At 66.5% G+C, this 448530-nt stretch carries 420 protein-coding genes, 5 tRNA genes, 2 rRNA genes, 1 other RNA gene and 5 pseudogenes (2 of these 433 only partly in view); 175 read left to right on the top strand and 258 right to left on the bottom strand.

Going from position 1 to position 448530, the window contains the following annotated elements; genetic code table 11:
* The 5 genes from ACP15H_RS02420 to ACP15H_RS02400 form a co-directional block, all read left to right on the top strand.
* A protein-coding gene (locus tag ACP15H_RS02420; RefSeq protein WP_425064630.1) for an ATP-dependent helicase crosses the window boundary here: on the top strand, nucleotides 1–1161 show its 3' portion. Its footprint begins 1131 nt before the window's first position; 1161 of the gene's 2292 nt are visible here — the last part of the coding sequence; its start codon lies off the left edge, out of view; its stop codon occupies nucleotides 1159–1161.
* A gap of 25 nt (nucleotides 1162–1186) precedes the next feature.
* Nucleotides 1187–2512: an ABC transporter substrate-binding protein gene (locus ACP15H_RS02415; RefSeq protein ID WP_425064629.1), complete on the top strand. Its 1326-nt coding sequence runs from the start codon at nucleotides 1187–1189 to the stop codon at nucleotides 2510–2512.
* Between the two features lie 138 nt (nucleotides 2513–2650).
* A complete protein-coding gene (locus ACP15H_RS02410) occupies nucleotides 2651–4333 on the top strand; it encodes an ABC transporter permease (protein WP_425064628.1) in 1683 nt (560 codons plus the stop codon).
* The gene (locus ACP15H_RS02405) at nucleotides 4330–5352 is read left to right on the top strand and encodes an ABC transporter ATP-binding protein (protein WP_425064627.1); all 1023 of its coding nucleotides are present in this window, start codon (nucleotides 4330–4332) and stop codon (nucleotides 5350–5352) included. Before ACP15H_RS02410 ends, ACP15H_RS02405 begins: the two co-directional genes overlap by 4 nt.
* Before the next feature lie 2 nt (nucleotides 5353–5354).
* Nucleotides 5355–6242: a 50S ribosomal protein L11 methyltransferase gene (locus ACP15H_RS02400; RefSeq protein WP_425064626.1), complete on the top strand. Its 888-nt coding sequence runs from the start codon at nucleotides 5355–5357 to the stop codon at nucleotides 6240–6242.
* A gap of 70 nt (nucleotides 6243–6312) precedes the next feature.
* On the opposite strand, the gene ACP15H_RS02395 is transcribed toward ACP15H_RS02400, so the two are convergent.
* Nucleotides 6313–6720, bottom strand: coding sequence for a DUF1127 domain-containing protein (locus tag ACP15H_RS02395; protein ID WP_425064625.1), 408 nt, complete (start codon nucleotides 6718–6720; stop codon nucleotides 6313–6315).
* Between the two features lie 210 nt (nucleotides 6721–6930).
* Between ACP15H_RS02395 and ACP15H_RS02390 the strand changes: the two genes are divergently transcribed.
* Nucleotides 6931–8940 (top strand): aminopeptidase P family protein, encoded by a 2010-nt coding sequence (locus tag ACP15H_RS02390; RefSeq protein ID WP_425064624.1) that lies wholly within the window; start codon nucleotides 6931–6933, stop codon nucleotides 8938–8940.
* 24 nt (nucleotides 8941–8964) lie between these two features.
* Here ACP15H_RS02390 and ACP15H_RS02385 read toward each other — a convergent pair whose 3' ends face one another.
* The 26 genes and pseudogenes from ACP15H_RS02385 to ACP15H_RS02260 all read right to left on the bottom strand — a co-directional run bounded on the left by ACP15H_RS02385 (nucleotide 8965) and on the right by ACP15H_RS02260 (nucleotide 41511).
* Nucleotides 8965–13878, bottom strand: a complete 4914-nt coding sequence (locus ACP15H_RS02385; protein WP_425069853.1) for an autotransporter domain-containing protein — start codon at nucleotides 13876–13878, stop codon at nucleotides 8965–8967.
* 6 nt (nucleotides 13879–13884) lie between these two features.
* Nucleotides 13885–13980, bottom strand: a pseudogene (locus ACP15H_RS02380) (autotransporter-associated beta strand repeat-containing protein); the annotation flags it as partial.
* Between the two features lie 323 nt (nucleotides 13981–14303).
* Complete coding sequence (locus ACP15H_RS02375; protein ID WP_425064623.1) at nucleotides 14304–14678, bottom strand: hypothetical protein; 375 nt, start codon at nucleotides 14676–14678, stop codon at nucleotides 14304–14306.
* A 549-nt stretch (nucleotides 14679–15227) separates the two neighbouring features.
* A complete protein-coding gene (gene ligA / locus ACP15H_RS02370) occupies nucleotides 15228–17396 on the bottom strand; it encodes an NAD-dependent DNA ligase LigA (protein WP_425064622.1) in 2169 nt (722 codons plus the stop codon).
* A gap of 10 nt (nucleotides 17397–17406) precedes the next feature.
* Complete coding sequence (gene recN / locus ACP15H_RS02365) at nucleotides 17407–19080, bottom strand: DNA repair protein RecN (protein WP_425064621.1); 1674 nt, start codon at nucleotides 19078–19080, stop codon at nucleotides 17407–17409.
* Between the two features lie 7 nt (nucleotides 19081–19087).
* Nucleotides 19088–19909, bottom strand: a complete 822-nt coding sequence (locus ACP15H_RS02360; RefSeq protein WP_425064620.1) for an outer membrane protein assembly factor BamD — start codon at nucleotides 19907–19909, stop codon at nucleotides 19088–19090.
* 110 nt (nucleotides 19910–20019) lie between these two features.
* Nucleotides 20020–21756, bottom strand: a complete 1737-nt coding sequence (ftsZ, locus tag ACP15H_RS02355; RefSeq protein ID WP_425064619.1) for a cell division protein FtsZ — start codon at nucleotides 21754–21756, stop codon at nucleotides 20020–20022.
* 149 nt (nucleotides 21757–21905) lie between these two features.
* Entirely contained in the window at nucleotides 21906–23141 is a 1236-nt protein-coding gene (ftsA, locus tag ACP15H_RS02350) for a cell division protein FtsA (RefSeq protein ID WP_298304494.1), read from the bottom strand.
* Between the two features lie 41 nt (nucleotides 23142–23182).
* Nucleotides 23183–24064: a cell division protein FtsQ/DivIB gene (locus tag ACP15H_RS02345; protein ID WP_425064618.1), complete on the bottom strand. Its 882-nt coding sequence runs from the start codon at nucleotides 24062–24064 to the stop codon at nucleotides 23183–23185.
* A complete protein-coding gene (locus ACP15H_RS02340) occupies nucleotides 24061–24990 on the bottom strand; it encodes a D-alanine--D-alanine ligase (RefSeq protein ID WP_425064617.1) in 930 nt (309 codons plus the stop codon). The genes ACP15H_RS02345 and ACP15H_RS02340 overlap by 4 nt, the downstream gene beginning before the upstream one ends.
* The gene (gene murB, locus ACP15H_RS02335; protein ID WP_425069852.1) at nucleotides 24987–25916 is read right to left on the bottom strand and encodes a UDP-N-acetylmuramate dehydrogenase; all 930 of its coding nucleotides are present in this window, start codon (nucleotides 25914–25916) and stop codon (nucleotides 24987–24989) included. The genes ACP15H_RS02340 and murB overlap by 4 nt, the downstream gene beginning before the upstream one ends.
* A complete protein-coding gene (murC, locus tag ACP15H_RS02330; protein ID WP_425064616.1) occupies nucleotides 25916–27391 on the bottom strand; it encodes a UDP-N-acetylmuramate--L-alanine ligase in 1476 nt (491 codons plus the stop codon). The genes murB and murC overlap by 1 nt, the downstream gene beginning before the upstream one ends.
* Complete coding sequence (murG, locus tag ACP15H_RS02325; RefSeq protein WP_425064615.1) at nucleotides 27388–28515, bottom strand: undecaprenyldiphospho-muramoylpentapeptide beta-N-acetylglucosaminyltransferase; 1128 nt, start codon at nucleotides 28513–28515, stop codon at nucleotides 27388–27390. The genes murC and murG overlap by 4 nt, the downstream gene beginning before the upstream one ends.
* Nucleotides 28512–29639: an FtsW/RodA/SpoVE family cell cycle protein gene (locus ACP15H_RS02320; protein ID WP_425064614.1), complete on the bottom strand. Its 1128-nt coding sequence runs from the start codon at nucleotides 29637–29639 to the stop codon at nucleotides 28512–28514. Before ACP15H_RS02320 ends, murG begins: the two co-directional genes overlap by 4 nt.
* Nucleotides 29636–31024, bottom strand: a complete 1389-nt coding sequence (murD, locus tag ACP15H_RS02315; RefSeq protein ID WP_425064613.1) for a UDP-N-acetylmuramoyl-L-alanine--D-glutamate ligase — start codon at nucleotides 31022–31024, stop codon at nucleotides 29636–29638. The genes ACP15H_RS02320 and murD overlap by 4 nt, the downstream gene beginning before the upstream one ends.
* 3 nt (nucleotides 31025–31027) lie before the next feature.
* The gene (gene mraY, locus ACP15H_RS02310; RefSeq protein WP_425064612.1) at nucleotides 31028–32119 is read right to left on the bottom strand and encodes a phospho-N-acetylmuramoyl-pentapeptide-transferase; all 1092 of its coding nucleotides are present in this window, start codon (nucleotides 32117–32119) and stop codon (nucleotides 31028–31030) included.
* 1 nt (nucleotide 32120) lies between these two features.
* The gene (locus tag ACP15H_RS02305) at nucleotides 32121–33527 is read right to left on the bottom strand and encodes a UDP-N-acetylmuramoyl-tripeptide--D-alanyl-D-alanine ligase (protein WP_425064611.1); all 1407 of its coding nucleotides are present in this window, start codon (nucleotides 33525–33527) and stop codon (nucleotides 32121–32123) included.
* Entirely contained in the window at nucleotides 33524–35014 is a 1491-nt protein-coding gene (locus tag ACP15H_RS02300) for a UDP-N-acetylmuramoyl-L-alanyl-D-glutamate--2,6-diaminopimelate ligase (RefSeq protein ID WP_425064610.1), read from the bottom strand. Before ACP15H_RS02300 ends, ACP15H_RS02305 begins: the two co-directional genes overlap by 4 nt.
* A complete protein-coding gene (locus ACP15H_RS02295; protein ID WP_425064609.1) occupies nucleotides 34998–36884 on the bottom strand; it encodes a peptidoglycan D,D-transpeptidase FtsI family protein in 1887 nt (628 codons plus the stop codon). Before ACP15H_RS02295 ends, ACP15H_RS02300 begins: the two co-directional genes overlap by 17 nt.
* The gene (gene ftsL, locus ACP15H_RS02290) at nucleotides 36881–37435 is read right to left on the bottom strand and encodes a cell division protein FtsL (protein WP_425064608.1); all 555 of its coding nucleotides are present in this window, start codon (nucleotides 37433–37435) and stop codon (nucleotides 36881–36883) included. The genes ACP15H_RS02295 and ftsL overlap by 4 nt, the downstream gene beginning before the upstream one ends.
* Nucleotides 37432–38379, bottom strand: a complete 948-nt coding sequence (gene rsmH / locus ACP15H_RS02285) for a 16S rRNA (cytosine(1402)-N(4))-methyltransferase RsmH (RefSeq protein WP_425064607.1) — start codon at nucleotides 38377–38379, stop codon at nucleotides 37432–37434. Before rsmH ends, ftsL begins: the two co-directional genes overlap by 4 nt.
* On the bottom strand, nucleotides 38376–38855 hold the full coding sequence (locus tag ACP15H_RS02280) for a division/cell wall cluster transcriptional repressor MraZ (protein WP_425064606.1): 480 nt from the start codon (nucleotides 38853–38855) through the stop codon (nucleotides 38376–38378). Before ACP15H_RS02280 ends, rsmH begins: the two co-directional genes overlap by 4 nt.
* A 214-nt stretch (nucleotides 38856–39069) precedes the next feature.
* Nucleotides 39070–39457: RNase P RNA component class A (gene rnpB / locus ACP15H_RS02275), an RNA gene on the bottom strand.
* Between the two features lie 12 nt (nucleotides 39458–39469).
* On the bottom strand, nucleotides 39470–40159 hold the full coding sequence (locus ACP15H_RS02270; RefSeq protein WP_425064605.1) for an N-acetylmuramoyl-L-alanine amidase: 690 nt from the start codon (nucleotides 40157–40159) through the stop codon (nucleotides 39470–39472).
* Between the two features lie 2 nt (nucleotides 40160–40161).
* A complete protein-coding gene (locus ACP15H_RS02265; protein ID WP_425064604.1) occupies nucleotides 40162–40863 on the bottom strand; it encodes a TerB family tellurite resistance protein in 702 nt (233 codons plus the stop codon).
* A gap of 9 nt (nucleotides 40864–40872) precedes the next feature.
* Nucleotides 40873–41511, bottom strand: a complete 639-nt coding sequence (locus ACP15H_RS02260) for a TSUP family transporter (RefSeq protein ID WP_425064603.1) — start codon at nucleotides 41509–41511, stop codon at nucleotides 40873–40875.
* On the opposite strand from ACP15H_RS02260, the pseudogene uvrB reads away from it, so the two are divergent.
* Nucleotides 41479–43856 (top strand): annotated as a pseudogene (gene uvrB, locus ACP15H_RS02255) (excinuclease ABC subunit UvrB). The gene ACP15H_RS02260 and the pseudogene uvrB sit on opposite strands and share 33 nt — an antisense overlap.
* Before the next feature lie 86 nt (nucleotides 43857–43942).
* On the top strand, nucleotides 43943–45154 hold the full coding sequence (locus tag ACP15H_RS02250; protein ID WP_425064602.1) for an MFS transporter: 1212 nt from the start codon (nucleotides 43943–43945) through the stop codon (nucleotides 45152–45154).
* Between the two features lie 261 nt (nucleotides 45155–45415).
* Here the strand turns inward: ACP15H_RS02250 and ACP15H_RS02245 are convergent, their stop codons facing one another.
* The 6 genes from ACP15H_RS02245 to ACP15H_RS02220 form a co-directional block, all read right to left on the bottom strand.
* On the bottom strand, nucleotides 45416–46471 hold the full coding sequence (locus tag ACP15H_RS02245; RefSeq protein WP_425064601.1) for a neurotransmitter-gated ion-channel ligand-binding protein: 1056 nt from the start codon (nucleotides 46469–46471) through the stop codon (nucleotides 45416–45418).
* A gap of 17 nt (nucleotides 46472–46488) precedes the next feature.
* A complete protein-coding gene (locus ACP15H_RS02240) occupies nucleotides 46489–47607 on the bottom strand; it encodes a cache domain-containing protein (protein ID WP_425064600.1) in 1119 nt (372 codons plus the stop codon).
* Nucleotides 47608–48152: 545 nt separating this feature from the next.
* Nucleotides 48153–48929: an ABC transporter permease gene (locus ACP15H_RS02235; protein ID WP_425064599.1), complete on the bottom strand. Its 777-nt coding sequence runs from the start codon at nucleotides 48927–48929 to the stop codon at nucleotides 48153–48155.
* Between the two features lie 148 nt (nucleotides 48930–49077).
* Nucleotides 49078–49818: an ABC transporter ATP-binding protein gene (locus ACP15H_RS02230; protein ID WP_425064598.1), complete on the bottom strand. Its 741-nt coding sequence runs from the start codon at nucleotides 49816–49818 to the stop codon at nucleotides 49078–49080.
* Entirely contained in the window at nucleotides 49818–50687 is an 870-nt protein-coding gene (locus ACP15H_RS02225) for a dioxygenase (RefSeq protein WP_425064597.1), read from the bottom strand. The genes ACP15H_RS02230 and ACP15H_RS02225 overlap by 1 nt, the downstream gene beginning before the upstream one ends.
* A gap of 18 nt (nucleotides 50688–50705) precedes the next feature.
* Nucleotides 50706–51314, bottom strand: a complete 609-nt coding sequence (locus ACP15H_RS02220) for a GNAT family N-acetyltransferase (protein ID WP_425064596.1) — start codon at nucleotides 51312–51314, stop codon at nucleotides 50706–50708.
* A gap of 165 nt (nucleotides 51315–51479) precedes the next feature.
* Between ACP15H_RS02220 and ACP15H_RS02215 the strand changes: the two genes are divergently transcribed.
* Nucleotides 51480–52277 (top strand): aspartyl/asparaginyl beta-hydroxylase domain-containing protein, encoded by a 798-nt coding sequence (locus ACP15H_RS02215; RefSeq protein WP_425064595.1) that lies wholly within the window; start codon nucleotides 51480–51482, stop codon nucleotides 52275–52277.
* Between the two features lie 140 nt (nucleotides 52278–52417).
* On the opposite strand, the gene ACP15H_RS02210 is transcribed toward ACP15H_RS02215, so the two are convergent.
* From ACP15H_RS02210 to coxB, 12 genes are all read right to left on the bottom strand, one after another.
* Nucleotides 52418–53686 carry a M16 family metallopeptidase gene (locus tag ACP15H_RS02210; RefSeq protein ID WP_425064594.1) on the bottom strand — a complete coding sequence of 423 codons (1269 nt, stop codon included), beginning with the start codon at nucleotides 53684–53686 and terminating at the stop codon, nucleotides 52418–52420.
* Entirely contained in the window at nucleotides 53683–55128 is a 1446-nt protein-coding gene (thrC, locus tag ACP15H_RS02205) for a threonine synthase (protein ID WP_425064593.1), read from the bottom strand. Before thrC ends, ACP15H_RS02210 begins: the two co-directional genes overlap by 4 nt.
* Before the next feature lie 12 nt (nucleotides 55129–55140).
* The gene (locus ACP15H_RS02200) at nucleotides 55141–55392 is read right to left on the bottom strand and encodes a DUF1272 domain-containing protein (RefSeq protein ID WP_425064592.1); all 252 of its coding nucleotides are present in this window, start codon (nucleotides 55390–55392) and stop codon (nucleotides 55141–55143) included.
* A gap of 9 nt (nucleotides 55393–55401) precedes the next feature.
* The gene (locus ACP15H_RS02195; protein ID WP_425064591.1) at nucleotides 55402–56904 is read right to left on the bottom strand and encodes a carboxypeptidase M32; all 1503 of its coding nucleotides are present in this window, start codon (nucleotides 56902–56904) and stop codon (nucleotides 55402–55404) included.
* Complete coding sequence (locus ACP15H_RS02190) at nucleotides 56901–57638, bottom strand: SURF1 family protein (RefSeq protein ID WP_425064590.1); 738 nt, start codon at nucleotides 57636–57638, stop codon at nucleotides 56901–56903. Before ACP15H_RS02190 ends, ACP15H_RS02195 begins: the two co-directional genes overlap by 4 nt.
* A 10-nt stretch (nucleotides 57639–57648) precedes the next feature.
* A complete protein-coding gene (locus ACP15H_RS02185) occupies nucleotides 57649–58011 on the bottom strand; it encodes a DUF983 domain-containing protein (RefSeq protein ID WP_425064589.1) in 363 nt (120 codons plus the stop codon).
* 67 nt (nucleotides 58012–58078) lie between these two features.
* Complete coding sequence (locus tag ACP15H_RS02180) at nucleotides 58079–58951, bottom strand: cytochrome c oxidase subunit 3 (RefSeq protein ID WP_425064588.1); 873 nt, start codon at nucleotides 58949–58951, stop codon at nucleotides 58079–58081.
* A gap of 2 nt (nucleotides 58952–58953) precedes the next feature.
* On the bottom strand, nucleotides 58954–59556 hold the full coding sequence (locus ACP15H_RS02175; RefSeq protein ID WP_425064587.1) for a cytochrome c oxidase assembly protein: 603 nt from the start codon (nucleotides 59554–59556) through the stop codon (nucleotides 58954–58956).
* Nucleotides 59553–59693 carry a hypothetical protein gene (locus ACP15H_RS02170; protein ID WP_425064586.1) on the bottom strand — a complete coding sequence of 47 codons (141 nt, stop codon included), beginning with the start codon at nucleotides 59691–59693 and terminating at the stop codon, nucleotides 59553–59555. The genes ACP15H_RS02175 and ACP15H_RS02170 overlap by 4 nt, the downstream gene beginning before the upstream one ends.
* A gap of 8 nt (nucleotides 59694–59701) precedes the next feature.
* Entirely contained in the window at nucleotides 59702–60634 is a 933-nt protein-coding gene (gene cyoE, locus ACP15H_RS02165) for a heme o synthase (RefSeq protein WP_425064585.1), read from the bottom strand.
* Nucleotides 60635–60682: 48 nt separating this feature from the next.
* Nucleotides 60683–62320 (bottom strand): cytochrome c oxidase subunit I, encoded by a 1638-nt coding sequence (gene ctaD, locus ACP15H_RS02160; protein ID WP_425064584.1) that lies wholly within the window; start codon nucleotides 62318–62320, stop codon nucleotides 60683–60685.
* Nucleotides 62321–62344: 24 nt separating this feature from the next.
* Nucleotides 62345–63211 (bottom strand): cytochrome c oxidase subunit II, encoded by an 867-nt coding sequence (coxB, locus tag ACP15H_RS02155; protein WP_425064583.1) that lies wholly within the window; start codon nucleotides 63209–63211, stop codon nucleotides 62345–62347.
* 363 nt (nucleotides 63212–63574) lie between these two features.
* Between coxB and ACP15H_RS02150 the strand changes: the two genes are divergently transcribed.
* Nucleotides 63575–64054, top strand: a complete 480-nt coding sequence (locus tag ACP15H_RS02150) for a peptidylprolyl isomerase (RefSeq protein WP_422011781.1) — start codon at nucleotides 63575–63577, stop codon at nucleotides 64052–64054.
* Nucleotides 64055–64078: 24 nt separating this feature from the next.
* Here the strand turns inward: ACP15H_RS02150 and ACP15H_RS02145 are convergent, their stop codons facing one another.
* Both ACP15H_RS02145 and ACP15H_RS02140 read right to left on the bottom strand, forming a co-directional pair.
* Nucleotides 64079–64453 (bottom strand): nuclear transport factor 2 family protein, encoded by a 375-nt coding sequence (locus ACP15H_RS02145; RefSeq protein ID WP_425064582.1) that lies wholly within the window; start codon nucleotides 64451–64453, stop codon nucleotides 64079–64081.
* A 16-nt stretch (nucleotides 64454–64469) separates the two neighbouring features.
* Nucleotides 64470–65459: a zinc-dependent alcohol dehydrogenase family protein gene (locus ACP15H_RS02140; protein ID WP_425064581.1), complete on the bottom strand. Its 990-nt coding sequence runs from the start codon at nucleotides 65457–65459 to the stop codon at nucleotides 64470–64472.
* Nucleotides 65460–65542: 83 nt separating this feature from the next.
* On the opposite strand from ACP15H_RS02140, the gene ACP15H_RS02135 reads away from it, so the two are divergent.
* Genes ACP15H_RS02135 through ACP15H_RS02125 form a run of 3 tightly spaced genes read left to right on the top strand, consistent with a single transcriptional unit; the run spans nucleotide 65543 to nucleotide 68748 of the window.
* Complete coding sequence (locus ACP15H_RS02135) at nucleotides 65543–66979, top strand: circularly permuted type 2 ATP-grasp protein (RefSeq protein ID WP_425064580.1); 1437 nt, start codon at nucleotides 65543–65545, stop codon at nucleotides 66977–66979.
* A 9-nt stretch (nucleotides 66980–66988) separates the two neighbouring features.
* Nucleotides 66989–67921, top strand: a complete 933-nt coding sequence (locus ACP15H_RS02130; RefSeq protein WP_425064579.1) for an alpha-E domain-containing protein — start codon at nucleotides 66989–66991, stop codon at nucleotides 67919–67921.
* 8 nt (nucleotides 67922–67929) lie between these two features.
* Complete coding sequence (locus tag ACP15H_RS02125; RefSeq protein WP_425064578.1) at nucleotides 67930–68748, top strand: transglutaminase family protein; 819 nt, start codon at nucleotides 67930–67932, stop codon at nucleotides 68746–68748.
* Here ACP15H_RS02125 and ACP15H_RS02120 read toward each other — a convergent pair.
* A complete protein-coding gene (locus ACP15H_RS02120) occupies nucleotides 68745–69251 on the bottom strand; it encodes a hypothetical protein (protein WP_425064577.1) in 507 nt (168 codons plus the stop codon). The genes ACP15H_RS02125 and ACP15H_RS02120 overlap by 4 nt on opposite strands.
* 129 nt (nucleotides 69252–69380) lie before the next feature.
* Between ACP15H_RS02120 and ACP15H_RS02115 the strand changes: the two genes are divergently transcribed.
* Nucleotides 69381–70583: a pyridoxal phosphate-dependent aminotransferase gene (locus ACP15H_RS02115; protein ID WP_425064576.1), complete on the top strand. Its 1203-nt coding sequence runs from the start codon at nucleotides 69381–69383 to the stop codon at nucleotides 70581–70583.
* Between the two features lie 33 nt (nucleotides 70584–70616).
* Here ACP15H_RS02115 and ACP15H_RS02110 read toward each other — a convergent pair whose 3' ends face one another.
* Nucleotides 70617–72863 (bottom strand): ABC transporter substrate-binding protein, encoded by a 2247-nt coding sequence (locus ACP15H_RS02110; RefSeq protein WP_425064575.1) that lies wholly within the window; start codon nucleotides 72861–72863, stop codon nucleotides 70617–70619.
* Nucleotides 72864–73172: 309 nt separating this feature from the next.
* Here ACP15H_RS02110 and ACP15H_RS02105 point away from each other — a divergent pair, with 309 nt between their 5' ends.
* The 10 genes from ACP15H_RS02105 to ACP15H_RS02060 all read left to right on the top strand — a co-directional run bounded on the left by ACP15H_RS02105 (nucleotide 73173) and on the right by ACP15H_RS02060 (nucleotide 81838).
* Nucleotides 73173–75248 carry an elongation factor G gene (locus tag ACP15H_RS02105; protein ID WP_425064574.1) on the top strand — a complete coding sequence of 692 codons (2076 nt, stop codon included), beginning with the start codon at nucleotides 73173–73175 and terminating at the stop codon, nucleotides 75246–75248.
* A gap of 113 nt (nucleotides 75249–75361) precedes the next feature.
* Nucleotides 75362–75484: a hypothetical protein gene (locus ACP15H_RS02100; protein WP_425064573.1), complete on the top strand. Its 123-nt coding sequence runs from the start codon at nucleotides 75362–75364 to the stop codon at nucleotides 75482–75484.
* Nucleotides 75485–75550: 66 nt separating this feature from the next.
* Nucleotides 75551–75796 (top strand): hypothetical protein, encoded by a 246-nt coding sequence (locus tag ACP15H_RS02095; protein WP_425064572.1) that lies wholly within the window; start codon nucleotides 75551–75553, stop codon nucleotides 75794–75796.
* A gap of 68 nt (nucleotides 75797–75864) precedes the next feature.
* Complete coding sequence (locus tag ACP15H_RS02090; RefSeq protein WP_425064571.1) at nucleotides 75865–76311, top strand: hypothetical protein; 447 nt, start codon at nucleotides 75865–75867, stop codon at nucleotides 76309–76311.
* 95 nt (nucleotides 76312–76406) lie between these two features.
* On the top strand, nucleotides 76407–77381 hold the full coding sequence (gene msrP / locus ACP15H_RS02085; protein WP_425064570.1) for a protein-methionine-sulfoxide reductase catalytic subunit MsrP: 975 nt from the start codon (nucleotides 76407–76409) through the stop codon (nucleotides 77379–77381).
* Between the two features lie 72 nt (nucleotides 77382–77453).
* Nucleotides 77454–78425 carry a Bug family tripartite tricarboxylate transporter substrate binding protein gene (locus tag ACP15H_RS02080; RefSeq protein WP_425064569.1) on the top strand — a complete coding sequence of 324 codons (972 nt, stop codon included), beginning with the start codon at nucleotides 77454–77456 and terminating at the stop codon, nucleotides 78423–78425.
* Between the two features lie 5 nt (nucleotides 78426–78430).
* Nucleotides 78431–79192 carry an enoyl-CoA hydratase/isomerase family protein gene (locus ACP15H_RS02075; protein ID WP_425064568.1) on the top strand — a complete coding sequence of 254 codons (762 nt, stop codon included), beginning with the start codon at nucleotides 78431–78433 and terminating at the stop codon, nucleotides 79190–79192.
* A 3-nt stretch (nucleotides 79193–79195) separates the two neighbouring features.
* Nucleotides 79196–79537 (top strand): DUF7508 domain-containing protein, encoded by a 342-nt coding sequence (locus ACP15H_RS02070; protein WP_425064567.1) that lies wholly within the window; start codon nucleotides 79196–79198, stop codon nucleotides 79535–79537.
* A gap of 10 nt (nucleotides 79538–79547) precedes the next feature.
* Nucleotides 79548–80714: an acyl-CoA dehydrogenase family protein gene (locus ACP15H_RS02065; RefSeq protein WP_425064566.1), complete on the top strand. Its 1167-nt coding sequence runs from the start codon at nucleotides 79548–79550 to the stop codon at nucleotides 80712–80714.
* Entirely contained in the window at nucleotides 80711–81838 is a 1128-nt protein-coding gene (locus ACP15H_RS02060) for a CaiB/BaiF CoA transferase family protein (RefSeq protein ID WP_425064565.1), read from the top strand. The genes ACP15H_RS02065 and ACP15H_RS02060 overlap by 4 nt, the downstream gene beginning before the upstream one ends.
* Here the strand turns inward: ACP15H_RS02060 and ACP15H_RS02055 are convergent.
* The 3 genes from ACP15H_RS02055 to trxB all read right to left on the bottom strand — a co-directional run bounded on the left by ACP15H_RS02055 (nucleotide 81835) and on the right by trxB (nucleotide 84970).
* On the bottom strand, nucleotides 81835–82713 hold the full coding sequence (locus ACP15H_RS02055) for a DUF6492 family protein (protein WP_425064564.1): 879 nt from the start codon (nucleotides 82711–82713) through the stop codon (nucleotides 81835–81837). The genes ACP15H_RS02060 and ACP15H_RS02055 overlap by 4 nt on opposite strands.
* Before the next feature lie 365 nt (nucleotides 82714–83078).
* Nucleotides 83079–83969 (bottom strand): LysR family transcriptional regulator, encoded by an 891-nt coding sequence (locus ACP15H_RS02050; RefSeq protein ID WP_425064563.1) that lies wholly within the window; start codon nucleotides 83967–83969, stop codon nucleotides 83079–83081.
* A 29-nt stretch (nucleotides 83970–83998) separates the two neighbouring features.
* Nucleotides 83999–84970: a thioredoxin-disulfide reductase gene (gene trxB / locus ACP15H_RS02045; protein WP_425064562.1), complete on the bottom strand. Its 972-nt coding sequence runs from the start codon at nucleotides 84968–84970 to the stop codon at nucleotides 83999–84001.
* 177 nt (nucleotides 84971–85147) lie between these two features.
* On the opposite strand from trxB, the gene ACP15H_RS02040 reads away from it, so the two are divergent.
* The 3 genes from ACP15H_RS02040 to ACP15H_RS02030 all read left to right on the top strand — a co-directional run bounded on the left by ACP15H_RS02040 (nucleotide 85148) and on the right by ACP15H_RS02030 (nucleotide 86717).
* Entirely contained in the window at nucleotides 85148–85627 is a 480-nt protein-coding gene (locus tag ACP15H_RS02040) for an Lrp/AsnC family transcriptional regulator (RefSeq protein WP_425064561.1), read from the top strand.
* A 69-nt stretch (nucleotides 85628–85696) separates the two neighbouring features.
* Entirely contained in the window at nucleotides 85697–86068 is a 372-nt protein-coding gene (locus ACP15H_RS02035; RefSeq protein WP_425064560.1) for a nuclear transport factor 2 family protein, read from the top strand.
* An 82-nt stretch (nucleotides 86069–86150) separates the two neighbouring features.
* Nucleotides 86151–86717, top strand: a complete 567-nt coding sequence (locus ACP15H_RS02030; RefSeq protein WP_425064559.1) for an inner membrane-spanning protein YciB — start codon at nucleotides 86151–86153, stop codon at nucleotides 86715–86717.
* Here the strand turns inward: ACP15H_RS02030 and greA are convergent.
* The 3 genes from greA to carA all read right to left on the bottom strand — a co-directional run bounded on the left by greA (nucleotide 86710) and on the right by carA (nucleotide 91716).
* Nucleotides 86710–87183 (bottom strand): transcription elongation factor GreA, encoded by a 474-nt coding sequence (gene greA / locus ACP15H_RS02025; RefSeq protein ID WP_425064558.1) that lies wholly within the window; start codon nucleotides 87181–87183, stop codon nucleotides 86710–86712. The genes ACP15H_RS02030 and greA overlap by 8 nt on opposite strands.
* Nucleotides 87184–87276: 93 nt before the next feature.
* On the bottom strand, nucleotides 87277–90522 hold the full coding sequence (carB, locus tag ACP15H_RS02020; protein WP_425064557.1) for a carbamoyl-phosphate synthase large subunit: 3246 nt from the start codon (nucleotides 90520–90522) through the stop codon (nucleotides 87277–87279).
* Nucleotides 90523–90531: 9 nt separating this feature from the next.
* On the bottom strand, nucleotides 90532–91716 hold the full coding sequence (carA, locus tag ACP15H_RS02015; protein WP_425064556.1) for a glutamine-hydrolyzing carbamoyl-phosphate synthase small subunit: 1185 nt from the start codon (nucleotides 91714–91716) through the stop codon (nucleotides 90532–90534).
* Between the two features lie 223 nt (nucleotides 91717–91939).
* Between carA and ACP15H_RS02010 the strand changes: the two genes are divergently transcribed.
* The 3 genes from ACP15H_RS02010 (at nucleotide 91940) to rpoD (ending at nucleotide 96753) form a co-directional block, all read left to right on the top strand.
* A complete protein-coding gene (locus tag ACP15H_RS02010; RefSeq protein ID WP_425064555.1) occupies nucleotides 91940–92398 on the top strand; it encodes a GatB/YqeY domain-containing protein in 459 nt (152 codons plus the stop codon).
* A 289-nt stretch (nucleotides 92399–92687) separates the two neighbouring features.
* Nucleotides 92688–94565 (top strand): DNA primase, encoded by a 1878-nt coding sequence (gene dnaG, locus ACP15H_RS02005; protein ID WP_425064554.1) that lies wholly within the window; start codon nucleotides 92688–92690, stop codon nucleotides 94563–94565.
* 166 nt (nucleotides 94566–94731) lie between these two features.
* Complete coding sequence (gene rpoD, locus ACP15H_RS02000) at nucleotides 94732–96753, top strand: RNA polymerase sigma factor RpoD (protein ID WP_425064553.1); 2022 nt, start codon at nucleotides 94732–94734, stop codon at nucleotides 96751–96753.
* 53 nt (nucleotides 96754–96806) lie between these two features.
* On the opposite strand, the gene ACP15H_RS01995 is transcribed toward rpoD, so the two are convergent.
* The 3 genes from ACP15H_RS01995 to ACP15H_RS01985 all read right to left on the bottom strand — a co-directional run bounded on the left by ACP15H_RS01995 (nucleotide 96807) and on the right by ACP15H_RS01985 (nucleotide 98627).
* Nucleotides 96807–97109 carry a hypothetical protein gene (locus tag ACP15H_RS01995; RefSeq protein WP_425064552.1) on the bottom strand — a complete coding sequence of 101 codons (303 nt, stop codon included), beginning with the start codon at nucleotides 97107–97109 and terminating at the stop codon, nucleotides 96807–96809.
* Between the two features lie 90 nt (nucleotides 97110–97199).
* A complete protein-coding gene (locus ACP15H_RS01990) occupies nucleotides 97200–98036 on the bottom strand; it encodes a hypothetical protein (protein WP_425064551.1) in 837 nt (278 codons plus the stop codon).
* A gap of 3 nt (nucleotides 98037–98039) precedes the next feature.
* Entirely contained in the window at nucleotides 98040–98627 is a 588-nt protein-coding gene (locus ACP15H_RS01985) for a helix-turn-helix domain-containing protein (protein WP_425064550.1), read from the bottom strand.
* Between the two features lie 96 nt (nucleotides 98628–98723).
* Between ACP15H_RS01985 and ACP15H_RS01980 the strand changes: the two genes are divergently transcribed.
* The gene (locus ACP15H_RS01980; protein ID WP_425064549.1) at nucleotides 98724–99116 is read left to right on the top strand and encodes a hypothetical protein; all 393 of its coding nucleotides are present in this window, start codon (nucleotides 98724–98726) and stop codon (nucleotides 99114–99116) included.
* 51 nt (nucleotides 99117–99167) lie between these two features.
* Here the strand turns inward: ACP15H_RS01980 and ACP15H_RS01975 are convergent, their stop codons facing one another.
* Nucleotides 99168–99803 (bottom strand): OmpA family protein, encoded by a 636-nt coding sequence (locus tag ACP15H_RS01975; protein WP_425064548.1) that lies wholly within the window; start codon nucleotides 99801–99803, stop codon nucleotides 99168–99170.
* 184 nt (nucleotides 99804–99987) lie between these two features.
* Here ACP15H_RS01975 and ACP15H_RS01970 point away from each other — a divergent pair, with 184 nt between their 5' ends.
* Nucleotides 99988–100161 carry a hypothetical protein gene (locus tag ACP15H_RS01970; protein ID WP_425064547.1) on the top strand — a complete coding sequence of 58 codons (174 nt, stop codon included), beginning with the start codon at nucleotides 99988–99990 and terminating at the stop codon, nucleotides 100159–100161.
* Nucleotides 100162–100171: 10 nt separating this feature from the next.
* Here ACP15H_RS01970 and ACP15H_RS01965 read toward each other — a convergent pair whose 3' ends face one another.
* The gene (locus ACP15H_RS01965) at nucleotides 100172–101275 is read right to left on the bottom strand and encodes an amidohydrolase family protein (protein ID WP_425064546.1); all 1104 of its coding nucleotides are present in this window, start codon (nucleotides 101273–101275) and stop codon (nucleotides 100172–100174) included.
* Between the two features lie 130 nt (nucleotides 101276–101405).
* Between ACP15H_RS01965 and ACP15H_RS01960 the strand changes: the two genes are divergently transcribed.
* A tRNA-Thr gene (locus tag ACP15H_RS01960) sits at nucleotides 101406–101480 on the top strand.
* 66 nt (nucleotides 101481–101546) lie between these two features.
* Nucleotides 101547–102548: an HlyD family secretion protein gene (locus ACP15H_RS01955; protein ID WP_425064545.1), complete on the top strand. Its 1002-nt coding sequence runs from the start codon at nucleotides 101547–101549 to the stop codon at nucleotides 102546–102548.
* An 11-nt stretch (nucleotides 102549–102559) separates the two neighbouring features.
* On the opposite strand, the gene ACP15H_RS01950 is transcribed toward ACP15H_RS01955, so the two are convergent.
* On the bottom strand, nucleotides 102560–104560 hold the full coding sequence (locus ACP15H_RS01950; RefSeq protein ID WP_425064544.1) for a TRAP transporter permease: 2001 nt from the start codon (nucleotides 104558–104560) through the stop codon (nucleotides 102560–102562).
* Nucleotides 104561–104628: 68 nt separating this feature from the next.
* Nucleotides 104629–105600 carry a TAXI family TRAP transporter solute-binding subunit gene (locus ACP15H_RS01945; protein WP_425064543.1) on the bottom strand — a complete coding sequence of 324 codons (972 nt, stop codon included), beginning with the start codon at nucleotides 105598–105600 and terminating at the stop codon, nucleotides 104629–104631.
* Between the two features lie 357 nt (nucleotides 105601–105957).
* Between ACP15H_RS01945 and ACP15H_RS01940 the strand changes: the two genes are divergently transcribed.
* Nucleotides 105958–106458, top strand: coding sequence for a hypothetical protein (locus tag ACP15H_RS01940; protein ID WP_425064542.1), 501 nt, complete (start codon nucleotides 105958–105960; stop codon nucleotides 106456–106458).
* A gap of 75 nt (nucleotides 106459–106533) precedes the next feature.
* Here the strand turns inward: ACP15H_RS01940 and ACP15H_RS01935 are convergent, their stop codons facing one another.
* The gene (locus tag ACP15H_RS01935) at nucleotides 106534–107067 is read right to left on the bottom strand and encodes a hypothetical protein (RefSeq protein WP_425064541.1); all 534 of its coding nucleotides are present in this window, start codon (nucleotides 107065–107067) and stop codon (nucleotides 106534–106536) included.
* A gap of 128 nt (nucleotides 107068–107195) precedes the next feature.
* On the opposite strand from ACP15H_RS01935, the gene ACP15H_RS01930 reads away from it, so the two are divergent.
* From ACP15H_RS01930 to ACP15H_RS01920, 3 genes are all read left to right on the top strand, one after another.
* Nucleotides 107196–108968 (top strand): flavin-containing monooxygenase, encoded by a 1773-nt coding sequence (locus tag ACP15H_RS01930; protein ID WP_425064540.1) that lies wholly within the window; start codon nucleotides 107196–107198, stop codon nucleotides 108966–108968.
* 569 nt (nucleotides 108969–109537) lie between these two features.
* Nucleotides 109538–110248 (top strand): Crp/Fnr family transcriptional regulator, encoded by a 711-nt coding sequence (locus tag ACP15H_RS01925; protein WP_425064539.1) that lies wholly within the window; start codon nucleotides 109538–109540, stop codon nucleotides 110246–110248.
* 179 nt (nucleotides 110249–110427) lie between these two features.
* Nucleotides 110428–111414, top strand: a complete 987-nt coding sequence (locus tag ACP15H_RS01920; RefSeq protein ID WP_425064538.1) for a DNA topoisomerase IB — start codon at nucleotides 110428–110430, stop codon at nucleotides 111412–111414.
* Nucleotides 111415–111435: 21 nt separating this feature from the next.
* Here ACP15H_RS01920 and ACP15H_RS01915 read toward each other — a convergent pair whose 3' ends face one another.
* Together ACP15H_RS01915 and ACP15H_RS01910 are read right to left on the bottom strand one after the other, a co-directional pair.
* Nucleotides 111436–112944: a hypothetical protein gene (locus ACP15H_RS01915; RefSeq protein WP_425064537.1), complete on the bottom strand. Its 1509-nt coding sequence runs from the start codon at nucleotides 112942–112944 to the stop codon at nucleotides 111436–111438.
* 199 nt (nucleotides 112945–113143) lie between these two features.
* The gene (locus ACP15H_RS01910; protein ID WP_425064536.1) at nucleotides 113144–114103 is read right to left on the bottom strand and encodes an OmpA family protein; all 960 of its coding nucleotides are present in this window, start codon (nucleotides 114101–114103) and stop codon (nucleotides 113144–113146) included.
* 303 nt (nucleotides 114104–114406) lie between these two features.
* Here ACP15H_RS01910 and ACP15H_RS01905 point away from each other — a divergent pair, with 303 nt between their 5' ends.
* From ACP15H_RS01905 to ACP15H_RS01875, 7 genes are all read left to right on the top strand, one after another.
* Complete coding sequence (locus tag ACP15H_RS01905) at nucleotides 114407–114832, top strand: DUF1036 domain-containing protein (RefSeq protein ID WP_425064535.1); 426 nt, start codon at nucleotides 114407–114409, stop codon at nucleotides 114830–114832.
* A 90-nt stretch (nucleotides 114833–114922) separates the two neighbouring features.
* Entirely contained in the window at nucleotides 114923–115312 is a 390-nt protein-coding gene (locus tag ACP15H_RS01900) for a PRC-barrel domain-containing protein (protein ID WP_425064534.1), read from the top strand.
* A gap of 2 nt (nucleotides 115313–115314) precedes the next feature.
* A complete protein-coding gene (locus ACP15H_RS01895; protein WP_425064533.1) occupies nucleotides 115315–115875 on the top strand; it encodes an MgtC/SapB family protein in 561 nt (186 codons plus the stop codon).
* Nucleotides 115876–115886: 11 nt separating this feature from the next.
* A complete protein-coding gene (locus ACP15H_RS01890; RefSeq protein ID WP_425064532.1) occupies nucleotides 115887–116702 on the top strand; it encodes an MORN repeat-containing protein in 816 nt (271 codons plus the stop codon).
* A 7-nt stretch (nucleotides 116703–116709) separates the two neighbouring features.
* A complete protein-coding gene (locus ACP15H_RS01885; protein ID WP_425064531.1) occupies nucleotides 116710–116952 on the top strand; it encodes a hypothetical protein in 243 nt (80 codons plus the stop codon).
* A 42-nt stretch (nucleotides 116953–116994) separates the two neighbouring features.
* Nucleotides 116995–118038, top strand: coding sequence for an AI-2E family transporter (locus tag ACP15H_RS01880; RefSeq protein WP_425064530.1), 1044 nt, complete (start codon nucleotides 116995–116997; stop codon nucleotides 118036–118038).
* A complete protein-coding gene (locus ACP15H_RS01875; RefSeq protein ID WP_425064529.1) occupies nucleotides 118035–119246 on the top strand; it encodes an META domain-containing protein in 1212 nt (403 codons plus the stop codon). Before ACP15H_RS01880 ends, ACP15H_RS01875 begins: the two co-directional genes overlap by 4 nt.
* Here ACP15H_RS01875 and ACP15H_RS01870 read toward each other — a convergent pair.
* Together ACP15H_RS01870 and ACP15H_RS01865 are read right to left on the bottom strand one after the other, a co-directional pair.
* The gene (locus tag ACP15H_RS01870) at nucleotides 119243–120709 is read right to left on the bottom strand and encodes a hypothetical protein (RefSeq protein ID WP_425064528.1); all 1467 of its coding nucleotides are present in this window, start codon (nucleotides 120707–120709) and stop codon (nucleotides 119243–119245) included. The two genes, ACP15H_RS01875 and ACP15H_RS01870, sit on opposite strands and share 4 nt — an antisense overlap.
* Nucleotides 120710–120762: 53 nt before the next feature.
* Nucleotides 120763–121569 carry a universal stress protein gene (locus ACP15H_RS01865; RefSeq protein WP_425064527.1) on the bottom strand — a complete coding sequence of 269 codons (807 nt, stop codon included), beginning with the start codon at nucleotides 121567–121569 and terminating at the stop codon, nucleotides 120763–120765.
* Nucleotides 121570–121755: 186 nt separating this feature from the next.
* On the opposite strand from ACP15H_RS01865, the gene ACP15H_RS01860 reads away from it, so the two are divergent.
* Nucleotides 121756–121887 (top strand): Flp family type IVb pilin, encoded by a 132-nt coding sequence (locus ACP15H_RS01860; RefSeq protein WP_425064526.1) that lies wholly within the window; start codon nucleotides 121756–121758, stop codon nucleotides 121885–121887.
* Nucleotides 121888–121895: 8 nt separating this feature from the next.
* Here ACP15H_RS01860 and ACP15H_RS01855 read toward each other — a convergent pair whose 3' ends face one another.
* Complete coding sequence (locus ACP15H_RS01855; RefSeq protein ID WP_425064525.1) at nucleotides 121896–122486, bottom strand: cysteine hydrolase family protein; 591 nt, start codon at nucleotides 122484–122486, stop codon at nucleotides 121896–121898.
* 118 nt (nucleotides 122487–122604) lie between these two features.
* On the opposite strand from ACP15H_RS01855, the gene ACP15H_RS01850 reads away from it, so the two are divergent.
* The 5 genes from ACP15H_RS01850 to ACP15H_RS01830 all read left to right on the top strand — a co-directional run bounded on the left by ACP15H_RS01850 (nucleotide 122605) and on the right by ACP15H_RS01830 (nucleotide 129168).
* Nucleotides 122605–123726, top strand: coding sequence for an FAD-dependent oxidoreductase (locus ACP15H_RS01850; RefSeq protein ID WP_425064524.1), 1122 nt, complete (start codon nucleotides 122605–122607; stop codon nucleotides 123724–123726).
* Between the two features lie 32 nt (nucleotides 123727–123758).
* A complete protein-coding gene (locus ACP15H_RS01845; RefSeq protein ID WP_425064523.1) occupies nucleotides 123759–125501 on the top strand; it encodes an IlvD/Edd family dehydratase in 1743 nt (580 codons plus the stop codon).
* Entirely contained in the window at nucleotides 125498–126493 is a 996-nt protein-coding gene (locus tag ACP15H_RS01840) for a glycosyltransferase family 2 protein (RefSeq protein WP_425064522.1), read from the top strand. The genes ACP15H_RS01845 and ACP15H_RS01840 overlap by 4 nt, the downstream gene beginning before the upstream one ends.
* 70 nt (nucleotides 126494–126563) lie before the next feature.
* Entirely contained in the window at nucleotides 126564–127931 is a 1368-nt protein-coding gene (locus ACP15H_RS01835; protein WP_425064521.1) for a tetratricopeptide repeat protein, read from the top strand.
* Nucleotides 127932–127950: 19 nt separating this feature from the next.
* Complete coding sequence (locus tag ACP15H_RS01830) at nucleotides 127951–129168, top strand: FecR family protein (RefSeq protein WP_425064520.1); 1218 nt, start codon at nucleotides 127951–127953, stop codon at nucleotides 129166–129168.
* Here the strand turns inward: ACP15H_RS01830 and mobB are convergent.
* From mobB to ACP15H_RS01790, 8 genes are all read right to left on the bottom strand, one after another.
* Entirely contained in the window at nucleotides 129165–129653 is a 489-nt protein-coding gene (gene mobB / locus ACP15H_RS01825; RefSeq protein WP_425064519.1) for a molybdopterin-guanine dinucleotide biosynthesis protein B, read from the bottom strand. The genes ACP15H_RS01830 and mobB overlap by 4 nt on opposite strands.
* On the bottom strand, nucleotides 129650–130450 hold the full coding sequence (fdhD, locus tag ACP15H_RS01820) for a formate dehydrogenase accessory sulfurtransferase FdhD (protein WP_425064518.1): 801 nt from the start codon (nucleotides 130448–130450) through the stop codon (nucleotides 129650–129652). Before fdhD ends, mobB begins: the two co-directional genes overlap by 4 nt.
* Entirely contained in the window at nucleotides 130447–130818 is a 372-nt protein-coding gene (locus ACP15H_RS01815) for a hypothetical protein (protein WP_425064517.1), read from the bottom strand. The genes fdhD and ACP15H_RS01815 overlap by 4 nt, the downstream gene beginning before the upstream one ends.
* Nucleotides 130819–130825: 7 nt before the next feature.
* On the bottom strand, nucleotides 130826–131323 hold the full coding sequence (locus tag ACP15H_RS01810; protein ID WP_425064516.1) for a hypothetical protein: 498 nt from the start codon (nucleotides 131321–131323) through the stop codon (nucleotides 130826–130828).
* Between the two features lie 42 nt (nucleotides 131324–131365).
* Nucleotides 131366–131878 (bottom strand): DUF992 domain-containing protein, encoded by a 513-nt coding sequence (locus ACP15H_RS01805; protein ID WP_425064515.1) that lies wholly within the window; start codon nucleotides 131876–131878, stop codon nucleotides 131366–131368.
* A gap of 26 nt (nucleotides 131879–131904) precedes the next feature.
* Entirely contained in the window at nucleotides 131905–132099 is a 195-nt protein-coding gene (locus tag ACP15H_RS01800; protein WP_425064514.1) for a hypothetical protein, read from the bottom strand.
* A gap of 1 nt (nucleotide 132100) precedes the next feature.
* Complete coding sequence (locus tag ACP15H_RS01795) at nucleotides 132101–132430, bottom strand: hypothetical protein (RefSeq protein WP_425064513.1); 330 nt, start codon at nucleotides 132428–132430, stop codon at nucleotides 132101–132103.
* Nucleotides 132431–132462: 32 nt separating this feature from the next.
* Nucleotides 132463–132558, bottom strand: a tRNA-Sec gene (locus ACP15H_RS01790).
* Between the two features lie 75 nt (nucleotides 132559–132633).
* Here ACP15H_RS01790 and ACP15H_RS01785 point away from each other — a divergent pair.
* Nucleotides 132634–132984 carry a VOC family protein gene (locus tag ACP15H_RS01785; protein ID WP_425064512.1) on the top strand — a complete coding sequence of 117 codons (351 nt, stop codon included), beginning with the start codon at nucleotides 132634–132636 and terminating at the stop codon, nucleotides 132982–132984.
* Here the strand turns inward: ACP15H_RS01785 and selB are convergent.
* From selB to ACP15H_RS01735, 10 genes are all read right to left on the bottom strand, one after another.
* Nucleotides 132953–134872 carry a selenocysteine-specific translation elongation factor gene (gene selB, locus ACP15H_RS01780; RefSeq protein WP_425064511.1) on the bottom strand — a complete coding sequence of 640 codons (1920 nt, stop codon included), beginning with the start codon at nucleotides 134870–134872 and terminating at the stop codon, nucleotides 132953–132955. The two genes, ACP15H_RS01785 and selB, sit on opposite strands and share 32 nt — an antisense overlap.
* A complete protein-coding gene (locus ACP15H_RS01775) occupies nucleotides 134869–135642 on the bottom strand; it encodes a tetratricopeptide repeat protein (protein WP_425064510.1) in 774 nt (257 codons plus the stop codon). Before ACP15H_RS01775 ends, selB begins: the two co-directional genes overlap by 4 nt.
* Nucleotides 135626–136954 carry an L-seryl-tRNA(Sec) selenium transferase gene (gene selA, locus ACP15H_RS01770; protein ID WP_425069851.1) on the bottom strand — a complete coding sequence of 443 codons (1329 nt, stop codon included), beginning with the start codon at nucleotides 136952–136954 and terminating at the stop codon, nucleotides 135626–135628. Before selA ends, ACP15H_RS01775 begins: the two co-directional genes overlap by 17 nt.
* A 138-nt stretch (nucleotides 136955–137092) precedes the next feature.
* Entirely contained in the window at nucleotides 137093–138079 is a 987-nt protein-coding gene (fdhE, locus tag ACP15H_RS01765) for a formate dehydrogenase accessory protein FdhE (RefSeq protein ID WP_425064509.1), read from the bottom strand.
* Nucleotides 138031–138660 carry a formate dehydrogenase subunit gamma gene (locus tag ACP15H_RS01760; protein ID WP_425064508.1) on the bottom strand — a complete coding sequence of 210 codons (630 nt, stop codon included), beginning with the start codon at nucleotides 138658–138660 and terminating at the stop codon, nucleotides 138031–138033. Before ACP15H_RS01760 ends, fdhE begins: the two co-directional genes overlap by 49 nt.
* On the bottom strand, nucleotides 138657–139562 hold the full coding sequence (fdxH, locus tag ACP15H_RS01755; RefSeq protein ID WP_425064507.1) for a formate dehydrogenase subunit beta: 906 nt from the start codon (nucleotides 139560–139562) through the stop codon (nucleotides 138657–138659). The genes ACP15H_RS01760 and fdxH overlap by 4 nt, the downstream gene beginning before the upstream one ends.
* A gap of 14 nt (nucleotides 139563–139576) precedes the next feature.
* Nucleotides 139577–142669 (bottom strand): formate dehydrogenase-N subunit alpha, encoded by a 3093-nt coding sequence (gene fdnG, locus ACP15H_RS01750; protein WP_425064506.1) that lies wholly within the window; start codon nucleotides 142667–142669, stop codon nucleotides 139577–139579.
* Nucleotides 142670–142846: 177 nt separating this feature from the next.
* Complete coding sequence (locus tag ACP15H_RS01745; RefSeq protein ID WP_425064505.1) at nucleotides 142847–144088, bottom strand: hypothetical protein; 1242 nt, start codon at nucleotides 144086–144088, stop codon at nucleotides 142847–142849.
* 10 nt (nucleotides 144089–144098) lie between these two features.
* Nucleotides 144099–146396 carry a xanthine dehydrogenase family protein molybdopterin-binding subunit gene (locus ACP15H_RS01740; protein WP_425064504.1) on the bottom strand — a complete coding sequence of 766 codons (2298 nt, stop codon included), beginning with the start codon at nucleotides 146394–146396 and terminating at the stop codon, nucleotides 144099–144101.
* A gap of 93 nt (nucleotides 146397–146489) precedes the next feature.
* The gene (locus ACP15H_RS01735) at nucleotides 146490–147287 is read right to left on the bottom strand and encodes a LamB/YcsF family protein (RefSeq protein WP_425064503.1); all 798 of its coding nucleotides are present in this window, start codon (nucleotides 147285–147287) and stop codon (nucleotides 146490–146492) included.
* 38 nt (nucleotides 147288–147325) lie between these two features.
* Between ACP15H_RS01735 and pxpB the strand changes: the two genes are divergently transcribed.
* Together pxpB and ACP15H_RS01725 are read left to right on the top strand one after the other, a co-directional pair.
* Complete coding sequence (gene pxpB / locus ACP15H_RS01730) at nucleotides 147326–148063, top strand: 5-oxoprolinase subunit PxpB (RefSeq protein ID WP_425064502.1); 738 nt, start codon at nucleotides 147326–147328, stop codon at nucleotides 148061–148063.
* Nucleotides 148060–149157 carry a biotin-dependent carboxyltransferase family protein gene (locus ACP15H_RS01725; RefSeq protein WP_425064501.1) on the top strand — a complete coding sequence of 366 codons (1098 nt, stop codon included), beginning with the start codon at nucleotides 148060–148062 and terminating at the stop codon, nucleotides 149155–149157. The genes pxpB and ACP15H_RS01725 overlap by 4 nt, the downstream gene beginning before the upstream one ends.
* Here ACP15H_RS01725 and ACP15H_RS01720 read toward each other — a convergent pair.
* A complete protein-coding gene (locus ACP15H_RS01720) occupies nucleotides 149103–149564 on the bottom strand; it encodes an AAA family ATPase (RefSeq protein ID WP_425064500.1) in 462 nt (153 codons plus the stop codon). The genes ACP15H_RS01725 and ACP15H_RS01720 overlap by 55 nt on opposite strands.
* A 149-nt stretch (nucleotides 149565–149713) precedes the next feature.
* Here ACP15H_RS01720 and ACP15H_RS01715 point away from each other — a divergent pair, with 149 nt between their 5' ends.
* Complete coding sequence (locus ACP15H_RS01715) at nucleotides 149714–151264, top strand: acyl-CoA carboxylase subunit beta (RefSeq protein WP_425064499.1); 1551 nt, start codon at nucleotides 149714–149716, stop codon at nucleotides 151262–151264.
* A gap of 69 nt (nucleotides 151265–151333) precedes the next feature.
* Nucleotides 151334–152623 (top strand): hypothetical protein, encoded by a 1290-nt coding sequence (locus ACP15H_RS01710; RefSeq protein WP_425064498.1) that lies wholly within the window; start codon nucleotides 151334–151336, stop codon nucleotides 152621–152623.
* 3 nt (nucleotides 152624–152626) lie between these two features.
* On the opposite strand, the gene ACP15H_RS01705 is transcribed toward ACP15H_RS01710, so the two are convergent.
* The 5 genes from ACP15H_RS01705 to ACP15H_RS01685 all read right to left on the bottom strand — a co-directional run bounded on the left by ACP15H_RS01705 (nucleotide 152627) and on the right by ACP15H_RS01685 (nucleotide 157162).
* Entirely contained in the window at nucleotides 152627–153205 is a 579-nt protein-coding gene (locus tag ACP15H_RS01705) for a hypothetical protein (protein ID WP_425064497.1), read from the bottom strand.
* Complete coding sequence (locus ACP15H_RS01700) at nucleotides 153186–153749, bottom strand: hypothetical protein (protein WP_425064496.1); 564 nt, start codon at nucleotides 153747–153749, stop codon at nucleotides 153186–153188. The genes ACP15H_RS01705 and ACP15H_RS01700 overlap by 20 nt, the downstream gene beginning before the upstream one ends.
* Nucleotides 153746–154336, bottom strand: coding sequence for a hypothetical protein (locus ACP15H_RS01695; RefSeq protein WP_425064495.1), 591 nt, complete (start codon nucleotides 154334–154336; stop codon nucleotides 153746–153748). Before ACP15H_RS01695 ends, ACP15H_RS01700 begins: the two co-directional genes overlap by 4 nt.
* Nucleotides 154337–154457: 121 nt before the next feature.
* Entirely contained in the window at nucleotides 154458–155801 is a 1344-nt protein-coding gene (locus tag ACP15H_RS01690) for a hypothetical protein (protein WP_425064494.1), read from the bottom strand.
* A gap of 11 nt (nucleotides 155802–155812) precedes the next feature.
* The gene (locus ACP15H_RS01685; protein WP_425064493.1) at nucleotides 155813–157162 is read right to left on the bottom strand and encodes a hypothetical protein; all 1350 of its coding nucleotides are present in this window, start codon (nucleotides 157160–157162) and stop codon (nucleotides 155813–155815) included.
* A 105-nt stretch (nucleotides 157163–157267) separates the two neighbouring features.
* Here ACP15H_RS01685 and ACP15H_RS01680 point away from each other — a divergent pair, with 105 nt between their 5' ends.
* Nucleotides 157268–158077 (top strand): class I SAM-dependent methyltransferase, encoded by an 810-nt coding sequence (locus ACP15H_RS01680; RefSeq protein ID WP_425064492.1) that lies wholly within the window; start codon nucleotides 157268–157270, stop codon nucleotides 158075–158077.
* Nucleotides 158078–158101: 24 nt separating this feature from the next.
* Here the strand turns inward: ACP15H_RS01680 and denD are convergent, their stop codons facing one another.
* Entirely contained in the window at nucleotides 158102–159106 is a 1005-nt protein-coding gene (denD, locus tag ACP15H_RS01675) for a D-erythronate dehydrogenase (protein WP_425064491.1), read from the bottom strand.
* Nucleotides 159107–159182: 76 nt separating this feature from the next.
* Between denD and ACP15H_RS01670 the strand changes: the two genes are divergently transcribed.
* Together ACP15H_RS01670 and ACP15H_RS01665 are read left to right on the top strand one after the other, a co-directional pair.
* Nucleotides 159183–160985 (top strand): cation:proton antiporter, encoded by a 1803-nt coding sequence (locus tag ACP15H_RS01670; RefSeq protein ID WP_425064490.1) that lies wholly within the window; start codon nucleotides 159183–159185, stop codon nucleotides 160983–160985.
* A complete protein-coding gene (locus ACP15H_RS01665; RefSeq protein WP_425064489.1) occupies nucleotides 160982–161653 on the top strand; it encodes an endonuclease/exonuclease/phosphatase family protein in 672 nt (223 codons plus the stop codon). Before ACP15H_RS01670 ends, ACP15H_RS01665 begins: the two co-directional genes overlap by 4 nt.
* Here ACP15H_RS01665 and ACP15H_RS01660 read toward each other — a convergent pair.
* The 3 genes from ACP15H_RS01660 to ACP15H_RS01650 all read right to left on the bottom strand — a co-directional run bounded on the left by ACP15H_RS01660 (nucleotide 161644) and on the right by ACP15H_RS01650 (nucleotide 165496).
* On the bottom strand, nucleotides 161644–163053 hold the full coding sequence (locus ACP15H_RS01660; protein ID WP_425064488.1) for a phospholipase D-like domain-containing protein: 1410 nt from the start codon (nucleotides 163051–163053) through the stop codon (nucleotides 161644–161646). The two genes, ACP15H_RS01665 and ACP15H_RS01660, sit on opposite strands and share 10 nt — an antisense overlap.
* An 85-nt stretch (nucleotides 163054–163138) precedes the next feature.
* Nucleotides 163139–164464: an aspartate aminotransferase family protein gene (locus ACP15H_RS01655; protein ID WP_425064487.1), complete on the bottom strand. Its 1326-nt coding sequence runs from the start codon at nucleotides 164462–164464 to the stop codon at nucleotides 163139–163141.
* Between the two features lie 39 nt (nucleotides 164465–164503).
* On the bottom strand, nucleotides 164504–165496 hold the full coding sequence (locus ACP15H_RS01650) for an MDR family oxidoreductase (RefSeq protein ID WP_425064486.1): 993 nt from the start codon (nucleotides 165494–165496) through the stop codon (nucleotides 164504–164506).
* Between the two features lie 513 nt (nucleotides 165497–166009).
* Between ACP15H_RS01650 and ACP15H_RS01645 the strand changes: the two genes are divergently transcribed.
* From ACP15H_RS01645 to ACP15H_RS01595, 11 genes are all read left to right on the top strand, one after another.
* On the top strand, nucleotides 166010–166960 hold the full coding sequence (locus ACP15H_RS01645; RefSeq protein WP_425064485.1) for a hypothetical protein: 951 nt from the start codon (nucleotides 166010–166012) through the stop codon (nucleotides 166958–166960).
* Between the two features lie 89 nt (nucleotides 166961–167049).
* Nucleotides 167050–167931: a YgfZ/GcvT domain-containing protein gene (locus tag ACP15H_RS01640; RefSeq protein ID WP_425064484.1), complete on the top strand. Its 882-nt coding sequence runs from the start codon at nucleotides 167050–167052 to the stop codon at nucleotides 167929–167931.
* 50 nt (nucleotides 167932–167981) lie between these two features.
* The gene (locus ACP15H_RS01635) at nucleotides 167982–169787 is read left to right on the top strand and encodes a gamma-glutamyltransferase family protein (RefSeq protein ID WP_425064483.1); all 1806 of its coding nucleotides are present in this window, start codon (nucleotides 167982–167984) and stop codon (nucleotides 169785–169787) included.
* Nucleotides 169788–169821: 34 nt separating this feature from the next.
* Nucleotides 169822–170805: an ABC transporter ATP-binding protein gene (locus ACP15H_RS01630; RefSeq protein ID WP_425064482.1), complete on the top strand. Its 984-nt coding sequence runs from the start codon at nucleotides 169822–169824 to the stop codon at nucleotides 170803–170805.
* Nucleotides 170802–171881, top strand: coding sequence for an ABC transporter ATP-binding protein (locus tag ACP15H_RS01625; protein ID WP_425064481.1), 1080 nt, complete (start codon nucleotides 170802–170804; stop codon nucleotides 171879–171881). The genes ACP15H_RS01630 and ACP15H_RS01625 overlap by 4 nt, the downstream gene beginning before the upstream one ends.
* On the top strand, nucleotides 171878–173395 hold the full coding sequence (locus ACP15H_RS01620; protein WP_425064480.1) for an ABC transporter substrate-binding protein: 1518 nt from the start codon (nucleotides 171878–171880) through the stop codon (nucleotides 173393–173395). The genes ACP15H_RS01625 and ACP15H_RS01620 overlap by 4 nt, the downstream gene beginning before the upstream one ends.
* A 4-nt stretch (nucleotides 173396–173399) precedes the next feature.
* Nucleotides 173400–174341 (top strand): ABC transporter permease, encoded by a 942-nt coding sequence (locus ACP15H_RS01615; RefSeq protein ID WP_425064479.1) that lies wholly within the window; start codon nucleotides 173400–173402, stop codon nucleotides 174339–174341.
* A gap of 5 nt (nucleotides 174342–174346) precedes the next feature.
* Nucleotides 174347–175234 (top strand): ABC transporter permease, encoded by an 888-nt coding sequence (locus tag ACP15H_RS01610; RefSeq protein ID WP_425064478.1) that lies wholly within the window; start codon nucleotides 174347–174349, stop codon nucleotides 175232–175234.
* 165 nt (nucleotides 175235–175399) lie between these two features.
* Nucleotides 175400–177403 carry an FUSC family protein gene (locus ACP15H_RS01605; protein WP_425064477.1) on the top strand — a complete coding sequence of 668 codons (2004 nt, stop codon included), beginning with the start codon at nucleotides 175400–175402 and terminating at the stop codon, nucleotides 177401–177403.
* Nucleotides 177400–177615 carry a DUF1656 domain-containing protein gene (locus ACP15H_RS01600; protein ID WP_425064476.1) on the top strand — a complete coding sequence of 72 codons (216 nt, stop codon included), beginning with the start codon at nucleotides 177400–177402 and terminating at the stop codon, nucleotides 177613–177615. Before ACP15H_RS01605 ends, ACP15H_RS01600 begins: the two co-directional genes overlap by 4 nt.
* Complete coding sequence (locus ACP15H_RS01595; protein WP_425064475.1) at nucleotides 177612–178526, top strand: efflux RND transporter periplasmic adaptor subunit; 915 nt, start codon at nucleotides 177612–177614, stop codon at nucleotides 178524–178526. The genes ACP15H_RS01600 and ACP15H_RS01595 overlap by 4 nt, the downstream gene beginning before the upstream one ends.
* Before the next feature lie 43 nt (nucleotides 178527–178569).
* Here the strand turns inward: ACP15H_RS01595 and ACP15H_RS01590 are convergent, their stop codons facing one another.
* The 4 genes from ACP15H_RS01590 to ACP15H_RS01575 all read right to left on the bottom strand — a co-directional run bounded on the left by ACP15H_RS01590 (nucleotide 178570) and on the right by ACP15H_RS01575 (nucleotide 181473).
* Entirely contained in the window at nucleotides 178570–178833 is a 264-nt protein-coding gene (locus ACP15H_RS01590) for a hypothetical protein (protein ID WP_425064474.1), read from the bottom strand.
* A 144-nt stretch (nucleotides 178834–178977) separates the two neighbouring features.
* On the bottom strand, nucleotides 178978–179544 hold the full coding sequence (locus ACP15H_RS01585; protein WP_425064473.1) for a GNAT family N-acetyltransferase: 567 nt from the start codon (nucleotides 179542–179544) through the stop codon (nucleotides 178978–178980).
* 14 nt (nucleotides 179545–179558) lie between these two features.
* On the bottom strand, nucleotides 179559–180176 hold the full coding sequence (locus ACP15H_RS01580) for a GNAT family N-acetyltransferase (RefSeq protein ID WP_425064472.1): 618 nt from the start codon (nucleotides 180174–180176) through the stop codon (nucleotides 179559–179561).
* Between the two features lies 1 nt (nucleotide 180177).
* The gene (locus ACP15H_RS01575) at nucleotides 180178–181473 is read right to left on the bottom strand and encodes a hypothetical protein (RefSeq protein ID WP_425064471.1); all 1296 of its coding nucleotides are present in this window, start codon (nucleotides 181471–181473) and stop codon (nucleotides 180178–180180) included.
* A 230-nt stretch (nucleotides 181474–181703) separates the two neighbouring features.
* On the opposite strand from ACP15H_RS01575, the gene ACP15H_RS01570 reads away from it, so the two are divergent.
* On the top strand, nucleotides 181704–182666 hold the full coding sequence (locus tag ACP15H_RS01570) for a LysR family transcriptional regulator (protein WP_425064470.1): 963 nt from the start codon (nucleotides 181704–181706) through the stop codon (nucleotides 182664–182666).
* Here ACP15H_RS01570 and ACP15H_RS01565 read toward each other — a convergent pair.
* The 6 genes from ACP15H_RS01565 to ACP15H_RS01540 all read right to left on the bottom strand — a co-directional run bounded on the left by ACP15H_RS01565 (nucleotide 182663) and on the right by ACP15H_RS01540 (nucleotide 190056).
* The gene (locus ACP15H_RS01565; RefSeq protein ID WP_425064469.1) at nucleotides 182663–183088 is read right to left on the bottom strand and encodes an HIT family protein; all 426 of its coding nucleotides are present in this window, start codon (nucleotides 183086–183088) and stop codon (nucleotides 182663–182665) included. The two genes, ACP15H_RS01570 and ACP15H_RS01565, sit on opposite strands and share 4 nt — an antisense overlap.
* Nucleotides 183088–184017 carry an ArgK/MeaB family GTPase gene (locus ACP15H_RS01560; RefSeq protein ID WP_425064468.1) on the bottom strand — a complete coding sequence of 310 codons (930 nt, stop codon included), beginning with the start codon at nucleotides 184015–184017 and terminating at the stop codon, nucleotides 183088–183090. The genes ACP15H_RS01565 and ACP15H_RS01560 overlap by 1 nt, the downstream gene beginning before the upstream one ends.
* A complete protein-coding gene (gene ppdK, locus ACP15H_RS01555) occupies nucleotides 184014–186689 on the bottom strand; it encodes a pyruvate, phosphate dikinase (RefSeq protein WP_425064467.1) in 2676 nt (891 codons plus the stop codon). Before ppdK ends, ACP15H_RS01560 begins: the two co-directional genes overlap by 4 nt.
* A gap of 2 nt (nucleotides 186690–186691) precedes the next feature.
* Nucleotides 186692–188743 carry a glycine--tRNA ligase subunit beta gene (gene glyS / locus ACP15H_RS01550; RefSeq protein ID WP_425064466.1) on the bottom strand — a complete coding sequence of 684 codons (2052 nt, stop codon included), beginning with the start codon at nucleotides 188741–188743 and terminating at the stop codon, nucleotides 186692–186694.
* 1 nt (nucleotide 188744) lies between these two features.
* Nucleotides 188745–189671 (bottom strand): glycine--tRNA ligase subunit alpha, encoded by a 927-nt coding sequence (locus ACP15H_RS01545; RefSeq protein WP_425069850.1) that lies wholly within the window; start codon nucleotides 189669–189671, stop codon nucleotides 188745–188747.
* Between the two features lie 109 nt (nucleotides 189672–189780).
* Nucleotides 189781–190056: a hypothetical protein gene (locus ACP15H_RS01540; RefSeq protein ID WP_425064465.1), complete on the bottom strand. Its 276-nt coding sequence runs from the start codon at nucleotides 190054–190056 to the stop codon at nucleotides 189781–189783.
* Nucleotides 190057–190108: 52 nt separating this feature from the next.
* Between ACP15H_RS01540 and glpD the strand changes: the two genes are divergently transcribed.
* Nucleotides 190109–191647, top strand: coding sequence for a glycerol-3-phosphate dehydrogenase (glpD, locus tag ACP15H_RS01535; protein ID WP_425064464.1), 1539 nt, complete (start codon nucleotides 190109–190111; stop codon nucleotides 191645–191647).
* A gap of 77 nt (nucleotides 191648–191724) precedes the next feature.
* A complete protein-coding gene (locus ACP15H_RS01530) occupies nucleotides 191725–192294 on the top strand; it encodes a Spy/CpxP family protein refolding chaperone (RefSeq protein ID WP_425064463.1) in 570 nt (189 codons plus the stop codon).
* Between the two features lie 3 nt (nucleotides 192295–192297).
* Here the strand turns inward: ACP15H_RS01530 and ACP15H_RS01525 are convergent, their stop codons facing one another.
* Nucleotides 192298–193122: an aspartate dehydrogenase gene (locus ACP15H_RS01525; RefSeq protein ID WP_425064462.1), complete on the bottom strand. Its 825-nt coding sequence runs from the start codon at nucleotides 193120–193122 to the stop codon at nucleotides 192298–192300.
* Between the two features lie 118 nt (nucleotides 193123–193240).
* Here ACP15H_RS01525 and ACP15H_RS01520 point away from each other — a divergent pair.
* Nucleotides 193241–193317 (top strand) — tRNA-Pro (locus tag ACP15H_RS01520).
* An 81-nt stretch (nucleotides 193318–193398) separates the two neighbouring features.
* Here the strand turns inward: ACP15H_RS01520 and ACP15H_RS01515 are convergent.
* Nucleotides 193399–194175: a DUF4394 domain-containing protein gene (locus tag ACP15H_RS01515; protein WP_425064461.1), complete on the bottom strand. Its 777-nt coding sequence runs from the start codon at nucleotides 194173–194175 to the stop codon at nucleotides 193399–193401.
* A 78-nt stretch (nucleotides 194176–194253) separates the two neighbouring features.
* On the opposite strand from ACP15H_RS01515, the gene ACP15H_RS01510 reads away from it, so the two are divergent.
* Nucleotides 194254–194943 (top strand): sigma-70 family RNA polymerase sigma factor, encoded by a 690-nt coding sequence (locus tag ACP15H_RS01510; RefSeq protein WP_425064460.1) that lies wholly within the window; start codon nucleotides 194254–194256, stop codon nucleotides 194941–194943.
* Nucleotides 194940–195668, top strand: coding sequence for an anti-sigma factor (locus tag ACP15H_RS01505; RefSeq protein WP_425064459.1), 729 nt, complete (start codon nucleotides 194940–194942; stop codon nucleotides 195666–195668). The genes ACP15H_RS01510 and ACP15H_RS01505 overlap by 4 nt, the downstream gene beginning before the upstream one ends.
* Nucleotides 195669–195674: 6 nt before the next feature.
* Here the strand turns inward: ACP15H_RS01505 and ACP15H_RS01500 are convergent, their stop codons facing one another.
* The 9 genes from ACP15H_RS01500 to ACP15H_RS01460 all read right to left on the bottom strand — a co-directional run bounded on the left by ACP15H_RS01500 (nucleotide 195675) and on the right by ACP15H_RS01460 (nucleotide 204300).
* Entirely contained in the window at nucleotides 195675–196634 is a 960-nt protein-coding gene (locus tag ACP15H_RS01500; protein ID WP_425064458.1) for an ABC transporter ATP-binding protein, read from the bottom strand.
* A complete protein-coding gene (locus tag ACP15H_RS01495; RefSeq protein ID WP_425064457.1) occupies nucleotides 196631–197638 on the bottom strand; it encodes an ABC transporter ATP-binding protein in 1008 nt (335 codons plus the stop codon). The genes ACP15H_RS01500 and ACP15H_RS01495 overlap by 4 nt, the downstream gene beginning before the upstream one ends.
* A complete protein-coding gene (locus tag ACP15H_RS01490; RefSeq protein ID WP_425064456.1) occupies nucleotides 197635–198498 on the bottom strand; it encodes an ABC transporter permease in 864 nt (287 codons plus the stop codon). Before ACP15H_RS01490 ends, ACP15H_RS01495 begins: the two co-directional genes overlap by 4 nt.
* The gene (locus ACP15H_RS01485) at nucleotides 198479–199432 is read right to left on the bottom strand and encodes an ABC transporter permease (RefSeq protein WP_425064455.1); all 954 of its coding nucleotides are present in this window, start codon (nucleotides 199430–199432) and stop codon (nucleotides 198479–198481) included. The genes ACP15H_RS01490 and ACP15H_RS01485 overlap by 20 nt, the downstream gene beginning before the upstream one ends.
* 34 nt (nucleotides 199433–199466) lie before the next feature.
* Nucleotides 199467–201002 carry an ABC transporter substrate-binding protein gene (locus ACP15H_RS01480; RefSeq protein ID WP_425064454.1) on the bottom strand — a complete coding sequence of 512 codons (1536 nt, stop codon included), beginning with the start codon at nucleotides 201000–201002 and terminating at the stop codon, nucleotides 199467–199469.
* Between the two features lie 112 nt (nucleotides 201003–201114).
* Nucleotides 201115–201405: a hypothetical protein gene (locus tag ACP15H_RS01475; RefSeq protein WP_425064453.1), complete on the bottom strand. Its 291-nt coding sequence runs from the start codon at nucleotides 201403–201405 to the stop codon at nucleotides 201115–201117.
* A 36-nt stretch (nucleotides 201406–201441) separates the two neighbouring features.
* Nucleotides 201442–202206 carry a TSUP family transporter gene (locus ACP15H_RS01470; protein WP_425064452.1) on the bottom strand — a complete coding sequence of 255 codons (765 nt, stop codon included), beginning with the start codon at nucleotides 202204–202206 and terminating at the stop codon, nucleotides 201442–201444.
* 167 nt (nucleotides 202207–202373) lie between these two features.
* On the bottom strand, nucleotides 202374–203150 hold the full coding sequence (locus ACP15H_RS01465) for an SDR family oxidoreductase (RefSeq protein ID WP_425064451.1): 777 nt from the start codon (nucleotides 203148–203150) through the stop codon (nucleotides 202374–202376).
* A gap of 1 nt (nucleotide 203151) precedes the next feature.
* Complete coding sequence (locus tag ACP15H_RS01460) at nucleotides 203152–204300, bottom strand: iron-containing alcohol dehydrogenase (protein WP_425064450.1); 1149 nt, start codon at nucleotides 204298–204300, stop codon at nucleotides 203152–203154.
* Nucleotides 204301–204335: 35 nt separating this feature from the next.
* Here ACP15H_RS01460 and ACP15H_RS01455 point away from each other — a divergent pair.
* From ACP15H_RS01455 to ACP15H_RS01440, 4 genes and pseudogenes are all read left to right on the top strand, one after another.
* Nucleotides 204336–204827: pseudogene (locus ACP15H_RS01455) on the top strand (GNAT family N-acetyltransferase); the annotation flags it as partial.
* Between the two features lie 106 nt (nucleotides 204828–204933).
* Entirely contained in the window at nucleotides 204934–206007 is a 1074-nt protein-coding gene (locus tag ACP15H_RS01450; protein ID WP_425064449.1) for a TauD/TfdA family dioxygenase, read from the top strand.
* A gap of 247 nt (nucleotides 206008–206254) precedes the next feature.
* A complete protein-coding gene (locus tag ACP15H_RS01445; RefSeq protein ID WP_425064448.1) occupies nucleotides 206255–206701 on the top strand; it encodes a MarR family winged helix-turn-helix transcriptional regulator in 447 nt (148 codons plus the stop codon).
* 9 nt (nucleotides 206702–206710) lie between these two features.
* The gene (locus tag ACP15H_RS01440; protein ID WP_425064447.1) at nucleotides 206711–207106 is read left to right on the top strand and encodes a DUF1398 domain-containing protein; all 396 of its coding nucleotides are present in this window, start codon (nucleotides 206711–206713) and stop codon (nucleotides 207104–207106) included.
* Here ACP15H_RS01440 and ACP15H_RS01435 read toward each other — a convergent pair.
* From ACP15H_RS01435 to ACP15H_RS01405, 7 genes are all read right to left on the bottom strand, one after another.
* Nucleotides 207103–208158: a branched-chain amino acid ABC transporter permease gene (locus ACP15H_RS01435; protein ID WP_425064446.1), complete on the bottom strand. Its 1056-nt coding sequence runs from the start codon at nucleotides 208156–208158 to the stop codon at nucleotides 207103–207105. The genes ACP15H_RS01440 and ACP15H_RS01435 overlap by 4 nt on opposite strands.
* 4 nt (nucleotides 208159–208162) lie before the next feature.
* Nucleotides 208163–209137, bottom strand: a complete 975-nt coding sequence (locus ACP15H_RS01430; RefSeq protein WP_425064445.1) for a branched-chain amino acid ABC transporter permease — start codon at nucleotides 209135–209137, stop codon at nucleotides 208163–208165.
* Nucleotides 209134–209856, bottom strand: coding sequence for an ABC transporter ATP-binding protein (locus ACP15H_RS01425; RefSeq protein WP_425064444.1), 723 nt, complete (start codon nucleotides 209854–209856; stop codon nucleotides 209134–209136). The genes ACP15H_RS01430 and ACP15H_RS01425 overlap by 4 nt, the downstream gene beginning before the upstream one ends.
* A gap of 90 nt (nucleotides 209857–209946) precedes the next feature.
* On the bottom strand, nucleotides 209947–210705 hold the full coding sequence (locus ACP15H_RS01420; protein ID WP_425064443.1) for an ABC transporter ATP-binding protein: 759 nt from the start codon (nucleotides 210703–210705) through the stop codon (nucleotides 209947–209949).
* A 69-nt stretch (nucleotides 210706–210774) separates the two neighbouring features.
* Nucleotides 210775–211965, bottom strand: a complete 1191-nt coding sequence (locus ACP15H_RS01415; protein ID WP_425064442.1) for a substrate-binding domain-containing protein — start codon at nucleotides 211963–211965, stop codon at nucleotides 210775–210777.
* 30 nt (nucleotides 211966–211995) lie between these two features.
* Complete coding sequence (locus ACP15H_RS01410; RefSeq protein ID WP_425064441.1) at nucleotides 211996–213252, bottom strand: serine hydrolase domain-containing protein; 1257 nt, start codon at nucleotides 213250–213252, stop codon at nucleotides 211996–211998.
* Between the two features lie 242 nt (nucleotides 213253–213494).
* Entirely contained in the window at nucleotides 213495–214382 is an 888-nt protein-coding gene (locus ACP15H_RS01405; RefSeq protein WP_425064440.1) for a LysR family transcriptional regulator, read from the bottom strand.
* 71 nt (nucleotides 214383–214453) lie between these two features.
* Here ACP15H_RS01405 and ACP15H_RS01400 point away from each other — a divergent pair, with 71 nt between their 5' ends.
* The 7 genes from ACP15H_RS01400 to ACP15H_RS01370 all read left to right on the top strand — a co-directional run bounded on the left by ACP15H_RS01400 (nucleotide 214454) and on the right by ACP15H_RS01370 (nucleotide 222275).
* Entirely contained in the window at nucleotides 214454–218035 is a 3582-nt protein-coding gene (locus ACP15H_RS01400; RefSeq protein WP_425064439.1) for an ABC transporter ATP-binding protein, read from the top strand.
* A 4-nt stretch (nucleotides 218036–218039) separates the two neighbouring features.
* Nucleotides 218040–219362, top strand: a complete 1323-nt coding sequence (locus ACP15H_RS01395; RefSeq protein WP_425064438.1) for an LLM class flavin-dependent oxidoreductase — start codon at nucleotides 218040–218042, stop codon at nucleotides 219360–219362.
* Between the two features lie 26 nt (nucleotides 219363–219388).
* Nucleotides 219389–219772 (top strand): VOC family protein, encoded by a 384-nt coding sequence (locus ACP15H_RS01390; protein WP_425064437.1) that lies wholly within the window; start codon nucleotides 219389–219391, stop codon nucleotides 219770–219772.
* Nucleotides 219773–219809: 37 nt separating this feature from the next.
* Complete coding sequence (locus ACP15H_RS01385) at nucleotides 219810–220793, top strand: tripartite tricarboxylate transporter substrate-binding protein (RefSeq protein WP_425064436.1); 984 nt, start codon at nucleotides 219810–219812, stop codon at nucleotides 220791–220793.
* A gap of 66 nt (nucleotides 220794–220859) precedes the next feature.
* Nucleotides 220860–221564, top strand: a complete 705-nt coding sequence (locus tag ACP15H_RS01380; protein ID WP_425069849.1) for a DinB family protein — start codon at nucleotides 220860–220862, stop codon at nucleotides 221562–221564.
* Between the two features lie 65 nt (nucleotides 221565–221629).
* Nucleotides 221630–221962: a hypothetical protein gene (locus tag ACP15H_RS01375; RefSeq protein WP_425064435.1), complete on the top strand. Its 333-nt coding sequence runs from the start codon at nucleotides 221630–221632 to the stop codon at nucleotides 221960–221962.
* A gap of 49 nt (nucleotides 221963–222011) precedes the next feature.
* A complete protein-coding gene (locus tag ACP15H_RS01370; RefSeq protein ID WP_425064434.1) occupies nucleotides 222012–222275 on the top strand; it encodes a hypothetical protein in 264 nt (87 codons plus the stop codon).
* On the opposite strand, the gene ACP15H_RS01365 is transcribed toward ACP15H_RS01370, so the two are convergent.
* Nucleotides 222242–223438 carry an AI-2E family transporter gene (locus ACP15H_RS01365; protein WP_425064433.1) on the bottom strand — a complete coding sequence of 399 codons (1197 nt, stop codon included), beginning with the start codon at nucleotides 223436–223438 and terminating at the stop codon, nucleotides 222242–222244. The genes ACP15H_RS01370 and ACP15H_RS01365 overlap by 34 nt on opposite strands.
* A 113-nt stretch (nucleotides 223439–223551) precedes the next feature.
* On the opposite strand from ACP15H_RS01365, the gene ACP15H_RS01360 reads away from it, so the two are divergent.
* Genes ACP15H_RS01360 through ACP15H_RS01345 form a run of 4 tightly spaced genes read left to right on the top strand, consistent with a single transcriptional unit; the run spans nucleotide 223552 to nucleotide 226744 of the window.
* The gene (locus ACP15H_RS01360; protein ID WP_425064432.1) at nucleotides 223552–224604 is read left to right on the top strand and encodes a phosphotransferase; all 1053 of its coding nucleotides are present in this window, start codon (nucleotides 223552–223554) and stop codon (nucleotides 224602–224604) included.
* 26 nt (nucleotides 224605–224630) lie between these two features.
* Nucleotides 224631–225626, top strand: coding sequence for a Bug family tripartite tricarboxylate transporter substrate binding protein (locus ACP15H_RS01355; RefSeq protein WP_425064431.1), 996 nt, complete (start codon nucleotides 224631–224633; stop codon nucleotides 225624–225626).
* An 18-nt stretch (nucleotides 225627–225644) separates the two neighbouring features.
* Nucleotides 225645–226385: an alpha/beta fold hydrolase gene (locus tag ACP15H_RS01350; protein WP_425064430.1), complete on the top strand. Its 741-nt coding sequence runs from the start codon at nucleotides 225645–225647 to the stop codon at nucleotides 226383–226385.
* Nucleotides 226382–226744: a DUF4189 domain-containing protein gene (locus tag ACP15H_RS01345; RefSeq protein WP_425064429.1), complete on the top strand. Its 363-nt coding sequence runs from the start codon at nucleotides 226382–226384 to the stop codon at nucleotides 226742–226744. The genes ACP15H_RS01350 and ACP15H_RS01345 overlap by 4 nt, the downstream gene beginning before the upstream one ends.
* A 7-nt stretch (nucleotides 226745–226751) precedes the next feature.
* Here ACP15H_RS01345 and ACP15H_RS01340 read toward each other — a convergent pair whose 3' ends face one another.
* Together ACP15H_RS01340 and ACP15H_RS01335 are read right to left on the bottom strand one after the other, a co-directional pair.
* A complete protein-coding gene (locus ACP15H_RS01340) occupies nucleotides 226752–227093 on the bottom strand; it encodes a hypothetical protein (protein ID WP_425064428.1) in 342 nt (113 codons plus the stop codon).
* Nucleotides 227094–227234: 141 nt separating this feature from the next.
* Nucleotides 227235–227603 carry a hypothetical protein gene (locus ACP15H_RS01335; protein ID WP_425064427.1) on the bottom strand — a complete coding sequence of 123 codons (369 nt, stop codon included), beginning with the start codon at nucleotides 227601–227603 and terminating at the stop codon, nucleotides 227235–227237.
* A gap of 95 nt (nucleotides 227604–227698) precedes the next feature.
* Here ACP15H_RS01335 and ACP15H_RS01330 point away from each other — a divergent pair, with 95 nt between their 5' ends.
* A complete protein-coding gene (locus ACP15H_RS01330) occupies nucleotides 227699–228508 on the top strand; it encodes a hypothetical protein (RefSeq protein ID WP_425064426.1) in 810 nt (269 codons plus the stop codon).
* A 10-nt stretch (nucleotides 228509–228518) separates the two neighbouring features.
* Here the strand turns inward: ACP15H_RS01330 and ybaK are convergent, their stop codons facing one another.
* The 4 genes from ybaK to ACP15H_RS01310 form a co-directional block, all read right to left on the bottom strand.
* Nucleotides 228519–228992: a Cys-tRNA(Pro) deacylase gene (gene ybaK / locus ACP15H_RS01325; RefSeq protein ID WP_425064425.1), complete on the bottom strand. Its 474-nt coding sequence runs from the start codon at nucleotides 228990–228992 to the stop codon at nucleotides 228519–228521.
* Nucleotides 228993–229034: 42 nt separating this feature from the next.
* Nucleotides 229035–230261, bottom strand: a complete 1227-nt coding sequence (locus tag ACP15H_RS01320; RefSeq protein ID WP_425064424.1) for a hydantoinase/carbamoylase family amidase — start codon at nucleotides 230259–230261, stop codon at nucleotides 229035–229037.
* A 144-nt stretch (nucleotides 230262–230405) separates the two neighbouring features.
* Complete coding sequence (locus ACP15H_RS01315; protein ID WP_425064423.1) at nucleotides 230406–231674, bottom strand: amidase; 1269 nt, start codon at nucleotides 231672–231674, stop codon at nucleotides 230406–230408.
* Nucleotides 231671–232978, bottom strand: coding sequence for an amidase (locus ACP15H_RS01310; RefSeq protein WP_425064422.1), 1308 nt, complete (start codon nucleotides 232976–232978; stop codon nucleotides 231671–231673). Before ACP15H_RS01310 ends, ACP15H_RS01315 begins: the two co-directional genes overlap by 4 nt.
* Nucleotides 232979–233035: 57 nt before the next feature.
* Between ACP15H_RS01310 and ACP15H_RS01305 the strand changes: the two genes are divergently transcribed.
* Nucleotides 233036–234640: an ABC transporter substrate-binding protein gene (locus ACP15H_RS01305; RefSeq protein WP_425064421.1), complete on the top strand. Its 1605-nt coding sequence runs from the start codon at nucleotides 233036–233038 to the stop codon at nucleotides 234638–234640.
* Here ACP15H_RS01305 and ACP15H_RS01300 read toward each other — a convergent pair.
* Together ACP15H_RS01300 and ACP15H_RS01295 are read right to left on the bottom strand one after the other, a co-directional pair.
* Entirely contained in the window at nucleotides 234637–235527 is an 891-nt protein-coding gene (locus ACP15H_RS01300) for a DMT family transporter (RefSeq protein ID WP_425064420.1), read from the bottom strand. The genes ACP15H_RS01305 and ACP15H_RS01300 overlap by 4 nt on opposite strands.
* Nucleotides 235524–237833, bottom strand: a complete 2310-nt coding sequence (locus ACP15H_RS01295; protein ID WP_425064419.1) for a xanthine dehydrogenase family protein molybdopterin-binding subunit — start codon at nucleotides 237831–237833, stop codon at nucleotides 235524–235526. Before ACP15H_RS01295 ends, ACP15H_RS01300 begins: the two co-directional genes overlap by 4 nt.
* 110 nt (nucleotides 237834–237943) lie before the next feature.
* Here ACP15H_RS01295 and ACP15H_RS01290 point away from each other — a divergent pair, with 110 nt between their 5' ends.
* Nucleotides 237944–238672 (top strand): glutathione S-transferase N-terminal domain-containing protein, encoded by a 729-nt coding sequence (locus tag ACP15H_RS01290; RefSeq protein WP_425064418.1) that lies wholly within the window; start codon nucleotides 237944–237946, stop codon nucleotides 238670–238672.
* A 3-nt stretch (nucleotides 238673–238675) separates the two neighbouring features.
* Here ACP15H_RS01290 and ACP15H_RS01285 read toward each other — a convergent pair whose 3' ends face one another.
* Nucleotides 238676–240097: an MFS transporter gene (locus ACP15H_RS01285; protein WP_425064417.1), complete on the bottom strand. Its 1422-nt coding sequence runs from the start codon at nucleotides 240095–240097 to the stop codon at nucleotides 238676–238678.
* 119 nt (nucleotides 240098–240216) lie between these two features.
* Between ACP15H_RS01285 and ACP15H_RS01280 the strand changes: the two genes are divergently transcribed.
* Entirely contained in the window at nucleotides 240217–241479 is a 1263-nt protein-coding gene (locus ACP15H_RS01280) for an MFS transporter (RefSeq protein WP_425064416.1), read from the top strand.
* A gap of 11 nt (nucleotides 241480–241490) precedes the next feature.
* Here ACP15H_RS01280 and bla read toward each other — a convergent pair whose 3' ends face one another.
* The gene (bla, locus tag ACP15H_RS01275) at nucleotides 241491–242348 is read right to left on the bottom strand and encodes a class A beta-lactamase (RefSeq protein ID WP_425064415.1); all 858 of its coding nucleotides are present in this window, start codon (nucleotides 242346–242348) and stop codon (nucleotides 241491–241493) included.
* Between the two features lie 152 nt (nucleotides 242349–242500).
* On the opposite strand from bla, the gene ACP15H_RS01270 reads away from it, so the two are divergent.
* Together ACP15H_RS01270 and ACP15H_RS01265 are read left to right on the top strand one after the other, a co-directional pair.
* A complete protein-coding gene (locus ACP15H_RS01270; RefSeq protein WP_425064414.1) occupies nucleotides 242501–242986 on the top strand; it encodes a hypothetical protein in 486 nt (161 codons plus the stop codon).
* Nucleotides 242987–243004: 18 nt separating this feature from the next.
* The gene (locus ACP15H_RS01265) at nucleotides 243005–243979 is read left to right on the top strand and encodes an SDR family oxidoreductase (RefSeq protein ID WP_425064413.1); all 975 of its coding nucleotides are present in this window, start codon (nucleotides 243005–243007) and stop codon (nucleotides 243977–243979) included.
* A gap of 28 nt (nucleotides 243980–244007) precedes the next feature.
* Here the strand turns inward: ACP15H_RS01265 and ACP15H_RS01260 are convergent, their stop codons facing one another.
* The 15 genes from ACP15H_RS01260 to infA form a co-directional block, all read right to left on the bottom strand.
* Nucleotides 244008–245294 (bottom strand): hypothetical protein, encoded by a 1287-nt coding sequence (locus ACP15H_RS01260; RefSeq protein WP_425064412.1) that lies wholly within the window; start codon nucleotides 245292–245294, stop codon nucleotides 244008–244010.
* A gap of 370 nt (nucleotides 245295–245664) precedes the next feature.
* Nucleotides 245665–245865: a cold-shock protein gene (locus tag ACP15H_RS01255; protein ID WP_296332022.1), complete on the bottom strand. Its 201-nt coding sequence runs from the start codon at nucleotides 245863–245865 to the stop codon at nucleotides 245665–245667.
* A gap of 187 nt (nucleotides 245866–246052) precedes the next feature.
* A complete protein-coding gene (locus tag ACP15H_RS01250; protein WP_425064411.1) occupies nucleotides 246053–246316 on the bottom strand; it encodes a hypothetical protein in 264 nt (87 codons plus the stop codon).
* Between the two features lie 164 nt (nucleotides 246317–246480).
* The gene (locus ACP15H_RS01245; protein WP_425069848.1) at nucleotides 246481–247176 is read right to left on the bottom strand and encodes an ABC transporter ATP-binding protein; all 696 of its coding nucleotides are present in this window, start codon (nucleotides 247174–247176) and stop codon (nucleotides 246481–246483) included.
* Nucleotides 247177–247189: 13 nt separating this feature from the next.
* Entirely contained in the window at nucleotides 247190–247942 is a 753-nt protein-coding gene (locus ACP15H_RS01240) for an ABC transporter ATP-binding protein (RefSeq protein WP_425064410.1), read from the bottom strand.
* Nucleotides 247939–249216 carry a branched-chain amino acid ABC transporter permease gene (locus tag ACP15H_RS01235; protein WP_425064409.1) on the bottom strand — a complete coding sequence of 426 codons (1278 nt, stop codon included), beginning with the start codon at nucleotides 249214–249216 and terminating at the stop codon, nucleotides 247939–247941. Before ACP15H_RS01235 ends, ACP15H_RS01240 begins: the two co-directional genes overlap by 4 nt.
* Nucleotides 249213–250160, bottom strand: coding sequence for a branched-chain amino acid ABC transporter permease (locus ACP15H_RS01230; RefSeq protein WP_425064408.1), 948 nt, complete (start codon nucleotides 250158–250160; stop codon nucleotides 249213–249215). The genes ACP15H_RS01235 and ACP15H_RS01230 overlap by 4 nt, the downstream gene beginning before the upstream one ends.
* 66 nt (nucleotides 250161–250226) lie before the next feature.
* Nucleotides 250227–251465 (bottom strand): branched-chain amino acid ABC transporter substrate-binding protein, encoded by a 1239-nt coding sequence (locus ACP15H_RS01225; RefSeq protein WP_425064407.1) that lies wholly within the window; start codon nucleotides 251463–251465, stop codon nucleotides 250227–250229.
* 105 nt (nucleotides 251466–251570) lie between these two features.
* The gene (locus ACP15H_RS01220; protein ID WP_425064406.1) at nucleotides 251571–252245 is read right to left on the bottom strand and encodes a TetR/AcrR family transcriptional regulator; all 675 of its coding nucleotides are present in this window, start codon (nucleotides 252243–252245) and stop codon (nucleotides 251571–251573) included.
* Nucleotides 252246–252374: 129 nt separating this feature from the next.
* The gene (locus tag ACP15H_RS01215; protein WP_425064405.1) at nucleotides 252375–252791 is read right to left on the bottom strand and encodes a hypothetical protein; all 417 of its coding nucleotides are present in this window, start codon (nucleotides 252789–252791) and stop codon (nucleotides 252375–252377) included.
* Between the two features lie 201 nt (nucleotides 252792–252992).
* Nucleotides 252993–253068, bottom strand: a tRNA-Phe gene (locus ACP15H_RS01210).
* Nucleotides 253069–253103: 35 nt separating this feature from the next.
* Nucleotides 253104–253325: a DNA gyrase inhibitor YacG gene (locus ACP15H_RS01205; protein ID WP_425064404.1), complete on the bottom strand. Its 222-nt coding sequence runs from the start codon at nucleotides 253323–253325 to the stop codon at nucleotides 253104–253106.
* On the bottom strand, nucleotides 253318–254502 hold the full coding sequence (locus ACP15H_RS01200; protein WP_425064403.1) for a ribonuclease E/G: 1185 nt from the start codon (nucleotides 254500–254502) through the stop codon (nucleotides 253318–253320). The genes ACP15H_RS01205 and ACP15H_RS01200 overlap by 8 nt, the downstream gene beginning before the upstream one ends.
* On the bottom strand, nucleotides 254499–255080 hold the full coding sequence (locus ACP15H_RS01195) for a Maf family protein (protein WP_425064402.1): 582 nt from the start codon (nucleotides 255078–255080) through the stop codon (nucleotides 254499–254501). The genes ACP15H_RS01200 and ACP15H_RS01195 overlap by 4 nt, the downstream gene beginning before the upstream one ends.
* Nucleotides 255081–255083: 3 nt before the next feature.
* Nucleotides 255084–255302, bottom strand: a complete 219-nt coding sequence (infA, locus tag ACP15H_RS01190; protein ID WP_295137458.1) for a translation initiation factor IF-1 — start codon at nucleotides 255300–255302, stop codon at nucleotides 255084–255086.
* A 188-nt stretch (nucleotides 255303–255490) separates the two neighbouring features.
* Here infA and ACP15H_RS01185 point away from each other — a divergent pair, with 188 nt between their 5' ends.
* The 3 genes from ACP15H_RS01185 to ACP15H_RS01175 all read left to right on the top strand — a co-directional run bounded on the left by ACP15H_RS01185 (nucleotide 255491) and on the right by ACP15H_RS01175 (nucleotide 257320).
* Nucleotides 255491–256252: a hypothetical protein gene (locus ACP15H_RS01185; RefSeq protein ID WP_425064401.1), complete on the top strand. Its 762-nt coding sequence runs from the start codon at nucleotides 255491–255493 to the stop codon at nucleotides 256250–256252.
* 17 nt (nucleotides 256253–256269) lie between these two features.
* Nucleotides 256270–256854, top strand: a complete 585-nt coding sequence (locus tag ACP15H_RS01180) for a hypothetical protein (protein WP_425064400.1) — start codon at nucleotides 256270–256272, stop codon at nucleotides 256852–256854.
* Between the two features lie 151 nt (nucleotides 256855–257005).
* Nucleotides 257006–257320 carry a hypothetical protein gene (locus ACP15H_RS01175; protein WP_425064399.1) on the top strand — a complete coding sequence of 105 codons (315 nt, stop codon included), beginning with the start codon at nucleotides 257006–257008 and terminating at the stop codon, nucleotides 257318–257320.
* Nucleotides 257321–257330: 10 nt separating this feature from the next.
* On the opposite strand, the gene ACP15H_RS01170 is transcribed toward ACP15H_RS01175, so the two are convergent.
* The 15 genes from ACP15H_RS01170 to ACP15H_RS01100 form a co-directional block, all read right to left on the bottom strand.
* The gene (locus ACP15H_RS01170) at nucleotides 257331–257774 is read right to left on the bottom strand and encodes a low molecular weight phosphatase family protein (RefSeq protein WP_425064398.1); all 444 of its coding nucleotides are present in this window, start codon (nucleotides 257772–257774) and stop codon (nucleotides 257331–257333) included.
* 13 nt (nucleotides 257775–257787) lie between these two features.
* Nucleotides 257788–258276, bottom strand: coding sequence for a UPF0262 family protein (locus ACP15H_RS01165; protein WP_425064397.1), 489 nt, complete (start codon nucleotides 258274–258276; stop codon nucleotides 257788–257790).
* 2 nt (nucleotides 258277–258278) lie between these two features.
* Entirely contained in the window at nucleotides 258279–259577 is a 1299-nt protein-coding gene (hisD, locus tag ACP15H_RS01160) for a histidinol dehydrogenase (protein WP_425064396.1), read from the bottom strand.
* Complete coding sequence (gene hisG, locus ACP15H_RS01155; RefSeq protein ID WP_425064395.1) at nucleotides 259567–260247, bottom strand: ATP phosphoribosyltransferase; 681 nt, start codon at nucleotides 260245–260247, stop codon at nucleotides 259567–259569. The genes hisD and hisG overlap by 11 nt, the downstream gene beginning before the upstream one ends.
* Nucleotides 260248–260295: 48 nt before the next feature.
* Nucleotides 260296–260721, bottom strand: coding sequence for a DUF2948 family protein (locus ACP15H_RS01150; protein WP_425064394.1), 426 nt, complete (start codon nucleotides 260719–260721; stop codon nucleotides 260296–260298).
* A gap of 5 nt (nucleotides 260722–260726) precedes the next feature.
* Nucleotides 260727–262010: a UDP-N-acetylglucosamine 1-carboxyvinyltransferase gene (gene murA / locus ACP15H_RS01145; protein WP_425064393.1), complete on the bottom strand. Its 1284-nt coding sequence runs from the start codon at nucleotides 262008–262010 to the stop codon at nucleotides 260727–260729.
* A gap of 12 nt (nucleotides 262011–262022) precedes the next feature.
* Entirely contained in the window at nucleotides 262023–262577 is a 555-nt protein-coding gene (gene dcd, locus ACP15H_RS01140; RefSeq protein WP_068190442.1) for a dCTP deaminase, read from the bottom strand.
* A 33-nt stretch (nucleotides 262578–262610) separates the two neighbouring features.
* Nucleotides 262611–262787 carry a hypothetical protein gene (locus ACP15H_RS01135; RefSeq protein ID WP_425064392.1) on the bottom strand — a complete coding sequence of 59 codons (177 nt, stop codon included), beginning with the start codon at nucleotides 262785–262787 and terminating at the stop codon, nucleotides 262611–262613.
* A 75-nt stretch (nucleotides 262788–262862) separates the two neighbouring features.
* Entirely contained in the window at nucleotides 262863–265958 is a 3096-nt protein-coding gene (locus ACP15H_RS01130; protein ID WP_425064391.1) for an efflux RND transporter permease subunit, read from the bottom strand.
* 22 nt (nucleotides 265959–265980) lie between these two features.
* Nucleotides 265981–267111, bottom strand: coding sequence for an efflux RND transporter periplasmic adaptor subunit (locus tag ACP15H_RS01125; protein WP_425064390.1), 1131 nt, complete (start codon nucleotides 267109–267111; stop codon nucleotides 265981–265983).
* Between the two features lie 56 nt (nucleotides 267112–267167).
* A complete protein-coding gene (locus tag ACP15H_RS01120) occupies nucleotides 267168–268703 on the bottom strand; it encodes an efflux transporter outer membrane subunit (protein ID WP_425064389.1) in 1536 nt (511 codons plus the stop codon).
* Between the two features lie 15 nt (nucleotides 268704–268718).
* A complete protein-coding gene (locus ACP15H_RS01115) occupies nucleotides 268719–269411 on the bottom strand; it encodes a CerR family C-terminal domain-containing protein (RefSeq protein ID WP_425064388.1) in 693 nt (230 codons plus the stop codon).
* 217 nt (nucleotides 269412–269628) lie between these two features.
* On the bottom strand, nucleotides 269629–271425 hold the full coding sequence (locus ACP15H_RS01110) for an acyclic terpene utilization AtuA family protein (protein WP_425064387.1): 1797 nt from the start codon (nucleotides 271423–271425) through the stop codon (nucleotides 269629–269631).
* Between the two features lie 2 nt (nucleotides 271426–271427).
* Nucleotides 271428–272405, bottom strand: a complete 978-nt coding sequence (locus tag ACP15H_RS01105) for a Bug family tripartite tricarboxylate transporter substrate binding protein (protein ID WP_425064386.1) — start codon at nucleotides 272403–272405, stop codon at nucleotides 271428–271430.
* 39 nt (nucleotides 272406–272444) lie between these two features.
* Nucleotides 272445–273230, bottom strand: coding sequence for an enoyl-CoA hydratase (locus tag ACP15H_RS01100; RefSeq protein WP_425064385.1), 786 nt, complete (start codon nucleotides 273228–273230; stop codon nucleotides 272445–272447).
* Between the two features lie 78 nt (nucleotides 273231–273308).
* On the opposite strand from ACP15H_RS01100, the gene ACP15H_RS01095 reads away from it, so the two are divergent.
* Complete coding sequence (locus ACP15H_RS01095) at nucleotides 273309–274223, top strand: PaaI family thioesterase (RefSeq protein WP_425064384.1); 915 nt, start codon at nucleotides 273309–273311, stop codon at nucleotides 274221–274223.
* On the opposite strand, the gene ACP15H_RS01090 is transcribed toward ACP15H_RS01095, so the two are convergent.
* Nucleotides 274187–274543 (bottom strand): Hpt domain-containing protein, encoded by a 357-nt coding sequence (locus ACP15H_RS01090; RefSeq protein WP_425064383.1) that lies wholly within the window; start codon nucleotides 274541–274543, stop codon nucleotides 274187–274189. The two genes, ACP15H_RS01095 and ACP15H_RS01090, sit on opposite strands and share 37 nt — an antisense overlap.
* A gap of 1 nt (nucleotide 274544) precedes the next feature.
* Nucleotides 274545–276674: an ATP-binding protein gene (locus tag ACP15H_RS01085; protein ID WP_425064382.1), complete on the bottom strand. Its 2130-nt coding sequence runs from the start codon at nucleotides 276672–276674 to the stop codon at nucleotides 274545–274547.
* A 181-nt stretch (nucleotides 276675–276855) separates the two neighbouring features.
* Here ACP15H_RS01085 and ACP15H_RS01080 point away from each other — a divergent pair, with 181 nt between their 5' ends.
* Nucleotides 276856–277545 (top strand): response regulator, encoded by a 690-nt coding sequence (locus ACP15H_RS01080; RefSeq protein ID WP_425064381.1) that lies wholly within the window; start codon nucleotides 276856–276858, stop codon nucleotides 277543–277545.
* A 54-nt stretch (nucleotides 277546–277599) separates the two neighbouring features.
* A tRNA-Ile gene (locus tag ACP15H_RS01075) sits at nucleotides 277600–277675 on the top strand.
* 72 nt (nucleotides 277676–277747) lie between these two features.
* Here the strand turns inward: ACP15H_RS01075 and ACP15H_RS01070 are convergent.
* From ACP15H_RS01070 to ACP15H_RS01045, 6 genes are read right to left on the bottom strand one after another with little or no spacing between them, the layout of a single operon-like run.
* The gene (locus ACP15H_RS01070; RefSeq protein ID WP_425064380.1) at nucleotides 277748–279058 is read right to left on the bottom strand and encodes an NtaA/DmoA family FMN-dependent monooxygenase; all 1311 of its coding nucleotides are present in this window, start codon (nucleotides 279056–279058) and stop codon (nucleotides 277748–277750) included.
* A 2-nt stretch (nucleotides 279059–279060) separates the two neighbouring features.
* Complete coding sequence (locus ACP15H_RS01065) at nucleotides 279061–279771, bottom strand: DUF1028 domain-containing protein (protein ID WP_425064379.1); 711 nt, start codon at nucleotides 279769–279771, stop codon at nucleotides 279061–279063.
* Nucleotides 279768–280475, bottom strand: coding sequence for a DUF1028 domain-containing protein (locus tag ACP15H_RS01060; RefSeq protein WP_425064378.1), 708 nt, complete (start codon nucleotides 280473–280475; stop codon nucleotides 279768–279770). Before ACP15H_RS01060 ends, ACP15H_RS01065 begins: the two co-directional genes overlap by 4 nt.
* Complete coding sequence (locus ACP15H_RS01055) at nucleotides 280472–281191, bottom strand: DUF1028 domain-containing protein (protein ID WP_425064377.1); 720 nt, start codon at nucleotides 281189–281191, stop codon at nucleotides 280472–280474. Before ACP15H_RS01055 ends, ACP15H_RS01060 begins: the two co-directional genes overlap by 4 nt.
* Nucleotides 281188–281904, bottom strand: a complete 717-nt coding sequence (locus ACP15H_RS01050) for a DUF1028 domain-containing protein (protein WP_425064376.1) — start codon at nucleotides 281902–281904, stop codon at nucleotides 281188–281190. The genes ACP15H_RS01055 and ACP15H_RS01050 overlap by 4 nt, the downstream gene beginning before the upstream one ends.
* The gene (locus tag ACP15H_RS01045; protein ID WP_425064375.1) at nucleotides 281901–282938 is read right to left on the bottom strand and encodes a LysR family transcriptional regulator; all 1038 of its coding nucleotides are present in this window, start codon (nucleotides 282936–282938) and stop codon (nucleotides 281901–281903) included. The genes ACP15H_RS01050 and ACP15H_RS01045 overlap by 4 nt, the downstream gene beginning before the upstream one ends.
* Nucleotides 282939–283030: 92 nt before the next feature.
* Here ACP15H_RS01045 and ACP15H_RS01040 point away from each other — a divergent pair, with 92 nt between their 5' ends.
* From ACP15H_RS01040 to ACP15H_RS01005, 8 genes are read left to right on the top strand one after another with little or no spacing between them, the layout of a single operon-like run.
* The gene (locus ACP15H_RS01040) at nucleotides 283031–284050 is read left to right on the top strand and encodes a glutamate cyclase domain-containing protein (RefSeq protein ID WP_425064374.1); all 1020 of its coding nucleotides are present in this window, start codon (nucleotides 283031–283033) and stop codon (nucleotides 284048–284050) included.
* Nucleotides 284051–284085: 35 nt separating this feature from the next.
* Complete coding sequence (locus ACP15H_RS01035; protein WP_425064373.1) at nucleotides 284086–285114, top strand: glutamate cyclase domain-containing protein; 1029 nt, start codon at nucleotides 284086–284088, stop codon at nucleotides 285112–285114.
* A gap of 22 nt (nucleotides 285115–285136) precedes the next feature.
* Nucleotides 285137–286714: an ABC transporter substrate-binding protein gene (locus tag ACP15H_RS01030; protein WP_425064372.1), complete on the top strand. Its 1578-nt coding sequence runs from the start codon at nucleotides 285137–285139 to the stop codon at nucleotides 286712–286714.
* A 37-nt stretch (nucleotides 286715–286751) separates the two neighbouring features.
* Nucleotides 286752–287702 (top strand): ABC transporter permease, encoded by a 951-nt coding sequence (locus tag ACP15H_RS01025; protein ID WP_425064371.1) that lies wholly within the window; start codon nucleotides 286752–286754, stop codon nucleotides 287700–287702.
* Complete coding sequence (locus tag ACP15H_RS01020; protein WP_425064370.1) at nucleotides 287702–288613, top strand: ABC transporter permease; 912 nt, start codon at nucleotides 287702–287704, stop codon at nucleotides 288611–288613. Before ACP15H_RS01025 ends, ACP15H_RS01020 begins: the two co-directional genes overlap by 1 nt.
* Nucleotides 288610–289596, top strand: coding sequence for an ABC transporter ATP-binding protein (locus ACP15H_RS01015; RefSeq protein WP_425064369.1), 987 nt, complete (start codon nucleotides 288610–288612; stop codon nucleotides 289594–289596). Before ACP15H_RS01020 ends, ACP15H_RS01015 begins: the two co-directional genes overlap by 4 nt.
* Entirely contained in the window at nucleotides 289593–290567 is a 975-nt protein-coding gene (locus ACP15H_RS01010; protein ID WP_425064368.1) for an ABC transporter ATP-binding protein, read from the top strand. The genes ACP15H_RS01015 and ACP15H_RS01010 overlap by 4 nt, the downstream gene beginning before the upstream one ends.
* A complete protein-coding gene (locus tag ACP15H_RS01005) occupies nucleotides 290560–291867 on the top strand; it encodes an NtaA/DmoA family FMN-dependent monooxygenase (protein ID WP_425064367.1) in 1308 nt (435 codons plus the stop codon). The genes ACP15H_RS01010 and ACP15H_RS01005 overlap by 8 nt, the downstream gene beginning before the upstream one ends.
* 102 nt (nucleotides 291868–291969) lie before the next feature.
* Here the strand turns inward: ACP15H_RS01005 and ACP15H_RS01000 are convergent, their stop codons facing one another.
* From ACP15H_RS01000 to ACP15H_RS00970, 7 genes are read right to left on the bottom strand one after another with little or no spacing between them, the layout of a single operon-like run.
* The gene (locus tag ACP15H_RS01000; protein WP_425064366.1) at nucleotides 291970–293274 is read right to left on the bottom strand and encodes an NtaA/DmoA family FMN-dependent monooxygenase; all 1305 of its coding nucleotides are present in this window, start codon (nucleotides 293272–293274) and stop codon (nucleotides 291970–291972) included.
* Complete coding sequence (locus tag ACP15H_RS00995; protein ID WP_425064365.1) at nucleotides 293271–294089, bottom strand: GntR family transcriptional regulator; 819 nt, start codon at nucleotides 294087–294089, stop codon at nucleotides 293271–293273. The genes ACP15H_RS01000 and ACP15H_RS00995 overlap by 4 nt, the downstream gene beginning before the upstream one ends.
* Nucleotides 294090–294110: 21 nt before the next feature.
* The gene (locus ACP15H_RS00990) at nucleotides 294111–294953 is read right to left on the bottom strand and encodes an ABC transporter permease (protein ID WP_425064364.1); all 843 of its coding nucleotides are present in this window, start codon (nucleotides 294951–294953) and stop codon (nucleotides 294111–294113) included.
* 4 nt (nucleotides 294954–294957) lie between these two features.
* Nucleotides 294958–295872, bottom strand: coding sequence for an ABC transporter permease (locus ACP15H_RS00985; protein ID WP_425064363.1), 915 nt, complete (start codon nucleotides 295870–295872; stop codon nucleotides 294958–294960).
* Nucleotides 295873–295890: 18 nt separating this feature from the next.
* Complete coding sequence (locus ACP15H_RS00980; RefSeq protein ID WP_425064362.1) at nucleotides 295891–297396, bottom strand: ABC transporter substrate-binding protein; 1506 nt, start codon at nucleotides 297394–297396, stop codon at nucleotides 295891–295893.
* A gap of 45 nt (nucleotides 297397–297441) precedes the next feature.
* On the bottom strand, nucleotides 297442–298122 hold the full coding sequence (locus tag ACP15H_RS00975) for a DUF1028 domain-containing protein (RefSeq protein ID WP_425064361.1): 681 nt from the start codon (nucleotides 298120–298122) through the stop codon (nucleotides 297442–297444).
* Nucleotides 298119–298853 carry a DUF1028 domain-containing protein gene (locus ACP15H_RS00970; RefSeq protein ID WP_425064360.1) on the bottom strand — a complete coding sequence of 245 codons (735 nt, stop codon included), beginning with the start codon at nucleotides 298851–298853 and terminating at the stop codon, nucleotides 298119–298121. The genes ACP15H_RS00975 and ACP15H_RS00970 overlap by 4 nt, the downstream gene beginning before the upstream one ends.
* Before the next feature lie 122 nt (nucleotides 298854–298975).
* On the opposite strand from ACP15H_RS00970, the gene ACP15H_RS00965 reads away from it, so the two are divergent.
* The 3 genes from ACP15H_RS00965 to ACP15H_RS00955 all read left to right on the top strand — a co-directional run bounded on the left by ACP15H_RS00965 (nucleotide 298976) and on the right by ACP15H_RS00955 (nucleotide 304660).
* Nucleotides 298976–299950, top strand: a complete 975-nt coding sequence (locus ACP15H_RS00965) for an ABC transporter ATP-binding protein (RefSeq protein WP_425064359.1) — start codon at nucleotides 298976–298978, stop codon at nucleotides 299948–299950.
* A complete protein-coding gene (locus tag ACP15H_RS00960) occupies nucleotides 299947–300909 on the top strand; it encodes an ABC transporter ATP-binding protein (protein ID WP_425064358.1) in 963 nt (320 codons plus the stop codon). Before ACP15H_RS00965 ends, ACP15H_RS00960 begins: the two co-directional genes overlap by 4 nt.
* Before the next feature lie 181 nt (nucleotides 300910–301090).
* Nucleotides 301091–304660, top strand: a complete 3570-nt coding sequence (locus ACP15H_RS00955) for an autotransporter outer membrane beta-barrel domain-containing protein (protein ID WP_425064357.1) — start codon at nucleotides 301091–301093, stop codon at nucleotides 304658–304660.
* Between the two features lie 182 nt (nucleotides 304661–304842).
* Here the strand turns inward: ACP15H_RS00955 and ACP15H_RS00950 are convergent, their stop codons facing one another.
* The gene (locus ACP15H_RS00950) at nucleotides 304843–305472 is read right to left on the bottom strand and encodes a hypothetical protein (RefSeq protein ID WP_425064356.1); all 630 of its coding nucleotides are present in this window, start codon (nucleotides 305470–305472) and stop codon (nucleotides 304843–304845) included.
* 308 nt (nucleotides 305473–305780) lie between these two features.
* Complete coding sequence (locus ACP15H_RS00945) at nucleotides 305781–306476, bottom strand: CBS domain-containing protein (RefSeq protein WP_425064355.1); 696 nt, start codon at nucleotides 306474–306476, stop codon at nucleotides 305781–305783.
* A 160-nt stretch (nucleotides 306477–306636) separates the two neighbouring features.
* Between ACP15H_RS00945 and ACP15H_RS00940 the strand changes: the two genes are divergently transcribed.
* The 3 genes from ACP15H_RS00940 to ACP15H_RS00930 are packed head-to-tail and all read left to right on the top strand — an operon-like array spanning nucleotide 306637 to nucleotide 308235.
* On the top strand, nucleotides 306637–307278 hold the full coding sequence (locus ACP15H_RS00940) for a TetR/AcrR family transcriptional regulator (RefSeq protein WP_425064354.1): 642 nt from the start codon (nucleotides 306637–306639) through the stop codon (nucleotides 307276–307278).
* Nucleotides 307275–307496 (top strand): hypothetical protein, encoded by a 222-nt coding sequence (locus ACP15H_RS00935; RefSeq protein ID WP_425064353.1) that lies wholly within the window; start codon nucleotides 307275–307277, stop codon nucleotides 307494–307496. The genes ACP15H_RS00940 and ACP15H_RS00935 overlap by 4 nt, the downstream gene beginning before the upstream one ends.
* Nucleotides 307483–308235 carry an SDR family NAD(P)-dependent oxidoreductase gene (locus ACP15H_RS00930; RefSeq protein ID WP_425064352.1) on the top strand — a complete coding sequence of 251 codons (753 nt, stop codon included), beginning with the start codon at nucleotides 307483–307485 and terminating at the stop codon, nucleotides 308233–308235. Before ACP15H_RS00935 ends, ACP15H_RS00930 begins: the two co-directional genes overlap by 14 nt.
* A 9-nt stretch (nucleotides 308236–308244) precedes the next feature.
* Here the strand turns inward: ACP15H_RS00930 and ACP15H_RS00925 are convergent, their stop codons facing one another.
* The 11 genes from ACP15H_RS00925 to ACP15H_RS00875 all read right to left on the bottom strand — a co-directional run bounded on the left by ACP15H_RS00925 (nucleotide 308245) and on the right by ACP15H_RS00875 (nucleotide 319227).
* Complete coding sequence (locus ACP15H_RS00925; RefSeq protein ID WP_425064351.1) at nucleotides 308245–309228, bottom strand: zinc-dependent alcohol dehydrogenase family protein; 984 nt, start codon at nucleotides 309226–309228, stop codon at nucleotides 308245–308247.
* A gap of 35 nt (nucleotides 309229–309263) precedes the next feature.
* Nucleotides 309264–309743 carry an Hsp20/alpha crystallin family protein gene (locus ACP15H_RS00920; protein ID WP_425064350.1) on the bottom strand — a complete coding sequence of 160 codons (480 nt, stop codon included), beginning with the start codon at nucleotides 309741–309743 and terminating at the stop codon, nucleotides 309264–309266.
* A 99-nt stretch (nucleotides 309744–309842) separates the two neighbouring features.
* Entirely contained in the window at nucleotides 309843–310373 is a 531-nt protein-coding gene (locus ACP15H_RS00915; protein WP_425064349.1) for a hypothetical protein, read from the bottom strand.
* Between the two features lie 70 nt (nucleotides 310374–310443).
* On the bottom strand, nucleotides 310444–311208 hold the full coding sequence (locus ACP15H_RS00910) for a L,D-transpeptidase family protein (protein WP_425064348.1): 765 nt from the start codon (nucleotides 311206–311208) through the stop codon (nucleotides 310444–310446).
* Entirely contained in the window at nucleotides 311208–311426 is a 219-nt protein-coding gene (locus ACP15H_RS00905) for a hypothetical protein (RefSeq protein WP_425064347.1), read from the bottom strand. Before ACP15H_RS00905 ends, ACP15H_RS00910 begins: the two co-directional genes overlap by 1 nt.
* 55 nt (nucleotides 311427–311481) lie before the next feature.
* Nucleotides 311482–313989: a cation-translocating P-type ATPase gene (locus ACP15H_RS00900; RefSeq protein WP_425064346.1), complete on the bottom strand. Its 2508-nt coding sequence runs from the start codon at nucleotides 313987–313989 to the stop codon at nucleotides 311482–311484.
* Between the two features lie 21 nt (nucleotides 313990–314010).
* Entirely contained in the window at nucleotides 314011–315117 is a 1107-nt protein-coding gene (locus ACP15H_RS00895) for an SbmA/BacA-like family transporter (RefSeq protein ID WP_425064345.1), read from the bottom strand.
* Nucleotides 315117–316061 carry a glucokinase gene (glk, locus tag ACP15H_RS00890; RefSeq protein WP_425064344.1) on the bottom strand — a complete coding sequence of 315 codons (945 nt, stop codon included), beginning with the start codon at nucleotides 316059–316061 and terminating at the stop codon, nucleotides 315117–315119. Before glk ends, ACP15H_RS00895 begins: the two co-directional genes overlap by 1 nt.
* Complete coding sequence (locus ACP15H_RS00885; RefSeq protein ID WP_425064343.1) at nucleotides 316058–317443, bottom strand: GH1 family beta-glucosidase; 1386 nt, start codon at nucleotides 317441–317443, stop codon at nucleotides 316058–316060. Before ACP15H_RS00885 ends, glk begins: the two co-directional genes overlap by 4 nt.
* Before the next feature lie 14 nt (nucleotides 317444–317457).
* Nucleotides 317458–318531 carry a zinc-binding dehydrogenase gene (locus ACP15H_RS00880; RefSeq protein ID WP_425064342.1) on the bottom strand — a complete coding sequence of 358 codons (1074 nt, stop codon included), beginning with the start codon at nucleotides 318529–318531 and terminating at the stop codon, nucleotides 317458–317460.
* A gap of 165 nt (nucleotides 318532–318696) precedes the next feature.
* Nucleotides 318697–319227, bottom strand: a complete 531-nt coding sequence (locus ACP15H_RS00875; RefSeq protein WP_425064341.1) for a DUF308 domain-containing protein — start codon at nucleotides 319225–319227, stop codon at nucleotides 318697–318699.
* Nucleotides 319228–319456: 229 nt separating this feature from the next.
* Between ACP15H_RS00875 and ACP15H_RS00870 the strand changes: the two genes are divergently transcribed.
* From ACP15H_RS00870 to ACP15H_RS00860, 3 genes are all read left to right on the top strand, one after another.
* Entirely contained in the window at nucleotides 319457–320131 is a 675-nt protein-coding gene (locus tag ACP15H_RS00870) for a CBS domain-containing protein (RefSeq protein WP_425064340.1), read from the top strand.
* Between the two features lie 77 nt (nucleotides 320132–320208).
* Nucleotides 320209–320418: a hypothetical protein gene (locus ACP15H_RS00865; RefSeq protein WP_425064339.1), complete on the top strand. Its 210-nt coding sequence runs from the start codon at nucleotides 320209–320211 to the stop codon at nucleotides 320416–320418.
* 20 nt (nucleotides 320419–320438) lie between these two features.
* Nucleotides 320439–320735, top strand: coding sequence for a c-type cytochrome (locus ACP15H_RS00860; RefSeq protein WP_425064338.1), 297 nt, complete (start codon nucleotides 320439–320441; stop codon nucleotides 320733–320735).
* A 27-nt stretch (nucleotides 320736–320762) separates the two neighbouring features.
* Here ACP15H_RS00860 and ACP15H_RS00855 read toward each other — a convergent pair whose 3' ends face one another.
* Nucleotides 320763–321122 carry a hypothetical protein gene (locus ACP15H_RS00855; protein ID WP_425064337.1) on the bottom strand — a complete coding sequence of 120 codons (360 nt, stop codon included), beginning with the start codon at nucleotides 321120–321122 and terminating at the stop codon, nucleotides 320763–320765.
* A 161-nt stretch (nucleotides 321123–321283) separates the two neighbouring features.
* Between ACP15H_RS00855 and ACP15H_RS00850 the strand changes: the two genes are divergently transcribed.
* Entirely contained in the window at nucleotides 321284–321763 is a 480-nt protein-coding gene (locus ACP15H_RS00850) for a DUF992 domain-containing protein (RefSeq protein ID WP_425064336.1), read from the top strand.
* A gap of 67 nt (nucleotides 321764–321830) precedes the next feature.
* On the opposite strand, the gene ACP15H_RS00845 is transcribed toward ACP15H_RS00850, so the two are convergent.
* Genes ACP15H_RS00845 through ACP15H_RS00830 form a run of 4 tightly spaced genes read right to left on the bottom strand, consistent with a single transcriptional unit; the run spans nucleotide 321831 to nucleotide 325547 of the window.
* Entirely contained in the window at nucleotides 321831–323432 is a 1602-nt protein-coding gene (locus tag ACP15H_RS00845; protein WP_425064335.1) for an MBL fold metallo-hydrolase RNA specificity domain-containing protein, read from the bottom strand.
* A complete protein-coding gene (locus tag ACP15H_RS00840; protein ID WP_425064334.1) occupies nucleotides 323429–324922 on the bottom strand; it encodes a thymidine phosphorylase family protein in 1494 nt (497 codons plus the stop codon). Before ACP15H_RS00840 ends, ACP15H_RS00845 begins: the two co-directional genes overlap by 4 nt.
* A gap of 5 nt (nucleotides 324923–324927) precedes the next feature.
* Nucleotides 324928–325215 (bottom strand): hypothetical protein, encoded by a 288-nt coding sequence (locus tag ACP15H_RS00835; protein ID WP_425064333.1) that lies wholly within the window; start codon nucleotides 325213–325215, stop codon nucleotides 324928–324930.
* A complete protein-coding gene (locus ACP15H_RS00830; RefSeq protein WP_425064332.1) occupies nucleotides 325212–325547 on the bottom strand; it encodes a hypothetical protein in 336 nt (111 codons plus the stop codon). The genes ACP15H_RS00835 and ACP15H_RS00830 overlap by 4 nt, the downstream gene beginning before the upstream one ends.
* Nucleotides 325548–325642: 95 nt before the next feature.
* Between ACP15H_RS00830 and ACP15H_RS00825 the strand changes: the two genes are divergently transcribed.
* From ACP15H_RS00825 to ACP15H_RS00815, 3 genes are all read left to right on the top strand, one after another.
* The gene (locus tag ACP15H_RS00825) at nucleotides 325643–325858 is read left to right on the top strand and encodes a hypothetical protein (RefSeq protein WP_425064331.1); all 216 of its coding nucleotides are present in this window, start codon (nucleotides 325643–325645) and stop codon (nucleotides 325856–325858) included.
* 63 nt (nucleotides 325859–325921) lie between these two features.
* Nucleotides 325922–326335, top strand: coding sequence for a translational machinery protein (locus ACP15H_RS00820; RefSeq protein WP_425064330.1), 414 nt, complete (start codon nucleotides 325922–325924; stop codon nucleotides 326333–326335).
* Between the two features lie 25 nt (nucleotides 326336–326360).
* Complete coding sequence (locus ACP15H_RS00815; protein ID WP_425064329.1) at nucleotides 326361–326507, top strand: hypothetical protein; 147 nt, start codon at nucleotides 326361–326363, stop codon at nucleotides 326505–326507.
* Between the two features lie 106 nt (nucleotides 326508–326613).
* On the opposite strand, the gene ACP15H_RS00810 is transcribed toward ACP15H_RS00815, so the two are convergent.
* The 8 genes and pseudogenes from ACP15H_RS00810 to ACP15H_RS00775 form a co-directional block, all read right to left on the bottom strand.
* Nucleotides 326614–327294, bottom strand: a complete 681-nt coding sequence (locus tag ACP15H_RS00810; protein WP_425064328.1) for a helix-turn-helix domain-containing protein — start codon at nucleotides 327292–327294, stop codon at nucleotides 326614–326616.
* An 88-nt stretch (nucleotides 327295–327382) separates the two neighbouring features.
* Nucleotides 327383–328348, bottom strand: a complete 966-nt coding sequence (locus tag ACP15H_RS00805) for an ABC transporter ATP-binding protein (protein WP_425064327.1) — start codon at nucleotides 328346–328348, stop codon at nucleotides 327383–327385.
* A 13-nt stretch (nucleotides 328349–328361) separates the two neighbouring features.
* The gene (locus tag ACP15H_RS00800; RefSeq protein ID WP_425064326.1) at nucleotides 328362–328733 is read right to left on the bottom strand and encodes a response regulator transcription factor; all 372 of its coding nucleotides are present in this window, start codon (nucleotides 328731–328733) and stop codon (nucleotides 328362–328364) included.
* Nucleotides 328734–328782: 49 nt separating this feature from the next.
* Nucleotides 328783–329394 (bottom strand): response regulator FixJ, encoded by a 612-nt coding sequence (fixJ, locus tag ACP15H_RS00795; RefSeq protein WP_425064325.1) that lies wholly within the window; start codon nucleotides 329392–329394, stop codon nucleotides 328783–328785.
* Nucleotides 329387–330517 (bottom strand): annotated as a pseudogene (locus ACP15H_RS00790) (two-component system sensor histidine kinase NtrB); the annotation flags it as partial. The pseudogene ACP15H_RS00790 and the gene fixJ, both read right to left, overlap by 8 nt.
* Nucleotides 330518–330617: 100 nt before the next feature.
* Nucleotides 330618–330872 carry a hypothetical protein gene (locus ACP15H_RS00785; protein ID WP_425064324.1) on the bottom strand — a complete coding sequence of 85 codons (255 nt, stop codon included), beginning with the start codon at nucleotides 330870–330872 and terminating at the stop codon, nucleotides 330618–330620.
* Nucleotides 330847–332190 (bottom strand): oxygen-independent coproporphyrinogen III oxidase, encoded by a 1344-nt coding sequence (gene hemN / locus ACP15H_RS00780; RefSeq protein ID WP_425064323.1) that lies wholly within the window; start codon nucleotides 332188–332190, stop codon nucleotides 330847–330849. The genes ACP15H_RS00785 and hemN overlap by 26 nt, the downstream gene beginning before the upstream one ends.
* A complete protein-coding gene (locus ACP15H_RS00775; RefSeq protein WP_425064322.1) occupies nucleotides 332190–333029 on the bottom strand; it encodes a universal stress protein in 840 nt (279 codons plus the stop codon). Before ACP15H_RS00775 ends, hemN begins: the two co-directional genes overlap by 1 nt.
* 101 nt (nucleotides 333030–333130) lie before the next feature.
* On the opposite strand from ACP15H_RS00775, the gene ACP15H_RS00770 reads away from it, so the two are divergent.
* On the top strand, nucleotides 333131–333865 hold the full coding sequence (locus tag ACP15H_RS00770) for a sulfite exporter TauE/SafE family protein (RefSeq protein WP_425064321.1): 735 nt from the start codon (nucleotides 333131–333133) through the stop codon (nucleotides 333863–333865).
* Between the two features lie 191 nt (nucleotides 333866–334056).
* Here the strand turns inward: ACP15H_RS00770 and ACP15H_RS00765 are convergent, their stop codons facing one another.
* Both ACP15H_RS00765 and ACP15H_RS00760 read right to left on the bottom strand, forming a co-directional pair.
* Nucleotides 334057–334191, bottom strand: a complete 135-nt coding sequence (locus ACP15H_RS00765) for a hypothetical protein (protein WP_425064320.1) — start codon at nucleotides 334189–334191, stop codon at nucleotides 334057–334059.
* Between the two features lie 99 nt (nucleotides 334192–334290).
* Nucleotides 334291–335127 (bottom strand): DUF2189 domain-containing protein, encoded by an 837-nt coding sequence (locus ACP15H_RS00760; protein ID WP_425064319.1) that lies wholly within the window; start codon nucleotides 335125–335127, stop codon nucleotides 334291–334293.
* Nucleotides 335128–335251: 124 nt separating this feature from the next.
* On the opposite strand from ACP15H_RS00760, the gene ccoN reads away from it, so the two are divergent.
* The 10 genes from ccoN to ACP15H_RS00710 all read left to right on the top strand — a co-directional run bounded on the left by ccoN (nucleotide 335252) and on the right by ACP15H_RS00710 (nucleotide 343630).
* The gene (gene ccoN, locus ACP15H_RS00755) at nucleotides 335252–336715 is read left to right on the top strand and encodes a cytochrome-c oxidase, cbb3-type subunit I (RefSeq protein WP_425064318.1); all 1464 of its coding nucleotides are present in this window, start codon (nucleotides 335252–335254) and stop codon (nucleotides 336713–336715) included.
* A 12-nt stretch (nucleotides 336716–336727) separates the two neighbouring features.
* Entirely contained in the window at nucleotides 336728–337453 is a 726-nt protein-coding gene (ccoO, locus tag ACP15H_RS00750) for a cytochrome-c oxidase, cbb3-type subunit II (protein ID WP_425064317.1), read from the top strand.
* A 13-nt stretch (nucleotides 337454–337466) separates the two neighbouring features.
* Entirely contained in the window at nucleotides 337467–337619 is a 153-nt protein-coding gene (locus ACP15H_RS00745) for a cbb3-type cytochrome oxidase subunit 3 (RefSeq protein WP_425064316.1), read from the top strand.
* A gap of 10 nt (nucleotides 337620–337629) precedes the next feature.
* On the top strand, nucleotides 337630–338490 hold the full coding sequence (ccoP, locus tag ACP15H_RS00740; RefSeq protein ID WP_425064315.1) for a cytochrome-c oxidase, cbb3-type subunit III: 861 nt from the start codon (nucleotides 337630–337632) through the stop codon (nucleotides 338488–338490).
* Between the two features lie 19 nt (nucleotides 338491–338509).
* The gene (ccoG, locus tag ACP15H_RS00735) at nucleotides 338510–339982 is read left to right on the top strand and encodes a cytochrome c oxidase accessory protein CcoG (RefSeq protein WP_425064314.1); all 1473 of its coding nucleotides are present in this window, start codon (nucleotides 338510–338512) and stop codon (nucleotides 339980–339982) included.
* A gap of 10 nt (nucleotides 339983–339992) precedes the next feature.
* Nucleotides 339993–340469, top strand: coding sequence for a FixH family protein (locus ACP15H_RS00730; protein WP_425064313.1), 477 nt, complete (start codon nucleotides 339993–339995; stop codon nucleotides 340467–340469).
* A complete protein-coding gene (locus ACP15H_RS00725) occupies nucleotides 340466–342841 on the top strand; it encodes a copper-translocating P-type ATPase (protein WP_425064312.1) in 2376 nt (791 codons plus the stop codon). The genes ACP15H_RS00730 and ACP15H_RS00725 overlap by 4 nt, the downstream gene beginning before the upstream one ends.
* Nucleotides 342841–342996 (top strand): cbb3-type cytochrome oxidase assembly protein CcoS, encoded by a 156-nt coding sequence (gene ccoS, locus ACP15H_RS00720; protein WP_295137193.1) that lies wholly within the window; start codon nucleotides 342841–342843, stop codon nucleotides 342994–342996. Before ACP15H_RS00725 ends, ccoS begins: the two co-directional genes overlap by 1 nt.
* Nucleotides 342996–343187 (top strand): hypothetical protein, encoded by a 192-nt coding sequence (locus ACP15H_RS00715; protein WP_425064311.1) that lies wholly within the window; start codon nucleotides 342996–342998, stop codon nucleotides 343185–343187. The genes ccoS and ACP15H_RS00715 overlap by 1 nt, the downstream gene beginning before the upstream one ends.
* A gap of 71 nt (nucleotides 343188–343258) precedes the next feature.
* Nucleotides 343259–343630: a hypothetical protein gene (locus ACP15H_RS00710; protein ID WP_425064310.1), complete on the top strand. Its 372-nt coding sequence runs from the start codon at nucleotides 343259–343261 to the stop codon at nucleotides 343628–343630.
* A 3-nt stretch (nucleotides 343631–343633) separates the two neighbouring features.
* Here ACP15H_RS00710 and ACP15H_RS00705 read toward each other — a convergent pair whose 3' ends face one another.
* Together ACP15H_RS00705 and ACP15H_RS00700 are read right to left on the bottom strand one after the other, a co-directional pair.
* Nucleotides 343634–344347, bottom strand: a complete 714-nt coding sequence (locus ACP15H_RS00705; RefSeq protein ID WP_425064309.1) for an alpha/beta family hydrolase — start codon at nucleotides 344345–344347, stop codon at nucleotides 343634–343636.
* Complete coding sequence (locus ACP15H_RS00700) at nucleotides 344344–345426, bottom strand: LLM class flavin-dependent oxidoreductase (RefSeq protein WP_425064308.1); 1083 nt, start codon at nucleotides 345424–345426, stop codon at nucleotides 344344–344346. The genes ACP15H_RS00705 and ACP15H_RS00700 overlap by 4 nt, the downstream gene beginning before the upstream one ends.
* Nucleotides 345427–345646: 220 nt before the next feature.
* Here ACP15H_RS00700 and ACP15H_RS00695 point away from each other — a divergent pair, with 220 nt between their 5' ends.
* The gene (locus tag ACP15H_RS00695; protein WP_425064307.1) at nucleotides 345647–346630 is read left to right on the top strand and encodes a Bug family tripartite tricarboxylate transporter substrate binding protein; all 984 of its coding nucleotides are present in this window, start codon (nucleotides 345647–345649) and stop codon (nucleotides 346628–346630) included.
* Here the strand turns inward: ACP15H_RS00695 and ACP15H_RS00690 are convergent.
* The 8 genes from ACP15H_RS00690 to ACP15H_RS00655 form a co-directional block, all read right to left on the bottom strand.
* Entirely contained in the window at nucleotides 346627–348492 is a 1866-nt protein-coding gene (locus ACP15H_RS00690; protein WP_425064306.1) for a TRAP transporter large permease subunit, read from the bottom strand. The genes ACP15H_RS00695 and ACP15H_RS00690 overlap by 4 nt on opposite strands.
* 69 nt (nucleotides 348493–348561) lie before the next feature.
* Nucleotides 348562–349575: a TRAP transporter substrate-binding protein gene (locus ACP15H_RS00685; protein WP_425064305.1), complete on the bottom strand. Its 1014-nt coding sequence runs from the start codon at nucleotides 349573–349575 to the stop codon at nucleotides 348562–348564.
* 123 nt (nucleotides 349576–349698) lie between these two features.
* The gene (locus ACP15H_RS00680; RefSeq protein ID WP_425064304.1) at nucleotides 349699–350784 is read right to left on the bottom strand and encodes an amidohydrolase family protein; all 1086 of its coding nucleotides are present in this window, start codon (nucleotides 350782–350784) and stop codon (nucleotides 349699–349701) included.
* 7 nt (nucleotides 350785–350791) lie between these two features.
* Nucleotides 350792–351775 carry a Bug family tripartite tricarboxylate transporter substrate binding protein gene (locus ACP15H_RS00675; RefSeq protein WP_425064303.1) on the bottom strand — a complete coding sequence of 328 codons (984 nt, stop codon included), beginning with the start codon at nucleotides 351773–351775 and terminating at the stop codon, nucleotides 350792–350794.
* Between the two features lie 125 nt (nucleotides 351776–351900).
* Complete coding sequence (gene htpG, locus ACP15H_RS00670; protein ID WP_425064302.1) at nucleotides 351901–353808, bottom strand: molecular chaperone HtpG; 1908 nt, start codon at nucleotides 353806–353808, stop codon at nucleotides 351901–351903.
* 79 nt (nucleotides 353809–353887) lie between these two features.
* Complete coding sequence (locus ACP15H_RS00665; protein WP_425064301.1) at nucleotides 353888–357172, bottom strand: autotransporter outer membrane beta-barrel domain-containing protein; 3285 nt, start codon at nucleotides 357170–357172, stop codon at nucleotides 353888–353890.
* Between the two features lie 211 nt (nucleotides 357173–357383).
* Nucleotides 357384–357917: an inorganic diphosphatase gene (gene ppa, locus ACP15H_RS00660; RefSeq protein ID WP_425064300.1), complete on the bottom strand. Its 534-nt coding sequence runs from the start codon at nucleotides 357915–357917 to the stop codon at nucleotides 357384–357386.
* A gap of 93 nt (nucleotides 357918–358010) precedes the next feature.
* Complete coding sequence (locus tag ACP15H_RS00655) at nucleotides 358011–359678, bottom strand: MFS transporter (RefSeq protein WP_425064299.1); 1668 nt, start codon at nucleotides 359676–359678, stop codon at nucleotides 358011–358013.
* A gap of 158 nt (nucleotides 359679–359836) precedes the next feature.
* On the opposite strand from ACP15H_RS00655, the gene ACP15H_RS00650 reads away from it, so the two are divergent.
* Nucleotides 359837–360481: a response regulator transcription factor gene (locus tag ACP15H_RS00650; RefSeq protein ID WP_425064298.1), complete on the top strand. Its 645-nt coding sequence runs from the start codon at nucleotides 359837–359839 to the stop codon at nucleotides 360479–360481.
* Between the two features lie 142 nt (nucleotides 360482–360623).
* Here the strand turns inward: ACP15H_RS00650 and ACP15H_RS00645 are convergent, their stop codons facing one another.
* Complete coding sequence (locus ACP15H_RS00645) at nucleotides 360624–364049, bottom strand: NahK/ErcS family hybrid sensor histidine kinase/response regulator (protein WP_425064297.1); 3426 nt, start codon at nucleotides 364047–364049, stop codon at nucleotides 360624–360626.
* A gap of 76 nt (nucleotides 364050–364125) precedes the next feature.
* On the opposite strand from ACP15H_RS00645, the gene ettA reads away from it, so the two are divergent.
* A complete protein-coding gene (gene ettA, locus ACP15H_RS00640) occupies nucleotides 364126–365799 on the top strand; it encodes an energy-dependent translational throttle protein EttA (protein ID WP_425064296.1) in 1674 nt (557 codons plus the stop codon).
* A gap of 29 nt (nucleotides 365800–365828) precedes the next feature.
* Entirely contained in the window at nucleotides 365829–366284 is a 456-nt protein-coding gene (locus ACP15H_RS00635; RefSeq protein ID WP_425064295.1) for a hypothetical protein, read from the top strand.
* Nucleotides 366285–366838: 554 nt separating this feature from the next.
* Here ACP15H_RS00635 and ACP15H_RS00630 read toward each other — a convergent pair.
* Both ACP15H_RS00630 and ACP15H_RS00625 read right to left on the bottom strand, forming a co-directional pair.
* The gene (locus tag ACP15H_RS00630; RefSeq protein WP_425064294.1) at nucleotides 366839–368491 is read right to left on the bottom strand and encodes a tetratricopeptide repeat protein; all 1653 of its coding nucleotides are present in this window, start codon (nucleotides 368489–368491) and stop codon (nucleotides 366839–366841) included.
* Between the two features lie 88 nt (nucleotides 368492–368579).
* The gene (locus tag ACP15H_RS00625) at nucleotides 368580–370451 is read right to left on the bottom strand and encodes a nitrilase-related carbon-nitrogen hydrolase (protein ID WP_425064293.1); all 1872 of its coding nucleotides are present in this window, start codon (nucleotides 370449–370451) and stop codon (nucleotides 368580–368582) included.
* 78 nt (nucleotides 370452–370529) lie between these two features.
* Here ACP15H_RS00625 and ACP15H_RS00620 point away from each other — a divergent pair, with 78 nt between their 5' ends.
* The gene (locus ACP15H_RS00620; RefSeq protein ID WP_425064292.1) at nucleotides 370530–371630 is read left to right on the top strand and encodes an NAD(P)/FAD-dependent oxidoreductase; all 1101 of its coding nucleotides are present in this window, start codon (nucleotides 370530–370532) and stop codon (nucleotides 371628–371630) included.
* Here ACP15H_RS00620 and ACP15H_RS00615 read toward each other — a convergent pair.
* The 5 genes from ACP15H_RS00615 to ACP15H_RS00595 form a co-directional block, all read right to left on the bottom strand.
* Nucleotides 371627–372340, bottom strand: a complete 714-nt coding sequence (locus tag ACP15H_RS00615) for a hypothetical protein (protein WP_425064291.1) — start codon at nucleotides 372338–372340, stop codon at nucleotides 371627–371629. The genes ACP15H_RS00620 and ACP15H_RS00615 overlap by 4 nt on opposite strands.
* Before the next feature lie 60 nt (nucleotides 372341–372400).
* On the bottom strand, nucleotides 372401–373225 hold the full coding sequence (locus ACP15H_RS00610; protein WP_425064290.1) for a sugar phosphate isomerase/epimerase family protein: 825 nt from the start codon (nucleotides 373223–373225) through the stop codon (nucleotides 372401–372403).
* A gap of 68 nt (nucleotides 373226–373293) precedes the next feature.
* Nucleotides 373294–374103: a serine O-acetyltransferase gene (cysE, locus tag ACP15H_RS00605; protein ID WP_425064289.1), complete on the bottom strand. Its 810-nt coding sequence runs from the start codon at nucleotides 374101–374103 to the stop codon at nucleotides 373294–373296.
* A 104-nt stretch (nucleotides 374104–374207) separates the two neighbouring features.
* Nucleotides 374208–374804 (bottom strand): MlaC/ttg2D family ABC transporter substrate-binding protein, encoded by a 597-nt coding sequence (locus ACP15H_RS00600; protein WP_425064288.1) that lies wholly within the window; start codon nucleotides 374802–374804, stop codon nucleotides 374208–374210.
* 81 nt (nucleotides 374805–374885) lie between these two features.
* Nucleotides 374886–375680, bottom strand: coding sequence for an MlaA family lipoprotein (locus ACP15H_RS00595; RefSeq protein ID WP_425064287.1), 795 nt, complete (start codon nucleotides 375678–375680; stop codon nucleotides 374886–374888).
* Nucleotides 375681–375909: 229 nt separating this feature from the next.
* On the opposite strand from ACP15H_RS00595, the gene ACP15H_RS00590 reads away from it, so the two are divergent.
* The 7 genes and pseudogenes from ACP15H_RS00590 to ACP15H_RS00560 all read left to right on the top strand — a co-directional run bounded on the left by ACP15H_RS00590 (nucleotide 375910) and on the right by ACP15H_RS00560 (nucleotide 384429).
* Entirely contained in the window at nucleotides 375910–376890 is a 981-nt protein-coding gene (locus ACP15H_RS00590) for an ArsR/SmtB family transcription factor (RefSeq protein WP_425064286.1), read from the top strand.
* On the top strand, nucleotides 376887–377813 hold the full coding sequence (metF, locus tag ACP15H_RS00585) for a methylenetetrahydrofolate reductase [NAD(P)H] (protein ID WP_425064285.1): 927 nt from the start codon (nucleotides 376887–376889) through the stop codon (nucleotides 377811–377813). The genes ACP15H_RS00590 and metF overlap by 4 nt, the downstream gene beginning before the upstream one ends.
* Nucleotides 377810–381516: pseudogene (gene metH / locus ACP15H_RS00580) on the top strand (methionine synthase). The gene metF and the pseudogene metH overlap by 4 nt, the downstream one beginning before the upstream one ends.
* A gap of 74 nt (nucleotides 381517–381590) precedes the next feature.
* Nucleotides 381591–382313, top strand: a complete 723-nt coding sequence (locus ACP15H_RS00575; RefSeq protein ID WP_425069847.1) for a sulfite exporter TauE/SafE family protein — start codon at nucleotides 381591–381593, stop codon at nucleotides 382311–382313.
* Nucleotides 382314–382364: 51 nt separating this feature from the next.
* Nucleotides 382365–382886 carry a hypothetical protein gene (locus tag ACP15H_RS00570; protein ID WP_425064284.1) on the top strand — a complete coding sequence of 174 codons (522 nt, stop codon included), beginning with the start codon at nucleotides 382365–382367 and terminating at the stop codon, nucleotides 382884–382886.
* Between the two features lie 98 nt (nucleotides 382887–382984).
* A complete protein-coding gene (locus tag ACP15H_RS00565) occupies nucleotides 382985–383851 on the top strand; it encodes a phytanoyl-CoA dioxygenase family protein (RefSeq protein ID WP_425064283.1) in 867 nt (288 codons plus the stop codon).
* Nucleotides 383852–383916: 65 nt separating this feature from the next.
* On the top strand, nucleotides 383917–384429 hold the full coding sequence (locus ACP15H_RS00560; RefSeq protein ID WP_425064282.1) for a DUF992 domain-containing protein: 513 nt from the start codon (nucleotides 383917–383919) through the stop codon (nucleotides 384427–384429).
* Nucleotides 384430–384433: 4 nt separating this feature from the next.
* On the opposite strand, the gene ACP15H_RS00555 is transcribed toward ACP15H_RS00560, so the two are convergent.
* The 6 genes from ACP15H_RS00555 to ACP15H_RS00530 all read right to left on the bottom strand — a co-directional run bounded on the left by ACP15H_RS00555 (nucleotide 384434) and on the right by ACP15H_RS00530 (nucleotide 390648).
* Nucleotides 384434–385291 carry a TauD/TfdA dioxygenase family protein gene (locus ACP15H_RS00555; protein WP_425064281.1) on the bottom strand — a complete coding sequence of 286 codons (858 nt, stop codon included), beginning with the start codon at nucleotides 385289–385291 and terminating at the stop codon, nucleotides 384434–384436.
* A 22-nt stretch (nucleotides 385292–385313) separates the two neighbouring features.
* Nucleotides 385314–386273 (bottom strand): AEC family transporter, encoded by a 960-nt coding sequence (locus ACP15H_RS00550; RefSeq protein ID WP_425064280.1) that lies wholly within the window; start codon nucleotides 386271–386273, stop codon nucleotides 385314–385316.
* Between the two features lie 136 nt (nucleotides 386274–386409).
* Nucleotides 386410–387552 carry an acyl-CoA dehydrogenase family protein gene (locus ACP15H_RS00545; protein WP_422030474.1) on the bottom strand — a complete coding sequence of 381 codons (1143 nt, stop codon included), beginning with the start codon at nucleotides 387550–387552 and terminating at the stop codon, nucleotides 386410–386412.
* Nucleotides 387553–387592: 40 nt separating this feature from the next.
* Nucleotides 387593–388789, bottom strand: a complete 1197-nt coding sequence (locus ACP15H_RS00540) for an acyl-CoA dehydrogenase family protein (RefSeq protein ID WP_425064279.1) — start codon at nucleotides 388787–388789, stop codon at nucleotides 387593–387595.
* Nucleotides 388790–388796: 7 nt separating this feature from the next.
* Complete coding sequence (locus ACP15H_RS00535; protein ID WP_425064278.1) at nucleotides 388797–389315, bottom strand: DUF1993 domain-containing protein; 519 nt, start codon at nucleotides 389313–389315, stop codon at nucleotides 388797–388799.
* A 136-nt stretch (nucleotides 389316–389451) separates the two neighbouring features.
* Nucleotides 389452–390648, bottom strand: a complete 1197-nt coding sequence (locus ACP15H_RS00530) for an acyl-CoA dehydrogenase family protein (RefSeq protein WP_425064277.1) — start codon at nucleotides 390646–390648, stop codon at nucleotides 389452–389454.
* Nucleotides 390649–390875: 227 nt separating this feature from the next.
* Between ACP15H_RS00530 and ACP15H_RS00525 the strand changes: the two genes are divergently transcribed.
* Together ACP15H_RS00525 and ACP15H_RS00520 are read left to right on the top strand one after the other, a co-directional pair.
* Nucleotides 390876–391571 carry an OmpW/AlkL family protein gene (locus ACP15H_RS00525; RefSeq protein WP_425064276.1) on the top strand — a complete coding sequence of 232 codons (696 nt, stop codon included), beginning with the start codon at nucleotides 390876–390878 and terminating at the stop codon, nucleotides 391569–391571.
* Nucleotides 391572–391692: 121 nt separating this feature from the next.
* On the top strand, nucleotides 391693–392163 hold the full coding sequence (locus ACP15H_RS00520) for a DUF2867 domain-containing protein (RefSeq protein ID WP_425064275.1): 471 nt from the start codon (nucleotides 391693–391695) through the stop codon (nucleotides 392161–392163).
* On the opposite strand, the gene ACP15H_RS00515 is transcribed toward ACP15H_RS00520, so the two are convergent.
* Nucleotides 392160–393371 (bottom strand): CaiB/BaiF CoA transferase family protein, encoded by a 1212-nt coding sequence (locus ACP15H_RS00515; RefSeq protein ID WP_425064274.1) that lies wholly within the window; start codon nucleotides 393369–393371, stop codon nucleotides 392160–392162. The two genes, ACP15H_RS00520 and ACP15H_RS00515, sit on opposite strands and share 4 nt — an antisense overlap.
* A gap of 142 nt (nucleotides 393372–393513) precedes the next feature.
* On the opposite strand from ACP15H_RS00515, the gene ACP15H_RS00510 reads away from it, so the two are divergent.
* Both ACP15H_RS00510 and ACP15H_RS00505 read left to right on the top strand, forming a co-directional pair.
* The gene (locus ACP15H_RS00510; RefSeq protein WP_425064273.1) at nucleotides 393514–394641 is read left to right on the top strand and encodes a CaiB/BaiF CoA transferase family protein; all 1128 of its coding nucleotides are present in this window, start codon (nucleotides 393514–393516) and stop codon (nucleotides 394639–394641) included.
* Nucleotides 394641–395846: an MFS transporter gene (locus ACP15H_RS00505; RefSeq protein WP_425064272.1), complete on the top strand. Its 1206-nt coding sequence runs from the start codon at nucleotides 394641–394643 to the stop codon at nucleotides 395844–395846. Before ACP15H_RS00510 ends, ACP15H_RS00505 begins: the two co-directional genes overlap by 1 nt.
* A 91-nt stretch (nucleotides 395847–395937) precedes the next feature.
* Here ACP15H_RS00505 and ACP15H_RS00500 read toward each other — a convergent pair whose 3' ends face one another.
* The 3 genes from ACP15H_RS00500 to ACP15H_RS00490 all read right to left on the bottom strand — a co-directional run bounded on the left by ACP15H_RS00500 (nucleotide 395938) and on the right by ACP15H_RS00490 (nucleotide 399240).
* Entirely contained in the window at nucleotides 395938–397086 is a 1149-nt protein-coding gene (locus ACP15H_RS00500) for a DSD1 family PLP-dependent enzyme (protein WP_425064271.1), read from the bottom strand.
* Nucleotides 397083–397961, bottom strand: a complete 879-nt coding sequence (locus tag ACP15H_RS00495; protein ID WP_425064270.1) for an SDR family NAD(P)-dependent oxidoreductase — start codon at nucleotides 397959–397961, stop codon at nucleotides 397083–397085. Before ACP15H_RS00495 ends, ACP15H_RS00500 begins: the two co-directional genes overlap by 4 nt.
* A gap of 76 nt (nucleotides 397962–398037) precedes the next feature.
* Nucleotides 398038–399240 (bottom strand): aminotransferase class I/II-fold pyridoxal phosphate-dependent enzyme, encoded by a 1203-nt coding sequence (locus ACP15H_RS00490; RefSeq protein WP_425064269.1) that lies wholly within the window; start codon nucleotides 399238–399240, stop codon nucleotides 398038–398040.
* 78 nt (nucleotides 399241–399318) lie between these two features.
* On the opposite strand from ACP15H_RS00490, the gene ACP15H_RS00485 reads away from it, so the two are divergent.
* The gene (locus ACP15H_RS00485) at nucleotides 399319–400170 is read left to right on the top strand and encodes a LysR family transcriptional regulator (RefSeq protein ID WP_425064268.1); all 852 of its coding nucleotides are present in this window, start codon (nucleotides 399319–399321) and stop codon (nucleotides 400168–400170) included.
* 2 nt (nucleotides 400171–400172) lie between these two features.
* Here the strand turns inward: ACP15H_RS00485 and ppc are convergent, their stop codons facing one another.
* From ppc to ACP15H_RS00455, 6 genes are all read right to left on the bottom strand, one after another.
* Nucleotides 400173–402947 (bottom strand): phosphoenolpyruvate carboxylase, encoded by a 2775-nt coding sequence (gene ppc, locus ACP15H_RS00480; protein WP_425064267.1) that lies wholly within the window; start codon nucleotides 402945–402947, stop codon nucleotides 400173–400175.
* Between the two features lie 108 nt (nucleotides 402948–403055).
* Nucleotides 403056–405482, bottom strand: coding sequence for a TonB-dependent siderophore receptor (locus ACP15H_RS00475; RefSeq protein WP_425064266.1), 2427 nt, complete (start codon nucleotides 405480–405482; stop codon nucleotides 403056–403058).
* A gap of 177 nt (nucleotides 405483–405659) precedes the next feature.
* Nucleotides 405660–406706, bottom strand: coding sequence for a FecR family protein (locus tag ACP15H_RS00470; RefSeq protein ID WP_425064265.1), 1047 nt, complete (start codon nucleotides 406704–406706; stop codon nucleotides 405660–405662).
* Nucleotides 406707–406748: 42 nt separating this feature from the next.
* The gene (locus ACP15H_RS00465; protein WP_425064264.1) at nucleotides 406749–407270 is read right to left on the bottom strand and encodes a sigma-70 family RNA polymerase sigma factor; all 522 of its coding nucleotides are present in this window, start codon (nucleotides 407268–407270) and stop codon (nucleotides 406749–406751) included.
* Nucleotides 407271–407395: 125 nt separating this feature from the next.
* Nucleotides 407396–407692 carry a hypothetical protein gene (locus ACP15H_RS00460; RefSeq protein WP_425064263.1) on the bottom strand — a complete coding sequence of 99 codons (297 nt, stop codon included), beginning with the start codon at nucleotides 407690–407692 and terminating at the stop codon, nucleotides 407396–407398.
* Between the two features lie 82 nt (nucleotides 407693–407774).
* Nucleotides 407775–409688, bottom strand: coding sequence for an AMP-binding protein (locus ACP15H_RS00455; RefSeq protein WP_425069846.1), 1914 nt, complete (start codon nucleotides 409686–409688; stop codon nucleotides 407775–407777).
* A gap of 42 nt (nucleotides 409689–409730) precedes the next feature.
* On the opposite strand from ACP15H_RS00455, the gene oxlT reads away from it, so the two are divergent.
* From oxlT to ACP15H_RS00440, 3 genes are all read left to right on the top strand, one after another.
* Entirely contained in the window at nucleotides 409731–410999 is a 1269-nt protein-coding gene (gene oxlT, locus ACP15H_RS00450) for an oxalate/formate MFS antiporter (protein WP_425064262.1), read from the top strand.
* Between the two features lie 111 nt (nucleotides 411000–411110).
* The gene (locus ACP15H_RS00445) at nucleotides 411111–412334 is read left to right on the top strand and encodes an acyl-CoA dehydrogenase family protein (protein ID WP_425064261.1); all 1224 of its coding nucleotides are present in this window, start codon (nucleotides 411111–411113) and stop codon (nucleotides 412332–412334) included.
* A 220-nt stretch (nucleotides 412335–412554) separates the two neighbouring features.
* A complete protein-coding gene (locus ACP15H_RS00440) occupies nucleotides 412555–412923 on the top strand; it encodes a YidH family protein (protein WP_425064260.1) in 369 nt (122 codons plus the stop codon).
* A gap of 166 nt (nucleotides 412924–413089) precedes the next feature.
* Here the strand turns inward: ACP15H_RS00440 and ACP15H_RS00435 are convergent, their stop codons facing one another.
* Together ACP15H_RS00435 and ACP15H_RS00430 are read right to left on the bottom strand one after the other, a co-directional pair.
* A complete protein-coding gene (locus ACP15H_RS00435) occupies nucleotides 413090–413698 on the bottom strand; it encodes a VOC family protein (protein ID WP_425064259.1) in 609 nt (202 codons plus the stop codon).
* Between the two features lie 25 nt (nucleotides 413699–413723).
* A complete protein-coding gene (locus ACP15H_RS00430; RefSeq protein WP_425064258.1) occupies nucleotides 413724–415661 on the bottom strand; it encodes a primary-amine oxidase in 1938 nt (645 codons plus the stop codon).
* A 121-nt stretch (nucleotides 415662–415782) separates the two neighbouring features.
* Here ACP15H_RS00430 and ACP15H_RS00425 point away from each other — a divergent pair, with 121 nt between their 5' ends.
* The 6 genes from ACP15H_RS00425 (at nucleotide 415783) to ACP15H_RS00400 (ending at nucleotide 420447) form a co-directional block, all read left to right on the top strand.
* Nucleotides 415783–416709: a DMT family transporter gene (locus ACP15H_RS00425; RefSeq protein ID WP_425064257.1), complete on the top strand. Its 927-nt coding sequence runs from the start codon at nucleotides 415783–415785 to the stop codon at nucleotides 416707–416709.
* A complete protein-coding gene (locus tag ACP15H_RS00420; RefSeq protein ID WP_304853707.1) occupies nucleotides 416706–417476 on the top strand; it encodes an SDR family oxidoreductase in 771 nt (256 codons plus the stop codon). The genes ACP15H_RS00425 and ACP15H_RS00420 overlap by 4 nt, the downstream gene beginning before the upstream one ends.
* Nucleotides 417477–417604: 128 nt before the next feature.
* Entirely contained in the window at nucleotides 417605–418399 is a 795-nt protein-coding gene (pcaD, locus tag ACP15H_RS00415; RefSeq protein ID WP_425064256.1) for a 3-oxoadipate enol-lactonase, read from the top strand.
* 29 nt (nucleotides 418400–418428) lie between these two features.
* Nucleotides 418429–419595, top strand: a complete 1167-nt coding sequence (locus tag ACP15H_RS00410; RefSeq protein WP_425064255.1) for an acyl-CoA dehydrogenase family protein — start codon at nucleotides 418429–418431, stop codon at nucleotides 419593–419595.
* Nucleotides 419596–419728: 133 nt separating this feature from the next.
* Complete coding sequence (locus ACP15H_RS00405; protein WP_425064254.1) at nucleotides 419729–420112, top strand: hypothetical protein; 384 nt, start codon at nucleotides 419729–419731, stop codon at nucleotides 420110–420112.
* A 65-nt stretch (nucleotides 420113–420177) separates the two neighbouring features.
* Entirely contained in the window at nucleotides 420178–420447 is a 270-nt protein-coding gene (locus ACP15H_RS00400) for a hypothetical protein (protein WP_425064253.1), read from the top strand.
* Here the strand turns inward: ACP15H_RS00400 and ACP15H_RS00395 are convergent.
* Nucleotides 420375–420794, bottom strand: coding sequence for a VOC family protein (locus ACP15H_RS00395; protein ID WP_425069845.1), 420 nt, complete (start codon nucleotides 420792–420794; stop codon nucleotides 420375–420377). The genes ACP15H_RS00400 and ACP15H_RS00395 overlap by 73 nt on opposite strands.
* A 92-nt stretch (nucleotides 420795–420886) precedes the next feature.
* Between ACP15H_RS00395 and ACP15H_RS00390 the strand changes: the two genes are divergently transcribed.
* From ACP15H_RS00390 to ACP15H_RS00375, 4 genes are read left to right on the top strand one after another with little or no spacing between them, the layout of a single operon-like run.
* Nucleotides 420887–422029, top strand: coding sequence for an alpha/beta fold hydrolase (locus ACP15H_RS00390; RefSeq protein ID WP_425064252.1), 1143 nt, complete (start codon nucleotides 420887–420889; stop codon nucleotides 422027–422029).
* Complete coding sequence (locus ACP15H_RS00385; RefSeq protein WP_425069844.1) at nucleotides 422026–422517, top strand: GNAT family N-acetyltransferase; 492 nt, start codon at nucleotides 422026–422028, stop codon at nucleotides 422515–422517. Before ACP15H_RS00390 ends, ACP15H_RS00385 begins: the two co-directional genes overlap by 4 nt.
* Nucleotides 422518–422533: 16 nt before the next feature.
* On the top strand, nucleotides 422534–423580 hold the full coding sequence (locus tag ACP15H_RS00380) for an MBL fold metallo-hydrolase (protein ID WP_425064251.1): 1047 nt from the start codon (nucleotides 422534–422536) through the stop codon (nucleotides 423578–423580).
* Between the two features lie 48 nt (nucleotides 423581–423628).
* Nucleotides 423629–425122, top strand: coding sequence for an MFS transporter (locus ACP15H_RS00375; RefSeq protein ID WP_425064250.1), 1494 nt, complete (start codon nucleotides 423629–423631; stop codon nucleotides 425120–425122).
* 123 nt (nucleotides 425123–425245) lie between these two features.
* Here ACP15H_RS00375 and ACP15H_RS00370 read toward each other — a convergent pair whose 3' ends face one another.
* On the bottom strand, nucleotides 425246–425986 hold the full coding sequence (locus tag ACP15H_RS00370) for a carbonic anhydrase (protein ID WP_425064249.1): 741 nt from the start codon (nucleotides 425984–425986) through the stop codon (nucleotides 425246–425248).
* A 79-nt stretch (nucleotides 425987–426065) separates the two neighbouring features.
* Here ACP15H_RS00370 and ACP15H_RS00365 point away from each other — a divergent pair, with 79 nt between their 5' ends.
* Nucleotides 426066–426845 (top strand): enoyl-CoA hydratase/isomerase family protein, encoded by a 780-nt coding sequence (locus ACP15H_RS00365; RefSeq protein ID WP_425064248.1) that lies wholly within the window; start codon nucleotides 426066–426068, stop codon nucleotides 426843–426845.
* A 25-nt stretch (nucleotides 426846–426870) separates the two neighbouring features.
* Nucleotides 426871–427275, top strand: a complete 405-nt coding sequence (locus ACP15H_RS00360; protein ID WP_425064247.1) for a hypothetical protein — start codon at nucleotides 426871–426873, stop codon at nucleotides 427273–427275.
* Here the strand turns inward: ACP15H_RS00360 and ACP15H_RS00355 are convergent.
* Nucleotides 427272–428507: an MFS transporter gene (locus ACP15H_RS00355; RefSeq protein WP_425064246.1), complete on the bottom strand. Its 1236-nt coding sequence runs from the start codon at nucleotides 428505–428507 to the stop codon at nucleotides 427272–427274. The genes ACP15H_RS00360 and ACP15H_RS00355 overlap by 4 nt on opposite strands.
* Nucleotides 428508–428662: 155 nt before the next feature.
* Nucleotides 428663–429406, bottom strand: a complete 744-nt coding sequence (locus ACP15H_RS00350) for a 2-keto-4-pentenoate hydratase (protein ID WP_425064245.1) — start codon at nucleotides 429404–429406, stop codon at nucleotides 428663–428665.
* Nucleotides 429407–429447: 41 nt separating this feature from the next.
* Here ACP15H_RS00350 and ACP15H_RS00345 point away from each other — a divergent pair, with 41 nt between their 5' ends.
* Together ACP15H_RS00345 and ACP15H_RS00340 are read left to right on the top strand one after the other, a co-directional pair.
* Nucleotides 429448–430644 (top strand): amidohydrolase family protein, encoded by a 1197-nt coding sequence (locus tag ACP15H_RS00345; protein WP_425064244.1) that lies wholly within the window; start codon nucleotides 429448–429450, stop codon nucleotides 430642–430644.
* Nucleotides 430641–431471 (top strand): enoyl-CoA hydratase, encoded by an 831-nt coding sequence (locus tag ACP15H_RS00340; RefSeq protein ID WP_425064243.1) that lies wholly within the window; start codon nucleotides 430641–430643, stop codon nucleotides 431469–431471. Before ACP15H_RS00345 ends, ACP15H_RS00340 begins: the two co-directional genes overlap by 4 nt.
* On the opposite strand, the gene ACP15H_RS00335 is transcribed toward ACP15H_RS00340, so the two are convergent.
* The 3 genes from ACP15H_RS00335 to ACP15H_RS00325 all read right to left on the bottom strand — a co-directional run bounded on the left by ACP15H_RS00335 (nucleotide 431472) and on the right by ACP15H_RS00325 (nucleotide 433193).
* A complete protein-coding gene (locus ACP15H_RS00335) occupies nucleotides 431472–432179 on the bottom strand; it encodes a DUF4198 domain-containing protein (protein ID WP_425064242.1) in 708 nt (235 codons plus the stop codon). It lies immediately after the preceding gene.
* A 112-nt stretch (nucleotides 432180–432291) separates the two neighbouring features.
* Entirely contained in the window at nucleotides 432292–432912 is a 621-nt protein-coding gene (locus tag ACP15H_RS00330; protein WP_425064241.1) for a glutathione binding-like protein, read from the bottom strand.
* 23 nt (nucleotides 432913–432935) lie between these two features.
* Nucleotides 432936–433193, bottom strand: coding sequence for a DUF1127 domain-containing protein (locus ACP15H_RS00325; protein WP_425064240.1), 258 nt, complete (start codon nucleotides 433191–433193; stop codon nucleotides 432936–432938).
* Nucleotides 433194–433349: 156 nt separating this feature from the next.
* Between ACP15H_RS00325 and ACP15H_RS00320 the strand changes: the two genes are divergently transcribed.
* Nucleotides 433350–433877, top strand: coding sequence for a TetR/AcrR family transcriptional regulator (locus tag ACP15H_RS00320; RefSeq protein WP_425064239.1), 528 nt, complete (start codon nucleotides 433350–433352; stop codon nucleotides 433875–433877).
* Here the strand turns inward: ACP15H_RS00320 and cydC are convergent.
* From cydC to ACP15H_RS00295, 5 genes are read right to left on the bottom strand one after another with little or no spacing between them, the layout of a single operon-like run.
* Nucleotides 433843–435552 (bottom strand): thiol reductant ABC exporter subunit CydC, encoded by a 1710-nt coding sequence (gene cydC, locus ACP15H_RS00315; protein ID WP_425064238.1) that lies wholly within the window; start codon nucleotides 435550–435552, stop codon nucleotides 433843–433845. The two genes, ACP15H_RS00320 and cydC, sit on opposite strands and share 35 nt — an antisense overlap.
* Nucleotides 435549–437315: a thiol reductant ABC exporter subunit CydD gene (gene cydD, locus ACP15H_RS00310; protein ID WP_425064237.1), complete on the bottom strand. Its 1767-nt coding sequence runs from the start codon at nucleotides 437313–437315 to the stop codon at nucleotides 435549–435551. Before cydD ends, cydC begins: the two co-directional genes overlap by 4 nt.
* A gap of 18 nt (nucleotides 437316–437333) precedes the next feature.
* Nucleotides 437334–437588, bottom strand: coding sequence for a hypothetical protein (locus ACP15H_RS00305; protein ID WP_425064236.1), 255 nt, complete (start codon nucleotides 437586–437588; stop codon nucleotides 437334–437336).
* A gap of 12 nt (nucleotides 437589–437600) precedes the next feature.
* Nucleotides 437601–438734, bottom strand: coding sequence for a cytochrome d ubiquinol oxidase subunit II (gene cydB, locus ACP15H_RS00300; RefSeq protein ID WP_425064235.1), 1134 nt, complete (start codon nucleotides 438732–438734; stop codon nucleotides 437601–437603).
* A 12-nt stretch (nucleotides 438735–438746) separates the two neighbouring features.
* The gene (locus ACP15H_RS00295) at nucleotides 438747–440333 is read right to left on the bottom strand and encodes a cytochrome ubiquinol oxidase subunit I (RefSeq protein WP_425064234.1); all 1587 of its coding nucleotides are present in this window, start codon (nucleotides 440331–440333) and stop codon (nucleotides 438747–438749) included.
* Between the two features lie 358 nt (nucleotides 440334–440691).
* On the opposite strand from ACP15H_RS00295, the gene ACP15H_RS00290 reads away from it, so the two are divergent.
* The 5 genes from ACP15H_RS00290 (at nucleotide 440692) to ACP15H_RS00270 (ending at nucleotide 446187) form a co-directional block, all read left to right on the top strand.
* On the top strand, nucleotides 440692–441672 hold the full coding sequence (locus tag ACP15H_RS00290; RefSeq protein WP_425064233.1) for a helix-turn-helix transcriptional regulator: 981 nt from the start codon (nucleotides 440692–440694) through the stop codon (nucleotides 441670–441672).
* 161 nt (nucleotides 441673–441833) lie between these two features.
* Nucleotides 441834–443843, top strand: a complete 2010-nt coding sequence (locus ACP15H_RS00285) for a vWA domain-containing protein (protein WP_425064232.1) — start codon at nucleotides 441834–441836, stop codon at nucleotides 443841–443843.
* A complete protein-coding gene (locus ACP15H_RS00280; RefSeq protein ID WP_425064231.1) occupies nucleotides 443840–445165 on the top strand; it encodes a hypothetical protein in 1326 nt (441 codons plus the stop codon). The genes ACP15H_RS00285 and ACP15H_RS00280 overlap by 4 nt, the downstream gene beginning before the upstream one ends.
* Nucleotides 445166–445198: 33 nt before the next feature.
* Nucleotides 445199–445708, top strand: a complete 510-nt coding sequence (locus ACP15H_RS00275; protein WP_425064230.1) for a hypothetical protein — start codon at nucleotides 445199–445201, stop codon at nucleotides 445706–445708.
* A 50-nt stretch (nucleotides 445709–445758) separates the two neighbouring features.
* Nucleotides 445759–446187, top strand: a complete 429-nt coding sequence (locus tag ACP15H_RS00270; RefSeq protein ID WP_425064229.1) for a hypothetical protein — start codon at nucleotides 445759–445761, stop codon at nucleotides 446185–446187.
* 69 nt (nucleotides 446188–446256) lie between these two features.
* Here ACP15H_RS00270 and rrf read toward each other — a convergent pair.
* A 5S ribosomal RNA gene (rrf, locus tag ACP15H_RS00265) occupies nucleotides 446257–446371 on the bottom strand.
* Nucleotides 446372–446450: 79 nt separating this feature from the next.
* A 23S ribosomal RNA gene (locus ACP15H_RS00260) occupies nucleotides 446451–448530 on the bottom strand; it runs 650 nt beyond the window's last position.

Below are 448530 nucleotides of genomic sequence, written 5' to 3'. Positions count from 1 at the left end.
GCGATCCTGGTGCGCGCCGGCTTCCAGACCCGAGAGTTCGAAGAACGGTTCATCACGATGGGCCTGCCCTATCGCGTGATCGGCGGGCCGCGCTTCTACGAACGCCAGGAAATCCGCGACGCGCTGGCCTATTGCCGCGTCACCGTCCAGCACGACGACGACCTGGCCTTCGAGCGCATCTACAACACGCCGCGCCGCGGCCTGGGCGAATCGGCCCTGCGCACGCTGAGGCTGATCCAGCGCACGCAGAAGATCTCGCTGTTCGAGGCAACGCGGCGGGCGCTCGAGACCGACGAGCTGAAGGCCCGCCCGCGCAAGTCGCTGGGCGACCTGATCCGCAACTTCGAACGCTGGCGCGCCATGCTCGACGGCATGAGCCATGTCGAGGTGGTCGAAACCATGCTCGACGAGTCCGGCTACACCGACATGCTGCGGCTCGACCGCTCGCCCGAGGCGGAAGGCCGGCTTGAGAACCTGAAGGAGCTGGTCAACGCCCTGCAGGAGTTCGATTCGCTGCCGGCGTTCATGGAGCACGTGGCCCTGCTCACCGACATGGCATCGCGCGACGATACCGACATGGTGAGCGTGATGACCCTGCATGCCGCCAAGGGGCTCGAGTTCGACACGGTCTTCCTGCCGGGCTGGGAGGAAGGCCTGTTCCCCAACCAGCGCGCGCTCGACGACAAGGGCCAGTCCGGTCTCGAGGAAGAGCGGCGGTTGGCCTATGTCGGGCTGACGCGGGCGCGCAAGCGGGCTTATGTCTCGTTCGCCGCCAACCGGCGTGTCTTCAACCAGTGGCAGGCGGCCATCCCGTCGCGCTTCCTGCGCGAACTGCCGCCGGGCCAGCTCGCCGAGAGCAGCGACGCCGGCCTCTACGCGACCTACTCGGCGGGCCATCATGGCGGCCTGCGCGACCAGGCCAGCGGCTTCGAATATGAAAGCCTGGGGGTCACCGGCCGACGCGGCCGCTATCGCGACGAAACGGCCGACGACCGCCGCGCGACCGAAGGCGACAGGGTCGATCTCAGCATCGGCCAGCGCGTCTTCCACCAGAAATTCGGTTACGGTCTCATCGTGGCCGTTGACGGCAACAAGCTCGACATCGAATTCGAGAAGGCCGGCTCCAAGAAGGTGCTCGACAGTTTCATCGAAGCAGCCTGATCAGAAACGACAGGAGAGAAACCCCATGTTCCGCCGCTCCGCCCTTGCCCTCGGCTCCGCCCTGGGTGTCGTGCTCGCCTCCGGCGCGGGCTTCGCGCAGACCGGCAAGGTGACGGTGGTGACCTCCTTCTCGAAGGACGTCACCGACCCGATCAAGAAAGCGTTCGAAAAGGCCGTGCCGGGTGCCACGCTGGAAGTGCAGAACCGCAACACCAATGCGGGCGTGAAGTTCATCGAGGAGACCAAGGGCAACAACCAGGTCGATCTCTTCTGGGCCTCGGCGCCCGACGCCTTCGAGGTGCTGAAGGGCAAGAAGCTGCTCAGCCCCTACAAGCCCAAGGCCACCGGCATCGCCGAGAAAGTCGGCTCCTATCCGGTGAACGACAAGGACGGCTTCTATTCCGGCTTCGCGGCCTCGGGCTACGGCATGATGTGGAACGAGCGCTACGTGAAGGCCAACAAGCTGCCGACGCCGAAGGAATGGCAGGACCTCGCGCAGGCACCCTATTTCGATCATGTGTCGATCTCCGCGCCGTCGCGCTCGGGCACCACGCATCTCACGATCGAGACGATCCTGCAGGGCGAGGGCTGGGACAAAGGCTGGCGGACCACCAAGGACATCGCCGGCAACCTGCGCACGGTGACCGACCGCTCGTTCGGCGTGCCGGAGGCGGTGAACTCCGGCCAGGTCGGCTACGGCATAGTGATCGACTTCTTCGCCTTCTCCTCGCAGGGTGCGGGCTTCCCGGTGAAGTTCGTCTACCCGTCGGTGACGACCCTGGTGCCGGCCAACGTCGCCGTCGTCGCCAACGCGCCCAACAAGGCGGGCGCCGAGGCCTTCATCGAGTTCCTGCTCTCGCCCGTGGGCCAGGAAGTGCTGCTGGAGCCGACGATCCGCCGCCTGCCGGTGCGTCCCGAGACCTACGCCAAGGCACCGGCCGACTATCCCAATCCCTTCAAGGACAAGAACCTCCAGGGCCTGCTGACCTTCAATGCCGAACTGTCGGAAGGCCGCACCGCCGCCGTCGACACGCTGTTCGACCAGCTCATCACCTTCCAGCTCGAGCCGCTGAAGGCCGTGACCAAGGTGCTGCACGAGGTCGATGCGGCGCTGAAGAAGAAGGACAATGCCCAGGCCCGCGCGCTGGCCAAGGAAGCGCGCGACCTGATTGCGGCCATGCCGATCACCGAGGCCCAGGCCGCCTCGCCCGAGATCAAGGCCGCCTTCACCGGCGCCAAGGAGAAGTCTTCGCGCCAGGCCGAGCTGGAACAGCAGTGGGCAGCCTTCGCCAAGGAGAAGTATGCCGCGGCCAAAGCCAAGGCCGACGAGGCGTTGAAGCTGGCCCGCTAGTGCGTCGGACATGAATCAAGGGTCCTTCGCTGCGCTCAGGATGACAGGGTTTCTTGAATCAACGCAGTGCGCCAGGCACAGAAAAACTGTCATCCTGAGCGCAGCGAAGGACCTTTCTTTGGTTGATGGGCGAAGCGAATGACTTCGATTCGGTCGCCCGGTCAGATTGCCCTCGCCCTCGCGATCGCGCTGTTCCTCGGCATCTTCCTGATCGTGCCGGTGGCGACCGTGGTCTATGTCGCCTTCACCGACAAAGGCGGCGGCGGGTTGACGCTCGTGAACTTCCTCGACTTCGGCCGCACCGACCTGTTCGTGCGGTCGTTCTGGAATTCGGTCTACGTGTCGGGAATGACCGTCGTCTGGGCCTCGGCGCTCGCGCTGCCGCTCGCCTACCTGACGACGCGCTTCGAGTTCCGCGGCGCTATGCTGGTGCAGACGCTGGGCTTCCTGCCGCTGATCATGCCGCCCTTCGTCGGGGCGGTGGCGATGCAGCTCCTGTTCGGCCGCAACGGCTCGGTGAACCTGCTGCTCGACGAATGGTTCGACTTCAAGATCGGCTTCATGGAAGGGCTGAACGGCGTCATCTTCCTGCAGGCGATACACTACTTCCCGTTCATCCTGGTCAACCTCTCGGCGGCGCTGCGCAACATCGACCGCAGCATGGAGGAGGCGGCGCAGAACCTGGGCTCGCACGGTCTGCGCCTGTTCCGCCGCATCGCGCTGCCGCTGGCGCTGCCCGGCTACATCGCCGGCGCCAGCCTCGTGTTCGTGAAGGTGTTCGACGATGTGGCGACGCCGCTGCTGCTCAACGTCAAGGAGATGCTGGCGCCGCAGGCCTATCTGCGCATCACCTCGATCGGCATCGACGATCCGATGGGTTACGTGATCTCGGTCGTGCTCATCCTCGTTGCCGTCGCGACCATGTGGGCGACCGCGCTCGTCATGAAGGGCAAGGACTACGCCACGACCCAGCGCGGCGGCGGTGGCCTCGCCCGGCGCACCCTGAAGCCGCGCGAGCAGGCGCTAGCCTATGCCGTCGTGTTCTTCATCCTGGCACTGGTGCTGGCGCCGCATGTCGGGCTGGTGCTGCTGTCCTTCGCCACGGTCTGGTCGTTCAGCCCCCTGCCCGACGGCTACACGCTCGCCCACTATACGCGCGTGCTGGGCGACAGCTCGGTCTACATCAAGAACACGCTGCTCTATGCCGGTCTCGCCGCCACCATCGACGTCGTGATCGGCGGCGCCATTGCCTATCTGGTACTACGCACGCGCCTGCGCGGACGGCAGTGGCTCGACTGGGCCGCCAGCACCGCACTCGCCGTTCCCGGCGTGGTCCTGGGCATCGGCTATCTGCGCGCCTTCTACGGCGTCAGCCTGCCCGATGGCACGCCGCTCGCGACGCTCTGGATCGTGATCGTCCTGGCCATCGCCATCCGCCGCCTGCCCTACGCACTGCGCGCGGCCTATGCCGCCCTGCAGCAGATTTCGGTGTCGCTGGAGGAAGCGGCAGAGAACCTCGGCGCCACCAAGGCCCGCACGGTGCGGCGGGTCGTGATTCCGCTGATGACCGGCGGTCTGCTCGCCGGCTTCGTCACCAGCTTCGCCACGGCCGCGGTCGAGCTGTCGGCCGTGCTGATCCTGGTGCAGTCGAACTCGGACGCGCCGCTCGCCTACGGGCTCTACGTGCTGATGCAGACCCCGGCGGGACGCGGCGCCGGCGCGGCGCTGGGCGTGATCGCCGTGCTCATCGTGGCGATCTGCATGTGGCTGTCGCAGCTTGCGGTCGATCGCTCGCAACGGGCACGGGGCATGGATATATGACGGACATGACCATGTCGAAGCCGGCTCGGGCTGTGGGCATCGAGATCACGGGCGTCAACCTCTCCTACGGTTCTACCCATGTGCTGAAGGATGTCGCCCTGTCGATCCGGCCCGGCGAATTCTTCGCCTTCCTGGGCCCTTCGGGCTGCGGCAAGACAACCCTGCTTCGGCTGATCGCGGGCTTCGCCCAGGCCCAGACCGGCAAGGTGCTGCTCGACGGCCAGGATGTGGCGCCGCTGCCGCCGTGGAAGCGCGATGTCGGCATGGTGTTCCAGAGCTATGCGCTGTGGCCGCACATGACGGTGGCGAAGAACGTCGCCTTCGGGCTGGAGGAACGCCGGCTGCCGCGTGCCGAGATCAACCGGCGGGTCGTGCAGGCGCTCGAACTGGTGGGGCTCTCCGCCTATGCCGAGCGCCGGCCTGCCCAGCTCTCGGGCGGCCAGCAGCAGCGCGTCGCCGTGGCGCGTACCATCGCCATCGAGCCCAAGGTGCTGCTGCTCGACGAACCGCTGTCGAATCTCGACGCCAAGATGCGGGTCAGCGTGCGACGCGAACTGCGCTCGCTGCAGCAGCGGCTCGGCCTCACCACGATCTTCGTGACCCACGACCAGGAGGAGGCCAACACGATCTGCGATCGCATCGCCGTGATGGACGCCGGCAAGGTCCAGCAGGTCGGCACGCCGATGGAGCTGTACGAAAATCCGGCGAACCTGTTCGTGGCGAACTTCCTGGGCTCGGCCAACATTCTTGACGAGCGCGCCGGCGTGCCGATTCCCGCCGGCAAGCGCCTGGTTTTCCGGCCGCAGCACGCCGCCCTGACCTCGCCCGAAGGTGCGGCCCTGCGCGGGCCGGTCACGCACCGCGAGTTCCTGGGCGCGACCGTCCGCTACGCCGTGCGCATCGGCGACAGCGAAGTGCTGATCGAGACGCCGTTCCAGTCCGGCAGCGAGCTGCGAGACGTCGGCGACAATGTCGGCGTGGACTTGCCGCCCCGGCGCATGCTCTTCCTTCCGGCATGAGCATGAGCAAAGTACGCAAGGCCGGCTTCGTCGCGCCCGCCGCCCAGCGCGCCGACTGGGAAATCCTTCTGGAAGAGCGGCTGGGCGAGGAAGGCTTCATCGTCGCGAGCTGCGAGGTTTCGCGCGACGGTCCCTGGCGCATCGACATTTTCGGCGAAGGGGACGAAGCGCTGGTCGAGGCGGCCATCGACGCCGCGGCCCACGCCCTTGGGCTCGAGCGTCCGGACTGGCGCTGGGAGGCGCTGCCCGACATCGACTGGGTGGCCGAGAACCAGCGCTCCTTCCGCCCCTTCGCCGTCGGGCCCTTCTGGGTGCATCCTTCGCATGTTACCGACGGCCGGCCTGCCGGCCTGTTGCCCCTGCGCATCGACGCCGGCCTGGCCTTCGGCACCGGCACGCACGCCACCACCCGTGGCTGCCTCGAAATGCTGGCGACCCTCGATCCGGCAGAGACGGTCAATGCCGTCGATGTCGGATGTGGCAGCGGCATCCTCGCCATCGCCATGGCCAAGCTGTGGCAGCGGCCGGTGATCGGTGGCGACAACGATGCCGAGGCGGTGGAGGTCGCGCGCGAGAATGCGGGGCTGAACGGCGTACCGGAGCTTTGCTCCTTCTTCGTCTCCGCGGGCCTGCAAGCCGACGAACTGGCCAGTCGCGCGCCCTACGATCTGGTCGTGGCGAACATCCTGGCCGCGCCCTTGCTGGATCTCGCGGAGGTATTCGGCGCGTCGGTCCGTTCCGGCGGGCGCGTCCTGCTGAGCGGCCTGCTGGTCGAACAGGCGGCCGACATCCTCGCCGGCTATGGGCGCTGCGGCTTCACCTTCGAGCGCCGCATCGATCTGGAAACGGGCGGCGCCTGGTGGCGCAGCCTGGTTCTGCGCCGGACCTGACGCCCCAGAACGCGAAAGGGCCGGCTTTCGCCGGCCCCCTTACGCTTACGCTACGCTACTCAACAGTCGGCTACGCCGCGCGGCGCAGATTCTGGTTTGCCGCGGTGACCTGCCCGCCGACATCGTCGAACCGCGGAGCCACGCCCTCGGCGGCCTCACGGATCGCGAAGGTGATGTCGCCCCGGCACAGGCCGAGGTCGGACAGTTCGCGGTCGCTCATGCGGTGGAGCTGGGCCTCGGCGGCGCGCAGCTTGAGGTCGGCCTTGATCCCGCCGACGGCGCGCTCATATCGGCGGCCGAGCCACAGGATCGCGTCACCCAGGGCGTTCGCCAGCCATTCGGCACGCGCGTAGCGGGCGCGCAGCTCGAGCAGGCGGCGATCATCGATGGTGAAGCTGATCTTGGAAGTCGCGTTTCCCCCCGCCGGCGCAGTTTCGCTGGTCAGATCCTTAAAGGTCCGAATCGGCTGGGTCATCATGAGTCTCTCCTTCTATTGTGCGGCGCGATAGTCGATGCTGCACCGCACCCAGCAAATATAGAGCCTTGAGTTCCCACAATAAGTGCGGACTCTGAAGGGTCGATATGCGTCCGACGCATAGCGACGATATTTGAACATTTCGCAGGTGCGAACGAAAGATTATTACCCGGTTTGATCGAACCCACTGCCCCGCGTAGGGTCCCGCTCATCATGACGACCGCTCCCGACGACGTTATCGCCCTCCTCCGCCGCCATGGACGCGGAGCCGACCGCGCCGCGCTCGACGACCTGATGCGCGGGGTGGCTGCCGCGCCCGAAAGCCTGTCCGGGCCGGAATGGGTCGAACTGGTCGATCCGGCGGCTGATGCCGAATTGACCACAGTACTGTCTGCCTGGCGGGCAGAGCTCGCGGCCGCCGACGACGGGCTGCAGGCGAGCCCGGCCCCGGCCTCCCGCCTGGGCGATCTCCGCGCCGAACTGAAGCGGCGGGGCCTGGACGGTTTCGTCGTGCCCCGTGCGGACGAGCATCAGGGCGAGTATGTCCCGCGCCGCTCTCAGCGGCTGGGCTGGCTCACCGGCTTCAGCGGCTCGGCGGGCCTTGCCATCGTGCTGGCCGACCGCGCGGCGATCTTCATCGATGGGCGCTACACGCTGGCCGTCCGCGACCAGGTCGACGTCGAGGCCTTCGTCCCGCACCAGATTCCAGAGCAGTCGGCGGAGCAGTGGATCGCCGAGAACCTGCCCAAGGGCGGCAAGCTGGGCTTCGATCCCTGGCTGCAGACGGTCGATGGCCACGATCGTTTCGCCCGCGCGTGCCAGCGCGCCGGCGGCAGTTTCGTGCCGGTGGAGGCCAATCCTGTCGATTCGGTGTGGCGGGAACGTCCGCCGGCGCCGCTCGCGCCCGTTCTGCCGCACCCCGTCGAGTTTGCCGGCGAGACCAGCGAGAGCAAGCGCGCCCGCATCGCCTCGATCCTCGCCGGCCGGAACGCCGACGTCGCGCTGATCACCGCGCCCGATTCAATTGCCTGGCTGCTCAACGTGCGCGGCGGCGACGTTCCGCGCACGCCCTTCGCGCTGGGCTTTGCGCTGATCCACGCCGACGGCCATGTCGATCTCTACATGGATCGCCGCAAGATCCCCGATCGCACCGTTGCCTGGCTGGGCAACGCCGTGACCCTGGCGCCGCCGGCTGAACTGGGCGGCGCGCTCGACATGCTGGGCAAGTTGGGCAAGCGCGTGCTGGTCGAGACCTCGACGGCGCCCTATTGGGCCGCGACACGACTCCAGGCCGCGGGCGCGACCCTGGTCCGCGACGCCGATCCCATCTCCCTCCCCAAGGCCTGCAAGAACGCCGTCGAGCTCGAAGGCATCCGCACCGCCCATCGGCGAGACGGCGCCGCCGTCAGCCGCTTCCTGGGTTGGCTCGACCGCGAGTCCGGCTCCGGCGCCTTGCGCGAGATCGAGGTGTCCGACCGGCTGCAGGCGCTGCGCGAAGAAACCGGCAAGCTGCGCGACCTCAGCTTCGACACGATCTCGGGCGCCGGTGCCAACGGCGCCATCGTGCATTACCGGGCGTCCGAAGCGACCGAGCGCAGGCTCGAGCCCGGCAGCCTCTACCTCGTGGACTCGGGCGGTCAGTATCGCGACGGCACCACCGACATCACGCGCACCGTCGCGGTGGGCACGCCGTCGCCAGAGATGAAGGATCGCTTCACGCGCGTCCTCAAGGGCCACATTGCGCTGGCCAGCGCCCGCTTCCCGGTGGGCACGACCGGCTCGCAGCTCGACGTGCTGGCCCGCTCCGCGCTGTGGCAGGTCGGCCTCGATTACGATCACGGCACCGGCCATGGCGTCGGCGCCTATCTCTCGGTTCACGAGGGACCGCACCGCATCTCCAAGATGCCGAATTCGGTCGCCCTGCAGCCCGGCATGATCGTCAGCAACGAACCCGGCTACTACAAGACCGGTGCCTACGGCATCCGCATCGAGAATCTGGTCGCCGTGAAGGAGGCCGAGATCGAGGGGGCCGACCGGCGCTATCTCGAGTTCGAGACGCTGACCCTGGCGCCCATCGATCTCGCCTGCGTCGAGCCCGGACTCCTGACCGAGGCCGAGCGGCAGTGGCTCAACGACTATCACCGCAGGGTGCGCGACACCGTCGGTCCCACCGTCGATGAAGCGACGCGTGCCTGGCTCGCCGAGGCGACACGCCCGATCTGAGCCAGCGCGGCGGTCTTCAGTCCCTCACCACCTCATTCTGAGGCCGAGGGTGAGGGCGTTGTTGTTGGTGCCGCCGCCCAGCTCGCCGTCGTAACGCAGGCTGACCTCGGTCGCATCGGCAACCTGATAGGTGGCGCCGAGGCCCAGCACCGCGGAGTCCCGTTGGGGCGTCGCCCCAAACACGGTGAAAGGCGTGCCGGGCGCGCCCGAGAAGGACGCCGTCATCGGGCGGCTGGTGTCGGCATATTCGTGTTGCCAGCCGAGGCGTACCCCGATCGTCGTCTTGGAAAGCGTGGCCGAGAGGTCGACGCCGAGCGTGCTGCGCAGCGAGTTCACCGTCTGCTGCTGAACCACGAGGTTAAGCGAGTTCGCGCCGCTCTCTGTGAAGCCGTTCTGCGTCGTGGTCGATCCCTGCAGACGCGCGAACGGCGTGACCGAGGCCGGCAGCGCCAGCGGTACGTCGAAGCGCCAGCCGCTCTCCAGCAGGCCCATCAGCTGGTTCGCCGCGGTCGTTCCCTGGGCGGTGCGCGCGGCCAGTCCCGGGATCGCGATCACCCGCGTCATGCGGTTGGACGCGTAGGCATAGCCTGCAAGGCCGTCGACATAGAAATTGCCCGGGGTGTAGGAGGCATAGAGGCTGCCACTGACGGCGTCGGTGTAGGCCTGTCCCGTGAAGCCGCTCACCCATTGCGTGCCGCCGACATAGCCCGCTGCGACACCGACCAGCAGGTCGGGCCGCACCCGATAGTCCACGCCGACCGCGGCGCCCCCGAAATTGTAGGTCATGGTCCCGGCATTGGCGTTGCCCAGGACCGACCCCAGCCCACCGACGCCGCTCAGCCAGGCGCCGAAGCGCGCCGGCTCGGGCGGTGCGTCGCAGGCGACGTCGCAGGCCTGCTCGGACGGCGCGGCCAGCGCCACATAAGTGCCGCCCCGGCCCTGCCCACCATGAAGCGCGCTCAACTGCGAGCCAACGGCCGACATGAAAGCGCCGGCCGTCTGCGTGTTGAAGGTGCCGAGGTTTGCATAGGACTGACCGCTGATCGCGTTCAACGCCGCCGGTCCCTGCTGCGTGTCGAGCTGCACGATGGCGTCCAGCACGGTGGCGAAATCGCCGCTGACGTTGTTGTTGGCCTTGTCGAGAGCCGCCGCGACCGCACCGTGATTGGCGGTCTGCGCTCCCTTGGAGAAGGCGTTGCTGCTCTGCAGCAGCGTCAGATAGACATTGTTGGCATCGTAGCTGAGCGACGGCGTCAGGAAGGCCAGGTTGGACGTGACGCCGCCGAACGCTCCCGTGAGCCCCGCGGATGCCTTGAGGATCGTATAGGCGGGGCCGCGGGTATAGTTGCCGTTGCCGGCCATCACCGCCACCGTGCCGCCGTTCAGCACGGCGTTGCCGGTGACGTCGAGCAGGCCGCTCTTCGTCGGCACGACCTGCACCTGAAAGGTGGAGCCAGCATTGCTGGTGTAGGTGCCGCTGACGTTCAGCGGACCGCCGGTATTGAGCGCGAGGGTCCCGCCGTTGGTAACGTTGCCGGTGACCGTTCCCGTGCCGCCGAAGATCGCACCGGTCCCAACCGTCACCCCGCTCGCAAGGCTCGCATTCTCCAGGAGCAGCGCGCCCGCCGTGACCGCCGTCCCGCCGGCATAGGTGTTCGCGCCCGTCAGGGCGAGCGTCCCGGAACCTGCCATCGTGAGGCCACCCGCTCCACCGATGGGGCCGCTCAGTGTGAGCTTCGTTCCGGTATCGGGAGCGAACGTGCCGCCGCCACTGCCTAGGGTGATCGAGCGTGTGCTCGCCAGGTTGGCGGTCGTCTGCAGCGCGCCGCCGTTCAACGTGACGCCGCCGCTCGCATTGCCGAGATTGCCGTCGGACGAGATCGACACCGTGCCGGCATTGATCGTCGTGCCGCCGCCATAGCCGTTCTGCCCGGTCAACATGAGAGTACCGGTGCCCTGCTTGATCAGGCCTCCGCTGCCTTGGATCGTGCCCGCGAAGTTCGACAGGCTGGCCGTGCCCAACGTGAGCGAGTTGGCGCCCAGGTTGATCGTCGTGCCCCCGATGCCCACGAGATTCTGGATGGTCTGGTTGCCGCTGCTGCCGGAGATGTCGAAACTCGTGCCGGCCGTGAAGAACTCCAGGCCGGCCGACTGCGCGATGCTGCCGCTCCCGACCAGGGCCAAGTGGCCACCGAACCCAAGGGCCGTCCAGCCGCCGTAAGTGTTGGCGCCGCCCAGAGCGACCGTGCCGGTTCCCTCGATACCCAGATTGGAGTTCGCGCCTGCAATCGCCCCGTTCAAGGTCAGAGTCGCACCGGCATCAGCCTTGATGATGGGTGTACCGCTGCCCAGCGCGATCGAACGGTCGCTGGAGAAGCTCGTCGTGGTCAGCAACGTCCCGTTGTTCAGGGTGAGGCCGCCGCTCGCGTTGCCCAGATTGGCATCGGAAGCAATCATGAGCACGCCGGCATTGACCGTGGTGCCGCCGCCATAGCTGTTGGCACCGGAAAGCGCGATCGTTCCGGGGCCGGCGAGCGTCAGCCCGCCCGTGCCGCTGATCGTGCCAGCCATGTTCAGGATTCCGCCCGCGCCGTGGCTGAAGGTTCCCCCGCCGGCACCCAGTGTCACCAGATGCCTGTCGGTCATCGGCGCCGTCGACTGCAGCGTGCCGCCGTCCAGCGTCAGCGCGCCGTTCAGGTTTCCGAGATTGGCTTCGGACGAGATCGCCAGCGTACCGCTGGTCACCGTGGTGCCGCCCTCGTAGGTATTGGTGCCCGCCAGCGTCAGCGTGCCGGGACCCGCCATCGTCAACCCGCCAGATCCAGCGACCGTGCCGGAGAACGTAGAGGTGCCAGCCGTGCCCACCACCAGCCGGTTGGCTCCCAGATTCACCGTCGAGCCCGAGAGGCCGGTGAGATCCTGGATGGTCTGGTTGCCGCTGCTGCCCGAGATGTCGAACACCGCGCCCGCCGCGGCGAGGTTCACGCCGCTCGAGTGCCCGATGGTGCCGCTGCCCGTCAGCGCCAGGGTTCCGGCGCTGATGCTGGTGGCTCCGGTGTAGGCCGTGGTGCCGGACAGGGCCACCGTGCCAGGGCCCGTGGTCGTAAGCCCACCGCCACCGCCGATCGTTCCGTTGAGGGTCAGCGTCGTTCCCAGATCGGCGGCGAAAGCGCCGCCACCATTGCCGAGCACGACCGACCTGCCGCTCGACAGGCTTGCCGTCGTCTGCAGCGTGCCGCCGTCCAGCTGCAGATAGCTGAGCGGGCCGCCGAGACTGGCGTCCGACGAAATCGACAGGGCGCCGCCGGCGATGCTGGTGCTGCCGCCGTAAGTATTGGTGCCCGCCAGAGTCAGCGTCCCGGCACCCTGCTTGGTCAGTCCGCCGTCGCCGCCGATCGTGCCCGAGAAGGTCGTCGACGCGGTGCCGTCGATCGTGAGGTTGCGACCTCCCAGGTTGACGGTCGTGCCCGTGACGCCCGACAGGCTCTGGATCGTCGGGGTGCCGCTGCTGGCGGAGATATCGAAGGTGGCCCCGGCGACCGAGAGGCCGACGCCGCTCGAGGACGCCAGGCTGCCCGAGCCGGCGAGCGCCAGCGTGCCGGAGGCGACGGTAGTTGCGCCGGTGAAGGTGCTGCCGCCCGTCAGTTCGAGCGTTCCGGCTCCCGCCATCGTCAGCCCGCCGCTCCCGGTGACGGGTTGCCAGAGGGTGAGCTTGGTGCCGGAGGCAGGCATGAACGTGCCGCCCGCGGCGTTCAGGGCGATCGACCGGTCGGTCGCGAAGTTCCCCGTCGTCTGCAGCGTCCCGCCGTTGAAGGTGAGACCCGCGCCTGCTGCGCCCAGATTGGCGTCTGACGAGATCGAGAGCGTGCCGGAATTGAGTGTCGTGCCGCCGCTATAGGTGTTGGCGGCCGTCAATGCCAACGTGCCGGCGCCCTCCATCGTCAGGCCGCCGGCCCCGCTGATGGCGCTGGTGACAGTTAGCGTCGTCCCAGAGTTCGGAGAGAATGTGCCGCCGTTGCTGCCCAGCGCCAGAGCAAACCCGAGTCCGAAGGACGCGGTGGTCTGGAGCGTACCGCCGTTGAATGTGAGGCCGCCCAGTCCGAGGTTGGAGGACGAGGCGGAGAGCGTCCCGGCATTGAGGGCGATACCTCCCGAGAAGTTGTTGAAGTAGATTCCCTGCGCAAACTCCAGCGTGCCAGCCCCCGCCATCGTCAGCGCGCCGGGGCCGTCGATTGCGCCGTTCAGGGTCAGCGTCGTGCCTGCATCGGGACTGAATGTTCCACCGGCGCTACCCAGGAAGATCGACCGTCCGGTTGCCATGCTGGCGGTCGTCTGCAGGGTAGCGCCGTTCAACTGCAGCAAAAGGTTGCTCGTACTGCCGAGGTTGGCGTCGGAGGCGATCGATAGGGTGCCGCCCTGCAGATTCGTGCCGCCGCCATAGGTGTTGCTGCCTGTGAGCACCAGGGTGCCGGGGCCTGCCATCCTCAATCCACCGTCGCCACCGATCGTGCCGTTCAGGGTCAGCGTCGTGCCTGCATCGGGGCTAAACGTTCCCCCGCCCAATGTGATCGAACGTGCGCTCGCCATACTGGCAGTGGTCTGCAGCGTGCCGCCGTTCAACGTCAGGCCGCTACCGGCATAACCAAGGTTGCCGTCAGACGATACCGACAGCGTCCCGGATGTAACTTTCGTTCCACCATGGGTGTTTGCGCCGGTAAGCAGCAGCGTGCCGGCGCCGGCCATCGTGAGTACGCCGCTCCCATCGATTGCGCCATTCAGCGTGAGCGTCGTCCCCGCCTCGGGGCTAAGCGTTCCTCCGTTGTCGGACATCGTGATCGAACGGCCACTCGACAGGATGGCCGTCGTCTGCAGGGTGCCGCCCTCGAACGTCAGTCCGCCAGACGCACTCCCGAGATTGGCATCGGATGAAATCGTCAAGGTACTGCCGTGGATCTTAGTGCCGCCGCTGTAGCTGTTTGTCCCGGTGAGATTCAACGAACCCGGGCCCGACTGGATGACGGAACCGGTGCCTGTGATCACATTCCCCACGGTCTGCGCACCGAGGGGACTGAAGGCAACGCTGCCGTTGTCGACCTGAATGTTGCCGGAGAGCGTCCATGCCCCTGCCAGGGAGAGCGTGTTCGTGCCGCCGGTAAAGGTGATGGCGTTGGCTTGCGCCGTGCCGTTGCCACCCGCCCCACCGGTGATCGTGCCCGAGTTGATGATTGTGAGGTTCGAGCCGACGATGCCGGCACCGCCGCTTCCGGGTGTCGGAATGGAAACGCCGGAAGCGCCCGTTCCGATTGCACCCCCGGTGCCTCCCGTGATGGAACCCAGGTTGTTGATGACGATGCTACTGCCGACTATGCCAGCCGCACCGTTTCCACCAGACCCCCTACCCTGGTAAGTGGTACTTCCGCCGTTTCCTCCATTGCCACCGGCAATGGATCCTCCGTTGTTGACTGTCGCACCGGCGACAGTCGCAGAGACGCCGTAACCGCCATTGCCACCATTTCCGCCGGAACCACCGTTTTGGTCATAGCCGGCCCCGCCATCGCCTCCAGCCCCCCTGCGACAGTTCCGATGTTTGTGTACGAGATCGAGCCGTTGACGACTGTGCCATAGCCGCCGCCGCCCCCGCCGCCGCTGGCGGTAAACACGTTGCCGATGCCACCACTGCCGCCGACCCCGCCGGCGCCGCCCGTGATCGTGCCGCTATTGGAAGTCGTCGTGGTCACGACCGCGCCGTGCGCCCCGCCGCCACCGCCGGCGCCGCCCGAGTTGGGGTCAGGAACAAATGTGGCCGACTGGCCGGGCGCGCCTGCCGCCCCGGGCGACTGCCCCCCCAAGCCGCCATAAGTGACGGACTGGCCGTTCCCGTCGGTCCCCATCCCGCCGGTCCCTCCGGTGACACCGCCGCCGCCGCCGCCGCCCCCACCTGAAGAAGAAGGAGCTGTCCCACCGGTCCCGCCTGACTCGATAGCGCTCGACGAGCCCCCTGCACCTCCGCCTCCGGGGAGCGCCGAGCCCGCTCCCGCGCCACCGGTACCCGCATCGGACTGCGCCCATGCCGATGGCAAAGGAAAGGCGCCCGTGAGGGCCGTCGTCGCGAGAAGTCCTGCTGCGAATCGACCGAGCCATGTGGGGACGTAGCGAAAACGAGGCATCTGCGTCGATGCCGGATACTCGGTGGACAAAGCTTCCCCCCAACGTACGCAAACTCCCCAGGGGCGAAATACTGCAACAACCGTGAAAGATAAAGAGGGTTAGCTTCCGTACGGAAAAAATCAGGCGGACAGCTCCGCCCACTCCTCTTCGGTCATCGTCTGGATGCCCAGTTCGGCAGCCTTGCGGGCCTTGGAGCCGGCATTCTCGCCGACCACGACGAGGCTGGTCTTCTTCGAGACCGAGTCCGTTACCTTGGCACCCAGCTCCTCCGCGCGCGCCTTGGCGGCGTCGCGGGTCATGGTGGAAAGCTCGCCGGTGAAGACCACGATCTTGTCCTTGAGCTTGGCATCGGCGGCAACGACGCGGCGCGCGACCGGCTGGACCGAGAGCTGCTTCAGCAGGTCCCGGATGATCTCGACATTGTGGCCCTCGCGGAAGAAGGCGCACATCGCGTCTGCCGTCGTGACGCCGATCTGCTCGACGTTGCAGAGACGGCCGTAGCTCGGCCCGACGGTCTCGGCTGCCTTCTCCTTCTTGGCAGGATCGCGATGCACCTCGCGTTCCTTTGCCGCCGCCAGCATCTCCGACAGCCAGGTATCGGCGTCGCCGTATTCCTGGGCGAGAATCTTGGCCGTCGCCTCACCGATCAGGGGAATGCCGATCGCATTGATGAAGCGGTCGAGCGAGATGCTGCGACGGGCTTCGATCGCGGCCAGCAGGTTGCGCACGGAGAGATCGCCCCAGCCTTCGCGCTTCTTGAGGGCGGCTTCGTGCTCGTGCAGGCGAAAGATATCGCCCGGTATCTTGAGCAGTCCGTCGTTGAAGAAATTCTCGATGTGCGTGCCACCCAGCCCGTCGATATCGAAGCAGTTGCGCGACACGAAGTAGCGCAGGCGCTCGACCTGCTGGAACGGGCATTCGAGCCCGCCGGAGCAGCGCCGCACCACGCCGCCCTCCTCGGCCTTGACCTCGGTCTCGAGCGGACAGGGGCAGCGTGTGGGAAAGTGATACTTCGGCGCGTTCCTGGGTCGCTCGTCGGCGATGAAACCCAGCACCTGCGGGATCACGTCGCCGGCCCGCTGGATCGTGACCATGTCGCCGACGCGCACGTCGAGGCGCTCGATCTCGTCGGCATTGTGCAGCGTGGCGCGCGCCACCATGACGCCGCCGACATTCACCGGCTCGAGGTCCGCCACCGGCGTCAGCGCGCCGGTACGGCCGACCTGGATGTTGATGCCATTGAGGCGCGTGCGCGCCTGTTCGGCCGGGAACTTGTGCGCCGTGGCCCAGCGCGGCGCCCGGCTCACGAAGCCCAGCCGCTCCTGCCAGTCGATGCGATCGACCTTGTAGACGACTCCGTCGATATCGTAGGGCAGCGACGGGCGCTCGACGCCGATCTTCTCGTAGAAGGCGCGCACCTCGTCGGGCGTCCGGCAGAGCTTTGTGAGGGGATTGGTCTTGAAGCCCCACGCCTCGAGCAGCTTCAGATATTCGCTGTGGGTCTTCCAGCGGCGCGGCTCGGCCTCGCCCCAGGCATAGGCGAAGAAGCGCAGGGGACGCTTCGCCGTGATGCCGGGATCGAGCTGGCGCAGCGAGCCCGCGGCGGCGTTGCGCGGGTTGGCGAAGGTCTTCTCCCCCGCCTCTTCCTGGCGCTCGTTCATCTCCTGGAACGCCTTGCGCTCCATATAGACCTCGCCGCGCACGTCGATCGACTTCGGGAATCCGTCCTTGCCGTGGGCCTTCAGCGTTTGCGGGATGTCCTTCACGGTGAGCAGGTTCGCCGTGACGTCCTCGCCGGTCGTGCCGTCGCCGCGCGTCGCGCCCTGCACGAACTGGCCGTCCTCGTAGCGCAGACTGATCGAGAGCCCGTCGATTTTGGCCTCGCAGCTGAACGCGATCTCGTCCTCGGGACCGATGTTGGTTTCCCGCTCCAGACCGCGGCGCACGCGGTCGAGGAACTCCTGCAGCTCTTCGTCGGTGAAGCAATTGTCGAGCGACAGCATCGGCCGTGTATGCTTCACCTTGGCGAAAGCCGTCGTCGGTGTCGGCGCCACCCTCTGCGTCGGGCTGAACATGTCGACGATCTGCGGGAAGCGCGCCTCGATCGCCTTCAGCCGCTGGCGCAGCCTGTCGTAGTCGGCGTCGGAAATCTCCGGCGCATCCTTCTCATGGTAGAGCTTGTCGTGGTGGACGATCTCCTCGGACAGCCGCTTGTGCTCGGAGCGCGCCTGCCGCTCGGTCAGCTTGTCCACGGCGAGCGCCGCCACGACCTTCGCCGCACGGGACATCGGCCTTCTCCTAACCCGCCGTCGCCAGCAGCCGGTCGGCAGCGGCCCGGGCTTCGACCGTTACCTCCGCGCCCGACAGCATGCGCGCGATCTCCTCGCGGCGGCCCTCGGCATCCAGCGCCACCACATCGGTACTGGCCGCCGTCCGGGTCGTGGTCTTGCGGATCAGCCAGTGCCGGTCGGCGACCGCGGCGACCTGCGGCGAGTGCGTGACGACCAGCACCTGCACGTCCTTCGCCAGCCGCTTCAGCCGCTCGCCGACGGCCGCAGCCGTAGCGCCGCCGATGCCGGAATCGACCTCGTCGAACACGATCGTCGGCGCGTCGCCCGCCTTGGCGAGGCAGACCTTGAGCGCCAGCAGGAAGCGCGAAAGCTCGCCTCCCGATGCAATCCTGGCAATCGGCGACGGCGGCGCGCCGGGATTGGTCGAGACGGTGAACTGCACGCGGTCGGTGCCGGCGCCCGACCACTCCGCTTCGGGCAGCGCTGCCACTTCCGTGACGAACTTCGCTCTCTCGAGCTTCAGCGGCGCCAGTTCGGCCGCCACCGCCTTGTCCAGTCGCGCGGCGCCCTTGCGGCGAGCCGCTGCCTGGGCCTCGGCCGCCGCCACGTAGGTCGCACGGGCTGCCTTGGCCGCGGCCGCCAGCTTCTTCAGCCCCGCCTCGCCGTCATCCAGCGCCGCGAGCTGGGCCGAGAACTTCTCTGCGAGTTCGGAGAGCCCGGCCACGGCAACATTGTGCTTGCGGGCCAGGGCCCGCAGCGCAAACAGCCGTTCCTCGATCTTCTCCAGCCGGGCCGGATCGAATTCGAGCGCGTCGCGCGCCATCTCGAGCTGGGCCTGCGCTTCCGTGGCCTCGCTCAAGGCGCGATCGAGCGCCGCGAGCGGTACGTCGAGCCGGCCGTCGGCTTTGTCGGCATTGCGCTCGAGCAGGCGGTGCGCCGTGCGCAGGCTGGCGACGGCGCCGCGTCCCTCCTCCAGCTCCGCCAGCGCCTGGGCGACCGCTTCGCCCAACGCGGTGCCGGCACGCAGGAGCGCGCGCTCGCCCGCCAGGGTTTCCTCGTCGTCGGCCTTGGGCGCCAGGGCATTCAGTTCCTTCACCGCGTGGCGCAGGAACTCCTCATCGCGCCGCGCGGCCTCGGCCGTTGCCAGGGCATCGGCATGCCCCTGCTCGGCCGATCGCCAGGCCGTCCAGGCGGAGGCTACCGCGGCGGCCTGCTTCTCCAGACCGGCAAAGGCGTCGAGCGAAGCGCGATGCGTTCCCATGTCGAGCAGGCCGTGCTGGTCCATCTGGCCCTGGATTTCCACCAGCGTGTCGCCCAATCGGCGCAGCAACGCGACCGAGGCGGGCTGGTCGTTGACGAAGGCCCGACCGCGCCCGTCGGCGGCGATCATGCGACGCAAGGTCAGCACGTCCTCGCCATCGAATCCCTGCTCGGCGAGGACCGATCGTGCCGGATGATCGCGCGGCAGGTCGAAGGACGCGGCGATCGAAGCCTGGGTCGCGCCGCGTCGCACCACGCCCGACTCGGCACGCGCGCCGAGCGCGAGGCCCAGCGCGTCGATCAGGATCGACTTGCCCGCGCCGGTCTCTCCGGTCAGCGCACCGAGGCCGCCGCCATGCGCGAATTCGAGGTCGAGCTTCTCGATCAGCACGAAATCGCGGATCGAAAGCGTGGCAAGCATGCCGGCGTCAGAAGATGCTGGAGAACCAGCCGCGCTTCTCGTCGGGCGGCCGGGTGCCCTCGCCGGTCATCAGGAAGTAGCTGTCCTGATACCATTCGCTGCCGGGGAAATTGTAGCCGAGCACGGCTGCGGCCTCCTGCGCCTCGCTCTTCACACCGAGCGCCAGATAGGTTTCGACCAGCCGGTGCAGCGCCTCGGGCACGTGTGTCGTCGTCTGGTAGCGTTCGATCACCACGCGGTAACGGTTGATCGCGCCGACATACTGCTGGTTCGACTGGTAGTACCGGCCGACCGCCATCTCCTTGCCGGCGAGATGGTCGATGCACAATTCCACCTTCAGGCGCGCATCGCGGGCATAGGGGGATTCGGGAAAGCGCTTCACCACTTCGGCCAGGGCATCGAGTGCCTGCTGGGTGGTGCGCTGATCGCGGCCGACGTCGGAGATCTGCTCGTAGAAACAGAGCGCCTTCAGATAGTAGGCGTAGGGCAGATCGCGATGACCGGGATGGAGCTGGATGAAGCGATCCAGCGCGATGATGGCCTCGTCGTACTTGTTGGACTGGTAGTAGGCGAAGGCCGCCATGATCTGCGCCTTGGTCGCCCAGACCGAATAGGGATGCTGACGATCGACCTCTTCGAAGCTCTTGGCGGCCGTCTTGTATTCCTGCTCACCCAGCGCATCGAGCCCACGATTGTACAAACGCTCGACGGGCTGCTCGACGTACTTGTCGTCGTCGGATCCGCCGCATGCGGTCAGCCCGAACGCCGCCAACGACAGCGCCAGTCCCGCCACGATGCGCCGGCCCTTACTCACAACCAACTTCGACATGTCCCATCCGCAAAAAACTTCGGTGCCGGCGGTTTATATCACGCGCCATCGAAAAAAAGAGGGGCCGCGCGGCCCCTCCGAAGATGCGTGGAGAATAGAAATTTCCTGCGTCAGTTCGCTTGCCGCCGCAGGAAAGCCGGAATTTGCAGATCGTCGTCATCGCGCGCGGGCTTCGCACGCTCCGTTACGTCGAGGCTGATCGAGGTCTGGACGGGCGCCGGACGCGCCACAGGAGCCTTCGGGGCCACCGCGACGACATTCTCCGGGGCTGCCGGCCGCGCGACGGCCGGTTCGGCCGGCGCCGCTCCCGTAGTCGGCTTGGGAGCGGAGAAAGCGCCGGTGATGCGCTGGAACAGGTTCGGCGCACGATTGTCGGTCGCCGGACGGGCGGCCATCGGTCGCGCGACGGGTTCGGTCCGGACCGGGGTCTTGGTCGTCGAGGGACGGCTGATGCGCCAGTCGTTCTCGTCGACCAGCGGACGCTGCGGCGCGGCCGGCGCCGGTGCCTGAACGGGAGCCGGCGCAACGGCGACAGGGGCCGGAGCCGGGGCGACCGGCGCTGCCTCGACCGGCGGAGCCACCATGACAGGAGCTTCGACCGGCGCCTCATAGACAGGAGCCGGCGTCGGCATCGACGCCACGATGGGCGCAGGCGGCGCTGCGGCGGCAATTGGCGCAGGCGCTGCAACCGGCGGGGCCGGCGGCGCGACGGCGACCGGGGCAGCCGGCATCGCCGGAGCAGGCGCTGCGGTGGCCGCGGTCGGCATGGCGACCCGGCCGACCGGCGGCGCGGCCGGACGGCTCAGCGCCGGCTGACCGGTCTGGACCGGCCGGTTCATGTCGAGCGACAGATAGTTCGGCGCAGGCTGCTGGGCGGCCATGGCGGCGATACCGGTGGCGACCACCGACACGCGCATGCGGCCGTCCATCGTGGCATCGAAGGTCGAGCCGAAGATGATGTTGGCGTCGCCGTCGACTTCCTCGCGGATCCGATTGGCCGCTTCGTCGACTTCGTGCAGCGTCATGTCCAGGCCGCCGGTGATGTTGATGAGAACGCCCTTGGCGCCCTTCATCGAATGATCTTCCAGCAGCGGGTTGGAGATCGCGGACTCGGCCGCAACACGGCTGCGATCCGGACCTTCCGCCTCGCCCGTGCCCATCATCGCCTTGCCCATCTCGCCCATGACGGTGCGGATGTCGGCGAAGTCGAGGTTGATGAGGCCCGGCATGACCATCAGATCGGTGACGCCGCGCACGCCCATATGCAGCACGTCGTCGGCCATCTTGAAGGCGTCGGCGAAGGTCGTCTTCTCGTTGGCGATCTTGAACAGGTTCTGATTGGGGATGACGATCAGCGTGTCGACCACCTTCTCCAGCTCGGTGATGCCCTGCTCGGCCGACTGCATGCGGCGGCGGCCTTCGAAGTGGAAGGGCTTGGTCACGACGCCGATGGTGAGGATGCCCTGTTCGCGCGCCGCGGCAGCGATGACGGGCGCCGCACCGGTCCCGGTGCCGCCGCCCATGCCGGCCGTGACGAAGACCATGTTGGCGCCATCGAGGAGCTGCAGGATCTCGGGCAGCGCTTCCTCGGCGGCCTGACGACCGACCTCGGGCCGCGCACCGGCGCCCAGTCCCTGGGTGATGGTGATGCCGAGCTGGACGCGCCGGTCGGCGAGCGACTGGCTGAGCGCCTGCGAGTCGGTGTTCGCAACGATGAATTCCACGCCTTCCAGCGCGGCACTGATCATGTTGTTGACGGCGTTTCCGCCCGCGCCACCGACACCGATGACGGTAATGCGCGGCTTAATCTCGGACTCCGTCTGAGGGAGACTGAGGTTGATTGTCATTCGGTTTTCTCCACGCAAACGAGGGGTAATCTGCCCGGAGCGACAGCGTGAGCCTCCTGTTACGCTAGAGACCCTTCACCGACACCGGTTTCTTCTTGTCTTTTTGTCTATAGCCTGTGGGATTTGCCTTATCCCGCACAACATATTGCCTAAAAGTTATCCCTAATCCAACTGCCAATCCGGCCGATACGACTCGCCGGGGCTTCGTTCGACGCCGGCTGGTTCTGCACGACCGCGTGATTGTGGAGCGCGAAGCTCAGCAGGCCGGCGGCGGCAGAGAATGCCGGCCCACCGGTCGAATCCGCAAGGCCCGCGAGCCTGAGCGGCGCACCGGTCCGGACCTTCTTGTTGAGAATCGCGGCCGCGACTTCGGGGACGCCGTCGAGCTGGCAGCCGCCACCGACCAGGACAGCGCGTCCGCCGGCCAACTTATCCACACCGCTCGCTTCGAGACGGCTGCGCACAAGCTCGAACGTCTCCTCAACCCGGGGGCGAATGATGCCGACCAGGATCGAGCGCGGGATGTGGTTGGGCCGCGTGCGATCCTCTTCGCCGATCAGCGGCACGTCGATGATGTCGTACTCGTCGTTGGGCTTGATGACGGCGCGGCCGATCTGCGTCTTCATCCGTTCGGCATGCGCGACCGGCGTCGACAGGCCGCGCGCGATGTCACGCGTGACATGCTCGCCGCCCACCGGGATCGAATCGACGTGGACCAGATGGCCTTCGTAGAACACCGCGATCGAGGTCGTACCGGCGCCCATGTCGATCAGGGTCACGCCGAGGTCACGCTCGTCGGAGACGAGGGAACTCAGCCCCGCCGCATGCGCGGCGACGACCCGGTCGGCGATCTCGAGATGGGCACGACGGACGCAGACCTGCAGGTTGCGCATCGCGCCGCTGGCGGCGGTCACCAAATGGACATCGACGCCCAGTCGCTCGCCGAACATGCCGCGCGCGTCGCGGACCGGCGTGCCGTCGACGGTGTAGCCGATCGCGGCGGAATGGATGATGTCGCGGTCGGCGGTCTCGGCGGGAAGCTGGATGTGCTGCTGGACACGGCGGACGTCACGTTCGCCGATCTCGTGATGCCCGATCGCGACTTCGAGGCTCTGATTGTGCGAGGCAGCCGACCCGCCGCTCACGCCGACGATGACGTCGCGAACCTGCTCGCCGCACATTTCCTCCGCAGTCGACACCGCCGAGGAGATCGCACGCGTCGCCGCTTCCATGTCGACGATGTTGCCCGAGCGCATGCCGAGCGCGGGCTGGTGGCCGATACCGACCACGCGAAGCCCCTGCCCGTCGACACGGGCAACAAAGCAAACGACCTTGTTCGTTCCGATGTCGAGCGCTGCAATGACGCCATTTCTCGCCTTCGCCACGATGTCCCCCGTCTTACGCGTACTCTCTCGAGTTTCTGATTCTACGCTGGCCCGGGCGTCGCGTCGCCCGGATTGCGCTTCCTGAGATAAAGTTTGTCGGGCAGTCGCAGATCGACCACACCGAATTCACGCGACAGCAGCTTGTGCTGTCCGTCGAGCTTCGCGAGATGCTGGAGGGCCGCGACGGCGTCCTCCTCCGGCAGCCAGATCTCGACGCCGTTGTTCAGAATCAGGTTCCAGCGCCGCTGCCCGACCCAGACGGCGGAGCGCAGCTGCCGCGCCACCGTGGGCTCGTAGGTGAGCAACAGCAGCAGGTCGCCGACATGGTCCGGCGCGCCGGGGCCACCCAGCAGCAGCAGCGTTTCGGCGCCGGGCGGCATGCGGCTCGCCCGCACGGTCCGGCCGTTGGCGTCGATCAAAGTGTATTGGGTGCCGTTCTGCCAGATCGCTACGGCGCGGCGTTCCTTCATCGTGACATAGAGCGTGTCCGGCAGGCGGCGCTCCACGGTCGCCCATTCGACCCAGTCGATCGCCTCGAGGCGCTTGCGCGAAGCCTGGAGGTCGATGCCGAGCAGCGAGTCGCCGCGGCTCACGTTCAGCGCCGCGAGGATGTCGCTGCGCTCGACATAATCGCGGCCCTCGACCGTGACGTCCGCCAGCTTGAACGGCGTGATGGCACCGACGACGCTGCGTGAAATCGCATCGACCTGGTTCTGGGCCTCGACGAGCCAGCCCTCGCGCCAGGCCCACCAGCCGCCACCGCCGCCGCAGCCCAGCAGCAGGACGATGGCGCCAAGCAGCACCGGCTGTTTCCAGAACGGCCGGCCGGCCTTGCGGATGGGCCCGCGCTTCTTGCGCCGGTCGTAGTCGCGGCGCGGTGCGACGCCGGCCTTCGGCGTGGCCGTCTTCTTCGCCGCGCTCAAGACGGATGCCTCGCATGCTCGACCATCCAGGTCATGAGCTGGGACCAGGAGATGCCGGCCCACTTGGCCTGCTCCGGCGCCAGCGAGAGCGGAGTCATGCCGGGCTGGGTGTTCAGCTCCAGGATCACGAGCCCCGAGGTGCCGGGCTTCGAATCGTCCCAGCGGAAGTCGGCACGGGCGAGCCCGCTGCAGCCGAATTCCTGGTACGCCGCGAACGCCCACTGCTTGGCGGCCTCATAGACATCTTCGGGAATCGGCGCCGGTACGAGATGCTCGGTGATGCCGTCGGTGTACTTGGCCTCGTAGTCGTAGAAGCGGGTACGCGGCCTGAGTTCGGTGACGGCGACCGGCTTGTCGCCCATCACGGCGACCGTGAGTTCGCGACCCGGCACGAACTTCTCGATCAGCACACGCTCGCCGAACGTCGCCTCCGCGGCCTCGACGGCCGCCAGGTTGTCGCCCTCGCGCACGATGTGCACGCCGATGCTCGAGCCCTGGTCGATCGGCTTCACGACATAGGGGCGCGGCATGGGATCGCCGGCGGCGAGCGAGCGGCGCTCGATCACCTTTCCGTCGGCAACGCGCAAGCCGAGCGACGCGAAGATGTGCCGCGCTAGCGGCTTGTCCATGGCGATCGCTGAGGCCAGCACGCCGGAGTGCGTATAGGGCACGCGCATGATCTCGAGGACGCCTTGGATGCAGCCGTCCTCGCCGTAGCGGCCATGCAGGGCGTTGAAGACCACGTCCGGACCGCCGCCTGCGGCAGGGCGCAGGAAATCGACCAGGGCGCGCAGGTCGCGCTGAACGTCGTACTCGATGACCTCGTGTCCGCCTTCGCGCAGGCCCTCGGCACAGGCCTTGCCACTCACCAGGGAGACCTCGCGCTCGGGCGACCAACCGCCCATCAGGACCGCCACGCGCTTCATTGGCCTGCTCTCCCCGCCGGTTCGCCGATGCGCCGGATTTCCCATTCGAGCTGCACGCCGGTCTTCTCCCGCACGCGCCGGCGCACTTCCTCGCCCAGCCCCTCGATGTCGCCCGCCGTCGCCTCGCCGAGATTGATCAGGAAGTTGCAGTGCTTCTCGGACACCTGAGCCTCGCCGATGCGCAGGCCTCGGCAACCGGCCTGGTCGATCAGCTGCCAGGCCTTCCGGCCCGGCGGATTGACGAAGGTCGAGCCGCCGGTGCGGCTGCGCGGCTGGGAGTCGGTACGGGCGGCGTCGATCTCGGCAATGCGGCGGGCGATGGCGAGCTGGTCGCCCGGCGTCGCGCGCAGGCGCGCCGACGTGAAGATCCAGTCGGCCGGCGCCTCGCTGTGACGATAGCTGAAATCCAGCGCGGCCGCCGGGACCACATGGACCTTGCCCGAGCGATCCACGGCTTCGGCCGAGACGAGGACTTGCGCCAGGTCGCCTTCATAGGCGCCGGCGTTCATGCGTAGCGCACCGCCGATCGTGCCGGGAATGCCGCTCAGGAACTCGAGCCCCGCGAGCGCATGGTCGCGCGCCGTCAGCGCCACGTTGAGGTCGAGCGCGCCCGCACCGGCCAGGATCTCATGGCCCTCGATCGAAATGGCGGTAAAGCCGCGCAACAGGCGGATCACCACGCCCCTGACGCCGCCATCGCGCACGAGAATGTTGGAGCCGACGCCCAGGACCGTGACCGGCACGTCGGACGGCAAGGCCGCCATGAACGTCGCCAGATCCTCGACATCGGCCGGCCTGAACAGGACTTCGGCCGCTCCCCCTGCGCGAAACCAGGTCTGCGGACCCAGCGCTGCGTCGGCTGTCAGCCGTCCGCGCGGCCGGGGCAGCCGGTCGATCAGGTGGGGTGTCGAGGTGGCGAGAGCCATCATGCAGCCGATCCGCCGTGCGGGCTCGAATCGTTGGCGATGGCGCGCGGACCGGCATTCTCGGCCGCAAGCTGCAGGATCTGGCCCGGAAGCGCGTGGGCCCAGGCGGTGATGTTGCCCGCGCCCAGGCAGACCACGACGTCGCCCGGACGCGCCATCTGCCAGATCATTTGCGGGAGTTCGCCGGGCCCGGCCAGCGCCATCACGTCGCGATGGCCGGCCCGCTGAACGAGGCCCACCAGCATGTCTCGGCCGACGCCCTCGATCGGCGCCTCGCCCGCGGCATAGACGTCGGCGATGATCACGGCATCGGCATCGGAGAAGCAGGTGGCGAACTCGGTGCGCAGCGCGCCGAGACGCGAGTAACGGTGCGGTTGCATGACGGCAATGACCCGGCCCGAGCCGCCATAGGCCTGTCGGGCGGCGCGCAGCACGGCCGCGATCTCCACAGGATGATGCCCGTAATCGTCGATCACCGTGATGCCGTGCGCCTCGCCGGTCTTGGTGAAGCGCCGCTTGACGCCGGCGAAGGAGCCGAGCGCGCGACGGATCGTGTCGTCGGGCAGGCCCATCTCCTGGGCGACCGCGATGGCCGCCAGCGCATTCTGCACGTTGTGCTGGCCGAACATCGGCAGCCGCATGCCGGTGATGGTGCGCGATTCGTTGGTCACGCGATTCTCGACCATGACGTCGAAATCGGCACCGCCGCGATCGAGCTTCAGGTTGATGGCGCGTACGTCGGCGCTGGCGCCGATTCCGTAGGTGATGATGCGGCGGTCGGCGACCCGCGGGATCAGCGCCTGGACCTCGGGATGGTCGGAGCAGAGCACCGCGAAGCCGTAGAAGGGAATGTTCTCGACGAAGCGCACGAAGGCGTCGCGCAGCGCATCGAAGGTGCCGTAATGGTCGAGATGCTCGGGATCGACGTTGGTCACGACCGCGATGGTGGCCGGCAGACGCAGGAAGGAGCCGTCCGACTCGTCGGACTCCACGACCATCCAGTCGCCTTCGCCCAGCCGGGCGTTGGTGCCATAGGCGTTGATGATGCCGCCGTTGATTACCGTCGGATCGAGGCCGCCGGCATCGAGCATGGCGGCGACCAGCGAGGTGGTCGTCGTCTTGCCGTGCGTGCCGCCGACCGCGATCGACCACTTCAGCCGCATCAGCTCGCCCAGCATCTCGGCGCGCCGCACCACCGGCACGTGGCGCGTGCGTGCGGCCAGCACCTCGGGATTGTCCTTCTTGACCGCGCTCGACACGACCATGACCTGGGCGTTGCCGACATTCTCGGCGCGATGGCCGATCATGACCTTCATGCCGAGCTCGGCGATGCGGCGGGTGTTGGCACTCTCGGCGACGTCACTGCCCTGCACCTTGTAGCCGAGATTGTGCAGGACCTCGGCGATGCCGGACATGCCGATGCCGCCGATGCCGACGAAGTGGATGAGACCGAGATCGAGCGGCAACGCCCTCATGCGGCGACTCCCGTGGCTGAAGGCGAAGGGGGAAGAGAAACGAATTCACCGACGACATCCGCCAGACGGGCGGCCGCATCGGGCCGGCCGGCCGCGTGGGCCGCTCCCGCCATCGCGGCAAGGCGCTCCGGCTCCCCGGTCAGCGACACGAGATGCCCGGCCAGGGTGGCGGCGGTGAAGGAGGCATGCGGCAGCACGATGCAGGCGCCCGTCGCCTCGAAGGCGCGTGCATTGGCGGTCTGGTGATCGTCGGCGGCATAGGGATAAGGCACCAGGATGGACGGCCGGCCGATCGCCGCCAGCTCGGCCACCGTCGAGGCGCCGGAGCGGCCGATCACGAGATGGGCGGCGGCCATGCGCTGCGGCAGATCGTTGAAGAACGGCGCGATCTCGGCGACGACGCCCGCCCGGACGTAGCTCGTACGCACCCGGTCCATGCTCTCGGGCCGGCACTGCTGCACGATGCGCAGGCGAGCGCGCAGCGACTGCGGCAGGGAGAGGACGGCCTGCGGCACCACTTCGCCGAACGAGGCGGCGCCCTGACTGCCGCCGAACACCAGAAGATCGATCACCCGCCCCTCGCCCGGAGGACGATAGGGCAGATTGCGCAGCGTCCGCACCGGCTCGCGCACGGGATTGCCGACCAGCTGCGCGCGCGCATCGCCGTCGAGATAGCGGGTGTGGGCAAACGAGGTGGCAACGCGCCCGGCGCCGGCCAGCACGAGACGGTTGGCGCGCCCCAGCACGGCGTTCTGCTCGTGAAGCATCGCCGGCAGCCGGCGCAGGCGGGCGGCGACCATGGTCGGAACCGAGGCATAGCCGCCGAAGCCCACGACGACCGACGGACCGATCCGGCCCAGAGCCCGCCAGGCGTCGAACAGGCCGCGCGCGAGCGAGAACAGCGCCAGCGCCTTCTTGACCGGCGACCCGGTCGGACTGGCGGAATGGATGTAGTGGATGGGCCGCCGCGACAGCGCGCCCTGCCACTGACGGCCGCGCGAATCGGTGACCAGGGTGAACGGCACGCCCCGCGCCTCGAGTTCGCCGGCCAAAGCCTCGGCCGGGAACACGTGCCCGCCGGTGCCGCCGGTCGCCAGGACCACGGGACGCGCGGCGTCCGTCATACGGCCTCCCTCAGGCCGGCATGTTCGCGCGTCAGCGACAGCATCATGCCAACGCAGATCGCCATCGCGAGCGCCGACGAACCACCGTAGGAAATGAACGGCAGGGTCATGCCCTTGGCGGGAATGAGCTGGATGGTCGAGGCCATGTTGATCGCCGCCTGCAGGCCGAACTGGACGGCGAGGCCGGTGGCCGCGAGGGTGATGAAGAGGCTGGTCTCCTTCGAGGCGCGCGACATCGAGCGCAAGGTCACGAAGGCAAAGAGGCAGAGGATCATCAGGCAGACGACGAGGCCGAATTCTTCGCCCGCCACCGCCATGACGAAGTCGGTATGGGCGTCGGGAAGCTGCGCCTTCACCGTGCCCTCGCCCGGCCCGCGGCCGAACAGCGAGCCGTTCATGAAGGCCTCGAGCGAAGTATTGACCTGGTAGTTGTCGCCCGAGGACGGATCGAGGAAGCGATCGAAGCGGCTGCGCACATGGCTGAACAGGAAATAGGCGCCGACCATTCCGCCGACGCCGGCCAGCGCGCCGAAGCCCGCGACCCACATCGGCAGGCCGACGACGAAGAGCTGGACGGCCCAGACGGCTGCCACGACGACGCTCATGCCGAGGTCGGGCTGCAGGACCAGCAGCGCCAGCACACCACCGACGAGCAGGGTGGACAGGAGATAGCCCGGCGCCCGCCGTTCGGTGCGGCTCTGCGCCAGCAGCCAGGCCGAGATCACGGCGAGGCTCGGTTTGACGAATTCCGAAGGCTGCACACTCGACAGACCGGGCACGGAAATCCAGCGCCGTGCGCCCTTGATCTCGACGCCGATCACGAACGTTGCGGCCAGCAGCACGATGCTGCCGCAGAAGACCAGCAGAGCCAGCCGCCGTATGTGCCGCGGCGAGGCGAGCGAGATCGACAACATGACCAGGAGCGCCAGCGGCAGGAACAGGAACTGACGTTTGGCGAACACGAAGGAGTCGGCGCCGATGCGCTCGGCCGCCGGCGGCGAGGCCGCGAGGGTCAGCATCACGCCGAACGCCATGATTGCGAGGATTGCACCGAGCGACCAACGGTCGACGGTCCACCACCACTGGCCGATCACACTGCGATCGTCGCGCGGAACCTGGATCAAGCCGCCCTCCCCAAACTCTCGGCCCCCGGCAAGGCCCGCGCCATGGCGCGGAAGGCATCGCCGCGATGTTCGTAACTCTTCCACTGGTCCCACGAGGCGCAGGCGGGCGACAGCAGCACGACGGCCGGCCCTCCTGCCTCGTGCTGCGCCAGCGCGTGCGCTGCATTCAGCGCCGATTGCAGGTCGCCGCAGCGGCTGTAGGGCAGCTTGCCGTCGAGCTGGCCCGCGAACAGGTCGGTGGCCTCGCCGATCAGGAAGGCGTGACGGATGCGCTCGAAGTACGGGGCGAGTGGCGCCACGCCCCCCTCCTTCGCCTGGCCGCCGAGGATCCAGTAGATGTCGTCGTAGCTCGACAGCGCCCGCGCGGTCGCGTCGGCGTTCGTGGCCTTGCTGTCGTTGATGTAAACCACGCGGCCGACGGCGGCGACGCGCTCCTGACGATGCGGCAGGCCGGGATAGGTTCGCAGTCCGGCGACGATCGTCTCGCGCGGCACGTCGAGCCAGCGGCACACCGACCAGGCACACGCTACGTTCTGCGCATTGTGGTCGCCCGGCAGGGTGAGCACGTCGGAGAAGTCGACCTTGTAGCCGTCGGCGTCGACCAGCATGCCGGCGCGGTAGGACACGCCGTTGGCCACGGGACGGTCGAGCGCCACGGGCACACAGGCGATGCCGGCACGCCCCGCCATCTCGCGCTCGACTTCGCGCGAGGGCTCGTCCTCGGTGCCGATCACGACGCAGTCGCCGGCGTGCTGGCGGGCGAAGATGTTCTTCTTGGCCGCCACATACCCCGCGAGATCGCCATGCCGGTCGATATGGTCGGGAGTGATGTTCAGCCACACCGCAACATCGGCATGGAAGGTCTGCAGCAGCTCGAGCTGGTAGGATGACAGCTCCAACACGTAGAGGCCGCCCTTGCCGAGCGGGCTGAGATCGAGCGCGCCGCGTCCGATATTGCCGCCGACTTCACAGCGCGCGCCGGCCTGCTGGAGGATGTGGCCGATCAGCGCCGTCGTCGTCGACTTGCCGTTGGTGCCGGTGATGGCAACGAACTGAGCCTCGGGCTGGGCGCGGGCCAGCAGCTCGACATCGCAGATGACCGGCTTGCCGGCAGCGCGCGCGGCCACGGCGACCGGATGCGGGACCGGCAGCGTGCTGGGAATACCCGGGCTGATCACCAGCGCGTCGATACCCGACCAGTCGATCGTCAACGGGTCGGCGATCCGCGCACCGGCCGCGGCGGCCGCGTCGCGGGAGGCGGCGCTGTCGTCCCAGGCGATGCAGTCGATCCCGGCGGCCCTGAGGGCGCGAACGGTCGCCAGGCCGGAGCGCGCGAGCCCCAGCACGACGAACGACGAACCTTCGAGGACGGCGAGATCGATCATCCGCTACCTCAGCTTCAGGGTCGCGAGACCGGCCATCGCCAGGATGGCGGCGATGATCCAGAAACGAAAGACGATGGTGGGCTCGGCCCATCCCTTCTGTTCGAAATGATGGTGAAGGGGCGCCATGCGGAAGACGCGGCGGCCGGTCCACTTGAAGGACAGGACCTGAACGATCACCGAGATGGTTTCGAGCACGAACAGGCCGCCGACGATCGACAGGACGATCTCGTGCTTGGTCACCACCGCGACCGCGCCCAGCGCGCCGCCGATGGCGAGCGATCCGGTGTCGCCCATGAACACCATGGCCGGCGGCGCGTTGAACCACAGGAAGCCGAGACCGGCGCCGACCAGCGCCGCCAGCAGAACCGCGAGTTCGCCCGACCGCGGCACATGATGCAGGTAGAGGTAATTGGTGAGGATCGAGTTGCCCACGACATAGGCGATCAGTCCGAACACCGCAGAGGCCATGATGACCGGCCCGATGGCCAGTCCGTCGAGCCCGTCGGTCAGGTTGACGGCGTTCGAGGTCCCCGCAATCACCAGCACGCCGAAGGCGACAAAGCCCACGGCGCCGAGCGGGATGAGAACGTCCTTGAGGAAAGGCACCGCCAGCGCATAGCGCAGCGGCGGTGGCGAGGACTGCGCGATCAGATAGACGGCGACGCTGGAGGCAACGACCGCAAGAGCGAGCTTGAGCTTGCCCGGGACGCCCTTGGGGTTGCGCTTGGTGACCTTGAGATAATCGTCCATGAATCCCACGGCACCGAAGGCGAGGGTGACGGCGAGCACGATCCAGACATAGCGGTTGGTGAGGTCGGCCCACAGCAATGTCGCGACCGACAGGGTGATCAGGATCAGAAGACCGCCCATCGTCGGCGTGCCCTTCTTGGTCATCAGGTGGCTGGCCGGGCCGTCGTCGCGGATGGGCTGTCCCTGCTTCTGCTTGCTGCGCAGCCAGCGGATGAGCGCGCCACCGATCAGGAAGCTCAACACCAACGCCGTCAGGAAGGCGGCGATCGACCGGAACGTGAGGTACCGGAACAGGTTGAAGGGCGTGAACTGATCCGCCAGCGGATAGAGAAGATTATAGAACATCCTAGCGTCCCGCCCCGCCATCGCTGGCCGCCACGATGGCGTCCACGACGGTTTTCATTTTCGAGCCCAGCGAACCTTTCACTGCGACCACGTCTCCTGCCCTGAGCGCGGCGGCGACGTCGCCTGCCAGCGCCGCCGAATCCGGCCGATGCACGCCGCGCTGCGCCGGTGGCACGAGCCGCCACAGCGCCTCCATGTGCGGGCCGCACAGGAAGACCTGTGTCGCGCCGCTCGCCGCCACGGCGTCGGCGAGGCCCGCATGGTAGGCATCGGCACCCTCGCCCAGCTCGCGCATGTCGCCCAGCGCCAGGACCCGGCGTCCGCCGCGCTGCGGCTCGATCCGCGCCAGGACCGAAAGCATCGCCCGCACCGAAACCGGGTTGGCGTTGTAGCTCTCGTCCAACAGCTCGATCGTGCCGCCGCCGAAGGCCAGCGTGCGGCGCGCGCCGCGGCCCGGCGAGGCCTTCACCTCTGCCAGCGTTGCCGCCGCCTTCGCGACATCCGCGCCCAGCGCCTCGATGACGGCCAGCGCGCCGATGCTGTTCAACACCCAGTGCTCTCCCGCCGCGCCCAGCCGATACTCGATCCGGCGACCATGTATCAAGGCTGCAACATCACTGCCGGAATCCTGCAGGTCGCAGGAGACAAGACGGGCTTCCGCGGCGTCGCTGCGGCCGAAGCCGACGATGCGGGAAACGCCGAAATGACGGGCTTTTCCGACCAGTCGGTCATAGTGGCGGCTGTCGCGATTGAGCACGGCGACTGCGCCTTCCGCCATGCCGGCGAACAGGCAGCCCTTCTCGTCGGCGATCGCTTCCTCGCTGCCCAAGTGGCCGATGTGGACCGGCCCGACATTGGTGACGATGCCGACATGAGCGGCCACCTGGCGGGCAAGCGGCTCGATCTCGCCGGGATGATTCATGCCGATCTCGAACACGCCGTAGTGCACCTCGCGCGGCAGGCGGGCGAGGCTCACCGGCACGCCGACATGGTTGTTGTAGCTCGCCACGCTGGCGGAGGTCGGCGCCTGTGCCGACAGCATCGCGCGCAAGGCGTCCTTCGTGCCGGTCTTGCCGACCGAGCCGGTGACGCTGGCGATGCGCGCCTGGCTGCGGCGACGCGCGGCGACACCGAGTTCGACCAGCGCCTTCATCGTATCGGGGACGCGGACCAGCGGGCCGCGTGCCCCCTCCACCTCGCGCGACACGACCGCCGCCGCGGCGCCGCGTGAGAGGGCGTCGGCCAAGAAGCCGTGACCGTCGGTCGTCTCGCCGCTCAGCGCGAAGAACAGATCGCCCTTGCCGACCGCGCGGCTGTCGAACGTCACGCCATCGGCTGCGAACGGCGCGGTGATCGAGGCCGCCGTCAGGGCCGCCTGCACTTCATCGGAGGTCCACAGCGCGCTCATGCACCGCCTCCGGCCAGCCTGCGCGCCTCCTCGGCGTCGTCGAAATGATGCGTGACGCCCTTGATCGTCTGACCGGTTTCGTGGCCCTTGCCGGCGATCAGCAGGAGATCGTCCGCGCTCGACAGCGCCTCCATGCCGGCCGCGATGGCGGCGTGCCGGCCATTGGCGATCTCGATCCAGTTGCGACGATCGTCGGCGATGCCGCGCAGGATCTCGGCGCGGATCGCGGCCGGCTCCTCGCCGCGCGGATTGTCGTCGGTCACGATCGCGAGGTCGGCGAGGCGGGTGGCGATCTCGCCCATCACCGGGCGCTTGCCGCGGTCGCGATCGCCGCCGCAGCCGAACACGACGACCAGCTTGCCACGGGCGAACGGCCGCAGCGTCCGCAGCACCGTCTCCAGCGCCTCGGGCTTGTGGGCGTAGTCGACATAGACCGCGGCGCCGCAACGATGGCGGGCCACCAGTTCCAGCCGGCCGGGCGCCCCCGTCAGATGGGCAAGGGCTGCAACGGCACGCGCCGGGTCACCGCCCGTGGCGACCACGAGCCCCAGCGCGGCGAGCGCATTCGACGCCTGGAAGCCGCCGACCAGCGGCAGATCGATCTCGTGACGCGTCCCCATCACGTCGAGCGAAAGACGCTGCCCGACCGGCGTCGGATCGTCGGCGAGAAGTCGGAATTCCCGGCCCTTGGCGCCGTAGGTCCAGAAGCGGATGCCGCGCTGCGTGCAGATCGCCCGCAGGGCTTCGGCGCGATCGCTGTCGGCATTGACGACGGCTGTGCCCCCCGGCGGCAGCAGGACCTCGAAGAGGCGCGCCTTGGCCGCGAAGTAGGCCTCCATCGAGCGATGGTAGTCGAGATGCTCGTGGGTCAGGTTGGTGAAGGCCGCCGCCGACAGGCGGAGCCCGTCGAGCCGGTGCTGGTCGATGCCGTGGCTCGACGCCTCGATGGCGAGATGGGAGACACCCTCGCGCGCCAGCGTCGCGAGGTCCTCGTGGAGCTGCACGGGATCGGGCGTGGTCAGTCCGCCGTCGCGCACGAGGCCGGGCGAGACGATGCCCAGCGTGCCGACGCTCGCCGCCTTCAGTCCCATCCGCTCCCAGATCTGGCGCACGAAGTGCACCGTCGAGGACTTGCCGTTGGTGCCGGTGACGGCGGCGATGGTCGCGGGCTGCGTGCCGGCGAAAGCCGAGGCCATCAACGCCACGCGACGCCGCGGATTGGCATCGCGCACGACGAGGACGCCGGGATCGAGCGGCGGCAGCTCGGCCTCCGGTGCGGCCAGGATCGCGACCGCCCCGCGCCTCACGGCATCGGCCACGAAAGCCGCGCCGTCCTGCCGGGTGCCCGCAAGGGCCGCGAAAAGATAGCCCGGCTGGACCTTGCGTGAATCGAGGGTCAGTCCGGCGAGAAGGGGATCGCGCGGCAGCGCGGAAGAGGTCGCGGTCGCGTCGGCGCTCCGGCGCATGAGCTCACTCAGACGCAACACGACGCACTCCCGGACCGGGGGCTGCCGCCGTCTGACCGGGAGCCACCGCCGTCTGTCCGGGAGCCGGACGGACCGGCAGAGCCCGGCGATGATCGCCGGGGGAACGGCGCACGCTGGCCGGCACGATCTGCGCCGGCACGACGGGAGCCGGGACCGGCGTCGAGGCGATCTCGATCGGCGGCAGGCCTTCCTTGAGATCGCCCGGCAGGATGCCGTAGAGCGACACCATCTGCTCGATGATGAGCTTGACCGAAGGTGCCGCCACCCAGCCGGCCGTCGCGTAGCCGCCGGTCTCGGGAAGTCCCTTCGGCTCGTCGAGCGAGACGATGACGACGAATTTCGGATCGTTCATCGGGAAGGCGCCGACGAAGGAGCTGATCAGCGCTTTCTGCCGATAGCCGCCGCGGCCTGGCTTCTCGGCCGTACCGGTCTTGCCGCCGACCTGGTAGCCCGGGACGTCGGCGTTCTTGCCCGTGCCTTCGACGGCGTTGAGGCGCAGGAGCTGGCGCATGTTGACCGAAGTCTTCTGTTGGATGACCCGCCGGCCCTTGTCGCTGGCGGCCGTGCGCTTCACCAGCGACGGCTGGTAGAGGATGCCGCCGTTGATCATCGCCGACGAGCCCATTGCCAGGTGCAACGGCGTCACCGAGATGCCGTGACCGAAGGCGATGGTCATGGTGTTGATCTTCATCCAATGGCGCGGCCAGAGCGGCGCCGCGACTTCCGGGAGCTGCGTCGTGACGGGCTTCAGGAAGCCGATCTTGTCGAAGAAGGCACGCTGGCCTTCAGGCCCCATGACCTCGACCGCCATCTTGGCCGAGCCGATGTTCGACGAGTACTTGAAGATCTCCGGCACCGACAGCGGGCGGCGCTGGGCATGGTCGTCGTTGATCGTGAAGCGGTCGATCCGGATCGGCGAGGTCGCGTCGAAGACGCTGGTCATCGATGCCTTGCCCGAATCGAGCGCCATCGCCGTGTTGAAGATCTTGAAGGTCGAACCCTGCTCGTAGACACCCAGCGTGGCGCGATTGAACAGCGCCTCGTTGGTGAGGGTGCGCGTACTGTTGGGATTGTAGGTCGGCAGCGACGCCATCGCGAGCACTTCGCCGTTGGTCGCGTCCATGACGATGCCGGTGGCGCCGATTGCGGAGAACTTCTGGACCGCGCGCGCAAGCTCGCGCTCGACGATACGCTGCAGGCGAAGGTCGATGGAGAGCTGCAGGGTCTCGCCGCTCTGGAGCTGCTGATCGAAGAAGCGCTCCACCCCCGCCAGACCGGTATTGTCGACGCTCGCATAGCCCAGGATATGGGCGGCGGCCGTTCCCTGCGGATAGATCCGCCGTTCCTCGGCCTGGAACTCGAGGCCTGGAATGCCGAGGCGGTTGACGCGGTCGTGCTCGCGCGGGCTGAGGCCGCGCTTGATCCAAACGAAGGTCCTGTCGCCTTCCAGCTTCTCGCGCACGTCGTCGTATTTCAGGTCGGGCAGCGCCGTCACGATCTTGCGCGCGGCTTCCTGGGGGTCGATCAGCAGGTGCGGATTGACGAACGCCGACATCACCGGGACCGACGTCGCCATCACGGCGCCGTTGCGGTCCACGATGTCGGCGCGCTCCGACTGGATCGAGCCGCCGCGCGCGGCGACGCGCTGCGTCGGCTCGGCGCCGTCGCGCAGCAACGACACGTAGCCCATCCGGAGGCCGACTGCCGTGAAGGCCAGACCGAAGATCACCGAGGCGATCACCAGGCGCTGACGTGCCGTCTCCTGGACGTCGCCCTTCAGGCGTTCCTTGGGCGAGGTGTAACGCGCGCCGGCCGCCGCGTTTACCGCGGCGGCCGGTTCGGGCGAGGCAGACCTGCGCCACAGCTTCACCGGGAACCCCCTTCTTTTCGCGAGAGGATATCATCGATGGAGGTTGCGGCGCTCTGGCCGTCGCCAACCGGACCCGATGTTGCCGGCTCTTGGATTTGGGCCGGTCGAGGGGGCGTCGTGGGTCCGGTGGATCTCTGGGAAAGGGGTGCGGAGGCCGGCGAGGGGCTGCCGGCCTCCGCTGCGACGCGGCCACCACCACCGGGCAAAGTCGACGAGGGGACGTCGTTGCCCGTTCGTGGGGGGGAAGGAGGTGGTGGATCGCGCCGCGGGGGGACAGATTCGGGTTTGAGCTGATCGAGTCGGACGACCTGCTTGATCGAGGCCGACTCGAGCTTGAGATGCTTCTGCGCGAGCGCCTCGATGCGCTCGGATTCGTTCAGGTGAGCCCATTCGACCCGCAGGATGTGCGTGGCCTGCTGGCTCTCGATGATCTTCTGGTTGGTGCGGTCGATACGCTCCTCGAGGTCCTGCACCTTGTACTTCACGGTGAACAGGCCCACCGCCGTTGCGACGGCGACGACCGACCAGAACAGGAGTCCGCGGTGGATCATGCGGCCTCCCCGTCGCCGAGCTTCTCGGCGACGCGCAGACGCGCCGAACGGGCCCGCGGATTGGCGGCGACCTCTTCGTCGGACGGCAGCACCGGCTTGCGCGAGAGGTCGCGCAGAGTGGCGGTCCGCGCACCCATGCCCGGCGGCGCGTGGCGCGACGGGCCGGGCGTGCGGCCCGCACGGGCCCGCACGAATTCCTTCACGGCGCGGTCTTCGAGAGAGTGGAACGACACGATCGCGAAACGGCCGCCCGGCGCCAGCACCTGCTCGGCGGCGGCGAGGCCGCGCTCGAGTTCACCCAGCTCGTCGTTCACGGCGATGCGCAAGGCCTGGAAGGTCCGCGTTGCCGGATCGCTCTCGTCGCGACCCTGCGGGCCGACGGCCCGGCGCACGATCTCGGCCAGTTCGCCCGTGGTCTCGATCCGCTTCACGCGGCGCGCCTCGACGATGCTGCGCGCGACACGACGGCTACGACGCTCCTCGCCGTAGCGCCAGATGAGGTCGGCGAGGTCGGCTTCGTCGGTCTCGTTTACGAGATCGGCCGCCGAAGGACCGTTCTTCTCCATGCGCATGTCGAGCGGGCCGGAGACCCGGAAGGAGAAGCCGCGATCGGGCTGGTCGAACTGCATCGACGAGACGCCCAGATCGAGCGCCACGCCGTCGACGTCTTCGACGCCCTCGGCCGACAGGAGCTCGGCCATGTCGCCGAAGCGGCCTTCGATCAGACGCAGCCGCGGCGCGTAGCGTTCGGCCAGCGCCCGACCCGCGGCAATGGCATCGGGATCACGATCGATGGCGATGACCTGGCAATCGGCGCGATCGAGCATCGCGGTCGTGTAGCCGCCGGCCCCGAAGGTGCCGTCGAGATAGCGACCGCCGTCGCGCGGCTGCAACGCATCGACGACTTCGCGCGCCAGCACCGGAACGTGGCGAACGCCGCTCATGCGTCCCCTCCGCCCAGATTGCGCACGAACGCCGCCATCTTCTCGCGCTCGGCCTCGCGGCGCGCCTGCCAGCGCGCGGGATTCCAGAGCTGGAACTTGTCGACCTTGCCGACCAGCATCACACCTTCGGCGGCGTCGAGGGCATTGGCGAACTCGGACGGCATCGAGAAACGGCCATCGGGCTCCATCGCCACGGTGCGGGCGCCCGCCGACAGATAGCCCGCCGGATCGAACGCCTCGTCATCGAGCGCAACCTTCAGCGACCCTTTCGGCCCGAGCGCCTCCGAGCGCAACCGCTCGAGCATGGCATCGAAGCCCGTCCGGGAGTTGCCGTTCACGACGCCGGGGATGTTGGGCGAATGATAGAGCACGAAGGCACTGCGGTCGTCCGCAGGCAGCTCGTCGCGAAAAGCCGCGGGCAACAGGACCCGGCCCTTCTTGTCCAGCTTGATCAGGATTTCGGACCGAAAGGCCACCGGCCCCTCTCCCCCTAGACCCGTTGCAGATGCCCCACGCCCCTGCGCCGCCTGTTACACGGGATACATTGGGATATCATGGGAAAGCCCGGGATGCAATTATCAACGGCAGGAATCCACAAGGAATCTGAAAGACTTAGACACGACATCTATGCTCGCCGACCATCGGAAAACACAACGGGTTGTAGAGTCAATGGCTCGAGCGGGAATGAAGTGGGTCAGACGGCCTGTAAGCCGGGTTCTGTCCTCGCCCGAAAGCGATGGATGGCCATTCCTCTGGGACGCCCGTTACCGAACGCCTCGCGCGACCGACCCGGGCGACGACGCGGAAACACCGCTGCCGGTTGCCCGGCGTGTCGCCCCTATTTGGTCTTGCTCCCGGTGGGGTTTGCCGTGCCGCTTCCGTTGCCGGTCGCGCGGTGGGCTCTTACCCCACCGTTTCACCCTTACCGTCCTGGCGAGCCAGGCAGGCGGTCTGTTTTCTGTGGCACTTTCCCTGGGGTCGCCCCCGCCGGACGTTATCCGGCACCGTGTCTCCGTGGAGCCCGGACTTTCCTCACCCGCGCGGTTACCCGCCCAAGTGCAGCCATCCAGCCGTCTGATCCGGCGCCTGACTAGGCTGCTCCCCCCATCGGGTCAAGCAGGCCCGCCAACTGCGAGCGCGTCTGGGGATCGATCATGCCGTCGACCTGGGCCGGCCGGTAGTGGCGCTGGAAGGCCTTCACGATCTCTCTCGGCGGCACGGCGAGCGGCGGCGCATAGCCAAAGCGCTGAAGCGCCTTGTGGAAATCGCCATCCAGCGGCCGCGTCCCGGCCTTCGGCCACAGGCCGATCCCCTGCTCCGCCAATCGCTTCCAGGGAAAGCGCCGCCCGGGATCGATCTTGCGCTGGGGCGCGATGTCGGAGTGGCCGACGACGTTGCGCGGCTCGATCGCCGGATGGCGCGCCAGGATTGCCCGGCACAGTTCGATCAGAGCCTCGATCTGCGCCGCCGGATAATCGTGCCGATCGCCGTGCAGGTTCACGATCTCGATGCCGATCGAGGTGCCGTTCAGCGCCTCGCGGCCACGCCACCACGATTTGCCGGCGTGCCACGCGGTCCGATCCTCGGGCACCAGGCGGTAGGCCGTACCGTCGAGATCGAGCACGTAGTGTGAGCTGACACGGTGTTCGCGTGTCGCATCGCGCAGGATGTCGAGCGACTCCTGCAACGGAAGCTCCGTGTAGTGAAGCACGAGGATATCGACGACCGTGCCGTCCGGCCTGGGCGCATGATTGGGCGACGGCAGGTCGATCAGCTTCATGGTCAGGCCGGCACGAGACCGCGCTGCCTGCGCAGCCGGTCATAGGCGTCGTTGATCAGCGCAAGCTTGCGGTTGGCGACCGCGATCGCCTCTTCCGGCAACCCCTGCGCCATGAGCCGGTCGGGATGGTTGGCACGGACCTGCCGCAACCAGGCTTCGCGGATCTGCTCGTCGGTCGCCAGCGGATCGATGCCCAGCACGACGCAGGGTTCGCACTCCACCGCCCCCAGGGCCGCCGCTTTTGCGCGCTCGAAACGCGAACTGGGCAGGCCGAAGATGTTCGCGACCTTGACGAGATAGTCGGCTTCCGCCACGTCGATCTTGCCGTCGGCCTGCGCGATGCTGAACAGGCCCTCGATCACGTTTTCCAGGACTTCCGGCGCGTCGGGAAACAGTGCGGCGACCTGGCGGGCATAGGTCTCGAAGCCGCCGGCATCGCGCTTGGCCAGGTCGAAGAAGCGCTCGACGTTCTCCTCCTCGCCCGGCGGCACCTGGAAGAACTCACGGAACGCCGCCCTCTCGACCTCAGAGACCTGGCCATCCACGCGCGCCATCTTGGCCCCCAGGGCGATGACGCCGATGGTGAAGCCGATCTGCCGCAGGCCGGGGTGGCCGCCATCATCGGCTGCCGGCGAAGACAGGCCCAGCAGCTCGGCGATGCCGAGGCCGTTCATGCCTTCCACGATCTTGTCCCAGATCCTCATGCCGTGTCCTTATAGCAGGAGGGAGCCGATGGCGACGCAGACCAGGAGGCCCAGTGCGAGTCGCCGATAGAATGTCTCGCTGGCCAGCGGGAACAGCCGCTCGCCCACCACGCCGCCCAGCATCACCGCCGGGGCGAGAAACAGGCCCTGCACGCCGGTGCTCCAGCCGATCAGGTCGCGCGTCGCGAACGATGCGAGGGCGATCAGGTCGACGAACACGAAGTAGGTCGTGAGATTGGCCCGCACGCGCGCGGCCGGCTCGTTGCCCGCCAGATAGTAGAAGGCGATCGGGGGGCCGGCCATTCCCGAGAGCCCGTTCAGGAAGCCGCTGGTCGCACCGACGGCGACCGTGGCCGCCGCGTTCGGGCGCCCGGCGTAACGCCAGCCGCTGGCCAGCAGGATGACCGCCCCGAGAATGATGGCCGAGATCGCCCACCGCATCGGCTCGGGCTCGACCCCGGTCAGCGTGTGGGTGCCGAGGGGCACGGCAATCGCCGCCGCCAACAGCAACAGGCCGATCCGCCGCCAGTCGACCAGCCGCACCACGCCCGGCACGAGCGGCAGGGCGACCGCGATCTCCAGCAGGAGGCAGAGCGCAATGCCCACCGCGGGCCCATACAGGGCCGAGAAGACCGGCGTCATCAGCATCGCGGCGCCGAATCCGGCGAAGCCCCGCACCGTGCCTGCAATGCAGGCAACGAGGGCGGAAATAAGGAAAGGAGCGCTCAACAGGTCCGGCATCGCGCGCCGACGCTAGCATTGCCGGAGCGCCGGGCGCGCATCATATAATGGAGGTCATGGCCTCAAAGAATCTCGCGGTTCCGGCTGCCCCCCTCCTGATGCCGTACATCCAGCGGCGGCCGGAGCTCGAAGGCATAACGCCCAAGCCCTTCAAGCTCGTGTCCGATTACACGCCCGCCGGCGACCAGCCCGAGGCGATCAAACAGCTGATCGCCGGGGTCGAAAGCGGCGAACGCGACCAGGTCCTGCTGGGCGTCACCGGCTCGGGCAAGACCTTCACCATGGCCAACGTGATCGCGAGCCAGGGACGGCCGGCGCTGGTGATGGCGCCCAACAAGACGCTGGCGGCGCAGCTCTATGCCGAAATGAAGGGCTTCTTCCCGGAAAACGCCGTCGAGTACTTCGTCTCGTACTACGACTACTACCAGCCCGAAGCCTACGTCCCCCGCACCGACACCTTCATCGAGAAGGATTCGTCGATCAACGAGCAGATCGACCGCATGCGCCACTCCGCGACGCGCGCCCTGATGGAGCGCGACGACGTCATCATCGTGGCGTCGGTCTCCTGCATCTACGGCATCGGGCCGCTCGAGAACTACCAGAAGATGACCTTCCGCCTGCACAAGGGGCAGAAGATCGACCGCACCAGCCTGCTGCGTCGCTTCGTCGAGCAGCAGTACAAGCGCAACGACAATGCCTTCCAGCGGGGCAGCTTCCGGGTGCGCGGCGACACGATCGACCTGTTCCCGGCCCACTACGAGGATCGCGCCTGGCGCTTCGAGATGTTCGGCGACGAGATCGAATCGATCACCGAGTTCGATCCCCTGACGGGCGACAAGACCCTGTCGCTGAACGACATCATCGTCTACGCCAACAGCCACTACGTGACGCCCAAGCCCACACTGCAGAAGGCGATCGAGCAGATAAAAGCCGACCTCAAGCAGCGGCTGGAGGAATTCAACCGCGCCGGCCGCCTGCTGGAGGCGCAGCGGCTCGAGCAGCGCACGCTGTTCGACATCGAGATGATGGAGACGACCGGCGCCTGCGCCGGCATCGAGAACTATTCGCGCTATCTGACAGGCCGCAAGGCCGGCGATCCGCCCCCTACCCTGTTTGAATACTTCCCTGAGCATTCCCTGCTGATCTGCGACGAGAGCCACGTCACGGTGCCGCAGATCGGCGGCATGTTCCGCGGCGACTTCAACCGCAAGAGCGTGCTGGCCGAGTTCGGCTTCCGGCTGCCCTCTGCGATCGACAACCGGCCCCTGAAATTCGAGGAATGGGACGCGCTGCGGCCGCAGACGACCTATGTCAGCGCCACCCCGGGCGACTGGGAGATGGCGCGCACCCAGGGCGCCTTCATCGAACAGGTGATCCGTCCGACCGGCCTGATCGACCCGACGGTCCTGATCCGGCCCGTGGAGAAGCAGGTCGACGACCTGATCGCCGAGTGCAAGGACTGCGCGAAGAAGGGCCAGCGCGTGCTGGTCACCGTGCTCACCAAGCGCATGGCCGAGGATCTCGTCGAGTACATGCACGAGTCCGGCATCCGCTGCCGCTACCTGCATTCCGACATCGACACGCTGGAGCGTATCGAGATCATTCGCGACCTGCGACTCGGCGCCTTCGACGTGCTGGTTGGCATCAACCTGCTGCGCGAGGGCCTCGACATTCCCGAATGCGCACTCGTCGCCATCCTCGACGCCGACAAGGAAGGCTTCCTGCGTTCACCGACCTCGCTGGTGCAGACGATCGGCCGTGCCGCGCGCAACGTCGAGGGCCGGGTCATCCTCTATGCCGACAAGATGACGGACTCGATCAAGTACGCCATTTCGGAGACCGACCGTCGCCGGGCCAAGCAGACCGCCTACAACGAAAAACACGGCATCACGCCGGCCTCGGTGAAACGCAACATCGCCGAGATCCTGCAATCGACCGCCGAGCGCGACCACTACACGGTCGACACCGGCGTGTCGGGCGACGTGCACCTGGTCGGGCACAATCTGCGCACCCACATCGTCGAGCTCGAGAAGCGCATGCGCGCCGCCGCCGCCGACCTCGAGTTCGAGGAAGCCGGCCGCCTGCGCGACGAGATCCGCCGCCTCGAAGCGCACGAGCTCGAACTGCCGGGCCAGGCCGCCAGCGCCAATGTCGGCGTCCACCTCGGCAAGATGCAGCATTCGCGGGTCTTCCGCGGCGTGCGCACGGGTTCGGGGGGACGCGGCAAGCCGGCACGGCGCAGCGGCCGGTAGCGAAACGAGCGCCGGCAATTTCGCCTGACCGCGTCTCGCCGAGAGTTTCCTCGCCCGCCTGAATCCGGTCGCTATAGTCCCGGCGCATGTCCGCCGCGCCGACAGATCTTCGCCGCTATCTCGCAGCCCTCGTTTCGCTGACCCTGATCCAGGTCGTCTCGACGATGGTGTTCAATCAGGCCTCGGTGTTGGCGCCGGCCGCCGCCGCCGAGTTCGGCGTCGCGGCGGCAGACGTCGCCTACTACGTGTCGATCGTCTATCTCGCGGCGATGATCTCGACCGTGGGCGGCGGCACGATCACCCGAAGGCTGGGGCCGATCCGCTTCATCCAGACCGGTCTCACGATTGCGGCGCTGGGCTCCTTCGTCTTCGCGACGGGCGGCGTCGCTATGGCCGCGCTTTCGGCCTTCATCGTCGGCCTGGGCTCCGGCCCCCTCACCATTGCGAGCTCCCACATCCTGGCGCGCGTGTCTCCGCGGCGGCTGGCCAACGTCACCTTCTCGCTGAAGCAGAGCGGCGTGCCGCTGGGCTTCGCGATCTGCGGCGCCGTGCTGCCGACCCTGGCGCTCGATTTCGGCTGGCGTTGGGCCGCGGCCTCGGTCGGCGTCCTCTCGATCGCCGCCGCCATCGCCATCCAGCCGCTGCGCGCTCTGTACGACGACGAGCGCAGCGGCGGTTCGGCGCGCCTGCCGACGCTGGCGGAGATATTGGAGCCGCTGCAGCTCGCCTGGCGAGATCCGATCCTGCGGCCGATGTGCTTCATCGGCATGTTGTTTTCGGCCACGCAGGCCATCGTGGTGAACTTCACCGTCGTCTATGCCGTCGATGGGCTGCAGATGTCCTACGTGCTGGCCGGCGCGCTCCTGTCGGCAGCGACTGTCGCCGGCGCTTTCGGCCGCATCTTCTGGGGCGCGCTCGCCGACCTGCTGCGCAGGCCGTCGGCGGTGCTGGCGGGGATTGGCGCCATCATCGCGATGGCCGCCACAGCGATGTCCTTCTCGACACCCGCCTGGCCCACCACTGCGGTCTACATCGTCTGCACCATCCTGGGCGGCACCGCCGTCGGCTGGAACGGCGTGTTCATCGCCGAGAGCGCGTCGCGGGCGCCGCCGGGCCGGGCCGCGGAGTTCACCGGCGCGACGCAGCTCTTCGTCTTCTGCGGCGCCCTCCTGTCACCGCTCCTCTTCCGCACCGTGCTGGCCATCACCGGCGTCTATGAGGCGGGCTATCTCCTGCTGGCCGCGGGCGTGGCGACGGCATCGTTCTTCCTCGCCCGGGCCGCTCGGCAGCGCGGCTGAATCGACGTTCCTCCTTGGCCGAAATGCCAGGCGCGCATTTCAGCTCTCCACACGCCCAAGAGCCGATGACAGCGGGCTTTTCGCAGATTCACGGGCGTGCCATGGCAGCTCATGCCGAGAAGCGAATGGACCGGCGATGCCCGCCGCCGCTTGGACCACTGTCTCAAATTCTCGAGCGCCCTGACGACAGGCTTCCTGCGGGGTGGCTCGCTCTGCTGAGAAACCGAAGCTGGAGAGCCATTCCGGTTGGGAGTCCCGACCTTATCTTTCGATCGTCGGCAACAATGAATACAGACAAAGCCCCAGGAACAAGAGAGGCACGGTCAGCCGAAGGTTCCGACGCAACTCCGGCAGAAGGTAGGGAAAACGCCGCGCGAAACGACTGTTGTCGAGACCGGGGAACAGGTCGATCACCAGCACCACAGGCAGATAGAGATATCCCATGGAAATCATTGCCGCGATTGGGGAATTCATCGAGATCGAGCCAGGGAAGCTCGCTTCGAAAGTGAAGCTGAGAGCCGCGAGTGCGAGCAGCGTCGAAAACACCATGGGCACCCGCTGGGTGTTCGGCAACACACTCGTGGACGCCCACAACAGGAACAGAGACAGCGACATGATGGCGATGAATGGCACGAACAGGCGCAGTATGTAGCGCGTCCAGTCTCTTTCGACCGTCGCGATCAGCGTAATGCGCGAGAACGGACGGGCGTTCCAGCCGAAGAAATTGCTCTGCACGAACGAGACTCCGCGCGGTTTCCAATTGTTCGCCGAGATGTCCGGATTGATCGTCGAGAAATTGCGGTCGAACTCGGTCGTCGTGAGTGCGACCTCGTGGGCTGCATGTCGCGCCGTGCTGAAGCTGAGCGGAAGGTACTGCGTGTCGAAGGGGAAGCTCGACATGTTGGCGCGGATGCGGAAGTCGGCATCGAGCCGGCGAATCTGCACGACCCTGCCGTCGTAGAATATCGACAGAAACACGGTCTGCGAGCGCGGGTTGCCGATCATATTGTCGATGGTAATTCCCGGCCGCCAGATCTGGCCGAGACGGGCCTCGGCCGCGGCCCCCGTCAGGTCGATATGCTCCTCGCCTTGCGCGACCGGATCGAAACGCAAGCCGGGATCGACCCAGCGCTGGGTATATTCGATCGAGGCGCTGAGCTCGCCCGTCGTCTCGATCAAACGGGTGATGTTGAGGATGCGCACCGACAGGCGCACCTCGATGGGCAGCTCGACGCCTGCCGGCACGGAGGGCGGACTGGGTGGTGACGCCGCGCTTTGTGCCAGCACGGGGCATGACCATGCGATCAGGATCGCCATCAGGGCGAAGGCCCATCTCATGTCGCAGGCTCTGTCGCGTCGGCAGAGTCCGACGCCACCCGACCCGCCAGCGCCGTCGCCGCCTTTACGATCCGGTCGGAGTCCGCGGCACCTGGCGGCGGAACGGCGCTGCCAGCCTGACGACCCTCCGCCAGGGCTTCGAGCCAGTCGCCCAGCACCTGAAGTGGACGAGCGACGAAGCTCTTCATTGCCACGGCGATGACGCTGAAGCAGACAACCACCGCGGCAAACGCCACGAAAAGCAGCTTCCAGGCCTGGCGCCAGTAGCTGGCGTGCAGGGTCGTGAAATTCGCCGCGGCGACGAAGCCGCCGATCATGCGTCCGCTGTAGTCGAGCAGCGGCGTGACCACGATGCCCCAGGTCGCGTCGTCGAGCACGGCTTCAGCGAAGGTGTCCTCGCGCGCCAGACGCGGAGATGCTGCTTCCAGCAACCGCGCAAACAGCGTGTTGTCGGTCGATTCGTTGACGAAGAGGTCGCCGTATACCTTCTTGTCGCCTTGCTGCGCGCCCATGCCAACCGAAAGAACGACCGCGACCTCCGCGCCTGTTCGCGTCTTGACGGCCCGGATCAGGTCCGGGAGCCCCAGCCCGACCTCGGCAGTCCCGACCAAGGTGGAGCCATCCATGATCGGCGCTATGCCCCGCAGGGCGAGCCCTCGCCGTCCCAGTTCGACACCACTCTGACCCGTATGGCTGTGATTGACCGCGACGACCATCGGGCGAGACTGCGCGACGTCTTCGCCAAAATTGTCCGGTTCCTGAACGCGCAGGAACATCTTGAGATCGGCGCTCTGGAACTGCAGCATTTCCACGCCATTCTGCTTGCTGAGATAGGCGTAGACCGGCTGCAGCCTCTCAAGGATTGCTCTACGGTCGCTGTTGGCAACCGCCGAGACATTACCCGGCTGCAGAGCGAAGACCTGCGCCAGCGCAAGCGCCGTATTGCCGTTTCGTTCCAACGTGGAACGCAACGTAAGGCCGACGGTCTTGAGAGCCGCACCCTGCCGCTGGCGCATGTCGTCGCGCAGATCGGACAAGGTGATCGCGATCATGGTGCCGAAGCTCGCGAGCAGCACGACCGACATGATCGCGGCGATACGATTGCCGAACGTCATCGCTTTTCCTTCAGGCGCGGGGCAGTGACCAGAACTCGCACAACTTTCATGGTTGCATTAAAATCCATCAGCAATACCTTGGATTGTCGCCATGCCGCGGAATTTCTGCACTCGGAAATGCCACAACCGGCGCTTTTGCCACCGATGGTTCTCGCATCAGGTGTCCCCTCCGATCAGCCCTGTGACTGCAACCAAGAGTGTCACCAGAGACACGGGTACAGCCGGCGACAACGCCCAAACCCACATTTGATGGATGCCCCGCGAACTGTTCGAAAGCTAACATTCCGCCGGGTTGTGGGTAAAGCGTCGGAACCCGTCACGGTTCAAGCCACCGCGTGGTCTGCACCTGACCTGACGCGCGACCGCCAATCCACCGATTGGGCCCGTTCTCGTGTCATGCACGCGCACACTTTCCGCGCCGCGCACATCGCTGCCAACGGATCGCAAGTGTGCCAACTATGGGTGGGTTTGCCTTGCGGGGTTCGCGCCGGTTCTTCGCAGCGCGCACCCGCAATGGCACGCTGCCATGATCATATCCAGCCGCCTCACCCCTCCGCAGCGAGCGCGCTTTCGTGCCAGCGGCGCAGCAGGAGGTGCGAGACCAGGGACAGCAGCAGATAGATCGCGATGCCCGCCGCCGAGATCAGGACCAGGGCTGCGAACATGCGCGGGATCTTGAGCTGGTAGCCCGATTCGAGGATGCGATACGCGAGGCCCGACTCGCGGCCGCCCGACCCCGCCACGAATTCCGCCACCACGGCGCCGATCAGCGCCAGCCCGCCGGAGATGCGCAGGCCCCCCAGGAAGTACGGCAGCGCTGCCGGCAGGCGCAGCTCGACCAGGGTGCGCCAGCGGCTCGCGCCATAGAGGTCGAACAGGTCGAGCAGGTTGCGGTCCACCGAGCGCAGGCCCAGCACGGTGTTGGACAGGATCGGAAAGAAGGCCACCAGCCAGGCACAGATCAGCAGCGAGACGTTGACGTCATCGACCCAGGCGATGATCAGCGGCGCGATGGCCACGATCGGCGTCACCTGGAGGATGATGGCGTAGGGGAAGAGCGACAGCTCGATCCAGCGCGACAGGGAGAACAGCAGCGCCAGCGCGACTCCGATCCCCACCGCCGCCAGCAAGGCCTCCAGGGTGATCGTGAGCGTGACCACCAGCGCGGGCCACAGCGTGCCCCAGTCCGACCCCAGCGTCTTCGCCACCAGGATCGGCCCCGGCAGGATATAGGGCGGGATCGCCATCGCCCGAACGAGCCCTTCCCACAGGACCAGCATGAACAGCCCCATCAGGACCGGAGCGACGATGCGTGCGCTCATGGGATCATTCCCAGCCTCATCCCGAGGAGCGACGCGCAGCGTCGCGTCTCGAAGGATGGGATCAGGCGAAGCGTTCGGAGCCCATGCTTCGGGACGCCGGGCTGCGCCCGGCTCCTCAGCACGAGGTCGGGCTCTGAAAAACGGGCGCTCATGCCGCCATCGCCTCGGAAAGCCGCGTCGAGGTCAGGCGGCAGAGGGCGGCGTAGTCGGCGGACGTGCCGAAGGCCTCGCTGCGCGGATAGGGCGCCGGGATGGCGAGTTCGGAGCGCACGCAGCCGGGGCGTGCGCTCATCACCACGATGCGCTGCGACAGGAACACCGATTCGAACACCGAGTGGGTCACGAACACGGCGGTGAATTGCGTGCGCTGCCACAGTTCCAGCAGGTCTGTGTTCAGCCTGCGTCGCGTGATCTCGTCGAGCGCGGCGAAGGGTTCGTCCATCAGCAGGAGCCTCGGACCCGTGACCAGGGCCCGCGCGATCGACACACGCATCTTCATGCCGCCGGACAGTTCGCGCGGATAGCTCTTCTCGAAGCCCTGGAGCCCCACGCCCGCGAGTGCCCCGGCCGCGCGCGCCTCGCGCTCGGAGCGCGCCAGCCCGCGCAGCTTGAGCGGCAGCGCCACGTTGGCCAGCGCCGTCGTCCACGGCATCAGGGTCGGTTCCTGGAAGACGAAGCCCAGGTCGGGCCTGCCCTGTGGCCAGTCGATCGTGCCGGCGGTCGGCTCGGCGAGGCCCGCAATGAGGCGCAACAGGGTCGACTTTCCGCAGCCCGAGGGGCCGAGCACGCTCAGGAATTCGCCGGCTTCGATGTCGAGCGAAGCGCCGCCCAGCGCCTGGACGCCGTTCGTGAAGACCCTTGAGACATCGCGGAGGCGAACGAGCGGCATCAACCCGCGGGCAGGGTCAGGTCGAGCCGCGTCGCCCAGACCGGCAAGGGCAGCGTGTCGCGGGCCGCGAGGTTGGCGGGCAGCGCGGCGCGGTCGGTCACCTTGGCGAAGGGCAGGACGAGGCCGGCGCGCACGCCGAACACCGCATCCGCGTCGAGATGCGCGTCATCCTCGGGAAAGAACTCGGTGATCAGCGGCTCGTGCCCGGGTGTCCGGATGATCATGTGGACATGCGCCGGCCGCCAGGCGTGGCGGCCCAGGACACGGAGCATGTCGCCGGCCGGACCGTCGTCCGGCACCTTGTAGGAAACGGGTCGCACGGTGGTGAAGGCGAAGGTGCCGTCCTCGGCCACGGCGAGGCGTGCATGATAGTTGGTCGGGGACTGCGAGGGGTCTTGCTGGGCATAGAGCGCGTTACCGGCGTTCTGCCAGATCGCCAGCACGGTCCCCTTGGCGGGCGCGCCCTCTGCGTCGACGACACGTCCGCTCACGACCAGCGGCTCGCCCACCTGGCCGCGCCACAGATCGCCGCCATTCGGCAACTCGGGCGCACCTTCGATATGGAACGGGCCGAGGACGGACGATGGCGTGCCGTTGCCCGCGGCGTTCACCATGTCGACGAGCGACGACACGCCGAGCAGGTCGGAGAACAGGATGTATTCGTTGCGCTTGTCGTCGGTGAATTGCGTGGCCCGCGTGAGCGCATCGATGGCAGCGCCCCATTCGGCCTGGGTCACCTTGTTGTCGCGGACGAAACTGTGCAGGTGCCCGGCCAGGGAGACCAGCAGCGTCCGCGCGCGTTCCGACGGCGCGTTGCGGGCATAGTCGGCAAAGGCCTGGGTGATCGAGGTCGGGGTCAGATTGCGCATGGAGGGATCTCCTGCCCGTTATCGCGGCGCCCGAAGCAGCGCATCGTAGTCGGCGCGCAGCAACGCAAACAGCAGGTGGTCGGCCCATTGTCCGTTGATGCGCAGATACTGCCGGGCGAGCCCCTCTTCATGGAAGCCGACCTTCGTCAGGACGCCCTTGGAAGGCTCGTTGTGCGGCAGGCAGGCGGCCTCGAGCCGGTGCAGCCGCAGGTCGTCGAACACGAAAGGCAGGGTGGCACGCAGACCGTCCGTCATCAGGCCCTGCCCGGCATAGGGCTGGCCCATCCAGTAGCCGACGGACGCCGTCTGGGCGACGCCGCGGCGGACATTGCTGAGGTTGATGCCGCCGACCAGCCGGCGGCCTTCATTGGTGAAGACGAACAGGCCATAGGCTTCCCCCGCCCGCCACTCCTTGGCCTGCTGGCGCAGCCGGCGCCGATAGTGGTCCCGCGCCAGCGAGTCCTCGGGCCAGGTGGGCTCCCAGGGCGTGAGGAACGCCCGACTGCGGGCCCGCAATTCGGCCCATTCCGGCCAGTCGTCCATGCTCGGCGCACGCAGAAACACGCGTTTCCCGGAGATCCGGGTCATCCCTGACAGCGACAACGGGACGTCGGCAAAGCGGAACATATTGGGCTACACTCGTGGTTCTTCGGAATTCTTGCATGCTTTCCGGGGTATGACGTAGGAAATTGAGACGGTCCGCCACGCCCGGCGCTGCCAGAGGAGCCGCCGCCTTTCGGCCAAACGGGCGTATTACATCCACCCATCGGAAGTTCTCGGGGCACATCGGTCATGGACTCGGCAAACAAGCCCGCTATCGGCGAAAAGGGCAGATTCTATCTCACCAAGCACATCTGGCTTCCCCAGCAGCCGCTGGAGGATTTCAACCTCAAGCTTTCGGATATGATCCTTCGCAACATGCCGAAGCTGCCGCTGGGCGGCGAGGATGCAATGAAGGTCTTCCCCGTGCTGGGCGAGCTCAAGAAGAGCCACGCCAAGATCAAGGCCGACCTCGACTATCTGCTGAGCCATCATGAAGAGATTCCGGCCCTCCACGAGGTCCACCCGCGCGACCTCTACGTGCCGGGCCGCGCCTGGCGCACCTTCCTGCTGAAGCTGTGGGGCCACGACGTGCCGGAGAACGCCGCAGCGGTGCCGGACACGATGGCCGCCATCGCGCGCATCCCCGGCGTCCACACGGCGCTGTTCAGCATCCTGGCCGGCCGCGCCGAGATCGAGCCGCACCGGGGATCTGCCGCCGGCATCATCCGCTTCCACTACCCGCTGATCGTGCCCAGCGAGCCGGAGAAGTGCTGGATCGAGATCGGCGGCCACCACTTCTTCTGGAAGGAAGGCGAACCGCTGGTGTTCGACGACACGCGCGAGCATTGGGTGAAGAACCAGACCGACGAGACGCGGGTCGTGCTGATCATCGACTTCAACGCCCCGATGCCGTTCCCGATGAATCTCTACACCGGCCTGCGCTACAGTCTGGTCCGCCGCAGCGCCGAGATCAGGACCGCCATCGAACGCGCCGCGATCGGCGTTCCGCCCCGCACCGCCCCGGCGGAACTGCCCAAGGCGGCCTGAGCAAAACACCACTCACGCTGAGGAGGCTGCGCAGCAGCCGTCTCCAAGGGCGGATTACAGGTGGATTGGCAGCCCATCCTTCGAGACGCGCGCCTGCGGCGGGCTTCTCAGGATGAGGATTGTCAGTAGCGCGCGCGCTCTTACGCCGCGAGGCGCCCGGCGATCTTGTCGAGCGACTCGAGCCCGTCGATCGGGCCCAGGGCAGCGAGGGTGAGTTCGCCCTGCAGCAGGCGGCGAGCGACCCGGCGCACGGCGTCCTGGTCCACGGCCTCGATGCGCGAGACGATCTCGGCATAGGGAATCGTGCGGCCGTGGACGATCAGGTGACGCGCCGCCTGCTCGCAGCGCGCGCCGCTGGACTCCAGAGCCATCAGCGTGCCGGCCTTGATCTGGTTGCGGGCGCGCACGAGTTCCTGCTCGTTGAGCGTATCGGCGACAGTAACGAATTCCTCGCACACCGCAGGCACCAGCTCGGCGAGATCGTCCTCGCCGGTGCCGGCATAGATTCCGAACAGGCCGCCATCGGCATAGGCGGTATTGAAACAGTGGATGCCGTAGACCAGGCCCCGCTCCTCGCGGATGCGCTGGAACAGGCGCGAAGACATGCCGCCGCCGAACAGCGTCGAGTAGATGGCCAGCGCGAAGTAGTCGGGGTCGCGATAGCCGATGCCCTCGCAGCCCAGTACTAGATGCGCCTGCTCGAGCACCCTCTGCTCGCGGCCGTCGCCACCGACATAGGCGAGCGGCACCGGCCGCTCGGCATTGGCCGGGGTGCGCGGCACGGAGCCGAAATGCTTCTCGGCGAGATCGACGATCTGGTCGTGCTCGACCCGGCCGGCCGCCGACAGGACCATGTTGCCGGCCGTGTAGTGACGCGCGAGATAGGCAAAGAGATGGTCCCGGCCGATCGCCTCGACCGAGGCTGCGGTGCCGAGCACCGGCCGGCCCAGCGGCTGGCCCGGCAGCGCGGTCTCCTGGAACTGGTCGAAGATCAGGTCGTCGGGCGTGTCGAGCGCCTGGCCGATCTCCTGCAGGATGACGCCGCGCTCGCGCTGCAGCTCGTCGGGATCGAACACCGAGTTGCGCAGGATGTCCGACACCATCTCGATGCCCAGCGCCACGTCTTCCTTGAGCACCGAGGCGTGATAGGCGGTGATCTCCCGCCCCGTATAGGCGTTCAGGCTGCCACCGACATTCTCGATCTCTTCGGCGATGGCGCGCGCGCTGCGGGTGCGCGTACCCTTGAACGCCATGTGCTCGAGCATGTGCGCCATGCCGTTCAGCTCGGCGGTCTCGTGGCGGGTGCCGCAGGCGACCCAGATGCCGAGCGACGCCGATTCCACCTCGGGCATCGGGTCGACGGCGACGCGCAGGCCATTGCCCAGAGTCGTAACCTTTACATTGCTCACGTGCGCACCTTGTTTCTGGCCGCGGGCGCGGCGGCCATTTCCCGTCGTTCGTCGATCATGGATTTCAGGGCCGCGACGTCGTTGGCGATCCCGTCGGCGCGCTCGGCCCGCTCCAGCAGGTCGGCGAGCCGCGCCGGCAGACGCGGCCGGTGGCCGGTCGCCTTCTCGACGGCGTCGGGGAACTTGGCGGGATGCGCCGTCGCCAGCACGACCATGGGAATGGCGGGATCGCGGCGATGCTGCTGAGCCAGCGCATAGCCCACCGCGGTATGCGGATCGATCGTCTCACCGTAGCGCGTCAGGCAGTCCTTCATGGCCGCCAGCGTCCCGGCATCATCGAGCCGGCCGGCATCGAACAGCTCACGGACGCCTGCCAGAACGTTGCCGCCGACCTTCAGCGTGCCGGTGCTGCGAAATGCCGTCATCACATCCGCCAGGGTGGCGCCGTTGCGATCGTAGAGGTCGAACAGCAGACGCTCGAAGTTGCTCGAGATCTGGATGTCCATGCTGGGGCTCAAGGTCGGCACGACCTCGGAGGTCGTCATCGTGCCGCTCTCGAAGAAGCGCGCGAGGATGTCGTTGCTGTTGGCGCCGACCACGAAGTGCGAGATCGGCAGGCCCATCTGCTTGGCGGCATAGCCCGCATAGACGTTGCCGAAATTGCCGCTGGGGACACTGAACGCCACGGGGCGCTCCGGGGCGCCGAGCTTCAGCGCCGCCCAGAAATAATAGACGATCTGCGCCATCACGCGGGCGAAGTTGATCGAGTTCACCGCCGTCAGCGCATGCCTGTCGCGGAACGCGAGGTCGTTGAAGCAGGCTTTTGCGAGATCCTGGCAGTCGTCGAACGTGCCCTGAACGGCGATGTTGTGGACGTTGGGCGCCAGCACCGTCGTCATCTGCCGACGCTGGACCTCGCTCACGCGGCCGTGCGGGAACAGCATGAAGATATCGATGGTCTTGCGGTCGCGCACGGCTTCTATGGCAGCCGAGCCGGTGTCGCCCGAGGTGGCGCCGACGATGGTGGCGTGCTGGCCGCGGGTCGTCAGCGTCTGGTCGAGCATGCGGCCTAAGAGCTGAAGCGCCACGTCCTTGAAGGCGAGCGTCGGGCCATGGAACAGTTCGAGCAGGTGCAGGCCCGACTCGCCCAGCGGCTTCAGCGGTGCGACCTCCGGCGTCTCGAACGAGGCATAGGCCTCGCCGATCAGGCGACGAAAGGTGGTGTCGTCGAACGTGTCGCCGACGAACGGCTTCATGATGCGGAAGGCGAGCTCGGTATAGCTCAGCCCCTTCAGGGCCGCGATCTCGGCCTTGCTGAACTGCGGCCATTCGGCCGGCAGATAGAGGCCGCCGTCACGGGCCAGGCCCGCAAGCATGATGTCTTCGAAGCCGAGCGGCGCAGGGTTGCCCTGCGAGCCATGGCGCGTGCTGATGTAACGCAAAGGAAACTCCGACTAGGCGACCTGCTTGCAGGCCTCGTGGTCCTTGCGGACCCGCTTGGTGGAGGCCGGGAACCTGGCCAGCGCTTTCTCGGGTCGGGTCGGGCGCTTGACCAGATCGCCGCCGCAGTTGGGGCAATGTCCGCCCAGGCGGGTTCGCGCGCAGTCTGCGCAGAACGTGCACTCGAAGGTGCAGATCAGGGCGTCGGACGCGCCGTTGGGCAGGTCCTTGTCGCAGCATTCGCAGTTCGGACGGAGGTCGAGCATGGCTCCCTCTTACGCCTGGAGGTAGCGGCTTTCCAGATGCGCTTTGAAGGCGGCGGCGCCCAGCGGCGCGCCGGTGGCCTCTGTCAGGATCTCGTCTGTCGTCGCGATCGAGCCCTTGCCGTGCACGTTGGCGCGCAACCACCCCAGCAGAGGGGCGAAATCGCCTTGGCCGATAGCCTTCATCAGGTCCGGATGCGCGCGGCGGGCGGCGGTGAAGAGCTGGGCCGCGGCCAGCGCGCCCAGCGTGTAGGTCGGGAAATAACCCCACCCGCCGTCCGGCCAATGGATGTCCTGGAGGCAGCCGAGGGCGTCATCCGGCGGCACGATCCCGAGAAGTTCGCGCATGCCGTCGTTCCAGGCGCCCGGCAGGTCGGCCAGCGCCAGGTCGCCCGAGAGCATGGCCCGCTCCAGCCGGTAGCGCAGCATGATGTGCAGCGGGTAGGTGACCTCGTCGGCATCGACGCGGATGAAACCCGGGGCCACCCGCGTGTAGAGCCGGTGGATGTTCTCCTCGGTCCAGGCCGGCCCGTCCTTGCCGAAGGCGGCACGCATGCGCGGGGCTGCGAACGTCAGAAAGGCGTCGCTTCGGCAGGCCTGCATCTCCATCAGCAGCGACTGGCTCTCGTGCAGGGTCATGCCGCGCGCATTGCCGACCGGCTGGCGGCGCCAGGCCTTGGGCAGCCCTGCCTCGTAGAGGCCGTGCCCTGTCTCGTGCAGCACGCCCATCAGGGCGCGGGCGAAATCGGCCTCGTCGTAGCGCGTGGTGATGCGCACATCGTCCGAGGTGCCCCCGGTGAAGGGGTGCGCCGAAACGTCGAGGCGGCCGTGATGGAAGTCGAAGCCGATCCGCCGGATCAGCTCCTCGCCCAGCCGACGCTGGGCCTCGACCGGGAACGGCCCCTTGAGCGGCAGCGGATCGGGGCGGCTCTTCTGGCGCTCGAGTACACGTCCCAGGAGATCAGGAAGGAAACCGCGCAGTTCGGCAAACAGCAGATCGATGCGCGCCGAACGGCCGCCGGGCTCGAACTCGTCGAGCAGCGCGTCGTAGAGCGAGGTGCCCAATGCCGCCGCCTTGGCCTCGCCCACCCGCCGCGTGATGTTCAGGACCTCGGTGAGACTAGGCAGCAGCGACTTGAAGTCGGCGTTCTTTTTCGCCGAGCGCCAGGCCAGTTCGCAGGCCGAGCAGGCCCGCGTGCGCGCCTCGACGAGGTCGGACGGCAGGGCGCTCTCGTGCACCCAGGAGCGGCGCATCTCGCGCAGATTGGCGGCCTGCCAGGGATCGAGCGCGGCCCTGCCTTCCTCTGCACGGGAGAGGAGATCGGGCATCTCGGGGGCGGCAATGATCTCGTGGGCGATGACGCCCAGGGTCGCCAGCTGGTCTGCGCGATCCTCGGTGGCCCCGTCCGGCATCATGGTCGAACGGTCCCAGTTCAGGATCGCCGAGGCGCGGCCAATGGCGCTCAGGCGCGCGAAGCGGCGCTCCAGCTCGGCATAGGGATCGTTGGCGATCATGGGGTCTTCCTGCGCCCGTTGATCTCCAGCCGGCCATTCTCCCAGTGATAGGCGAGATAGACGCCGGCCAGCGCCAGAGCGATCAGGAACCAGGTGATGGCGTACTGGAGATGGTCGTTGGGAATCTCGAGCCGCGTCTGGCCGCCAACCGGGATGCCGCCCGGATTGGGCGTCGAATCGGCCTCGAGGAAGAACGTGTCCAGCTTGGGATCCGGCGGCGCGCCCGCCATCTTGCGCATCAGCGGCACGTCGGCCTGAAACCAGACGTTCTTCTCCGGCACGTTTTCAGGCGCAAAGCGTGCCCTGATCTGCGAGCGGCGCACCAGGCCGGTGAGCTCGACCCGCCCCGCCGGCTGCACCGCGGCCTGTGTTGCGGCAGCGCGGTCCGGCACCCAGCCGCGATCGAACAGGACGATCCGCCCGTCATCGGCCTTCAACGGCACGATGACCTGCAGGCCGACCTTGTTCTTCAGGCTGCGCGCGGCCAGGAAGAACTCGTGGCCATGCTCGAAGGTGCCGGTGACCTTCACGCGCCCGTACTCATGGCGCAGCGGATTGCCGGTGAGCAGCTCGTCGAGCGTCATCGGCGCCGCCGCCTGGTTGGTGGCGATACGGTCGAGGATGTCGCGTTTCCACTCGCGGCGTTCCATCTGCCACAGGCCCAGTCCCAGCGAGAGGACCAGGATCGGCAGCGAGACGAGCGTGGGCCAGAGAGCGGGCCTCAGCCGGATCATCGTGTTTCCCCTATTCGTCGAGTTCGGTCGTGCGATGGACGAACTGCTGGGCGACCAGCAGCGCCTTGAGGAAGCGCAGCATACCGACGGCAAGTGCGAAGGTGAGCGGCAGCCAGATGACGACGTGCAGCCACCACGGCGGCTCGTAGCGGAACTCCACCCAGAAGACGAGAATCATGATGATCGCGCCCAGTCCCAGGATGACGAACACCGCCGGCCCGTCGCCCGCATCGTTGCCGCGCAGGTCGAGGCCGCATGAGGCGCAGCGATCCACGACGTTCAGCAGGCCGGCGAACAGCCGTCCCTTCCCGCAGCGCGGGCAGGCGCCGCGCAGAGCGACGTCGAGGGGAGATTGGCGGGGCCAGTCGGACAAAGGGTGTCTCCCAAAGACGAACCGCCGGGGAGCACCCGGCGGTTCCAAGATAGCCTGTATGCCTGGCTCAGTGCAGGGCGATCGGTGCCTTGCCGGCGCCCCACCAGTAGATGCAGAAGAACAGGAAGAGCCACACCACGTCGACGAAGTGCCAGTACCAGGCAGCGGCCTCGAAGCCGAAATGCTGCTTGGGCTTGAACTGGCCCTTCGAGGCGCGGATCAGGCAGACGATCAAGAAGATCGTGCCGACCAGCACGTGGAAGCCGTGGAAGCCCGTCGCCATGAAGAAGGTCGACGTATAGATGTCCTGACCGAACGTGAACGGCGCGTGAAGGTACTCGTAGGCCTGGACGCCCGTGAAGATCATGCCGAGGAGGACGGTGCAGAGCAGGCCGCGAACGGCGTCCTTCTGGTTCCCCTCGATGATCGAGTGATGCGCCCAGGTCGCCGTGGTGCCCGACAGCAGCAGGATCAGCGTGTTCATCAGCGGCAGGTCGAACGGCGCGATGACGCTGATGCCCTTGGGCGGCCAGATGCCGCCGGTGGCTTCGGCGCGGACCGGCATGTTCGGCGCGCCGGGGTAAAGCGCGGCGTCGAAGAACGCCCAGAAGAAGGCTGCGAAGAACAGCACTTCCGAGGCGATGAACAGGATCATGCCGTAGCGCAGGCCGAGCTGGACCACCGCGGTGTGATAGACGCGCGACTCGGCGATGACGTCGGACCACCACCAGTACATGACGCCCAGCACCAGGAGCAGGCCGGGGGCCAGCCCCCACCAGTGCACGGACTTCATGAAGGCGCCGAAGCCCGGCCCCAGCATGTCCGGATGCAGCGCAAAGCCGAAGCCGAACGCCAGCACCAGCGCCGCGAACGAACCCAGCGCCGGCCACGGGCTGGGGTCGACCAGATGATAGGGATGCTTCGGAGTACCGCCGGCCATGTTCATCCACCCTTTCCGATATCGTTGCCGGGCAATCCGCCCAGCAATGTCCTGGCCCGTTCCGTCTTCGCCTCGAAGAATGTGTACGAGAGCGTGATGGTCCGGATGTTGTCGTAGCGCCGATCCTTGTCCAACTCGGGATCGACGAAGAAGATCACAGGCATGTCCACGGACTGCCCGGGCAGCAGCAGCTGCTCCGTGAAGCAGAAGCACTGGAGCTTGTTGAACCAACCACCCGCCGTTTCGGGGGTGACGTTGTAGGTCGACGTGCCGACGGCCGGGCGCTGCGAGAGGTTGGTCACGCGATAGTAGGCGAGATACTCCTCGCCCAGCCGAACCGTGACCTCGCGCTGCAGAGGCTGGAACTTCCACGGCAGCGACGTATCGACGTTGGAATCGAAGCGCACCTTGACCGTACGGTCGAGGATCGGCCGATCCCCGGACTGCGCCACGACCGGCGTGCCGCCGAAGCCGGTGGTGCGGCAGAAGAGGTCGTAGAGCGGCGCCGAGGCATAGGCGAAGCCGCCCATGCCCGCCGTCACGAGGAACAGTCGTCGCGCCAGCCGCTTGTTCTTGGCGGCGGTGTCGGGCGTGTCGTCCGTCATCCGTAGCCTCCCATGCGCACGATCGTCAGGGCGAAGAACAGGGCCGCGAGCAGGATGAGGAAACCCGCGATGAACAGGTTCTTGCCGCGCTGGCGGCGGTGCATGTCGGTATCGCCCGGTCGACGGTCCTGTGCCATGGCCGCGCTCATCCCGCGATCCGGCTCACGACCAGATCGACCGGCAGGGCCGCGAACAGGGCGGCGAGATAGATCAGCGAATAGCGAAACATCTTTCGCGCCGCGCCGAAGGCCGTATCGTCGTCCGCCGTCCGCCAAACGCCAATCGCGTGGCCGATGAAGCCGAGGCTGAGCGCCAGCGCGACCGAACCATAGAGCCAGCCGACGGCGCCCAGCAGCGTCGGCGCCAGGGCGACCGGCAGCAGCAGCAGCGTGTAGATCACCATCTGACGCTTGGTCTCGCGCGGCCCGGCCACCACCGGCAGCATCGGCACGCCGGCCCGGCGATAGTCTTCGCTGCGATAGAGGGCGAGCGCCCAGAAATGCGGCGGGGTCCAGAGGAAGACCAGCAGGAAGAGCGCGATCCCGACGGCGGACACGTCGCCGGTCGCCGCGGCCCAGCCGATCATCGGCGGGAAGGCACCGGCCGCACCGCCGATCACGATGTTCTGCGGCGTCCGGCGCTTCAGCCAGATCGTGTAGATGAAAACGTAGAACAGGATCGCCGCCGTGAGCAGCGCGGCCGCCACGAGGTTCGTCGATACCGCCATCAGCAGCACTGAGAAGATCGACAGCAGCACGCCGAGACCCAGCGCATCGTCCGGCGCGACGCGACCGGCCGGCAGCGGGCGGTTGCGCGTGCGGGCCATCAGCGCGTCGAGGTCGCGCTCGTACCACATGTTGATGGCACCGGCCGCGCCCGAGCCGAGGGCGATCGCCAGGACCGCCAGCGCCGCCTTGAACGGGTGGATGTGGACCGGCGCGATCACCACGCCGATCCAGCCGGTGAAGACCACCAGCGACATCACGCGCGGCTTCAGCAGGTCGATGTAGTCGCGCACGCGCGCAGGCGCGGCGGTTCCCTCGATGCTGCCCGTGAAAGTGTGCGCGGTGTCGCTCATGTGCCTTTCAAGGCGAAGGCGCCTTCTTGGGGCGCCTCCGCTCCGTTCCTAGTGGTTTGCCGTCGGCGAGATGTGCGGCAGTTCCTCGAACGTGTGGAACGGCGGCGGCGAGGAAACCGTCCATTCCAGGGTCGTTGCCCCCTCGCCCCAGTAGTTCGCACCGACCTTGCGGCCGAACATCAGGGTGCCGAAGACCACGAAGACGAGCCAGAACAGGGTCGCGCCGAACGACATGAACGCGCCGATCGAGGAGAGGTAGTTCCAGTGCGACATCGCGTCGGGATAGTCGACGTAGTGGCGCGGCATGCCGGCCAGTCCCGAGAAATGCATCGGGAAGAACGTCAGGTTGACGGCGACGAAGGTGACCCAGAAGTGGATCTGCGCCGCCCACTCCGGATACTGCCGGCCCGACATCTTGCCGATCCAGTAGTAGAAGCCGGCGAACATGCCGAACACCGCGCCGAGCGACAGCACATAGTGGAAGTGCGCGATCACGTAGTAGGTGTTGTGCAGCGAGTAGTCGACACCGGCATTGGCCAGCACCACGCCCGTCACGCCGCCGACGGTGAACAGGAAGATGAAGCCGATCGCCCACAGCATCGGGATGGTGAGGCGGATCGAGCCGCCCCACATGGTGGCGATCCACGAGAAGATCTTCACGCCCGTCGGCACCGCGATCACCATGGTCGCGGCCACGAAATAGGCACGCGTGTCGACGTCCAGACCGACCGTGTACATGTGGTGCGCCCACACGACGAAGCCGACGACGCCGATCGCCACCATCGCGTAGGCCATGCCGAGGTAACCGAAGATCGGCTTGCGGGCGAAGGTCGAGATGATGTGGCTGATGATGCCGAAGGCCGGCAGGATCATGATGTAGACTTCGGGATGACCGAAGAACCAGAACAGGTTCAGGAACAGGGTCGGATCACCACCGCCCTCGGCCTTGAAGAACGAGGTACCGAAGTTGCGGTCGGTCAGCAGCATCGTGATGGCGCCGGCGAGGACCGGCAGCGCCAGCAGCAGCAGGAACGCGGTGACCAGGACCGACCAGGCGAACAGCGGCATGCGGTGCAGCGTCATGCCCGGCGCGCGCATGTTCAGGATGGTCGTGATGAAATTGATGGCACCCAGGATCGACGAGGCGCCCGCGATGTGCAGCGAGAAGATCGCCAGATCCATGCCGGCGCCCTGGTTGAGCGTGAGCGGCGGATAGATCGTCCAGCCGGTGCCCACGCCGCCGCCGATCAGGGCCGACATCAGGAGCAGGATGAAGGCCGGCGGCAGCAGCCAGAAGCTGATGTTGTTCATGCGCGGGAACGCCATGTCGGGCGCGCCGATCATCAGGGGCACGAACCAGTTGCCGAAGCCGCCGATCAGTCCGGGCATGACCACGAAGAACACCATGATCAGGCCGTGCGCCGTCACGATCGTGTTCCAGAAATGGCCGTCCGGCGTGCCGTCCTGGCCGTTGAAGTACTGCACGCCCGGCTGCATCAGCTCGAGCCGCATGTAGACGGAGAAACCCGCGCCGATCAGCGCCGCGAAGATCGAGAACACAAGGTACATCGTGCCGATGTCCTTGTGGTTGGTGCTGTACAGCCACCGCTTGATGCCGGTCGGCGTGTGATGGTCGTCATGCCCGTGGGCATTGTGGTCGTGGGCGGCGCCGTGCGCGGTGGCCATTCTTGATCTCCTGCGGAGAAGCGCTTAGCGGTTGGCGGGAGTGGTGGCGGAAGCGACGTCGGTCGCGGGCGCGAGCCCGGCAGCCTTCTTCTTGTCCGCCACCCATTTGTCGAAGTCGGCCTGGGAGACCACGCGAATGCCGATCGGCATGAAGCTGTGGTTCTGGCCGCAGATCTGCGAGCACTGACCGAAATAGAGGCCCTCTTCCTTGACGCTGATCCAGCCCTCGTTGAGGCGGCCGGGGATCACCGTCTTCTTGATGCCGAAGCCCGGAACCGTCCAGCCGTGCATGCTGCCGCCCTCGGCGGTGCCGATGATACGCACAACGGTGTTGGCCGGGATCACCATTTCCTCGTCGACCGCCAGCAGGCGCGGAACCTGCGGCTTGGTCTTGGCGCGGTCCGCCTCGCTCAGCATGCGGCTCTCGACCGTGAAATCGCCCTGGTCGGGGTAGTTGTAGGACCAGTACCACTGGTGGCCGGTGATCTTGACCGTCATCGCCGCGTCGGTCGCCTTGTCGCTGTAATAGAGCAGACGGAAGGACGGGATCGCGATCACCACGAGGACCAGGATCGGAAGGATCGTCCAGGCGATCTCGAGCCCCGTATGATGGGTCACCGCCGTCGGCGTCGGGTTGCGACCGGCATGGAAGCGCCACACGGCGTAAACCAGCAGCAGCAGCACGAAGATACAAATCGCGGTGATGATGACCAGCAGCAGGTCATGCAGAGATTCAACCCGCTCCATGATCGGCGTGTACGGCGGCGGGAAGTTCAGCTGCCAATCATGCGGCACGCCGATGACTTTCTGCGCCTGAGCCGGCGCAGCCAAGCCGAAGCCGGCCATTGCCGCCACCAGTCCAACGACGCCCAATACGCGCTTAACGACCATGCATCCGTCCCCTCGGCGGTTCAGATCCAGCGGTTTTCCGACCCGCAAAATCCCCCGCATTTCAAACGGGTTAGTACCAGATATAGCCATGGGTGGTAACGGGTTTTCCGCCCTCGTCGGTATGTGGCGGCCGGTCGCAGCCGTCGGCGCAGCTGGGGAAATCCGGGCCGCCGGAGGCCAGGCCCGGCCTCCAGGGAACCGTCCCCTCGCCCCGAAGTTGCCGCTTGTCTTTCGGAGACCGGCCATTAAGGTCCCGCCGGCCGCGGCAAGACCGCGGATTCGCCAAAGGAAAACGTCATGCGGCTCGCCATTCTGACGCCCGTCCTTGCCGTCATTCTCATGTTCGCAGGAGCAGCCTCCGCCATGGATAAGGAAAATACCCTCTACATCGACCTCAAGGACGGCCGGGTCGTCATCGAGATGCGTCCGGACCTCGCCCCCAACCACGTCGCCCAGATCAAGAAGCTGGCGCGCGAGGGCAAGTACGACGGCGTCGTGTTCCACCGCGTGATCGACGGCTTCATGGCCCAGACCGGCGACCCGACGGGCACCGGCACCGGCGGCATGGGCGAGACGCTCAAGGCCGAGTTCTCCAAGGAACCGCACAGCCGCGGCTCGGTCTCGATGGCCCGCACCAACGATCCGAACAGCGCCCGCAGCCAGTTCTTCATCGTCTTCAAGGACTCGAACTTCCTCGACGGCCAGTACACCGTCTGGGGCAAGGTCACGTCCGGCATGGAGTTCGTGGACAAGATCAAGAAGGGCGCGCCGGGCTCGGGCGCCGTTTCCGCGCCGGCGGACAAGATGATCAAGGTCCAGGTCGCGGCGGACGCGAAGAGCTAGGCTCCTCGCGCCCTGTTCAGTCGTCTACTTGGTAACCGTGTGGAAGGCCTTGGCAATCACTTGCCAACGGCCTTCTACTTTTAGAAGCGTCAGATAGTCCGTGAAATAGCGCGGCGGGATCTGGCACTCCACTTTGGCGAAGGCCGTCGCCGGGCCGGAAAAGTCGATCGAAACGATGCGGTCGCGCCGCTCGCTGCCGCTCTCCTTCGCCGACTTGCGGCTCTCGACCATCTTGAACCAGTCGGCGCGCGGCATGTCCGCGGCCTTGCCGTCGGGACCTGCGCTGTAGAGGTGCGAGGCGGGGTGGAAGGCTTCCCCCAGCTTCTTGGTATCGCCCTCGTACAGGCCGTCGAAATAGACCTGCAGGACCTTCTCGATTGCCGCCAAGTCGGAATTCATTGCCCATCTCCCTCGTTCAAATCGCGCCGTTCGGTGCCACCAGGATCTTGCCGTTGCGCCCGCCCTTGTCGGCATGCGCCAGCGCCTCCTTGATCTTCTCGATCGGATAGACGGTGTCCACCGGAGCGTAAAGCGTGCCGGCCACGACCTGCGCCGCCAATTCCGCATAGATTTCCCGGATCTTCGCGGCGTCGCGCTTGGCAAGGCCCCGCCCCAGCATGAACCCGGTCAGCTTGATGCCGCGGTAAATGAGGTTGCTGCGTCCCACCTTGGGATCCTCGCCGCTCATCGACCCGTAATGCACCACGGTGCCCTCGGTCGCGACGCAGTCGACGATACGCCCCGTGGCGGCACCGCCGATCGCCTCGATGCCCAGCCGGATCGCCGCGTTGCCGGTCGCCCCGGCGACGCGGTCGGCGAGACCGTCGCCGTCGACCAGCACGACGTCGGCGCCCAGCGCCTTCAGCTCGTCTGCGAGCTCGGCCCGTCGCACCACGTTGACGGTGCGCAGCCCACGCTGATGGGCCTGCACGATCAGCAGCCGCCCGACCGCCGAATTGGCGACGTTCTGGATGACCCATTCGCCGGCGGCGAGATCGACGAAGTCGGACAGCATGAGCCGCGCCGTCGGCGGGTTGATGCGCACCATCGCGGCCTGCCGCAGGTCGATGCCGGCCGGCAGCGGAATCGCGTCGTCCCCCTTCACCCGGCGCTTCTGCGTCCAGTTTTCGCGCTGGAGATTGATGACGAGATCGCCCGGTTGGACATGCTTCACGGCCGATCCGACTGCCGAGACCCGGCCGACGCATTCCGCGCCGGGCGTTGCGGGCAGCGGTGGCTTCAGCCGGTAGCTGCCCTTGCAGAACCACATGTCGGCCGGATTGATCGGGAAGGCCAGCACGTCGAAAACGACCTCGTCGGGCGCCGGCGGGCCCACGTCGGGAACATCCGCACAGCGGGCCACGTCCCAAGGCGTTCCGTAGCGATCGATCAGCACCTGCTTCATGCCGCGCCTCCGTCCCATGACACGGGCACTTTGTTGGCCCGTCGATTGCTTATATGGTGCTTTGACAGGGGGTGAAATGCCGGATGGCCGCCAAGGTATTCGATGAGATGAATTCGGGCACCGACGGTTCGATCCGGGTGCCCTATCGCGGTGTCGCCGACTGGCTCGCGCGGACCTCGCCCGAACGGTTGGAGGCGACGCGCACCGAGGTCGATCTCTTCTACCGCCGGCACGGAATCACCTTCGGCGCCTATGGGGCGGCCGAGGGGTCCGAGACGACGATCCCGTTCGACATCATTCCGCGCGTCATCGCGTATGACGAGTGGCAGTTCCTGCACAAGGGCCTGTCGCAGCGCGTGCGCGCCCTCAACGCCTTCCTGAGCGATGCCTACGGCCAGCGGGAAATCTGCCGCGCCGGCATCATCCCCGAAGAACAGATCCTGATGAACGGCGAGTTCGTTGCGATGGCGCAGGGGCTGCAACTGCCCGGCGGCGTCCATGCCCATATTGCCGGCATCGATCTCGTTCGCGTGGGCGAGAAGGACTTCTACGTCCTCGAAGACAATGTGCGCACGCCGTCGGGCGTCTCCTACGTCCTCGAGAACCGTGAAGTGATGATGCGGCTGGCGCCCGAGCTGTTCGCCGCGATGAGCGTCCTGCCGGTGGCCGACTATTCGGAGGAGCTGCTGGCAACGCTGCGCTCCGTGTCGTTCAGCGACGGCCATGAGCCCAACGTCGTGCTGCTGACGCCGGGACACTACAACAGCGCCTATTTCGAGCACGCGTTCCTCGCCGACGAGATGGGCATCGAGCTGGTGAAGGGTTCCGACCTGTTCGTCGACGAGAGCCGGGTCTACATGCGTACCCCGCGCGGACCGCAGAGAGTGGACGTGATCTACCGCCGCGTCGACGACGCGTATCTCGACCCGCTGGCGATGCGACCCGATTCGTTCCTGGGCGTCGCGGGTCTGCTGGGCGCCCTGCGGGCCGGCCGCGTCAACATCGTCAATGCGCTGGGCAACGGCGTGGCCGACGACAAATCGACCTACACCTACGTCCCCGAGATGGTGCGCTTCTATCTCGGCGAGGAGCCGATCCTGCAGAACGTGCCGACCTGGCGATGCGACCGGGCCGACGACTACAAGTACGTGCTGGAGCACCTCTCCGAGATCGTGGTGAAGGAAGTCCACGGCTCGGGCGGCAAGGGCATGCTGGTCGGCCCGACCTCGAGCAAGGCCGAGATCGAGGAATTCACGGCGCTGCTGAAGGCACGGCCGGACAACTATATCGCCCAGCCGACTCTGGCGCTGTCGACCTGTCCCACCTTCGTCAGCCGGGGCGTCGCGCCGCGTCACGTCGATCTGCGCCCCTTCGTCCTCTCCGGCAAGAAGATCACCATCGTGCCGGGCGGCCTCACGCGCGTCGCCCTCAAGGAAGGCTCCCTCGTCGTCAATTCGAGCCAGGGCGGCGGCACCAAGGACACCTGGGTCCTGGCGCCCGACCAGGCGGACGACAGGTAGGCCCCACCCATGCTGAGCAGTACCGCCAAGAATCTCTACTGGATGGGTCGCTACCTGCAGCGCGCCAAGTCGACGGCGCGGCTGATCGAGGCGACCCAGCGCATGGCCCTGCAGTCACGCGGCGAGGAGGCCGCCGGCGTCGCGGCGATCTTCGGTATGGAAGACGAATTCCGCCAGAGCCAGGCCCAGGGCGAACGCCTCGCCAGCCTGATCGACTTCCTCGTGATCGACGAGAACAACCCCTCCTCCATCGTCAATTCGATCGGTGCGGCACGCCGCAATGCCCGCGAAGAGCGCAACAACATCACGGTCGATGTCTGGGAGAGCCTGAACGCGCTGTGGCTGGAACTCAGCGCCCGCCTGCGCAGCAATCGCGCGAACCTCGATCGCGGTGCACTGATCGAGACGGTGAAGAAGCAGGCGGTGATGATCTTCGGCGCGGCGCAGGTGACGCTGCTGCGCGACGAGGCCAACAACTTCCTGCAGCTCGGCGCCTTCCTCGAGCGGGCCGACAATACCGGCCGCATCCTGGACGTGAAGTTCCACCTGCTGCGGCCCGACGGCAATCCCAGCGCCGAGGGGCTCGACTATTTCGCCTGGTCGGAGCTGCTGGCCTGTGTCGGCGCCGTGCGCACCTACCGGCGCATCTATCGCAGCTCGCTCAACCCCATGAAAGTGGCGGAGCTGATGATGCTGCGGCGCGATGTGCCGCGATCGGTGCACCATTGCCTCTGGATGGTCGACCTCAACATGCGCGAACTGGCCGATGCCTACGGCACGCGCGGCGAGGCGGACCGGCTGGCCGGCGAGCTGCACGCCCGGTTGCGCTACGCACGCATCGACAAGGTCTTCGAGATCGGCCTGGCCAAGTTCCTCGGGGAACTGCGCGGCGACATCGGCACCCTGTCGGACGAAATCGGCCGACAGTTCCTCCTGGATTGAGCAAAGCCATGCGTTTCTCCGTCCACCACGCCACGCGTTTCCAGTTCGACCAGCCGTCCGGACATTCGATCCACGACGTGCGCCTCACCCCCAAGCCCGCCGCCGCGCAACGCATCGTGTCCTGGCACATCGACGGCCCGGGCAAGAAGTCGGAATGGAAGGATGGGCACGGCAACCAGGTCGCGACCTTCTCGGTCGCCCAGCAGCACGATAGCGTCGAAATCGTCGTGCAGGGCGTCTACGAATACAGCGGCACCGACCAGTGGCTGCGCTATGTCGAGGAGCCCACCCTGCCGGCGCCCTTCTGGCTACGCAACACGGGCCTTGCACGCCACGATGCGAACTTCGATCCGGTGATCCAGGGACTCGCCGACCGTGCCGCGGATCCCGCGCGGCGGGTCGCTGTCCTGCATGAGCTGATGGAGCGAATCTCGGCGCGCGTGGCCTACAAGACCGGCGTGTCGACCGTGGACACGACGGCCGCCGAGGCACTGACCCGGGGCGCCGGCGTGGCGCAGGACGAGGCCCACATCTTCATCGCCTGCTGCCGCCGCCTCGGCGTGCCGGCACGCTACGTCAGCGGCTATCTGCGCAACGACGACCCGGAAATGCATGTCGGCCGGACCAGCCATTCCTGGGCGGAAGCCTGGGTGCCGGGACTGGAATGGGTGGGGTTCGACCCCGCCAATGGCATCAGCCCGCGCGGCGACAGCCTGCGTGTTGCCGTGGGCCTGGACTATCGCGATGCCGCTCCGGTCAGCGGACGCCGCGTCGGCTTCGGCGATGCCAAGATGACCGTCGACTGCTCGGTCCGCCTGGTCGACTAGGCGGGCCTCTCCCGGACGTTCTTGCGGCGCCAGAGCGAGGCGATCAGCACGAAGATGTGCCGAAGCTGAATGAGCGCGCCGATCGAGATGAGAATGACCGAAACGGTCAGCAGCGTGTGTTCGTAGCCGATCGTGTTCACGATGCGATCCGGCAGGCTGATCATCGCCACCGCAATTTCGGCGAACAGACCGAGGACGAGCTGGGCCACCCCGTATTCATGGCACATCTCGTCGATCTGCACCTGCCGCTCCTCGTCCGCGCCGCCGGACACGCCGAACCGCTTGCGAATCACGCCTCGCTCCTCCAGCGCCACGCCCCAGCCGATCATGATCAGCGCGATCGTGGAGGCGATCGTGACCGGCTCATGGGTATCGATGTGCCGGTTCACGCTCTGCACGATATCGGCGATGGACAGAACCATCGGAAACAGGATCATCAGGTTCACCGCCGCGATGAAGACCGGCGAGATGAGGAACCGCAGCGGAACCAGCAGGAACTTCATCTCACCCTCTTTGCCCTAGCGCCGGTACGGCGCGCCCGACGATAAATACGGGTCGTCGCCTTGCGGAAACCCGGCGTCGCGACTAGCTTCGCGCCGCTCATAAAAATGCCTGAAGGAGGCATATTCGTCATGGCTTTCATCGCCGATCGTCTCAGCCGCATCAAGCCGTCTCCGACCAATGCCGCGCAGGGCAAGTTCCTGGAGATGAAAGCGGCGGGCAAAGACGTGATCGGTCTGGCGGCCGGCGAGCCGGACATGCCGACGCCCGATCACATCAAGGAAGCGGCGATCCAGGCGATCCGCAACAACGACACCAAGTACACCGCCGTGCCGGGAACGCCGGCGCTCCGCCAGGCGATCGTCGCCAAGATGAAGCGCGACCACGGCCTCGACTACAAGCCGAGCCAGACCGTCGTCACCTCGGGCGGCAAGCAGATCATCTTCAACGCCATGCTGGCGACGCTGAACCCGGGCGACGAGGTCATCGTGCCCGCGCCGTACTGGGTCTCGTACCCTGAGATGGTGATGTTCGGCGACGGCACGCCCGTCATCGTGCAGTGCAGGGAAGAGAACGGCTTCAAGCTGACGCCGCAGGATCTCGACCGCGCCATCACGCCCAAGACCAAGTGGATCATCCTCAACTCGCCCAGCAATCCGACCGGTGCCGCCTACTCCAAGGCCGACCTGCGGGGGTTGTGCGACGTGCTGCTGAAGCATCCGCACGTCTACATCCTCACCGACGACATGTACGAGAAGCTCGTCTACGACGACTTCGAGTTCTTCACGCCGGCCCAGGTCGAGCCGAAGCTGTACGACCGCACGCTGACGATGAACGGCGTGTCGAAGGCCTACAGCATGACCGGCTGGCGCATCGGCTACGCGGCCGGTCCGCAGGACCTGATCAACGCCATGATCACGGTGCAGTCGCAGAGCACGTCGAACGCCAGCTCGATCAGCCAGGCCGCCGCCGTGGCCGCGCTGAACGGCCCGACCGACTTCATCCCGAAGAACGTCGCGATCTTCAAGCAGCGCCGCGATCTCATCGTGTCGATGCTGAACCAGAGCAACGGCATCAAGTGCCCGCGCCCCGAAGGTGCCTTCTACGTCTACCCTTCCTGCGCCGGCCTGATCGGCAAGAAGACGCCGGACGGCAAGGTGATCAAGGACGACACCGACTTCGTGAACTACCTGCTCGAAGCCGAAGGTCTCTCGGTCGTGCAGGGTTCGGCCTTCGGCCAGGGCCCGGCCTTCCGCATCTCCTACGCCACGGCGACGGAACTGCTCGAGGAAGCGGGCCGCCGGATCCAGCGCGCCTGCGCCGCGCTGAGCTGAAGCAGTCCGGACCGAAAGGCGAGCCGCCCCCCTTCATCGCCACCATGCAAAGGCGATGCAGGCGGCGGCGATGGTGCCCGCGAAGCCCAGGGCGAACAGGGCACGGCCGGTACGGTCGACGACCAGCGTCGACCGGCCGTCCAGCCGCCACTTCTCTCCCACGAGCGCCGTGATGATGCAGACCAGGCAGAGCCCGAAGAAGACGTAGAAGCCGTATTCGACGGCGATCACGTACCCGACGTTGCCGAGCTGCGAATTGATCGAAGACAGCAGCACCGCGCCGGAAAGCCCCGCGGTGATCGCGACCGTGACTTTGGCGCCCGCCAGCGCCGGCGGGAAATACAGCGTCGCGAACAGGATCAAGGTCATCAGGCCAACCGGCAGGAGGGTCTTGATGAGCGTGGTGCCGATGTCGCGCACCACTTCGATCCGCATGGCGAAGCCCGACAGTTCGCGCATGCGATCGAAGCCGACCAGCCCCGGATCGCCGAGGCCCGACCGGGACACCAGTATCTCCCGCACCTCGGCCACGCGAAGCGCCTGCCATTGCGTCAGGTTTCGGAACGCGTTGGGTGCCGCAGCGCCACCGAAGGCGTTTCCGGCGCCAGATCCCGCATCGGCGCCTTCGAACGCGCTACGGTCGCGCACGTAGACCATGCGATCGCTGGCGGCGCGGGCATTGAAGAAGCGAATCTCGAGTTCCTGACGATCTGCCGGGTATCGCCGCAGGTCGAAGTCGTTCTTGAAGTCACCGCTGATCCGCCACAAGCGATAGGTCGTCCCGTCGCCGAGGTCGCGCTGGGCAGCCGGCCTCGAACTGGCAAAGTTGCCTCGGACCATGTCGGGAAACTCGAACTGGGCGGGATCGCCGTCCGCTGAGCCGATGCCGCGCGCGAAGCGCATCCAGACGTAAAAGTCGGCCGTGAACATCGATTGGGCGACGTCGATGCGCGTAATCTCGTTCAGGTAAATGCCGGTGTACACGACCTGTTGCCGGCGCGCGTAGCGGCCTGGACCGATTTCGACGAGCTGGCCCGCGGCAATCTCTTCGGCGGGCGCAGAAGAAACCGGCACGAGTTGTATCGGGGCCGATTCGAACAAACCTCCCCTGCCGAACCGGCCCATCCTGATCGCGAGCGAACGGCCCCGCTCGGGCGTGAACCATATCGGCCCCAGCAGTCCGGCGACGGCACGGGTCGGACCATCGAGGGATGAGAGGTAGGTGAACGCCGCTTCCCGACGAGCGCGAAGATCGGAGGCACTCTTTCCGGCGACGGCTGACCGAATGGCCGCGATGGCGAGCCGGGCCGCATCATAGGCCTGCACCGACAACCACGAGATCGATGCTTCCTGACCGAAGCGGGCTCTGTAGCGCTCGATGAACGCGAGCGTATCGGCATTGGCACTGTCGAGGATGGCCGGCGTCGCGAGGTAAAGATCTTTGGTGAAGAAGCCCGGTTCCCGGCGTTCCTCGGGCAGGTCATTGAATCGTGCGAAGAAGGAGGCATCGCTCAGCACGCCGGGGCCAAGCACCGGCGCAGCCACACCCGCACGCCGCAATCCCACCATGACGGGAGCAGCATCCGCATCGAGCGCAGCAAGTACGATCGCGGGCTTGCCAGGATCGGCTGCCACCGAACGCACCGCCTCGTCCCGTTCTTCCGCGGTCTTGAAGGGGTAATAGGTCGCGGCCAGCCCCAGCCGCTCCGCCCCACGCCTGAAGCCATCCGCGATGGTACGTCCATAACCGTTGTCCGCGAAGATGACGGCGGCGCGGGCGCCTCCGAGGGCATAACGAAGGTAATCGGCGACCGATTCGCCCAGATCGCTGTTGCGGAACACGGTCTGGAAGGACGTTCGGTTTTCGGTGACGAGATCGCTTCCGGCAGTCGAGATGATCGCCGGGATACCCGCCTGGGCGAAGACCGGACCTGCCGGAAGGGCAAGGACGGACAGGACCGGCCCCACCGCCACCACCGCCGTACTGGCGCCGATACGCGCCGCCGCCTCACGGGCGCCCGCCTCGGTGCTCTGATCGTCCTGGATTTCGAGTTCGATACGCGGTTCGGCGCCGCTCGCATTGGCCTCATCGACGGCCAGGCGGACACTGTCCAGAAACGGCTTGCCGTACGCGGCCTCGAAAGCGCCGCTGCGGCTGACGACTACCCCGAGTTTGGCAACCGACGTATGCGCCCCGACCCCCGGCGCCCATAACAGCAGCACACCCGCAACCAGCGCCACGAACCGGGACGCCACCAGACTTACATCGTTCGAATTCACGGCCGGGCCTCGACAAGAACGCCAATGACGCTCCGCATGGAGGCACGTCCCTGGACGGTGCGTCGATCCAAGATCCCTACCTATAACAAATTCATCCCCGGCGCGCGCATTGACTCGCACCAGTCGGAGTGAAAGCATTTCCCTCGACAAAGGGCTTCGCTCCGATCGCGGCGTCGCGGATGGTCTCCGCGTCCGTCGGCCGGCCGAGAGTTGAGTGAGAGCGACCGTATTGCGGACGCTGGGGCTGCCCGTCCTGCCGGAAACGCCGTCCGGGGCTTCTACGCTTTTGCGAAGAAGGAGGACGTTGTCATGGGCGAGTTCAAGACGGAGACAATCACCGGCGGCAGACCAGGCAGCGGCGCACACCGCGTCGTGGCGCTGTGCGGGCCGTATCTGTCGGGCAAGACCAGCCTGCTCGAAAGCATTCTGTACGCAACCGGGGCCATCGGCCGTCGCGGCTCAACGCGCGCCGGCACGTCCATCGGCGACGGCGCTGCCGAGTCTCGCAAGCGAAACATGGGCACGGAAATCAACGTGGCCTCGGTCGACTATCTCGGCGACCAGTGGACGTTCCTCGACGTGCCGGGCTCGATCGAATTCCAGAACGACGCCTTCGCGGGCCTGGCGGTATGCGACGCGGCCGTCGTGGTTTGCGAGCCTTCGGCCGAGCGCGTGATGGCGCTGACGCCGCTCCTCAAATTCATCGAGGACCGGCACATCCCGCACATCATCTTCGTCAACAAGATCGATTCCGCCGAGATCCGCATCCGCGACCTGCTGGCGGCGCTGCAGTCGGTGTCGCGGCGCAAGCTGGTGCTGCGGCAGGTTCCGATCCGCCGCGCGGCCGCCGACGGCAGCGAGGAGACGGTGGGCTATGTCGATCTCGTGAGCGAGCGAGCCTATCGCTACCGGAGCAGCGGCGCGTCCGACCTGATCGAGATGCCGGCCGAGCTGTTGCCGCGCGAGGCCGAGGCGCGACGCGAGATGCTGGAGACGCTCTCGGAGTTCGACGACACGCTCCTGGAACAGCTCATCGAGGATGTCGCGCCGGAGAAGTCGCTGATTTATCGTGACCTGCACGAAGAGTTCTGCACCGACCAGATCGTGCCCGTCCTGCTGGGTGCCGGCGATCGCGAAAACGGCGTGCGGCGGCTTCTGAAGGCACTGCGCCACGACACACCGACCGTCGAGATGACGGCGAGGCGGCGCTCGTTGCGCTCGGACGGCATGTCGACGGCCGAGTGCTTCAAGGTCCTGCATCAGAGCCATGCGGGTAAGCTTTCGCTTTGCCGGATCTGGTCCGGCACGCTGGCCGAAGGGCAGTCGGTCGGCGGACATCGTGTCGGCACGATCCTGCGGCCGTTCGGGCAGAGGGTCGACAAGATCGCCGAGGCGCGCGCCGGCGAGATCGTGGCCTTGGCCAAGATCGAGGCCTTGTCGTCCGGACAGACGCTCAGCCCTTCGGGGATCACGGGCTCGGCGGATTTCCCCCCGGCCGACTCACCGGTCTTCGGCCTTGCCCTCTCCGCCCGGAACCGGAACGACGAGGTGAAGCTCTCCGGTGCCCTGCAGAAGCTGGTCGAGGAGGATCCGTCGCTATCCTTCGAGGCGCGTGGCGAGACTCACGAGCTGCTGCTCAAAGGCCAGGGGGAGATGCATCTCAAGGTCGCGATCGACAAGCTCGCCGGCCGCTACAACGTCGCCGTCGAGACGGCGGCGACACGCGTCGCCTATCGCGAGACCATCCAGGCCGGCACGCAGCAGCATGCGCGCTACAAGCGCCAGACCGGAGGCCACGGGCAGTTCGCCGACATCAAGATCGAGATCAAGCCGCTGCCGCGCGGTTCGGGCTTCCGCTTCGTCGACCGGATCGTGGGCGGTGTGGTGCCCCGCAACTTCATCCCCGCTGTCGAAGAGGGCGTGATCGACTACCTCAGGGAAGGGCCCCTCGGCCAACCCGTCGTCGATCTCGAAGTGACGCTGTTCGACGGCCAGTATCACGCCGTCGACAGTTCCGAGATGTCGTTCAGGATGGCCGCGCGCATCGCCATGAGCGAGGCCATGCCCAAGTGCAAGCCGGTCCTGCTCGAACCCATCCTGCGGGTCACGGTCGCCGGCCCCTCCGAATCGACACCGCGGCTGCAACGGCTGATCTCGGGTCGGCGCGGGCAGCTGCTGGGGTATGACGCGCGGCCCGACTGGCCGGGATGGGACGAGGTCTCGGCCCTGATGCCAGAGGCCGAGATCGCCGACATGATCGTCGAGATCCGGTCCGTGACGCAGGGCATCGGCAGCTTCCGGACAGAGTTCGACCATCTTCAGGAGCTGGCTGGGCGGACCGCCGAACGCATCGTCGAGGAGACGAAGAAGCGTCAGGCCGCCTGACGGCGGTCATCCGCCCGGGTCACAAGGCAGTGAGGCCGGGCCGGCAGCCCTTCTCCGCCGAGGCCCGGTCTCTCATATTCGCCCTGTGGAATGGTTCCACGGGAGTGTCGTTCATGTTCAACAGACGGTCTCTGATGGTGGGTGGCCTGGTGACGGCTGCCGCATCGTCACTGACCCGCGTCGCGAATGCCCAGTCTGGGCGCCCGACGCTGGTGTTCGTCGGCCACGAGCTTTGAGGCGGCTGCAAGATCTGGCGTGCCCAGTCCGAGCCTGATTTCCTCAAGTCGGCCGCTTTCAAGAAGATGGACTATCAAGTCGTCCATCCGGCCAATGCGGACCTCGTGATGGTCGAAGACAGCTGGCCCGCGCCGGCAAGGCCCATCCGGGCAGCGTTCCTCGCAAGCGACGAGGGCAAGAAGAGCCCCAACGCCACGCCACGCTTCATCCTGTTTCAGGATGGCAAGATCGTCCTCACCGTCACCGGCAACGGTGGCTGGAAGGACAAGATGTGGCCGATGATCCAGGAAGTGACCGCCACCAAGGCGTAGTTTCCGGCCGGGCGACGATGCAGCATATTGCCCTCGTGGGAGCCATCCACGAGGGGGAGACATACTGGATGTTCAAGAGACGTATCGCGATCGCGGGCGGACTGTCGTCGGCCGCCGCGGCGATCCTGTCGCGCACCGCGGCCGCCCAGGGAACGGCGCCGAGCGCCAAGCCCATCCTGATCTTCGCCGGCGACGAGACGTCGGAGGCCTGCAGGATCTGGCGCACGCAGTGGGAGCCGCTCTTCAAGCAGGCTCCGGTCTTCCAGAAGATCGACTATCGCGTCGTGTTCCCGAATACGCCGGCGCTCCTGCTGAAGCCCGCGAGCTGGCCCGCGGATCTGCGCTGGGTCCTCGACGCCTTCCTGATGAGCCAGGTCGGCGTCGAACAGGGCGCCGAGACGCCTCGCTTCTTCCTCATTCAGGGTGGACAGATCACCTTCACCGCCGTCGGCAACAGTGCCTGGCGCGACGTCATGTGGCCGACCCTGCTGGATGTGACCAGTTCGCAGCCATGAGCCCGCGGGTCGCGTCACGGCGCAGTGAGCAGGGTTGATTTGCCGGACCGTCGCCCAAGCGCCATCTAGAGGCAGAGCGTAACAGGAGTCGGATCATGCTGATCAAGCGCACGCGAGGCTGGGAACTGCCGGAGTCGAAGGCGACGCCGGAGAGCCACTATCTCAACCGGCGCGAGATGGTGCGGTCCATGGGGCTCGTGGCGGGACTGGGGGCGGCATCGCTGGCGCTGCCCGGTGGGGCGATGGCGCAGGACAAGTCGGCCGATCCGTCCGCCGGCCTGTACCCGGCCAAGCGCAACGACAAATATGGCGTGCCGACCCCCATGACGGCCGAGAAACTGGCCACCACCTACAACAACTTCTACGAATTCGGCACTGACAAGAGCATCTGGCGCGACGCCCAGAAGCTCGACGTGCGTCCGTGGACCATCAAGGTCGACGGCATGGTCGAAAAGCCCTTCGAGATCGGCATCGACGACCTGCTGGCGAAGGTGCAGCTCGAGGAGCGCGTCTATCGCCACCGCTGCGTCGAGACCTGGTCGATGATCGTGCCCTGGACGGGCTTCCCGGTGCGCTCGCTGGTCGAACTGTGCAAGCCGCTGAGCAGCGCCAAGTTCATCGTGATGAAGACCCTGTCCAGGCCTTCGGTGATGCGCGAACAGCGCGACCTCCTCTATCCCTGGCCCTACACCGAAGGGCTGGCCATGGACGAGGCGATGAACGACCTGGCCTTCATCGCGACCGGTCTCTACGGCAAGCCGATGCCCAAGCAGAACGGCGCGCCGCTGCGTCTCGTGGCGCCGTGGAAGTACGGGTTCAAGAACGTGAAGTCGATCGTCAGTGTCGAGTTCACCGACAAGAAGCCCAAGACCTTCTGGGAAGGGCTGCAATCCAGCGAATACGGCTTCTGGGCCAACGTGAACCCCGAGGTGGCCCATCCGCGCTGGAGCCAGGCCACCGAGAAGCCGCTGGGCAGCGATCAGCGCATCCCGACCCTGCTCTACAACGGTTATGCCGAGTTCGTGGCCGGGCTGTACACCAACCGCAAGGCGGAAAAGCTGTTCATGTAGCCCGCCCTCCTTTGCCTCGTCGCGCCGGGCCGCTAAAACGGAACCCGGCCGAACGAGGCCTCGGGAGGAAACGTGAAGCTCAACCGTCGTACGACCCTGGCGGGCGCCGCCGCACTGGCCGCAGGTTCGCTGCCCAGGGCCGCCTTCGCCCAGGCCTATCCCAACAAGCCGATCAAGATCGTCGTGCCCTTCGCGGCCGGCAGCGCCACCGACCTCACGGCGCGCGGCCTCGGCGCCAAGCTGCAGGAGATCCTGAAGCAGCCGATCGTCATCGAGAACAAGCCGGGCGCCAGCGGGCAGCTCGGTGCCTCCACCGTCGCCACCGCACCGGCCGACGGCTACACGCTGATGATGGGCACCAACACGACGAATGCCGCCAACGGCGCCCTGTTCAAGAAGCTGAGCTACGACATCGAGAAGGACTTCGCGCCGATCATGCGCTGCGTGATGGGCGTCAACGCGCTGGTCGTGAACAACGACCTGCCGGTGAAGACGACCGTCGAGCTGGTGGACTACGCCAAGAAGAACCCCGGCAAGCTCAACTACGCCGAAGCCAGCGCCTCGCAGCGCCTCTCGGGCGAAATGTTCAATCAGCTCGCCGGCACGAAGATCGAGCGCGTGCCCTACAAGGCCAGTCCGCAGGCGCTGGGCGACGTGGCGTCGGGTCAGGTCCAGGTGATGTTCCCCGACCTGCCGCAGGCGCTGACCCAGATCGAGGCCGGCCGCGTGCGGGGGCTGGCGACCACCGGCCCCAAGCGCACGACGGTCACGCCCGACCTGCCCGCGATCGCCGAAGCCGTGCCGGGCTATTCGCTGGTCTACTGGCTGGCCGTGTTCGCGCCGGCCGCAACGCCGAAGGATGTCCAGAAGGTCCTGGCCGACGCGATCGCCGAGGCGCTGAAGGATCCGGCCACCGCCAAGGCGATGACGCAGGGCCGCATGGAGATCGCCCCGCTCGCGCTCGACGAGTTCGCGGCCTATGTGAAGAGCGAGACGGCCTGGTGGACCAAGGAGATCAAGGCCGCCGGCATCGAGCCGGAGTGAGCGCCATGAACAAGGTCATCATCGAGAAGAGCGGCCCGGTCAAAACCATCTGGATGAACCGGCCGGAGAAGCGCAACGCGCTCGACAGCGAGCTGATGCGCGAGATGATCGAGGCGTTGCAGGAGCCGGTCGCGGCCGACGACCGTGTCGTGGTGATCCGCGGCAAGGGCGACGTGTTCTGCGCCGGCCTCGACATGGCGGAGCGGCGCGAGACCATCGGCGGCGGCAGTGCCAGCGGCATCGAGGTCATGTTGCGCGCGGTCGAGCTCTGCCCGCTGCCGGTCGTCGCGGTCGTCCATGGCGACGCCATCGCCGGCGGCAACGAGCTGGCACTCCATTGCGATATCGTCGTGGCCAGCCAGAAGGCGCGTTTCGGCATGTCGCTGGCCCAGGTCGGCCTCGCCCCCAACTGGTTCCTGGCCAAGAAGCTGATGGAAGTGCTGGGGCCGGTCACGACCCGCGAGATGCTGCTGCTGGGCGATCCGCTGCCGTCGACCAAGCTGCATGCGCTGGGCCTGATCGCCCGCTGCGTGCCGCCCGACCAGCTCGAGGCCGAGGCCTCGAAGGTCGTCGACCGGCTGGCGGCCAATGCGCCGCTGTCGCTCAAGGCCATGAAGGCGCTCACGGTGAAGCAGCTCGAGTTCCGCGACGGCATCCAGCACGACGATGTCGACGCGCTGGTGCAGGCGGCGATGAAGAGCCAGGACGCGCAGGAAGGCATGAAGGCGCGGCTGGAGAAGCGCACCGCGAAGTTCCAGGGGCGCTAGACCATGTCGATCAGGCTCCGCCTCGACAAGCCGTGGCGGCCCCTGACCGCCGAAGAGATTGCCCGCCTGCCGGGCCAGCTCGGCATCTACCAGGTCGCCGACGCCGCGGGCACCCTCCTCTATATCGGCCAGGCCGGCGCGCGCGCGCCGTTCGGGCTCCGCAGCGAATTGCAGCGCGAGCTCGCCGAACGGGGCCCCGACCACAAGTTCCGGGTCGAAGTGAACCAGCAGTACCGCACACGCTGGTTCGAACTGTTGATGGTGCATCAGGCAGACCATGGCGGCCTGCCGCCGGACAACGCCAAGAACCCGCCGCCAAACCTTGGCCGGCTGAGCCCGAGCTGAAGAGGCAGAGATGGATTTCGAGCCCTCCGCAGAACAGCAGATGCTGATCGACCAGGTCCGGCGCTTCGTGCGCGAGGAGATCATCCCGCTCGAAGCGAAGCTCGATCCCGACGCGTCGGAGCTCGATCCCGCCGATCACGCGCGGCTGGTCGAGAAGACCAAGGCGATGGGCCTGTTCGGCATCGACATCCCCAAGGAATATGGCGGCCCCGACATCGACATCGTGACCCGTGTGCTGCTGGCCATCGAGATGGCGCAGCATCGCGCCGGCCTCTATGTGCCCTGCTACGGCACCTTCGGCGGCGCGGGCCTGGCGCAGATCTTCGAGGCCAACGAGGATCAGAAGGAGCGCTACCTCTATCCGACCCTGCGCGGCGAGAAGAAGGCGTTCTTCGGCCTCACTGAGCCGTCCGGCGGCAGCGATCCGGCGCGCGCCATCCAGACGAAAGCCGAACGCAAGGACAATGGCTGGGTGCTGAACGGCGCCAAGATCTTCATTTCGAACGCCGATCGCGCGCAGTACGGCATCGTCTTCGCGCGGACCGATTCGTCGAAGGGACGCGCCGGCATCACCTGCTTCATCATCGACAGCGACACGCCGGGCTTCCACGTGCGCCGCGTCGTGCACACGCTGCGCTCCTCGCACTACGCAACCGAGCTCGAGTTCAAGGACTGCTGGGTCTCCGACCATCAGGTGCTGGGCGAGGTGAACAAAGGCTTCGCGGTCGCCAACGACCGCCTGACGCGCCAGCGCATCCCCTATGCCGCGGGCTGCATCGGCGTCGCGATCGCCGCGCATGAAATGGCGATCGAGTGGGCCAAGATGCGCACGACCTTCGGCGAGAAGCTCGCCAACCGACAGGCCGTGCAGTGGATGCTGGTCGACAACGAGATCGACATCCGCACGGCGAGGCACTTCACGCTGGAGGCGGCGGAGAAGGCGCGGCGTGGCCTGCCCTTCAAGATCGAGGCTTCGATCGCCAAGCTCACCGCGTCGGAAGGCGGCGGCAGGGTCGTCGACCGCTCGATGCAGATCCATGGCGGCATGGGCATGACCAAGGACCTGCCCCTGGAACGCTGGTACCGCGAGATGCGCATTCGCCGGGTTGGCGAAGGCCCGAGCGAGGTGCAGCGCATGGTGATCGCGCGCGAGATCCTGGGGAGCAACCTGCGATGAGCGCTCCTTCCGGCCCACTTGCGGGCATCAAGGTCGTGGAATTCGGCCAGAACCTGGCCGGCCCCTATTGCGGTCAGATCCTGGCCTTCCTCGGCGCCGAGGTGATCAAGGTCGAGCGACCCGAGGGCGACGATGCGCGCAAATGGGGCCCTCCCTTCGTCGAGGGCGATGCGACGGGCTTCATCGCGCTCAACCGGGGCAAGAAGTCGATCACCTGCGACCTCGCGGATCCGGCGCAGCGCGAGGTGTTGATCGAACGGATCGGAGCCGCCGACATCTTCGTGCACAATCTGCGCGCCGACGTGCCGGCCAAATTCGGCTTCGACGGCGCGACACTGACCAAGCGCTTCCCGCGCCTGATCTATGCCGACCTCGGGGCCTTCGGCCATGCCGGCCCCTGGAAGGACCGGCCCGGCTACGAGCCGATCATCCAGGCCGTCGCCGGCCTGATCTCGCTCAATGGCGACCCGACCGGCCCGGGGGCGCGCATCGGCGTCTCGATCATCGACCTGTCGACCGGCATGTGGACGGCGATCGGCGTGCTGGCGGCGCTGGCCAGGCGCACGGCCACCGGCCAGGGCAGCCTGGTAAACACCTCGCTGTTCGAGAGCGGCCTGATGTGGGCCTCGAACCATGTCGCGGGATGGTCGGTGACCGGCAGGATGCCGCCGCGCCAGGGGACCGGTCATCCATCGCTGACGCCCTATCAGGCATTCGAGTGCAGCGACGGGCCGCTGATGATCTGCCCGGGCAACGACCGGCTCTGGCGCAAGTTCGCCGAAGCGCTGGGCCATCCCGAATGGCCGGACGAGGAGCGTTTCAGGACCAACGTCCGGCGCGCCGAGCGGCGCGAGCTGCTGCTGGGTATGATCGCCGACATCATGAAGGAGCACCCCCGGTCGCATTGGGCGGCCAAGCTCGACGCGCTGGGTGTGCCGAACGGGCCGCTGAACACCGTGCCCCAGGTGATGGAGCTGGCGCAGGTGGCGGCGCTGGCGATGTTCATGCAGCCCTATGCCGGTTCGAACGCCCTGTTCCACGGCCTGCCGCTCAGCCTCGACGGCAAGCGGGCCGGCGGGATGGAAACCGCGCCGAAGATCGGCGAACACAACGGAAAGATCTAGCCGGCGAAGCTCAGGCAGTAGTCCCGCACCTGCTGCAACGGGATGCGCGCGTGGCTCTGCACGATGATGAACTTGCCGCCCGGGTCGGTACCATTGGGCAGCCGGACCAGTCTTTCGAAATCATCGGCGCCCCAGACGCACGACCGTTCCGAGAACAGCTGGACGTCGGAGGTGTAACAGGTGTCCCACTCGGCGTGATAATCGTAGAGCGTGCCGTTGATCTCCGCCGTGCTGGTGTAGAGTGAATATTCGGTCCAAGGCACCTGCAGCGGCTTGCGGGCCTTCCACAGCAGCAGGGCGGTCATCGCGCTCAGCCGGGAGCCGCGGAGCCGCTCCAGAGTCTGCCGCGCCAGGTCGCCGTGCAGGATGTTCGGCGTGACCGAGAGACCGTGCGATCTCGCATCGTAGGGAATGCCGATCACCTCCGACGCGCTTTGCCACCAGTCGTGGTGCTGCTTGGGCTCCCACCGGGACAGGGCCCGGTCATATTTCACGAACGTGCGCGAATCGAAGTCGCCGACGCAACAGACGTCGGAATCAAGTGTGAAGAAGCCTCCGAAGCCCAGCACCGCCGGTACGTGCAATTTGACGATCTGTTGCCGGTACCAACCGGTCAGCCAGTAGAACGAGCTGAAAGCCGGGAAAAAGTCACCCTCGCGGCGCACGGTCACTTCGATGTTGGGAAAGCGCGGCAGGTTCGAGCGCAACAGGTCGGCATCGCGATCGGGGGCGATGATCAGCAACTCGAAGGGCTTGCTGTCCCGCCAGTGCTTGGCCAACGACTCGATCAGAAGTCCGGCACGCTCCAGATCGCCCAGGCGCATGATCTTGCGCAGGGCGAGCGGAAGGATTCCTTGTCTGATCTCAGAAAACATATTCGGCTACACTCTCCTCGCTATATATGGGCATTCGCGACACCATATCAATCGATAGGTTAAATCAGGGGCGCAGCCTCTCAGCGGCACATCGACCCACATATGGAGAGTCCGACGCCTTGCCGCGACGCAAAAAAAACGCCGGGCCCAAGGGCCCGGCGAGTCAAACAGGGAGGCTTCACGTCTGGGAGACGTGGGATCATGAGGATCCCGAGTTTCGAATCGATCAGCCAAAACCGGTCGTATCGAAAACCTGCATCCAACCTATGCCTCATGGAGAGGATTGGTAGTGGTGAAGTTTTGGACACTGGCATGCGGCGTGCGCATGCCTTTCACCGACTATGCAATCCTGCAGACCTCAAAGCTCAGAAGCGTGTCTCCGCGACCTTCCGCAGCAAGAAATCCCGGAATACGGCGATGCGCTTGGAATGCCGCAACTCTTCCGGATAGGTGAAATAGACATCCGTCGTCCGGACATTGAGGTCGGGCAGAAGCATCTCGATCTTGGTCGATTCACGGGCCAGGTAATCCGGCAGAGAGGCAATACCGAGCCCGGACTCCACGGCGCGGAAGATGCCGTAGGTGTTGTTCACCCGGAGAACCACCAGCCTGGGGTTCTGGTCGGGGTTTCCTTCGCGAAGCAGCCAGTTCACGTCCTGAACCGGCGCGCGCGCGTCCTCGCCGAAGATGATCAGACGGTGCTGGTCGAGTTCGTCGATCGTCGTGGGCTTGCCGTACTTCTGCACATAGTCGTGCGAGGCATAGACGTGACTGCGGACGGTCAGCAGGTGGCGCTGCACCAACCCGGGCTGGCGCGGCATGACCATGCGGATCGCCACGTCGGCCTCGCGCATGCCGAGGTCGAGTTCGTTGTCGGACAGGACGAGGCTGACGTCGATCTCGGGATAGAGCGCGATGAACTCGTGCATCTGGGCGGTGAGCCAGGTCGAGCCGAACCCGACCGTCGCGTGGATCTTGAGGCGCCCGGCGGGCTTGTCCTGGTTGGCGCGCAGCAGCGCCTCGGCGGTGTTGACCTTGGCGGCCATGTCGCGCGCCGTTCGGTAGAGCAGCTCGCCCTGCTCCGTCAGGATGAGGCCACGCGCATGGCGATGGAACAGCATGACTCCAAGCTGCTCCTCGAGCGCGCCGATCTGGCGCGAGATCGCCGACTGGCTGAGCTTCAGCGATTCGCCCGCATGCGTGAAGCTGCCGGCATCCGCCACGGCCTGGAATATCCGCAGCTTGTCCCAGTCCATTTCATTCCTCCCCTGTCCACGCCTGCCGCTTACTCGGCCGCCTCAGCGTGGCGCGCCTCCTGTCCCGCCAGCCACTTCTCGGCCTCGAGCGCGGCCATGCAGCCCGTTCCCGCCGCCGTTACCGCCTGCCGGAAGACCTTGTCCTGCACGTCGCCCGCCGCGTAGACCCCCTCGATGTTGGTCGCCGTCGAATCCGGCCGGGTGATCAGGTAGCCCTCGCCGTCCATCTCGAGCTTGCCCTTGAACAGCTCAGTATTGGGCGAATGACCGATCGCCACGAAGAACCCATCGGCCTTGACGTCCTGCACCACGCCCGTCTTGACGTTGCGCAGGCGCGCGCCGGTCACGACCGGCGCCGGCATCTTCTCGCCGAGCACCTCGTCGACGACGTTGTCCCAGATGACGCTGACCTTGGGGTTCTTGAAAAGGCGATCCTGCAGGATTCGCTCCGCGCGGAAACTGTCGCGGCGATGGACCAGCGTCACCTTGGACGCATGGTGGGTCAGGTAGAGCGCCTCCTCGACCGCGGTATTGCCGCCGCCGACCACGATCACTTCCTTGTTTCGGAAGAAGAAGCCGTCGCAGGTCGCGCAGGCCGACACGCCACCTCCGCGGTAGGTTTCCTCGCTGGGCAGGCCCAGCCACTTTGCCGTGGCGCCGGTGGCGATGATGAGGGAATCAGCCTCGTAGCGATCGCCGGAATCGCCCAGGCAGACGAACGGCCGCCGCGTCACGTCGACCTCCACGATCGTGTCGAAGAACATCTGCGTGCCGACATGTTCGGCCTGCTTCTGCATCTGTTCCATGAGCCACGGGCCCTGGATGACGTCGGCAAAGCCCGGATAATTCTCGACGTCGGTCGTGATCGTGAGCTGGCCGCCCGGCTGAATGCCCTGCACAAGCATGGGCTTCAGACTGGCGCGGGCGGCATAGATGGCCGCCGTGTAGCCAGCCGGGCCGGAGCCCAGGATCATTACCTTGCTTCGGTGAGTTTCTGCCATGTCCGCTCCGCATCCCGCCAACCGCATATCTTCGACATATATGCAAACCTCCCCCGAGTTGCACGGCTAGATGTGGATTTCACACGCAATTGTTCACAGACAATTGGCGAATCCTCGCAACTTTATTGCTGGCTCGGCATGGTTCTGGCATAGACCGCGCCCAACGGAGGAATACTGATGGCTCGGGCCAAGCTCGATCGAATTGACCGGCGAATTCTCAGCGACCTGCAATCCAATGGACGCATGACCAATGTGGAGCTGGCCGAACGGGCCGGCATTTCGGCGCCGCCCTGTCTGCGCCGCGTGCGCGCGCTGGAACGCGCCGGGATCATCAAGGGCTACCATGCGGAATTGAGCCCCGAGGCACTGGGCTACAGCGTGTCCGTGTTCGCCCTCGTGGGACTGAACAGTCAGGCCGAGGCCGACCTCAAGTCGTTCGAGGCGCTGATCGCCAATTGGGACGAGGTCCGCGAGTGCCACATGCTGGCCGGCGAAGCCGACTTCCTGCTCAAGATCGTGGCGGAGACCTGGGACGACTATCAGAAGTTCCTGACGACCCGCCTCACCTCGGCCCCCAATGTCAGCCACGTGAAGTCGATGATGGTGTTCCGGACCGCGAAGGAAGTCCCCGGCGTGCCGATCCCGACGGAAGCGTAGCTTCCGTCGGCGGAGCGGCAGCGGTTGTAATCAACCGCGAGAGCCCGCGCAGAAGTAACGGAGCAAGAAATGACCGACGTCACTTTCGAAATCCTGCACCGGGTCGCCGACGCCTTTGCCCGGCGCGACGTCGATGGCATCGTCGAGTCGTTTGCCGAGGACGGCGAATTCCGCAACGCTCGAGGCCCCGACCATTGGGGCCAGAGCTTCAAGGGCAAGGCGGCCATCCGCAGCTATTTCGAACCGCTGTTCGCCAATACCGGCGACGTGAAGTGGGTTCACACGAACGAGTTCATCTGCGGCGACCGGGCGGTCACCGAATGGCACCGGACCGCCACGCTGAAGTCGGGCGAGCGGCAGGAGTGGCTGGGCTGCGACCTCTACACCTTCCGGCGCGGTCTCATCGTGATGAAAGACACCTACATCAAAGTGGTCGTCTGACCGCCAGGGTCTTGCGGGAAACGGCGTGTATTGATACTTTTCAAAAATACACAGCGTTGTCACCAAGACAGGGGCGCAGGCCATGAGGAATCTTTTCCAGGCGTCGAAGATTCTGCTGCTCGATCTCGCGTCGACCCTGCTCTTCCTCGGCGTCTATGCCATCACCCGCGATCTCTTCCTGGCGGTCGGGCTCGGCATGGCGCTGGGCCTCGGGCAGATCGGCTGGCAGCTCGCCCGCAAGCAGCGCGTCGAGGCGCTGCAGTGGCTGAGCCTGGTCATCATCTTCGCTTCGGGGACGGCGACGTTCCTGACCGACGATCCGCTGTTCATCATGCTGAAGCCCAGCATCATCTACGTGATCGTCGGCCTGGTGATGCTGAAGCGCGGCTGGATGACCCGCTACCTGCCACCGATCGCACAGGCGACCGTCCCCGACCTGGCCATCACTTTCGGCTACGTGTGGGCAGGGCTGATGTTCTTCTCGGCCGTGCTCAACATCGTGCTCGCCCTGACGCTGGACGTCACGAGTTGGGCTGCCGTGAAGTCGATCTGGGCGATCGCCAGCAAGATCGGGCTGTTCGGCATCCAGTATGCGGTCATGAAGTCGACCGGCGTCCGCCGGGCGCGCGCCATGATGGCGGCTAGTTGAACTGCACGCCCACCACTTCGTAGGACTTGCCGCCGCGCGGCGTCTGCACTTCGACCCGGTCGCCCACCGTCTTGCCGATCAGAGCCCGCCCGATCGGCGAGGTGACGGAGATGCGGCCCTTGGCGAGGTCGGCCTCGTAGGGGCCGACGATCTGGTACTTCACCTTCTCGTCGGTATCCTCGTCGGCCAGGCGCACGATGGCACCGAACTTCACGACCTTGCCGGTCAGCTTCGAGAAGTCGATCACCTCGGTTCGCGAGATAATGTCCTCAAGTTCGGCAATACGCCCCTCGATGAAGCTCTGCTTCTCGCGCGCGGACGTGTACTCGGCGTTCTCCGAGAGATCGCCATGCTCACGCGCCGTCGCGATGGCCTTGATGATCGCCGGGCGCTCGACGCTCTTCAGCACTTTCAGTTCGCCTTCGAGGCGCTGAAGCCCCTCGGCTGTCATGGGAATACGTTCCATCGCCAAATCGTCCTTGATCAGTCGTACGGCGTCAACGCCGAACGCACCCCAAAACGGGTTGCCGTACGGCAAGTTGCAGGAAAGACCGCCGGGTTAAAAGGCGGTCTTGAAGTAGGATTGCAGGGGTGCCACGTCGAGCCCGCCCTGCTTGACCGCGGCAATTCCCTCGACCGCCGCCTTGGCACCGGCGACCGTCGTATAATAGGCGATCTTGTGCATCAGGGCGGTGCGCCGGAGCGTGAAGCTGTCGGTCAGGGCGCTCGCGCCATCGACCGTGTTGAAGACGAGCTGCACCTTGCCGTCCTTCATCAGGTCGACGATATGCGGCCGGCCTTCCAGCACCTTGTTGACCTGCTGCGCCTCGATCGAATGCTTGGCGAGGAACTCCGCCGTGCCGCGGGTCGCGACGACCTTGAAGCCCAGTTCGATCAGCCGCTTCAGCGGCTTCACCATCGCCTGCTTGTCCTGGTCCTTGACCGAGACGAAGACCGCGCCCTCGACCGGCACCTTGCTGCCGGCGCCGAGCTGCGACTTGGCGAAGGCCCGCCCGAAATCCATGTCGAGGCCCATGACCTCGCCGGTCGAGCGCATCTCCGGGCCGAGGATGATGTCGACACCGGGGAAGCGCGCGAAGGGGAATACCGCCTCCTTGACCGCGATGTGCTTGCCCTTGGTCTTCTTGATGCCAAGCGACTTCAGCGCTTCGCCGGCCATCAGGCGGGCCGCGAACTTGGCAATCGGTTGCCCGGTCGCCTTGGCGACGAACGGCACGGTGCGGCTGGCGCGCGGATTGACTTCCAGGACGTAGACTTCGCCGTCCTTGACGGCGAACTGCACGTTCATGAGGCCCACGACATGCAGCGCCTTGGCCATCGCCTCGGTCTGGCGCTCGATCTCCGCCAGGATCTTGGCCGACAGCGAATAAGGCGGCAGCGAGCAGGCCGAGTCGCCGGAATGGATTCCCGCCTCCTCGATATGCTCCATGATGCCGGCGACGAACACGTTCTGGTCCTTGTCGGCCAGGGCGTCGACATCGACCTCGATGGCGTCGCGCAGATAGGAGTCGATCAGCACCGGATTGCTGCCCGAGACCTTCACGGCATCGCGCATGTAGCGTTCGATGGCGGCGCGATCGTAGACGATCTGCATCGCGCGTCCGCCCAGCACGTAGGACGGGCGGATGACGACCGGATAGCCGATCTTCTCGGCAATCTCGATCGCCTTCTCCTGCGATGTGGCCGTGCCGTTGTCGGGCTGGCGCAGCTTGAGCTCGTGGATCAGCTTCTGGAAGCGCTCGCGGTCCTCGGCGAGATCGATGGCGTCGGGCGAGGTGCCCAGGATCGGAATTCCCGCGGCTTCGAGAGGCTTGGCGAGCTTGAGCGGCGTCTGGCCGCCGAACTGCACGATCAGGCCCATCAGCTCGCCGTTGCGGCGCTCGACCTCGACCAGCTCGATCACGTCCTCGGCGGTCAGCGGCTCGAAGTAGAGCCGGTCGGCGGTGTCGTAGTCGGTCGACACGGTCTCCGGGTTGCAGTTGACCATGATGGTCTCGTAGCCGGCGTCGCGCAGCGCGTAGACGGCATGGACACAGCAATAGTCGAACTCGATGCCCTGGCCGATGCGGTTGGGACCGCCGCCCAGGATGATGACCTTGCGCCGGTCGGTCGGCTGCGCCTCGCATTCGGCGGGCCGCACGCCATCACCCTCGTAGCAGGAATAGAGATAGGGCGTGCGCGACTCGAATTCGGCGGCGCAGGTGTCGATACGCTTGAAGACCGGCCGGACGCCCAGCGCGCGGCGCTTCTTGGCCACGTCGCCGGCGCCCTGCTTCGTCAGTTCGCCCAGCCGCTCGTCGGAGAAGCCCTTCTTCTTGAGGTCGAAGAACGCCTTGGCGTCCTTCGGCAGGCCGTCCTTGCGCACGCTCGCCTCGATGGCGACGAGCTGCTCGATCTGGCGCAGGAACCAGGGTTCGTACTTCGACGCCTGGGCGATCTCTTCCACGTTCAGGCCGTAGCGGAACGCCTGGGCGATCACCAGGATGCGGTCGGGAGTGGGTCGCGCCAGGGCGCCCACGATGGCCGACTTGTCGGGCGCGCCCTTGATTTCGATCTCGTTCAGGCCGGTCAGGCCGGTCTCCATCGAGCGCAGCGCCTTCTGCAGCGATTCCTGGAAGGTCCGGCCGATCGACATGGCCTCGCCGACGCTCTTCATCGAGGTGTTGAGCAGCGGCTCCGCGCCGGGAAACTTCTCGAAGGCGAAGCGCGGCATCTTGGTGACGACGTAATCGATCGTCGGCTCGAACGAGGCCGGCGTCTCGCCGGTGATGTCGTTCAGCAGCTCGTCGAGCGTGTAGCCGACGGCCAGCCGGGCGGCGACCTTGGCGATCGGGAAGCCCGTGGCCTTCGATGCCAGCGCCGACGAGCGCGACACGCGCGGGTTCATCTCGATCACGACCATGCGGCCAGTCGCCGGATCGACGGCGAACTGCACGTTCGAGCCGCCGGTATCGACGCCGATCTCGCGCAGGCACGCGATCGAGGCGTCGCGCATGATCTGGTATTCCTTGTCGGTGAGCGTCAGCGCCGGCGCCACGGTGACGGAATCGCCGGTATGCACGCCCATCGGATCGACGTTCTCGATCGAGCAGATGATGATGCAGTTGTCGTTGCGGTCGCGCACGACCTCCATCTCGTACTCTTTCCAGCCGAGCACGGATTCCTCGACCAGAACTTCCCCGACCGGCGAGGCATCGACGCCGCCCTGCACGATCTCGAAATACTCGTCGCGATTGTAGGCGATGCCGCCGCCGGTGCCGCCCAGCGTGAACGACGGGCGGATGATCGCCGGCAGGCCGACCCGGTCGAGCGCGCTCGCCGCTTCTTCGCGATTGTGCACGACCTCGCTCTTCGGGCATTCGAGCCCGATCTTGGTCATGGCGTCGCGGAACAGCAGCCGATCCTCGGCCTTGTCGATCGCCTCGGCATTGGCGCCGATCAGTTCGACGCCGTACTTCTCGAGCCGCCCGTCGCGGTGCAGCGACATCGCCGTGTTCAGCGCCGTCTGGCCGCCCATGGTCGGCAGGATCGCGTCGGGCTTTTCCTTCTCGATGATGCGCGCCACGAAGTCGGGCGTGATCGGCTCGATATAGGTTGCATCGACCAGCCCCGGATCGGTCATGATCGTGGCCGGGTTGGAGTTGATCAGGATGACGCGATAGCCCTCATCCTTCAGCGCCTTGCAGGCCTGGACGCCGGAATAGTCGAACTCGCAGGCCTGACCGATGACGATCGGGCCGGCGCCGATGACGAGGATGCTCTTGATGTCAGTGCGCTTGGGCATGATTACCTGTCACTTGCCCTTGCTCGCGTCGATCATCTCGACGAACCGGTCGAAGAGATAATGACTGTCGGTCGGGCCGGGCGAAGCTTCGGGGTGATACTGGACCGAGAAGGCCGGCTTGTCGGTACAGCGCAGGCCTTCGTTGATGCCGTCGAACAGCGAGACGTGCGTCACTTCGGTGTTCTCGGGCAGCGATTCGGGGATGACGCAGAAGCCATGGTTCTGCGACGTGATCTCGACCTTGCCGGTGGTCAGGTCCTTGACCGGCTGGTTGGCGCCGCGATGGCCGCGCTCCATCTTGCGCGTCTTGCCGCCCAGCGTGAGGGCCAGGATCTGGTGTCCGAGGCAGATGCCGAACAGCGGCACCTTCTTGTCGAGCACGGCCTGGATGGCGGGCGAGGCATAGACCGCCGTCGCCGCCGGGTCGCCCGGGCCGTTGGACAGGAACACGCCGTCGGGCTCGTGGCGCAGGATGTCCTCGGCCGTGGCCGTCGCCGGCACGACCGTGACCTTGCACCCGGTATTGGCGAGGCAGCGCAGAATGTTGCGCTTGGCGCCATAGTCGACCGCGACGACATGATACTTCGGGCTGGTGAGCTTGCCGTAGCCCTTGCCGAGGGCCCACTTGGTCTCATCCCAACTGTAGGTCTGCTTGGTCGTGACCTCGAGGGCCAGGTCCATGCCGTCGAGCCCCGGCCAGTCCAGCGCGATCTGGCGCATCTTCGGGATGTCGAACTTGCCGTCCGGCGCATGCACCACGACGCCGTTGGGCGGGCCGCCGTCGCGGATGCGCCGCGTGATGGCGCGCGTGTCGACGTCGCAGATACCCGGCAGATTGTGGCTCTTCAGCCAGTCGTTGAGCGGCTTCACGGACCGCCAGTTGGCGGGCTCGGTGATGTCGCCGCGCAGGACCACCGCGCGGGCGGCCGGCGTGATCGTCTCGATATCCTCGAGATTGGTGCCGACATTGCCGATGTGCGGAAAGGTGAAAGTGATGATCTGGCCGGCATAGGAGGGATCGGTGATGATCTCCTGGTACCCGGTCATCGAGGTGTTGAAGCAGACCTCGCCCACGGCATGGCCGGCGGCGCCCACTCCCTTGCCCCAGAAGACCGTGCCGTCAGCCAGCACCAGCGCGGCCGTGGCCCAACGCGGCGCGGCGTCGTTGGCGCCGGCGGTCTTAGGTGAAGTCATGATAAATTAGTCCGTTCCGTGCCCGCACGGACTTGCCCCGGACCCGGTATGGGCAAGGCGATCGGCGAGCCGGGCGGTTTGTAACCAAGCCGCCGCAGAGGGTCAAGGCATCCAAGGCAGCCAATTTCTAAGCTATTTCAATAACTTATTTGCTTTGCCAACAGCGGGCGAGACGATTAGTTTCCGCCGCTTGGGCATACGGCCAACCAGTAGGACTGAAGCGATGCTGCGCGAAAAGCTGACGGAAGCGATGAAAGAAGCCATGCGCGCCAAGGATCAGGCCGCGCTGGGCACGATTCGGCTCATCCTGGCGAAGCTCAAGGACGCCGATATCGCGGCCCGCACCGAGGCCAGCCGCGACGGCGTGGCCGACGACAGGATTCTGTCGCTGATGCAGGGCATGATCAAGCAGCGCAACGAGTCGATCGCCCTCTATGAGAAGGGCAATCGCGCCGATCTGGCCGACAAGGAAAAGGCCGAGATCGCCGTGATCGAGCGCTTCCTGCCGCAGCAGATGGACGAGGCTGCCGTCGAGGCTGCCGTGCGCGAGGCGATTGCCGCCGCCGGCGCCACCTCGGTGAAGGACATGGGCGGGGTCATGGCTGCTCTGAAAGGCAAGTACGCCGGCCAGATGGACTTCGCCAAGGCGTCAGCCGCCGTGAAGAAGGCTCTCAGCGCTTAGCAGGCTGCCCAAAAGCCGGAGTCACGTCGCGTAAACGAAACAAACGCAATAAACGAAACAACTGAAACGAATGTCGCAGGTCCTCCGTCCTGTGCCGTGTCGACCGTTGACGCAACAATGTTGCGCCGCGCTCGTTCTGAAAAGACCCATTCAACGGCCTGCTGGCGCTCCGCTTTAGGCGCCGCACGGCTCGGAAAAGAGAAGAACTCCTCGCTCCCAGCGCCCGCGCTTCGTAACGATCCCCGCTATTCGCTATGGCGTGGCCTCGGTCCGGGCCCCATTTTAGGGGATGGCCTTCCCTCCCGGCTTCCTCGACGAATTGCGCGCGCGCCTCAGCCTGTCCGACATCGTCGGCCGGAAGGTGTCGCTGAAGCGCCGCTCGGGTGCCGAGTACGCAGGCCTCTGCCCCTTCCACAACGAGAAGACCCCGTCCTTCACGGTCAACGACAAGAAGGGCTTCTTCTATTGTTTCGGCTGCCACGAGAAGGGCAGCGCCATCGACTTCGTCATGAAGACGGAGGGACTTTCCTTCCCCGAAACGGTGGAAAAGCTCGCCCGCGAAGTGAACCTGCCGGTTCCCGTCGCCACGCCGGCCGAGCGCGAACGCGCCGACCGGGCTTCCACCCTTCAGCAGGTCGTGGAGATGGCGGCTCAGTGGTTCCAGAAGCAGCTTCGCCTGCCGGTCGGACGCCAGGGCCTGGACTATCTGCGCGGGCGCGGACTTTCCGACGTGACGATCGATGACTTCCGCCTGGGATTTGCGCCCGATTCGCGCGACGGCGTCATCGCCGCCCTGAAGCGCGAGAACGTTCCCATCGAGAAGATCGTGGAGGCCGGGCTCGCCATCCAGCCGGAGGACCGCCGCGATCCCTACGACCGGTTCAGGGGCCGCGTGATGTTCGTCATCAACGACCGCCGGGGCCGCGCCATCGCCTTTGGCGGGCGCGTCATGGGCACCGGCGAGCCCAAATATCTGAACTCACCCGAGACGCCGCTCTTCCACAAGGGCGCCAATCTCTACTGCCTCGACCGCGCCCGGCAGGCCGTGACCAAGGACCAGCCGGTGATCGTGGCCGAAGGCTACATGGACGTGATCGCGCTGCACGGTGCAGGCTTCACCGGCGCCGTGGCGCCGCTGGGCACCGCCCTCACCGAAGGACAGCTGGGCGAACTCTGGAAGCTGGCCGACGAGCCCTATCTTTGCTTCGATGGCGACAATGCCGGACGGCGCGCCATGTCCCGCGCCGCCGAACGGGCCCTGCCCCTGCTGCGTCCCGGCAAGAGCCTGCGCTTCCTCACCCTGCCGGCCGGCGAGGATCCCGACAGCCTGATCCGCAGCCGCGGGCCTGATGCGGTGCGGCGCACCCTCGACCTCGCCCGCCCTCTGTCCGACGTGGTCTGGGACTTGGAAATCGAAGGCAAGCCGGCCGACACCCCGGAACGGCGGGCGAGTCTCCAGCAGAGCGTCGAGCAACGGGTGGCCGAGATCGCCGATCCGGTCGTGCGCGACTATTATCGCACGGAGATGCGCAACCGGCTGAACCGGATGCGCCGGCCCGAGGCCCCGGCCTGGCAGCCTGGAAAGTTCCGCAAGCCCTTCCGGCGCCCCGGCGACCCCGAACCCGCGCCCTTTGCAGCGGGCTCGGCGGCCCGCCGCTCGAACCAGGATCTCGATGCCTCCCGACAGGAGTGGGGCCTGCTGGGGGCCCTGATCGAGCGGCCGGCCCTGCTCCATATCCTGGCCGAGGACCTGGCCTCCCTGCCGATCACCAGCCCCGACCTGAGCCGGCTGCGCAGCGGACTTCTGGATGCGCTGTCGCTGGTGCCGTCCGGGGTGGACCCAGCGGCGGATGAGGCGGCGGGCGATCCCTCCCTCGAGGCCGAGCTGATCGGACAGCACCTCCAGAGGATGGGGCTGGGGGAGCTGGCAGCCTCGGCCCGGGCCAAGGCCCGGGAGGCCTTCCGAGACGATCCCACGGAGGCGGACGGCTGGGTCGGCCAGTGGCGCCGGGCCGCCCGTCATACCAGCCATCTCCGGACCGACCCCGAGGAGCTCAAGCGGGCGGAGGAAGCGCTTGCAGAGGACATGTCCGAGGAGAATTTGCGGCGACTTCACGCCATTCTCGACAGAATGCGGCGGGAAAGCCTGGAATCCAATGCTCTATAGCCGGGCCGCGCAGATTCAGGGGGCTCCCCCTATCGCTGCTTGCACTGAAGCCCCATATAGTAGAAGGGTAGTTTTTGCGGGGCCGCCCTCCCGCCTCCCCTTCTTGCAGCCAAATAACGGCCCTTTGGCCGTTTTATCTGTTTGTCGCACCCAAGGATTTGAGTAAATGGCGACCAAAACCGCGACCGTAGTGCAACCCGAAGCCGCCGACGCCCGGGAGGAGGGTCCGGATGCCCCCCTGCTCGACTCGCTCGGGGCCGAGCTCAAGAAGCTCGTCCAGAAGGGCAAGGAGCGCGGCTACGTCACCTATGACGAGCTGAACGCGGCCCTGCCGCCCGACGAAGTGTCCTCCGAGCAGATCGAGGACACGATGGCGATGCTGTCCGAGGCCGGGGTCAATGTCGTCGAGGCCGAGGAGCCGGAGGACACCGCCTCTGCCACGCAGGCCGAGCCCGCCAAGACGGCGGTCGTCGCCGCCGAGGCGACCGGTGAAGACGAAGAGCTCGGTCGTACGGACGATCCGGTCCGCATGTACCTGCGCGAGATGGGCAGCGTCGAGCTGCTGAGCCGCGAGGGCGAGATCGAAATCGCCAAGCGCATCGAGGCCGGCCAGGACAAGATGATCGGCGGCATCTGCGAAAGCCCGATGACGATCACGGCGCTGCTGCATTGGCGCGACGCGATCAACGAAGGCCGCATCCTGCTGCGCGACGTGATCGACCTCGAGGCGACGCAGGGCGGTGGCGCCCCCGGCGAAGGCAAGGGCGTGAATGCCGCCCCTGCCGCTCCCGCGGCCCCGCCGATGCCGCGCCCGGCGTCGATGCCGAAGCTGGTGCGGCCGGCCGCACCTGGGGTGAACGGAGAAGCGGGCGGCGAAGCCCCGGCGGCGGAAGGCGGCGAAGAGGACGACGAGAACGCGCTCTCGCTGTCGGCGCTCGAGGAGAAGCTCAAGCCCGAGGTGCTGCGCACCCTCACCAAGATCTACAAAGTCTACATCGAGATGTCGAAGGTGCAGAACCGGCGCCTGTCGACGCTCGCGCGCGGCCAGAAGCCCAGCGCCGAGTTCGAGAAGAGCTACGAGAAGCACCGCAAGAAGATCGTCGAGCTGGTGCGGACGGTGCACATCAATGCCGCCCGTATCGAGCAGCTCAAGCTCTCGCTCTACGACCTCAACCGCAAGCTGATGACGCTCGAGGGCAAGCTGCTGCGCACGGCGGAGAGCTTCCGCATCTCGCGGCAGGACTTCCTCGACAATTACTTCACGCACGAGATCGACCCCAACTGGCTCGAGAAGGTCGGCAAGCTGTCGGGCCGCGGCTGGAAGGATTTCGCCAAGAAGCGCGGCCCCGAGATCGAGAAGATCCGGGCGGAGATCAAGGACATCTCCGATCACTGCGGTGCGCCGATCTTCGAGTTCCGCCGCATGTGCAAGACCGTCCAGGACGGCGAGCGCGAGATGATGCGCGCGAAGAAGGAAATGATCGAGGCCAACCTGCGCCTCGTGATCTCGATCGCGAAGAAGTACACCAACCGCGGCCTGCAGTTCCTGGACCTCATCCAGGAAGGCAACATCGGCCTGATGAAGGCGGTCGACAAGTTCGAGTACCGTCGCGGCTACAAGTTCTCGACCTACGCCACGTGGTGGATCCGCCAGGCCATCACGCGATCGATCGCCGACCAGGCGCGCACCATCCGTATTCCGGTGCACATGATCGAGACCATCAACAAGCTGGTCCGCACCAGCCGCCAGATGCTGCACGAGATCGGCCGCGAACCGCAGCCCGAGGAGCTTGCCGAGAAGCTCGGCATGCCGCTCGAGAAGGTGCGCAAGGTCCTGAAGATCGCCAAGGAGCCGATCAGCCTCGAGACGCCGATCGGCGACGAGGAGGATAGCCACCTCGGGGACTTCATCGAGGACAAGAACGCCGTCATCCCGCTTGAGGCGGCGATCCAGGGCAATCTGCGCGAGAGCACGACGCGGGTGCTGGCGACGCTCACGCCGCGCGAGGAGCGCGTGCTGCGCATGCGCTTCGGCATCGGCATGAACACCGACCACACGCTCGAGGAAGTCGGCCAGCAGTTCTCGGTCACCCGCGAGCGTATCCGTCAGATCGAGGCCAAGGCGCTGCGGAAGCTCAAGCACCCGAGCCGCTCGCGCATGCTGCGCAGCTTCCTCGACGAGGGCTGAGACAGACCGAGATCGGAGATCGAAAGCCGGGGCATGTCCCCGGCTTTTTCGTGTCACTCGCGATCGGCGATCCGCACCAGGGACGGCAACAGGCTGCTTACCGTCACGTTGAGCTGGCGAACCTCTTCCAGCACGGCCGAGAGATTCTCCTGAACGGCCGCGCAGTGGCGAGACGCTTCGTTGCGGGCATCGTCCAGTCCCGGATCGATCGCATAGGGATGCCCCAGGGCGCGCCCGCATTCGGAGAGCACCCCCAGCAGCGCCGCCGGCGATTCGGCCGTGTGCCCGGGACGCACGAAATCGCGGGTCGCATGTTCGATCCGCTCCAACGCCGTGACAAGACCATCGACTTCCATGGGAGTCTCCTCGGCCGACAACGGGGACGCTGTGATCGGGCCGATGCTGTCACCGCTTTCCCCGGCGCACAAGCCGCCTGTCCCGGAAGATCAGCCGAACCGCAGCAGGGGTATCGCGGCCGCGGCCAGCAGCACGGCGGCAATGCGCGTGCGCGTAAAGGGCTCCTTGAGCCAGAAGACGGCGATGAGAATGGCGAAGACGGCGCTCGTATCCCGCAGCGCCGCTGCCGGGGCGATCGGCGCATGGCTCCAGACCCAGAGGATGATCAGATAGGAGCCCATGGCGGCGACGGCGATCGGCAGGGCGAGGGCCCAATGTGCCGTCACCTGCGCCCAGGGCGGCCCCGAGTGGCGCTGCCGCCAGGCCATGGCCGCTGCATTGGTGATCGATACGACGAAGCCGTAGGCCCAGGGCGATCCCGACAGCCTGACGCCCTGGGCATCGCACATGATGTAGGCCGCCGTGCCGACACCCGCCGCCGCGGTCCACCCTATTGCGGCTCTCGTGATCCCCTTCCCGCGCGCGGCGTCCCAGGCGAGGACGACCAGGGCGAGAGAGACGACCAGGACGCCGAGAAGCCCCGCCGTCCCCAGTCGCTCACCCGTGACGACCGCCGCCAGCGGCACCACCAGCAGCACCGCGAGCGAGCGCACCACGGGATAGACGAGGCCGAATCCGCCGAGTTCATAGGCTTTCAGGAGGGCCGCCACGGTAAGCACGTTCATCACGGTCGAGGCCGCGATCCATCCGAAGGAAGCCAGGTTCGGAAGGCCTGAAAAGAAAAGCGCGGGAACGACGAGCACGGCGCCCAGCACCATCTGGGCCGTCATCACTTGTGCGGGATTGCGGCTGACCTTGACGGCGGCATTCCAGCCGGCGTGCAGGACGGCGCTGAGCAGCGCCAGAGAGACGTCGGTGAGATCCATCGCTCAGGCAGGCGGCGAGGCGACGATGACCACGCAGTAGCGCGCCGGCGTTGAGGTGGGATTGTGGTAGGTGATCGGTCGGTCGAGCACCATCGCCAGGCAATCGCCGGCGCGCAGTTCGAAGCACTCGTCTCCCAGGACGACCTCGATCGTGCCCTCGAGGACCCAGACCTGCTGATGCGTAACGCCGGGGCGCGCCGCGGTTTCGTAGGCGACGCGCGCAGCCGCGGGGAATACCACTTCGACGATCTGGATGGGGGACGGAAAGCCACCCGGCGAGACGTTGCGGCGCAGATATCCGGAGGCGGGATCGCGCCATTCGATCTGGTCGGGCCGCCGGGATACGGGATGCGGGGCTGCGGCCGGCGCCTCGAAGAGCGTGGCGAGGGAGACTCCAAGACCTGTCGCCAACCTCTCGAGGATGACGGCCGTCGGGCTGCTTTCACCGCGCTCGATAAGGGAAATCATGGATCGACTGACCCCGCTGGCGTCCGCCAAGGCCTCCAGCGACAGGCCCCGCCGGCCCCTCAGATCACGAACGCGGACTGCGATTCGCTGGTTTATGCCCGGCTCCAACAAGATCTCCTCCATACTGGATGCAGTGTCTATTATATTGGACGGTCGATCAAGCTGACACGAGCTGCGCTAAAAGAAGCGATGGGACAGGGCGACCGGCGGGGAGTTGAGATGACGGACATAGTCGACGAATTGCGTACCCAGTGCCGGGAGCAGCACGGCCCGAGCGGCGGCGACCCGAGCACTCTCGCAGGCGACATACGGTGGCGGGCAGCGGCGGAAATCGAATCGCTGAGGCAGACGACGTGGCGGCCGATCGAAACGGCGCCCAAAGACGAAGGACCCGTGCTGCTTTTCTGTCCGGGGCTGGCCGGTCATGTCGCCGACGAGGTCGTGGTCGGGACCTGGAAGTTCGATCCCAATCGCCGCTCGCTCGGCTATTGGGTGAGCGACGTCGGCGCTCTCGATCCGGGCTTTGCCGAAACCGGGCCGTGGATCGAGTATCACGAACTCCAGCCCCGACAATGGGCTCGTCTGCCGGCGCGGCCAGGCAAGGGAAAGTAGAAACAAAAAAGGCGGCCACAAGGGCCGCCTTTCCTTTGTCGGTGTCAGATCCTAGCTGCGCGGGGGCAGCGGAACCTTCGCGTCCGTCAGAGCCTTGACCAGCACGGGAATGCCCGTCGCATAGTCTCCGGCATCGCACTTGGCGACTGCCGTCGGGACTTCGCTGGCCACAGAATCCCTGCGATCAAGCGTACGCCACTTCGCAGCCAGGGCCTTGCAGTAGGCAGCGTCGTCCATCGGAGCGGCAGCGGCCATCTGCGCGATGACGATCTCGACGCGGCGGTTCTGCGGCTCGCGAACGTTCGGACCGGTCTGCACGAGCAGTCCCTGTTCACCCCGACCAACGACCGAGATCGCGGTGGCCGGCACGCCCTGCTGGACCAGCGCATCCTTGACCGCATTCGCGCGACGCAGCGACAGCGCCATATTGTAGGCTTCCGTACCGGAGGTATCGGTATGGCCGGTCGCCGTGATGCGCGCCCCACCCTTCGTCTTGTAGGCTGCTGCGGCCTGACCGACGACGTTCGTGGCCTGCGGGTTCAGCTTGGCGCTGTCCCAATCGAAGAACACCATGAAGCTCTGAGGTGCCGGCGGCGGCGGCGGCGGCGGCGCAGTGGCCGGCGCGGGTTCGTCGCAGGCAGCGATCATGAATGCGGCAGCAAATAGAACAAACAACTTCTTGAGCATGAGCCCCTCTCCCCTATTGCCATTGAGGCTCAGCCATAATGCTCGATCATACTCCGTGCAGGCAATCGCAAAAATTGCACATACGATGAAGCTTCATTTGCCGCCCACGATGATGCACGCCGCCCGCAACCACACGCGTAATGCACCGTTGACCGCAGGAATCGCCAGACAAGGAGCATTTCTCGTGAAGCAAGTCGCCATCATCACTCTCGCCGCCTGCACCTTCGTCGCGGGCTGCGCCTCCTACACCGAGCGCGTGGTCGAGAAGCCGGTGCCGGCGCGAAGCGCCGAGCGCACGGTCGTCTACAACACGCCCGCGGCGCCAGCCCAGACCACCACGGTCTACACGACCCGCTGATGCGGCGGAGCTAGGCCGCGAGCTTGTAGAGCTCGACGACGTTGTCGCGCAGGATGCGTTTTCGGAGGCCGGGCGCGAGATGCCCGGTTTGCTGGGCGATGACGTCCTTGCTCCATGGCCAGGTCGAGTCACTGTGGGGAAAATCGTTGGCCCACATCAGTTGATTGGGCCCAAGCTGATCGGCGAACTGGAACGCCGTCCAGTCATCCTGGAATGTCAGCGTGATGTGATCGCGAAAATATTCCGACGGCAGGCGAGCCAGTTCCTGGCCCTTCATCCAGTAGCGATGACGCTTGTACGCGTGATCCATGCGGTACATGAAATGCGGGGCCCATCCAGCGTCAGCCTCGACGCAGACGACCCGAAGCTTGGGATGGCGTTCGAAGACGCCGCTGAACACCAGCATGCCCATGATGTCCTGGCAGCCGCGGATGATCGAGAGAAAGCCGTTGATCTTGGGCCCGCGGGGCTTGGACAAGGAATTGTCCCCCGACGTCGTGAGGATATGCCAGGACAAAGGCAGTTCGAGAGCGATGGCGGCTTCCCAGAACGGATCGTAGATCGGATTGTCGTAGTCCTTCTCCCCGGGATTGCCCGGCATCATCACGCCGCGAAAGCCCATGGCCTTGATCCGTTCGAGATCGGCTATGCCTTCCTTGACCGTGCGCATCGCCGTTTGACCCATGCCGACGAGCCGGTCCGGCGCATGGGCGCAATAGGTCTGGAGCCAGCGATTATAGGCGTCGAAACAGGCCTTCTTGAAATCGAAGTCGGGATGGTTGCAGATCAGCATGCCGACGGTCGGGTAGATGATCTCGGCCGCTATCCCATCCCTGTCCTGATCCTGCAGGCGGGTGGAGGGATCCCAGCCGCCGCGGTGCAAATCCTCGAACCTGGCACCCCCGATCCGGATGTCCTGGGGCGCAACCCCGGCCGCCGCGATCAGGCCCATGGGCACGGGCGTCTTCATGCCCGCTACGACGTAGATATCCCCCATACTGTCGTGGCGCACGACGTGCGGCGCCCGATCACGGTACGCCGGGTCGATATGGTCGCGGTAGCAGTCGGGCGGCTCGGTAATATGCGAATCTGCGGAAATCGGGCGCCAGTCCATCCGTTCCTCCATTTTCGTTGCAGGAGGGTAGGCCGACGCTGGAAGGCGCGGCAAGTCGCGGAACTGAGCCCGTTTCGGCCGGCGGCAGCGGTTGAACCGCTTCGAACCGTGTGGCATACCCGCGCCGCGCGCTGCCGTAGCTCAGTGGTAGAGCACCCCCTTGGTAAGGGGGAGGTCCACAGTTCAATCCTGTGCGGCAGCACCAGCGCTTCCTCCTTGACGTACAGGGAGATAGAGGCCCATCTCCCGTGGATGGTGAAAGCGGTCCGCGATGGCGCAAAGCGGTAAATTTGCATGGGTCGGTGTCCTGTTCGGCGCGGCGGCGATCGTGATGATCGCCGCAGCCGGGGTCTTCGGCCTGCCCGACCTCCAGGTCGGCAGCGCACAGAACAAGTCGGAAGTGAACGGCCCGCTGATTTCGCGGGGCTATACCGACGCGCCCATGGGGACGGCCATCATCGCGGGCGATCCGGTGGGCGGCTCCGTCCTGACCGAATTGCGCATCAAGAACGGTCAGGCGGTCAAACGAGGCGAAGTCATCGCCGTTTTGAACAACTATGCCGCGGCTGACGTCGAAGTGCGCCGGATCGAATCCGAGATCGCCAAAGCGCGCCGGCAACGCGAGACGATGATCTCGGGGTACAGGACGGCCGAGATCGCGCTTCAGGAGGTATCGGTGAAGTCGGCGTCGGACGAGAGCCGCCTGAAGGACCTCGAACTGTCTCGCTCCAGCGTGCCTCCCGACCAGAAGCAACTCCAGTCGACCCTTTCGCAGCAGATGCTCGAGCGGGAGGAAGCCAAGCTCAAGTTCCAGAAGGAGGTCCTCAGGGCCGACCTCGCGCAGACCGAAGCCGACATCGCGATCTACGAAGCCAGACTCGACGGGGCAAAGATCGAGCGTGAACTGGCGATGGTACGCTCACCGCTCGACGGCGTGGTCATCGACATCTACACGCGTCAGGGCGAGCGCATCTCGAACCGGGGCATCGCCAAGGTCGTAGACCTCAGCCAGATCCGGATCTTCGCCGATGTCGACGAGATTCATCTGCGCAACCTCAAGCCGGGCGGCAAGGTCGAGTTCACGTTTCAGGGCAGCCGGACCGCCCACGTGGGCACGATCACCCGGATGCCCCTCACGGTGAAGCGCACCAAGAGATCGGAGGCCGATCTCGGCGAATCCAACGCGCGACTGATCGAGGTCGAAATCCGGCCCGACGATCCGCAGAGCATTCCCCAGATGCTGGGCCGGGAAGCCCGCGTGGTCTTCCAGTAGGCGTCGCGGCGTCAGGCAGCCTGACGCCGCGGGCTCCTGTACTCGTAGAGAAGAACCGCCGCCAGGACGACCAGTCCGATAACGCGTGCGGCCACCGTGCCGCCGACCCAGTCGTCGATGATGCCCGGAAAGGTCAGCGCGACCCCGGCAAGTCCGCAAACCACGCGCGTGCCGATGCCGAGGGGCCGCCACAGGTGGCCTTGCGCGGCCACCGCCAACGCCACGATGCCGCCGGCGGCGCCAAGCGTCACCCACGGAATCCAGAGCCAGCTCATGTCCTTGGGCGTCTCGAGGAGGAGGCCGATCCCGATCGGGTCGAGCACGAAGATGAACGGCACGAGGAAGGCTGGCAGCGCATACTTCCAGCTCTGCAGCGTGGTCACGTACGGATCGGCGCGCGTGATCGTGGCGGCGGCGAAGGGTGCGAGCGCCGTCGGCGGCGAAACCTCCGAAAGCACGGCGTAGTAGAAGATGAACATGTGGGCGGCGTAGTCCGGGATGCCGAGCTTGATCAGAGCCGGCGCCGCGATGACCGCGCACATGATGTAGGACGCCGTCACGGGCACGGCGAGGCCGACCACCCAGACGATCAGGGCCGTGTACATCGCCGTCCAGAAGACCGAGCCGCCGGCCAGGTCGATGACGATGGACGAGAACTTGAGCGCCAGGCCGGTCTTGGTGATGACGCCGACGATGAGGCCGGCGCAGGCGCAGGTGGCGGCGACGCCCAACGCCTGGATCGAGCCGTCCGCCAGAGCCCGGAAGAGTCTGTCCGGCCAGAGGGCCGTGTCGGCGCGCAAGTAGCTCACCAGGATGGCCAGAAGGATCGACCAGAACACGGCATAGGTGGCGGAGAAGCCCCACACCATCAGCACGACGACCGAGATCAGCGACGTGAAGTGGAAGCCGTACCGCGTCATCAGCTGCTTCATCGTGAGATCGACCGACGGATCGACGGCGCGCAGCCCATACTTGCGCGAATCGATCTCGGTCATCATCAGCAGGCCGAAGTAGTAGAGGCAGGTCGGAATGAGCGCCATCCGCACGATATCCAGGTAGGACATCTTCAGATATTCGGCGATCAGGAAGGCCGCGGCGCCGAGCACCGGCGGCGACAGGATGGCGCCGAGGCCGCCCGCCGCCAGCAGGCCGCCAGCGGCCGACTTGCCGTAGCCCGCCTCCTTCATGATCGGCCAGGCAACGGTGCCGATGGTCACGGTGGTGGCGACGCCCGAACCCGAAGGTCCGCCCAGCAGGAACGATGACAGCACGACCGCACGGCCGGCCGCATTGGGCTGGCCTTTCATGGCGCGCAACGAGAAATCGATGAAGAAGCGTCCGGCACCGGAAGCCTGCAGGATGGCGCCGAAGATCGTGAACAGGATGATCAAAGTTGCCGAGACGTCGATGGCCGAACCGAAGATGCCGTTCAGGGTCATGTATTCTTCGGCGATCAGGTCGGACAGCGGGTAGCCCTTGTGCTTCCAGGGCGACGGCAGGTAGTTGCCCCACATCGCGTAGGCCAGGAAAATCACCGACAGGATCGGCATGATCCAGCCCGTCGCCCGACGCGTCGATTCCAACACCAGCAGGATCAGGATGCCGCCGATCACCAGATCGGTCTGGGTGGGCGAGACATACCGATCGAGGAAGTCGTCGGAGTCTGCGAGGCTGGTCCAGCTACCGCCCGTCATCATGTACCAGATGACGACGATCACCAGCCCGGCGGCCGCGATGTCCCACGGGGCCACCCTGTTACGCCAGCTCTTCACCGCGGGGAAAAGCAGGAAGACGAGGGACAGCGCGTAAGCGACATGGATCTCGCGCAGCGACTGCGTATCGACCGTCGACGCGGCGGCATAGAGATGGAAGATCGTCATGGTGAAGGCGATGAAGGTGAGGAACTTGCCCCACCAGCCCACGAACCTGTGGATGCCGCCCTCTTCCTGCTCGACGAGCTCCTCGATCTTGCGCTTTTCCTCGTCGCTCAGCAGTTCGGCTTGGACCGTCATTGTTCTTCCCATCCCCAAATGGAAAACGGGGCCCTCCTGGTGGAAGGCCCCGCCATTACCTGTTGTCGTTACGACAGCTTGATGCCCTTCTCGGCGAAGAACTTCATCGCGCCGGGATGGAAGGGCACCGACGAGTTCGCTGCCTTCTGGTTCTCGGCCGTCATGTCGGTCGACGCCTTGTGCGTGGCCACGAGGTCGGCGTGATTGTCCCACAGCGTCTTCGTGATGGTGTAGGCCTGATCGTCGCTCATCGACGCCGGCACGACGAGGATGTTCCAGATGGCGATGACCGGCACCGCCGCATCCTGATTCGGGTAGGCCTTGGCCGGAATCTGGCTGGCGGCGAAGACCGGCCCGTATTTCTTGATCAGCGCTGGCACCAGCTCGGCCGTCGAGATCAGCTTGATCTTGATGCCCTGGGTCGCCGCCAGATCTGTGATTGCCGCAACTGGCGGGCCGCCGTTGAAGAAATAGCCGTCGAGTTTGCCGTCCTTCATGGCGTTCGTGCTCTCGGCCGGCGACAGGCGCTCGCGCTTGATGTCGCTGAGCTTCAGGCCGAGTTCGTCGATGATGCGCAGCGCCATGACCTCGGAGCCGCTCACCGGCGCGCTGGTCGAGATTCGCTTGCCCTTGATGTCGGACAGCTTGTTGATTCCGGTGCCTTCCATGGTCACGAAATGCACCAGGTTGGGATAGATGACCGCCAGCGTGCGCGAATCGACCGGCTTGCCGACGAACTTGTCGAGGCCCTTGATCGCATCATAGGCCGTATCGCACTGGGTCAGCGCCATCTGCGCCTTGCCGTCCCGGATCATGTGCATATTGGCAACCGAACCCGCCGTGGCCTCGGCGGTGACGGCCCAGTTGGGCACCTTCTTGCTCAGGATGTTGGCCATCGCGCCGCCCAGCGGGTAGTAAACGGCTCCCGTTGTACCCGTGGCGATTGAGAATTGGGCCTGTGCGGCGGCCGGCAGCGACCAGCCGGCCATTCCGAAAGCGCCGGCGGCTGAGCCGGCGGCGATGAATTGACGTCGATTCATGATGAAGCTCCCTATGGTTCGTTTTCACTCCCCGAACTCGCGCGGAACAAACCACGACTTCCCATATCAGGCAACACGCACAATCCAGCGGCTTTGCGGAACTCGACTCCGCTTACCGGAATCACGACGTGCTTCGCACGTTGGACATGTCGATCCGGGCGCGGTCGCAAAATCGCCGCCCATACCACTCAAGATTTTTGTGAATCTCCCCCGTGCTTGAGCCGGCGTCGCAGCCCATGGAAGAAGGGCTCGCCCCGATAATGCCCCTTTCGTTCACCAAACTGACATCTCAGGCCAGTCGGATCGAAAGTCCCAGAGCGGCCCTCGACTGTCACTATTGAAGTGTTAGCGTAGCGCGTGATCTACCATCTGACCTCGGTCCACCTGCTGCTGGTCGCAGCAGCGAGCGGCTGCATCTACCTCTCCCTTCGCGAAGTGCGTCGCCGCTACATTTCGACTTGGCGCCTGTTTGCTCCTGGCTTGCTCGCGCTGTTCGTTGGCGGCGTCCTTTCCCTTCTCCAACTCGCACAACGCGAACCGCCCTGGCTGTTGGGCGCGGCCCTCGCCGGCGGCTTCATTGGGGGCGCGGTGCGCGGCATGATGATCGGCATCCGGCACGACAAGTACCGGCCGCAGGTCAATCTCTCGCACAGATCAAAGCTTCTTCTTTTGGGCGTCGCAATCCTGGTGGGAACTGCAGTGGCCATCGAATGCCTTGTTGCATTCTTTGCTCGTCCGGACCTGGAGCTCTTGCGCCTCGGAGCGGCGCTCGTCGCCCTGCTCTGCGGAGCGGCCATGCTGGGGCGCGCCTTGCTTCTGACCATCCGTCTCTACCGCGCCGACCGGGTCAGCGCCTGACAGACTCGCCTGCAAGGTCGTACGTCGATCTGCACGTCGTCGAGGCGATCTGGTGAAGAGCGGGGAAGCGGCCACTCAAGCCGGCGGGCGCGGCGCGAGACTGAAGGAATCGAAAAAGCGCCGGGTTGCAGGAGCCGCCTGGACACCCGCCCTTCCGACGACGATCAGTTGGTAGAGCGTATCGCTGGCATAGATCGCGCGCGTCGCGAGGATCCAGCCATCCTCCTCATGGACATAGTCGCGCGCCGGAGCGCCCGAAACGCTGAGCGACCGGTCCGTGAGCAGGTGCCCAGGCCGGCCGTCGCGGCTGTTCACCAGCATCTGCGCCGGTGTGAGGTCCGCAGGCATCCTTCGGTAAACCGTGCGCGAACAGAAGTATTCGGTGCCGCCGACCGTGACGGTCAGTTCGATCTGATCGACGACCTCGCCGGTACCGTTGACCGTCAACTCCTGAACCGAGCGCTCGGGTGTACCAGGCATCTCGATCCTGAACCCGGCCTCCCTCAACTCCGTCCACTGCTGCGCCGACGCGGACCGTACGCCCCCCGCCGCGACTGCCCATCCCACCATCGCGATGCAGACGCCCCGTACGACCGCCGATAGCCTCATTTCTTCCCCCGCTCTCCCCGAGCTCGAAAGAGTTTCATACGATCGATCGGCCTGGGCAAAGAAGCCCCGTCTCCTTGGAAACGGGCTTGCCCGTTGTGCAGTCGACCTTCATTCGACAAGGTTGCCGGATGAATATCGAATTGAACCGTGATGCGGAACTCATTGTCGGCGGCTGGCTCGCCAGCTTGAATTCGGCGCTCGACGGTCGCAGCCCGGAGCGTCTCGCTGCGCTATTCCGGTCGGACGCCGACTGGCGCGACATTGTCGCGCTGACGGGCTCGATCGAAACCGTGAGCGATCGCTCCGCGATCGCCTCACGACTTGTCGAAGCTGCCTCTGCCACCGGTGCGCGGGACTTTGCCATCGATGCCGATCGTTGCCCGCCGCGTGACGTCGAGCGCGCCGGCGAGATCTGCGTCGAGGCAATCCTGACATTCACGACCACGATCGGCGTCGGCGCCGCGATCGTCCGGCTGAAGCGCAGCGACTGCCGCGGCGGCGAGGCCACAGCCTGGACGCTGCTGACATCGCTCGAAGCACTGCACGGCCACGACGAAGAGACGGTCCTGAGCCGAGCGGAGGAGCCCGCCTTCAACAGGAGCTTTCACGAGCCGAACTGGCTCGACCGCCGGCTGGAGTCCTCACGCTACGCTGATCGCGACCCTGCTGTGCTGATCGTTGGGGGCGGCCACGCCGGCATCACCGCAGCGGCGCGGCTCAAGGCGTTGGGCGTCGAGGCGCTGGTCGTCGACCGTATGGCAAGGATCGGGGACAACTGGCGCAAGCGCTACCACGGGCTGAAGCTGCACAATCAGAAACACTCCAACCACTTTCCCTATCTGCCCTTCCCCAAGACGTGGCCCAAATACATTCCCAAGGACAAGATCGCGAATTGGCTCGAATCCTACGTCGAGGCGATGGAGATCGACTTCTGGACAGGCACGACCTTCAAGAGTGCGACATGGGACGCGAGCGAAAGGCGCTGGACGGTCGAGCTCGACATGGACGTGGCCGGCGGCGTTCACCGCACACTGCATCCGCGTCATATCGTGATGGCGACCAGCGTGAGCGGCACGCCGAACATTCCCGAGATGCCGACCCTCGACCGCTTCGCGGGCACCGTGGTCCATTCCAGCAAGTTCGCCAGCGGCGCGGACTGGAAGGGCCGTCCCGTCTATGTCTTCGGGACTGGCACCAGCGCCCACGACATCGCGCAGGATCTGCACGGCAACGGCGCGCACGTCACCCTCGTCCAGCGCAGCCCGACCCTGATCGTCAACGTCGAGCCGGGCGCCCAGCTCTATGACGGGATTTATTACGGCAAGGGCCCGACGCTGGAGGACCGCGACCTCATCAATGCCTCGGTACCGCTGCGGGTGATGAAGAAGGCGCACCGTATCCTCACCGACCAGGCGCGGGCCCACGATGCGCCTCTGCTCGACGCCCTGGAGCGCGTGGGCTTCCGGCTCGAGTTCGGGGAGGACGGCACGGGCTGGCCGCTCAAGTATCGGAGCCGCGGCGGGGGGTATTATTTCAACGTGGGCGCTTCCGATCTGGTGGCGAAGGGCGAGATCGGACTGATCCAGTACGACGACATCGCGTCCTTCACGCCGACCGGCCTCACGATGAAGGACGGCAGTGATCGTGCCGCCGACCTGGTCGTCCTGGCCACCGGCTACAAGGGCCAGGACCATCTGGTGGAACAGCTCTTCGGGCCTGAAATCGCGCGCAAGGTCGGCCCCATCTGGGGTTTCGACGAACGTACCCAGGAACTGCAGAACATGTGGATGCCCACGGCTCAACCGGGCCTGTGGTTCCAGGGCGGGTCGTTCGCCCAATGCCGCATTTACTCGAAGTACCTCGCTCTCCAGATAAAGGCCGCCGAGCTCCAGCTGCCCTGATCTCGCTAGGTTCGAGCAAATAGATCCGGCGCCGGAACCCCCACCAGGGGGACCCGTTGCATGTCCAGCCGGTGCCTGAGGGGCCGGCGCCCCCACCACCCCGGATCCAAGGAGCCGTGAGTCATGCCGACCGCCCAAGTGCGGATCAGCGCAGAGGAGCAGCGTCTTCTCAGGGCGCTGTCCGTCGGCCAAGCCGTGTCGCTTCCCTCCGCCCACCGATTGCGTCTCGAACTCTTAGGCCTTCTGCACGATGGGCCGACCGGGCCACGCCTGACCCCCTTGGGCAGGCGGCACGCGGAAGCTGCGGTAACCGACGACGAGCCGAAGGTGCGCGGTGGCGACAGCGAATCGGCGGTCAAACGTGATCGGCTTGGCCGGCGAATGCCCCATGGCCGGGCCTTGCCTTTCTAGACAGGTAATTCATGTCCACACGTCCTGCTTCCGCTTCTTCGTTCGTTACGGAACCGACCGACACACAGTCGCGTGACTACAGTCGGGACCTTCCAAAGCCCGACCAACAGGCTGCTCGTGAGAGTCACCGCAGTGTCCCGGCGAACGAGGAAACTGAAGTGGCGTCTGTGTTCGAGCCGAGGAATCTGTTTCTGTCCGCCCTGCCCGCCGCCGAGCAAAACCGGCTGCGGCCCTATCTCGCGTTCAATCGCATGCCTCAGGGGACGATCCTTCAGGAACCCGAGCAGCGGATCGAGCACGTCTACTTCATCGAAAGCGGCATGATCTCGCTGGTGGCGATGATGCAGGATGGTGCCGAAATCGAAACTGCGACGCTCGGCCGAGAGGCAATCCTGGGGTCCCTTTCTGCTCTGGGCAATCATACGGCGGGTACGCGGGCGATCGTGCAGATCGACGCCACGGCTTGGCGCATGTCCGTGGCGGACTTCCGGACAGCCATCGGCCAGAGCCCCGTCCTGCGCAAGATGGCGTTGTTGAGCAGCGAATTGACGCTGGCCCAGATGCAGCAGACGGCAGCATGCAACGCCCTGCATACGGCAGACCGGCGGCTGTGCCGCTGGATCGTGCAGGTGCGTGACCGTATCGACGACGACGTGATTCGTCTCACCCACGATTTCCTCGCACAGATGCTCGCGGTGCGCCGGCCGACCGTCAGCCTCATTGCCTACGGGCTTCAGCAGGCGGGCTTGATCCGGTATCAGCGCGGCAAGATCACCATTGTCGATCGGGTGGGACTGGAGCGCGGTGCCTGCGAATGCGTCGGCGCGTTGCGAGAGAAGACACACCGCATTATCGGCGAGATCGGCTGAACATCTTCAGTCGTGTGGAACGGACGTGACGTGCGCGGTTCGGAACCCGTGCCTCTCGTCAGCTTCTCAGCGCGCCGCGTCCAGTTGAGTGCAGCAGACGAGGTCTCCTGGCCGAAGCAACGATCCAGGGTTTGATCCGTTTGGCGGACATGCCCCAGAATTCATCGACGGCGCATCTGATGCGCCAGTACGGACTGACGCGCGGAACCCCGGCGATGCTGCTTCTCCGTCGACAGCGCTGCGGCAAGGGCTTCCGCTTCGTCGGCATCGATGGGGTTACGATCAGCGACGCTTCGACGGTCGCACGACTGAAGTCGCTCGCAATGCCACCGGCGTATGCCAACGTGCGCTACGCGCCAGATCCTTCCCTGCATCTTCAAGCGGTAGGAGAAGATACCGCGGGGCGCCTGCAGTACCGATATCATCCCGATTGGCTTCAGGTTCGCGAAGCTCTCAAGGCTCGCAAGCTCCAGAACATCGCCAAGACCTTGCCCGTCATCAACCGCGCGGTCCGGCACTGTCTGCGCGCGGCCAATCCGGACGCGCGGCAGGCCGCGGCCGCTGTCGTCTATCTCGTGTCGAAGACCGCACTTCGTGCCGGCAGCGACGCCTACGCACGCGAGCGTGGAACACGGGGCGCCACAACCCTGCTCAAGTCGAATGTGCGAATCGAGGGAGAACTGGTCCGCCTGCACTTTCGCGGCAAGGGCGCCCGGATGGTGGCGCGTGAGGTCCGCGATCGCACGCTTGCCGCCATCATGAGGAACCTTTTCTCCCTGCCGGGGCGGCGGCTGTTTCAGTATCGCGGCGCGGATGGCGCCGTGCACTTTGTAAGGGCCGGGGACGTCAACGCGTTCCTGCGGGAAGTGTCTGGCGTACGGATATCGCTCAAGGATTTCCGCACGCTCGTGGCGTCGGCCGGTGTCATGAAGGCCCTTTCGGCCGCGTCTGCCGTCGCGACCAAGCGCGCGCGGCGCGCCATGTTGCGCGACGCCATCGCCGCTGCGGCCGACCAGTTGGCCAATACCCCGACCGTCTGTCGCAAGAGTTACGTCCACGAGTCGGTCATCGCGGCCTTCGAGCAAGGCGGATTGCCAGCGGCGGCGGGGCGCACCCTCGAGGGAACGGCCCAGGCACTCGTTCGGATCGTCGCCCGTCACCGTTAGGGCGAAAGCGGAGGCCGCTGACTAGCTTCGTCCGCCGCCAGGACGAAAATTGCCTCTGGTTCGTCCCGGCCTGGGCTCAGCAGCTGTCCGGCGAGCGCGCCTTTCGAGCCAGACCTGGCCGACGGGAAAGGCGAACTTCAGGATCAGTCCGTAGACGAGGGCGAAGGTAACTGAACTGCCGAGGAGTTTGGGAAGCGATACTTCGAGTCCGCTGGCGCAGATCGCGTAGATATAAGCGAGGGCCGCCCCTTGCCGCACCATCCACGGAACTTTGAACGAAAAGAAGAACCTGACGACGAAGGAGACAATCAGACCGACGGCAAAGACACCCGCAAGCATCCCGGGGAATCCGAGATCCACATAGTTCTCAGCCATGTAGCCGACGCTGATCGACGTGCCGCCCCGCATGTTCTCCATGAAGTCGGCTTTGGTGAGCCGGATGAAGACCTCGGTATCGGATAGCGCAGGTTTGTCCGGAAACAGGAAGCGCGGTCGGAAGATGTGATTGAGGGCTTCGCCCCACTGCCGCATCGATGACGGCTCGGAACCCGCCAGATCGACGTTGATGACCAGACCGGTGATGTCGACATAGGCCAGCCGCTCCAGAAGCGCCTTCGAGGCGAGCCCCCAGTTGACGTCTCCAACACTGGAAACACGCTTGAGCATGTACTCTGCGCGATCGGAGAGCGAGAGCTGCAAGGACTGCGATTCCGAGCCGCCGGTGGCAAACTCGCGGTACTCCGTCTTGACCGAGGTCCAGAACAACGCCAGTGCAACGAGAGAAAATCCCGCCAGAAACGAATAGGCGGTGGTTCGCGGCGTCCACCGGATCTGCGCGGCAAGCGCCGCGGTGCCGAGAAAAACGAACACGCCGCGGAAATCACCAAGAAGGCCGGTCATCCCGACGCCGATTTCGACCGCGAGGACCGCGAACAGGAAACCCCAGCCCCGCCCCGTCTGCATGACCGACACGAATACAAGGAAGGCCGCCACGATCTTGACGCGCGCGACGGACTCGAAGAGCTGGAACAGCCCGCCACCGAGAAAAAGTCCGGCCATCTGGGAGACGACGTTCGCCGCGAGGTAGATGAGGAAAACGTCGCTCGTCCGCCAGGCCAGATGCCTCGACCAGTTTTCCTGGTCAGGCGGCGCGATCCTTCCCAAAACCAGCCTGCAGGCAATCGCCAGCACCACCGTAGACGCCAGCATGTACCAGTAGGCGTTCACGACCCAAGGCCCGGAGATGCTTTGTGCCATGGGCTCGCCATCGACGAGAGCGAGGAAGGCGCGAGCGAACACCTGCAGCCATTGCGAGAGGAGGTAGTAGACAATGGCCAGCGGCATCGTGGGCGTACTCACGAGCCGAAGGATGAACCAGGGAGTGAAGGCGCCGACGCACAATGCCAGCGGATCCGGAGAGCCTGGGGAAATTACGACAAAGAGGAGTCCGAAGCCGAATGCAGCCCGCCGCAGCAACGAGTAGTCGAGGCGGGGGGCATTCCGAAGGGGACTTGCGAGCGTCGAGGCCATGGCCGTTGGATGTTCGGTGAATCTGCTTGATATTCTATTGCACTTATAGGGCAAATATCGTTCGGGTATCCAAGTCCGATGCCACTATAGGGACTGGCCCGCTGCCGCCAGCGCCGAAACCGTCTTCAACGCAGCAAACGAGAGGACAAAGAAAAAGGCGGCCCATCGGGCCGCCTTTTCCTGTTTCGGGTCGTCCAGCTTACTGGATGACGATTTCGACGCGGCGGTTCTGCGGCTCGCGGACGTTCGGGCCGGTCTGGACCAGCAGGCCCTGCTCGCCACGGCCAACCACCGCGATCGCGGTCGCCGGCACGCCTTCGCGAACCAGGGCGTCCTTGACGGCGTTCGCACGACGCAGCGACAGCGCCATGTTGTAGGCCTCGGTGCCCGACGTGTCGGTGTGGCCGGTCGCCGTGATGCGGGCGTTACCCTTCGCCTTGTAGGCGCCGGCAGCCTGCTTGATCGTGTTCAGAGCCTGAGCGGACAGGTTCGAGCGATCCCAGTCGAAGAACACCATGAACGACGGCGGAGCAACGACCGGCGGCGGCGGCGGCGGAGCGGCCGGCGTCGAACCGAACTTGAGCTGCAGGCCCAGCATGATGCTGAAGTTGTTGTTCGTCCAACCCACGCCGTTCACGGTCGGGTTCGACGTGCCGTAGTAGCGGCCGTCCAGGTTCACGCGGAAGTTCGTGTCGGCGTTCCAGCCGAGACCGATGATGCCCTGATAGGCGAACACCGTGCTCGAGAGCGACGAGTTGCCGTCGACCAGACCCAGACCGGCGCCAGCGCCGATGTACGGGGTGATGACCGAACCCGGCATGAAGTCGTACAGCAGGTTCGCCATGATGCCCAGCTGGCCGACCTGGTTGTTCACGGCCGTGCCCGGGACGCCGACGTTCGTCGGGTTCCAGCGATAGATGCCTTCCAACTCGACGCGCGGACCAACGAAGTCGTAGCCGATCACGCCACCGGCCATCCAGCCCAGCTGCGGGGTCACGCTCACCGTCGGGAACGCCGGAATGTTCGTGTTGGCCGTGAAGTTCGTCAGCCAGTTGATGCCGCCTTCGGCACCAATGTACAGACCCGGCTGCGGGGCCTGCGCCTGCGCCGCCACCGGCAGCGCGACAATGGCGGCGGCCGCCAGAAGAGCCTTCTTCATGAGATATCTCCCTTACTTGCACAGCCCCAGCACGAAAGGGTGGGGCGAAAAATTCGTCACGACAACGAGGAGAATGTACCTGACCTGCCCCTGCGCGCGCCACTCAGTAAGGCGTCATCGACTCATTGTTGCCCGGACTGTGGCACCCCAGCCACACTGGAAAGGTTCCGTGGCTAGCGATTTTCTGAAAAACCCCTTTTAATCAACTACTTACATTTTAATCCGAAGCCTGCGCGCGAGCCGAGATCCCGTTGCATAGCGTCGGAGGACGTCGCACACTCTGCCGTGAATACGGTATTCTGGATGAAATTCCTTTCGATCACTCTCCTCCTTGCCGTCTGTGGGGCGGCCGGCGCGGCTGCGCAGCAGCGTCCGGAGACAGGCTTTCGGGTCTGCAATCTTTCGCTTAGAGAAATAGAAGTGGCCAAGGCTCTGGATACGGGCGCCAGTGACGCCACCGGCCGGATGATCATTTCAGAAGGTTGGTACAAGCTGCCGCCGAATGCCTGCACGCTCCTCTGGGCGGGACCTCTCCAGTACGACCGCTATCTGGTCTACGCCCAGGACAAATCGACGGGGCGGGAGTGGACCGGCACTGTCCCGGTCTGCGTCAGTCCGCAGGCCTTCACGATCCGCACCAACAACTGCGGCTCCCAGTATCAAAGGCGTCTGTTCACCCAGGTCGACACAAGGCGTCAGAACGGCTGGACCCACAACTTCACACCTTGATCAGAGGGCGGCGTCCCGATCTTTTCGGCCGCTGGGGAACGCGAAGGAACATGGCTCGTTGAGGACCCACCCCTCTCATGGAGCCACACAATGCGTAACCTTCTTGTCCCCGCCGCCCTTGCCGCCGCCTTCACGCTGTCGGTGCCGGTCCTCGTCTCAGCGCAGGGCGCCCCTCAGACCATCCAGCTCACCAAGGTCGACGTGGTCAAGGTCTCGACCGGCTACCGCGCCAGCAAGGTCATCGGTTCTTCGGTCGTCAATGACGCCGGCGACACCGTCGGCAAGGTGGACGAGATCATCGTCGGCCCCGACGGCAAGGCCCCGTTCGTGGTGCTTTCGGTCGGCGGATTTCTCGGCATCGGCGACAAGCTGATCGCTCTTCCGTATGAGCAGATGAGGACCGACGGCAAGAAGTTCGTACTGCCGGGCGCCACCAAGGATTCCCTCAAGGCTCTGCCCGAGTTCAAGTACGCGTCGTAGCCATGGGCGCGCTCTTGGAAGAGATCGCGCACCCCACTTTCCTGCCATTTCCCGTCATCGCAGCGCGGCTCCTTTTCGCCGCGCTGCTCGGCGCGCTGATTGGTTTCGAGCGGGAATGGCAGGCAAGGTCGGCGGGCCTGCGGACCCACATTCTGATCTGTGTCGCGGCCGCCACCTTCGGTATTCTCACCGTTGAGATTTCACATTCCAGCGCCTTCGCAGGCCGGCAGACCGCCAGCGACCCGCTGCGCGCCGTCGAAGCCGTTACGGCTGGCGTTGCCTTTCTCGTCGCCGGCTCCATCCTCTTCACGCGCGGTGAAGTCCAAGGCCTGACGACCGGCGCCGGCATGTGGCTGGCCGGAGCGGTTGGTCTCTCCTCCGGCTTCGGGCTTTGGCAGATTGCCGGCCTCGGCACGTTCCTTATTTTGGTCGTCATGAGCCTCCTCCACACCCTCGAGCGAAAGCTGGGGCTGAGTGCGAACAAGAAGCCGGCCCGGAATGACGATGGCCCCGACGACACGCAAGAAAACCTGAGGAAGGACGATACCGGCCGGGAGTGCTAATCTCCGTCGTCATGAGCCGCTCGCTTCTTGCCCTTGCTCTCCTCGCCACGTCGGTCGCGGTTCCCGCGGCAGCCCAGACGTCGAGGCCGGTGCCGGAGCTGGGCAGCATCGCCCCTCCCCGTCAGCTCCCCATCGCGCCCACGCCCGGTCAGCCTCCACCGGCCAGCGACGAGGTCAAGGATCCCAAGACCGGCTGCGGCGTCGTGATGATGAACGCCGCCCCGGACGTGGCCATCAGCTGGTCGGGCGCCTGCGAGTTCGGCCTGGCGCAGGGCAAAGGCACCCTGCAGTGGACTCGCAATGGCGTCCCCACGGATCGCTACGAAGGCGAGATGAAGGATGGCCTGTATGAGGGCCAGGGCAAGCTCACCTATGCCGACAAGGCCCGTTACGAAGGTGAGTTCAAGGCCGGAGAACGCGACGGAAAGGGAACCTATGTGTTTCCGAGCGGAGCCCGCCTGATCTCCGAGTTTCGCGAGGGGCGACCACAGGGCCATGGCATGTATGTCTGGACCAACGGCGACCGATACATCGGCGATTTTCGAGACAACCAGCGGACCGGCCGCGGTACGCTGTTGTTCGCCGATGGCGGCCGCTACGAGGGTGAGGTCGTCAACGGCAAGATGCAGGGACGCGGCGTGCGCGTATGGGCCAACGGGTCGCGCTACGAGGGCGAGTGGTCGAACGACCAAGCCAATGGCTGGGGAACCAAGTCCGGCGGGCCCGACGGCCAGGTCTTCACGGGCGTGTGGAGCAACGGTTGCTTCCGCGAGAATCAGCGCTGGGCGACGGTAGGCGCCACGGCGCAGGCCTGCGGTTTCCGGTAGCGGCGCCATGTCGGCCAGCCCGGACCTCATCATGATCCAGTTTCTCGAGTGGGTGGCGGCCCGGCCGCGCCGTCGCGAAGACGTTCTCGACGCCTGGCAGAGTTCCTGTCCACGTTTCCCGGTGTGGGAGGACGCGCGCGCCGAAGGTCTGGTGCGTCAGTGCGGGGGCGAAGTCGGCGAGCGCAGGGTCGAACTGACCGAACGCGGTCGCGCGATGCTCGGTCGCGGCTCTGCTCTGAATCGCCGCTGACACCGCCTCCCAAGTGCAAGCCACAGCCCCTATAGTATCGTCATGACGCTGCAACGCGCCGCTCTGTGGGCCATCGTAATCGCCGCGACAATCTTCCTGCTCGTCGCCGGCCGCGGGCTCCTGCTGCCCTTCGTGCTGGGCATCGTGCTCTGGTACATGATCGATTCGCTGGCAGACACCTTCAGCCAGCCGCGATTCGGGGGGGTGCGCCTGCCGCAGCCGCTGGCGCTGGCCGTTGCCGTTCTGCTGATCGGCGGGCTGTTCTGGGTCGTGGGACGCACGATCGGTCTCAATGTGCAGGCTGTCGTGGCGGCGGTGCCGTCCTATGAAATCAGACTGACGCATCTCATGGAGCAGGTCAGCCCGCTGATCGGCATAGAGCAGGCGCCGACCCTCTCGGAACTCGTCGCCCGCATCAGCCTCGCCGACACGCTGGGGAGCGTCGCCACCGCTGCCGCCTCGGTGGTGAGCATCGCCGGGCTCATCCTGATTTACACGCTGTTCCTCTTCGTCGAGCAGGTTCACTTCAAGCGCAAGCTCGGCGCCATCTTTCACGGCGATGGCCAGGAGGCCCGCGTGCTCGCCGTGCTTGCCCGCATCGACCGCGAGATCCGCATCTATATCCGCATCAAGACCACGCTCGCGACGGCGACCTCGGCGCTCGCCTATGTCGTCATGTCCTCGGTCGGCGTCGACTTCGCGGGCTTCTGGGCTGTCATGGTGTTCTTCTTCTACTACATTCCGACCGTGGGCTCGATCTTGGCCATCATCGCACCGGCACTACTAACCCTGATCCAGTTCGACAATCTCACGCCCTTCCTGATCGTGTTGCTGGTGTTCGGCTCGATCCAGGTCGTGACGGCCAACGTCATCGAGCCGGCGATCATGGGGCGCTCTCTCAATCTGTCGCCGCTGGTCGTCATCGTCTCCCTGATCGTGTGGGGCACAATCTGGGGCGTCGTCGGCATGTTCCTGTGCGTGCCCATCATGGTGGTGGCATTGATCGTGCTCGCTCAATTCGAGACGACCCGGCCGGTCGCGGTGTTGCTGTCCGCCGACGGCCGCATCCCGGAGTCGACGCCATGAAGCGCCTGTCGCTGCTCCTCCTTCTGCTCGCGGCTCCCGCCGCCGCACAGCTCTCTCCGTCGGATCCGAGGCCCGCGCCGTTGCCGGTGCCCCAGGGCGACGTAATGTATTCCTGTCCGGGCGGCATGGACTTCGCGTCTTCCTTTTCGAGGGACGGCGAGCTTGCGACCCTCCGCATGCCCGGACAGCCCGATGTCGAGTTGTCGCGGGTGCCCTCGGGATCCGGTTTCGCCTATTCGGATTCCTACTACGAGCTGCGCGGTCGCGGCCGCGAGGTGACGCTCACCGCCTCCGGTCGTTCGATGCGCTGTCACGCCGCCGGCCGGCCTGGCGAGCCGCCGCGGACCTTTGCGGGCGGGGGGCTCACCGTCACCCTGTTTCCCGACGGAACGTTCCGGCTCCGCGAGAAGCGCGACGAATCGGCAGAGCCTCTTCTCGATCTCGGCGAGTGGGCGCAGGAGGTGGAAGGCGGTGTCCGGCTGGTTCTGCGCGGCGGCGCCGGCAGCCGCCGGTCGTTCCGCGAGACCGGCGTCGACAAATTGATCGCCGAGAATGGCACCGAGCTTCTGCAAGCCCCTGTCACCGACCCGATCGACGGCCGTTTCAGGCTCACCGGCATGTATCGCGACGCGCAGGATGGGGGCTTGTTCGCCCCGTGCCTCGTCGGCCGCATCTATGGCGTCGCCCCCGGCGGCGCCGAACCGGAACTGGAAAAGGCCTGGGTGGACGCCACGCCCTCCCGCGAAACGTTTCTCTACGTCGAGATCGTCGGCGGGTTCGACGGCAACAACTCCGTGACGGTGGATCGCTTTCTCGGTCTCAAGCGCAACGGCGCCTGTCCGGCGCTGGCGGCGCGCGGTTCGGCGCTGCGCGACACCGAGTGGCGTCTGGTGGAACTCGACGGCGCGCGTCCCGCCTTCGACGACTGGCGCCGGCGGCCACTGATGCGCCTGGACGATCTCGGCAAGTTCACCGCGTCGACGGGCTGCAACACGCTGGAGGGCGAGTATGTTCTCGATCCGGCGGGCCTGCGCTTCACGCCTGGCCCGATGACCCTGATGGCCTGTGCGCCGGCGGAGACAGCGCTCGAGAAGAGCTTCGTCGCGGCACTGGGGGCGGTCAGGACCGCACAGGTCTCCGGCACGACGCTCGACCTCAACGACGGAACCGGCAAGAGACGCATGCGCCTCGAGGCCCGCGGCCGTTAGCGGAACCCCGTGGTGTCGGCCTCAAGCGTCAGGCTCACCTCGCCATCGATCGCGATGCGCAGGAACGACAGGCCGGAGGGAACCTCCGCTACACCGGCTTTGCCCTCGAACTCGCGATCGATCTCGTCGAACAGACGGACATACAGTTTCCATTCGACCATCCCCGGCTCGAATGGCACCGGGACCGGCTCGTTCCAACCGAGGGAGCGGATTCCGCTGCGCACGACGCGATCCACCGCGACGTCGCGCACCAGCGTCGCCTCGAAGCGGCCGATCGTGGCGCTGCTCGCCTCCTTCGTCGCCGCCTTCGCGACGACCGCGATGCAGATCTGACCGGGACGATCCTCGCGCACGAACTCGACCGAACCGCTGTTCATCGTCTCGTCCGGAATGTCGTCGAGCCAGCCGAGCCGCTCCACGATGACGATGCGCCTCTTGCTCTTGTCGAACCGCCACCCCGCCGGCGGATCGAAGCAACGCCGCACGGTTCGCGCCTGACCGGCGGGGGCGCGCGCCAGGATTTCCGGAGACACCAGTGTGTTCGACTCCGGCACGGCGGACTGCACCTTCTGGTCCAGCGCGAACGCCCCTGGCTTCTCCGGAATCGACGCGAAAAGCACCTGAAACACCAAGGTGCGGGAGGCATGACGCAGAAACAACGAGCCGGCGGCAAAGCGAACGCGTGTGGCGTCGCTCGGCAAGGCGCTGCGCGGCACGACGAATCGCAGCCGCTCCGGCGTCACCGTGGCCTCGCCCCGCCATGAGCCGATCGTCAGCACCGGCGCCGTCTGGCCCGCCGTAAGGCGCAGTCCCAGTATCTCAATCTCGATCGCCGGATCGTCACCGTCCCGCGACCCCGCCCCGCCCTTGCCCCCCACGGGATCTCGCGAGACGCTTTCGGTTGGGGGCGTGGCCGGCGGGCCCGGCACAAGAGCGGGTTCACCCGTCGGCTTGCGGGGCGCCAGGAACATCGGCGTGTAGGAAAGGATGACCGGCGAGAGATCGACGGACGCCATCCGCTCGAGGTCGGCCGGTATGCCGCTCGCTGCCTGCGCGACGGCTTCCGCCCTTCCTGCAGCGCCGGGACGATCGATGGCCGAGCGCAAGGCCGCATTCACGGCATCGAGCCGCGCGAAGACCTGCCGCCGTGCTTCCGGGAGCAGGTCGAAGGGCCGCTCGCGCTCGGGTTCGTAACGGGCCGCCAGTGCGTCGAACAACAGGCTCGCGGCGCGGAACGACTGGAGTAACTCAAGCCGCGTCAGGCTGTCGGCGCGCGCCTGCAACTCTGCGCGCTCTGCACGCAAGAGGACGAGCTTCTCCGCGATCGTTGGCCGAGCCAGGGCCGTTCGGTCGTCATTCGGCAGACCGAACGCCAGCGCTGCAGCCACGGCGAGAAAGACCGCGACCAGCGCCAGCGTGCGGCCCCACAGCAATTCTCGGGAGTCGGTCGAGCGAGCCGTCATGCGGCGCGTTCTAGCACGGCCGCCGGCATATCACCGGCGGCGGATTGTCTGGCTTAGTAGGAGAAGAGTACGGGAATCGGCGACGTCAGGATGAGATCGCGGGTGACCCCGCCGAAGATCATCTGGCGCAGCCGGCTCTGCGTATAGGCGCCCTTCACGATCAGGTCGGCGCCCAGCGCCTGGGCCCGATCGACGATGGTCTGGCCGGCCGACTTGGCACCGGGCTTCACGTGCTGACCCGTCACGTTGAGACCGTGGCTCTTCAGCGACTCGGCGATCTCCAGGGCGGTCGGGCCCGGAACCATCGCACCTTCGACGCTCAACACCTCGATCGCCTCGGCCCCGCTCAGCACGGGCATGGCGAGAGAAATCGCGCGTGCACTCTCCGTCGAGCCGTTCCACGCGAACAGGATGCGCTTTCCGACCATGCCGGTGAAACCGGGCGGCACGACCAGAACCGGACGGCCGGAGTCGAACAAGGCCGTCTCGAAGACGCTCTCCGGCATCTTCGGCAGCGCGCCAGGCTGCGGCAGCACGATAAGATCGTAGGCGCGGCCGATCGTGCCGATTGCCGTCGGACCACTATCGTCGGACGAGCGCCATTCGGCGGTAAGTCCAGCGGCACGCTCGTCGAAGGCCTGCTTGACCGCCGACACACGCTGGCGCTCCTCGGCATCCTCGGCCAGCCCGCCGCCGATCGGGGCGCCCATGCCGGCATCGGCCCAGGCCATGCTCATGACCCCGTAGGACGGCGGCTCGAGGCCGATCAGGCGCGCCCCGAACTTGTGCGCAATCTTGGCCGCCAGATCGAACGCGGACGGATCTTCCGACGTCCAGGCCATTGTCAGAATGGACTTCATGACTCGCCCCCTCCTTGTTTGCCCGACGATAACACGAGGCTCGCTGCGGCGCGCGCCTCGACGAACTTGATACAATTCTCACATTGTACCGGTGTGTCGGTCCAATACGTTGGAGACGATTTCTCGACCTATTTTATGAACGGGGCTTCAGTCAGCCTCCGGCATTTATTCACTCTGGAGATATCGATGCTGTCCTTTTTTCGCCGATTGATGGCGGACGACAAGGCCGCCACCGCCATCGAATACACACTGATCGCTTCCCTGATCGGCATCGCGGCGATCACCGCCATCAGCACCGTCAGCGGCAAGGGCCTCTAGCGCCAGGATCAGACGATCTGCCGGGCCGACGGCACGATCCAGGCAAAACGGTCGGACAGGGCCGCAAGCGTGATCCTGTTGATGACGTCCGCAGCGATCGTGTCGCCGCCCATCGCATCGGGCAGGTCGCGCGTTGCGACCGTATCGGCCGCGATCGTGCTCATGAAGCCCTGATCCGTGGCCGCCCGCACCGTCGCCGAAATGCACATATGGGTCATGAAGCCGCCGACGATCAGGTTCTTGCGGCCGATCGCGGCGAGCCGCGGCGCGAGGTCGGTGCCGGCGAAGGAGTTCGGCATGCCCTTGTCGATGATGATTTCGCCGTCACGCGGCGTCAGCTGCTTAACGATCTCATAGCCCGTCGAGCTGGGATTGAAGGCCTTGCCCTTCGACTGATGGCGCACGTGGACCACAGGGGCTCCCGCCGCGCGGGCATTCTCGAGCAGCACCGCCAGCGCATCGATCGCAGGCTGCACGCCGGTCAGCGGCAGCAAGCCATCCGTATATTCCCTCTGGGCATCGATGATCAGCAGGATTCCGTCGGCCATTGTGGCGGGCGTCGGTTGCGCCCCGGCCATCTGCAGCATGGTCATTGCCATGTTCGTTCCTTCGATTAGTTCGCGGTTGTGGAAGCGCCGGCGGCATCAACGCGCATGGCGGCCGCATTTGCAACATCTTCCAGAGGGGGTCTAAATGCCCCTTAAAGCAGGGACGCGCATGAAAGCGATCATCGTTGGTGGCGGCATCATGGGGCTCGCGACGGCCTGGGGATTGGTGCGCCAAGGTCACGAGGTCGAACTGTTCGAGCAGGGCGCGCTGCCCAACTTGCTGGCCTCCTCGATGGACGAGCATCGGCTGATCCGCCATCCCTACGGAGGGCATGTCGGCTACGCCCGAATGATCGACGATGCCTATGCCGCCTGGGACCTGCTGTGGGCCGACCTGGGAGAACTCCTTTACGAACCGACCGGGACGCTCGCCTTGAGCGGCAACGGCGCCGACTGGGCGGAACGGTCGGCTGCCGCCCTCGCCTCGATCGGCCGGCCGATGACCGAACTCTCGATGGCCGACCTGCCGCGCCGCTTTCCTCTGCTCGATACGAAGGGCCTCGAGCGCGCCTTCTGGATCGACACGGGCGGCGTACTGCTGGCGCAGGACATCGTGGCCGCGCTCGTACGCCATCTCGGCAGGCAGGCCGGTGTGCGGCTCCATGCCAACACGCCAGTGCGGTCGGTCGATCTCGAAAGAGGCCGCATCGTCACGCAGGCGGGCGCTGTCCACGGCGGCGATATCGTGGTGGTGGCGGCGGGTGCCTGGGCCCCCCGGCTCCTGCCAGCGCTCGGCACCCGCGTCGTGCCCTCACGCCAGGTGGTGATCTATTTCGATCTGCCGGAGGACCAGCGCGCGGCCTGGGCGAAGGGCCCGATGATCATCGAGAAGACCGGCGATGTCGGCCTCTACCTTGTGCCGCCCGTCCGCGGGCGCGGCATGAAAGTCGGCGACCACGAGTTCAGCCGCACGGGAGATCCGGCCGGCGGCCGCGAGGCGCAGGAGAGCGAGATGGGAGCTCTGCTCGACCGCTGCCGCAGCCTGCTCGAAGGTTTCGAGCGCTGGACCCTCCGAAATCTCAAGGTCTGCTTCTACAGCGTCACCGACGACGAGCGCTTCATCGTGGAGAAGCCGGGCGCCAAGGGGTGGGCCATGTCACCGTGCTCGGGCCACGGCTTCAAGTTCGGTGCCCTCATGGGACTCGCACTTGCGCGCACCATTGCCGAGGAGCGCGACGCCGCGGCGCATGCCCGCTGGGCGGCCGGTCTGGTCGGCGATGGGCCGACCTGACAAAATGCAGCATTCCAGGGAGAGAAATTGAGATGGCAACTGCCAAGCGCCGGACGTCGAAGGCTGTACCGAAGAAGGAAACCGGGCTGCGCCAGGGTCTCGCCACCTATGGTGACGCAGGCTTCTCGCTGTTCCTGCGAAAGGCCTTCATCAAGGCCGGCGGCTATTCCGACGATGCGCTCGACCGGCCGATCGTGGGCATCACCAATACCTTCTCCGACTACAATCCCTGTCATGGCAACGTGCCGGACCTGATCGAGGCGGTGAAGCGCGGGGTCATGCTGGCCGGCGCACTGCCGATGGTCTTTCCGACGATCTCGATTCACGAGAGCTTCTCCCATCCCACGAGCATGTTCCTGCGCAACCTCATGTCGATGGACACCGAGGAGATGATCCGCGCCCAGCCGATGGATTCGGTCGTGCTGATCGGTGGCTGCGACAAGACCCTGCCGGCCCAGCTCATGGCCGCGGCCAGCGCCGACCGCCCGGCGGTCGTCCTCCCGGTGGGCCCGATGCTAGTCGGCCACTTCAAGGGCGAGGTGCTGGGCGCCTGCACCGACTGCCGCCGCCTGTGGGGACAGTATCGCGCCGGCACCTTCTCGGAGTCCGACATCGAGAAGGTGAGCGAGCGTCTCGCCCCGACCAAGGGCACCTGCATGGTGATGGGCACCGCCAGCACGATGGGATGCATCGTCGAGGCGCTGGGCATGGGCCTGCCGAGCAGCGGCTCGATCCCCGCCACGCATTCCGACCGGCTGCGGATCGCCGAACAGACCGGCCGGCTCGCGGCAGAAATGGCCGTGAAGCAGGGCCCAAAGCCCAGCGAGATCATGACCAAGGCGGCCTTCCGCAACGCCCTCACCGTGTTGCAGGCGATCGGCGGCTCGACCAACGCGCTGGTGCATCTCACAGCCGTCGCACGACGGCTGGGAATCGAGATCGAGCTGGAAGAGTTCGACGAGATCGGGCGCAACGTTCCGGTGCTGGTCGACCTCAAGCCGTCGGGCGATCACTACATGGAGCATTTCCATTGGGCGGGCGGCAATTCGCGCCTGATGAAGGAGATTCGCAAGAATCTCGACGAGAAATGCAGGACCGTCGCCGGCAAGACGCTGAAGCAGGTCATCGACGCGGCCGAGATTGTGCCGGGCCAGACGGTGATCCGTACGTCGAAGGATCCGATCAAGCCGACCGGCGGCATGGCCGTGCTGCGCGGCAATCTTGCGCCGCGCGGCGCCGTGATCAAGCACGCGGCCGCGTCGCCCGCGCTGATGACCCATACCGGCCGCGCCGTGGTGTTCGACTCCCTGGAGGATCTCGCGGCGCGCGGCGACGATCCCGATCTCGATGTGAACGCCGAGGACATCCTCGTGCTGCGCAACGCCGGCCCCAAGGGCGCGCCCGGCATGCCCGAGGCGGGCTCCTTTCCCATCCCGATGAAACTCGCACGTGCGGGCGTGAAGGACATGATCCGCATCTCCGATGCGCGCATGAGCGGCACGGCCTTCGGCACCATCGTGCTGCATGTCGCACCCGAGGCTGCGGTCGGCGGACCGCTCGCGCTGGTCAAGACCGGCGACCGCATCACGCTCGATGTGCCCAAGCGCCGTCTCGAACTGCATGTCGACACCAAGACGCTGGCAGCGCGTCGCAAGGACTGGAAGGCGCCGCCGCCCCATCCCGGCAGCGACCGCGGCTACACCGGCCTGTTCTTCAAGACCGTGCTGCAGGCCGACGAAGGTGTCGACTTCGACTTCCTCGGGCCGGCGAAGTGACCGAAGCCAGGCTTCCGCGCATCTCGGTCGTCGTCACGTGCTATAACTGCCGTGACTACATCGCCGCCGCCATCCGCTCGGTCGCGCAGCAGACGTTGCGCGACTTCGAGTGTGTCATCGTCGACGACGCTTCGACCGACGATTCGGTCGCGGTCGTAGAGCAGGCGCTCGCAGAGCTCGCCGACTCCCGCTTTCGGCACATCCGTCTCGACAGGAATGTCGGACAGACCGGTGCCACGCGCCGCGGCCTCGCCGAGACCCGCGCGATGTTCGTCTGTTTTCTCGATTCCGACGATCTGTGGAACCCGGACTTCCTCGAACGTCATCTCGCCGCGCATCTGAACGAGAGCTACGCAGTGGGCTTCACGGCGTGCAATGCGCGCCTGATCAGCGGACAGGACGAGCTGATCGCCGGCGGCATGTATTGGTTCGGCAAGGACCGCGCCCGCGCCGATCGCGACCAGGCGTTCGTCCCGCTCGACGCGAGCCGCGTCCCGAATCTCGATACGGCGCGCGGCACGGCCGCCTGGCAGAGCCACACGCCCTACCGGCTCTATACAAAACGCGTGGTGCACTGGGTCTGGGTCAGCACCTCCTCGATGATGTTCCGTCGCTCGCTGGTCGACCTCGTTTTTCCCGACGATGACGAGGCGTTCCGTCTGCACATGGATTTCTACCTCGTCGTCATGGCCCAGATGGTTGCGGGCTCCCTGCTGATCGACGATGCGCTCTATGCCTACCGTCTCCACGGCCGCAACGGCGCGGCGGACAATCCGGTGCTGGGCGGCAGGCTCCATCTGTCGAGCCGCAACTGGGGGAATACCTACTCGCTCATGCTTGACCGCATGCTCACTGCGATGATCCGTGAGCAAGAACGGTTCGTGACGGCCCTTGGAGATCGTCAGTATCGCCGCATGGTCTTGCGGATGCGTGCCGCTCGCGCCGGTCCTTTCATCGCCTGGACACTCATCGCTCGGAGTTGGTTGATCTAGCATCCCTGCTGCTTCATTCTCTCTGAGCAGACGTTCCCGCACCAAAGGGAAACGGGGGGGGAGAATCATCGTGAGCAGCTTCGGACGATGCGCGAGCCTCATCGCCGTGCTTCTCGCCGGCAGCATCGGGGCTGTCGTGCCGGGCGCGCCGGCGGCCCTCGCGCAGACTGCAGCCGTTTCGGCGGCGGACGAGGCCGAGTACGACGCGGCCTTCCAGGAAATGCTGAAGAAGCCGTCCGATCTCGACGTGCTGTTCAAGTTCGCCATGATCGCCTCGAAGACGGGCGATCTCGAAGGCGCAATCTCGGCGCTCGAACGCATGCTGGTGGTGGACCCGGACCTTCCGCGCGTCCGCCTCGAACTGGGCGTGCTCTATTACCGCTTGGGCTCGTTCGAAGTGGCCCGGACCTATTTCGAGATGACACTCAAGTCGGTGTCGCTCCCGCCCGACGTCAAGGCGCGCGCCGAACAGTTCCTGGCGGAGTCGGAGAAGCGCCTGACCAAGTCGCGGTTCAGCGGCGAGATCTTCGCCGGCATGCGTTATCAATCGAACGCAAACCTCGGCCCCCCGACGTCAAGCGTGCGCCTGTTCGGCCAAACCGCCAATCTCAACCAGGCGGCGCTCGGCACCGCCGATTGGGGTGCCGTGACCTCGGGCTTCGTCCGCCACACCTATGATCTCGGCCAGAACAACCGCGGCCAGCTCGAGACCCAGCTCTCGGGCTACCTCAACCGGCAGTTCCAGATCCAGGCGGCGAACGTGTCGATTCTCGACCTGACGTCCGGCCCGCGCTTCCAAGCCTTCCAGGGCATTTTCCAGGATGTCAGCCTGAAGCCGTTCGGTACGGTGGGCTATATCTGGGTCAACGACGTCCCCTACTACGGCAGCTTCGGGTCCGGTCTCGAAGTGGGCACCCTGCTGTCGGACAAGCTGCGCAACACCACGAACTTCGTCTGGCGGCGGCAAATGTACCAGAACAGCTGGTATCTCCCGACCAACAACCAGTTTACCGGCGTCGAGTACTCCGCGAACTCCACGTTCCAGTACCAGGTGAACGAGGCACTGATGCTGTATGCCAACGGCAATCTCCAGCGCTACCAGACCGACAGCACGCCTTGGCAGAATTACACGCTCTACGGCGCGGGCGGCGGCATGTCCTTCTCCTTCGCCGACCCGCTGTTCAAGAGCGAGATGCCGTGGAGCATCAGCCTGTTTGCGAACGTGCAGTGGTGGTACTATGACCAGCCAGATGCAGTCGTGGATCCGTCCGTTACCAGACAGCAGACGGACACGATCCTGAATATAACCCTGTCCGTTCCCTTCGATCAGCGGACGATGTTCACGGTATCGGGCGGAAGGTTCGTGAGGTCGGCGGACATTCCCAACTACGCGTTCACGAACAACAGTGCGCTCATCGGAGTAACCTGGCGCTTCTAGCGCCGCTCAGGAGGTCACAGTGTCCACCAGACTTGCCGGCGCGAACCTGTCCCTGCTGACCGCTGCGATTCTTGCCGCGGGCACTTCCCTTTTGCCGGTCGCCGCGAGCGCCAAGGTCGGCGTCACCTCGGCGGCCGACGGCGATCCGCGCGGCAAGCCCCCCAGCGAGGCCGAACGCGTGCTGCGCGTGGGCGTCGACGTGCAGGCCAACGAGCTCATCACCACAACGGCCAACGACCGTGCGCACCTGATGTTCCTCGACGGCACGTCGCTGTCGGTCGGACCGAACGCGCAGCTCACCATCGACAAGTTCGTCTACGATCCGGCAACCAAGACCGGCGACCTGGCCATCAATGCCAGCAAGGGCGTGTTCCGTCTGGTCGGCGGCAAGATCAGCAAGACCAACGCCATCACCGTGACCACACCGTCGAGCACGATCGGCATCCGTGGCGGCATCAGCATCTTCAACGTCGACCAGAAGGAGACGATGTCCATCTTCGTCTTCGGCATCAGCATGACCGTCGGCGCCGGCGGCAAGGTCGAGATCGTCACGCGCCCCGGCTTTCAGGTGACGACGCTGTTCGGGGCCCTGCCGGGCCTGGCCAGCGCCGTGCCGCCCGGTGCCCTGGGCGCTTTTCTGGCCCAGCTCGAAGGCAGCAAGGGCGGCGGGCAATCGGGCGGCGGCGATCAGGCCGCCCAGAATTCAGGTTTCTCGGATTCCAATTCCGGCAAGGGCAGTGGGAATACGCTGGGCGACCGCTTCGGCAGCGGTCCGGGGCCGCGCAACGTCAACCCGAGCAACACAATAACCAACGCGATTACGCAGGCCAACGGGATCGCGCCGACGTTGCAACCAACGCCGGACATCGTGAGCAAAGTAAACACGATGCAATCGACAGTTACCTACAGCGGCACGATGGCCGGCCTCGTAAGAGACAATGGCCGCGTCTCTTTCGGTACCGGCAGCTACAACCAGGCCTGGTCCTTCGGCAGCAACACCGGCACGACGACCGCGAACTTCAACAACAGCAACTACAGCGGCACCACGTCACGCACTGGCAACTACGGTTTCAATTCAAGCCTGTCATCGACAACCAACCCGGGTCGAAACATGTCCATGACCGGCGCGTTCCTGCCTGGGCAGGGCGATCCCACGAAGAACCAAGCCGGCGTGTTCACGGTCAATGGTCCGAATTATCAGGCCGGTGGCGTCTTCGCCGGACAGAAGGTGCCCTAACCCGTCCTGGCGGCGATGAAGTCGGCGATGGCGGCGATGTCGTCGCGACGAAACCAGGGCAAACCGCAGTCGGTGGGCTGGACATCGGCGGCGATCGCCACGATGGAGGGATCGACCGGAGCCAGCGGCTCGGCCTCTCGTGATGCCCGCACCTCGATCTTGAGGTGCGCTTCGCGCTTGTAGCCCTCGATCAGGACGAGGTCCGCCGGCGCAAGGCGCGCCAGAACCTCGGAGATCGATGGTTCGGCCGTCTCGCGCATGATGGCGTAGCGCAGGCCGCCAACCAGGGCGACCTCACCGGCGCCAGCGGCGCGATGGCGATACGAATCCGTGCCCGGCCGGTCGATGTCGATGTCGTGATGGGCATGCTTGATGGTCGATACCCGCCAGCCGCGCCCCACGAACTCCGCCACCAGGCGCTCCGTCAGGGTCGTCTTGCCGGCGTTCTTCCAGCCGGTGACGCCGAAGAGGCGCTGGCTCGTCACGCCAAGATCCGTTCGGGGTGAGCATAGGCGGTCAGGCGACCCTCGCGCACGAATGCCACCAGCGCGACGGCCGCCTGTTCGGCCGTCTCGATGGCGAGCGACGTCGGGGCGGAAACCGCCGCGATGGCCGACGCACCGATCGCTGCGGCCTTCTGCACCATCTCGTAGGAACAGCGGCTGGTCACGACCACGAAGCCGCCGGGCCCGGCACCGCCGCTCAGCGCCAGCGCGCCGGCCAGCTTGTCGAGCGCGTTGTGACGGCCGACATCCTCGCGCACGGCCACCAGCACGCCATCCGCCGAAGCCCAGCCTGCGGCATGGGTGGCGCCGTTCGTCCGGTTGATCTTTTGATGTTCCGGGAGCCCAGCCATGGCGCGCTCGATCGCCGACCGCGCCACCGGCCGCGGATCGGACACCGCCGGGGCCGAGCGCAACGCCGCGTCCAGGCTGTCGACCCCGCACAGGCCGCAGCCGGTGCGACCGGCAAGGCTGCGCCGCCGTTCCTGAAGACCCGCCATGCGTTGAGCCGCAATCTCGAGCCTCACCTCGATGCCGCGGCCGACCGGCTCGACCTCGATGTCGTAGATCTCCGACGGCCGCCCGACGATCCGTTCGGTCAGGGAAAAGCCGCGGGCGAAATCCTCGAGGTCGCAAGGCGTCGCCATCATCACCGCATGGCTGATGCCATTGTAGACCAGCGCCACCGCGACCTCCTCGGCGACCGTCTCCTCCAGCGTCTCGCTGCCTTCGGCAGTGAGACGGCGCGCCGATCGACGGACCGACCCATCGTCAGTCATGCCATGCTCTCGTCGATCCGCAGATGCCGCCCCTCGCGATCGAAGAACAGGCCGCGGTTGAGCGTCAGCGGATCGGCCTTCACGTCGGCTTCGACCTCCTTCAGCTTGCGCGCGGCCACCGGTTCGGGGAGCGGACCGCCTTCGTGGCCCAGGCCGACGAAGAAGGCGACGCCATCCCACGGCGCTCGCGCGCCATCGAGCAGTGTCCGCATCTCCTTCCAAGTCATCTCGTCGCCGATCAGGTGTGCATAACTCGATCGCAGCGGCACGGCGTTCGAGGACGTGATCTGCACCAGCAGGATGAAGATCGTGAACGGACCGGTATCGGCAAACTGAGCCGCTAGCCAGTGCTCGAAATCGGTTTTCATCGTGCGCCTAGAATTCCACCACGGGCGTGGGCGGCACATAGCGATCGAAGACCTGCAGAAACGGCTCGCCGCGCTCGGCTTCGTACCAGGCTTCGAAGGCACGAAAGGCCGCGATCGGATCGGCGATCACCGGCGGCTCGGCCGGCTGGCCGTCCTCCGGCTCCTGCGGATGCGCTTCGGAATGGAGCGCCTCGGCGATCGGCCGCAGCCAGTCGAGCAAAGGCCGGGCTCCCTCGCCCAGTTCGGCCAGACCGTTCTCGATCCAGCCGATGTCGCGGAACAGCGCTTCGAGCTGGCGCTCCACGGCGAGGTCGCGATCGGGCTCCAGCGCGGCGACTCGCGCCATATCTGAAAGCGCGCTGAGACGGCGCCACGCGAAAGTGCGCGCCCGCTCGGCCTCCCTGATCTGGGCCTCGACGGCGGCTCGCACCTTACGCTCGGCCGTCTCGGCCGCGGTGCAATCCGCCTGGAGGCGGGCGATTAGGGAGTCTACGGCCGAGGGCATGCCGGGAGTTGACCCGACCGGCGGCCCTGCTGCAAGCCTCTACTACTTGGCGTACTTGAGCTCGACCTCGGCGACGCCGGCCGCGACGTTCAGGCCGACGCTGCCCTCGACGCTGACCGGCTGCAGGGTAACCTGGCCACTACCGCCGCCCAGCAGCACGTTGGCGCCGACGCCTCCGCCCACCGTGGCCTGCGCGGTCGCGCCGGCATAGCCGCCCGCCAGGGCGCCGGGCGCGATGTTGCCGGGGGCGAAGACCAGCCAGACGATCTGCGATTCCTTGGTGAAACCGATATCGACGCCGTAGCGCTTGATCGCACCTGTATACTTCTCACCGACCCCGTCAGTGCGGGCGAAGATGCAGTCGAGGTCCTTCGACGAGCCGAAGACGAAGCCCATGCCCCCCGCCACCTTGCAGGTGAGCGAGCCGACATTGGCGCCGGACTTGCCGGCCGCCTGCGGCGTACCGGGAGCGGCAGGCGTCTGCGCATGGGCGCCGGCGCCGAGAGTGGCCAGGAGAGCGGCAGCCGCAGTCATCGTCAGTATGGATCGAAGCATGTCGGCATCCTTTCAAGATGTGAGAATCAGTCTTCTTTCTTCGCTCGCTCGATGGCCTCGAGAATCTCGGTCAGGCCAACGTAGTAGACGACGCCCTGCTTGTGCATTTCGTGCCGGACGGTCCGGATGAGACCGGCCTTCCGGATCATGAGGTTGGCCAGCGCGATCTTTGCGTCCTCGTTCGTCGCGTCGTCGTTCGTCACTTCCGCCTCGGTCGACATCCTAGTTGTACTGACCACGCGCTTTCAGCACGTAGCCCGTCGCCCTGAAATCGGTATCCTGCCGGATCGCGGCCGTCACGACCGGGTCGTTGTGCCGGTTGCTGGTTGCGATCAGCGCGTTCGTCTCGGCCTCGCAGTTCGAGCTGATGGTGCGTCCAATGCTCGATGCATCCGAACCGTCGACGGCATACGAGGCCGCATGCTTCGCCAGACAGGCATCCCGCGCGTCGTACGACTGCTTGACCGATCGCACCGTCCAAGGCTCCGAATACTGGGAATTTGCCGAACATCCCGCCAGCGACAGCAGGGCGACGAAGATCAAGGTACGCATCGGTCGTCTGGACTCCGAAGAAACAAGCAAGATGGCGGAAGAGAGTGGGAGTCGAACCCACTAAGAACCGGCTAACGGCCCTCTCTGGCTTTGAAGGCCAGCCGCCCCACCGGGAGCGCTTCCCCTCCAAGACAGATGATTCACCAGAACCAATCCCCTGTCACCTCCCGTGCTAGGATGAATCTCCCAAGGAATTCAAGATCATGACCGCCGAACTCAAGTACATCATCGCGAACGTCTCCGACCTGGCTGCAGCCATAGCCTTCTGGCGCGACACTGTCGGCCTGAAACTCAAGTTCGAGACCCCGGAATGGGCCGAATTCGACACCGGCGCCACCCGACTGGCTCTTCAACCAGCATCGCCGGCAAATCCGGCAGGGACATGGCAGCCGGGACTGCGTGTTCCCGATCTCGCCGCCAAACGAGCCGATCTCGCCGCACGAGGCGTGAATGTCGGCGGCGCTCCCCACGAGGAGCACGGCTTTCTTCTGTCCCTCTTCTCCGGCCCCGACGGCGCGCCCGTCAGCCTGAGCGGACCGCTTCCAAAGCCGTAGGCGGCGGACCGTACTGTCCGGCCTTCTGCGGGACCGCCCGGCGCAGGTCGCCGCGGCGGATCGTGATGCCGTGACGGTCGAAGAATTCGAGGATCTGGATGGCCAGCTTGCGCCCATTGTCGAGCTTGTCGCGGAACTCGGCCGCACTGAATTCGTGACCGAAGGCGTTCACGATGCCGACCATCTCGGCCACGACGGGGCGGAGGAAGAAATGGTCCGGCGCCACTTCGACCACACGCCCGAGCTTCGATAGCCGCTGCAGCAGCCGGCGCGTGTCGACCTCCGTGGCGCCGTAGGCATGGGCGAAGTCGCGGACTCGCGGCGGCTTGAAACGATCGCGCGTCATCTCGGCCGCGATCTTGTTCCACAGCGCCTCGTCACGCGACCCAAGCTTCAGCGAATGACCGGGCAGGCGCAGGAACGCGCCATCGACGACCACGGTCTTCGCCCGAATCTCGCGGTCGAGCAGCACCTTGAAGACGGATGCGGGCCAGCGGCGCTTCAGCGTCACCCGCAGGCGCTCGGCCTGGAGACCCGGCGCATCGGCCTTGGTTTCGTGGAATGCCTTGAGTGTCTCGACGATGTCGGTGCGCGCCGCCTCAAGCGTCTCGGCGAGAAAGCCGAAGCCTTCCAGCGTCTGCCCGCCCGCCGACCCGACGAGTGTCTCGACCTCGGCGGGGCGGAGATTGCGCGCCAGACCGAAGCGAGCGGCATCGACATAGCCGCTTTCAAGGCGCAGCAGCCGCTGCAGGACCTCGTCATCCTGCACGGCAAGAGCCGCCAGCTCCGCCAGCCGCCGCTCGGCCCGCCGGTTGCGCGGCGGCCCGAACGGATCGATCACCGCCGCGCCGGCCATCGTGCGCGTCGCGGACGGATCGCGGAGGATGACCCTGTCGCCCGCAAGCGCGCCGACCTTTTCGTCCAGCACGATCTGCGCGAGGGCCGTGTCGCCCGGCGCCAGCTTCTCGCTTTCGAGCAGCGCCACGCGTCCCATGACGTGCGCAGAGCCCAGGTGAACATGCACCGGCGACCAGTGCTTCAGGGGTTGCGCTTCGGAGGCGAGCAGGCTCAGCCGGACGTCGATTCGGTCCGTGGGCGCATGCAGTTCCGGACTGACCACCCAATCGCCCCGCTTGATCGATTCCTTGGAGAGCCTGGGTCCGGCGAGATTGAGTGCACAGCGTTCGCCGGCGCGTCCCACCGCAGCGGCCCGGTTCTGGGCATGCAGCGACCGCACCCGCGCCTCGATACCGGACGGGGTCAGCAGAAGCCGGTCGTCGACCCTGATCTCGCCGGCGTGCACGGTGCCGGTGACGACGACGCCCGCTCCGGACAGGACGAAGCAGCGATCCACCGCGAGGCGCGCGAAGCCCGCGGCGCCCTTACCGCTTTCGCCGAGCACCAGAAGCTTTTCCTTCAGCTCGTCGATGCCCTGCCCTGTCACTGACGACACGGGCACGATCTCCGCCCCGCGCAGCGAGGTCGTGGCGAGCAGGGTCTCGATCTCGGCCATACGCTCGAGCTGCTGATCGTCGTTGGCGAGATCGGCCTTGGTGAGGGCAACGATGCCGCGATCGAGGCCCAGCAGGTCGAGGATCTGCAGATGCTCCACGGTCTGGGGCTTTATGCCTTCCGCCGCCGACACGACCAGCAGTGCCGCATCGATGCCGGTGGCGCCGGCCAGCATGTTGTGCACGAACCGCTCGTGACCGGGCACGTCGACGAAGCCGAGTTGGCGTCCGTCGCCCAGATCGCTGTAGGCGTAACCGAGATCGATGGTGATGCCGCGCGCCTTCTCCTCCTTGAGCCGATCGGCGTCGACACCGGTCAGCGCCTTCACCAAAGCGGTCTTGCCGTGATCGATATGGCCCGCCGTTCCCACGATCATGACAAAGGCTCCTCGGCCCGTCGCTCTGCTTCGGCACGCTGCGAGGGCTTGGCATGGGCCCGCGCTTCCTTGAGGAAGCCGGCGGCCAGCTCGCCCGCACCGCCCATCTCGGCCCGCCGCAACCAGTGCAGCGCTTCCACCACATCGCGATCGATGCCCTTGCCGGCGAGACAGGCCGCCCCCAGCATCGCCTGCGCTTCCGCATGGCCGAGCCGGGCGGCGCGTCCCCACCAATGGGCGGCCGCGGCCGCGTCGCGCTCGACGCCCAGCGCGTTGTGATGGATGTCGCCCAGCCGGGCCATGGCCGCCACGCTGCCCTGTGCCGCCGCCTTCTCTGCCCATAGACGGGCGCCGGCATAGTCCTGCGGGCAGCCTCCGCCCAGCAGCTTCATCCACGACAGCATGTCCTGCGCTTCCACATCGCCCTGCTGCGCCGCCGCCTCATACAGCCGCGCGGCTTCGGCGTGGTCCTGCGGCACGCCCCATCCTTCGTAATGACAAAGGGCGAGATTGCGCTGGCCGCCGGCGTCGCCCTGCTCGGCCGCGCGTCGAAGCCAGAGGGTTGCCTTGGCGTGATCCTGCTCGACTCCGCGCCCCTTGAGGAAAGCGGCCCCCATGTTGCTCTGCGCCCGTGCGTTGCCCTCATGGGCAAGCGGCGCCCACTGGTCCAGCGCGACGCCGTAGTTGCCGGATTTCCACGCCGCCAGCGCCTCTGCCATCCGCTGCTCTGGCGGTGGCGTGCGATCGAGAAGCCTAGCCAGCCACGACATGGAGTTTGTCCAATTGGGCGACGAATGCCGGCTCGTCGTCGAGCGTGCGAAGATCGAAGTAGAGCGTAGCGTCGCTGATCCGGCCGATCACGGGAATGGGCAGGCGACGGAAACGGTCGGCAATCCGGTCGAGGCCCTTCGCTTTGATGGCGATCGCGAACGACGGCAGCAGGTCGACCGGCAGCGCGCCCGAACCGATCTGCCCCCGCACCTCCGCGACACTTGCCGTTGCATCTCGGCCCAGCGCCGCGTTCACTGCCGGCAGAAGCCGCTCCGCCACGGCGCGCATGTCGGCGGCCGGCCGCGCGAGGGCGCGTATGGTCGGAAGGCGCTCGGCCAGTCGCCCCGGATCGGCATAGAGCCTCAGCGTCGCTTCGAGGGCCGCCAGGCGCACCTTGTCGAGGCGGAGCGCCCGCTTCATCGGGTTGCGGGCGATGCGCTGGATCAGCGGCTTGCGGCCGACCAGCAGGCCCGCCTGCGGGCCGCCCAGCAGCTTGTCGCCCGAGAAAGTCACGACATCGACGCCGGCGGCGATGGCCTCGCGCGCCGTCGGCTCGTGCGGCAGCCCCCAGGTTTCGAGGTCGGCCAGGGTGCCGCTGCCGAGATCCTCGATCAGCGCCACGCCCTTTTCGCGCGCCAGCGGCACGAGCTCCGCCGCCGCAACCGACTTGGTGAAGCCCTGGATCGCGTAGTTCGAGGGATGGACCTTCATGATCGCGGCCGTGTCGGGCCCGATCGCCGCCGCGTAATCCTTGAAATGGGTACGGTTGGTCGTGCCGACCTCGACGAGCCGGCAGCCGGCACGCGCCATGATGTCGGGAATGCGGAAGGCCCCGCCGATCTCGATCAGCTCGCCGCGCGAGACGATGACTTCCCGGCCCGCCGCGAGCTCACTCAGCACCAGCAGGACGGCAGCCGCATTGTTGTTGACCGCCGTCGCGGCCTCCGCGCCGGTCAACCGGCAGAGCCAGGGCGCGATGTGATCGTCGCGCTCGCCGCGCGCACCACCCTCGAGATCGTATTCGAGCGTCGTCGGCGACCGCATCGCCTCGACGGCGGCGGCAATGGCCTCCTCGGCGAGCAGGGCCCGCCCGAGATTGGTGTGCAGGACGGTGCCGGTGAGGTTGAACACGCGGCGCTGAGAGGGCTGCAGGAATACACCCAGTCGCGTCGTGCACCATTGCACGCAGGCAGCTTCGTTCGCCACCTCGGGAGTTCCCCGCCGCTCGTCGACCCAGGCCCGGAGCGCTTCGACGACGAGCGGGCGGCCGGCGCGCGCGATCAGCGGCGCAACGGTCGGCCAGGAGGCCATGCGATCGATCGACAGGGGACGGGTTTCGGGGGCGCCATCGGCGCGGTCGGCACGCGACACGGGATTTTTCCTACCAGAGAAAGGCCGGACGTCCGGTCCGCCGGCGGCCAACATGGCTCAGCCCCAACGGCCGATCAATCACTTCTCCGGCGGCTCCATCATGCCCAGGACGAACGGATTTGGCACGCGCGCGAAGCCCGCCTCACCCACCAGCACATCGAGCCCGAGCGAGGCCAGGTCGTCGGCCAGCGGTTCCAGGGGGCGCACCTTCTCCAGATAGAAAACCTTGGAGTAGCCCTGGCACACCTCGCAGCATTCCGCGCGGAGATACGCGGTCCCTGCCAGATTGCGGAACGAGATCTTGTCGGTGCTGCCGCAATGGACACAGCGCACCCGCGTGTAGCGCCACGACGTGGCGCACAGCGAACAGTGAAGGTGCCGGTGGCCGAACTTCGTGCCGCCGGGCGAGATGAGTCCGGAGACGGGCGGCGAACCGCAGGCCGGACAGTCGCCCCCCTCCTCGGCACCCGAAAGATCGGCGGCATCGAGCAGGGCCGCCATGCGGGTCCACACGACCTGCAGGGCCGCCGCCACGAACACCGCCTGCGCCGCCTCGCCGGCCGCCACATCGCCGCCGAGGAAACGATCGGCGAGCGCCTCGAGCGATGCGGGACTGGCCTGCAGAAGCACCTCACGGGCAGCGCGGGCCGCGTCGGGCAGCACCTCGTCGTCGATGCTGTCGAGAATGCGCGACAGCGCCACACGCCAGCTCTCGTCGCGTGGCCGGATCGAGGGATCAAGCGGTGCACGCTGCACGAGGCGAGCCTTGCCGATCTCCGCCGAACCCGGCAGCGAACCCGGTGGCAGGCCCGACAATGCCTGGTGCTGCGCCTGCACCAACGCCGCGATCAGATGAAGAAACCCCTCTAGGTCATGGCCCGGCGCCAGCGCCTGGAGACGGGCAGCGCGGCGTTGAAAGACCGTCGACAGGTCGGGCAGGCGAATGCGATCACCCTCGGCGGCGGCGCCGAGGATGTTTTCGCCGTAGGCAGATGTGGGATTTTCAGGACTGGAGGTCAGGGCTTGCCGACTTCCTGGCGGAACCACTTGCGATGATGCTTCCACGCCCAGCCGCCGCTGACAGAACCACGTGTCATGGCGCTCATCGTGCCCTTGACCCAGATGGCGGCGTAGACGTGCACGATCCAGATCAGGATGGCACCGATGGCGCACAGCGCGTGGACCACCGCCGAGAGACGCTTCTGGTCGATGGTCGTGTAGGAGAAGAAGTAGGTGTCCCACAGCACGAAGCCGCTGCCGAGCAGCAGGAGAATCAGGATCGACTGCCCCCAGAAGACGAGCTTCTGACCGGCATTGTACTTGCCGAGTTCGGGCAGCCCCTCTTCCTTGTTGTTGATCACCGATCCCAGGTTCTTCATCCAGACCGTATCGTCGCGGTTCCAGAAATTGAGCGTGAAGAAGCGGAGGAACAGGCCGAGGAAGCTGACGGCGAGGACGACGCCGATCCAGGGATGGATGACCCGCGTGATCTGCCCGCCGCCGAACAGGTAAGTGAGGAAGTACAGCGAGGGATGGAACAGCGCCATCCCACTGAGCGCGAGCAGGATCAGCGAGACCGCGGTGATCCAATGGTTGACGCGGGCCGCCGTGGTGTAGCGGCTCACCGGCTTGGCGTGTTCGCTCATGCCCGGTCGCTCCCGGCCACTTCGGCCGCCTTCTCTTCGTCGTGCTCGGTGACCCTGTTCGGTCCCTTGGTGACGTAGTGCATGAAGCCGAAGGCGCCGGCGAAGGCGATCGCTGCCAGTGAAAGCGGCTTCATCACGCCCTTCCAGATGCCGACCAGCGGGCTGATGCGGGGATTGTCAGGCAGGCCGGCATAGAGCGACGGCTTGTCGGCATGCTGCAGCACGTACATGACATGCGTCCCGTTCACGCCCGGCGGATTGTAGAGCCCGGCATTCTGGTAGCCACGCGACTTCAGGTCGGTGATGCGCTTGCCGGCGTGGGCGATCATGTCTTCCTTCGTGCCGAAGTAGATCGCCTGGGTCGGGCAGGACTTGGCGCAGGCCGGCGCCTGCCCGACCACCACCCGGTCCGAACAGAGCGTGCACTTGTAGGCCTTGCTCGTGGCCTGCGAGATGCGCGGGATGTTGAAGGGGCAGCCCTTCACGCAGTACCCGCAGCCGATGCAGTTGTCGGAAATGAAGTCGACGATGCCGTTGGTGTACTGGACGATCGCGCCCGGCGCCGGGCAAGCCTTGAGGCAGCCCGGATCGTCGCAATGCATGCAGCCGTCCTTGCGGATCAGCCATTCGAGATCGTCGCCCTGCTCGTACTCCGTGTAGCGCATCACGGTCCACGAAGCGGTCGTGAGATCGGTCGGATTGTTGTAGGTGCCGTCGGTGTAACCGATCGGTTGGTCGAGCTGGTTCCACTCGAGGCAGGCGGTCTGGCAGGCCTTGCAACCGATGCACTTGCTGACGTCGATCAGCTTGGCCACCGGGACGGCGGCTTTCGCGTCGGCAGCCGGCGGCGGCACGCTCGAGGCGGACCGCCGGCGGAGATCGAGGGCTTGCATCACGGACATCTCACCCTCCCCGATCAGGCCACGGCCGGCTGCGAAGCCGGCGGGGTGGTTTTCTTCACGTCGACCAGGAACGCCTTGTATTCCGGCGTATTGGTGCTGGCATCACCGACCGGCGGCGTCAGCGTGTTCAGCGGGTAGGATTTCCGTGCAAGGCCCACGAAGCCGAAATGGATCGGCAGGCCGATCACGTCGCAAGGCTTGCCGTCGACCATGATCGGCCGGAAGCGCTTGGAGACCGAGGCCTTGGCCTTGATCATGCCGCGCTGGCTCGACACCTCGACCCAGTCGCCGTTGGTGATGCCCTTGGCCTTGGCCAGGCGCTCGCCCATCTCGACGAACATCTCCGGCTGGACGACGGCATTGTCGTGCACGTTCTTGGTCCAGTAGTGGAAGTGCTCGGCGAGGCGATACGAGGTGGCCACGATCGGGAACTTGTCGGGCGTGCCGAACGACTTGGCATCGGCCGCGAACACCCGGACCACCGGATTTGTGGTGACCTTGGGATGCAGCGGATTGGCGATGTAGGCGTCCATCGGCTCGTAGTGCTCGGGGAACGGCCCGTCCGGCATGGCGGTGCGGCTGAACAGCCTCGCCGTACCTTCCTGGTTCATGATGAACGGGCCGACCGACTTGTCGGGCGCGACGGTAGGCGCGTAGTCGGGCACGTCGCCGCCGACCCACCGCGAGCCGTTCCAGGTGATGTATTTCTTACGCTCGCTCCAGGCGTTACCTGCCGGATCGGCCGACGCGCGGTTGTAGAGGATCCGTCGGTTGGCCGGCCACGCGAAGCCCCAGTTCGGATGGATGCCGAGACCCGTCGGATCGCTGGCGTCGCGGCGCATCGCCATGTTGCCGGCCTCGGTATAGACGCCGGTATAGATCCAGCATCCACCGGACGTCTTGCCGTCGTCGCGCATCACAGCGAAACCCGGCAGGAGCTGGCCGGCCTTCAGCATCACCTTGGTGGGATCCGCCGGGTCCGGCAGATCCTCCAGCGCATAGCCGTTGAGTTCCTTCAGGAGTTCGGCGGGCTCGGGATGGGCGGGCTTCGCATAGGCCCAGCTCGTGTTGAGGATGGGATCGGGGAAAGCGCCCCCGTCCTTTTTGTAGAGAGTCCTGAGGCGGCCGTGCAGATCGGCGATGATCTCGATGTCGCCACGCGACTCTCCCGGCCCGTCCACCGCCTTCCAATGCCATTGGATGACGCGGCTGGAATTGGTGTAGCTGCCTTCGTCCTCGGCATAGGCCGTGGCCGGCAGCTGGAACACTTCGGTCTGGATCGCCTTCGAATCGGCGTCGTTGAACTCGCCGTGATTCTCCCAGAAGCGCGCGGTTTCCGTCTGCAGCGGATCGATGATCACCAGCCATTTGAGCTTGCTCAAGCCCTGGTGGATCTTGGTCTTGTTCGGTCCCGCCATCATGACGTTGAGGCCCTGGCAGAACAGGCCGTTCATCTGCCCGCCCGCCATCATGTCGATGATCTTCAGCACGTCGTAGGCCGTGTCGAACTTCGGCAGATAGTCGTAGGCCCAGTCGTTGTCCTTGGTCGCAGCATCGCCGAACAGGCTCTTCTGCTGGCTGACGAAGAACTTCCCGTAGTTCTGCCAGAAGCTGGTCTGCCCCGGCCGGATGGGCTTGAACGCCCGCGCCTTCATATAGTCGGCGTAGGTGGTCTCCTTTTCCGTCGGCAGGACCAGATACCCGGGTGTCGAGGTCGACAGCAGTGCGAGGTCGGTGATGCCCTGGACGTTGGAATGGCCGCGCAAGGCGTTCACGCCGCCACCGGGGATGCCCATGTTGCCCAGCAGGAGCTGGATCATCGCCATGCTGCGGATGTTCTGGGCGCCGGTCGTGTGCTGGGTCCAGCCGAGCGCATAGAGCGAGGTCATCGAGCGCTCGCCGTTGGCCGTCGTCGCGATCAGCTCGCAGACCTTCAGGAACTTGTCCCTGGGGGTGCCGCAAATGCGTTCGACCATCTCGGGCGTATAGCGCTCGACATGGGCCTTCAGCAGGTTGATGGCGCAGCGCGGGTTCTGAAGGGTCTCGTCGACCTTCGCCATGCCCTGGTCATCGAACTCGTAGTCCCAGGTCGAACGGTCGACGTAGTTCTTTCGCGCCGCGTCATAGCCGGCGAACAGCCCGTCCTCGAACGAGAAGCCTTCCTTGACGATATACGAGGCGTTGGTGAACGCCTTGACGTATTCCTGATGGATCTTTCCGTTGCCCAGCAGGTACCGCATGACGCCGGACAGGAAGGCGATGTCGGTCCCCGGCCGGATCGGCGCATAGAGGTCCGAGACCGCGGCCGAGCGCGTGAAACGCGGATCGACGACGATCAGCTTGGCACCGTTGTTGGCCTTCGCCTCCGTCACCCACTTGAAACCGCAAGGATGGGCTTCGGCGGCGTTGCCGCCCATGATCAGGACGACATCGGCATTCTTGATGTCGTTCCACGAATTCGTCATCGCGCCGCGGCCGAAGGTTGGGGCCAGACTGGCCACCGTCGGTCCGTGTCATATTCGGGCTTGGTTCTCCAGGGCCAGGACGCCCATGGAGCGCATGGCCTTGTACGTCAGGTAACCCGCCTCGTTGCTGCACGACGAGCCGGCGAGGAAGCCGGTGCTGGTCCAGCGATTGACGGTGACGCCATCGCGGTTCCGGGTGACGAAGTTCCTGTCGCGGTCTTCCTTGGCCAGCTTGGCGATGCGCTCCATCGCGAAGTCCCAGGTCACGCGCTCGAACTTGTCGGAGCCCGGCTTGCGATGCATCGGGTAGTGGAGGCGGTTCGGGCTGTTCGCGAAACCGAGCGACGCCGCACCGCGCGCGCAGAGCGTGCCGCGATTGATCGGATTGTCGGAATCGCCCTCGATATGGACGACCTTGGCCTTGCCGTCCTTGGTGCCGTCGGCCGACGAGTAGATGAGGACACCGCAGGCGACCGCGCAATAGGGGCAGGTATTGCGGGTCTCGGTCGCCTTTTCGAGCCGGAAGGGCCGGACGCCGGCGGCGAGCCCTTCGCCCGCCCCCAGGAAGCCCAGCGCACCGACGGAAGAGGCGGCGAGGCCGGCCGCGCTCACCTTCATGAATTGCCGACGAGTAACGGCCATGTTTCGCTCCATCCCTAGCGACGCGCATGAGGCGGTTGACCGCCTCCTTTTTGACTCGCTGCGTCCCGGATAGTGAAACTCGGCAGTGGCCGTGAATCAACAATTATTTCGAGAGTGCCGAAGGCGAGGGCTTACCCCTGCGGGCAGCCCACACTTGAGAAGCCCTCCACGGCCCGTTCAAGGCTTGCGCTGGAAGCCCCAGGTTTCCGCCAGGATTTCGCCCATCCGGGCGGCGATGATGCGGTTGCCCAGGCTCTCGTTCGCCGCATCTCGGGCATAGTGGATGTGATCGGCGTAGATCGTCCCCTTTTCCCCGCTGAAGATCTGCGTCAGGTCGTAGACGGGCGCGCCGCCATCGCGCAGGGTCATCAGCCCCGCGACGATGTTCTTGTAGATGTCGCGATAGGAGAGGTCGCCGACGACGCGCTTCTCCTCCTCGGTGAGTTCCTTGCCGATGCCCGGGGCCGGCTGGATGAAGTAGGCCGACTTCACGTTGTTGTCGCGCGCGACCGCGAACGTGGCCCTCACATACTTCTTGTACAGGTCGAGCTGGACGTCGAAGGCGAGCTTGTGGTTCCGCTGAATGTCCTCCGGCAGGTGGAAGATGCTGTTCAGCGTCGTCTTCTTGGTCGACTTGAAGATGTCCTTGCCCTTGGCCGCCTGCTCTATTCCCCGCACCACCATGTAGGCGGCGTGGGAATGGCCGAGGACAGGATTCAGCGCCAGGGTACCGGCGATGCGCCCCATCACCCAGCCGATCGCCGCGTCGCCGAAATTCTCGTCGGCGACGAAGGGATTGACGTCGAGGAAGTTGCTGAGCGGCCGTTCCAGCCGTTCGCTGAAGCCCGGCCAGAAGAAGTAGTGCTCGTTGAATCCGCCGAGGACCGCGACCGCGTCGACCGACGAGGCATAGAGCGTGAAGAGGATGAAGGGCTGCGGCTCCTTCCAGGCGCCATCGCCGCCGTTCAGGACGAGGAACGGCTTGCCGTTCGGGCTGATGTACTTGTTGTTGAGTTCTTCCTCGAGGTAGCGCGGCGCGGGCGGCGGTGCATTCTGCCCGAGCTGCGACGCCACGGATCCGCCGGTCAGCATCACCACATAGCGGTCGGTGGGCTTCAGAACCGGATAGTCCGGCCCGAAAAGCCCGACATTGTTCACCCACGGCAGGCCGCACGGCGGGTTGGCGTGATGGACGAAGCCGACATAGGGATGAGGAAAGAGCGTGTCGACATAGCGGCACGCCGTCCCCTTGGTGGCATCCCGCACGTAGGTGTTCTGGGTGCGGTCGAAAAGCTCCTCGGCCGGCGTGTAGCGGCCGTCTTCGAGGTACATCCAGACGATCGCCGTGACTTCGAGCGCGGCGAGCGAAAGTACGATGCCGAAGAGGATGGAGATCCAGCCGAAGATACGCTGTTTCATCTCCCGCCCGTTACTTCCTCGTTTCCTGGATGGCCTGCCAGACGCGCTGCGGCGTCGCCGGCATCTGTATGTTGCGCACGCCGAGCGGCCACAGCGCGTCCATGATCGCGTTCATGACGGTCGGCGTCGAACCCACCGTGCCGGACTCGCCCACGCCCTTGGCGCCGATCGGGTTGCTCTTGGCCGGCACCGTGTCGTCGAGCTGGTTGTTGAAATTCGGGAAGGTCTCCGCCCGCGGCATCGCATAGTCCATGAACGAGCCGGTGACGAGCTGACCGCTCTCGCGGTCGTAGACGTTCTCCTCCAGCAGCGCCTGGCCGATGCCCTGCGCGCAGCCGCCATGGATCTGGCCGAACACGATCGGGCGGTGCAGCGGCTTTCCGACATCGTCGACCGTCGTATAGCGCTTGAGCTCGACCATGCCGGTGTCGGGATCGATCTCGACCTCGCCGACATGGGCGCCGTTGGGCCAGGCGATGCCGTCGACCGTATTCACGTTCTCGATGAAGATGCGCTTGTCGGGCTGCTTCGCCGCCAGCTCGCCGAGGCCGATGCCGCGGTCGGTGCCGGTGATGGTGAAGCGTCCGGCCGAATAGACGATGTCGGCAGTGGCTGCCTCCAGCGCATCGGCCGCCAGCTCCTTGCCCTTGTCGACCAGCTTCTCGCTGCCGCTCAGCACCGCCGAGCCGCCGATATAGGCCGAGCGCGAGCCCATCGAGCCGACGCCGCCGACGCGATCGGAATCGCCCATGGCGATCTCGATCTTGGACGGGTCGATGCCGAGCAGCTCCGAGGCGAGCTGGGTGAAGCTGGTCTGCAGCCCCTGCCCCATGCCCTGGGTGCCCATCCAGATGACGACCTTGCCGTCTTCCTTCACCTCGTAATGCGCCATCTCGTTCATGACGTTGGCCGAGGTCCATTCGACGTAGGACGCAAGTCCGCGGCCATAGAGCTTGCCGCGCTTCTCGGCTTCCGCCTTGCGCGCCTCGAAGCCGTCCCAGTCGGCCGCCTCGAGCGTCTTGGTGAGGAAGAGGTTGAAGTCGCCGGAATCGTACTTCTCGCCCATCGCGGTGGTGTAGGGCATCTGCGAGGGCGTCACGAAGTTGCGCCGGCGCAGTTCGGCCGGATCCATGCCGATCTGGCGCGCCGCCGTATCCATCAGCCGCTCGAGGTTGAGGATGCACTCGGGGCGGCCGGCGCCACGATAGGCGCCGATCGTGGCGGTGTTGGTGATGACGCAGGTGATCCGGAGATCGATCATCGGGATGTCATAGGTACCGGTCGTCACCTTCGGCCCGACGAACAGCGGGATGACCACGCCGCCGCGCGACGGATAGGCGCCGATATTGGCGAAAGCCTCCATGCGAAGCGCCAGGATCCTGCCGTCCTTGTCGAAGGCCATCGAGGCCTTGTGGAACTGGTCGCGGCCCGCGGTCGTCGCGGCGAATTCCTCGCTGCGCTCGGCGCGCCAGCGCACCGGACGCTTCAGCACCTTGGCGGCCCAGACGGCCACCGCCTCGTCCGGCTGGATGCCGACCTTCATGCCGAAGCCGCCGCCGATGTCGCGCACGACGACGCGCACCTTGTCCTTGGGCATCTTCAGGATGACGTCGCACAGCGTGTCGCGGGTGACCGACGGGTTCTGGCTCCCGATATGCACGATCAGGCGGTCGTTCTCCCATTCCGCCATCACCGCACGCGGCTCCATGGCGTTCACGATCAGCCGCTGGTGCACGATGTCGAGCGACACGACGTGGGCCGCGCTCTTGAAGACCTCTTCGGCCTTGGCATGGTCGCCGAACTTGTTGTAGCCGGCGATGTTGCCCGGGGCGCCGCCCCAGACCTGCGGCGCGTCGGGCTTCAGCGCATCCTCGATCTCGGTGACAGACGGAAGCTGCTCGTATTCGATCTCGACCAGTTCGACGGCGTCCTGCGCCTGCTCGCGCGTGTCGGCGACGATCGCGACCACTGCCTCGCCGACATAGCGCACGACCTCGTGCGCCAGCGAGCGGCGCGGGGTCATTTCGGGCTTGCTGCCGTCGGCGGCCGGAAACATCGTCGGGAATGCGAAATTGCCGACGCCTTCCTTCTCCATGTCGGCCCAGGTGAAGACCGCGACCACGCCCGGCGCCGCCTTGGCGGCTTCGGTGTCGATCTTCAGGATCTTTGCATGGGCATGCGGGGACCGGACGAGGACCACATGGGCCTGGTTCGGCCGCGACAGGTTGTCGGTGAACCCGCCGGTGCCGGTCAGGAGCCGGTCGTCCTCGACACGCTTGATGTACTGAGCCTTGCCAAAAACCGCCATACGCCACTCCCGCCGCGAAATCCCATCCGGATCGGCCGGACTATAGCGGCGAAGCGGCGTCCCACAAGTCAGCGCGACGGATCGCCCCGTGGATCAAGAACGCAGGCTGGGCATCTCGGGCAGCGGCACGATGCGGATTCCAGCCGCTTCGAGGCCCTCGCGGACCGCCCTGGCGACGGTCACGGCCGTCGGGCCGTCGCCGTGCACGCAGATAGAATCGACCTGGCACGGGATGCGCTTGCCCGAGGTCGAGTAGATCGCCTGCTCGTCGACCATGCGCCGGACATGCTCGACCGCCTTGGCCGGGTCCTTGATCATCGAATTGGCTTCCTTGCGCGGCGTCAGCAGGCCGGCATCGGTGTAGGTCCGGTCGGCGAACACCTCCTCGGCGACCCGCAGCCCGAACTTGCGCGCCGCCTTGCCCTGCTCGGTATTGGCCTGGGCAAGGAAGATCAGGTTGGGATCGACCGCCTTGGTCGCGCGCGCGATGGCCTCGGACATTTCCGGACTCTCGGCCGACATGTTGGCCATCATCCCGTGCGGCTTCATGTGCGTGACCTTCGCGCCGTGGAGGGCCGCGATCGCCTGCAAGGCGCCGATCTGGTAGGCGATGTTGGCCTCCAGCTCCTTGATCGTGAGGTTGATGACGCGGCGGCCGAAGCCCTGCAGGTCGGCGAAGCCCGGATGGGCGCCGATCGACACGCCGTTCTGCGCGCAAAGCTTCACCGTATCCATCATCACGACCGGATCGCTGGCGTGAAAGCCGCAGGCCACGTTGGCCGAGGCCACGATCTTCAGGACTTCGCCGTCGTTGCCCATCACCCAGGGGCCGAAGCTCTCGCCCAGGTCCGAGTTGATGTTGACGTGTCCTGCATTGGTCGCGGCGGCCATGGGAGACTCCCTCAATCTGAAGCGCTATCCTAGCAGATGTGAGCGTTCGATACCTATCCTGCGGCGACACCGCCTTCACCGTCGAGTTCGGCAACGAGATTTCCCCCGAGATCAACGGCCGGGTCATGGCACTCCACGCCGCGATCGGCCTGGCCCGCGAGGCCGGCGAGATCTCCGGCGTGATCGAGACCGTCCCCACCATGCGGTCCCTGATGGTGACCTACGATCCGCTCGCGATCTCGCGCGCCGACCTGCAGCCCAAGGTCGACGCGCTGATCGCCCGCGGCCTGCCGGTCGACGCCACGAGCCGCCATGTCACCGTCCCCTGCTGCTACGACGATCCGGAGTTCGCGCCCGACCTCGGCGAGGTCGCCGAGCGCACGAAGAAGACCCCGGAACAGGTGATCGCCGCTCACATCGCCTCGCCTTTCAAGGTCTATGTGCTGGGCTTCATGCCGGGCCTCGCCTATGTCGCGGGCCTCGATCAATCCCTGTTTCTGCCCCGCCGCAGCCAGCCGCGCGTGCGGGTGCCGCGCTCCTCGGTCGCCATCGCCATGGACATGACGACGATCTACCCGTTCGAAAGTCCCGGCGGCTGGCACCTGATCGGCCGCACGCCGCTGTGGATGTTCGACAAGCGCCGAGAAGAGCCAGTCTTCCTGTCGCCCGGCGACTCGGTTTCCTTCGAGCGCATCGACCGGAGGACCTTCGACCGCATCGCCGGCGAGGTCGAAGCCGGCACGTTCGACTGGTCGAGCCTGGTGAAGAGCAAATGAGCGCGGGTTTGAAAGTCGTCCGCGCGGGCCTGTTCGACACGCTGCAGGATCTCGGCCGCACCGGCTTCATGGCGCTCGGCATGCCGACCGCCGGCGCGATGGACCGGATCGGCCTCGGCCTCGCCAACGCGCTGGTCGGCAATCCCGCCAACACCGCCGGACTCGAAATCGGCGTCATGGGTCCCGACCTTCTGGTCGAAGCCGACAGCGTGAGGATCGCGCTGATGGGCCCCCTCTCGCCCGCACTGATCGAAGGACCGGACGCGGCGCCCAAGCCGCTGGATTCCGACCGCAGCCATCTCCTGAAGCGTGGGCAGATCCTGCGTGTCGGCATGATCGAGGGATCGAGCACGGCCTATCTCACCGTGGCCGGTGGATTCGCCTTGCCGGCCTTCATGGGCAGCCTCTCGACCTATTCGCGGGCCGGCATCGGCGGCTTCGACGGCCGCAAGCTCGCGGCGGGCGACCTGCTGCCGCTCGCGAAGGCAAGCGTGCCGGCCGGCAACGAGCGCCGGCTGGCGCAGCCCTTCGACTATGGCAGCGGTCCGCTGCGCGTGGTCTGGGGGCCGCAGGAGGACTATTTCAGCGAGGAAGGCCGCCGCACCTTCATCGGGTCAGAGTATCGCGTTTCCAAGGAAGCCGATCGGATGGGCATCCGTTTCGAAGGACCGACGATCGCCCACGCCAAGAGCGTCGACCAGGGCGGCGCCGACATCATCTCCGACGGCATCGCCCCCGGCGCGATCCAGGTGCCGGGCGCCGGCCTGCCGATCGTGCTGATGGCCGACCGCCAGACGGTCGGCGGCTATCCCAAGATCGCCACGGTCGCATCGGTCGACCTTCCGCGCCTCGGGCGCCTGCTGCCCGGCCAGACCGTGCGCTTCGCCGCCATCACCGTCGCGGAAGCCGAGACCCTGCGCCGCGACCAGGAGGCACGGCTGCAGCGCGCCATTGCCGGCTTCGTCGTGGCCCGCCCGCCGGGCGGTATCGACCTCGCCCGGCTCTACGAAGAGAACCTGATCGACGGCGTCGTTTTCGATCAGCCGTGGAACGTCACCTCGAAGCCTTCGTCGGCCGAGGGCGGCACGAAGTAGCTGGTAAAGAGGTCGAACTCCGCGTCGCTGGTGTTGAAGGCGTGCGTACCGGCCGCGTTGCGGGCGCGCAGCCGCGCCTTGCAGACGTCGTCGGGCACGTCGAGAAAATGCAGCCGGTGATCCGCACCGGCGCGCTCGAACAGGCTGCGCATCCATTGACGACTGGCCGGTGTATTTGCGGGAAAGTCGAGCACGACCGATACGCCGGCCTCCAGCAGCGCGACGATGTGGTCGCCCATCACCTCGCGCAGGCGGCGGGAGTTGCGCACATAGTCCTCGATCGTTTTCTGCTCGTCCTTGTAGAGACAGGCGAGCCACGCATCTTCGCTGATCCGAATCGTGGCTGGACGCGCCGTCAGATTGGCGGCGAGCGTCGACTTTCCGGCGGCGATCTTGCCGCAGATCATGTGGAGTGTCGCCGCTCCCGGCCTTGCCGTTTCGTCCATCGGTCGGCTCCCTCGCGAAGACCGGTTTACTGTAGCCGGTCCGCGGCTTCGTTGGTACGAACCGCGAGGGCTGGAAACGTTCCGACAAAGCGATCGGGGGATACGTCGAGATGAGCTGGCAACCGGAAATGGACGAGTTGCGCCGCCGTCAGGAAATGACGAAGCGCATGGGTGGCGCCGACAAGGTGAAGCGCCAGCACGATGGCGGACGGCTCACCGTCCGCGAGCGCATCGACCGGTTGCTCGACGAGGGCTCCTTCCGCGAGATCGGCAGCGTCGCCGGCAAGGCGGAATATGACGGAAGCAACGATCTGGTCGATCTCACGCCGGCCAACGTCGTCATGGGCCGCGGCAAGATCGACGGACGCCATGTCGCCGTCACCGGCGACGACTTCACGGTGCGCGGCGGATCGGCGGACGCCACGATCAAGGAGAAGTCGAACTACGTCGAGCGCTACGCCAACCAGTACCGCATTCCGGTCATTCGCATGATCGAAGGCTCGGGCGGCGGCGGATCGGTCAAGACGATCGAGACGACGGGCCGCGCCAACGTGCCGGGCGTCGCCGGCTGGGAATGGGCCGTGCGCAACATGGGTGCCGTGCCGACCGTCGGCTTGGGCCTCGGCTCCGTTGCGGGCCTCGGTGCCGCGCGCCTCGCCGCCACCCATTATTCGGTGATGGTGAAGGAAATCTCGGCGATGTTCGTCGCCGGGCCCCCGGTGGTGAATCGCCTCAGCCCCAAGCAGTACGACAAGCAGGAGCTGGGCGGCTGGGAGATCCAGCTGCGGGCCGGCGCGATCGACGAGGCCGTCGACAGCGAGGATGAGGCCTTTGCCGCGGCGCGCCGCTTCCTTTCCTACCTGCCCTCCTCGGTCCATGACGCCCCGCCGCGCGGTCCCGTCACCGACGATCCGGCCCGGCGCGAGGAGACGCTGTTCGACGCCATCCCGCGCGACATCCGCAAGGTCTATCGCATCCGCCCGATCGTCGAGAAGGTGGTCGACCAGGGCAGCTTCTTCGAGATGGGCCGGCTCTACGGCCGTTCGGTCGTGACCGGCTTCGCCCGCGTCGATGGCTGGCCGGTGGCGGTGATGGCGAGCGACCCGATGTTCTATGGCGGCGGCTGGACGTCCGATACCTGCCAGAAGGTGACGCGCTTCCTCGACCTCGCCGAGACCTTCCACCTGCCCGTCGTCTATTTCTGCGACTGTCCCGGCTTCCTGATCGGCCTGGAGGCCGAGAAGAGCGGCGTCATCCGCCAGGGCGTGCGCGCCATGTCGTCGATGTTCCAGACGACCGTGCCGTGGTGCACCTTCATCATCCGCAACGCTTTCGGCGTGGCGGGTGCCGCGCACCAGAACGGCTCGCGGATGAACTGGCGCTATGCCTGGCCCTCGGGCCGCTGGGGATCGCTGCCACTGGAGGGCGGGATCGAGGCCGCCTATCGCGCCGATATCGACGCCGCCGACGATCCCAAAGCGAAGATGTCGGAGATCGAGGACCGGCTGAACAAGCTGCGGTCGCCCTTCCGCAGTGCCGAGAGTTTCTGGATCGAGGAGATCATCGATCCGCGCGATACGCGCAAAATCCTCTGCGAGTTCGTCGATCTGGCCGCCCCGGTGCGCGGCAGCGGCCCGGCGAGCCTGTGGATGCGGCCCTAAGATCGCTCCGTCCGCGGGCGCACGGAAAGCTCGGGTTGTCGGCGACCTAAAGGGACGCCATCTTCAGACATGCTCCCGACGATGGCCGCATCGCCGTTCCTCGTGCCGGTCTTCCGACTGCCCCTGCAGACGATGCGCCTTCTTGGCCGGTACTGGCCGCAATTGATGGCCGTGTGGGCGGCCGGGATCATCGGCAACCTGCTGCTCAACGAATGCGCCGCGATGATCGGCCGCCTCAACAGCCTGGCAGGCCTCTCGACCCTGTCCCTCGTCGTCCTGCTGAAGCTGATCGTCATCGTCGCCATGTTCCAGACCCTGCGGCCCGGCCTGCCGGCGCTCGATGCTGCAGCCCGGGCGGCCACGAGCCGACCGGTACCGGACGAGGCCGGGGAGCCGGCACCGCTAGGCTTGGCGTCCGCCCTCACCCTGACGCTGGTGCCCTTCTTTGCCTTCTACGCCGCCTGGGGATTCCTAAGCGACACGGTGCGGGACTATTCGAAGCTGGTCCTCGACCTGATGATGTCTGGGGAAAGCGGCAACCTCCTGCAGGTCTCCGGCGGTTCCTGGCTATTCGTCTCCGTTGCCGTCGCCTGGGTCGTGAGGCGCTTCGCCAAATACATGCACAAGCGCTCGAAGGCGGCTGTCTGGCCCCTCGTCATCGTCATCTGCGAAGCCAACTGGGCCTTCATCGCGCTATTCGTCGTCTCGAACTGGGAGAGCGAGATCCGAGCCTGGATCGGCGCCTGGGCCGCCAGGATCGGCATGTTCATCGGCCTGCTCGATCCGATCCGCGAAGCCGCCGCCGGTACCGTCTTTGCACCGCCGCCCGAAGCCGCGGCGCCCGCGATTTCGAAGCGCCTGAATTCACTCTTTCTCTATGCGCTCTATCCCATCGTCTGGATGACGCTGGCGGCGGTCGTCTACGGGTACGATGTCGGCAACGTAAAGCCCGCCGTCGAAGGCCGCCTCGGCCGCGCCGTCTCGCGCTGGGAAGCGTTGCCGAAAGCCGTGCGCGACTTCGTCTCGCATTTCATCGCCGGGACCCTCAAGCGCTACCGGGCGCTGGCCGAGGGCGTGGGACTGACCCTGCGATCGGGTCTCGGCCTGGTACTCGCGACGGTCGTGCTCTTCCGTCTGCTCGACTGGGGGGCCGCCTGGACCTGGTACGGCCTCACCCAGCTCATCGGGTCGCACGACTTCCGGCTCTGGCAGATCTTTGCCCAGGGACTCTCGCTGTTCCTGGGCACGCCGAGCGCGCCGGGCGACGGCATCCTGGTCATGCCGGTCAAGATCTGCCTGTTGGCCGCGGCCCTCGAGATCGGGTTTGCACACGGGCGCACCTGGCGCGCGCGCGGCTGAGCATCAGTCGAATTTCAGCGGGAACGAGAGCGCGTCGGGGCGGGTCGCCACGAAGCTGACCCGGGCCTCCAGGGAAGGCAGAACTTCCGCCGGCACGACGAACTTTTCTTCGATCGTCACGCTGCGGTCCTTCGCCGGCGGGTGCAACGAGGCGATGCCGCAGCCATCCAGGGGCATGGCCTTTCGATCGAGGTCGCGGCTGATGTCCCGCGAGAGCGTCGGATCGAGCGGCAGCCAGCGCCGGCCCTGATCGTCCACCAGCGTGAACCGGCATTGCGCCCACCCCTCGCCGATCGCCTCTCGTGCCGTCGCCTTCAGTTGCACGATGACGAGCCGCATCTGGCCAGGGAATGTCACCCGGGTATCGCGTCCATCGCCGATCAGGCGCACCTTCTCGACCTGCCAGACCGCGCCCGCATAAGTCTCGCCCGACGCTAGCCGGACACGCATTTCGATCTGTTCAACGTAGTTCACCACGTTTCGGCGCGCGTTTACGGCGAAAGCGGCCCCCAGCAGCACCGGCAAAGCGAGCAGCGACAGAAGCCGCAGTCGTTTCTCGCGGCTAGAGGCCATCATCGCCAATGGCCGCCCTGTCGCGAACAGTGATCTTCTTCGGATCGAGCGCGATCTCGATCTCGTCTTGCAGCTGGGGCCCGTATTGCCCGGACAGCAGCAGCGACATGTCCGCGGTCTCCTCCTCCGGCAGCTCGAAGACCAGCAGCCCGGTCGTTGGCAGTCCCGGCTGCACCGTCTTGCCGGACAGAAGCTGCGGCACGCTGCCGGCGCGACGGCTCTGCCGGTAGAGACGACCCGATGCCCCACGGATCGTCGCCGCGCGGATCGCCATCGTCTGCTGTCCGACGCGTGTCTCCACGGCGACGAGCAGCCAGACGCCGCTGCTCGCCCGCTCGAAGTCCTTGCCGAAGCGCTTGTAGGCGATCGTGCGCGCCTGCACGGCCTTGTCGATCCGGGCGCTGAACGTCCGGCTCGTGACGACGTCGTCGTGCCCGCCGGCGGTCCTGATCGGGCCCGTCAGCATCGCGTAGGGCGGCGTGGTCATCTGAAGGAACAGCAGGATTGCACCGGCCAGCAGAATCGTGAGCGCGGACAGCAGTACACGCCTCATCGGCCGGCCTCGCCGTAGCTCGCGAGGGGCAGATCGACCGTCGCGACCGGTTTGGTCGGGAACCAGCCCGGTGCGGCATAGAGATTGTCGCGCGGCTTGAACATCGCGCCGATCACCGCCAGCCTCACCTGCGGTGGCAGCGCCTGCTCCTGCGGAAGCTGCCACACGGCCTTGACCTGCTCCGGCATCATCGGCTGAACATCCCAGAGCAATTCGCGATCACGCATCAGATAGAATTGCGGCTTGGAGAGATCTGGCACGTTCTCGATCTTCAGCACGTCGCCATAGAGGTTCGAGCTTTCGCCGGAGCGGTTCTCGAGGGTGAGATCTACGACCAGCGCCCTTTTTCCCGGCGACACATGAGATCCATCGGGCATCTCCCGTGCCAGGCTTGCCCCCGACACGGTGACGTTCCATCGGCCGGCGTCGACGACCTTGCCCGGCGCGACCTTGGGCACCTCGCTCTCTGCCCTCCCCTGATAGATGGAAAGCGTGAACGACAGCAAAGCGGCCAGCAGGCCCCCGATGCCTGCAAGGATTTTCGTCACGAGAACCCTGTTCGCCTTGCCGACCAAGGAGTCCTTCATCCTACGACGCCCGTCCCCATTGCAGTCACCGATGCAAGAAGTCTCACCTAGATGGGTTCGCCCGCGAGCTCGGCAACCCCGCGGATCAACGTCCCGACAGGGCCCGGAGTTTCCGGCTCGGCTAACCGCGCCAGCCGTAGCCCTTGAGCTTCGGCAGAAGGCCACAGGCCGGCTCGAAGGGCGGATTGCTGAGATAGTCCTGATCGGACACGACGTAGGACTGGCCAGGCGAGCGGCTCACCACCGCGCTCAACGCCGGATAGGACCAGTCCTGGAAGAACAGCTTGTTCGGCCAGTCGTGCAGCGGCAGCGTCTCGGCGCGCACCACACCCTTGTTGCCGTCCACGACGACGCGCAGGCGGTCGATATAGCCGCTCCACAGGCGGGTCAGCACGATATCGGGAATTGCCGCCGCGACGGTCAGCGCGCCCAGCAGCAGCACCATGCGGCGGGCCACGTCCGGCTGGCGCATGACGGCAACGACCCGCGGCGGATCGCGCAGCGCCACGTGCAACCACATGCCGACGAGGAGCGCCGCCAGTAGCATGCCGGCAGCCTGGCGGGCGACATAGTGCGCCGGCGGATACAGGATCGACGGCCCGTGCACGAGCCGCCACCAGGGCGACAGAGCGAGCAGCAGCGCGATGACGCCCATCACCACCAGCGGCCCCCTGCCCTGCAGCCAGGCCGGCCGCCGCACACCCGCGATGGCGCAGATGAGGAAACCCGCCAGCGGAATGGAGAACTGCATGTTCTGCCAGAAATCGACACTGGTGGAGCGCACCTTCATGAAATGCGGATGGTCCCAGTAGTCGACGATCGTGATGGCCGATACGACCGCCGCGCCGACGAAAGCGAGCGCCGCCAATACGTCGAGGAGTCTCGTCACCCGGTCGTCGCTGTGCCGCATCGACCACAGGATCGCGCCGGCGACCAGCGGCCCGAGATAGATCATGGCCTCGTAGGATCTGAGGCAGAGCAGGCCGAAGGCCAGCTGCATGGCCGCGTCCCGCCGGCTGCGGCCGTCGGTCGTGAGCGCGATCGCCATGACGGCCGTTATGCAGGCGAAGGCGACGTTGTATTCGCCGATGATGAAGAACGAGGTCGGAAGGTACACGGCGGCCACGATCGCGAGCACCGCGGCCAACAGCACCGGATCGCGGCGGACGCGCGTCAGGGCGAGGTGATAGAGCGCTGTGGGCAGGGCGAACAGAGCCGCCGACTGCGCCATGGCCAGCAGTTGGGTGTCGCGTAGGCCCCATCGAGCGAGCAGGAGGACGGGCGCCTGCGTCACCCAATCGACATGTGCGCGGGCGGCGTAGAAATCGTGGAAATGCCCCTGATCCAGCAGGTTGACCAAGAACGAGGACCCGTCCCAGAACAGACCGCGGCAGGCCAGAGTGTTGTGCACAGCCAGCGCCCATAGGGCGATGGCGACGCCCCGGGCGACCGCAACCGGTGACATGGCCGGCACCTTCAGTCGCGCCACATGTAGCGGCCGAGAGGATAGGGTTCGGCCGGCGGAAACGGCTGCCAGGAATTGAAATCTCGCGGTGGCGCGATGATCCCGTCGGTTCGCTTCGACCGCAGGGCAAGGCTCTGGCTGGGCAGAATCCAGGACTCGACCAGCGTCTCTAGGGGCCGCCGGGCGAGCGGCGTGGATTCGAAGGGGACCACGCCGGTGTTGTTGCGCACGATCGACCGCACCGTCTCGAGGTAGCTGCGCCACTCGAGCGTCAGGTAGATGTTGGACGGCATCACCGCGATCACCATCAGGCAGCCGAAGGCAAGCATCCGGCGCGAGACCTCGGGGCGCCGCAAGGCCGCCAGCGCGGCGAACCGGGCGCCGAAGGACGACGTATAGAGCCACATCAGGATGATGACGGTCGCGACCACGAGACCGGCGATGCTGCGCGCCGTGTACTGCGACTTGGCGTGCGGGCGAACCAGCGAGTCCGTCAGCACGAGCAACGGCGACAACGCCAGCAGCAGAAGGAAGATGCCGGCGAAGATGTAAGGCCTGCGGCCGGAGAGATCCTGGGGCCGCAACGCCGCCCAGCCGAAGATGACCAGGGCGGCGCCGATCGCCAGGTCGAACTGAACATTCTGCCAGGCGTCGAGGGCCGTCGCCGCGGTCCGGCTGAGGTGATCCTGCGAAAACGGATGGATCAGCGAATCCGCCGCGACCCACAGGCCGCCCAGGAAGGCCAGGCTGGCAATCAGATAGAGGATGGTGGCAACGATCGGCCGGACCGGAATTCGGTAGACCGTCCAGAGGATCATCGCGGCCAGCAACGGCCCAAGATAGAGCATCACCTCATAGGCCCTGATCCCGAGCAATCCGACCGCGACCAGGAAGGCCCCGTCGGCCACCGTCAGTTCCCGCGCCGTCACGAGCCGGACGGCCACGGCGATGCCTATGGCGTAGGCCGTATTGTACTCGCCGACGATGAAGAACGAGGTCGTCATGAAGACGACCCCGATCACCGCCAGCAGAGCAGCCAGCAGGACGGGATCGTCCTTAACCCTCAACAGGGCCAGATGGTAGAGCGCCGTCGGGACCGCGAAGAGCCCCAGCGACAGGAGCTGTGCCATCAGATGGAGGTCGGTGACCCCCAGGAAGACCGCCGTGATGATCGGAACCTGGCCCACGATCATCGCGTAGAGTCGCGGATTGTAGAAGTCGAAGAACCATTCGCGGCGGGCGATCTGCACAAGGAAGGCCGACCCGTCGACGAAAAGCCCCCGGCACTCCCAGCTGTGCCAGAGCACCAGGGTCCAGAGCAGGCCGACCGTGGCCCTGTAGGCGACTGCAGTTGTTGGCATTTCTCCGCGAGGGGGCCTACAGGACCCGTGCCGCAGGTGCAAGCGGTGACGGCTTGCAGCGTCGAAGAGGCGCTGTTAGCAAGGCGCGGCAAACGGGGATGGTGGATGCTCAGTTGGGAGAAAATCGACGCGATTCCGGGCTGGTTCATGTTCCAGTCCTATTGCGTCTGGCGCGCCCTGCTCGACCAGCAGGCCCGGAGTTCCGGGGACCTGTTCGAGATCGGCGTCTGGCGGGGCCGGTCGGCATCGGTCCTCGCCTCCTACCGGAAGGGTAACGAGAAGCTCTATCTCTGCGATCTTCGGCTCGATGAGGCCGCGGTCCAGCGCTCGATCGAGTCGGTCGGCGCGAAGGCCACGAACATCGTGCCGCTGTCCGGCCCATCCGCCGACCTGCCGGCCAAGCTCGACCTGCAGGCGATGCATCAGTCGGTGCGCTGGTTCCACATCGACGGAGAACATACCGGGACGGCCGTCTATCGCGAGCTGGAGTTCGCCAACCGGATCGTGAACACGGAGGGGATCGTCGTGATCGACGATTTCTTCTCGCCGCGCTACCCGGCCAACACGACCGAGGTCATCCGCTACATCGAGAAGAACCCCTTCCACTTCCGGCTGCTCGCCGTCGGCTTCAACAAGGGCTACCTCTGCCGGCCCGAAAGCCTGCCGCGCTACATGGATTTCATGGCATCCGGCATGTCGCGGGCGCTGCAGGGCTACGGCGCCAAGACCACGATCTTCAAGACGACCGGTCCCTGGGACACCGACGCCGTCGGCATCACCGACTATGTCGACGATGCGGGGGCTGTCGCGGGTCCCGACAACGAGCCGCAGCGCTGGCACATGATGCGGACGCGCCATGTCTGGGGCCCGATGCGTCATCTCCAGAACGGCTGGCGGATGCTGCGCGGACGCTGAACGAACGGCGGCCGCCTGCGGCCATCAGGCCGCAGGTCTGGCGATCTTCAACTGATCGTCGAGATCCTCGGCGATGAAGTTGCGCACGACTTCGTCGAGATCCGTATCGGTTTCGAAGCCCAGCCGCCGCGCGCGCGCCGAATCGATGCCCTGAGGCCAGCCGTCGCAGATCTTCTGGATCGCCGGATCGTGCTGCCAGAGGACCTTGCCGACCTTGCGATTGCCGGCGTGTCGGCCAACTGCCTGCTCCAGCTCCCTGGCCGTCACGTTGATGCCGTTCAGCAGGAGGGTACGGCCCGGCCCGAAGGCGTCCGACGGCATATCGTGCAGGCGCATGAACGCATCCACCGTCTTGCGCGGGCTGAGGACCACCATGACCGTCTCCGGGGTCACGGGGCAGACCACGTCGACGCCCGTCAGCGGCTCGCGCAGCACCGAACTCGCCCAGGTCGAGGCCGCCTTGTTGGGCAGGCCGGTGCGCACGCAGATCGTCGGCAACCTGACCGCGGTGCCGCGCAGATAGCCCTTGCGCGTGTAATCGCGGACCAGGAACTCACCGATCGACTTCTGCGCGCCGTAGGACGTCTGCGGTGTCAGCGGGGTGTCGTCGGTCACGGCCGGGGGAAGGTCGCCGCCAAAGGCCGCCAGCGAGCTGGTGAACACCACGCGCGGATTGGTGCCGAGCGCGCGGCAAGCCTCCAGGACGTTGCGCGTGCCATCGAGATTGACCCGGTATCCCAGGTCGAAATCGGCCTCGGCGCCGGCGCTGACCACGGCGGCGAAATGGAACACGGTCGACGCGCCCTGGACGATCGACTGCACGGTCGCGAAATTGGAAATGTCGCCCGCCACCGTCTTGATCCGGGGATCGTCCAGGCCCGGCCCCTCGGCCCTGGCGACGTCGAACAGCAACAGTTCGTTCACCTTCTTCTGCTGTCCGCTGGCTGATGCGATCTCGCCCTGCTGCAGGATGCGCCGTGCGAGTTTCTTGCCGAGGAAGCCCGCGCCGCCGGTGATGACCACCTTCATGTCGTTTCCGCCCGATTTCGTTGTTTGCGGACGAAAGTGTGCACAGAACGCCGCCTGCAGTCTATGTTTGCGCGACATGGCGGGCCCCAGCGACATCAATGCGTTCAAGGACGCTCTCATCGTTCTGGGAACAGCGGCCGTCGTGGCGCCCGTCGTGCATCGCCTCAAGATCAGCCCGGTCCTCGGCTTCCTGGTGGTCGGCGCCGCGCTGGGACCGCACGGGCTGGGCCGGCTGGCCGACTATTCCCGTGCCATCGACTGGCTGACCGTAACGGGCGAGAGGCAGATCGCCTTCATCGCCGATCTCGGCATCGTCTTCCTGCTCTTCTTCATCGGCCTCGAGCTCTCGATGCGCCGCATGATCACCATGCGCCGCCTGGTCTTTGGATTGGGCGGCCTGCAGGTCGTCCTGTCGGCCCTGGCGATCAGCCTGGCGGCGTTCTGGTTGGGCCAGCCGGCCGCTGCCGCGCTCATCATCGGCACCTGCCTGGCCTTGTCCTCGACCGCGATCGTCATGGAACTGCTGTCCGGACAGCGCCGCATGATGTCGACCACCGGCCGCACCAGCTTCGCCATCCTGCTCGCGCAGGATCTGGCCGTTGTGCCGCTCCTGTTCCTGATCAGCGCTCTCGGAGGCCAGTCCGAGGGCTCTGTCGTCCAGGGCGTCATCGTCGCGGTCGTCGAGGCGCTGCTGGCGGTCGCCGTGATCGCTCTTGTCGGCAGGGTGATTCTCAAGCCCCTGTTCCGGCTTGCCGCCAGCACCGACAATCCCGAATTCTTCATGGCGGCCACCCTGCTGATCGCCGTCGGATCGGGCGTGATCGCGGCCTTCGCCGGCCTGTCCATGGCGCTCGGGGCCTTTATCGCCGGGCTCCTGCTGGCCGAGACGGAATACCGGCGTGCCGTCGAGGCGATGATCGACCCCTTCCGGGGACTTCTGCTCGGCGTCTTCTTCTTCTCGGTCGGCATGCACATCGACCTGAGCTTCATCTGGCGCGAGCCCGTCCTTGTGATCGGCGGGTTCGTGGCGATGATGGTTCTCAAGACCACGCTGCTCGTACCCCTCTGCCGCCTGTTCGGCGTGTCGTGGGCTGCCAGCGTCGAAACCGGCCTGTTGCTCGCCCCGGGCGGCGAGTTCGCCTTCATCGGCATCGGGCTCGCCGCCCAGTTCGGCCTCGTCGAGTCGGGCGTCGCCGCCGGTGTCCTGGCGGTGGTCTCGCTCACCATGGGGACCCTACCCTTCGTGTCGCTGTTCGCGCGCCGCACGGCGCAGCGGGTGGCCAAGCAGGCCACGGGCAATGCCCCCGCGACCCAGCTCCCGCCTTCGGATCATGCCAAGCGGGTGATCGTCGTCGGACACGGGCGGGTCGGCCAGCTCGTCTGCGACCTGCTCGACAAGCACGAGATTTCCTACATCGCGGCCGACCGAGACGCGGCCCGCGTCGAGCGCTGGCGCAAGCTCGGCCGCGCCGTCTATTTCGGCGACGCCTCCAACCCGCTGTTCCTGCAGCGTTGTGGCATTGACGAGGCGACGGGTGTGATCGTCACCATCGACACCGCGGCGGTCGACGACGTGGTCCGTGCCGTGCGGGCGCGACGGTCCGACGTGATGATCGTGGCCCGCGCCCACGATGCCCAACATGCCCGACATCTCTACACGCTGGCCGTCACCGACACCGTGCCGGAGACGATCGAGGCGAGCCTCCAGCTGGCCGAATCGGCCCTCGTTGGCCTGGGCGTGCCGATGGGCCTGGTCATCGCCTCGATCCACGAAAGGCGCGAGCTGGTGAGAAATGAACTGCAGGCGGCCGCCGGTGGGACGGCCTCGATGACCGAGCAGATCCGCCGTGCCCGTCGCGACAAGGCGGGCAAGCCATGAAGGTCGTGAGCTGGAACCTGCTGCGTCTCACAGGCGCGGCGGTCGAGGACGTGGCGACTCTGATCAACGTCCAGAAGCCCGACATACTCCTCATGCAGGAGGCGACCCAGCACATCGAGGCGCTGCCGAGCCTCGTCGGCGGACATTTCTACCGGCTGTCATGGCTGGGGCGAATACATGGTCTGGCCGTCTGGAGCCCGAGCCATTTTCCGCGCCCCGTGGCCCTGTCGCTGCCGGCGTCTCGACTTCCCGGACGGCTGCCGCGACGCCGCGCGCAGATCATCCAGATGGGCGAGATCACCTTCGCCAACGTTCACCTCTCGCACGGCCAGCTGCTCAACCGCCGCCAGCTCGCCCGCATCGGCGCGGCGTTGCAGGGTAAGCCGTCGGCCATCATCGGCGACTACAATGCCGTCGGCCCGGTCTTCCTGCCGGGTTTTACCGACGTCGGCCCGCGCGAACCCACTCACCTGTCGGGCAACGTCATGCCGGTTCGGCTGGATCGGTGCCTCGCCCATCGCCTCGTCTGCACGACGGCCGATGCGCTCGATTTCGGTCCCTCCGATCATCGGCCGATCCGGCTCGAACTCCGCCTTGCCGAAAGCACCGAGACTGCGGAAAAGCCCCTGCGGATCCGCAAGGACCGGCTGAAGCGTTTCTACAGATAGGGCTGAAAGAGCCGCGCTGCGCTGTTGCGCAGGCGGATCGGCAATGGATCGCGGTCGATCTCGGCCAGCGTCAGGCAACGCTGCGGCGTCTTCGCTCCGACGATCTGCCGTGCAAAGGCCGCGTCGTGCAGCTCGACGTTCAGCTCGAAGTTCAGGCGGAAGCTGCGGGTATCCCAGTTGGCACTGCCGATGAACGACCAGGAATCGTCGATCGTCATGAGCTTGGAATGATCGAACGGCGCCGGCATCAGCCAGATGCGGCATCCCGCCTCGATCAGCGGCCTGAGCGGCACCCGTCGCGCCCAGTCGAGGATCGCGTGGTTGGAATTCTCCGGCAGCAGGATGTCGACCGTGATTCCGCGCATGGCCGCCAGGCCCAGGGCCATGGTGAGCGGTTCGCCCGGGAGGAAGTAGGGCGTCACCACGCGGATCGACTCGCGCGCGCAGGAGATGGCATGCAAGGTCACAAACTCGATCTGCTCCATATCCTCGTCCGGACCGGAGGGCACCACACGCGCCAACACCGTCCCGACCGGCTCGAGCGTCGGGAACCAGTCGTCGTCCAGTTGCTCACCCGTGGTGAATTGCCAGTCGTCGGCAAAGGCGTCGGTGAGTTGCTCGACGACAGGGCCTTCGATGCGGAAATGCGTGTCGCGCACGGGATGGGCCGGGTTCCCGGCCACGACGTTCTCCGCTCCGATGTTCAGTCCACCGGTGAAGGCCACGCGACCGTCAATGACCAGCAGCTTGCGGTGATTGCGCAGGTTTACGAAGGGTGTACGCCAGGGGAAATAGGAGTGCAGGAAGCGCGCGACCGGGACGCCGGCCGCGCGCAGCCGGTTGTAGGTCCCAGACAAGAAGTAGCCACCGCCGACTCCATCGATCAGCACACGCACCTTGACGCCACGCTGCTGGGCCTGGATCAGGGCGTCATGGAATTTCTCACCCGCTGAATCGGCGCGAAAGATGTAGCTGCAGAGTCCGACGCTCGTCTTCGCCCTGCTGATTTCTTCGAGCATCCTAGGGTAGGCCTCGTCGCCGCTGTGCAGCATCTCGACGAGATTGCCGGGTTTCGACGGCAGGCCCGTCACCCGCCCGACCGCATATTCCAGCGGCGTCAGCGAATCACGTGTCACCGTTACGGTGGGATCGCCCGCGGCGGGCAGAAGATGCTGACGTCTCAATCTCTGGGCACGCCGCTTGACACGGTTGATGCCCATGATCGCATAGAGCAGCCCGCCCAGGAACGGCGAGAGCCAGGCGATGCCGATCCAGGATACCGCCGCCCCGACGCTGCGCTTGTAGAGCAGCACATGGACGGTGACGGCGACGGCAAGGGCGACGTGCGCCACGGCAGCGGTCGCACCCACCACTGCCGCCAGATTGTCATCGAGTGTCACGTTGCCTGTTCCCTGCCCACGGCTGGTCGAGAACAGGTTCTAGCGACGCTCCGTCCAGAACACCATGCGCAAGCGGCGCCCGGCGTCAGGCCACCGCCTTGATGGTCTTCGCGGTTATCTCGACGATTTCGTCGATCTGGGCTTTCTCGATCACCAGCGGCGGCGACATGGCAATGGCATCGCCCGACTGGCGGACCATCAGGCCGAGGTCGAACGCCTTGACGAAGGCCTTGTAGCCGCGCGTGCCGACCGCACCTTCCGGCGCGAGGTCGATGCCGCAGGCCATCCCCAGATTGCGGATGTCGGTGACGTTCGGCAGCCCCTTCAGCGAGTGGATGCCCTCTTCCCAGTAGGGCGACAGGTCTGCCGCCCGGGCGAACAACTCCTCGTCGCGGTAGATGTCGAGCACGGCCGAGGCCGCAGCACAGGCCAGAGGATGGGCCGAGTAGGTGTAGCCGTGGAACAGGTCGATGGCGTTTTCCGGCCCGTTCATCAGCCCGTCGAACACGTGCTTGCGCACGAACACGCCGCCCATCGGCACGGTGGCATTGGAGATGCCCTTGGCGACCGTCATCAGATCGGGAATCACTCCGAACTTGTCGGCCGCGAAAGAGGCGCCGAGGCGGCCGAAGCCGGTGATGACCTCGTCGAAGATCAGCAGGATGCCGTGCTTGTCGCAGATCTCGCGCAGGCGCTTCAGGTAGCCCTTGGGCGGCGGCAGGAAGCCGGTCGAACCGGCGCACGGCTCGACGATCACGGCGGCGATGTTGGAGGCGTCGTGCAGGCCGACGATGCCTTCCAGCGCGTCGGCGAGATGGGCGCCGTTCTCCGGCTCGCCTTTGGAGAAGGCGTTCTCCGGCAGGTGGGTGTGCGGCAGGTGATCGACGCCCGGCAGCATCGCGCCGAACCATTTGCGGTTGTTGACCATGCCGCCGACCGAAATGCCGCCGAAGCCGACGCCGTGATAGCCGCGCTCGCGGCCGACGAAGCGCGTACGCGTGCCCTGGCCGTTGGCGCGGTGATAAGCCAGCGCGATCTTGAGCGCGCTGTCGACCGCCTCGGAGCCGGAATTGCAGTAGAAGGCGTGGTTCAGATCGCCCGGCAGAAGGGCGGCGTGCCGCGCGGCCAGTTCGAAGGCCTTGGGATGGCCCATCTGGAACGACGGCGCATAGTCCATTTCGTCGAGCTGCTTGGCGATCGCCGCCTTGATCTCCTCGCGGCCGTGGCCGGCATTGACGCACCAAAGGCCCGCGGTGCCGTCGATGATCTTGCGGCCTTCCGGCGTCCAGTAGTGAACACCCTTCGCCTTGGCCAGCATGCGCGGGTTCTTCTTGAACTGCCGGTTCGCGGTGAACGGCATGAAGAACGCTTCGAGATTGTTGGCGGCAGGCGCAGTGTTCGGCGGCGTCATCGGCAGACCTTCGGGTAAGATGAACTCCGGGTTACGCTATCACTTGTTGACGTCGACAACCACGCGGCCCCGTATCTCTCCTTTGAGGATTTTTGGGGCCAGCGCCATGAGATCGCCCAGCCCCGCCTCGCTCACGGTGCTGTCGAGCTTGTCGAGCGGCAGATCGCTTCCGAGACGACGCCACGCTTCCTCGCGCGGTGCCTTCGGCAGCATCACCGAGTCGATACCGTAGACGGACACGCCGCGCAGGATGAAAGGCAGGATCGAGCCCGGGAACGAAGGACCGGCCGCGAGGCCGCAGACCGCCGCCGCCCCGCCGTACTTCACCTGCGCCAAGGCCCTGGCAAGCATCACACCGGACACCGTGTCCACGACGCCGGCGAAACGCTCCCCGAGCAGCGGACGGTCCGGTGCCTCCGTCAGTTCCTTGCGATCCATGATCGTCGTGGCGCCGAGCGACTTCAGGTAGTCGCCCTCCTGGGGCCGACCGGTCGCAGCGACCACCGTGTAGCCAAGCTTGGCCAGGATCGCGACGGCGACCGAGCCAACGCCGCCGGCGGCTCCCGTGACCAGAATTTCGCCATTCGCGGGGGCGATGCCGTGCTTCTCCAGCGCCATGACACAGAGCATGGAGGTGTAGCCCGCCGTGCCGATCGCCATGGCGTGACGGGCCGACAGGGACTCGGGAAGCTTGACGAGCCAGTCACCTTTCACCCGCGCCTTCGTAGCGTAGCCGCCCCAATGCAGTTCGCCGACCCGGTAGCCGTTCAGCACGACCTTGTCGCCCGCCTTGAACGCCGCGTTCTCGGACTTCTCGACAGTGCCCGCGAAATCGATGCCGCCGACATGCGGCCAGGTCTTGACCAGGCCACCACCGGTCGTCAGCACGAGACCGTCCTTGTAGTTCAGGGTCGAGTAGTCGATCGCAACGATCACGTCCCCCGCCGGCAGCCTGTCCTCAGGCAGGGTTTCGATGGCGCCGCTGACCTTGCGGTCGGCACCCTGGGTCAGGACAAGTGCGCGGAACGTCATGAGGGCTCCTAAACGAATGAACGAAGCTCTCTAGCAAGGCTGCCGTCGTTTAAACAGCCTTCGTGAAGGCACTGTTTCGCCGTTCGCCTCATCGCATCCAGCCCGCAACGACGAAGGAATGGGCGAAGGCCATCAGCCCCTTCAACCGGCATGGCTGTTCCGCAACCGCCATCCGAAGCGAGCCAAGATGCACTCCCGCTGACGAACGCTTCGACGTCAGCGCTCAGAGGGTCCGCGCCGAGCGTGTTCAGCAGCGATGCGCTGACGGGGCGTTGCCGTGGATCGAGCGAATACGGATGCGTGTATGTGCATGCTCGCTGCTACCTCCGCGACTATGCCAAAAAGTGACGCTCCGAATATTTCACGATTGATAAAGCATTTTGTCGATCTGCTTACGGGGAGACTGAGGACGCTTCGTGCGTACCGATTTGTATGTTCGGAAATTATAGCCTTCCCGTCCTGTCGACCGTGCCGCGCTCGGGCACTTGGCTCCTCCGTTACCTCTTCTCCTTCGTGTGTCATCTCGAACAGGGTGGCCGGCTCGACGATCTGTTGACCGGAGAGGTCATCGGCGATCCTCGAGGACCGGCCTTCGACTTCAATCGCTTCAGGGGCGGACCGCTGTTTCGCGTTAACGCTACCCTGCCCGCCAAGCACATGTTCATCGGTCATACCGTATGTCCGGGGTTCCAGGACCTGCTGCCCGCGCGCCACTGGTGGCGGCAAACCTCCTTTCACGTGCCGGGCTACGACTACTTCCATGAAGGGGCGAACTACCGCTACACGCCCGTGGACCTCGCGGCCTACGATTATGCCCCGACCAAGGTACCGGCGATGGAGCGTGCCGCCCGAAGGGGCCGCGGAGGGCCGATCGCGCTGGTCTATCGCAACCCTGTCGATCAAGCGTATTCCTATTTCCGCTATTGTCAGGCGCATGTGAACCCGACCTACCACCTGTTTCGGGGGCGGCCGGTCGCTGACGTGTGCTTCCGGGAATATTTGTTCGGCGCAGCACTGATCTCCTATGCGCGGCAGTTCATTACCTATCAGATACAGGCCACCCGGCATCCCGACCTGGTGAAGATGATCCCCTACGAGAACCTGATCGACCGGCCGGTCGAGACGGCAACTCACCTCCTCGACCATTTCTCCGAGAACAGGCGCGAATGGCCGATGCTGCCGGCGGCCGTGAGGCTGGTGCGGAAGGATCACATGCGCGCCATCGAGGCCAAGCTCGGCACCTCGCTCGACGGAACGCGCAACGGGCAGAACAGTCACATGAGCGGGTCGGAGGATACCGAGCGCGATCGTCTACCGGACCCTTCGATTCGCGACGAGACGATCGCACGATTGAGCCGAATGGGCGTGGATTGCAGCCTTTTTGTCTGGCCCAATCCACGGGCGGTGACGCTGCGGCGGGCTTTTCCGGAACACGTTCGCCAAGCCAGGCGGGCGGCGGGTTGAATTCATTACCCCAATCAGGCTTTTCCACATTACGCCTGGGGCCATCCGGCGCTTGCTAACCGGCAGGGCCGCCCCCAATTCTGCTTGGCATGTCCTCCCAGTTCAGCCTGCTGCCGCATCGCAGCGTCATTTCCGTTGCCGGTGCCGACCGCGTCGAGTTCCTGCAAGGCCTGATCTCGAACGATACGAGAAAAGTCGCGCCCGGGCGCGCAATCTGGGCGGCGCTGCTCACGCCGCAGGGACGCTTCCTCAACGACATGTTCGTGGTCGACGCCGGAGGCGACACGTTCTTCCTGGAAACCGAGCGCGAGCGGGCGCCGGCGCTCGCGAAGAAGCTCAAGATGTATACGCTGCGCTCCAAGGTGACCGTCGAGGATCTGGGGGCGTCGCTGGAGATCGTGGCAGCGTTCGGGGACGAAGCCTCGAAGGCGCTGGGCGTCGGAACGGCCTCCTTCATCGATCCCCGCCTCGAGACGCTGGGCGTGCGCGTGATCGCCCCGACGGGACAGGGTGCCGCGCTTCTCGCCGCGCGCGGCTTCGATGAAGCGCCGCTCTCCACGTATGACGCCCTGCGCCTGCCGCTCGGCGTGCCGGACGGCAGCCGCGATCTCCAGGTCGAGAAAGCATTGCTGCTGGAAAACGGCTTCGACGAACTCAACGGCGTCGACTGGAAGAAGGGCTGCTACATGGGCCAGGAGCTGACGGCCCGCACCAAGTACCGCGCCCTGATCAAGAAGAGGCTCTTTCCCGTGAGGGTCGAAGGCGCGCTGCCAGAGCCCGGCACGCCGGTCCATCGCGACGGCGAGGAAGTGGGTGAGCTGCGGTCTGGCACCGGAGATCGCGCGCTGGCCATGCTGCGACTCGATGCTGCGCGCGGCAACGGATCCGTGCTCACGGCCGGTGACGCGCGCATCGTGCCGGAAACGCCTCCCTGGATGCGCCTTCCCGATCCGGCGGCCCCTAGCGGCTAGAGGCCACGGGCTTTAAGGTCCCTCCGCGCCGCCTGCGCGAGGAGAAGACCGTGAAGCTCATCAATCCCAACCCGTTTACCACACGGCCGGAAATCGTCGGCACATTCGGCGTCGTGACCTCCACACACTGGATCGCGACGGCGGTCGGCATGGGCATCCTCGAACGGGGCGGCAATGCCTTCGACGCGGCCGTCGCCACCGCCTTCACCCTGCAGGTGGTCGAGCCGCATCTCTGCGGTCCCGGCGGCGACGCCCCGCTGATCCTCCACGACGTGCGCCGCGGCAAGACCGAGGTCGTGTGCGGCCAGGGCCCGATGCCGGCCGGCGCGACCATCGCCCACTACAAGGGACTAGGCCTTGACCTCATCCCGGGCACGGGGCTGCTGCCTGCCTGCATTCCGGGCACCTTCGACGCCTATATGCTTATCCTGCGCGATTACGGCACGATGCGCCTGGCCGACGTGCTCTCGCCTGCCATCGGCTACTGGCTGAACGGCCACGCCATCGTCGAGCGTGCGACCGCGACCATCGCGACGGTCGCGGAGCAGTTTCGCACCCACTGGAAGACATCGGCCGCCGTATTCCTGCCGGGCGGTGACGTGCCGAAGCCCATGTCGCTCTTCCGCAACGTCACCTTGGGCAACACCTATGCCCGCATCCTGAAAGAGGCCGAGGCCGGCGGCGGCGGTCGCGAAGCGGAAATCGAGCGCGCGCGGAAGGCCTGGAACCAGGGCTTCGTCGCCGAGGCGATCGACAAATTCTGCCGCACCCAGGAGGTGATGGACGTCTCGGGCAAGGCCAACAAGGGCGTGCTGACCGGCCAGGACATGGCCAAGTGGCAGGCCACGGTCGAGGCCCCCCTCACCTACGACTACGGTCGGTACACGGTTTGCAAGGCACACACCTGGACGCAGGGCCCGGTGGTCCTGCAGCAGCTCGCCCTGCTCAAGGGCTTCGACCTCGACGGCATGGATCCGACCAGCCCCGACTTCATCCACCTGCAGGTCGAATGCCTGAAGCTGGCCTATGCCGATCGCGAGGCCTTCTATGGCGATCCGGCGTTCGTCGACGTGCCGATGGAGACACTGCTGTCGGACGCCTACAACGCCGACCGCCGCGCGCTCGTCGACCCGGCCCATGCCTCGATGGAACAGCGTCCTGGCAAGGTCGACGGCTTCGGCGGCGTCGTGAAGCTGCGCCGCGCCGACGGCGTCCGGCTGGGCGTGGCGTCGAGCGGCGCCGGCGAGCCCACGGTCGGCCGCGTCGGCCAGACCAACGGCGACACCGTCCATTTCGACATCATCGACAAGGACGGCAACATGATCTCGGCCACGCCCTCGGGCGGCTGGCTGCAGAGTTCGCCGGTCATTCCCGAGCTGGGCTTTCCGCTCGGCACGCGCGGCCAGATGTTCTGGCTCGAAGAAGGCCTTCCGGGCTCGCTGGCGCCCGGCAAGCGGCCGCGCAGCACGCTCACCCCCACGCTCGCCCATCGCGACGGCGAGCCGTACATGGTCTGGGGTTCGCCGGGCGGCGACCAGCAGGACCAGTGGGTCACGCAGCATTTCCTGCGCCACGTGCATTGCGAGATGAACCTGCAGGAGGCGATCGATGCGCCGGCCTGGCACAGCGAGCACTTCCCCTCCTCCTTCTGGCCGCGCACCGCGCGACCGGGCGTGCTGGTGGTCGAAGGCCGTATCCCGAAGGACACGGTGGCCGAGCTGAAGAAGCGCGGCCACGAGGTCGAGGTGAACGACCAGTGGTCCGAGGGCCGTCTCACCGCCGCGACGCGCGACGATCCGTGGCGCAAGGCCGCCGCCAATCCGCGCGGCATGCAGGGCTACGCGGCGGGCCGATGAACGATCCCTCGACGAACCTGGCGCTCGCGCATCGATGAGTGAAGCGCTCCTTGAGCTGCGCGGATTGACGGTGGACTTCGCCACCGACGACGGCGTCGTCCATGCCGTCGAAGGCCTCGACCTCGCTCTGGGCCGCGGCCGGACGCTCGGCCTCGTGGGCGAGTCGGGTTGTGGCAAGAGCGTCACGTCGCTGGCGATCATGGGCCTGCTGCCGCCGGAAAATTCGAAGGTAGGCGGCCAGGTGGTGTTCGAAGGGCGCGATCTGTTGACCCTGGACAAGCACCTGATCCGAGATCTCCGCGGCGCACGGCTCGCGATGATCTTCCAGGAGCCGATGACCTCGCTCAATCCCTCCTACACGATCGGCGACCAGATCATCGAGGCGATCCAGCGGCACCAGGGACTGGACAAGGCGGCGGCGCGGGCGCGCGCCATCGAGGTGCTCAAGCTGGTGCGCATTCCCTCGCCCGAGAAGCGCATCGACGACTATCCGCACAAGCTTTCCGGCGGCATGCGACAGCGCGCCATGATCGCCATGGCGCTGGCCTGCGGTCCGCAGCTCCTGATCGCCGACGAGCCGACGACGGCGCTCGACGTCACCATCCAGGCCCAGATCCTCGACCTGATGCGCGGCCTGCGCCGTGACACCGGGACCGCCATCATCCTGATCACCCACGATCTCGGCGTGGTGGCGGAAATGGCCGACGACGTGGCCGTGATGTATGCGGGCCAGATCGTCGAGCGCGCCGCCGTGCGCGACCTGTTCGCCCGACCGGAGCACCCCTATACGGTCGGCCTGCTGGGATCGATCCCGCGTCTCGACGAGAAGCGCGAGCGGCTGCCCTCGATCGAGGGCCGCGTGCCCGACATGACGCGCCCACCTCCCGGCTGCCGCTTCGCCGCACGCTGCCCCTTCGTCGAGACCGCGTGCATCTCCGCACCGCCGGCGCTGGTCGAAGTCGCACCCGGCCACCTCTCACGCTGTCGCCGCGCCCCGCTGTCGCAGGTCGTGGCATGAGCGCGACGCTGCTCGAGGTTCGGGGACTTCAGAAGCACTTCCCGGTGAAGAGCGGCGCCTTCGGACTCGTCTCAGGCCATGTCCGCGCGGTCGACGGCGTCGACTTCCATGTCGATGCCGGCGAAACGCTGGCGATCGTGGGCGAATCGGGCTGCGGCAAGTCGACGGTCGGCCGCCTGGTGTTGCGCCTGCTCGAACCCACGGGCGGAAGCGTGCGCTTCGATGGCGAGGATCTGCTCGGCCTCTCGCAGGCGCGGATGCGTGCGCAACGCCGGCACATGCAGGTGATCTTCCAGGACCCCTACGCCTCGCTCAATCCGCGCATGACCGTGGGTGCCATGCTGGGCGAGCCGTTGATGCTGCATGGGCTCACCGCGTCGGAGGCCGCGCGACGCACGCGCGTCGGTGAGCTGCTGGAACTGGTCGGCCTGCGACCGGAGCACGCCCGCCGCTACCCGCATGAATTCTCCGGCGGCCAGCGCCAGCGGCTGGCGATCGCGCGTGCGCTCGCCGTCGAGCCGAAGCTGATCGTGGCCGACGAGCCGGTTTCGGCGCTCGACGTCTCGATCCAGGCGCAGGTCGTCAACTTGATGCGGTCCCTTCAGGCGCGCTTTGGCCTGGCCTATGTCTTCATCAGCCACGATCTCGCGGTCGTGAAGCATATCGCCGACCGCATCGCCGTGATGTACCTCGGCAAGATCGTTGAAACTGCGACGACCGAAGAACTCTTCCGCAACCCCCGCCACCCCTACACGCGCGCGCTGCTGTCGGCTGTGCCGCAGCCTGATCCCACGGTCGTGCGCGCGCGCGCGCTGCTGGAAGGCGACATTCCGAGCGCACTCAATCCGCCGCCGGGCTGCCACTTCCATACGCGTTGCCCCTACGCCCGCGAGTCGTGCCGGATCGATGTGCCGGAACTGACCGATGACGGCGCGGGTCACGCCACTGCCTGCCGGTGGTGGCCCGACCTTCCTCCCGCTCCCCCGCTCGCCGAGGGAACGGGCAATAGCGAAGACCGCCTGCGGCTCGCCCGCCTGCAGGCGGCGTTCGTCACAAACCAAACGGAGGCAATATGAAGAAGACGTTTCGTCGCCTGACTCTGGCCGCCACGTTCATGGGCCTCGCTCTGTCAGGCGCCGCCGCCCAGAGCAACCTGCGCGTCGGCCTGGCCGAGGATCCGGACGTGCTCGACCCGACGTTGGCCCGCACCTATGTCGGCCGCATCGTCTTCTCCTCGATCTGCGACAAGCTTTTCGACATCGACGAGAAGCTGGCGATCGTGCCGCAGCTCGCGCTCGGCCACGAGACCTCGGCCGACGGCAAGACGGTCACGATCAAGCTGCGCCCCGGCGTTAAGTTCCATGACGGCGAGCCCTTCGATGCCGCCGCCGCGAAGTACAGCTTGGAACGCCACCTCAACATGAAGGGCTCGTTCCGCCGGCCCGAACTCGCCTCCATCGAGTCGATCGAGGTCGTCGATCCCGCCACCGTCAAACTGAACCTGAAGGAGCCGTTCTCGCCGCTGCTGGCGCAGCTCACCGATCGCGCCGGCATGATGGTCTCGCCCAAAGCTGCCGAAGCAGCGGGCGACAAGTTCGGCCTGAAGCCGGTCTGCGCCGGCCCCTACAAGTTCGTCGAGCGGGTCCAGCAGGACCGCATCGTGGTCGAGAAGTTCGCCGACTACTGGAACAAGGACCAGGTCTTCATCGACAAGATCACCTACCTGCCGATCACCGACTCGACGGTGCGTCTGGCCAACTTGCGCTCCGGCAGCCTCGATATGATCGAGCGCGTGCTGGCGACCGACATCAAGACGGTGCGCGACAACCCCAAGCTCAAGCTCGTGACCGCGGTCGAGCTCGGCTATCAGGGCCTGACCATCAACCTGTCCAACGGACCGAAGGCCGATACGCCGCTGGCCAAGGATGCCCGCGTCCGCCAGGCCTTCGAGCTGTCGATCGACCGCGAGGCACTGAACCAGGTCGTCTTCAACGGCGAATTTGTCGTCGGAAACCAATGGATCAACCCGACCAATCCCTACTATCAGCAGGCTTTCCCGGTGCCGAAGCGCGACGTCGCCAAGGCCAAGGCGCTGCTGAAGGCAGCCGGCGTCAGCGGCCGCATGTCGCTCGACCTGATGGTGCCGAATAACCCCGAGACAAGGCAGGTTGCCGAGGTGCTGCAGTCGATGGTCGCGGAGACCGGGTTCGACCTCAAGATCCGGGTCACCGAGTTCGCGACCTCGCTGAAGCAGTCCGAGACCGGCGACTATCAGCTCTATCTCATCGGCTGGTCGGGCCGCAGCGACCCCGACGGCAACTCCTACATCTTCCATGTCTGCGGCCAGCCGCAGAACAATTCCGGCTATTGCGACAAGGACGTCGACGCCTGGCACAACGAGGCGCGCATCAAGAGCGACCCCGCGGAACGCAAGAAGATCTACGAAAAGATCACCGCGAAGTACCTGCCCGAAGGCTCGATCAAGTATCTGTACCATCGTCGCGTCCTGGTCGCGCTGTCCGACCGGGTCGATGGCTACAAGCAGTTGCCCGACGGCCTGATCCGCGTCGTCGGCGTCAAGCTGAAGTAAGACCTTGCTGACCTTCCTCTCCCAGCGACTGCTGCAGATCATCCCGACGCTGATCCTGGTGTCGATGCTGATCTTCGGCCTGCAGCAGCTCCTGCCGGGTGACCCGGCGCTGATCATGGCGGGGGAGGAGCGCGATCCCAAGGTGCTCGAGGAAATCCGCGAGCAGTACCGGCTGAACGAGCCGATCCCGGTCCAGTATTTCTACTGGATCAAGGGCGTGCTCTCCGGGAACCTGGGCGAGTCGATGCGGCTCAAGAGTTCGGTGTCCTCGCTGGTCGCCGAGAAGCTGCCGGTCACCCTGCAGCTCGCGGCCATGGCGCTGATCGTGGCGCTGGGCATCGGCATCCCGGCCGGCATCATCTCGGCAGTGAAGAAGGACACCGCTTGGGATTATGGAGCCAACATCTTCGCGCTGTGGGGGCTCAGCACGCCCAATTTCTGGCTGGGCATCCTGATGATCTTCCTGTTCTCGGTGACGCTCGGCTGGTTACCGGCCTCGGGCTATGTCCGGCTGGGCGAGGACTGGCGCGCCAGCCTCGCCACGACGGTGATGCCGGCCTTCGTCCTGGGCAACGCCATCGCCGCCGTCCTGATGCGTCATACGCGCAGCGCCATGCTCCAGGCGATGGGCGCCGACTATGTGCGGACGGCCCGCGCCAAGGGCCTCTACGAGAGGCGCGTCGTGCTGAAGCATGCGCTGCGCAACGCCATGACACCCGTCATCACCCTGGGCGCCCTCGAATTCGGCACGCTCCTGTCGGGTGCCGTGCTGACCGAGCAGATCTTCACCATACCGGGCTTCGGCAAGCTGATCGTCGATTCGGTCTTCAACCGCGACTATGCGGTCGTGCAGGGCGTCGTGCTGGTGACGGCCACGACCTACATCGTGCTGAACCTGATCGCCGACGTGGCCTACGTGCTCGTCAATCCGCGTCTCCGGGGCTGACCGTCATGACTGCCGCCGCCGTCGCTCCCATTGTTGCCGCCGCAGACGCCCGCGAGGAAAACCCGTGGGCCCGCGCGTGGCGCCGGCTCAAGCGGCGCAAGGGCGCGATGTTCGGGCTGGTGGTCGTCGTGCTGTTCGTCCTGGTCGCGATCCTGGCGCCGCTGATCTCGCCCTATGATCCGATCGCCACCAGCTTCACCCAGGTTCGAAAGCCGCCCTCCTGGGCCCATTGGCTGGGCACCGACGAAGTCGGCCGGGACGTGCTCACCCGCATCATCTGGGGCGCCCGCGCGTCACTCAGCGCCGGGCTCGTGTCGGTGGGCATCGCGCTGGGCATCGGCGTGCCCCTCGGCCTGCTCGCGGGCTATGCCGGCGGCTGGGTCGATGCCGTCCTGTCGCGGATCGTCGACGCGATGCTGGCGATTCCGTTCCTGATCCTGGCGATCGCGCTGGCCGCCTTCCTCGGGCCGAGCCTGACCAACGCGATGATCGCCATCGGTGTCACCGCGACGCCTGTCTTCATCCGGCTGACCCGCGGCCAGACGATCGCCGCCAAGGTGGAGGATTATGTCGAGGCCGCACGCGCCGTCGGCAATCCGCACTGGCGAATCGCGCTGCGCCATGTCCTGCCCAACATCGTGCCGCCGCTTCTGGTGCAGGCCTCGCTCGCCATCGCCGGCGCGATCATCGCCGAGGCGGCGCTCTCGTTCCTGGGCCTCGGCCAGCAGCCGCCGTCGCCCTCGTGGGGAAGCATGCTGAACTCCGCCCAGCGCTTCATCGCTCAGGCGCCGTGGATGGCTTTTTGGCCGGGCTTCGCGATCTTCTTCGCCGTCCTGTCGTTCAACCTGCTGGGCGACGGTCTGCGCGACGCGCTCGATCCCCGGCACAAATAGCCCGGCGCCGGTCCGCCCTTCGGGGCGAGAGATCCCTATACGAAGGTATATCGACACCAGACGAAGAGGCATCGCCGGACAACCTTCGTAGTCTTGGCCGCTTGATGCCGTATCGGCGATGCTGGCGGCACCCGAGACACAGGCCGCGGCTTCGCTGGTTCGAGAATGCCCACACTCCTCTCACAAGCTCTTCGCGCTTCCGGTGCGCCACTTTTCTTCGGCTTGCGCCTCTGGGCTGCCGTCTGCCTCGCGCTGTTCGTCGCATTCTGGCTGGAGCTCGACAACGCGTCCTGGGCCGGGACGACGGCCGCCCTGGTCTGCCAACCGCGGCTGGGCGCCTCCATGCGGAACGGCTGGTTTCGCGTGGTCGGCACCGTGGTCGGCGCCGCGGCCATCGTCCTGCTCTCGGCTGCCTTCCCGCAGGATCGCGCCGCCTTCCTGATCGGACTGGCGCTCCTCTGCGGCGCATCTGCCTTCGTGGCCGCGCAGCTCGGCAATGCGTCGGCGCTCTCGGCGTCCCTGGTCGGCGCGACGGCGGCCATCGTCGCGGGCGCCGAACTCGGCGCCGTCGGCGGGCCAAATGGCCAGGCCTTCATGCTGGCGGTCGGCAGAGCGACCGAAATCTGCATCGGAGTCGTCGCAGCGGGCATCGTTCTGGCTTCGACTCATGTCGGCGTGGCGTCGCATCGACTGCTGGAGCAGATCTCCGGCATCGCCGACGAGATCCGGTCTCACGTGTCGAACATGCTGGCAAATGCCGGGGGTGCGCTTCCCGATTCCCAGATGGTGCGGCGCGATCTCGCCCGCAGGGTCATAGGCCTGAATGCGCAGATCGACGAGGCCATCGGCGAATCGTGGCAGGTCCGCTACAACGCCCCCCTGCTGCGAAGAGCCCTGGAAGGTCTGCTTCAGGCACTCATGAGCTGGCGCATTCTTGCTCTGCGCCTCTCCGCCCTGCCGAGCGATGTCGCGGGCCGGCAGGCGGGGCTGATTCTCCGGCTGGCGCCACCGTTCGCCCTGGCGGGCGCTCAGCCTCAGGCTGCGGCGGCCGCGAGCCCAGCTCGACCCGCGTATGCCGCTGCCGCGCGCGCGCTGCTTCGCGAACCGGCTTCCAGCCCGTCCATGAGGCTGCTCGCGGACGAAACAGCCAGGATCCTGGCGGGCTTCTGCCGGATGCTCGACGGTCTTTCCCTGCTGCGCGACGGACGGGTACCCGTCATCTCGACACGCACGCGCCGAAGGGCTTCATCGGATATGCTGCCGGGGCTGATTGCAGCCCTGCGCTCCTTCTCCGTGGTCCTGATCGCGGCGGCCCTCTGGATTGCCACGGCATGGCCGAACGGATCGACGGCGATCGTCTGGGCGGCGCTGGCAACGGTCATCTTCGCGGCCGCCGGCGACGAGTCCTTCACCCGCGTGTCGGGCTGGGCGCTCGGAACGGGAATGGCCGCGGGGTTCGCGGCGGTAACGGCGTTCGCCGTTCTCCCGAACGTCCACAGCTTTGTTGGATTGAGCCTCATCCTCGGACTCTATCTGGTCCCGGCGGGCGCGCTCAGTTACCTGCCGTTGAAGCCGGCCATGTTTGGAGCGATGGCGACACTCTTCGTGCCGCTGCTCAACCCCGAAAACCAGATGTCCTACGACACGCTGCAATTCTACAACGCGGCGATGGCGGTCGTGGTCGGTTGCTGCATCGGCGCGATGTCCTACCTGATCCTTCCTCCGGTTTCGCCGGCCATCCGGACCCGCAGGCTTCTCCGCCTCACCCTCCGAGACTTTCGGTCGCTCTGCCGCCCCGACGCGAACGCGTCGCGCGACGACTGGGAATCTCTGATGTACGGCAGACTCGCCGCCATCCCGGATTCGGCGACACCGCAGCAACGCTCCGAGATTCTGGCCGCACTCTCGCTCGGCCTCACCCTGATCCAGCTGCGGCGCACGCTTCGCTCCGGCCCGTTGAAATCCGAACTGGGGGCCGCCTTGGCCCCGCTCGCTCACGGGGATGTCATGGTTGCGCGCGATGGTCTCCAGCGGATCGACATGGCTCTTGCGAGACGGGCCTCAGCGCTTGGACGCGCGCCCGCCGATCGCACGCGCGGACTGCTGCAGGTGATGGACGACGGTCTGGCGCAGCATGCCACCTACTTTACCGGAGGATCTCTCCAATGACATTCAGCGAAGTGAACATCTTCGGGGTCTATGTCGCGCCCATATCGGTGATGATGCTCATAGCATGGCTGGCGACCCTCCTCGTGCGCTGGTTGTTGATGGCAGGCGGCCTCTTGCGCCACGTCTGGCATCCTTCCCTTTTCGCCTTCGCGCTTTTTCTCATCGTCCTGTCGCTCATGGTCCTGAGCGCCCCTCTGGTGCGGGGGGCATGATGCCGACACGCTTCACACAGCTCGTTCGCATCGGTGCAACACTCGTTGTTGTGGCGGTCGCGGCGGCACTGTCCTGGGCGATGTGGCGGGAGTACATGGGCACGCCCTGGACGCGCGATGGCGTGGTTCGCAGCTATGTCGTGACGATGGCTCCACAGGTAGCCGGGCAGATCGTCAACGTGGCGGCCCGGGACAACCAGTTCGTGCACAAGGGCGATGTGCTCGTCACCATCGATCCGACCAACTACCGGATCGCCGTGGAACTGGCCGAGGCTGCCGTGAAGCAGGCCGAGGTGAACGCGCAGAATGCGAATACCCAGTCGGATCGGCGCGCAAGGTTGAGCGCAGAGGCCGTTTCGAAAGAGGAGCAGCAGACCTTCGCAACCCGTGCCCTGGCCAACCAGGCCCAGTACCAGCAGGCGATCGCCAATCTCCAGCAGGCGAAGATCAATCTCGAACGGACACAGATCAGATCGCCGGTGGACGGGTGGGTCACCAATCTGCTCGTTCAGCTCGGCGACTATGCCACCACCGGCGTCAACGTCGTATCGGTCGTCGATGCCAACTCATTCTGGGTCGACGCCTATTTCGAGGAGCCGCAGCTTGCGCGCATTCGAGAGGGCGCCCCGGCTCGCATGCAATTGATGGGCTACGACAAGCTCATGCTCGGTGAGGTGGAAAGCGTCGCGCGAGGGATCAATGTCGCAAATGCGAAGCCGGACCAACTTGGTCTTGCGATCGTCAACCCGATCTTCACCTGGGTTCGGCTGGCCCAGCGGGTACCGGTACGCATCCGCATATCGCACGTCCCGCACGGAGTTCTGCTCGTTGCAGGGCTTACGGTGACGGTCGAAGTCGAATCGTCGTCGCCCGATGGTGCCCGGCGCGACCAGAGCGGCGGTTCGAAGTAAGATCGATAAGCGAGGGGCGTCCGGCGTCGGCGCCCGAAAGCTTCTAGTTGGGCCGCGAGGTATCCACGAGGGTGAAGGCCGGCACGCCGCTGGTAAGCGTCGTGACCCTTTCTTCGACGAGGAGCTGAGATACCGCGAGGAAATGCACCAGCTCGCCGTCGCCCAGCCGCTCGGCCTCCTCGATCATTTCCCGCACCCCATGCCACACGCGAAACAATGCCGCCGCCCGCTGCTTCTCGGAAAGCGGCGCACGTCCGCGCCGCCGCCGACTACTCGGTTCGACGATGATCTCGAAGGCATCCGTCATGTTTTACCCGCCTGGCATCCCACGTTCGGGACGTCGCTCCCCTGCCCCCGGCGAATCGCCGGACGTTGCAGCCTACCCGAAAAAAGCGGGCTGGCGAGAGCGATCCGGCACAAATGTCCCTCCGACCTTAGTGGGGGCGACCGCTCAGCGGCGATCACCGCCCACCGGCAGGCCCGACGCATCGACCTGCGGCTCGTTGCGCAGGACGACCTGGTCGGGCGCCCCGGCCTCCGGCAACGGCTTGCTCGGATCGACCGGCCGAACCATCGCCACGAGACGCTTCGGGCCCTTGCCGGAATCGTCGGGATCCAGGCGGCGCCAGCCGTGCTTTTCCCAGTATTTCACGTCCTGCGGCAGCGACTGGGTGTAGAGCGTGTTGGCGCCGCGGCTTTCCGCGAGCTGGCTGCAGCGCTCGATGAGCAGCTGGCCGATGCCGTTGCCACGAAAGCGCTGCATCACCGCCAGCCGCTCGGGCATGGCAAAGGATTTGAACCAGCGCAGCCGAACGGCGCCCACAGGCTCTTCGCCGAGACAGGCGAGGATGTGGGTGGCCCCGAAATCGTGTCCGTCGAACTCCTCCGAGTAGGGGATGTCCTGTTCGCCGATGAAGCAGGCGGCGCGGACGGCAAAGGCCTGCAACGAATCTTCCATCTTCATCGCAAGCTTGATGGTCACGGCCTGGCCGCCGACCGAAATCGTCTTGTCGTTCATCTGCGTCACTCCCTTCAGCTCGCGCGCCGCTCGGTCCAACCCGCATGGGGATTGGAGGCACCCCGCTCCATCGACTCTTCCAGGATGCCCGGCGAGTCCAGCTGATCCTCCGGACGGTTCAGCACCATCGGATCGGTCGTTACACTCGGGGCATCCTCTCCGACATCGAGGTCGCACGCGAACGCACCGTACTCGTGGTCGGAGAAGTGGAACACCTTGTCGTCGACCTTGCGGAACCCGTCCTTCTCGAAGATCGGCCACAGGCGCCGCTGACCATGCAGGTAGGCCTTGGGGTAACCCTTCTTGCGGCAGAATTCCTTGGCCCAGTGAACGAAGGGCAGGAACAGCCCGTACGACCGGTAGCGCTTCAGGATGATGGCCCGCTCGAGCTTGGCGAAGCCCGAAAACCAGCGCACTCGAATGGACGCGGCCGGCTCGCCGTCGAAATACAGGATGAGATGACTGGCCGTGTAGTCGTTGCCGTCATACTCCTCCCAGTAGGGGCATTGCTGCTCGCCCATGAACACGGCGGCGCGCAGCATGAAGCACTGCATCATCTCGTCGGACGTCGATGCAAGCTTGATCGTGATCTCGGGCCGGTTGCCCAGGTCTGCGGTCGGTTGTTCGGTCATCTCAGTTCCCCTCGGTCAAAACGCCGTTGTCATTGCGGAAGGTTCGGCCTCCCGCCGAAACTATCGGAAGATTCTGTGAAATCTGGTCAAGAACATCGGTCACGATCGGAGGCGTCATGCCCTTTGCGCCACGGCGGATTGCGGTTGCCGAAACCTGGTCGCGACGCAGGATGCACCAGGGATAGATCCAGCCGCATTCGTCGGCGATCTGGCGGACCAACATGCCGCCGAAGTCCGTGCCATGGATGACGTGCAGCCGAACGCCCCGATGACGCCGCTTGATCTCGGCGATCACGCCCTGAAAGCCCTTGCCGTAGTAGATGTCGGAGTACACCGCGACCTCGACCTTGTCGGCCATGCCGGCCTCCGCCAGCGCAAGCTCGATCAACGCCACGCGCGTCTCCGGCGGCAGGAAGACGTTGCCTGTCGGAAAGTAGTCGACGTTGGAATCGGCCTTGTCGGTCTTCTCGTAGATCTGGAAACCGTCCTTCAGCCGGCCGACGCGAATCTCTCCCTTGCGGAAGGCATCGACGTGCAGTTTCGGAATCAGGACGGGATGGATGATAACCTTGTCCAGGCCACGCTGCTCGATGGCCTTCCGGAGCAAGGCGAGATGGCTGTTGTGGAAGGGATTGTACGTGCCGAAGAACAGCCCGATGCCGCCCTTCGGCGCCGCCACCGAGCGGATGTCCGACAGCAGGCCGACCACGAACAAGGCACCCCCCAGGCCGAACCCCACGAACAGGAAGCCCTCGCGGGCCCCCGGCACGCCTGCCGTGCCCAGCGCGGCCAGGGTGACGTTGATTAGGATCCCCACCAAGGTGTTGCGATTCGCGTCGCCTATGCCTCGCGCGACGAGATAGCCGCCGAGATACTGCGTGCCCTGTGACGCCAGGGTCGTGACGAGCGCCGCGCCGGCAATACCGCCCACGGACGCCATCCCAAGCTGGTTGAGCGCACCCCCCCATAACATCAGCCAGAACATCACCAGGTTGAACGCCAACTGCGGGATGAACCGCCCAAGCCGGCCGGCCGTGACAAAGCCGAACTGGTTGTTGGCCCATAGTTCAGCCTTGTTACTGAGCTTGGCGTAGCTCGGCAGGAATACCCCGACGAAGATTGACACGCAGATCAGCACGGGGTTAGCCCAACTGCCGTGCGCGTACGCATAGCTCAAGTATGTTAAAAGTCCGCCAAAGGCGGCCATACGCGTCGAGGGACTGCGCAGATAACGGCTGATTTTGGCGGCGCGAACACCGTCCGGCGTTGATTTTCCGTCAGAGCCGATAGCGGCCACGGGCAGCACTCCTGTCTCGTTGCGAGCGACAATCCGGATACATACAACCGAAAAATCGACCCGCGAATACGTGAACTGGAGGTGCCGAAGGGTCCGTAGCGGTCCGAGGAGCGGCCTAACCCCCTAAAAATATGACAGAAACCGACATTTCACTGATAATGGTGTAGGGTAAATCACCGCGCCGTCGTCAGATATGCGTGGGCGCAACTCTAATTGTATCGATTGTCGCCATGGTCATCCCTCCTCCGCGCAAGAACAAGGTGCCGAACATCCTCGGCGACTGGGACGATGTGCGTTTCTTCCTCGCAGTTGCGAAGACAGGAAGCTTCAGCGCGGCCGCCACCCAGTTGAACACCAAGCAGACGACCGTCGGGCGCCGGATTCAGGCGCTTGAGCGTCGCCTGGGTGCCAAGTTGTTCGACCGTCATCGCCACGGCATGGAAGTCACGCCCGCCGCCCGCGGCGTGCTCGCTCAGGCCGAATCGATGATGTCCAACGCCACGGCGATCGAACGGCACCTCGCCGGGCTGGACCGCGAGATGGCGGGAATCGTTCGCATCGCCGCCACGGAGGGCATTGCCGCCCACTGGCTGGTGCCGCGCCTCGGCGTGCTGCGCCGCACCCATCCCGACATCATCGTGCAGGTGATCGCCGGCGACCAGGTACTGGACCTCGCCACCCGCCAGGCCGACCTCGCCATCCGCTTCTTCCGTCCGACCTCGAACCAGCTGGTCGCGGCGCGCGTCGGGCAGGTCAACATGTCGATCTTCGCCGCGCCGTCCTACATCGAGCAGTATGGCCTGCCGCAGACGCTGGACGACATTCGCGATCACCATATCGTCGACCACACCACGCTGCACAGCCTGCCGGCCATGAAGCCGTGGAGCGAGGTGGTCGAGCGCAGCACCTCGGTGGTCCTGCGCACCAACTCCTCCTATGCCGCCATGGAAGCGGTACAGACCGGATACGGCATCTCGGTGTTTCCCGACTATATCGCCAAGTCGTCGAACCTCGTCGCCGCACCGATCGATCTCAGGATCGTCCGCGACATCTGGCTGGTCAGCCACGAAGAGACCAACAAGGGCGCGCGCATCCGCACCGTGATCGACTATGTGCGCGACCAGTTCCGCCAGGACGAGCGCGAGTGGTTTTCCACGACGCCGCGCAGCAGCCGGTCGATGGCGGCGGCCTAGAGAGCAGCCTTCAATCTCGCGCAGATCGCCTCGATCTCGGCCCTGTCGCCGGGCATGTAGGTCCAATTGAGCCGGACCTTGTCGCCGGGATAGCGCGGCAGGATGTGGACGTGGAGATGGGGCACGCTTTGCCCGGCTCCCACACCGTTGGACTGCAGCAGGTTGACGCCGCTCGGGTCGAGCGCGGTCATCGCGGCCTTCGCCACGCGTTGCGCCGTCCTTGCGACGTCAGCCAGGATCTCAGCTGGAATGACGTCGATGGTCGGCCAGTGGCCCTTGGCGACGGCCAGCGCATGGCCGGGATTGACCGGGTTGATGTCCATGAAGGCGATGGTCGCCTCGTCCTCGAACAGCTTGAAGCAGGGGATCTGCCCCGCCACGATCTTGCAGAAGATGCAGCTTTCGTCGGTCGGAAGGCTCATCACGGTCTCTCCAGGGCGACGCCGAGTTCGCGCAGCCGCTGAAAGGGCTGCATGCCGGGTGCCAGCGCCAGATCAAGCCCCAGCCGGCCGAGTCTGGCAATGCCGTCGCGGCCGAACCGGTCGCGCAGCGACTGGGCGACCCAGCCTTCGCTCTGTTGATGACGCGCCACCGCCAATCGCCCCTCTGCCGCCAGGTAATCCCTATGCGCCTCGAGCGCCTCCATGAGCCGGTCGACGCCTGCACCGCTGCGCGAAGACGCAGCCAGCACCTTCACCGTCCAGTCGCTGCCGCCTGCCGTAGCGAGGGACAGCGCGCCCGCCACATCGGCGCGTGCCCGTTCGGCCGGCGCGCCCATGTCGGCCTTGGTGACGACGACCAGGTGCGGGATCTCGACGATGCCCGCCTTCATGAACTGCAGCGAATCCCCCGATCCCGGCTGAACGCAGAACAGCACCGTGTCGGCCACGCCTGCCACGTCGGTCTCGGACTGGCCGACGCCAACGGTCTCTATCAGCACGCGATCGAAAAGCGCCCGCATGAGGACCATGGCCGCCACCGTCTGGTCGGCCAGCCCCCCCAGCCGATCCCGCGCGGCCATCGAGCGCACGAAGCTGCCCTCGTCCGACGCGTCATGGGCGATGCGCACGCGGTCGCCCAGGAGAGCGCCGCCGCTCGTCCGCGACGAGGGGTCGACGGCGATTACGCCGACGGTCTTGCCAGACCGCCGCCATGCAGCAACCACCGCTGCGCAAAGTGAGGATTTGCCGACTCCCGGCGGACCGGTGACGCCCACGACATGGGCCCGCGGTTCGCGCCAGGCTGCGTCGAGCAGCGCCTGCGACGTCGCGCTTTCCGGATCGCGCTCCAGGCCGGCAAGAGCGGCGGCCAGCGCCCGCTTGCCGTCCGTGCGGAGCGCCGCCAGCGTCATTCGGTCTTGAGCGGCCCGCCCAGCGCCGCCTGCGCCGCCGCCAGCCGCGCGATCGGCACGCGGTAGGGCGAACAGGAGACATAGTCGAGACCGGCCTTGTGGCAGAAGAACACCGAGGCCGGATCGCCGCCATGCTCGCCGCAGATGCCCAGCTTCAGGCTGTTGCGGACCTTGCGGCCGCGCTCCGTGGCGATCTCGATCAGCTCGCCCACGCCCTCGACGTCGAGCGAGGCGAACGGATCGTGCTCGAAGATCCCACGCTGCTGGTACTTCTCCAGGAACGAAGCGGAGTCGTCGCGGCTCAGGCCGAAGGTGGTCTGGGTCAGGTCGTTGGTGCCGAACGAGAAGAACTCGGCCGACTCGGCGATGTCGCCGGCCCGCAGCGCCGCGCGCGGCAGCTCGATCATGGTGCCGACCAGATATTCGAGCTTCTGGCCCGACGAGCTGCTCACTTCCTCGGCGACTTGGTCGATCACGACCTTCATCAGGTCGAGTTCCTTCTTGGTCGCCACCAGCGGGATCATGATTTCCGGGATGACGGTCTTGCCCGCCTTCTTCTGGACTTCCGCAACGGCCTCGAAGATGGCGCGGGCCTGCATCTCGTAGATCTCGGGATAGGAGATGCCCAGGCGCACGCCGCGATGGCCGAGCATGGGATTGAACTCATGCAGCTTGTTGGCGCGCTCCTCGATTTCCTTCACGTCGACGCCGAGGTCCTTGGCCACGACCTCCATCTCTGCTGCCGTCTTCGGCAGGAATTCGTGCAGCGGCGGGTCCAGCAGGCGGATCGTGACGGGGAGGCCCGCCATGATCTCGAACAGCTCGACGAAATCCTGGCGCTGCATCGGCTGGATCTTCGCGAGCGCCGCGCGCCGGCTCTTCTCGTCGTCGGCCAGGATCATCTCGCGTACCGCCACGATGCGATCGCCTTCGAAGAACATGTGCTCGGTGCGGCAGAGCCCGATGCCCTCGGCGCCGAACTTGCGCGCCTGCGCGGCGTCGGTCGGCGTCTCGGCATTGGTGCGGATGCCGAGCTTGCGGAACTCGTCGGCCCATTCCATGAGCTGGGAGAAGTCGCCGCTGAGCTCGGGCTGTACCGTCGGCACGACGCCGAGAATGATCTCGCCGGTGCTACCGTCGAGCGTGATGGTGTCGCCGGACTTCACCACCGTGCCGCGCACGCTGAGCGTGCCGGCCTTGCCGTCGATGCGCACGTCTCCGGCGCCCGCGACGCAGGGCTTGCCCATGCCGCGCGCGACCACGGCGGCGTGGCTGGTCATGCCGCCGGTCGAGGTCAGGATGCCCTCCGCGGCGTGCATGCCATGGATGTCTTCCGGGCTGGTCTCGCGGCGCACCAGGATCACCTTCTCGCCCGCGCGCGCCTGCTTCTCGGCATCGTCGGCGGTGAACACGACCTTGCCCGAGGCCGCACCCGGCGACGCCGGCAGGCCCTTGGCGATCACCTTGCGGGCCGCCTTCGGATCGAGCGTCGGATGCAGGAGCTGGTCGAGCGATGCCGGCACGATGCGCGACACGGCCTCGCGCTTGTCGATCAATCCCTCGTGCACCATGTCGACGGCGATCTTGAGGGCCGCCTTCGCAGTGCGTTTGCCGTTGCGCGTCTGCAGCATGTAGAGCTTGCCGCGCTGGACGGTGAACTCGATGTCCTGCATGTCGTGATAGTGCTGCTCGAGCCGCTGGCGCACGCTGTCGAGCTGCTTGAACACTTCCGGCATGACCTCTTCCATGGCCGGCGCATCGGACTTCTGGGCTAGCTTGCCCTGCACGGTGAGGTGCTGCGGCGTGCGGATGCCCGCGACCACGTCCTCGCCCTGCGCGTTCACAAGGTACTCGCCGTAGAACAGGTTGGTGCCGGTCGACGGATCGCGCGTGAAGGCGACGCCGGTGGCGCAATCCTCGCCCATGTTGCCGAAGACCATGGCCTGCACGTTGACCGCGGTGCCCCAGCTCTCGGGGATCGCATGCAGGCGACGGTAGGTGATCGCCCGCTGGTTCATCCACGACTCGAACACCGCACCGACGGCACCCCACAGCTGCTCGCGCGGTTCCTGGGGGAACGGCCTGCCGGTGCGCTTCTCCACCAGCTTCTTGTACTCGGCCACGATCGCCCGCCAGTCGGCGGCCTTCAGCTCGGTGTCCATGGAGACGCCGAGATCCTCTTTCTTGATCTCCAGCGCTTCCTCGAAATAGTGATGGCCGACGTCGAGCACGACGTTGGAGTACATCTGGATGAAGCGGCGGTAGCTGTCCCAGGCGAAGCGCTCGTCGCCCGACGAGTTGGCGAGTCCCAGGACGGTCTTGTCGTTGAGGCCGAGGTTCAGCACCGTGTCCATCATGCCCGGCATCGAGGCCCGGGCGCCGGATCGGACCGAGACCAGGAGCGGATTGGCCGGATCACCGAACTTCGTGCCGACGACCCTCTCGACCTCGGCAAGCGCCTTCTCCACCTCGTCGTTTAGCTCGGGCGGGTAGGTCTTCTTGTTGTCGTAGAAGTGGGTGCAGAGCTCGGTAGTGATGGTGAAGCCCGGCGGCACCGGGAGCCCGAGGCTCGACATCTCGGCCAGGTTGGCGCCCTTGCCACCCAGCAGATTGCGCATGTCGGCACGGCCTTCGGCCTTGCCGTCCCCGAAACTGTAGACCCACTTGGCCATTCTTAGCCCTCGATCTTCGAAAAATCGGCCACCGCATCCATGGTGGCTCGAATCTGGTTGAGCAGTTTCAGCCTGTTCAAGCGAACCTCCGGCCTGTCCGTCACGTTTACAGTGACCTTGTCGAACAGGGCGTCGATCGGCCCGCGCAGGCCCGCGAAGGCCGCCATGGCGCCCGCGAAATCCTCGGCGGCGAGCGCCGGTTTCACCGCGCGCGCCACCTGGTCCAAGGCGGAAGCAACGGTTTTCTCCTCAGCTTGTTCCAGCAGAGCGGCATCGGGCGCGCCGGCGATCTTCGCCGCGAGGCCCTTGTCCTTCTTCTCCTCGGCCCGAACGATATTGGCCGCTCGGCCATAGGCGGTGAGCAGGTTCCGGCCGGCCTCGGTGCCGAGGAAATCCTGCAATGCCTCGACCCGCGCCAGCAGCCGGACGAGATCGTCTTCGCCGCCCAGCGAGACGACGGCGTCCACCACGTCGTGGCGGACCCCCTTCTCGCGCATCTGCACCTTGAGGCGCTCGGCAAAGAAGGCCAGCAGGTCATCGGCCTTGAGGAACGGCCTGAGCGGCAGCCGAAGCTTGTTCTCGACCACGATCCGGATGATTCCCAGCGCCGCGCGGCGCAGCGCGAAGGGATCGCGCGAGCCCGTGGGCTTCTCACCGATCGCCCAGAACGAGGTCAGCGCATCGAGCTTGTCGGCGAGCGCGACGGCGATCGACACCGGCGCCGTGGGGCAGCGGTCGTTGGGCCCGGCCGGCGCATAGTGGTCACCAATGGCGTCGGCGACGGCCGCCGGCAGCTTCTCGCTCAGGGCATAGTAACGACCCATCACGCCCTGCAGCTCGGGGAACTCGCCCACCATGCCGCTCACGAGATCGGTCTTGCACAGCCGCGCGGCCTGCTCCACGGCCGCGGCATCGGCGCCGGGAACCGATTTCGCGATCTCGGCGGCCAGCGCGACGATGCGCTCGACCCGCTCGGCCTGGGTGCCGAGCTTGGCGTGGAACACGACCTGCTTCAGCGACGGCAGGCGGCTTTCCAGCGTCGTCTTGCGGTCCTGATCCCAGAAGAACTTCGCGTCGGCCAGTCGACCGCGCAGGACGCGCTCGTTGCCGGCGACGATCGTCTTGCCGCCGTCGCGCGCCACGTTGTTCGCCACCACGACGAAACGGTTGGCCAGGCTGCCGTCGGCCTTGGCCGTGGTGAAGAAGCGCAAATGCACCTTCATCGAGACGATCAGCACTTCTGGCGGCACATCCATGAACTGGGCGTCGATGGCGCCCAGCATCGGCACCGGCCATTCGGTCAGGCCGGCCACCTCTTCGAGCAGGCCCTCGTCCTCGTTCAGCTTGATCTGAGCTTCCGCGCAGAGCCTGCGCGCGCCCTCGAGGATGATCGCCTTGCGTTCTGCAGCGTCCAGGACCACATGCGCGCCCCGCAGCTTGGCGGCGTAGTCGGCGAAGCTCGCGACCTCGAACGTGCCCTTGGACAGGAAGCGATGGCCGCGCGTCGCGGCGCCAAAGGCGATCGGCGCCATGTGGCCGCCCGGTGACACCTCGCCTTCCAGCACCTTGCCGTCGAACAGCGCAACGATGGACTGGAGCGGCCTGACCCAGTGCATGGTGCCGCTGCCCCACTTCATCGACTTGGGCCAGGGCAATGCTTTCAGGGCGGCATCGATCACCGCTCCGAGAGCGTCGGCCGTCGGCCCACCCTTCTTCGTGATCACGGCGAACCAGAACTCACCCTTGCCGGTGTCGCGCTTCTCGGCCTGGTCGAGCGAGGCCAGGCCCGCGCCCTTGAGGAAGCCCTGCACAGCCTGGTCGGGCGCACCGACGCGCGGCCCGCGCTTTTCTTCGCTGACATCATCCCGGACGGCCGGGATGCCCTCGACCACCAGCGCGAGGCGCCGCGGCGTCGCGAAGGCCTGGGCGTTCTCGAAGCCGATGCCCGCGCCCTTCAGCCCGTCACAGATCAAGCGCTTCAGATCTTCCGCCGCACGCGTCTGCATGCGCGCCGGAATTTCCTCGGACAGCAGTTCAAGAAGCAACTCGGCCATCTCAGGCAGCCCCTTCGACGCTCAGGGCAGGCTTCGTTTGCGTCGCCAGCCACGCTTCGCAGCAGGCCTTGGCGAGTTCGCGGACGCGCAGGATGTAGCTCTGCCGCTCCGCCACGCTGATCACGCCGCGGGCATCGAGCAGGTTGAAGGCATGCGAAGCCTTGATGCACTGCTCGTAGGCCGGCAGCGGCAGTTTCTTCTCGACGAGACGGCCGCTTTCCTTTTCGGCGTCTGCGAAGTGGCGGAACAGCATCTCGGTGTCGGCATGCTCGAAATTGTAGGCCGACTGCTCCCGCTCGTTCTGCAGGAACACGTCGCCGTAGGTCAGCGGCACGTCGGAATCGGCGCGATTGTACGGAAGCTCGTAGACCGACTTCTTGTCGAACAGGTACATCGCCAGCCGCTCGAGACCGTAGGTGATCTCGCCCGCCACCAGATCGACCTCGATGCCGCCCACCTGCTGGAAGTAGGTGAACTGCGTGATCTCCATGCCGTCGCACCAGACTTCCCAGCCCAGGCCCCAGGCGCCCAGGGTCGGGCTCTCCCAGTCATCCTCGACAAAGCGGATGTCGTGCAGCGTCGTGTCGATGCCGATCACCTGGAGCGAGCCCAGGTAGCGCTCGAGGATATCGGGCGGCGACGGCTTCAGGATGGCCTGGAACTGATAATAGTGCTGCAGCCGCATCGGGTTCTCGCCGTAGCGGCCGTCGCCAGGACGGCGCGACGGTTGCACATAGGCCGCGTACCAGGGCTTCGGCCCGAGCGCGCGCAGCGTCGTCGCGGTGTGGAACGTACCGGCGCCCATCTCCATGTCGAAGGGCTGGAGAATCAGGCAGCCCTGGGCCGCCCAATAATCCTGCAGGGTCAGAATCAGTTCCTGAAAGCACGTCGGCTTCCCGCGTGCTGCTGAGGGGTTCGACACCGGTATTCCCCGAAGCTCTAAAGGCCTTGTATTTCCGCAACTTATGGCCGTTTTTGCGGTGCGGCAAAATAGGTTCCGGCCCCCAGCGGGTCAAGGCTGGCGGCACGCTGCGGCCTTATAGCCGTGGACGACCGCACTGGCCGCATTTTTCGGCAGTGGTCGGAATATAGGCACCGCAGCCGGCGCACTGGACAGTGTCCTCGATGACGACGGGCTTGCGAGCCGGTGCGGCGGGAGGCTCCGGCCGCGAGGGGGCTGGCGGCGCGGACGGCGGACGCTGCGGCAGGTCGTTGCCGGTGAAACGGTCGAAAAGACCCTTCCAGTACCGGAAACTCCTGTACACGCCGTACAGGGCAAGGCCGAACAGCGCAATCTTGAGCAGGAAACCCATGCGGCCTTTTGCGGTTCCTGCACAACACGGTCAAGCGGGCTATAGGTAGGCGATGAGTGAAACGGAGGATCGGCCGCTCGACCTGTTCGTGGTCGGGGGCGGCATCAACGGGGCGGGCATCGCCTGCGACGCGGCGGGACGGGCGCTGAAGGTCGGTCTCTGCGAAATGAACGATTTCGCCAGCGCCACGTCCTCGAAGGCGACCAAACTCATCCACGGCGGCCTGCGCTACCTGGAAACCTACGAATTCCGTCTGGTCCGCGAGGCGCTGCAGGAGCGCGAGGTGCTGCTGGCCAAGGCGCCGCACCTCTCCTGGCCGCTGCGCTTCGTGCTGCCCTACGAGCCGCACCTGCGGCCGCGCTGGATGCTGCGGCTCGGGCTCTGGCTCTACGATCATCTCGACTGGCACATGACCCTGCCCAAGTCGATCCAGGTCGACCTGCCGAAGTCGAAGTTCGGCGCCGGCCTCAAGTCCAGCTTCCAGAAGGGGTTCGTCTATTCCGACGCCTGGGTGGACGATGCGCGGCTGGTGATCTCCAACCTGAAGTCGGCACGCGAGATGGGGGCCGCAATCTATGCCCGCCACCGCTGCGTCTCGGCCCGCCGCAGCGACGACGGCAAGCTCTGGCACATCCACCTGGAGGGGCCCGGCGGCGCGCCCGTACATCTCAAGGCGCGCGCCCTCGTGAACGCTGCCGGCCCCTGGGTGAAGCACTTTCTCGATGAGCAGACCGAGATCAAGACGCCCAAGCGCGTGCGCCTTGTTAAGGGCAGCCACATCATCGTGCCGAAGCTCTACGACGGCGACCATGCCTTCATCCTGCAGAACAGCGACAACCGCATCGTGTTCGTGATTCCCTACGAGCGTGAGTTCTCGCTGATCGGCACCACCGACATCGCGGTCAAGGAAGGCGAGCATCCGGTTTGCTCGCCGGAAGAGATTGCCTACCTCTGCGACCTGGCCAGCCGCTACATGGCCAAGCCGGTTCGCCCCGAAGACGTGGTCTGGACCTATTCCGGCGTCCGCCCGCTGTTCGACGACGGCGACGACAACCCTTCGAAGGTGACGCGCGACTATCACCTCGAGGTCGACGGCTCCCCGCAGGGCAAGGCCCCCATCCTTTCGGTGTTCGGGGGCAAGATCACCACCTATCGCCGTCTGGCGGAACATGCGTTGCGCGACCTCCAGCCCTATTTCCCGCGCATGGGCGGTCCGTGGACCGATGGCCGTGCCGTCTATGACGGCGAAATGGCCGACGCGCCGACCTTCGAAGAGGCCTTCGACAAGTTCGTGGAGGGCGCGGTCGCCACCAAGCCCGGCCTGCCGAAGGACCTCGTGCGTATCCTGGCCCGGCGCCATGGCTCGGGCCTCGAGGATCTGCTCGAGAACGTGAAGACGGTGGCCGATCTCGGCCGGCATTTCGGCGGCTCACTCTACGAGGTGGAGGTGCGCCATCTGGTGCGCGACGAATGGGCCGTCGATGCCGAGGATGTTCTCTGGCGGCGCACCAAGGAGGGCCTGCACATGACGGCGGAGCAACGCGAGGCATTCGCGCGCTGGCTGGCAGAGCAGCGCTTCAACTTTACATAACTTAACCTTCCAGCCGGGCACGCTCGACGCCCTCGGACCGTACGTCAGGAACCACCCCTTCTTCGCAGAGGTTCCCGATGTCGATCCGCTCCCTGTTTCTGCCCACCGCCTTCGTCCTCGCGGCGGGCTTTGCCTTCACCGCGCCTGCGTCGGCCTTCGATCTCCTGGAGAGCGACGATCCGATCGAACTCGCACAGGCCACCCCGCCCGCGCCGCAGCCGCCCGGCCCGCGCGCCGAGCGGGTCCGCGGGGCCGAGCGCAGCTTCTCGCCCAGGTCGATGTGTGTCGACATGGTCGCCCGCCGTATCGGCGACCGTGCCTACCTGAAAGCTCGGCTCGAGCTGAAGCCCGAGCAGATGACGGCCTGGAACGCCTTCGAAAAGGCGGCCGACGAGGCCAGCGCCAAGTCGATGGCGCGCTGCCAGACCCTGCCCACCGAGATGAAGGAGCGCCCGAGCTACCTCGAGCGTCTCACGATGGAAGAGGATGTCATGAAGGCCCGCATCGCCACGATCGAGGCGGTGAAGCCCCCGCTGACGGCGCTGGTCGCCGTCCTGACGCCCGAGCAGAAGGCCATTCTCGACCGTCCGCGAATGGGCTTCGCCCATCGCGCAGGCGCGGCGATGGGCCACCCTGGCCCCCGCTGATCCCTACCAGTCGCTATGGCGGACGATCTTCATCAGCTCGTCCGCCATGGTGAGGGCGGTGAGGACGCCGGTCTTGGGATTGTCCGGCATGGCCCGGCCCAGCCGCTCGAGCTTCAGTTCGCCTGAATCGGAGACCACCTCCAGCTTGCTGGCATTGGTCCCGGGCGGCAGGGTCGGATCGGCCACTAGCTCGATTTCCGTCTTCTCGAGACCGGCACCACACAGCGCCACCGTCACCGCCAGATTGGCGTTCTTGGGGTAGAGCCGGCCGGCATCGGCGGGCGTGCCGCGAAAGATCACGGTCGGCTCCTTGAAAGACGGCAGGTCGAACTCGGTCTCGGCCGGCGTGCCCGTCCAGGCATGCGGCGGCTTGATGGAGATGTATTTCACCTTCTCAAGCTTGCCCAACCGCATGGCGAGCAGCCCGTCCAGTCCGGCAATGGCGCCCGCCGGCAGCCGCAGGCGCGCGCCGCCCTTTTCAGCCGCCTTCACGTGCTTCTTCCACAGCGACGGGTCGCCATAGGCGCCGGTGGCGATGACCATGAAGTCGATGCCCTTCTTCAGGATGGTCTCGCCCCAGTCGCGCACCGCCTGCTGGCTCGCCGCCTCGACCACGACATCGGGCTTGAGCTTCAGCAGCGCTTTCAGGTCATCGACCACCGCGACCTTCTTGCCGAGCTTCTTCTGAGTGGCTGCGACCCTGCCCTTGCGCACCAGAACGCCAACGATATCGATCGGCGGCTTCTTCTCGCGAAACACGTCGAACAGCATCTGGCTGATGGCGCCGTAGCCGATCAGCGCGATTTTCAGCCGCTTTTCCTTCGCCATCTATCCCTCGCGCCCCAAATTTGCCTGCGACTATAGCCGGCGTGCTCGGCCCTTGCGACCCACCGGGACGGCGGCTATAACCCCGGCCTCGCCGCGGGCCGGAGTCCGCAAATCCTGACGGAGCGTAGCTCAGCCTGGTAGAGCACTAGCTTCGGGAGCTAGGGGCCGGAGGTTCGAATCCTCTCGCTCCGACCAATCGGCGAGACCGATGCCAACGGGATCGGTAACGAAAGAACGGCGGACCTCACGGTCCGCCGTTTTCGTTTCAGGGCGCCGCTACATCTTCGGCAGGATGGCGATGTCGGTGACGACGCCGCCGAGACCCTCGATCTTGGCCACTTGCGTGGCCTTGCCGGTTGCCAGATCGATCGACCAGAGCTGGTCGCCGGTCATGGCCCAGCCCTCGTTCTTCGTACCGTCCGACCAGATGTCGAAGGCGATCGCGTCGACCTTCGGACCCAGCGCGCCGACCGTATTGAGGATGCCGTCGTTCGGCGGCGCCTGCTTCACCAGGGCGCCGGTCGTGGTGTCGACGTTGAGCAGCGTGGTTTCCTTCGTGCCCTTGACCGAGTTGGTGTAGGCGCCGGCCATGACCTTGGGCGCCTTGCCCTTGTTGGCATCGTCGTCGGCATATTTCAGGCTGCCGTCCTTGATGACCTTGCCGTCGTCGACATTCACGCGAAGGCTCGTGCCGTCGCTGCCGATGACGCGCAACCGGTCGGCGACCGGGTTGAAGTCCACCGTGGCGGAGGCGCCGGCCGGCAGCATCGTCTCGAGCTTCGACTTCTTCGTGGCCTTGCCGTCCATGGCGACGGTGTAGAGCGTGCCGTCCGCCGCCAGCGCGTAGAGCATACCGTCGGCCGGCCGCACATCGATGCCGACCAGGGCGCCTTCGACGCCGGCAACCTTCATCGTCTTCGTCGCCTTCTTGGCCGAGGTGTCGACGATGGCGATCGTATCGTTGCCGATCAGGGCGGCGACGTCCGCGGCCTGCGCCGTGCCCGCCAGCGCCATCAGGGCCGTCGAAGCAGCCAGGAATGCCTTCACTGTCATTGGGTCTCTCCATCCGTTGCCGACCCATGAGCGGGTCATGCAGCGGATACCGGCCGACCGGCTCGATTGGATGCAGGGGTGGAAAATAATTCGACATCGAATGTGCGATGCATCCAATTGCCGTTTTCCCAAGTACTCTCAGGGAAGCAAACCAATGGTGCCGACAGCTGTCGATCGGCGCCGAAACGACCGGGCGAGGAAGGGCACCTTCTGATGGCGGCAGTTTTGTCCCCCGATCATTCTGCGCTCGAAGCGGAAGTTTCCGCCGCGATCGTACGATGCGCTGCCGGCGAGCCCTCCGCGCTGCGCGTCATTTACGATCTCGAGGCTGCCCGCATGGTCGGCGTGGCGATCCGGATCCTGCGCCGCCGGGATCTTGCCGAAGAGGCGACGCACGACGCTTTCATGCGCATCTGGCGCAGCGCGCGCAGCTACGATCCCGCGCGCGGCTCTGCGCGCGCCTGGATCTACACGATCGTGCGGAACCAGGCTTTGACGATCCTGCGCGACGAACGGCGCTTCGGCCCCGATGAGCCGACGGACAATGAGATGCCGGAGCCCAATTCGGCGCTGGCGCGTCTGCCGGAGTCGAGCGCCCTGCGCCACTGCCTCGAACAACTCGATACCGGCCGCCGCAATGCGATCGTCCTGGCCTATGTGCATGGCTTCAGTCACGGCGAGCTGGCGGGGCGCCTCGGCATGCCGCTCGGCACCATCAAGAGCTGGATACGCCGTGGCCTGGTCTCCCTGCAGGAGTGCATGGGATGACGCCAGATCGCGACGATCGCCCCCACGCCGCCGAATTCGTCCTGGGTCTGCTGGACGCAGAGGCACGCGCAGCCGCGGAGCAACGCCTCGCGGCCGACCATGCCTTCGCGCAGGAGGTGGCGGCCTGGCAAGAACACTTTGCCGCCTTCGACGACACCGCCGACCCGGTCGCGCCGAGCGATGATCTGTGGCGCCGGATCGAGGCGGGCACCGGGGCCGCGGCTCCCGCCGCCGCGCACGTCCCACCGCCCGGTCTGCTGCACCGGCTCTGGAACAGTCTGGGCGCACTGCGGATTGCGGCGTTGTCAGGGCTCACCGCCGCTCTAGCCCTCGCCGTCGTTACCGCCGTGACCGTGCGTCACGCGCAGGAGGTGGCGGCCCGCAAGCCGGTCTATGTCGCCATCCTGATCGACGATGCGACGCGGCAGGCCGGTGCGGTCGTGAACGCCTTCGCCGACGGGCGCGTCGAGATGATCCCCCTCGTCGACATGGCCGTGCCGACGGGCCGCAGCCTGCAGGTCTGGACGCTCTGGAACCGCGAGATCGGACCGCGATCGGTCGGCCTGCTCGACCGCGCCCGGGCGACGTCGCTCGACCTCGAGCGGCTGCCGACCACGGCGGCCGACCAGCTCTTCGAGATCACGCTGGAACCGTCCGGCGGCTCGCCGACCGGCCGCCCGACCGGCCCGATCCTCTACAAGGGCACGACCGCGCGCACGCTGTAGCCGGCCTCAGCCGATCAGCGGGAAGTGGCAGGCAACCTCGCGGCCCGCCGCGATCCGGCGCAGCGGCGGCACCTCGTCCGTGCAGCGCGGCTGCGCATGCGGGCAGCGCGTGCGGAAGCGGCAGCCCGAGGGCGGGTCGAGCGGCGATGGCGGGTCGCCCGGCTTCAGCTTGGTGTCGCCCAGGGGGACGTCCGGATCGGGTACCGGGATCGCGGCCATCAGTGCGGCCGTATAGGGATGCGCCGGCGTCGCGAACAGCGAATCGGAATCGGCCACCTCGCAGAGCCGGCCGAGATACATGACCGCGACCCGGTCCGACACCGACTTCACCACCGCGAGATCGTGGGCGATGAACAGGAGCGTGAGGCCGAACCGCGCCTTCATGTCCTCCAGGAGGTTGACGATCTGAGCCCGGATCGAGACGTCGAGCGCCGAAACCGGCTCGTCGCACACGATCAGGCCGGGCTCGAGCACGAGGGCGCGCGCAATGGCGATGCGCTGGCATTGGCCGCCGGAGAATTCGTGCGGTCTCCTGTTCCAGACGAGATCGGGATCGAGGCCGACTGCCTCCATGACGGCGCGGACGCGGCGAGTGCGCTCGGCGGCATCGGAGACGCCCGACACGATCAGCGGCTCGGCGATGATCTCGGCGACCTTGCGGCGCGGATTGAGCGAGGCGATCGGGTCCTGGAAGATCATCTGCAGGCGCGGCCGCACCGCGCGCAGCGCCTGGCCGCGCATCTTCGTCAGGTCCTGGCCGTCGAACACCACGGCGCCGGCCTTGGGCGGCGGCAGCTGCAGCAGCGCGCGCGCCAGCGACGACTTGCCCGATCCCGATTCACCGACGAGGCCCAGCGTCTCGCCCTGCTTCACCGAGAGCGTGACGTCGCTCACGGCATGGACGTGGCGCCCGCCGCCCACCGGGTATTCGACCACGAGATTCTGGATGGCGAGGAGATCGCTCATGCCGCCTCTCCCTCCACGCCGCGCGGATGGAAACAGGCATAACCGCGCGCGCCGTCCATCGTCAGCGCCGGTTGCTCGGCCTCGCACCGTTCCGTGCGATAGAGGCAGCGCGGTCCGAAGGCACAGCCGCCGCTGCGCCGCGCCAGGTCCGGCGGCCGGCCGGGAATGGCGCTGAGCCGCGTGTGCGTCGGATCGGTGAGCCGCGGCAGCGAGCGCAGAAGCGCCTCGGTGTACGGCATGCGGGGCGAGCGGAAGATTTCGCGCGTCGCTGCCGTTTCCACGGCGCGGCCGGCATACATCACCATGATGTCGTCGCTGCGGCCCGCGGCCACGCCGAGATCGTGGGTGATCAGGATCATCGCCATCCCGCGCTGGCGCTGCTCACCCTGCAGCAGGTCGAGGATCTGGCGTTGCACGGTCACGTCGAGCGCCGTCGTCGGCTCGTCGGCGATCAGCAGCTTGGGCGCGCAGGCGATGGCAATGGCGATGGCCACCCTCTGGCGCATGCCGCCCGACAGTTCGTGCGGATATTGCTGCGCGCGGCGGTCCGGCTCGGGGATGCCGACCTCGCTCAGAAGTTCGACGGCGCGGCGCGCGGCCGCCTTCGAATCCAGCCCACGGTTCAGACGCAGCCCCTCGCCGATCTGGCGGCCGATCTTCATCACCGGGTTGAGCGAGGTCATCGGATCCTGGAACACGATGCCGATCTCGGTGCCAAGGACCTTGCGAAACTCCCGCGGCGACAGACCGCGAAGATCGCGCCCCTCGAACAGGACCTGGCCGGCCACACCGGCGCCCGACCCGGCGCCAACCAGGCCGATCAGCGAGCGCACCAGCACCGACTTGCCCGATCCGGATTCGCCCACGATGCCCAGCGTCCGCCCCTCGTGGAGGTCGAACGACACGCCGTCGACGGCGCGCAGGGGACCGCGGACGGTGGAGAAGCTCACCTGGGCGTTGCGCACCGACAGGAGCGGCGCCGAGCTCTTCGCCTGGCCGCTCACAGTGCCGACCTCCGCGGATCGACCCGGTTGCGCACCATGTCTCCCAGGAAATTGAGCGACAGGACGGTGGCGAACATCACAGCCGCCGGGATCAGCGCGGTGTAGGGCGCCACGTCGAGCGCCTCGCGCCCGTCGGCGATCATGCCGCCCCAGCTCGGCTGCGGCGCCGGGATGCCCAGCCCCAGGAACGACAGCGCACCTTCGGCCACGATGATCACGCTGATCGCCACCAGCCAGAAGGCGAACATCGGCGGCAGGAGATTGGGCAGGATCTCGCGGGTCAGGATGCGCCAGTCGCTGGCGCCGACGGTGCGGGCGGCCAGCACGAAGTCGCGGTTGGCCCAGGCCAGCGTATTGGCGCGCGACACACGCGCGGCCGCGGGGATCGACAGGATGCCGAGCGCCAGGGTGACGTTGAACAGGCTCTGCCCGAGATAGGCGGTGAAGGTGAGCGCCAGCACCAGCGACGGGAAGGCCAGCAGGATGTCGATGAAGCCGACCGCCAGCAGATCGACCTTGCCGCGGAAATAGCCGGCGCTCATGCCGATTGCGCCGCCGATCAGGAAGCCCAGGAACGGCGCGCAGATGCCGACGATCAGAGAGGTGCGGGCGCCGTAGATCACGCGCGAGAGCATGTCGCGGCCGAGATTGTCGGTTCCCAGCAGGAATTCGGCGGAGGGCGGCTTGCGACGCAGGATCAATTCCTGCGCCGACGGATCGGGCAGGCCGATCCAGTCGGCGGTGATCGCGAGGAAGACTACCAAAAGCATCCAGCCCATCGGCAGGGCGAGCGCCCAGTGCCAGCGGCGACGCGGCCGCGTCGCGGCGACGACCACGTTCTTAGCTGCGGAAGCGGACATGACGCACCCTCGGGTCGAGCACGGCATAGAGCATGTCGACCAGGAAGTTGATGACCACGAAGCCCACCGCGATGAAGGCCACGGTGCCCTGCACGAGGATCAGGTCGCGATTGAAGATGCCGCCCAGCAGCAGCCGGCCGACGCCGGGCAAGGCGAAGATCTGTTCCACGATCACCGCGCCGCCGATCAGCCCGCCGATGTTGAGGCCGAGGATGGTGATCAGGGTGAACGACGAGGGCCGCAGCGCGTGCTGCAGCAGGACACGCCACGGCGGCAGGCCCTTGGCCCGCGCCAGCAGGATGAAGTCCTCCTTGAGCGTGGTCAGAAGGTCCGAGCGCAGCACGCGCATCAGCACGGTCCACTCGATGAGTCCCAGGGTCAGTGACGGCAGGATCATCGATTCGAAATTGTCCCACAGGCCTTCGGACATCGGCGTGAAGCCGGTCGCCGGCAGGAGGTCGAAGGTGACCGAGAAGAGGTAGATCAGCACGATGCCCAGCATGAAGTTGGGCATCGCGAGAAAGCCGAAGGCGGCGGAGGCCGAGAGGCGGTCGAACAAACCGCCGGGCCGCCTTACCGACAGCAGCGCCACCGGGATCGCAATCCCCAGCGCGATGACCTGCGCCATCACCATGAGCTGCAGCGACACGGGCAACCGGTCGAGGATCGCCTGCACCACGGGCTCGCCGCTGCGATAGGAGCGGCCGAGGTCGCCCGACAGCGCCGATCCCAGCCAGTCGAAGTAACGCACCAGCATGGGCCGGTCGAGGCCGAGGTCGGCGCGCAGCCCGGCAATGTCCTGGGGAGTCGCGAGGCTCCCCAGGATCACGATCGCCACGTCACCCGGCAGGATGTTGACGATCATGTAGGTCAGCAGGGTGACGCAGAACAGCACCACCACCAGCCGCACCACCTGGCGCACGAGCCACGGCATCGCAAACGCCTACGCTACTCGCTTCGCACGTTCCCTACTTGGTGAGCCACGCGCCCTCGACCTGCACCGCGCCGCCGCGCAGCCCCGGAATCCCGTGCACGTTGGCGCGGGTGATGGCGAAGTCGATGTTGCTGCCGGACCACAGCCAGACCGCGTCGTCGTTCAGGATCTTGATCAGGTCGCAGTAAGCTTCCTTGCGCTTGTTCTCGTCGAGGCTGGTGCGTCCCACCAGCAGCAGCCGGTCGACTTCGGCGTTGTTGTAGCCGGAGAAGTTGATCGGGCTCTTCGAGTGGAAGTTGGCGAACATCTGCGGATCGACGTCGGCCAGGTCGATGATGCGCCAACCGGTGACCTGGAAGTCGCGCGTGAGCGCCTCCTTCACCAGCTGCGTCTGGTCGACCGGCTTGATCTCGACGTCGATGCCGGCCTTCTTCATATCGGCCTGGAAGACCTGTGCGCCCTCGCGGCCGCGCGGCGAGGCGGTGACCGTCATGGTCAGCTTCACGGGCTTGCCGTAGTCCGCGATCAGCTTGCGCGCCGCTGCCGGATCGTACTTCAGCGCCCCGCTATCCTTGCACTCGATCCCCGAGCTCGGCCCATACGGATCGTCGTAGACCGGGCGCAGCCCCTGGGTCAGCACGGCGGCGTTGGCCTTGCGGTTCAGCGCCATCGAGACGGCCTGGCGCACGCGCTTGTCGTTCAGCGGCTCGCGCTGGGTGTTGAGCGGAATGACGAGCGCACCGCTGCCCACCCAGGTCAGCACACGCAGGTTCTTGTCCTTCTTGGCCTTGACGATGTTCTCGGCGCGGTCCTCCCAGATCACCTGGACGTCGCCCTTGACCAGACTGGCGTAGCGCGCGTCCGAATCGGGAAGCGGCCGCACGGTCACGCGGTCGAGATAGGGCTTGTCCTTGTCCCAGTAGTCGGGGTTGCGCTCGGCGACCAGCCGGTCGGCGGCGCGCCATTCCTTGAACACGAACGGGCCGGTGCCGACGGGATTGCGGTTGTAGTCGGCGCCCTTCTCCTGGGCAGCCTTCACCGAGATGATCAGCGTCGTGACCGTGGGTTGCGCCAGCGTCCGCGGCAGCGCCGCGTTGGGCCCGCGCATCTTGAAGACGGCGGTCAGATCGTCCGGCGCCTCGACCTTGTCGATGGCGAGATAGGCGCGGCCGGCGAAGCGGTTGGCCGGATCGAGCAGGCGGTTGAAATGGTCGGCCACGGCCTGAGCGGTGAACGGCGTGCCGTCGTGCCATTTCACGTTCGGGCGTATCTTGGCCGTCCAGACGCTGCCATCCTCGTTGGGCGTCATCGACAAGGCGAGCGCCGGCAGCAGGTTGCCCTTGTCGTCGAGCCGCATCAGCGTCTCGTAGAAGAGCGAAGCCGCGGTCACCGTCGAATTGGAATAGACGCCGGCGCGGATCGGATCGAAGCCTTCGAAGTCGCTCTCGACACCGATCGTCAGGGCGCCGCCGCGCACCGGTGTCGCAGCCGGCGCCTGGGCGAAGGCCGGAGCTGCCAGACCGACGGCGAGCGCCGCCACCAGACCAAATCTGCGTGAAAACAGTGCCATCAAGGCCCTCCCATGGATCGCGCCGTTAACCGGCATCAACTCTATGGGTGGCAAGATAACGCGACGTTCAGCGCAAGCCTAGAGGATTGCGGAGCGCCTGAAGTTTCGCAGGCTACATGCAGTACGCCTGGGCCGCGACGACCGCGTTCAGGCCCTGCATCTCCTGCGGCGAGAGGTTCGACGGGTTGAGCAGGTTGCCGCTCACACTCACCGACTGGTTCGACTTGCGCAGCCCGAGGATCGCGTTGGCGCGCTGGTCGGCCGGGATGCGTCCGATGATGCATTGGCACATCTTCTCCGAGGCCGTGACCATGCATTCGGTCATGAGTTCGTCGGCCCGTGAAGCGGACGAGAAACCAAGGGTAAGAACGAGAGTGGCAAATCCGGCGGCGATGATACGCATGCAAATCTCCATGGCTGATGCATCTTACACCGTCTCTCAGCTCACCAGCCAGTTCCTCAAGAGACCAAACAGGCCGGTCAGGAATAGGATCGTGAGGGCCACGTTGCGGTACAGCCGCTCGCTGGCAAGACCGTGGAACATCTGCCCGCCGGCCCAGGCCCCCGCGACCATGACCGGGAACAGCACGACCGCGCGGACCAGCGCATCGACGCCCGCGACGCCGGTCGCCAGCACGATCACGATCAGCAGGAACTGCGTCAGGAAATAGTAGGTGACGATGTTGGCGCGGTTGACCTGCGGCGGATCGTTGCCCGACAGGAGATAGAGCAGCACCGGCGGCCCGCCGACGCTGGTCGTGGCCATCATCGCGCCCGAGACGGCGCCGACGATCACGGTGGCCACGGTCGACCGCCGGCCGGTGTATTTCCAGCCCGTCCACATCAGCAGCACGAAGCCCACGATCACGGCCGACACCGCCGTCACGATCGTGTTCTTGTTCACGCTCGCCAGCAGCCAGACGCCTGCGGGCATGGCCAGGCACGCCGCGAGGCTCATCGGCGTCAGCAGTTTCCAGTCGGCATGGCGGCGAACCTGCGGAAAGAGCTGCAGCGACACCACGAGCTCGATGGCGACAACGGTCACCACCATCTCCGCCGAGCCGAACAGGATGGCGAAGATCGGCGCCATCAGCATCGCCGAGCCGAAGCCCGCGAAGCCGCGCATCAGGCCCGCGATCAGCGTGACGCCCAGCGCCGTCCAGAGGCCGGTCTCGGCGAACAGGGATTGGATGTAGGGGATCATGAGTGACCGTTGCCCATCTCTTTCACCTCCCCGTCTGACGGGGGAGGCTGGGAGGGGGAAGGCAACACGAAGATTTCGAATCGGCGAAAGGTTCAGACTCATGGCCTTCCCCCTCCGGCCCTTCGGGCCACCTCCCCCGTTTGACGGGGGAGGAATCTGAGTTGAGTTTAGCGCTTCTCCTGCCCCTCGCCCGTCTTGTCGCGCAGGCGGCGCATGCCGCGCAGCCAGCGATCGCGGTCGAGCTTGCGCACCATGTATTCCTTCACCTCGGGGTGCGGCAGGATCAGGAAGCGCTCCTCGTCCATCGCCTCGATCACCGTCTGGGCCACCGCATCGGTGTTGATCACGCCGTCGACCGAGGCCGCGGTCGCGCCGGCCATGCGCAGCATGTTGGTGTCCACCGCCTGAGGGCAGAGCACGGAGACCCGGATGCCGCGGTCGCCGTACTGGATGGAGAGATGCTCGGCCAGCGCCACGGCGGCGTTCTTGGTGACACCGTAGGGCGCCGAGCCCATCGAGGCCAGCAGGCCGGCCGCGCTCGCGGTGTTGAGCAGATAGCCCTCGCCGCGCTTCAGCATCTGCGGCACCAGCGCCCGCGCGGCATAGACATGGGCCATGACGTGGATCGCCCACGAATCGGCCCAGTCCTTGTCGGTCGCATCCTCGTGCCCGCCGCGGCCGATGCCGGCGTTGGAGAAGAAGATGTCGATCTCGCCGTACTTCTTCTCCGCCTCGGCGATCAGCCGCTTCACCTCGGCCTCCTGGCCGATGTCGCCCGCCACCGCGAACGCACCGATGTCCTTGGCCACCTTGTCGAGTCGGCCGGCATCCATGTCGGCCACGACCAGCCCCTTGGCGCCTTCCTTCGCAAAGCGCCGCGCGATCGCCTCGCCGATACCGCCCGCCGCGCCGGTGACGACGCAGACCTTGCCCTTGACCTTCATGTCAGCCCCACGATTGTTCGATCAGGTCGATGTACTGCGCCTTGGTCGGCTGGCGCGGCGTCGAGAGGTGGCAATGGTCGCCCATCGCCCCGTCGGCGATCTTCTCGATCGTGTCCTGCGCCAGCCCCGCTGCGCCGAGCCCCTTCGGGATACCCAGCCGCTCGTTGAGCGCCGACACCGCATTGGCCACGCCTTCGGCATTGGCTTCGCTTTCAGGCAGGCCCATCACCTGCGCCACGCGCTTGAACTTGTCGCCCACGGCCGGCTCGTTGAAGCGCAGCACGGCGGGAAGATAGATCGCGTTCAGCGTGCCGTGGTGCAGCCGGTAGCCCTTGAGGCCGCCGGTCGGATGCGAGAGCGCGTGCACGGCGCCCAGCCCCTTCTGGAAGACCATGGCGCCTTCCATGGCGGCCACCGCCATGTTGTAGCGCGCCTCGCGGTCCTGCCCGTCTTTGGTGGCGCGCTCGACGTACTTCCACGCCTTCTCCAACCCGTCGAGCGCGATCGAATCGGCCGGCGGATTGAAGACGTTGGCGAGGTAGCATTCGATATTGTGCGTGAGCGCATCCATGCCGGTGCCGGCCGTGAGATGCGGCGGCAGGCTCATCGTCAGCTCGGGGTCGATCAGCGCCAGCCGCGGGATCAGGTAGGGGCTGCCGATGGCGAGCTTGCGGCCCGAATCCATGATGATGACGCCGCCGCGGCTCACTTCGCTGCCGGTGCCGGAGGTGGTCGGGATCGCGACCATCGGCGCCACCGCCGCGGTGATCTTGCCCGCCCCGCCCTCGACGAAGGAATAGGCCTGCAACGACGGGCCGGGATGCGTCGCCATCAGCGCGACGGCCTTGGCCAGATCCATCGGCGAGCCGCCGCCGATGGCGATGATGCCGTCGCAGCCTTCCTCCTTGTAGATCTTGAGCGCGTCGCGCATGGCCGCTTCCGTCGGGTTCTCCGGCGTCTCGTCGTAGATCGTGATCGGCATGTTGCCGGGCAGCTGTTCCTTGACCTTGGCCCACAGGCCGGCCGCGATGACGCCCTTGTCGGTGACGATCAGCGGGCGGCGCATGCCCATGAGCTGCAATTCGGCCTCGAGCAGCTTCAGCGCGCCGAAGTCGAACTGGATACGGGTCAGGTAGGTGATCAAGGCCATGTACTTTTCCTCTCGATTTTGCGCGGAGCCTACGCGAGAAAGTGCGCATGAGCGACACCCTCGTCCTGCGCGCCGCAACCGCCGGCGATGCCGCCGCGATCGCCACCGTCATCGCCGCGTCGTTCGCCCAATATCGCGGAAGGCTCGTGCCGGAGTCCGGCGCCTTTCGCGAGACGCCGGAGACCATCGCCGCCGAACTCGAACGGGGCACCGGCGCGATCGTCGCGGAGCGGAACGGCGAGATGGTGGGCTGCGTGCTGGTGGAAGAGGTCGAGGGCGATCTGTATTTCGGCCGTCTCTCGGTCGTGCCCTCGGCGCGCGGCCAGGGTCTGGCGAAGCGATTGATCGATGCGGTCGAGGCCGAAGCCTGCAGGCGCGGCCTTTCCGGCGTACGCCTGGGCGTGCGCATCGTCCTCACGGACAATCAGCGCCTCTTTCAGGCGCGGGGCTATCGCGAGACCTCGCGCGAGGCCCATCCGGGTTTCGACCATCCGACCTCGATCACCATGCGCAAGCCGCTCCCCTGATCAGCCATCGGATGAACAGCCGGCGGAATTTTTGCAGCCCGCGCGCCCACTGCGCGACCGATTGACAGTTGAGCAACCGGGGGCGCGGTCTGCTAGTCTCGGGACCATGAGCAGTCGCACACCCCTCACCGGTCCGTCCGTCTGGCATGGCCAGGACATCAAGAATTCCAACCGCTGGATTCGCACGCTGACGCCGGATGGCGTCGACGAGCTCGACGCTGCCCTCAAGGGCCTGCGCGGCATGGAATGGTCGGAGATCACGCGCGGCGACTTCCACCTCCCGACCCTCGACGAGCTGTTCGACGACATTGCCGACGAACTGGAGAATGGCAGCGGTATCGTGAAGCTGCGCGGCATTCCGGTCGACCGCTACAGCGAGGAGGACCTGCGGCGCCTGTACTTCGCCATCGGAACACATGTCGGCACGCCGGTGTTCCAGAACCGCAACGGCGAGCTGATGCGCGCCATTCGCGACGAGGGTGCCCATGTCGGTCGCACCTACGGCGAGACGAAGGACGAGAAAGGTTCGACCTTCCTTTCTTCCTACGCCCGCACCCTGACCAACGGTGCGCTGCGCTTCCATACCGACCGCACCGACGTGGTGACCCTGCTGTGCGTGCGCCAGGCGCGCGCCGGCGGCGTCAGCAAGCTCGCCTCGACGCCCGCCATCCACAACGCGATGCTGGAGCGCCGGCCCGACCTGCTCGAACTGCTGTTCCAGGATTACTGGCGCAGCCGCTTCGGCGAGGAAGGCACCAAGAAGGACGGCGAGGCGACGACGCGCGAGACCGCCTATCCGCTGCCGATCTTCGGCCTGCGCGACGGCAAGTTCACGTCGCACTATTCGCTGACCTTCATCGAGGCGGCGCAGATGGCGCCCGGCGTGCCGAAGCTCAGCGACGCCCAGCGCGAGGCGATCGACGTGCTGATGCAGACCGCCGAGGAACTGTGCTTCGAGATGACCCTCGAGCCCGGCGACCTGCAGCTGATCAACAGCCACGTCACCTATCACGGCCGCACGCCGTTCGAGGACGACGCCTCGAGCGGCCACGACCGCCTGCTGCTGCGCCTGTGGCTCACCATGCGCAACAACCGGCCCCTGCCCCAGGGCCACGAGGTCCTGTGGCAGGAAATCGAGGCCGGCCGCCCGCGCGGCGGCATCCGCCAGATCGAACTCTAGAGGTCGCCGGGGGCGCGCCACTGGGCGCGGGGGAACCCCCGCGCCCAGTGGCGCGTCCGCGCGGTGCGACTCCGGGTTCGAGCGGTATCTAGCTACCGCAAACCCGGAGGCCTCCTTGCGTTTCGACTGTTTCGTTTATTTCGCTTATTTCGTTTGTGCCGGTTTACGATGCAGCCGGAGCGCCACTTGCTGCGCACCCAAAGTAGTTGACTAGGCAATTACCCATATATACTTTCCTAGTCAACAAATGGCCTCCGATCTCGAAACCCACCTGGGCTACTGGCTGCGCTTCGTGTCCAACCACGTCTCGCACGCCTTCAGTCTCAAGCTGCAGGCGCTCAACGTTACCGTTGCCGAATGGGTCGTGCTGCGCGAGCTGTTCGACCTCGCCGATATCCAGCCCAGCACGTTGGCCGACCGGCTGGGCATGACCCGCGGCGCCATTTCGAAACTTGCCGACCGACTGGCCGTGAAGGAACTCGTCCGGCGCACCGCATCCATCGAGGACCGGCGCCAGCAGACGCTGTCATTGACGGGTGCAGGCCGCACGTTGGTGCCGAAGCTGGCAGAACTGGCCGACCGCAACGATGCGGAGTTCTTCGGCCATCTCGAACCGGCCGAACGCGCGACGCTCGAGAACGCGCTGAAAGAGATCGTGCGCCGCCACGATCTCAAGACCATCCCCACCGAGTAGGACGGAGCCATGGACATCGCCGTCATGGAAGAATGCACACGGGCCTCCCACGAGGAGCGCATCACCTTCGGCGAGGTCGTCGGCCGCCTCATCGGCGCGGGCGTCGAGCGCTATCACGCCGATCTGGTGCGCGGAGAGACGACCTATTTCATGCCCGACGGCCAGTCCCACCGCGTGATCGACAAGACGGTCGAGACACCGCCCGCCGATGCCTTTTCGGCCGACGGCGTGCTGGCCGCGGTCCGCGCGATCCAGGCCGGGAAGATCAAGTACCTCGCCTTCTGCTGCCGGATCATGGAAGCCGGCTGCGTCGGCTACCTCGTCTCGATGCAGGGCCGGCGCGCCGTCTATTACGGCCGCAGCGGCGAGACCTATGTCGAGCCGTTCCCGGCCTCCGCCGGCTAGCGTTTCTGGCGCAGGCGGCCGACGATCCCCGCCGGGAAGAAGTAGACGCAGAGGATGAAGGCCACGCCCAGCCACAGCAGCCAGCGGTCGGGGTGGAACAGGTTGGCCAGCAACGGCACGCCGGCCAGCGCCTTGTTGGCAATCGCCAGCAGGTCCTGCAGGTAGTTCTGGGCGAACACCAGAAGCACCGCGCCGATGACGGCGCCGTACATCGTGCCCATGCCGCCGATCACCACCATCAGCAGGATGTCGACCATGATGTCGAAGCTGAGCGTCGTGTCGGGATTGGTCTGGCTCGACCACAGGGCCAGCAGCGCGCCGGCCAGCGCCGCGGTGGCGGCGGCGATGCAGCTCGCGATCGTGCGGTAGACCACGGTGCGGTAGCCGATCGCCTCGGCCCGGAACGGGTTCTCGCGGATCGCCATCAGCACGCTGCCGAACGGCGAGTTCACGATGCGCAGCAGGACCAGGATCAGCGCCAGCGACGCGGCATAGACGAGGTAATAGTCCAGCAGCCGGCCGTTGAGGCGCACGCCGAACAGCGTATCGCCGAACGAGAAGGACGCACGCAGAGCCGCCGGCAGCCGGTAGTTCAGCCCGTCCTCGCCGCCCGTCAGGTCGGAGAGCTGCGAGGCCAGGATCGCGAAGGCGCTGGCGACCGCCAGGGTGATCATGGCGAAGAAGATCGTGCGCACGCGCAGGCTGAACAGGCCGATCACCGTGGCCAGCACGATGGCGACGACGAGCCCTGCCACAGTGCCGACGGCGACCGCATCCCATCCCGCCCCCATCCGCGTCAGCGAAATGGCGACACCGTAGGCGCCGATCCCGAAGAACATCGTGTGGGCGAAGGAGACGATGCCGGTATAGCCCAGCAGCAGGTCGAACGACGCCGCCAGCACGATGAAGACGCAGATCTTGGCCGCGACGTTCAGCGACTTGGCGCCCGGGAAGAGGAACGGCGCCACCGCGAGGCCGACCAGGATGGCCAGCAGCGCCAGCGCCAGCCAGCGGCTGCGCGGCAGATCGTCGGACAGGATCGAGCGGAGCATGGCCCTACCTCTTCGCCACGGGGTAGAGGCCCTGCGGCCGCCACAGCAGCACCATCGCCATCAGCAGGATGTTGGAGCCCAGCGCCACCTTGGGCGCCAGGAACCCGATGTAGTTGGCGGTCAGCCCGACCAGAAGTGCGCCGACGAAGCAGCCGCCCACCGACCCCAGCCCGCCGATGATGATGACGATGAACACCAGCACCGCGACCTGGGCGCCGATCGCCGCCGTCACCGTCTCCTGGTAGAGGCCCCACATGGCGCCACCGAGGCCCGCCAGCGCCGAGCCGACCACGAACACGCCGACGAACAGCCGGCGGATGCGATAGCCCAGCGCCTCGACCATCTCGCCATTCTCGACACCGGCCCGGATCAGCAGGCCGATACGGGTGCGGTTCAGCGTCAGCGCCAGGGCCGCGAACACGACCAGCCCGACCGCGACGGCCAGCACGCGATACTTCTCGATCGCCACGTCGCCGAACAGGAAGGCGCCGCGCAGGGCCGCCGGCCGGCTGAGCGTGATCTGGTCCGGTCCCCAGATCACCTTGAGGAGCTGCTCGGCCACGATCAGACCGCCGGTGGTCACGAGGATCTGCTTGAGGTGCTGGCCGTAGACCGGCCGCACGATGATGCGTTCGAAGCCCAGCCCCAGCACGCCGCTCACCACCATCGCCGCCAGCACGGCCGGACCGATGGCCGCGAGGTTGAGCCAGATCGAATCGGCGGTCATCCAGGGCGCCAGCGCCAGCATGACGCTGGCGGCCACGAAGGCACCCACGGCGATGAAGGCGCCGTGGCCGAAGTTCAGCACGTCCATCAGGCCGAAGGTCAGCGTCAGGCCCGAGGCCATGATGAAGATCATCAGCCCCATCGCGAGCCCTGCGACGGTGAGCGTGACCCAGCTCGCCGGCGAGCCGATCAGCGGCAGGGCGCCGATCATCAGCGCCGGGATGAGCAGCAGCGGAAGCCAGTCGCGTTTCATTGGTGCGTGTCCATCCCCAGCCCGAGCAGATGCTGCTGCAGCGCGGAGTCGGCGGCAAAGGCCGCCATGCCGCCCCGATGCGCCACCTTGCCGTCGTCCATCACAGCGACCGTGTCGCCGAGCTGACGGGCGAAGGCGAAGTTCTGTTCGACCACCAGCAGGGTCGATTCGCCGTCCTTCAGCTCGCGGAAGGCGTCGATCATGTTGGCGATGATGGCGGGCGCCAGCCCCTTGGTCGGCTCGTCGATCAGCAGCAGGCGGCGTGGCTCGATGATGGCGCGCGCCACCGCCAACATCTGCTTCTGGCCCCCCGACAGGTGTCCCGCCGGCAGGGTCCAGAAGCGCTTCAGCGCCTCGAAGCGCGAGAAGATCCAGTCGAGCCGCTTCTGGTCCGGCGGTCCCGACCGCGCGGCCAGCACGATATTTTCCTGGACCGTGAGGTCGGCGAAGATCGCCATGCTCTCGGGCACATAGGCGATGCCCAGCCGCGCGATGTCGGGCGTCGGCAGATGGGTGATGTCGCGCCCGTCGAAGCGGATCTCGCCCGCCGCGGCGCGCCACATGCCCATGATGGTGCGCAGGGTCGTGGTCTTCCCCGCCCCGTTGCGTCCCAACAGCATCGTGAGCCCGCCTTCGGCCACGTCGAACTCGACGCCGTGCAGGATGTGATAGCGGCCGATGTTGGTCTGCACGCCGCGCAGGGAGAGGAGAGCATTCATGGGCTGGGGGCGCGCCACTCCAGTGGCGCGTCTTCGTTCGACGCAGAGAACGATCGCGCCACTGGAGTGGCGCGCCCCCGGCGGAAATCCTCACGCATCGACCGCGCCTCCAAGATACGCCTCGCGCACGATGTCGGAATTGATGACCTCGGCGGGCTTGCCGTCGGCCACGAGCTTTCCCTGGTGCAGCACGACGATGCGATCTGACAGCGAGCGCACCACGTCCATCTTGTGCTCGACCAGCAGGATGGTCTTGTCGCCGCGCTGCTTGATGGCGGCGATGATGTCGAGAATCGTCGGCACCTCGTCGATGCTCATGCCGGCCGTCGGCTCGTCGAACATGAACACGTCGGGTTCGAGCGCCAGCAGGATCGCGACCTCGAGCTTGCGCTGGTCGCCGTGCGGCAGGGTCGCGGCGATCGCCTGGGCGCGGTCGGCCAGCGATACGGCGGCGAGATGCGCCATCGCCCGGTCGATCAGCTCGCGATGCGTCAGCGTCCGGCTGAACAGATCGTAGCCCTTGCCGCTCTTCACCTGCACCGCCAGCCGCACGTTCTCGAGCGTGCTGAGGTTTGGAAAGAGGTTGGTGAGCTGGAAGGCGCGCCCCAGGCCGAGCCGCGTCCGGCGCGGTGCCGCGAGGTTCGTGATGTCCTCGCCGTTCAGGGTCACCCGGCCGGAGGTGGCCGGGAGCTGCCCGGAGATCAGGTTGAAGTAGGTCGTCTTGCCCGCACCGTTCGGCCCGACGATCGAGGTGAGCGTGCCCTTCTCGAAGGCGCACGACACCCCGTCGACGGCCGCGTGTCCGCCGAAGCGGATGGTGAGGTCTTTGGTTTCGAGCATCGGGCTCATGGGAGCGCGCCACTCCAGTGGCGCATCATGATCATGAGCGCCACTGGAGTGGCGCGCTCCTATGACTCCTTAACGCTTGTTCTTGATCGGCAGCGTCATCTCGCTGGCCGGGATCACGCGCACCAGTTCGAGCAGGTCGACGTTATCCGGCGCGTCCTTCTTCATGCGCCAGTGATACATCTCCTGCAGGGCCTGATGGTCTTCCTTGCGGAAGGTCATCGTGCCCTTCGGCGTCTCGAAGCTCATGCCCTCCATCGCCGCGATCAGCTTCTCAGCATCGGTCGACTTGGCCTTCTTCACGGCCTCGACCAGCGCGATGGCGGCGCTCATGCCGCCGGCCACGAAGAAGTCCGGCGGCACGCCGTTGTTCTTCTTCTTGTATTCGGTGACCAGCCAGTCGTTCACCGGGTTCTTGGGGAAGCCCCAATAGTAATAGATCGCGCCTTCGAGGCCGGGGAACTGCTTCCAGCCGGCCATCACCGGCAGCAGGTTGCCGCCGGGCGCCATCTCGATGCCGAAGCGCTCGGGCTTGAGGTCCATCAGCTTCGGCAGCGGATGGGCGCCGGCCCACACCACGACCACGACCTTGCGGCCGGGCTTGTCCTTGAGCGCGTCGAAGATGCGCTGCGCCGACGCCGTGAAATCGGTCGTGGCCTGCGGGGCATATTCCTCGTGCACGATCTTGGCCTTGGAACCCACCGCGGCGAGTGCTGCCTTCACCGCGGCGACGCCGTCCTTGCCGAAGGCATAGTCCTGGGCGAGCGTGGCGATGCTGATGTTCTCGTCCTTCAGGGTCGCGGCGGAGGCCAGCGCGTCCTGGGTGGAGTTGCGCCCGGTGCGGAAGATGTAGCGGTTCCACTTCTCGCCGGTGATCTGGTCGGCCACGGCGGGCTCGACGATCAGGAGCTTCTTGTACTCCTCGGCGATCGGCAGCATGGCGAGCGCGCCCGCCGAACCGGTGGTGCCGACGGCGATGTCGACCTTGTCGTCGCCATAGGCCTGCTCCAGAGCGGCCTTGGCGAGGTCCGGCTTGAACTGGTCGTCCTTCAGGATGACCTGGATCTTGCGGCCATCGACTTCCATCGTGCCCTTGGTGGCGTATTCCAGGCCCAGCATGAAGCCGGCCTCGGTCTGCCGTGCATAGGCTTCGAGCGGACCGGTCTTGCTGTAGATCAGCGCCACCTTGAGCGGCGGCTGCTGGGCGACCGCCGGACCGGCCAGAAGCAGGCCGGTCAGCGCCAGAAACGAACGACGGATCATGAAGTATCTCCCTCCCTGGAGGAGGTCCTTCTAATCCATGATCGCGGCTTGCACCATCGTGCGGAATTGATTCCTGAGCGCCACCCGGTCGGGATCGCTCACCTGAACCATGTAGATCGCCGTCAGGTCGTTCTTCGGATCGACCCAGAAGAGCGTCCCGGCATTTCCGGCCCAGCCATATTCCCCGACCGATCCCGGCAGGGCCGCCTCGCCGGTCATGGTCCGGACCTCGAAGCCCAGACCAAAGCCCAGACCGGGCGGCCGGCCCGGCCGCGTTCCGGTATGGTCGGCGGTCATGAAGGCCAGGGTCTGCTTGCCGATCAGGCGCTTGCCGTTCAGCTCGCCGCCATTGGCCAGCATGGCGGCAAAGCGCAGGTAATCCTTCATCGTGGAGGTGAGCCCGCCACCGCCGGATTCGAACTTCGCGCCATCGTCGACCTTGAAGCGCGGCGTCATCGGCTGCCCGCCGGGCCGCGGCCCGGGCTGGGCGGCGCGCTCCACCTTGGCGGCCGGCACCTGGAACTGCGTGTCGACCATGCCCAGCGGCTTGAAGATGCGCTCCGACAGCGACTCGCCCAGGGTCTTGCCGTCGATGACTTCGACGAGACGTCCCAGCACGTCGGTCGAAACGCCGTACTCCCAGCGGGCGCCGGGCGAGAAGCGCAGCGGCAGGGTCGAGAGCTTGGCCACGAATTCCTGGTTGCTCATCGACCGGTCGCCGATCTTGGCCGCGACGTAGGCCTGGTTGACCAGCGACGAGCCGCGGCCGCCGTAGATCAGACCGGACGTGTGGCGCAGCAGGTCCTGCACCGTCATCGGCCGTTCCGGATCGGAGAGCAGCATCGAATGCGTGCCATCGGCGGCGGTCTTCTCCTGCGCGACCTTCATCCTGCCGATCTCGGGCAGGAACTTGGCCACCGGATCGCTGACCTGAAGGCGCCCCTCCTCCACCATCTGCATGACCGCGATGCTGACGATCGGCTTGGTCATCGAATAGATGCGGAAGATCGAATCGGCCTTCATCGGATCGCCCTGCGCGACGTCGCGCTTGCCCAGCGTCGAGACCCACGCGACCTTGCCCCGTCGCGCCACCAGCATGACCGCGCCGGGCACCAGCCCGTCATCGACATGCTTCTGCGTCACCGCCTCGACGCGCTTGAGCTGCGCCGACGAAAGCCCGACATCCTCGGGCTTCGCCGCCATCGGCAATACCCATTCCTGGGCGCCTGCCGGACCGGCCGTTACAAGCAATGCGAGCCCCACGGCCGCGACAGCAACTCTCTTCATGACGTTTCCCCCGGTATTGATTACCCAGAGCATACGCCGCTGCGGGCGCGCCACTCCAGTGGCCCGATTAAGGATCCTTCGCTGCGCTCAGGATGACACTGTTGTTGTGGTTGGCGCATTGCGCTGATTCAAAAGCCGGTGTCATCCTGAGCGCAGCGAAGGATCCTTGTCCTGTACTTGACGGCATGACGCGCCACTTCAGCGCGGGAGTTACCGCGCGCGCAGTGGCGCGCCTCCAGCGGTCATGAGCGGCCTTCAAGCAATGGTCGCTCGCGCTGGAAGAGCGCAATGACCTCGTCCATCACGGCGCGCACGTGCGGCAGCGCGCGCAGGTCGCGATGCACCAGCAGCCATTGGTCGGCGAAGACGTCCGGGATGATGCCGCCGATCCGGCGCAGCAGCGGGTCGGGATCGGCGAGATGGCAAGGCAGCACGGCGAGGCCGGCGCCGGTGCGGGCCGCGTCGTGCAGCACCAGCCAGTTGTTGCCGCGAATCTCCGGACGGCGCCCGCCGCGAAAGTCCAATAACCAGCTTTGCCCCTGCATGCGGAGATGATCGTCGTCGAAGCCGACCCAGGGCAGCGCCGCGAGCGCCGCCGGTGTGGACCGCTTTACGGGAAAATCGCGCGCGGCATAGACCGCGTAGGCCAGCCGTCCCAGCTTGCGGGCGACGATGCCCCCCACCTCCGGCACCTGCTCGCGGATCAGGAGGTCGGCCTCGCGGCGCGACAGGTTGGCCAGGGTGTGGCTCGAAACCACCTCGAATTCGATCTGGGAGAGCTTGCGCCTGAGTTCGGCGGAGTAGCGGGCGATCAGCGCGGCGGTCGCCTCCTCGGCCGAGAGGCGGACCGTGCCACTCACCGTATCGCTGAGACCGGCGCTGCGGCGGTGGATCGACTGCGCCGCCTTCTCCATCGCCTCGGTGTCGGCCAGCAGCTCCTCGCCCGCGCCGGTGGGCACGAAGCGATCGGGCAGCCGGTCGAACAGGCGCGCGCCGATCTGCTTCTCCAGCGCCTGCACGCGGCGGGAGACCGTGGGATGACTGACGCCCAGCGCCTTGGCCGCCGTGGTCAGCGTGCCGCCGCGCGCCAGGGCCAGGAAAATGCGGAGATCGTCCCAGTTCTTGTCCATGTTCAGAAATGTACAGCGGGCTTTCCGAAATGTGGACTGACGAAAAAGACTGTTCGCCCTAGCATCGCGCCATGCACATCGAACCCCGCCTCCTCGTCTTCACCAAGGGCGTGCGTGCCCGCATCGCCGCCACCGTCGCCGTCGGCCTCCTGGGCGTGGGCTGCGGCATCGCCCGGCTCGGCCTTCTCGGCTGGCTGATCGGCCAGATCTTCGTCGGGCGGCCGCTGCAGGAACTCGTGCTGCCGATCCTGCTGATCGCCGGAGTGATGGTGCTGCGCGGCGTGGCCGAGCACTGGCGCGCCGTGCTGGCGCACGAGACGGCCGCGCGGGTCCAGAAGATGCTGCGCCGCACGCTCTACGACAAGGTCGCCTCGCTCGGCCCGGCAACGGTGGGCCGGCAGCGCTCCGGCGGTCTCACCCTGTCGATGATCGACGGCGTCGAGCAGCTCGAAACCTATTTCGGACAGTTCCTGCCGCAGTTCCTGATCGCGCTGCTGACGCCGTTCCTGATCTTCGCCGTGATCTCCTTCATCGACCTGCCGGTGGCGCTGGTCATGCTGGGCTTCGCGCTGGTCGCGCTGTTCGCCCCGGCCCTCTGGCACAAATGGGACGTGCGCGCCTCGATCGCGCGCATGACCGCCTACAAGTCGTTCGCCGCCGAGTTCCTCGATTCGATCCAGGGTCTGGCGACGCTGAAGGCGTTCGGCCAGGGCAAGGCGCGTGCCGACAAGCTCGAGGTCGAGGCGCGCGATCTGTTCCGCCGCACCATGTGGGTGCTGGGCACCAATTCGCTGGCGCGCGGCATCACCGACACCTCGATCGCGGGCGGCGCGGCCGCCGCGCTGATCTACGGCGCCTCGCGGGTCGAGGCCGGGGCCATGACGCTCACCTCGCTGCTGGTCATCCTGATGCTGGGCATCGAGATCTTCCGACCGATGCGCGAGCTGCGCTCGGTGCTGCACCAGGGCATGGTCGGCCTCTCGGCGGCGCAGGGCATCTACCGCATCCTCGACGACACGCCGTCGGTGATCGACCCGGCGCCGGCCCGTCTCGATGGGCTGCTGGCCCCCACGATCGCCTTCGAGGACGTGCGCTTCTCCTATCCCGGCACGCGCCGCACCGTGCACGAGCGGCTGAACTTCACGGCGGCTGCTGGCGAGCGGCTGGGCCTCGTCGGCTCCTCGGGCGGCGGCAAGTCGTCGATCGTGCGCCTGCTGCTGCGCTTCTACGATCCCGACCAGGGCCGCATCCTGCTGGGCGGCCACGATCTGCGCACGCTCTCCTTCGCGCAGATCCGCTCGCTGATCTCGGTGGTGAACCAGGACACGTTCCTGTTCCACGGCACGGTCGAGGAGAACATCCGCCTGGGACGGCCCGGCGCCTCGCGCGAGGAGATGGAGGACGCGGCGCGGGCCGCCAACATCCACGACTTCATCGAGAGCCTGCCGCAGGGCTACGCAACCATCATCGGCGAGAAGGGCATCAAGCTCTCCGGCGGCCAGCGCCAGCGGGTGGCCATCGCCCGCGCGCTGCTGCGCGACACGCCGATCCTGGTGCTCGACGAGGCGCTTTCCGCCGTCGATGCCGAGAACGAGGCGGTGATCCAGGAAGCGCTCGACCGGCTGATGCAGGGTCGCACGACGCTGATCCTGGCGCACCGCCTGTCGAGCGTCATCGATTGCGACCGCATCCTCGTCCTCGACCGCGGTCACGTCGCCGAGGAGGGCAAGCATGCCAAGCTGATGAGCCAGGGCGGCGTCTATGCGCAGCTCATGGCCGAACAGGCGCGCGAGCAGCAGGCCGGCGTCACGCTCGATGCGCTCGCCGCGCCCCAGCGCGCCGAGACGATCGCCAGCACCTCGGGCGGCGCGATGAAGCCCGTTACCGAAGGCATCATCAAGGCCGAGGGCCTGACCTGGTACCAGGTCGTCGTGGCGCTGATGAAGGTCATCATGCCCTGGAAGGGCAAGCTCACCGCCACCTTCATCCTGGGCGTGGCACGCGTCGTTTCCTTTATCGGCATCGGCGTGCTCTCGGCGCTCATCGTACTCGCGCTCAAGAACCACCAGCCCTATGGCGGCCTCGCCATCGCGCTGGCCATCCTGGCGCCCGTCTCGGGCATCCTCCACTGGTTCGAATCCTGGCTGGCCCACGACATGGCCTTTCGCCTGCTGGCCGAGATGCGCATCGACGCCTTCCGCAAACTCGACGCGCTGGCGCCCGCCTATCTCACGCGCCGCCGTACCGGCGACCTGATGGCGCTGGCCACCAACGACATCGAGCTGGTCGAGTATTTCTTTGCCCATACGGTGGCGCCGGCCTTCGTGGCGATCCTGATCCCCGCCGCCGTGGTCATCGCGCTGGCCACGACCAGTGGCTGGCTGGCGATCACGCTCGTGCCGTTCCTGCTGGCCGTGGGCCTGAGCCCGTTCCTCATGCGCAAGCGGGTCGACCGCCTCGGCAGCCAGGCGCGCGAGGCAGCCGGCGAGCTCGGTGCCTTCGCCGTCGATTCGGTACAGGGTCTGGGCGAGATCGTCGCCAACCAGCAGGAGCGCGCGCGCGGCGACAAGCTCGACGAGCTGTCGGAGCGCCACATCGCGCTGCGCCTGCCCTTCTTCAGCGAGCTCACGATGCAGCACGCCATCCTCGAAGTGCTGACAGGCCTGGGCGGCCTCGCCATCGTCGTGGTCGGCGCCGTGCTCGCCTCGCGCGGCACGCTCGATCCCGGCCTGCTGCCGCTGATGACGATCCTCGCCATGTCGGCCTTCCTGCCGGTCTCGGAGATCGCCCAGATCGGCCGTCAGCTCGCCGATACGCTGGGCGCGACGCGGCGCGTCTACGCGCTGGCCAACGAGCCGATCCCGGTGCGCGACGGCCGTGGCGTGCCCGCCGCACGCGGGGCGGCGGCGCTGGCGCTGGAACAGGTGAACTTCACCTATCCCGGTCAGACCCGGCGCGCGCTCTCCGACGTGAGCTTCGCCATTCCTGCCGGCAAGACGGTGGCGCTGGTCGGTACGTCGGGCGCCGGCAAGACGACGACGGCGCAGCTGCTGATGCGCTTCTGGGACCCCGACACCGGCCGCATCACGCTGAACGGCACCGACCTGCGCGACTACAAGCTCGACGAGCTGCGCGGACTCGTGGCGCTCGTGGCACAGGACACCTACCTGTTCAACGACACGCTGCGCGCCAACATCCTGATCGCCCGTCCCGAAGCGACGGAAGCCGAGCTGTTGGCCGCCATCGAGCATGCGTCGCTGGGCGAGCTGGTCGCGGCGCTGCCGCAGGGCCTCGACTCAGCCGTCGGCGAGCGCGGTACCAGCCTGAGCGGCGGCCAGCGCCAGCGGGTCGCCATCGCGCGCGCCTTCCTGAAGGACGCGCCCATCCTGATCCTCGACGAGGCGACCTCGCATCTCGACGCGGTGAACGAACAGGCGGTGCGGCGCGCGCTCGACGTGCTCAAGGCCGATCGCACGACCATCGTGATCGCGCATCGCCTGTCGACGGTACGCGATGCCGACCTGATCGTGGTGCTCGACGAAGGCCGCGTTGCGGAAAGTGGAACACACGCCACCCTGGTTTCGCGCGGCGGTCTCTATGCGCGACTGGTGTCGCGCCAGCTTGCATCGGTCTACGCGCCGGCTGCACAGTGAGAGAATGAAGCGACAGCTCCACCTCAACCTCTTCATCCAGAGTCGGGGCCATCACGAAGCTTCGTGGCGGCACCCCGACTCCTCAGCCCGCCCCCTGACCGACATCGAGTATTTCCGCGACCTCGCGCGACGCGCCGAGGCCGGCCTCTTCGATTCGATCTTCCTGGCCGATCAGCTGGCGCTGGCCGACACCGTGGCGCACGCCGCCAGCACCTGGCTGGAGCCGATCACCGCGCTGGCCGCCATCGCCGGCTCGACCCAGCGCATCGGGCTGATCGCCACGGCCTCGACCACCTATTCGGAGCCGTTCAACCTCGCGCGGCAATTCGGCTCCCTGGACCATATCAGCGGCGGCCGTGTCGGCTGGAACATCGTGACCTCCTGGCTCGCGCCGGCCGCGCGCAACTTCGGCGGCACGGCGCTCGTCAGTCACGACGAGCGCTACGAGCGCGGCGAGGAATTCGTGCAGGTCGCGAAGGCGCTGTGGGACAGCTGGGCCGACGACGCCGTGCTCGACGATCGCGCCAGCGGCCACTACGCGCGCGCCGATCGCATCCGACCGATCAACCACGAGGGCAAGTATTACCGCGTTGCCGGTCCGCTCAACATGCCGCGCGGGCCGCAGGGACGGCCGGTGTTCGTTCAGGCCGGCTCCTCCGACACCGGCCGCCGCTTCGCCGCGCGCCATGCCGAGGCGGTCTTCACCGCCCAGATGGAGAAGACCACCGCGCAGGAATTCTACGCCGATCTCAAGCAGCTCGCGGCGGCGGAGGGCCGTCCGTCCGAACATGTGCTGATCCTGCCCGGCCTCAGTCCCGTGATCGCCTCGACGGAGACGGAGGCGAAGCGGCTGGCGAAGGAACTGAACGCGCTCACCGACCCCGAAGTCGGACGCAAGCGGTTGAGCGGCCGATTCGGCGGGCACGACTTCTCCCACCTGCCGCTCGACCGACCGCTGACGCCGGAGGATTTTCCCGACCCCGGAACGGTCCAGGCCGCCCGCAGCCGCACCGAGGTCATCGTCGGGCTGGTCAAGCGCGAGAAGTTCACCCTGCGTCAGCTGCTCGCCTATCTTGCCGGCGCGCGCGGTCACTTCACCACCGCCGGCACGCCCGAGCAGATCGCCGACCTGATCGAAGACTGGTTCAACGACGGCGCCGCAGACGGCTTCAACCTCATGCCGCCCCTGCTGCCCTCGATGCTCGACGTGTTCGTGGCCGAGGTCGTGCCGCTGCTCCAGAAGCGCGGCCTGTTCCGGACGGCCTATGAAGGCAGCATGCTGCGCGATCATTTTGGCTTGCCGCGGCCGGGAACTCCGTCATCCTGATGGAATCATCGGAGGAAAAGCGAACGATGTTCAGTCACGTGACGATCGGCAGCAACGACGTGGCGAAGGCGAAGTCTTTCTACGATGCGTTGCTGCTGCCGCTCGGTCTTGTACGACACATGGATTACCCCCATGCCGTCGGCTATGGCCCCGCGGGTGGGCGTCCCCAGCTCTGGATCCTGAGTCCGATCGACAAGAACGCCGCCTCGGTCGGCAACGGCATCACGATCGGCCTCGAGGCGCCCGACCGTGGCGCCGTCGATACCGCGCACAAGGCGGCGCTGGCGGCGGGCGGCAAGGATGAAGGGGCACCGGGCGTTCGCGCCCACTATCATCCCAACTACTACGGGGCGTATCTCCGTGACCTCGACGGCAACAAGATATGTGTCGTCTGCCATCGCAAGGCCTGACCCATCCGAACCGTCCCCTAACGCGTAAATCAAGCGTATGCCCTCAATTTCACGCCGTCCGCTCCTGCTGTCCGTCGGCGCCGGCCTGCTGTCGAAGCCCGCCAGTGCCCAGCCCAGTATCCCGGACCGCTCCATTCGCATCATGGTGGGCTTCACAACGGGTGGTGGCTCGGATCTCGTGGCGCGCGCCATTGCTCCCACCATTCAGCAGCGCAAGAGCCGCACCGTGACCGTCGAGAATCGTTCGGGATCCGCCGCCCTGACGATGATCGAGATCCTCCGGAAGGCCCCGCCCGACGGCTCGATCATCGGATTGCTACCGAGCACGGTCTGGCTTCGACGGCTCACCACCCCGGCGGTCTTTCCGGTCGATCCCCTGACGGATCTGACGCCGCTCGGCATCATCGGCACGTTCGAGATGGCCTTCTGCGTGTCACCGGAGACCAAAGCGCGAACCATCGAAGAATACGTGCAATGGATTAAGGAGGGTCCCGATTCTCGTCGCCGTTTCGGTACCGCCGCACCGGAGACGTTTTCCCAGTACTTCGCCCAGCTGATCGGACGACAATACGGTGTCGCCCTCGAGCCCGTGCCCTTCAACGGCACCGGCCCTCTCTCGTCAGACCTTGCACAGGGGCGCATTCCTGCCGGCTGCGGCGGCTTGGCGTCGTTCGTCCATCAGCACCGGGGGGCGAGGCTGAGAATCCTCGTCACCTCCGGGCCGGTCCGAAATCCCGTCCTGCCGGACGTGCCGACCGTCATAGACCTGGGGCTGGGAGATTTGCAGCTGCTCGAATGGTATGCGTTCTTTGCTCCAGCGGCGCTCCCGCCGCGGTTGATCGCCGCCTGGAACCTGGAGCTGATCAATGCTGTCGAGCAGCCGGACGTACGGGCGCAGCTCACGCAATACGGGCTGAATGTCGGCGTCACGAAGCCGGACGAGTGCTCCGTCAGACTGGCCTCCGATTTCGTCCGCTGGCGAAAGCTGCTTGACAGGCTGGGCATCCGGAACGCCAATTGAGCAGCCGAGGAGGGTACCGTGACAGAGCCCCTGAAGGTCTTCTGGCAGCCCGGTTGAACGAGCTGCCTGAGACTCAAAGAGTTTCTATCGATCCGTGGGATCGAATTCGTCTCCGTTAACGTTCTCGAAGATCCGGCCGGCCTGGCCGAGCTGCAGTCGTTGGGTGCGCGCTCGGTGCCGGTCCTGTCGCGCGGCACGAAGTTCATCTTCGGACAGAGTACCCGCGAAATCGTGGCCTTCCTCGGTCTTCAGGAAAAATCGGGCCCCGAACTCTCTCCCGCCGAGCTCTACGCGCGCCTCGACAGGTTCATGAGCGCCGCCATCGGGCTGCTGCCGCTCATGCCTCCCGATAAGCTCCATGTCCACGTGCCGGGACGACCGCGCAGCTATCGGGCGCTCGCCTTCCACCTCTTTCGGGTGGTCGCCGCTTTCCTCGATGCCGAACAGGGCACGACCCTCGTCCAGGCTGCGTTCCGCGAAGAGCCGGCAGCGGATGCGGGCATGGCATCGGTGGCGGCCTATGGCGATTCGGTACAGGAGCGATTCCGAAACTGGTGGGCCCAGGGCGATACCGGCGCGGCCCGCCTGCTCTCGACCTACTACGGTCCGCAGACTCTCCATGAGCTCCTCGAGCGCACGACCTGGCATTCCGGCCAGCATGTGCGGCAGTGGATGATGCTCCTGGAGCGTGAGGGCGTGGCCCATCAGCGACCACTGGTGGACGCGGACTTCGCGCGATTGCCGATGCCGCGGAACGTCTGGGACGGCTGAGCGCAACCTCGCCGGGCGGGGAGCGTTATGTGGCAGACCTTCCCCTGACCAACCGGAGAACAACCATGCGCGTCACCAGCCACGCCAATGGCAAGGATCTGAGCAAGGAAATCGCTGCCCTCAAGGCGCAGCTCGAGGAACTTGCCGGCTCGATGAACGGAACCGGCCAGTCGCTCGTTGCACGCGGCGAAGAGGCCGTCGAGGACACGCTGAAGGCAGCCCGCGAGCTGATCGCCAAGTATGGCGACACCGCCAAGGCGATCGCCGAAGACACGGTGGCCCTGAAGAACAAGGCAACCGACACGCTCGTGGAACAGACCGAAGCGCGGCCGCTGACGACCCTGGCCGCCATCGCCGGAATCGGCTTCCTCGCAGGCTGGCTTTGTCGTCGGCAGTAGCCGGCCGACAGCACGTCCGTCTCGGCCCGTTCCTACGGCGACTCCTTCGATGATCGGCCCTCTCCTCCGGGTCGCGGCCAGTTCGGTCGCGGCCCGGTCGCTGCGCACCGCCGCGCAGGATGCGTTGAGCAACGCACTCCTCACCCTTGGCGCCGCACTGGCGCTCGGCGTTGGGGCGATCTTTCTATCCTTCTCTGCCTACGCGTTCCTGGAGAGCCGCCTCGACCCGGCGGGCGCATCGGCCATCGTTGGCCTCTTCTGGGTCTCGTTGGGTGGCGCTTACTTCGTGGCCAACCGGCGCCGCCGGACCTGAACGGGCGTCGTCGTCGAGGCGAGCGGCGGCTTCACGGCAAGGCGCTCGCTGACCGGCCGGTCCTCCGACAGAAGCACCTCCAGCCAGCGCAAGGACGGCAGATGCGCCGCCACGGTGCTGACCAGGATCAACAGCGGTACCGCCACGATCGCGCCGACCGCTCCCCACATCCACCCGAGAAAGGCAACGCCTGCGAACACGGCGACAGTGTTCAGGGCGCAGCGTCGACTGACGAAGGTCGGCGTGATGAGCTGCGACTCCACGAAATGGATGGCCGCGAGCACGGCCGGCGCCGCCAGCATGTGGACCCAGTCGTCGTAGGTCAGCAGCGCCACGAACGCCACCAGGCCAATCGCCACCGGCGGGCCGACGAACGGCACGAACGACGCCAGGCCCATCAACACGCCCCACAGGATCGGATTGGGGAAGCCCAGTAAGGCAAGCACGATCGTCGAGGCGACGGCGACCAGGGAATAGATGACCACCAGCGCGAACAGGTAGGTGCCGACACGTTCGTTGATGTCGCGCATGACCCGCGCAATCCTCACCCGGATGCGGAAGTTGATCGGCACGCGAAGGATCTGTCGCTTGTGATCGTTGCGATGGGCGAGAAGCATGAAGGCCAGCACGCCTGCGTAGCCGATCTGCAGCACCAGCGCCGGCGTCGTGCTCATGACTTCCGAGAGCAGCGACTTGTCGCGAACCACGACGGTCTCCGGCGGCTTCTTCTCCGAGTTGGCCTGCGCCGGCTGCGCCTGCGTTGCCTGCTCGACCCGGTCGGTCACCTGCTTCACGATGGCCAGCGACTTGCGCAACCCTTCAAGCTTCCGCTCCAGCGTGTAGGTGAGATAGGGCGCCTGCTCGGCCCATGATGAGAGGGCCGGCGCCGCCACGACCAGCAGGCTCGCCACCACCAATGCCAGCAACGTCACCGACGCGCCCGCTGCCGCCGTCGGGGGAAGACGAAGACGTTCGAACTTTTTCGCCACGGGCGTCAGGATCAAAGCGAGGACGATCGCCGCGGCCGTGGGGATGAGGAAATCACGCGCCAGGTAGGCCACGACGCCGACGGCGCAAACCGCCAGAACGATCAGCGGACGACGTATCGCCGACCCGCCACGGAGATTGACGGTCGGAACCCGCAGGACTGAATTTTGGGACACGGAACCTCGCTGATGGCCGACAACGCGTTCTTGACGGGGGAGTTCCGCACGTTCCTCCCTGCGGGATGCAGCGTTTGCGCAAGGCCGCGCGCGGCCGTTAGGCTCGAAGCCGCATGCCGACATACGCTGACACCGTCCCCGTGATGGAGCGCCACCGTTTCGACGTGGCCTCCCTCGATCGCTACTTCCGCGACAAGCTCGAGGGCTATCGCGGCGGACTCGAAGTCCGGCAGTTCGATTCCGGCCATTCCAACCCGACCTTCTTCGTCGCCGCCGACATGGCGGACGGCCGTCGCGACTTCGTGCTGCGCAAGAAGCCGCCTGGGCAGCTGGTCGCCTCGGCCCATCAGGTCGATCGCGAATTCCGCGTCATCTCCGCCCTCGCAGCGACCGATGTGCCCGTCGCGCCCGCGCGGCTGCTCTGCAGCGACGACGCCGTCATCGGCCAGATGTTCTATGTCATGGAGGCCGTGCCCGGCCGCATCCTGGTAAACCCGGCGATGCCTGGTCAGACTCCCGCCGAGCGAACGGCCATCTTCGATTCGATGAACGACGTGCTGGCGCGCCTGCACAAGGTCGACCCGCTGAAGGTCGGTCTCGGCGACTATGGCCGCAGCGGCCAGTACATCGCCCGCCAGATCTCGCGCTGGAGCCGGCAATATGCCGAGCTCAAGACCGAAGACATTCCGGCCATGGACAAGCTCTCGTCCTGGCTGCCCGAGAACATTCCCGACGATGGCGATCCCACCACCATCGTTCATGGCGACTACCGGCTCGGCAACCTGATCGTCCACCCGACCGAGCCGCGGGTGGTGGCGGTACTCGACTGGGAACTGTCGACGCTGGGGCATCCGTTGTGCGACGTCGCCTACAACTGCCTCGGCTACCATCTCAAGGAGCCGCCGCACGGCTACGCCACGGTCGACTTCGCGGCGCTGGGAATTCCCACCGAGCAGGACTATGTCGCCGCCTACTGCCGGCGCACCGGGCGCGCCTCGATCCCCAACTGGAACTACTACCTCGCCTTCTCGCTGTTCCGCCTCGCCGCCATCGCGCAAGGCGTCTATCGGCGCGGGCTGCAAGGCAATTCGTCGAACCCCGAATCGATCAAGATGAGCAAGTCCGCGAGAGAACGGGCCGAGCTCGCATGGAGTCTGGTTACGTAACAATAAGAAATCCGGAGGAAACAAGAATGACGATCAAGAAGATCGGCCGACGCACTTCGATTTTGATGACCGGCGCAGCACTGACGGCTCCGCTCGCCGCCAGCGTGCGCGCACAGCAGACCGGCCTGCCCGACAAGCCGCTGAAGATCCTGGTCGGCTTCCCGGCCGGCGGCGGTACAGACGTGATGGCGCGCCTGATCGCCGAGCCGCTGAAGCAGCGCACCGGCCGTAACGTCATCATCGACAACAAGGCCGGCGCCTCCGGCACCATCGCCGTGGGAGACCTGAAGAACACGCCCGCCGACGGCACGACCATCGCCTACGTGCCCTCGGCCACCATCGTGCAGAAGCTCACGATGCCCGGCGTGCCGTTCGACCCGATGACCGACATCGCCCCGATCACCCTGGCCGGAACGGTCCAGACCGCCTTCTGCGTATCGCCGACCCTCGGCGTCGGCGACCTCAAGGAATATGTCGAGTGGCTGAAGAAGAACCCGACCCGCGCCTCCTTCGGCACGACGGCGCTGGGTTCCTTCACGCACTTCTTCGGCGTCATGGCCGGCAAGGCGGTCGGCATCCCTCTGGAGCCGGTGCCCTATCGCGGGGCCGCCCCGCTGGTCGCCGACCTTCAGGGCGGCCATATCGCGGCCGGCTGCGGCGGCATCACCGACTTCCTGGAGCATCATCGCGCCGGCAAGGTGAAGGTGATCTTCACGTCCGGCGTGAAGCCCACCACGTCGGCGCCCGAAATCCCCACGATCAGCCAGCTCGGCTATCCGCAGCTTTCGATCCTCGGCTGGTACGTCTTCTTCGCACCCCCGAAGACCCCGGCCCCGCTGATCGACGCCTGGGCCAAGGAGCTGAAGGCGGTCCTGGCGATCCCCGAAATCCAGAAGAAGCTGGTCGAGCTCGGCCTCGACGTCGAGACCTCGACGCCCGCCCAGTTCACGGAGCGCATGTCGGCCGACCTCGCACGCTGGAAGACGATCATCGATTCGATCGGCTATAAACCGCAGGGTTGATCCAACGGAGACGAGTGCATGCCGATCCTCAAGCGGCCCGATGCCGAGATCCACTACGAGGTCCACGGCAAAGGCTTTCCGCTCCTGCTCTACGCGCCGGGTGGCCTGCGCTCGTCGATCGAATTCTGGGGGCCCGGCGCCGACGGCGCGCCGCGCGCCTGGATGGACCCGCGGACTGCGCTCGCCGACAGGTTCACCGTGATCTCGATGGACCAGCGCAACGCCGGCAAGTCGGTGGCCGACGTGAAGCCCGACCATGGCTGGCACACATTTGCCGCCGATCACCTGGCGCTGATCGACCATCTCGGCTTCGGGCGCTTCGCCGTGATGGGCGGTTGCATCGGCGGCAGCTACTGTTTCGAGGCGATCGAACAGGCGCCCGACCGCGTCGCCGCCGCGGTGCTGCAGAATCCGATCGGCCTGTGGGAGAACCGCGACACCTGGGACGAGTCCGTGAAAGGCTACGGCGCAACCGTGCGGGCGCGCGACCCGTCGGTCACGGAAGACACGATCCAGAGCTTCGGGCAGAACATGTTCGGGTCGGACTTCGTCTTCTCCGTCACGCGGGATTTCGTCAGAGACTGCAGGACGCCGCTGCTGCTGCAGCCCGGCACGGACAAGCCGCACCCCGCGCATACCAGCGACGAGATCGCCGCCCTCGCGCCCAACATCGAAGTCCAGAAGGACTGGCGCGGGCCGCAGTTCCTTCAGCCGTCGATCGACCGCGTCCGCACCTTTCTCGAGAAGCACACGCAATGATGAAGAAACTGACGATCCTGATCGCGACCCTGCTCACGACGACCGCGACGGCCCAGGCTCAGGAAGTCTGGGGGGCCGTGGCGACCGACAACGAGCGCCTGTTCGGCGTCGCCGTCGGCATGGCGACGCGCGAGGCCGCCGAGACCTCCGCGCTGGCCGAATGCGGGCCGCTGGCCTGCAGGATCCGGATGGCCGCGCCGCAGCGCTGCGTCGCCTACGCCCACAGCGACAACGGCCAGGCTTCCGGTTACGGCGCTGCCCCCTCGAAACAGGAAGCCGAACAATCCGCCTGGAACGAGTGCAACGCGCGGGTGCCCAGCAATTCCTGCACGGTTCGAAGCGCCCGCTGTTTCGAGTAGCTTCCCATCAGAACGCACTGCCCGAGTGCGCCAGCAACCACTTGCGTGCTTCGTGGATCGAGCGAAACACCTGGACGGGGCGTTCGTCCAAGGTGAGCGACATGAACAGCCGCGCCAGCTCACCACGCTCGCTGTCGGCCACGATAGCGAGCGGCCCTCGCGGCCTCGTCAGGGGCACCGAACGCAAGCGCTCGGCAATGGTCTCGAGTTCGTCCTCGCCGATCGCCGACGTGGCTGAGGTGATGTCGAAGATCTTCCGATAGGACAGTGTGCCGCTGTCGATCAATTGCTTCACGAGCGTCGTAAGATCAGCCAGGGAAATCTCGCCGCGGGCCACAACGACAGCCATCCGATCCGGCGGAAATATATCGAGCGTGAGGGGCATAAGACCTGTATGTCGTGCCGGGCTGCAACTTACATCCAGTCTTTCTACCATGGGACGGTAGACGCTTGCACCCCGGCGGCAAAAAGAGCGGCACCGGGCCGATCGTTACGCCTTCTCGTCGAGCCACTTTCTTGCTTCATGGAGGCTCTGGAAGACCTTCACAGTGCGCTTGCCTTCGGTGAGTTTAGCGAAGGTTTCGGCATTCTCGGCTGCCTGCCCGGGGCTGACGACGAAGGCCAGGGGACCACGCGGTCTGTCGTCGTTCTGCGCCAGCACGAGATTCGCCATCGCCTGGACTCCGGCCTTGTCCATCGGGGTCGTCGGTGACGCAATGTCGATCAGCTTGCGATAGTGCACGACATCGCTTGCCAGGAACTGCTGAACGGCGTTGCGAACGTCGTCGGCGGTGAATGTCCCGCGGACGACGGCGATGACCAGCCGGTTGGGGTGAAAAACGTCAATATGGATCGGCATGGATCACGGCCCGAGCTGCCCACATTTCACCGCATCCGTGCGGGAGGGTAGCGCGCTTACCATGTCCGGCCGTTGGTGAAAACAGGAGTCGTAGGGTGGAGAAGATCGCCGTCATCGTGGTCGTGGCTGTGGTGGCCGGAGCCGCGCTCTACCTGTTCAGCCGCAATGTCTCAGCCCGGCAGCGGTTGATGCGCTCGGCTGCGGCCACCCTGGCCGGCGCGCTGGCCGCAGCCGGCGCGGTCTACGGGCTCGAGGCCCTGACCGGCGACGATGCCCAGATGGTGGACAATGCGATGACGGAAGCGCGCACCTTGCCGCTGGTCGGGCTTGTGCTGGTCGACGCTCCGGATGCCGAGGCACGACTGCGCACGGCGCTTAAGGAAGAAATGCGCAATCCCACGACCCAGGGAGCGCCGCGTCCGCTGGTGCTGATGAGCGAACTGCGCGCCAAGTACATCGTGCCCGCTCTGCGCGCGGCCGACGCCGCGGACGCGGAAGGCGTGCTGGCCGCGCGCATTGCCCTGATGCGACATCTTCGCGGCACCAACGTCGCGGCCTGCCGCGAACTGGCGCTGATCGGGATCCAGCATGGCGACCGGCTCGACCCGCAGGGCCAGCAATTGATGCGCAACATGCTGACGGCGATGGAAAAGGCCTATCGCACGGGCCGGGCCTCGATGAACGCCGGGGCGGCCGCGCAGCCGCCCGTGCCCAACGACACCGAGGCGCAGGCGCTGCTCGTCGAGGCGGGACTCACGCCGGCCGATTTCGACAAGCTGCAGAACCTGGCGAAGCTGTCGGCCGAAGAGGCCTGCGAGTTGGGCATTCGCCTGAACGCCACGCCGTCCAAACTGCCGCCGGACAGGGCGGGCGGCCTGGCGCGCTATCTGGCGGCGGCGCAGTAGCAGGACGGCGCTACGCCACCAGGGGCGCCACGACCGCCTTCAGCGCCACGATTGCGTCCTGCGGCGACAGGCGGACCTGCAGGCCGCGCTGGCCGCCGTTGAGATAGACCAGGTCGTGCGCCACCGCTTCGGCCTCGACGGCGGTGCGTACCGACCGCATCTGGCCGAACGGGCTGATGCCCCCCACCTTGTAGCCGGTCATTCGCTCGGCATCGGCGGGCTTCATCATTTCGGCCGACTTGCCCTTGAAGGCGGCGGCCAGTTTCTTCATCGAGACCTCGCGATCGGAAGGCACGATCACGCAGGCGGGTTTGCCGTCGACCAGGGTCATCAGCGTCTTGAGCACGCGCGCCGGCGCCTCGCCCAGCGCCTCGGCGGCCTGCATCCCGACCTTGTCGGCGTCGGGATCGTAATCGTAAGTGTGGACCGTGAAGGCGACCTTCGCCTGCTCCAGCGCCTTGGTCGCGCGCGTGACCTTCGACATCCCTGCTCCTCGCTCGGAGGAACAGGATAGCGTCGTCCTCGGTCAGTTTCCCTTCAGAATTTTCGCCGTGGCGTCAGCGAAGACCTGACAGCCCAGCACAATGTCGGCGTCGTGGGTGTTCTCGGTGAAGTGATGCGAGATGCCGCCGATCGAGGGCACGAACATCATCGCCGCCGGCATCTTGAGGCCGATCACCTGGGCGTCATGCCCGGCGCCCGACGGCATGCGCACATGCTTGTCCGGCGCATGGACCGAAGCGGCCTCCTCGATCGCCTCCAGGAACCGCTCGTCCATCAGCAGCGGCTGGGTGCGCGAGAGGTTCACGCATTCGACGGTGCAGGGGCTGTTCTTCTGGTGATCCGCCACGATCTCCATCAGCTTCGCCTCGAAGGCCTGCAGGACCTTCTGGTCGGCGTCGCGGAACTGAAGAATCATCTCCGCTCGCCCGGGAACGATCGCCGGCGCACCCGGCTCCAGCACCATCTTGCCCACCGTCCACACGCTGCGCGGCCCGGAAACGGCGGGGAACTTGTCCATCACGTCGTTGTAGAGCCGCATCATGGCCACACCGGCATCCTTGCGGATCGGCATGGGGGTCGTGCCGGCATGGTTCTGGATGCCGCTGAAGGTCAGCCGGAACTGCATGATGCCCACGATCGCGGTCACGATGCCGATGTGCTTCTCGCCCGCTTCCAGCAGGCCGCCCTGCTCGATATGGGCTTCCAGATAGCCTCGATACCTGCCCTCTTCGAGATGCTCGCGCGGCACGCCTTCGAGGCCGGCCGCCTTCAGCGCCTCGCGCATGGGCGTGCCCTCGTCGCGGTGCTTGGCTTTGTCGATGTCGGCCTCGGAGAAGATGCCGATGAAGGACCGGCTGCCGGTCATCTGGCCCCAATGGCCCTCCTCGTCGGCCCAGGAGGCGACGTCGACGGCGAGATGCGACGTCTCGGGATCTTCCGCCAGCGCCCGCGCCACTTCGAGCCCGTAGATCACGCCCATGACGCCGTCGAGCCAGCCGCCGCGCGGCTGGGTATCCGAATGCGAGCCAATGAGGATTCGCGGCCCGGTCTTCGGGCTCTTGCCGATCACCGTGCCGATGCCGTCGATGACCGGCTCCAGGCCCGCTTCCTTCATGCGCGCCACGAGCCAGTGCCGGCTCTCCACGTCCTGTGGCGACAGATGCGGGCGGTGCACGCCGGTCTGGTAGCGGCCGAAATCGGCAATGCGCCGGAGGTCGGCGAGCAGTCGTTCACCATTGATCGTGGGCATATCAGTTCTCCTCCACCTCATCCTGAGGAGCGGCCCCCCGGGCCGCGTCTCGAAGGATGGGAACCCGCACCGAGTCTGTTGCCCATCCTTCGAGACGCGTCGCTACGCGATGCTCCTCAGGATGAGGATTTACTGTCCTGAACATCAGTTCAAATGCGCCGCGACCCAGGCGGCAAGGGAAAGCAGCTGGTCGTCGGCATGACGGAGGCCAACGAGCTGGACGCCGAGCGGCAGGCCCCGCGGACCGGTGCCGGCCGGCAGGGTCACGCACGGCGTGCCCGCGAGCGTCCAGATCGAGTTGAAGACCGGATCGCCGGTAAAGGCGATCCCTTGCGGCGCCTCGCCGGGGGCACTGGGAGTCAGAAGCAGGTCGACCTTATCGAACAGCGAATCGACATGGACCTTGAAAGCCGTGGCCTTGCGCTGGGCGGCAACGTAGCGATCGAAGGAAACAGCAAGGCCGCGCTTCATCGGGCCATTCATCAGCTCGTCGCTCACCTTGTCGGGATTGCGCAGCCGCTCATCGGCATAGTTGCGCACGCTCTCGAAGCCGGTGATCGCGGCATGGTCGTCGATGATGTCGGCGAACGGGGCGGCAAAGGCCACGTCGATCACCGACGCCCCCTTGTCCGAGAGCCTGGTCGCCGTCTCCTCGATCAGGGCCTTGGTCTCCGGCTCGGCCTTGTCCCAGACCGGCGAACGGCAGACGCCGATGCGCGGGCGGCCGATCTCGCGATCGATGCGGACCGGCGGGAGCTTCAGCACGGCCGCGCGGAACAGCGCAATATCGTCGAGTGTGCGCGCCATCAGGCCCAGCGTGTCGACCGAGTGGCACTGCATCTTGATGCCGACGCGGCTGAAGTCGCCGAAGGTCGGCTTGTAGCCCACCACGCCGCAATAAGCAGCCGGCCGGATCACCGAGCCGCCGGTCTGCGTGCCGAAGGCAAGCGGCACATGGCCGTCGGCAACCGCCGCGGCGGACCCGGACGACGAGCCGCCGGGTGTATGCGCGGGATCGTGCGGGTTCGTGGTGGCGCCGGCATGGCGATTGGCGAACTCCGTCGTCACCGTCTTGCCCATGATGACGGCATTGGCGGTCCGGCAGAGCGCCACGCAGGCGGCGTCGCCGAACGGCACCTTGCCCTCGAAGATCGGCGAGTTGTGGCCGGTCGGCATGTCGTAGGTGTCGATGATGTCCTTCACGCCGACCGGGATGCCGCGCAGCAGCCCCCCGCTCGTCGCATCTGCGGCCTTCGCCTGGGCGATCGCCTGGTCTGGATCGAGATGGGCCCAGGCCTTCACGATCTCGTCACGCTGGGCGATGCGGTTGAGATAGCCGCGCACCAGTTTCTCGGAAGTCAGCGTGCCGGCCTCGATGGCGGCCACGGCTTCGACGGCGGTGATATCCTTCATGACAGGACGCTCCGCGCCCAGGCGGCGATATCGAGCAAACCCTTATCCTCATGCTGGCGGCCGACCAGTTGCACGCCGACCGGCAGGCCCGTCGGCCCCTTGGTCAATGGCAGGGTCACGCAGGGCATCCAGAGATAGGTCCAGAGCAGGTTGAAGGTGGCGTCGCCCGTCCGCTCGAGACCGAGGGGGGCTTCGCCCTTGGCCGGCGCGGTCAGGATGACGTCGATCTCATCGAACAGCGCGTCGACGGCGGCCCGGCCGGTCTCGCCGAGTTTCCGGGCCGCCACCCAGGTCGCATAGTCGATCTTCGAGCCGACCTCGAGCTTGTCCCTCTTCAGGCTCTCGCTCAGCAGCCCGGGGAAACGCCGCGCCTCGTCGGCATGGGCGCGCGGTCCGTCGAATGCCGAGAGCGTCTTCTGGCCCTGTGTCATGTCGCGCACCGGCGCCGGAAGCTCGATCTCGCTCACCTGCGCGCCGGCCCTGGCGAAGGCCGCCGCGGCGTCGTTCACCGCCTGGGTGCCCTCGGGCGACAGCTCATCGCGATGATGGGTGAAAGCGACGGCGATCCTCGGCGGGCGATCGAGCCGGCCGATCGGCACGAAGGGGATCGCCATCAGGGCCGCCCGGAACAGGGCGATGTCCTCGACGCTGCGCGCATAGGCGCCGATCGTGTCCAGCCATTCGGTATTGGCCTTCATGCCGGCCGGCGCGAAATGACCGTAGCTCGGCTTGTAGCCGACGATGCCGCAGAAAGCGGCGGGACGGATGACCGAGCCACCGGTCTGCGTGCCGGTGCCCAACACGCTCTGGAAATCCGCCACAGCCGCCGCCGAGCCGGACGAGGAGCCGCCAGGCGTGTGCGCGGGATTGTGCGGGTTCTTCGTCGGGCCGGGATGGCGATTGGCGAACTCGGTCGTGACCGTCTTGCCGAGCAGGATGGCGCCCGCCTCACGCGCCAGCGCCACGGTCGCAGCATCGGCGAGCGGCTGGTGCGTGCGGTAGATCGGCGAGCCGTAGGTGGTGGGCTGGTCGAAGGAATCGATGATGTCCTTCACGCCCATCGGGATGCCGTGCAGCAGGCCCTTGCGTGGTCCGCGATCGAGCACCCTGGCGGTTTGCAGGGCAGCCTCGCGCGCGAGATGCGACCAGGCGAGCACGTCGGCGTCGCGCTGGTCGATGCGTTCGAGATGATCGCGCACGATAGATTCGGCGGTTGCCGTTCCGCCATCCAGTCGTTGCGCGAGTTCGGTAGCGGTAAACGTGTTGAGCGCGGCCATGATCGCCAGCAAAACAGCAAGAACCATGCCGCGTCCAGTGTGGCTCACTTCGTGCTTCGTGCAACGGAACCACGGAGGTTTTTCATGCTGACCCGTCGCGCCGCGCTTCTTGCCGGCACCGCGCTTTCCCTCATCGGCACGAGCTCGGCGAAAGCGCAGCAATCCGCGCCCCTGCGGATCGCGATGACGCTGGCCGACATTCCCGCGACCGACGGTGCCCCCGATCAGGGGACCGAAGGCATCCGCTTCATGGGCTACACGATGTACGACACGCTCGTCGCCTGGGACCTGTCATCGGCGACGGCACCGGCAAAGCTGGTGCCCGGCCTCGCGACCAAGTGGTACCAGGATCCTGCCGATCCGACGAAGTGGATCTTCGAGCTGCGCCAGGGCGTGAAGTTCCACGACGGCTCGGACTTCAATGCCGACGCGGTGATCTTCACCCTCGACCGTACCCTGAACGACAAGTCGGCCGCTTTCGATCGCGCCGGCCGCAGCATCCTGATCGCCGCCGTCTGGCCGTTGATCGGCTACCGCAAGATCGACGACTACAAGGTCGAGATGCAGACCAAGGGCGTCGACACGATCTTCCCCTCGCTGCTCAACCGTTTCCCGATCGCGAGCCCGGCGAACTTCGAGAAGGTCGGCCGCGACTGGCAGGCCTATCGCAAGTCGCCCTCGGGCACCGGCCCGTGGAAGATGAAGGCCTGGACGCCGCGCGAGCGCGCCGAACTGGAGCGCAACAACGACTATTGGGACAAGGCGCGGCTCCCGAAGAGCGAGAGAATGGTGCTGTTGCCGATCCCCGACGTTTCAACGCGCACCGCCGCGCTGCTGTCGGGCCGGGTCGACTGGATCGAGGCGCCCGCTCCCGATTCGCTCGACAAGCTGCGCGCCGGCGGCTGCAAGATCGAGACGAACGCCATCCCGCATATGTGGCCCTATACGCTCAGCATGCTGCCGGGCGCCCCGACCGCCGACATCCGCGTGCGCAAGGCGCTGAACCTCGCGGTCGATCGCGACGCGATGGTGAAGCTGTTGAACGGCCTGGCCGCTCCCGCCGTGGGATGCGTCCCGACCGATCATCCCTGGTTCGGCAATCCGACCTTCAAGATCCGCTACGATCCGGCGGAGGCGAAGAAGCTCCTGGCCGAGGCCGGCTACGGTCCGCAGAAGAAGCTCAAGATGAAGGTCGCGATCTCGACCTCCGGCTCGGGCCAGATGTACCCGCTGATCATGAACGAGTTCATCCAGCAGCAATTCGCGGAAGTCGGCGTTGAACTCGAGTTCCAGGTCATGGACTGGAACGCGCTGCTGAACTTCATGCGCCAGGGCGCCAAGGCTCCCGAAGCGGCCGCCTTCAGCGCCATCAACGTGAGCTGGAACACGATGGATCCGCACAATGCCTTCATGCGCTTCGTCGACAGCCAGCAGGTCCCGCCGAAGGGCTCGAACTGGGGCTACATCAACGATCCGGAATTCGACAAGCTCGCCGCCGAGGCGCGCAGCACGGCCGACCCGGCGGAACTCGACAAGGTGCTGGCGAAGATCAACACCCGCATGGTCGACGAGGCGGTGTTCGTATGGTTCGTCCACGACGTCTGGCCGAACGCGATCTCCTCTAAGGTGAAGGGCTACGTCCATCCGAAGAGCTGGTACGTCGACTTCTCGCCCATCACGGCGGGCTAACCCTGCTTTCGCTGCGACCAGCCGATATAGAGTCCGGCGCCGACGATGATGGCGGCGCCGATCCAGCCCACGAAATCCGGAAAGTCGCCGAAGAAGAGGTAGCCCACGACCACCGAGCCGATGAGCTGCATGTACTGGAACGGCGCCACGATGTTGGCCGGTGCATAGGCAAGAGCCCGCGCCACGAAGTAATGGCCCATGGCACCGAGCACGCCGAGGCTGCAGAAGAAGATGATGTCGCGAGCACCGTGCGGCGTCTTCCACACGAACGGCAGGACCAGCAGCATGCCGAAGCTGCCGACGATCGAGCTGTAGATGGCCGAGGTCTCGGGCGTATCGATGGCGGAGATGAGGCGCGTGAGCACCTGATAGACCGCGTAGCAACACGCGCTCAGCAGCGAGAGCAACGCCGCCCACTGGAAGACCGCGCTGCCCGGCTGGATCAGGATCAGCATGCCCACGAAGCCCACCAGGAGCGCCACGATGTGGCTGCGCGCCGCGCGTTCGCCGAGCACGAGCCAGGCGAGCGGCAGCACCAGCAGCGGCGCCATCATGGTGATGGCGGCGGCCTTGCCCAGCGGGATGTAGACGATGGCGAGAAAGCTCGCAGCATTCGACGTGAAGAGCATCAGCGAGCGCATGAGCTGCGTCCCCGGCCGGCGCGTGCGCAACATGGCGAGCCCGAAACGGGGCACGAAGAAGATCAGCATGAACACGATATGGCCGAAGGCCCGCGCCCACGAGATCTGCAGCGTGTTGTAGTCGGCCCCGAGAAACTTCGCGAAGCCGCTCATGACCGGGAACAGCAGCCCGGCGCCGCACATGAAGAGAATGCCGGCCAGGATGCGCTGGCCGGGACGCGCCGGCTGGGCCGCCGGTCGCTTCAACGCCCCGGCTTCGCGGCCCGCAGCGCCTCCCAGATGCGCAGCGGCGTCGCCGGCATCTCCAGACCCTCGACACCGGCCGGACGCAGCGCGTCCAGAACGGCGGCCATCACGGTCTGCGGTGCACCGATGCAGCCCGCCTGGCCGGAGCCCTTGACGCCGAGTGGATTGGCATCGGTCGGCCGCTCCACCAGTTCGATGTCGAAGAAGGGCAGGTCTGTCGCACGCGGCAGTGCGTAATCCATCAGCGAGCCGCTGAGCAGCTGACCCGATTGCGGATCGTAGACCGTGTGCTCCACCAGGGCCTGGCCGATCCCCTGCGCGAGACCGCCCTGCACCTGCCCCTCGGTGAGCATCGGGTTGATCAGGCGGCCGTAATCGTCGACCGCGGTGTAGCGCAACAGGTCGGCGGCGCCGGTCTCGGGATCGATCTCGACCTCGGCGACATGACAGCCGCTCGGGAAGGTGAAGACGTCGGTGATGTTCAAGACGTGCTCGCCGAGCCCGGGCGACATGCCCTCGGGCAGGTTCGCCGCCTCCTGCGCGCTGCCGGCCAGCGTCGCGAGATCGATGGCGCGATCGCTGCCGCGCACCGTGAAGCGCCCCTGGTCGTAGTCGAGCTCATGCTCACTGGCTTGCAAGAGATGGGCCGCCAGCTGCCGCGCTTTGGACAGAGCTGCATCCATCGCCTTGACCAGCGCCGCGCCGCCCATGTGCATCGAGCGCGCGCCGCCATGGCCCGCCCCGCTCCTGACGGCCCGCGTATCGGCCTGGACGTAGTGGAACGCCTCGATGGGCAGGCCGAGATGCCGGGAGGCGATCTGGGCGAACGACGTCTCGTGCCCCTGCCCGTTCGATTCGGTGCCGACGGCGATGGTCACGCTGCCATCCGGCTCGAAACGCACTTCCGCACCCTCGTTCGGCGCGCCACGCGACGTCTCGAGGAAGCAGGCAACGCCCAGGCCGCGCAACCGACCTCGCGCGCGGGACTCGGCGCGCCGCGTCTCGAAGCCCGGGGCGCGCGCCACGGCAGCATCGAGATTGGCCACGAAGCCGCCGGAGTCGATCGCCATGCCCATCGCGGTCCGGTGCGGGAACGAGGCGATCAGGTTCTGCCGCCGCAGGTCCGCCGGATCCCGGCCGAGCACCCGCGCCGCCGCCTCGATGGCGCGCTCGACGATGTAGTTGGCCTCGGGCTTGCCGGCGCCGCGATAGGCGTCGACCGGCACCGTGTTGGTAAGGGCGCCACGCACATCGACGGCGATCACGGGAATGTCGTAGACGCCGCCCTGCGCCGTGGAGGCGGCGACTACCGACGCGCCGGGCCCATTGGCCGACAGGTAGGCGCCGAGATTGGCGACCATGGCCACGTCGAGTGCCAGGATACGGCCCGTCGCGTCGAGCGCGATCCGCGCCGTCGCCTCGATGTCGCGCCCCTGCGCGCCCATCACGAAGTCTTCGGCACGGTCGGCCAGCCAGCGAACCGGGCGCTTCAGGCGACGCGCGGCCCACAGAAGCAGAATCCACTCGGGATAGAGGAAGTTCTTCATCCCGAAGCCGCCGCCGACATCGGGCGCATGGAGTTGGATTCGCTCGGGTGCGACCTTGAAGACGAACTCCGCGAGCTGGCGGCGGATGCCATGCAGCCCCTGCCCCGTCAGTTCGAGATCCATCGTGCCGGTGGCGGCATCGTAGCGCGCGATCCCCGCGCGCGGCTCGAGCGGCACGACGATGACACGATTGTTCGTTACGTCGAGCTCGACGATGTGTGCGGCGTCCTTCATCGCCTCGGCGACGGCGGCATGGTCGCCGCGCCGCACGTGATAGACGAGATTGCCCGGCGCCTCGTCCCAAAGGGCAGGCGCGCCGTCTGCCAACGCCGCGCGACCATTGACCACCGACGGCAGCGGCTCATATTCGACCTCGATCCGCTCCGCCGCTTCGCGCGCAAGCTCTGCACTGTCGGCCACGACGAAACAGACCGGATCGCCAACATGGCGGACGCGTCCCGCCGCCAGCGCCGGGCGCGGGGGCACGATCAAGGGCGTCACGGCGGCAAGGCACGGCATGAGCCCCAACCCGTCCGCGGCGAGGTCGTCTGCCGTCGCGACCAAATGCACGCCCGGCAATGAGGCCGCCGGTGCGACATCGAGGCGGCGGATCAGGGCGTGGGCATGGGGCGAGCGCAGCACGAAGCCATGAAGTGCGGCAGGCTCGGCAATGTCGTCGACATAGCGGCCGCGACCGGTGAGGAACCGTGCGTCCTCGAGGCGGCGAATCGATCTCGTGTCGCGATGTCCATCCGCCATGTGCTCTCTCCCCAACCGCTCGTTTGCAACGACCATACACCATTGACGGAGCACGACGACGGGCGGAGGCTCCCGTCCCCCGGCTCACTTCCCACCTTCGGAGGAAACACATGATCGATCTGCACTACTGGCCGACACCCAACGGCAAGAAGGTCACCATCCTGCTCGAGGAATGCGGCCTGCCTTACAAAGTCGTGCCGGTGAACATCGGACAGGGCGACCAATTCAGCGATGCGTTCCTGGAAATGAATCCCAATCACCGTATGCCGGTGATGGTCGACAACGCTCCCGCGGATGGCGGCAAGCCGCTGGTCGTTTTCGAGTCCGGCGCGATCATGATGTACATCGCCGAAAAGGCCGGGAAATTCTATCCGCAGGACCTTCGCACCAAGCACGAAGTGAACGAATGGCTGATCTGGCAGATGGCCAACCAGGGCCCGAAGAGCGGCGAGTGCGGCCACTTCCGCCGCGTCGACCAGGCCAAGGAAGGCGACCAGACCTACGCCATCAGGCGATTCACCGATGAGGTGAACCGGCTGTACGGCGTGCTGAACAACCGCCTCTACAAGCACAAGTACCTCGCGGGCGACCAGTACACGATCGCCGACATGATCTGCTACCCGTGGACGGTGAACTGGAAGTTCCAGGGCCAGGACATCGAGGAATTCCCCTACTTCAAGCGCTGGTTCGAGGAACTGGGTGCGCGTCCCGCCGTCCAGAAGGGCATGGCGGTCGGTGCCGACTTCTCGGTCGATCGCGAGAAGCTTCCACCGGAGGAGCAGGAGCGTATCCGCAAGATGCTCTATAACCAGCGCGCCCGGCCGGTTCGCGTCGCATAGCGACTAGAGACTCTGCTCGCTGGAGAGAGGCGGTGCCACCTCCTCCAGCGACTTGCGCTCTGCCGCAACGCCGAGCTTCAGGGTCACCAAAGCCGCCGCGATCATCAGGGCCGCGCCCAGCAGGTAACCCCACATGATTTCCCCCGAACTGCCGCCGGCGATCAGCACGCCGAACAGCCACGGCCCGCCCACGCCACCAAACAGCGTGCCGAAGGCGTAGAACAGCGCAATGGTGAGCGCCCGGATCTCGAGGGGAAAGCACTCGCCCACGGTGAGGTAGGCGGCACTCGCCGCTGCCGATGCGAAGAAGAAGACGACGCTCCACATCGCCGTCTGCGTCGTGGCGTCGAGATGGCCCGCGTGGAACATCCAGCCCGTCACCGCCAGCAGCACACCCGAGATCGCGTAGGTGGCGGTGATCATCTGGCGCCGTCCCAGACTGTCGAACAACGGCCCGAGCAGCAGCGGTCCCAGGAAATTGCCGATCGCGAAAGGCAGGATGTAGAGGCCGACCTTGTCGGCGGGCACGTTGTAAAACCGGGTGAGGATCAGCGCGTAGGTGAAGAAGATCGCGTTGTAGACGAAGGCCTGCGACGCCATCAGCACCAGGCCGAGGGTCGTGCGGCCGCGATAGTGCTTCAGCAGCGTGCGCGCGACCGACAGCATCGTGGTCTTGTGGGGATCGCCGAGCGTCAGCCACTGCGTCACCGGCTCCAGCTTCCGCCCTGTGTCGGCCTCCACCCGCGCTTCGATCCCCTCGACGACGCTTTCGGCTTCGCGCGGCTTGCCGTGGATCATCAGCCAGCGCGGGCTCTCGGGCAGAAAGCGTCTCAGATACAAGATGACGAGACCCAGCACCGCGCCGCTGCCGAACGCGACCCGCCAGCCCATGTCGGGGTCGAGAACGGTGGGGTCCAGCAGCCAGACGGACAACAGCGCACCGCCGGCCGCGCCGATCCAGAAGCTGCCGTTGATGGCGAGGTCGATGCGCCCCCTCAGCCGCGCGGGAATCAATTCCTGGATCGCGGAGTTGATCGCCGAGTACTCGCCGCCGATGCCGGCGCCCGTCAGGAAGCGGAAAAACAGGAAGCTGTAGAAGTCCCACGAAAAGGCGGTGGCCGCCGTCGCGACGAGATAGACGCCCAGAGTGACGTTGAAGAGCTTCTTGCGCCCGAGCTTGTCCGTCAGATGTCCGAAGAACAGGGCCCCCAGCACGGCGCCCGCGAGATAGGCACTGCCCGTCAGGCCAACCTGTTCGGCCGTGAGTTGCAGGCGCGGGCTGGTTTGCAGGGCCGCCGCCACCGAGCCCGCCAAGGTGACCTCGAGACCGTCCAGAATCCAGGTGATGCCCAGGGCAACGACCACCAACCGGTGAAACCGGCTCCACGGCAGGCGGTCGAGACGGGCGGGAACATCGGTGCGCACAGGCGGTGCAACGCATCGGCGCGGCGAAAGTTCAAACCGGTTGGCGACCACCAGCGCCGCAAGGCTGGTGTGACGGAGCGGTGATGGCGACGAGAGAGCCCACCGCCTAGAATTCGGGCATGACCGACAATACGATGGCAGCCGGCCCGGTGCCCGTTTCTGCCCCCGCGGCTCCGGCTCTTTCGGCTTCCGCCAACAACACGACCTTCGCCGTCATCCTTTCCTTGAGCTTCTGCCACCTGCTCAACGACATGATGCAGTCGCTGGTCCCGGCGCTGTATCCGATCCTCAAGGATTCATACGCACTGTCATTCGGTCAGATCGGTTTCATCACCCTGGCCTTCCAGTGCACGGCATCGATGCTGCAGCCGGTCGTCGGCATGTACACCGACAAGAAGCCCCAGCCCTATTCCCTCATGGTCGGCATGGGTTTCACCCTGGTCGGGCTCCTGCTGATGTCACAGGCGAATTCCTACCCGTTGATCCTGTTCGCCGCCGCGCTGATCGGCATGGGCTCCTCGGTGTTCCATCCCGAGGCATCGCGGGTCGCCCGCATGGCGGCGGGCGGCCGCTATGGCCTCGCCCAGTCGCTGTTCCAGGTCGGCGGCAACATGGGATCCGCCGCGGGACCGCTGCTGGCCGCGTTCATCGTCGTGCCGGCGGGTCAGCAGAGCATCGTATGGTTCTCGGCGGCCGCCTTGGTCGCCATGATCGTGCTGTTCCAGATCGGCCATTGGTACAAGGCCAACCGAACCAGCCAGAGGCCGGCGGCACGCAAGACAGCGGCTGCCACCGGGCACGTGACCCTGTCGAAGGGCCGCGTCGGCGTCGCCGTGGCGATCCTGGTGGCGCTGCTCTTCTCCAAGAATGTCTACAGCGCCAGCCTCGGCTCCTACTTCACCTTCTACCTGATCCAGAAGTTCGGCGTGGAAGTGCAGACCGCGCAGCTCTTCCTGTTCGCCTTCCTGGTCGGCATCGTCGTCGGCACGATCCTGGGCGGCATCGTGGGCGACAGGGTCGGTCGCATCCCGGTCATGTGGTTCTCGATCCTGGGCGCCCTGCCCTTCGCGCTGATGCTGCCCTACGCCAACCTGTTCTGGACCGGCATCCTGGCGGTCACGGTGGCGATCATCATGGCCTCGGCCTTCTCGGCGATCCTCGTCTATGCGCAGGAACTCCTGCCCGGCCGTGTCGGACTGGTGGCCGGCATGTTCTTCGGCTTCTCCTTCGGCCTGGGCGGTCTCGGCGCCGCAGCACTGGGCGAGATCGCCGACCATGCGGGCATCGAGGCCGTCTACAAGGTGACGCCGTTCCTGCTGCTGCTCGGACTGCTCACGGCCTTCCTGCCCAAGCATCCGAGCGCGCCCAAGCTCCCGGCCTGATCGGGCCCTGATCAGGCGAGCCCGGCCGACACGATCCGGCCGGCTTCGGCGATCACCGCACTGCGGGCTTCGTCGGAGATCGTGGAGCCCGTGTAGTAGGCCGTGATGAAAACCGGCGTGCGGCCGGGGGGCCAGGCCACCGCAATGTCGTTGGCACTGCCGTTGCCGCCGGTGCCCGTCTTGTCGCCAACGCGCCACCCCGCCGGTACTCCTGCCCTCAGCCGCTTGTCGCCCGTCTTGTTCGCGACCAGCCAGCCGATCAGGCGTTCGCGCGAAGCGGCTGACAGGACGTCGCCGCCAACCAGCTTCTGCATCGTACCCAGCATGGCCAGCGGTGATGTCGTATCTCGCGGATCGCCCGGCGTACCCTCGTTCAGCTCGGTCTCGATACGGTCGAGCCGGGTCACCGTATCGCCCAGTGCACGTACGAAGGCCGTCAATCGCGCAGGGCCGCCGAAGCTTGCGAGCATCAGGTTACCCGCCGTGTTATCGCTCAGGGTCACGGCCGCAGCGCAGATGGCATCGACCGTCATGCCGCCCGGTCCGGCATGTTCCTTCGTCGCGGGCGAGTACGGCACGAGGTCGCTTTCGGCAAAGACGATCCGGCGGTCGAGCTTCTCCTCGCCGCGGTCGACACGGGCCAGCATGAGCGCGGCGGCGAGGAACTTGAAGGTGCTGCACATCGGGAAGCGCTCGTCGCCACGATAGGCGAGATGGCGGCCTCTCGCGGTGTCGAGCACGGCCACGCCGAGGCGGCCGCCATTGCGCCGCTCGAGTTCGCGAAGTGCCGACACGGCATCGTCGGCGAAGGCCGGCAGGGACAGAAGCGGCGCGATCAGAAGCGTACGGCGGGCAATCGAAGCGGGCACGGGTTCCTCCTTGTTGAAGCCGCCGCGTGGGTATGGTGCGATTATGGCAGCAAGCGGCCTGTCGCCGGTGCGCGGCTGCGCTAAAGTGGTGACCGGATTCGCCAGATGGTTGCGCATCTCCTCCGCGCCGCCGCCAAGCCCAGGAGACATGTATGGTTCTCGGAATGTCGATCGCGACCTTCACCCTCGTTCACGTTGTCATCAGTCTGGTGGCCATCGCGGCAGGCGCCGTCGCGTGCGCTCGGATGCTGGAGGGACGCCGGCTGGACGTCTGGAACTCGGTGTTCCTGCTCTTCACGGTGCTGACGACGGTGACCGGGTTTCTGTTTCCCATCACGGTGTTCACGCCCGCGATCGGCGTTGGAATCGTGTCGTCGGTCGCGCTGGCGATTGCCTTGCTGGCACTCTATGTCGGCCGCCTCGCCGGCGCGTGGCGCTGGGTCTACGTCGCGAGCGCCCTGTTTGCCTTCTATCTCAACGTGTTTGTCCTGGTCGTGCAGTCCTTCCAGAAGATCGGCTTCCTGAACAAATTTGCCCCGACCGGCGCCGAGCCGCCCTTCGCGGTGGTGCAGGGCGCCGTGCTGCTGGGCTTCATCCTGTTGGGCTTCCTGGTCCTGAAGCGCTTTCGTCCGGCTTAGAAAAACAGAGGAAACGTCATGAAGGATTTTGCGGGCAGGATCGCCGTCATCACCGGCGGCGGCACCGGCATGGGTCGCGAGCTGGCGCGGCAGCTTGCCGCCGAAGGCTGCAACCTTGCGCTCGGCGACGTGTCGGGCGGCGCCATGGCGGAGACCAAGCGGCTCTGCGAGGCCGCCGGCCTCAGCCAGGGCCAGCGCATCACCACCCATATCGCCGACGTCTCGGACGAGCCGCAGGTGCAGCGCTTCCGTGACGAGGTGGCCGAACAGCAGGAGAGCGACCGCGTCCATCTCCTGTTCAACAATGCCGGCATCGGCGGCGGCGGCAGCTTCCTCGTCAACGAGCGCGACGAGTGGGAGCGCACGTTCAATATCTGCTGGGGCGGCGTCTATCTCTGCACGCGCGCGTTCATGCCCCTGCTGAGGCGCGCCGACGCAGGCCATATCGTCAATACGTCGAGCGTGAACGGGTTCTGGGCGTTCATCGCGCCCAACATCCCCCAGACCGCCTATGCCGCGGCCAAGTTCGCGGTAAAGGGCTTCACCGAGGCGTTGATCACCGACCTGCGCCTCAACGCCCCGCACATCAAATGCTCGGTCGTGATGCCCGGGCATATCGGCACGTCGATAGTCGCCAACTCGCGCAAGCTGCAGAGCGGCAACCAGACCGACGAGATCACGCCGCACGAGGTGGGTCTGGCGCGGGCGCGCATCACCTCGATGGGTATCGATGCGGCGAAGCTTTCCGACGACGACGTCCGCAGGATGATCGCCGAGCGGGCGCGCCGCTTCCTCGAGGAAGCGCCGACCACGGCGGCCGAGGCGGCGACGATCATCCTCGACGGCGTGCGCAACGAGCGCTGGCGCATCCTCGTCGGACGCGATGCCGAACGGATCGACAGCCTCGTGCGAGAGACGCCGGAACGGGCCTACGATACGGACTTCTTCGAAGCCTTCGCGAAAGAGACGGGCTGGGTGGTCGGCGGGCGCTGATGCCTCCGACCTTGCGTGCCGGAATCTGTTAGCGGGCCGCGTCGCTGCGCCTGGACATGCGACCGGAGCCGAGCGGCGCCGCCTGGGTTTCCTCCATGTCGTCCGTGACGCGGGGGATGATATCGGACGACGGGCGGCGGTTGGCCACGGCCTGCCGGTCGTACAGGAACAGGCGCCGGGCATTGGGAGGCGGCTTGCGGGACGCCTCGATGAGGCCGCGTGTTCCCTGGAGGACGACCTCGTAGCTGTCCGGGTCGGTGGGAGACAGGCTGACATAGCAGGCCGCGCGAAGGCGCCCCGCCTCGTTGACGGCGACCTCGAAAGTCGGTCCGACGATCTCGGGCAATGCAACACCGGCCGCGCGGAGATCGGCGTAGAGCTTCTCGACCTCGTCCTTCGCCCGCATCACCGACCAGGAAGCGAGTTGATCCGCGAGCTTGCCCCTCGCCCCCGCCGCATTCATGCCGTCCTGCACGCGCTCCAGAAGGTATTGCCGAACCTGCGGCGGCGCGATCTGGGCAACGACGACTGCAGACAGCGGCACCGACGAGGCGAGCGAGTTGTTGCAGACATTGGCAGCCTGATGCGACAGCGGCACCGACGGCCGGGCGAGACCGATGGGGCAGAGGTTGAGCGACAGGAACTCGCCGATCGTTTCGACGTACTGGAATTCTTCGACCGGCCTCGCCATCAGGTTGGCCGCGAAAGCCGGGGGCAGCCCCATGTCGGCCGCATACTTGATCAGCATCGCCGCGCCGCCCCGCCCGTCGGCGAACCCCTGCAGACGGCTCGCCACCGGATCATCGGAAGTCCGTCGCCGCAACTGGGAACGATCGAGGAAGAAATTATGGAAGGCGACCTTGCCGCCGACTTCGACATTGCAGTCGAACGGGTAGGCCGCAGCGGTACGAACGGTGTTACCGCCCAGGAGCGCGAGGGCGCAGGCCGAGAGGCAGAGGTCCTGCTTGCGCACGACCGCGACGACCTTGAATCCCCTCAGCAACTCGCCGATCCGTACGCCCTCGAACAGATCGCCCCCCAGGCTGCTCAGCTCGATCGTGGCGAGCGGCATTCCCGGCTTCGGCGGTGCCGAAGCCTGCACCCTGCTCAGCAGATCCCTCAACTTTTCCGAGTCTCCGGTTTCGATCATGCCCGTGAGGCGCAGCCTCGGGCTCTCAGCCGCGCCGGGTCGCGGAAACAAGGTGGTAGGCGAAGTGGTGAGCGCCGAGAGGGAAACGATCGTCGCCGCGCGAAGCTCTCCCCTGCCGGGAATTGGGGTCAGCGACATGACCACCATGAGCATGAGGACCGCCAAGATACGCATGCTCGTCCTGCCCGCTGCGGCCCTCACCCCGCGCCGGACAGACCAGACCTTCCGTGTGCCGTCACGGGCGCGCGACCCGTTTAGGCGGCGGAGCTCATGGATTTTATGGCAGTAGATCGAGTCAAACAGTGACAGTGGCCCGTCGCCACCCGGTTCGTTACTCGTACTCCTGCCAAACGCTCTCACGGCTCCACCGAGTCCAACGAGAAAAGGCTCCAATCCCCGCAATGACGGGGACTGGAGCCTTTTCCGATAGCATCGCGCCCTTCAAGCGACGAGCGCGCAATCGTTTCTTTGGTATCTCAGGCGGCGGTGATGCCCCTCACGAGAAGGCGGAGGACACCGACGCGGAGCGTCAAGCTCAGGCCTTGAGATTGACCGCGGCTTCCTTGCCGCGCTCGACCTGGACCTCGTAGCTGATCTTCTGACCCTCATTCAGGCCGTTGAGCCCGGCACGCTCGACCGCGCTGATGTGGACGAAGACATCCTTGCCGCCCGTATCGGGCTGGATGAATCCGAATCCTTTGGTGGCGTTGAACCACTTAACGGTACCTGAAGCCATTTGGTTAGTGTCCTTAATATCCGGCGCGAATCTGTGCCGTCGTTACGATAGCAACATTTCACCCCGTCTGACCATCGCCTGTCCACGCCAACAGCAAGACAATCGGAAGTTGCCTTGAAAGCGCCTTTTTGTGTTCCCGGACTGGCCTCATATGACGCAGCGTTCATGTTGCGCTGCAATCAAGCGTTCAGCGCGGCGGTGGCGTAAACCCCTTGCTGCGAATCTTCTTCTCGAGAATCGCGATGCCCCCTGCCGTATCGCCCTTGTTGCACTTGGCGGTTCCGTCGAGGATATCGAAGTCGGGTCGCGTCGCGCCGTTACCGCCAGCATCGCCCAGATAGCGCGTCGCATAATCACCGAGTTTCTTGCAATAGGCGGCGTCATCACTTTGCGCCGCGGCGCTGCAAGCAACGAATGAAGACAAGAGAAACAACGAAATCAGTCGCGTCATAAATCCGAAGCTCACTAGGATGGGCCAGCCGGAAGGCAAGGTTCAGCTCGGCTTCGCGATACGCGTCGCGGCCTCGACCGACAATAGAAGGCCTACGCGCGTCTCCGCCACGCGAAAGCCGTTCACGAGAATGCGATCATCCCGATTTCCGCGGCCTGGTGCCGCTAGACCTCCAGCCACTCCTTGCGGATCGCCGTATTGGCCTGAAGTTCGGCCGGAGAGCCGCTGAACACGATCCGGCCGTGCCCCATCACATAGAGGCGATGGGAGATCCTGAGCGCGATGGTGAGCTTCTGCTCGACCAGGAGGATCGCCGTGCCGCGCCGGGCGATCTCGTCGAGAAGGTGGCCGACCTGTTCGACCAGCTTGGGCGCCAACCCTTCGGTCGGCTCGTCGATGATCACGAGATCGGGATCGCCCATCAGCGTGCGGCACATGGTAAGCATCTGCTGCTCGCCGCCCGAGAGCACGCCGGCCGGATTGTCCTGTCGGTTGCCGAGATTGGGAAACAACGAGAAGACGTCGTCGAACGTCCAGCGTCCGAAGACACCGGCGCGCTTCAGGCCGAGTTCCAGGTTCTGCTTCACGGTGAGGCCGGGAAACACCTGCCGGTCTTCCGGAACATAACCGACACCCGCGTGGGCGATCTGGTCGGGTCGTAAGCCGGCGATCGGCCGCCCTTTGAAGCTGATCTGTCCGACCGGCGGCACCAGCCCCATGATTGCCTTGCAAGCCGTCGAGCGGCCAACGCCGTTGCGCCCCAGCAGGCTCACGATCTCGCCCTCGTCCACCGAGAGATCCACGCCCTGCAGGATGTGGCTCTTGCCATACAGGGCATGGAGGTCGCGCACCTCGAGCATCATGACGGCGCCCTCATGCCGCGAGCGTCCCGAGATAGGCTTCCTGCACGGCGGCATTGCCGCGAATGGCGGCCGGCCTGTCCGACGCGATGACCTCGCCATAGACCAGCACGGTGATGCGGTCGGCCAGACCGAACACCACGCTCATGTCGTGCTCGACCATGAGCAAGGTCTTGCCCTCCGACACGCCGCGAATCAGTTCCATGGCAGCGTCCGTCTCGCTGTGGCTCATACCCGCGGTCGGCTCGTCGAGCAGGATGATGTCGGCGCCGCCCGCGATGGTGATGCCGATCTCGAGCGCCCTCTGCTCGGCATAGGAGAGCAGCCCGGCCTGCACGTTGCGCCGGTCGCCCAGTTTCAGCCGGTCGAGCAGCCGGTCGGCCTCGCCATTCAGGACCTTCTGGCCGCCCAGCAGGTGCCAGAACGAGTAGCGATAGCCCTGCGACCACAAGAGGCCGCAGCGAATGTTCTCGAACACCGTCATGCGCGGGAAGATCGAGGTGATCTGGAAGCTCCGCGAGAGGCCCAATCGGTTGATCTCCTGTGGCGGCAGGCCGGCGGTCGACCTGCCGTTCACGGTGATGGTTCCCGAAGTGATCGGAAACCGCCCGGAGATCAGGTTGAAAAGCGTCGTCTTGCCGGCACCGTTCGGGCCGATGATGGCGTGGCGTTCGCCCCTGGCGATGCTGAGATCGACGCCCCGGATGATTTCGGTGGCGCCGAAACTCTTGCGCACGTCGCGAAGCTCGATGGCCGGGCCGGTCATGGTGCACCCGCCTGCCGCTTGGCCTCTTCCATCAAGCCGTCCCAGCGCAGTCGGAACGCGCGCGCCTCCCGGCGCAGCCAGAAGGCGCCCAGTCCCAGCGCCACGAGCGCAATCACCCAGGGTAGCGGCGACGTCGTGTCGATCGTCCGGCCGGCGATCGCGAAACGCTTTCCCTGCGCGGCGCCGATGGTGGTGAAGGACGCGAGCTCGACGAGCAGCACGAATCCCAGAAAGAGGATCAACGCCGGCGGCAAGGCGCGCAGATAGGGCAGCATCAGCTCGCGCAGGCGACCCATGCGCCAGATCGGCGCATGCAGGCCGATCAGCCCGACAAGTCCGACCGGGGCGTACATCACCATGACGATGAAGAGCACGCCGACATAGAGCAGCCAGGCATTGCTGAGCAGGCTCACCCCGCTTTGCAGCAGCACCACCACGATGGTGCCGAGGATCGGGCCGAAGAAGGCGCCGGCGCCACCGATATAGACGGCCAGCAGGGCATTGGCCGACTTGACCGCGGATACGGTGTCGAAGGTGACGATCTCGTAGATCAGCACGTAGAGGCCGCCGCCGATGCCGGCGAAGAAGCCCGCCAGAGTGAACTGCATCCACCGCACCCGCCGCGGGTCGTAGCCCACGAACTGCGCGCGCTCGAAGTTGTCGCGCGTGGCGTTTGCCATCCGGCCGAGCGGCGTCTGCATCTGCAACCTCATCAGGGCGGCGGCAACGAACGCCCAGGCGAGGACGAGGCAATAGACCTGCCAGGGCGAGGTGTAACGCACGCCGAACAGGCTGGTGTCCATGACGCGATCGATGGTGATGCCGCTCTCGCCGCCGAAGAAGCCCATGAACATAAGGGCGGCCGCGGAGACGAGCTCGCCCAGCCCGAGGGTGATCATGGCAAAGGCGGTCGCGCGCTGCTTGGTGACGAGCCAGCCGAGCACGAAGCCGAAGAAGAGACCCCCGAGCCCGCCCGCCAGAGGCACCAGCTCGGTCGGCAGCCAGATCGTGCCCGCCTTGACCAGATTGACGGTGTGGGCCGCGCAATAGGCGCCGAGGCCGAACAGCACGGCATGGCCGAACGAAAGAAGCCCCGCCTGCCCCAGCAGCATGTTGTAGGACAGCGCGAAGATGGCCATCACGCCGATCTCGCTCATCAGGGTCAGCACGAATCCGGAATGGCGGCCCCGGCTCCAGTCGTAGAACAGGAAGGGGAAGGCCAGCAGGACGACGAGGGCCAGCACCCACGGCCAGTGGCGACGGAACAGGGTCATGTGTCGCGCGTCCCCATCAGGCCGCGGGGGCGGAACACCAGGATCAGCACCATCATCAGGAAGGGCAGCAACGCGCCGATACGGGGCAGCGTCACGTTGAGCACTTCGGCGAACGGCGTGCTGGCGGTGACGGCGATGCCGAACTTCGCCAACAGATCGGCCAGCGACACGTCGAAGACCACGGCAAAGGTCTGGATGAGCCCCATGAGGATCGACGCGATGAAGCAGCCGGTCAGGGAGCCCAGGCCGCCGAACACCACGACGACGAAGACGATCGGCCCCATGGTGAAGGCCATGGCGGGCTCGGTGACCTGGTAGTTGCCGCCGATGACGCCGGCCAGTCCCGCCAGCGCCGTGCCGGCGGCGAAGACGAGGGTGAAGATGCGCGGCACGTTGTGGCCCAGCGCAGACGCCATTTCCGGATGGGTCAGCGCCGCCTGGATGACCAGCCCCACACGCGTGCGCGTAAGGCCGATCCAGATCGCGCCGAACATCAGGGCCGAGATCAGCAACATGAAGGCGCGGTACGCCGGGAACTGCGTGCCGTAGACGCGGAACAGCGGAAAATCGAGCAGCTCGGGAATCCGATAGGGCACCGGCAGCAGGCCCCAGGTCATCTGCACGACCTTCTCGATGATGAGTGCGAGGCCGAAGGTCAGCAGCAGCTCGGCGACATGGCCGTTGCGATGGACGCGGCGCAGCCCCCACATCTCAATGGCTGCGCCGATCAGCCCGCACAGAAGAGGCGCGATGACGAGGGCGGGCCAGAAGCCGACATAGAGGCTGATCGTATAGGCGAAATAGGCGCCCAGCATGTAGACGCTGGCATGGGCGAAGTTGAGCACGCCCATCATGCTGAAGATGAGCGTCAGCCCGCTCGCCAGCATGAACAGCAGCATGCCGTAGACGAGGCCGTTGAGGAGTGAGACGACGAATACTTCCATCGAACCTGTCCGCTTCAAGGACGCTGCCCGCTTCCCGACCGGAAAGCGGGCATCCGGGTTCAGAGCCTAGGGGCGCTTCATCTTGCAGCTGTTGGGCTGGTCGATGTCCTTGGCGAGGATGGTCGCCTCGGTCGCCCAGCCGAGGCCGGTGCCCTCGGCGTCGTACTTCACGCCCTTCTTGAAGGTGCCGACGAAGTATTCGCCGATGAGCTGGTGGTCGGCCTTGCGCATCGTGGTCTCGAAGCCGAGGAAGTCGCGGATCGACATGCCTTCCAGCGCATAGGCGATCTTGGTCGCGTCGAGCGATCCCGCCTTGTTCACGGCGGCCTGGAGATACTCGAAGATCGTGCGGAAGCCGGCCGAGGTGAAATCGAACTTGTGCTTGTCGCGGAAGCCCTTGGTGAAGGCCTCGGCCTCCTTGTTGCCGGTCTCGACCGACACGTTCTCGCTGAACGGCATCACCGACAGGACGCGGTTCTCGCCGCCGGCGCCGATCGCCGTCGGACCGCCCGCCAGATGCGCGTAGAAAGTGTAGTAGCGCAGGTCCGCGCCGGCATCGATGCCGGCCTTGATCAGCAGGTTCATGTCGGGGCCCCAGTTGCCCGTCATCAGCGCCTGTGCACCCGAAGCCTTGATCTTCGTGATGTAGGGCGAGAAGTCCTTGATCTTGCCGAGCGGGATCAGCTCGTCGCCAACGATCTGCACGTCGGGCCGGAGCTTGGCGAGATAGGTCTTGAGCTCACGCTGCACGGACTGGCCGAACAGATAGTCCTGGTTGATGAGATAGACCTTGGTCGTTTCCTTCGGCAGGGCACGCACCATGACCTCGGCCTTCATCGCGGCGTGGAGGTCGAAGCGAAAGTGCCAGAAGCTGCACTGCTCGTTGGTCAGCTCGGGCGCCACCGCACCACAGTTCAGGTAGATGATGCGGTTGTCCGGATTGCGATCGTTGTGCTTGTTCACGCCGTCGATCAGGGCGGCGGCAATGTTGGAGCCGCTGCACTGCATGATGAACGGCATGTTCTGGTCGGTCGCGCTCTTCAGCGCGATCAACGCATCAGACGGTTGCGACTTGTTGTCGAACGGCACCAGCTCGAACTTCTTGCCGAGCGCGCCGCCCTTCGCGTTGATGAAGTCGATGATGTACTGCATCTGCTTCAGGTTGGCGTCGCCCACCTGGGCGAACGGACCCGAGAGCGGATCGGTATAGGCGACCTTGATCGTCTGCTGCGCCGAGGCCGCGCTGCCGACGGCAATCGCCAGCACCAGGCCAAGAAGAATGGAAATCCCGTTGCGTACACGCATGGTCTCGTTCCTTCCCTAGTGGTTGTTTTTTGTTTTATTTATTCATTCACTCACTAGTGAATTAGCTCGCGCGACGCAAGTACGACCTGCTTCCTCCTCTGCCGGCTACCCCTTCCGGCCTGAACAGACCGACATGAAACCGGCGGCCATGAAGGTCGCCATGCGCTCCTTCACGGCGGCGTAGTCGTCCGACCGGCAGAGTCCATCGGAAAGCTTGTCGATGCGGCCGGTCTTGGCGAGCGTCAGCATCAGCGCGCCGGTCACGAAGTGGTAGCCCCAGAAGATGTCCTTCTCCGCGCACTCCGGCAGAGCCTTCTTGAGCAGGCCGATCAGGCGCAGCACCACCGGATCGAAATGCTCGTCCATCATCCGGGCGCCCCATTCGGGCGTGCTCGCCACCTGGGCGCTGAGCGCTCCATAGTTGCGCCAGCCTTCGCCGCCTTCGGTGTAGAGATCGAGGTCGGTATCGAGGAAAGCCCGCAGCGCGCCTTCCACCGTCGGATGGTCTCCGGCCTTCTCCGCATAGTCATCGAGCGCCTTCATGCGACGCTCGCTCGTCACCACCGCGCGGCGGGCGAACACGTCCTCGAAGAGCTTCTTCTTGTCCTCGAAGTAGTAGTTGATCAGCGTGTGGTGCACGCCGACGCTGTTGGCGACGTCCTTGAGCGTGACGCCGTAGAAACCGTGCTTCGCGAACAGGTACTCCGCGGTGTCGAGGATCTGCTCGATCGTCTCGGCACGCCGCTCCGCCTTCGCCGAACGCTTGCGCGGTTGCTTCACTGCCGTGGACAAATTGGGGCCTTTCGATCGGTTCCTGACGCTCGTAAGCGCCGGCATCAGTATCCGATTTCAGACCGGCCTGGCGATCCCCCTGCCGTCTACCGGTCCCGCAGCGGTCGAGCCGATGGGTCACACACGACTGTGACTCTGCCCATTCTGGGCGGGACGCCCTGGCAACTCGATCAGGTTATCGCTCAGCCACTTGCGCGCCTCGTGGAGGCTCCCGAAGAGCGAGATCGGGCGGTCGCCCCGGGTGGCGTCGGCAAACATGTCCGCGAATCCCTTGCGCGCAGGATCCACAACGAACGCGAGAGGGCCCCGCAAAGGGCCCTCCGGCTGGCAGCGCAGAAGGCCGGTGATGCGATCCACCTGTTCCAGGGTGACCTCGGACGTCGAGCCCGTGACGTCGACGATCTTGGCGTACCCCCGGATCTTCGGCGCCTTGAGCTTCCCGATGCAGTCGAGGATCTCCTCAACGGAGACCTGCCCGCGAGCCACGATCAAGATGCTCCGTTCGAGGGGAAAGACATCCATGTAAATCGGCATCGCTTCCCCCATCGCGACCAGCTGAGGCCGCCCGCACGGCTTCCGCGCTTAACCTTGAGAAAAGCGCATGCCGCGTCCCGCGTCCAGCGGCAGGAGCCCCTCGAAGGCGTTCGCCGAGCTTGCCGGCATGGCCCGGCCCGCCCGAACAAGGGCGCCGTGGGTGCGCGGTTCAATTGATCGATGGGAAGGTGAAGAAACGAATGGTGCCCAGGGGCGGAGTCGAACCACCGACACTGCGATTTTCAGTCGCATGCTCTACCAACTGAGCTACCTGGGCACATCGTTCGTTGGCGGCCGGGCTTATAGGACGGGCTAGCCCCGCTGTCCAGACGCGCCGCCCCTGTCGTCGAGGTCTTCCTCGCCGGGGGCCTCGTCGGTCGGCACGCGATAGCCTTCCTTGAGCCAGCGGCCGAGATCGATGTCGGCGCAGCGCTTGCGGCAGAACGGCTTGTATTTCGGGTCCGCGGGCTTTCCGCAGGTCGGGCATTTCGGTTCGATGCGCACGGCGCGCAGCGGCGGGGATCGGTCAGTCATCGCTCTTTTCCAGCGCTTCGAGCTGGGCCGCCAGGGTCGGGCCGCGCCGGGCGCGGGTCAACTCGAACAGGCCGAGCCGGGTGAAACCGTAGATCTGGGTCGGCACCGGGTCGCTGGCCAGATGTTCGGCCAGAACCGCCTGGACCTTGTCGCGGTCGTAGGCGCTTCGCATGGTGACGAAGTCGACGACCACCGCCCCCGCGATGTTGCGCAGCCTGAGCTGCTGGGCGATCGCCGGTGCCGCCTCGAGATTGACGTCGACCGGACGGCGCGGCGCGCGGCCCTGGCGGCCGCCCGCACTCGCACTGTCGACGTCCACGGCGCACAGCGTCTCGCCGGGTTCGAACAGCACCTCGACCCCGCTCTGCAGCGCGATGCGCGGCGCGAGCGCGGTGTCGATCTGCCCCGCGACATCGTCGATGTCGAAGGCCGGCATCGTCCCGTTGTGCCAGCGGACGCGGATCTTCTCGCCCAGCCGGTCCATCTTGTCCTGCAGCGTGCGTGCCATCGCCCGGTCGTCGATGATGACCTCCTCGAGGCCCGCGCCATGATCCCGCAAGGCCCGCGCGATCGGGTCGCGCTCGCCCGGAATGCGCGACGACAGGTCGGCCGGCGGCTCGACGTCGAGCGCCAGGCGCCTCACCTTCTCCCAGCGCTCGAGCACGCGGGTGGCATCGGCCTGCAGCAGGTCAGCCGTCGCGCCCAAGGCAGCGGTGCGCAACACGATTCCACCTTCGAGCAGGCCCTCGACATGGCCACGCAGGCGGTCGCGCTCCAACTCTCCTTCAATGCGGCGAGAGAAGGTCACGCCGGTGCCGTGGGGATGGTGGACGAGATAGCGGCCGCTGATGGCGATGTTCATCGAAAGCCGCGGACCCTTGTCGCCTTCGCCGTCACTACGGATCTGCACGAGTACCGGCGCGCCGGGCGGCGGCCAGCCATCGACGCCCGAAAGATCGGCGGCACGCAGGAAGCCCGAGCGATCCAGGCCGAGATCGACGAAGGCGGCATCGAGATCGGGCATCACCCGTTCCAGTCTGCCCAGGAAAATGCTGTCGACCCTCGAGGGCTTGTCGCGACGAACGACCTGCAGCTCGACGAGACGGCCGTCCGCCACCAGCGCCATCAGGAACGCCTTGGGCAGCACGTGGCAAACGAGGCGATCGACCCGACTCACGGCGCGGAGGCGTTCAGAAGTGAAACAGTTTCGAACAGCGGCAATCCGACGACATTGCTGTAGGAGCCGGACAGGAACGCGACGAAGGCGGCGGCCCGGCCCTGGATGGCGTAGCCGCCGGCCTTGCCCTGCCATTCGCCGCTGGCGAGATAGTCAGCGATCTCGCCTGGCTCAAGGCGTTTGAAGCGCACGATCGTCTCGACGAGGCGTGTGCGCACCTTGCCGTCGGCACCGGCGACGGCGACGCCGCCCAGCACGCGATGACGGCGACCCGACATCTTCGAGAGGCAAAGCCGTGCTTCGGCTTCGGATTCCGCCTTCGGCAGGATGCGCCGCCCGCAGACCACGACACTGTCGGCCGCCAGCACGAGAGCACCGGCATGCCGCGCCTTCACGACGGCAAGCTTCGCCCGCGCCATGCGCAGCGCATAGGCACGCGGCAACTCGCCCGTCAGGGGCGTCTCGTCGATATCGGCGGGGTCGATCGCCGCGGGCTCGAGGCCGACCTGTCGCAACAGGTCGAGCCGTCGCGGTGACGCGGAGGCCAGTACGAGCGGGGGGATCGGCGAGGCGCGCAACGCCTACTTGAAGCGGAAGGTGATGCGGCCCTTGGTCAGGTCATAGGGCGTCATCTCGACGGTGACGCGGTCGCCTGCCAGAACGCGGATGCGATTCTTGCGCATCTTGCCCGACGTGTGGGCGAGAATGACGTGGTCGTTGTCGAGCTTCACCCGGAACATCGCATTGGGGAGCAACTCGGCGACGACGCCCGTAAATTCGATCAGGTCTTCTTTGGCCATCCGGCCTCCGGCTGGGGTGAATTTCTGGGAAAGCGGCCGGAAAATGGGCCGCAGGAGGGGGTAAGTCAATGGCGGCGCCGGGGACGGCGGGGATGGCCGGCCTTCTCACGGGAGCGCGCCTCCCTTATACAGGTCGCGGCTGCGGACGCCGGGGAAAGAAGGACCAGCAAAAGATGAACTCAACGTGCATGTCGGGCCTTGTGGCCGCCCTGCTGCTGACGCCGGCGCTCGCATTCGCCCAGGCGACGCCGGCTCCCACGCCTCCGCCCAACGCCATTACCCATCCGGCGCAGAAGACCATCGGCAAGCCGGCCAAGCGGCAGTATTCGACGGCCCTGATCGTCATCAATGCCCGCGGCGCCAAGCTCGACGGCCAGAAGCTGGTCCTCGACGGCGTATTGCCCACGGCGACCCTGTTCACCAGCCGGCCCAAGCGCTCAGTCGGCCACATGGTGACGCCCGACATGGCCGACATCTGGCGCACCGGCAGCTTCGCCAAGGATCCGCCGAACGCGACGGTTTCGGTGTTCCAGAAAGACGGGTCCAGCGTCTCGGACCTGGTGGTGACCCTGAAGACGGCCAAGCTGGAGGGCGAGAAGCTCACCTTCGACGTCGACGTGCTGGAGGGCAGCCTCGGCGCCGCCGACGGTCCGGCCTCGGTGTTCATCGACACGATCTGGTTCGGCATCGGCTCGCACGGCGCCCAGTATTACGGCCAGAGCCAGACGACCGGCGGCGAGACGCCGGCGATCGGTGATCCGGACGGCACCAGCACGTTTAGCGGCTGGTCCAATCCCTCGCCGACGCAACCCGTCAATCCGTATCCGTATGCCGGCGGCGGCTCCAACAGCGGCGCCGGCGCACCGCCGCCGCCCGACATCGATCCCCGCTACCAGCAGCGCTACAACGCGCCGAGCTGCGGCAAGCCGCCCCTCCTGCCCTGCTACTGAGCCGCACGGTGATCCTCATGAAGACCTTCCGACTCTCCGTCGCCCTAGCGACCGCCGCCGCCACGCTCGGTCTCGCCCTCGGCGCGGCCGCCCAGACCCAGCCGGCCGCACCCGCCGCCGCCTCGGTCCAGGGCCAGCCCAAGGTGGTCGGTGCGGCGCGCCATCCGCGCCTCATCCCGTCGATGTTCGTGCTCAATGCCCGCAGCGCCAAGCTGCAGGACAACAAGCTGATCCTCGAAGGCATCGCGCCAAGCGTCATCGTCTTCGCCGACCGCCCGGTGCGCTCGGCGGGCCACGCGATGCTCGCGCACGTGCTGGAAGAATGGACGGCGAAGGCACCCAACTCCTTCGCCAAGGATCCGCCCAACGCCACGGTCTCGGTGCTGAACAAGGAAAAGGCGAGCGTCGTGGATGCCGTCGTGACCCTGAAGTCGCCGAAGCTCGAAGGCGACAAGCTGACCTTCGACGTCGACGTGCTCGAGGGCAACCTCGCAGGCGCCGACGGCGGCGCCTCGGTGTTCATGGACCTCATCAACCTGCCCGTGCCGCGCTATAGCTCGCATCGCGCAGCCTGGTACGCGGGTTCCGACACCACCCGCTGACAGCGTCCTTACAAGTGCTCGTGCGAAGCGGGAGGCTCGCCTGCACGCACGAGCGCGACGACGCCACAATCCACTCACAAATCGGATTCAGAAATGCTCCCGGGCGAAGGCGCTCCAGTGTGGCAGCGCTTCGCACCTGAGGAGAGACATCATGAACCGGACATTGCTTGCAGTTTCACTGGTCGGCGCCGCGGTCCTCGCGACGAATGCAGTCCAGGCGCAAGGCATGCCGACCGGTCGCGAACCCGCTACCGAGCCCAACAAGATCTTCACCCCGACGACGGCGCCCAACTGGACCCCGACGGCCGAGGGCGCCATTGCACGCCAGCAGATCCACGATGCGGGCTACAACGGCGTCACCCTGCTGATGCGCAACAACGACGGAAGCTGGCAGGGCCAGGCCCTCAAGGGCGACACCTACTACATGATCACGCTCGACCCCGCAGGGCACGTCACCCAGCGTTAAGTGCAGACGGTCAGACCGAGGGCGTGATGGGTATCCCGAAGCGCGCCTTCAGTCTGGTCAGCACCTGATCTCGGGTGTGACGGTAGGCATCGAGTCGCGTCTCCCGCGATCCTTCCACGGCGCTGGGGTCGGGCATCGGCCAATACTCGACCTCAGTCGCCGTCCCCCGCGTGAATTCGAGCGCACTGTGATGCGCTTCCGGCGACAGTGTGACGATCAACTCGAAAGACGCGGCATCGACGTCATCGAAGGTCTTGGCGTGGTGGCGGTGAACGTCGATGTCGATCTCGTCGAGCGCGGCCACCGCGAACCCATCGACCTCGCTCGCGCGCACGCCCACCGAATCGATATAGACCCGGTGACCGTAGAGTCGCTTGGCCAGCGCCTCGGCCATCGGCGACCGGACCGAATTCTCGCTGCAGGCAAAGAGCAGGCTGGACGGCAGTCCGATCATCGCCCCTGCCCGCTCACGACTTGATGTGCAGGGCGCAGATCAGCGTGAACAACCGCCGGGCCGTGTCGTGATCGACCTCGATCTTTCCGTCGAGCCGCTCGCGCAGCAGCTCCGACCCCTCGTCGTGCAGGCCGCGACGTCCCATGTCGAGCGCCTCGATCTGCGACGGGCCCAGCTTCTTGATGGCGGCATAGTAGCTCTCGCAGATCAGGAAGTAGTCCTTCACGACCTTGCGGAACGGCGTCAGCGACAGGACGATGTCGCGCAGCTTCTCGTCAGCCTCGTTGCGCACGTCGAACACCAGGCGCTGCTCGAAGATGCCGATGCGCAGCCGATACGGGCCAGGCTGGCTGCCGACCAGGCGAAAGTCGTTCTCCTCGATCAGGTCGAACAACGCGACGGCCCGCTCGTGCTCGACTTCGGGCGCGCGGCGGGCGACCGATTCCTCATCCAGCACGACGTCGACGATGCGCCGCGTCCTGTCGGTCGGGCCGTCCGGCATTGCTACCGACCCAGCCGGAGTGAGACCGAACGGCCGTGAGCGCCGAGCCCTTCGGCATCGGCAAGCGCCACGGCGGAGGGGCCCAGCGCGGCGAGCGACTGCGGCGTGCAGGAAACCAGCGAGGTGCGCTTGAGGAAGTCGGAGACGCCCAAGCCGCCGGAGAAACGCGCGGCGCGCGAGGTCGGCAGCACGTGGTTCGTGCCGGCGACATAGTCGCCGATCGCCTCGGGCGTGTGGCGACCGAGGAAGATCGCGCCGGCATGGCGGATCTTCTGCGACAGCGCCTCGGCCTCTGTCATTTCCATCGCGAGCTCGACATGCTCGGCGGCGATCGCGTTGACGATGGCAGGCGCGGCCTCGAAGTCCGGCACGAGGATGACGGCGCCATTGTCGCGCCAGCTCGCCGCCGCGATCTCGGCACGGGCCAGGGACTTGAGCTCGCCTTCGACGGCATGCATGACGGCATCGGCGAAGGCCGCATCGTCGGCGATCAGCACCGATTGCGAGGACGGATCATGCTCGGCCTGCGACAATAGGTCGGCCGCGATCCATCGAGGGTCGTTGTGCCGGTCGGCAACAACGAGGATCTCGGAGGGGCCGGCGATGAGGTCGATGCCGACCTGGCCGAACACGCGCCTCTTGGCGGCGGCGACATAGGCGTTGCCGGGCCCGGTGATCTTGTCGACCGGTTTGATGGATTGCGTGCCGTAGGCCAGGGCCGCCACCGCCTGAGCGCCGCCGATGCGCCAGATCTCGTCGGCGCCGGCGATCCGTGCCGCGAGCATGACCAGGGGATTGAGCGTGCCGCCGGGAGTGGGCACCACCATGACGATGCGGCCAACGCCTGCGACCTTGGCCGGCACGATGTTCATCAGAACCGAGGACGGGTACGCCGCCGTGCCGCCCGGCACGTAGACTCCGGCCGCATCCACCGGCCGGTAGCGCGCGCCCAGCCGCGTACCCGAGGCATCGGTGAAGTCGACATCCTTCGGCATCAGCTCACGGTGGAAGACCTCGATACGCCGGGCCGCAAAGGCCAGCGCCTCGCGCTGCGCCGCCGGAACCTGCGCCGCCGCCGCATCGCGCTCGGCTTCGGAGACGCGCATGTTGGACGCCGTGATGCCGGCCCAGTCGAATTTGGCGGTGTAGTCGACGACGGCCGCGTCGCCGCGCGCCCGCACGTCGGCCACGATACCGGCGACGACGCGGTCGACGTTCTCGTCGGTGTCGCGGTTGCGCCCGAGGAAGGCCGAAAACTCCTTGTCGAAGCCCGGCGCCGAAGCGTCCAGCCTAAGCGGCACGGGAAGCCCCAAGGGCAACGTCGCGGAAACGGTCGATCCAATGGCCGACCCGCTGGGGCCGCGTCTTGAGCGCGGCACGGTTCACGATGAAGCGCGAGGTGATGTCGGCGATGTGCTCGATCTCGACCAGGCCGTTCTCCTTCAGCGTGCGGCCGGAATCGACGAGATCGACGATGCGGTGGCTGAGGCCGAGCGACGGCGCGAGTTCCATCGCGCCCGAGAGCTTGACGCACTCCGCCTGCACGCCACGCGCGGCGAAATGCTTGCGCGTCACCTCGGGATACTTGGTGGCGATGCGCACGTGGCTCCAGCGCCGCGGATCGTCGTTGCCCGCCATCTCGACGGGCTCGGCGACGGCCAGGCGGCACTTGCCGATGCCGAGATCGATCGGCGCATAGATCTCGGGATAGTCGAACTCCATGAGCACGTCGGCGCCGGCGATGCCGAGATGGGCGGCGCCGAAGGCCACGAAGGTCGCGACGTCGAACGAGCGCACCCTGATGATGTCGAGGTCGGGATGGTTGGTCGTGAAGCGGAGCTGGCGGGCATCCGGATCGGCGAAGGCCGGCTCCGGTTCGATGCCGGCGCGGGCGAAGACGGGGGCCGCTTCCTTGAGGATACGGCCCTTGGGCAGCGCCAGAATGAGCTTTTCGTTGGCCTCGCTCGACACGACGACTCTCCAGTAACGAATGCCCGCCCCTCGCCGGAGCCGAAAAGGCTATTCGACCGGGTGGGCGGGCTTCCAGGGGGTGGGCCAAGGCTCACCGACATCCCCCAAATGGCATGCGAGCCGGCCGATTTCCAGCCGGATAGCCCGACCGGCCGAAAAGCGCAGCAGGACTGAATGGTCGTTTTCCAACGCCACCGCGAGCAGTTCCAGCATCCGATCGGGCTCAGCCGTGGGGATGTCATGGTGCCGCACGGCCGTCACCTCGTTGAAAACGAGGGCGGAATGGGTCCGGGAATGGCCGTTTCCAGCGTCCGGATCGGCTTCCCAGCGGAACCGGTTCAGCAACAGGACGAAGCGCTTTTCGTCCTTCAGGAAGGCGCAGTCTCGAACCGCCACCAGCGCATCCTGGATGGCGGCCGAAAGGATGGCCAGGTCGTCGGCATCGAGTGCGCTCAGCTTCAGCTTGGCCGTCATGCGCTTCAGGCCTTCAGCCGCTCGATGTCGGCGCCACAGGCGCTGAGCTTCTCCTCCAGCCGCTCGAAGCCACGATCGAGGTGGTAGACGCGATGCAGCATCGTGTCGCCCTCGGCCGACAGGCCGGCGATCGCCAGCGACACCGAGGCCCGCAAATCGGTCGCCATGACCTCGGCGCCGCGCAGCTTGGGAACCCCGCGCACCAGCGCCGACTGGTGATGGATGGTGACGTTGGCGCCCATGCGCGCCAGTTCCGGCACGTGCATGAAGCGGCTCTCGAAGATGGTTTCGGTGATCATCGAGGCGCCCTCGGCCCGCGTCATCAGAGCCATCATCTGGGCCTGGAGATCGGTCGGGAAGCCCGGGAAAGGCTCCGTCATCACGTCGACTCCGTGCAGCGCGCCGTTGGTCCGGTGCACGCGCATGCCGTTTTCGGTGTCCTCGAGGGTGACGCCGGCCGCGCGCAGGCTGGCCGCCACCGTGTCGATCAGGTCGACCCGGCCGCCGATCAGCTCGACGTCGCCCGCCGTCATGGCGACGGCCATGGCATAGGTGCCGGTCTCGATACGATCGGGAATGACCGCGTGCTCGATGGCGTCGAACGAGGTCACGCCCTCGATGGTCAGCGTCTCGGTGCCGATCCCGCCCACCGGGACACCCATCGCCGACAGGCACTCGGCAAGATTGGCGATTTCGGGCTCGCGCGCGGCATTGTCGAGCACGGTCGTGCCCTTGGCGAGCGCGGCCGCGATCATCAGGTTCTCGGTGGCGCCGACCGACACTTTGGGGAAAGTGTAGCGTGCGCCCTTCAGGCCGTTGGGGGCCCGCGCGACCATGTAGCCGCCGTCGATGTCGATCTCCGCGCCCATCGCCCGCAGGCCGGCGATATGGAGGTCCACGGGCCGGGCGCCGATGGCGCAGCCGCCCGGCAGCGAGACCTTGGCCTGCCCCTCGCGCGCCAGCAGCACGCCCAGCACCAGCATCGACGCGCGCATCTTGCGCACGATGTCGTACGGCGCCGTGGTCGAGGTGATCTTCGACGCTTTCAGCACCATGGTCGTGCCGTGGCTGTGGCCGTTCTCGCCGGCGGTGGCGTCGATCTCCACGCCGTGCTGGCGCAGCAGCTGCATCATGGTCGTGATGTCGGCGAGCCGCGGCACGTTATGGAGGGTGAGCGGCTGGTCGCTCAGCATGGAGGCGACCATCAGCGGCAGGGCCGCGTTCTTGGCGCCGGAGATGCGGATCTGGCCCTTGAGCTGGCGGCCGCCCCTGATGCGAATTCTGTCCATGGTCGCCTCCGCTCAGATTTTCGGCAGGGTGACGCCGCGCTGCCCCTGATACTTGCCGGCCTTGTCCCGGTAGGAAACCTCGCAGGGCTCGTTGCCCTGGAGGAAGAGGAACTGGCAGGCGCCCTCGTTGGCGTAGATCTTCGCGGGCAGCGGCGTGGTGTTGGAGAATTCCAGGGTCACGTGCCCCTCCCACTCCGGCTCGAGCGGCGTCACGTTCACAATGATGCCGCAGCGCGCGTAGGTCGATTTGCCGACGCAGATCACCAGAACGTCACGCGGGATGCGGAAATATTCCACCGTCCGGGCGAGCGCGAAGGAATTCGGCGGGATGATGCAGACGTCGGTATTGCGGTCGACGAAACTCTGCTGGTCGAAGTTCTTGGGGTCGACCACCGAGGAATTCACATTGGTGAAGATCTTGAAGTCATTCCCGACGCGGGCGTCGTAGCCGTACGAGGACAGGCCGTATGAAATGACGCCTTCCCGCTTCTGGGCGTCGACGAAGGGCTCGATCATGCCCTTCTCCTGCGCCATGCGGCGAATCCAGCGGTCCGAGAGAATGCTCATTGAGGGCGCTTCTAAACGAGGGAGGGGGTCGGCTCAACCGCCGGTCTTGCCTGCGGTCCGGCCAACGTCCTGTCCCGTATCCGCCGGTTTCGGGACGCCCCCCTTGGCGCGCGCCTGCGCCTTGCGCCGCTTCAGGTTCTCGCGCAGGGCGGCGGCAAGCCGTTCGGCGCGTTCGTCCTTCTCCGGGACCTGCTTCGAGGGGGCGTTCATCGAAGACAGGATACACCATTGCGGGGCGGCCGGGGCAGTCCTGTCTGCCGCCCCGGTCGAATATCGGCTCCCGCGTCAGTCGCCCGCCGCCGGGGCCTCGACGGACTCGACGGCGCCCCGCTTCTTCGAATGGTCCGCCGCCAGCATCACGTAGACGGCCGGCACCACGAACAGGGTGAACAGCGTGCCAACCGCGAGGCCGCTGGCGATCACCAGGCCCATCGAGAAGCGAGACAATGCGCCCGCGCCGGTGGCCACGATCAGCGGGACGACGCCCAGCACCATCGCCGCCGTGGTCATCAGGATCGGCCGCAGACGGACGGCGGCGGCTTCCTGGATGGCCTCGCGCCGCGACTTGCCGGCTTCCTGCAGTTCGTTGGCGACTTCGACGATCAGGATGCCGTGCTTGCTGATCAGGCCCATCAGGGTGACCAGGCCGACCTGGGTGTAGATGTTCAGGGTCGCCCCCGGCATCCCCACCGTGCTCAGCGCCATCAGGAAGATGAGCGCCCCCGCGATCGACATCGGCACCGAGAACAGGATGATCAGCGGATCGCGAAAGCTTTCGAACAACGCGGCGAGCGACAGGTAGATGATGATCAGCGCGAAGCCGAAGGTGACGATGAAGCCACCGCTCTCCTGCACGTACTGGCGCGACGCGCCGCCATAGTCGATCGAGTAGCCCTGGGGCAGCGTGCGCTGCGCCAGCTCCTTCAACGTGTCCAGCGCCTCGGCCTGCGACACGCCGGGGAAGGCGACGCCCTGGATGGTGGCGCTGTTGAGCTGCTGGAAGTGGTTGAGCGACTGCGGGATCGCCTTGGTGGCGATCGACGCCACGGTAGACAGCGGCACCGTCGTGCCGTCGGCTGCCTTGATGTGGTAGTCGAGGATCTGGTCGACGTTCTGCCGCGACGACTGCTGGACCTGCGGGATCACCTTGTAGGAGCGGCCGTCCAGCGCGAAGTAGTTGACGTAGCCGCCGCCCAGCATCGAGCCCAGGGCGCCGCCGATGTCGCTCATCTGCAGGCCGAGCGCCGACGCCTTGTCGCGATCGATTACCACCGTGGCCTGCGGCGCGTCGATCTTGAGGTCGGTGTTGAGGAAGATGAACCGGCCCGTGGCGAGCGCTTCCTGCAGGAACTTCTGCGCCACGTCGTTCAGCGCCTCGAAGCCGCCCGTGGTGTTGATGACGAACTGCACCGGCAGGCCGTTCGAGCCCGGCAGCGGCGGCGGCTGGAAAGCCACGACCTGTGCGCCGGCGACACCTGCCAGCTCCTGCTGAACGATCGGCTGAAGCTGGTTGGAGGTCATGGTGCGCTTGTCCCACGGCTTGAGCACGTAGCCCGCGATCGACTGGCCGGGCACATCGAGCTGGAAGACGTGATCGGTTTCCGGATGGCTGGCGCCGATCTTGTAGATTTCGCGCGAATAGATCTGGCGCTGGTCGATGGTCGAGTTCGGCGCCGAGGTCGCCAAGCCGATGATGATGCCCTGATCCTCCTGCGGTGCCAGCTCACTGCTGGTGGCAGAGTAGAGGTAGAAGATGCTGCCGAGCACCAGAACGGCGAAGGTCGCGGTCACCGGCAGGTACTTCAGGCTGCCGGTCAGCCAGCGGGAATAACCGCGCCGCAGGCGGTCGAAGACGCGGTCGATGGCGCGGATCAGGCGCGCCTCCAAGCCGCGGTCGTCGTGACTGTGCGGCTTCAGCATGAGCGAGCACATCATGGGCGAGAGCGTCAGCGCGACGATCGCCGAGATTGTGACGGCGCCCACGAGGGTGAAGGCGAACTCGGTGAAAAGGGCGCCCGTCAGGCCGCGCTGCAGGCCGATCGGCACATAGACGGCGACCAGCACCACGGTCATGGCGATGATCGGCCCGCCCAGTTCGCGCGCCGCCTGGATTGCAGCCGGAAGAGGCTTCTGCCCCTCCTCGAGGTGACGGTTCACGTTCTCCACGACGATGATGGCGTCGTCGACCACGAGGCCGATCGCCAGCACCAGCGCGAGCAAGGTCAGCAGATTAATGGAGAAGCCGAAGACGGCCATCATGGCGAAGGTGCCGATCAGCGACAGGGGAATGGCAATCACCGGGATGATTACCGAGCGGAACGACCCCAGGAAGGCGAAGACCACCAGCGTCACGATCACCAGCGCCTCGAGCAGGGTGTGGATCACCTCCTCGATCGAGCTGTTCACGAATTCCGTCGAGTCGTAGATGATCTGTCCGTTCAGCCCCTGCGGGAGCTGCGCCTGAATCGACGGAAAGATATCCTTCACACCCTTGATCACATCGAGCAGGTTGGCCGCCGGCGCCACCTGGATGCCGATATAGACCGCCTTCTGGCCGTCGAAGCTCACTTCGGATTCGTAGTCGTCGGAACCCAGGGTCACGTTGGCCACGTCGCTGAGGCGAACGATCGCGCCCTTGTCCTGCTTCAGCACGAGGTTGCGGAATTCCTCCAGCGAGCTCAGCGCCGTCGACGCCTTGAGCGTCACCTGCACCATCTGGCCCTTGGTCGTGCCGAGACCTGCAATATAGTCGTTCGCCGTCAGCGCCAGGCCGACATCGGCCGCGGTCAGCCCATAGGCGGCGAGCTTCTGCGGATCGAGCCAGGCGCGCAGTGCAAAGTTCTTTGCGCCCAGCAACTCGGCCGTCTGCACGCCTTCGACTGCCTGCAGCCGGGGTTGCACGACGCGCACGAGGTAGTCGGTGATCTGGTTGGGTGCCAGCTCCTTGCTGTTGAAACCGATATACATGGCGTCGATCGTCTGGCCGATCTTTACCGTCAGCACGGGCTGCTGCGTCCCGCTGGGCAGCCGGTTCAACACCGAGCTCACCTTGGTATTGATCTCCGTCAGCGCCTTGCTCGAATCGTAGTTGAGACGGAGATAGACCGTGATGGTGCTGACGCCGCTCTGGCTGGTCGACGTCATGTAGTCGATGCCATTGGCCTGGGCGACCGCCTGCTCCAGCGGAGTCGTGATGAAGCCGGCAATCACGTCCGGATCGGCGCCGTAGTAGGTCGTCGTGATCGTGACGACGGCATTTTCGGTGCGCGGATATTGCAGCACCGGCAGAGCGCTGATGGCGCGGAGGCCGACGACCAGGATCAGCAGGCTCACCACGCTCGCCAGCACCGGGCGGCGGATGAAGATATCGGTGAATTTCATGGGACGATGTCCTGCAGGCTGGCTATTTGTCGGCGATCTTCGGAGCAGCGTCGTTGGTCGGCACCGCACGGTTGTCGATGAGCACCGGCACGCCGTTGCGCAGCTTGATCTGGCCGGAGGTGACGACCGTGTCGCCTTCGGAAACGCCGCTCAGGATCGCCACCTGGTCGCCGCGCGTCGCGCCCGTCGTGACGAAGACCTGTCGCGCGACGAGCGCGGGCTTGGCATCGGCGCCCTTGCCCTTGTCATCGACGATGTAGACCAGCGAGCCGTAGGGGTTGTAGCTCACCGCCGTCTGCGGCAGCGTGACCAGACGCTGCGCCGCGCCGGTGTCCAGCTCAACCGTGGCAAACATGCCGGGCAGCAGCTTCTGGTCAGCGTTCGGCAGAGTGGCGCGCACCTGCACGTTGCGGCTGCCCGTCTCGATCTTCGGATTGATGGCCGTGATCTTCCCTTCGAACGTCCGGCCGGGGAAGGCGTCGATCTTCGCCCTCACCCTGTCGCCGACCGCGATCTGCGCCACTGTCTGCTGCGGCAGCAGGAAGTCGACGAAGATGGGGTCCAGCGACTGCAGGGTCGCAATCATGGTGCCGGCCGCCAGGAACTGGCCGAGATCGACCTGCCGCAGGCCGAGCTTGCCGTCGAACGGCGCCCGCAGCGTCTTCTTGTCGAGGATCGCCTTCTGGACGGCGACCTGGGCGCGGGCGTTGCGCAGATTGGCTTCGTCGCTGTCCACGACGGCCTGGCTGATCGCCTGCGCCTTGAGCTGCTTGACGTCACGGTCGTAGGTGATCTGCGAGAGGGAAGCCGTCGCCTCGAGAGACTGAAGCCGGGCTTCCTCGTCTTCCTTGCGCAGGGTCAGCAGCACCTGCCCGGCCTTCACCTCGTCGCCCGACTGGAAGGTGATCGTCTCGACGACGCCCGCCACTTCAAGCGACAGCTCGGCCCCGCGCACGGCGCGCAGGCTGCCGACCGCATCGATCTTGGGTTGCCAGTCGCTGGTCTCGGCCTTCGTGGCGGAGACGGTCTGGGGCATGTTGGCCATGCCGGCCATGGCTTCCTTGATCTTCCCGTTGACGAAGGTCTTGAAGCCGAACAACCCGCCGAGCACCGCGCCGACGAGAATGAGCATGATGAGCATTCGCTTGATCATCTTATGCCTCTTGAGCTGATCAGGATGACTTGATGTGAGTTCGAGGGAGCGGCGGCTCAGTGACCCGCGCGCGGAAGCTTGATGTCCTGGATCGGGGGCAGCGCAAAGCGGGTCGGCGTGCCCATCGATTTCGGATCGACGTCGGTGCGGTTCCACCAGCCGCCGCCCAGCGCCTGAAACAGCGCCGCCGTGTCGGAGTAGCGCGCCGCCTGCGCCTTCAGCCGGTTGATGACCGCGGTCTGGTACGTCTGTTGTGCATTGAGCAGAGTGAGATAATTCACTGCGCCCAGCTGGTACTGCTGTTCGGAAAGCCTGAGGCTCGCCGCCGCTGTCTGCTCGGCAGCGACCTGGGCGCGCAGCGTGTCGGCATCGTACTGCACGGCCCGCAGCGCGTTGGCGACATCCTGGAAGGCCGACAGCACCACACCGCGATACTGCGCGGCCGCGCGCTCATAGGCGGCGATCGCGGCCTGGCGCTGATGGTCGAGTCTGCCGCCGTCGAACACGGTCTGCGCGATCCCGAGGCCGATGCTCCATACGCCCGAGCCCGGCACGATCAGCGAGCTGATCCCGCCCGAAGTGAACCCCAGCAGGCCGGTGATGGTGAACTGCGGCATCTGGTTGGCGACCGCGACTCCAATATCGGCGCTGGCGCCGCGGAGCTGTGCCTCGGCGGCGCGCACGTCGGGCCGCTGCTCGACCAGGGACGAGGGCAGGCTGAGCGGCAGTTCCTGCGGCAGCTTGAGCTTGGCGAGATCGAAACTCTCACCGCGATCCTGGTCCGGCGAACGGCCGACCAGGCGCATGAGCTGGTTGCGCTGCTGGGCAAGCTGCTTCTGCAGCGGCGGCAAGGTCGCCTGGGTCTGCGTGAGGGCGGCCTCCTGGGCCAGGACGTCGGCGCGCGAGGCACCACCCAGGTCGAACTGGCGGCGCACCACCGACAGCGAATTGTTGAGGATGTTGATGATGTCGTTGGTCGCGTTGATCTGGGCCTGCAGCGAGGCGAGGTTGATCGCGGCGACGACGACGTTGGAGGAAAGCGTGAGATACGTCGCCTCGAGCTGAAAGCGTTGGTTCTCCGCCGCGGCTTCCTTGGATTCGACCTGGCGCCGCACGCCGCCGAATACGTCGGGCGTATAGGAAATGTTGAGCGACGCCGCCGTGACGCCGTACATGACCCCAGCGCCCGTCTGCCCCTGAGAAGCCGGAGAGGCGAGTTGCTGCTGCCCCGAGCCGTTGCCGCTCAACGTCGGAAACAGGCCGCCCTGCTGGGCGAAGTAGAGTTCCCGCGCCTGACGCAGCGCCGCCTGGGCGGCGTCGACGTCGGGATTGGCGCGCAGCGATTCGCGGACCAGCGTGTCGAGCTGCGGCGACTGGAACAGCACCCACCATTCGCCGGGAATGTCCTGTTCCGGCACGAAGGTCTGGGGTGCGCCACCGGGCCCTGCTGCGGAACTGGTCTGCGGCGCCAGCGCCTCGGGCGTATAGCCGGTCGATGTCGGCTTGTCGGGTTTAACGAAATCCGGACCGGCCGTGCAGCTGGCGAGGAGGAAGGCCGTGAGGGCCACGAGAAAGGGCGAACGCCTGTTCATGATCTAACTCGTCAGCTACTTTTCGGACGCGGCGGCGCGGCAGATGGCGGACGTCTGATCGCGCACGATCTGCTTCATCAACTGGACATTCTCACCGTCCAGGCCAACCGCCTTGAGGATGGGGCGCTTATGGCTGTTGCAGAAGATGACGACCTGCCCGATCAGCGCCATCGTGCGCATCGTCATCTCCGGGTCGTCCTCGGACTTGCCATGAATGCGGGCGAACAGGGCGAGGCAGGGATTGAAGATCTGCTGCATGCCGCTCTCGTGCATCCGGTCGAGCCCGGGCGTTTCTTCGACCTCGGCGCGCGCGAAGATCAGGCGGCGGCTGTCGACCTGGGGGCCGCTCGTCACCACGGTGACGAAGGCTTCGAGCGTCTGGCAGAGGAGTTCGGCGAGTTCGGGCGATGCGGCGGCCGGATCGTCGAGCGCCGCGCGCACGCGCGGCAGCACCTCGGCCATGTGCCGTTCCGTGTCGGCCACGATGTCCTCGATGATCGCCCGGTACAGGCCTTCCTTGTTGCCGAAATAATACTGGATTGCCGGCAGGTTCACGCCCGCCCCCTCGGCGATCTGCCGGGTACTGGCGCCCTCGTAACCATGGGCGGCGAACAGATCGAGGGCGGCCACCAAGATGCGGCGGCGGGTGTCTTCACCCCTCGCCTGCAGAGCGGGCCGACCACGGCCCGAAGCTTGTGTATCGATCATGGTCACCTGGCAAACGCTGACCGGAGCTTTTTAGTGTCGATCGATATACTATGTCAATTGATATATATTATCCCGCAATGCGCAAATTGCTTGGGCTTCGGCAGGCAGGCCGCGCTCTTTCTCGTCCTTTCGTGAAGACAGACTGCCCCATCGCCCGGCGGAGCCGACCGGACGGGCCTGCCGCGCCTGCGGCGGCATCCTTTCGCAGCGACTGACTCTAGATTCCGACCTTCGCTGCCAGCGATTTCGGAACGCGGACCGGCATGTCCAGGAGCATCTGGGCGAAGGCCTTGGCCAGCGGATCGGCCTTGAGGGAAGCCATGCCGCCGCCGCCGAGCGCCTTGCGCAGCAGGAAGTTGAATCCCTTGATGCCCGGCAGGCGCCAGCGCGTAACCGGTCCCTGGATACGGTGCGCGAAGTACCGGGCCACCGCCTCCTCCGTCACCTCGGCCTCGAGGATGGGCTCGTAGTCCGGCTGGCGCGCGAAGATGCCGATATTGGCATTGTCGCCCTTGTCGCCCGAGCGGCCGTAAGCCAACGCAATCAGCGGCACGGTTGTGGTGTCGCCCATTGGCGGGGGCGACGCGGCCGGTGCTTCGACCGGAAGCTGGGCAGCCGTGAAGCCGCCGCTCAGCGCGCCTTCCTGCATCGCGATCTGGTGACCACCGACGTCGACCGTGACCGGCACCATCGACTTCGGCACGAGGCAGGAGAACATGCGGATGACGGGCGACGGCGAAACGCGCCCGGCACCGAAGCTGCCGGTCATGCCGACCACGCCCCCCGTCGACATGGGCGAGATCTCGCGGCCGAGAAGCGACAGCGCCTCCTTCTGATCGTGCTTTGCGGCGATCTTCACGACGACCTCGCGCGTGTCGGGCACACGCCCATGCGGCCCGTAGGTCGCTTCGCTGCCGATCACTTCGACGCTGACGTCGCGATAATCCGACATGCCCTTCTCGGCGAACATGCGGCGGGTCTTCTTGATGATCGACTCCGCGCTGTGGCGGCCCTTGGCCACCGCCTCGCGTCCGCCCAGCATGAAGATCGAGGTGAACTTGTAGCCGTCGGGCCAGGTCGTCGAGACCTTGTAGGTATCCGTGGGCGGCCGGCCGCGGGCGCCGCTCACCCGCACACGGTCCTTGGCCACCTGCTCGTAGGTCGCCTCGGTGAAGTCGCACACGACGTCTGGCACCATGTAGGCACGCGGATCGCCGATCTCGTACAGCATCTGCTCGGCCACCGTCGCGGTGGTGATGAGGCCGCCGGTATTGTCGGGCTTGGAGAGCACGAAGCTGCCGTCGCTCGACACTTCGGCGATCGGAAAGCCCATATTGTCGTAGTCCGGCACCAGGCGCCAATCGGTGAAGTTGCCGCCGTTGCACTGGGCGCCGCATTCGATGATGTGACCGCACAGCGTGCCGGCGGCGAGGCGATCGAATTCCTGCGGCGTCCACGAAAACGCGTGGATCAGCGCGCCCAGCGTCACCGCCGAATCGACACAGCGCCCCGTGATCACCACGTCGGCGCCCTCGTCCAGCGCCCGGGCAATCGGGAAGCCGCCGAGATAGGCGTTCATGCTGGCGATCTTCGACGGCAGCTCGGCGCCCGTATCCATCTCGCGGATGCCGGCGGCGCGGAACTCGTCGACGCGCGGCAGGATGTCGTCGCCCAGCACGACGGCAACCTTGAGCGTCACGCCGGCCGCCTCGCAGGCCTTGAGCACGGCGTCGCGGCAGGCCAGCGGATTGACGCCACCGGCATTGGTCACGACCTTGATCTTCTTCTCGGCGATCTCACGCGCCAGCGGCGCCATGACGACCGACACGAAGTCGACCGCATAGCCCGCCTGCGGGTTCCGCAGCTTCTGCGCCGCCATGATCGACATGGTGACTTCGGCGAGATAGTCGCTGACCAGATAGTCGACGTTGCCATGCCGCACGAGCTGGACCGCGGCGGTTTCCGTATCGCCCCAGAAGCCCGAATGGCAGCCGATGCGGACAGTCTTTGACATGCTCAACCCTCCGGCTGGATGCCCGCGTCGCGCGCGAGCTTCGTCCATTTCTCGATCTCGGCCTTCTGGAAGGCGAGCAGGTCTTCCGGCGAGCCGAGTTTCAGGATCACGTTGAAGTCGCGCATGCGCTGCTGCATCTCTGGCTTCGAGTACTCTTCGCGGATGATCGCGTTCACCCTGTCGACGACCGGCCGCGGTGTCCTGGCGGGCGCGAACATGGCGTACCAGCCGTCCAGGTCGAATTCGATGCCCTGCTCGCGCAGGGTCTTGAGGTCGGGCAGGTTGGGCGAGCGTTCGCTGGAGATCGACGCGATCGGCTTCACGCGTCCCGATTTGATGTGGGGCAGCACGGTGCCCATGTCGGCGACCATGTATTGCAGTGTGCCACTCAGGACATCGTTCAATGCCGGCGGTACGCTCTTGTAGGGCACCTGCACCGCATCGAAGCCAAGCAGACGCTTCAGCGTTTCGCCGGCGACCACGCCGGTGCTGTTGCCGGTGCCGTAGGAAAGCTTGCCCGGATTGGCCTTGGCGTAGGTCACGAGCTCCTGAATGGTAGCGAAGGGCGCGCTCGGATGGGCGACGATGCAGAACGGCACCAGGCCGACGAGCCCGATCGCCTCGAAATCCGTCACCTGGTCGTAGGGCAGGTTCTTCACCAGCGCCGCGGCGGCGGCATGCGAGGTGTTCGAGGTGAACATCAGCGTGTGACCGTCCGGCGCGGCGCGCGCCACGAAGGCGCCGGCGATCGTGCCGTTGGCGCCGGGCTTGTTGTCGACGGTGACCGGCTGTCCGACCTGGGCAGAGAGTTTCTCGGCGAAGATGCGCGCCATCGTGTCGGTGCCGCTGCCGGCAGCGAACAGGATCACGATGCTGATCGGCTTGGTGGGCCACGCGGCCTGGGCCAGGGCCGCGGTCGAGGCCGCCGGCACCAGTGCCGCCGCCGCCGAGGACACGAGGAACTGACGCCGGTCGATCATGGTCTCGTTTCCTTCCCTGTTTTCTTTCTTCTTGTCGTCTTACTTCTTCTTGCGATTGACGAAGGCTCCCATGCGCTCGATATGCTCGCCCTCGGCGACCGACTGGGCGAAGGAATCGATGCCGGCCTGCACCGCCTCGTCGAGCGGCAGTCGCTCCCAGCGCCGCATCAGGCGCTTCTGCGCGCGCACGGCAAGCGGCGTCGCATCGACGATCGAATGAACGCAGCGCTCGATGGCCGCGTCGATCTTGGCCGTCTCGACGACCTCCTCGACCATGCCCCAGGCTTCGGCCTTGCGGGAATCGATGTTCTCGCCGGTCAGCAGCATCCACGAGGTGCGTCCCCAGCCGATCAGGCGGGGCAGCAACGCCGCCTCGACGACGGACGGAATGCCGACCTTCACCTCGGGCATGCCGAAATGCGCGGTGTCGGTGGCAATGCGCAGGTCGCAGGCCGCCGCCACTTCGAGACCGGCACCCAGCGTGTAGCCTTCCATGCGGCAGATCACCGGCACGGGACAGTCGCGGATCGACTGGCAGAGCTTGTGGACCATGGTGATGAAGGCGCGACCGTCCTCCGACGTGCGCATCCCCGCCATGTGGTTGATGTCGGCGCCGCCGATGAACGCCCGGCCGCCGGCGCCCGAGAAGACGACGACGCGCAGGTCTTCCTCGGCCGACAGCGCGTGGAAGGTCGCGGTGAGATCGTGCAGGGCCGCCGGGTTCAGGACGTTGAGACGCCGCGCATTGTCGAACACGAGATGGGCCACCGTGCCGGCATCGCGCTTGTCGCGCCGGACCTCGATCTTGTGCGCGGCTTCCGCCATGACGTTTCGCTCCGTGGCTCTTTGTGATTGGCTGATTCTCCCCTATTAGAACCCGCCAACGCAGCTTCACAAGAGCCAATGCCCGACACCATTCCCGACCTTGCCTCCTGGGGCATCGACCTCTCGCGCTACACCGTGTTCGTGCCGCCGGATCCGTTCGAGGACCATGTCGGGCCGTTCTATTTCGACCTCCAGGGCGATGCCCGTCAGGCCGGCACGGTTCATTGCGTGCTGCCGACGCTCGCGCGCCACGGCAATTACATGGGCGGCGTGCATGGCGGCGGCATCCTGACCTTCGCCGACTATGCGCTCTGCCTGGTGGCCGGCCGAGCCGCCGACGGCGGCACCAACAGCTCCTTCGCCATGACGGTGAGCATCGCCGTCGAGTTCCTGAACGGCGCCCGCATCGGCCCGCCCCTGGAAGCACGCGGCGAGCCGCTGCAGGTCACGGGCCGCCTCGCCTTCGCGCGCGGCTCGATCACCCAGGAAGGCCGCACGATCGCCCTGTGGTCGGGTGTGTGCCGCCACGTCGCGCGCGCCAAGGCGATGGCGCGCAAGGACGAGCAGGCGCCGTCGCGCGTCGCGCTGCCGCCGCAGGTCGTGCCCGAGGGCTTCGAGCCCTTCAAGGCGAGCGCCTATTCCACCCATATCGGCCCGGCCTTCGTGCGCAAGGAAGCCGATGGCGCCTCGCTGGTGCAGCCGACGCTGGCACGCATGTGCAACTCCGGCGGCGCCCTGCATGGCGGCTACATGATGAGCTTCGCCGACACCGCCATCACGCGCGCCGCGGCGATAACGAGCGATCTCGCGCCGACCACCGTCTCCTTCGCCGCAGAGTTCCTCGCCGCCGGCGACATCTCCGCGCCGCTGGTCACGCGCGTGGAAGTGCCCAAGCAGGGTCGGTCGATTTCCTTCCTGCGGGGCCTTCTGGAACAGAACGGCAAGGCCCTGCTCTCCTACTCCGCAACGGTGATGCTGAAGCCGCGGGCCTGATCCGCGCCCGCCTGGGCAGCCACCCGCGCCACTTCCAGCGTCAAGGCTTCGTCGAGGCCGCGCACGCCCGCCAGGTCCCGCGCCCGCGCCGCGCGCTCCACGGCATCGGCGACCCTCCCGAGGGCCAGCGCGCCGATCATGCCGGAAGCCCCCTTCACCCGGTGCGCCGCCCGCGCGATCGTCTCCAGGTCGTCGGTCCCGCGAATCTCGTCCTGGGCGTCACGCGCCGCGTCGAGGAACTCGCGTTCGATCTCGGCAACCGTGGCGGCGTCACCGCCGAACAGCTCGACGAGCCGGTTGCGATCGTAGGCCTGGCTCATGTCAGCGCCCCCGACGTCCATCGCGCAGCCAGATGTCCAGGGTTGCCTTCAACTGTTCGATGCCGAGCGGCTTGATGATGAAACCGTCCATGCCGGCTGCCCGGCTGCGCTCTTCCTCCGATTCGAGCGCGCTGGCGGTAACGGCCAGGATCGGCAGGCGTGCGCGACCCGTCGACACCTCGTCGCTGCGAAGCCGCCGCGCCAGTTCGAAGCCGTCCATATCGGGCATCTGCAGGTCGGCGAGCATGAGATCGTACTGGCCCGACCGCCACATCGCGAGGGCCTGCTCGCCGCTTGCCGCCACGTCGGCCGAGGCACCGACCAGTTCGAGCTGCCGCGCCAGGATCTTGCGGTTGACCGAATTGTCGTCGACCACGAGCACGCGGCCCCCCGAACGGCCGACCGGACCTGTCCCCGGGGCCGGGGCGGGGGCCGCTGGCGCAGGGCACGACACCCGCCCCGCCGCCTGGGCGATCGTCCGCACCAGCACGTCCCGCCGCCACGGCCGCTTGAGGTCGGCGAGACACAGCTGTTCCTTCGAGCCTTCGATCGTCACCGCCGTCTGCGACGACACCACGACATCGACTTCCGCGCCTGCGTCGCGCAGATAGCGCGCGATGGCGCCGCTCTCCTGCGGGTCCGGCAGAGAGAGGACAAGAGACAGGTTCTCGAGCGGGAGGCTGGCCGGGGCGGCGCTCGGCGCTGCCGCCTCGAGCTTCACCGTGACGATGAAGGTCGAACCAACGCCAGGCGCGCTGTGCACCTCGACGCCGCCATGCATCGCCTCGGCGAGGCGGCGCACGATGGACAGGCCGAGCCCGGTGCCACCGAAGCGGCGGGTCGTCGAACTGTCGGCCTGGACGAAGGGATTGAACAGCCGGTCGCGCTGGGCGGCCGTGAGCCCGATCCCCGTGTCGACCACCCTGAGGCGAAGAGCGAGTTGCCCCTCGGTCTTCAGGCCCTCCCGCTCCAGGAAAACCCGGACGCTGCCCTTCTCGGTGAACTTGATGGCGTTTCCCAGGAGGTTGAACAGGATCTGCTGCAGTCGCAGCGGATCGCCGACCGCGCGAGCGGGCACATCGGGCGCCACATAGGCCGACAGGACGAGCCCCCTCTCCGCAGCCCGGGCGCCCAGTGCCTCGGCCGCCCCTTCGATCAGTTCGACGGTGGAGAATTCGACCTGCTCCAGATCTAGACGCCCGGCCTCGATCTTGGAGAAGTCCAGGATGTCGTCGATGATCCGCAAAAGAGACGCCGCCGAATAGCGAACCGTTCCCAGCTGGTCGCGCTGGTCGGGCGAGAGCTCGGTGCGCTCCAAAACGTCGATCATGCCCAGCACGCCGTTCATCGGCGTCCGGATCTCGTGGCTCATGGTGGCAAGGAAGGTCGACTTGGCCTGGTTGGCCTTCTCCGCGTCGCGCTGCGCCGCAAGCGCAGCGTCGCGGGCCTGGCGGGCCTCGTCGAAGGCGACCTGCAGCCGGCGCGCCAATTCGTCCTTCTCGTAAGCGAGGGCGATATTGTCGTACTGCCAGCGGTGGACGTCGCGCACATAGGCCATGAGGTGGCCGACATAGGCGGCACCGGCAATGCCTACGATCTGGTAGAATGGGTCACCGGAGGCGACCAGGACCAGCAGCAACGGCGCCGCGGTGGCGACGGCGAAGGCATAGAAGGTCGGCGGATGGGCCGACCGGATCGGCACGCCCGTGGTGACCGTGGCCAGCAGCACGAGCCCTAGCAGCATGCGCGGCAACTCGAAGTCCCTGGAGGCCAGCAGATACCCGGCCCAGCCCCAGCAGGCTCCCCCGAGAAATGTGAAGGCCGCGAACCACCAGCCCCAGCGCAGGGTCTGCTCGTCGTCGGCCCGCGCGCGGGCGAAGCGGTGGCGCAGAAGGTCGAAACCCAGCGTCACCGCGAGGTAGGTCCCGAACGGTCCGGCCAGCTCGACGAGGTCGATCTGCCGCCAGTAGATGGCGGCGATCACCGGCCACAGCACGAAGGAAAAATAGCGCGACGGCGCCGATCCCTCGAACAACCGCCGCACCAGCTCGGCACGAACGAACCGATCCTGGCGGGCCGCCTCGCCAGTCTCGACCTGATTGGCGGCCGGGTCAGCGGCGGCGAGCGACATCAACCATCTCGAAACCAGGGTTTGAGCCGCCGCCCCAAGGGGCAGCTAGAGCTTGCGGATTTCCGCCAAGATCAATCGTATCAAAAATATCAAGAAAACGATATAATTCGTTGAGAAATAGTGTTAATTTGAAGGCATTGAACGTTATTTATTAGGTTAAGTCATGCAGCTTCCGTCCGTTTTGCTGGTCGAGGACGACGCATTTCAGCGCAAGGCCGCCGAGACCTATCTGTCCAATCACGAGCTCAAGGTGACAGCTGTCGAGAACGGCGCCCAGATGCGCCGCCAGCTCTCCCGGTCGATGCCCGACCTCGTCCTGCTCGACGTCCAGCTGCCCGGTCCCGACGACGGTTTCGCGTTGGCCCGCTGGCTGCGCGAGAGCAACACCCGCGTCGGCATCATCATGCTGACGGCGGCCACAGACCCGGTCGACAAGGTGCTGGGCCTCGAAAGCGGCGCCGACGACTATGTTGCCAAGCCCTATGAGCCGCGCGAGCTGCTGGCCCGCTGCAAGAGCGTCCTGCGCCGGTCGGTGGCCAAGGCGACCCCCTCCCGCCTCGAGCGCGTGCGGATGGGCGGCCACGTGCTCGATCTGACCAAGCGCCAGCTCCTTGACGCTGACAACACCGATGTTCCGCTCACCTCCGGCGAATTCGACGTGCTCAAGATCTTTGCGGAAAACCCAAATCGTCCGCTGTCGCGCGATTGGCTGCTGGAGACGACCAGCCACCGCGCCCGCGACCCGTTCGACCGGGCGATCGACCTCCGGATCACGCGGCTGCGCCGCAAGATCGAGCCGGCGCCGGACAAGCCGACGGTGATCCGCACCGTGCGGGGAGTAGGCTATATGTTCGTGCCGCCCGCCGAATAGCCGGGCTATAAGAGCCCGCCCCGGCGCGCCCGGGGCGCAGCCCGTCGGTTGCGGGGGCCCGTAGTTCAGCGGTTAGAACGAGCCGCTCATAACGGTTATGTCGCAGGTTCGAATCCTGCCGGGCCTACCAACCGCCTGCCGCCGCCAAGCGTTCCCTGAGCCGTACGGGTCTACCACCGCTCAAGAAGCGCCAAGCGTCGGCCTAAAACTCCCTCAGATTGTCGCGGAAGTGCTTGTGCGCATACGCCTTGCGCGTCAGCCCTCGACGCTGCAACTCGGGCACAAGCCCGTCGCAGATTTCTATGATGTAGCGTCGGTCGAAGTGGGCGTTGAACAGCAGGAAGCCGTCGCCGCCCACCTCCTGCATGATCTCCTGCATCAGGCCGGCGACGTGATCGGGCGTGCCGACCAGGTCGATACCCTGCCGGCTGTTGAGCCCGCTCGCCAGCGAGCGCGGCGTCTTGCCGATCCATTTGGCGAGCGATGACTGGTGCCCGTTGGTCCGCAGGTGCTCCGGCAGCGGCTCGTCGGGATCGAACTGCGCGAAGTCGATGTTCGTGAGGCGCGACATGCCCGAGAGCTGCAGGTCGAGATGCTTGCCGAAATCCTCCTGCTCGAGCCGCCGGCGTTCGCGGGCGGCCTCCATCGTCGTGTCGACGATCGGATAGGCGAGAAACAGCACCTTGATGTCGTCGGGATTGCGGCCCCAACCGGCGGCTTGGCGGCGGATGTCCTCGCGGAAGCTCTTCATGCCTTCGACGGACACGGCATTGGTGATGATCGTGTCGGCCCATCTGGAAGCAAAGGCCTGGCCGCGCGCCGAGCCGCCGGCCTGGCAGATCGGCACCCTTCCCTGAGGCGAACGAGGCGCGTTGATCGGTCCGCGCACCTTGAAATACTTGCCCTCATGGTGGATCGGACGGACCTTCTTGCCGTCGGCGAACATGGGAATGTCGCGGTCGAGCATGACCGCATCCTCGTCCCAGGCCTCCCACAGCCTGGTGACGACGTCGGCGAACTCGTCGGCGACGTCGTAGCGCTCGTCATGCGGCCGCTGGCCGACATGGCCGTAATTCTCGGCGGCCCCGTCGTTGCTGCCGGTGACGCAGTTCCAGCCGATGCGCCCTTCGGTGACGTGGTCGAGGGAGTTGACGAGGCGCGCCAGCAGGTAGGGTGGATACTCCGACGTCGAGAGCGTCGGCACGAGGCCGAGATGCCTGGTCGCCATCGCCAGCCATGGGACCAGCACGGCGGGATCCAGCTTGGGCGAGCTGGCGCCGTACTTGAGGTAGGTGTCGTGGCTGCCCTGGTAGGTGTAGGGCACCATCGAGGAATCCTCGATGATCATGTAGTCGAAGCAGCCGCGCTCCAGCCCCTTGGCCAGGTCGACGAAGATGTCCGGCATCATCCAGCGATGTTTGTCGTATTCGGTGCCGGGCCACATCGAGCGCCACGCCTTCGGGCCATAGCCCTGCGACAGGAACCAGGCGAGGTGGAAATGATCTTTCGCCATGCTCAGGCCTCCGCGCCCTTCGTCAGGCTCGCGACGAATTCGACCTGACTCATCGCCAGGTCGGGGCGATGACCGCGGTCGCGATAGAACTTCTCGTAGATCTTGAACTCCTCCAGCACGCGGCGCAGCTCGGTTACGGCGTCGTCATGCAGGTCGACACGCACGTCGATGTCGAAGTGATCGGGCTCGGAGGCCACGAAGATCGCGGCCGACCTTTCGGTGAGGTGCCCATCGTTCCCGACCTGCCCCCCGGCATCGCGTCCGCCCTCCAGGGCAGCCAGCAGCCGGAATTCGAGGGCGGCGCCGGGATCGGCGAGAAAGCCCGAGACGATGCCGTCCAGCACCTCTTTCCCCGCCAGCACATTGCCGAACGCCACGAAGCCATCGCCCTCGTGATGCCCCGCCCACGGCCGGCAGCCCGGGCCGGTATGGGCAGAGGTCCTGCCCTCGCGGTCGATGATGGCGATCTGGCGCCAGTCATGGTCGGGATCGCAGGCCTTGAGCGCTGCCATCACGCCGGCCGGCGCCATGCCCTGTTCCAGCAGTTCGAGCGCGATCAGGTCGTTGTCTCGCTTCACGTAAGCCTGCGTCTTGCAGACGCCCGCGCCGAAGCGGATGCCTTCGCAGCGGCCGCCGGCGGCGATCGAGAAGGTGGTGACGCCGAGGCCGAGACGGCCCGTGTGGGGACAGCGGGCAATGATCGAGAAGGTCATGGCCTTGGCTCCTTCATCGAGGCGATGAAGGCCTCCTGCCCGATCGCCGCGCGCGGATTGCGTCCGCGGTCGGCGTAGTAACCCTCGTACTGCTTGTAGACCGTCCAGACGCGCCGCAGCTCGTCGACGGCCTTGTCGTGCAGGTCGACGCGCAGGTCGATGTCCGGATGGATATGGCGCGAGGAGACCTGGAGAGCGGCCGAGCGCTCCGTCCGATGGGCCGTCGCGTTGCCCTGCCCGCCCGCGTCGCGGCCATATTCGAGTGCCATTAGCAGGCGATGTTCGAGGTCGGCCTCGGGCTCCGCGAGGAAGCCCTCGGCGATCGCCTCGGCGACGTGCCGGCCCCGCAGGCCGTTGCCGGTGGAGATGTAGTTCTCGCCCGTCACCTCACCCGCCCAGCCGCGCACGTTGGCGCCGGTATAGGCCGCCACGGCGCCGCTGCGGTCGATCACGCCGATCTGGCGATAGCTGTGGAAGGCGTCGTTGGCCTTGAGATGGTCGAGGACCGACTGGGCGCCGAGGCCCTGTGCGAGAAGGCGCAAAGCGATTGCGTTGTTGTTCTCGTTGGCGTTGGCCTGGCTCACCGTGACCCCGGCATTCGATCTCGTGGAATGGGCGTAGCGGCCCACCGTGACCGAATAGGTGGCGATGCCGATCCCGAGGCGGCCGGTCTTGGCGCAGCGTCCAAGGATGGTGTAGGTCATGCCCGCTCCTTGACGCGCCGGGCGTCGAGTTGCTTCGCGAAAACGTCCTGCGGGATGGCTTTCGACGGGTCGGTATCCCGGCCGCGATAGAACGCCTCGTAGAGATTGAACTCCTCCAGCACGCGACGCAGCTCGTCGACCGCCGTTTCGTGGACGTCGACCCGCACGTCGACATCGGGAAAGTCGCGCCGGTCCACGACCTTGATCGCGGCCGAGCGCTCGGTTCGATGGGCGTCGGCCGGCCCTTGCCCGCCAGCATCGCGGCCGCCTTCGATCGCGCGCAGCAGGCGATATTCCAGGGCATCGTCGGGACTCATCAGGAAGCCCGCGACCATCGCGTCGAGCACCTGCGGACCGAGCAGGCCGTTGCCGAACACGACGCAATCGGTTGCCTCCTTGTGGCCCGCCCAGCCGCGGCAGCCGGGGCCGGTATGGGCGGCGACCCTGCCATCTCGGTCCATGATCGCGATCTGGCGGAAACCGTGCTCGGTGTCGTTGCCGGCGAAGATCTCCATCACCCGCGCGGGTCCGTAGCCCTGCGCCAGGAGCTTGATGCCGAGCGGATCGTTAGTGCGGTTGGGAAAGGCCTGCGTCTTGCAGACGCCGACATTGGCCATCACGCCTTCGCAGCGCCCACCGACCGCCAGCGAATAGGTGGCGATTCCGAGGCCGAGCCGGCCCGTCCGCCGGCAACGCCCGATCACGGAGTAAGTCATCGCGCGGCCTCCTGCGTCTGGGCGAGCGTCTGGGCGAAGGCGTACTGCGGAATCGCATCCCTGGGATTGCGCGCTCTCTCCTTGTAGTAACCGCGATAGAGTTCGTACTGCTCGAAGGCGCGTCGCAGTTCCTCGACCGCCGTGTCGTGCAGGTCGACGCGCAGATCGAGTTCGGCGTGATCGTAGTCGCCGTAGACCATCACGGCCGCCGACCGTTCGGGGAGAGGACCGTCGTTGCCCGCCTGACCGCCGGCATCGCGTCCCGCTTCGATCGCCGCCAGGAGACGGCGCTCGAAAGAAATCCCAGCCGCGCCTTCATAGGCCTTCGCCATGGCATCGACGACGGGTTCGCCCGCCAGCACGTTTCCCATGGCGACATAGCCGTCGCCCGTGACATGCCCCGCCCAGCCGCGGTTCTTCGGGCCAGTATAAGCCGCGACTCGGCCCACACGATCGATCACCGCGATCTGGCGGAACTCGTGGTTGGCATCGTTGGCTTTCAGCTCGGCCAGCACGTGCTCGGGCGCGAAGCCCTGCGCCAGAAGCCGGAGCGCCAACGGATTGTTGCCCTGGTTGACGAAGGCCTGGGTCATGGTCGCGCCGGTGTTGCCGCGCAGCCCGGTGCAGTAGAGGCCCACGGTGATCGAGTAGGTCGCGATGCCGATGCCGACATGGCCGGTCGTCGGACAGCGCGCGAGCAGAGTGAAGGTCATGAGCGTCTGTCTCCCGTCGGTGCCTTCGCCCCCGCACGCACGGAACGTGCCGAACCGGCCGCGGACGCCTCGCGCTTCAGCGGCGCATAGGCCAGCTCGTGCAGATCCTGGAACTCCCCTTGAAGGACACGAAGGAATTCTTCCGCCGCGACCGGCAGCTGCCGCGCCGCATGCGTGATCGCATCGATCGTTGCGTTGTTCACCAGCCGGTCGCGGATCGGAACGGCAACCAATTCACCCGAGCGCAGACTGTCCCAGGCCGATAGGCGCGAGAGGAAGGCAATCCCATGATTCACCTTCACGAACTCGACGCGCAGCTGGATCGCGTTGGTCTCGAGGGTCGGCGAAATATGAATGCCGGCCGCGGTGCAGGCCACCTCGATCAGGATGTGGCTGCCGGTGTGTTTCATAGGTGACGCGATCGGATAGACGGCACAATCGGCCAGCGAGACCTTGGGCCGCCCGGCGAGCGGGTGATGCGCGGACATCACCGCGACCAGGGGCTCGCGCATCTTGAAAACGGTCTGCAACTCCGCCTCGGCGGGGGGATAGAAGGCGAGACCGATGTCGGTGCGGCCTTCGCGAACGGCTGCCACCACCTGATCGGAGCCGTCGATCGTGATCTCGAACTGGATGCCGGGATATCGCCGGCTGAATCGGGTCACGGCGCGCGGCAGCAGGTGCGGCACCAGGGTCTCGATCGAACGGATGCTGACGGTGCCGCGGCGCAGCCCCTTCAGCGCGTCGATCTCGGAGCGCACGCGCTCGATCTGGCGCAGGTTGGTCTGGGCATGGCGGAGCAGGATCTCGCCCGCCGAGGTGAGTTTCACCCCGCGCGCGTGGCGCTCGAACAGCGGAACGCCGAATTCCTCCTCCAGCTTCTGGATCTGTCGACTGAGCGCGGACTGGGCAATGTGCAATTCCTCCGCCGCCTCCCGTATCGATCCGAGCCGTGCAATTGCGGAGAAATAACGCAGGGACTGATTGATCATTTCTTGGTCTCTCCTGCCTTTAGACTGATGCCGAACCGGCATCGCTTCAACGCCGAAATGGCGCTTGTCCGATCACCCGCGGCGGCTCCAATTCACCGTGTCATCTGGTTGCCGGCGACGAGGGAGACACCGCGATGCTCGATATGGTTGGAGAAGCCGTCGACCGGCTGATCACGATCGAAGCCAAGAACCACGGCATGCCGCACGGCATCCTGCTGCCGATGTATCTCGCGGCGCGCGAGGTCGCGGGCGACCAGCCGGTCACGATGGCGGCCGCCAAGGGCCTGCAGCAGGCGCTCGGCAAGGGCGACGTCGCCTTCATCATGACCGGTGCGGGATACGAGCCCACCATGCCCAAGGGCGAGAGCGACGGGCCGCCGGGTGCCGCCTCGCTCGCCCGCATTCTCTATCGCGGTCTCGGCGCCGTTCCGGTGTTCGTGAACGAAGCCTGCCACGCCCATCCGATCGTGGCGTCCAGCCAAGCCGCCGGCCTCATGGTCAAACCCTTCGAGCAGGCGCGCGATCGCCATCTCGGCGCCGCCCTCGAGAACGCACCGGCAGACCAGTCGAAGATCGATGCGTGGATCGCCGAGATCTACGCCAAGTACAAGCCGAAGGCGGTGGTCGCGGCGGAGCGCCTGGGCGCCGGCGCCGACGGCAACGTTCACACCGCGACCGGCCTGCCGCTCACCGGCCCGGAGTCAAAATTCCAGGGCTGCATCGACATCGGCGGCGTCGTCACCGAAGCCAACAAGCGCAAGATCTTCTCGGTCGGCATCGGCGATCATGGCAACGAGCTGGGTTTCGGCACGATCTACGACACGGTCGTGGCGACCATGCCGAAGGGCAAGGCCCTCGCCACCGTCGTGAAGACCGACGTCGTGGTCCCGGCGATGATGTCGAACTGGGGCTGCTACGGTATCGAGGCCTGCCTCGCGTACCTCTTGAAGAAGCCGCAGCTCATCCATTCGCCGGACATGGAAAAGCGCATCGTGCAGGCCTGCCTCGACGCCGGCGGCCTCGAGGCGATGTACTGCACGACCGAGTTCCTGGTCGATGGGCTCGACGGCGAGACGTCGATGGCCTGCATGCAGTTCCTGTCCAACATCGTGCGCAAGAATCTAGAGCCGCCCGACGCGGGCCTCACCCACTGATCGAGACCTTCCAACTGAACGTGCAGAGGTAAATCATGGCTATCGACGAGATCGTCGGCGATTCGATCGACCGCGCCATCAATGTCGAGATGCGCTTCCGAGTCGGGCTGCCGCGCGGCGTCACCTATCCTCTCTACGAGGCGGCGCGGAAGAAGCAGAAGAAGCCGCTCACCTGGCTGGCGGCAAAGCTGCTGAAAGAGTCGATCAAGCCCGGCGACAACGTGTTCGTCATCACCGGCGCGGGCACGCCCCCCGGCCTACCGGCGGGCGAGACCGACGGTCCGCCGGGCGCGGCCGCGATCGCGCGGGCGATCGAGTTCGGCCTGGGCGGCAAGCCGATCCTGATCAGCGAAGAGCGCAACATGCCCGCGGTCATCAAGTCGACCGAGGCCGCCGGCCTCGCCGTTTATGACGAGGCGCTGTTCAAGCAGCGCCGCTCCTGCGCCATGGCAATCAACTTCCCGCTGGGCGATGCCGCCGGCAAGAAAGCCGCGGCCGCGCTCATCAAGAAGTACAAGCCGGCCGCCATGGTGTTCATCGAGAAGGTCGGGCCCAACACCAAGGGCATCTACCATTCGATCATGGGCACGCCCCGCACGCCGGACAAGATCGCCAGCGCATACCATCTGGCGGACCAGGCCAAGGCGGCGGGCATCGCCACGGTTGGCATCGGCGACGGCGGCAACGAGATCGGCTGCGGCCTCATCAAGGAGGCGGTGTCGGAGATCCAGCCGTTCGGCAAGGACTGCGGCTGTCCCTGCCACGGCGGCGTTGGCACGGTTACTGAATGTGATGTGCTGGTCTTCGCCGCCGTGTCGAACTGGGGTGCCTACGGAATCGCGGCGGCACTGGCGGGTCACCTGGGGGACCGTGAGATCCTGCACGACGAAGCAACGGAGCTACGGATCGTGCAGGCGAGTGTCGATGGCGGCGCGATGGACGGGGCCTATTCCCGCCTCATCCCCTACGTCGACGGCACGTCGGACAAGATGCAGGCCGCGTTGATCACGATGCTTCATCAGATCATCGAGAACGGTCTGAAGGAATACGATCGAGGGTTCTGAATTCCATTCATTGGGGGCGGCTATGACCAAAGGGTTCCAGACGACGAGCGGCAAGGGAACGGGCCGGGGCATGAGCCGTCGCGCCTTCGGAGCGGGCGCTCTCGGCACAGGCCTGATCTTGGGAACGGGCCGCGCGCCCGCGCTGGCGCAGGGCCGGCGCGACCTCCGCGTCGGCACGTGGGGTGGCGAGTTCGGCAACCTCAGCCCCGTGATCCGCTCGGACATCCAGGGAAGCCTGGTCATGTACAACGTGTTCGACGGGCTGGTTAAGATCAACTTCAAGGACCGCGCAATCGAGCCCTTGATGGCGCTCGAGTGGACCCAGCCCGATCCGCTGACCTGGCGCATCAAGATCCGCGAAGGCGTGAAATGGCAGAAGGGCTTCGGCGAGTTCACTGCCGAGGACGTCGTCTACACCTTCGAATTTCACATGTCGTCGAAGAGCTTCCAGATGGGAACCGCGCTGTTCCCGATCGACACGGTGAAGAGCGACGGCAAGTACGTGGTCGAAATGAAGACCAAGCAGCCCTTCGGTGCCTTCCCCGGCGTCACCATGGGCTACGGCGGCACGATCGTCTCGGCGAAGGCACACAAGGAGATGGGCAACGACGCCTACAGCGCCACGCCCGTCGGTAACGGCCCCTTCCAGATCGAGAGCAAGAAGGGCACCGAGATCGTCCTGGCGAAGAACCCCGACTATTGGCGCCCGGGATTCCCCAAGCTCGACCGCGTCGTCTATCGCGCCATCCCCGATTCGACCACCCGCCTGCAGGCGTTGCAGAAGGGCGAACTCGACTTCGTGACCCATCCCGATCCCAAGGACATGAAGGCCCTCCGCAAGGAAGCCAAGTACACCATCAAGTCGACACCGGGCTGGGCGTGGGACTACCAGCAGTTCAACCTCAAGGCCAAGCCGGACGCGCCCTACCAGAACAAGCTGGTGCGCCAGGCGATCTCCTATGCGATCGACCGCGAGGCGATCGTGAACGAGATCTACTATGGCGAGGCGATCCCCACGGACAACCAGATCCCCGCCGGCTACATGGGCCATCGTCAGCCGATGCTGAAGTACCCCAAGAACGGCGACCTCAAGAAGGCCAAGGAGCTGATGGCCCAGGCCGGCGTGAAGGGCTACGAGGTCGAGGTCATCACCTCCGACAAGGACTGGCTGCGCAAGGAGCTCGAACTCGTCGCCGCGATGGTCAGCCAGATCGGCATCACCTACAAAATCAAGAACATGGACATGGGCGGCTTCAACAGCCTATGGCTCAACCAGAAATTCGACCAGCACCTCGAGGACATCACCCTCGTCGCGCCCGATCCCGACGCGACGTCGTGGTGGTTCCTGAACAGCAAGGGGAACGCATCGGCCTACAGCGTGCCGTCGATGGACGCGATGCTCGACGGCGCACGCAGCGAGCTCGATCCGGCCAAGCGCGAGGCCATGTATCACAAGATCGTCGACACGACGCTCGAGGAATGTCCGATCATCTATCACTGCAACACGAACAACATCCAGATCTACAACAGCAAGCTGGTGGGCTTCGAACCGGCGCCGCAGGAATACACCGAGAAACTCGACACGGTTTCGTGGTCTTGACCCGCACAAGGGCCTGCACAAGGGATAGTCGCGGCTGATGTGGTCCTATCTCGGGCGTCGCCTGATCCAGGTACCGCTGGTCCTGCTGGTCGTGTCGCTGATGACCTTCGCCATCACGCGCGCGACGCCGGGCGACCCGGTGACGATCATGCTCGGCATGCAGACCTCGCCCGAGGCGGCGAAGGCGATGCGCGAGGAGTTCAACCTCGACCGCTCGCTGCCCGAGCAGTACGGGCTTTGGATCGCCAAGGTGGTGACCGGCGACCTCGGCCGCTCGATGCGGCTCAACGATCCGGTCACCACCCTGATCGCGGAGCGGCTGCCGATCAGCCTGCAACTCGCCTTCGCCGGCATGCTGTTCGCTCTGGTGGTCTCGATTCCGCTGGGCGTGATCGCGGCGCTCCGGCGCAACAGCTGGATCGACTATCTCTGCACCGGCTACACGGTCGCGGGCTTCGCCATCCCGAACTTCGGACTGGCGCTGATCCTGATCTATGTCTTCTCGATCAAGCTCGACTGGCTGCCGATCACCGGCATCGGCTCGTCCGAGGCCGAGGAAGGCGGGCTGTGGAAGCATTACAGCCCCTTCATCATCCCCGCCATTGCACTCGGCGCGCTTCAGACCGCGATGCTGACCCGCCTGCTGCGCTCCAGCATGATCGACGTATTGTCTCAGGACTACATGCGCACCGCACGGGCCAAGGGTCTGCTGCCGTCCACCATCGTCATCGTCCATGCGCTCAAGAACGCGATGATCCCCTTCGTCACCATGGCCGCCGTCCAGTTCGGCTACATGATCGGCGTCCAGGTGACGATCGAATATATCTTCGCGGTGCCCGGCATGGGATCGGCGGTGTTGAACGCCGTGATCAATCGCGACTTCCCGGTGATCCAGGGCTTCACGCTGGTGATCGCGGTCTTCTTCCTGCTGATGAACATCCTCGCGGACATGATGTACGCGCTGCTCGATCCCCGCATCCGCTACTGATGCCCAGCAAGATGACCGACACGCGCGCCCGTCCCCTGCAATTCCGCGGCTCGCTGGCGCTCGCCGTGCAGCAGTTCCCGCGCAACCGTGCCGCAACCATCGGCCTGCTGATCCTGTTCGCGATCTGCTTCGCGGCCGCCTTCGCGCCCTGGGTCGCGCCCTACGATCCGATCCAGATCAAACTCTCGATGAAACTGAAGCCGCCGTCGTTCGAGCACCTGATGGGCACGGACCATTTCGGCCGCGACGTCTTCTCGCGCATGCTCTGGGGCGGACGAACCTCGCTCTCGGTCGGCCTGCTGGTCGTGGGCTTTGCCTTCATGCTGGGCGTGCCGCTCGGCCTTGCGTCAGGCTATTTCGGCGGCAAGGTCGACAATGCCTTGATGCGGCTGGTCGACGCCTTCCTCACCTTCCCGCCGCTCCTGCTGGCGGTGGCGCTGGTGGGGCTGCTGGGCCCGGACATCAAGAACGTGATGCTGGCGCTCGGGCTGGTGCAGGCGCCGATCCTGGCGCGCATGGTCCGCGGCAGCACCCTGGCCGTGCGCGAGGACGTCTATGTGACCGCCGCGCGCGCGCTGGGCGCCAGTCCACTGCGCATCGTGCTCTCGCACCTGTTGCGCAACATGGTGTCGCCGATCGTCGTCCAGCTCACCGTCGTCTTCGCGGCCGCCGTCGTCTCGGAGGCATCGCTCAGCTTCTTGGGCTTCGGGACTCAGCCGCCGGCGCCTAGCTGGGGCCGCGACATGAGCGAGGCCCGCCGCTTCCTGGCCGACGCGCCGTGGATGTTCCTGGCGCCGACCTCGATCATCGCGGTCTGCGTCCTCAGCATCAACTTCATGGGCGACGGGCTGCGCGATGCGCTCGACCCGCGCGCCTGGCGCACGCGTCGCAGCGTGGGAGCCGACGCATGAGCCTGCTGCGCGTCCGCAACCTCCACACTCGCTTCGCCACCGATCGCGGCGACGTGCGCGCGGTCAATGGGGTGTCGTTCGATCTCGAAGAGGGCGAGATCCTGGGCCTGGTGGGCGAAAGCGGCAGCGGCAAGAGCGTGACGGCGCTCTCGATCATGCGCCTCGTCCCCGAGCCGCCCGGACGTATCTCCGCCGACAGCCTGGCCTTCGACGGCCGCGAGCTGCTGGCTCTCAGCGAAGCCGAGATGCGCGAGGAGCGCGGCTCGAGCATGGCGATGATCTTCCAGGATCCCATGCGCTCGCTCAATCCGGTGCTCACCATCGGCCGGCAGATGACCGAAGTGCTGCGCCGGCACCAGAAGCTCGACAGTGCGGCCGCTAAGCGCCGCGCCATCGAGCTGCTCGAGACCGTGGGCATTCCCTCGGCGGAAAAGCGTCTCAGCGCCTATCCGCACCAGTTCTCCGGCGGCATGCGCCAGAGGGTGATGATCGCTATCGCGCTGTCCTGCAATCCACGCCTCCTCATCGCCGACGAGGCGACGACGGCGCTCGACGTCACCATCCAGGCGCAGATCGTCGACCTGGTTAAGCGCCTCACGCGCGAGCGCGGCACGTCGGTGATCTGGATCAGCCACGATCTCGGCGTCGTCGCGGGCCTCTGCGACAAGGTCAACGTCATGTATGCGGGCAACGTGGTCGAGTCCGGCCCCATCCGCGAACTGTTCCATCGCCCGAGCCATGGCTACACGCTCGGTCTGATGGGCTCGACGCCGCGGGTCGACGGCACGGGCGTGCGCCGCCTCACACCCATCGAAGGTATGCCGCCCAGCCTGATCGAACCGATCACGCTCTGTCCGTTCCTGCCGCGCTGCCGGGTCTCCATTTCCGCCTGCCAGACGGTGCCACCGGAGCGCCGCGATTTCGGCGGCGATCACTGGGCTCGCTGCCTCGCGGATCTGAAACCTGGAGATCGGGCATCATGAGTACGCTGCTCGAAGTCGAGGATCTCGACGTCCATTTCGGCCGCCCCGACGCACCGGGCACGGTGAAGGCCGTCGACGGCGTCTCCTTCAAGGTCGAGAAGGGCCGAACCCTGGGCCTCGTGGGCGAATCGGGCTGCGGCAAGTCGACGACCGGCTATGCGATCCTGCAGCTCGTGCGCGCCACCTCGGGCCGGGTGCTGTTCGACGGCACGGATCTCCGCCAGCTGGGCAGGCGCGACCTGCGCCGGATGCGGCGCAAGCTCCAGATCATCTTCCAGGACGCTCACGCCTCGCTCAATCCACGGATGCCGATCGGCGATCTCGTGGGCGAGGCGCTCGATATCCACGGCCTGTTCCGCGGCGCCGCGCGCGCCGGCCGCATCCGAGAACTGCTCGACATGGTGGGCCTCTCGGGCTCGTTCTTCGAACGCTACCCGCACGAGCTGAGCGGTGGCCAGGCGCAGCGCGTCGCGATCTGCCGCGCCCTCGCGGTCGAGCCGGACCTGATCATCTGCGACGAGCCGGTGTCGGCGCTCGACGTGTCGATCCAGGCGCAGATCGTGAACCTGCTGCAGGACCTGCAGGAGCGCCTGGGGCTCACCTACATCTTCATCAGCCACGATCTCAGCGTGGTGCGGCATATCAGCGACCAGGTGGCCGTGATGTATCTCGGCAAGATCGTCGAGATGGCCGGCAAGGAAGAGATCTACACTGCGCCGGCGCACCCCTACACCAAGTCGCTGATGTCGGCGGTTCCGGTGCCCGATCCCGATATCGAAACGCAGCGTCAGCGGATCATCCTGAAGGGCGACCTGCCCAATCCGGCCAACCCGCCATCAGGCTGCCGCTTCCGTACGCGCTGCCCCGTCGCCGTGCCCGAGTGTGCCGCCGTAGACCCGCCGCAGTATCCGCTGGGCGACGGTCACTGGGCCAAATGCATCCGTCTCAATGGAGTAAACCCGCATGCCTAAGCCGTTTCATCTCGCCTGGTTCCTGGGCCAGAGCTTCGCGTCCAAGAACTGGCGCTCGATGTGGGCCGGCAGCGCCTCCGACGTTAAGCGCTGGATGATGCCCGACCTCTTCATCGACCTGGCCAAGGGGATGGAGCGCGGCTGCTTCGACTACATGATCATCGAGGACTCCTCCAACGTGCCCTATACCTACAAGGGCAACCACGATACCTACCTGCAGTACGCCCAAGGGTCTCCCAAGCTCGACCCGCCGGTCCTGGTACCGTACCTGGCGCAGGCCACCACGCATCTCGGCATCGTGCCGACGCTCTCGATCTCGGAATACCCGCCCTATCTGGCGGCGCGTCTCATCAATTCGCTCGACCATGTCACCGAGGGCCGCATCGGCTGGAACTGCGTGACGGGCAGCAACGACGGCACTGCACAGAATTACGGCCACGAAAAGCACAGGCCGCATGACGAGCGCTACGAGGTCGCCGACGAGTTCGCCGATGTCGTCACCAAACTCTGGGAAGCGTGGGACGAGGACGCGGTCGTGCTCGATCGCGAGACGCCGATGTTCGCCGACGGCAAGAAGGTCCGCCCGATCCACCATGAGGGCAAGTATTTCAAGGTGCGCGGGCCGATCAACGCGCCGCGCTCGCCCCAGGGGCGCGTGCCGATCGTGCAGGCCGGCGGCTCGGCGGCGGGCAAGAAGTTCGCCTCGAAATGGGCCGACACCATCATCACCGAAGGCGCCAACATCCAGAAGATGAAGGCCTATCAAGAGGAGGTGCGCGCCAACGCCGCCGCCATGGGGCGCAATCCCGACGACATCAAGCTCCTGTTCCTGTGCTCGCCGATCGTCGACACGACGATGGAAGCGGCGCGCGAGCGGCGCCGGCTGCAGCAGGAGGATTCGCTGAAGTACGTCGACATGCAGCTGGCCGGGATGTCGCGACTGACTGGCATCGACTTCTCCAAGTTCGATCTCGACGAGAACCTGCCGATGGACCTGAAGACCAACGGCCACCAGTCGTCGCTGGCCCGCTGGCTCGGCAAGCCCCTGCGCGAGATCGTGCGCGGTTACGCCGCCAAGGGCAGCCTCGATTACACCGGCACGCCCGAACATGTGGCCGGCGTGATGCGCGAGGTCATGGAGGAAGTGGGCGGCGACGGCTTCCTGATCTCCGATACGCCCATCGACCGCCGCGGCGTAATGGAGGTCTGCGACGGGCTGGTGCCGGAGCTGCAGCGCCAGGGCCTGACCCGCAAGGCATATGCCCACAAGCACCTGCGCGACAACCTGCTGGAATTCTAGCTCTCGCGCTTCCTGCCATCAAAAAACGAAGCGGCAGGAGGGATCCCCTCCTGCCTCAAGGACGACGTTGCGATGGCCGGCGACTTCGACCCGGCAAGGTCGTCAGAATTCCAGCAGATTATCCCGCAGGTGCTTGTGCGCGTACTGCTTGCGCGTCACGCCGCGGCGCTGCAGTTCCGGCACCAGGCCGTCGCAGACTTCCATGATGTAGCGGCGGTCGAAATAGCTGTTGAAGATCAGGAATCCGTCGCCGCCCACTTCCTCCATGATCTCCGCCATCAGGCCGGCGACATAGTCGGGCGTCCCTGTGAAGTCGATTCCGCCCTTGCGTGAATAGCTCTGCAGGATCGAGCGCGGCGTCTTGCCGATCCATTTGGCGAGCGACGACTGGTGGCCGTTCGTCGTGAGATGCGCCGGCAGCGGCTCGTCGAGGTCGAACTTCGAGAAATCGATGCCGGTCAGGCGCGACATGCCCGACAGATGCAGGTCGAGATGCTTCTCGGCCTCGGCAGCTTCCATTCGGGCGCGGTCCCGTGCGGCCTCCATGCTGACATCGATGATCGGATGGGCCAGGAACAGCACCTTGATGTCGTCGGGATTGCGGCCGTGTTCGACCGCCTGCTTTCGGACCTTGTCGCGATAGGCCTTCATGCTTTCGATGCTGCCGCCGCCCTCGGTGATGATGGTGTCGGCCCAGCGGGAGGCGAACTGCTGGCCGCGCGGCGAACCGCCGGCCTGGCAGATCGGCACCCGCCCCTGCGGCGAGCGCGGCGCGTTGATCGGCCCGCGCACCTTGAAATACTTGCCTTCGTGATTGATGGCATGGACCTTCGAGCCGTCGGCGAACATCGGCTTCTCTCGGTCGAGCACGACCGCATCCGGCTCCCAGGCCTCCCACAGCTTCGTCACGACGTCGGCGAACTCGTCGGCCACGTCGTAGCGCTCGTCGTGCGGCCGGTGCTTCTCGTGTCCGTAGTTCTGCGCCGCGCCATCGTTGCTGCCGGTCACGCAGTTCCAGCCGATGCGGCCCTCGGTCGTATGGTCGAGCGAGTTGACCAGTCGCGCCAGGAGGTACGGCGGATATTCAGAGACCGACAGCGTCGGCACGATGCCCACCGTCTTGGTCGCCATGGCGAGATAGGGCACCAGCACCGCCGGATCGAGCTTGGGCGCACTCGCCGCGTACTGCAGGTACGAGTTGTGCGAACCCTGGTAGGTGTAGGGCACGTTCGAGCTGTCCTCGATGATCATGTAGTCGAAGCAGGCCCGGTCCATGCCCTTTGCCAGATCGACGAAGATATCTGGCATCATCCAGCGATTGATGTCGCTGCCCGGAAAGTCGCTGCGCCAACTCTTCGGGCCATAGCCCTGCGACAGGAACCACGCCAGGTGAAACGGCTTCTTCATGACTGAGACCTCACGCTACGATGATTGGGGTTCGCCGCCTCGGGGCCGGCCGGCAGCGGGCGCGCCAGATCGACCTGCTGGCGATGGCGGAAGAGCTCGATCTTGGGCACGAAGCGATCGGAGCGGACGTAGAGGTCCGAGTAGTAGATCGCCACGCCCTCGATATCGAAGTAGGTGCGCTGGAGCAGCAGGAGGGCGGCACCCGGCTCGACCTCGAGGCGCTTGGCCAGCTCGGCGTCGGCCGAGATCGCCGAGGAGGCCTGCTGCACGCGAAAAGCCTGAACGCCACAGTATTTCTCGATCAGCGGGATGACCTGCGCCGACCGCATCTGCTCGGCAATGTCGGACGGCAGCCGCTCCGCCAGCCCTTGCGGCAGGTATGCCCGGCAGAAGGCAATCGGTCCGGTCGGCCGCACGCGGCTCCACGAGATTCGCAGGATGCCCTGGCTCGACGGGGCCTCCAGAAGCGCCGCCACCCGATCGTCGCCATGCTCGGGCAAGCGGTCGATGCCATGCAGGTCGAAGCGCGCGTCGGGATCGTGGATCCTGAGATCCTCCAGAGCGCGCGCGCTCCAGTCGCGGCTCTCAGGATCGCTTTCCAGCACGAAGGTGCCGCGACCCGGGAAGCGGCGCGCCAGCTTGCGCGACACCAGCTCCTCCACCGCCGAGCGGGCGGTGTGCCGGCTGACGCCGAACTCGGCCATCAGCTCGGCGTCGGTCGGAAGCTGGGAGCCCAGCCGGTAGACGCGCGTGGCGATGCGTTCGCTCAGCACCTGGTAGATTCTGTAGTAGGCCGGAACCGGATCTCGACGCATTTCCTCTCCTTATTTTCTTTTTTATCGCCGGTCCGCGCGCCGCGGATCCAGCGTTTCGCGCAGCCCGTTGCCCAGCAGATTCACCCCCAGCACCAGCAGCACGATGGCAATGCCGGCGAGGTTGGCGATCCAGGGCGCGACCAGCAGCCGGTCGCGACCCTCGGCCAGGATATTGCCCCAGGTCGCCGTCGGCGGGGGCACGCCGAGACCGAGAAAGCTCAGAGCCGTCTCCTGCAGGATGAGCTGGCCCACCTGCAGGGTGGCGATCACCGTCAGTACCGGCGACATCTGCGGCAGGATGTGCCGCCACATGACGTAGCGGCCCCCCGCTCCCGAGGCGACCGCCGCCTCGACGAACGGCCGCTCGCGCAGTGAGCGCGTCAGGTTGAAGGCGACGCGCGTATAGCTCTCCCAGCCGGCGAACCCCAGCACCAGGACCAGCACGACGACGCCGCCGCCGAACACCGCGACCACGACGATCGCCAGCAGGATCTCCGGGATCGCCTGGTACCCGTCGGCAAAGCGCATGATGACCTGCTCGGTGCGCCCCCCGACATAACCCGCGACCAGCCCCAGCGTCGTGCCGAAGGTGAGCGCCACCAGCATCGCCATAAGGCCGACGGCGATGGAGAGCCGCGAGCCGTAGATCAGGCGCGACAGCAGATCGCGGCCGAAATTGTCGGTGCCCAGCGGGTAGGTCCAGCTTCCCTTTGCTTCCCAGACCGGCGGGCGCAGCCGCAGCATCAGGTTCTGCGCATAGGGATCGTGCGGCGCGAGCAGGGGCGCGAAGAGCGCCAGTACGCACATGCCCAGCACGAGCACGACACCGATCTGGATCTTCAGTCGCGGGCCGAACCATTTCATTTGATCACCGCAGCCGGATGCGCGGATCGATGGCGGCCTGCACCAGATCGACCAGCAGGTTGGCGGTCACGATGGTCACCGCGACGATGAACACCGCGGCGATCACGATCGGCACGTCGCGCTGGAAGATGGCGCTCACCATCAGCCGGCCGACGCCCGGCCAGGCGAAGATCGATTCGGTCACCACCGCGCCGCCCATCAGTCGGCCGAGTTGCAGTCCGACCAGGCTCACCACGGGATTGAGGGCGTTGGGCAGGACGTGCAGCCAGAGCACCCGGGCGGGGCGCGCGCCGCGAGCACGCGCGGTGACGACGAATTGTTCGCGCGCAGTCTCGAGCACGCTCACCCTCGTCACCAGGATGAAGTTCGGCACCAGGAAAGTGGCCAGCGTCACCACTGGCAGGACCATGTGCTCCCAACCGCCCTGCCCGGACGTCGGCAGCCACTGCAGGTCGAGCGCAAACAGCTGGATCAGCAGGATGCCCAGCCAGAAGCTTGGCATCGACTGTCCCACGACCGCCAGTACCGAGATGACGAAGTCGGGAACCTTGTCCTTCCACACCGCGCAGGCGACTCCCCCCAACACGCCGAGCCCGATGGCCAGCAGCAGACCGAGGGAGAGGAGCTGCAGAGTCGAGCCCAACCTCTCGAGCACGATCTCCATGGCCGGCCGTTTGAACTGGATGGAGTTGCCGAAGTCTCCCTGCAGCAGATCGACCAGGAAATAGCCGAACTGGACCGGCAACGGCTTGTCGAGATGCAGCTCGGCCCGCAGCACCGCCTCCTGCTCGGGCGTCGCATCGAGCCCCAGATAGATCGCCACCGGATCGCCGGTCAGTCTCAGCACGACGAAGACGAAAGCGATGACGAAGACCAGCGGGACCGGTACCAGCAGGAGACGGCGCAGCAGGTAGCGCATGTCAGTTTCCTGCCGACGTCACGGCTTCACGCTGACCTTGTGAAGGCGCAGCAGCGAATCGCGGGAAGGCTGCCAACCGGAGACCTTCTCGTTGCGGCCGGAAATACGCGGCAGGCCGAGCAGGAAGATCGACGGAACCTCGTCGTGCATGATCTCCATCATCCGGTTGTAGTCTTTCAGCCGGGCGGCCTCGTCCATGGTCGAGCGCGCCTCGAGCCAGAGCCTGTCGAACTCCGTGTTCGTCCAGTAGTTCCGCTTGCTGGCTTCCGTGTACCAGACGGTGTTGAAATCGGCGTCGCCGACGCTGAACCAGCCGACCTGGTACATCGGCCCCTGCTCGCGCGAGCGATCGAGCTGGGACCACACGCCGCCCTCGACGACGTTGACGCTGGTCTTCACGCCGACCGCCGTCATCATGCCGGCAACGGCATTGGCGATGTCGACGTCGGAAAGATACCGCCCCGACAGCGTGTTGATCTTGTTCTCGAAGCCCTTGGGAAAGCCCGCTTCCGCCAGCAGCGCCTTGGCCTTGGCCGGATCGTAGGGCCGCGACTTGAGGTTGGGGTTGTAGCCGAAGGTGGCCTTGGTCACGAGCTGGCCGTCCAGCACCGAGCCGTAGCCGCCAAGCATCTGCTTTAGGAGAGCCTGCTTGTCGATGGCATAGTCCAGCGCCAGCCTGACGCGCACGTCGTTGAAGGGCGGCTTGCGGGTATCGAACGTGTGAACGAGGCTCACCGAGGATTCGACGGCGTCGATCTTGAGATTCTTGCGCTTCTCGACCGAAGGCAGCAGGTCGACGGGAATCTCCTCGATGATGTCGGTCTCGCCCGCCACCAGCGAGGCCACGCGCGTCGCTCCCTCGGGAATGGCGCGGATGCGCAGCTTCTTCATGGCCGGCGCGCCGCCCCAGTAGTCGGGATTGGCGGCCAGATCGTAGCGGTCGCCCGCCACCCAGCTGACATACTTCCAAGGGCCGGTACCCATCGGCTTCTTGTGTGCTTCAGCCTGTCCGACTTTCTCGGTATGCGCCTTGGACTCGATCGGGATATCGGCGAGGCCGCGCAGCAGCAGCGGCGCCGGCGAGGCGGTCTTGATGTCGACGGTATAGTCGTCCACCACCTCGGTCCCGGTGACGCCCGCGATGCGCGTCTTGCGCGCATAGACCTGCTTGGGGTCGATGACGTAGTCGATCGTGAACTTGACGTCGGCGGCGGTGAAGGGCGTGCCGTCATGCCATTTCACGCCCTTGCGCAGGAAGAAGCGCCAGTGCGTGGGGCTGATCGCCTCCCACTTCTCGGCCAGTGCCGGCACGAGCTTGTCGTCGTTGTCGCGCGCGACCAGCGGCTCCCATGTCTGGTAGCAGAGGCTCAGCGTGATATAGGCACCGCCCGTGGGCGCAATGGAATCGGTGAAGAGCGAGGCGCCCACCACCAGCATGTCCTTGTCCTTCTGCGCCTGCGCGGACGACGCGCCGACAACGACGGCCAGTGCCGCCCCCAGAGCCGTTCTCAGGATCGTACGCATAGACACCCCCTCGGCGATGAAGCTCCTGTTCTTGATTTCCCCCGGCTATTTTTTCTGTTGATCGCGCCAGCGATCGTCCCGCGGCAGGCGCGGGTTGTAGGGCCGCTCGCTGTAATAGGGCAGCAAGGGACGGAACCATTCGAAGATGCGGCGTAGTTCGCCGATCGGCTCTTCATGCACGTCCACGCGGAGGTCGATGTAGGCGAAGGGCTCGTCGCCGTAGACCAGGATCGACGACGAGAAATGCCCGTCGGCCTGGCCGCCGGCGCGTCCGCCCGCTTCGACCGCGCGCACCAGCCGCTCTTCCAGCAGCTCATCGCCCGTGGTTTCCATCGACCGGGCCATCGCTTCCGTGACCTGTGGGCCGACGATGCCGTTGCCCATCACCAGCCAGCCCTTGCCGATGATGTGGCCGGCATAGGCGCCGTTCTCGGTCCCCGTCATGGCGGCCGCATTGCCCCAGGCATCGACGACACCGATCTGGCGCAGCGGCGCATTGGGATCGCTGCTTTCGAGCTCGTGGATGATCTTGCCGGCGTGGTACCCGAGCCCCATCAGCTTGGTGCACAGCAGCGTCAACCGGGGATCGGCAATCGCCTGCACCGAGGCCGCCGCCATGCGCGGAATGACGACCGGGCAACGGTTGCCCACGGCCGGCGCATGCGTCGCCATGGCGACGCCCAGCATCCTGGTCCGCGGACAGCGGCCGACGACGGTGAAGGTCATGGCTTCACGCCGGCCGCCTTGGCCTTGGCGCGCGCCTCGACCCAGTCTTCCACGACACCCAATGCCGTCGGCTGCCAGGGCCGTGTCTCGTAGTACTCGATCTGCGGGCGATAGAGGTCGAACAGGCGGCGCAGCTCGCCGATCGGCTCGACATGCTCGTCGACCCGCAGGTCGACCAGCGGATATTCCTGGGCGCGATAGACGATCAGGGCCGCCGAATGCTGACCGCCATGCTGGCCGCCGGCATCGCGACCGGCCTCGAGCGCCGCCATCAGCCGCGCTTCGAGATCGTCACCCTTCATTGCCTTGAACGTATCGGCCATGGCCGAGGCGGTCCGTTCCGAAATGAGGCCATTGCCCATCGCCACCATGCCGGGCTCGCAGAAATGACCCGACCAATCGTGATTGCTGGCACCGGTCCGCGCCACGGCATTGCCGTCGCGATCGATCACGGAAATCTGGCGATGCTCGATATGGGGATCGCTCACCGCGATCTCCTCCAGCGTCTTCGCCGCCGAGTAACCGAGGCCGAGCAGGCGGAGGCCAAGCGGACCCAGGCGCGGATCGGTGACGGCCATGGTCACCACGACGCCGAGACCGGGCTTCACGAAGGGACAGCGCGTGCCGACGGCCATGGGCCGCGTCGAGATCGCCACCCCGAACTTCCCGGTCTCCGCGCAACGAGCCGAGATCGCGAAGGTCGAGAACTCCTCACCCAATGGCCCCAACATTGCTTTCTCCTGCTCGTGCCTTGCACGAACCTTAAAGGCCCCTATTGTACGCTTCAATGTCTAATTGTCCGGTCATTACAGCATTCTGAGTTGTAGAACCGCGCAAGGGAGCCTTCTTCCTCATGGCGCTGCTGGAAATCGAAGATCTGTCCGTCGCGTTCGGGCCCGTGGAGAACGCGACCACTGTCGTCGACGGCGTGGACTTCACGGTCGACCGGCACGAGACCGTCGCCTTGGTGGGTGAGAGCGGCAGCGGCAAGAGCGTCACCGCCTTGACGATCATGCGTCTGCTGCAGGAGCCGGGCCGCATGACACGCGGCGCCATCCGCTTCGAGGGCCGCGACCTTGCGCGTCTCGGCGAGCGCGAAATGGCGGCGATTCGCGGCGATCGCATCGCGATGATCTTCCAGGAGCCGATGTCCTCGCTCAATCCGCTGCTGTCGATCGGGGCGCATGTCGCCGAACCGTTACGGCTCCACCGCGGACTATCGAAGCGCGAGGCGCGCGCACGCGCGATCACACTGCTCGACCGGGTCGGCATTCCCTCGGCGGCGCAGCGCTACGACGACTATCCGCACCGCATGTCCGGCGGCATGCGTCAGCGCGTGATGATCGCGGCAGCCCTCGCCTGCGATCCCGCGCTGCTGATCGCCGACGAACCGACGACCGCGCTCGACGTCACCATCCAGGCGCAGATCACGGATCTCCTGGCGGACCTGCAGGCCGAGTTCGGCATGGGCGTGCTGTTCATCACCCACGATCTCGGCGTCGTCGCCGAGCAGGCCCATCGGGTCGTGGTCATGTATGCGGGCAAAGTGGTCGAGCGCGCGGCGACCGCCACGCTGTTCGATTCGGCGGCGCACCCCTACTCCGCTGCGCTGCTGCGCTGCATGCCAGGCGACGACGAGAAGACGGACGATCGGCTGGCCGTCATCGAGGGCACCGTGCCGGCGCCAACGGCCCTGCCCGCCGGATGTCGCTTCGAGCCGCGCTGTCCTCAGGCCGTTGCCGCCTGCCGCACCGAGGAGCCCCCGCTACTCGCGCTGGCCGCCGACCACGCCGCCGCCTGCCTCAAGCCGCTTGTGGCCGTACGATGACCGAACTCCTGGCAGCGCGTGGCCTCACCAAGCATTTTCCCGTCCTGGGGGGACCGCTGGGCATCGCCCGGGTCGGCACGGTGCGCGCCGTCGAGAACGTCGACCTCTCGATCGCGCGTGGCGAGGTGCTGGGGCTGGTCGGTGAAAGCGGCTGCGGCAAGTCGACCTTGGGCCGCCTGCTGATCCGCCTGCTCGACCCGACGGCCGGATCCGTGACCTTCGACGGCCATGACATCGCTGCCGCAGAGGGTGCCGAGCTGCGGGCGCTACGCCGCCGCTTCCAGATGATCTTCCAGGATCCCTATGGGTCGCTCAACCCGCGCATGCAGGTCCACGAGATCGTCACCGAACCGCTGCGCCTGGCCGGCATGTCGCGCAAGGACTGCCGCGAGCGCGCACCGGCGCTCCTCGCCCGGGTCGGGCTCGCCCCCGAGCATGGCGCGCGCTATGCGCACCAGTTCTCCGGCGGCCAGCGCCAGCGCATCGGCATCGCCCGCGCGCTCGCCCTCGATCCAGCGCTGATCGTCTGCGACGAACCCGTGTCGGCGCTCGACGTCTCGGTACAAGGCCAGGTCGTCAACCTGTTGCGCGACCTGCAGGCCGAGCGCGGCCTGAGCTATGTCTTCGTCTCGCATGACCTCCGGATCGTGCGGCACATCGCCGATCGAGTCGCCGTCATGTATCTCGGCCGCATCGTGGAGATCGGCGATAAGGAAACGATCTACCGTCGTCCGCTGCATCCCTATACCGAGGCCCTTCTCGCCGCCGTGCCGGTTCCGCGCCCCGGCCGTCCGCGCCACCGTGCCGCCGTCCAAGGCGAGATCCCGAGCCCGATGAACCCGCCTACAGGTTGCGCCTTCCATCCGCGCTGCCCACTCGCGACGGATCGGTGTCGCACGGAGATGCCCGTCCTGCGTGCAGTCGCCGATCGCGAGGTAGCCTGCCACCTGGCGGCCTAGGTGTCTTTACCGGTGAAGGCCGTTCGCTCGGTGGCTCGGCAAGGCAGTTCGAGGAACGTGCATGTTTTCCGGTGCAACCCAGCCGTAACCGTCACGCTCTTACGAAAAAAATTCATCGATCAAAGCCAAATGGAGCAGAAACCCGGCTAGAATTACTGCGGGGAGCAGCTAGGTGGGGAATATGCGGAAGCACGTCTCGTTATTCTGTGGGCTGGCCGTGCTGGCCTGCTGCGAAATCTCCACGGCATTCGGCCAGACGCCGGCGTCATCCGTCGATATCCCACTGAGTTACGTCTTCGACAGTTCGTCACATGCCGCGCGTCTCTCGATCAACATCGGGATCAACGGCGGCGCGCCGAGACCGTATCTGTTCGACACCGGCTCCTCTCTGTTCAATGCGGCCTTCGATCCGCTGACATGGGGCAACTACTCGCAGTACACATCTTCCGTTCCGCCCTCCACCGTTGCCAACGGTACGGACGTCAAGCTCTGCTATTCAGAGAAAGACGGCTGCCGTGGTTACGTCGGGAACATCCTGCAGATACCGTTGCTCAGCTTCTACGCGGCCGGCGTGACGACGACTGACACGGCGCCGGCGGCGACGCTCACCACCCCCAACGAACAGGGGATGGGGTTTCAGGTCAACGCTGCTCACCACTACACCGATCCGGATACAGGGACGCACAATAGCTTCCCGAAATACTTCTTTGACCCCGATACGAAGGATAAGCCGGTGCAAGAAGGGCTGTTCTACGGCGTATTCGGGGCTCGAATCTCGGTGGACCAGCTGCCCAAGGACAAATGCCCCGGCTCGTCGGATTGCTATATCGCCGGCGGCGTGTTCGGGCAGGCGATCATGCCGGGCGCGGCGCGCCAGGGCTTCGTCGTAGCAGCAAACGGCCAGGGCCTCGTTATAGATCCAAAAGGGCCTCAGCCCGACCCGCCACCGCCTCAGAAGAGCGCGACCGTCTCGATCGGTGGCACGACCCGAGACGTGACGAACTGCAATCCGTGCGTGACTGTGGGGCTGACGCCGCAGATCATCGGACAATTCGCGCCGGTTGCGATGCCGACACCGACGTCGGCTCCTGGCTTGATCCAGTGGGTGGCACCGACGTCACCCGATCAGGCGCCTCCCTTCCCCAACCCCTACGGTGGCTCGACCGGGAACACGTCGGCACCGACGGATGCCATGTACTTCAAGGTGACCGTGTCGGGCGGCACCACCACCACGGCGACAGCCTTCACGCTTCTGGATACCGGGACGAAATACTACTCGTTGACCAAGGATTTTTCGGAAGCACTCACCGGCACGATCTCGATTACGGGTCTGACCCCTGACGAGAAACCGATCACCGGCCTTCCGACTGCGACAGGGACCCTCTTCGCCAAACCGAATTACTATGTCGATGGAAGCGGCAAGACCAACACGATCGGCATTCCGTTCTTCACACTGAATTCCGTGATGTTCGACCTGAGCGACCAGGTGACCGGCTACACGCCTTTCTTCGTCACGGCCGCCAATCTCGAGACGACGGCCGGCGGCCCCCTCATCGTCAGCAGCAGCAACGTTCCCCTGGGACTGGCCGGCGTCATTTCCGGTCAAGGGGGGGTCACCATCGACAGTGGGGGCGCGGTACAGCTCAGCGCCACCAACACCTATACCGGCGAGACGATGATCGGCAGTACCGGCGGCATTCCGGGAACGCTGCTGATCTCCGGGCCGGGCAGCATTGCCGCCTCGAGCGGCGTGGTGAACAATGGCGTATTCGACATCTCGCGCGCCTGGGCGCCGGTCAGCATCAAGGCCCTGAGCGGTACCGGCCAGGTGAACCTTGGCGGCCAGAATCTCACGATCACCAGCGGCAACGGCACGTTCTCCGGCATCATCGCGGACGGTGGCGAATACGACGCCACCGGCGGCAGCGTGACCATTGCCGGCGGCACGCAGACCTTTGCCGGGACGAATGGCTACACCGGCGGCACGCTGGTGAGCGGCGGCACGCTCAATCTCACCGGGACCCTCATCGGTGGGATGACCGTAATGCAGGGTGGCACATTCAACAATTCCGGCACTCTCGATTCCCTCGGCGGCGCCGGATTCCTCAACCAGGGTATCACCGCTAACAACGGGACCCTGACGACCGACGTGCTCAATACCGGTTCATTCCTGAACAACGGGAACTTGACCGGAACTTTCGCGAACCTGGGCCTTCTGTCGGGCACCGGCGGAATCGTGGGCACGCTCGCCAATGCGGGTATCGTGGCGCCAGGCACGCCATACGGCACGATGACGGTCAACGGAGCGTATAGCCAGACATCGTCAGGCACGCTCCAGGTTGCCGTGTCGTCGGCGGGTCAGGCGAGCCGGCTGAACGTCATCGGCGCGACGGGCACCGCCTCGCTGGCGGGCTCGGTCCTCGCGCAGGTGCAGGCGGGCAGCACCTATGCGCCGCGCACGACCTACACGATCCTGCAAACCACGGGCGGATTGAGCGGCGGCTTCTCCAGCGTCACGAGCAGTTCGCCGTTCCTGCTGCCGAGCCTGAGCTATGACGCCAACAACGTCTATCTCACGCTGCAGATCGGTGGCTTCGCCACCGCAGCGCTCAATCCGCAGCAGCAGGCGATCGGAACCGTGCTCGACAGCACGGCGGCCACCGCGACCGGCGACTATGCGACCGTGCTGGGCACCCTGGCCTCGCTGTCACCCGCGCAGGTCCAGCCGATCCTGACGGCATTGTCGGGCAACAACTATGCAGGTTTCTCGTCCGCAATGGTGCAGGGCGCACAGTTCTTCATGAACAATTTCGCCGGCCAGGCCACCGGCGGCGGCCCGTCAGGCAGCTCCCGCGTGGCCCTTGCCGAGGCCTGCGACGTCGCCTGCGACGCGTCGTCCACACCGCGCTGGGGCGCCTGGGGTGGCGCGATCGGCGGTCTCGGCACCGTCGGCGCCGGCACCGCGCAAGGCGCCGTCACCTACAATGCCGGCGGGTTCGCCGCCGGCCTCGACCGGGCCTTGACGGATAATTTCCGCGCCGGCGTCACCGTGGGTTATAGCGGCGGCACGCAATGGGTCTCGGGCTTCAGTGGCCAGGGCAACAGCGACACGGTGCAGGCCGGTCTCTACGGCAACTATGCAAGCGGCCCGTTCTATGCCGATGGGCTGGTCGGCTACGCCTACACCAACAACCGGATGACGCGGCCGATCCTCATCCCTGGCCTGGCGGCACGCACCGCCTTCGGCCAGACGGGCGCCAACCAGGTCTTCGGCCAGTTCGAGACAGGCTACAGTTTCGACATCGGCTCCCAGGCCGATGCCTTCTTCAAGCCGTTCGTGCGGCTGCAGGCCTATACCGGAACCCAGAACGGCTTCACCGAGACCGGGGCGCAGTCGCTGAACCTCTCGGTCGCACAGCAGACGACCAACTCGCTGCGCTCGGTGATCGGCGCGCAGTTGGGAGCGTCGATGGACATGGGCTGGCGGGACAGGCTGGCGATGCGGTTCCGGCTGGGCTGGAGCCACGAATATGCCGATGTCAGCCGTCCGGTGACGGCCGCGTTGACCGGCGCGCCGGCCTCGCCCTTCACGACCTTCGGCATCTCGCCGGTCCGCGACGGCGTGCTGCTGGGCTTGTCCGCCAGCACCGCCGTCGCCGAGGCGACCTCGCTCTACCTTCGCTACGAAGGCACGCTGGCCGGGCCGGATGGCAGCCAGGCCCTCACGGCCGGCGTGCGCATGACCTGGTGAGTCATGAGGACGGGGCCCAACCGGATTTGCCGACGAGCCTCAGCTTCGCGCTCCGCGCGCTCGACGGAAACGACAGGGCGCAAAGGCTCGAGCCGGCTCGTTCGTTCCTCTGATCGGCGCGCACGCCAGGACTCCAGGCGAGCCGCGCGGGTCAGTCGATCTCCCCTGAAGCAGAGGCCGCCTCAACGGCTCGGGCTCGCGAGCGCGACGCTCTGTGGTGCGCGGTCCGTGGCGCAGCGGCGTACCGCGGCGACAGCCTTGCCGCGCGCTTCGGCAGGCCCCGCCTGGAGGTCGACCACCGCCTCGCCGTCGAAGGCAGAGGGCTCGCCCGCCGGTTCGGCGACGAGGTCGAAGCGCAGCCGCATCGTCGTGCCCTGCTCCAGTGCATCCAGCAGGCGGCTGGAGAGGCGCGGAAACATCGCCTCGGTCTGGTCACTGAGCACGACATGGTCTTCGGCAAACAGCAGCCCGACCGGGAAAACATGCTCGTCGATGACGATCTCGGCGCGCGGCTTGCTCTTTGCACGAGTAGCGTCCGCGCCATCGGGCATCAGGGGCCCGTCGTTGGTCAGATAGAGCTGGAGCTGCAGGACGCGGCGGTCCTCGGCCTGCTCACAGGCGAGCACCACCACGTCGAGATTGAGATTGCGGGTGCGCGGCTCGATCAGCGCGTAGCTCGGCCGGTCGACGCGCTGCTCCAGGGTCCAGCCGGCATCGGTCTCGAAGTCGCCCGCGAGGACCGGGGTGAAGCACAGCCCGGTGACAAGGCCGGCCGCCAGGGCCGTTCGCACAATCCGCCGCAGAGCCTGCATGATCGAAGATCCTTCCCGCGTCCGACCTCATGGTAGTCGGGAACGACGGGTCGGAGGCTGATCCAGATCAAACCGGAGCCGAGCCGGTGGAGTGAAGCGGCTGGCAGGTTCCGATTCCCTTTGCCCTGCGCCTGCCGGCAACGTTCGCTGCCGAAGGCCGAAAACTCGCCTTCACGGCGCGGTAGGACGCAGCCCATCAGGTCCAGTACGGGCTGCCGGGTCTTCGCCTCCTGACCGACCGGCAAATCCTCCGCCCGGTCGTCCTCACGCTCGCTAAGCCCGAATCGAAGGACTGTGATCGCCCCGCCCTAGACGCCCATGCCGACGGTGGCGGGCAGCGAACGCAGGTGACTCTTGACTCTCTTCACGCCGGGCACGTTCTCGGCGGCGACGCGATAGGCCTTCCTGACGTCTTCGCCCTCGACGAAGCCCCAGAGATGGACCGCGCCGTCCGTGACCACGACATTCACCGGCCAGCGCGACTTCCAGGCCTGCGTGTCGAAGGCGTCGACCACTGCCTGGCGGAGCTGTTTGTCGTCGGGGTGACCGGAGGCGCCCTCCGGCTCGCGCGACAGCAGTGCCGCCAGCAGGTTGGCGCGACTGACGATGCCGACGATCTGCTCGTCACGCACGATCGGGATGCGTTTGACGCGATGCTTCTCGATGAGCGCAACCAGCTCGCCCAAGGTGGCTTCGTCGCTGGCCGTGACGACATCGCGGGTCATGACGTCGGCGACCTTGCGGGCATGGGACGTGACGTAATCGCGCGCGGCACTCCCGTCGCTGTCGAGCAGACGCGCCAGCCAGGACTTTCGCGGTGCCGTCTCGATCTCGGCGCGATGAATCAGATCAGCCTCGCTCACGATTCCGACGACATTGCCCTTGTCGTTGACGACCGGCGCGGCGCTCACGCCAGCACCGAGCAGCAGTTCCGCAGCGTCGAACACCGTTTCCTTGACGTTCACGCAGACGATGCTCTCGGTCATGATGTCCTTGGCGCGCATATCCGTCTCCTCCTGGTGACTCTGCGACTGGACAATCGAGCCGATAGCGACAAGCCGCATTGCGCCAAGTCAAATCTTTCCGGCGAAAGCCGGGCGGCTCTGGCTTGACATCAAGATCTGAACCGCGGTTCACTATGAAAAGTGAACCCAGGTTCATCCCTTGATCAGAGGCACTGTGGTCTACCGGCGCACCGAGAACGCGAGTCAGCGACTGGCCGACAAGCGCGCGAAAATCCTGAAGGCTGCACGCGATCTCGTGGCCGACGGCGGGTGGGCCGCCGTCCAGATGGATCATGTCGCAGCGGCGGCCGGCGTGGCGACCGGGACCGTCTATCGCTACTGGCCCTCCAAAGCCGATCTCTGCGTGGAGATCGTGGCGACGGTTTCCGCGCACGAGGTCGGGGTCGTGAAGGCCATCGCCGATGAGAGCGGTTCGCCGGTCGAGAAGCTGTCATCGGCCATCCGCGCATTTGCCGGTCGCGCGCTCCGCGGCCGCCGCCTGGCCTACGCCCTGATCGCCCAGCCCGCGGATCCGGAAGTCGAGGCCGTGCGTCTCGAGTACCGTGCGCAGCTCGCGCATTGCTTCGAGCGCATGCTGCGCGAGGGCATCATGCGCGGCGTCTTTCCGCGGCTCGATCCCGCTGTGGCCGCAGCCTGCATCGTCGGCGCCTTCATGGAGGCGCTGATCGGCCCGCTGGCCCCGGCCAAGGGCACGGGCTCCCGTGCGAACCAGCACCTCATCGACCAGATCACCCATTTTTGCTTACGCGCCAGCGTGGGTTCCGCGGAAGGAAAGCCATGAGCGACGTCACGATCGTCAATCTGCTCGGGCACTCTCCGCTGCTTCTGGCAGATGGTTACGCCCCGCACGTGATGAGCCAAGCGTCACGGTTCGCCAGCCGCGCTGGCTTCACCGGCCGCCGGCGGCTGACCGACGCCGGCGCAACTGTGGCCAACGCGCAGGTTGCCCCGCGGGCACGGATGGTTCAATCGATCGGGTCAGGCCATGCGGGACTTTGAAGACAAGGTCGTCCTTATCACCGGCGGCGCGACTGGCATTGGACTCGCGACCGCCCTCGCCTTCGGCCGGCGCGGCGCCCGGCTTGTCATTGCGGGCCGCCGACAGAGCGAAGGCGAGAAGGCCGTGGCGAACTTGGCCGGGACAGGCGTCAGCGGTCGGTTCATCGCCACGGACGTCACCCGCCCCGACGAGCTGGAAATCCTGCACCGCACGATCCTGGAGACCTACGGCCGGCTCGACGTCGCGTTCAACAATGCGGGTTACCAGGAGCCGCGCGCGCCGCTCGCCGAGCAGGACCCCGCGTTCTACGACCGCGTCTTCGATACCAATGTCAGGTCGGTCTACCAGTCGCTCCAGCACCAGGTTCGCATCATGGTCGAGCAGGGAGGCGGCGCCATCGTCGTCAACGCCTCCGTGAGCGGCATGCGCAACCCCAATCCGGGACTGGCGCTCTACTCGGCATCGAAGGCGGCGGTGCTCTCGCTGACCCGGTCCGCCGCGATGGAGTACGCGCAGCAAGGCGTCCGCATCAACGCCGTGGCGCCCGGGCGCGTCGTGACCGACATGATGCTTTCGTCGAAGATCATGGATATGGGCGCTGTCGCGGCGGGCCTGCCGCTGCGTCGCATGGGCCAGCCCGAGGAAGTCGCCGAAGCGGTCGTCTGGCTGGCCTCCGACGCCGCCTCGTTCGTCGTCGGGCACGTGCTGTGCACCGATGGCGGCTTCATGACACTGTGAACTCGACGGTCAGGGCACGAGAACCGCGGCGCCCTGGAAGGCACCCGCACGCAGATCGGCCATCGCTTCGTTGGCAGCCGCCAGTGGGTAGACGGTCGTCGTCGTCTTGACCGGCACCATCGGCGCCAGTGCCAGAAACTCCCGGGCATCCTCGCGCGTGAGGTTGGCGACCGAGAGAATCTGCCGCTCCTCCCAGAGAAGTTTGTAGGGAAAGGACGGTATGTCGCTCATGTGGATGCCGCCACAGACCACGCGCCCGCCTTTGCGAACGACCTTCAACGCGGCGGGCACGAGGTCGCCGACTGGCGCGAACAGAATGGCCGCGTCGAGAGCGTCGGGCGGGCTCTCATCCGAGCCCCCCGCCCACACCGCACCCAACGAGCGGGCGTGGGCTTGCGCCGCACCATCTCCGGGGCTGGTGAAGGCATGGACTTCCCGGCCCTGCCATCTGCATACCTGGGCGAGGATGTGGGCGGCCGCCCCGAAGCCGTACAGGCCGATCCGATGGGCATCGCCGCAAAGCTTGAGCGACCGCCATCCGATCAGGCCGGCGCACAGCAACGGTGCCGCGGCCACGGGGTCATCGAAGCCCGTCAGGGGGAACGAGAAGTCCGCACCTGCCACGACGTGGGTCGCAAAGCCGCCATCTCGCGTGAGGCCGGTGAAGACCGGGCGATCGCACAGATTCTCCTTGTCCGACGCACAGTAGGGGCAATGACCACAGGTTCCGCCGAGCCACGGCACGCCAACGCGTGTGCCCAGGCGCGCGGCCGGCACGCCCCTACCCACGGCTTCGACGATGCCGACGATCTCATGCCCGGGCACCACCGGATGCCGGATACCGGACAGATCGCCGTCGAGGATGTGGAGATCGGTGCGGCACACGCCGCAAGCCTCGACCCTGATCAGCAGATCGCCGGGGCCGGGGCGGAGGTCGGGCCGTTCCTCGAGCCGGAGCGGCCCGCCCATGGAAGAGAGAACCATGGCCTTCAAGCAGGGACTCCCTCTTCCTTCGAAGTGACGGCGGCTCAGGCGCCCTTGATGGCTACCTGCTTGACCTGGGCCGGCGGATTGGCCGTCTTGGCGATTTCCAGCTCCAGAACGCCCTTGGTGAACTTAGCGGAGATTCCGTCGCGGTCGGCATCCGCCGGCAGCGTGAAGGCGCGCGTGAAGGAGCCATAGCTGCGCTCCGTGTAGTGCATCTTGTCGTCGGTCTGCTCGACCTTCTTCTCGCCGGAGATGGTGAGGACGTCGCCCTCGATCTGGACCTTGACGTCCTTCTCGTCGAGGCCGGGCAGCTCGATCGTAACGTTATAGGCCTTCCCGTTTTCCTTCACCTCGACCTTGGGGACGTGATCGAAGGCCCTCAGCGCCTTGGGCGCCGTGCTGGGGACCATCTCGGGCCAGCCGAACGGCCAGCCGCGCATCATGCGGTTGAAGACCTGGTCCAAATCACCGCCGAACGGCAGTGCGCTACGTGGCGTCGTCAGAGATTTTGCATCGCTCATAGGAACCTCCTTCCCGGCTTGCTGGGGTTGCAGGCCCATCCTAAGGAACCGGCAACCGCCGGCCCTTGATGGAGATCAAATCACATTCCGTCCGGTGGCCTAAACGGCGAGGACCGTCACCTTCATGCCGGCGAGCTTGCGATAGAGCCTTCCATGGTGGCGCACCGGCCACCAGTCGTAGAGGAAGAGCTGCAGCGGTCGCCACATCGCCACCCAACCGAGGATCAGCAACCCCTCCTGGAAGACCTGCTGGAAGGGCGGCGGCGCAATCGAGCCGGCAAGCTGGCGAAGCAGGATACAGACCGCGAGGAAGGCCAGCCCCATCGCGAGCGCGAAGCGGCCCTCTCGCAGCTGGAACCGGATACGCCTCGTGGTCGCCACCGCACGGTAGGAGAAATAGTTGTGAATCGCCTCCGCAATGTTCGATTGTCGCGCCTGATCGAGCTGCTCGCGTGGCACGCGGATGACGAGTTCGAGAGGGCTCTGGACCGGAAACTCGTCGGCCCAGCCCACAATGAACTCTTCGGCTTCGCGGTCGAGATCCCGTTCGTGAAAGGGAGATGGGTCGAGAGAGTTGAAGAGCTGCCGGATGTCGGTGATCCGGATGTCGATGATCCCTGGTTCGGGCATGGCTTCCTCCGCGGCATCAGCCGGCCGGCGATCGATCATGTTGCGCAACGATCCCAGACAAGCGCGCAGGCTAGAGCGGGCCCCGGCACTCTTCCGAAGGTCGCTCGCTCGGCGCGGCCGCGGCCGCGGACTGCTGCCTGTAGATGTCCGGATAGTCGACGAGGCGACCGTCGTCATCGGGAAAGCGCGTGCGATACACGATGGCTACGGGAATGTTCGCCGTCAGGAGCTCCCGGTGAGTGCCGCCGCGCGCGATCGACCGGTCGATGTCGGCCTCGCTGACGTCGAGCGCCCAGGCGGCAAGGGCGCGGGCCTTCTCGACGCGCACACACCCGTGGCTGAAGGCGCGGACCGAACGGTCGAAGAATCTCCGGTCGTTGGTGTCGTGGAGGAAGATCAGCTGATCGTTGTCGAGCTCGAACAGGATCCGGCCGAGCGGATTTTGTGGTCCAGGCGGCATGTGACGCGCCCCTTCGAAGCGCATCATGGCGGGCGTCGGTGTCCAGGACGGGTTGAAGGTGACCGCCTCGATCGCCGTCGACAGCTCGGGTGTCGGGGTCGCCGGTCGGCCGACGACGACGCGGCTGCGCAGGATGGACTTCCCATCCTCGAGCGCGACGAGCTCGAACGACGGAATGTTGACGACGACGAGCTTGCCGCGCGACGGCACCGCGATACCAATCCCCTGCAGCGCCGCCGCTAGAGGCGAGACCGACGGGCTTGGCGGGACCGGCAGGTCGGGAGGAGCGGGGTTCGGGGCGGTGGCGCAGCCTGCGATCGTGAGAAGCAGGACGAGGGCGGCCCGCGACCACGCGCGTGCAAGGGAAGAACGCATCAGCCGCCCGAGAGGAGTTCGCTGGTGAGGCCGCCAAGCGTCCAGCACCCCTGGCGATCATGTCCGTAGGCATCGGCGTAGACAGCCCAGGTTTCATTGAGCGCCTCGCGACGGAGGTCCGGCGCTTGCCGCGGGCGTTGCTGGCGAACGGCGATCGGCAGAGTGGCATTGCTGGGGCAGAGCATGGCGGTCTCGACCGGAATGGGGGTGCAGCTCATCGACCGTGGTCGCAGCGGCCCCGCAGCGCCTTGACCTATCTCAACGGGACGCGTGTCACGCGCGCAGGCTCTGGCGCCACCATGGCTTCAAGGCTTCCAGGCACAGGATGAGGACCACTGTCGCGATCAGCGAGACACCGAGATCGTCGGCATGCAGCGGGCCGAATTGAAAGAGATCCATCGCCGGCGGCCAGGTGAGCGCCGCGGTCATCACCGAGGCCACCACGGCCAGCAGGAGCCAGAGGAAGAGGTTTGGGCGCCGCAGGGCCACCGACAGTGACGACGAGAAGGAGCGGTTCACGACGATCAGCCCGACATTGATCAGGACGAGCGAGGTGAACATGAGGGCGCGCAGTTCGCCGGTCGGCATGTCGCGGCCGATCCCCACCAGAAGAACGACGGCAAGGGCAACCAGCGCGAGCGCGCCCTGCAACAGGCTGAAGACCATCATCGGCGTCGACAGCAGTTTGCTGTCCGCGGCCCGCGGCGGCCGCTGCATCAGGTCGCGTTCCTCCGCCTCGGCTTCGAAGGCGATCGAGCAGACCGGATCGATCACCATCTCGAGGAAGGCAATGTGGATGGGGCTCAGCATGAAGGGCAGGCCGAACAGCAGCGGCAGCAGCGCCAGGCCGGCGATCGGTATGTGCACCGCCACGATATAGGCGCTCGCCTTCCGGAGATTGTCGTAGATGCGCCGGCCCAGGCGAATGGTCCGCACGATCGAGCCGAAATCGTCGTCGAGCAGAACGATGGCGGAAGCCTCGCGCGCAACGTCCGTGCCACGGCCTCCCATCGCCACGCCGATGTGAGCCGCCCTGAGCGCCGGCGCGTCGTTCACTCCGTCGCCCGTCATCGCCACGATCTCGCCGTCGGCCTTCAGGGCCTGCACGAGGCGCAGCTTCTGCTCAGGCATGATGCGGGCGAACACGTTGGTCGTGCTGACACACTCGCGCAGAGCGGCATCGTCCATGCTCTCGAGAGAACGCCCGTCGACGACCTTGCCGGCATCGAGGCCGGCGCGCGCGGCGATCGCTTGTGCCGTGGCCGGATAGTCGCCGGTGATCATGATCACCCTGATCTGAGCCGAGCGGCATTCACCGATCGCCGCCGGCACGTTGTCGCGCAGCGGGTCGGCGAATCCCACCAGGCCGAGGAATTCGAGATCGAAGCCCAGCTGCGAGTCGGGCAAGGGGCCGTCCGCCAGGCGTGCCTGCGCGACCCCCAGCACCCGCATGCCTTCGCCCGCCATGTCCTCGACCGCGCGGTGCAGCCATGCCTGCCCGGTCGCGTCGAGGCGACTGAGGGCGCCAACCGCCTCGGGCGCGCCCTTCGTCGCCACGACCCGGCTCCCGTCGGCGTCCTGCCAGACATGGCTCATTGCCAGCAGCGTCGGTTGGAGGGCGTAGCGGCGCAGGAGCTTTCCGGCTGCGATGCCGTCGGCCTGGGCGGCCAGGGCCTTTTCCATCGGGTCGGAGGGCTCGGGCGAACTCGCGCGCCGGGCGGCCTCGATCAGGGCCACCGCATCGGCGCCGGGCACACCCTGCCCCACCCGCCACCTCGTCGCGACCGTACGAACCTCCGCCAGGTTCATTCGGTTCTGGGTCATCGTCCCCGTCTTGTCGGAGCACAGGACCGTTGCGGCGCCCAGCATCTCGATCGCGGCGGCGCGGCGCGTCAGGACCCGCACCCGAGACAGGCGCCACGCCCCCATGACCATGAAGGCCGTAAGCACCAGGGGAAACTCCTCCGGCAGGAGAGACATGCCGATGGCAATCCCGCCAAGCACCGCCTGCAGCCAGTCCCCTTGCAAGATGCCGATCAGGAGCACGACGGCCAGGCTGGCGGTGAGCCCAACCGCGGCGAAGATCCGGACGAGACGCCGCGTTTCCGCCTGCAGCCGCGGCGGTTCCGGGGTGATCGCCTTGAGCGACTGTCCGATGCGGCCCAGCTCGCTTTTCGGTCCGGTCGCCCGAACCACCGCAACACCCTCCCCATGCACCGCGAGAGTGCCGGAATAGAGGTAGGGCGTGTTCTCGCCGCCCGGACGCGCCATGGCCGCCGTCATCTCGCCGATGCTCTTGCTGACGGGAACCGATTCGCCGGTGAGCAGCGATTCGTCGACGACGAGGCTGCTCGCGGAAACGACGACCGCGTCGGCGGGAATGCGATCCCCCTCGAGCACCACGATCGTATCACCCCGCGCGACTTCCCGGCCCGGAATGCGCCGCCTCTCTCCGTCCCGAATGACCAGGGCGCGCGGGCTCGCCTGATCGCGCAAGGCCGCCAGCACACGCTCGCTGCGGGTTTCCTGCACGACCGTGATCAGGACGGACAGTGTCGCAAAGGCGAGCAGCACGATCGCCTCGCCGTGATCGCCGAGCACCAGGTAGATCGCCCCGGCGGCCAGCAGCAACGCAAACATCGGCTCCCGGAGCACATCGGCGACGATGCGCAGGATGCTCCGTCCATCGCCCGTGGGAAGTTCGTTGAAGCCCTCGTCCCGCAAGCGCGCCTGCGCGTCGGCTTGCGAGAGACCCGTCCGCCACGACGTTTCCTCTGTCACGGGTTCAGGTGGGGGCAACGATCATCTCCCGGAAGAAGCTTCAGGGCCCGCGCGCCGGCGCGGTTGGCCCAACTGGTCGACCGCCAGCAGCAGGACGCCCACCCGGCTGGCTGACGAGGCCCATTCGGCGAGACGCGGATAGTTGTCGACCAGCCAGTTGAACGCGATCTGAACGGCCGCGAACGCCGCCGCCGCCTGGGTCACCTCACCGAGTGACAGGGAACCGTCGATGTACTTGGGCACCGACAGAATCAGACCGATGATGGGGGCCAGCAGCGTGTTGCCGGACGATACGAGCGTGGTCCGCACATGCTGGCCGCACAGCAACCGCCAGTTCCTGATCACCTCGTCGAGCGCGAAGGTCACAGGCCCCGCCTGCGCACTGCCGCCGGTGGCGTTGCCGGGCGCCGTCCGAAGCCGGGCGACCGCGAACTTCAGCTCCGATTCCGCCTGGTTCTTGCGTTCGATCACATGCGCCATCCTTCGCCCGACCAGCACCATGGCCCCCGTCGTGAGCATGGCGTAGGCGATGCTGGCGAACACCAGGTAACCCGGCAGTTCGAGACCCAGCCGCGCGGGCCCGATGGCGATCGCGCCGCCCACCGTCCACAGGACCACGACAAACGTCACGGCCGTCAGCACAGAGGAAAGCAGGCCGGTCACGAGGTCTATCGGGGCATCGGTGGCGATGCGCGCGTCCTCGGCGATCCGGTATTCCGCGAGCTGTGGTTCGTCGCTTCCGGCCTCGAGGCGCCGGTAGTTGCCGTTCTCCAGCCAGAGCCCGAGCAGGTGCGCGGTGAGCCAGGCGCGCCACCTCCGCTGGAAGGTCATCCGTGCCCAGACTGCGAAGGCGGCGAGGAAAACGCTGCAGGCCGCCAGACCAGGGAGCAGATAGATCTGGTTGCGAATCCCCGTGCCGTTCCGCCTTTCCAGCGCATCGAAGAAGTCGCGGTTCCAGACGTTCAGCCGGTACTGCACCAGAAGCTGCGCCACGACACAGAGGACCAACAGTCCGATCAGGGTCCACGGCACCCACGAGTCCTTGCCTCGACCGAACCCTAGGGCAGTGTGCCAGAAGCGCCTGAGCGGACCCGGGCCGACGGCGGAGACGCCATCGTCGGTCCTCATCAGCCCCTCCGGGCCGCGAGCGCCGCCAGGCCCAGGAAGGTCGGCTCCGGCCGAACGATGACGCCGGCGGGGATCTGGCCGAGATATCCGGCGAAGCGGCCCTTCGCGGCAAAGCGCGTCCGGAACGACGAATTGCGAAGCGCCGGGACGATGTGCGGCGCGATTCCTCCGCCGATCAGCACCCCGCCGCGGGCCGCGAAGGTGAGTGCCAGGTCGCCCGCGAAGGATCCCAGGAATGCACAGAACAACTCGAGCGCGGCATCGTACCGGGGCTCTGTATCGTACAGCGCGCCTCTGACGATCTCCTCCGGAGACGGAGAGCCCGGCTCGTGGCCGTCCCGCATCGCCAGCGCCGCCTCCAGGTTGACCAGTCCGGCCCCCGACAACACGCGCTCGGCGGAGACATGGCCGAAGCGCCGGCGCAGGACTTCCAGGATCGCGGCGTCGGCCGCGTCGTTCGCTGCGAGCGTGGCGTGCCCTGCTTCGCTGGCCACGACCCGCGGAGGCGTGCCGGGCAGGTAGCAGGCGACCCCAAGGCCGGTGCCCGGCGCGATCACCGCCACGGCGTCGCTCATGACGGACCCGCCTTGGCCCACGGCAACAACGTCGTCGGCGTCCAGATGGGGGACCGCCCAGGCCAGGGCCTCGAGATCGTTGACGAGATCGACCGATTGAAGACGCAGCGTTTGCCGGAGGCTTTCGGCATCGAGCGTCCAGGGGGCGTTGGTGAGCTTGCAGCGACCGCCCGAGACGGGCCCGGCCGCGGCAATCACCGCGCGCTTCACGACGGTGCCCTCCGCCTGGCCGTTCAGGAAGTGATGCGCGGCATCGTGCAGGCCCGCGTAGGCGCCGGTACGGAGCGACTCGATGGGCCCCAGCCGCCCGTCCGTTAACAGGGCGAAGCGGGTTCGCGTGCCCCCGACATCGGCAAGCAGACAACTCATGGCACGCCGCCGCGAACCTGCGCCGCGATCGTGGCCTTGTACCAACGGGCCGAAGCCTTGGGGATGCGGCGCTGCGTCGGATAGTCGACTCGGACCAGGCCGAAGCGGTTGGCGTAACCCGCGCCCCATTCGAAATTGTCGAGCAACGACCAGACGAAGTAGCCCCGCACGTCGGCACCCAGCGTGACGGCCTCTTCCAGCGCATCGACGTAGCGCGTCAGATAGTCGATGCGCTCGACATCGTTCACGGCACCGGTTGCATCGCCGGCCTCCTCCGCGCCGGCACCGTTCTCCGTCACGTAGATCGGCAGCCGATATCTGTCGCAATTGTCGAGCAGCGTATCCCTGAAGGCTTCGGGATCGATCTGCCATCCGATCGGCGATCGCGGCACGTCGGCCGGCGCGTCGCTCCAGGCGAAGCCCAAGCGAGACGTGGCGTCGGCCCTGGCGTAGATCGGCGAATAGTGGTTGACGCCGAGCCAGTCGATGGGGCGCCGGATCCGGTCCATGTCGCCCTCCTGCAGGAAAGGTGCGATCCGCTCGGCGAGCAGCTTGGGATAGATACCGCGTATCTGCGGGTCGGCGAAGGCGCGGTTCCAGTAATCGTCCAGCGCGGCGGCCGCCGCGCGGTCCGCCTCCGTCGGCGCCACGGGGCGTACCGGCTGCATGTTGCAGACGGTCCCGAGCGACGCGCCGGGCAGATAGGCGCGCAGCACGTCGATCGCCGCGCCATGCGCCAGGTTCACATGATGGATCGCGGCGTGATGCTGCGCCGCATCGTCGACTGCGGGCGGATGCCAGCCGAACGCATAGCCGAACAGCGTGAAGACGCCCGGTTCGTTGAAGGTGGCGAACCGCTTCACCCGGTCGCCGAGGCGGCTCGCCACGAGGCGGGCATAGTCGGCGAACCAGCTCGCACTGTCGCGATTGGCCCAGCCGCCTCGATCCTGGAGCGCCTGCGGCAGGTCCCAGTGGTAGAGGCAGACCCAGGGCTCGATTCCCGCCGCGAGCAGCCCGTCGACCAGCCGGTCGTAGAAGGCGATTCCGCGCTCGTTCGCGGGCCCCTGCCCGTCCGGCAGCACCCGCGGCCAGGCGACCGAGAAACGATAGGCGCCCACGCCCAGGTCGCGCATCAGGGCGATGTCTTCGGCATAACGATGGTAGTGGTCGCAGGCGACGTCCCCGGTGTCGCCGTTGGCGATCCGGCCGGGCTGGTGGGAAAAGCCGTCCCAGATGCTGGGACCGCGCCCCTCCTCCCGGGCTGCCCCTTCGATCTGATAGGACGATGTCGAGACGCCCCACAGGAAGTCGGGGCGCAACAGGCGCCGGGCCGGCGGCGAAGCCACGATCTCGCCGTCGAAGCCGGGGGGAGGACTGACCATCGGAGGGCTCTGCGTCAGGGGGTGAGGGCGACTTTGAGAACCCCGTCCCGCTGATGCGCGAAAAGGTCGTAGGCCTGCTCGATGTCGGCGAGCTTGAAGCGGTGAGTCACCAGCGCGCCGAGATCGGCCCGCCCCGCGGCGATGACGTTCATCAGCCGCCGCATGCGCTCCTTGCCTCCGGGGCAGAGCGACGTGACGATCTTGTTGTCGCCCAGGCCCGCCGTGAAGGCATCGAGCGGGATGCGCAGGTCCGTCGAATAGACGCCGAGACTCGACAGCGTGCCGCCCGGCCGCAGCACGCGGAGCGCGTTCTCGAAGGTCTGCTGCGTGCCCAGCGCCTCGATTGCGACATCGACACCGCGACCTCCCGTGAGTTCGCGGATCGCCGCCACGGGATCGCCCTTCTTGAAGTCGACGACATGATCGATCCCCAGCTTGCGCGCGACGGCCAGCCGCGCCGGCACCGTGTCGACGCCGATCACCGTGGTGGCGCCCATCAGCCGCGCGCCCAGCGCCGCACAGAGGCCGATCGGCCCCAGCGCGAACACCGCCACGATGTCTCCGATCCGGACGCTGCCGCCCTCGGCGCCCGCGAATCCGGTCGACATGATGTCGGGACACATCAGCACCTGCTCGTCGGTGAGGTTCGACGGGACCGGCGCGAGATTCGTCATCGCGTCCGGCACCAGCACGAACTCCGCCTGGCAGCCGTCGATCGTGTTGCCGAAGCGCCAGCCGCCCGCCGGCTTGAAGCCGTGCCGCGTTCCGGGCCCATCCTGCGAATGTGCGCCGCAGAGGCAGGCGTAGCTGTGCCCGCTCGGCGTGATGGCGCCGGCGATGACGCGCTGGCCTTCCTTGTAGCCTTTGACCTCGGACCCCAGCTTCTCGATGATTCCGACCGGCTCGTGGCCGACGATCAGCCCCTTGGCGACGGGATATTCGCCGCGAAGGATGTGCACGTCGGTGCCGCAGATCGTCGTCGTACTGATCCGCACCAGCGCATCCAGCGGGCCGACATCGGGCACCGGTCGCGACTCGAGGACGATCCGGCCCGGTTCGGCAAACACTGCCGCCATCATCTTTGGCATGGCTTCCTCCGTTGTTCGCGATCACCGTAGGCGCGAGCGACCGGTCGGGAATTGATATGCCTCAAGCCCGCACGATCCCGTTGACCGGGTTCACCAGCCCTCGTCGTCGCACGCCCGCATGTCAGCGCGCTGCTGGCGTGCCGTCATTGACTCGCGTCAGGCCGCTCAGGTCGATCGACCGAGCCAGACTCCTACGCTTGCGAACAGGGTCCCGAGCGCAAGGGCAAACCATCCCGTTACCCAGATCAGCACCTGTTCTCCCGGCTCAGGCCAGAGAGCGAGCGCCAGTCCGAACAGGAGCGCCCCCAGCCCGTCCAGCGCCAGGACCCAGTCACCATCGACCGTCTTGCGCAGCTCGAGCGCGGCCCAGAGCTGCATCGCTCCCGTCGAGATCGCCCAGATGGCAATGATCCCGACCAGGTGCCCGACGAGCAGGTCGAGCGCGAACAGGGCGCTGCCGGCACAGGCGATGCCCGCCAGCCCGATCACACCCAGCCATATGCGTGGCGCGCCGCTGCGCGCGTGGCTCGCGGCGGTCAGGGCCAGGGTACCGTCCACGAGGGAATAGCCTCCCCAGAGGACCGCCAGCCCCGTGACCGTGATCTTCGGCCAGAAAAACACGAGGAAGGCAAAGAGCAGCGCCGCCGCACCGCGCAGCAACAAAAGCGAGCGATGATCGGCAACCGCCGCAAGCACCGGCTCTCCGCTTTCAGTCTCCCCGTCCCTCACAGGCCCACCCGTTGGATTCCCTTCCCGCTCATGGTGCCAGCTAAGGGGCAAAGAGTCCCGCGATGCCGTGATCCAGATCAAGCCCGATCGGCGGCGACCGCTTGATCTGGGACAAGGCGCAGGCACGCCCCGTCGGGTGAACTTCCCTCCAGACTCTCCGCAGAACCCCGAGGTCGCCATGCATGTCCAGCAGATCATGAGCAAGCCCGTCATCACGATCGAGGCCGGCGCCTCCGTCTTCGAGGCCGCCGAGAAACTGCTCACTTCGGGGATCAGCGCCGCGCCCGTCGTCGACACGGACGGCCGGATGATCGGCATCGTCAGCGAGGCCGACCTGATGTTCCGCGCCGAAACCGACACCTCGCCCTCCCGATCGTGGTTTCAACGCCTGCTCGCCGATGATGCGGTGATCGCCCGCGACTATGTTCGCACGCATTCTCGCCGCGTCACCGACGTCATGACGAAGGACGTCGTGACGGTTGGCGAGCATACCGAAGTGAAGGAAGTCGCCGCGCTGATGAAGCGCCACAACATCAAGCGCGTACCGGTCGTTCGCGACGGCAAACTGGTCGGCCTCGTGAGCCGCTCCAACCTCCTGCTGGGGCTCCTGTCGCGTCAGCCGCTCGGCGAAGCGACGGCCAGTGACGAGGAGATCAAGGAGAAAGTGGAAAAGGAAATCGGTCGCATCGGCGCAATCGTCGGTCCGACCACAAACGTCGTCGTCGACAAGGGCGTGGTGCATCTCTGGGGGTACGTGAGATCCGCCGAAACGCGCGATGCCATGCGCGTGGCCGCGGAGAACGTCCCCGGCGTCAAGCGCGTGGAGCATACGCTCGGCCTGATTCCCAATGAGATCAACTTCGCCGCCTGAACGGCACCCCCAGAGGAAGGACCGGCAGAATGGGCTCGGGACGCGCATTGATAACCCTCTGGGCGGTTGGGAGCGCCATGACATGGGTCGGCTGGATGCTGCTCCTCAACCAGTCCTGCATCCGCCAGGCCGACGGCCGCCTGTGGTGCCAGGCGGACAATGCGTGGCTTCCGTTCCTGCGCGGGACGGCGCGGGACCCGTTCGAACTCGCCCTGATGGGACTCGTCCCCTCGGTACTGGTCCTCGTCGTCGGCGTCGCCCTGTTCCGGGCGCTCCGCCGCTCCTAGTTCAGATCATGGAGAACCCGATGAAAAGATCGATTGCCCTGCTGTTGCTCCTGCCTGTTCCCGCCCTGGCCCAGGGTTCCCGCTACGGCGCTGCCCTGGCCGAACGCTGGTGCATGGCCTGCCACGTCGTCGAGCCCGCACCGCGGACCGCCAGCGCGAACGGCATCCCGAGCTTCTCCGCCATCGCGGCCAAGCCCACCACGACGGCCGAGCAGCTCAAAGCCTATCTGTCCACCGGACACACGCGCATGCCCGACTTCTCGCTCAGCAACGGCGAGCGTCAGGCCCTGGTCGATTACATCCTGAGCCTTCGCTGACCCCGCCCGAACACGGGGTGCGGAGGCTCATCCCAGGAGCTGGGTGGTCTGCTGGGCCTCGGGCGTCACGCCGCTCGCGGTCACGCTGGCGAGCAGCCGTGACAGACGGTTGGCTTCCTCGGAATAGTCCTCGACCGCCCGAACGCTCCAGGCGCCGTGCGCCTGCCAGACGCTCGCCGCGTCGCGCGCCGACAGCAGCGTCAGGTACGTAGAGACATTGTCCTTGAGGCGGCGTTCGGCGAACTGCGAGAGTTCGCTCTGCCAGGCGGCGCCGACGGCCGCCCACTCCTCGAAGCAATCGGCGTAAGTGGACAGCGCCGAATTCCAAGCATTGGCCGCCGGCAGTGACTCCACGCTCGGCCGCTTGTCCGTATGCATGTCGTTCATCTCACCCTCCGAATCCGGCCTCGACTATAGGCGCAGATGCAGGGCGCACCGTTGATCTGCATCAACCCCGGCCTGCTTGATGCAGATCAACGCTCCTCCGGTGGCTCCGCCGTAGTTTGCCCGATGCGGAGAAACCCTCTCCGCTCCCCAGGAGACAAGCGATGAAAATGTATGCTGCGGCCCTCACGGCGGCGCTGTCCATTCTTCCCCTCGGTCTTGCGGCGCAAGCGCAGACCCCTCCCAAGGGCGTGAATGTCGGTTCGCTGAACTGCACCGTCGCCGGCGGCGTCGGATTCGTGTTCGGTTCGTCCAAGGACCTCGATTGCATCCTGGCCAAGACCGACGGCACCGCCGAACACTACTCGGGCACGATCAAGAAGTACGGCGTCGATCTCGGCTTCACCAAGCAGGGGCATGTCGTCTGGCTGGTCTTCGCCCCCGGCCAGGTCGCCAAGGGGGCGCTCGCCGGCGACTATGTCGGGCCGACGGCCAGTGCCTCGGCAGGAGTCGGCGCAGGCGCCAACGTCCTGATCGGCGGCGGCAACAAGCAGGTCAGCCTGCAGCCGGTCAGTGTCGAGGGCAATGTGGGCCTGAACGTCGCCGCCGGACTGGCCGAGGTTACGCTCAAGCCGGCCAAATAAGCGGCGGGCGAGATCGTTGCAGGATGCGTCCCGCCATCGGGTCGCATCCTGTCTCCGCTCTTGCGCACTACCGACTGCTATTGCCGATCACACGACGCAGCTGCTGCAGGAGTCGGTGGCGGGCGGCGTCATCGGGAGCAGCCTGCAGCGCGCCGCGTATATCCAGCAGCATCTGCGCATAGTCGTTGTGCCAGTCGCGTCGCGCATTCGCCGTCTCGGGCGAGAGACGTGGCATCCCACCGGCTTCGGGCGTCGCCATCCACCTTCCGTCGCGATGGACGAAAGCGAACGTCTCGTCGAGGGTCGGGGCAACGATCCGCGTCGGTTCGACTCCGGCCAGAGCGAGAGCATCGGAGAGTCCCTCGATCCCCTCCGGCTCGCCATGCACGAGCAGGAGCGAGCCGAGTTCGTCCATCATCGGCTGGCACCAGGCGACCAGCTCCTCGCGATCGGCATGGCCCGTATAGGAATCGATCGACCGGATGCGGGCCCGCACGCCAATCTCCTCGCCATGGATCCGTACCTGCGCGGCGCCGCCGCGAATCAGGGCACCCAGCGTGCCGGGCGCCTGGTACCCCACGAAGAGGACGGTGGAATCCTGGCGCCACAGATTGTCCTTGAGATGATGCTTCACCCTTCCCGCGTCGCACATGCCGGAGCCGGCCAGGATGATGGCGCCGGACCGGATACGTCCGATCGCGCGGCTCTGATCGACGGTCTCGCTCAGCCGGAACTCTCCGCCGCTGAAAGCGTGCCCGTCCTCCGACCGGCTCAGCAAAGACCGGTGGGTCCGAAACACTTCCGTCGTCCGGCCGGCCAGTGGTGAATCGAGAAAGACCTGCGCACCCTGCAGCTTCCCGCTGCGCTTCAGCTCCGCGATGTCTTCGAGGATCTCCTGGGTACGCTCGACCGCGAAGACCGGCACGACGACGTTCCCGCCGGCGGCCAGCGCGACCTCCAGTTCGCGGCCCAGGACGGCCCTGCGATCCGCTTCGGACATCGGCACGCGCGAGCGACTGCCGTAGGTGGACTCGACCAGCGCGACATCGGCGGGCCCGGGCCGGGCGGGATCGGGCTGCAGGGTCTTGCCGAGTGGTCCGACATCGCCCGAGAAGACGAGACGAAGCGGGCGTGGCGAGGCGTCGACCTCGATCTCGATGAAGGCACTGCCGAGAATATGGCCGGCGTTGCGCAGGCGTGCCCGCACGCCCGGCAGCGGTTCGAACCAGCGATCGTAAGGCTGCGCGTCGATGAAGGAGAGTGAGGCCTCGGCATCGGCTCGCGTGTAGATCGGCACGATCTCGGGCTCGGCGCGGCGGGCGTTGCGCCGGTTGAGGCGGGCCACGTCGTATTCCTGTATCGCGCCGGCATCGGGCAGCAGCCAGTGCAGCAGGTCGCGCGTCGCTTCGGTCGCGAAGGCCCGCCCCTGAAATCCCGCGAGGGTGAGCTTGGGAAAGAGCCCCGTGTGATCGATATGGGCGTGCGTGAGAAGGACCGCGGCGATCTCCGACGCGGCAAAGGGAAAGGCGCGATAGTTCAGGGCGCGCAGCGACTTCGGCCCCTGGAACATGCCGCAATCGACCAGAAGCGTGCCCCGCGGCGTCACCAGGCGGTGGCAGGATCCCGTGACGGTGCCGGCAGCGCCGTGGATGTGCAGCGAGAGCGTCATGCGCGGCGTCCGATGGTCATGCCGTCTGCAACGGCGGCGAGTTGGGTGGCGAAGCGGAAGTCGGCCTCGAAGGCCGCATGGATGCGATAGAGCGGCTCGCCCTGCTCGACGGGATCGCCGATCCGCTTGAACAGATCGACGCCCGCGCCCTTGTCCATCGGCGCACCGGCGAGGCGGGCCACGCGCGCCAGCCGATGGCAGTCGATCGCCGTCACGACGCCGTCCTGGGTGGCCGGCACGTCGTGCGTGAGCCTGCCGAGGCTCGCCGCCTCCGGCGGGCTCCCCTGAGCCGCGATCAGCCGCTGCATCTTCGCCAGCGCCGCGCCGCTGTGCAGCAGTTCGCGGGCCCGCACGATCCCCTGGCCGCCCCGCAGCGCGGGATCGAACTCGAGTACATGTCCGGCCAGCAGGAGGGCTCGCTCCTCGAGGTCGCGCGGCGCCTCGGGATGACGCTCCAGGACCCGCATGACGTCGCGCGCTTCGAGCCACGGGCCGATGCCACGACCGATGGGCTGGCTGCCGTCGGTCGCCAGCACCGTCGTGTTGATGCCGACCTGGTCGGACACGTATTCGAAGAGCTTGCGCAGCCGCAGGAAGCGCTCGCGATCACGCAGCTTCGCCGTCGGCCCGACCGGCAGATCGAGAACGAGATGCGTCGACCCGGCCGCCATTTTCTTCGACAGAATCGAAGCGACCATCTGTTCGGGCGTGTCGATCTGCAGCGGCCGCTCGACCGAGATCAGGACATCGTCCGCCGGAGAGAGGTTGGCGTGGCCACCCCATACCAGGCAGCCGTTCTCGGCCGCCACGATCTGGTGCATCTCGTCCGATCCGACATCGACCCGCGCCAGCACTTCCATCGTGTCGGCAGTGCCGGCCGGCGAGGTGATCGCGCGCGACGAAGTCTTCGGGATGGTGAGGCCATGCGCGGCCACGATCGGAACGACGATCATCGAGGTGCGGTTTCCCGGGATGCCGCCGATGCAGTGCTTGTCGACGACCATCTCACTGCTCCACGACAGCCGGCCCCCGACGGCCGCCATCGCCCGGGTCATCGACAGCACCTCGGCCGCCGTGGTGAAGCGCGCACCGGCGATCAGGAAAGCCGCGATCTCCATCTTGGAATAACGATGCGCGGCGAGATCGCGGGCGATTTCCTGGTAGGCCTCGGGCCCCAGCTCCGCACCGTCGATCTTGGCTCGCACATGGTCGAGGCTGGGCGGCGGTCCCGCCTGGGCGATCTCGACAGCCGTTCCCGCGGGAAGGCCGAGCTGGCGATAGGCGAGTACGGACAGGCCGAGCTCGTCCCTCGCCATGATCGATTCGTCATCGACGATGTTCAGCGTGGCGACGATGCGGCGGCCGCCGCCCCGGATCTCGATCCGGGCGAGGGCCACGAACTCCTGCGCGCGATAAGACTCGCAGCGACGCGCGAGGTAGGCGACGGCCTCCTGGCAGGCGTCGATCCCGAGCTTGCGGACCTTGAGCATGAAGTCTAGCGGCGACGCATCTGCACGAAGAGAGCCGCAACGAGTCCCGCCACCAGGAAGACGCAGCCGACAATCAGGGGAGCATAGACATGGCCGAGAGACGCGGCGATCGCGCGATAGGCCGACAGGGTCAGGAAGGCGAGGCTGACGGCCAGCAGCATGCCCACGACCAGATAGGCTGCCACCGTCGCTGCCAGGCGCCGGCCGGAAGCGACGAGAACACCCGCCCCGACCGTCGCGAGCGACCTTGCCAGCGCCACCAGCAAGGCTCCGGTCTCAGAGGCGACGCTCATTTGCGCCGCACGATGAGCGCCAGCGCGAAGCCGGCCACGGTGGCGAGACCGAGCGCCGCCAGCGGCTTCTGCCGGACCAATTCGGCAAGACTCTCCTGTCCCGCATCGACCGCTTTTCCCGCCACCTTCGCCTTGTCGACCCATTCGTCCGCCAGCAAAGCGGCCCGGGCAAGCAGTTCGCGAGCCGCTTCGGCCGCCGCGGTGGCAGCCTCCGTGCCCTCGCTCTGTGCGGCGCGGGCAATGGCGGCGGACGCCTGGTCCAGATGTTCACGCAGCGCCGCGGCCTCCGTCCCCAGATAGCCGAACCTGTCCTTGGAAATGCACTTGGTCATGAGAATTCCCCTTTGCGGGAAAGATCGTCGGTGCGGGCGCCCTCCGCTTTGACCTGCGTCAAAGCGCACCGTTACTGCGAAGACATAATGGCGAGGTGCGTACGTTCGTCTTCCGCTGCCCGACCACGGGCTACAACGTCCAGGGCCGCTACGAAGATGGCGAAGGTTCCCTGCCCGCTCTCGTCGGACAGCACTGCCTCGCCTGCAATGGGCTGCACGTCGTGGACCCACGAACCGGCAAGGGAATGAGCGAACTGCGCGCCGTCGCGACCCGGCGGAAGGCGGTCGATCCGACATCGTCCGACGATTGACCTGAATCAACGCATCGCCACGCCCGCCGAGCCACCATTCCCACATCGTCACCGGGAGAAACCATGACCCACAGTCACGCCATCGTCTGGATGGACAGCAAGGAAGCCCACGTGTTCCGTTTCAACGCCGACGACGTCGAGCGCGAGAACATCAAGGCCCACAACCCGTTCCGGAAAGTGCACCACAAGGCTGGTGTCATCGGCGCGGGCCACGCGGCCCTCGATCTCAGCTTCCTCGATCACATCGTCGACGCCATCCGCGGCAGCCAGGAATGGCTCCTGGTCGGTCCGGCACAAGCCAAGCAGGAACTGATCCGGCACCTCGACAAGCATCTGCCGCACGTCAAGAAGACGCTCGTCGGTGTCGAGGCGATGGATCATCCGACCGATGGAGAGCTGCTCGCCCATGCCCGGCGATCGTTCAAGGCCATCGACCGACTGCTGCCGAACGCCCCGATCGGAGCCGTGCCCCACTGATCACCTTGGCTGAAGGAGAGTTCAGATGACCGATATTCCGATCTACTTCCTGCTGCTCGCCTGCGGCTCGTTCATGCTGCTGGGCATTTCGGTGGCCTCCGCCACCGCCCAGTACCTGCGATCGCAGCAGGCGCAGGCGGTCGTCGTCGCCAAGCAGCCGGCCAACCGCTGACCGGCCCTTCACGGCGGCCTCGCCACCTGCCTGCAGGATGATGAAAGACGGGCTGTACGCGTCGGCTGAATCGCGCGGCGTGAACCGCAGCGCGATTCGCCTCGGATCAGGCGTCGAGCTTGCGCAAGGCGGCCATGTTGCACAGGTCGACCGAGCGGCTGCCGGCCTGCAGCCGGATCAGGCCCTGGCGGGCAAACTGGGTGAGGGTGCGCGACACCGTCTCGATGGTGAGGCCCAGATGGTCGGCGATGTCGGAGCGCTGCATCGGCAGCTCGATATGCTCGTCGTCGCTGGAGATCCGCCGGGCCATGTCGAGAAGGAAGGTCGCGATCTTCTCCTGCGCCGTCTTGCGACCGAGCAGCAGCATGTGATCCTGGGCGCGGCCGAGGCACTTCATCATCGACGCGAGCACCTGGTTGGCGAAGGCCGGATCGGCGGCCGTCAGCTCGTCGAGCCGGGAGCGGCGAAAGGCCACGAGCGTGGCATCGCTCAGGGCCTCGGCCGTGAAGCGATGCTCGGTACCGGCTTCAAGCCCGAAAATGTCGCCCGGAAGGTGAAAGGCATCGATCTGCCGGCGGCCGTCGCTCAGCAGCTTGCAGGTCCGGATCGACCCCGAAACCACCTTGTAGAAATACTCCGCCGGATCCCCTTCAGCGAACAGCTCTTCTCCCTTCGCCAGCATCCGCGGCAGGCCCGCGGTCGGGATGCCCGCATACTGCATGTTTGCCGAGCCGCGCAGGGCGACAGCAGCGGGAATACGAGCAGAAATCGCTGAATTCGTGTGCATGGCGAGCTCCCGACTTGGTGTGTCTTGACGGACACAGGGATAGGGCCCGGCCAGCTGGCCGACCATTCGGGTCTTGAACTAAGGGATTCTACGTAGGCGCCGGGCTTGCCGTCGGGGATGCGAGATCGTCCAGGACGCCCGCGAACAGACGGTACTTGACGGAGACGACGGCCAGCTCGCGGGCCCAGTTCACGATGTCGCCCCACGGGTCGTTGAGCTTGCCCAGTCCCGACACTACCGCGACCACCGTCCCGACCTCGATCTTGCCCTGCAGGACCTGCCAGCCGCCGAAACAGAGCGCCGAGGCAACGGCCAGGTGATGCATCATGTTCATCAGCAGGTTCATCGTGAACTTGATCCTGTAGATGCCCATGTTCAGCGTGAAGACGCGCTCGATCGGGTCCTGCGTCCAGCCCCATCCGATGCGACCCCCCGATGCCCCATCTCCGGCGGAGATGCGGCTCACGAGCCCGCCGCTGATGCCGCGCTTGACCAGGATGCGGGACTGGGCCCGGCGGTTGATGGCCCGCTGCAGCAAGGGAACGAAGACGACCTGAGGCAGGAAGAACGCGAGGCCCAGGAGCGCCATGCGCCAGTCGAGATAGAGCATGTAGATGATCACGCTCGTGAGCACGCCGCCCTGCAGCAGGGGCTCGGACAGGCTGACGCCGGTGAAGCCGCCGATGGGCTCGGCCTCCTCGAGCACCATGGAGATCTCGATGCCGGCTTCCTCGCCGCTGACGTCGCGCACGGCGCGATCGGCATATTCTCCGACCAGGCTGCGCAGGCGGCGCACCGAATCCTCGGCGACCCAGCCGCGATAGACGTTGAGACAGAGCTTCAGGCTCTGCTCCGAGAGCACGACGCCGACATAGGCGGCCGCCAGCCACAGTACGGTCTCGAAGGCGCCGCGATCCACCAGCACGTTGATCACACGGCGCTGCAGCTCCAGGGGAGCCGTGCTCAGCAGGAAGACGAGGACGGAAAGGATGGCGAGGGCCGCCTGGTGACGCCCCGACGACCGGAGCACGAAGCCCAGGATCGTCGATGGCATCGCTCGCTGGCTGTCAGGGCCTGGCATCAAGGACGCGCCTGATGCTGACGACCAGCTCGGACAGCGGTTTCTCCAGCACGCCGTCGATCCCCAGACTGGCCGCCCGGACGCGCAGCGAGGGAGTTACCCGGCCGCTGATCAGGAAGACCGGCAAGGTAACGCCCCGGCTCCGGAGCCGCTCGACGAGCTCCAGCCCGTCGATCGCGGGCATGCGGTAGTCGATGACGAGGCAGCTTCCGGCCGGGAGCTCGTCCTCGGCAAGCAGGGCTTCGGGTGTCGCATAGAGTCGGACAGTGAAGCCCTCCATCCCAAGCGAGAACTTGAGCGCGTTGCGCACGGCAGCATCGTCATCGACGAGCAGGATGACATCGGGAGCGTTCGACATGCAGCAACTTCGCCCGCGGGACAGAGCGCTGCGTTGATCCAGCGCAAATCTAGGACTCACCCTCGACCATCAGGACCATGCGGACCAGTTCGGAGAGGCTGTCGGCCTGCATCTTCGTCATCACATTGGCGCGATAGACCTCGACCGTGCGGGCGCTGATGCCGAGGTCGTAGGCAATCACCTTGTTCGCCTTGCCGGCCGTGAGGCCGCGCAGGACCTCGCGTTCCCGGCCCGACAGGGCGTCGAGGCGCTGGCGAATCGCCAGGATGCGGTCCTCGCGTTCGCGGTTGCGGGAGTGGCTGTCCAGGGCCGACCTGATCGCCGACAGAAGGGTCTCGTCGTCGAACGGCTTCTCGATGAAGTCGACCGCGCCGGCCTTCATGGCTTCCACCGCCATGGGCACGTCGCCGTGGCCGGTCATCACGATCACGGGAAAGCCCGCCTTCAGCTCGACCAGGCGGCGCTGCAGTTCCAGCCCGTCCATCTCCGGCATGCGGATGTCGGTGACGACGCATCCCGACTGAGCGTCCGGCAGCGCCTTCAGGAAGGCCACCGCGGAATCGTGGACACGCACGGCCAGCCCCGCCGTGCTCAGCAGGAAGGCGAGCGACTGGCGGACATCGACATCGTCGTCGATCACATGAACGACCTGACTAGACATCGTCCGTCTCCCGATCGTGTTCGGCCGCGCGCAGGGTGAAATGGAAGATCGTGCCGCCGTCCGGGGGAGACTCCACCCAGATCTTGCCACCATGCGCCTCGACGATCGTGCGGCAGATCGAAAGGCCGAGGCCCATACCCTTGCGCTTGGTTGTGACGAAGGGCTGGAAGAGCTGCTTTGCCACCTCTGGCGCGAGGCCCGCCCCGCTGTCGGCGACGGTGACCTCGACCTGGCTTTCGGCTCCGGCCGCCGTGGCGATGTCGAGCCGCCGGGCCGGTCCTCCCTCGCTCATCACCTCGATGGCATTGCGCATCAGGTTGACGAGCACCTGCTGGATCTGGATGCGGTCGGCCAGCACGAGGTCGGCGGCGGGATCGAGCCTGAATGTGACGGCAATCCCATGCTCCCTCGCTCCCACGAGCGCGAGCGTGCTCGCATCCTCGATCAGCTTGGGAAGGCTCTCGATGCGCCGTTCGCTTTCCCCGCGCGCCACGAACTCGCGAAGCCTGCGGATGATCTGCCCGGCCCGCAGGGCCTGGTCGGCCGCCTTGGAGACCGCGTCCTTCAGCATCTCGACCTTCTCGCCCTCCATGCGTTCGAGCAGGCGGCGCGAGCCCTTGAGATAGTTGCTGATGGCCGTGAGCGGCTGGTTGATCTCGTGGGCGAGCGTCGAGGCCATCTCGCCCAGCGCCGTGAACCTCGACATGTGCGTCACTTCCGATTGCAGCTCCTTCAGCCGGTCCTCGGTGAGCTGCTGATCGGTCAGGTCGCGAATGAAGCCGGTGAAGTGATGGCGCTCGCCGGTGCGCAACTCGCCCACCGTGAGATGCATCGGGAACGTCGTCCCGTCCTTGCGCTGGCCCACCACGATGCGGCCGATGCCGATGATCCGGCGTTCGCCCGTCGAGAGGTAACGCCCGATATAGGCGTCATGCTGCTCGCGATAGGGCGACGGCATCAGAAGGCTGACGTTGCGCCCGCATGCTTCATCCGCGTCATAGCCGAACAGGCGCTCCGCGGTGGTGCTGAGCGATTCGATGCGGCCCCGCTCGTCGATGATGATCATGGCGTCGGGCACTGTCTGCAGGATCGACCGCAGACGCGCTTCCGCCGCCTCGAGCGCAAGCGCGAGCGAGGGTTCGCTCATCAGGATATCCGGCTCATCGGCGCATCACCATGACAGGGGTCTTATAGCATGCGCCGACGTGCCGGTGGCACGTCAATCAGGGCCTTATGAAGGAGAGCGGAGCATCTTCGTCGAGATTGTCGATCGCCGCGGTCAGCTCTGCCGCGATATCGTCGTTCGAGCGACCGAGCCTGAAAATGCGAATCGCTTCGGAGAGCAGGCAGCGCGCGACCACGTCGCCGGCAATGCCCTGCCCTGCCCCCTCCGCCAGTGCCGCCTCCACGTGGCGCGATACCATTTGATAAGTGCTCATGACGATCCCTTCTTCAGATTCCGCGTGAATGCCGCCCATCGGCATGGGCGAGGTGGGCATCGAACGCCGCACAGACGAAGCGCACCAGCGGGCGCCCGCGCTCGGTAACCTGCAGTCTCTCGCCGTCGCGCCGTACCAGCCCGTCGCTGACCAGTTGGGGCAGCGCCGCCACCTCCGAGATGAACGATTGGGCCGAGGCACCGTGCCGGCGGCAGACATCGTCGAGATCGACCGAGAAGCTGCACATCAGCTTCTCGATGATCTCGCCCCGCAGCCGGTCGGCATCGGTGAGCTCCAGTCCCCGGGCGGAGGCAAAGCACCCGGCCTCGATCATCGACTGGTAACGCCCCGGGTCGGCGATGTTCTGGGTGTAGCCGCGCGGCAGGCTCGAGATTGCCGAAGCGCCGAGACCGACGACCGACGGCTGGTCGACCACGACATATCCCTGGAAACTGCGCCGCAGCCGGCCGCGGTCGGCCGCGGTGGAGAGTGCATCGTTCGGCCGCGCATAGTGATCGAGGCCAATCCGCTTGTAGCCGCCTTCGACCAGGCGTTCCGCGACCAGATTGGACATGGCGGCACGCGCCTCCGCCCCCGGCAGGCTCTCCGGGTCGATCAGCCGCTGGCGGGCCTTCATCCAGGGGACATGTGCGTAGGCGAAAACGGCAAAGCGGTCCGGCGCCAGTTCGAGCGCGGCGTCGAGTGTGCGCGCCAGCGTGTCCGGCGTCTGCTTCGGCAGGCCGTAGACGAGGTCGATGTTGATGCGGCCGATCCCGGCGGCGCGGATCCTGGACATGGCAGACGCCGTATCCTCGATCGACTGCAGCCGGTTGATCGCCTTCTGCACGTCAAGATCGAAATCCTGCACACCGAAGCTCACGCGATCGACGCCGATCTCGCGCATCGTCGCGACGAACTCCTCGTCGCAGAAGCGCGGATCCACCTCCATCGAGGTTTCCGAGCCGCTGCGCCGGTCGAAGCGCGCCGCCAGCCGCTTCGCCACCGCGACCAGGTTCGCCGCTCCCAGTTGGGACGGCGTCCCGCCGCCCCACTGGATCTGCCCGAGCATCATGCCGGGAACCGCCTCGGCGACGAGATCGATCTCCTTCATGAGCGCACGCGCGTAGGCGGCGAGCGACTCCGAACGGTTCATCGCCGCCGTGTGGCAGGCACAGTACCAGCACAGACGCGTGCAGAAGGGGACATGGAGATAGACCGTGGGGCAGTCGCGCGCCAGGTCTGCCAGCCACGCTTTGTGCTGGACGGCCCCTACGGCGCCATGGAACTGCGCCGCCGTCGGATAGCTCGTGTAACGAGGAACCGACCGGTCGTAGGCCGCGATGGTGGTGGCGTCCATCAGTGCGAGATCAGCACGGGAATGGTCATGCTGGACAGGAGCGTGCGGCTCACGCCGCCCAGCACCATCTCGCGTACACGCGAGTGGCCATAGACGCCCATGACGATGAGGTCGCTGCCGATATCGGCAGCCCTCGACAGGATGACGGCGCCCACATCGCTGTCGGCGGCGACGTCGCGCTGCACCGTGACGTTCACCCCGTGACGGGTGAGCCAGAGCGCCACGTCGGCGCCAGGTTCCGCACCATGCCCGTCGGGCGATGTGCGCGGGTCGACCACCAGGACGACGACCTTCTTCGCCATGCGCAGGAACGGCAAGGCATCGGCTGCGGCCCGCGCGCTCTCGCGGCTGGCGTTCCAGCAGAGCAGCACGGACTCGCCGATCGGTGCGCGCACACCGATATGCGGTACGACGAGAGTAGGCCGGCCGCTGGCCAGGACGACGGCCTCGGGCAGGTCCGACGGGGTCGGGGTCTGGGCATCGGGGTCGGTTTGGCCCAGGACAAGGAGATCTGTGTAGCGCGCCTGGATGACGAGTTCGGAGTCGATGAAGCCATCGGTCACGCGCCACTCGCTCGAAGGAACGCGGCGCTCCTTGACGGCCTTCTCGTAGGCCTTGAGGGCGGCGGCCTGGTCGGCGTCGGCGCTGGCTTCGTAGCTGGCGAACAGGGAATCCATGGCGACGCCGCCCTCGAAGAAGATCGGCGCTTCTAGCGGCGGACGGGCGTGCAGGCCGACCAGATGGGCGCCATAGCGCTCCGCCAACTCTGCCGCAACGCTCAGCCTCTGGCCCACCTTCGGGCTCGCATCGCAGTGAACGAGAATCGTCTTGTAGGCCATGGGCATCCTCCTGAAAGTTCGCCCATCGTGACCGGCCGCGAAGCCAGCGACCTTGACGCAGGTCAATCGCCACACGCGAAAATCATGGTCCATTGCCGGCAATGGATCTCATTTCCCGCTTCTTCGCGATGTGCGGCGACGGCCTCATGTCCGCCGCATCGATGCCGTTCGGCCTGCCGACGGCGCTGCTCCTGGCCGGCCTCGCCGGCAGCCTGGTCCATTGCGTGGGCATGTGCGGCCCGTTCGTGCTGGGCCAGGTCATGGCCTCGGCCGATCGCCCCGGAGAGCGCCCCTATGGCGAGTGGCAGCGGCTGACCGGCGCCCTGCTCGTGCCCTACCATCTCGGGCGCTTCACCACCTATACGGGGCTCGGCGCCGTGGCCGGAGGCGTCACGGCCGTGTTCGCGTCGCTGGAAGTGTTCGGCTGGCTGTCGGCGATCCTCCTGATCGCGGCCGCCGGCCTGCTGGCGGCCCAGGCTCTCGGCATGGCCATCAACGCCGCCTCGCCCGCGACCGACCTGGTCGCGCGTTTCGCCGGCCCCCTGTCCGCCTCGCGCACGCCGGTTGCAAGGTACGGGCTGGGGGTCGTCCTGGGCTTCCTGCCCTGTGGCCTGCTCTACGGCGCCCTGGCGGCAGCGGCCGGTACCGGGTCCGTCATGTCGGGGGCCGTCGCGATGGCAGGCTTTGCCCTCGGCACCGTGCCGGCGCTCGTCGCCGTCGGCTGGGGCGGGCTGATCATGCGACGCCAGCTGCGGACGGTCGCGAAGTGGATAAGCCCGCCTCTCCTCGCAGGCAACGCACTGGTCATGCTCGCCTTGGCCAGCCAGCGGCTCTGACAGGCTGTTAAGACAGGCATTTCACACCTGCCGGCAGGCAAAATCGACCCGTCGCCGGTCACCCCAGCACCTGATTCGGGGGGGGGGGGGTGCGACTCTGGCTTCGTTTGTTTCGTTTATTTCGTTTGTTTCGTTTATTGCCCGGATTTCGGCGCTTTCAGCAGCCTGCCGGCGTGACGCCGACCACGAACTCAGAAGGTCGCGAGCGTCTCCAGGAGCGTGGCCAGACCCAGCACGACCAGGATGGCCGCGAACAGCCACAGCGCGATACCGCCGACGTCCTGGACGAACTCTTCGGGAGTCATCGGTTTGCGTTGCTTGACCATGGCCCTCTCCCTCGAACGAACTGTCATCGCACCGGTCGGCACGCCGGACCGCCCCTGTCGATACGAGTTCGGCGGCCGACCGGCCATTCGGGAATTGGACTAAGGGGTACTACGTAGGATCCGCTGTGGAAGCGATGCGCCCTCGGCGGGCTCCGGCTCGAAGCTGATGACGTCGCGGTAGGCGTGCCAGGTGGCGTGCGCGACCAGCGGCAGGGTCACGACCAGCCCGAGCAGTCCCACGATCATCCCGAGGCCGGTGAGGAACACGATCACGCCGGCCCACAGGAGCATCGGCCGGAAATTGAGACGGGTGGCCGCCACCGAGGTCGCGATCGCCTCGAACATGTTCGAGTTCCGACGATCCAGGAGATAGGGAATGGAGAAGGCGCCGATCGCGAAGGCGATGGCCGCCAGAACCGCCCCGAGTCCCACGCCCAGCGCCAGAAAGGGCAGGCTCTTCGAGCTCGTCCAGACGAGGTCGAGAAAGCGATCCCAGGACGGGACGCTGCGCCACTCGAAGATGGCGAACAGCAGCTGCGCCATTCTCATCCAGGCCAGATGAAAGAGCAGCAGAAGCACGCCCATCAGCGCGATCTGCTCGGGATTGCGCCGCCAGGCCATCAGGGTCGACTTGCCGTCCACGGGCTGACCGGCCTCAAGGCGGCGGCTGATCTCATACAGTCCGGTGGCGATGAAGGGGCCGACATAGAAGAAGCCGGCGCTGAGCGGCAGCACGAGATAGGGCAGGTCGAAGCGCAGCATCAGGACGATGGCCAGCCAGCCGGCCGCGACGGGCACCAGGCCATAGGAGAGACTGGCGGCGGGTGCGGCCACCATGTCGCGCCAGCCGGCGGCGAGCCAGGCCCAGGGACGATCGATCGGGACACGCCGGATGAGGGGCCGGGGCGTCGGAAACACCGCAATGGTCTCGCTCATGACGCCTCACATTCAGGTTGCATGCGGCATTGTGATCCGCCGCTCGGCGCGGGGGCCTTGACCCAAATCAAGGGAGCCGTCCGCACGACCTCCTAGGGTCCTCCCGATTATCCGGGGAGTAAGCATGCCGAGCCAAGCAGTATTGACAGCCGACCAGCGGCCGGCGCCGCGTTACGTCGAGGACGTGATCCGCGCGGCTGTCGTGTTGACCATGTTCTGGGGCATCGCGGCCTTCCTGGTCGGCGTCGTCATCGCGGCACAGCTGGTGTGGCCGCAGCTCAGCTTCGACAGTCCCTACCTGACATTCGGCCGCCTGCGGCCGCTGCATACGTCGGCGGCCATCTTCGCCTTCGGCGGCACCGCCCTGATCGGCACGGCCTTTCACGTGGTGCAGAGGACCTGCCGCGCCCGCCTGTTCGGCGGCGAAGCGCTCGGCTGGTTCGTACTGCTGGGCTATCAGTTCTTCATCGTCACCGCGGCGCTGGGCTACCTGTTTGGCATCACGCAGAGCAAGGAGTACGCCGAGCCCGAATGGTTCGTCGACCTCTGGCTCACCATCGTGTGGGTGGCCTACCTGATCGCCTACCTGGGCACGGTGTTGAAGCGCGAAGAGCCGCACATCTACGTGGCCAACTGGTTCTACCTGGCCTTCATCATCACCATCGCGATGCTGCACATCGTGAACAACCTGGCCCTGCCGGTCTCGATCACGGGAACCAAGAGCTACGGCGCCTGGTCGGGCGTCCAGGATGCGATGATCCAGTGGTGGTACGGCCATAACGCCGTCGGCTTCTTCCTGACCGCGGCCTTCCTCGGCATGATGTACTACTACATCCCAAAGGCGGCGAACCGGCCGGTCTACTCCTACCGTCTGTCGATCATCCACTTCTGGTCCCTGGTGTTCATGTACATCTGGGCCGGCCCCCATCACCTGCACTACACGTCCCTGCCCGACTGGGCCCAAACGCTGGGAATGGCCTTCTCGGTCATGCTCTGGATGCCGAGCTGGGGCGGCATGATCAACGGCCTGATGACGCTGTCGGGCGCGTGGGACAAGCTCCGCACCGATCCGGGCCTGCGCTTCTCGGTCACCGCCGTCGGCTTCTACGGCATGGCGACCTTCGAAGGCCCCGTCATGTCGATCAAGGCCGTCAACTCGCTCAGCCACTATACCGACTGGACGATCGGCCACGTCCATTCCGGCGCGCTGGGCTGGGTCGCCTTCATCGTGTTCGGCACGCTCTACTACCTGGTGCCGAAGATGTGGAACCGGCCGGCCATGTGGTCCACGCGCCTGATCAGCTGGCACTACTGGATCGCGACCATCGGCATCGTCCTCTACATCACGGCGATGTGGGTGAGCGGCATCATGCAGGGCCTGATGTGGCGCGCCTACGACGAGCTGGGCTTCCTCCAGTACTCGTTCGTCGAAACGGTCGCTGCCATGCATCCCTTCTACCTGATCCGTCTCCTCGGGGGCGTCTGCTTCCTGACCGGCGGGTTGATCATGGCCTACAACATGTGGCGAACCATCCGCACCGAAACGGAGACACTCGCCACCCAGACCCAACCGGCACTCGCGGCGTAAAGGAGCGTTCCAATGTTTATTCGCCACGAGACGATCGAGAAGAACGTCATCCTGATGCTCGTCCTGACGCTGATCACGGTATCGATCGGCGGCCTGGTCCAGATCATCCCGCTGTTCACCATCGAAACGACGATCGAGCGCATCGACGGTGTGCGCCCGTACACGCCGCTCGAGCTGATGGGCCGCAACATCTACATCCGCGAAGGCTGCTACCTCTGCCACAGCCAGCAGATCCGGCCCTTCAAGGACGAGGTCGAGCGCTACGGCCACTACAGCCTCGCGGCCGAGAGCATGTACGACAAGCCGTTCCAGTGGGGCTCCAAGCGCACCGGACCGGATCTCGCGCGCGTCGGCGGCCGCTACTCGAACGACTGGCACGTCGCCCATCTCGCCTCGCCGCGTGCCGTCGTGCCCGAAAGCGTGATGCCGGCCTATCCGTTCCTGGCCGACCGCCCGCTCGAGTATGACGACATCGCCCAGCATCTCCGCACGCTGCGCAGCGTCGGCACGCCCTACACCGACGAGATGATCGCCAACGCCCGCGCCGATCTCGAGGCGCAGGTCGATCCGGACCGCGATCCGACGGCCATGCAAAAGCGCTATCCGCGCGCGCCGGTCGCCAAGTTCAACGGCGAGACGAACAAGATCACCGAAATGGATGCGCTCGTCGCCTACCTGCAGATGCTGGGGACGCTGGTGCAGTTCGGCGACATCCCGCCCGACCGGCTCAAGCAATAGAGAGGAGCCCGCCATGACCCTCGAAAGCCTGCACGAGCTCCTCGCCTCCTTCTGGACGGTCTGGGCCGTCATCATCTTCCTCGCGATCCTCTTCTGGGCGCTGCGGCCGCGCAATCGGAAGCGCTTCGAGAAAGATGCCCGTATCCCCCTCGACGACGACCGCTGAAGGACCGGCCATGCCAACCAAGATCGAGAAAGACACACTGTCCGGCCAGAACACCACCGGTCACGAGTGGGACGGCGTCAAGGAACTGAACACGCCGCTGCCGACATGGTGGGTCTATACCTTCTACGCCACCATCGTGTTCGCCGTCGTCTACTGCGCCCTGTATCCGTCCTGGCCGTGGCTCACCGGCCATACGCAGGGGCTGCTCGGCTATTCGAGCCGCGCCGAACTGCGCCAGGAACTCAGTGCCCAGGCGAAGGAACGCGCCAGCTTCGTCGATCGCATCCGCACCGCGTCGCTGGCCGACATCCGCAAGGACCCCGAACTGTTCAACTTCGCCATGGCGGGCGGCCGCTCGGCCTTCCAGACCAACTGCATGCAGTGCCACGGCGCCGGCGGCGGCGGCAACACGGGCTTCCCCAACCTGGTCGACGACGACTGGATCTGGGGCGGCAGCATCGACCAGATCTACGCCACCATCGAGCACGGGATCCGCAACACCGACGACAAGTCCCGCCAGTCGATGATGCCGCGCTTCGGCGCCGACGGCCTGCTGACCGGTGCGCAGGTGGCGGCCGTCACCGACTACGTGCTCAGCCTGTCCGGCAAGGCCAAGGCCACGCCCGAAGGCGCGAAGATCTTCGAGGAGCAGTGCGTCGCCTGCCACAAGGAGGGCGGCAAGGGCAACCAGGAGCTGGGCGCGCCCAACCTCTCGGACGGCATCTGGCTCTACGGCGGCAGCCGTGACGCCATCTACCGCTCGATCTTCTACGCGCGCAACGGCAGCATGCCGGCGTGGAGCGGCCGCCTCGACGAGGCGACGATGAAGATGCTGGCGGTCTACGTCCACGCGCTGGGCGGCGACCGCTAGGCGCGGTGCGGGTCGAACGATGGTCTCCCCCGCCCGCAAGGCCGACATGGCCCCGCCCCGGCCGCCGACGCCGGAGCCGCCGCCGCTCTATGCCCCGCGCACGAGGGTCTATCCTCGCGCGATTGCGGGAAAGTGGCGGCAGATCAAATGGGCGACGCTCGTCCTGCTTCTCGGCCTCTACTATGTCGTGCCCTGGCTGCGCTGGGATCGCGGCCCCGGCGCGCCCTCGCAGGCCATCCTGATCGACCTCGACCATCGTCGCGGCTGGTTCTTCGACGTCGTCATCTGGCCGCAGGAAATCTACTTCGTCACGGGCTTCCTGATCCTGGGCGCGTTCGGCCTGTTCTTCGCCTCGTCGCTGTTCGGCCGCGTCTGGTGCGGCTTCACCTGCCCGCAGACCGTCTGGACCGACCTCTTCATGTGGGTCGAGCGGCTGATCGAAGGCGACCGCAACGAGCGCATGCGGCTCGACCGCCAGCCACTGTCGGCGGCCAAGGCCGCACGCAAGACGCTGAAGCATGCCGCGTGGCTGGCCATCGCCGCGGCCACCGGTGGTGCCTGGGTCTTCTACTTTGTCGACGCCCCGAGCACGCTGGTGAAGATCTTCCGCGGCGAGGCCTCGATGGAAGTCTATGTCTTCGCAGGCCTCTTCACCGCCACGACCTATGTCCTGGCCGGCTGGGCGCGCGAGCAGGTCTGCACCTACATGTGCCCGTGGCCGCGCTTCCAGGCCGCGATGCTCGACGAGCAGAGCCTCATCGTCACCTATCAGAAGTGGCGCGGCGAAAAGCGGGGCAAGCACAAGGCCGGCGACAGCTGGGTCGGCCGTGGTGACTGCATCGACTGCAATCTCTGCGTCGCCGTCTGCCCGACGGGAATCGACATCCGCGACGGCCAGCAGATCGAATGCATCGGCTGCGGCCTGTGCATCGACGCCTGCACCCAGACGATGGAAAAGGTCGGGCGCCCGACCGGGCTGATCCGCTGGGATACGCTGGCCGCGCAGCAGGCAAAGGAAACCGGTGCCGCTGCCGTGCCGTGGCGGCCCGTCCGGGCGCGCACCCTGCTCTACGCTGCCCTGCTCGGCATCGTCGCCGCCGTCATGCTGGTGGTCTTCGCGCTGCGCGCCGACACCGAGCTGACGGTGCAGCGAGACCGCAACCCGAACTACGTGCGTCTGTCGAACGGCGACATCCGCAACTCCTATGCCGTCAAGGTTCTGAACAAGCGCCGCACGCCCCAGCATGTCCGGCTCGAGATCGACGGCCTGCCGTCGGCCCAGCTGGGCTTCGTGGGCGCCGACGTCGACGGCAGCGGTCCGACGGCGACGCTGTCGGTGCAGCCCGATGCCGTGGGCACCTTCCGTGTCTTCGTCACGGTGCCCGCGTCCGCGGCGCCGTCCGGCGCGAAGCCGATCACCTTCACCGTGCGCGACGAGGCCGGCAGCGGGGGCGCGTCGCACGATGCCGTCTTCGTCGGCCCGGGACGCTGAGGAAAGCACCATGAACAGCACCGTTGTTGCGCGCAGCCGCCACATCCCCTGGCTCTTCGTCGCGGGGTTCGCGATCGTGTTCGCCGTCAACGCAACGATGATCACGATAGCGGTCGGCTCCTTCTCCGGCCTCTACACGCCGACGCCGCGCGACCGGGGCCTGCACTACAACGAGATCATCGCGGCGCAGCGGGCCCGGGATGCGCTCGGCTGGCGGGTCGAACCCACCTGGCGGCCCGACAGCGGAACGCTCGAGATCGGTGTGTTCGACCGCGCCGGCCAGCCGCTTGCCGGCGCGCAGGTCGCGGTAGCGCTGGTGCGGCCGGCTGAAAAGGGGGCGGTGCTGAGCGTCGAGATGGTGCCCGTGGATATCGGCCGTCATGCCGGCCACGTCACCCTGCCCGCGCGCGGCAACTGGGATGCCGACATCTCGGTCGAACAGGGCGGCCAGCGCTTTGCGCAGACGCGCCGGATGTTCCTCAGGTGACCGACGCGGTCCTCTTCGCCCCTGCCGTCGCCGCGCCCGCGGCGCTGCGAACCTGCGCGCATTGCGGCGAGACGCTGCGCGGCGCGCCGGACGCGCTTTTCTGTTGCCCGGGCTGCGCCAGCGCGCACGCCATCATCGGCGCCGCCGGGCTCGGCGCCTTCTACCGGCGCCTCGAACAGACGCGTGCCCATCGCCCCGAACCGCTCGACATCGACTTCGCCGCCTATGCCAGGCCCGACGGGCACGGCGGCGCTTCCCTCGAGCTGCTGGTGGATGGGCTCGACTGCGCCGCCTGCGTCTGGCTGATCGAGAGCCTGCTGGCGCGCAATCCCGCGGTCACGCGCGCGCGGGTGCATCTGTCGACACGCCGCCTTTCGCTGGCGTGGCAGGGACCGATCGACGACGCCAACGGGCATGCCGGGCTGGTCGCGGCCCTGGGCTTCCGGCTGGCCCCCTACGACACCATCGCGGCCGCGGCCGGCGACGATCGCGAAACCCGCGAGCTGCTGCGTGCCATGGCCGTGGCAGGCTTTGCGGCCGCCAACGTGATGCTGCTCTCGGTCGCCGTCTGGGCGGGCCATGACGGCTCGATGGGCAACGCCACGCGCACCCTGTTCCACTGGCTGTCGGCGGCCATCGCCCTGCCCGCGGTCGCCTATGCCGGCCGGCCGTTCTTCCGCTCGGCCCTCGGCGCGCTGCGGGCCGGGCGCACCAACATGGATGTGCCGATCTCGATCGGCGTGACGCTCGCCTGCATCGTCAGCCTGCACGAGGCCTGGGTCGGCGAGCAGCACGCCTACTTCGATTCGGCCATCACCCTGCTCTTCTTCCTGCTGATCGGGCGCTATCTCGACCGCCGCGCGCGCGGGCGCGCCCGGCAGGCGGTCCATGCGCTGCTGGCGCTCTCCAGCCGCAGCGCCACGGTGATCGGCGCCGACGGCAGCACGGCGTCGCGCCGCGTCGACAGTCTCGTCCCCGGCGACGTGCTGCTGGTCGCCGCCGGCGAGCGGCTGGGCGCCGACGGCATCGTGAGCGAGGGCCTTTCCACCCTCGACGCGTCGCTGGTGACCGGCGAGAGCCTGCCCCAGCCCGCCTTTCCCGGCGTGAAGGCCTTTGCCGGCACGATCAATCTCGGCGCGGTCCTGCGCGTGAAGGTCACGGCGGCCGGCGACAACACGCTGCTTTCGGAGATCGTGCGCCTGGTCGAAGCCGCCGAGCGCGGGCGTTCGCGATTCGTCGCGCTCGCCGATCGTGTCGCGCGCGCCTATGCGCCCGTGGTCCATCTGACGGCCCTGCTCACCTTCCTGGGCTGGATCCTTCTGGGCGGGCTCGCCTGGGATCGCGCGCTGCTGGTCGCCACCGCCGTGCTGATCATCACCTGCCCCTGCGCGCTGGCGCTGGCGGTGCCGGTCGTCCAGGTCGTTGCCAGCACGCGGCTCCTGCGATCGGGCATGCTGCTCCTGTCGCCGACGGCGCTGGAGCGCCTGGCGCAGGTCGACCACGTGGTCTTCGACAAGACCGGCACGCTCACGCTCGGCCGCCCCGAACTGGTGGCAGCGCCCGACGATCCCGAGACCCGGCGGCTGGCCGCCTCGCTCGCGCTCAACTCCCGCCATCCGCTGGCCCGTGCCCTCGTCCGCGCCCTCCCCGACGCGATACCGGCCGCCGGCGTCGTCGAACATCCCGGTGCGGGGCTCGAGTGCGAGGGCGGCGTGCGACTGGGGTCGGCGTCCTTTTGCGGCATCAACGATCCGCTGGACGACGGACGGTCGGAACTGTGGCTGTCGCGGCCGAACCAGGCGCCCGCGCGCTTTGCCTTCGCCGACCGGCTGCGGCCGGATGCGGCCACGACCATTGCCGCTCTGCGTCAAAGCGGGCTCACCGTCGAGGTCTTGTCCGGCGACCGGCAGGCCGCGGTCGCCGAGGCCGCCGCCGCGGCCGGCATCACCGAGTGGCGCTCCGGCGTCACGCCGGCGGAGAAGGCCCAGCGCCTCGCCGCGCTGGCAGCCGAAGGCAAACGCGTCCTGATGGTGGGCGACGGGTTGAACGACGCGCCGGCCCTCGCGGCCGCGCACGCCTCGATCTCGCCGACCACCGCTGCCGAGGCCACCCAGTCCGCCGCCGACGCCGTGTTCCAGGGCGACGCGCTCGGACCCGTCGCGGAGATCCTCCATGTGGCGCGCCGCGCCGACCGCCTGGTTCGCCAGAACCTCGCCCTGGCGCTCCTCTACAATCTCAGCGCCGTGCCGCTCGCAATCCTGGGTCACGTGACGCCCCTGATCGCGGCCGTGGCGATGTCCTCGTCTTCCCTGCTGGTGATCGGCAACGCTCTGCGCCTCGGCGCCGGCGGGCCCAAAGGCGGGAGGTCCTGATGGACAGTCTGCTCGTCCTGGTGCCGGCAGCCCTCATCCTCGGCCTGCTCGCCCTCGCGGCCTTCCTCTGGGCCCTGCGCAACGGCCAGTACGACGATCCCGATGGGGCCGCGGGCCGCATTCTTTTCGATGACGACGACACAAGGAGCAAATGATGTCCTACTGGATCATGGGAACCATGGCCGCCGTGATGGGCCTGCTCGGCCTCTTGATGGCGGGTGCCGCCAAGGACACCGGCATCCTCGCCTTCGGGCTCGGCCTCTCGCTGTTCGGCGTGCTGTTCTGCTGGTTCATGATCAAGACCAGCTTCGACGAGGCCGAACGGAACGCTGCAGACGGCAACTAACCGGGATTGATCTGGATCATGGGCGGCCGAATCCTGGCGGGCATAGTGCGCCATCGCCAAAGGAGAAAGTCATGCCGCTCAAGAAGATCGTCCTCGAACTGGCCCGGACGCCGGAATTTCCCAACGGCAGCTCGAACCATGGCTACGAATTCGTGGCGCCGCTCGATGCGCAGGGCCACCTGCAGCCGGACGGTTGGGCCAAGCACAAGGCCGCCTGCACCGTGCGCCGCTTCTGGGACGGTGCCGACGACGAGACCGGCCATCTGATTCATCGCCGCGACGGCAAGTGGGCCTTCTCCTACCAGCCGGGAGACGACGACGACGAGCCGATCTTCCGCTTCGATACCCACCGGTTCGTGGCCGGCGAATACGTCTCCGTCACCGAGCATGACGGGGTCCAGCGGCCGTTCAAGGTCGCGAAGGTCACGCCGAAGGTGGTGTGACCGTCACGCTCGACGCGCGCGTGGGCTCAGTCCCGAGTTCACGGCGCGTATCCAATCGGCCGAGGCTTCCGCTAGTTCGGCGAGAACCTCCTGATTGGTTCGGCCCGACCGCACCAGGACGGCAAAGGAATGGTCGGCCTGCGCCACCGGCCTGTAAGTCGCGCGCTTGCCCAGGCGCTTCATGACCTTCCGCAGCAGCGCCGGCTCGGCAAGCGCATCGCGCGTCCCCTGGAGGAACAACTGGGGTATGTGGATGTCGCGCAGGTGCGCCGCGCGCTCCACCGAGGGTTTCCCGGAGGGGTGCAGCGGAAACCCCAGGAATACCAGGCCCCTGACGCCCGGAAGGGGATCGAGTGCCTGGGCCTGTGACGTCATGCGACCGCCGAACGATTTGCCTCCCGCGAACAGCGGCAGTGCCGGCGCGAGCTTCGCTGCCTTCCGAACGGCCGCCCGTATCGCCGCATGGGCCGTGGCCGGCCGGTCCGGCCGCTTCGAGCCTGCCTCCATATAGGGAAACTGGAATCTGAGGGTACTGACCCCTCTTTCAGCCAGCAGTTCGGCCATGGACGTCATGAACGGATGCGACATGCCGGCCCCGGCCCCATGCGCAAGCACGATCAGGGCAATGGGACGGGCCGCTCTCTTGTAAAGGGCCGAAACGGTCGTCCCTGGCGCTACGCGCACACTGAGCCGTTTCGCTTTCTCGGAATGTTTCATTGGTCAGGAACACCGGCACCTGCCACACGCGGAATGACGTGCTCCGCGAAGCGGCGCATCTCCGCTTCGAACGGCTGGAACTGGAGCATGAAGGTTTCGATGCCCGCGCGGTTGAACTCTGCGATGCGCGATGCGACCGTATCGTAGCTGCCGACCAGGCCCGCGCCGGTGCCACCGTTGCTGCCGACGCGCGGGAACTTGGCGATCGTCCGGGCCATCACCGAATCGGGATCGGTGTTGGCCTTTTTCACTTCCTTCCAGGCCGCGTCTTTCTCGGCCAGCGCCGCAAGGTGGCGCAGGACGGCCTGGGCTTCCTCGTCGGTCTCGCGCGCTATGACGAAAGCCGAGAGGCCGAAGCGCAACGGTTGGGCGGCCCTCGGTCGGCGCGCCACATCGGCGATCAAGGCCTTCACATCGACCAATGGCTGCCCGTTGATGAACCAGACGTCGCCCTGATCCGCGACCAGCGCACGTGCCGGCTCGGACTCGCCACCGACATAGATTCGGGGCCGGGGCCGATGAACTCCCGCCGGCCGCAAGGCATAGCCGTCGAGACGGAACTGCTCGCCCTGGAAGGTCACGCTTTCGCCGCGCATCAGCGGCTCGACGACGCGCAGCCATTCATGGCCGTAGGCGTAACGGGCGTCGTGGGCCGGGAAGGCTATTCCCGCGCGTTCCAGTTCCAGCTTGTTCCACGCATTCACGACGTTGATCGCAAATCGGCCGCCGCTGATCTCCTCGATCTGCAGCGCCATCTTGGCAAGGACCGCGGGATGGTAGAGCAGCGGCTTGATGGCGGTGATGATCTCGATCCGGCTGGTCAATGCCGCCAGGGCGGCGGAGGCGGTCCAGGCCTCCAGTTGCGCAAGGTCGGGCTTGTGCGGGTTGATCGTGTGCTGGGCCACCAGCGTCGAATGGAAGCCCAGCCGTTCGGCCTCCAGAATCAGTTCGCGGTTGCGCTTCCAGGATGCGTCGTAGGGTTCGTCCGGATCCTGCAGCGCGGCACGGCTGCCATGGACGAGAGCCCAGATGCCGAAGCGTATGGGCGGAACAGTCATCTGAGGCGGGTCGATGGACATGGTCGATTATAGCACGGCCGTCGCTGCGCGCCGTCCGCACCCCGAAGGAGATTAATCTTTCATCGCAGGAGAGCGGAACGATGCGGCGATCTCCTCTTCGCGGAATCATCGATGCGAAGATTCGATGTATGAGCCCGGCACGCGCTGCCACGCTGGGCTCGCAATGACCGGCTCGGAGTCGTTCCGGACATTGCGAGTTCACCACGCGTAGGAGTTCAGTATGACGGGCAGCTCAGCAACACGGCGCCGCTTTCTCGGTGCCGGCGCCGCCGCAATCGCGACCGCGGCTTTACCGCTCCAGCTACGTGCCGAGGCCTATCCGGGACGCCCCATCTCCTACGTCGTTCCTTTCCCGCCGGGCGCCACCAACGACAGTTCCGGCCGCATCGTCGCCCGCAAGCTCGGCGAGAAACTCGGGCAGACGATCGTCGTCGACAACAAGTCGGGCGGCGGCGGATCGATCGGCGCCGAGTTCGTCGCCAGGTCGAAGCCGGACGGCCACACGCTGCTCAATGCGTCGACCGGCAACCTCACCGTCGCGCCGCAGCTGATGCGGACCGGATACGAGCCGTTCCGCGACTTCAAGCCGGTCGGCTATATCGGCGCGTCCCGCTCCGTGTTTGCGATCCACCCCTCCCTGCCCGTGAAGACGCTGCAGGAGCTGATCGCCTATGCCAGGGAAAACCCGGGAAAACTCAACTTCGGCTCGGCCGGCAACGGCTCCGGCGGACATCTCGCCGGGGAATATCTCAAGCTTCGCGCGAACATCGACATGGTGCACGTGCCCTATCGTGGCAGCGCGGCCGCCGCGAAGGATGCGACCGCCGGTCTCGTGCAGTTGATGATCGATCCGATCACGGCGCCGCTGGTCCGCTCGGGCCAATTGCGGGGCCTGGCGGTGTCCGGAAACGACCTGCGCGACGACCTGCCCGGCGTGCCGAGCATCGCCGACGCGGGCATTCCCGACTGGGAACTGAGCAGCGGCTTCGTCGCCGTCGCACCCGCCGCGACACCGGCGTCCGTCCTGGCGCGACTGAACGAGGTCTTCGCCGAAATCCTGTCGGATGCGCCCACCATCGCCTCGCTCAACGCGATCGGCTTGCGGCCGCTGGTGCTGACACCGGACGAAATCGTCGCGAGCCTGACGAAGGAAAGCGACACGAACCGGCGGATCATCCAGGCCGCGAACATCACCGCCGACTAGAGGAAGGCGACGGAGAGCCACGGCACGGCGGCGATGACGGCCAGGCCCGCCATCAGCGCCAGCAGGTACGACCAGATCGCCCCGATGGCCTCATCCGGCGAGACGTTGCCGATCCGGCACGCCAGATAAAAGCCGATGCCGATCGGCGGTGTCATCAGGCCGATGTTCATCGCGGTCACGATGGTCATCGCGTAGTGGATGTCGTTCAGGCCAAGGCTCTTGGCGATCGGGAACATCAGCGGAGCCATCAGCACGATCGCCGGCAGGCCCTCGAGGACGCAGCCGAGAATGAGGAACACGACGATGCTGAGGATCATGAAGACGATGGTCCCGCCCGGCATCGATGCCATGAACTGCGTGACGTCGCGCGCGATTCCCGCCTGCGTGATCGCCCAGGCCATGGCCGAGGCCGTCCCCAGGATCAGCAGGATCGAGCCGGTCAGCGCCGCCGTTTCCACCAGCATGGCGTAGGATTTCTTCAGGCTGATGCCGCCGTAGAGAACGACCCCGACGAAGGCCGCATACAGGACGGCGATGGTCGAGACCTCGGTGGCCGTCGCGACCCCGCCCGACACCGTGCTGCGGATCAGGAACGGCAGGACCAGCGCCGGAGCGGCGATCAGGGCGGTCCGGCCGATGATGCGCAGGCTCGGGCGCTGGACGCCCGACATGTCCTCGTGGCGCGCCTTCCAGCGGGCGAGGATGGCAAGGCCCAGCAGCAGGACCATCGCGATGGCAAAGCCGCTGGTGAACAAGGCGGCGATCGAAACACCCGCCACGGAGCCCAGGACGATCAGCACGATGCTGGGCGGTACCGTGTCTGCCATGGCCGCGCCGGTCGCCAGCAGGGCGATCATCTCGCGGGGCTTGTTGCCGCGGCGCTTCATCTCGGGAAACAGCGCCGGCGCGACGGTCGCCATGTCCGAGACCTTGGAGCCGGAGATGCCGGACACGACGAACAGCGAGCCCAGCAGCACATAGGACATGCCGGCGCGGATGTGACCCAGCCACGACGCGAGGAAATCGACGATGGCCTTGCCCATGCCGGTGGCGTCGAGGATGCAGCCCAGCAGGAGGAACACCGGCACCGACAGCAGGATGATGCTCGACATGCCCTCGTCCATGCGACCGATCACGACCGACAACGGCGCCGTGGTGCCGAAGGCCAGGTAGCTGATGGTGCCGATGGCGAAGCAGAAGGCGATCGGCACGCCACAGGCCAGGCTGACCGAGACGAAGAGGACGAGGAAGAGCAGCAGCTTGGAGTTCCCGGCCCTCACCAGTTGCGGCGAGAAATGCCAGAGCAGGCCGGCGATCGCGCCGACGACGACGAGCGCCACGAGCAACTGCGGCAAGGCCTGCGACCGCAACGCGTAGCGGATCACCAGGGCGAGCATCAGGACGATACCGAAGGGGATCGCCGCCACGCGGAAGCTGTTGGGGATGCCGAGCGCGGGCGTCGTGATGAACCACTCGTCCATCGTGTATTCGACCGCATGCGGCAGCAAGGCGACCAGGACGGTCGCCACCACGACGAGACCGAACGCATCGATGAAGGTGCGGCGGCGCTCGGAGAAGAGGTTCACGAACAGGGTCAGGCGCAGATGCTCATTGCGGTCGAGCGCCATCGCCGCCCCCAGCATCGCCACCCAGATGAAGCTGATCGAGCAGACCTCGTCGATCCACACGACCGGAAAATTGAACAGATAGCGCGAGGCGACGCCTGCCAGCAGGAGCAGCACGATGCCAAGCATGAGCATGGCCGCGATCGCATTGATGGGTTCGAGCCACTTCCAGCGACCGCCGCGGCTCGGGCTACCCAGCGCCTCGGACAGGGCAACTTCTTCAGCAGTCGCGCTCATGACGATTCTTCCGAACAGATCCGCAGAAAGAAGATACCCCGGCCTTTTTCAGGCCGGGGTGTGTCGCACTCAGCTCAGCTTGCCGGTGTACTTCTCGAGGATGGACCAGGCCTCGTCGCCGTACTTGCCCTTCCACTCGGCGTAGAAGCCGGCGGAGCGCAGCTTCTCGCGGAAAGCCTCCGGCTTCGGCTGGTTGATGACCATGCCCTTGTCGGTCAGTTCCTTCTGCAGGCCCGCATTGAGCTGGGCCACGTCCTCGCGCTCCTTCACGCCGGCGGCATTCACATGCTTGGCGACCACGGTCCTGAGGTTCTCCGGCAGCCGCTCCCAGGCCCGCCGGTTGGCCAGGAACCAGAAGCCATCCCACATGTGGTTGGTGAGCGAGCAGTACTTCTGGACCTCGTAGAGCTTTGCCGTCGCGATGATGGCCAGCGGATTTTCCTGCCCGTCCACGACCTTGGTCTGCAGCGCGGTGTAGACCTCGGAGAAGTTGATGCTGGCCGGCGCCGAGTCGAACGCCTTGTACATCGACGTCCAGAGCGGCGAGACCGGCACCCGGATCTTGAAGCCCTTGAGGTCCTCGGGGCCCTGGATCGGCTTGGTCGAGGACGTCGTCTGACGGAACCCGTTGTCCCAGATCTTCTCCATGGCGACGAGATTGGCCTTGGCGATCTGGTTGCGGACGTATTGGCCGAGCTCGCCGTCCATCGCCTTCCACACCGACGGATAGTCCGGGAAGGCGAAGCCGATGCCGTTGATCGAGGCCACCGGCACCAGCGTCGACAGGATCAGGCCGGACAGGGTGAAGAACTCGATGCCGCCCGAGCGCAGCTGGCTCAGCATGTCGGTATCCGAGCCGAGCTGGTTCGACGGGAAGATCTGGATCTCGACCCGGCCGTTGGTCTCGGTCTTGATCGCATCCGCCATCTCCTTGGCCCGCAGGTTCATCGGATGGGCGACCGGGAGATTGTTGGCGTACTTGTAAGTGAACTCCGCGCTCTGGGCGCGAGCGACCCAGGGAGCCGCGACGGCAATGCTGCCCAATGCGGACGCCCCGAGCAGCGTCCTGCGAGATACCTTCATGCTTTCCTCCGATCCATTCGATCTTGTCGGTTTGCCGACCGGGTTCATCCCCCTGCGGCAGGAGGCCGGCAAATACTATGAATTCCGTGCTGCTGACAGATCCCCGTCGCGAGGGCTGCGCCGCTATTTTGCCTGGAGATCGATCGCCAGCGCCGCCGGCAGGCGGTCGAGACCGTAGGTGCGCATCGCGGTGCCGCTGTAGAGCGCAGTCTTCTCGGCCGCGCCGGCGCTCGCCGTCAGACGCTTGAAGGCGTTCCACAGGACCGGATAGCTGCACTGGCCCTTGTCGACCGGGAAGTTGCTCTCGAACATGCAGCGCTCGACGCCGAACGCCTCGATGCAGGGCTCGATATAGGGCGCCCAGGTCTTCGCCAGCGCCTCCGAGCCCGGCGGCTTCGGCTTCTTGTGGAAGTCGAAGCCGTTCACGAACATGGTGAGACCGCCCAGCTTCACCCGCACGTTGGGCAGCGCCGCCAGCTCGAGCATGCGCTGCTTCCATTCGGGATAGACTTCCGCGTGCCTGCCGCGGAACGGACCGATGCCGAGCGGGCCGCCGACATGGTCGACGACGATCGTCAGCTCCGGCACGGCCTTGGCGAGCTTCACCACATGCGGGAGCTGTGTGTGATAGGCCCAGACATCGAGCGGCAGCCCCTGCTTGGCCAACCGCCGCGCGCCCTCGGCGAAGGACGGGTGTTCGAGCGGTCCCGGCGGCTTCATCACCAGATTCGACGTGACGTCCGGCGAGGCATGCCAGGCGGTACGGTTGCGGATGCCGCAGAAGCGGCCGCCGGCGATGGCGCGATGCTTATCGAGCAGAGGCTCGACGCGGTCGCCCAAGGTCAGATCGACCATGCCGATGATTCCGGCGCAGGCGCGCGTCGGCCCGTGACGGCCGCTCGCGCTCACCGCCGCAGCGCCGGTCACGAACTCGGTCTCGCCGAGCGACTGCTCGTCGGCCGGTCCCGAGGCGCGGTACATCTCCCCGCACTGCACGAAGATGGTCGCGCGGATGTCGTGACCGCTCGCCGTGTCGCCCAGCAACTGCGGCAGCAGGTAGGAATGCCCGCCGTCGCGTTCCCAGAGATGATGATGCGGATCGACGATCGGCAGGCCGGGCTCGAGGATCGGCTCCTCGGTCAGCCCGAGCCAGTCCTCGCGCACGATGATCTGGCGACCGTGTCCCAGCAGCGGATCGTCTTCAGCCATGCTTCACCTATTCGATGCGGATGTCGGCGCTCTTCACCATCTCGGCGAAGAAGGCGATCTGCTTCTCGCGGAACGCCGTGAACTCGACGACCGTGTTGGGCTGCGTCAGGGCCCCCAGTTCGGCCAGCCGCTTCGCCACGGTCTCCATCTTCATGACGGCGTTGACCTCGGCGTTGAGGCGCGTGATCAAAGCGGGATCGGTGCCGGCGGGCGCGAACATGCCGTTCCATTCCCAGGTCTCGAAACCAGGCAGCACCTCCGAGATCGCAGGGACGCCCGGCAGAACGTCGACCGGCTTGGGACCGGTGTGCGCCATGCAAGACACGTCCTTCGAGGTGAGCAGGGCCACCGTGCCCGGGACGTTGTTGAACAGGAGCGGGATGCGGCCGGCGAACAGGTCGTTCCGCACCGAGCCCATTTCCTTGTAGGGCACGTGATTGATCTTGATGCCGGCCTTCTGGTTCAGCAGCTCGAGCGACACATGCTGCACCGTGCCGATACCGGTCGAGGCGCAGTCGAGCGTGCCCGGCTTGCTCTTGGCCAGCGCGATCAGCTCAGGGATCGTCTTGGCCGGGAACTGTGCGTTGCGCACCAGCGTGACGGGAGTCTGCATCGTCTGGGCGACCGGCAGAAGGTCGCGCTGCGTGTCGTAGGGCAGCTTGCCCGCGAACAGCGACGGGTTAACCGACTGCGCCGTGGCATCGTAGAGGATCGTGTAGCCGTCGTTGGGCGCGCGGGCCACGATCTGGGCGGCGATGGTGCCTGCCGCTCCCGGCTTGTTGTCGACGGTGAAGCTCTGGCCGAGCTTCTCGCCCAGCGCCTGGCAATAGATGCGGCAGACGACGTCTGCGGTTCCGCCGGCACTGTAGGCGTTGACCACGCGTACCGGCTTGTTCGGCCAGGCCTGGGCACGGGCGATTGCCGGCGCCGCCAGTGTTCCGGCCGCGGCGCCCAGGAAAATGCGGCGCCGCATGGTCGCGTTCTTGGTCATCTGATTCCTCCGTCACAGTTCTTGTCGACTGTGACGGAAGACTTCGGACACGCCGCCTTGCCGGACAAGCGCAATCCGCACCAATCCACTGCACGCCGGAACGAAAAGTCTTATGCCGGCTCCTTCTAGGCCCCCGCGCCCAGAGCCCGCACGACATAGCCGTTCAGACGGCGTGCAAAGGCGGCCGGATCGGACGGGATTTCCCCGTCGAGGATGCAGGCCTGGTCGAGCAGCAGGTTCGCCAGATCGTCCACGTCCTGCGCCCGGTCTTCCTTCTTCGCCGTGCCCAGCGCCCTGACGATCGCATGCTTCATGTTGAGCTCGAGGATCGGCTTGCTGCCGCTGCCGCGATTCTGGCGTTCGAGCAGGCGCTCCAGTTCGCGATCCCGGCCCTGCGCGCTCGCCACCAGGCAGGAGGCGCTGTCGGTCAGGCGTGTCGAAGCCTTCACGTCCGCCACCTTGTCGCCGAGCACCTGCTTGGCGGCCTCGAGCACGGCCGTATCGTCCTCGACCGCCTCGGCGCCGGCGTCCTTGGCCTTCTCCTCGTCGACGAGCGGGATCAGGCCGAAATCGACCTCGCCCTGGCTCAGCGATTTCAGCGGCTTGCCCTCGAATTCCTGCGGCAGGGTCGTCCAGAAGGCGTCGACCGGATCGGTCAGCAGCAGCACCTCGACGCCGCGCGCCTTGGCCGCCTCGAGCTTGGGATTCGACTTCAGCCGGTCGAGGCTGTCGCCCACCAGATAATAGATCTCCGTCTGGTTGGGCTTCAGGTCGGCCACGTATTCCTTGATCGAGCGCGGCGTGTCGCCGGCCGTCGAGGCGAAACGCGCGAGGCCGAGCAACTGGGCGCGCCGCTCGTGGTCCTCGTAGAGTCCTTCCTTGAGGATCGGGCCGAAGGTCTCCCAGATCTTGCCGTAGGCCTCCGCATCCTTGGTGGCGGTGCTTTCCAGCTCCGACAGGACCCGGCCGACGAGACCCGAGCGGATCTGCCGGACCTGCGGGTTGTTCTGCAGCATCTCGCGCGACAGGTTGAGCGGCAGGTCCTCGCTGTCGACCACGCCACGCACGAAGCGCAGATAGGCCGGCAGCAGCTCGGCATCGTCGGTGATGTAGACGCGGCGGACGTAGAGCTTCACCCGCCCCTTGCGCGCGGGATCGGTGAGGTCGAACGGCGGCGTGCTGGGCACGAACAGCAGCACCGCATAGGACTGCCGCCCCTCGACCTTGTAGTGCAGGGTCAGCGCCGGCTCGTCGAACGCCATGGCAAGCGAGCGATAGGCCTGCGTGTAGTCCTCCGGCGTCACGTCGGACTTGGAGCGCTGCCACAGCGCGCTGGCGGCATTGACCTGCCGCGCTTCGCCCTTGTCGTCGATCAGCTCGATCGGGAACAGCACATGGTCGGAATAGGTCCGCACGATGCGCTCCAGCTCGTAGGGCTGGAGGTAGCGCGCCGCGTCTTCCTTGAGGTGCAGCACGATCTCCGTGCCGCGCGACACGCGCGCCGCCTGTTCCGGCGTGGCGGGCGCCACCTCGAAGCCCGCGCCGCTGGCGGAGGTCCAGGTCCAGGCCTCGGCCGAACCGGCGCGGCGGCTGGTCACCTCGATGCGGTCGGCCACCATGAAGGCGGCGTAGAAACCGACGCCGAACTGGCCGATCAGGCCCAACCCGTCCTTGGCGTCCTTCAGCCCCTTCAGGAAGGCCTTGGTGCCGGAGCGCGCCAGGGTGCCGAGATTGTCGATCAGCTCCTGTCGGTCCATGCCGATGCCGTTGTCGGCGATGGTCAGGGTCTTGGCGGCGGCATCCGGCTTGATGCGGATCGCCAGGCGCTCGTCCCCGGCCAGCAGCTCCGGCCGCGCGATGGCCTCGTAGCGGACCTTGTCGCAGGCGTCGGAAGCGTTCGACACCAGCTCGCGCAGGAAGACGTCGGTCTCGGAATAGACCGAGTGGATCATGAGGTTCAGCAGTTCGGCCACTTCGGCCTGGAACTGGTGCTTCTCCGGGCTGCCCTGGGCTGCCGAACCGTCGACGTTCATTGCGCTCGAATTCCTCGCGGTTGATTTTCCGGCGGTGGATATAGGAAAGGCAGCGCAGACGGCAAGAGTGTCCGGCGCTCTACCAGGTCATGCGGAAGCCGGCGGTGAAGGCGTGGGCATTGTCCTGGCCGGAGACCTCGCCCTCGTAGCGGAGATAGATCGACGTGGCGTCGGCGACGGCCGTGGTGGCGGCCAGCCCCAGTACCACGCCGTCCCGCTGGGGCGCCACGCCGTAGGTCGTGAACGGCGCCACCGGCGCGCCGGCGAACGACGCCGTCACGGGCCGCGCCGTGTCGGCATATTCGTGGCTCCAGCCCAGCCGCGCCTTCAGGGCAAGGCGATCGCGCCAGCCCAGGTCCATCGACCCGCCGAGCTGGGCGCCCAGCACCGTGCGCAGCGAGTTCGTGGTCTGCTGCGCCACCGACAGGTTGAGCGAGCCCGCCCCCGTTTCGGTGAAGGCATTCTGGGTGCCGGTATAGGCCTGAAGCCGCACGAACGGCGTCACAAAGGCCTCGGCGAGGCCCCCGATGTCGAAGCGGTAGCCGGTCTCGACCTGACCATAGACCTGGTTGGCGCCCGTGAGACCGTAGGCCGTGCGCGGCGCCAGGCCGGGGATCGCGATGCTGCGCCACATCTGGTTGGCCGAGTAGGCGTAGCCCGCGACGCCATCGGCATAGAGCGGGCCGTCGCTGTAGTTGGCATAGAGGCCGACCTGGAAGCTGTTGGAGTTGCCGGCGCCGCTGAAGCCCCCGACCCACTGGTTGGCGTTCTGGTAGCCGACCGTTGCACCGATCCGCAGACCGGGCGCCACCAGCCGGTCGAGGCCGCCCGCGAAGCCGCTCACATTGTAGGTGAGCGCGCCGCTGTTGCTGCCCCCATTGCTGCCCCCATTGCTGATCGTGCCGATCCCACCCAGCGCGCCACCCCAGGCGCCCCACAGGGCGGGCGGGCCGCCGTCGCAGGCGACGTCGCAGGCCTCCGCCAGCGCAACGCGGCTCGAACCGCCCAGGCTGCCGCCCCCGCCCGCCTCGCCCGCGAAGTTGCTCAGGAACAGTTGGATGCCCTGCACCATCGAGCTGGAGAAGCCGGAATAATTCTGGCCGCTGATCGCGTTCATCGTCGCCTGACCCTGCTGGGCGGAGAGCGACGCAAGCGCGCCGACAACGGTGGCGTAGTCGCCGGTCGCGGTGGCGGCGGTCGCATCGAGCACGGCGCCGACCGCCGCCTGGTTCGGCGTGAGCGCGCCGCGCGCGAAGCCGCCGATCTGCAGGGTCAGATAGACGTTGTTGGCGTCATAGCTGAGGCTGGGCTGCAGGAAGGGCAGAAGACTGGAAACCGACGCATAGGCGCCGCTGACGCCGCCGGTCGCATTGAGCAACGTGTACTTCGTGCGCGCCGCATAGATGCCGGACTCCGGCGCGACCGACACGGTGCTACCCGCGCCGATCGTCGCCGTGCCGGTGACGTTCAGCCGATCGCCCTGACCCGAGGCATTGACCTCGGCCTGGTACACGCCGCCGGTCTGGCTGTAGTTGCCGGTGACGCTCATCGTGCCGATCGAGTTGCCGGGGGCCAGGAGGCCCGTGTTGATCAGGTCACCGCCGATCGTACCGGTGCCCGACAGCACACCGAGGTTGGTGACGTTGCCGGTGATCGTGCCGTTGTTGGCGAAAAAGCCCATATTGGCCACGCTACCGTCGACCGTCCCGGTATTGCCGAACACGCCCGAGCTGCCATTGATCACCGAGCCGGTCAGCGTGCCGGTGTTCACCGCGAGGCCGGCGTTGGCGAAGCTGCCGTTGAACGTGCCGTTGTTCGTGAAGCTGCCCGAATTGATCTGCCACTGAAGCGGCGTGTCGACCGTTCCGTTGTTGACGAAGCTGCCGCCGGCATTGACGGTGAGCAGGCCGTTGCCCGCGATCGTGCCGTTGTTGACGAAGCCGCCGCCATTGACCGTCACGTCGCCGAGGATCGAGCCGGTATTGGCGATGGTGAGCAGGCCGCCGTTCACCGTCGTACCGCCGGTATAGGAACTGGCGCCGCCCAAAGTGAGGTTGCCGCCGCCCAGGGTGAGGCCGCCGGGGCCCATGATCGAACCGTTCAGGAAGCCGGAGCCGTTCTGCTGCACCGTGAGGTTGCTCATCAGGAACGTCGGGAAATCCGTCTGGAACTGGTCCGGCAGGTTCAGCGTGCCCTGCAGCGCCAGCATCGGGATGATGAATCCGCTCGTGCCGGGGGCGCCGGAAGCCTGGTAGCCGACGAAGCCGTTGACCGGATCGTAGAGGTAATTGAGGTTCTCGAAGAAGGTACGGCCGAGATTGGTGAATCCCGAGTTGCCCTCGGTGACCTGCACACCGAAGGGCGCGACGCTGGGTTGAGGGTCGTGCCCTTCGGCGATCGACACGAAACTATAGGCTGGCTGGGTCTGGCCGGGCAGAAAGACCTGCACCGTCGCGCCGGCTGCCAGGCAGTTCTGCTGGTTGCCCGGGCTATCGCTGCAATGGCTCGTGCCGACGGGCACGCTGCCGCCGCCCGGCGCCGTGACGATCATGTAGGAGATGCCACTGTCGGGCAGCTGGTTCATCGATCCGAGATCGTAGGTGGCGCCGCCGGTCGTGATGGAGACGGACCCGTTCTGCGAGGTCCATTGCACCGGGTGTTGCACCCCGCCAACGCTGTACCAGGACTGCAAGCCGCCGGTCGCCAGCTGCTGGAGGGCGAAGCCGCTGGTGTTCTGGTTGGTGAGGCCCAGCGTGACGCCGGGATTGGGCCCGGTCATGTTGATCATGTAACCGGGCTGCATGGTGCTCACGCCGGGACCGCTCACCAGCGACAGGAACGTGTTCATGTTCCACAAACTGTTGGCCGGCGTGTTCAGCGCATTCGGGTTCGTCCCGACCATGATGCCGCCGCGATTGAAGCCGACGCCGAGCTGGTGAAAATAGCCAGTCTCGGAGGCCAGGATCGGCACGCGCGCGGTCACGGACTGGCCGTTCTGGCCGTTGATCTGCACGTTCGTGAGGTAGAGCGGGCCCGTCGGATTATTGCCGCTGGTGGTGTAGGTTATGCTTGCATAGGGCGAGAGCAGCACGTCCGTACTGGGGTTGAACGTGTAGAACGAGCTGGTCGCCACGAGCCCGAGCGAGCCGGTATCCAGGATGAACGGATTGGTCCCGCCCCCATTGAGCGTCAGTGAGACGAACGACTGCTGAGGCCCGCCGGCGGGATAGGGCTCGAAGGTGAGCGGCACGAAGAACGATCCGCCGTTCCCGTACATGTTCCAGGATTGGGCCGCAGCCGGCCCGTGGAACAGCATGCAAGCCAAGGCGGCGAGCGTTGCCCGCCAGACACTGTGACGGTTCAAGCCCCTACTCCCTCAACTCCCACCGATGACGCCGCTCCGTACGCAATTCTGAACCAAGCCCGCCGAGAGCTCAAAAACAAACCGTCAGATCCGGCACGTTCACCGGCGAGAGCGGGAGACCAGAGCGCGAAGCCCCGTCGATCGCGAGGCTGGCCCCGGTCATGCAGCCCGGCCCAGGGGGGCGCCCCCCCCCCCCCCGCTGAAGCTCGCCTCAGCGCTTCTGCTTGGCGCGTTCGATCGCTTCCGTGATGAGCTGTCGCGCCTCGTCCACGTCGCCCCAGCCCAGCAGCTTCACCCATTTGCCGGGCTCGAGGTCCTTGTAGTGGATGAAGAAATGCTCGATCTGCTGACGCGTGATCTCCGGCAGGTCACCGACGGTCTTCACATGCACATAGCGCTGGGTCAGCTTGGGCGAGGGCACGGCGATGATCTTCTCGTCGCCGCCGCCATCGTCCTCCATGCGCAGCACGCCGATCGGGCGCACGTTGATCACCGCACCGGGAATGATCGGACGGGTGTTGGCGACCAGCACGTCGATCGGGTCGCCGTCGTCCGACAGCGTGTGCGGTACGAACCCGTAGTTTCCGGGGTAGCGCATCGGCGTGTACAGGAAGCGGTCGACCACGAGGGCGCCGGCTTCCTTGTCCATTTCATACTTGATGGGTTCGCCGCCGATCGGCACTTCGATGATGGCGTTCACGTCTTCGGGCGGCCGGTGGCCGATGGCAATGGCTTCGAGTTTCATGGCGCGATACTTAGCCGGAGCCACGCCAAACCTCAAAAAAGAAACCGGCGGCCCTTGGGGGCCGCCGGTTCCTTTTTTGTCGCAGAGGACGTGTCAGTCGTCGGCGTAGATGTCGCGATCCTTGGTTTCCGGCATCAGGAACAGGCCGACCACGAGGGTCATGCCCGCGATCACGATCGGATACCACAGACCGGAGTAGATGTTGCCGGTCGCCGCCACGATGGCGAAGGCGGTCGGCGGCAGGAAGCCGCCGAACCAGCCGTTGCCGATATGGTACGGCAGCGACATGCCGGAGTAGCGGATGCGGGTCGGGAACAGCTCGACCAGCAGCGCCGCGATCGGGCCGTAGACCATCGTCACGTAGATGACGAGGATCGTCAGGATGACGATGACCATCGTCATGTTGATCTGCTTCGGGTCCGCGGCGGCGGGATAGCCGGCGGCGCGGATCCCCGCGGTCGCCTCGGCATTGAACGCGCGCTCCTTGGCCGCGCCATCGGCCCCCGCCTTCGCCTTGTCGAAGGAGGTGATGATCTTGTCGCCGATCTTGATCTGCGCCGGCGTGCCGGCCGGAGCGGTCTGGTTGCCGTAGTTCACCGAGTTGCGGGCGAGGAACGACTTGGCGATGTCGCACGAGCTGGTGAACGACGCCGTTCCCGTCGGATTGAACTGGAACGAGCATTCGGCCGGATCGGCGATCACCACGACCGGGGACTTCTCGATCGCCGCGTTGAGCGCCGGGTTCACCGCATTGGTGAGCGCGTGGAACAGCGGGAAGTAGGTGACCATGGCGAGCGCGCAGCCCGCCAGGATGATCGGCTTGCGACCGATCTTGTCCGACAGCCAGCCGAAGAAGACGAAGAACGGCGTGCCGATGAGGAGCGCCACCGCGATCACGATGTTCGACGTCGTGGGATCGAGCTTCAGCGTCTGGGTGAGGAAGAACAGGGCGTAGAACTGGCCGGTGTACCAGACGGCCGCCTGGCCGGCGGTGCCGCCGAACAGGGCGATGAGGGCGATCTTGGCGTTCTTCCAGACGCCGAAGGCCTCGCGCAGCGGCGTCTTCGACCCCTTGCCCTCGGCCTTCATGCGCTTGAAGGCGGGCGACTCCTCGAGCTGCAGACGGATCCAGATGGAAACGCCCAGCAGGATGATCGACAGCAGGAACGGAACGCGCCAGCCCCAGTCGGCGAACTGCTCCGGCGTGAGCGCGAGGCGCAGCGCCACGACGACGAGCAGCGACAGGAAGAGGCCGACGGTCGCCGTCGTCTGGATCCACGAGGTGTAGAAGCCGCGGCGATCGTGCGGCGCGTGCTCGGCCACGTAGGTCGCCGCGCCGCCATACTCGCCGCCCAGCGCCAGGCCCTGAAGCAGACGGCAGGCGATGAACAGGATCGGGGCGGCAATGCCGATCGAGGCATAGCTGGGAAGAACGCCGACCACGAAGGTGGCGATACCCATCAGGGTCATCGTCACGAGGAACGTGTACTTGCGGCCGATCAGGTCGCCCAGGCTGCCGAAGAACAGCGCGCCGAACGGACGGACCGCGAAGCCCGCCGCAAAGCCCAGCAGCGTGAAGATGAAGCCGGCCGTCGGATTCACACCGGAGAAGAAGTTGGCGCTGATGTTGATGGCGAGCGCGCCGGCGAGATAGAAGTCGTACCATTCGAAGACGGTGCCGACCGAGGAGGCCACGATGACCTTCCTCTCTTCGCGCGTCATCGGACGACCGCGATCGCTTACCGAGCCTGTAACGGCCATGTGCGTTTCTCCCCTGGACATTATGCGGGTGCCCTGACGGACCCCTTCTTGATTCTTGTGTAAATGGCACGTGCTGTGTGCTGCAATTCGACCAAGGTCCAAAGGTGCGTAGAGTGCGTCGCAGCATTTTCTACCGTGCCGCAACAAAGATTGATTCAATGTCCGGGGAAACGCTCTCCTTCCTGATCGCCGACGATCACCCGATGGTGCGGGATGCGCTGGCCTCGGCCCTGGCGCAGTCGTTCTCTGGCGCACGGTTCGAGAGGGCGGCCACGCTCGACGAGGCAAAGGCGGTGCTGGACCGCGAACCGGAGACCGATGCCGTCCTGCTCGATCTCGACATGCCGGGCATGGACGGCCTCACCGGTCTTGCCCGCCTGCGCGCCGAGCACCCGACCGTGCCGATCGTCGTGGTGTCGGCCGCGCGCGAGGCGGCCGTCATTCGCCGCGCCTACGAGTTCGGCGCCTCGGCCTATATCGACAAGTCCGCGCCGCTCGAGGAGATCGCCGCCATCGTGCGCGCCGTGCTCGACGGCGAGATCTTCTCGCCGCCCGACGCGGTGCCCGGCGACACCTTCGCCCAGCGCGCCGCGCAGCTCACGCCGCAGCAGTGGCGCGTGCTGGCGCTGATGGTCCAGGGCGACCAGAACAAGCAGATCGCCCACAAGCTCGGGGTCGGCGAAGCCACCGTGAAGGCACATGTGACGGTGATCCTGCGCAAGCTCGGCGTTCGATCGCGAACGCAAGCCGTCATCGAATCGCGCGGCCTGGCGCTGCCGCCTTCGGAAACGATCAGGACCTGACGCGACGACGCACCGGCGCGCGATCGCTGCCAGTGTCATCCCGAGCGTAGCGAGGGACCTTTACTTCTTCAGCGCAAAGGTCCCTCGCTACGCTCGGGATGACAATTTTGGTGAGGTCGGCAGAGTGCGCCTAGGCTGATGGCTACGCCGTCAACCGCCCGGCGGCCGAACTCCTCAACCGAAGCAGCGCGCGCAGGGAGGCGGGCTTCACCGGCTTGTGCAGCAGCTCGACCTGCTGCGCCCTCGCCCGCAGACGCAAGGTCGGGTCGCGATCGGCGGTCACCAGGGCCGCGGGAACGGCGCGGCCCCACGACTCGCGCAGCGCGACCACCGCGTCGAGCCCGTCGGCGCCTTCGTCCAAATGCAGGTCGGCCAGTACCAGGTCGGGCAGGCGGCCGGCCCGCGCCACCGCGTCGAGCGCCTCGGCCGGCGACGCCGCGGTCGCGACCTTGCAGCCCCAGCCGCCGAGCAGCGCCGCCATCGCCTCGCGCACCCGCGCCTCATTGTCGAGACAAAGCACGAAGCTCTGGGCCTCGATCGACGGCATCGGCTGCGGCGCCGGCGCGGCACTCGGCACCGTCGCCACCGCGGCCGCCCTCGGCACGGTGATCGAGAAAGTCGAGCCGCGGCCCGGCGCCGAGGCCAGCCCCACGGGAAGATCGAGCATGCGCGCGATGCGGTCGACGATGGCGAGGCCGAGGCCCAGCCCCCGCTCCTCGCGCGGCCCCTCGTCCTCGGGCTGCAGCCGCACGAACTCGTCGAAGATCACGGCCTGCTTGTCGGGTGCGATGCCCGGCCCGTTGTCGCGCACCTCGATGCGCAACGAGCCACCCACGCGGCGGCAACCCAGCAGCACCCGCGCCGGCCGGCCCTCGCTCCGACCATAGCGCAGCGCGTTCGACAGAAGGTTCTGCAGGATGCGGCGCAGGAAGGCCGGGTCGGTGTCGACGAAGGCCCCCGTCGGCACGATCGCCAGCTCGACGCCATGCCGGGCGGCCGTCGGCGCGAAGGCGGTCGCGAGCGATTCGAACAGCGGCTGCAGCGCGAACGGCCGCTTCTCGGGCTTGAAGGCGCCGGCATCGAGCTTGGAAATATCGAGCAGCGCGTCGAGCAGCGATTCGACGGCGCCCAGGCTCGCATCGATCTTGCCACCGAGATCGTTGCGCGGATCGCGGTCGATCATCGCCGCCGTGAACAGGCGCGCGGCATGCAGCGGCTGCAGCAGGTCGTGGCTGGCCGCCGCGATGAAACGCGTCTTGCCGAGATTGGCCGCCTCCGCTTCGGCGCGGCTGGCTTCGAGCTCGGCCGTGCGCTCGGCCACGCGCTGCTCCAGCGTCTCGGCGGCGCGGCGGAGCTGCCCGTCGCTGTCGCGCAGCGCCTCGGCGGTGCGCACGCGGGCCGTCACGTCGTTGCAGGTGGCAACGAACCCGTCCTCGGGGAGCGGATCGAGGCGCAGTTCGATCACGCGGCCGTCGCGCGTGGCGATCTCGTGCGTCTGCGGCGATTCGGGCCGGCGCAGCAGATCGACGACATCCGGGGTGGCGCCGAACTCGCGCGGCGCCGCGCCGACCGCCACGGCGTCATCGTCGAGCGCCAGCAGCGCGGTGAAGCGGTCGTTGAAGATCTCCAGCCGGCCCTCGCGATCGAAGGCGGCGATGCCCATGCCGACATGGTCGAGCGTGTTGCGCAGGATCTCGTAATTGTAGCGGATCGCCTCGGACGCCTCGTCGATGATGGCGCGCGCGCTGCGCGTCAGCAGCCGGCCGCGCCGGACCGAGGCCGCCACGATGACGCGCGCCGAGGCGGCGCCCAGCGTGCCCGACAGCGTGCGCTCGGTGCGCGCCAGCGCCGTTTCCATCGACAGCTCGCCCGACAGGAGGCGCGCCGCGCGCTCGACGCCGACGAAACGCGCCAGCAGCTGGCGCAGCTCCTCGATGCGGGCGGCGTCGGCGGGCGTCCGCCGCGACGGCGGCGCCGGCTCGGCACCCAGCACGAACGCATCCGCCTGCTCGCGGTCGCGGCCCACCGGCCGCACCAGCAGGGAGACTCCGACCAGCAGCACCGTGTTGACCGTGAGGCAGGCCAGGAAGCCCTGCAGCACCGGATCGAGGCTGGCGAGCGACTCCGGCAGCCAGGTCATGAACGGGGCAGCCGGCACGTCGTCGGCCCCCAGCCCCTGCCGCAGGGTTGGCAGCAGCAGCGCGTAGAGCCAGACGACGAAGCCGCCGATCAGGCCGGCCACGACGCCGAAGCGGTGGGCGCGCTGCCAGTACAGGCCGAGCACGAGGCCGGGCGCGAAGTTGGCGACGGCGCAGAAGGAGATCAGGCCGATCGAGGCGAGCGGCAGGTAGCCCGAGATGATGCGCTCGTAGGCGTAGCCCGCCATCAGGATCAGCACCACGGCGGCGCGGCGCACCAGCACCACCAGCGGGCCCATGTCGCGCACGACGCCGGCCTGCCGCCGGAGCAGGTAGGGCATCAGCAGCTCGTTGCCGATCATGCCCGACAGCGCCATGCAGGCCACGATCACCATCGAGGTCGCGGCGGAGAGACCGCCGATGAAGACGAAGGCCGACAGCCAGCTCTCGCCGCCGATCAGCGGCAGCTGCAGCACGTAGAGATCGGGACTGACGTTCGGCCCCAGCAGCAGCAGGCCCGCCGCAGCGATCGGAATCACGAACAGGTTGATCAGCACGAGATAGACCGGAAACAGCCAGCGCGCCGTCCGCAGGCTGGCGGGATGGTCGTGCTCGACGACGGCGACGTGGAACTGGCGCGGCAGGCAGAGGAAGGCCATGCCTGACAGAAGCGACATCACCACCCAGGTGAGCGGCGAGGCCTCGCGCGTCAGCCGCTCGGCCACGGCCGGCGCCTCGGCCAGGCGCCCCACCATGTCGGCCGGCCCGTCGAACAGGAACCACACGACGAAGGGACCGACCGCCAGCAGCGCCAGCAGCTTGACCACCGATTCGAAGGCGATGGCCAGCATCATCCCGCGATGCTGCTCGGAGGCCTGCACGTTGCGCACCCCGAACAGGATGGTGAACAGCGCCATCAGCGCCGCCACGATCAGCGAGGTGTCGGCATGAACGACGCCGGGCGCCCCCCCGACCCACGGCGAGGGTGCTGCAATGGTGCGGAACGACGAGGACACGGCCTGGAGCTGCAGCGCGATGTAGGGCAGCACGCCCACCGTCGCGAAAAGGGTCGCGGTGACGCCGACGGCGCGGCTCTTGCCGTAGCGCGAGGCCAGGAACTCGGCGATCGAAGTGACGTTGTGCTGCTTGGCCAGCCGCACCATCTTGGCGACGATCGGATAGCCCAGGGTCACGACCAGGACCGGCCCGGTATAGATCAGGATGAAGTCGATGCCCGAGGTCGCCGCCCGCCCGACCGCGCCGTAGAAGGTCCAGGAGGTGCAGTAGATCGCCAGCGACAGGCCGTAGACCACTGGCGCCACCGAATTCCGCGACCAGTCACGCGCATGCCGGTCGCCGAACCAGGCGACGGCAAAGAGCAGCCCCAGATAGGCCAGCGACAGGGCCAGGACAGCCGGTTCGACCAGCATGCGTGCGCGTTTCTCCCCGCCGTCATTGAACCGTCTGGGCGGGGCCGCTACAAGCTCCGCACATCAAGGAATCAGCATGGCATCCTACCAGTACATCTACGTGATGAAGGGTCTGAACAAGACCTTTCCCGGCGGCAAGCAGGTCCTGAAGGACATCTGGCTGTCGTTCCTGCCCGGCGCCAAGATCGGCGTGCTCGGCCTCAACGGCTCAGGCAAGTCGACCCTGCTCAAGATCATGGCCGGCCGCGACGACAACTATACCGGCGAGGCCTGGGCGGCCGAGGGTGTGAAGGTCGGCCTGCTCGAGCAGGAGCCGGGCCTCGATCCCAACAAGGATGTGCTGGGCAACGTCATGGACGGCGCCGGCGAGATGGCCAAGATGCTGGCGCGCTTCGAGGAGGTGTCCAACGCCTTCTCCGACCCCGACGCCGACATGGACAAGCTGATCGCCGAGCAGGGCGAGTTGCAGGAGAAGATCGACGCCGGCAATGGCTGGGACCTCGGCCGCACCGTCGAGATCGCCATGGACGCGCTGCGCTGCCCGCCCTCCGACGCCGACGTGACCAAGCTCTCGGGCGGCGAGAAGCGCCGCGTGGCGCTGTGCCGCCTGCTGCTCTCCAAGCCCGACATGCTGCTGCTCGACGAGCCGACCAACCATCTCGACGCCGAGTCGGTGGCCTGGCTGGAACGCCATCTCGCGGAGTTCCCCGGCACCGTCGTGGCCGTCACCCACGATCGCTACTTCCTCGACAACGTCGCCGGCTGGATCCTCGAACTCGACCGCGGCGCCGGCATCCCGTGGGAAGGCAACTACTCCTCCTGGCTGAAGCAGAAGGACAAGCGCCTCGAGCTGGAAGAGAAGACCGCCGACGCCCGCCGCCGCACCATGCAGCGCGAGCTCGAATGGATGGGCACCAGCCCGTCGGCCCGCCGCTCCAAGAGCAAGGCGCGTATCGCGGCCTACGAGCAGATGGTGGCGGAGGACAGCCAGCAGACGCTCGACCGGGCGCAGATCGTCATCCCGGCCGGCCCCCGCCTGGGCGACCATGTCATCCGCGCCGAGGGCATCTCCAAGGGCTTCGGCGACCGGCTGCTGATCGACAACCTCACCTTCAACCTGCCGCCGGGCGGCATTGTCGGCGTCATCGGCCCCAACGGCGCGGGCAAGACCACGCTGTTCAAGATGATCACCGGCCTCGACAAGCCCGACACCGGCACCTTCTCGGTCGGCCCGACGGTGAAGCTGGGCTATGTCGACCAGAGCCGCGAGACGCTCGATCCCAACAAGAGCGTTTGGGAGGAGCTTTCGGGCGGCCTCGACATCATCAAGCTCGGCACCAAGGAAGTGTCCAGCCGCGCCTATTGCGGCTCGTTCAACTTCAAGGGCGCCGACCAGCAGAAGAAGGTCGGCCAGCTCTCGGGCGGCGAACGCAACCGCGTGAACCTGGCCAAGATGCTGAAGAGCGGCGCCAACGTCCTGCTGCTCGACGAGCCGACCAACGATCTCGACGTCGACACGCTGCGCGCGCTCGAAGAGGCGCTGGTCGAGTTCGCCGGCTGCGCCGTCGTGATCTCGCATGATCGCTGGTTCCTCGACCGCACCGCCACCCACATGCTGGCCTTCGAGGGCGACAGCCATGTCGAGTGGTTCGAGGGCAACTACCAGGATTACGAGCTCGACCGGCACCGGCGCCTCGGCACCGACGCCGACCAGCCGCACCGCATCAAGTACAAGCCGCTGGTCCGCTAGGCCGGCGGGCGCAGGAACGGCGGCACGGCATGAACCCGCTCAACGAAGTCCAGTGGGGACACGACTGGGCGTGGGGCGTGCCGCTGATCGCGCTCACCTGCGTCATCCACATCCTCTGCCTGGCGGTCTTCACCGCCCGGGTCGACAAGGTGCTCGACACGATGCGGGACCGCGGCCGCCACGTTACCCTCACCTTCTCCCTGGTGATGGCGCTGGCGGTGACGCTGGTGACGACCCTGCACATCCTCGAAGGCGGCATCTGGGCGCTGGCCTTCCGCTACCTCGGCGCCATCCCCGACAACCGCTCGGCCATGCTCTACTCGCTGGGCGCGCTGACCACCTACGGCGACACCACCATCCACCTCGCCCACCAGTGGAAGATGCTGGGCGGGCTGGAAGCCGTGAACGGCATGCTGCTGTTCGGCCTGACGACGGCGTTCCTCTTCGCGATGATCCAGAGGGTGCTGCCGCCGGCGAAGCGGTGACGGGCCGTCGAAAACAGCGGGGTCCTGGCGAATAAACGAAACAAACGAAATAACCGAAATAAATGAAACGAATGTCGCACCCCCTGAAATCCCAGGTCTGGGCGACCGTCGGCGCAACAATATTGCTCTCCGGGGTTCTGAAAAGCCTACTTCGACCGCCTGCTCGCGTCTTTCCACATTAAGTTCACCCACACACCATCCTCATCCTGAGAGTCTGGCCGGAAATGAATGCAGCTAAAACGCGAGGCTTTGAATAGCCCCAATAGCCTCACCCTGAGGAGCATCGCGTAGCGATGCGTCTCGAAGGGTGGGAACGCGCACCTTGCCTGTTGCCCATGCTTCGAGACGCGTCCCGATGGGACGCTCCTCAGCATGAGGTAAGTGCTTGAATCGATTCAATTCATTTCCGGCCAGCCTCTGAGGAGCACGCCCAAGGCGTGCGTCTCGAAGGATGGGCAATAAACGTGGTGCTCGTGCCCATGCTTCGAGACGGCCCTTCGGGCCTCCTCAGCATGAGGATTGGTGGTGGCGATTCAATCTTGATCGGAAAGACTCTAGGCGGCTTCGCGTCGGCACAGGCACGACGCCCGCACCGGGAATTCCGTCCGCGCAGACGCCAGATCCAGCCGCGCCTTGATCAACGGCGCCTCGACCGTTTCACCTCGCCGCGTCAGGCATTCGTGGAGGCCGTGCAGACTCCAGACGTTTTCGGGATGCCAGCAGGCGCGGTTGGTCTTGCCGTCGAAGCCCAGGTCGGCGCGATAGACGGCTTCCGCCTCGGCGAGATGGCCCTGTTCCAGCAGGAGCGCGCCCAGCGCATGGCGGGTCGGCTGCATCCAGCCCCAGGGCTCGTCGTAGGGCAGCGAATCGTCGAGTTCGACGGCGCGGCGCAGATGGGCGAAGGCGAGGTCGAAGTTGCCGCGGCGATATTCCAGCTCGCCGGTCAGCATCTCCTCGGCGATGGCCAGCAGGTCGACCATGGTGTTGTTGTGCAGCCGCCGGCTCTCGGGCACGCGCACCCTGGCGGCGCGGAAGGCGGCGCGCGCCTGCTCGGCCAGCTCGATCTCGCCCAGCACCGAATGCGCCACGCCCTTGGCGTAGAGCGTCATCGCCGTGGTCGAGCAGTAGAGGTCGGGATCCTTCGGCAGATCCTGCGCGATGATCTCGCGCCACTTGCCGAAGCGCACCAGCACGTGCTGCTTCATCGAGAGATAACCCTCGACGAAGTCGGCCATCGGCGGCGATTGAATGCGCAGCAGCTCTTCCGGCGTGGTGTCGATCAGCTCCTGCGCCGCCGTGATGGCGGGCGTGTACTGGCCGAGGAACATGGCGCCGTAGACGATGAAGTGATGGTCGTGGCTGCGATACATCGAATAGACGTTCAGCGCTCCCTCGCGCGCGAGGTACTTGCGGTCGACCACGACGGCCTTCTGGTTGTAGACGACGACGTCGCGATAGTTGCCGCACAGCACGTCGATGTGGGTCGGCATGTGCACGAGGTGGCCGGAGTCCGGCACGAGGTCGCGCAGCCGGTCGCCGGCGCGCAGTGCGCGCTGCGGGAACGGCGACATCTCCATCAGATGGACGTAGAGGTGCAGCAGGCCGGGATGGTCCCAGCTCGCGGGGATGTCGCGGAAGGCACTCTCCAGCACCTCGACCGCCTCCTCGGTACCGGCGCCCGGCGTCGGCTGGCCGGTCTTGAGGTCCCACATCTGCCAGGGCGTCTCGTTCATGATCGCCTCGGCGAACACCGAGCGCAGGTCGAGATCGTGCGGATGGGCATGGAACAGCTTGCGCATCTCGACCGTGAAGGCCTTGTCCCACGTCGTCTGGTCCTCGATCGCCTCGCGCTGCGGGTAGCGTGCCGGCAGCGTACGAATCAGCGCCTGCTCGACCGGCGAGGCGTTGGGCGCGGCGGCCAGCGCGCGCTGCATGGCGTCATAAGAGGCTTCGAGCGCGCGCTTCTTGCCGGCCGGATCGTAGCGGTGCCAGGGGAGATTGTAGTTCGGCCCGGCGGCGTAGGAGATGCCCCAATGGGCCATGGCGCAGCCGGGATCGGTCTCGAGCGCCTTCTCGAAACACTTGATCGCCTCGGCGTGGTTGAAGCCGTAGAGCCAGTTCAGTCCGCGATCGAACCAGAGCTGCGTCTGAGGCGACGAGGTGGTGACGGTGCGCTTGTAGGCGCCGAGATCGTAATAGTCGTCCATGGTTCATGCCCCCGCTGCAATCCGGAGGCATGGTGCCGTCGGGACCGGCCGGGCGGCAAGCCCGGCCGTTCTCCCTGCGGTGGAGCGCTCAGCGGCAGGGCGGTGCGCCGGTCCCCTGGCTCCGCCACTGCTTCAGGCACTCGCTGTCGTCCTTCATCACCAGCGGCACGAACAGCAGGGATTGCTGCCCGGCGATGAGCTGCTGCTGGTTGATCCAGGTGCCCGGTGCCGGCACGCGCGTGCGGTAGCGCACGACGCTCTCGCCGGCCGCCGCCGTCAGCGTCGGCGTATCGACGACCGGTTCGGGCCCATAGATGGCGGCAGCCGTCGCATTGCCGACCCTGCGGCCACCGCTGACCAGCCAGAGCTGGTTCTGCTTGGCCGAGGCGTAGGGGAAGAAATCCGCGCGGCCGGTCGGCGGATCGTTGACCGCGAAGAGCTTGGCATCGATCTGCACCTTGAGCGGCTCCGGCCGTCCCGCCGGCGCGGCCAGGATGTCGGCCCGCAGGGCGCCGTAGAGGCCGCCGAGTTCCGGCACGCGCAGCTCCTCGGCCGCCGCGAGTCCGATGCGGCCGAGCGGCGTGTCGATCACGACCGGCTCTTCACCGGCGCTCGCCCAGGCGGCGGTCGCGGCGGACAGATGCGTGGCGCGATAGCGGCCGAGCACCGTTCCCGTGGGCCCGGCCAGCACGACCGTGTGATAGACCCGGTCGCCGTCGCGCTCGGGATAGGAGCCGACCACGAAGCCGCTGCCGGCCTTGGCCGCCGCCGACAGGGCCTGCTCGAAAGCACCCTCTCGCACTTCGGCCTTCGCCTTGATGTCGGCCGCGGACAAACCCGACGGCAGCGCCGAGAGTTCCGGCAGGACCAGCAGCTCTCCCGGTTCGGGACGCGCCGAGGCGAGCAGCGAGGGTCCCTCGGGCCATTGCGCGGCCGACAGCGCGACGGAGCGGACCGACGTCGTGGCGTTGCCGTCCGTGGGGCTGCGATGCAGCGCCAGCAGCGGCACGTAGAGGTCGGAACGGCGGCGCGCGAGCTGTGCGGTCCGCTCGGCATCGGCTTCGGCCGGGACGATGCTGGTCGCAAAGACGCCCGCGAGGCCGGGCGCCAGGGTCTCGGGCGGCACCACCGGCGCCTGCACCAGCTTCTCGCCCTTCGGCGACCAGATGCTCGAACCGCCATTGTAGTAGAGCTTGCCGCCGGTGATCGGGTTGGTCTCGATACCGCTGCGCGTGGCACCGACCACCCACACGCCGTTCTGGGCGCTGAGGTACTGGACGTTGGAGACGGTCGAGTGGTTGCCGGTCGCCTCGGCGGGCGGCGTGCCCGGCATCACGCGATCCGATACCGAATGCCAGGCGATGATCTGGGCACCGCGCAGTGCGGCAAGGCGACCATATTGCCAGTAGGTGTCGTCGTAGCAGATCAGCAGCGCGATGCGGCCGATCGGCGTCTCGAACACCTCGACACCGGTCGTGCCCGGCGCGAAGACCTTCTGGTCCTGCGGGTTCAGCCCGTTCTTGCGGTACTTGCCTATGATGCCGTTGGGCCCCAGCAGCACGGCGGTGTTGTAGGCGAGACCGGTCGCGGCATCGCGCTCGGCGATGCCCACGCTCATGTACATGCCGGTGCGCTGGAGAACGGGCAGCAGCGCGGCGGTCGTCTTGCCGGGAATGGTATCGAGGAAGGGCGCGAGCTGCTTGGACCCGCTGAACAGATAACCGCTGACCGCAGTCTCGGGGAACACCGCGTAATTCACGTCCTGCCGCGCCACCTGCTCGGCCGCCTGGACGAGCCGCGCGACGTTGCCGTCGAGATCGCCCCAGGCCGGCACGAAATCGACCGCCGCCACCTTGATCGGCTTCTGCCCGACCGGCGCCTGCGCCGAAACACTGGCCGCGAGCGACAGACAGCCGGCGATACCCGCCAAGACGGCGAGTCCCCACGATTTCCAATTCATGTACGCTTCCTCCCGAATTTCTCCGCAACATATTGCACCAGAGACGCAGCCTCCAGTGCGGCCGTGGGTTGATCGGACATGAGCAGCGAGAAGCGGATCGTCGTCTGCGGCGGCGGCGCCATCGGCGCGGCCATCGCCTATTTCCTGAGCCGCCGCGGCGCGCGGCCGGTCGTGGTCGAACGCCACGAGGTCGGGGGCGCGGCCTCGGGCAAGTCAGGCGGCTTCCTGGCGCTCGACTGGTGCCGCGGCACGGCCACCGACCGGCTGGCACGGCGCAGCTTCGCCCTGCATGCGAGCCTCGCGGAGGAGCTGGGCAATCCCTGGGGCTACAGAAGGCTCACGACCTTTGCCGGACACGCCGCCGAGGGCCGGCGCGCGCAAGGGCATGCCGGGCGGCCGTGGCTGTCGCCTGACGTGACGCTGACGGGCCAGATCGGCTCGCCGCAGACCACGGCCCTGGTCGAGCCGCGCGCCTTCACCACCGGGTTGATGCGCGCCGCGCAAGCGAATGGGGCGGAGCTGCGCCACGGGACCGTCACGGGATTGATGAAGAGCGCGTCCGGCGCGATCGGTGGCGTCACGCTCGCAAGCGGCGAGACCGTCGAAGCCGACGGCGTGGTGATCGCGATGGGGCCGTGGTCGATCCTGGCCTCGCGCTGGCTGCCGCTGCCCGCCGTGTACGGCTTCAAGGGCCACAGTCTCGTCTTCCGCACCGGCGATGCGGTGCCGGCCGAAGCCCTGTTCCTCGAATACGAGGAGGCGAGCGGCGAGGCGCTGACGCCGGAGATCTTCGCGCGGGCCGACGGCACGGTGTGGGCCTGCGCGATCTCGAGCACCGCCTCGCTGCCGGTCGATCCGGCCGACATCACAGGCGACGCCGGCGCGCATGAACGGCTGGAAGCGCTGTGTCGCGCCGTGTCACCTGCGCTCGCCGCCGCGCCCATCGTCGCGCGCCAGGCCTGCTTCCGCCCCGTCACCGAGGACGGCTTGCCACTGATCGGCGCCGTGCCCGGTGTCGCCAATGCCTGGGTCGCGACCGGTCACAGCGTCTGGGGCATGCTCAACGCGCCCGCGACCGGCGAGGCGATGGCCGAGCTGATCCTCGACGGTGCGACGAGCCATGTCCCGCTGAGGCACTTCGATCCCCGGCGTCTCAAGGCTTTCGCGGGACGGCGCTAGCCCTCCGGCTTGCTCGTCCAGCGCGGCGGCAGGAGCCTCGTGTTGAGGAGGAACGGCACGCTGTTGTGGCTCAGGCGAATCGTGCCGATGAACGGCAGGTCGTAGGAGGCGTGAAAGTAGATCTGCGAGCGCTGCACCACGCCGTAATCCTCGTTGAGCGGCGGCAAGCCGAACAGGGCACGGAACGGACATTTGAACGTCGCAGACTCGCCGGGCTTCAACTCGCCGGTCGAACCCGCCGGAAAGCGCACGTCGGTCGCCTCGATGAGGGTCGGTTCGCGGCCCGAGGCGCGCACATAGTCGAGAACGCAGGCAAACTTCAGGCCCTTCATCGCAAACCAGGGACTGGGATTCTCCGCCGTGAAGGTCGCGTCGAAGGGCGAGCCGGCCTTCTGCTCCTCCGACGCATAGCTCGGCACCGGCCGGATCGCCCAGGCACCGATCCCGATGCCAGCGATCACCACCATCACCGCCAGAAAGACGATGAGGCTCTGCAGCGACTGCGCGCCGCTGTGCGCCATCATGCGCAGTTCCTGCTGGAGCGTCGTGGTCGGCGGCGGCAGCGGCCGCGGCGCGGGAATCCTGGGGGCGGGCTTGCGCGCCCGTGGCTTGGTGCCGGGAGCGGGTGGCCTGGCGCCGGAAGAAGGCGGCTTCGCGCCTGAAGAAGCGCTCTTCCGGGACTTGCTCGGGGTCTTCTTCTTCTGCGCCATCGTCCGAAGACCTAGCGCGTCCGGCCCGCGCCCTCCATCCCGCCACTGGTCGCAGGCGGCTCAGGCGAAAGCGGCCTCCAGGGCACGCCGCGTCGCCGCCGCGCCGTCGCGCGCGACCTCGGTGGCGGGACGAGCCCAGTGCGCGGGATTGGGCGCTTCGTAGCTCACCCAGCCGTCATAGCCTTTCTCGCCCAGCAGCTGGAACAGCTCGCTCCAGCGCACCACGCCCTGTCCCGGCGGCAGACGGTCCACGGGCGGCACCGCATTGGGCGGCGCATCGGGCACGTCGCTGTACTGCACGTAGAAGATTTCCGCCGCCGGTACGTCCTCGAAGCCGCGTCCGGGACGACCGCCCCGCTGCAGGTGATAGGCGTCGAGCAGCAGGCCGACACTCTTCTGCCCGGCCGACGCGATCAACTCGCGCAGGATCTCCAGGCGGCTCACGATCGGGTGCTGGAACTGATATTCGAGCGCGAGCCGCAGTCCGTGACGCGCCACGATCTCGCCGGCGTGGCGGATGTTGGCAACGCCTTCTTCCAGCGACGCCGTGCCGGGTCCGATACCGCTCATCACCGTCGCGCAATCCAGCATGACGGCCCGCTCGCAGGCCTCCTCCAGCGAGGCGAACAGCCGCTCGCGATCCTGCGGGGCGGCAAAGGTCCAGCCGTACTCGCAGCCGACGGCGCTCACGGGAAGTCCATTGCCTTTGACGCAGCCCAGCACCTCGGTGTTCGACAGGCCGCGCTCCCGCGCGCGCATGAAGTCGACGCGGCGCAGTTCGACCGCGTCGAAACCGCCGGCCTTCGCGGCCGCCAGCGCCTCCTCGAACGGCGTCGTGTCGACCGTCCAGAGATGGAGCGCGAGACCGCGGAACTTGTGATGCATGATCTGATTCCCCCGTCCGATTATGGACGGCGACGACAAACGCTCAAGCGGCCTGTCGAAGGGCGTTCCTAGATCCGATGATCCATGTCGAGCGCGGGTTCCGGCACGTCGACGCAGCCGATGATGCGGGCGGGGACGCCAGCCGCCGTGCAGCCGGCCGGGACCGGATCGAGCACGACGCTGCCGGCCGCGATCTTGGCGCAGGCGCCGATCTCGATGTTGCCCAGCACCTTGGCACCGGCCCCCAGCAGCACGCCGCGGCGCACCTTGGGGTGCCGATCACCACGCTCCTTGCCGGTGCCGCCCAGGGTGACACCGTGCAGCATGGAGACGCCGTCCTCGACGACGGCGGTCTCGCCGATCACGACGCCGGTGCCGTGGTCGATGAAGATGCTCTTGCCGATCACCGCGCCGGGATGGATGTCGAGGCCGAACAGCGAGCTCGACCGGCTCTGCAGGAAGTGGGCGAGCGTGCGGCGCCCCTGCGTCCACAGCCAGTGCGAGGCGCGATAGGTCTGAAGCGCGTGATAGCCCTTGAACCAGAGCAGTGGATCGAGATGGGACGTGCAGGCGGGATCGCGGTCGGCGACCGCCACGATGTCGGCGCGGGCAGCGAGGCCAATATCCGGATCGGCCGCAAGGGCCTCGTCGAAGGTCTGGCGGATCAGCGCGGCAGGCACCTCTGTGGTGCCGACGAGCCGCGCCAGATGATAGCTCAGCGCATTCTCGAAACGCGGCTGGCTCAGGATCGTGGCGTGGAGAGTGCCGGCAAGCACGGGCTCCGCGGCGGCAGCGGCATGGGCTGCTTCGCGAATCCGGTCCCAGACCGGATCGACCGAGCGCAACTCGGTCGGGTTCTTGGCAATCGCGCTATCCATGGCGCTCTCCTCCGCTCCGCATTCGCCCCTGCGACGCCCACGGTGCGCTCGATACGCTTCCCCGGGGGGAAGGCTACGCCGGGCGCCTCAGACGCGCAATCGGGCTACTTGGCCGCCCGGGCTTCCAGTTCCTTGACCAGCGGCTCGACCTTGCCGCCGTTGTTCTGGATGTAGGAATTGTAGTCCGAACGTCTAGTCATGACCATGCTGACACCCTCGACCTTTACGTCGGCGATGCGGTCGTTGCGGACCTCCCATTCGAGCTTGATCGGCTGGCCGGTCGTCTGGTTCAGGCGACTGTCGACGATCGTTACGCCATTGGCGCGCGGCGTCACCTTGCCGATGGTCAGGGTCTGGCCACCATACTGGCCGAACCGCTCGCTGTAGGCCTTGGCTTCCGCGGTGGCGACGGCCTTGACGAAGCGCGCACGCTCGCTCTCGGTCGCCTGGTTCCAGTGGGTGCCGAGCGCCGCGCGCGCCATGGCCGGCATGTCGAAGTTGGTCTGGAGGACGGCCAGGATCGCGGCCTGCCGGTCGGCACCGGTCTTGGTCTTCACGATCTCGATGACCTGCTGGGCCGTGCTCTGCACGATCTGTGAAGGATCGGCGGCAAAGGCCGGCCCGGCGACGGGGACGGCCGCGAACAGGGCGGCAGCGGCGGCAAGCTGCAACACGACACGACGAGAGGCGAGCTTCGACACCGTGCACTCCTATGACGAATTTTGGGAAAGGCGTTTTAGCGCGGACGCCGGATCAACGCACCCGCGACCGGGAGCGTTGCCCTAGCGAACCAGTGCCAGGTTGTCGCGACGTTCCAGCTCCGCGCCCGCGTTCGTCTTCTCGCGCTTCTGGCGGATCTGGTCGGCACGGTTCTGCGTGTAGGCGGAACGCAGCGCCGCGTAGTAGTCGACGCTGTTCTTCTCGAGATCGTCGAGCGCGAAGATGGTGCGCGACCGGTAGTCGACGGCATTCATGCCGTAGCGCGCCGCCTGGTAGATATCCCAGTCGACCGCCAGATTGTAGGTAAGGATGCGGAACGGATCGACCAGATAGTCCATCATCAGGCCGGTGGCGTCGCGCGCGTTGGAAGGACCATAGGCGGGCAGCATCAGATAGAAGCCGCCATTCTCCGGCTCGACACCGGCCCACAGGCCGATCGTCTTGCCGAAATCCTCCTTGGTGCGTTCGAGCCCGAAGCTCGAGGCCACGTCGAAGATGCCGGCGACGCCGATGGTCGAATTCACCAGGAAGCGCGCCATGGTGGTGGCGGCGCGATTCGGGTCGCCCTGAAAGACCTCGTTGATGGCCGTCACCGGCTCGCCGAGATTGTCGAGCACGTTGCGAACACCGGTCTGCGCCCGGTCGGGCAGCAGGTCGCGGTACATGACCGCCAGCGGCCGCAGCGCGATGATGTCGACGACTCGATTGATCGAGAAGATGAAGCGGTTCGGGGTCTCAAGCGGATCCCACACCTCGGCGGTGCCGGTATCGCCGGAGGCGCAGCCGCCAAGTACTGTCCCGGCAAGGGCGACCGCGACAACCGAGCGGCGAAGGCTGGCTGCAATGGCTTTCGTCACACCGAACATCAACGCCAACCCCGGATCATCCCGCTGGCCCGGGACGCCGGGCCACAAAGCGTGACGCGACGTTCATTCGTCGCATTGGACCGCAGTGTTGCACACCGCCGCTGTGGTTTGAAGCGATTACGGGCGCGGTCACCACCCCGCTCGGTTTCTTGTGTTTCAGTGGCCGAATCCGCGCACACGCCTATTGCATACATAAAGATATGCTTATATCATTCTCTTCATGGAGCACCTTCTCACCCTGCTGCGGGCCGCCGCCGAAGACACTCGGCTGCGCATCCTGGCCTTGGCGGCGCGCGAGGACCTGACCGTCAGCGACTATGTGAACGTGCTGGGGCAGAGCCAGCCCCGCGTTTCCCGGCACCTGAAGCTGCTGGTCGAGGCGGGCCTGCTGGAGCGTTTCCGCGAGGCCCAGTTCACGCGGTTCCGCCTGACCAACGGCGGCGAGGACGCCGCCCTGGTGCGCGAATTCGTGCGCCGGCTCGACCCCAAGCACCCCCGGATCGCGACCGACAGGGCCCGGCTGGACGCCGTCCAGCAGCGCCGCCAAACGGCGGCCGCCCGCTTCTTCCGCGACAATGCCCAGCGCTGGGACGAACTGCGCGCGCTCCACGTCGCCGACCAGGAAATCGAGCGGGCGCTCAGCCATCACCTGCCGCTCGGCGCCCGCCGGCTGCTCGATGTCGGCACCGGCACCGGACGGCTGCTGGAGGTGCTGGCTCCCAAGGTCGAGCAGGCGATCGGCGTCGACCAGAGCCGCGAGATGCTGGCGCTGGCCCGCGCCAATCTGGCGCGCGCCGGCATCGACAATGCCGACATTCGCCAGGGCGACATGTACGCGCTGCCCTTCGAGTCCGACAGTTTCGACGTCGTCACCATCCACCACGTGCTGCACTATGCCGACGATCCCGCCGCGGCGCTGGCCGAGGCCGCGCGCGTCGTGAAGCCGGGCGGCTCGGTCCTCGTGGTCGATTTCTCCCCGCACGACCTGGTCGAGCTGAAGCGCGAGCATGCCCACGTCCATCTGGGCTTCGCCGACAATCAGGTGCAGGGCTGGCTGCGCAGCGCCGGCCTCACGCCGCTCGAACCGATCCACTTTCCCGGCCGCCGCCTGATGACGGGCATCTGGCGCGGCGAACGCGAGCTGCCGGCTCGCACCGCCCCGCGGCCCGCCACCGTTTCCGCCCATGGAGAGTCACGATGAGCCCCGATACCGGTCCGATCGGCAGTCCCCTTAGCTCCGCGGGGAGCGCGACCGAATTTCCCGCCCGCGCGCCGCAGCGGCTCGCCGTCTCGTTCGAGTTCTCGCCGCCTCGCACCGATGCGGCCGAGCAGACGCTGTGGGAGACGGTGAAGCGCCTGACCCCGCTCCATCCCTCGTTCTTCTCGGTGACCTACGGCGCCGGCGGCTCGACGCGGCAGCGCACCCACGACACGGTGGCGCGCCTCAAGAGCGAGACCGGCATCGATGCCGCCGCGCACCTCACCTGCGTCGCCGCCACCCAGGGCGAGATCGACGACATCGCGCGCGCCTATTGGGATGCCGGCATCCGTCACATCGTGGCCCTGCGCGGCGACCCGCCGGGCGGCATGGGCGGCCAGTACACGCCGCATCCCGGCGGCTATGCCAATGCGGCGGCTCTGGTCGCGGGCCTCAAGAAGATCGGCGACTTCCAGATCAGCGTCGCGGGCTATCCCGAGAAGCACCCCGCCTCGGCCGACGAAAAGGCGGATCTCGAAAATCTGAAGGCCAAGGTCGATGCCGGCGCCGACCGCTGCATCACCCAGTTCTTCTTCGAGGCCGAGGATTTCCTGCGCTTCCGCGACCGCGCGGCCGCGGCCGGCATCAACGTGCCGATCGTGCCCGGCATCATGCCCGTGTCGAACTTCCAGGCCGTCAATCGCATCGCCGGCCTCTGCGGCTCCAAGGTGCCGCCGTGGTTCTGCAACATGTTCGACGGGCTCGACGACGATCTCGAGACGCGCCGCATGATCGCCGCGACCGTGGCCGGCGACCTGTGCCGCCGCCTGCGTGACGAGGGCGTGGAGCAGTTCCATTTCTATACGCTGAACCGGGCCGATCTCACCTTTGCGATCTGCCACCTGCTGGGAGTGCGCCCCCGATGACCCGTGAGGAAAAGGCCGAGCAGCTGCGCGAGATCGGCTCGCAGCGCATCCTGATCAAGGACGGGCCCTACGGCTCGATGATCCAGAGCTACAAGCTCGACGAGGAAGGCTTCCGCGGCGGCCGTACCTTCAACCACGACCAGAAGGGCAACAACGACCTCCTGAACCTGACGCGCCCCGACGTGGTGGGCGAGATCTGCAACGCCTATCTCGACGCCGGCGCCGACATCGTGGCGACCAACACGTTCAACTCGAACTCGATCAGCCTGTCCGACTACGGCATCACCGGCATGGCGCACGAGATCAACGTCGCCGCGGCGAAGCTCACGCGCGCCTGCGCCGATGCCGCCACGGCGCGCGATCCGTCCAAGCCGCGCTTCGTGGCGGGCGCGCTGGGGCCGACCAACAAGACGCTGTCGGTGTCGCCCAAGGTCAGCGATCCCGGCTTCCGCGCCGTCACCTTCGACGAGGTGAAGGACATGTACCGCGAGCAGATCGACGGGCTGCTCGACGGTGGCGTCGACTTCATCCTGGTCGAGACCGTGTTCGATACGCTGAACGCCAAGGCCGCCCTCGTCGCCGTCGACGAGGCGGGCGAGGCGCGTGGCGAGGTCCTTCCGGTGATGGTGTCGATGACGCTCACCGACCTGGCCGGCCGCAACCTCTCGGGCCAGACGGTCGAGGCGTTCTGGCATTCGGTGCGGCATGCCAAGCCGATCACCATGGGGCTGAACTGCAGCTTCGGCGCGACCGAGCTCCATCCCTACGTGCAGGCGCTGAACCCGCAGGTCGACAGCATGCTGTGCATCTATCCCAATGCCGGGCTGCCCAACGAGCTCGGCGCCTACGACGAGCCGCCGGAAATGACCGGCAAGCTGGTCAAGGGCTGGGCCGAGAACGGCTGGATCAATGTGGTCGGCGGCTGCTGCGGCACGACACCCGCCCACATCAAGGCGATCGCCGAGGCGGTCAAAGGCATCACGCCGCGCACCTGGCATGTCCTGCCACCCGCGCTGCGTCTCAGTGGCATGGAACCGGCGAGTTTCTTCTAATGGCTCAGGATATCGATATCGACAGCAAGCCGGCGCCGCGCGCGATGTTCATCAACATCGGCGAGCGCACCAACGTCACGGGGTCGGCCCGGTTCAAGAAGCTGATCCTCGAGGGCGACTACACGGCCGCCATAGAGGTCGCGCGCCAGCAGGTCGAGAGCGGCGCGCAGATCATCGACATCAACATGGACGAGGGCCTGCTCGACGCCGAGCTGGCGATGGACACGTTCCTGAAGCTGATCGCCGCCGAGCCCGACATCGCCCGCGTGCCGATCATGATCGACAGCTCCAAGTGGAGCGTGATCGAGGCCGGCCTCAAGTGCGTCGCCGGCAAGCCGATCGTGAACTCGATCTCCATGAAGGAAGGCGTCGAGCCGTTCATCGCCCATGCCCGCAAGGTCCGCCGCTACGGCGCCGCGGTCGTGGTCATGGCCTTCGACGAAAAGGGCCAGGCCGACACCAAGGAGCGCAAGGTCGAGATCTGCGCCCGCGCCTACGACATCCTGGTGAACCAGGTGGGCTTCCCGGCCGAGGACATCATCTTCGATCCCAACGTCTTCGCGGTGGCGACCGGCATCGAGGAGCACAACAACTACGGCGTCGACTTCATCGAGGCGACGCGCGAGATCAAGAAGCGCTGCCCCGCCGCCAAGATTTCCGGCGGCGTCTCCAACCTGTCCTTCGCCTTCCGCGGCAACGAGCCGGTGCGCAAGGCGATGCACTCGGTGTTCCTCTACCATGCCATCCAGGCGGGCATGGACATGGGCATCGTCAATGCCGGCCAGCTCGAGGTCTACGACCAGATCCCGCAGGAACTCCGCGACGCCTGCGAGGACGTTATCCTCAACCGCAATCCCAACGCGACCGAGCGGCTGCTCGAGCTGGCGCCCAAGTACAAGGGCACCGGCGAGGTCGCCGAGACGCAGGATGCCGAGTGGCGGAGCTGGCCGGTCGAGAAGCGGCTGGAGCATGCACTGGTCAAGGGGATGGACCAGTTCGTCGTCGCCGACACCGAGGAGGCGCGGCTGCAGATCGCGCGGCCGATCGAGGTGATCGAGGGCCCGCTGATGGCCGGCATGAACGTGGTCGGCGACCTGTTCGGCGCCGGCAAGATGTTCCTGCCCCAGGTGGTGAAGAGCGCGCGCGTCATGAAGAAGGCGGTGGCGCATCTCCTGCCCTACATCGAGGCGCAGAAGACGGCGGGCTCGCGGCCCAAGGGCAAGATCGTCATGGCGACGGTCAAGGGCGACGTCCACGACATCGGCAAGAACATCGTCGGCGTGGTCCTGCAGTGCAACAACTTCGAGGTCATCGATCTCGGCGTCATGGTGCCGTTCCAGGACATCCTGAAGAGCGCCAACGACAACAAGGCCGACATCATCGGACTTAGCGGCCTGATCACGCCGTCGCTCGACGAGATGGTCACGGTGGCCGAGGAGATGACGCGGCAGGGCATGAACCTGCCGCTGCTGATCGGCGGCGCCACGACCTCCAAGGTCCACACGGCCCTTCGCATCGCGCCGCGCTACAACGGCACGACCGTGCATGTGCTCGACGCCTCGCGCGCCGTCGGCGTCTGCTCGGCGCTGGTCTCGGAGTCGGGCTCGCAGGCGGAAGATTTCGCGATCAAGGTCGCCGCCGAATACGAGGCGATTCGCGTGGAACGCGCGGGCGGCACCAAGGAGAAGGTGATCCCGCTCGAGACCGCGCGCGCCAACGACTTCAAGATCGACTGGCAGGCCTACACGGCGCCCAAGCCGGCCATCACCGGCACGCGCGTCTTTGCCGAGTATCCGCTGCACGAGCTGGTCGAACGCATCGACTGGACGCCGTTCTTCCGCGCCTGGGAACTGGCCGGCAACTATCCGGCCATCCTCGAGGATCCCGTGGTCGGCGACAGCGCCAGGAAGCTCTACGCCGACGCGCGCAAGATGCTCGACCTGATCGTGCGCGAGAAGTGGCTGACGGCCAAGGGCGTGGTGGCCTTCTGGCCGTGCCGCCGCGAAGGCGACGACGTGGTCCTCTACAGCGACGAGACGCGCACCAAGGAAATCTCGCGCCTCTTCTTCCTGCGCCAGCAGATCGAGAAGCGGGCGCCCCGCGCCAACATGTGCCTGGCAGACTTCGTCTCGCCCGAGGCCGACTGGATCGGCGGCTTCGCCGTCACCGCCGGCCATGGCATCGAGGAGCATCTCGCGCGCTTCAAGGCCGACCATGACGACTATTCGGACATCCTGCTGAAGGCACTGGCCGATCGCCTGGCCGAAGCCTTTGCCGAGCGGCTGCACGAGCGCGTGCGCAAGACCCTCTGGGGCTACGCGCCTGAGGAGGCGCTCGCCAACGAGGAGCTGGTGCGCGAGAAGTATCGTGGCATCCGCCCGGCGCCGGGTTATCCCGCCTGCCCCGACCATAGCCAGAAGCCCGAACTGTTCCGGCTGCTGAATGCCGGCCAGAACGCGGGCATCCAGCTCACCGAGAGCTTCGCGATGATGCCGACCTCGGCGGTCTCGGGTTACTACTTCGCCCACCCCGACGCGCAGTACTTCGGCGTCGCCCGCATCGGCAAGGACCAGGTCGAGGACTATGCGAAGCGCCGCGGCGTCCCGATCGAGCAGGCGGAGAAGTGGCTGCGGCCGAACATCGGATACTAAGGCGGGATCGTTTTCCTCTCTTCCGTTAGGGAGAGAGGAACATGAAAGCGAGCGAGGTCGAGAGCGCAACGATGCTGAGCTACGCCCTCGTTCTGTTCGTCGGATTCATCGCCGGGACGGTCAGCGGCATCGTCGGAACCGGCGCCACGGTGATCCTGCTGCCGGTGCTGGTCATGGTCTTCGGGCCCCGTGAAGCCGTGCCGATCATGGCGGTGGTCGCGCTGATGTCGAACTTCGCCAAGATCACGGCCTGGTGGCGCCACATCGACTGGCGCGCCGCCGCCGCCTATGCGGCCGGCGGCATCCCCGCCGCGGCACTGGGCGCCCGCACCTTGCTGGCGCTGCCCGAGAATACGGTCGAGACGGCGCTGGGCGTCTTCTTCCTCGCCATGATCCCGGGCCGCCGCTGGCTGGCCCGGCGCAACATCGTGCTGGGCTATCCCGGGATGATCGTGGCCGGCATCGTGATCGGCTTCCTGACCGGCATCGTGGTCTCGACCGGACCGCTCAGCGTGCCCGCCTTTGCCGCGCACGGACTCGTCAAAGGCGCGTTCATCGCCACCGAAGCCGCAGGCTCGCTCGCGCTCTACATCAGCAAGGCCGTCACCTTCCAGGCCTTCGGAGCGCTGCCCACCGACATCATGGTGAAGGGATTGATCACCGGCTCCTCGGTGATGGCCGGCACCTATCTGGCGCGCCTGATAGTCGAACGACTGAGCGTCGCGGCCTTCCAGTACATGCTCGACATCGTGATGGCCGTGTCCGGCGTCGCGCTGCTTTGGCAGGCGCTGAGGTAGACGCGCGCGAAATTGATTGGCAAGGAGGGTGCCCCTTCAAGGAGACCAATCATGGCAATCACGAAGAAGCAGGAACTGCGCGCCCTCACCGAGAGCGAGCGCGAGCTGGTGGCGATGTCGGGCGCGCGCGCCGCGCGCTCGCTGACCGATTCCGAACTCAACCGGCTGGTGAAGCGGCTGCGTACGCGCCGCGACCGCGCGCGCACGGTGGCCGACCGGCAGCGCCGCGAGATGCGCGGCAAGGCACGCCCGCGCGGCGCGACGCCGCCGAAGGCCGACGAGGGCTCAATGGTGAAGCTCGAGGTCCTGTCGGCGGCACTCGCCCGCCTCGAGACGGAGACGGCGCGCCGCGGCGAGATCAAGGCGAAGGCCGCGCTGGTCGAGAGCGCAAAGAAGGCGCTCGCGCTGAAGCAGAAGGCGAAGACGGCGAAGCCGCCGGCGAAGGCCAAGGGAGCCGCCAAGGTGGTTCGCGGCAAGGCGCGCGTCGCCGTCGAGAACCACGTGCCGGGCTCGGTGCGCGGCAGCGTCCGCAAGCAGGGCGCGCGCGCCCAGGCCAAGCGCGACGCCCGCTAAGGTCTCTTCGAGCGGCTTCGGCCGCCAGGCGAGAAGCCGCTGCCGACACGGGCAGCGGATCGCGCTAGGCTGCCCGGCAGGCTTCCAGGGAGGAACGCATGCTGGCCAACACCACGCGCACACTCACCGAGGCACAGCGCGAGCAGTGGGCCGTCGACGGCTACCTGCAGATCGACGGCGCGCTGTCCCCGGCCGAAGTGGATTTCTTTTCGAAGTTGCTCGACGACAAGGTGCGTACCGAGCCGGGCTATGAGCCCGCGCCGGGAGAGCTACCGCGCGGCCACTATGCGTGGAAGCTGCCCGACCAGAACAAGGACGCGTTCATGGATCGGCGCGACCTGCTGCCCTACCATCAGGCCTTCATCGACCTGATCGACCGGCCCGCGATCTTCGACCTGATCCTCGACCTGATGGGCCCCTACATCCAGTTCTCGATGAGCCAGGCGATCGTGCGGGCCTCGACCGACACCTTTCCGGGCTACATCCATACCGACGGCGGGCAGGCCCAGAAAACCATCCGCGTCAGCGAGACCAGCCGGCCGCTGGCGGTGAAGGTCATGTATCTGCTGACCGACGTGACCGCGCCGGACAGCGGCAACTTCACGGTCTTCCCCGGCAGCCATCTGCGCAGCTTTCCGGAGCGCGCCGAGCGCATCCCGCATCCCGGCATGCCGGGCGCCGTGCCGCTGCTGGGCAAGGCGGGCGATGCCTACGTCTTCCCGCACGCGCTGTGGCACGGGCCCTCGCCCAACCATTCCGGCAAGGCACGCAAGACGCTGCTCTACAACTACTGCCAGATGTTCATGCGGGCCTACGATTTCAGCGGGCCCTACGCGGCGCTCCTCGACCGCTGCACGCCGCGCCAGCGCCGCCTGCTGGGCGACCTCGGCCACGATTTCAGGCCCGGCGACTTCTTCTACTCCCCGGAGGATCAGGAAGCCGTGATGACGGGCGCCACGGCCTGACTCGTGCTAGTGGCTGTCTCCCGGACGGGCGCTCCTGCGAGCCGCCCTCCCCAACAGGAGTGTCTATGAAGAACGTCGTCATGACGGCCGCCCTGGCCGCCCTCGCCCTCTCGACCGGTGCCTGCAGCCTGCAGCAGTCGAGCGCACAGCAGCTCAACACCACCAATGCCAATTCCCGCATCTACATCGGCTCGCTGACCTGCAACGTCGGCGGCAGCACGGGCTATATCCTGGGTTCGGCCAAGCCGCTGGATTGCGTGTTCCTCGGCAAGGATGGCGTCTCGACGGCGCAGTACACCGGCACGATCGACAAGGTCGGCATCGACATCGGCTACACCAAGGCCGTGCACACGATCTGGCGTGTCTATTCGCTGGGTTCGGATCGCGGCGCCACCCAGCTGAGCGGCACCTATGTCGGCGAGCAGGGCACGGTCGCGGCCGGCAACCAGGCCGGCGGCAACTGGATCTACGGTGGGCCGAATGCCGAGATCGGCATGCTGGCCTCGGGCGTCGTGAAGGACGCCGGCTACAACCTGGCGACCGGCGTCGCCGCCATGACGATCCGACTGAAGCAGTAGACTTCTAGACCGACGCAGCCGTCGCCGCCTGCAATGCGCAGCCGGCGACGGTGATGCGGTGCATCAGGCGCCGCTCACCCTGATAGTCGTTCTGGGCGCTGTGCCAGGTCGCACGGTTGTCCCAGAAGGCGATCGAGCCGTCGCGCCACTGGAAGCGACTGGTGAAGTCGCCCCGCGTGACATGCGCATAGAGATAGTCGAGCAGCGGGTTGCTGTCCTCGACGCTCCAGCCCTCGAAATGCAGCGTGAAGTCCGGATTGACGTAGAGCGCCTCGCGGCCGCTCAGCGGATGGCGGATCACCACCGGGTGCAGCACGTCGCCCACCTTGTCGGCATTGTGGAAGACGATGTCGCTGCCGCTCGCCTTGCGCGCCGCGGCGCCGAACCGGTGCGCAGAGGAGTGCACGGCGTTCAATCCGCGCAGCGTCTGCTTGAGGCCTTCCGACAGCGTCTCGAAAGCGCGATAGACGTTGGAGAACAGCGTGTCGCCGCCTTTCGAAGGCAGCTCGCGCGCCACCAGGATCGAGCCCATGGCGGGGATCTGGTCGTAGGTGTGATCGGTGTGCCAGCGCTCGCCGATGTTCTTCTGCTGCTGCGGCTCCTTGCGCACCTCGGCGATCTGCGGATAGCCGGCGACGGGCGTGAAGTAGCGGTTGATGTCGATCTGGCCCCAGCGCTGCGCGAATTCGATGTGCTGCTCGGGCGTCAGTTCCTGGTCGCGGAAGAAGATCACGCCATGCTCCACGAAGGCGCGTTGCACCTCGTCCCACTGGCGATTGCTCATCGACTTGAGATCGAGCCCCAGAACCTCGGCGCCGCAGCCGCCTTCGAGTTCGCGCACCTGAACCGTCTCGTACGTCATGGCCACCCTCCGATCTTCGAGCCTACCGCGGCTGCACCCCGAGCAACAACAGTGCAACGGACAGCGTGAGGACGCTGGCGGCGGTCGAGATCACCACGGCGTTGGTCGCGCGGCCGACGCCCACTCCGTACATCTGGGCGATCAGGTAGACATTGGCGCCGGCCGGAAGGGCGGCGTTCAGGGTGGCCACGTTGAGCCACAGCGGATCGAGCGGAAAGACGTAGCGGCCGATCGTCCAGACCAGGACGGGCAATACGGCGAGTTTGAAGACCGAGGCCACGGCCGCCGACTGCCAGTGGCCCTTCAGGCCGACATGGGCAAGCGAGGCGCCGACCATGATCAGGCCGCAGGGCGGGGCCGCCGCCGCAAGGGCCTGCAGGATGCGGTCGATCACCGCCGGCGTTGCAATTCCGGGCACGTGCGTCGTGATCTCACCCCACAGCAGGCCCGCGAAGATCGCCGGGATCACCGGGTGCTTCAGCATCGAGAGGGCGGCTCCGCCCAGGCGCTTCAGCACTTTGCCGCGACCGCCGCCGGCGCCGTCCATCTCCATCAGGAAGCAGGTGAAGGTGAGCAGGATCAGCGAGTGGACGCTGATGATCATCAGCAGCGGCACCAGCCCCTGCTCGCCGAAGCCGTAGCTGATGAAGGGAATGCCGATGCCGACGCCGTTGGAGAAGGAGCCGCTGAGCGCAAACATGGCGCGGTCGCCCAGCCGCAGCCCCTGCATCCGGCCGAGCACCATGAGCATGCCGTAGAGCACCATCACGCCGCTGAAGAAAGCGAGCAGCACCTGCGGCTCGAGTGTCTCCAGCCGCACCTTGGCCATGGAGCGGAAGAGCAGCGCGGGAAACAGGGCGTAGAAGGTCACGGCGGTGAAGCCGCGCAAGCCCTCCGGACTGAGGAGCTTGCTGCGGCCGATCACCCAGCCGACCAGCACCATGCCGAACACCGGCACGATGATGTCGACGATCGCACTCATAAACGATGAACGCGCCGCTCCCGGGGCGCGTCCTTACTTTTTCTGCAAGGCGCGGGCTCCCGCGCCCCAGCGTTTTCGCCTACTTCGGCGAAAACGCGCGAAGGCGCTGCCGCCCGCCGGCGCATGTGAATGCGCCTTAAGCCGCCATCGCGAGGTTGCTGTAGCGCGTCAGGTGATGCTGCTGGTTGCCGAACATCAGGTCGATCATCGTCAGCCGCTTGAAGTAGTGGCTGACCGCCATCTCGTCCGTCACGCCCATGCCGCCGTGCATCTGCACCGCGCTCTGGCCGCAGAACTTGCCCGACTTGCCGATCTGGACCTTGGCGCCCGAGGCGGCCTTGGCGCGCACCGTCGGATCCTTGTCGTCGATCTTGAGCGAGGCCATCAGGGTCATCGAGCGCGCTTCCTGCGCGTTGGTGAAGCAGTCGACCATGCGGTGCTGCAGCACCTGGAACTTGCCGATCGCCACGCCGAACTGCTTGCGGGTCTTGATGTACTCGAGCGTGGCCGCATTGATCGCGTCCATGCAACCGGTGGCCTCGGCGCAGAGCGCGACGATGGCGCGATCGACGGCTTCCTCGACGACGGGGAAGGCGTCATCGACCTTGCCCAGCACCGCGTCGGCGCCGACCGAGACCTTGTCGAAGGTCAGTTCGGACGCGCGCAGCGCATCCTGGGTCGGGTAGTCGCGGCGCGACAGGCCCTTGGCCTTGGCGTCGACCACGAACAGCGTCAGGCCCTTCGGCTCGCGCGCCGAGCCGGCGGTGCGCGCCAGCACGATGATCTCGTCGGCGGAGGCCGCGTTGTAGACGACGCCCTTGTGCCCCGAGAGCGACCAGCCGTTGCCTTCCTTGGTCGCCTTGAGCGACACGTCGGCCAGGTTGTAGCGGCTCTGGCGCTCCAGCCAGGCGAAGGCGAACTGCTTCTTGCCCTCGATCATCGGCGCCAGCAGGGCGGCCTTCTGGTCGGCGGAACCCGCGCGGGCGATCATGCCGCCGCCCAGCACCACGGTCGGCAGGAACGGCTCGAGCACCAGGCCCTTACCGAACTGTTCCATGACGATCATCGTCTCGATCGGACCGCCGCCGTAGCCGCCATCCTCCTCGGAGAAGGCCATGCCGAGCCAGCCCAGCTCGGCGAACTGCGCCCAGTTCTCCGGCAGCCAGCCACGCTCGGTCGCCACGATCTTGCGGCGGTTCTCGAACGTGTACTTCTCTCGTGCGAAGCGCTCGGCCGATTCCTGCAGCTGCTTCTGTTCGTCGGAAAGGGACAGATCCATGTTTCTCCTCCGGAATTCTTGGATGCGGTTATAGCCCCCGTCAGAGGCCCAGCACCATCTTCGAGACGATGTTCTTCTGAATCTCGGTGCTGCCGCCGTAGATGCTGGTCTTGCGCATGTTGAAATAGCGCGGCGCGGCCGGCGGGGCGTGGTCGGGCCCGATCGGCGTTTCGTTGGTGTCGTGGAACAGCATGCCGGGCTGGTAGGGCTGGGCGTACTCGCCCACCGCCTCCATGGTGAGCTCGGCGATGCGCTGCTGGATCTCCGAGCCGCGCACCTTGAGCGTCGAGACTTCGGGACCGGGCGCCCCGCCCTGGGCCATGGTCGAGAGCACGCGCAGCTCGCTCATCTCCAGCGCCTGGACCTGCAGGTCGATGTCGGCGATCTGCGCCGTGAAGGCCGGATCGTCAGCCAGGGTGCCGCCGTCCTGCGGCTCGATGCGGGCGATCTGGCGCAGCATCGAGACGCCGCGCTTGGAGGACGGGACCTCGGCGATGCCCAGCCGCTCGTTGGCCAGCAGGAACTTGGCGCAGGTCCAGCCCTCGTTCTCCTTGCCGATCAGGTTCTCGACCGGGACCTTCACGTTGTCGAGGAACACGTCGTTCACGTGATGGGCGCCGTCGGTCATGATGATCGGCCGCACGGTCACGCCCGGCGTCTTCATGTCGATCAGCAGGAAGGAGATGCCCTCCTGCGGCTTGGCCTCAGTGTTGGTACGCACCAGGCAGAAGATCCAGTCGCCCCAGTGCGCGAACGAGGTCCAGGTCTTCTGGCCGTTGACGATGTAGTGGTCGCCTTCTCTCACCGCGCGGGTGCGCAGGTTCGCGAGGTCGGAGCCGGCGCCCGGCTCGGAATAGCCCTGGCACCACGAGACTTCGGAGCTGCGGATGCCCGGCAGGAAGCGCTCCTTCTGCTCTTCGGTGCCGAACGTGTAGATCACCGGGCCGACCATCTTCGGGCCGAACGGCAGGATGCGCGGCGCGCCCTCCTCCGCCAGCACGTTCTCGAACAGGAAGCGCTGCGTCACGTCCCAGCCCGGGCCGCCGTACTTCTTCGGCCAGGTGTAGGCGAGCCAGCCCTTCTTCCCGAGCGCCTTCTGCCACACGATGTGGTCGTCGCGGTCGTAGTGCTTGCCCGAGAAGGTCTTCTCGCGGGTCGCGGGCGACAGGTTCTCGCGCGCGAACGCGCGCACCTCGTCGGCGAAGGTCTGGTGCTCAGGGCTGAGGGTAAGGTTCATTTCGAGGTCAGCTCGCAATCCGCATCTTGCCGAGAAAGTCGCGCTTGCCCAGCGGCACACCCTTCTGGCGCAGGATGTCGTACGCCGTCGTGGCATGGAAATAGAAATTCGGCAGCGAGAACGACATCAGGAAGCCCTCCGCCTTGAAGGGGATCTTGCGGTCGCCGACCGAGAAGATCACGTCCTTGCCCTCGATGCCGTTCACCTCGTCGGGCTTGATCGCCTCGAGCGCGGCCTTCGCGTCGCTCACCAGCTTCTGCAGGCCGGCATAGTCCTCACCGGCGGGCTTGGGCGGGGAGAAGGCGCCGGCCATCGCGCCCTTCACGCCGCCGGCGGAATGGTGCGCCGCGGATACGACCTGGAAGCGGAACGGCGCCATGTCGGGAAACAGCCTGGTCTCGACGATCTCGTTGGGATCGAGGCCCTTCTCTTTGCAATGGGCAAGGCCCTTGGCGAGGAAGCCTTCGACGCCGCCCAGAACCTGCAGGAATGACACGACGCTGAGGTCATAGAGAGAAATGGCCATTAAGCGTTTGCTCCTTTGCAGCGATGCGACGGCTTGAGGACGGGATCGGAATGTCGACGGGCGCTGCAAGAGAGGCTCGTCGGCTGCGGCGCGCTACGCTCGCTGTCGGTCCGGATCACGCATTGTGGCAACCCGATCACAGTCCCAGGACCATCTTTGAGATGATCCCCTTCTGGATCTCGTTGCTGCCGCCGTAGATCGTGGTCTTGCGCGTGTTGAAGTAGCGCGGCGCGGCGAGGTGGGCATAGTCGGGACCGACCGGCTCCTCGTTGGTGCCCTGCCACAGCAGGCCCGGCAGGTACGGGGCGGAATATTCGCCGACCGCTTCCATCGTGAGTTCGGTGATGCGCTGCTGGATCTCCGAGCCGCGGATCTTCAGGCCCGACACTTCGGCACCGGGCTGGCCGCCCTGCGCCATCTGCGACAGCACGCGCAGCTCGGTGAATTCCAGCGCCGTCACCTGGATCTCGAGATCCGCGATCTTCTCGGCGAAGGACTGATTCTCGATCAGCGGGCGGCCATTGTCCTGCTCGGCGCGGGCGATGTCCTTGAGCGCCTCGACTCCGCGCTTGGACTGCGGCACCGCCGCGATGCCCAGCCGCTCGTTGGCCAACAGGAACTTGGCGCAGGTCCAGCCCTCGTTCTCCTTGCCGACCAGGTTCTCGACCGGGACCCTGACATTGTCGAAGAAGACCTCGTTCACCTCGTGGCCGCCATCGGCCATGATGATCGGCTTCACCGTGATGCCCGGCGTCTTCATGTCGATCAGCAGGAACGAAATGCCTTCCTGCGGCTTGGACTTCGGATCGGTGCGGACGAGGCAGAAGATCCAGTCGGCCCAGTGACCCATCGTGTTCCAGGTCTTCGACCCGTTCACGATGTAATGGTCGCCGTCCTTCTCCGCCTTGGTGCGGAGGCTGGCGAGATCGGAGCCCGAGCCCGGCTCGGAATAGCCCTGGCACCACCACACTGTGCTCTCGCGGATCGCCGGGAGATACTTCTCCTTCTGCGCCTCGGTGCCGAACGTGTAGATCACCGGGCCGACCATCTTGGTGCCGAACGGGATGATACCCGGCGCATACTCCTCGGCGCAGATATTCTCGAAGATGTAGCGCTGGGCCGGCGTGAAGCCCGGGCCGCCATGCTTCTTCGGCCAAGTGTAGACCAGCCAGCCCTTCTTCCCGAGCGCCTGCTGCCAGCGCATGTAGTCGTCGCGGATCAGGTGCTTGCCGTTCTTCACCTTGTCGCGCACGTCGGCCGGCAGGTTGGCGCGCACGAAGGTGCGCACTTCGTCGGCAAATTTCTGTTCTTCAGGCGTGAAAGCGAGATCCATGTTCCCCTCCCGTGGAGGCATTTTCGATTTGGCCGGAGTTTAGCCACGAGCCCGTTCGGGACAAGCGCCGATAAATCGACTGGCGAGTGTCCGCGCCGAGATGCGGAACGGCTTTCCGTAAGAAAATCCCACGTCACCGGTGCCGGTCTTGCAACCATTGATCCAGGTCAAGTCCCTACTCGCCGTAATGGCGTTCACTCATCCCAGCGTAAAGCGGGAGAGTATCAATGCGGAAGATTTCAGTTGCAGGGGCGATGGTTGCGGCAGCCCTCATGTCTGCCTCGCTGGGGCAGGCAGCCAAAGCCGACGACACCGAGATTCAGAGTCCCTGGCAGGTCCGCGTCCGCGCGCTGGGCGTGCTCCCGGCCTCGTCGGGGAGCACGGTGAACGTGCAGGGCGTCCCGGCGCTTTCGACGCCGAATTCCGGCCTGTCCATCGGCAACTCGATCGTCCCCGAAGTCGACATCAGCTACTACATCACGCGCAACGTCGCGGCCGAGCTCATCCTGGGCGTCACGGCTCACAGCATCACCGGCACCGGCGCCCTCGCGAACACCAACATCGGAAGCGCGTGGCTCCTGCCCCCGACCTTGCTGGCGCAGTATCACTTCACCGATTTCGGCGCCTTCAAGCCCTATATCGGCATCGGCTTGAACTACACGATCTTCTTCGGTCAGAGCGCCGGCTATACGCAGACCAACGGGCTCGGGGTGACGAACCTCAGCATCAACAATACCGTCGGCGGCGCCGTCCAGGTCGGCTTCGACTACATGATCGACAAGCACTGGGGCGTGAACTTCGACGTCAAGAAGTACATCCTGCGCCCGACCTACAATGCCACGGTCAACTACACCATCCCGGTGAGCGGGACCGCGGTCATCGATCCCTGGATCATTGGCGCCGGCGTGACCTACAGGTTCTAGGCCCATCGGGCGAAGGCTCGATCGATATCGGCGCCGCTCAGGCCGGTTACGTGCGGGACGGATCGTCCCGCGACAGCGGGTCCCGGGGTTCTCTCCGGGACCCGTTCCCATATTCCGTGCCATGAGCCGCATCGCCCCACCCGCCGAAAGCCGCCTCAGTGACTGGTATTCCGGCGCCAGCCTGACCGACAGGTTTGCCGTCACCCTGCCGCCGGGTGCGCCCGCCGACGTCGGCACCCTCGCCACCCTGCTCTTCGCCGATCCGCCCGTCTGGTTCACGATCCTGCTGGCGATCCGCGATCGGGTGATGACGCTGTTCGGCGTCAGAGCCTCGCATGCCCTGGAGGCCGGCGAGCACATCGCCTTCTTCCCCGTCCTGTCCCGCTCGGCCGACGAGATCGTACTGGGCGCCGACGACCGCCATCTCGATTTCCGGGCTTCGGTGCTCCTGCGCCGCACCGACGGGACGCTCGTCGCCACGACGGTCGTGCGCTGCCACAATCTGCTGGGCCGCCTCTATCTCGCGGCGATCCTGCCGTTCCACATCCTGGTCGTGACCGACGCCCTGCGCCGCCTTCGCCGCCGCTTCTAGCGTTCCGGCGGCACGATCAAGACCTTGTCCGCCCTGAGCTTCTCGATCGCCTCGTCGCTCAGGCCGGCCTCGCGCAGGACTTCGACGCCGTCGCCGCCGATCTGCGGGGCGTGGCGGCGGAACTCGACCTTGGTCTTCTCGAAGTCGAGGGGGCTGGCGAAGGTGGTGATCGGGCCCTCGGTCGGATGCTCGCGCTCGGTGAAGAAGCCCGTGGCCTTGAGGTGCGGGTCGTCCTTCAGCTCCTCCAGCGTGCGCACCGGCATGGCGGGGATGTCGGCCTCGTCGAACATGTCGAGCCATTCCTGCGTCGGGCGATGCTTCAGCAGCTCGGCCAGCACCTGGTAGAGCTCGCTGAAATGCTTGGCGCGCTCCATGCGGTCGACGAACCTCTTCTCCTTGGCGAGGTCGGGCCGCTCCGCCAGTTCGAAGAACTTGACCCAGTGCGCGTCGGTATAGGGCAGCGCGCAGATGTAGCCGTCCTTCGTCGGGAAGGGATGGCGGAACTTGTTGATGATGCGGTCGTAGCCCATGGGCGCGCGCTCGGGGTTCCAGGTGGCGCCGAACAGGTGCTCGGTCAACCAGAACGAGGCCAGGGTCTCGAGCATCGGCACCTCGATCATCTGCCCCTCGCCCGTGCACTTGCGATGGTAGAGCGCGCCCAGCACGGCGATGCAGAGATGCAGCCCGGTCGTCTTGTCGGCGATCAGGCTCGGCATGAAACGCGGTGGCAGGCCGTCGACCCGGCTCTGCAGCGAGGCCGCGCCGGAGACGCCCTGCACCAGGTCGTCGAAGGCCGGCTTGTGGCCGTACGGTCCCTTGCGCGCATAGCCCAGCGAATAGGCATAGATGATCGACGGATTGATCTTCTTCAGCTCCTCATAGCCCAGGCCCAGCCGTTCGATCGCCTGCGGCCGGCTGTTGTGGATGAAGAGGTCGGCATCCTTGATCATGTCCTTCAGGACGGCGCAGGCGGCGGGCTTCTTGAGATCGAGGCAGATCGAGCGCTTGTTGCGGTTGGCGGCCATGTAGATCGGACCCATGGCCGGGGCGTTGCCGAGGCTGCCGCCCGAGGCGCGCAGCAGGTCACCCTCCGGCGGCTCGACCTTGATCACGTCGGCGCCCATGTCGGCCAGATGCTGCGTGGCGAACGGCCCCAGCAGGACGGCCGTCAGATCGATCACACGCACGCCCTGCAATGGTCCCGGCATTTCCTCGTCCCCGCTATGTCGTTTTGATCTTGTCCGAACCGTGCCATCGCCCCTTGCGAAATGGTAGTCCTACGGTAACACCTCGTCCCGAGGCGCTTCGCGGTGCGATGCGCGGGGCATTTCTGGAATTTGGGGTCATGTGATGGCTGGAGCGCTGGACGGTCTGCTGGTGGTGAGTGTCGAGCAGGCGGTGGCCGCTCCCTATTGCGCCGCCCGGCTGGCGGATGCCGGCGCCCGCGTCATCAAGATCGAGCGGCCCGAGGGCGATTTCGCCCGCGGCTACGATGGCTATGTGCACGGCCAGTCGAGCTACTTCGTCTGGCTGAACCGCGGCAAGCAGTCTCTCACCCTCGACTTCAAGGCCAAGGACGACCTCGCTTTGCTGCACCGGCTGATCGGCAAGGCCGACGTGCTGATCCAGAACCTGGCGCCGGGCGCGGCCGAGCGCGCGGGCTTCGGCTCCGCCGCCATGCGGGCGGCCCACAAGAAGCTGATCACCGTCGACATCTCGGGCTATGGCGACCACGGCCCCTACAGGAACCGCCGCGCCTACGACCTGCTGGTGCAGGCCGAGAGCGGGCTGGCCTCGATCACCGGCACCGAGCATGCGCCGGGCCGGGTCGGCATCTCGGCGACCGACATCGGCACCGGCATGTATGCCCACGCCGCCGTGCTCGAGGCGCTGATCGCCCGCGGCCGGACCGGCGAGGGCCGCGCCATCTCGGTCTCGCTCTTCTCCTCGATGGCCGAATGGATGACGGTGCCGCTGCTCGGCATGGAATATTCCAACTACGAATGGCCGCGTCTGGGCCTCACCCATCCGTTCATCGCGCCCTACGGCGTCTATCCGACTTCCGACAAGGTGCCGGTGCTGATCTCGATCCAGAACGATCGCGAGTTCGAGCGCCTGTGCCACGGCGTCATCGACCGGCCCGGCCTCGAGAAGGATCCGGACTATGCGACCGGCAAGGCGCGCAATGCGCGGCGCGACGAGACCAACGCCATCGTGGCCCAGAGCTTCGCGTCTCAGACCTTCGCCGACCTCTCGGCCCGCCTCGAAGCGGCGCAGATCGCCTGGGCGCGGGTGAGCAGCGTCAAGGACCTGACGACCCATCCCCAGCTCCGCCGCACCGGTTTCAACTCGATCGGCGGCGAGGACGTCTCGATTCCGGCGCTGGCCGCCTCCTACACCGGCGAGCCCGAGCGGCTGGGCGACGTGCCGACGCTCGGCCAGCACAGCGAGGCGATCCGCAAGGAGTTCGCCGCCTGATGTCCGACCGGCTGTCGGGCCGTCTACTTCAAGGGGCGAAGCTCGCGGCCTATGGCGCCGCCTACTTCTTCGCCGCCGGCGCCTTCATGAGCTACTGGCCGGTCTGGCTGCGCGACCGTGGGATCAGCGACACCGAGATCGGCACGCTGTTCATGTCGCGCCAGATCGTGACGGTGATCGCGACCCTCTCGGTCGGCTGGGTCGCCCATCGCCTGGGCGGCCCGCGCGGCGTCATCGTGGCGCTGGGCATCGCCTCCATCGCCGCCATGGGCGCCTTCCAGATCTCCCATTCGTTTCTGGCAATCTTCGTCGTCACCATGCTCTGGGGGTTCCTGTGGTCGCCGCCCATGCCGCTCTACGACGGCGTGCTGGTGACCGAGACCAAGAAGCACGGCCTCGACTATGCGCGCGTGCGCATGTGGAGCTCGGTCGCCTTCATTTTCGGCACCTTCCTGGCCGGCATCGCCGTCGATCGCTACGGCCCGCCCTGGGTGCTCTATGTCGGCCTGGCAAGCATCGTGCTGCTCGCGCCCTTCGCGCTGCTGCTGCCGCCCGCCGCCCCGCGCACCGCCGCCGCGCATGGCCATGCGCCGTTCCGCGTGAGCGAACTGCTGAGGCAGCCGCCGTTCCTGCTGTTCCTGCTGGCCTGCGGCCTCTGCCAGGCCAGCCATTCGGTGCTCTACAGTTTCGGCACCCTGACGTGGCGCGGCGCCGGTATCCCCGACGTCACCATCAGCGCGCTGTGGGCCGAGAGCGTCGCCATCGAGATCGTGCTAATGCTGTTCGGCGGCTGGTTGCTGGCGCGTCTCGGCGTCTGCGGCCTGATCGCGCTCGGCCTCACCGCCGGCCTGGTGCGCTGGACGGCCATGGCCTTTACGACCGAGCTGTGGGCGCTGGTCCTGCTGCAGGCACTGCACTCCTGCACCTTCGCCGCCTGCCACCTCGGCGCCATGGCCTTCCTGCAGCGCGCGCTGCCGACGCACGGCGCGGCGATCGGCCAGAGCCTCTATTACGCCTTGGGCACCGGCGCCACGCAGGCCGTGGTCTACCAGTTCTCCGGCATTCTCTACTCAGACTACGGCCAGCGCGCGTTTCTCGGGATGACCGTCGTCAGCGCCCTCGGAATGTGCGCGCTGCTGCTGCTCGCGCGGACGTGGAACGGCGGGCTGGTGGTGGGGCACTCTCGAGTTCCTCTCCCCCGATAGGGGGAGAGGTTAGGTGAGGGGGTTGATCGAAGCGCTCCTGCGTCACCCCTCACCCAGCCTCTCCCCCTATCGGGGGAGAGGAGTATGAATATCAGCGCGACCGGCCGCGCGCCGTGACCGGCCAGATCTCGACCAGGGTGTCGCCCTTCACCACGTGATAGCTCTCGTAGAGGTTCACGGTCGGGTCGCAGTGCGGCGGCGTCAGCACGACCTGGTCGCCGAGCTTGGGGGCCGGCTGGCCCTTCGGCGCGATCACCGCGAGATGCTCGTCGCCCATGAAGCGCGTGGTGGCGCCTTCGACGGCGCCCTTCAGGATCACCGGCGGGCCCTTTTCGGTGGCCATGGCCTTCAGCCCGGCATCGACCGTCACCATGCCCGGCGTGTTGGCGCTGACCGCGCGCGCGTCGATCTGCAGCGCCTGCTCGAAGGTCGGCTTGTCGAGGCCGCGCAGGTCGCAGACGTTGTAGTCGTGGTCCATGAACACGTAGGAGCCGACCTGCAGCTCGGTGAAGACGCCGAGCTTGGCATCGATGTAGTGCGTGCCGGTGCCCGAGCCGGTGACGATTCCGGGCTTCAGGCCCGCCTCTTCCAGCTTCGCCAGGATGCCCTGGAGATACTCCGTGCGCTCCTTGATCTGGGCGGTGCGCTCCTTGAAGTCGACGATGTGCTGGTGGCTTCCGCAGTAGAACTGGACGCCCGCATAGGCGAGCGACCGGAAGTTGGCGACCTTCTGCACCAGCTCGACCGTGGCCTCGGGCGAGGCGGTGCCCGTGCGATGGATGCCGGGATCGATGTCGACGATCACGGTAAGCGACTTGCCGGCCTTTGCGGCCGCGGCGGCCAGCGCCTCTGCATTGGCGGGATGGTCGACCACCAGCATCAGGTCGGAGACCTTGGCGTTGAGCTCGACGAGCCGCTGGATCGCCTGCGGCGTCACCACCGGCGAGGTGATGTGCAGGCTCTGGATGCCGGCCTCGGCCAGCGCCTCGGCTTCGCCGAGCTTGGCGCAACACACGCCGAGCGCCCCCGCCGCCATTTGGCGACGCGCAATGTCGGCCGACTTGTGGGTCTTGGAATGCGGCCGCAATTTCACCTTATGCGCCTTGGCGAAGTTCGCCATCTCCGCGATGTTGCGGTCGAGCATATCGAGGTCGAGCACGAGCGCCGGCGTGTTGAGCGAGCCGCGCGAGCCCTGCTGTCCGATGAGGTGCCCGTGCAGGCGTTGAGCTTCGCTGGTCATTTCTTCTGATCTCCGGATTGCAGGGTGCGGACGACCATGGCTTCACCGGTCGTGCCGCGGTTGACGCCAGCGCTCTTCATGAAGGTGTTGTCGGCGCCGGTACCCCAGAGCGCGACGCCCTGGGCCAGCAGTCCGCCATCCACCTTCACCGTCTCGCCGGTGATGAAACGTGCCTCGTCGGAGGCAAGGAAAGTCGCCACGTCGGCGATATGCTCGGGCTCGCCGCGGTCGGGCCAGGGTTGCTGGCCGAACTGCTTCTCGTACTTGTCGGGCCGGCCGCGATGGACCAGCGGCGTCGAAATGACACCGGGCGCGATGCCGACCACGCGGATGCGATCGGGACCCAGCTCGGCCGCCACGTTCCCGATCAGGCTGATGCAGGCGGCCTTGGCCGCCGAATAGGCATGACTGCCGCCGCCGCCCACCATGCCGGCGATCGACGCCGTCACCAGAATCACGCCGCCGCCACCCTGTTCCTTCATCGCCTGCGAGGCATGCTTCATGCCGAGGAACACCGACCGCGTCAGCACGGCAAACGTATAATCCCAGTCCTCGACACTCGTTTCGGCAATCGGGCCGAAGGCGCCGCCGACGCCGGCATTGAGATAGGCGATGTCGAGCCGCCCGAAACGGCTCTTGGCCTCGGCAACCATGGAAGCGACATCGCTTTCCGTCGCCACGTCGCAGCGCACGAATCCGACACTGTCGCCAAAGCCCTGCGCCCTGGCGACCGCCAGTGTCTCCGCGCCATTGGCCTCGTTGAGGTCGGCCACGAGCACCTTCGCGCCTTCGGCAAGAAAGCGCATCACGGTCGCCCGGCCCATGCCGCTGGCGCCCCCCGTGACGATGGCCACCTTGCCCGCCAGTCGATCCATGTCGATTTGACCCTCCGATACCATGGTGGTGTCGCCGGCATCGCGAGGCAAGCCTGACGTTTCGCCGCCCCACTTCTCAGGTGAGCGCTGCGCACGCCTCGCCGATAAGCCGTCCGGCCGCATGGATATGTTCAGTCGGCACGGCGAAGGTCATCCGTACATAATGAGGAAGCCCGTAGCCCTCTCCCGGAAGAAGGGCGATGCCCACCGTTCCGAGGAGATGGTCGGACACATCCTCGCCTGTGTTGAGCACACGGCCCTGCGGCGTGCGTTTGCCGATCACCCCGGCGCAGGAGATGCAGAGATAGAATGTGCCCTCGGGCGGCGCGGCGGAAAGGCCCTCGCAGCCGTTGACGAGAGAGACCGCGAGGTCGCGCTTGGACTGGAGGATCGCCAGGCGCTCCGTCAGTACCGCCTGCGGCCCGGCGAGTGCCGCGGTCGCAGCGGCCTGGCTGATCGACGAGGTACAGGAGGTCACCAGGTACTGGACCTTGGTCATCTCGGCCACGAGATCGGCCGGCGCTGCGGCATAGCCGATCCGCCATCCCGTCATGGAGTAGCTCTTGGCCACGCCGCTCACCGTGACCATGCGCCCCCTGAGGTCCGGTGCAGCTTCGAGCGGTGTCACGGCCCTGGCACCGTCGAAGACGAAGTGTTCGTAGAGATTGTCGGCGAGCACCCGCACGCCGGGATGCTGCCGCACGACCTCGCAGAGTCCGCCCAGTTCGGCGTGCGTGTAGACCGCGCCCGTCGGATTGACCGGATTGTTGACGATGATCCAGCGCGTGCGCGGCGTGATCGCTCGCGCGAGATCCTCGGGCCGCAGCTTGAAGCCGTTGTTCTGGGCGCAAGGCACCGGGACCGCCACGCCACCCGCGAGACTGGCCTGGCCGTGATAGGTCGCCCAGCAAGGGCTCGGCACGATCACCTCGTCGCCCGGCTTCAAGGTCACCGCAAAGGCGGTGGCGATCGCCTGCGAGGAGCCGTTGCTGACGATGATCTCCGAGCGCTCGAACTCCAGGCCGTTCTGGCGACGGAAATGCTCGCGCACCGCATCCTTCAATTCGGGCGTGCCGTCGACGTTGGTGTAGCGCGTCTCGCCCGCCCGCGCCGCGGCAACGGCGGCCTCGACGACGTGCGGCGGCGTGGGGAAGTCGAGGTCGCCCGCCGTCATGTCGATGATCGTGCGGCCCTGGCTTCGAAGCTCGAGCACCTTTCGGCGAAAGGCGGCGGCCGGTGAGGAGTGCAGGCTCTTGGCCTGAGGCTGTGCGCTGGACATGGCCATGCTTGTAGCCAGTGTTGAACATAGCAAAAATAGATGGTTGGATGTTTCAGAGATAACAAAGAGATATGATTGATGCTGGACGCGGCAGCGGTCGAGGCCTTCGTGCTGGTGGCCGACCTTTCGAGTTTCACGCGCGCGGCCGCGGCCCTGAATTCGAGCCAAGCGGCCGTCAGCCTGAAGATCCGGCGCCTGGAAGAGTCATTGGGTCGCCGCCTGCTCGACCGGACGCCGCGCCTCGTCCGCCTCTCGCCCGATGGTGCAAACTTCCTTGCCGCCGCGCGTGAGCTGGTCGCGGCGCAGCAGAAGGCCCTCGCCGCCTTCACGCAGGAGCAGCGGCGCATCACCGTGTCGATCAGCCATCACATCGTCGGCGCCGATCTCACGACCCTGCTGCAGCACCTGCATCGCTCCGATCCCGGCCTCGTCGTCGAGGTCAGGATCACGACATCGGGCGAAGCGATGGCCGCGATCAACGACGGCTCGAGCGACTGCGCCGTCGTCCTGAACCACGACGGCAAGCGCCGCGGCGGCGAAGTGCTGTTCAAGGAGGAATTCCGCTGGACCGCCGTGCCGGAGTTCGACTTCCGGCCGGGTGCCGTACTGCCGCTCGCGACGCAGGCATCTCCCTGCAACGTCCGCGCAATGGCGGTCAGCGCGCTGGACAAGGCCGGCATCCGCTGGTCCGAAGTGTTCGTCGGTGGCGGTGCACAGACGATCGGCGCCGCCGTCCGCGCCGGTCTCGCCGTTGCCGCGCTCGCAAGGCGCGTCGCCCCGATGGGCACGGCGGATGTCGGCCGTCGCCTGGGACTGCCCCCCTTGCCATCGCGCGAAGTCATGCTGCTGTCAGGCACGACAAGCGCGACGAAGCGCCAGGCGATGAAGCTTCTCGCCGGATCGTTCAGGGCGCTGGCCGGACGAACCTAGATCTAGCCGCTGTTGCGCAGGCCCGCCGCGATGCCGTTGATGCTGAGGTGGATCCCCTGCACGACTGCGGGATCGGGATCGCCGGCGCGGTGACGCCGCAGCAGCTCGATCTGCACGTGGTTCAGCGGATCGATATAGGGGAAGCGGTTGCGGATCGAGCGCGCCAGCAGCGGGTTGAGTTCCAGCAGCGTCTTCTGCCGCGTGATGGCGCAGACTGCATCGATCGAGGATTTCCACTCCCGTTTCACCCGCCCGAACACCCGCTCCCGCAGTGCGGTGTCGGTCACCAGCTCGGAATAGCGCGAGGCGATGGCGATGTCGCTCTTGGCCAGCACCATGTCCATGTTCGACAGGATGGTGCGGAAGAACGGCCAGTTGTCGTGCATCTCCTGCAGCATCGCCATGCCGTCGGCCGGCCGCGCGGCGGTCCAGGCTTCGATCGCGGCGCCGAAGCCGTACCAGCCCGGCAGCATCAGGCGGCATTGCGCCCAGCTGAACACCCAGGGAATCGCGCGCAGGTCCTCGATGCCCTGCTTCTTGGAGCGTGAGGCCGGCCGGCTGCCGATGTTGAGCGAGGCGATCTCCTCCAGCACCGTGGATTCGCGGAAGTACCGGTCGAAGCCCTCGGTCTCGTAGACCAGGTCGCGATAGGCGCGGAAGGCGCGCGCCGACAGCTCCTCCATGACGGCGAGATAGTCGGCGGGCGGCGGCGGCCGGTCGGCGTCGAGGAGCGAGGCCTCCAGCGTGGCGGCGGCCAGGGTTTCGAGATTGCGCCGTCCGACCTCGGCATTGGAATACTTGCCGGCGATCACTTCGCCCTGTTCGGTGATGCGGATGGCGCCCTGCACGGCGCCGGGCGGCTGCGCCAGGATCGCGTCGTAGCTCGGCCCGCCGCCGCGTCCGACCGAGCCGCCGCGACCATGGAACAGGCGCAACCCGACCTCGTGGCGCTTGAAGGTCTCGATCAGAGCGAGTTCGGCCTTGTAGAGTTCCCACGTCGAGGTGAGATAGCCGCCGTCCTTGTTGCTGTCGGAGTAACCCAGCATCACTTCCTGGGTGCCGCCGCGCGCCGCGAGGAGGCGGCGATAGGCCGGCAGGGCGAGAAGCTCGTCCATGATCCGCCCGCAGCGCTGCAGGTCGCCGATGGTCTCGAACAACGGCACGATGTCGACGTCCAGCCGGCCCTCGCGCGGATCGAGCAATCCGCCTTCCTTGAGCAGCACGGCCACTTCGAGGATGTCGGAGACGCTGTCGGCCTTCGAGATCACATAGTTGGGCAGGGCGGCGCGCCCGTAGCGCCGATGCGCATCGGCCGCCACGCGCACCAGGTCCAGTTCCGCCGCCGTCTCCTCGCCATAGGAAAGATAGGGCGATGCGAGCGGCCGCATGTTGCCGAGTTCGGCGACCAGAAAATCGACACGCGCCGCCTCTTCGAGCGCGGCATAGTCGATGCCGGCGCCGGTTGCCGCCACGAGTTCGGCCATGACGCGCGCATGCACGTCGGAATTCTGGCGCAGGTCGAGCGACGCCAGATGGAAGCCGAAGACGTCGGCGGCGCGCCGCAGCGAGCGCAGGCGGCCCCGCGCCAGGTCCGCCGAGCCGTTCTCCGCGAGAGACCGGTAGAGCGTGTCGAGGTCCGCTTTCAGATCCTCCACCGTCTCATAGGCCGGCGCCGGGCCGACCGGCGGCTGCGGCGGCTCCAGCCGGTCGAGCGACCAGGCGGTCGCGGCCAGCCGCGCATAGATACCGACGATGGCGCGGCGGTAGGGCTCGTCCTTGCGCTCGGGCGCGCGATCCGCCGAGCTTTCGACCAGTCCGCGCAAGCCGTCCGAGACGTGCACGATGCGGCCGTCCAGCGACAGCTCGCTGCCCAGCCGGTGCAGTTCCTCGAGATAGAAGCGCAGCGCCCGCTGGCTCTGCAGAGTGAGCGTCTGACGCGTGACGTCCGCGGTGACGTAGGGATTGCCGTCGCGGTCGCCGCCGATCCAGCTGCCCATGCGCAGGAAGGACGGCACGTCGATGTCCCGCCAGGCCGCCTCGATGCTGCCGAGCCGGTCCTCGAGATCGGCGTAGAAGATCGGCAGCGCGCGCAGGAACGTGTGATCGTAATAGGCGAGCCCGTTGGCGACCTCGTCGATCACCCGCAGGCGCGTGTCGCGCAGGATGCTGGTCTGCCACAAAGTGAGCACGGCGCGGCGCAGCGCCTGGCGGTTGGCCCGCAGTTCCTCCGGCGTGAACTCGACCCGGTCGCGTTCGTCGAGCAGCCGTGCGATCTCCATCTCGCGGTCGATCGAACTCTTGCGCCGGATCTCGGTCGGGTGCGCCGTCAGGACCGCACTGCACAGCGCGCGGGCGAAGAAGCCCTGCAACCGGTCGCGGGAAATACCGGCCTTCGCGGCGCGGCCGAGCGCATAGGCCATCGTGCCCTGCGCCGGCGGCGCCTTGGCGATGGCGAGGGCCCGCGTGCGGCGGATGTGGTGCTGGTCTTCGGCGATGTTGGCCAGATGCGAGAAGTGACCGAAGGCGCGGATGATGCGAAGGGCGCGATCCATCGGCAGGCCGCTCATCGTGGCCTGCAGCTCCTGCCGCGCCGCCTCGTCGGCATCGCGATGGAACAGCACCCCGGTGCGGCGGATGTGCTCGACCAGGTCGAACACGGCGTCGCCTTCCTGGTCGCGCACCGTCTCGCCCAGAATGCGCCCGAGAAGCCGCGTGTCGTAGCGCAGCGGCACGTCCTTCTTGGCCGCTTCCCGATTGGGCGTTTCGATCTGGTCCATGGACAGCCCCCTTCACCCCTGTCCTGATACCAGATGAACGGTCCGGGGCCCGTCCTCAAACAGGGGATTCGTCCAGGAATCATATTCGCGACCGCCGATCGCCGCACTTCAGAAGTCCACCGATGCGGAGAACAGAAACGTCCGCGGCAGACCCTGGGCGACCGCGCCGTAGCTCGCCACGCCGGACCAGTAGTTGTTGTCGAAGACGTTCTGGACGGCCCCGCGGAACACCACCGGCGTCTTGCCAAGGACCGTGCGGTAGCGGGCGTCGAGGCCCAGCGTGGTCCATGTCGGGATGCTCTGCGTGTTGGTGGCGTCCACGTACTGGCTGGACGTTGTGATGACGCCCGCCCCGAGCGTCAGCCCGTTGACGAACGGGGTGTCCCATTCCAGGTTCAGCGTGCCCTTGAACACCGGGGCGCCGATCGCGACATTGCCGTTGGTGGCGGCATTGCTGGTCGAACTCAGCCGCGCATCGAGCAGCGCCACGCCGCCCACGACGCGGACCGACGGCGCGATTTCACCGAACACCTTGAGCTCGAGGCCCCGGTTGGTCTGCTGGCCGCTGGCCGTGTAGACAGTATTGACCAGCTGCGCGAACGGCTTCTGGATCTGGAACAGGCTCAAGGTCGTCGCAAACTTCCCGAAATCGACCTTGGCTCCGACTTCGAACTGTTGCGCCACGTACGGTGCGAGGGTCTCGCCCGCATTGCTGGCGGCGGCGGGAGCGACGTCTCCCTTGCTGAGGCCCTGGACGTAGTTTGCATACAGCGCCACGTTGTCCTTCGGCTTGACGACGAGGCCGACCATCGGCGTGAGGGCACTCGTATTGTAGCCCGACGTGATCGCCCCGGTGGTGGTCGAAAAATTGTCCGATGCGATCTGCTGCCAGCGCAGTCCGAGCGTGAGCTGGACCCGATCGCCGAAGGCCGACATCGTGTCGGCGAGGGCGACGCCACCCAGCGTGCTCTGGGAAATCTTGGGCAACTGGGAGGGCGCGGCGACGGACTGGGACGGCTGGGCGATCGGCGAATAGATGTTCGACAGAACGGCCGACGAGGCGTTGACGATTCCCCGGTAGATCGCATCCTGATAGCGGCTGGCCTGCAGGGCGACGGCATGCCGGACCTCACCCGTCTGGAAAGTGCCGCGCAGCCCGGCATCGTAGGTCAGGCGACTGACGTTGAACTTGTAGTAGCCGGGCGTGCTCGTCGTGTTGCCCGCCGCATTCGTGATGGTGGGCGTGCCGAACAGGCGATCGACCTGGGAAAGCCCGCCGCCGAAATCCACGAAGAACGTCAGGTCGGAGAGGATGTCGTACTCGGCGCGTACCAGCGCGGATTGGTCCGCGGACCGCGACCACTCCCAGGTCTGGGTGACGTTGCTGCTTCCGTTGGGCGCGGCGGGCATCGCCACGCCCGTGGCAACGAGGAAAGGCCGCGACGGCGCCGAGAAGTACTCGTACTGGCTGACGACGTCGACCGTCGCGCGAAAGCGATCTCCGCGAAAATCGAAAGCGAAGGCGCCCACCAAGGCGTCGCGCGATTGATTGTTGATCTGGGTATTGCCGCTGTAGGCGCCTCCATTGAAGCGCACACCGTACTCGCGGTTCTCGCCGAAGCGGCGGGCAACGTCGATCCGGGCACCGAGCTGCGACAGGCCGGTATATTCGGCGGCGACCCGCGTCAGGTCCGTCGTGGCGCGCTTGGGCACGATGTTGATCGAGCCGCCGACGCTGCTGTTGGGTGCCATGCCGAAAAGCATCGCGGTGGGGCCTGCGATGACGTCGATGCGCTCGACATAGTCCGTGAATACCCGGTAGTTCGGCGCGACACCGTAGACGCCATCGAAGGCGATCTCGCCGAAGTTGCCCTCGGCGATGGGAAAGCCCCGGATATAGTAGGCATCGAGCATGCCGTTCATCGGGCTGGTGACGCGCACCGAGGGATCGGTGTTGACCACGTCCGCCACCGTCGCCGCCTGCTGATTCTCGATCTTCTGCGACGTGTAGGTCGTCATGTCGAAGGGCGTATCCATGAAGTCGCGGTTGCCCAGGAGACCGACCTGGCCGCCGCGCGCGACCATGCCCCCGGCATAGGCGGGCGGCAGATTGTCGATCATCGCCTGCGACGGCACGTCCTGGCCCTGCACCTTCACCGGATCGAGCTGCATCGCGCCGGCCGGCGCATCGGCCATCTTCTGAATCTGGACGGTGTTCGCGCCCGTGAAGTGAAACGTGAGGCCGGTCCCGGCGAGCATGCGGCTGAGGGCTTCCTGGGGCGTGTGGGAGCCGCTCACGCCGGTGCTCCTGACCGACGCCGCGACATTGCCGTCCGCCGCAACCTGAAGCCCGGACTGATATCCGAATTGAACCAGCGCATCCGTCAACGCCTGGGCCGGAATATTGAACGGACGGGTACCCTGGGTACCGGCGGGTTGAGCCCACGCCGCTCCAAAGAAAGCCCCCTCGTGCAACGTTAGCGACGCCAGCAGGGCCGTCAGCAATGCCGCCCGGCGCGCGCCCCGCGCCTTCATCCTCGCCTCAAGATGCACCGAACTCTCCCCACGCAGGAACAAAACCGCCAAGGGGTACGCGAATGCGTCTCAGTCGTAATTTCCCCTTAGGGGTTTGACGATGTCGGCACGATCATTTTCCCTGGCTCGTTGCAGATTCCTGGCCTTCCGCCATCGACCGTGCCGCCGCAGGACTTCCTAGCCTGCCAAAACGATGAGCAGCCATGGGGTTACACGCAGCACGCGGCCGCCCTGCGGCCCGACGATGGCTTGCAGCGCGTCGGCGGGATCGGTGGCATCGAACACGCCGGTCACGGGCTGCTCCCCAAGACCGGCGCTCGCGATCACGATCCGACCCGCAAACCAGGGGCGCAGGCGCTCGACGACTTCCGCCACGGGACGATTGCGGACGGCCAGCCGGGCGTCCGGACCGGCCAGGAGATAGTCCGGCAAGCCGCCACCCCGCGACACCGAGCCATCGCGTCGAACTCGAACCCAATCACCGGCGAAGAGCTCGTAGGACGAACCCTCGATCGCCGCATCGACCTCGACATGGCCGTGTGCGACCCTGACCGAGGTGACCTGGTCGAGCACCAGCACATCGAAACGCGTGCCGAGCACCGTCGTCGTCGCGTCCCGCGCCACGACGCGGAAAGGCCGGCGGGGATCGGGCGACACGTCGAACTGCGCCTCGCCCGACAGCAGCGTCACGCGGCGCTCTCCGGCCGAAAAGCCGAGCCTGATGGCAGTGTCCGGCCCGAGCTGTACCTTGCTGCCATCTTCGAGGTCCACGGACCTGACCTGTGCGATTCCCGTGATGTGATCCGCTTCGAGGCGACGGACCATCGGAGAAGCGAGCAGAGCCGCACCACAGAGGGCGAGAACGGCAGAGAGGATCATCGGACGCCTTCTCCAGGCCGGCCGCAGCGCGCCGTCAACAGTGGCTTTCCGGAGCTTCACGGACTCGTCCGCGCGCTCCTTCCCGACGCTGGCCAGCAGCGCACCGGTTCGCGACACGCTCTCCCACGCCGCTCGATTGCCCGGAACTTCCAGCCACGCCCGGAACTCCGCATGCCGGGCGCGGTCGCCTGGATCGTCGTCGAGCAGGATCAGCCAGCCTGCCGCCTCCACCCTCGCCCGCTCTTGGTCATCCTCCATGGAGGCGTGTCCCGGCCGCAGCGATGCCTCGGCCGGTCGAACGAGGCGTCGCCAGGACAGCGATACGCGAAGACCGAAGAGGCCCATGGAGTATTGACGATCCGGCGGCCGCGATTTTCCCCGCTGCGCTCATTTCGCTCCGGCAGCAGCGGCGACGGCGCGGGCACGCCAGCGATCGCAATGGGCGACGCCTTCGGCGATGATCGTGAAGGTGCGCGTCACGGAGAGATCGAGGTGATTCGCCACTTCCTGCAGCGTCATGCCCTCGATGCGGTTCATTCGGACAGCGATCTGCGTGCGCTCGGGCAGGGCCGCGAGCGCCTCGAGCACCAGCCGAAGCTCGTCCTTTGCCGCCGCTGCGCGCTCGGCGGAAGGTGTTTCGTCGGCGATGCCGTGCGCCGAATCATCGGCCTGGCCCCGCCCGACTTCCCGCGACAGCTTCCGCCGCGTGTCGATCGCGAGATTGCGGACCAGCCGGTACAGATAGGCCACCGGCTCGAGAACGGTGCGCTGCTCTTCGGCGAGGCGCAGCTTGAGCCAGGCTTCCTGCACCACATCCTCCGCCTGCACGCGCGATCCCACGATCCTGGCGGCATAGGCGATGAGCGACCCCCGATGCTGGGCGAAGAGAGAGGCGGTGTCGGAAGGCAAGTCTCGCCCGGCATTCCCAAAGCGCGGACAGGACGCGACCGCGGCCGGGCGATGGTATCGATTTTGCGAATCAATCTCAACTCCAAATGCCCACCTTCTCACGCTGGCGACGGCACGGAAGCGGTCTAGGTCACGTCGATAGCGCCTGCGTCGCCGCCCTTGTTCATGCCACGAATCCGCGGCCTGCGGCCCTGCGTCGCGTTCCACTGGCGAAGACGCAGGCCGATCGGGCGATCATGGCGGATCGTGAGGTCAGCGCCCCGCTCACGGAGAAAGCGGCGAAGGCGCGCGGCGTTCCTCGTGCCCCACACGCCGATAAAAGCCCGCTCCATCTCAGCTTCATAGATTGCACCGCCGCCAAAGAGATCCCGCCATCGACCACCGAGACACTCCTCCGCGATTATCTTCTCGACGATGCACACGACACTGTTGCCGCCATGTGCGAAGGCAGAATCGCGGAAGACGTAGACGTCGATCGGAGGCCTCGCACAGGAAGGAGCGGCTCTAACCATTCGCCGCTGCGTCGATTTCGATCACGCCCTCGCCCCCGGCATAGAGTTTCTCGACCAGCGCCTTGCGGCGCTCCAGGGTGGCGCGCTGGTTGATGTAGCCCTTGTCGGTGATCTCCTGGCCGTCGACCTGCGGCGGCTCGGTCATCAGCAGGACGCGCTTCACCCGCATCGACGAGCCGCGGCCCTCGGCATTCATCTTCGCGATGCCTTCCTTCAGCGTGCCGACGACGGCGGGATGGGCCAGCAGCTCAGCCAGCGGCAGCTGGGCGCCGCTGTCGCCCGCGAGCTGGCGGCACGCCGCGACGTTGGGGAAGCCCAGCAGGCCGACATACTCGCGGTCCTGGCCGCAGACCACCGCGTCCTGCATCACCGGCGAGGCGGCGGCGATGGCGGTCGTGCGCAGGGTGCCGACCAGCACGAAGGTACCGCTGGTCAGCTTGAAATCCTCGACGACGCGGCCGTCGAAGATGATGCCCTGGCTCGCATCCTCCGGATCGACGAAGCGGCCGGCATCGCCGATCCTGTAGAAGCCCTCCTCGTCGAACATCTGGGCCGTGAGCTCGGGCTGCTTGTAGTAACCGGGCGTCACGATCACGCTCTTCAGCCGCAGCTCGTAGCGCCCCGCCGCGCCGGTCGGCACCATCTTCAGCTGCACGCCGGGATAAGGAAGCCCCACCAGGCCGACCCGCTCCGACGCCCAGTGCACGCTGGTCGCCGTCGGGGCCGTCTCGGTGGCGCCCCAGCCGGTGACGAAGGGAATTCGATAGCCGGTGTGCTTGACCGCCAGCGCCTCCATGCGCTCGTAGAGATCGCCCGGCAGCGTCGCCCCGCCATACGACAGCACGCTGATGTTGGCGAAGAAGCGCCGGGCCAGGGCCTCGTCCTTCTCCAGCGCCGTGGCGAGCATCGCATAGCCCGCCGGCACGTTGGAGAACGATGTCGGCGAGACCTCGCGCAGGTTCCGCAGCGTCTCCTCGAACAGGCCGGGCAGCGGCTTGCCGTCGTCGATATAGGTCGTGCCGCCCTCGTTCAGATTGCCCTGGAAGGTCGCATTGCCGCCCATCGTGTGGTTCCACGGCAGCCAGTCGAGCATGACCGGCGCGGCGTCGCTCGCCTTGCGCACCCGAGCCATGCTCATCATGGCGACGTTGGCGCACATCATTTCCTGCGTGTTGATCACCGCCTTCGGCATGCCGGTACTGCCGGAAGTGAACAGGAATTTGCCGATCGTCCTGGGTCCGATGGCCTCGATGGACCTGGCGACTGCGTCCGTCGCCTTGGTCGCCACGAGGTCGGTCCAGGGCAGCGACGGCATCCCGGGCGGCGGCTTGTCGACATGGACCAGCAGGACACCCTCGAGATCGAGCGCCGCCAGCGCGCGCGCATAGATCTCGCCGTTCTGCACGAAGACCAGGCCGGGCTTGATCAGGTCGAAGACGTATTTCAGCTTGGCGTGGTCCTGGCTCATCACCGAATAGGCCGGCGACACCGGCGCGACCGGCGCGCGGGCCTGCATGGCGGCCATGGTCAGCAGCGCGAACTCGATGGAGTTCGACGACAGGATCATCACCGGCCTGTCGGAGCCGAAGCCGCGGTCGAGCAGCGCCTGCGTGACCGAATCGACCTGACGCTTGGCCTCGCCATAAGTGACCTTCAACCACTCGCGCGCCGGTCCGCGGCGCTGTGCCAGCCAGAGTCGATCGGGTACTTCGGCCGCCCATTTGGCGAGCAGTGCCGGCACGTGCGGCGCATAGGGCTTCAACGGGTGGTTCGACTGCAGCACGACGGTGCCATCGTCACGCCGCTCGACCTTGATGTCGCGGCTCAGGAAATCGATGGGCTTGAACGGAACTTGCATTACACTGTCCAACGACGTTCTCCCCGGCGCCTGTTCTGTCGACGCGATTTAGGGACGGGAACCGCCCATCGGCAAGGGAGCGTTTGGCCAGTGTCGCGCAGCAATACGTCGGTGCCGGTATCGCCGGCCGGTCGCTGGCTGCAATTGTGCGCCGGACTTCTCTGCATGGTGGCGGTGGCCAACCTGCAATATGGCTGGACGCTGTTCGTCCATCCCCTCCATGACAAGTACGGCTGGAGCCTCGGCAGCATCCAGACCGCCTTCGCCATCTTCGTCATCGCCGAGACCTGGCTGGTGCCTTTCGAGGGCTGGATCGTCGACCGGTTCGGCCCGAGATACGTCGTGGCGGCCGGCGGAGTCCTCGTTGCCGCGGCCTGGACCCTCAACTCGGTGGCCGATTCGCTGTTGCTGCTATACGTCGGCGCGGCGCTGGGCGGTATCGGCGCCGGGGCGGTCTACGGGACGTGTGTCGGCAACGCCGTCCGCTGGTTTCCCGACCGCCGCGGCCTGGCGGTCGGTTTCACCGTCGCGGGCTTCGGCGCAGGCTCGGCCCTCAGCATCATCCCGATCCAGGACACGATCGCCACGCGCGGCTACGAGACGGCCTTCCTGTGGTTCGGCCTGGTCCAGGGCCTGATCGTCGTCGTCACGGCCTGGGCCTTGCGGGCGCCGCCCCATGGCGCGTCGGTCGCGCCGGCCCCTCGCCTCCTCCAGACCGCGCGCGACTTCGGCCCGACGGAGGTGCTGCGGTCGCGGATTTTCTGGCTGCTCTACTTCATGTTCATCCTGGTCTACTCGGGCGGCCTCATGGCGACGGCGCAGATCGCGCCGATCGCGCGCGACTTCAAGGTCGCCGACGTGCCGGTCAGCCTGCTGGGCCTCACCCTGCCTGCGCTCACCTTCGCCATCACCCTCGACCGTGTGATGAACGGCGTGACCCGGCCGCTCTGCGGCTGGGTGTCCGACCATATCGGCCGTGAGAACACCCTGTTCATCGCCTTCCTGCTGGAGGGCGCCGGCATCTGGGCGCTCTGGGTCTATGGCCACGATCCTCTGCTGTTCGTGATCCTGGGCGGCCTCGCGTTCTTTGCCTGGGGCGAGACGGCGAGCCTGTTTCCGACCATCTGCACCGACACGTTCGGCACGAAATACGCCACCACCAACGCAGCCCTCCTCTATACGGCCAAGGGCGTGGCCTCGCTGCTGATCCCGCTGGCGAGCTTCTGGGTGGTCGAGACCGGAAGCTGGCACGACGTCTTCCTTGCCGCCGCGCTCTTCAATCTGCTCGCCGCCTTCCTGGCGCTGGCCGTCCTGAAGCCGCTGCGGCTGCCGGCGCAGTCCCGGACCGGCGAGGCCTAGCTTCCCGCCGCGACCGCCGACCGCGAGTCGAAACCGGCGTGCGACCTGAATGCCCGTTCACATTGTAGCGGTTTTCGGCCAGAGTCCGCCGCAGCACAAAGGGAGAGAGTGATGGACTTCGAATACTCGGATCGCAGCAAGGCGCTGCTCGAGAAGCTCAACAAATTCATGGACGAGGTCATCTATCCGGCCGAGCCCGTCTACGAAGAGCAGATGGAGAAGGCCAAGGATCGTTGGCAGCTCCCGCCGATCATCGAGGAGTGCAAGGCCGAGGCCAAGAAGCGCGGCCTGTGGAACATGTTCCTGCCGGCCGACCGCGAGACCGGCGACACGCACGGCACGATGGGCCTCAGCAACCTCGAATACGCCCCGATCTGCGAAGTGCTCGGCCGTTCGTCGATCGCCTCCGAGGCGGTCAACTGCTCGGCGCCGGACACCGGCAACATGGAAGTGTTCGCCCGCTACGGCACGGCCGAGCACAAGGAGAAGTGGCTGAAGCCGCTGCTCAACGGCGAGATCCGCTCCTGCTTCGCCATGACCGAGCCGGCGGTGGCCTCGTCCGACGCGCGCAACGTCGAGTGCCGCATCGAGTCCGACGGCAACGACTATGTCATCAACGGCCGCAAGTGGTGGTCGTCCGGCATGGGCGACCCGCGCTGCAAGGTCATCATCCTGATGGGCAAGAGCGACCCCAGCGCGCCGGCCTACCGCCAGCAGTCGATGATCGTCGTGCCGCGCGACACGCCCGGCATCAAGATCGTGAAGATGCTGCATGTGTTCGGCTATGACGACGCGCCGCACGGCCATGCCGAAGTGGTCTACGACAACGTCCGCGTTCCGAAGTCGGCCATCCTCCTCGGCGAGGGCCGCGGCTTCGAGATCGCCCAGGGCCGCCTCGGGCCGGGCCGTATTCATCACTGCATGCGCGCCATCGGCGTCGCCGAGCGGGCGCTCGAGATGGCGATCAAGCGCGCCAAGAGCCGCACGGCGTTCGGCCAGAAGATCTCGGAGATGGGCGTCACCAAAGCCCATGTCGCCGACATGCGCATGGAAATCGACATGGCCCGCCTGCTGGTCCTCAAGGCCGCCTGGGCGATGGACAAGTTCGGCAACAAGGAAGCCCGCCAGCAGATCGCGATGATCAAGGTGGCGGTGCCGAACATCACCTCGAAGGTCGTCGACCGCTGCCTGCAACTGCATGGCGCCGGCGGCGTCAGCCAGGTGTTCAAGCTGGCCAGCATGTACGCCCACCAGCGCACGCTGCGCCTGGCCGACGGCCCGGACGAGGTCCATCGCGACCAGGTTGGCCGTCTCGAGATCGCCAAGTACAACTGAGTCCCGTTACCGGGACGGAACGAGGCGCGATCCCCCGGGATCGCGCCTTTTTCTTTGCGAAGAGTGAAGGCGAAGGGTCCCTCGCCCCGCTCGGGATGACACTCTTGTTGTGATTGACGCAGTGCGCCGATCAAGAAAAAGCTGTCATCGCGGGCAGGGTAACCCCCACCCTGGAGCGCAGCGAAGGACCTTTACGCCATCGCCAGATGCAGGAGACACCATGGACAGTCCGAAGAAGAGCCTGCACGTCACCGATCATCTGGCCAACGAGCGCACGTTCCTCGCCTGGATCCGGACCTCGATCGCGGTGATGACGCTGGGCGTCGCCATCAACCGATTCGCGCTCTTCCTGATGGAGATGCACCAGGTCATCCCGGATATCCGCCATCTCGCCAACCGCCATGTCGAGAAGCTCGGGATCGGGCTGGTGGTGCTGGGGATCGTCATGCTGGTCGGCTCGACCTGGCACTACCTCCATGTCGGCAAGACCATCGACGACGAGACCTATCGCCCGTCGGTCAAAGTCATGGTCGGCACGGCGATCGCCATCGGCCTCATCGGCGGCTCGACGCTGATCTGGTTGTTCTAGGCGCGTTGGAAACGCGCACGTCCTAAGAGTCTGGCCAGAAATCAATGCAGCTAAAACAAGGAGCTATGAACAGCCCCAATAACCTCCCCCTGAGGAACATCGCGTAGCGATGTTCCTCAGGATGAGGTAAGTGCTTGAATCGATTCAATTCATTTCCGGCCAGCCTCTAACGAGGAGAAGGCACCGATTGCGGCGGCGCCGGGGGACCGTCGGGCATGTCGAGCAACTCGCTCTCCGGCGCGCCGGCCTCGTAGGCTTTCACCAGGGCCTCGGGATCGAAGGCGATGCCGATCGGGTTCTTCCGGAACGCCTCGGTCTGGAAGTAGGCCGCCGTCGCCTCCTTCGTCGCATAGCGGTCGACCTGCAGTTCGACGCCGTTGCCATCGGGATCGCGATAGTAGATCGACACGGTGGGCCCGTGATGAATGCAGCGCGACGGCTCGATGCCCAACGCCTTCACGCGGCGCCAGGTCGAGAGCAGCGCGCCGATGTCGCTGAACGTATAGGCCACATGCGCCAGGCCCGAGGTCTTGGCATCGGGCGACTTCAACCCCGCCAGATTGACGATGCCCAGGCGATGATGCTCGTCGTCATAGGTCAGGAAGCAGATGTACTCGGTGCGCTGGACCACGCGCATGTTCAGCACCGCCGAATACCAGTCGATCATCGGCTGCACGTTCGACGAGCGCAGCACGAAGTGGGCGAACAGGATCGGAGTGGCCGGCTTGTCCGACAGGCTCCGGCGGCGCGATGCGGTGTCGATCAAGGTACCCATGGCAATCTCCTCGCTCGAGGCCGCGTCAATCGACGCAGCAGCTCATGCTGCTGGCGGAGGGCGGGACATCGAGAGCCGGATTTTCACTGAAGAATCCCGTGGGATGAAGGGCAAAACCGGCGGTGATCACGGGCTGAACGGGAAAATCCTCGGGCCGCGGAATATGGTGCAGACCGAAGCTGTGCCAGATCACGACATCGGTATCGACCAGCGGGCGGTCCGATTCCGTCCAGGCTGGCAATCCGTCGCCGCCGCTGCTCTGGTTGGGGTAGCGGCCGGCCGCGTAGATCTCGTCGGGATGGTAGGCGGTCACCCAGAGCTGCCGGGTCATGAAGGCCGCGCGCCGGGTCACCATCGACTGGGGGTGCGAGAAGGTGGGGACCGGGCTCAAGGGCAGCAGCTTGTAGGCGGTGGGCTGACCCAGCCGGTTGCGGGCCTCCGCGCTCTCGATCTTCCAGAAGCGGGCGGCGTTGAAGTCGACGTTGCGCTGCGCGCCCTGCTCGGTTGCCAGGACCGTCTGGCGTGTGGTGAAGGCATTGCCGTACGGATTGTCGTCGTCCATGGGCAAGGCCACGGTGTCGACCTCGACGACGCGGTTGCGCTCGCCGTCGACCGCCACATCGAGGCGCATGTTGAAGACGTGCTGATGGTAGTGGGCATAGACGCCCGGCGACACGATCGTCCCATAGTCCGGCGCTTCGCCGGGCCGCAGGCCGGCGGTGTTCATGATCCCGGTCGCCTTCATTTCGAAGTGGATCGAGCCGTCCTGGTGAAAGTACCAGAACGAGCCATACTCGTAGTTGCCGATGGTCGAGATCGACGACACGACCAGCCGCCGGGCGCGCCTCACATCGACCTCGCCCGTGAACAGGTCGGTGTGCTTCCACAGGATGCCGAAATCCTCCTCGTGCAGGCAGACCGCGCTCTCGATGCAGTAGGGATCGCCCTTGCTGTCGGCCAGCCAGGCGTCGAAGTAGCGGATGGCGCCCAGACAATCGCAGCCCAGGGTCAGGGAATTGGCCAGCACGCCGATGCCGTACTCGCCGACATCGAAGGCATTCTTGCGAAAATGCCCGCCGCCGGGGTGTCCGTAGGGCACGACCATCTCGGACAACGCGGCCCGGTGCAGCACCGACCGCAGCCGTCCCTCGTCCTCGTAGCCGATCGCATGCAGCACCAGCCCTTCGCGGGCATTGAAGCCGACGCGGAAGCGCCATTTCTGCCAGCGGACCTCGTTGCCCTCGACGACGAAACTCGGGCCCGCCGGCTGGACGATTTCCAGCGGCTTCACGTCATCGCGAAAGACGCTGCGATAGCGGGCGGCATAGTTGCGATCGAGCCTCGGGACGTCGGCCACGCCATAGTCGTCGACGCGCAGCACCTCGGCCCGGTCGAGGTCGACGACGGCACACAGTCCCTCGATGGGGTGGGCGTAGCCGTTGTCGTTCTTCTCGCTGCGGTACCAGCAGAAAGTATGCGAGAGCCGCCGGCCTTCTTCGTCCGGCAGCCCGTAGTTGCCGGCCGACCAGGGGTCGACCTGGACGTTTTCGATGTCGGTGATGCCGCGCCGGGCCAGCGCCTCGCGGAAACGGGGATCGGCCCGCGCCACCTCTCCGACCAGCAGGATGTCGTCGACCAGGATGCGCGGCCGCACGCCGGGAACGTGCCGCCAGTCGACGACCTTGTCGGCGACGAGATCCACCCGGGCCTCCCAGACCTGGCCGTCGGTGCGGTCGAACGCGCACACGAACGCCTCGCGCGGGAACGACGCGCCCGCCTGGAAATCCCTCACGACGTTCTTGTCGGGTTCGTGCAGGCTGACCGTTTCGAACATCATGCCCGGCCCGAGATCGTGTGCCGCTCGCACGGCCGCCGACGCTCGGCGTATCTCCCCGGCAGTCAGTGGATCGAGAGGATGGCCGGGGGCCGCGTGCTTCACAGTCTCGGCGATGGCATCGGGCATGGCTTTCCTCTCGACGGGCATTCTCACGGTGACGATTGCGGAGCGCAAGACGCGCCGCGGGGGCCGACCTGCAAAAGCAGTGCCTTGACCCTGAGCGCGTCTCAGCCTCCTCTGCAGGCACATGTCCGCTCCCGCCATCGATACCACCGACAGCCTGTCGCGTCTGATTCCGTCACGCACGGCGCGCGGCTTTTTCCTCGCCGTGCTGTCGGGCCTCTTCTTCAACTTCCTGAACGCCTCGGTGAAGGAGCTGGCGAGCGAGATGCCGCCGCTCTACGTCGCCTGGGGCCGCTGGGTCGCCGGCGTTGCGCTGATCGCCCCCTATCTCTTCTGGCGCGCCGGCCTCGCCGGCATGAAGACGCAGGACCTCAAGCTCCACTGCTTCCGCGGGCTCTTCCACACATCGGGCTATGCGCTGTGGTACGAGGCGGTGGTCTGGCTGCCGCTCGCCACCATGGCGGCGCTGGGCTTCACCGGCCCGATCTTCGTCACCCTGGGCGCCGTGATCTTCCTGCGCGAAACGGTGCACTGGCGGCGCTGGCTGGCGGTCGGCATCGGCTTCGCAGGCATGCTGATCATCGTGCGGCCGGGACTCGTCACCGTGAACCCCGGCATCGTCATGATGCTGTGCGCCGTGCCGCTGATCGCCGGCTCCAACCTCGTGGCCAAGGTCGTGTCGGGCCGCGACAAGCCCGCCGTCGTCGTGCTGTGGCAGAGCGTGATCGGCGCGATCTGCTTCACACCGCTCGGCCTGTGGTTCTGGCAGACGCCGACCCTCGACCAGCTGCTGCTGTTCCTGTCGGCCGGCTTCTTCGGGACGATGGGCTATTTCTTCATCACCTGGGCCTACCGCCTGCTCGATATTTCCGCCCTGCAATCCATCACCTTCCTCGGCATCGTCTGGGCCGCCTTGATGGACGTTGCGGTCTGGGGCAAGACCTCGGACCTCTGGACCTTCGTGGGCGCCGCGATCATCGTGGCGTCCACGACATACATCGCCCACCGCGAGGCAAGAGCGGGGGCCGCTGCGGGAGGAAAGAAGACATGACGGATCGTCTGGCCGGCAAGGTTGCGCTCATCACAGGCGGCGCTTCGGGGCTCGGCGCCAATGCCGCCGAACTCATGGCCAAGGAAGGCGCCCGGGTCGTGGTGGCCGACGTCGCCGTCGATCGCGGCAAGGCCGTCGCCGACCGGCTGGGCTCGGCCGGCCATTTCGTGAAGCTCGACGTCACCAGCGAGGACAACTGGAAGGCCGCGATCCAGGAGACGGTCGACAAGTTCGGCGCCATCCACGTGCTGCTGAATTCGGCCGGCATCGGCCTCAGCAAGACGGTCGAGGAGATCACGCTCGAGGAATGGCGCAAGGTCCACGCCATCGATCTCGACGGCGTGTTCCTGGGCTGCAAGCACGGCGTCGCCGAGATCAAGAAGCACACGGCACGCCTCGGCGGCTCGGTGATCAACATCTCCTCGATTTCCGGCATCATCGCCGGCGCCAACATGGCGGCCTACAATTCGGCCAAGGCCGGCGTCCGCCTGCTCAGCAAGTCTGTGGCGCTGCACTGCGCCAAGTCGGGCTACAACATCCGCTGCAACTCGGTGCACCCGACTTTCATCGACACGCCGATCCTCGACAAGTATCGCGACCGCTTCGGCCAGGACCTGATGCAGCAGAAGCTCGGCAAGCAGGTCCCGATCGGCCGCCTCGGCCGGCCCGAGGAAGTGGGCTGGGCGATCGTCTTCCTCGCCTCCGACGAATCGAGCTTCATGACCGGCTCGGAAGTGATCATCGACGGCGGCATCAGCGCGATGTGATTTTACCCGTCGTCTCGGGCGGGGTCGCCCCCGCCCTGGACCGCAGCGAAGGACCTCACTGCGGTCAGACGACACCTTCAGCCAACGCGAGATCCTTCGCTGCGCTCAGGATGACATGAGGGCTCGACATGCTGCTCAATCTCGACGGACGTAAGATCTACTTCGACCTGGCCGGGCCGCAGAATGCGCCGGCGGTCTGCTTCACGCATTCTCTGGCGGCCGATGGCGGCATGTGGACCGAGCAGCTCGTGCCGCTGCTCGCCGCCGGCTATCGCGTGCTGCGGCTCGACATGCGCGGGCATGGCGGCAGCCAGCCGGTCGAGGGCGACTACACGATGGACGAGCTGGCGGGCGACGTGAAGGGCGCGCTCGACGTGCTGGGCATCTGGAAGGTCCATTACATCGGCCTGTCGATCGGCGGCATGATCGGCCAGGGCTTTGCCCTCGCCTACCCGGAGCGCCTGCACTCGCTGACCCTGTGCGACACCCACCCCTCCTCGCCCGACGATTCGGCGGGCCTGTGGGACCAGCGCAAGGCGGCCGTCCGCGAGAATGGCGTGAAGGCACTGGCCGACGGCAACATGGAGCGGTGGTTCACCCCGGAGTTCAAGGAAGCCAACCCGACGCGGTGGAAGGAGATCCACTCGACGATCTGCGGCACGTCGGACCTGGGCTTCCTGGGCTGCGCCGCGGCGATCCAGAACTTCGACTATCTCGACCGGCTGCCGACCATCAAGATCCCGACGCTGGTGATCTGCGGCGACGACGATCCGGCGACGCCGCCCGACCGCAACAAGCTCATCGCCTCGAAGATTCCGGGCGCGCGCTATGAGGACATCGCCAAGGCCCGCCACCTGCCCAACGTCGAGCGGCCCGAGCCGTTCAACCGGCTCATGATGAGCTTCCTCGGCCTCAACCGCTAATCAGCGCCGTCATCGCGCAAGGACCCACCATGGATTTCGCCTTTTCCGAAGACCAGCTCGCCATCAAGGACAGCGTCGCCAAGCTGTGCGCCGGGTTCGACGACAAATATTGGCTGAAGAAGGACAAGGACGGCGGCTTCCCTGAGGACTTCTACCGCACGATGGCCGACGCGGGATGGCTGGGCATTGCGATGCCGGAGGAGTTCGGCGGCTCCGGCCTCGGCATCACCGAAGCCTCCATCATGATGCAGGCGGTGGCCGAGTCGGGCGCCGCCCTGCAGGGCGCCTCGGCGATCCATCTCAACGTGTTCGGCCCCAACCCGATCGTGGTGTTCGGCACCGAGGAACAGAAGAAGCGCATCCTGCCCGACATCATCAAGGGCAAGGTGAAGGGCTGCTTCGCCGTCACCGAACCCGATGCCGGCCTCAACACCACGGCGCTCGAGACCAAGGCGGAGCGCGATGGCAACGGCTACGTCGTCCATGGCAAGAAGACCTGGACCACCACGGCGCAGGTCGCCGACAAGATGCTGCTGATCGCCCGCACGACGCCCAAGGAAAAGTGCAAGCGGCCGACCGACGGGCTGTCGCTCTTCTACACCGACTTCGACCGCAGCAAGATCGAAGTGCGCGAGATCGAGAAGATGGGCCGCAAGGCGATCGACACCAACCAGGTGTTCATCGACGGGCTGAAGGTGCCGCTCGAGGATCGCATCGGCGAGGAGGGCAAGGGCTTCCACTACCTGCTGCACGGGCTGAACCCCGAGCGCATCCTGATCGCGGCCGAGGCGATCGGCATCGGCAAGGCCGCCCTCGCCCGCGCCACCCAGTATGCCAAGGAGCGGGTCGTGTTCGGCCGGCCGATCGGCAAGAACCAGGCGATCCAGCATCCGCTGGCCGAGAGCTGGATGCAGCTCGAGGCGGCCAACCTGCTGACCTTCAAGGCGGCCTGGCTGTACGACAACGGCAAGGAATGCGGCGCCGAGGCCAATTCGGCCAAGTATCTCGGCGCCCGCTCCGCCTACGACGCCTGCGAGCGCGCGATCCTGACCCATGGCGGCTACGGCTACGCCAAGGAGTTCCACGTCGAGCGCTTCCTGCGCGAGGTCATGATCGCCCGCATTGCCCCGGTCAGCGAACAGCTCATCCTCTGCTACGTCGCGGAACGCGTGCTCGGACTGCCGAAGAGCTATTGAAACGGGCGAAAGCGGCCGATTGGGGCAAAAAAGGGGCGTCTGCAGACGATTGTATCGTTTGTATCCGCAACCCCTTGGCGATTCAGGACGTTTGTTGAGTACCTGATCGCAACCAATTCTCGGGAGCCGCACAATGACTCGCAACCAGCTACATGCCGGCCTGGCGCTGGGAAGCGTGTTCCTGATGGCAGGCATCGTGGCCTTCGCGCCGCCGGTTCCGCCCGCCTCCGCTCAGAGCCAAGCCGAGCGCATCTGCCGGGAGCAGGGCATTACGCCGAAAACCGAAGGCTATGAATACTGCCTGTCGCAGGCGACGCGCGCTCTGGAATGGGGCAAGCCCGAGATCGCCTACACAATGGCCAGGGTCACCGCCGACGCGCGTGACTCCTGCCTCGAATCCGGCCTGTCTCCCGCCACCTCGGGTTACAAGAGCTGCATGGAGCGCGAGACTCACGCCCGACGCCTGCTCGTGTTCACCGACGAGCCGCAATACGACCGGGACATCGCTCACCAGTAATCGGTCTCGGATCCGCGGCAACTGTCCCGCTCGGCCGGCGTTCCTCGAGGAACAAGGAGCATTCCATGAAACGCCTCAGTACGGTCTTCGCCTTGGCGGGCGCGACCGTCGCCGTTGCAACGATTGCCCCGCAGGTGCAGGCGCGCTCCAGCGAGGCCTTGGCCATCGCGGAGAAAGCCTGCCACGATCAGGGCATCAAGCCCCACTCGACTGCTTTCGAGAAGTGCGTCGAGCGGGTTGCCGACGCTTACGACCGGACCGGTCAGATGCCGAAGGTGACGTGGCCGACCGCATCGATCGGCCAGGACGGATTCCAGGCGATCTCCCAGGCGTGACCGTCGGGATCGGCCACATACCCCCGAAAGCCGCCCTGAGGCGGCGCATCGGCCGGCCGTAGCAGACTGCCGCCGGCCGACACGAGTTGATCGAGCAGCGGCTGCACAGCTTCCTTCGCCGCAACGTTGTGTGCGAGGCTGAAAGCACCCGGGGTTCTGCCCGCCTGCCGTGAATCCGCCTCGAGGGCGGCCGCGAGCCAGGTCGCGAGTACCAACCCGTTCATCTGGTAGAAGACGATTTCCTCAGATGCGAAGACTGGCTTCCAGCCGAAGCCGTCCCCGTAGAAGCGCTTCGACCGCGCGAGCTCGGCGATACCGAGCGTGATGACCGCAATCAATTGCTGCATCCTTCCCTCCCATGATCGCAGAGCGAACGGTTTCTCAGGCGACGGCGAAGACCGATCTGCCATTTTGATCGATGTCGGCATAGGCTCTTCCCATGCAACCGCTCCCCTCTTCCGTCCTCCCCGCGGGTATTCGCGCCCGTATCCTCCCCGGCATCAACGGCCTCGACATCCACGTGCTCGAAGCCGGCTTCGACAAGAAGGCGCCGGCCGTGATGCTGTTCCATGGGTTCCCGGAGATCGCCTATAGCTGGCGCAAGGTCCTGCCGGCCCTGGCCGAGGCCGGCTATCACGCCATCGCACCCGACCTGCGCGGCTATGGCCGCACCACCGGCTGGAGCGCCGACTTCGACGCCGACCAGATCGGCTTCCGCTTCACCAACCTTCTGCGCGACGCGATCGGCGTGCTCTATGCGCTGGGCCATCGCACCGCCGAGGCCGCGGTCGGACACGATTTCGGCTCCTCGGTCGCCTCCTATGCCTCGCTGGCGCGTCCCGACATCTTCAAGCGCATGGCGCTGATGAGCGCGCCCTTCCCCGGCCCATCGGCCGTACCCTTCGACACCGCCGGAAAGCCGGCTCCGCCCAAGGCACCGGACGTCCACGCCGCGCTGGCGGCGCTGCCGCGTCCGCGCAAGCATTATCAATGGTATCAATCGACGCGCGAGGCCAACGAGGAGCAGTGGCACGCCAAGCAGGGCCTGCACAATTTCCTGCGGGCCTACTATCACTACAAGAGCGCCGACTGGAAGGCGAACAAGCCCTACGAGTTGAAGGGCTGGACCGCCGAGGAGCTGGCGAAGATGCCGACCTACTACGTCATGGACCTCGCCGAAGGCATGGCCGAAACGGTCGCCAAGCAGATGCCCACGCCCGACGAGATCGCGGCCGCCCGGTGGCTCACCGATGACGAGCTCGCGGTCTATGCCGGTGAGTATGAGCGCACCGGCTTCCAGGGCGGCCTCAACTGGTATCGCGCCCGCACCAGCGGCCGCGTGGCGCCCGAACTCGAGATCTTCACTGGCCGCACCATCGACCAGCCTTCGACCTTCATCTCCGGCAAGAGCGACTGGGGCAACTACCAGTCGCCCGGCGCGCTGGAGAAGATGCAGAAGAGCGCGTGCACCAACATGAAGGAGATCCACATGGTCGAGGGCGCCGGCCACTGGGTACAGCAGGAACAGGCCTCCGAAGTGAGCCGCCTGCTGATCAAGCTCCTGAAGGAGACGAAGGCCTGACCGAACTGGCGCGTGTTTCAGCCGGCGAGGAGGCCGCCCTCCTCGCCCTCAACAACGACCATGCCGTCGAGCTCTCCTGGCTCGACGCCCCGCGGCTGCGGCATCTTCTCGGCCAGGCCTTTTATTCCCGGCGCGCCGGCAACGTCGCTGCCTTCCTCATGGCCTTCGACCAGGACGCCGACTACGACAGCCCCAACTACCTCTGGTTCCGCGCGCGCTATCCGCGCTTCGTCTATGTCGATCGCATCGTCGTCGCCCCGGCGATGCGCCAGCGCGGCCTGGCGAACCGCCTGTACGAAGATCTGTTTCAAGCGGCCATCGCCGCCGGCCATGACCGCGTCGTGTGCGAAGTGCACTCCGATCCGCCCAACCCGGCATCGGACGCCTTCCACGCGGCCCTTGGCTTCACAGAAGTCGGTCATGCCGAGATCCAGGGCGGCGCCAAGACCGTCCGTTATCTCGCGCGATCCCTCGTCCCGGCTCCCTGACACAGGAGGCGTCCCCATGTCCGACCTCGCCGCCGTCGATTCGCTCACCGTCGACGTCATCACCGACAATATGAGCGACACCTACGCGAGCAAGCCCGCGTTCGCGGTGTCGGAGATGGCCAACATCCTGAAGGCCGGCGCCAAGGAGATTTCCGGCGAGACTCTGCTGGTGGCCAATCTCGGCTACGGATTGCGCCTCAAGACGAAGATCGGAGCGACGCAACACACGCTGCTGTTCGATACCGGCACCGAGGGTGCGGCCTTCCTCCGCAACTGCTGCAACATGGCGATCGATCTCGGCGAGGTCGAGGAGATCGCCGTGACGCACGGCCATTGGGATCACATGGGCGCGCTGCCGGCCGCGCTCGACGCCATCGGGAGGCGCCGCGGCCGAGGCAGCGTGGCGGTGCACGTCAATCCCGACATGTTCAACGAACGCGGCGTATTGCTCAAAGACGGCACGATCTTCCCGGCCGCCCGTGTGCCCATGCCCGCGCAGATGGAGGCTCAGGGCGCGCGCGTCGTCAACGACGGCCAGGCGCGCACCCTGCTCGACGGCCACTTCTACTACAGCGGCGAGATTCCCCGGGTCAGCGCCTTCGAGAAGGGCCGCGAGGACCATCTCTGCCGCAAGGACAATTCGGAGGAGTGGCGGCCCGACCCGTTCCTGATGGACGAGCGCATGCTGATCGTGAACGTGCGCGCTCTCGGCCTCGTCGTGTTCAGCGCCTGCTCGCATGCCGGCATCGTCAATGTCTGCACCGAGGCGAAGCGCCTGTTCCCCGACATCCCCATCCACGCCGTGATGGGCGGCCTGCATCTCGGCGGCGTGATGGAGCGTCTCATTCCCCAGACGGTCGAAGCGCTCGAGCCTTTCGACATCGGACATTTCATCACCGGCCATTGCACCGGATGGCGGGCGCTGCAGGCGCTGGCCAACGCCTATGGCGATCGGGTGAGCCAGTCCGCCGTCGGCACGACCTACACGTTCGACACCACCGTGCCACCGCCGGCGCGTGAGAGCAGGCCGCCGACGAAATTCGAGACAAAGCCTGCCTGGTAAGCCAATAGTTCCGCCGCATCGCCTCTTCGCAGCAGCGGACATCGAATCTTGACCGACGCGTCTCCCGGCCCGTTCTCCCTCGGCGCGCTTCGGGCCGCCGCCCTCGAAGGGCGGGAGCCGCCGCCGCTGAGGTCGGTCGCGCGCCTGAAGTCGTATCGCTGGTTCGTCGTCGGGACGGTCTGCATCGGCGCCGTCATGGGGCAGGTCGATGCCAGCATGACCCAGGTGCTGCTGCCGCGACTCGAGGTCGAGTTCGGCGCCCGCCTGGCCAGCGTGAGCTGGGTCGCCGTCGCCTACCTGCTGGCGCTCGCCTCCTTCATGCCGATCTTCGGACGGTTGTCGGACATGTTCGGCCGCAAGCTCCTCTACACGGCGGGATTCCTGCTCTTCATCGCGGGCTCGGCCCTGTGCGGCTACGCGACGAGCCTGCCCTGGCTGATCTTCTTCCGCGTGCTGCAGGCGATCGGCGGCGCGCTGATCACCTCCAACAGCGTTGCCATCGTCGTCATGATCATGGGACCCGAAGAACGCGGGCGCGGCCTCGGTCTGCAATCGGCAGCGCAGGCGGTCGGACTGGGCGCAGGCCCGGCGATCGGCGGTTTCATCCTCGACACGCTGGACTGGCAATGGGCCTTCTGGATCAACGTGCCGCTCGGCATTGCAGGCGCGATCCTGGGCTGGTTCGTGCTTCCCCGGACGGCCAGCCCGCCCACGCACGAACGCTTCGACTGGCGCGGCGCGATCCTGATCGCGCCGGCGCTGACCGGCTTCGTGGCGGCGCTGAACGAGTTGCACGCGCTCGGCCCGACCTCGCCGATCCTGTTCGCCTGTCTCCTGGTCGGGGCCGTGTGCGCCATCCTGTTCGTGCGCACCGAGCATCGCACCGCGAGCCCCTTGCTCGATCTCAAGCTGCTCACCAAGCCCGCCTTCCTGCTGGGCAACCTGGCGAATTTCACGTCCTACGCCACCCTGTTCGGCGTGTTCTTCCTCGTCCCCTTTGCCTTGGTGCGCATCTATCAGGATACGGCCCTGGCCGCGGGTCTGCGCCTGTCGATCCTGCCGGTGATGCTGGGTCTGCTCGCGCCCGTTGGCGGCATGCTCTACGACCGGCTGGGCGCCCGGACGCCGACCAGCTGCGGCATGCTGATCTGTATCGCGGGACTCGCGATCCTCTACTTCTTCCTCGATGGCGTTCCAGCGAATCTCTGGCTGGTGACCCTGTCGCTGGCGGTGATCGGCGTCGGCCAGGGCCTCTTCATCTCGCCCAACAGCAGTGCCATCATGTCGGCGGCCCCGGCCGGCGAAACCGGTCAGGCGGGCAGCGTCCTGAACGTCATGCGCATGCTGGGCATGAGCACCGGCATCGCCGGCGCCTCCACCCTGCTTTCGCTCTCCCTCGGCGGAAGCAGCGGCAGCACGATCGACCTGCCGCCAGCAACGCTCGTCGCCGCCAGCCGCGACGTCATCCTTCTGCTGATCTGCCTGGCCGCGCTGGCAGGCCTGATCGCGCTGATCCGGCCACGCGGCGGCCAGAAGACATAGGCTTCCTTCACCGCCCCCGATCGTGCAGCGCGTTCTCTACGCGGGGATCCGGCAAGTCCCCCGTCAAACGGAGATGGCCGGGAGGGGGAAAGCGACCTCCCGAGATTTCTCCAGATCAGGCGGTCAGAATGCCGGCGTCTTGCCGGCGAGGGCCGCAGCGAAGGATTCGGGCTTCAGGGCCGAGAGCGGCGTGCTCCCGGTCACGGCGGCGTCCAGCTTGACGCCGACCACCGCCGCGAACTTCAGCGTTCGGGGATCGAAGGCATAGAGCTGGCCGACCGTCAGGTTGAACCACCAGGCATGCAAGGTCAGCGTGCCCGCCTTCACCCGCTCCTCGATCCAGCGATAGCCCATCAGGTTGTTGACGCTGTTCACGACGGCGGCCTGCTCGACCGCACGCACGACCTCGTCGCGCGGCCGGTCCTTCAGCTCCTCGACGACGAGGTCGCGCGTGTCCTGCGCGATGCTGGTCCAGGTCGAGAGATAGTCATAGTGCGCATAGGCACCGCGGCTGCCGTCGACCAGCGCGCCGATGCCGCCGCACAGCGCGTGGCCCAGCACCACGATATGCTCGACGCCGAGGCCGCGGACGGCGAACTCGATGGCGGCCGAGGTGCCGTGATGGCGCTCGTCGGGAGGGATCTGGGCCGGCGGCACCATCGCCGCCACGTTGCGCACGGTGAAGATGTCGCCCGGCTTGGTCTGGGTCAGGATGCCCGGGTCGATCCGCGCATCCGAACAGCCGATGATCAGGATCTTGGGTGACTGGCCTTCCGTCGCCAGCTTCTCGAACAGGTCGAGATGCTCCTGATAGTAGCCAACCCGAAAATCCGCGAAGCCCTTGAGAAGCCGTTCGAGTGCCATGACCTGCCTATGCCCGTTTGCGGCGTAACGCGACATAGACGATGATGTCGCGGCGCACAATTCAGCAAAATTGGATGACATGACCGAAGAACTGCTTTTCGAGAAGCGCGGCGAAATCGGCTGGGTGACGTTCAACCGGCCCAAGGCGCGCAACGCGCTCACCTTCGCAATGTACGAGGGTCTGGCCGAGATCTGCGCCCGCGTGGGCAAGACCGGCGAGGTCCGCGCCCTGGTGGTCACCGGCGGCGGCGACAAGGCCTTTGCGGCGGGGACCGACATCGCCCAGTTCCAGAGCTTCGAGAGTGGCGAGGACGGTATCGCCTACGAGCGCAAGATGGATCGCATCCTGGGTGAGATCGAGCGCTGCCCCGTGCCGACCATTGCCGCCATCCACGGATTCTGCACGGGCGGCGGCGCCGCGATCGCGGCGGTCTGCGACCTGCGGATCGGGTCGGCCAGCGCCCAGTTCGGCTTCCCGATCGCGCGGACCCTCGGCAACTGCCTGTCGATGGCCAACTATGCCCGCCTGGCGGCCCTCATCGGCCCCCAGCGGGTCAAGGAAATGGTCCTGCTGGCCAAGCTGATGGACGCGCCGTCGGCGCTGGCCTGCGGGCTGATCAGCGAGTTGCTGCCCGACCAGGCGGCCCTGCTCGCCCGGGCCGAGGAGCTGGCGAACACCGTTGCCGGCCACGCCCCGCTGACGATGCAGGTCACCAAGGAGGCGCTGCGCCGCCTGCAGGCACGCCTGGGCGACGAGAACATCGACGATCTCGTCAGACTGGCTTACGGTAGCGCCGACTTCCGCGAGGGCATGGCGGCCTTCCTGGGAAAGCGGGCACCCAAATGGTCAGGCGCCTGACAGAGCGATGATACGGAGGACGTGAATGAAGCTGATTGCCACTCTCTCTTTGGTTCTTGGAATGGGCGTTGCCGTCGCCGCCTGCCAGAACCCGCAGCAGGTGATCGCGAACAAGGAAGACATGATGGTGGCGGCGGGCTTCAAGTTCGTGCCCGCGAACACGCCGCAGCGTCAGGCGGCGTTCAAGACCCTGCCGCCGCACAAGTTCTCGCGTGAGATCAAGAACGGCCAGGTGTTCTACGTCTATCCGGACCCGACGGTCTGCGTGTGCATCTATGTCGGCAACGCGGCGGCCTACGGCACGTATCGCAACAACGTCTTCCAGAAGAACCTGGCGGACGAGCAGCAGATGACGGCCGACGAGAATGCGATGAACGACTGGGATTGGGGCCCCTGGGGCGGCTACCCGTATCCCGGCTGGTACTACTAGGACTTTCTTCCGATCAGGAAGAGTGCGATCGCGGCCGCCTGGATCAAGGCGGCCGCGACGAACACCAGCATCCCTTCCGCTGGTGACAGCGACCGCAGCCAGCCGAACGCGGCCGGCGCGAACGCATAGGTTCCCTGCCCGACCGCCACGATCAACGGCACGACGCGCTGAACGTCGGCCTTGCCGAATTCGACCTGCGCGATCAGCGGCGGCAGTGACGTCGTGTTGCCGATCCCCGCGCCGAACAGCAGCACGCCCGCTACGAGCAAGACCCCATCCGTTCCGGCCGCGCAGAGCAACGCCAGCGATCCGGCGATCTGCACGACATGGCTCAGGCAGGCGACCAGCCGCCGGTCGCTGCCGTGCGGCATCAGCCACCCGACCAGCGTTCTTCCCGCGATGGCCGCCGCCGTCGCCAATCCCATGAGGATGCCCGCCGCCGGTCCGCCGAACACCGGCACGAGCAGCGAGAAGAGATGGGCGATCAGGCCGATCTGCGCGAACAGGCCGAGTGCCATTGCCGCGGCCAGGGTGAGGAAGCGCCGGTCACGCCACAGCAGAGCGCCCGGCAGGGTGCGCTCCACCGCTGCGGTCGTGCCGGCCACGGGCGTCAGGATCTCGCCATCCTGGACCTGTCCCAGCGACTGCGGCGTATGGGCAAACACGCGCTCGGCGAGGAACCAGACGGTGACGATCATGATCGCGCCGATGACCGCCGCGGCAACGGGAAAGCCGAGGGCGGCGATGGCCGCAACCCACAACGGAGAAAAGACGACACCGCCGATGCTGGCGCCGTTATAGGCCATCGACAGGGCCGCCGGTCGCCGCACCACGTACCATGGGGCCACGATGGCGTTGACGGCAGCAGCGCCCATCGCCACCCAGCCGGCCCCGCTGAGGAAGGTCGCGAGCAGGAGCTGCCACGGTTCCTGCGCCACCGCCCACCCGACGACGCCCAGCGCCAGAAGGGCAGCGCCCGCCTTGGTGACCGCTGGCAGGCCGAAGCGGCGATAGAGCGACGGCAGGTTGGCGACCACCACGGCGCCCACCAGAAAATGCAGGGTGACGGCGGAGGAGACCAGTACCACCGACCAGTCCCGCATCTCGCGCACCGACTGGAGATAGACGGGTGGGCCATAGAAGCCGAGGCCCCAGCCGAACATGGCGAGCACGAAAGCGGCCGCGACGACGCGGCGGCCAAAGAAAGGCGCGGGAGAAGCGAGACTTGTCATGCGGCGGACACTGCCGCCGGCAGGCGCGCCGTTGTTACGGCTGCGGCCGAAGCATCATGACGTGTCGACCTGAGCGCGAGCGAAGGACCTTGCGGATCGATCAGCGCACTTCCTGGCGAGCGAGAGATCCTTCGCTGCGCTCAGGATGACAAGGCTCAAAAACTCGCTTCGACGGCACCGAGGCCGACGAACTCCCCGCGCGCGTGCGAGCCCGGCGGGAAGTAGAGAAGACCGGTCCAGGAGCCGGTGGTGATCGCCTGCCCTGCCCGAAGGCCACCGCGATGGCGGACCGCGTGGTCGATCATCCAGGCGAGCGGACGCACGGGATCGATGGCACCGAGGCCGCCCTTCTGATCGACGATCGTCTGGCCGTCGACCACCAGCTTCACCTGCAGCTTCGGCCAGTCGAGCGACGTCCAGTTGCCGATCGGCTCGCCCACCACCAGCGCGTGGTTCATCTGGTTGTCGGCCAGCAGCCAGTCCGGATCGGCGCTTTGGAAGTCGGCGAGGCGCGTGTCGACGATCTCCATGCCGACGAAGGCGTCGCCCACGGCCGCCAGCGCCTCCTCCCGTTCGACAGGTGCTCCGCGGGCAGCAATGTCGCGCACGATGTGGAAGGAAATCTCGACCTCGACACCGATCATATGCATCGCCTTGCCGTCGAAGCGCGCCGGCGACGGCACCAGCGCGCCGGCCAGCAGCGGCGCGGGATTGGGCTCCGCCGTCGGCGTGCGGGCGCCGACCTTCCAGCCCGCCACCGGGCCGGTCGCTGCGGCGACGCCGTCCTGGACCGCATAGACCGCGGCGCGATCCTTTAAGGCGAAAGGCGGCGTCGCCTGGCGGCCCGTGCGGCGCGCATCGAGGAGGGTCTGCACGGCATGGGAAATGTCCTGGCTCATGGTAAGCTCTCGCAAAACGACAAAGGAAATTGGAGGAGACGATGCCCTACGCCAGCGGCCGCGTCATTCACGACGCCGATGCGCACATCATGGAAGTGCCCGGCTTCCTCGAGGAACATCTCGAGGCCCGGCATCGCACCGCGGTCACCGACCAGCTGTTGTTTCCCCGTCACGAAGGCTTTCACAGCACGCGCCTCAAGGCAGACACCGACGGGGGTGAGCCGGCGCAGGAGTTCGACGAGGCCCAGATCATGCTGCGCAAGAACTGGGAGGCGCTGGGTTCCTCGAACCGCCAGGACCGCCCGCGCTCGATCGATCTGCTGGGCTTCGCCAGCCAGCTCATGTTCACCACGGCCCTGCTCAACTACTCGTCGGTGCTGGAAGGCGGACGCGACGTCGAACTGACCTATGCCGTGGCCCGCGCCCATACGCGCCACATGGTCGAATTCTGCTCGGTCGACCACAGGCTGCTGCCGACCGGCTACGTGCCGCTGGTCGATTTCGAGCGCACCGCACGCGCCGCGCGCGAAGCCATCGAACTCGGCGCCAAGGCGCTGATGATCCCGTCGCGCTGTCCCGACGGTCATTCGCCCAGCCATATAGGCTTCGATCCGCTGTGGGCGGTCGCCCAGGAAGCCGGCCTGCCGATCGTTTTCCATGTCGGCGGCGGCGGCACGCTGCTGGAAGAGGCTTACTTCAACAACGGCCTGCCGCCGGTGCCCGACTTCCATGGCGGCGACGATAATTTCAAGTCGATCGATTACATGGCGATCGCCTATCCGCCGATGAAGGCGCTGACGGCCCTGGTCGTCGACCGCGTGCTCGACCGTTTCCCGGCGTTGAAATTCGGCGTCATCGAACAGGGTGCGTCGTGGGTGCCGGGCTGGATGCGCAACATGGACAGCGCGCACAACGCCTTCTATCGCAATGAGGAGCGGCTGCAGAAGATGTCGCTGAAGCCCAGCGAGTTCGTGCAGCGCCAGGTGCGGGTCACGCCCTATCCGCACGAGGATACGGGCTGGATCATCGCCAACACCGGCGACGAGGTCTGCCTGTTCTCCTCCGACTATCCGCATGTCGAGGGCGGCCGCCATCCCCTCAAGCGCTTCGAGGCGTCGATGGAGAAAGCCGGCATCACGGAGGCGCAGAAGCAGCGCTTCTATTGCGACAACTTCATCGACCTGATGGGCGCCGGTCTCGCGCCCGAACTCCGTCATCCCGTACAGGCAGCCGCATGACCTATTCGACGCTTCTCACCGAACGCACCGGACCGGTGCTCAGGATCACGACCAACCGGCCCGAGGTCCTGAACGCGCAGAGCCGGGTCCTGCTCGAGGAACTCGACCATGCCTTCCAGGCGGCGGTCGACGACAACGACGTACGGGTCATCATCCTGGCCGGTGCCGGCAAGCATTTCTCGGCCGGGCACGATCTCGGCAGTCCACAGGAGATGGAGGACCAGAAGAAGACGCCGCTGGAGCCCGGCTTCAAGGGAGAGTATCGCCGCCTGTGGGAGCGCTTCTTCGAGAACACGATGCGCTGGCGCGACCTGCCAAAGCCCACCATCGCGCAGGTCCAGGGCTACTGCATCATGGGCGGCATGATGATCGCCTCGGCCTGCGACATCATCATCGCCAGCGAGGACGCGCAGTTCGCCGACCGCGCCGTGAAGTGGGGCGGCAGCCACGTGCAGTATTTCTCGATGCCGTGGGACTTCGGCCCGCGCAAGACCAAGGAATATCTCTTCACCGGCGATTTCATCAGCGCCGCCGACGCCGAGAAGGCCGGCCTGGTAAACCGCGTCGTGCCTCGTGAAAGGCTCGAGGCGGAGACGATGGCGCTGGCCCAGCGGATCGCCGAGCGCGATCCCTATGCGCTGAAGCTCGCCAAGGCCTCGGTCAACGAGACCCAGGACGCGCAGGGCTGGCGACAGGCGATGGAGAACGCCTTCAAGAACTACATGCTCACCATCCCGCATCGCATCGAGATGGGAACCTACGGCGCGGCCGCCCGCGAGAAGGCGCCGAAGGATCGCTTCGGCGTTCTCAACAAGAAAGCGGTCTGATCAGCGCTTCGGCGTCACGACCGGCGGACGCGCCGGCGCCGCGAGTCCGTCCGGCACCTTGAAGGTGAGCGTCGTGACGAGGCGCATCCCGTCATAGGGCGCGTCACCGTGAGTGCCCGGCGTATTGTCGACTACCGACACTTCGACGGCGTAAGTCCCCTTCCACGGGAGCTCCACCGCGAAGCCCCCGGCCTCGTCGGTCTTGAACTCCTTCGTCCAGCCGAACTCGGTCACGACCTCGGCCTTGGCCTTGGGCAGCGGCTTGCCGTCGTAGAACACCTTGAAGCTGCCCGGCTTGCCGGTCGGCACGATGTCGAGCGGGATCAGCGGCTTGCGCTCGCTCAGGTCGGCGACGTAGCGCGCCGAGAGCCGGCCCAGCGTGCGCGTGACCTTGTCGTTCTGCTTGCGCTCGGTGACCCGCGCCTGCTCCGCCACGACGCTGCTTGCGCCCTCGGGCGCACCGGTGAACTGGAACGCGGTCGGCTTCTTCTCGACCTTCAGGGCAACGTCTCCGGCAGCACCGAACGCCTTCGCGGCCGGCATCGGCTCGAAACGATCGAGCAGGCCCGGCGAGCCCTCGCGCAGGTTCTCGCCGAACTCGCCGAAATAGAGCTGGTAGCCGCCCTCGTCCGGCTCGAGCCAGAGCGCGTGGGCCGAGGCGGCGGTGGTAAGCGAGAGCCACAAAAGGGCGGCGATGACGATACGCATGGGTCGATGTCCTCCGAGGGCGAACATCTAGCATGATCGCAATTAATTACCAGTCGCAAGTCTAATCGCGACGGGTGAAACGGGCGGCCGGGGCCGCCCGCCTCCTCCTCGATCAGGCCGCCCGCCGCTTGCGCTCTTCCATCTCGACTCCCATGGCGCGGACGACGGACGGGCGCTGCAGGTGTTTGCGATGATAGGCCCGCAGGGCCGGCCACTTGGCCAGGTCGGCCTTCAGGAAGACCGCCCAGTTGAGCAAGGTCACGAGATAGGCGTCCGCCACGGTGAAGCTGTTCCCGACCAGGGTCTCCCGGTCGCCCAGGCGCCTTGCGATCGCCGCCAGCGTCGGATCGAGTTCGGCCATCGCGGCCTTCTTTGCCTCGGCGGGCACCGTGGTCGAGAAGATGTTGTAGAAGACGCGCTTGTGCACTTCGGTGCCGAGATAATGCAGTGTGTCGATCAGCTGGTAGCGCTCTTCGCTGCCCCAGGCCGGGGCAAGACCGGCATCCGGCTTGCGGTCGGCCAGATACTGCAGCACCGAGGCGCCCTCGTTCAGGATCCGCCCGTCATCGAGCTTCAGGGCCGGCACGTAGCCGTACGGCGACACGGCGAAGAAGTCGCCGCCATCGTCGGTCTTCTTGTTCTCGACGAAGCGGACTTTGACCGGCAGGCCGGCCTCGATCACGGCAATATGCGAAGCGAGCGAGCAGGCCATCGGCGAAGCGAACAATTCCATTTCAATCTCCTTTGGTTGAACGATCAGCGAAGCGATCCGGGCCGGCGCCAGAACGGCTGTCTGGCTTCGAAAGCGGCCTGGGCAGGGGCAATGCCGGCGTCGCGCAGGCTGCGGCCATCGACCTCGGCGAGGGCGTGGCGCGCTCGCGTGCGGTCGCGCCACAACCGGAGAACGGCGAGCAACCGGCCGTGCAAGGGCAGGCGTGCCGCCCGCATGGACTGGACGGCCGGGGCTTCCGCGAGGGGATCGACCGGAAACAGGTCGGGGCGTAAATGGCTCATGGTGGAGCGGCTTTCGTATTTGTGTACTGGATGGTACAAAAATACACCGGGTGCCGGACGTCAAGGATAATTATGCGGAATAGTACAAAAATAGAAAAGGAGCCGCGTCCGCGCGGCCGTCCACGCGGATTTATTACCAGCGAGGTATTGGAGCGCGTGCGCGATGTGTTCCTCGCCAAGGGATTCGCCGCCGCTTCGCTCGACGAGCTCTGTGCCGCCGCCGGTCTCAACCGGCCGAGCCTCTACGCGGCCTTCGGCGACAAGGAGCAGCTCTACATCGGCATGCTGCGTCACATCGGGCAGAAGAGCGTCGAGGCGATGGACGCGGTGCTCTCGGGGCCCGATCCGATCGAGCAACGTCTCGGACGCCTCTACAAGGGTGCGATCGACATCTATACGAAGCCGCCGAAGCCGCCGGGCTGCATCATCGTCGGCACCGCCACCGTCGAATCGCCCAGCCATCCCGAGATCGGCGCCGCCGCCAACAAGATTCTCGCCGACTTCGAAAAGGCGTTCGAACGCGCGTTCGTCAACAGCGACCTGAAGCCGGCCCCCTCTCCGGCCGAGCGCGCCAGCATGGCGGGCGCGATCCTGTATGCCACCGGGATCCGGGCCCGGCTCGGTGTTCCCGCCTCCGAATTGCGGGCCTTCACCCGCTCGATGATCCCCCTGATCTGCCGTTAGAGACGCGCCCGTTCTCCATGTGAACGATCTCGTCGGTGAATTGCGCCGCCGCCCGCGGATCGTGGGTGATCAGGATGACGGTGCGGCCCTCCGTTGCGGCGCGCAGGGAGGCGATGAGCTGACGGGCGGTTCCGGCGTCGAGATTCTCGGTCGGCTCGTCGAGGATCAGAATCCGAGGATCGCGCAGGAGCGCACGCGCCAGCACGAGGCGGCGCGCCTGGCCGGCGGACAGGCGGGCGCCCGCCTCTCCGATCCAGGTGTCGATGCCGTCCGGCAGGCCGCGCACGAATTCGGCGAGCTGCACGACCTCGAGCGCATGCTCCAGCGCGTTCACGTCTGCCTCGGGAGCCGCCATGAGAAGATTCTCGCGCACCGAGCCATTGAAGAGCTGCGCATCCTGGGTGGCGATGCCAACCAGGCGGCGCAGGTCGTCCGGCCGATAGCTCCGCAGATCGTGCCCGCCCAGCCGGATTTCGCCTTCGTAGTCCCAGAAACGCACCAGCAACCGGCCGAGCGAGCTCTTGCCCGCACCGCTCGGTCCCAGGATGGCGAGATGCCGGCCATCGGGAATCTCGAGATCGAGCCCGTCCAGCGCGGGCGGCGAATCGGGCGCATAGCGCAGGCGCACCGACGAGAAGACGACACGCGCGTCGCGCGGTACGGGCGACGGGTCGAGCCCGGCAACGATGGAAGGCGTGCGATCGGCGAGATCGAAAAGGCGGCGGGCCGCCGCCCTCACCTCACCCCAGCGCTCCATGGCGCCCGGCAACGGCGCCACCGCTTCGAAGGCCGCGAGGGCCGCGAGCGCGAGCGCCGGAACGAGGGCGGGCGCAACCTCGGGCAGAAGACCGCCCGCGGCGACGCTCGCCGACGCCAGTACCGAGGCCGACCACAAGGCCAGGCCGGCCGAAAGACCGACCGCCGCCTCGGCGACCATTCCAGCGTTCGAAGCGCGCGACTGACTGTCGACGAGGCGCTCGCCAATAGCGTCGAGGGTGGTGAGGTGACGCTCGACGGCGCCCGCAACCCGCAGATCCGTCAGGCCCTGTAAAAGGTCGACCGTCCTCACGCGCAACTCGGCGCGCGCGGCGACCGCTTTCGCGCCGGGCACCGTGGCGGCGCGGCGCGCCAGCGCGGGCACGATGCCGCCGGCAACGATCAGCAGCACGGCGAGCGCCAGCGCCGTCGGCGGATGCAGGGCAGCCACGACCAGCACGATCAAGACGCTGCACACCAGCGCCACGGCAATCGGCGAGGCCAGTCGCAGATAGGCGTGCTGCAACGTCTCGACGTCGGCCTGCAGGCCGCCCGCCAGATCGCCACCACGCCGCGACTGGAGCTGCCCCGGCGACAGAAGAATGAGTCGGCGGAACAGCCAGAGACGCAGCCCCGCCAAGAGGCGGAAGGTGGCCTCGTGGCTCAGCAGCCGCTCGCCATAACGCCCGCCGGTCCGCACGATGGCAAAGAAGCGGATGCCCGCCGCCGGCAGGAAGTAATTCATCATGCCAGTCGTGACGCCGGCGATTGCCATGGCAGCGATGAACCAGCCGGCGACACCCATCAGCGCCACGCTCGCCAGGACCGTGGCGCAGGCGACCAAGACCGCGAGCAACATCCAGCCGCGCCACGGCCGGGCGAGCGCAAGCAGGCGGCGCACAAGGGCCAGGCCGCTCATGGCGCGAGCCCTGCGTCGCGCAGAAGGCGGGCGAAGCGACCGTCGTCTGCCTGGAGTGCGGCGCGCGGCCCCTGCTCCACGATGCGGCCCTCCTCGAGGAACACGACGCGGTCGGCGAGATGCACGGTGGCGAGCCGATGGGTGACGATCAGCGTGGTACGGCCCGCCGCGAGCCGACGGATGGCATCGGCCACCGAGGCTTCCGTGCCGCGGTCGAGCCCGGCCGTGCCCTCGTCGAGAAGCAGCACGCGTGCCTTGTCCTTGAGAAAGGCCCGCGCCAGCGCCAGGCGCTGAACCTGGCCGCCCGACAGCGTCTCGCCATGTTCGCCGAGCGGCGTGTCATAGGCTTGCGGCAGGGCCGCGATGAAGGCGTCGGCGGCAGCCAGCCGCGCCGCGACGCGTACGCGCTCGGGACTCGCGTCGGGGTCTCCCAGCCGGATGTTGTCGAGCACGCTGCCCTCGAACATGTGCGGCCGCTGCGGCACGACAGCGACATGCTCGAGCCAGTGAGCGGGATCGAGGGTGGCGAGGTCGTGGCCGTTGACGAGCACCCGCCCCGATTGCGGGCGCAGAAGGCCCATCAGCAGCGAGAGCAACGTGCTCTTGCCCGCGCCGCTCGGCCCGACCAGGGCCACGATCTCGCCCGGCACGAGGCGCAGCGAGAAGTCCCGGAGGGCGGGCCTGTCTGCTTCCCAGTCGAAGCGCACGCCTTCGCATTCGATCGTCACGTCCGCATCGAGAGCCGGCCGCGCCTCGCCGGCCGGCATCGGCGTCCCGGCTTGCAGGTCGAGGATGCGCTCGGCCGCCGCCAGGGCCTCCATGCGCGCGTGATAGTCGAGGCCGAGCTGGCGCAGCGGGGCATAGAATTCGGGCGCGAGCAGCAGCACGAAGAACGCGGCCTCGAAGCCCAGCGCACCGTCGAGCAGTCGAAAACCGATCAGCACGGCAACCAGGGCGATGCCGACGGTCGCGAAGAATTCGAGCGCGAGCGCCGACAGGAAGGCGACGCGCAGGACGGCCATGGTGCTGCGGCGATAGTCTTCGGCCGCTTCCGCGAGGCGCTCGGCTTCGCGGTCCCCGGCGTTCAGCAGGCGCAAGGTCGTCAGGCGTTGCAGACCGTCGAGCAGCCGGCCGGACAGACGCAGCAGGCGCAGCCACTGCCGGCGGTTCAGCTGCTCGGCACCGAGCCCCAGCAGAATCATGAAAACCGGAATCACCGGCGCCGTCACCAGCAGCACAAGGCCCGAGATCCAGTCGCGCGGCAGCACGACCGCCAGCACGAGCGGCGGCAGGACGACGAGCACGCCGAGATGGGCGAGGAAACGCGAGACATAGGCGTCCAGCGCGTCGACGCCTTCGAGCACGACGGTCGCGGCCTCGCCCGTGCTGCGGCCTGCGTTCGTCGCAGGTCCAAGCGACGCCAGATGGCGCAGCAGCGCCGAGCGGATGCGCAACTTCAGCCGGCCGGCCGCCGCGAGCGCCGCCCGCCCCGAGGCGGTGGCGAGCCCGAAGCGCAGCCCCAGCACCGCAAGTACCGGGAGCAGCCACGGAAGCGCCGACGAGAGGGGGGCTTTCTCCATGACGACGGGAGCGATGGCATGGGCCAGCAACCAGGCCTGCGGCACGGCGAGGGCTGCGGCGAGGGCGCCCAGCACGATCGCGCGCCGCACGCCGCTTTTCGCGGCTTGCGCGATCTCGGCGCGCAGCCAGCGCTCGACACCGGCGCGCCGACGACCGGGCGCGTCCGCCGAGGTCCCGGTCATGAGAAGGCGATCGTCAGGTCAGCGCGAGGGCCGTTGCGCAGGCGCGGGCGCGTCGACGGCGCTGGAGACGTCCAGCGGTTCGCCGGGACGGCGGGCCGCCTTGGCCGCATCCTCCTGCGCCTCGAACAGCACGCCGGCCGAGACGGCGACCAGCACCATGAAGCCGGTGCCGAGAAACCACGACAGATACCAGGGGCCGTAGTCGCCGAGGATGATGGCGAACAGGATGGCCAGTGCGGCAAGCGTCATGGCGATGATGTAGCGCACGAACATGTCCGGCCTCCCCTAGTACGCGTGGTCCGAGGTCTCGACGTGCTTCACGCCCACCTTCCCGCGCATCACCCAGAAGGCCCAGCTCGTGTACCAGATGATGAGCGGCATGAAGATCACGACGAAGCCCACCATCCAGGTCAGCGTCACACGGCTCGAACCGGAGTTCCAGACCGTGAGGCTGTGCGCGGGATTGCTCGACGACGGCATGATGAAGGGGAACATCGCGGCGCCGACGGTGCCGATCACGCCGATCCAGGCGAGAGCGCCCAGCCACCAGGCGAGGATCGGCCGCCGGATCGTGTGCGCCAGAGCGCCCAGCAACAGCCCGGCATAGACCAGGGCCGGCAGCAGCCACAGCGCAGGGTGCGCGGCATAGTTGGCGAGCAGCCCACCGGGCACCCGCGTCACCTGCTGGTGCAGCGGCGTCTGAGGCACGCCGGGAGCGGGGCCCGCCACCAGCTTGAAGCCCTCCATCGTGGAGACCCAGAAGCCCGCGACGGTGAAGATCACGAGCGCGGCCAGGCCGCCCACGATCGCGGCCCGCCGGGCGCGCGCGCCGATCGGATCCTCGGCGCCGCTGGCGAGGCACGACCCGCCCATGTAGACCGCGAGCGCGACCGACATCAGCCCGCACAGCACGGCAAAGGGATTGAACAGCCACAGGAAGCTGCCGGTGTAGAAGGACGTCAGGCGCCAGTCGAAATGGAACGGCACGCCCTGCAGGACATTGCCGATCGCCGCGCCGAACACCACCATCGGCAACAGGCCGCTCAGGAACAGGGCGGTGTCCCAGACGGCGCGCCAGGCCGGCGACGGCAGCTTGCTGCGATACTCGAAGCCCAGCGGCCGCAGGATCATGCTCCAGAGCAGCAGCAGCATGACGATGTAGAAACCGGAGAAGGCGGTCGCATAGACCAGTGGCCAGGCCGCGAAGATCGCGCCGCCGCCCAGGATGAACCACACCTGGTTGCCGTCCCAGTGCGGCCCGATGACGTTCAGCGCCACGCGCCGCTCCGCATCGCTCCGCCCGACATAGCGCAGGAGGGTGCCGACGCCCATGTCCATGCCGACCATGGCACCGATGCCCGTCAGCAGTACGCCGAGCAGGACCCACCAGACGACCAGGAGAATCATGTAGGTTTCCATGACGCGTCTCCCTTACGACGCTGCGAGCCTGCGGCCGGCCGGCGACAGGCCGGGGGCCGGAGCATGACCGGTGCCGTGCGCTTCCGGTCCCTTCCGGATGAACAGCAGCATCAGATAGATCTCCACGATCGCGAAGGCGGTGTAGAGCAGGATGAAGCCCGACAGCGAAAACACCATGTAGGCGACGCTGTGGGTCGAGGCCGAGAGCCAGGTCGGCAGCATCTCGTTCACCGTCCAGGGCTGGCGACCGACCTCGGCGACCAGCCAGCCGAACTCGCAGGCGAGGAACGGCACCGGTACCATCAGCAGGGCAGCCCACTGGAACCAACGCTGGCGCTCGACCTGATTGGAGAGCGTCATCAGCGTCGCCAGCACGAGGTAGGCCAGCATCAGCAGGCCGAACGCCACCATGATGCGGAAGGACCAGAACACGATCGACACATCCGGAATGGTGTCGCGCGCGGCACGCACGATGTCGGCATCGGTGATCTTCGAGAGGTCGCCCTGGGGCGCGTAGCGCAGCACCAGGAAGCCGTAGCCAACATCCTTGCCGTGCGCCTTGAACTGGGCGAGCGCGGCCTCGTCACGCGGATTGGCGCTCAGTTTCTCCATCGCCTGGACGGCCGGGATGCCGTTGCGGATGCGCTCCTGCGCCTGGACCTCGAGCTGGTCGATCGCCGGCACGACGCCGTCGAGAGAATGCGTGACCAGGATCGACAGCATCGCGGGAATCTGGATCGTGAAATAGTTCTTCTGCTCGGCCTGGTTCGGAAAGGCGATGGCGTTGAACGCCATCGGCGCCTTCTCGGCCGTCCACAACGCCTCCATGGCGGCGAGCTTGGTCGGCTGGACCTTGGCGCCGACATAGCCCAGCGCATCGCCCAGCGTGATGACCCCGCCGCCGCCCAGCATGCCGAAGACCGCGGCGACACGGAACGAGCGGCGCGCGAGATCGAGATGGCGGCCCTTCAGCATGTACCAGGCGCTGATGCCGCACACGAAGATCGCCGCCGTCACGTAGCCTGCCAGAACCGTGTGGACGAACTTCGACTGGGCATCGGAGTTGAAGAACAGCGCCCCGAAATTCTGCAGCTCCATGCGCATGGTGATGGGGTTGAACTCGGCGCCCTGCGGATGCTGCATGAAGCTGTTGGCCACCAGAATCCACAGCGCCGAAAAATTCGAGCCCAGCGCCACGGCATAGGTCACGATGAGATGCTGGGCCTTGGACATTCTGTCCCAGCCGAACACCATCAGGCCGATGAAGGTGGATTCCAGGAAGAAGGCCATCAGGCCCTCGATCGCCAGCGGCGCGCCGAACGTGTCGCCGACGAAGCTCGAATAGAAGGACCAGTTGGTGCCGAACTGGAACTCCATGGTGAGACCGGTGGCGACGCCCAGCGCGAAGTTGATCAGCAGCAGGCGGGTCCAGAACTGGGCCATCTGCTTGTAGATCTCGCGGCCCGTGGTGACATAGATGGTCTCCATCACCGCCAGCATCACGGTGAGGCCGAGCGTCAGCGGCACGAACAGGAAGTGATAGAGGGCGGTCGCGGCAAATTGCGCCCGCGACAAGTCCACGACGAGATCATTCACCATCGACAGCCCCATCCCCCTTACACCTGCGCCTGGAGAGACGTGCCAAACGCACTGCAATATACCACTTCCGGCCGCATTGTTCATGCGACGCTAACGACACGTTGCGCACGACTCTTCTGCGATGCCTGGTGCGCGACCGCCTTGATGCTCGTCAAGTGATGCCCGACGTCGGCAACTTGGGATCGCCGCAACCAGGCCGTGCCCCCGGGCGGCCGCGAGCCGGTATCAATCGCAGATGCAAGAGTGAAGATCGAGGCCCGGCGCTCGGGTACCCGCGCCAGGCCTCCCATGAGCTGGCTTGTCTCAACGCGAGTTTTCGCGCGACACTCCGCCGGATTCCAGGAGCAGAGACCCGAGCATGGCCTTACCCCTTCGCGGACCGGTCCTGATGTCCACGGACGAGAGCGTGCCCAGCGTCCGGGATCTCTATGAAGCCTATGGCAGGCTGATCGGCCATCGGTATGTCGTCCATGACGAGCGCCCCCGCACCGCGCCCGGCCGGTTTGCCAATATCTCGCTGCTGGAAGCATGCGCGACGCGGTTCCAGGGAGGCTCCGCCCGGTTCGACATGTCGTCGAACCAGCACGGGCTCGACCTGGTGATCCTGTCCTTTGCCCTCTCCGGACAAACGCTGTGCTATCGCCAGCGCGACGCCGAGTGCTCCGCCCCGGCGGGCGCGGCGATCCTGCATACGACCGACACGCCGCTGCATGCACGCGCCAACAGCAACGGCGAAGTCATGGCGGTGGCGTTGCCACGCGCCAAGCTGGGGGCTCTGGTTGCCGATCCCGACCTGCTCACGCTGCGCGTGCTGCCGGCCGGAAACGCGTCGCTCGTGCTGTTCGCGGCCTACGCCCACAATTTCCTCGCGCTGGGCGGCGTGCCCGACCCGCGGCTTGCCGGACTGATCGGCGACCAGCTCTGCGATCTCGCGGCGCTGGCGCTCGGCGTGAATGGGCGTGGCCGGGAAAAGGCGCAGGATGGCCGCGCGCTCGACGACGCCCGGTACGCGAGGGCGATGGCCTACATTGCGCGCCATCTCGCCAATCCGGCCCTCGGCGACCGCGACGTGTCTCGTCACCTCGGCCTCTCGCCCTCCTCGGTGCGGCAACTCTTCGCGAGGAAGCAGACGACAGTGGCGCGCTCGATCCGCGAGGCGCGCGTCGAGAAGGCCGCCGCCATGCTGGCCGATCCCGGCCGGTCCCATCGCAAGATCGTCACCGTCGCCTTCGAGTGCGGCTTCCACAGCCTGTCGGCCTTCTACCAGGCCTTTCATGATCGATACGACCAGCAGCCCGGCGCGTTCCGCGCAGCCATCCCTTCACGAAGTCCCGACTGACGGATTCCGGAAGCGAATCTGACGAAATCCGAACGCCGCCCCGTCCTGCGGATGATAACGGGAGTCGAGCGGTCGACGTCTGACGCGTCGAGGCTGCACACACCGGGCCGGCAACGGGGCAAAGGCTCATGCCACAGAATCGCAGTGCCAAGGGAGAGGCGATGGTCCGTCGCCTGTACCGCAGCCTGCTGCGCGCCGGCCTGGCTGCCGTCCTCCTCGCGGGCGCGGTCGGCGCCGTCAGAGCCGACGACAGGACCTTCATCCGCGACGAACGCCCGGTCGTGCTGGTGCTCGACGCTTCGGGCAGCATGGCAACACCGCTCGGCCGCGAATCGCGCCTCGACGCGGCACGACGCGTGGTGCTGGACACGCTGACCCTCTTCTCCGCCAAGCGCCCGGCGGGACTCGTCGCCTACGGGCATCGCCGCAAGGACGACTGCACCGACATCGAGACCCTGCGGAAGATCGCACCGGTCGACGTGCCCGCCATCCGCAAATCCCTGTCGGCCTTACGTCCCACGGGAATGACACCCCTTTCCGCAGCCCTGCGTCACGCGGCCGGCCTGCTGTCCGCCGATGGCGGCGTCGTCATGCTGGTCAGCGACGGGCTGGAGAATTGCCGCGAAGATCCCTGCGCCGTGGTCGATGCGCTGAAGCGGGCGAACGCCAAGGTGGTCTTCCATGTGGTCGGCTTCGGCATGGCCGACGGCGAGATGAAGAGGCTCGCCTGCATCGCCGACAAGGGCGGCGGCCGCGCCATCGAAACCCGCGATGCGACGCGCCTGGAACAGGCCCTGAAGACTCTGGTGGAGACGCCGCCGCCAAGCCAGCCTCCACCGGTCGCTCCCGCGCCGCCGGCGCAGACCGTGGAAAAGCCCGTCGTGCCGCCTCCGCCGACACCCAAGCCGGTGACGCTGCGGGCCATGGTCGGCGGCACTTCCGTCCCCGGACCTGTTCTCTTCTCCGTCGCGACCGCAAGTGGCGCGACGGTTTACGAGGGCAAGGGAACCGAGGTGACGCCGGACCTGGTTCCCGGCGTCTACAAGGCGCGCGTCACGATCGCCAATGCCCGCACCGAATCAGATGTGACCGTGGCGGGCACGGCGGACGAACGGCACGACATCGCGCTCGCCGCCGGCCTGGCCAGCCTCGCGGTCATCGCCGCCCAGGGCCTTGATCTCAAGGATACCGATCTCAAAGGCGACCCGATCTGGACGCTGGCGCCGAAGGATGGGCAGGCTCCGGCCGAGCTCGATCCCGTGCTGGCACCCGCCGCGATGCTGGCGCCGGGCCGCTACGACGTCGCGGTCTCCCTTGGCGGTTTCACGGCCCGAACGGAGATTGCCGTCGCCGCCGGCAAGTCGGTACGGGCGACGCTCGATCTCGATCTCGGCAAGGTGACGCTCGAGGCCGCCGTGGCGGGAGCCGATCGCTCCCTCGACAGCGGAGCCGGCCTTTCCTGGTCGCTGGACTCCGCGAAGGCCGGACAGCCGCCGCTGCGGGCCGAGGCCATCGCACGACCGACCTTCCTCGTGGCGGCGGGTTCCTACAAGGCGCACCTCGTCATCGCGGGCGCGACACTTACCCAGGACGCAGTGGTCCAGTCCGGCAAAACCATGATCGTGCGGCTGGAACTGCCGTCGGCCGAGCTCGTGCTGACCGGAGCGCTCGGCCCCGAGGCCCCGCCCTTCACCGACTGGCGCGATGCTACGTGGACGGTGCGGCCCGTGAAACTCATCGGCGACGTGAATGCCGGGCCAGCCCTGGAGAACAAAGCGGAAGCGTCCCCAGCCCTCGTCGTGACACCGGGCGAATGGGAGGTGACGTTGGTTTCCGGCGGGGCCAGCACAACACGACGCCTCACGGTTGCGCCGGGGGCCAAGGCGGCCGAGCGCATCGACCTCGCGGCCGGCCGACTGTCGGTCTCGGCGGCGCCGGCGGCCGATGCCCCGCCCCCGCTCAATGTCGTGATCTCCTTTTTCCCCGGTACGCCGGAGGGAGCCTTTGCCGGAAAGCCGATCGTGGAGGCCGGAACGCGGCGTGACTTCGCGGCCATTCTTCCGGCGGGCCGATACCGGATCGCCGCAGCCGACGAGACGGGCCGTGCCGGCACGGCCGTCGTCGAGTTGAAACCGGGCGAAAGCGCCACGCAGGAAATTGCTCTCAAATGAGCGTCCCCCGCCCTTCAACCAGCGAGATCGCCATGCGCATCCTGATGCTTCTGGGTCTGCTCTGTCTTTCGGTTCCTGCTCTTGCCGAACCCGATCCGGAGGCGGAGGCCATCCCGGAAGTCTATGTTGGCTCGCAACCGGTGATGGTGTTGAAGAATGCGGACCCCGACCTCCTCGAGCCCGTCGCCCAGTTCGCTCCGCAGTTGATGGAACTCATCGCCATTACCGGGCAGATACAACGCTGGACGAAGAATTCGCAGCTCGTGGCGAGTAGCTCGCAGGACAGGATCAAGCAGCTGGAAGACCAGGTCGCGAGCCTGAAGAAGGCCGTGGAGGAGTTGCAGAACCGGCAGCCCGGCGGCACGCCCGGTCCCGCGACCGACGACAAGCGGCTGGCGGCGCTCGAGGCGCGCGTGGCCAGGCTCGAGGAGCAACAGGGGAGCTTCAAGGCGCCGTTCAAGGTCGTGAACGCGGCGGGTGTGGCGCTGTTCGCCGTGGCCGAAGACGGTCGCGTCACCGTGGGCACCGACGGACAGGCCACCATCGTCATGAAGGCGACCGGCGCGGACAATGCCCTGATCCAGCTCTCGGCCGCGTCGAAGAAGATGCTGATGCTGACCGACGGCGGCAGCGGCTCCAAGCTCCAGCTCAACGACGGGGCGGAAGCGGCCGTCGAGCTGAACGCGTCCCAGGGCAACAACGGGTTCATCCGGGTGGCCGGCGGCAAGTCGCTGGCGATCATCAATGCCGATCCTTCGAACGCCGCCACGTTCAACCTGCAGGGCGGCCCGGACGGCGGCCTCGCTTTGTCATCGAAGCCCGACAATCTCGGGCTGCTGGTCCAGAAGGCGGGCAAGAACGCCGCCTCTCTCGGCGCCATGCCCGGAAAGGGCGTGGCGCTCCGCCTCTTTTCGGACGCCGGCCAGCAGGTCGTTGCGGCCGGTTCCAATCCCGCCAAGGGCGGCGCCGGGCTGGTGAGCGTCAGCGCCGGCGACAAGGCAGCCGCCATCCTGACGAGCGAGCCGGATGGCGCGGGGCTGGTCCAGTCCTTCGCGGCGGATGGCAGCGGCGCCGCGGCCCTTGTCGGCAAGGAGCGGGCGGCCGTCGCCTACAACCAGGCCGGCAACGCCGTCGCCACCATCTCCAAGAGCGACAAGTCGGAGGGCGGCACGGTCGTGGCCCGCAATCCCGGCGGCGAAGGTGTCTTCGTGGGCGGCTATCGCGCCGATGTCGGCGGCGGTGAGTCCTGTGTCTATCGCGCCAAGGCGCAGAACACCTTCTGCCTCGGAATCGGCATGCCCGGCATGGGCATCGGAAAATGACCCCTCACCCCCTGCAGAACGGATCTTGAACAGATGACCAGATCTCTCAACTGCCTGCCCTTGATTGCCGGCCTCCTGACAATGCTCACGCCCGGCGCGCACGCGGCCTCCGATTGCCAGCCGATCTACGACGCCTATGCGGCGATGGCCAAGGCCCCTGCCGTGAGGAAGACGGTCAAGACCCCGGGCATGGCGGAGCCCGTCGAATTTATCATAACCGGCACGGCGCTCTACGGCCGTGTCGGAGCCAAGGACACATGGTCCAAGACCCCGATCGACGACAAGACCCGCGCGGTGCTGAAGCGCGCCTCACCATCGCCGGAAACGGTCACCGATTGCCGCAAGATCGGTGCGCGGTCGCTGGCGGGCGTGGCGGCCACCGCCTACGAGTTCGCGCCCCCGCCGATGGCGGGAAATGCCCCCGGGGAGAAGATCACCGTCCTGATCGCCGACAAGAGCGGCTTGCCTCTCTCGGAGACAGCGGCCGTGTCCGGTGCCGAGGCGATCCTCGTCTACGACGGCGTCACGGTGCCCGCGCCATAAGCGAAAAAGCGCGGCGAGACATGGAGGGGCGGCAGCACGCGGGCGAGGTCATGCCTTTCCACGCGCTCTTTCTCGCGCTGGTTACGCCAGCGCTCGCCGCGATCTTTCTCCTCGTCGTGTTCGGGGCCCGGCCGCTTGGCGTGCCGCTGGTCCTGGCCACCCTGGCGCCAGCCTATGTCGTGGGCTTCGCGCCCGCTTTTCTCGCCGGGCGCTTCGACCGGTCGTTGGCGAGAAGGGGTTGGCGGGCCGTGGGCCGGCTTCTGGTCGCGGCCGGCCTGGCCTGCATCGCGGGAACGATCCTTCTCGCTCCGCTTCATCTCACCGGCCGCCTCCATGGCGCCCTGCCGCTGCTCTTCCCGTTGGTGCTCGCGCTATCGGCGGTGCTGGCCCTCACGATCGCCCAGCTCTCGGCACGTCTTCTCGCAGGCATGCGTCGGCGCAACGCAAAACGCCGCCCTCTTTCGAGGACGGCGTTTTGAAGTTGGCTCTCGTTTACGATCACGCGCCATATTCGTTTGATCGGAATGTATGTCCTTAGCGTTCGGAAGATCCGGCAGCGACCTACTCTCCCGTGCCTTGAGACACAGTACCATTGGCGCTGAGAGTTTTCACGTCCGAGTTCGGAATGGGATCGGGTGTACACCTCTCGCTAGAGCCACCGGATCGTCCGAACGCAAAGGATTGAGGTCTAAAGTCGTGCACAAGGCCATGCAGCGGATGTCGACCGCTGCACGGAACGAATGAAGTCAAGCCGATCGAGCTATTAGTACCGCTAAGCTGAATGCATCACTGCACTTGCACATGCGGCCTATCAACGTGGTGGTCTACCACGACTCTCAGCGAGACCTAGTTTTGAGGCGGGTTTCACGCTTAGATGCTTTCAGCGTTTATCCCTTCACTACATAGCTACCCGGCGCTACGGCTGGCGCCATAACCGGTACACCAGAGGTAAGTCCATCCCGGTCCTCTCGTACTAAGGACGGCTCCTCTCAAGTCTCGAACACCCACAGCAGATAGGGACCAAACTGTCTCACGACGTTTTGAACCCAACTCACGTACCACTTTAATCGGCGAACAGCCGAACCCTTGGGACCTGCTCCAGCCCCAGGATGTGATGAGTCGACATCGAGGTGCCAAACACCACCGTCGCTGTGGACGCTTGGGTGGTATCAGCCTGTTATCCCCGGCGTACCTTTTATCCGTTGAGCGATGGCCCACTCACGCGGAACCACCGGATCACTATGGCCGACTTTCGTCCCTGCTCGACTTGTCAGTCTCGCAGTCAGGCGGGCTTGTGCCATTGCACTCAGCAGCCGATTTCCGACCGGCCTGAGCCCACCATCGCGCGCCTCCGTTACTCTTTGGGAGGCGACCGCCCCAGTCAAACTACCCACCATGCAGGGTCCCGGATCTGGATGACAGACCGCGGTTAGACATCAAAGAACAAAAGGGCGGTATTTCAAGGTTGCCTCCACCCGAGCTAGCGCCCAGGTTTCAAAGGCTCCCGCCTATCCTACACATCCATTCTCTAATGCCACTGCAAAGTTGTAGTAAAGGTGCACGGGGTCTTTCCGTCTAACTGCGGGTACCCCGCATCTTCACGGGGAATTCAATTTCGCCGAGCCCATGTTGGAGACAGCGGGGAAGTCGTTACGCCATTCGTGCAGGTCGGAACTTACCCGACAAGGAATTTCGCTACCTTAGGACCGTTATAGTTACGGCCGCCGTTTACCGGGGCTTCAATTCAAGGCTTGCACCTCTCCTCTTAACCTTCCGGCACCGGGCAGGCGTCAGACCCTATACTTCGCCTCACGGCTTAGCAGAGCCCTGTGTTTTTGGTAAACAGTCGCCACCCCCTAGTCTGTGCCCCTCTGACGAGACCGTCAGAGGCCCCCTTATCCCGAAGTTACGGGGGTAAATTGCCTAGTTCCTTCAACATGGTTCCCTCAAGCGCCTTGGTATACTCTACCAGTCCACCTGTGTCGGTTTAGGGTACGGTCTATACGCTGGGGCTATTTCCTGGAACCCTTGGGCCGCCCGAGCATTCGCCAACGAGCTCGGGCCACTTTTCGGATCCGTCACCACCAGCAGGCCCACGAATATTGACGTGGTTCCCATCGTCTACGGCTGTCGCCCTCGACTTAGGGGCCGGCTAACCCTGCGCGGATTGACCTTGCGCAGGAACCCTTGGACTTACGGCGAAAGCGTCTCTCACGCTTTTTATCGCTACTTATGTCAGCATTCTCACTTCCGATACCTCCAGGAGCCCTCACGGGTCTCCCTTCGCAGGCTTACGGAACGCTCCGCTACCACTCTTTCGAGTCCGCAGCTTCGGTGCATGGCTTGAGCCCCGGTACATCTTCGGCGCAGGATTTCTTAATTAGACCAGTGAGCTATTACGCTTTCTTTAAAGGATGGCTGCTTCTAAGCCAACCTCCTGGTTGTTATGGAATTCCCACATCCTTTCCCACTTAGCCATGACTTAGGGACCTTAGCTGGCGGTCTGGGCTGTTTCCCTCTCGACGACGGACCTTAGCACCCGCCGTCTGTCTGCCGCGCTGTACTCGCCGGTATTCGGAGTTTGGTTAGGTTTGGTAAGACTTTGGATCCCCCTAGCCCATCCAGTGCTCTACCCCCGGCGGTAATCACACGACGCACTACCTAAATAGTTTTCGCGGAGAACCAGCTATTTCCGAGTTTGGTTGGCCTTTCACCCCTAATCACAGGTCATCCGATACCTTTGCAACGGTAACCGGTTCGGTCCTCCAGTGCGTGTTACCGCACCTTCAACCTGCCCATGACTAGATCACCCGGTTTCGGGT

This window comes from Reyranella sp. (genome assembly GCF_965249915.1).
In the GTDB taxonomy this organism is placed as follows: domain Bacteria; phylum Pseudomonadota; class Alphaproteobacteria; order Reyranellales; family Reyranellaceae; genus Reyranella.
This window is presented reverse-complemented; position numbering and strand designations above follow the sequence as displayed.

What these genes read in the sequence shown, in the direction of transcription:
- ACP15H_RS00845 (WP_425064335.1), bottom strand. Translation starts at nt 323,432, where the DNA reads ATGACGCTCTCGCTGCACATCCACGGCGCTGCCGGCACCGTCACGGGA.
- ACP15H_RS01855 (WP_425064525.1), bottom strand. Translation starts at nt 122,486, where the DNA reads ATGGCAATGACCATGCTGCAGATGGCCGGGGCGCAACCGACGCCCGCC.
- ACP15H_RS00985 (WP_425064363.1), bottom strand. Translation starts at nt 295,872, where the DNA reads ATGCGCTACCTGCTGCGCCGTCTCCTGCTGGTACCGGTCCCGCTGGTC.
- ACP15H_RS01390 (WP_425064437.1), top strand. Translation starts at nt 219,389, where the DNA reads ATGTTCAGTCACGTGACGATCGGCAGCAACGACGTGGCGAAGGCGAAG.
- ACP15H_RS01135 (WP_425064392.1), bottom strand. Translation starts at nt 262,787, where the DNA reads ATGAACGCCCCCTCGAAGCAGGTCCCGGAGAAGGACGAACGCGCCGAA.
- ACP15H_RS00400 (WP_425064253.1), top strand. Translation starts at nt 420,178, where the DNA reads ATGAAACGCCTCAGTACGGTCTTCGCCTTGGCGGGCGCGACCGTCGCC.
- mraY (WP_425064612.1), bottom strand. Translation starts at nt 32,119, where the DNA reads ATGTTCTATAATCTTCTCTATCCGCTGGCGGATCAGTTCACGCCCTTC.
- ACP15H_RS01345 (WP_425064429.1), top strand. Translation starts at nt 226,382, where the DNA reads ATGATGAAGAAACTGACGATCCTGATCGCGACCCTGCTCACGACGACC.
- ACP15H_RS00505 (WP_425064272.1), top strand. Translation starts at nt 394,641, where the DNA reads ATGTCCGACCGGCTGTCGGGCCGTCTACTTCAAGGGGCGAAGCTCGCG.
- ACP15H_RS02105 (WP_425064574.1), top strand. Translation starts at nt 73,173, where the DNA reads ATGGGCGAGTTCAAGACGGAGACAATCACCGGCGGCAGACCAGGCAGC.
- ACP15H_RS01460 (WP_425064450.1), bottom strand. Translation starts at nt 204,300, where the DNA reads ATGGCCTTGATCACCTACCTGACCCGTATCCAGTTCGACTTCGGCGCG.
- ACP15H_RS02225 (WP_425064597.1), bottom strand. Translation starts at nt 50,687, where the DNA reads ATGCGCAATCTGACCCCGACCTCGATCACCCAGGCCTTTGCCGACTAT.
- ACP15H_RS01715 (WP_425064499.1), top strand. Translation starts at nt 149,714, where the DNA reads ATGAGCTGGCAACCGGAAATGGACGAGTTGCGCCGCCGTCAGGAAATG.
- ACP15H_RS01915 (WP_425064537.1), bottom strand. Translation starts at nt 112,944, where the DNA reads ATGGCCTCGACGCTCGCAAGTCCCCTTCGGAATGCCCCCCGCCTCGAC.
- ACP15H_RS00945 (WP_425064355.1), bottom strand. Translation starts at nt 306,476, where the DNA reads ATGCGCGCCAAGGACATCATGACCGAGAGCATCGTCTGCGTGAACGTC.
- ACP15H_RS00705 (WP_425064309.1), bottom strand. Translation starts at nt 344,347, where the DNA reads ATGAAACATTCCGAGAAAGCGAAACGGCTCAGTGTGCGCGTAGCGCCA.
- ACP15H_RS02070 (WP_425064567.1), top strand. Translation starts at nt 79,196, where the DNA reads ATGTCGATCAGGCTCCGCCTCGACAAGCCGTGGCGGCCCCTGACCGCC.
- ACP15H_RS02075 (WP_425064568.1), top strand. Translation starts at nt 78,431, where the DNA reads ATGAACAAGGTCATCATCGAGAAGAGCGGCCCGGTCAAAACCATCTGG.
- coxB (WP_425064583.1), bottom strand. Translation starts at nt 63,211, where the DNA reads ATGGTCGTTAAGCGCGTATTGGGCGTCGTTGGACTGGTGGCGGCAATG.
- ACP15H_RS00325 (WP_425064240.1), bottom strand. Translation starts at nt 433,193, where the DNA reads ATGAGCCATTTACGCCCCGACCTGTTTCCGGTCGATCCCCTCGCGGAA.
- ACP15H_RS00485 (WP_425064268.1), top strand. Translation starts at nt 399,319, where the DNA reads ATGCTGGACGCGGCAGCGGTCGAGGCCTTCGTGCTGGTGGCCGACCTT.
- ACP15H_RS00965 (WP_425064359.1), top strand. Translation starts at nt 298,976, where the DNA reads ATGGCGCTGCTGGAAATCGAAGATCTGTCCGTCGCGTTCGGGCCCGTG.
- ACP15H_RS01090 (WP_425064383.1), bottom strand. Translation starts at nt 274,543, where the DNA reads ATGAGCCAGGCCTACGATCGCAACCGGCTCGTCGAGCTGTTCGGCGGT.
- ACP15H_RS00530 (WP_425064277.1), bottom strand. Translation starts at nt 390,648, where the DNA reads ATGGATCTCGCTTTCACGCCTGAAGAACAGAAATTTGCCGACGAAGTG.
- ACP15H_RS00645 (WP_425064297.1), bottom strand. Translation starts at nt 364,049, where the DNA reads ATGCTGGTCGAACCGGCTGTCCTGGCCCTGTCGCTGGCCTATCTGGGG.
- ACP15H_RS01105 (WP_425064386.1), bottom strand. Translation starts at nt 272,405, where the DNA reads ATGATCGACCGGCGTCAGTTCCTCGTGTCCTCGGCGGCGGCGGCACTG.
- rpoD (WP_425064553.1), top strand. Translation starts at nt 94,732, where the DNA reads ATGGCGACCAAAACCGCGACCGTAGTGCAACCCGAAGCCGCCGACGCC.
- ACP15H_RS02125 (WP_425064578.1), top strand. Translation starts at nt 67,930, where the DNA reads ATGCGTTTCTCCGTCCACCACGCCACGCGTTTCCAGTTCGACCAGCCG.
- ACP15H_RS00610 (WP_425064290.1), bottom strand. Translation starts at nt 373,225, where the DNA reads ATGCATCACAAGTTCCGCGGTCTCGCGCTCCATCTCTGGACGGTCGAC.
- ACP15H_RS02140 (WP_425064581.1), bottom strand. Translation starts at nt 65,459, where the DNA reads ATGAAGCAGGTGCTGATCGATCGCTACGGAACGCCTTGGGACGTGGCC.
- ACP15H_RS00355 (WP_425064246.1), bottom strand. Translation starts at nt 428,507, where the DNA reads ATGACAAGTCTCGCTTCTCCCGCGCCTTTCTTTGGCCGCCGCGTCGTC.
- ACP15H_RS01570 (WP_425064470.1), top strand. Translation starts at nt 181,704, where the DNA reads ATGGTCATCCCTCCTCCGCGCAAGAACAAGGTGCCGAACATCCTCGGC.
- ACP15H_RS01295 (WP_425064419.1), bottom strand. Translation starts at nt 237,833, where the DNA reads ATGGCGGATGGACATCGCGACACGAGATCGATTCGCCGCCTCGAGGAC.
- ACP15H_RS02175 (WP_425064587.1), bottom strand. Translation starts at nt 59,556, where the DNA reads ATGACGGACGACACGCCCGACACCGCCGCCAAGAACAAGCGGCTGGCG.
- ACP15H_RS02040 (WP_425064561.1), top strand. Translation starts at nt 85,148, where the DNA reads ATGGCTCGGGCCAAGCTCGATCGAATTGACCGGCGAATTCTCAGCGAC.
- ACP15H_RS00980 (WP_425064362.1), bottom strand. Translation starts at nt 297,396, where the DNA reads ATGCGTACGATCCTGAGAACGGCTCTGGGGGCGGCACTGGCCGTCGTT.
- ACP15H_RS00560 (WP_425064282.1), top strand. Translation starts at nt 383,917, where the DNA reads ATGAAGAACGTCGTCATGACGGCCGCCCTGGCCGCCCTCGCCCTCTCG.
- ACP15H_RS01150 (WP_425064394.1), bottom strand. Translation starts at nt 260,721, where the DNA reads ATGACGGCCAAGCTGAAGCTGAGCGCACTCGATGCCGACGACCTGGCC.
- ACP15H_RS00820 (WP_425064330.1), top strand. Translation starts at nt 325,922, where the DNA reads ATGACCCACAGTCACGCCATCGTCTGGATGGACAGCAAGGAAGCCCAC.
- ACP15H_RS00935 (WP_425064353.1), top strand. Translation starts at nt 307,275, where the DNA reads ATGAGCGACGTCACGATCGTCAATCTGCTCGGGCACTCTCCGCTGCTT.
- ACP15H_RS01530 (WP_425064463.1), top strand. Translation starts at nt 191,725, where the DNA reads ATGTCGATCCGCTCCCTGTTTCTGCCCACCGCCTTCGTCCTCGCGGCG.
- ACP15H_RS00905 (WP_425064347.1), bottom strand. Translation starts at nt 311,426, where the DNA reads ATGAGCTGCACCCCCATTCCGGTCGAGACCGCCATGCTCTGCCCCAGC.
- ACP15H_RS01605 (WP_425064477.1), top strand. Translation starts at nt 175,400, where the DNA reads ATGCCCACACTCCTCTCACAAGCTCTTCGCGCTTCCGGTGCGCCACTT.
- ACP15H_RS01600 (WP_425064476.1), top strand. Translation starts at nt 177,400, where the DNA reads ATGACATTCAGCGAAGTGAACATCTTCGGGGTCTATGTCGCGCCCATA.
- ACP15H_RS01375 (WP_425064435.1), top strand. Translation starts at nt 221,630, where the DNA reads ATGCGCGTCACCAGCCACGCCAATGGCAAGGATCTGAGCAAGGAAATC.
- ACP15H_RS01320 (WP_425064424.1), bottom strand. Translation starts at nt 230,261, where the DNA reads ATGCCCACGATCAATGGTGAACGACTGCTCGCCGACCTCCGGCGCATT.
- ACP15H_RS01055 (WP_425064377.1), bottom strand. Translation starts at nt 281,191, where the DNA reads ATGACTTACTCCGTGATCGGGCGTTGCCGGCGGACGGGCCGGCTCGGC.
- ACP15H_RS01900 (WP_425064534.1), top strand. Translation starts at nt 114,923, where the DNA reads ATGCGTAACCTTCTTGTCCCCGCCGCCCTTGCCGCCGCCTTCACGCTG.
- ACP15H_RS01785 (WP_425064512.1), top strand. Translation starts at nt 132,634, where the DNA reads ATGACCGCCGAACTCAAGTACATCATCGCGAACGTCTCCGACCTGGCT.
- msrP (WP_425064570.1), top strand. Translation starts at nt 76,407, where the DNA reads ATGCTGATCAAGCGCACGCGAGGCTGGGAACTGCCGGAGTCGAAGGCG.
- ACP15H_RS00510 (WP_425064273.1), top strand. Translation starts at nt 393,514, where the DNA reads ATGGCTGGAGCGCTGGACGGTCTGCTGGTGGTGAGTGTCGAGCAGGCG.
- ACP15H_RS01245 (WP_425069848.1), bottom strand. Translation starts at nt 247,176, where the DNA reads ATGCTCGAGGTGCGCGACCTCCATGCCCTGTATGGCAAGAGCCACATC.
- ACP15H_RS01875 (WP_425064529.1), top strand. Translation starts at nt 118,035, where the DNA reads ATGAAGCGCCTGTCGCTGCTCCTCCTTCTGCTCGCGGCTCCCGCCGCC.
- ccoO (WP_425064317.1), top strand. Translation starts at nt 336,728, where the DNA reads ATGTTTATTCGCCACGAGACGATCGAGAAGAACGTCATCCTGATGCTC.
- ACP15H_RS01270 (WP_425064414.1), top strand. Translation starts at nt 242,501, where the DNA reads ATGGTTCTCGGAATGTCGATCGCGACCTTCACCCTCGTTCACGTTGTC.
- ACP15H_RS01740 (WP_425064504.1), bottom strand. Translation starts at nt 146,396, where the DNA reads ATGGCGGTTTTTGGCAAGGCTCAGTACATCAAGCGTGTCGAGGACGAC.
- ACP15H_RS00620 (WP_425064292.1), top strand. Translation starts at nt 370,530, where the DNA reads ATGAGCAGCGAGAAGCGGATCGTCGTCTGCGGCGGCGGCGCCATCGGC.
- ACP15H_RS01655 (WP_425064487.1), bottom strand. Translation starts at nt 164,464, where the DNA reads ATGACGCCGCCGAACACTGCGCCTGCCGCCAACAATCTCGAAGCGTTC.
- ACP15H_RS01050 (WP_425064376.1), bottom strand. Translation starts at nt 281,904, where the DNA reads ATGACCTTCACTCTGCTCGCGCGCTGTCCGACGACCGGCCATGTCGGC.
- ACP15H_RS02055 (WP_425064564.1), bottom strand. Translation starts at nt 82,713, where the DNA reads ATGTTTTCTGAGATCAGACAAGGAATCCTTCCGCTCGCCCTGCGCAAG.
- ACP15H_RS01485 (WP_425064455.1), bottom strand. Translation starts at nt 199,432, where the DNA reads ATGCCGTGGCTCGTGCGCCAGGTGGTGCGGCTGGTGGTGGTGCTGTTC.
- ACP15H_RS00920 (WP_425064350.1), bottom strand. Translation starts at nt 309,743, where the DNA reads ATGAGCGATGCAAAATCTCTGACGACGCCACGTAGCGCACTGCCGTTC.
- ACP15H_RS00775 (WP_425064322.1), bottom strand. Translation starts at nt 333,029, where the DNA reads ATGGCCTACAAGACGATTCTCGTTCACTGCGATGCGAGCCCGAAGGTG.
- ACP15H_RS00435 (WP_425064259.1), bottom strand. Translation starts at nt 413,698, where the DNA reads ATGGGTACCTTGATCGACACCGCATCGCGCCGCCGGAGCCTGTCGGAC.
- hemN (WP_425064323.1), bottom strand. Translation starts at nt 332,190, where the DNA reads ATGGACGCCACCACCATCGCGGCCTACGACCGGTCGGTTCCTCGTTAC.
- ccoS (WP_295137193.1), top strand. Translation starts at nt 342,841, where the DNA reads ATGGACAGTCTGCTCGTCCTGGTGCCGGCAGCCCTCATCCTCGGCCTG.
- ACP15H_RS01920 (WP_425064538.1), top strand. Translation starts at nt 110,428, where the DNA reads ATGCGCCAGTACGGACTGACGCGCGGAACCCCGGCGATGCTGCTTCTC.
- ACP15H_RS01710 (WP_425064498.1), top strand. Translation starts at nt 151,334, where the DNA reads ATGCTCCCGACGATGGCCGCATCGCCGTTCCTCGTGCCGGTCTTCCGA.
- ACP15H_RS01095 (WP_425064384.1), top strand. Translation starts at nt 273,309, where the DNA reads ATGCCCGACACCATTCCCGACCTTGCCTCCTGGGGCATCGACCTCTCG.
- ACP15H_RS02215 (WP_425064595.1), top strand. Translation starts at nt 51,480, where the DNA reads ATGGACTCGGCAAACAAGCCCGCTATCGGCGAAAAGGGCAGATTCTAT.
- infA (WP_295137458.1), bottom strand. Translation starts at nt 255,302, where the DNA reads ATGGCCAAAGAAGACCTGATCGAATTTACGGGCGTCGTCGCCGAGTTG.
- ACP15H_RS00335 (WP_425064242.1), bottom strand. Translation starts at nt 432,179, where the DNA reads ATGCGTATCGTCATCGCCGCCCTTTTGTGGCTCTCGCTTACCACCGCC.
- ccoN (WP_425064318.1), top strand. Translation starts at nt 335,252, where the DNA reads ATGCCGAGCCAAGCAGTATTGACAGCCGACCAGCGGCCGGCGCCGCGT.
- ACP15H_RS02050 (WP_425064563.1), bottom strand. Translation starts at nt 83,969, where the DNA reads ATGGACTGGGACAAGCTGCGGATATTCCAGGCCGTGGCGGATGCCGGC.
- ACP15H_RS00865 (WP_425064339.1), top strand. Translation starts at nt 320,209, where the DNA reads ATGACATGGGTCGGCTGGATGCTGCTCCTCAACCAGTCCTGCATCCGC.
- murD (WP_425064613.1), bottom strand. Translation starts at nt 31,024, where the DNA reads ATGATCGATCTCGCCGTCCTCGAAGGTTCGTCGTTCGTCGTGCTGGGG.
- cydC (WP_425064238.1), bottom strand. Translation starts at nt 435,552, where the DNA reads ATGAGCGGCCTGGCCCTTGTGCGCCGCCTGCTTGCGCTCGCCCGGCCG.
- ACP15H_RS02220 (WP_425064596.1), bottom strand. Translation starts at nt 51,314, where the DNA reads ATGTTCCGCTTTGCCGACGTCCCGTTGTCGCTGTCAGGGATGACCCGG.
- ACP15H_RS01440 (WP_425064447.1), top strand. Translation starts at nt 206,711, where the DNA reads ATGGACATCGCCGTCATGGAAGAATGCACACGGGCCTCCCACGAGGAG.
- ACP15H_RS01845 (WP_425064523.1), top strand. Translation starts at nt 123,759, where the DNA reads ATGGCAACTGCCAAGCGCCGGACGTCGAAGGCTGTACCGAAGAAGGAA.
- ftsZ (WP_425064619.1), bottom strand. Translation starts at nt 21,756, where the DNA reads ATGACAATCAACCTCAGTCTCCCTCAGACGGAGTCCGAGATTAAGCCG.
- ACP15H_RS02260 (WP_425064603.1), bottom strand. Translation starts at nt 41,511, where the DNA reads ATGCTGATGACGCCGGTCTTCTCGGCCCTGTATGGGCCCGCGGTGGGC.
- carB (WP_425064557.1), bottom strand. Translation starts at nt 90,522, where the DNA reads ATGCCCAAGCGCACTGACATCAAGAGCATCCTCGTCATCGGCGCCGGC.
- ACP15H_RS01290 (WP_425064418.1), top strand. Translation starts at nt 237,944, where the DNA reads ATGATCGATCTGCACTACTGGCCGACACCCAACGGCAAGAAGGTCACC.
- ACP15H_RS02035 (WP_425064560.1), top strand. Translation starts at nt 85,697, where the DNA reads ATGACCGACGTCACTTTCGAAATCCTGCACCGGGTCGCCGACGCCTTT.
- ACP15H_RS01120 (WP_425064389.1), bottom strand. Translation starts at nt 268,703, where the DNA reads ATGAACAGGCGTTCGCCCTTTCTCGTGGCCCTCACGGCCTTCCTCCTC.
- ACP15H_RS00895 (WP_425064345.1), bottom strand. Translation starts at nt 315,117, where the DNA reads ATGAGGACCGACGATGGCGTCTCCGCCGTCGGCCCGGGTCCGCTCAGG.
- ACP15H_RS02130 (WP_425064579.1), top strand. Translation starts at nt 66,989, where the DNA reads ATGCTGAGCAGTACCGCCAAGAATCTCTACTGGATGGGTCGCTACCTG.
- ACP15H_RS00970 (WP_425064360.1), bottom strand. Translation starts at nt 298,853, where the DNA reads ATGTTGGGGCCATTGGGTGAGGAGTTCTCGACCTTCGCGATCTCGGCT.
- ACP15H_RS00270 (WP_425064229.1), top strand. Translation starts at nt 445,759, where the DNA reads ATGCCTTTCCACGCGCTCTTTCTCGCGCTGGTTACGCCAGCGCTCGCC.
- ACP15H_RS00770 (WP_425064321.1), top strand. Translation starts at nt 333,131, where the DNA reads ATGGATCTCATTTCCCGCTTCTTCGCGATGTGCGGCGACGGCCTCATG.
- ftsL (WP_425064608.1), bottom strand. Translation starts at nt 37,435, where the DNA reads ATGATCCACCGCGGACTCCTGTTCTGGTCGGTCGTCGCCGTCGCAACG.
- ACP15H_RS00430 (WP_425064258.1), bottom strand. Translation starts at nt 415,661, where the DNA reads ATGCCCGATGCCATCGCCGAGACTGTGAAGCACGCGGCCCCCGGCCAT.
- ACP15H_RS01525 (WP_425064462.1), bottom strand. Translation starts at nt 193,122, where the DNA reads ATGGCGAAGGAAAAGCGGCTGAAAATCGCGCTGATCGGCTACGGCGCC.
- ACP15H_RS01405 (WP_425064440.1), bottom strand. Translation starts at nt 214,382, where the DNA reads ATGGACAAGAACTGGGACGATCTCCGCATTTTCCTGGCCCTGGCGCGC.
- ACP15H_RS00715 (WP_425064311.1), top strand. Translation starts at nt 342,996, where the DNA reads ATGTCCTACTGGATCATGGGAACCATGGCCGCCGTGATGGGCCTGCTC.
- trxB (WP_425064562.1), bottom strand. Translation starts at nt 84,970, where the DNA reads ATGGCAGAAACTCACCGAAGCAAGGTAATGATCCTGGGCTCCGGCCCG.
- cydD (WP_425064237.1), bottom strand. Translation starts at nt 437,315, where the DNA reads ATGACCGGGACCTCGGCGGACGCGCCCGGTCGTCGGCGCGCCGGTGTC.
- ACP15H_RS02340 (WP_425064617.1), bottom strand. Translation starts at nt 24,990, where the DNA reads ATGAAGCGCGTGGCGGTCCTGATGGGCGGTTGGTCGCCCGAGCGCGAG.
- greA (WP_425064558.1), bottom strand. Translation starts at nt 87,183, where the DNA reads ATGGAACGTATTCCCATGACAGCCGAGGGGCTTCAGCGCCTCGAAGGC.
- ACP15H_RS01165 (WP_425064397.1), bottom strand. Translation starts at nt 258,276, where the DNA reads ATGCCGGACGGCCCGACCGACAGGACGCGGCGCATCGTCGACGTCGTG.
- dcd (WP_068190442.1), bottom strand. Translation starts at nt 262,577, where the DNA reads ATGAGCATTCTCTCGGACCGCTGGATTCGCCGCATGGCGCAGGAGAAG.
- cysE (WP_425064289.1), bottom strand. Translation starts at nt 374,103, where the DNA reads ATGGATAGCGCGATTGCCAAGAACCCGACCGAGTTGCGCTCGGTCGAT.
- ACP15H_RS01620 (WP_425064480.1), top strand. Translation starts at nt 171,878, where the DNA reads ATGAAGAAGACGTTTCGTCGCCTGACTCTGGCCGCCACGTTCATGGGC.
- ACP15H_RS01370 (WP_425064434.1), top strand. Translation starts at nt 222,012, where the DNA reads ATGATCGGCCCTCTCCTCCGGGTCGCGGCCAGTTCGGTCGCGGCCCGG.
- ACP15H_RS01340 (WP_425064428.1), bottom strand. Translation starts at nt 227,093, where the DNA reads ATGGCTGTCGTTGTGGCCCGCGGCGAGATTTCCCTGGCTGATCTTACG.
- ACP15H_RS02395 (WP_425064625.1), bottom strand. Translation starts at nt 6,720, where the DNA reads ATGATGACCCAGCCGATTCGGACCTTTAAGGATCTGACCAGCGAAACT.
- ACP15H_RS01795 (WP_425064513.1), bottom strand. Translation starts at nt 132,430, where the DNA reads ATGCGTACCTTGATCTTCGTCGCCCTGCTGTCGCTGGCGGGATGTTCG.
- ACP15H_RS01515 (WP_425064461.1), bottom strand. Translation starts at nt 194,175, where the DNA reads ATGACAGTGAAGGCATTCCTGGCTGCTTCGACGGCCCTGATGGCGCTG.
- dnaG (WP_425064554.1), top strand. Translation starts at nt 92,688, where the DNA reads ATGGCCTTCCCTCCCGGCTTCCTCGACGAATTGCGCGCGCGCCTCAGC.
- ACP15H_RS00490 (WP_425064269.1), bottom strand. Translation starts at nt 399,240, where the DNA reads ATGTCCAGCGCACAGCCTCAGGCCAAGAGCCTGCACTCCTCACCGGCC.
- cyoE (WP_425064585.1), bottom strand. Translation starts at nt 60,634, where the DNA reads ATGAGCGACACCGCGCACACTTTCACGGGCAGCATCGAGGGAACCGCC.
- cydB (WP_425064235.1), bottom strand. Translation starts at nt 438,734, where the DNA reads ATGGAAACCTACATGATTCTCCTGGTCGTCTGGTGGGTCCTGCTCGGC.
- ACP15H_RS01860 (WP_425064526.1), top strand. Translation starts at nt 121,756, where the DNA reads ATGCTGTCCTTTTTTCGCCGATTGATGGCGGACGACAAGGCCGCCACC.
- ACP15H_RS01435 (WP_425064446.1), bottom strand. Translation starts at nt 208,158, where the DNA reads ATGCTCCGCTCGATCCTGTCCGACGATCTGCCGCGCAGCCGCTGGCTG.
- ACP15H_RS01650 (WP_425064486.1), bottom strand. Translation starts at nt 165,496, where the DNA reads ATGACGTTCCGCGCACTTGTCCTGACCCAGGGTGCCGACCGCAAGGTC.
- ACP15H_RS00730 (WP_425064313.1), top strand. Translation starts at nt 339,993, where the DNA reads ATGAACAGCACCGTTGTTGCGCGCAGCCGCCACATCCCCTGGCTCTTC.
- ACP15H_RS00340 (WP_425064243.1), top strand. Translation starts at nt 430,641, where the DNA reads ATGACCTATTCGACGCTTCTCACCGAACGCACCGGACCGGTGCTCAGG.
- ACP15H_RS01035 (WP_425064373.1), top strand. Translation starts at nt 284,086, where the DNA reads ATGGCTATCGACGAGATCGTCGGCGATTCGATCGACCGCGCCATCAAT.
- ACP15H_RS00420 (WP_304853707.1), top strand. Translation starts at nt 416,706, where the DNA reads ATGACGGATCGTCTGGCCGGCAAGGTTGCGCTCATCACAGGCGGCGCT.
- ACP15H_RS01470 (WP_425064452.1), bottom strand. Translation starts at nt 202,206, where the DNA reads ATGATCCCCTACATCCAATCCCTGTTCGCCGAGACCGGCCTCTGGACG.
- ACP15H_RS01805 (WP_425064515.1), bottom strand. Translation starts at nt 131,878, where the DNA reads ATGCTTCGATCCATACTGACGATGACTGCGGCTGCCGCTCTCCTGGCC.
- ACP15H_RS01665 (WP_425064489.1), top strand. Translation starts at nt 160,982, where the DNA reads ATGAAGGTCGTGAGCTGGAACCTGCTGCGTCTCACAGGCGCGGCGGTC.
- ACP15H_RS01450 (WP_425064449.1), top strand. Translation starts at nt 204,934, where the DNA reads ATGAGCAGTCGCACACCCCTCACCGGTCCGTCCGTCTGGCATGGCCAG.
- ACP15H_RS01950 (WP_425064544.1), bottom strand. Translation starts at nt 104,560, where the DNA reads ATGACGGTCCAAGCCGAACTGCTGAGCGACGAGGAAAAGCGCAAGATC.
- ACP15H_RS00815 (WP_425064329.1), top strand. Translation starts at nt 326,361, where the DNA reads ATGACCGATATTCCGATCTACTTCCTGCTGCTCGCCTGCGGCTCGTTC.
- ACP15H_RS01685 (WP_425064493.1), bottom strand. Translation starts at nt 157,162, where the DNA reads ATGCCAACAACTGCAGTCGCCTACAGGGCCACGGTCGGCCTGCTCTGG.
- ACP15H_RS01725 (WP_425064501.1), top strand. Translation starts at nt 148,060, where the DNA reads ATGAGCGCGGGTTTGAAAGTCGTCCGCGCGGGCCTGTTCGACACGCTG.
- ACP15H_RS00635 (WP_425064295.1), top strand. Translation starts at nt 365,829, where the DNA reads ATGAACCCGCTCAACGAAGTCCAGTGGGGACACGACTGGGCGTGGGGC.
- ACP15H_RS00475 (WP_425064266.1), bottom strand. Translation starts at nt 405,482, where the DNA reads ATGAAGGCGCGGGGCGCGCGCCGGGCGGCATTGCTGACGGCCCTGCTG.
- ACP15H_RS00930 (WP_425064352.1), top strand. Translation starts at nt 307,483, where the DNA reads ATGCGGGACTTTGAAGACAAGGTCGTCCTTATCACCGGCGGCGCGACT.
- ACP15H_RS01775 (WP_425064510.1), bottom strand. Translation starts at nt 135,642, where the DNA reads ATGTCGTGGCTGGCTAGGCTTCTCGATCGCACGCCACCGCCAGAGCAG.
- ACP15H_RS00565 (WP_425064283.1), top strand. Translation starts at nt 382,985, where the DNA reads ATGCTGGCCAACACCACGCGCACACTCACCGAGGCACAGCGCGAGCAG.
- ACP15H_RS00805 (WP_425064327.1), bottom strand. Translation starts at nt 328,348, where the DNA reads ATGCCATCGACGATCCTGGGCTTCGTGCTCCGGTCGTCGGGGCGTCAC.
- ACP15H_RS01890 (WP_425064532.1), top strand. Translation starts at nt 115,887, where the DNA reads ATGAGCCGCTCGCTTCTTGCCCTTGCTCTCCTCGCCACGTCGGTCGCG.
- ACP15H_RS00860 (WP_425064338.1), top strand. Translation starts at nt 320,439, where the DNA reads ATGAAAAGATCGATTGCCCTGCTGTTGCTCCTGCCTGTTCCCGCCCTG.
- ACP15H_RS01760 (WP_425064508.1), bottom strand. Translation starts at nt 138,660, where the DNA reads ATGAGCGAACACGCCAAGCCGGTGAGCCGCTACACCACGGCGGCCCGC.
- ACP15H_RS00525 (WP_425064276.1), top strand. Translation starts at nt 390,876, where the DNA reads ATGCGGAAGATTTCAGTTGCAGGGGCGATGGTTGCGGCAGCCCTCATG.
- ACP15H_RS00515 (WP_425064274.1), bottom strand. Translation starts at nt 393,371, where the DNA reads ATGCCGGGACCATTGCAGGGCGTGCGTGTGATCGATCTGACGGCCGTC.
- ACP15H_RS00555 (WP_425064281.1), bottom strand. Translation starts at nt 385,291, where the DNA reads ATGACGTACGAGACGGTTCAGGTGCGCGAACTCGAAGGCGGCTGCGGC.
- ppc (WP_425064267.1), bottom strand. Translation starts at nt 402,947, where the DNA reads ATGGACCAGATCGAAACGCCCAATCGGGAAGCGGCCAAGAAGGACGTG.
- fdhD (WP_425064518.1), bottom strand. Translation starts at nt 130,450, where the DNA reads ATGACTGACGATGGGTCGGTCCGTCGATCGGCGCGCCGTCTCACTGCC.
- ACP15H_RS01185 (WP_425064401.1), top strand. Translation starts at nt 255,491, where the DNA reads ATGTCGGGCCTTGTGGCCGCCCTGCTGCTGACGCCGGCGCTCGCATTC.
- ACP15H_RS01085 (WP_425064382.1), bottom strand. Translation starts at nt 276,674, where the DNA reads ATGTCGCTCGCCGCCGCTGACCCGGCCGCCAATCAGGTCGAGACTGGC.
- ACP15H_RS01700 (WP_425064496.1), bottom strand. Translation starts at nt 153,749, where the DNA reads ATGAGGCGTGTACTGCTGTCCGCGCTCACGATTCTGCTGGCCGGTGCA.
- recN (WP_425064621.1), bottom strand. Translation starts at nt 19,080, where the DNA reads ATGCTTGCCACGCTTTCGATCCGCGATTTCGTGCTGATCGAGAAGCTC.
- ACP15H_RS00395 (WP_425069845.1), bottom strand. Translation starts at nt 420,794, where the DNA reads ATGCAGCAATTGATTGCGGTCATCACGCTCGGTATCGCCGAGCTCGCG.
- ACP15H_RS00765 (WP_425064320.1), bottom strand. Translation starts at nt 334,191, where the DNA reads ATGGTCAAGCAACGCAAACCGATGACTCCCGAAGAGTTCGTCCAGGAC.
- ACP15H_RS01850 (WP_425064524.1), top strand. Translation starts at nt 122,605, where the DNA reads ATGAAAGCGATCATCGTTGGTGGCGGCATCATGGGGCTCGCGACGGCC.
- ccoP (WP_425064315.1), top strand. Translation starts at nt 337,630, where the DNA reads ATGCCAACCAAGATCGAGAAAGACACACTGTCCGGCCAGAACACCACC.
- ACP15H_RS01735 (WP_425064503.1), bottom strand. Translation starts at nt 147,287, where the DNA reads ATGGCCGCCGCGACCAATGCAGGACACGTCAACATCAACTCGGACCTG.
- ACP15H_RS01355 (WP_425064431.1), top strand. Translation starts at nt 224,631, where the DNA reads ATGACGATCAAGAAGATCGGCCGACGCACTTCGATTTTGATGACCGGC.
- ACP15H_RS00545 (WP_422030474.1), bottom strand. Translation starts at nt 387,552, where the DNA reads ATGGATCTGTCCCTTTCCGACGAACAGAAGCAGCTGCAGGAATCGGCC.
- ACP15H_RS00995 (WP_425064365.1), bottom strand. Translation starts at nt 294,089, where the DNA reads ATGCGTCGAGATCCGGTTCCGGCCTACTACAGAATCTACCAGGTGCTG.
- ACP15H_RS01225 (WP_425064407.1), bottom strand. Translation starts at nt 251,465, where the DNA reads ATGCGTGTACGCAACGGGATTTCCATTCTTCTTGGCCTGGTGCTGGCG.
- ACP15H_RS00915 (WP_425064349.1), bottom strand. Translation starts at nt 310,373, where the DNA reads ATGCCCGAACCAGGGATCATCGACATCCGGATCACCGACATCCGGCAG.
- ACP15H_RS01935 (WP_425064541.1), bottom strand. Translation starts at nt 107,067, where the DNA reads ATGAGGCTATCGGCGGTCGTACGGGGCGTCTGCATCGCGATGGTGGGA.
- ACP15H_RS00675 (WP_425064303.1), bottom strand. Translation starts at nt 351,775, where the DNA reads ATGACCAAGAACGCGACCATGCGGCGCCGCATTTTCCTGGGCGCCGCG.
- ACP15H_RS02180 (WP_425064588.1), bottom strand. Translation starts at nt 58,951, where the DNA reads ATGGCCGGCGGTACTCCGAAGCATCCCTATCATCTGGTCGACCCCAGC.
- ccoG (WP_425064314.1), top strand. Translation starts at nt 338,510, where the DNA reads ATGGTCTCCCCCGCCCGCAAGGCCGACATGGCCCCGCCCCGGCCGCCG.
- ACP15H_RS01975 (WP_425064548.1), bottom strand. Translation starts at nt 99,803, where the DNA reads ATGCTCAAGAAGTTGTTTGTTCTATTTGCTGCCGCATTCATGATCGCT.
- ACP15H_RS02190 (WP_425064590.1), bottom strand. Translation starts at nt 57,638, where the DNA reads ATGATCCGGCTGAGGCCCGCTCTCTGGCCCACGCTCGTCTCGCTGCCG.
- ACP15H_RS02030 (WP_425064559.1), top strand. Translation starts at nt 86,151, where the DNA reads ATGAGGAATCTTTTCCAGGCGTCGAAGATTCTGCTGCTCGATCTCGCG.
- ACP15H_RS00305 (WP_425064236.1), bottom strand. Translation starts at nt 437,588, where the DNA reads ATGTTCGTGCGCTACATCATCGCCATGACGCTTGCCGCACTGGCCATC.
- ACP15H_RS01880 (WP_425064530.1), top strand. Translation starts at nt 116,995, where the DNA reads ATGACGCTGCAACGCGCCGCTCTGTGGGCCATCGTAATCGCCGCGACA.
- ACP15H_RS02240 (WP_425064600.1), bottom strand. Translation starts at nt 47,607, where the DNA reads ATGACGTTCGGCAATCGTATCGCCGCGATCATGTCGGTCGTGCTGCTC.
- ACP15H_RS01945 (WP_425064543.1), bottom strand. Translation starts at nt 105,600, where the DNA reads ATGAATCGACGTCAATTCATCGCCGCCGGCTCAGCCGCCGGCGCTTTC.
- ACP15H_RS00630 (WP_425064294.1), bottom strand. Translation starts at nt 368,491, where the DNA reads ATGGACGACTATTACGATCTCGGCGCCTACAAGCGCACCGTCACCACC.
- ACP15H_RS00650 (WP_425064298.1), top strand. Translation starts at nt 359,837, where the DNA reads ATGTCCGGGGAAACGCTCTCCTTCCTGATCGCCGACGATCACCCGATG.
- ACP15H_RS00655 (WP_425064299.1), bottom strand. Translation starts at nt 359,678, where the DNA reads ATGGCCGTTACAGGCTCGGTAAGCGATCGCGGTCGTCCGATGACGCGC.
- ACP15H_RS00615 (WP_425064291.1), bottom strand. Translation starts at nt 372,340, where the DNA reads ATGGCGCAGAAGAAGAAGACCCCGAGCAAGTCCCGGAAGAGCGCTTCT.
- ACP15H_RS01965 (WP_425064546.1), bottom strand. Translation starts at nt 101,275, where the DNA reads ATGGACTGGCGCCCGATTTCCGCAGATTCGCATATTACCGAGCCGCCC.
- ACP15H_RS00410 (WP_425064255.1), top strand. Translation starts at nt 418,429, where the DNA reads ATGGATTTCGCCTTTTCCGAAGACCAGCTCGCCATCAAGGACAGCGTC.
- fdxH (WP_425064507.1), bottom strand. Translation starts at nt 139,562, where the DNA reads ATGTCCGTGATGCAAGCCCTCGATCTCCGCCGGCGGTCCGCCTCGAGC.
- ACP15H_RS01310 (WP_425064422.1), bottom strand. Translation starts at nt 232,978, where the DNA reads ATGGTTCTTGCTGTTTTGCTGGCGATCATGGCCGCGCTCAACACGTTT.
- ACP15H_RS00800 (WP_425064326.1), bottom strand. Translation starts at nt 328,733, where the DNA reads ATGTCGAACGCTCCCGATGTCATCCTGCTCGTCGATGACGATGCTGCC.
- ACP15H_RS01060 (WP_425064378.1), bottom strand. Translation starts at nt 280,475, where the DNA reads ATGACCTACACCATCCTTGGACGCTGCGCCAAGACCGGCCGCCTCGGG.
- ACP15H_RS02145 (WP_425064582.1), bottom strand. Translation starts at nt 64,453, where the DNA reads ATGAATTCCGACTTGGCGGCAATCGAGAAGGTCCTGCAGGTCTATTTC.
- ACP15H_RS00520 (WP_425064275.1), top strand. Translation starts at nt 391,693, where the DNA reads ATGAGCCGCATCGCCCCACCCGCCGAAAGCCGCCTCAGTGACTGGTAT.
- ACP15H_RS01350 (WP_425064430.1), top strand. Translation starts at nt 225,645, where the DNA reads ATGCCGATCCTCAAGCGGCCCGATGCCGAGATCCACTACGAGGTCCAC.
- ACP15H_RS01005 (WP_425064367.1), top strand. Translation starts at nt 290,560, where the DNA reads ATGCCTAAGCCGTTTCATCTCGCCTGGTTCCTGGGCCAGAGCTTCGCG.
- ACP15H_RS01420 (WP_425064443.1), bottom strand. Translation starts at nt 210,705, where the DNA reads ATGAGCCCGATGCTCGAAACCAAAGACCTCACCATCCGCTTCGGCGGA.
- ACP15H_RS01410 (WP_425064441.1), bottom strand. Translation starts at nt 213,252, where the DNA reads ATGAAGAGAGTTGCTGTCGCGGCCGTGGGGCTCGCATTGCTTGTAACG.
- ACP15H_RS00830 (WP_425064332.1), bottom strand. Translation starts at nt 325,547, where the DNA reads ATGACCAAGTGCATTTCCAAGGACAGGTTCGGCTATCTGGGGACGGAG.
- denD (WP_425064491.1), bottom strand. Translation starts at nt 159,106, where the DNA reads ATGAAGGTGGTCATCACCGGCGGCGCGGGCTTCCTCGGCAAGAAACTC.
- ACP15H_RS01870 (WP_425064528.1), bottom strand. Translation starts at nt 120,709, where the DNA reads ATGACGGCTCGCTCGACCGACTCCCGAGAATTGCTGTGGGGCCGCACG.
- ACP15H_RS00680 (WP_425064304.1), bottom strand. Translation starts at nt 350,784, where the DNA reads ATGGCTGAAGACGATCCGCTGCTGGGACACGGTCGCCAGATCATCGTG.
- ACP15H_RS00955 (WP_425064357.1), top strand. Translation starts at nt 301,091, where the DNA reads ATGCGGAAGCACGTCTCGTTATTCTGTGGGCTGGCCGTGCTGGCCTGC.
- ppa (WP_425064300.1), bottom strand. Translation starts at nt 357,917, where the DNA reads ATGAAACTCGAAGCCATTGCCATCGGCCACCGGCCGCCCGAAGACGTG.
- metF (WP_425064285.1), top strand. Translation starts at nt 376,887, where the DNA reads ATGAGCCCCGATACCGGTCCGATCGGCAGTCCCCTTAGCTCCGCGGGG.
- ACP15H_RS00390 (WP_425064252.1), top strand. Translation starts at nt 420,887, where the DNA reads ATGCAACCGCTCCCCTCTTCCGTCCTCCCCGCGGGTATTCGCGCCCGT.
- murB (WP_425069852.1), bottom strand. Translation starts at nt 25,916, where the DNA reads ATGGCTCTCGCCACCTCGACACCCCACCTGATCGACCGGCTGCCCCGG.
- ACP15H_RS01445 (WP_425064448.1), top strand. Translation starts at nt 206,255, where the DNA reads ATGGCCTCCGATCTCGAAACCCACCTGGGCTACTGGCTGCGCTTCGTG.
- ACP15H_RS00570 (WP_425064284.1), top strand. Translation starts at nt 382,365, where the DNA reads ATGGCAATCACGAAGAAGCAGGAACTGCGCGCCCTCACCGAGAGCGAG.
- ACP15H_RS02415 (WP_425064629.1), top strand. Translation starts at nt 1,187, where the DNA reads ATGTTCCGCCGCTCCGCCCTTGCCCTCGGCTCCGCCCTGGGTGTCGTG.
- ACP15H_RS00760 (WP_425064319.1), bottom strand. Translation starts at nt 335,127, where the DNA reads ATGAGCGAGACCATTGCGGTGTTTCCGACGCCCCGGCCCCTCATCCGG.
- ligA (WP_425064622.1), bottom strand. Translation starts at nt 17,396, where the DNA reads ATGTCCCGTGCGGCGAAGGTCGTGGCGGCGCTCGCCGTGGACAAGCTG.
- ACP15H_RS00440 (WP_425064260.1), top strand. Translation starts at nt 412,555, where the DNA reads ATGGACAGTCCGAAGAAGAGCCTGCACGTCACCGATCATCTGGCCAAC.
- ACP15H_RS01680 (WP_425064492.1), top strand. Translation starts at nt 157,268, where the DNA reads ATGCTCAGTTGGGAGAAAATCGACGCGATTCCGGGCTGGTTCATGTTC.
- ACP15H_RS01505 (WP_425064459.1), top strand. Translation starts at nt 194,940, where the DNA reads ATGACGCCAGATCGCGACGATCGCCCCCACGCCGCCGAATTCGTCCTG.
- ACP15H_RS00360 (WP_425064247.1), top strand. Translation starts at nt 426,871, where the DNA reads ATGAAGCTGATTGCCACTCTCTCTTTGGTTCTTGGAATGGGCGTTGCC.
- ACP15H_RS01130 (WP_425064391.1), bottom strand. Translation starts at nt 265,958, where the DNA reads ATGAAATTCACCGATATCTTCATCCGCCGCCCGGTGCTGGCGAGCGTG.
- ACP15H_RS00345 (WP_425064244.1), top strand. Translation starts at nt 429,448, where the DNA reads ATGCCCTACGCCAGCGGCCGCGTCATTCACGACGCCGATGCGCACATC.
- ACP15H_RS01180 (WP_425064400.1), top strand. Translation starts at nt 256,270, where the DNA reads ATGAAGACCTTCCGACTCTCCGTCGCCCTAGCGACCGCCGCCGCCACG.
- ACP15H_RS01480 (WP_425064454.1), bottom strand. Translation starts at nt 201,002, where the DNA reads ATGGCACTGTTTTCACGCAGATTTGGTCTGGTGGCGGCGCTCGCCGTC.
- ACP15H_RS00835 (WP_425064333.1), bottom strand. Translation starts at nt 325,215, where the DNA reads ATGAGCGTCGCCTCTGAGACCGGAGCCTTGCTGGTGGCGCTGGCAAGG.
- glyS (WP_425064466.1), bottom strand. Translation starts at nt 188,743, where the DNA reads ATGGCCGAGTTGCTTCTTGAACTGCTGTCCGAGGAAATTCCGGCGCGC.
- ACP15H_RS00285 (WP_425064232.1), top strand. Translation starts at nt 441,834, where the DNA reads ATGGTCCGTCGCCTGTACCGCAGCCTGCTGCGCGCCGGCCTGGCTGCC.
- ACP15H_RS01265 (WP_425064413.1), top strand. Translation starts at nt 243,005, where the DNA reads ATGAAGGATTTTGCGGGCAGGATCGCCGTCATCACCGGCGGCGGCACC.
- ACP15H_RS01175 (WP_425064399.1), top strand. Translation starts at nt 257,006, where the DNA reads ATGAACCGGACATTGCTTGCAGTTTCACTGGTCGGCGCCGCGGTCCTC.
- ACP15H_RS02195 (WP_425064591.1), bottom strand. Translation starts at nt 56,904, where the DNA reads ATGATCGCCAACGATCCCTATGCCGAGCTGGAGCGCCGCTTCGCGCGC.
- ACP15H_RS01905 (WP_425064535.1), top strand. Translation starts at nt 114,407, where the DNA reads ATGAAATTCCTTTCGATCACTCTCCTCCTTGCCGTCTGTGGGGCGGCC.
- ACP15H_RS01065 (WP_425064379.1), bottom strand. Translation starts at nt 279,771, where the DNA reads ATGACCTTCTCGATCATTGCCCGCTGTCCCCACACGGGCCGTCTCGGC.
- ACP15H_RS01385 (WP_425064436.1), top strand. Translation starts at nt 219,810, where the DNA reads ATGCCCTCAATTTCACGCCGTCCGCTCCTGCTGTCCGTCGGCGCCGGC.
- ACP15H_RS00850 (WP_425064336.1), top strand. Translation starts at nt 321,284, where the DNA reads ATGAAAATGTATGCTGCGGCCCTCACGGCGGCGCTGTCCATTCTTCCC.
- ACP15H_RS01745 (WP_425064505.1), bottom strand. Translation starts at nt 144,088, where the DNA reads ATGAAACAGCGTATCTTCGGCTGGATCTCCATCCTCTTCGGCATCGTA.
- ACP15H_RS01815 (WP_425064517.1), bottom strand. Translation starts at nt 130,818, where the DNA reads ATGAAAACCGATTTCGAGCACTGGCTAGCGGCTCAGTTTGCCGATACC.
- ACP15H_RS00590 (WP_425064286.1), top strand. Translation starts at nt 375,910, where the DNA reads ATGGAGCACCTTCTCACCCTGCTGCGGGCCGCCGCCGAAGACACTCGG.
- ACP15H_RS00960 (WP_425064358.1), top strand. Translation starts at nt 299,947, where the DNA reads ATGACCGAACTCCTGGCAGCGCGTGGCCTCACCAAGCATTTTCCCGTC.
- ACP15H_RS00365 (WP_425064248.1), top strand. Translation starts at nt 426,066, where the DNA reads ATGACCGAAGAACTGCTTTTCGAGAAGCGCGGCGAAATCGGCTGGGTG.
- ACP15H_RS01415 (WP_425064442.1), bottom strand. Translation starts at nt 211,965, where the DNA reads ATGATCCGTCGTTCGTTTCTGGCGCTGACCGGCCTGCTTCTGGCCGGT.
- ACP15H_RS02230 (WP_425064598.1), bottom strand. Translation starts at nt 49,818, where the DNA reads ATGCCGCTCGTTCGCCTCCGCGATGTCTCAAGGGTCTTCACGAACGGC.
- glpD (WP_425064464.1), top strand. Translation starts at nt 190,109, where the DNA reads ATGAGTGAAACGGAGGATCGGCCGCTCGACCTGTTCGTGGTCGGGGGC.
- ACP15H_RS00470 (WP_425064265.1), bottom strand. Translation starts at nt 406,706, where the DNA reads ATGGGCCTCTTCGGTCTTCGCGTATCGCTGTCCTGGCGACGCCTCGTT.
- ACP15H_RS00405 (WP_425064254.1), top strand. Translation starts at nt 419,729, where the DNA reads ATGACTCGCAACCAGCTACATGCCGGCCTGGCGCTGGGAAGCGTGTTC.
- ACP15H_RS01215 (WP_425064405.1), bottom strand. Translation starts at nt 252,791, where the DNA reads ATGCCGATTTACATGGATGTCTTTCCCCTCGAACGGAGCATCTTGATC.
- ACP15H_RS01465 (WP_425064451.1), bottom strand. Translation starts at nt 203,150, where the DNA reads ATGAAGGTCAAGGGCAAGGTCTGCGTCGTCACCGGCGCGGCGGGCGGT.
- glk (WP_425064344.1), bottom strand. Translation starts at nt 316,061, where the DNA reads ATGAGTTGTCTGCTTGCCGATGTCGGGGGCACGCGAACCCGCTTCGCC.
- ACP15H_RS01910 (WP_425064536.1), bottom strand. Translation starts at nt 114,103, where the DNA reads ATGAAGAAGGCTCTTCTGGCGGCCGCCGCCATTGTCGCGCTGCCGGTG.
- ACP15H_RS00380 (WP_425064251.1), top strand. Translation starts at nt 422,534, where the DNA reads ATGTCCGACCTCGCCGCCGTCGATTCGCTCACCGTCGACGTCATCACC.
- ACP15H_RS01475 (WP_425064453.1), bottom strand. Translation starts at nt 201,405, where the DNA reads ATGCGTATCATCGCCGCCGGATTTGCCACTCTCGTTCTTACCCTTGGT.
- ACP15H_RS00445 (WP_425064261.1), top strand. Translation starts at nt 411,111, where the DNA reads ATGGACTTCGAATACTCGGATCGCAGCAAGGCGCTGCTCGAGAAGCTC.
- ACP15H_RS01255 (WP_296332022.1), bottom strand. Translation starts at nt 245,865, where the DNA reads ATGGCTTCAGGTACCGTTAAGTGGTTCAACGCCACCAAAGGATTCGGA.
- ACP15H_RS01630 (WP_425064482.1), top strand. Translation starts at nt 169,822, where the DNA reads ATGAGTGAAGCGCTCCTTGAGCTGCGCGGATTGACGGTGGACTTCGCC.
- ACP15H_RS01230 (WP_425064408.1), bottom strand. Translation starts at nt 250,160, where the DNA reads ATGGAAGTATTCGTCGTCTCACTCCTCAACGGCCTCGTCTACGGCATG.
- ACP15H_RS01170 (WP_425064398.1), bottom strand. Translation starts at nt 257,774, where the DNA reads ATGATCGGACTGCCGTCCAGCCTGCTCTTTGCCTGCAGCGAGAATTCG.
- ACP15H_RS01980 (WP_425064549.1), top strand. Translation starts at nt 98,724, where the DNA reads ATGACGGACATAGTCGACGAATTGCGTACCCAGTGCCGGGAGCAGCAC.
- ACP15H_RS02065 (WP_425064566.1), top strand. Translation starts at nt 79,548, where the DNA reads ATGGATTTCGAGCCCTCCGCAGAACAGCAGATGCTGATCGACCAGGTC.
- ACP15H_RS00975 (WP_425064361.1), bottom strand. Translation starts at nt 298,122, where the DNA reads ATGACCTTCACCGTCGTCGGCCGCTGTCCGCGGACCAGGATGCTGGGC.
- ACP15H_RS00290 (WP_425064233.1), top strand. Translation starts at nt 440,692, where the DNA reads ATGGCCTTACCCCTTCGCGGACCGGTCCTGATGTCCACGGACGAGAGC.
- ACP15H_RS00330 (WP_425064241.1), bottom strand. Translation starts at nt 432,912, where the DNA reads ATGGAATTGTTCGCTTCGCCGATGGCCTGCTCGCTCGCTTCGCATATT.
- ACP15H_RS02060 (WP_425064565.1), top strand. Translation starts at nt 80,711, where the DNA reads ATGAGCGCTCCTTCCGGCCCACTTGCGGGCATCAAGGTCGTGGAATTC.
- ACP15H_RS01070 (WP_425064380.1), bottom strand. Translation starts at nt 279,058, where the DNA reads ATGGCGAAAGATCATTTCCACCTCGCCTGGTTCCTGTCGCAGGGCTAT.
- ACP15H_RS02115 (WP_425064576.1), top strand. Translation starts at nt 69,381, where the DNA reads ATGGCTTTCATCGCCGATCGTCTCAGCCGCATCAAGCCGTCTCCGACC.
- ACP15H_RS01335 (WP_425064427.1), bottom strand. Translation starts at nt 227,603, where the DNA reads ATGCCGATCCATATTGACGTTTTTCACCCCAACCGGCTGGTCATCGCC.
- ACP15H_RS01315 (WP_425064423.1), bottom strand. Translation starts at nt 231,674, where the DNA reads ATGAAGGATATCACCGCCGTCGAAGCCGTGGCCGCCATCGAGGCCGGC.
- ACP15H_RS00295 (WP_425064234.1), bottom strand. Translation starts at nt 440,333, where the DNA reads ATGGTGAATGATCTCGTCGTGGACTTGTCGCGGGCGCAATTTGCCGCG.
- ACP15H_RS01640 (WP_425064484.1), top strand. Translation starts at nt 167,050, where the DNA reads ATGTCCTCCCAGTTCAGCCTGCTGCCGCATCGCAGCGTCATTTCCGTT.
- ACP15H_RS00870 (WP_425064340.1), top strand. Translation starts at nt 319,457, where the DNA reads ATGAGCAAGCCCGTCATCACGATCGAGGCCGGCGCCTCCGTCTTCGAG.
- ACP15H_RS02270 (WP_425064605.1), bottom strand. Translation starts at nt 40,159, where the DNA reads ATGAAGCTGATCGACCTGCCGTCGCCCAATCATGCGCCCAGGCCGGAC.
- ACP15H_RS00785 (WP_425064324.1), bottom strand. Translation starts at nt 330,872, where the DNA reads ATGGGCGGCATTCACGCGGAATCTGAAGAAGGGATCGTCATGAGCACT.
- ACP15H_RS02405 (WP_425064627.1), top strand. Translation starts at nt 4,330, where the DNA reads ATGACGGACATGACCATGTCGAAGCCGGCTCGGGCTGTGGGCATCGAG.
- ACP15H_RS01110 (WP_425064387.1), bottom strand. Translation starts at nt 271,425, where the DNA reads ATGTCAAAGACTGTCCGCATCGGCTGCCATTCGGGCTTCTGGGGCGAT.
- ACP15H_RS01720 (WP_425064500.1), bottom strand. Translation starts at nt 149,564, where the DNA reads ATGATCTGCGGCAAGATCGCCGCCGGAAAGTCGACGCTCGCCGCCAAT.
- ACP15H_RS02150 (WP_422011781.1), top strand. Translation starts at nt 63,575, where the DNA reads ATGGATAAGGAAAATACCCTCTACATCGACCTCAAGGACGGCCGGGTC.
- ACP15H_RS02245 (WP_425064601.1), bottom strand. Translation starts at nt 46,471, where the DNA reads ATGGCGATCCTGATCGCATGGTCATGCCCCGTGCTGGCACAAAGCGCG.
- murC (WP_425064616.1), bottom strand. Translation starts at nt 27,391, where the DNA reads ATGAGGGCGTTGCCGCTCGATCTCGGTCTCATCCACTTCGTCGGCATC.
- ACP15H_RS00540 (WP_425064279.1), bottom strand. Translation starts at nt 388,789, where the DNA reads ATGAACCTTACCCTCAGCCCTGAGCACCAGACCTTCGCCGACGAGGTG.
- ACP15H_RS00840 (WP_425064334.1), bottom strand. Translation starts at nt 324,922, where the DNA reads ATGCTCAAGGTCCGCAAGCTCGGGATCGACGCCTGCCAGGAGGCCGTC.
- ACP15H_RS01930 (WP_425064540.1), top strand. Translation starts at nt 107,196, where the DNA reads ATGAATATCGAATTGAACCGTGATGCGGAACTCATTGTCGGCGGCTGG.
- ACP15H_RS02100 (WP_425064573.1), top strand. Translation starts at nt 75,362, where the DNA reads ATGTTCAACAGACGGTCTCTGATGGTGGGTGGCCTGGTGACGGCTGCC.
- ACP15H_RS00280 (WP_425064231.1), top strand. Translation starts at nt 443,840, where the DNA reads ATGAGCGTCCCCCGCCCTTCAACCAGCGAGATCGCCATGCGCATCCTG.
- ACP15H_RS00880 (WP_425064342.1), bottom strand. Translation starts at nt 318,531, where the DNA reads ATGCCAAAGATGATGGCGGCAGTGTTTGCCGAACCGGGCCGGATCGTC.
- ettA (WP_425064296.1), top strand. Translation starts at nt 364,126, where the DNA reads ATGGCATCCTACCAGTACATCTACGTGATGAAGGGTCTGAACAAGACC.
- ACP15H_RS00550 (WP_425064280.1), bottom strand. Translation starts at nt 386,273, where the DNA reads ATGAGTGCGATCGTCGACATCATCGTGCCGGTGTTCGGCATGGTGCTG.
- htpG (WP_425064302.1), bottom strand. Translation starts at nt 353,808, where the DNA reads ATGAACGTCGACGGTTCGGCAGCCCAGGGCAGCCCGGAGAAGCACCAG.
- ACP15H_RS01995 (WP_425064552.1), bottom strand. Translation starts at nt 97,109, where the DNA reads ATGGAAGTCGATGGTCTTGTCACGGCGTTGGAGCGGATCGAACATGCG.
- ACP15H_RS01360 (WP_425064432.1), top strand. Translation starts at nt 223,552, where the DNA reads ATGCCGACATACGCTGACACCGTCCCCGTGATGGAGCGCCACCGTTTC.
- ACP15H_RS01280 (WP_425064416.1), top strand. Translation starts at nt 240,217, where the DNA reads ATGACCGACAATACGATGGCAGCCGGCCCGGTGCCCGTTTCTGCCCCC.
- ACP15H_RS02390 (WP_425064624.1), top strand. Translation starts at nt 6,931, where the DNA reads ATGACGACCGCTCCCGACGACGTTATCGCCCTCCTCCGCCGCCATGGA.
- ACP15H_RS01985 (WP_425064550.1), bottom strand. Translation starts at nt 98,627, where the DNA reads ATGGAGGAGATCTTGTTGGAGCCGGGCATAAACCAGCGAATCGCAGTC.
- ACP15H_RS02135 (WP_425064580.1), top strand. Translation starts at nt 65,543, where the DNA reads ATGGCCGCCAAGGTATTCGATGAGATGAATTCGGGCACCGACGGTTCG.
- ACP15H_RS01585 (WP_425064473.1), bottom strand. Translation starts at nt 179,544, where the DNA reads ATGAACGACAAGACGATTTCGGTCGGCGGCCAGGCCGTGACCATCAAG.
- ACP15H_RS01010 (WP_425064368.1), top strand. Translation starts at nt 289,593, where the DNA reads ATGAGTACGCTGCTCGAAGTCGAGGATCTCGACGTCCATTTCGGCCGC.
- ACP15H_RS02360 (WP_425064620.1), bottom strand. Translation starts at nt 19,909, where the DNA reads ATGTCGAAGTTGGTTGTGAGTAAGGGCCGGCGCATCGTGGCGGGACTG.
- murA (WP_425064393.1), bottom strand. Translation starts at nt 262,010, where the DNA reads ATGGACAGAATTCGCATCAGGGGCGGCCGCCAGCTCAAGGGCCAGATC.
- fixJ (WP_425064325.1), bottom strand. Translation starts at nt 329,394, where the DNA reads ATGTCTAGTCAGGTCGTTCATGTGATCGACGACGATGTCGATGTCCGC.
- ACP15H_RS00885 (WP_425064343.1), bottom strand. Translation starts at nt 317,443, where the DNA reads ATGGTCAGTCCTCCCCCCGGCTTCGACGGCGAGATCGTGGCTTCGCCG.
- ACP15H_RS02120 (WP_425064577.1), bottom strand. Translation starts at nt 69,251, where the DNA reads ATGAAGTTCCTGCTGGTTCCGCTGCGGTTCCTCATCTCGCCGGTCTTC.
- ACP15H_RS00950 (WP_425064356.1), bottom strand. Translation starts at nt 305,472, where the DNA reads ATGCAGGCTCTGCGGCGGATTGTGCGAACGGCCCTGGCGGCCGGCCTT.
- ACP15H_RS00810 (WP_425064328.1), bottom strand. Translation starts at nt 327,294, where the DNA reads ATGCACACGAATTCAGCGATTTCTGCTCGTATTCCCGCTGCTGTCGCC.
- ctaD (WP_425064584.1), bottom strand. Translation starts at nt 62,320, where the DNA reads ATGGCCACCGCGCACGGCGCCGCCCACGACCACAATGCCCACGGGCAT.
- ACP15H_RS01240 (WP_425064410.1), bottom strand. Translation starts at nt 247,942, where the DNA reads ATGACCGGCCCGGCCATCGAGCTTCGCGACGTGCGCAAGAGTTTCGGC.
- ACP15H_RS00535 (WP_425064278.1), bottom strand. Translation starts at nt 389,315, where the DNA reads ATGGCCATTTCTCTCTATGACCTCAGCGTCGTGTCATTCCTGCAGGTT.
- ACP15H_RS00695 (WP_425064307.1), top strand. Translation starts at nt 345,647, where the DNA reads ATGACGGGCAGCTCAGCAACACGGCGCCGCTTTCTCGGTGCCGGCGCC.
- ACP15H_RS01030 (WP_425064372.1), top strand. Translation starts at nt 285,137, where the DNA reads ATGACCAAAGGGTTCCAGACGACGAGCGGCAAGGGAACGGGCCGGGGC.
- ACP15H_RS01800 (WP_425064514.1), bottom strand. Translation starts at nt 132,099, where the DNA reads ATGTCGACCGAGGCGGAAGTGACGAACGACGACGCGACGAACGAGGAC.
- ACP15H_RS01810 (WP_425064516.1), bottom strand. Translation starts at nt 131,323, where the DNA reads ATGCCCTCGGCCGTAGACTCCCTAATCGCCCGCCTCCAGGCGGATTGC.
- ACP15H_RS02010 (WP_425064555.1), top strand. Translation starts at nt 91,940, where the DNA reads ATGCTGCGCGAAAAGCTGACGGAAGCGATGAAAGAAGCCATGCGCGCC.
- ACP15H_RS00745 (WP_425064316.1), top strand. Translation starts at nt 337,467, where the DNA reads ATGACCCTCGAAAGCCTGCACGAGCTCCTCGCCTCCTTCTGGACGGTC.
- ACP15H_RS01000 (WP_425064366.1), bottom strand. Translation starts at nt 293,274, where the DNA reads ATGAAGAAGCCGTTTCACCTGGCGTGGTTCCTGTCGCAGGGCTATGGC.
- ACP15H_RS02410 (WP_425064628.1), top strand. Translation starts at nt 2,651, where the DNA reads ATGACTTCGATTCGGTCGCCCGGTCAGATTGCCCTCGCCCTCGCGATC.
- ACP15H_RS00275 (WP_425064230.1), top strand. Translation starts at nt 445,199, where the DNA reads ATGACCAGATCTCTCAACTGCCTGCCCTTGATTGCCGGCCTCCTGACA.
- ACP15H_RS00700 (WP_425064308.1), bottom strand. Translation starts at nt 345,426, where the DNA reads ATGTCCATCGACCCGCCTCAGATGACTGTTCCGCCCATACGCTTCGGC.
- ACP15H_RS01580 (WP_425064472.1), bottom strand. Translation starts at nt 180,176, where the DNA reads ATGACCGAACAACCGACCGCAGACCTGGGCAACCGGCCCGAGATCACG.
- ACP15H_RS01610 (WP_425064478.1), top strand. Translation starts at nt 174,347, where the DNA reads ATGACTGCCGCCGCCGTCGCTCCCATTGTTGCCGCCGCAGACGCCCGC.
- ACP15H_RS01100 (WP_425064385.1), bottom strand. Translation starts at nt 273,230, where the DNA reads ATGGCGGAAGCCGCGCACAAGATCGAGGTCCGGCGCGACAAGCGCGAT.
- carA (WP_425064556.1), bottom strand. Translation starts at nt 91,716, where the DNA reads ATGACTTCACCTAAGACCGCCGGCGCCAACGACGCCGCGCCGCGTTGG.
- ACP15H_RS01865 (WP_425064527.1), bottom strand. Translation starts at nt 121,569, where the DNA reads ATGAAGTCCATTCTGACAATGGCCTGGACGTCGGAAGATCCGTCCGCG.
- murG (WP_425064615.1), bottom strand. Translation starts at nt 28,515, where the DNA reads ATGACGGACGCCGCGCGTCCCGTGGTCCTGGCGACCGGCGGCACCGGC.
- ACP15H_RS00990 (WP_425064364.1), bottom strand. Translation starts at nt 294,953, where the DNA reads ATGAAATGGTTCGGCCCGCGACTGAAGATCCAGATCGGTGTCGTGCTC.
- ACP15H_RS01565 (WP_425064469.1), bottom strand. Translation starts at nt 183,088, where the DNA reads ATGAGCCTTCCGACCGACGAAAGCTGCATCTTCTGCAAGATCGTGGCG.
- ppdK (WP_425064467.1), bottom strand. Translation starts at nt 186,689, where the DNA reads ATGGCCAAGTGGGTCTACAGTTTCGGGGACGGCAAGGCCGAAGGCCGT.
- ACP15H_RS00350 (WP_425064245.1), bottom strand. Translation starts at nt 429,406, where the DNA reads ATGAGCCAGGACATTTCCCATGCCGTGCAGACCCTCCTCGATGCGCGC.
- ACP15H_RS01015 (WP_425064369.1), top strand. Translation starts at nt 288,610, where the DNA reads ATGAGCCTGCTGCGCGTCCGCAACCTCCACACTCGCTTCGCCACCGAT.
- ACP15H_RS02265 (WP_425064604.1), bottom strand. Translation starts at nt 40,863, where the DNA reads ATGAGGATCTGGGACAAGATCGTGGAAGGCATGAACGGCCTCGGCATC.
- ACP15H_RS00855 (WP_425064337.1), bottom strand. Translation starts at nt 321,122, where the DNA reads ATGAACGACATGCATACGGACAAGCGGCCGAGCGTGGAGTCACTGCCG.
- ACP15H_RS00685 (WP_425064305.1), bottom strand. Translation starts at nt 349,575, where the DNA reads ATGAAGGTATCTCGCAGGACGCTGCTCGGGGCGTCCGCATTGGGCAGC.
- selB (WP_425064511.1), bottom strand. Translation starts at nt 134,872, where the DNA reads ATGATCGTGGGAACGGCGGGCCATATCGATCACGGCAAGACCGCTTTG.
- ACP15H_RS01625 (WP_425064481.1), top strand. Translation starts at nt 170,802, where the DNA reads ATGAGCGCGACGCTGCTCGAGGTTCGGGGACTTCAGAAGCACTTCCCG.
- ACP15H_RS00425 (WP_425064257.1), top strand. Translation starts at nt 415,783, where the DNA reads ATGTCCGCTCCCGCCATCGATACCACCGACAGCCTGTCGCGTCTGATT.
- ACP15H_RS01020 (WP_425064370.1), top strand. Translation starts at nt 287,702, where the DNA reads ATGCCCAGCAAGATGACCGACACGCGCGCCCGTCCCCTGCAATTCCGC.
- ACP15H_RS02170 (WP_425064586.1), bottom strand. Translation starts at nt 59,693, where the DNA reads ATGGCACAGGACCGTCGACCGGGCGATACCGACATGCACCGCCGCCAG.
- ACP15H_RS02090 (WP_425064571.1), top strand. Translation starts at nt 75,865, where the DNA reads ATGTTCAAGAGACGTATCGCGATCGCGGGCGGACTGTCGTCGGCCGCC.
- ACP15H_RS01235 (WP_425064409.1), bottom strand. Translation starts at nt 249,216, where the DNA reads ATGACCCTGTTCCGTCGCCACTGGCCGTGGGTGCTGGCCCTCGTCGTC.
- ACP15H_RS00910 (WP_425064348.1), bottom strand. Translation starts at nt 311,208, where the DNA reads ATGCGTTCTTCCCTTGCACGCGCGTGGTCGCGGGCCGCCCTCGTCCTG.
- ACP15H_RS01540 (WP_425064465.1), bottom strand. Translation starts at nt 190,056, where the DNA reads ATGGGTTTCCTGCTCAAGATTGCGCTGTTCGGCCTTGCCCTGTACGGC.
- ACP15H_RS01560 (WP_425064468.1), bottom strand. Translation starts at nt 184,017, where the DNA reads ATGACGCTGGCGGCGCTCCGCACGGACGGCAAGCGGGCGCTGGCCGCC.
- ACP15H_RS02095 (WP_425064572.1), top strand. Translation starts at nt 75,551, where the DNA reads ATGGACTATCAAGTCGTCCATCCGGCCAATGCGGACCTCGTGATGGTC.
- ACP15H_RS01885 (WP_425064531.1), top strand. Translation starts at nt 116,710, where the DNA reads ATGTCGGCCAGCCCGGACCTCATCATGATCCAGTTTCTCGAGTGGGTG.
- ACP15H_RS00495 (WP_425064270.1), bottom strand. Translation starts at nt 397,961, where the DNA reads ATGGATCGACTGGCGGGCAAGGTGGCCATCGTCACGGGGGGCGCCAGC.
- ACP15H_RS01425 (WP_425064444.1), bottom strand. Translation starts at nt 209,856, where the DNA reads ATGAATGCTCTCCTCTCCCTGCGCGGCGTGCAGACCAACATCGGCCGC.
- ACP15H_RS01040 (WP_425064374.1), top strand. Translation starts at nt 283,031, where the DNA reads ATGCTCGATATGGTTGGAGAAGCCGTCGACCGGCTGATCACGATCGAA.
- ACP15H_RS01690 (WP_425064494.1), bottom strand. Translation starts at nt 155,801, where the DNA reads ATGTCACCGGTTGCGGTCGCCCGGGGCGTCGCCATCGCCCTATGGGCG.
- ACP15H_RS01955 (WP_425064545.1), top strand. Translation starts at nt 101,547, where the DNA reads ATGGCGCAAAGCGGTAAATTTGCATGGGTCGGTGTCCTGTTCGGCGCG.
- ACP15H_RS00710 (WP_425064310.1), top strand. Translation starts at nt 343,259, where the DNA reads ATGCCGCTCAAGAAGATCGTCCTCGAACTGGCCCGGACGCCGGAATTT.
- ACP15H_RS01430 (WP_425064445.1), bottom strand. Translation starts at nt 209,137, where the DNA reads ATGAAACGCGACTGGCTTCCGCTGCTGCTCATCCCGGCGCTGATGATC.
- ACP15H_RS02250 (WP_425064602.1), top strand. Translation starts at nt 43,943, where the DNA reads ATGTCCGCCGCGCCGACAGATCTTCGCCGCTATCTCGCAGCCCTCGTT.
- ACP15H_RS01395 (WP_425064438.1), top strand. Translation starts at nt 218,040, where the DNA reads ATGAAGCGACAGCTCCACCTCAACCTCTTCATCCAGAGTCGGGGCCAT.
- ACP15H_RS00500 (WP_425064271.1), bottom strand. Translation starts at nt 397,086, where the DNA reads ATGACCAGCGAAGCTCAACGCCTGCACGGGCACCTCATCGGACAGCAG.
- ACP15H_RS01895 (WP_425064533.1), top strand. Translation starts at nt 115,315, where the DNA reads ATGGGCGCGCTCTTGGAAGAGATCGCGCACCCCACTTTCCTGCCATTT.
- ACP15H_RS01205 (WP_425064404.1), bottom strand. Translation starts at nt 253,325, where the DNA reads ATGACTGACCGATCCCCGCCGCTGCGCGCCGTGCGCATCGAACCGAAA.
- ACP15H_RS02400 (WP_425064626.1), top strand. Translation starts at nt 5,355, where the DNA reads ATGAGCAAAGTACGCAAGGCCGGCTTCGTCGCGCCCGCCGCCCAGCGC.
- ybaK (WP_425064425.1), bottom strand. Translation starts at nt 228,992, where the DNA reads ATGTCGAAGGTCACGCGCGCGACCAAGGCGCTGGAGCAGGCGAAGGTC.
- ACP15H_RS00690 (WP_425064306.1), bottom strand. Translation starts at nt 348,492, where the DNA reads ATGAGCGCGACTGCTGAAGAAGTTGCCCTGTCCGAGGCGCTGGGTAGC.
- ACP15H_RS01025 (WP_425064371.1), top strand. Translation starts at nt 286,752, where the DNA reads ATGTGGTCCTATCTCGGGCGTCGCCTGATCCAGGTACCGCTGGTCCTG.
- pcaD (WP_425064256.1), top strand. Translation starts at nt 417,605, where the DNA reads ATGCTGCTCAATCTCGACGGACGTAAGATCTACTTCGACCTGGCCGGG.
- ACP15H_RS00370 (WP_425064249.1), bottom strand. Translation starts at nt 425,986, where the DNA reads ATGGCACTCGAACGGCTTCTCAAGGGCTTCGCGGATTTTCGGGTTGGC.
- ACP15H_RS01695 (WP_425064495.1), bottom strand. Translation starts at nt 154,336, where the DNA reads ATGAAGGACTCCTTGGTCGGCAAGGCGAACAGGGTTCTCGTGACGAAA.
- ACP15H_RS02200 (WP_425064592.1), bottom strand. Translation starts at nt 55,392, where the DNA reads ATGCTCGACCTCCGTCCGAACTGCGAATGCTGCGACAAGGACCTGCCC.
- ACP15H_RS01045 (WP_425064375.1), bottom strand. Translation starts at nt 282,938, where the DNA reads ATGCCGGTTCGGCATCAGTCTAAAGGCAGGAGAGACCAAGAAATGATC.
- rsmH (WP_425064607.1), bottom strand. Translation starts at nt 38,379, where the DNA reads ATGAGCGGCGTTCGCCACGTTCCGGTGCTGGCGCGCGAAGTCGTCGAT.
- ACP15H_RS01590 (WP_425064474.1), bottom strand. Translation starts at nt 178,833, where the DNA reads ATGACGGATGCCTTCGAGATCATCGTCGAACCGAGTAGTCGGCGGCGG.
- ACP15H_RS01115 (WP_425064388.1), bottom strand. Translation starts at nt 269,411, where the DNA reads ATGATCGATACACAAGCTTCGGGCCGTGGTCGGCCCGCTCTGCAGGCG.
- selA (WP_425069851.1), bottom strand. Translation starts at nt 136,954, where the DNA reads ATGGCCTCCTGGCCGACCGTTGCGCCGCTGATCGCGCGCGCCGGCCGC.
- ACP15H_RS01400 (WP_425064439.1), top strand. Translation starts at nt 214,454, where the DNA reads ATGCACATCGAACCCCGCCTCCTCGTCTTCACCAAGGGCGTGCGTGCC.
- ACP15H_RS01595 (WP_425064475.1), top strand. Translation starts at nt 177,612, where the DNA reads ATGATGCCGACACGCTTCACACAGCTCGTTCGCATCGGTGCAACACTC.
- ACP15H_RS01125 (WP_425064390.1), bottom strand. Translation starts at nt 267,111, where the DNA reads ATGATCAAGCGAATGCTCATCATGCTCATTCTCGTCGGCGCGGTGCTC.
- ACP15H_RS01490 (WP_425064456.1), bottom strand. Translation starts at nt 198,498, where the DNA reads ATGTCCGCTTCCGCAGCTAAGAACGTGGTCGTCGCCGCGACGCGGCCG.
- ACP15H_RS01500 (WP_425064458.1), bottom strand. Translation starts at nt 196,634, where the DNA reads ATGAGCGATCTCCTCGCCATCCAGAATCTCGTGGTCGAATACCCGGTG.
- ACP15H_RS01670 (WP_425064490.1), top strand. Translation starts at nt 159,183, where the DNA reads ATGGCGGGCCCCAGCGACATCAATGCGTTCAAGGACGCTCTCATCGTT.
- ACP15H_RS02235 (WP_425064599.1), bottom strand. Translation starts at nt 48,929, where the DNA reads ATGAGCGCACGCATCGTCGCTCCGGTCCTGATGGGGCTGTTCATGCTG.
- ACP15H_RS00625 (WP_425064293.1), bottom strand. Translation starts at nt 370,451, where the DNA reads ATGAATTGGAAATCGTGGGGACTCGCCGTCTTGGCGGGTATCGCCGGC.
- ACP15H_RS01990 (WP_425064551.1), bottom strand. Translation starts at nt 98,036, where the DNA reads ATGGATCTCACCGACGTCTCTCTGGCGCTGCTCAGCGCCGTCCTGCAC.
- ACP15H_RS01305 (WP_425064421.1), top strand. Translation starts at nt 233,036, where the DNA reads ATGCTGACCCGTCGCGCCGCGCTTCTTGCCGGCACCGCGCTTTCCCTC.
- ACP15H_RS02305 (WP_425064611.1), bottom strand. Translation starts at nt 33,527, where the DNA reads ATGAGCGCGCTGTGGACCTCCGATGAAGTGCAGGCGGCCCTGACGGCG.
- ACP15H_RS01250 (WP_425064411.1), bottom strand. Translation starts at nt 246,316, where the DNA reads ATGACGCGACTGATTTCGTTGTTTCTCTTGTCTTCATTCGTTGCTTGC.